This is a genomic window from Sorangium sp. So ce296 (genome assembly GCF_051529605.1).
Taxonomy (GTDB): domain Bacteria; phylum Myxococcota_A; class Polyangia; order Polyangiales; family Polyangiaceae; genus Sorangium; species Sorangium cellulosum_D.
In genome coordinates, this window is sequence record NZ_CP150325.1 from 13,210,001 (window position 1) to 13,671,373 (window position 461,373).

General features: G+C 71.5%; 325 protein-coding genes, 1 tRNA gene and 2 pseudogenes (1 of these 328 running past the window's edge). 149 read left to right on the plus strand and 179 right to left on the minus strand.

Features of this window, described 5'->3' with window-relative positions; genetic code table 11:
• Nucleotides 1-841 precede the first annotated feature (841 nt).
• Entirely contained in the window at nt 842-2,374 is a 1,533-nt protein-coding gene (locus WME98_RS48795) for a hypothetical protein (RefSeq protein ID WP_437948366.1), read from the plus strand.
• A gap of 37 nt (nt 2,375-2,411) precedes the next feature.
• Here the strand turns inward: WME98_RS48795 and WME98_RS48800 are convergent, their stop codons facing one another.
• Nucleotides 2,412-2,864: a hypothetical protein gene (locus tag WME98_RS48800; protein WP_437948367.1), complete on the minus strand. Its 453-nt coding sequence runs from the start codon at nt 2,862-2,864 to the stop codon at nt 2,412-2,414.
• 141 nt (nt 2,865-3,005) lie between these two features.
• Here WME98_RS48800 and WME98_RS48805 point away from each other — a divergent pair, with 141 nt between their 5' ends.
• Nucleotides 3,006-3,689 carry a DUF1349 domain-containing protein gene (locus WME98_RS48805; RefSeq protein ID WP_437948368.1) on the plus strand — a complete coding sequence of 228 codons (684 nt, stop codon included), beginning with the start codon at nt 3,006-3,008 and terminating at the stop codon, nt 3,687-3,689.
• 51 nt (nt 3,690-3,740) lie between these two features.
• Here the strand turns inward: WME98_RS48805 and WME98_RS48810 are convergent, their stop codons facing one another.
• Nucleotides 3,741-4,673 carry a LysR family transcriptional regulator gene (locus tag WME98_RS48810; protein WP_437339256.1) on the minus strand — a complete coding sequence of 311 codons (933 nt, stop codon included), beginning with the start codon at nt 4,671-4,673 and terminating at the stop codon, nt 3,741-3,743.
• Nucleotides 4,674-4,921: 248 nt separating this feature from the next.
• Between WME98_RS48810 and WME98_RS48815 the strand changes: the two genes are divergently transcribed.
• The 5 genes from WME98_RS48815 (at nt 4,922) to WME98_RS48835 (ending at nt 10,056) form a co-directional block, all read left to right on the plus strand.
• On the plus strand, nt 4,922-6,319 hold the full coding sequence (locus WME98_RS48815) for an alpha/beta fold hydrolase (protein ID WP_437948369.1): 1,398 nt from the start codon (nt 4,922-4,924) through the stop codon (nt 6,317-6,319).
• A gap of 97 nt (nt 6,320-6,416) precedes the next feature.
• Nucleotides 6,417-7,622, plus strand: coding sequence for a ferritin-like domain-containing protein (locus tag WME98_RS48820; RefSeq protein WP_437948370.1), 1,206 nt, complete (start codon nt 6,417-6,419; stop codon nt 7,620-7,622).
• A gap of 160 nt (nt 7,623-7,782) precedes the next feature.
• Nucleotides 7,783-8,088, plus strand: coding sequence for a DUF3817 domain-containing protein (locus tag WME98_RS48825; protein ID WP_437339259.1), 306 nt, complete (start codon nt 7,783-7,785; stop codon nt 8,086-8,088).
• A 239-nt stretch (nt 8,089-8,327) separates the two neighbouring features.
• Nucleotides 8,328-8,990: a hypothetical protein gene (locus tag WME98_RS48830; RefSeq protein ID WP_437948371.1), complete on the plus strand. Its 663-nt coding sequence runs from the start codon at nt 8,328-8,330 to the stop codon at nt 8,988-8,990.
• 265 nt (nt 8,991-9,255) lie between these two features.
• A complete protein-coding gene (locus WME98_RS48835) occupies nt 9,256-10,056 on the plus strand; it encodes a GNAT family N-acetyltransferase (RefSeq protein WP_437948372.1) in 801 nt (266 codons plus the stop codon).
• Between the two features lie 37 nt (nt 10,057-10,093).
• Here the strand turns inward: WME98_RS48835 and WME98_RS48840 are convergent, their stop codons facing one another.
• A complete protein-coding gene (locus WME98_RS48840; RefSeq protein ID WP_437948373.1) occupies nt 10,094-11,929 on the minus strand; it encodes a M2 family metallopeptidase in 1,836 nt (611 codons plus the stop codon).
• Between the two features lie 234 nt (nt 11,930-12,163).
• The gene (locus tag WME98_RS48845) at nt 12,164-12,358 is read right to left on the minus strand and encodes a hypothetical protein (RefSeq protein WP_437948374.1); all 195 of its coding nucleotides are present in this window, start codon (nt 12,356-12,358) and stop codon (nt 12,164-12,166) included.
• A 300-nt stretch (nt 12,359-12,658) separates the two neighbouring features.
• Here WME98_RS48845 and WME98_RS48850 point away from each other — a divergent pair, with 300 nt between their 5' ends.
• From WME98_RS48850 to WME98_RS48860, 3 genes are all read left to right on the plus strand, one after another.
• Entirely contained in the window at nt 12,659-13,030 is a 372-nt protein-coding gene (locus tag WME98_RS48850) for a hypothetical protein (protein WP_437948375.1), read from the plus strand.
• 954 nt (nt 13,031-13,984) lie between these two features.
• Entirely contained in the window at nt 13,985-14,683 is a 699-nt protein-coding gene (locus WME98_RS48855) for a fatty acid desaturase (protein ID WP_437339263.1), read from the plus strand.
• A 374-nt stretch (nt 14,684-15,057) separates the two neighbouring features.
• Complete coding sequence (locus WME98_RS48860) at nt 15,058-15,441, plus strand: VOC family protein (protein WP_437948376.1); 384 nt, start codon at nt 15,058-15,060, stop codon at nt 15,439-15,441.
• Nucleotides 15,442-15,687: 246 nt separating this feature from the next.
• Here the strand turns inward: WME98_RS48860 and WME98_RS48865 are convergent, their stop codons facing one another.
• Nucleotides 15,688-16,446, minus strand: coding sequence for a hypothetical protein (locus WME98_RS48865; protein ID WP_061623771.1), 759 nt, complete (start codon nt 16,444-16,446; stop codon nt 15,688-15,690).
• 691 nt (nt 16,447-17,137) lie between these two features.
• Between WME98_RS48865 and WME98_RS48870 the strand changes: the two genes are divergently transcribed.
• Genes WME98_RS48870 through WME98_RS48890 form a run of 5 tightly spaced genes read left to right on the plus strand, consistent with a single transcriptional unit; the run spans nt 17,138 to nt 20,497 of the window.
• On the plus strand, nt 17,138-17,863 hold the full coding sequence (locus WME98_RS48870) for a tetratricopeptide repeat protein (protein ID WP_437948377.1): 726 nt from the start codon (nt 17,138-17,140) through the stop codon (nt 17,861-17,863).
• Nucleotides 17,863-18,738, plus strand: coding sequence for a DUF4388 domain-containing protein (locus tag WME98_RS48875; protein WP_437339265.1), 876 nt, complete (start codon nt 17,863-17,865; stop codon nt 18,736-18,738). Before WME98_RS48870 ends, WME98_RS48875 begins: the two co-directional genes overlap by 1 nt.
• Nucleotides 18,735-19,538 (plus strand): ParA family protein, encoded by an 804-nt coding sequence (locus WME98_RS48880; RefSeq protein ID WP_437339266.1) that lies wholly within the window; start codon nt 18,735-18,737, stop codon nt 19,536-19,538. The genes WME98_RS48875 and WME98_RS48880 overlap by 4 nt, the downstream gene beginning before the upstream one ends.
• Nucleotides 19,510-20,070 carry a hypothetical protein gene (locus tag WME98_RS48885; protein ID WP_437948378.1) on the plus strand — a complete coding sequence of 187 codons (561 nt, stop codon included), beginning with the start codon at nt 19,510-19,512 and terminating at the stop codon, nt 20,068-20,070. Before WME98_RS48880 ends, WME98_RS48885 begins: the two co-directional genes overlap by 29 nt.
• A gap of 52 nt (nt 20,071-20,122) precedes the next feature.
• Nucleotides 20,123-20,497 carry a hypothetical protein gene (locus tag WME98_RS48890; RefSeq protein WP_437948379.1) on the plus strand — a complete coding sequence of 125 codons (375 nt, stop codon included), beginning with the start codon at nt 20,123-20,125 and terminating at the stop codon, nt 20,495-20,497.
• A gap of 141 nt (nt 20,498-20,638) precedes the next feature.
• Here WME98_RS48890 and WME98_RS48895 read toward each other — a convergent pair whose 3' ends face one another.
• The gene (locus tag WME98_RS48895) at nt 20,639-22,087 is read right to left on the minus strand and encodes an amidohydrolase family protein (protein WP_437948380.1); all 1,449 of its coding nucleotides are present in this window, start codon (nt 22,085-22,087) and stop codon (nt 20,639-20,641) included.
• A 485-nt stretch (nt 22,088-22,572) separates the two neighbouring features.
• On the minus strand, nt 22,573-23,172 hold the full coding sequence (locus tag WME98_RS48900; RefSeq protein ID WP_437948381.1) for a hypothetical protein: 600 nt from the start codon (nt 23,170-23,172) through the stop codon (nt 22,573-22,575).
• Nucleotides 23,173-23,575: 403 nt separating this feature from the next.
• Between WME98_RS48900 and WME98_RS48905 the strand changes: the two genes are divergently transcribed.
• Both WME98_RS48905 and WME98_RS48910 read left to right on the plus strand, forming a co-directional pair.
• Entirely contained in the window at nt 23,576-23,980 is a 405-nt protein-coding gene (locus WME98_RS48905; RefSeq protein ID WP_437339271.1) for a PEGA domain-containing protein, read from the plus strand.
• Nucleotides 23,981-24,319: 339 nt separating this feature from the next.
• Nucleotides 24,320-25,240 (plus strand): transposase, encoded by a 921-nt coding sequence (locus WME98_RS48910; protein ID WP_437948382.1) that lies wholly within the window; start codon nt 24,320-24,322, stop codon nt 25,238-25,240.
• Nucleotides 25,241-25,740: 500 nt separating this feature from the next.
• Here the strand turns inward: WME98_RS48910 and WME98_RS48915 are convergent, their stop codons facing one another.
• A complete protein-coding gene (locus tag WME98_RS48915) occupies nt 25,741-26,523 on the minus strand; it encodes an SDR family oxidoreductase (protein ID WP_437948383.1) in 783 nt (260 codons plus the stop codon).
• 19 nt (nt 26,524-26,542) lie between these two features.
• The gene (locus WME98_RS48920) at nt 26,543-27,415 is read right to left on the minus strand and encodes an NAD(P)-dependent oxidoreductase (RefSeq protein ID WP_437948384.1); all 873 of its coding nucleotides are present in this window, start codon (nt 27,413-27,415) and stop codon (nt 26,543-26,545) included.
• A gap of 208 nt (nt 27,416-27,623) precedes the next feature.
• Here WME98_RS48920 and WME98_RS48925 point away from each other — a divergent pair, with 208 nt between their 5' ends.
• The gene (locus WME98_RS48925; RefSeq protein WP_437948385.1) at nt 27,624-28,457 is read left to right on the plus strand and encodes a helix-turn-helix domain-containing protein; all 834 of its coding nucleotides are present in this window, start codon (nt 27,624-27,626) and stop codon (nt 28,455-28,457) included.
• A gap of 9 nt (nt 28,458-28,466) precedes the next feature.
• Here WME98_RS48925 and sigJ read toward each other — a convergent pair whose 3' ends face one another.
• From sigJ to WME98_RS48940, 3 genes are all read right to left on the minus strand, one after another.
• A complete protein-coding gene (gene sigJ / locus WME98_RS48930) occupies nt 28,467-29,396 on the minus strand; it encodes an RNA polymerase sigma factor SigJ (RefSeq protein WP_437948386.1) in 930 nt (309 codons plus the stop codon).
• 1 nt (nt 29,397) lies between these two features.
• The gene (locus WME98_RS48935; RefSeq protein WP_437954121.1) at nt 29,398-29,751 is read right to left on the minus strand and encodes a carboxymuconolactone decarboxylase family protein; all 354 of its coding nucleotides are present in this window, start codon (nt 29,749-29,751) and stop codon (nt 29,398-29,400) included.
• A gap of 241 nt (nt 29,752-29,992) precedes the next feature.
• Complete coding sequence (locus tag WME98_RS48940) at nt 29,993-30,478, minus strand: hypothetical protein (protein WP_437948387.1); 486 nt, start codon at nt 30,476-30,478, stop codon at nt 29,993-29,995.
• A gap of 110 nt (nt 30,479-30,588) precedes the next feature.
• Between WME98_RS48940 and WME98_RS48945 the strand changes: the two genes are divergently transcribed.
• Entirely contained in the window at nt 30,589-32,139 is a 1,551-nt protein-coding gene (locus tag WME98_RS48945) for an Hsp70 family protein (RefSeq protein WP_437948388.1), read from the plus strand.
• Between the two features lie 168 nt (nt 32,140-32,307).
• On the opposite strand, the gene WME98_RS48950 is transcribed toward WME98_RS48945, so the two are convergent.
• From WME98_RS48950 to WME98_RS48960, 3 genes are all read right to left on the minus strand, one after another.
• Nucleotides 32,308-33,255 (minus strand): AEC family transporter, encoded by a 948-nt coding sequence (locus WME98_RS48950; RefSeq protein WP_437948389.1) that lies wholly within the window; start codon nt 33,253-33,255, stop codon nt 32,308-32,310.
• 384 nt (nt 33,256-33,639) lie between these two features.
• On the minus strand, nt 33,640-35,628 hold the full coding sequence (tkt, locus tag WME98_RS48955; RefSeq protein ID WP_061623787.1) for a transketolase: 1,989 nt from the start codon (nt 35,626-35,628) through the stop codon (nt 33,640-33,642).
• A 562-nt stretch (nt 35,629-36,190) separates the two neighbouring features.
• The gene (locus tag WME98_RS48960) at nt 36,191-36,637 is read right to left on the minus strand and encodes a hypothetical protein (RefSeq protein ID WP_437948390.1); all 447 of its coding nucleotides are present in this window, start codon (nt 36,635-36,637) and stop codon (nt 36,191-36,193) included.
• Between the two features lie 151 nt (nt 36,638-36,788).
• Between WME98_RS48960 and WME98_RS48965 the strand changes: the two genes are divergently transcribed.
• The 3 genes from WME98_RS48965 (at nt 36,789) to WME98_RS48975 (ending at nt 45,018) form a co-directional block, all read left to right on the plus strand.
• Nucleotides 36,789-37,280 (plus strand): TolB family protein, encoded by a 492-nt coding sequence (locus tag WME98_RS48965; RefSeq protein ID WP_437948391.1) that lies wholly within the window; start codon nt 36,789-36,791, stop codon nt 37,278-37,280.
• 663 nt (nt 37,281-37,943) lie between these two features.
• Nucleotides 37,944-38,936, plus strand: coding sequence for a response regulator (locus WME98_RS48970; RefSeq protein WP_437948392.1), 993 nt, complete (start codon nt 37,944-37,946; stop codon nt 38,934-38,936).
• A 61-nt stretch (nt 38,937-38,997) separates the two neighbouring features.
• Nucleotides 38,998-45,018 carry an AAA family ATPase gene (locus WME98_RS48975; protein ID WP_437948393.1) on the plus strand — a complete coding sequence of 2,007 codons (6,021 nt, stop codon included), beginning with the start codon at nt 38,998-39,000 and terminating at the stop codon, nt 45,016-45,018.
• A gap of 21 nt (nt 45,019-45,039) precedes the next feature.
• On the opposite strand, the gene WME98_RS48980 is transcribed toward WME98_RS48975, so the two are convergent.
• A complete protein-coding gene (locus WME98_RS48980) occupies nt 45,040-46,173 on the minus strand; it encodes an acyl-CoA dehydrogenase family protein (RefSeq protein WP_437948394.1) in 1,134 nt (377 codons plus the stop codon).
• A gap of 234 nt (nt 46,174-46,407) precedes the next feature.
• Between WME98_RS48980 and WME98_RS48985 the strand changes: the two genes are divergently transcribed.
• The 3 genes from WME98_RS48985 to WME98_RS48995 all read left to right on the plus strand — a co-directional run bounded on the left by WME98_RS48985 (nt 46,408) and on the right by WME98_RS48995 (nt 49,529).
• Complete coding sequence (locus tag WME98_RS48985; RefSeq protein WP_437948395.1) at nt 46,408-46,536, plus strand: hypothetical protein; 129 nt, start codon at nt 46,408-46,410, stop codon at nt 46,534-46,536.
• A gap of 121 nt (nt 46,537-46,657) precedes the next feature.
• On the plus strand, nt 46,658-47,776 hold the full coding sequence (locus tag WME98_RS48990; protein WP_437948396.1) for a hypothetical protein: 1,119 nt from the start codon (nt 46,658-46,660) through the stop codon (nt 47,774-47,776).
• A gap of 118 nt (nt 47,777-47,894) precedes the next feature.
• On the plus strand, nt 47,895-49,529 hold the full coding sequence (locus WME98_RS48995; RefSeq protein ID WP_437948397.1) for an amidase: 1,635 nt from the start codon (nt 47,895-47,897) through the stop codon (nt 49,527-49,529).
• Between the two features lie 170 nt (nt 49,530-49,699).
• Here the strand turns inward: WME98_RS48995 and WME98_RS49000 are convergent, their stop codons facing one another.
• The 3 genes from WME98_RS49000 to WME98_RS49010 form a co-directional block, all read right to left on the minus strand.
• Nucleotides 49,700-51,043: a tyrosinase family protein gene (locus WME98_RS49000; protein ID WP_437948398.1), complete on the minus strand. Its 1,344-nt coding sequence runs from the start codon at nt 51,041-51,043 to the stop codon at nt 49,700-49,702.
• A 585-nt stretch (nt 51,044-51,628) separates the two neighbouring features.
• Entirely contained in the window at nt 51,629-54,370 is a 2,742-nt protein-coding gene (locus tag WME98_RS49005) for an RICIN domain-containing protein (RefSeq protein ID WP_437948399.1), read from the minus strand.
• A gap of 948 nt (nt 54,371-55,318) precedes the next feature.
• Nucleotides 55,319-55,651: a YnfA family protein gene (locus tag WME98_RS49010; protein ID WP_437339291.1), complete on the minus strand. Its 333-nt coding sequence runs from the start codon at nt 55,649-55,651 to the stop codon at nt 55,319-55,321.
• Nucleotides 55,652-55,866: 215 nt separating this feature from the next.
• Between WME98_RS49010 and WME98_RS49015 the strand changes: the two genes are divergently transcribed.
• The 7 genes from WME98_RS49015 to gstA all read left to right on the plus strand — a co-directional run bounded on the left by WME98_RS49015 (nt 55,867) and on the right by gstA (nt 63,606).
• Nucleotides 55,867-56,214 (plus strand): hypothetical protein, encoded by a 348-nt coding sequence (locus tag WME98_RS49015; protein WP_129576409.1) that lies wholly within the window; start codon nt 55,867-55,869, stop codon nt 56,212-56,214.
• A 1-nt stretch (nt 56,215) separates the two neighbouring features.
• Nucleotides 56,216-57,610 (plus strand): efflux RND transporter periplasmic adaptor subunit, encoded by a 1,395-nt coding sequence (locus WME98_RS49020; RefSeq protein ID WP_437948400.1) that lies wholly within the window; start codon nt 56,216-56,218, stop codon nt 57,608-57,610.
• 9 nt (nt 57,611-57,619) lie between these two features.
• Nucleotides 57,620-60,769 carry an efflux RND transporter permease subunit gene (locus WME98_RS49025; RefSeq protein WP_437948401.1) on the plus strand — a complete coding sequence of 1,050 codons (3,150 nt, stop codon included), beginning with the start codon at nt 57,620-57,622 and terminating at the stop codon, nt 60,767-60,769.
• A gap of 4 nt (nt 60,770-60,773) precedes the next feature.
• On the plus strand, nt 60,774-61,376 hold the full coding sequence (locus WME98_RS49030; RefSeq protein WP_437948402.1) for a TlpA family protein disulfide reductase: 603 nt from the start codon (nt 60,774-60,776) through the stop codon (nt 61,374-61,376).
• Between the two features lie 191 nt (nt 61,377-61,567).
• Nucleotides 61,568-62,344 carry a Uma2 family endonuclease gene (locus WME98_RS49035; protein WP_437948403.1) on the plus strand — a complete coding sequence of 259 codons (777 nt, stop codon included), beginning with the start codon at nt 61,568-61,570 and terminating at the stop codon, nt 62,342-62,344.
• 122 nt (nt 62,345-62,466) lie between these two features.
• The gene (locus tag WME98_RS49040; protein WP_437948404.1) at nt 62,467-62,973 is read left to right on the plus strand and encodes a GNAT family N-acetyltransferase; all 507 of its coding nucleotides are present in this window, start codon (nt 62,467-62,469) and stop codon (nt 62,971-62,973) included.
• 27 nt (nt 62,974-63,000) lie between these two features.
• On the plus strand, nt 63,001-63,606 hold the full coding sequence (gstA, locus tag WME98_RS49045) for a glutathione transferase GstA (protein ID WP_437948405.1): 606 nt from the start codon (nt 63,001-63,003) through the stop codon (nt 63,604-63,606).
• A 13-nt stretch (nt 63,607-63,619) separates the two neighbouring features.
• On the opposite strand, the gene WME98_RS49050 is transcribed toward gstA, so the two are convergent.
• Nucleotides 63,620-64,018, minus strand: coding sequence for a hypothetical protein (locus tag WME98_RS49050; protein ID WP_061623444.1), 399 nt, complete (start codon nt 64,016-64,018; stop codon nt 63,620-63,622).
• 121 nt (nt 64,019-64,139) lie between these two features.
• On the opposite strand from WME98_RS49050, the gene WME98_RS49055 reads away from it, so the two are divergent.
• Entirely contained in the window at nt 64,140-64,937 is a 798-nt protein-coding gene (locus WME98_RS49055) for a helix-turn-helix domain-containing protein (protein ID WP_437948406.1), read from the plus strand.
• A 10-nt stretch (nt 64,938-64,947) separates the two neighbouring features.
• Here the strand turns inward: WME98_RS49055 and WME98_RS49060 are convergent, their stop codons facing one another.
• Together WME98_RS49060 and WME98_RS49065 are read right to left on the minus strand one after the other, a co-directional pair.
• On the minus strand, nt 64,948-66,420 hold the full coding sequence (locus WME98_RS49060; protein WP_437948407.1) for a serine/threonine-protein kinase: 1,473 nt from the start codon (nt 66,418-66,420) through the stop codon (nt 64,948-64,950).
• A gap of 594 nt (nt 66,421-67,014) precedes the next feature.
• The gene (locus tag WME98_RS49065; protein ID WP_437948408.1) at nt 67,015-67,914 is read right to left on the minus strand and encodes an S-adenosylmethionine decarboxylase; all 900 of its coding nucleotides are present in this window, start codon (nt 67,912-67,914) and stop codon (nt 67,015-67,017) included.
• A 747-nt stretch (nt 67,915-68,661) separates the two neighbouring features.
• On the opposite strand from WME98_RS49065, the gene WME98_RS49070 reads away from it, so the two are divergent.
• Nucleotides 68,662-70,953: a response regulator gene (locus tag WME98_RS49070; protein ID WP_437948409.1), complete on the plus strand. Its 2,292-nt coding sequence runs from the start codon at nt 68,662-68,664 to the stop codon at nt 70,951-70,953.
• Between the two features lie 29 nt (nt 70,954-70,982).
• Here the strand turns inward: WME98_RS49070 and WME98_RS49075 are convergent, their stop codons facing one another.
• Nucleotides 70,983-71,741 carry a class I SAM-dependent methyltransferase gene (locus tag WME98_RS49075; RefSeq protein WP_437948410.1) on the minus strand — a complete coding sequence of 253 codons (759 nt, stop codon included), beginning with the start codon at nt 71,739-71,741 and terminating at the stop codon, nt 70,983-70,985.
• 289 nt (nt 71,742-72,030) lie between these two features.
• Here WME98_RS49075 and WME98_RS49080 point away from each other — a divergent pair, with 289 nt between their 5' ends.
• Nucleotides 72,031-72,864, plus strand: a complete 834-nt coding sequence (locus WME98_RS49080) for an alpha/beta fold hydrolase (RefSeq protein ID WP_437948411.1) — start codon at nt 72,031-72,033, stop codon at nt 72,862-72,864.
• A 50-nt stretch (nt 72,865-72,914) separates the two neighbouring features.
• Nucleotides 72,915-73,535 (plus strand): class I SAM-dependent methyltransferase, encoded by a 621-nt coding sequence (locus WME98_RS49085; RefSeq protein WP_437948412.1) that lies wholly within the window; start codon nt 72,915-72,917, stop codon nt 73,533-73,535.
• Nucleotides 73,536-73,594: 59 nt separating this feature from the next.
• Here the strand turns inward: WME98_RS49085 and WME98_RS49090 are convergent, their stop codons facing one another.
• Nucleotides 73,595-74,821, minus strand: a complete 1,227-nt coding sequence (locus WME98_RS49090) for an MFS transporter (protein WP_437954122.1) — start codon at nt 74,819-74,821, stop codon at nt 73,595-73,597.
• 187 nt (nt 74,822-75,008) lie between these two features.
• On the opposite strand from WME98_RS49090, the gene WME98_RS49095 reads away from it, so the two are divergent.
• On the plus strand, nt 75,009-75,809 hold the full coding sequence (locus WME98_RS49095; protein ID WP_437948413.1) for a DeoR/GlpR family DNA-binding transcription regulator: 801 nt from the start codon (nt 75,009-75,011) through the stop codon (nt 75,807-75,809).
• Between the two features lie 370 nt (nt 75,810-76,179).
• Here the strand turns inward: WME98_RS49095 and WME98_RS49100 are convergent, their stop codons facing one another.
• Both WME98_RS49100 and WME98_RS49105 read right to left on the minus strand, forming a co-directional pair.
• The gene (locus tag WME98_RS49100) at nt 76,180-77,031 is read right to left on the minus strand and encodes a hypothetical protein (RefSeq protein WP_437948414.1); all 852 of its coding nucleotides are present in this window, start codon (nt 77,029-77,031) and stop codon (nt 76,180-76,182) included.
• 166 nt (nt 77,032-77,197) lie between these two features.
• Nucleotides 77,198-81,406 (minus strand): protein kinase domain-containing protein, encoded by a 4,209-nt coding sequence (locus tag WME98_RS49105; protein ID WP_437948415.1) that lies wholly within the window; start codon nt 81,404-81,406, stop codon nt 77,198-77,200.
• 73 nt (nt 81,407-81,479) lie between these two features.
• Here WME98_RS49105 and WME98_RS49110 point away from each other — a divergent pair, with 73 nt between their 5' ends.
• Both WME98_RS49110 and WME98_RS49115 read left to right on the plus strand, forming a co-directional pair.
• A complete protein-coding gene (locus WME98_RS49110) occupies nt 81,480-83,039 on the plus strand; it encodes a serine/threonine-protein kinase (protein WP_437948416.1) in 1,560 nt (519 codons plus the stop codon).
• A gap of 189 nt (nt 83,040-83,228) precedes the next feature.
• Complete coding sequence (locus WME98_RS49115) at nt 83,229-84,536, plus strand: sigma 54-interacting transcriptional regulator (RefSeq protein WP_437948417.1); 1,308 nt, start codon at nt 83,229-83,231, stop codon at nt 84,534-84,536.
• Between the two features lie 22 nt (nt 84,537-84,558).
• Here the strand turns inward: WME98_RS49115 and WME98_RS49120 are convergent, their stop codons facing one another.
• Complete coding sequence (locus WME98_RS49120) at nt 84,559-85,350, minus strand: hypothetical protein (RefSeq protein ID WP_437948418.1); 792 nt, start codon at nt 85,348-85,350, stop codon at nt 84,559-84,561.
• A 345-nt stretch (nt 85,351-85,695) separates the two neighbouring features.
• Entirely contained in the window at nt 85,696-86,301 is a 606-nt protein-coding gene (locus WME98_RS49125; protein ID WP_437948419.1) for a cadmium resistance transporter, read from the minus strand.
• A 188-nt stretch (nt 86,302-86,489) separates the two neighbouring features.
• On the opposite strand from WME98_RS49125, the gene WME98_RS49130 reads away from it, so the two are divergent.
• From WME98_RS49130 to WME98_RS49145, 4 genes are all read left to right on the plus strand, one after another.
• The gene (locus WME98_RS49130; RefSeq protein ID WP_437948420.1) at nt 86,490-88,937 is read left to right on the plus strand and encodes a heavy metal translocating P-type ATPase; all 2,448 of its coding nucleotides are present in this window, start codon (nt 86,490-86,492) and stop codon (nt 88,935-88,937) included.
• Between the two features lie 496 nt (nt 88,938-89,433).
• Nucleotides 89,434-91,425, plus strand: a complete 1,992-nt coding sequence (locus WME98_RS49135) for a hypothetical protein (protein WP_437948421.1) — start codon at nt 89,434-89,436, stop codon at nt 91,423-91,425.
• A gap of 282 nt (nt 91,426-91,707) precedes the next feature.
• A complete protein-coding gene (locus tag WME98_RS49140; RefSeq protein ID WP_437948422.1) occupies nt 91,708-93,111 on the plus strand; it encodes a selenium-binding protein SBP56-related protein in 1,404 nt (467 codons plus the stop codon).
• A gap of 6 nt (nt 93,112-93,117) precedes the next feature.
• On the plus strand, nt 93,118-93,756 hold the full coding sequence (locus tag WME98_RS49145) for a hypothetical protein (protein WP_437948423.1): 639 nt from the start codon (nt 93,118-93,120) through the stop codon (nt 93,754-93,756).
• Between the two features lie 50 nt (nt 93,757-93,806).
• Here the strand turns inward: WME98_RS49145 and WME98_RS49150 are convergent, their stop codons facing one another.
• Nucleotides 93,807-95,501, minus strand: a complete 1,695-nt coding sequence (locus tag WME98_RS49150; protein ID WP_437948424.1) for an RICIN domain-containing protein — start codon at nt 95,499-95,501, stop codon at nt 93,807-93,809.
• Nucleotides 95,502-95,617: 116 nt separating this feature from the next.
• Nucleotides 95,618-96,625: an NAD-dependent epimerase/dehydratase family protein gene (locus WME98_RS49155; RefSeq protein WP_437948425.1), complete on the minus strand. Its 1,008-nt coding sequence runs from the start codon at nt 96,623-96,625 to the stop codon at nt 95,618-95,620.
• Between the two features lie 250 nt (nt 96,626-96,875).
• Here WME98_RS49155 and WME98_RS49160 point away from each other — a divergent pair, with 250 nt between their 5' ends.
• Together WME98_RS49160 and WME98_RS49165 are read left to right on the plus strand one after the other, a co-directional pair.
• Nucleotides 96,876-97,082, plus strand: coding sequence for an SDR family NAD(P)-dependent oxidoreductase (locus WME98_RS49160; RefSeq protein ID WP_437948426.1), 207 nt, complete (start codon nt 96,876-96,878; stop codon nt 97,080-97,082).
• Complete coding sequence (locus tag WME98_RS49165) at nt 97,025-97,789, plus strand: SDR family NAD(P)-dependent oxidoreductase (protein WP_437948427.1); 765 nt, start codon at nt 97,025-97,027, stop codon at nt 97,787-97,789. The genes WME98_RS49160 and WME98_RS49165 overlap by 58 nt, the downstream gene beginning before the upstream one ends.
• Here the strand turns inward: WME98_RS49165 and WME98_RS49170 are convergent.
• The 12 genes from WME98_RS49170 to pucL all read right to left on the minus strand — a co-directional run bounded on the left by WME98_RS49170 (nt 97,773) and on the right by pucL (nt 116,298).
• Nucleotides 97,773-99,902, minus strand: coding sequence for an ATP-binding cassette domain-containing protein (locus WME98_RS49170; RefSeq protein ID WP_437948428.1), 2,130 nt, complete (start codon nt 99,900-99,902; stop codon nt 97,773-97,775). The two genes, WME98_RS49165 and WME98_RS49170, sit on opposite strands and share 17 nt — an antisense overlap.
• Nucleotides 99,899-102,583 (minus strand): ATP-binding cassette domain-containing protein, encoded by a 2,685-nt coding sequence (locus WME98_RS49175; RefSeq protein ID WP_437948429.1) that lies wholly within the window; start codon nt 102,581-102,583, stop codon nt 99,899-99,901. The genes WME98_RS49170 and WME98_RS49175 overlap by 4 nt, the downstream gene beginning before the upstream one ends.
• Nucleotides 102,584-102,589: 6 nt before the next feature.
• Nucleotides 102,590-103,768 (minus strand): HlyD family secretion protein, encoded by a 1,179-nt coding sequence (locus tag WME98_RS49180; protein ID WP_437948430.1) that lies wholly within the window; start codon nt 103,766-103,768, stop codon nt 102,590-102,592.
• A gap of 174 nt (nt 103,769-103,942) precedes the next feature.
• A complete protein-coding gene (locus WME98_RS49185; RefSeq protein WP_437948431.1) occupies nt 103,943-105,475 on the minus strand; it encodes a hypothetical protein in 1,533 nt (510 codons plus the stop codon).
• A 119-nt stretch (nt 105,476-105,594) separates the two neighbouring features.
• Nucleotides 105,595-106,587 (minus strand): iron-containing redox enzyme family protein, encoded by a 993-nt coding sequence (locus tag WME98_RS49190; protein WP_437948432.1) that lies wholly within the window; start codon nt 106,585-106,587, stop codon nt 105,595-105,597.
• Nucleotides 106,588-106,603: 16 nt separating this feature from the next.
• Nucleotides 106,604-107,593 carry an iron-containing redox enzyme family protein gene (locus tag WME98_RS49195; RefSeq protein WP_437948433.1) on the minus strand — a complete coding sequence of 330 codons (990 nt, stop codon included), beginning with the start codon at nt 107,591-107,593 and terminating at the stop codon, nt 106,604-106,606.
• A 215-nt stretch (nt 107,594-107,808) separates the two neighbouring features.
• The gene (locus WME98_RS49200) at nt 107,809-107,952 is read right to left on the minus strand and encodes a hypothetical protein (protein ID WP_437948434.1); all 144 of its coding nucleotides are present in this window, start codon (nt 107,950-107,952) and stop codon (nt 107,809-107,811) included.
• A gap of 769 nt (nt 107,953-108,721) precedes the next feature.
• Nucleotides 108,722-109,879 (minus strand): GNAT family N-acetyltransferase, encoded by a 1,158-nt coding sequence (locus WME98_RS49205; protein ID WP_437948435.1) that lies wholly within the window; start codon nt 109,877-109,879, stop codon nt 108,722-108,724.
• A gap of 487 nt (nt 109,880-110,366) precedes the next feature.
• Nucleotides 110,367-111,731 carry a DUF1552 domain-containing protein gene (locus WME98_RS49210; protein ID WP_437948436.1) on the minus strand — a complete coding sequence of 455 codons (1,365 nt, stop codon included), beginning with the start codon at nt 111,729-111,731 and terminating at the stop codon, nt 110,367-110,369.
• Nucleotides 111,732-111,744: 13 nt separating this feature from the next.
• Nucleotides 111,745-113,457, minus strand: coding sequence for a DUF1592 domain-containing protein (locus WME98_RS49215; RefSeq protein ID WP_437948437.1), 1,713 nt, complete (start codon nt 113,455-113,457; stop codon nt 111,745-111,747).
• Between the two features lie 261 nt (nt 113,458-113,718).
• Nucleotides 113,719-115,419, minus strand: coding sequence for a lipase maturation factor family protein (locus WME98_RS49220; protein ID WP_437948438.1), 1,701 nt, complete (start codon nt 115,417-115,419; stop codon nt 113,719-113,721).
• Between the two features lie 33 nt (nt 115,420-115,452).
• Nucleotides 115,453-116,298, minus strand: a complete 846-nt coding sequence (gene pucL / locus WME98_RS49225; RefSeq protein ID WP_437948439.1) for a factor-independent urate hydroxylase — start codon at nt 116,296-116,298, stop codon at nt 115,453-115,455.
• A gap of 208 nt (nt 116,299-116,506) precedes the next feature.
• Here pucL and WME98_RS49230 point away from each other — a divergent pair, with 208 nt between their 5' ends.
• The 5 genes from WME98_RS49230 to WME98_RS49250 all read left to right on the plus strand — a co-directional run bounded on the left by WME98_RS49230 (nt 116,507) and on the right by WME98_RS49250 (nt 122,365).
• Nucleotides 116,507-118,006, plus strand: coding sequence for a cobalamin B12-binding domain-containing protein (locus tag WME98_RS49230; protein ID WP_437948440.1), 1,500 nt, complete (start codon nt 116,507-116,509; stop codon nt 118,004-118,006).
• A gap of 187 nt (nt 118,007-118,193) precedes the next feature.
• Nucleotides 118,194-119,474: a sensor histidine kinase gene (locus tag WME98_RS49235; RefSeq protein ID WP_437948441.1), complete on the plus strand. Its 1,281-nt coding sequence runs from the start codon at nt 118,194-118,196 to the stop codon at nt 119,472-119,474.
• A complete protein-coding gene (locus WME98_RS49240; protein ID WP_437948442.1) occupies nt 119,471-120,640 on the plus strand; it encodes an ATP-binding protein in 1,170 nt (389 codons plus the stop codon). Before WME98_RS49235 ends, WME98_RS49240 begins: the two co-directional genes overlap by 4 nt.
• A gap of 417 nt (nt 120,641-121,057) precedes the next feature.
• Nucleotides 121,058-121,270, plus strand: coding sequence for a hypothetical protein (locus WME98_RS49245; protein ID WP_437948443.1), 213 nt, complete (start codon nt 121,058-121,060; stop codon nt 121,268-121,270).
• Nucleotides 121,271-121,279: 9 nt separating this feature from the next.
• On the plus strand, nt 121,280-122,365 hold the full coding sequence (locus WME98_RS49250) for an NAD(P)H-dependent flavin oxidoreductase (protein ID WP_437948444.1): 1,086 nt from the start codon (nt 121,280-121,282) through the stop codon (nt 122,363-122,365).
• A gap of 27 nt (nt 122,366-122,392) precedes the next feature.
• Here the strand turns inward: WME98_RS49250 and WME98_RS49255 are convergent, their stop codons facing one another.
• Entirely contained in the window at nt 122,393-124,966 is a 2,574-nt protein-coding gene (locus WME98_RS49255) for a glycoside hydrolase family 15 protein (RefSeq protein ID WP_437954124.1), read from the minus strand.
• A gap of 465 nt (nt 124,967-125,431) precedes the next feature.
• Here WME98_RS49255 and WME98_RS49260 point away from each other — a divergent pair, with 465 nt between their 5' ends.
• Complete coding sequence (locus tag WME98_RS49260) at nt 125,432-126,907, plus strand: hypothetical protein (RefSeq protein ID WP_437948445.1); 1,476 nt, start codon at nt 125,432-125,434, stop codon at nt 126,905-126,907.
• A 37-nt stretch (nt 126,908-126,944) separates the two neighbouring features.
• Here the strand turns inward: WME98_RS49260 and WME98_RS49265 are convergent, their stop codons facing one another.
• From WME98_RS49265 to WME98_RS49310, 10 genes are all read right to left on the minus strand, one after another.
• Nucleotides 126,945-128,093, minus strand: coding sequence for an ABC transporter permease (locus WME98_RS49265; RefSeq protein ID WP_437948446.1), 1,149 nt, complete (start codon nt 128,091-128,093; stop codon nt 126,945-126,947).
• Nucleotides 128,094-128,129: 36 nt separating this feature from the next.
• A complete protein-coding gene (locus tag WME98_RS49270; protein WP_437948447.1) occupies nt 128,130-129,653 on the minus strand; it encodes a sugar ABC transporter ATP-binding protein in 1,524 nt (507 codons plus the stop codon).
• A gap of 46 nt (nt 129,654-129,699) precedes the next feature.
• Complete coding sequence (locus WME98_RS49275; protein ID WP_437948448.1) at nt 129,700-130,740, minus strand: sugar-binding protein; 1,041 nt, start codon at nt 130,738-130,740, stop codon at nt 129,700-129,702.
• Between the two features lie 173 nt (nt 130,741-130,913).
• Nucleotides 130,914-135,995, minus strand: coding sequence for an AAA family ATPase (locus tag WME98_RS49280; RefSeq protein ID WP_437948449.1), 5,082 nt, complete (start codon nt 135,993-135,995; stop codon nt 130,914-130,916).
• A gap of 359 nt (nt 135,996-136,354) precedes the next feature.
• Nucleotides 136,355-137,593: a vWA domain-containing protein gene (locus WME98_RS49285; protein ID WP_437948450.1), complete on the minus strand. Its 1,239-nt coding sequence runs from the start codon at nt 137,591-137,593 to the stop codon at nt 136,355-136,357.
• Nucleotides 137,594-137,649: 56 nt separating this feature from the next.
• Complete coding sequence (locus WME98_RS49290; protein WP_437948451.1) at nt 137,650-139,389, minus strand: hypothetical protein; 1,740 nt, start codon at nt 139,387-139,389, stop codon at nt 137,650-137,652.
• A gap of 318 nt (nt 139,390-139,707) precedes the next feature.
• The gene (locus tag WME98_RS49295) at nt 139,708-140,589 is read right to left on the minus strand and encodes an ABC transporter ATP-binding protein (protein WP_061624618.1); all 882 of its coding nucleotides are present in this window, start codon (nt 140,587-140,589) and stop codon (nt 139,708-139,710) included.
• Nucleotides 140,586-141,416: an ABC transporter ATP-binding protein gene (locus WME98_RS49300; RefSeq protein WP_061624619.1), complete on the minus strand. Its 831-nt coding sequence runs from the start codon at nt 141,414-141,416 to the stop codon at nt 140,586-140,588. The genes WME98_RS49295 and WME98_RS49300 overlap by 4 nt, the downstream gene beginning before the upstream one ends.
• A 5-nt stretch (nt 141,417-141,421) precedes the next feature.
• Complete coding sequence (gene ntrB, locus WME98_RS49305) at nt 141,422-142,219, minus strand: nitrate ABC transporter permease (protein WP_061624617.1); 798 nt, start codon at nt 142,217-142,219, stop codon at nt 141,422-141,424.
• A 62-nt stretch (nt 142,220-142,281) separates the two neighbouring features.
• A complete protein-coding gene (locus tag WME98_RS49310; protein ID WP_437948452.1) occupies nt 142,282-143,601 on the minus strand; it encodes a CmpA/NrtA family ABC transporter substrate-binding protein in 1,320 nt (439 codons plus the stop codon).
• A 780-nt stretch (nt 143,602-144,381) separates the two neighbouring features.
• On the opposite strand from WME98_RS49310, the gene WME98_RS49315 reads away from it, so the two are divergent.
• Nucleotides 144,382-145,248, plus strand: coding sequence for a fibrinogen-like YCDxxxxGGGW domain-containing protein (locus tag WME98_RS49315; protein ID WP_437948453.1), 867 nt, complete (start codon nt 144,382-144,384; stop codon nt 145,246-145,248).
• A 15-nt stretch (nt 145,249-145,263) separates the two neighbouring features.
• On the opposite strand, the gene WME98_RS49320 is transcribed toward WME98_RS49315, so the two are convergent.
• Both WME98_RS49320 and WME98_RS49325 read right to left on the minus strand, forming a co-directional pair.
• Nucleotides 145,264-146,454 (minus strand): cytochrome P450, encoded by a 1,191-nt coding sequence (locus WME98_RS49320; RefSeq protein WP_437948454.1) that lies wholly within the window; start codon nt 146,452-146,454, stop codon nt 145,264-145,266.
• Between the two features lie 78 nt (nt 146,455-146,532).
• On the minus strand, nt 146,533-147,399 hold the full coding sequence (locus WME98_RS49325) for an alpha/beta fold hydrolase (protein WP_437948455.1): 867 nt from the start codon (nt 147,397-147,399) through the stop codon (nt 146,533-146,535).
• A gap of 388 nt (nt 147,400-147,787) precedes the next feature.
• On the opposite strand from WME98_RS49325, the gene WME98_RS49330 reads away from it, so the two are divergent.
• From WME98_RS49330 to WME98_RS49340, 3 genes are read left to right on the plus strand one after another with little or no spacing between them, the layout of a single operon-like run.
• Nucleotides 147,788-149,770, plus strand: a complete 1,983-nt coding sequence (locus WME98_RS49330; protein WP_437948456.1) for a hypothetical protein — start codon at nt 147,788-147,790, stop codon at nt 149,768-149,770.
• Nucleotides 149,767-150,354, plus strand: coding sequence for a hypothetical protein (locus WME98_RS49335; RefSeq protein ID WP_437948457.1), 588 nt, complete (start codon nt 149,767-149,769; stop codon nt 150,352-150,354). The genes WME98_RS49330 and WME98_RS49335 overlap by 4 nt, the downstream gene beginning before the upstream one ends.
• Nucleotides 150,355-150,360: 6 nt before the next feature.
• Nucleotides 150,361-151,329 (plus strand): formylglycine-generating enzyme family protein, encoded by a 969-nt coding sequence (locus WME98_RS49340; protein ID WP_437948458.1) that lies wholly within the window; start codon nt 150,361-150,363, stop codon nt 151,327-151,329.
• 72 nt (nt 151,330-151,401) lie between these two features.
• On the opposite strand, the gene WME98_RS49345 is transcribed toward WME98_RS49340, so the two are convergent.
• On the minus strand, nt 151,402-152,433 hold the full coding sequence (locus WME98_RS49345; protein ID WP_437948459.1) for a hypothetical protein: 1,032 nt from the start codon (nt 152,431-152,433) through the stop codon (nt 151,402-151,404).
• A gap of 255 nt (nt 152,434-152,688) precedes the next feature.
• Between WME98_RS49345 and WME98_RS49350 the strand changes: the two genes are divergently transcribed.
• The 6 genes from WME98_RS49350 to WME98_RS49375 all read left to right on the plus strand — a co-directional run bounded on the left by WME98_RS49350 (nt 152,689) and on the right by WME98_RS49375 (nt 160,029).
• Nucleotides 152,689-153,084, plus strand: a complete 396-nt coding sequence (locus WME98_RS49350) for a VOC family protein (RefSeq protein WP_061626224.1) — start codon at nt 152,689-152,691, stop codon at nt 153,082-153,084.
• A 335-nt stretch (nt 153,085-153,419) separates the two neighbouring features.
• The gene (locus WME98_RS49355; protein ID WP_437948460.1) at nt 153,420-153,899 is read left to right on the plus strand and encodes a hypothetical protein; all 480 of its coding nucleotides are present in this window, start codon (nt 153,420-153,422) and stop codon (nt 153,897-153,899) included.
• 392 nt (nt 153,900-154,291) lie between these two features.
• Entirely contained in the window at nt 154,292-156,031 is a 1,740-nt protein-coding gene (locus tag WME98_RS49360) for a serine/threonine-protein kinase (protein WP_437948461.1), read from the plus strand.
• Nucleotides 156,032-156,035: 4 nt separating this feature from the next.
• Nucleotides 156,036-157,085 carry a hypothetical protein gene (locus tag WME98_RS49365; protein WP_437948462.1) on the plus strand — a complete coding sequence of 350 codons (1,050 nt, stop codon included), beginning with the start codon at nt 156,036-156,038 and terminating at the stop codon, nt 157,083-157,085.
• Nucleotides 157,085-157,939, plus strand: a complete 855-nt coding sequence (locus WME98_RS49370; protein WP_061621597.1) for a formylglycine-generating enzyme family protein — start codon at nt 157,085-157,087, stop codon at nt 157,937-157,939. Before WME98_RS49365 ends, WME98_RS49370 begins: the two co-directional genes overlap by 1 nt.
• Before the next feature lie 536 nt (nt 157,940-158,475).
• On the plus strand, nt 158,476-160,029 hold the full coding sequence (locus WME98_RS49375; RefSeq protein WP_437948463.1) for a hypothetical protein: 1,554 nt from the start codon (nt 158,476-158,478) through the stop codon (nt 160,027-160,029).
• 18 nt (nt 160,030-160,047) lie between these two features.
• Here WME98_RS49375 and WME98_RS49380 read toward each other — a convergent pair whose 3' ends face one another.
• Entirely contained in the window at nt 160,048-161,559 is a 1,512-nt protein-coding gene (locus WME98_RS49380; protein WP_437948464.1) for a sigma 54-interacting transcriptional regulator, read from the minus strand.
• A 252-nt stretch (nt 161,560-161,811) separates the two neighbouring features.
• Here WME98_RS49380 and WME98_RS49385 point away from each other — a divergent pair, with 252 nt between their 5' ends.
• Nucleotides 161,812-163,386, plus strand: a complete 1,575-nt coding sequence (locus tag WME98_RS49385; protein WP_437948465.1) for an endo alpha-1,4 polygalactosaminidase — start codon at nt 161,812-161,814, stop codon at nt 163,384-163,386.
• A gap of 52 nt (nt 163,387-163,438) precedes the next feature.
• Here the strand turns inward: WME98_RS49385 and WME98_RS49390 are convergent, their stop codons facing one another.
• Entirely contained in the window at nt 163,439-168,367 is a 4,929-nt protein-coding gene (locus tag WME98_RS49390) for an MG2 domain-containing protein (protein ID WP_437948466.1), read from the minus strand.
• 689 nt (nt 168,368-169,056) lie between these two features.
• Between WME98_RS49390 and WME98_RS49395 the strand changes: the two genes are divergently transcribed.
• Together WME98_RS49395 and WME98_RS49400 are read left to right on the plus strand one after the other, a co-directional pair.
• Complete coding sequence (locus WME98_RS49395) at nt 169,057-169,863, plus strand: hypothetical protein (protein ID WP_061625153.1); 807 nt, start codon at nt 169,057-169,059, stop codon at nt 169,861-169,863.
• A 244-nt stretch (nt 169,864-170,107) separates the two neighbouring features.
• Nucleotides 170,108-171,052 carry a bifunctional methylenetetrahydrofolate dehydrogenase/methenyltetrahydrofolate cyclohydrolase gene (locus WME98_RS49400; protein ID WP_061625152.1) on the plus strand — a complete coding sequence of 315 codons (945 nt, stop codon included), beginning with the start codon at nt 170,108-170,110 and terminating at the stop codon, nt 171,050-171,052.
• Nucleotides 171,053-171,076: 24 nt separating this feature from the next.
• Here the strand turns inward: WME98_RS49400 and WME98_RS49405 are convergent, their stop codons facing one another.
• Nucleotides 171,077-171,931: an SDR family oxidoreductase gene (locus tag WME98_RS49405; RefSeq protein WP_061625151.1), complete on the minus strand. Its 855-nt coding sequence runs from the start codon at nt 171,929-171,931 to the stop codon at nt 171,077-171,079.
• Between the two features lie 160 nt (nt 171,932-172,091).
• On the opposite strand from WME98_RS49405, the gene WME98_RS49410 reads away from it, so the two are divergent.
• The gene (locus WME98_RS49410; protein WP_437948467.1) at nt 172,092-173,048 is read left to right on the plus strand and encodes a LysR family transcriptional regulator; all 957 of its coding nucleotides are present in this window, start codon (nt 172,092-172,094) and stop codon (nt 173,046-173,048) included.
• An 18-nt stretch (nt 173,049-173,066) separates the two neighbouring features.
• Here the strand turns inward: WME98_RS49410 and WME98_RS49415 are convergent, their stop codons facing one another.
• A complete protein-coding gene (locus WME98_RS49415; RefSeq protein ID WP_437948468.1) occupies nt 173,067-174,620 on the minus strand; it encodes a serine/threonine-protein kinase in 1,554 nt (517 codons plus the stop codon).
• Nucleotides 174,621-174,750: 130 nt separating this feature from the next.
• A complete protein-coding gene (locus WME98_RS49420) occupies nt 174,751-175,566 on the minus strand; it encodes a hypothetical protein (RefSeq protein ID WP_437948469.1) in 816 nt (271 codons plus the stop codon).
• A gap of 189 nt (nt 175,567-175,755) precedes the next feature.
• Here WME98_RS49420 and WME98_RS49425 point away from each other — a divergent pair, with 189 nt between their 5' ends.
• Nucleotides 175,756-179,412 carry a hydantoinase B/oxoprolinase family protein gene (locus WME98_RS49425; protein ID WP_437948470.1) on the plus strand — a complete coding sequence of 1,219 codons (3,657 nt, stop codon included), beginning with the start codon at nt 175,756-175,758 and terminating at the stop codon, nt 179,410-179,412.
• Between the two features lie 109 nt (nt 179,413-179,521).
• Here the strand turns inward: WME98_RS49425 and WME98_RS49430 are convergent, their stop codons facing one another.
• From WME98_RS49430 to rnk, 4 genes are all read right to left on the minus strand, one after another.
• Nucleotides 179,522-180,943, minus strand: coding sequence for a PEGA domain-containing protein (locus WME98_RS49430; protein WP_437948471.1), 1,422 nt, complete (start codon nt 180,941-180,943; stop codon nt 179,522-179,524).
• Between the two features lie 73 nt (nt 180,944-181,016).
• Nucleotides 181,017-182,684 carry a protein kinase domain-containing protein gene (locus WME98_RS49435; protein WP_437948472.1) on the minus strand — a complete coding sequence of 556 codons (1,668 nt, stop codon included), beginning with the start codon at nt 182,682-182,684 and terminating at the stop codon, nt 181,017-181,019.
• A gap of 135 nt (nt 182,685-182,819) precedes the next feature.
• Nucleotides 182,820-183,800, minus strand: a complete 981-nt coding sequence (locus tag WME98_RS49440) for a mechanosensitive ion channel family protein (protein ID WP_437948473.1) — start codon at nt 183,798-183,800, stop codon at nt 182,820-182,822.
• Nucleotides 183,801-184,063: 263 nt separating this feature from the next.
• Complete coding sequence (rnk, locus tag WME98_RS49445; RefSeq protein WP_129576477.1) at nt 184,064-184,486, minus strand: nucleoside diphosphate kinase regulator; 423 nt, start codon at nt 184,484-184,486, stop codon at nt 184,064-184,066.
• 645 nt (nt 184,487-185,131) lie between these two features.
• Here rnk and WME98_RS49450 point away from each other — a divergent pair.
• Entirely contained in the window at nt 185,132-185,605 is a 474-nt protein-coding gene (locus WME98_RS49450; RefSeq protein ID WP_437948474.1) for an SH3 domain-containing protein, read from the plus strand.
• A 215-nt stretch (nt 185,606-185,820) separates the two neighbouring features.
• The gene (locus WME98_RS49455) at nt 185,821-186,537 is read left to right on the plus strand and encodes a hypothetical protein (RefSeq protein ID WP_437948475.1); all 717 of its coding nucleotides are present in this window, start codon (nt 185,821-185,823) and stop codon (nt 186,535-186,537) included.
• Nucleotides 186,538-186,682: 145 nt separating this feature from the next.
• Here the strand turns inward: WME98_RS49455 and uxuA are convergent, their stop codons facing one another.
• Both uxuA and WME98_RS49465 read right to left on the minus strand, forming a co-directional pair.
• On the minus strand, nt 186,683-187,756 hold the full coding sequence (gene uxuA / locus WME98_RS49460) for a mannonate dehydratase (RefSeq protein WP_437948476.1): 1,074 nt from the start codon (nt 187,754-187,756) through the stop codon (nt 186,683-186,685).
• A 239-nt stretch (nt 187,757-187,995) separates the two neighbouring features.
• A complete protein-coding gene (locus WME98_RS49465; protein WP_437948477.1) occupies nt 187,996-191,400 on the minus strand; it encodes a glycosyl hydrolase 115 family protein in 3,405 nt (1,134 codons plus the stop codon).
• A gap of 1,089 nt (nt 191,401-192,489) precedes the next feature.
• Between WME98_RS49465 and WME98_RS49470 the strand changes: the two genes are divergently transcribed.
• The 5 genes from WME98_RS49470 to WME98_RS49490 all read left to right on the plus strand — a co-directional run bounded on the left by WME98_RS49470 (nt 192,490) and on the right by WME98_RS49490 (nt 201,260).
• A complete protein-coding gene (locus tag WME98_RS49470) occupies nt 192,490-193,317 on the plus strand; it encodes a TetR/AcrR family transcriptional regulator (protein WP_437948478.1) in 828 nt (275 codons plus the stop codon).
• Between the two features lie 251 nt (nt 193,318-193,568).
• Entirely contained in the window at nt 193,569-195,251 is a 1,683-nt protein-coding gene (locus WME98_RS49475) for a hypothetical protein (RefSeq protein ID WP_437948479.1), read from the plus strand.
• A gap of 174 nt (nt 195,252-195,425) precedes the next feature.
• On the plus strand, nt 195,426-197,024 hold the full coding sequence (locus WME98_RS49480) for a hypothetical protein (protein ID WP_437948480.1): 1,599 nt from the start codon (nt 195,426-195,428) through the stop codon (nt 197,022-197,024).
• A gap of 342 nt (nt 197,025-197,366) precedes the next feature.
• Nucleotides 197,367-198,329, plus strand: coding sequence for a fibrinogen-like YCDxxxxGGGW domain-containing protein (locus WME98_RS49485; RefSeq protein WP_437948481.1), 963 nt, complete (start codon nt 197,367-197,369; stop codon nt 198,327-198,329).
• Nucleotides 198,330-198,524: 195 nt separating this feature from the next.
• Nucleotides 198,525-201,260, plus strand: a complete 2,736-nt coding sequence (locus tag WME98_RS49490; RefSeq protein WP_437948482.1) for a bifunctional acetate--CoA ligase family protein/GNAT family N-acetyltransferase — start codon at nt 198,525-198,527, stop codon at nt 201,258-201,260.
• Between the two features lie 66 nt (nt 201,261-201,326).
• Here the strand turns inward: WME98_RS49490 and WME98_RS49495 are convergent, their stop codons facing one another.
• Together WME98_RS49495 and WME98_RS49500 are read right to left on the minus strand one after the other, a co-directional pair.
• Nucleotides 201,327-202,541 (minus strand): cytochrome P450, encoded by a 1,215-nt coding sequence (locus tag WME98_RS49495; protein WP_437948483.1) that lies wholly within the window; start codon nt 202,539-202,541, stop codon nt 201,327-201,329.
• Between the two features lie 6 nt (nt 202,542-202,547).
• Entirely contained in the window at nt 202,548-203,282 is a 735-nt protein-coding gene (locus WME98_RS49500) for a TetR/AcrR family transcriptional regulator (RefSeq protein ID WP_437948484.1), read from the minus strand.
• A gap of 143 nt (nt 203,283-203,425) precedes the next feature.
• Between WME98_RS49500 and WME98_RS49505 the strand changes: the two genes are divergently transcribed.
• Complete coding sequence (locus WME98_RS49505; RefSeq protein WP_061627847.1) at nt 203,426-203,749, plus strand: ArsR/SmtB family transcription factor; 324 nt, start codon at nt 203,426-203,428, stop codon at nt 203,747-203,749.
• 69 nt (nt 203,750-203,818) lie between these two features.
• On the opposite strand, the gene WME98_RS49510 is transcribed toward WME98_RS49505, so the two are convergent.
• Nucleotides 203,819-205,195, minus strand: a complete 1,377-nt coding sequence (locus WME98_RS49510) for a porin (protein ID WP_437948485.1) — start codon at nt 205,193-205,195, stop codon at nt 203,819-203,821.
• A 599-nt stretch (nt 205,196-205,794) separates the two neighbouring features.
• On the opposite strand from WME98_RS49510, the gene WME98_RS49515 reads away from it, so the two are divergent.
• The 11 genes from WME98_RS49515 (at nt 205,795) to WME98_RS49565 (ending at nt 215,975) form a co-directional block, all read left to right on the plus strand.
• Nucleotides 205,795-206,694, plus strand: a complete 900-nt coding sequence (locus tag WME98_RS49515; RefSeq protein WP_061627849.1) for an NAD(P)-dependent oxidoreductase — start codon at nt 205,795-205,797, stop codon at nt 206,692-206,694.
• Complete coding sequence (locus WME98_RS49520; protein ID WP_437948486.1) at nt 206,691-207,980, plus strand: ABC transporter substrate-binding protein; 1,290 nt, start codon at nt 206,691-206,693, stop codon at nt 207,978-207,980. The genes WME98_RS49515 and WME98_RS49520 overlap by 4 nt, the downstream gene beginning before the upstream one ends.
• A 3-nt stretch (nt 207,981-207,983) precedes the next feature.
• Nucleotides 207,984-208,889, plus strand: coding sequence for a branched-chain amino acid ABC transporter permease (locus WME98_RS49525; RefSeq protein WP_437948487.1), 906 nt, complete (start codon nt 207,984-207,986; stop codon nt 208,887-208,889).
• Nucleotides 208,890-208,961: 72 nt separating this feature from the next.
• Complete coding sequence (locus WME98_RS49530) at nt 208,962-209,939, plus strand: branched-chain amino acid ABC transporter permease (protein ID WP_437948488.1); 978 nt, start codon at nt 208,962-208,964, stop codon at nt 209,937-209,939.
• Nucleotides 209,926-210,675 carry an ABC transporter ATP-binding protein gene (locus WME98_RS49535; RefSeq protein WP_437948489.1) on the plus strand — a complete coding sequence of 250 codons (750 nt, stop codon included), beginning with the start codon at nt 209,926-209,928 and terminating at the stop codon, nt 210,673-210,675. Before WME98_RS49530 ends, WME98_RS49535 begins: the two co-directional genes overlap by 14 nt.
• Nucleotides 210,668-211,357 (plus strand): ABC transporter ATP-binding protein, encoded by a 690-nt coding sequence (locus tag WME98_RS49540; protein ID WP_437948490.1) that lies wholly within the window; start codon nt 210,668-210,670, stop codon nt 211,355-211,357. Before WME98_RS49535 ends, WME98_RS49540 begins: the two co-directional genes overlap by 8 nt.
• Nucleotides 211,354-211,971, plus strand: a complete 618-nt coding sequence (locus WME98_RS49545; protein ID WP_437948491.1) for an ATP-binding cassette domain-containing protein — start codon at nt 211,354-211,356, stop codon at nt 211,969-211,971. Before WME98_RS49540 ends, WME98_RS49545 begins: the two co-directional genes overlap by 4 nt.
• A 9-nt stretch (nt 211,972-211,980) precedes the next feature.
• Entirely contained in the window at nt 211,981-212,754 is a 774-nt protein-coding gene (locus tag WME98_RS49550; protein WP_437948492.1) for an SDR family NAD(P)-dependent oxidoreductase, read from the plus strand.
• 7 nt (nt 212,755-212,761) lie between these two features.
• Complete coding sequence (locus tag WME98_RS49555) at nt 212,762-213,550, plus strand: SDR family NAD(P)-dependent oxidoreductase (protein ID WP_437948494.1); 789 nt, start codon at nt 212,762-212,764, stop codon at nt 213,548-213,550.
• Between the two features lie 31 nt (nt 213,551-213,581).
• Nucleotides 213,582-215,081: a CoA-acylating methylmalonate-semialdehyde dehydrogenase gene (locus WME98_RS49560; RefSeq protein WP_437948495.1), complete on the plus strand. Its 1,500-nt coding sequence runs from the start codon at nt 213,582-213,584 to the stop codon at nt 215,079-215,081.
• Nucleotides 215,082-215,975 carry a MurR/RpiR family transcriptional regulator gene (locus WME98_RS49565; protein ID WP_061627857.1) on the plus strand — a complete coding sequence of 298 codons (894 nt, stop codon included), beginning with the start codon at nt 215,082-215,084 and terminating at the stop codon, nt 215,973-215,975.
• A 127-nt stretch (nt 215,976-216,102) separates the two neighbouring features.
• On the opposite strand, the gene WME98_RS49570 is transcribed toward WME98_RS49565, so the two are convergent.
• Nucleotides 216,103-217,185 carry a transaldolase family protein gene (locus tag WME98_RS49570; RefSeq protein WP_437948496.1) on the minus strand — a complete coding sequence of 361 codons (1,083 nt, stop codon included), beginning with the start codon at nt 217,183-217,185 and terminating at the stop codon, nt 216,103-216,105.
• Nucleotides 217,186-217,583: 398 nt separating this feature from the next.
• On the opposite strand from WME98_RS49570, the gene WME98_RS49575 reads away from it, so the two are divergent.
• The 5 genes from WME98_RS49575 (at nt 217,584) to WME98_RS49595 (ending at nt 225,586) form a co-directional block, all read left to right on the plus strand.
• Nucleotides 217,584-218,483, plus strand: coding sequence for a PAS domain S-box protein (locus tag WME98_RS49575; protein WP_437948497.1), 900 nt, complete (start codon nt 217,584-217,586; stop codon nt 218,481-218,483).
• A gap of 184 nt (nt 218,484-218,667) precedes the next feature.
• A complete protein-coding gene (locus WME98_RS49580; protein WP_437948498.1) occupies nt 218,668-220,125 on the plus strand; it encodes an NCS1 family nucleobase:cation symporter-1 in 1,458 nt (485 codons plus the stop codon).
• A gap of 355 nt (nt 220,126-220,480) precedes the next feature.
• Nucleotides 220,481-223,252 carry a beta-propeller fold lactonase family protein gene (locus tag WME98_RS49585; protein ID WP_437948499.1) on the plus strand — a complete coding sequence of 924 codons (2,772 nt, stop codon included), beginning with the start codon at nt 220,481-220,483 and terminating at the stop codon, nt 223,250-223,252.
• 210 nt (nt 223,253-223,462) lie between these two features.
• The gene (locus WME98_RS49590; protein WP_437948500.1) at nt 223,463-224,362 is read left to right on the plus strand and encodes a DMT family transporter; all 900 of its coding nucleotides are present in this window, start codon (nt 223,463-223,465) and stop codon (nt 224,360-224,362) included.
• Nucleotides 224,363-224,764: 402 nt separating this feature from the next.
• Nucleotides 224,765-225,586: an IS630 family transposase gene (locus WME98_RS49595; RefSeq protein WP_437948501.1), complete on the plus strand. Its 822-nt coding sequence runs from the start codon at nt 224,765-224,767 to the stop codon at nt 225,584-225,586.
• 329 nt (nt 225,587-225,915) lie between these two features.
• Here the strand turns inward: WME98_RS49595 and trpA are convergent, their stop codons facing one another.
• From trpA to glmM, 11 genes are read right to left on the minus strand one after another with little or no spacing between them, the layout of a single operon-like run.
• A complete protein-coding gene (gene trpA, locus WME98_RS49600; protein WP_437948503.1) occupies nt 225,916-226,713 on the minus strand; it encodes a tryptophan synthase subunit alpha in 798 nt (265 codons plus the stop codon).
• A 2-nt stretch (nt 226,714-226,715) separates the two neighbouring features.
• Nucleotides 226,716-228,668: a tryptophan synthase subunit beta gene (trpB, locus tag WME98_RS49605; protein ID WP_437948504.1), complete on the minus strand. Its 1,953-nt coding sequence runs from the start codon at nt 228,666-228,668 to the stop codon at nt 226,716-226,718.
• Nucleotides 228,669-228,676: 8 nt separating this feature from the next.
• On the minus strand, nt 228,677-229,711 hold the full coding sequence (gene trpD, locus WME98_RS49610) for an anthranilate phosphoribosyltransferase (RefSeq protein WP_437948505.1): 1,035 nt from the start codon (nt 229,709-229,711) through the stop codon (nt 228,677-228,679).
• A 1-nt stretch (nt 229,712) separates the two neighbouring features.
• Entirely contained in the window at nt 229,713-231,023 is a 1,311-nt protein-coding gene (locus WME98_RS49615; protein ID WP_437948506.1) for a Gfo/Idh/MocA family protein, read from the minus strand.
• 23 nt (nt 231,024-231,046) lie between these two features.
• Complete coding sequence (locus tag WME98_RS49620; protein WP_437948507.1) at nt 231,047-232,168, minus strand: Ldh family oxidoreductase; 1,122 nt, start codon at nt 232,166-232,168, stop codon at nt 231,047-231,049.
• Nucleotides 232,165-233,487: a M20/M25/M40 family metallo-hydrolase gene (locus WME98_RS49625; protein ID WP_437948508.1), complete on the minus strand. Its 1,323-nt coding sequence runs from the start codon at nt 233,485-233,487 to the stop codon at nt 232,165-232,167. The genes WME98_RS49620 and WME98_RS49625 overlap by 4 nt, the downstream gene beginning before the upstream one ends.
• Complete coding sequence (locus tag WME98_RS49630) at nt 233,484-234,353, minus strand: sugar phosphate isomerase/epimerase family protein (RefSeq protein ID WP_437948509.1); 870 nt, start codon at nt 234,351-234,353, stop codon at nt 233,484-233,486. Before WME98_RS49630 ends, WME98_RS49625 begins: the two co-directional genes overlap by 4 nt.
• Nucleotides 234,346-235,455 (minus strand): DegT/DnrJ/EryC1/StrS family aminotransferase, encoded by a 1,110-nt coding sequence (locus tag WME98_RS49635; protein ID WP_437948510.1) that lies wholly within the window; start codon nt 235,453-235,455, stop codon nt 234,346-234,348. Before WME98_RS49635 ends, WME98_RS49630 begins: the two co-directional genes overlap by 8 nt.
• Nucleotides 235,452-236,594 (minus strand): DegT/DnrJ/EryC1/StrS family aminotransferase, encoded by a 1,143-nt coding sequence (locus WME98_RS49640; protein ID WP_437948511.1) that lies wholly within the window; start codon nt 236,592-236,594, stop codon nt 235,452-235,454. The genes WME98_RS49635 and WME98_RS49640 overlap by 4 nt, the downstream gene beginning before the upstream one ends.
• Nucleotides 236,591-237,775, minus strand: a complete 1,185-nt coding sequence (locus WME98_RS49645) for a Gfo/Idh/MocA family protein (RefSeq protein WP_437339400.1) — start codon at nt 237,773-237,775, stop codon at nt 236,591-236,593. The genes WME98_RS49640 and WME98_RS49645 overlap by 4 nt, the downstream gene beginning before the upstream one ends.
• 23 nt (nt 237,776-237,798) lie before the next feature.
• Complete coding sequence (gene glmM, locus WME98_RS49650) at nt 237,799-239,154, minus strand: phosphoglucosamine mutase (protein ID WP_437948512.1); 1,356 nt, start codon at nt 239,152-239,154, stop codon at nt 237,799-237,801.
• Nucleotides 239,155-239,651: 497 nt separating this feature from the next.
• Here glmM and glmS point away from each other — a divergent pair, with 497 nt between their 5' ends.
• Nucleotides 239,652-241,472, plus strand: coding sequence for a glutamine--fructose-6-phosphate transaminase (isomerizing) (gene glmS, locus WME98_RS49655; RefSeq protein WP_437948513.1), 1,821 nt, complete (start codon nt 239,652-239,654; stop codon nt 241,470-241,472).
• 110 nt (nt 241,473-241,582) lie between these two features.
• Entirely contained in the window at nt 241,583-242,884 is a 1,302-nt protein-coding gene (locus tag WME98_RS49660; protein ID WP_437948514.1) for a nucleotide sugar dehydrogenase, read from the plus strand.
• A gap of 60 nt (nt 242,885-242,944) precedes the next feature.
• On the opposite strand, the gene WME98_RS49665 is transcribed toward WME98_RS49660, so the two are convergent.
• The 4 genes from WME98_RS49665 to WME98_RS49680 all read right to left on the minus strand — a co-directional run bounded on the left by WME98_RS49665 (nt 242,945) and on the right by WME98_RS49680 (nt 253,250).
• Nucleotides 242,945-244,162, minus strand: coding sequence for a PAS domain-containing protein (locus WME98_RS49665; protein WP_437948515.1), 1,218 nt, complete (start codon nt 244,160-244,162; stop codon nt 242,945-242,947).
• Nucleotides 244,163-244,301: 139 nt separating this feature from the next.
• The gene (locus WME98_RS49670) at nt 244,302-249,539 is read right to left on the minus strand and encodes an AAA family ATPase (protein ID WP_437948516.1); all 5,238 of its coding nucleotides are present in this window, start codon (nt 249,537-249,539) and stop codon (nt 244,302-244,304) included.
• Between the two features lie 308 nt (nt 249,540-249,847).
• Entirely contained in the window at nt 249,848-251,176 is a 1,329-nt protein-coding gene (locus WME98_RS49675; RefSeq protein WP_437948517.1) for a hypothetical protein, read from the minus strand.
• Between the two features lie 256 nt (nt 251,177-251,432).
• Complete coding sequence (locus tag WME98_RS49680; RefSeq protein WP_437948518.1) at nt 251,433-253,250, minus strand: CotH kinase family protein; 1,818 nt, start codon at nt 253,248-253,250, stop codon at nt 251,433-251,435.
• A 501-nt stretch (nt 253,251-253,751) separates the two neighbouring features.
• Between WME98_RS49680 and WME98_RS49685 the strand changes: the two genes are divergently transcribed.
• The 3 genes from WME98_RS49685 to WME98_RS49695 all read left to right on the plus strand — a co-directional run bounded on the left by WME98_RS49685 (nt 253,752) and on the right by WME98_RS49695 (nt 257,337).
• A complete protein-coding gene (locus tag WME98_RS49685; RefSeq protein ID WP_437948519.1) occupies nt 253,752-255,554 on the plus strand; it encodes a cellulose binding domain-containing protein in 1,803 nt (600 codons plus the stop codon).
• A 64-nt stretch (nt 255,555-255,618) separates the two neighbouring features.
• Entirely contained in the window at nt 255,619-256,461 is an 843-nt protein-coding gene (locus WME98_RS49690; RefSeq protein ID WP_437948520.1) for an AraC family transcriptional regulator, read from the plus strand.
• A gap of 72 nt (nt 256,462-256,533) precedes the next feature.
• Nucleotides 256,534-257,337 carry an SAM-dependent methyltransferase gene (locus WME98_RS49695; RefSeq protein WP_437948521.1) on the plus strand — a complete coding sequence of 268 codons (804 nt, stop codon included), beginning with the start codon at nt 256,534-256,536 and terminating at the stop codon, nt 257,335-257,337.
• A gap of 55 nt (nt 257,338-257,392) precedes the next feature.
• Here WME98_RS49695 and WME98_RS49700 read toward each other — a convergent pair whose 3' ends face one another.
• Nucleotides 257,393-257,995 (minus strand): TetR/AcrR family transcriptional regulator, encoded by a 603-nt coding sequence (locus WME98_RS49700; RefSeq protein ID WP_437948522.1) that lies wholly within the window; start codon nt 257,993-257,995, stop codon nt 257,393-257,395.
• A 171-nt stretch (nt 257,996-258,166) separates the two neighbouring features.
• On the opposite strand from WME98_RS49700, the gene WME98_RS49705 reads away from it, so the two are divergent.
• From WME98_RS49705 to WME98_RS49715, 3 genes are all read left to right on the plus strand, one after another.
• Complete coding sequence (locus tag WME98_RS49705; RefSeq protein ID WP_437948523.1) at nt 258,167-260,794, plus strand: PEP/pyruvate-binding domain-containing protein; 2,628 nt, start codon at nt 258,167-258,169, stop codon at nt 260,792-260,794.
• Entirely contained in the window at nt 260,787-262,169 is a 1,383-nt protein-coding gene (locus WME98_RS49710; protein ID WP_437948525.1) for an MFS transporter, read from the plus strand. Before WME98_RS49705 ends, WME98_RS49710 begins: the two co-directional genes overlap by 8 nt.
• A gap of 85 nt (nt 262,170-262,254) precedes the next feature.
• A complete protein-coding gene (locus WME98_RS49715) occupies nt 262,255-263,148 on the plus strand; it encodes a class I SAM-dependent methyltransferase (RefSeq protein ID WP_437948527.1) in 894 nt (297 codons plus the stop codon).
• A 146-nt stretch (nt 263,149-263,294) separates the two neighbouring features.
• On the opposite strand, the gene ltrA is transcribed toward WME98_RS49715, so the two are convergent.
• The gene (gene ltrA / locus WME98_RS49720) at nt 263,295-264,806 is read right to left on the minus strand and encodes a group II intron reverse transcriptase/maturase (protein ID WP_437948529.1); all 1,512 of its coding nucleotides are present in this window, start codon (nt 264,804-264,806) and stop codon (nt 263,295-263,297) included.
• 488 nt (nt 264,807-265,294) lie between these two features.
• Nucleotides 265,295-266,209, minus strand: coding sequence for an SDR family oxidoreductase (locus WME98_RS49725; protein WP_437948530.1), 915 nt, complete (start codon nt 266,207-266,209; stop codon nt 265,295-265,297).
• 290 nt (nt 266,210-266,499) lie between these two features.
• Between WME98_RS49725 and WME98_RS49730 the strand changes: the two genes are divergently transcribed.
• Nucleotides 266,500-271,563 (plus strand): protein kinase domain-containing protein, encoded by a 5,064-nt coding sequence (locus WME98_RS49730; protein WP_437948531.1) that lies wholly within the window; start codon nt 266,500-266,502, stop codon nt 271,561-271,563.
• A 91-nt stretch (nt 271,564-271,654) separates the two neighbouring features.
• Here the strand turns inward: WME98_RS49730 and WME98_RS49735 are convergent, their stop codons facing one another.
• Entirely contained in the window at nt 271,655-272,305 is a 651-nt protein-coding gene (locus WME98_RS49735; RefSeq protein WP_437948532.1) for a hypothetical protein, read from the minus strand.
• A 1,037-nt stretch (nt 272,306-273,342) separates the two neighbouring features.
• On the opposite strand from WME98_RS49735, the gene WME98_RS49740 reads away from it, so the two are divergent.
• From WME98_RS49740 to WME98_RS49750, 3 genes are all read left to right on the plus strand, one after another.
• Nucleotides 273,343-275,424: a hypothetical protein gene (locus WME98_RS49740; protein WP_437948533.1), complete on the plus strand. Its 2,082-nt coding sequence runs from the start codon at nt 273,343-273,345 to the stop codon at nt 275,422-275,424.
• A gap of 349 nt (nt 275,425-275,773) precedes the next feature.
• Nucleotides 275,774-276,973: an MFS transporter gene (locus WME98_RS49745; RefSeq protein WP_437948534.1), complete on the plus strand. Its 1,200-nt coding sequence runs from the start codon at nt 275,774-275,776 to the stop codon at nt 276,971-276,973.
• A 59-nt stretch (nt 276,974-277,032) separates the two neighbouring features.
• The gene (locus WME98_RS49750) at nt 277,033-278,259 is read left to right on the plus strand and encodes a flavin-dependent oxidoreductase (RefSeq protein ID WP_437948535.1); all 1,227 of its coding nucleotides are present in this window, start codon (nt 277,033-277,035) and stop codon (nt 278,257-278,259) included.
• A 159-nt stretch (nt 278,260-278,418) separates the two neighbouring features.
• Here the strand turns inward: WME98_RS49750 and WME98_RS49755 are convergent, their stop codons facing one another.
• On the minus strand, nt 278,419-289,569 hold the full coding sequence (locus tag WME98_RS49755; RefSeq protein WP_437948536.1) for an amino acid adenylation domain-containing protein: 11,151 nt from the start codon (nt 289,567-289,569) through the stop codon (nt 278,419-278,421).
• A 980-nt stretch (nt 289,570-290,549) separates the two neighbouring features.
• Between WME98_RS49755 and WME98_RS49760 the strand changes: the two genes are divergently transcribed.
• Nucleotides 290,550-291,857 carry a PAS domain S-box protein gene (locus tag WME98_RS49760; protein WP_437948538.1) on the plus strand — a complete coding sequence of 436 codons (1,308 nt, stop codon included), beginning with the start codon at nt 290,550-290,552 and terminating at the stop codon, nt 291,855-291,857.
• Between the two features lie 168 nt (nt 291,858-292,025).
• On the opposite strand, the gene WME98_RS49765 is transcribed toward WME98_RS49760, so the two are convergent.
• The 3 genes from WME98_RS49765 to WME98_RS49775 form a co-directional block, all read right to left on the minus strand.
• Nucleotides 292,026-292,835, minus strand: a complete 810-nt coding sequence (locus WME98_RS49765) for a response regulator transcription factor (RefSeq protein ID WP_437948539.1) — start codon at nt 292,833-292,835, stop codon at nt 292,026-292,028.
• 299 nt (nt 292,836-293,134) lie between these two features.
• Nucleotides 293,135-294,286, minus strand: coding sequence for an alpha/beta hydrolase family esterase (locus tag WME98_RS49770; protein WP_437948540.1), 1,152 nt, complete (start codon nt 294,284-294,286; stop codon nt 293,135-293,137).
• A 297-nt stretch (nt 294,287-294,583) separates the two neighbouring features.
• Nucleotides 294,584-295,309, minus strand: coding sequence for a hypothetical protein (locus WME98_RS49775; protein WP_437948541.1), 726 nt, complete (start codon nt 295,307-295,309; stop codon nt 294,584-294,586).
• A 317-nt stretch (nt 295,310-295,626) separates the two neighbouring features.
• On the opposite strand from WME98_RS49775, the gene WME98_RS49780 reads away from it, so the two are divergent.
• Together WME98_RS49780 and WME98_RS49785 are read left to right on the plus strand one after the other, a co-directional pair.
• Nucleotides 295,627-297,192, plus strand: coding sequence for a protein kinase domain-containing protein (locus tag WME98_RS49780; RefSeq protein ID WP_437948543.1), 1,566 nt, complete (start codon nt 295,627-295,629; stop codon nt 297,190-297,192).
• Nucleotides 297,183-298,217: a tetratricopeptide repeat protein gene (locus WME98_RS49785; protein ID WP_437948544.1), complete on the plus strand. Its 1,035-nt coding sequence runs from the start codon at nt 297,183-297,185 to the stop codon at nt 298,215-298,217. Before WME98_RS49780 ends, WME98_RS49785 begins: the two co-directional genes overlap by 10 nt.
• An 804-nt stretch (nt 298,218-299,021) precedes the next feature.
• Here WME98_RS49785 and WME98_RS49790 read toward each other — a convergent pair.
• The 4 genes from WME98_RS49790 to WME98_RS49805 all read right to left on the minus strand — a co-directional run bounded on the left by WME98_RS49790 (nt 299,022) and on the right by WME98_RS49805 (nt 305,685).
• Nucleotides 299,022-300,341 carry a hypothetical protein gene (locus WME98_RS49790; protein ID WP_437948545.1) on the minus strand — a complete coding sequence of 440 codons (1,320 nt, stop codon included), beginning with the start codon at nt 300,339-300,341 and terminating at the stop codon, nt 299,022-299,024.
• Nucleotides 300,342-300,396: 55 nt separating this feature from the next.
• Nucleotides 300,397-302,049 carry a hypothetical protein gene (locus tag WME98_RS49795; protein ID WP_437948546.1) on the minus strand — a complete coding sequence of 551 codons (1,653 nt, stop codon included), beginning with the start codon at nt 302,047-302,049 and terminating at the stop codon, nt 300,397-300,399.
• Between the two features lie 70 nt (nt 302,050-302,119).
• On the minus strand, nt 302,120-302,911 hold the full coding sequence (locus tag WME98_RS49800; protein WP_437948547.1) for a M12 family metallopeptidase: 792 nt from the start codon (nt 302,909-302,911) through the stop codon (nt 302,120-302,122).
• Between the two features lie 47 nt (nt 302,912-302,958).
• Nucleotides 302,959-305,685 (minus strand): CHAT domain-containing protein, encoded by a 2,727-nt coding sequence (locus WME98_RS49805; protein ID WP_437948548.1) that lies wholly within the window; start codon nt 305,683-305,685, stop codon nt 302,959-302,961.
• Between the two features lie 189 nt (nt 305,686-305,874).
• Here WME98_RS49805 and WME98_RS49810 point away from each other — a divergent pair, with 189 nt between their 5' ends.
• The 6 genes from WME98_RS49810 to WME98_RS49835 all read left to right on the plus strand — a co-directional run bounded on the left by WME98_RS49810 (nt 305,875) and on the right by WME98_RS49835 (nt 316,721).
• On the plus strand, nt 305,875-306,951 hold the full coding sequence (locus WME98_RS49810; RefSeq protein ID WP_061625234.1) for a trypsin-like serine peptidase: 1,077 nt from the start codon (nt 305,875-305,877) through the stop codon (nt 306,949-306,951).
• Nucleotides 306,952-306,979: 28 nt separating this feature from the next.
• Entirely contained in the window at nt 306,980-308,047 is a 1,068-nt protein-coding gene (locus WME98_RS49815; RefSeq protein ID WP_437948549.1) for a hypothetical protein, read from the plus strand.
• Between the two features lie 8 nt (nt 308,048-308,055).
• Entirely contained in the window at nt 308,056-308,949 is an 894-nt protein-coding gene (locus tag WME98_RS49820; RefSeq protein ID WP_437948550.1) for an AAA family ATPase, read from the plus strand.
• Entirely contained in the window at nt 308,946-312,104 is a 3,159-nt protein-coding gene (locus WME98_RS49825) for a hypothetical protein (RefSeq protein WP_437948551.1), read from the plus strand. The genes WME98_RS49820 and WME98_RS49825 overlap by 4 nt, the downstream gene beginning before the upstream one ends.
• A 283-nt stretch (nt 312,105-312,387) precedes the next feature.
• Nucleotides 312,388-313,566, plus strand: a complete 1,179-nt coding sequence (locus tag WME98_RS49830) for an efflux RND transporter periplasmic adaptor subunit (RefSeq protein ID WP_437948552.1) — start codon at nt 312,388-312,390, stop codon at nt 313,564-313,566.
• A 26-nt stretch (nt 313,567-313,592) separates the two neighbouring features.
• Nucleotides 313,593-316,721: a multidrug efflux RND transporter permease subunit gene (locus tag WME98_RS49835; protein WP_437948553.1), complete on the plus strand. Its 3,129-nt coding sequence runs from the start codon at nt 313,593-313,595 to the stop codon at nt 316,719-316,721.
• A gap of 121 nt (nt 316,722-316,842) precedes the next feature.
• Here the strand turns inward: WME98_RS49835 and WME98_RS49840 are convergent, their stop codons facing one another.
• The 3 genes from WME98_RS49840 to WME98_RS49850 form a co-directional block, all read right to left on the minus strand.
• Nucleotides 316,843-317,079, minus strand: a complete 237-nt coding sequence (locus WME98_RS49840) for a hypothetical protein (protein ID WP_437948554.1) — start codon at nt 317,077-317,079, stop codon at nt 316,843-316,845.
• A 131-nt stretch (nt 317,080-317,210) separates the two neighbouring features.
• Nucleotides 317,211-318,434 (minus strand): hypothetical protein, encoded by a 1,224-nt coding sequence (locus tag WME98_RS49845; protein ID WP_437948555.1) that lies wholly within the window; start codon nt 318,432-318,434, stop codon nt 317,211-317,213.
• Nucleotides 318,435-318,584: 150 nt separating this feature from the next.
• Nucleotides 318,585-319,991, minus strand: coding sequence for an MFS transporter (locus WME98_RS49850; RefSeq protein ID WP_437948557.1), 1,407 nt, complete (start codon nt 319,989-319,991; stop codon nt 318,585-318,587).
• Nucleotides 319,992-320,650: 659 nt separating this feature from the next.
• On the opposite strand from WME98_RS49850, the gene WME98_RS49855 reads away from it, so the two are divergent.
• Nucleotides 320,651-321,310 (plus strand): protein kinase domain-containing protein, encoded by a 660-nt coding sequence (locus WME98_RS49855; protein ID WP_437948558.1) that lies wholly within the window; start codon nt 320,651-320,653, stop codon nt 321,308-321,310.
• On the opposite strand, the gene WME98_RS49860 is transcribed toward WME98_RS49855, so the two are convergent.
• Nucleotides 321,214-321,753: a universal stress protein gene (locus tag WME98_RS49860; protein WP_437948559.1), complete on the minus strand. Its 540-nt coding sequence runs from the start codon at nt 321,751-321,753 to the stop codon at nt 321,214-321,216. The two genes, WME98_RS49855 and WME98_RS49860, sit on opposite strands and share 97 nt — an antisense overlap.
• Nucleotides 321,754-322,291: 538 nt before the next feature.
• Here WME98_RS49860 and WME98_RS49865 point away from each other — a divergent pair.
• The 4 genes from WME98_RS49865 to WME98_RS49880 all read left to right on the plus strand — a co-directional run bounded on the left by WME98_RS49865 (nt 322,292) and on the right by WME98_RS49880 (nt 328,496).
• On the plus strand, nt 322,292-324,211 hold the full coding sequence (locus WME98_RS49865; RefSeq protein WP_437948560.1) for a chloride channel protein: 1,920 nt from the start codon (nt 322,292-322,294) through the stop codon (nt 324,209-324,211).
• A gap of 106 nt (nt 324,212-324,317) precedes the next feature.
• Nucleotides 324,318-326,600: an amylo-alpha-1,6-glucosidase gene (locus WME98_RS49870; protein ID WP_437948561.1), complete on the plus strand. Its 2,283-nt coding sequence runs from the start codon at nt 324,318-324,320 to the stop codon at nt 326,598-326,600.
• A gap of 59 nt (nt 326,601-326,659) precedes the next feature.
• Nucleotides 326,660-327,697 carry an SDR family oxidoreductase gene (locus WME98_RS49875; protein ID WP_437948562.1) on the plus strand — a complete coding sequence of 346 codons (1,038 nt, stop codon included), beginning with the start codon at nt 326,660-326,662 and terminating at the stop codon, nt 327,695-327,697.
• Nucleotides 327,698-327,767: 70 nt separating this feature from the next.
• Nucleotides 327,768-328,496, plus strand: a complete 729-nt coding sequence (locus WME98_RS49880; protein ID WP_437948563.1) for a hypothetical protein — start codon at nt 327,768-327,770, stop codon at nt 328,494-328,496.
• A 37-nt stretch (nt 328,497-328,533) separates the two neighbouring features.
• On the opposite strand, the gene WME98_RS49885 is transcribed toward WME98_RS49880, so the two are convergent.
• Entirely contained in the window at nt 328,534-328,932 is a 399-nt protein-coding gene (locus tag WME98_RS49885; RefSeq protein ID WP_437948565.1) for a phage holin family protein, read from the minus strand.
• Between the two features lie 199 nt (nt 328,933-329,131).
• Between WME98_RS49885 and WME98_RS49890 the strand changes: the two are divergent.
• From WME98_RS49890 to WME98_RS49900, 3 genes and pseudogenes are all read left to right on the plus strand, one after another.
• Nucleotides 329,132-329,452: pseudogene (locus WME98_RS49890) on the plus strand (thiamine pyrophosphate-binding protein); the annotation flags it as partial.
• 49 nt (nt 329,453-329,501) lie between these two features.
• Nucleotides 329,502-332,810 (plus strand): FAD-binding and (Fe-S)-binding domain-containing protein, encoded by a 3,309-nt coding sequence (locus WME98_RS49895; protein ID WP_437948566.1) that lies wholly within the window; start codon nt 329,502-329,504, stop codon nt 332,808-332,810.
• 57 nt (nt 332,811-332,867) lie between these two features.
• Nucleotides 332,868-333,155: a hypothetical protein gene (locus tag WME98_RS49900; protein ID WP_437948567.1), complete on the plus strand. Its 288-nt coding sequence runs from the start codon at nt 332,868-332,870 to the stop codon at nt 333,153-333,155.
• 289 nt (nt 333,156-333,444) lie between these two features.
• Here WME98_RS49900 and WME98_RS49905 read toward each other — a convergent pair whose 3' ends face one another.
• Complete coding sequence (locus WME98_RS49905; RefSeq protein ID WP_437948568.1) at nt 333,445-333,735, minus strand: hypothetical protein; 291 nt, start codon at nt 333,733-333,735, stop codon at nt 333,445-333,447.
• A gap of 164 nt (nt 333,736-333,899) precedes the next feature.
• Nucleotides 333,900-335,246: a cation:dicarboxylate symporter family transporter gene (locus tag WME98_RS49910; RefSeq protein WP_437948569.1), complete on the minus strand. Its 1,347-nt coding sequence runs from the start codon at nt 335,244-335,246 to the stop codon at nt 333,900-333,902.
• 355 nt (nt 335,247-335,601) lie between these two features.
• Between WME98_RS49910 and WME98_RS49915 the strand changes: the two genes are divergently transcribed.
• A complete protein-coding gene (locus tag WME98_RS49915; RefSeq protein WP_437948570.1) occupies nt 335,602-335,916 on the plus strand; it encodes a hypothetical protein in 315 nt (104 codons plus the stop codon).
• Between the two features lie 75 nt (nt 335,917-335,991).
• On the opposite strand, the gene WME98_RS49920 is transcribed toward WME98_RS49915, so the two are convergent.
• Nucleotides 335,992-336,405, minus strand: coding sequence for a hypothetical protein (locus WME98_RS49920; RefSeq protein ID WP_063823731.1), 414 nt, complete (start codon nt 336,403-336,405; stop codon nt 335,992-335,994).
• A gap of 353 nt (nt 336,406-336,758) precedes the next feature.
• Between WME98_RS49920 and WME98_RS49925 the strand changes: the two genes are divergently transcribed.
• Complete coding sequence (locus WME98_RS49925; RefSeq protein WP_437948571.1) at nt 336,759-337,088, plus strand: SPW repeat domain-containing protein; 330 nt, start codon at nt 336,759-336,761, stop codon at nt 337,086-337,088.
• 32 nt (nt 337,089-337,120) lie between these two features.
• On the opposite strand, the gene WME98_RS49930 is transcribed toward WME98_RS49925, so the two are convergent.
• From WME98_RS49930 to WME98_RS50000, 15 genes are all read right to left on the minus strand, one after another.
• A complete protein-coding gene (locus tag WME98_RS49930) occupies nt 337,121-337,522 on the minus strand; it encodes a cytochrome C oxidase subunit IV family protein (RefSeq protein WP_437948573.1) in 402 nt (133 codons plus the stop codon).
• 21 nt (nt 337,523-337,543) lie between these two features.
• Nucleotides 337,544-338,182 carry a cytochrome c oxidase subunit 3 family protein gene (locus tag WME98_RS49935; protein WP_061622245.1) on the minus strand — a complete coding sequence of 213 codons (639 nt, stop codon included), beginning with the start codon at nt 338,180-338,182 and terminating at the stop codon, nt 337,544-337,546.
• Nucleotides 338,157-339,833, minus strand: coding sequence for a cytochrome c oxidase subunit I (locus tag WME98_RS49940; protein ID WP_437948574.1), 1,677 nt, complete (start codon nt 339,831-339,833; stop codon nt 338,157-338,159). The genes WME98_RS49935 and WME98_RS49940 overlap by 26 nt, the downstream gene beginning before the upstream one ends.
• The gene (coxB, locus tag WME98_RS49945) at nt 339,830-340,993 is read right to left on the minus strand and encodes a cytochrome c oxidase subunit II (RefSeq protein ID WP_437948576.1); all 1,164 of its coding nucleotides are present in this window, start codon (nt 340,991-340,993) and stop codon (nt 339,830-339,832) included. Before coxB ends, WME98_RS49940 begins: the two co-directional genes overlap by 4 nt.
• Nucleotides 340,990-341,943 carry an SCO family protein gene (locus WME98_RS49950; protein ID WP_437948577.1) on the minus strand — a complete coding sequence of 318 codons (954 nt, stop codon included), beginning with the start codon at nt 341,941-341,943 and terminating at the stop codon, nt 340,990-340,992. Before WME98_RS49950 ends, coxB begins: the two co-directional genes overlap by 4 nt.
• Nucleotides 341,940-342,308, minus strand: coding sequence for a hypothetical protein (locus tag WME98_RS49955; protein ID WP_437948578.1), 369 nt, complete (start codon nt 342,306-342,308; stop codon nt 341,940-341,942). Before WME98_RS49955 ends, WME98_RS49950 begins: the two co-directional genes overlap by 4 nt.
• Nucleotides 342,308-343,489 (minus strand): hypothetical protein, encoded by a 1,182-nt coding sequence (locus WME98_RS49960; protein ID WP_437948579.1) that lies wholly within the window; start codon nt 343,487-343,489, stop codon nt 342,308-342,310. Before WME98_RS49960 ends, WME98_RS49955 begins: the two co-directional genes overlap by 1 nt.
• A complete protein-coding gene (locus tag WME98_RS49965) occupies nt 343,486-344,112 on the minus strand; it encodes a c-type cytochrome (RefSeq protein ID WP_437948580.1) in 627 nt (208 codons plus the stop codon). Before WME98_RS49965 ends, WME98_RS49960 begins: the two co-directional genes overlap by 4 nt.
• On the minus strand, nt 344,109-344,645 hold the full coding sequence (locus tag WME98_RS49970) for a DUF3341 domain-containing protein (protein WP_437948581.1): 537 nt from the start codon (nt 344,643-344,645) through the stop codon (nt 344,109-344,111). Before WME98_RS49970 ends, WME98_RS49965 begins: the two co-directional genes overlap by 4 nt.
• On the minus strand, nt 344,645-346,006 hold the full coding sequence (gene nrfD / locus WME98_RS49975) for an NrfD/PsrC family molybdoenzyme membrane anchor subunit (RefSeq protein WP_437948583.1): 1,362 nt from the start codon (nt 346,004-346,006) through the stop codon (nt 344,645-344,647). Before nrfD ends, WME98_RS49970 begins: the two co-directional genes overlap by 1 nt.
• A gap of 3 nt (nt 346,007-346,009) precedes the next feature.
• Entirely contained in the window at nt 346,010-349,075 is a 3,066-nt protein-coding gene (locus WME98_RS49980) for a 4Fe-4S dicluster domain-containing protein (protein ID WP_437948584.1), read from the minus strand.
• A gap of 20 nt (nt 349,076-349,095) precedes the next feature.
• Entirely contained in the window at nt 349,096-349,746 is a 651-nt protein-coding gene (locus tag WME98_RS49985) for a cytochrome c3 family protein (protein ID WP_437948585.1), read from the minus strand.
• Nucleotides 349,747-349,992: 246 nt separating this feature from the next.
• Nucleotides 349,993-350,559: a vitamin K epoxide reductase family protein gene (locus WME98_RS49990; RefSeq protein ID WP_437948587.1), complete on the minus strand. Its 567-nt coding sequence runs from the start codon at nt 350,557-350,559 to the stop codon at nt 349,993-349,995.
• 231 nt (nt 350,560-350,790) lie between these two features.
• On the minus strand, nt 350,791-351,708 hold the full coding sequence (locus WME98_RS49995; protein ID WP_437948589.1) for a cation diffusion facilitator family transporter: 918 nt from the start codon (nt 351,706-351,708) through the stop codon (nt 350,791-350,793).
• A 197-nt stretch (nt 351,709-351,905) separates the two neighbouring features.
• Nucleotides 351,906-352,340: a hypothetical protein gene (locus tag WME98_RS50000; RefSeq protein ID WP_437948590.1), complete on the minus strand. Its 435-nt coding sequence runs from the start codon at nt 352,338-352,340 to the stop codon at nt 351,906-351,908.
• Between the two features lie 451 nt (nt 352,341-352,791).
• Between WME98_RS50000 and WME98_RS50005 the strand changes: the two genes are divergently transcribed.
• Nucleotides 352,792-353,172, plus strand: coding sequence for a sensory rhodopsin transducer (locus WME98_RS50005; RefSeq protein WP_129576586.1), 381 nt, complete (start codon nt 352,792-352,794; stop codon nt 353,170-353,172).
• A 462-nt stretch (nt 353,173-353,634) separates the two neighbouring features.
• Nucleotides 353,635-354,039, plus strand: coding sequence for a DUF6184 family natural product biosynthesis lipoprotein (locus tag WME98_RS50010; protein WP_437948592.1), 405 nt, complete (start codon nt 353,635-353,637; stop codon nt 354,037-354,039).
• Nucleotides 354,040-354,126: 87 nt separating this feature from the next.
• Here WME98_RS50010 and WME98_RS50015 read toward each other — a convergent pair whose 3' ends face one another.
• Complete coding sequence (locus WME98_RS50015; protein WP_437948593.1) at nt 354,127-354,747, minus strand: hypothetical protein; 621 nt, start codon at nt 354,745-354,747, stop codon at nt 354,127-354,129.
• Nucleotides 354,705-355,142, minus strand: coding sequence for a cation:proton antiporter domain-containing protein (locus tag WME98_RS50020; protein WP_437948594.1), 438 nt, complete (start codon nt 355,140-355,142; stop codon nt 354,705-354,707). Before WME98_RS50020 ends, WME98_RS50015 begins: the two co-directional genes overlap by 43 nt.
• 243 nt (nt 355,143-355,385) lie before the next feature.
• Here WME98_RS50020 and WME98_RS50025 point away from each other — a divergent pair, with 243 nt between their 5' ends.
• The 6 genes from WME98_RS50025 (at nt 355,386) to WME98_RS50050 (ending at nt 362,488) form a co-directional block, all read left to right on the plus strand.
• A complete protein-coding gene (locus tag WME98_RS50025) occupies nt 355,386-356,651 on the plus strand; it encodes a serine hydrolase domain-containing protein (RefSeq protein ID WP_437948595.1) in 1,266 nt (421 codons plus the stop codon).
• Nucleotides 356,652-356,786: 135 nt separating this feature from the next.
• Entirely contained in the window at nt 356,787-358,286 is a 1,500-nt protein-coding gene (locus tag WME98_RS50030) for a DUF6896 domain-containing protein (RefSeq protein WP_437948596.1), read from the plus strand.
• Between the two features lie 45 nt (nt 358,287-358,331).
• Complete coding sequence (locus WME98_RS50035) at nt 358,332-358,979, plus strand: RNA polymerase sigma factor (protein WP_129576591.1); 648 nt, start codon at nt 358,332-358,334, stop codon at nt 358,977-358,979.
• Nucleotides 358,955-360,283, plus strand: a complete 1,329-nt coding sequence (locus WME98_RS50040) for a FecR domain-containing protein (RefSeq protein WP_437948598.1) — start codon at nt 358,955-358,957, stop codon at nt 360,281-360,283. The genes WME98_RS50035 and WME98_RS50040 overlap by 25 nt, the downstream gene beginning before the upstream one ends.
• Nucleotides 360,280-361,353: a hypothetical protein gene (locus tag WME98_RS50045; protein WP_437948599.1), complete on the plus strand. Its 1,074-nt coding sequence runs from the start codon at nt 360,280-360,282 to the stop codon at nt 361,351-361,353. The genes WME98_RS50040 and WME98_RS50045 overlap by 4 nt, the downstream gene beginning before the upstream one ends.
• Before the next feature lie 61 nt (nt 361,354-361,414).
• Nucleotides 361,415-362,488, plus strand: coding sequence for a hypothetical protein (locus tag WME98_RS50050; RefSeq protein ID WP_437948600.1), 1,074 nt, complete (start codon nt 361,415-361,417; stop codon nt 362,486-362,488).
• Nucleotides 362,489-362,563: 75 nt separating this feature from the next.
• Here the strand turns inward: WME98_RS50050 and WME98_RS50055 are convergent, their stop codons facing one another.
• From WME98_RS50055 to WME98_RS50105, 11 genes are all read right to left on the minus strand, one after another.
• Nucleotides 362,564-363,685, minus strand: coding sequence for a cupin-like domain-containing protein (locus WME98_RS50055; RefSeq protein ID WP_437948602.1), 1,122 nt, complete (start codon nt 363,683-363,685; stop codon nt 362,564-362,566).
• 32 nt (nt 363,686-363,717) lie between these two features.
• Nucleotides 363,718-365,238 carry a tryptophan 7-halogenase gene (locus WME98_RS50060; RefSeq protein ID WP_437948603.1) on the minus strand — a complete coding sequence of 507 codons (1,521 nt, stop codon included), beginning with the start codon at nt 365,236-365,238 and terminating at the stop codon, nt 363,718-363,720.
• Nucleotides 365,239-365,265: 27 nt separating this feature from the next.
• The gene (locus WME98_RS50065) at nt 365,266-366,204 is read right to left on the minus strand and encodes a phytanoyl-CoA dioxygenase family protein (protein ID WP_437948605.1); all 939 of its coding nucleotides are present in this window, start codon (nt 366,202-366,204) and stop codon (nt 365,266-365,268) included.
• Between the two features lie 190 nt (nt 366,205-366,394).
• Nucleotides 366,395-367,549 (minus strand): methyltransferase, encoded by a 1,155-nt coding sequence (locus tag WME98_RS50070; RefSeq protein ID WP_437948607.1) that lies wholly within the window; start codon nt 367,547-367,549, stop codon nt 366,395-366,397.
• Nucleotides 367,546-368,499, minus strand: a complete 954-nt coding sequence (locus tag WME98_RS50075) for a fatty acid desaturase family protein (protein WP_437948608.1) — start codon at nt 368,497-368,499, stop codon at nt 367,546-367,548. The genes WME98_RS50070 and WME98_RS50075 overlap by 4 nt, the downstream gene beginning before the upstream one ends.
• Nucleotides 368,496-385,568 carry a non-ribosomal peptide synthase/polyketide synthase gene (locus WME98_RS50080; protein ID WP_437948609.1) on the minus strand — a complete coding sequence of 5,691 codons (17,073 nt, stop codon included), beginning with the start codon at nt 385,566-385,568 and terminating at the stop codon, nt 368,496-368,498. Before WME98_RS50080 ends, WME98_RS50075 begins: the two co-directional genes overlap by 4 nt.
• Nucleotides 385,565-398,683 (minus strand): amino acid adenylation domain-containing protein, encoded by a 13,119-nt coding sequence (locus WME98_RS50085; RefSeq protein WP_437948610.1) that lies wholly within the window; start codon nt 398,681-398,683, stop codon nt 385,565-385,567. Before WME98_RS50085 ends, WME98_RS50080 begins: the two co-directional genes overlap by 4 nt.
• Nucleotides 398,680-408,294 (minus strand): amino acid adenylation domain-containing protein, encoded by a 9,615-nt coding sequence (locus tag WME98_RS50090; protein WP_437954126.1) that lies wholly within the window; start codon nt 408,292-408,294, stop codon nt 398,680-398,682. The genes WME98_RS50085 and WME98_RS50090 overlap by 4 nt, the downstream gene beginning before the upstream one ends.
• Before the next feature lie 37 nt (nt 408,295-408,331).
• The gene (locus WME98_RS50095) at nt 408,332-409,708 is read right to left on the minus strand and encodes an MFS transporter (protein ID WP_437948611.1); all 1,377 of its coding nucleotides are present in this window, start codon (nt 409,706-409,708) and stop codon (nt 408,332-408,334) included.
• A gap of 88 nt (nt 409,709-409,796) precedes the next feature.
• Nucleotides 409,797-411,137 carry a diaminobutyrate--2-oxoglutarate transaminase family protein gene (locus WME98_RS50100; RefSeq protein WP_437954128.1) on the minus strand — a complete coding sequence of 447 codons (1,341 nt, stop codon included), beginning with the start codon at nt 411,135-411,137 and terminating at the stop codon, nt 409,797-409,799.
• Between the two features lie 167 nt (nt 411,138-411,304).
• Nucleotides 411,305-411,640 (minus strand): hypothetical protein, encoded by a 336-nt coding sequence (locus WME98_RS50105; RefSeq protein WP_437954167.1) that lies wholly within the window; start codon nt 411,638-411,640, stop codon nt 411,305-411,307.
• Nucleotides 411,641-412,871: 1,231 nt separating this feature from the next.
• Here WME98_RS50105 and WME98_RS50110 point away from each other — a divergent pair.
• From WME98_RS50110 to WME98_RS50150, 9 genes are all read left to right on the plus strand, one after another.
• Nucleotides 412,872-413,111, plus strand: coding sequence for a hypothetical protein (locus WME98_RS50110; protein WP_437948612.1), 240 nt, complete (start codon nt 412,872-412,874; stop codon nt 413,109-413,111).
• A 106-nt stretch (nt 413,112-413,217) separates the two neighbouring features.
• On the plus strand, nt 413,218-413,412 hold the full coding sequence (locus WME98_RS50115; protein WP_437948614.1) for a hypothetical protein: 195 nt from the start codon (nt 413,218-413,220) through the stop codon (nt 413,410-413,412).
• Nucleotides 413,409-413,864, plus strand: coding sequence for a hypothetical protein (locus WME98_RS50120; RefSeq protein ID WP_437948615.1), 456 nt, complete (start codon nt 413,409-413,411; stop codon nt 413,862-413,864). Before WME98_RS50115 ends, WME98_RS50120 begins: the two co-directional genes overlap by 4 nt.
• The gene (locus WME98_RS50125) at nt 413,861-414,073 is read left to right on the plus strand and encodes a hypothetical protein (RefSeq protein WP_437948616.1); all 213 of its coding nucleotides are present in this window, start codon (nt 413,861-413,863) and stop codon (nt 414,071-414,073) included. Before WME98_RS50120 ends, WME98_RS50125 begins: the two co-directional genes overlap by 4 nt.
• An 82-nt stretch (nt 414,074-414,155) precedes the next feature.
• Entirely contained in the window at nt 414,156-414,824 is a 669-nt protein-coding gene (locus WME98_RS50130) for a hypothetical protein (RefSeq protein WP_437948617.1), read from the plus strand.
• A gap of 32 nt (nt 414,825-414,856) precedes the next feature.
• Nucleotides 414,857-415,519 carry a hypothetical protein gene (locus tag WME98_RS50135; RefSeq protein WP_437948618.1) on the plus strand — a complete coding sequence of 221 codons (663 nt, stop codon included), beginning with the start codon at nt 414,857-414,859 and terminating at the stop codon, nt 415,517-415,519.
• Entirely contained in the window at nt 415,516-416,046 is a 531-nt protein-coding gene (locus WME98_RS50140; RefSeq protein WP_437948619.1) for a hypothetical protein, read from the plus strand. Before WME98_RS50135 ends, WME98_RS50140 begins: the two co-directional genes overlap by 4 nt.
• Nucleotides 416,047-416,099: 53 nt before the next feature.
• The gene (locus WME98_RS50145) at nt 416,100-416,270 is read left to right on the plus strand and encodes a hypothetical protein (protein ID WP_437948621.1); all 171 of its coding nucleotides are present in this window, start codon (nt 416,100-416,102) and stop codon (nt 416,268-416,270) included.
• A 39-nt stretch (nt 416,271-416,309) separates the two neighbouring features.
• Nucleotides 416,310-416,915, plus strand: coding sequence for a hypothetical protein (locus WME98_RS50150; protein WP_437948622.1), 606 nt, complete (start codon nt 416,310-416,312; stop codon nt 416,913-416,915).
• Here the strand turns inward: WME98_RS50150 and WME98_RS50155 are convergent.
• The 42 genes from WME98_RS50155 to WME98_RS50360 all read right to left on the minus strand — a co-directional run bounded on the left by WME98_RS50155 (nt 416,875) and on the right by WME98_RS50360 (nt 447,810).
• A complete protein-coding gene (locus WME98_RS50155; protein WP_437948623.1) occupies nt 416,875-417,069 on the minus strand; it encodes a hypothetical protein in 195 nt (64 codons plus the stop codon). The two genes, WME98_RS50150 and WME98_RS50155, sit on opposite strands and share 41 nt — an antisense overlap.
• A gap of 9 nt (nt 417,070-417,078) precedes the next feature.
• The gene (locus tag WME98_RS50160; protein WP_437948624.1) at nt 417,079-417,366 is read right to left on the minus strand and encodes a hypothetical protein; all 288 of its coding nucleotides are present in this window, start codon (nt 417,364-417,366) and stop codon (nt 417,079-417,081) included.
• A 12-nt stretch (nt 417,367-417,378) separates the two neighbouring features.
• The gene (locus WME98_RS50165) at nt 417,379-417,564 is read right to left on the minus strand and encodes a hypothetical protein (RefSeq protein WP_437948625.1); all 186 of its coding nucleotides are present in this window, start codon (nt 417,562-417,564) and stop codon (nt 417,379-417,381) included.
• Nucleotides 417,561-417,908, minus strand: a complete 348-nt coding sequence (locus tag WME98_RS50170; protein ID WP_437948627.1) for a hypothetical protein — start codon at nt 417,906-417,908, stop codon at nt 417,561-417,563. The genes WME98_RS50165 and WME98_RS50170 overlap by 4 nt, the downstream gene beginning before the upstream one ends.
• On the minus strand, nt 417,905-418,501 hold the full coding sequence (locus WME98_RS50175) for a hypothetical protein (RefSeq protein WP_437948628.1): 597 nt from the start codon (nt 418,499-418,501) through the stop codon (nt 417,905-417,907). Before WME98_RS50175 ends, WME98_RS50170 begins: the two co-directional genes overlap by 4 nt.
• Nucleotides 418,502-418,504: 3 nt before the next feature.
• The gene (locus tag WME98_RS50180; protein WP_437948629.1) at nt 418,505-418,720 is read right to left on the minus strand and encodes a hypothetical protein; all 216 of its coding nucleotides are present in this window, start codon (nt 418,718-418,720) and stop codon (nt 418,505-418,507) included.
• 1 nt (nt 418,721) lies between these two features.
• Nucleotides 418,722-419,021, minus strand: coding sequence for a hypothetical protein (locus WME98_RS50185; RefSeq protein WP_437948631.1), 300 nt, complete (start codon nt 419,019-419,021; stop codon nt 418,722-418,724).
• A gap of 283 nt (nt 419,022-419,304) precedes the next feature.
• The gene (locus WME98_RS50190; protein WP_437948632.1) at nt 419,305-419,970 is read right to left on the minus strand and encodes a hypothetical protein; all 666 of its coding nucleotides are present in this window, start codon (nt 419,968-419,970) and stop codon (nt 419,305-419,307) included.
• The gene (locus tag WME98_RS50195) at nt 419,967-420,821 is read right to left on the minus strand and encodes a hypothetical protein (protein ID WP_437948634.1); all 855 of its coding nucleotides are present in this window, start codon (nt 420,819-420,821) and stop codon (nt 419,967-419,969) included. Before WME98_RS50195 ends, WME98_RS50190 begins: the two co-directional genes overlap by 4 nt.
• Nucleotides 420,818-421,711 carry a hypothetical protein gene (locus tag WME98_RS50200; RefSeq protein ID WP_437948635.1) on the minus strand — a complete coding sequence of 298 codons (894 nt, stop codon included), beginning with the start codon at nt 421,709-421,711 and terminating at the stop codon, nt 420,818-420,820. The genes WME98_RS50195 and WME98_RS50200 overlap by 4 nt, the downstream gene beginning before the upstream one ends.
• Nucleotide 421,712: 1 nt before the next feature.
• A complete protein-coding gene (locus WME98_RS50205; protein ID WP_437948637.1) occupies nt 421,713-422,957 on the minus strand; it encodes a baseplate J/gp47 family protein in 1,245 nt (414 codons plus the stop codon).
• Complete coding sequence (locus WME98_RS50210; protein WP_437948639.1) at nt 422,957-423,340, minus strand: hypothetical protein; 384 nt, start codon at nt 423,338-423,340, stop codon at nt 422,957-422,959. The genes WME98_RS50205 and WME98_RS50210 overlap by 1 nt, the downstream gene beginning before the upstream one ends.
• Entirely contained in the window at nt 423,337-423,849 is a 513-nt protein-coding gene (locus WME98_RS50215) for a hypothetical protein (protein WP_437948641.1), read from the minus strand. Before WME98_RS50215 ends, WME98_RS50210 begins: the two co-directional genes overlap by 4 nt.
• Nucleotides 423,846-424,397 (minus strand): hypothetical protein, encoded by a 552-nt coding sequence (locus tag WME98_RS50220; RefSeq protein WP_437948643.1) that lies wholly within the window; start codon nt 424,395-424,397, stop codon nt 423,846-423,848. Before WME98_RS50220 ends, WME98_RS50215 begins: the two co-directional genes overlap by 4 nt.
• Entirely contained in the window at nt 424,394-425,056 is a 663-nt protein-coding gene (locus WME98_RS50225; RefSeq protein ID WP_437948645.1) for a hypothetical protein, read from the minus strand. The genes WME98_RS50220 and WME98_RS50225 overlap by 4 nt, the downstream gene beginning before the upstream one ends.
• Nucleotides 425,056-425,598, minus strand: coding sequence for a hypothetical protein (locus tag WME98_RS50230; protein ID WP_437948647.1), 543 nt, complete (start codon nt 425,596-425,598; stop codon nt 425,056-425,058). The genes WME98_RS50225 and WME98_RS50230 overlap by 1 nt, the downstream gene beginning before the upstream one ends.
• Nucleotides 425,588-427,309: a hypothetical protein gene (locus WME98_RS50235; protein ID WP_437948649.1), complete on the minus strand. Its 1,722-nt coding sequence runs from the start codon at nt 427,307-427,309 to the stop codon at nt 425,588-425,590. The genes WME98_RS50230 and WME98_RS50235 overlap by 11 nt, the downstream gene beginning before the upstream one ends.
• Before the next feature lie 166 nt (nt 427,310-427,475).
• A complete protein-coding gene (locus WME98_RS50240; RefSeq protein WP_437948650.1) occupies nt 427,476-428,012 on the minus strand; it encodes a hypothetical protein in 537 nt (178 codons plus the stop codon).
• Between the two features lie 11 nt (nt 428,013-428,023).
• Nucleotides 428,024-428,488, minus strand: coding sequence for a hypothetical protein (locus WME98_RS50245; RefSeq protein WP_437948652.1), 465 nt, complete (start codon nt 428,486-428,488; stop codon nt 428,024-428,026).
• An 11-nt stretch (nt 428,489-428,499) separates the two neighbouring features.
• Nucleotides 428,500-430,200 (minus strand): DUF2586 family protein, encoded by a 1,701-nt coding sequence (locus tag WME98_RS50250; protein ID WP_437948654.1) that lies wholly within the window; start codon nt 430,198-430,200, stop codon nt 428,500-428,502.
• A gap of 71 nt (nt 430,201-430,271) precedes the next feature.
• Nucleotides 430,272-430,877: a hypothetical protein gene (locus tag WME98_RS50255; protein WP_437948656.1), complete on the minus strand. Its 606-nt coding sequence runs from the start codon at nt 430,875-430,877 to the stop codon at nt 430,272-430,274.
• Nucleotides 430,874-431,290, minus strand: a complete 417-nt coding sequence (locus WME98_RS50260) for a hypothetical protein (protein WP_437948658.1) — start codon at nt 431,288-431,290, stop codon at nt 430,874-430,876. The genes WME98_RS50255 and WME98_RS50260 overlap by 4 nt, the downstream gene beginning before the upstream one ends.
• Complete coding sequence (locus WME98_RS50265; protein WP_437948660.1) at nt 431,287-431,760, minus strand: phage protein Gp36 family protein; 474 nt, start codon at nt 431,758-431,760, stop codon at nt 431,287-431,289. Before WME98_RS50265 ends, WME98_RS50260 begins: the two co-directional genes overlap by 4 nt.
• Before the next feature lie 98 nt (nt 431,761-431,858).
• Nucleotides 431,859-432,881 carry a Mu-like prophage major head subunit gpT family protein gene (locus tag WME98_RS50270; RefSeq protein ID WP_437948662.1) on the minus strand — a complete coding sequence of 341 codons (1,023 nt, stop codon included), beginning with the start codon at nt 432,879-432,881 and terminating at the stop codon, nt 431,859-431,861.
• A gap of 14 nt (nt 432,882-432,895) precedes the next feature.
• Nucleotides 432,896-434,098 (minus strand): hypothetical protein, encoded by a 1,203-nt coding sequence (locus WME98_RS50275; protein WP_437948664.1) that lies wholly within the window; start codon nt 434,096-434,098, stop codon nt 432,896-432,898.
• Nucleotides 434,099-434,101: 3 nt separating this feature from the next.
• Entirely contained in the window at nt 434,102-435,490 is a 1,389-nt protein-coding gene (locus WME98_RS50280) for a S49 family peptidase (protein WP_437948666.1), read from the minus strand.
• The gene (locus WME98_RS50285) at nt 435,487-436,725 is read right to left on the minus strand and encodes a phage portal protein family protein (RefSeq protein WP_437948668.1); all 1,239 of its coding nucleotides are present in this window, start codon (nt 436,723-436,725) and stop codon (nt 435,487-435,489) included. Before WME98_RS50285 ends, WME98_RS50280 begins: the two co-directional genes overlap by 4 nt.
• A gap of 66 nt (nt 436,726-436,791) precedes the next feature.
• The gene (locus WME98_RS50290; protein WP_437948670.1) at nt 436,792-437,013 is read right to left on the minus strand and encodes a helix-turn-helix domain-containing protein; all 222 of its coding nucleotides are present in this window, start codon (nt 437,011-437,013) and stop codon (nt 436,792-436,794) included.
• On the minus strand, nt 437,010-438,635 hold the full coding sequence (locus WME98_RS50295) for a hypothetical protein (RefSeq protein ID WP_437948672.1): 1,626 nt from the start codon (nt 438,633-438,635) through the stop codon (nt 437,010-437,012). The genes WME98_RS50290 and WME98_RS50295 overlap by 4 nt, the downstream gene beginning before the upstream one ends.
• Entirely contained in the window at nt 438,632-439,318 is a 687-nt protein-coding gene (locus WME98_RS50300; protein WP_437948673.1) for a hypothetical protein, read from the minus strand. The genes WME98_RS50295 and WME98_RS50300 overlap by 4 nt, the downstream gene beginning before the upstream one ends.
• A gap of 298 nt (nt 439,319-439,616) precedes the next feature.
• Nucleotides 439,617-440,168 (minus strand): hypothetical protein, encoded by a 552-nt coding sequence (locus WME98_RS50305; protein ID WP_437948675.1) that lies wholly within the window; start codon nt 440,166-440,168, stop codon nt 439,617-439,619.
• A gap of 63 nt (nt 440,169-440,231) precedes the next feature.
• Nucleotides 440,232-440,648: a hypothetical protein gene (locus WME98_RS50310; RefSeq protein ID WP_437948677.1), complete on the minus strand. Its 417-nt coding sequence runs from the start codon at nt 440,646-440,648 to the stop codon at nt 440,232-440,234.
• A complete protein-coding gene (locus tag WME98_RS50315) occupies nt 440,645-441,364 on the minus strand; it encodes a peptidoglycan-binding domain-containing protein (RefSeq protein ID WP_437948679.1) in 720 nt (239 codons plus the stop codon). Before WME98_RS50315 ends, WME98_RS50310 begins: the two co-directional genes overlap by 4 nt.
• A complete protein-coding gene (locus tag WME98_RS50320; RefSeq protein ID WP_437948681.1) occupies nt 441,361-441,735 on the minus strand; it encodes a hypothetical protein in 375 nt (124 codons plus the stop codon). The genes WME98_RS50315 and WME98_RS50320 overlap by 4 nt, the downstream gene beginning before the upstream one ends.
• On the minus strand, nt 441,732-443,222 hold the full coding sequence (locus WME98_RS50325; protein ID WP_437948683.1) for a replicative DNA helicase: 1,491 nt from the start codon (nt 443,220-443,222) through the stop codon (nt 441,732-441,734). The genes WME98_RS50320 and WME98_RS50325 overlap by 4 nt, the downstream gene beginning before the upstream one ends.
• Nucleotides 443,219-444,007, minus strand: coding sequence for a hypothetical protein (locus WME98_RS50330; RefSeq protein WP_437948685.1), 789 nt, complete (start codon nt 444,005-444,007; stop codon nt 443,219-443,221). Before WME98_RS50330 ends, WME98_RS50325 begins: the two co-directional genes overlap by 4 nt.
• Complete coding sequence (locus WME98_RS50335) at nt 444,004-445,107, minus strand: hypothetical protein (RefSeq protein ID WP_437948686.1); 1,104 nt, start codon at nt 445,105-445,107, stop codon at nt 444,004-444,006. The genes WME98_RS50330 and WME98_RS50335 overlap by 4 nt, the downstream gene beginning before the upstream one ends.
• A complete protein-coding gene (locus tag WME98_RS50340; protein ID WP_437948688.1) occupies nt 445,107-445,463 on the minus strand; it encodes a hypothetical protein in 357 nt (118 codons plus the stop codon). The genes WME98_RS50335 and WME98_RS50340 overlap by 1 nt, the downstream gene beginning before the upstream one ends.
• Complete coding sequence (locus WME98_RS50345; protein WP_437948690.1) at nt 445,460-446,506, minus strand: hypothetical protein; 1,047 nt, start codon at nt 446,504-446,506, stop codon at nt 445,460-445,462. The genes WME98_RS50340 and WME98_RS50345 overlap by 4 nt, the downstream gene beginning before the upstream one ends.
• A 49-nt stretch (nt 446,507-446,555) precedes the next feature.
• Nucleotides 446,556-446,813: a hypothetical protein gene (locus WME98_RS50350; protein ID WP_437948692.1), complete on the minus strand. Its 258-nt coding sequence runs from the start codon at nt 446,811-446,813 to the stop codon at nt 446,556-446,558.
• A gap of 63 nt (nt 446,814-446,876) precedes the next feature.
• Entirely contained in the window at nt 446,877-447,524 is a 648-nt protein-coding gene (locus WME98_RS50355; protein ID WP_437948694.1) for a DnaJ domain-containing protein, read from the minus strand.
• A gap of 1 nt (nt 447,525) precedes the next feature.
• Complete coding sequence (locus tag WME98_RS50360; RefSeq protein ID WP_437948696.1) at nt 447,526-447,810, minus strand: hypothetical protein; 285 nt, start codon at nt 447,808-447,810, stop codon at nt 447,526-447,528.
• Between the two features lie 97 nt (nt 447,811-447,907).
• On the opposite strand from WME98_RS50360, the gene WME98_RS50365 reads away from it, so the two are divergent.
• From WME98_RS50365 to WME98_RS50400, 8 genes and pseudogenes are all read left to right on the plus strand, one after another.
• Nucleotides 447,908-448,570 (plus strand): hypothetical protein, encoded by a 663-nt coding sequence (locus tag WME98_RS50365; protein WP_437948698.1) that lies wholly within the window; start codon nt 447,908-447,910, stop codon nt 448,568-448,570.
• 48 nt (nt 448,571-448,618) lie between these two features.
• A complete protein-coding gene (locus tag WME98_RS50370; RefSeq protein ID WP_437948700.1) occupies nt 448,619-449,101 on the plus strand; it encodes a hypothetical protein in 483 nt (160 codons plus the stop codon).
• Nucleotides 449,098-450,003 (plus strand): hypothetical protein, encoded by a 906-nt coding sequence (locus WME98_RS50375; protein ID WP_437948702.1) that lies wholly within the window; start codon nt 449,098-449,100, stop codon nt 450,001-450,003. Before WME98_RS50370 ends, WME98_RS50375 begins: the two co-directional genes overlap by 4 nt.
• 193 nt (nt 450,004-450,196) lie before the next feature.
• Nucleotides 450,197-451,495, plus strand: coding sequence for a hypothetical protein (locus WME98_RS50380; RefSeq protein WP_437948703.1), 1,299 nt, complete (start codon nt 450,197-450,199; stop codon nt 451,493-451,495).
• Nucleotides 451,495-451,683, plus strand: coding sequence for a hypothetical protein (locus WME98_RS50385; RefSeq protein ID WP_437948705.1), 189 nt, complete (start codon nt 451,495-451,497; stop codon nt 451,681-451,683). The genes WME98_RS50380 and WME98_RS50385 overlap by 1 nt, the downstream gene beginning before the upstream one ends.
• Nucleotides 451,680-452,879 carry a hypothetical protein gene (locus WME98_RS50390; RefSeq protein WP_437948707.1) on the plus strand — a complete coding sequence of 400 codons (1,200 nt, stop codon included), beginning with the start codon at nt 451,680-451,682 and terminating at the stop codon, nt 452,877-452,879. Before WME98_RS50385 ends, WME98_RS50390 begins: the two co-directional genes overlap by 4 nt.
• On the plus strand, nt 452,876-453,217 hold the full coding sequence (locus tag WME98_RS50395) for a hypothetical protein (protein WP_437948709.1): 342 nt from the start codon (nt 452,876-452,878) through the stop codon (nt 453,215-453,217). Before WME98_RS50390 ends, WME98_RS50395 begins: the two co-directional genes overlap by 4 nt.
• Nucleotides 453,218-453,800: 583 nt before the next feature.
• A pseudogene (locus WME98_RS50400) lies at nt 453,801-454,253 on the plus strand (tyrosine-type recombinase/integrase); the annotation flags it as partial.
• A gap of 186 nt (nt 454,254-454,439) precedes the next feature.
• On the opposite strand, the gene WME98_RS50405 reads toward WME98_RS50400, so the two are convergent.
• Nucleotides 454,440-454,514: transfer RNA gene (locus WME98_RS50405), tRNA-Glu, on the minus strand.
• Nucleotides 454,515-454,699: 185 nt separating this feature from the next.
• Entirely contained in the window at nt 454,700-454,939 is a 240-nt protein-coding gene (locus WME98_RS50410; protein WP_437948711.1) for a hypothetical protein, read from the minus strand.
• Between the two features lie 369 nt (nt 454,940-455,308).
• Between WME98_RS50410 and WME98_RS50415 the strand changes: the two genes are divergently transcribed.
• The 3 genes from WME98_RS50415 (at nt 455,309) to WME98_RS50425 (ending at nt 460,488) form a co-directional block, all read left to right on the plus strand.
• Nucleotides 455,309-457,507, plus strand: a complete 2,199-nt coding sequence (locus WME98_RS50415; RefSeq protein WP_437948713.1) for a TonB-dependent receptor plug domain-containing protein — start codon at nt 455,309-455,311, stop codon at nt 457,505-457,507.
• Nucleotides 457,504-458,577: an HmuY family protein gene (locus WME98_RS50420; protein WP_437948715.1), complete on the plus strand. Its 1,074-nt coding sequence runs from the start codon at nt 457,504-457,506 to the stop codon at nt 458,575-458,577. Before WME98_RS50415 ends, WME98_RS50420 begins: the two co-directional genes overlap by 4 nt.
• Nucleotides 458,578-458,703: 126 nt before the next feature.
• Nucleotides 458,704-460,488, plus strand: a complete 1,785-nt coding sequence (locus WME98_RS50425) for a hypothetical protein (RefSeq protein ID WP_437948717.1) — start codon at nt 458,704-458,706, stop codon at nt 460,486-460,488.
• Between the two features lie 57 nt (nt 460,489-460,545).
• On the opposite strand, the gene WME98_RS50430 is transcribed toward WME98_RS50425, so the two are convergent.
• Nucleotides 460,546-461,373, minus strand: the 3' portion of a protein-coding gene (locus WME98_RS50430; protein WP_437948719.1) for a glycosyltransferase family 4 protein. It continues 297 nt past the right edge of the window; only the last 828 of its 1,125 coding nucleotides appear in the window; its start codon lies off the right edge, out of view — the gene reads right to left on this strand; it ends in the stop codon at nt 460,546-460,548.

Sequence of the window (461,373 nt, forward strand, 5' to 3'; positions counted from 1 at the left end):
AGGCCAATCGGAGTTGCAGCGCCTTCGCTGCTCAGCTCTCCGGTTCGCCGTTCGGGGCGGGCTTTCTATCGGCCCGCCTCGAACCTGTCAACCTTCTTTTTGAGAAGGCTGACCCGCCGACCGAGCGAGCTGGAGTTACAGCGCCTTCGCTGCTCGGCTCTCCGGTTCGCCGTTCGGGGCGGGCTTTCTATCGGCCTGCCTCGAACCTGTCAACCCTCTTTCCTCTTTCGAGGGGTCGACCCGTGCGTCGGCCGGGTGGCCCAGGGTCGCAGCGCGTCTGCTGCCCAGCTCCCTGGTCCGCCCGTCGTGAGGACCAAGTTATTGATGTCCGGCGAGGGTGTCAACGGCGACGAGGAGCGCCCACGGCCGTCCCGCCGGCAGGTCTGGCGCGATCGGTCGCGCGGCTGGCGATCCCAGCGTGCAAACGCCGATGTGTCCGGCCGCCATGGCGCTGCGTGGCGCGCGGCTGCGGCGGGGCGCCGCACGGCGAGGGCCGACCGGGGCGGCGCCGAGCGACCGCCGAGCGAACCCACCTCGTCGGGGACGTGTTCCCATCCATCCAGAATGAGGACGTGACGAGGGCGCGAGAGCTCCTCTGACGAAAGGCCGCCGCGGCCGCGCGACATGAGCGCGCCAGCGGTGCGCGAGCGCACGCGCCGCCGTCTGGGGCGCAATCGCGCGAGCGCGAAGGAGAACGCAAAGGACGAACGCGCCCACCGACGCAGCTCGGCTGCGCGCGCGTGCATCGATTGCGCGACGCATCCACCTCGCCGCTGGCCTGACCTCTGCAGACATCGGCGACGCAGGTGGCAGAAGGTAGGCGGCAGAGGGGGAAGCAGCCATGACTATGCGCATCGGGGCGGTGGCGGTGAGCTCGGCGGTTCTCGCGCTGGGCTGTATGGATCCGGATCGGCAAGAGCCGCTGCGCGACGGCGCGGCCGCTCTCCAGAGCGGCGCGGAGCCGGCAGCGGCGCGGTTCATCGAGGGCGGCTCGGTACCGTACGTGCTCGGGTTCTCGCCCGAGACCGGGCAGATCCTCGGCGGCTCGCACACGCTCCTCATCCCCCTGAGCGGGACGCGCGAGCCCATGGACGCCGCGAACCTCCCCACGAGACTGCACCCGGAGCTCCGGGGAACCTACGCGGCGCTGAACTCGACCCTGCTGCAAGGCCAGTCCACGGGCCCCTTCGCCTCGCAGTGGTGGCCCCAGAGCAGGAACGGCATCGCCGACCGCTGGAACTCCGCGGTCAAGGACTACGGCGATCTGGCGTCGGATCCGGACAACCTCTCGCCGGCGGAGAAGTACGATCTCCTGTTCTACGCGGGGCAGGCGCGGTCGCTGGAGCCGCCCGCGGGCGCCGCCGCCGGCGAGGCGGGCCTGCCGGAGGGCGCGCGCGCGGCGCCGCGGGCGACGCGAGTTGCAGGGCCGACGACGTACTGGGAGCTGACGCACCACGGCCTGTACCAGGGCGTGACCCCGGAGTACTGGTGGGGACACTGCAACGGCTGGGCGGCCTACGTCGTCGCGGAGGGCGGCGGCCCGCCGCTGCGCGACATCCGGGTGAAGGTCTCCGGCAGCACGCTGGTCGAGTGCGCGTCGGTCGAGCGCGGGTGCATCCTGTTCCGCACGGCGGACATCGAGGCGCTCATGACCGAGGTGTACCACCACGACTCCGCCACCGTGTCGGGGCGGCGCTGCGAGACGCGGGAAGACCTCGTCCTGCGCGACGTCTACGGCAGGCCGGTCGATCCGGCGTGCCGCGACCTGAACCCGGGGACGATGCACGTGGCCATGACCGGCCTGCTCGGGCTCGGCGCGAGCTCCATCAGCTCCGCGTCGAGCGGGCGAGCGCAGCGCTCGTTCGTCGTCGACTACACGTGGCACCGCGAGGTGTGGAGCTACCCGGTCACCTCGTTCACCATCGACACGATGGCGGAGGTGAGCGCGCAGGAGGCGGCGCGGCTCGTCTGTAACGGCGGGTACCAGGGCGCCGATTGCTACAACTACGTGTTCAACCCGAACGCCAGGCGCTTCGTCCGCGTCGGGGCGCGCTACGGGATGATCTCGGACGAGGTGAGCGCCGCCGACCTCCTCCGGCCGCCCGCGCTGCGCAATGTCCCGATCCTCAACTCGGAGCTCCACTACGTGCTCGAGCTCGACGATCGGCTGACGGTGCTCGGCGGCGAGTGGATCAAGAACCCCGCCTTCGCCAACGGCGTGAACGGCAAGGCCCTGCACCCGGACTACCTCTGGATCCCGGTGAGGCCGCAGGGCGCGGGCGAGGACAACGACGATCTCGGCGGCTCCGGGGACAACCCGTACATCGCGTACTCGCGCGCGAGGGCGCTGCTCGATCTGTCGCGGCGACGGTGATCACCGCCCGACGAGCCGCGCTCCCGCGCCCCTGTCGTCAGTTCGCGCCCGCCCCCTCGGCGCCGCCTGCCGCCTCCGCGGCCCCCGCCGCCTCGCCCATCGCTTCTCCCGGCCCGGCGTGCCCTGCCCCCGGAGCGACCGGACCAGACACGACGCCGCGGTCGGGCTCGCCGAGGACGCAGGCCTCCTTCCCCTCCACCACCTTGCACCGGCGATCGGCAGGGCACTTCCCGCCGCACGGCAACCGCACGCACAGCCCCGTCGCAGGATCGCACGCCGTCCCGGGCTCACAGATCGCGTAGCAGGTGTCGTAGATCTCGCGGTTCACGGCCGCCGCCCCGGCCGCGGCGGCGAGCACCGCCGCGGCGTCCGCATAGGAGCCGCCCGCCGAAGAGGAGCCGCCTCCCGACGAGGGCACGGGCCGCGCGCCCACCAGGAACTCGGGCGGACCGCGCCTCGCCTTCAAGCAACCGGCCAGGCTTACAGCCATACAGCAGGACACCAGAAGGGCGGTAATTCGCATGGACCTGAGATCCTGCATACACACCGGAACGATTCGACGACAAGACAGGAAGAGACTCCGGTACTATGGTTGTCATGAAGGGGGGAGGCATACAAGGTGAGTGAGCCTGTGCACCTAGCGCCGTTGCCGACGCCGCTCCGCTGGGAGGTACCGCCCAGGAGCTGGAGCACTGGCAAGGCATCGAGCCTGACCGTCACGGCGGGCGGCAAGACCGACTTGTTCCTCGATCCGGAGCGCACCACCGGCCTCCTGAACGCGCCGCGCCTGCTCGGGACGCCGCAGGGGGACTTCCTCGCCAGCGCGCGGGTGACGGTGGGCTTCGCGGCGGCGCACGACGCGGGCGTGCTGCTGCTCTGGGCGCACGAGCGCGCGTGGGCCAAGCTCTGCTTCGAGCTGTCGCCCGAGCGCGTGCCGACGGTCGCCTCCGTGGTGACCCGCGGCCTGTCGGACGATCGCAGGTCCTTCGAGGTGGACGGCGACCACGTCTGGCTGCGCGTCTCTCGGCTCGGGCGCCTGTGCGCGTTCCACGCCTCCACCGACGGGGCGAGCTGGCACCTGCTCCGCAGCTTCTCGCTCCGCAGCACGACCGAGCTCGCCGTCGGCTTCTCGGCCCAGTCGCCCGCGGGCGACGGCTGCACCGCCGTCTTCGACGACATCCGCTTCACGCCGCGCCGGCTCGGCGATCTGCGCAGCGGAGACGTCGAGCGCGTCGAGAGCGACGCGGCGCTGGCGCGCGCCGGTCAGATGCCGCCGCGGACCGGCATCGCCTCACCGCTCACATACATGTCGTAAAGGGCGGGCCTCACGGAGGCCCGCGCGGCGTCCAGCCGCCGCCTCCCGCGGTCAGGACGCCGCCCTCGCGAGCTGGTCGCGCAGCCAGCGCTGCGCCGGATCGTGGTGCGTGCGCTCGTGCCAGATCATCGCGAACGAGAAGCCCGCCAGCTCGAGGGGCGGCGGCAGCACCGCGAGCCCGAGCGGCGCCGCGGCGGCGTCGACGATGCGGGCGCCCAGGGTGGCCATGAGGTCGGTGGCCGCGACGACGTGCGGCGCCACCAGGAAGTGCGAGACGGTCGCGGCGACGCGCCGGCTGCGCCCGAGCGCCGCCAGCGCGTCGTCGACCAGGCTGCCCGGCGTGCCGCGCGGCGCCACGAGGAGGTGCGAGAGCGCGCAGTAGCGGTCGAGGGTGAGGGCGCTGCGCGCCGCCGGATGGCCGCGCCGCACCACGCAGCGGAAGCGCTCGTCGAAGAGCGGGCGGAGGTAGAGGCCCTCGGGCCAGCCGCGGCGAGGAGGGCCGATCACGACGTCGACGGCGCCCGAGGAGAGCTGCGCGACCACCCCCTCCTGGGTCAGCGAGAGCGGCAGCATCCACACGTCGATGCCCGGCGCCTCCCGGGCCAGCAGCGACAGCAGCGGCGGCAGCAGCACGAGCTCCGCGTAGTCGCCGGTGGCGATCCGGAAGGTGCGCCGCGCCGCTCCGGGATCGAAGCGCGCTTCGCCGCGGATCGCGCTGGCCAGGCCGCGCAGCGCGGCGCGCAGGCCGGGCGCCAGGGCCTCGGCGCGCGGGGTGGGCACCATCGCGCCGCCCGTCCCGCGCACCAGCAGCGGATCGCCGAGCGCGCGGCGCAGCCGGCCGAGCGCGTGGCTGCACGCCGGCTGGGTCATGCCGAGGCGCGCGGCGGCGCGGGTGACGTGGCGCTCGTCGAGCAGCGCGTCGAGCACCACCAGCAGGTTGAGGTCCACGGCGGAGAGATCGCGCGCGTCATGTCCATCCTGCATGGTTCAGATGAATACCATGTATTGGAGACATGACGTCGCCGGGCACATGATGGGCTCGTCGGCGCGGCGGTCCGTCGCCGGCTGAGCCGGCCCAGCGCCGAGAGATCCGCGGCGATCACGCGATGTCCTGCGGCGAGCGACACAGCTCGCCCGGTCGGCGTGCGCCTCGCGTCCGCCGCGGCCACGGCCGCCTCGACCCACGGGAGGAAACGATGAAGAGCGAAGCACGAGCGACTCCGAGCGACACGATGACGAGGAGAGGGACCGGCGCGGAGGTGCTGCGCGTCCTTCGGGCCGGGCTGGCCGCGGCGGTCTGCGTCGTCCTGCTGGCCACGATGGCCGTCCTGGCGGTGCCGCATGCGCGCGGCATCGCCTTCTTCCCCGCGCTCCGGTACGCGGTCGTCGCCCCCGCGTGCGCCCTCGTCGCGGTGGCCGCGGCGTTCCTCTACCGCGCCCTCGACGAGCGCTCGGCGCGGCCGCGCTCGATCCTGGCGGCGAGCCTCGCCGGGCTCGCGGCGAGCGTCCTCCTGGGGATGATCCTGGCGGGGCCGCGCGGCCTCGCCGCCGCCGCGCTCCCCGCCGTGGCCTGCGCCGCGGTCGCGCTGGCCCTGCTCGTCCCTCGCCTCGTCGAGCGGCCGCGCTCCTCGCGCGCCGCCGCCGCGGCGGTCGCGATCCTCGGCGCGATCGAGCTCGTCGGCGTCGCCGGCGCGCTCTCGAGCGAACGCGCCGCGCCGCGCGGTCCGCGAGGCATGGCGTTCGAGATCCCGCGCGCGATGTTCGACGTCGATCACAGGTTCGTCGAGCTCCCGAGCGGAGCGCGCGTCCATTACGTGGACGAGGGTCAGGGCGAGACGCTCCTCTTCCTGCACGGCAATCCGGCGTGGTCGTTCCAGTGGCGCGAGCTCATTCACGGGCTCCGGGGCTCGTACCGGTGCGTCGCGCTCGACTACCCGGGCTTCGGCCTGTCCGAGGCGCCCGCCGGGTTCGGCTTCACGCCGGGCGAGGAGAGCCGCGTCGTCGAGGAGCTCGTCGATCGGCTCGGCCTCCGCGACGTGACCCTGGTCATGCAGGACTGGGGCGGCCCCATCGGCCTCGGGTTCGCCGGGCGCCGGCCCGAGCTCGTGCGGCGCGTCGTCCTCGGGAGCACGTGGGCCTGGCCGACCAGCGCGAGCACGCCGCGCGGCAAATTCTCGAGGATCGTCGGCGGCCCGATCGGCGAGTTCGCGCAGGTGAACTTCAACGGCTTCGCCGCGCTGGGGATCGACAACGGGATTGTGCGGGAGCTGCCCGCCGAGGTCGCCGACGTCTATCTCCGGCCGTTTCTCCCGCTCGATCGCCGCGGCATCGCGGCCTTCTATCCGGGGCAAATCACGGCCGCGACCGAGTACTTCGCGGAGGTCGAAGCCGGCCTGCCCCGGCTCGCGGACAGAAAAGCGCTCATCTTCTGGGCGCTCAAGGACGTCGGGTTTCCGCGCAGCGATCTCGCCCGCTTCGAGGCCGCCTTCCCGGACCACAAGACGATCGAGCTCCCCGACGCGGATCACTTCTTCTTCGAGGACGCCGCGGAGGTGATGATCGCGGAGATCCGCGCGTTCGTCCCTGCGGGCCCGACCGCACGGACCACCGCGCTCGGCGACGCCCGCTGACGACCTGGCAGACGACGCCGGTCGTCTGTTTGAGAGGTATAGGTATAAGAAGGGTTCCGGTGCCGATCGACGGCACGTCGCAGGGAGGCTCAGCGCCATGAACAGAGAGCTGCGCGCGCGCATCATGCATATCGTGGGAGCCGGCGTGTTCACCGGCCTCTCGCTGGCGCTCGGCTGCCAGGACGGCGGCGGCGGCGGCACGGAGACCGCAGGTGGGACCGGCGGGGCGGGGGGAACCGGCGGCGCCGGCGCACAGGGCGGCTCCGGCGCACAGGGCGGCTCCGGCGGACAAGGCGAGGTCGGTGAGACGAGGTGCTTCCCGCCGGAGGAGGTCCGCGCGAACGCCGGCGCTGGCGGGGCCGGCGGCGCGGGGGGAAGCGCCGCGACCTGCCCGAGCCAGTACCACCCGAACCCCGTGTCCTGCGTGGTCTACGAACATGGCCGGCTGGAGGACGGCCAGTGCTGCTACGACACCAACAACCTGGGCGTCGGCGCCTGCGGCCGCCCGTTCTTCGTGGGCGGCGAGCCGCGCCTCGCGGGCGTCGAGGCGCGGGCCGACTGGGTGCTCGCCGCCGCGCCGGACGCGCCGCTCGCGCTCGACCCCGCGACGCGCGCCGCCCTCGCCGAAGCGTGGCTCGCCGACGCGCGCCTCGAGCACGCGTCCGTCGCATCCTTCGCGCGCTTCACCCTCGATCTGCTCGCCCTCGGCGCGCCGCCCGCCCTGATCGACGCCGCGCAGCGCGCCCTCTCGGACGAGCTGCATCACGCCCGGGCCTGCTTCACCCTCGCGAGCCGCTACGCCGGCCGGTCGCTCGGCCCGGGGACGCTCGCGCTGGACGGCGCGCTCGAGGCGCCCACGCTCGCCGGCGCCGCGGCCAGCGCGGTGCGCGAGGGCTGCGTGGGCGAGACGCTCGCCGCGCTCCAGGCCGGCGCGCAGCGGAGCCACGCCCGCGACCCCGACGTGCGCCGCGCCCTCGACCGGATCGCCGCCGACGAGGCCGCCCACGCCGAGCTCGCGTGGGCCTTCGTGCGCTGGGCCGTCGCGCGGGGCGGCGAGCCGGTGCGCGCCGCCGTGGCCCGCGCCTTCGACGAGGCGCTCGCCGCCGTGCGCGCCACCCGGGGCCCGGAGCGCGCCGGGATCGACGCCGCCGCGTGGCACGACCACGGCCGGCTCACCGAGGCGGAGCGGGCGCGCTGCCACCTCGACGCCGTGCGCGAGGTCATCGCGCCGTGCGCAGAGGCGCTCTTGTCCGCGCCGCCCGCGGCCCCCGCGGGCATCGCCGACCTGGACGCCCCGGCGTAGCTCGGCCGCACCGACGCTCGACCATCGCCGGCCCGGACGCTCCGGCGTAGCCTCGCCCCTGGATTCCTCGCCACGCCGCGCCTACGTCAAGGCGCGAGCACGACGCCGGTGCTCGATGAAGAACTCCACGAGCCCCTGCCCCCTGCCCTACGTTGCCGTCATGACCGCGCTTCGCCAGCTCCGCCTCATCGCGATCCTCGAAGGCCTGTCGTATCTCCTCCTGCTCTTCATCGCGATGCCGCTCAAGTACCTCGCCGGCCAGCCGCTCGCCGTTCGCGTCGTCGGCAGCGCCCACGGCCTCCTCTTCGTGCTGTTCCTCGCCGCGCTCGCCCACGCCGCCGTCCGGCGCCGGTGGTCGCTCGGGCGTTCGCTGCTCGCCTTCGTGTCGTCGATCGTCCCCTTCGGGACGTTCGTCTTCGATCGCTCGCTGCGGCGCGAGATCGAGGCGACCCTGCCGTCGTCCTAGGCCAGGCGGCCGCGGAGACGGCGCGATCCCGGGATCGCGGGCCCGCCCCGCCGCGGCCGGGACGCCGCGCTCTCGCAAAAAAGTCAATAGATTCTTATACTTAAGAGAATATAAAAAAGATCGACCGGCGTGTCGATCCTGCGTCCGCCCGTTCGTCGTGACGATAGAACCAGGGCGCATCCGGTCCGGAACGGCCGGACGGCCTGCTTCGAGCCCAAGGAGACACGACGATGCGATCCATGAACACCGCGGAACCGGCGACGAACGAGGCGAGGACGGACGCGCAGCCCCCGGATCACGCGACACGGTCCGATCGCTGGACGAGAAGAGGCCGCGCGGTCATGAGGCGCATCTCGATGGCGGCGTGCCTGTTCGTCGCTGCGTGCGGTGGCGCGGACGACGGCGGCGCGGGCGGCGGCGGCGCGGACGGCGCGGGCGACGGCGGCGCGGACGGCGCGGGCGACGGCGGCGCGGACGGTGCGGGCGACGGCGGCGCGGGCGGCGGCGAGCCCGATCAGGTCGCGTGGAAGGACATGACCTTCGAGGAGCGCACCGCGTACATGACCACCGTCGTCATGCCCCGGATGAAGGAGGTCTTCGTCGCGTACGACGCGAAGTACGAGACCTTCGACTGCACGACGTGCCACGGGGACGACGCGGTCGAGCGCGCCTACGCGATGCCGAGCCCGGCGATCGCCCCGCTCCCGGCCAGCGAGGAAGGGTTCCTCGAGTGGGTGGGGGATCCGGAGCACCCGGAGCGCCAGGAGTGGACCGATTTCATGTTCAACGAAGTCGTACCCGCAATGGCCGACCTGCTCCAGGTCCCCAGGTTCGACCCGACGACGATGACGGGCGAGTTCTCGTGCAACAATTGCCACACGCTCGAAGAAATCGAGCCGTGAGGCGGCCCGAGGCGTGAGCGAGCCACGGCGGATCCCGGCGATCTCGCCGCGCGCGCTCTCTCCCCGGTCCGCGCCCTTGCGAGCGCGCGTCGTGGTGCCGAGCCGCCCCCTCTCAGAGTTCCTACCGGACCGGCCACCTCATCTCCTCCGACGGAGCGCCCCACCGCGACCGGCGGCCCAGCACCATCGCTCCACACGCAGCGCGACAGCGGCCCTATTCCCGGACGCCCAGTTCCGGCTACTCTCCGTTCCGAGGAGGTTTCGCATGCCCGACCCGATCGAGATCGAAGAGTCCAACGCTCAGTTCGTGGCCGCCTGGACCTATTTCAGCCAGGGTCTCCCCGGCCATCGCATCGAGCACACCGACGGCGTCACCGTCGTCCTCTCGGGCACGGACATGATCCTGATCAACATGGCCACGCTGTCCTCGCCGGCCACCGACCTCCAGGATCTCGAGCGCCGGGCGCGCAGGGCCGTCGAGCTCGCCCGGGCCGGCGGCGTGCCGTGGCTCTTCGCGCTGTCCGACAGCTGGTCGCCCGGCGGCGACGGGGGCGCGGCCGCCGAGCTCCTCGGCCGGCTCGGCTTCGCGCCGGCCGTGTCGCTCCTGGGCATGGTGGCCGACGCGACCACCCCGCCGCGGCGCACACCTTCCGGCCTCGATCTCCGGCGCGTGGCGGACGCCGAGACGCGCGCCGCCATCGCGGATCTCAACGCGGCGGCCTACAGCGTCCCGATCCCGGCGGGGCGCGCCTCCGTGGCCCACGAGGCGATGTGGGGCGACCGGGCGTTCGGTCGGGTCGGCTACGTGGGCGAACAACCCGTGTGCTCCGCGGCGACGTTCATCGTGGAGGGGATCCGCTACGTGGGCTTCGTCGTCACCGCGCCCGAGCACCGGCGCAAAGGGTACGCCGAGGCGGTGATGCGCGGCTGCCTCGACGACGCGCTGAGCGAGACGGGCATCCAGAGGACCGTCCTCCACGCGACGGACATGGGGCGTCCCGTGTACGAGGGGATGGGCTACCGCGCGGTCACGCGCTTCGCCTTCTACACGCCGCCGCGGGCCTGAAGCCCGGGCGGCGCGCGCGTGCCGCGTCGGCCGCAGCCTACCATCCGCACGTCCTGCCGCGGTTCTGCCGATCGAGCCAGCCCCTGAGCGGCGCGAAGTAGTCGAGCATCGCGGCCGCATCCATCCGCCGCGATCCGGTCACCGCTTCGAGCGCCTCCGGCCACGGCCGGCTCCGCCCCATCTCCATCATCCGCCGGAGCCGCTCGCCGGCCTGCTCGCTGCCGTAGATCGTGCAGCGGTGGAGCGGCCCCTTGTGCCCCGCCTCCTCGCAGAGCGCGCGGTGGAGCTGGAACTGGAGGATATGCGCGAAGAAATACCGGATGTACGGGACGCTCGCCGCCACATGGTATTTCGCGCCGGGATCGAAGTCCGCCTCGGAGCGGGGCACCGGCGGCGTCACGCCCTGGTATCTCCTCCGGAGATCCCACCAGGCCTTGTTGTACTCCGCCGGCGGGATGTCCCCGGAGAAGACGCCCCAGCGCCACCGGTCGACGAGGACCGCGAACGGCAGGAAGGCCACCTTGGCGAGGGCCTCGCGGAGGAGGAGCGAGACATCGCTCGACGGCGGGGGCAGCTCGTCCACGAGCCCGATCCGCTGGAGGTACGCCGGCGTGACCGACAGCCCGATGGTGTCGCCGAGAGCCTCGTGGAACGCCGGGTTCGGGCTGTCGCGGTACAGCCACGGGAGGTGGTTATACGCCCTCTGATAGAAGGTGTGGCCGAGCTCGTGGTGGATCGTCTGGAAGTCGTCCGCCGTGACGTCGATGCACATCTTGATGCGCACATCCTCCTCGTCGTCGATGTTCCACGCGCTCGCGTGGCAGACGACGTCGCGATCCGCCGGCTTGACGAAGAGCGATCGCTCCCAGAAGGTGGCCGGGAGCGGATCGAACCCGAGCGAGACGAAGAAGCGCTCGCCCGTCTTCACCATCTCGATCGGCGTGAACCCCTTCGCGCGGAGCGCGGCGTCGAGATCGTAGATCGGCGCGACCCCCTGGGGCGCGACGAGATCGTGGATGTTGCTCCAGTCCTGGGCCCACATGTCGCCGAGCAGATCGGCCCGGATCGGGCCCGCGCCGGGCACGACGTCCTCGCCGTAGCGCGCGGCGAGGCGGCCGCGCACGTAGCAGTGGAGGGCGTCGTAGAGCGGCTTGACCTGCCCGAAGAGGCGGTCGACCTCCCGGGGCAGCGCCTCTGGCGGCATTTCGTATTTCGCGCGCCAGGCGTCGCCGGTGTCCTTGAATCCGAGCTCACGGGCGCCGTCGTTCGCCAGCGCGACGAGCCGCGTGAAGTCGCCGCGCATCGGCGCGGAGACCGTGCGCCAGCCGACCCACGCTCGCTTGAGCTCCTCGGGATCCCGGCTCTTCGCGATGATCCTGCTGAGCTCCTGGAGATCGAGGCACTGGCCGGCCGAGGGGCAGTATTTGCCCGCGCCGTACGTGGCCTCCAGCCCCGACGCGATCGTCGCGAGCTCCTGGGTCTTCGCCGGGTCGGCGGGCGCGTAGAGGGTGAGCGAGGTGCGCAGGAGATCGAGCCGCCGGCGGACGTCGTAGGGCAGATCGAGGTCGCGGTAGCGGGCCGCGCGCTTGGCGTAGTCGGTCTGCGCGCCGAGCAGCTTCGCGCTCGCCGCGGCCGCGAGGACCTGCGTATCGCCCGTGATGTACGTCGACGCGACCCAGGCGGCCCGGTTGTTCTGGGTGCTGAGCTCGTGGAGCTCCGATTCCGCTTGTTCGATGAATCTCTGGGCCTCCTCCGCCGCGGGCTGTGAGCCGGGCCGCGGCCGCGGCGGAGGGCTGGGATCGGAGCAGGCCGCCGTGAGCGCGAGCGCGCCGCACGGCAAGGCGACGACCAACACCGGAACCATGCGCACCATTTCCCGCCGCTCCTCGATCGCGGGCAGCTCCAGCGTGCGAGGGTCCCCCCACCCCGGACGCGCAGAGGGCGCGGGGTGCGCTTCGGCGCCGCGATCCTGGTGGGGCCTCTAAGGCCGCTCGGCCGCTCGAGCAATCCTCGGGGTGCCGCCTCGCGAAGGGCTGACATGCGGCAAACTCCGCTCTTTTCACGCCGTCACGTCGGCCTGGAGGATGCCCACTCGCCGCGACATCGCTCAAGGTCGCGTGCCTGCCTGATCGACGATGACGTTGGGATCGATGGCGTTGTACCGATCCCCGCGGCGCGAGCAGATCACCGAGCCGTGATCGGTCCAGCTGCCGGACGCCATGGAGTCCCGGGTGGCGTGACCGATGCACGCGCTCCGGCTCCCGAACGTGGAGGCCGAGTTGTGGGCGGAGCAAGCACCCAACCCGGGTCGGGTCGTCGCAACCCGGGTCGGCCACCCTCAACCCGGGTCGCCGCAACCCGGGTCGGGTCGCCGAAACCTGGGTCGGCCACCCTCAACCCGGGTCAGATCGGCCGGTCGGGTCGGTCGACCAGGGTCGTCGAAAAATCGTCACCGCCGATGTCGAGGGCGCGCCGGCGGCTCCGACGTCCCCGTGTAGCGCCGAGGACGGCGTTCCATCACCCGGACGAGGACCCCATGAACACCAGCGAAACTCTTCAAGCAACGCTCACCGTCACGACAGATTCCGCCCGGACTAGAACCATGCTCCGTAGCGTCGGCGCGGTGCTCTGCGGTCTCGTCTCGACGGCCGTCCTCACCACCGTCGTGGACCTGGCGTTGCACGCATCCGGCGTCTTCCCGCCGCACGGCGAACGGATGGCCGACGTGCTGTTCGTGCTCGCGCTCGCCTACCGCATCCCGCTGAACGCCGCCGGCTGCTACGTCGCGGCCAGGCTCGCTCCGGCTCGCCCGATGCGCCACGCGCTCGTCCTCGGCTTCGTCGGCCTCGCTCTCGCTACCCTGGGCGCTGTCATGATGTGGGAGCACGGCCCCGCGTGGTACTCGCTCGCGAACATCGCGATCGCGCTGCCGTGCGCCTGGGTCGGCGCGCGGCTTCGAGGCGCTCGCTCCTGACCAAGTCGCCCACCCAACCTGCGCCACCCCGGGCCACCCCGACCTCGGCCGGGTCGCTCAACCTGAGTCGGACGGCACCATCCCTGACAGCCCGCGAGCGCGTCACCCGGCCGGCTCGCCTCCAAAGCCGAGAAAGTGCACCGGCTTCCTCCCGCGCGCCCCCGCGACCCGCGACGCCCCCTCGGGGAAATACCGCTCCGCCAGCCGCCGGAAGCTCCGCTCCGTCGCGCGCTGAAACAGCGGCCGAAACACCGCCCGGTCGAACCACCGTCCGAACGCCCCCAGCGCACCTCGTACGTATACGACGTCGAGAACTCCACGCCCCGACCTTGCATCAGGTACTCCCCGGCGGGCAGCCCTCCCTGGCTGCGCCGCGACGCCGGCTCGACGGCAACATCGACCATCGCCACACCGATATCGGCCACGAAGAGCGCGACGAAGAACGCGTAGAACGCGCCGTGAAACTGGACATTGGGCACGAGCGCGAGCTGAAGCGCATAGATGAATCCGCGCGCCTCATGGATCCATACCCTCGGCCCGCGACTCGGCGCGGTCCCCGAGACGGCACCGATGCCAGTGAAAGTAGGCGATATCGAACGCGCCGAGGAGGCAGACGACAGCAAGCAACAATGACGCGGTGACCATGGGGCACCCATCCCTGAACCCAAACGACCCGAGCGAGCGAGATCGCCCGCCCCGGCCACCGCCCATGCAAGCCGCTCACCAACCGCTGGAACCACCGACGCGCGCCGCCCCATCGCGCGCGCCTCGGCCCCTCGCTGTCCACACGCCTTCGTGGCTATCCACGCCGTGGACACCCGGGTTGCCGCCCGCGTGGACACCGGAGGTCGCGCCGCGCGCGCCGCGTGCATCGGACGCGCCGCCGCGGCCCGCGCCCGTCCGCGCCGCGCCGGCCCGCGCTCCCTGGCACGGCGATCGCACCCCGAGGGCGCCATGCAACCTCGCCTCGGCGACCTCGCCTTGCACATCGCCCGTGTCAGCCTCTGCGCCTCCGGCGTCGGCCTCGCCGCGCGCATCGAGAGCGCGACGCTCGCCGCGGCCCTCGAGGGCGCGCTCTTCTTCGCGTCCTTCGCCCTGATGCACGACGTCGCCCACGGCGCCCTCCGCCTGCCGCGCAAGGCGAACGAGCTCGCCCTCACCCTCTCGGCCGCGCTCATGCTCATGAGCGGCCACGCCCTGCGGCTGATGCACCTGCGCCATCACGCTCGCCCTCTCGCGCCCGACGACGCCGAGGGCGCCCCCGCGCGCCTGCCCCTCCCGCGGGCGCTCCTCGGCGCCCCGCTCAGCGCCCTCGCCCTCCGCGTCGAGGCGTTCCGCGCCGCCGGCCCCTCGGGCCGCCGCTGCCAGCTCGCCGAGACCGCGCTCAACCTCGCCTCGCTCGCCCTCCTGCTCGCCTCGCGGCGGCCGGCGCTCCTCGCCGTCGCGGCCACCGCGACGTGCCTCCAGCTCACCATGGCCGTGTGGGCCGCGCACGTCCCGCACAACGCCCCGGCCTGGATGCTGGCCGCCGCGCGCCGGCTCGCCTTCACCCGCTCGCCGATCGCGCTGAGCCTCGGCTACCACGAGCGCCACCACCGCATTCCCAACCTCCCCTGCAGCCGCCTCGCCCTCCCCTCCCCCGACCGCGCATGAGGCCATCGCCCCTGCAAACCGTCCTCGATTCCGCTCGAGCGCCGCGGGCCCCCGCGCCGCTCGGACAGGTGACCGCGACGATACGGCGGTGAGGAGGTCACGTGACCGACGAGCGGAGGAGAACAGCAAAGACGGGATGGCGCGCCGGTCGGTACGCCCAGGCCGGCGAGGTTGCTCGCGTGAACCCACCGTGGCAGGCTCGCCGTGTTCCCGGGCGGGCACGCGCGGCGGGCCTCGTGCAGCGGCTCGGTCGGCGGGGCTCGGCTGGATGGAGGGCACAGAGAGATGAACGACACCAGGCCGACGCGTGAAATGATGGCCTCGCCCGAGCGGCCGCGAGGCCTGCTCGAGCGCCGCGGAAGGGAGACGCGCACATGACCGTCCGGCTGAATCACACCATCGTCGCCGCGAAGGACAAGAAGGCGTCCGCCACCTTCATGACGGAGATCCTGGGCCTCCCCGCCCCGGAGCCGTTCGGACACTTCCTCACGGTGCGGCTCGACAACGACGTCACGCTCGACTTCATCGACACCCCTGACGAGGTGCACCCCCAGCACTACGCGTTCCTGGTCAGCGAGGCCGAGTTCGACGAGATCTTCGGCCGGATCCGCGATCGGAAGCTGCCGTACTGGGCCGATCCCAGAGCGCAGCGCCCCGGCGAGATCAACCATCACGACGGCGGGCGCGGCGTGTACTTCCCCGACCCCGCCGGGCACTACCTCGAGATCATCACCCGTCCTTACGGCAGCGGCGGCTGATCCCGGCGCGCCGCCCGCCCTGCGGGCCGGCGCCGATCGCGCCGGAGCGCCGAGCGGCGGCGCTCGACGTCGACGTTCGTCGGACGGCGCTCACCGCCATGGGGGCGCTCACCGCCATGGGGGAACGAGGGCGTCAGCGCCATGCGCAGCGTCTTGTGCAGAGAGCGCGGCGCGTGGCGAGCGCGATGGAATGGATATCGTGGAGGGGGCCGCGAAGGCGAAGCTGGAGAGCTCAACCGCGCTGCTTCACGCGGCGAGGATTGACGAGCGGGTCATGATCTGGCTCACGCCGTCCGTCTCGGGGTCGGCCGCGGGGATGGCCGCGGGGTGCGCGACGGCATAGCGCAGGAGCTCGTGCGTCCACGGCTCGAAGAGCGCGAACACCTCGTCCGCGAGCGCCTTGTAGCGCGCGCGCGTCTCCGCGTCGAGGGAGATGCTCGCGAGCGCGGCGTGATCGGCGTCCACCGTGTGGCCCGACTCGCGCTCGAAATGGAACGGGCCGCAGTAGCGCAGCTGCGTTCCAAGCCGCTTCTCCAGCGCCTCCGCCAGGGGAAGCATCGCGCTGAAGAGGACGTTGCCAGTCTCCTCGATCGCTTCGATGATGACCAGCCGCTCGAGGCCCGTCGTGCCCTTGATGAGCTCGGTGAGCCGCGCGGTGAGGATCCGATTCTCGATCGTCTCCTCGCCCCAGAGGAAGTGCATCAGGTCCGAGCTCCGCCCCTCGACGTCGTAGCCCAGCTTGGTCAAATCCTCCAGGTACCACGGCCAGTGATGGTCGTCCTCGCGGGTGTGGACGTTCACCATTTCCTGGTACTCGTCCGCCGCGGGCTCCTTTCTCAGCACGAATTTGTTCAGATCACCGAAGCTCATGATGAAGAAAGCCATGCACGGATAGAAGGCGAGCCGCTCGCTCGGATCGAGCCGCTCATCACGCATGCGCTCGAACAGGGGTAGACGAGCGTATGCCTGCTTCTTCTGGAAGATGTGCCGCAAGACCTGCCGCATAAGCGATCTCCTTTCGGCTGGTGGTGTCAGTTGGTCGAACGATCCCTCTGTTTGCGTAAGCCAAGCGTCGTATGCGCTTCGTGAGGCGACAAGACAAGACCACGGCGTACCCCCCATGGACGCTGCGGCTGGATCTCACCTTGGTTGAAATCCTGCACGACCCCCCTCGCTGCATTCCGAGCTTGATTTTTGGAATTTCCCACGAAACCACCTCAGACGTTACGTAACGTTGGGGGGTGCTTCCACTCGGTGAACCCACTCTAGCGCAAGTTCCGCGTAAGCTGCATCCAGTATCTTCAGCGATCTCCACCGAAATCGAGCTCGGTAGCCGGGTGGGCGAATGGGCGCCCATGTGCGACATCCATTCCTCTTATGGTGATTGCGCGGCGATTTATTCGGCAGGCGTCCGAGAGCGCCGGCGGGCCGACCCGCCACGCATTGAAGAAATGGGCAGAGTCGCGCGGGTAAGAGCCTCCATGGCCTCCACATGGGCCCATGTCGCAGCACCCATGTTCTCAGAGTGGGGCTCTGACTGGTCCCACACGCTCGCACCTGAACGACGGCGATCCCGGTGAGGACAGCGCCGCCGGGGCGGCGGCCGCGGAGGCGCTACCAAACCGCTTGAAGGTCGGCGGTCGAGGCATGTAACTTGCCGAGTTGTGCCGTGAAAGACCAACACGAATCGGCCTGGATGATGGAACCCGAAAGCCGCGAGGTCCCGAAGAGCACACCCGTGCGCGCGGAGATCGTGCGGCTGGTCCGTGAGAAGCGCTACGAGGAGGCGCTGGCGGTGCTCTACCGCGCGCGCGCGGAGGCGCCCGAAGACCGCGAGCTGCAGACCAGCATCGAGCGGATCAAAGAGTTCCTCGCCGGCGCCTACGCCAAGCGGCTCGGCGGCCTCGATCAGGTGGCGGGGCCCATCCCGGTGTCGGCGGGTCGCTCGCCCGACGCGCTCCTGGTGGCGCGGTACATCGATGGCTCGTCGACGTTCGACGACATCGTGCAAATGTGCCCGCTCGGGCGGCTCCGCACGCTGCAGGTGCTCGTCGGCCTTTACACGGGGCGGGAGGTGGCGTCGCCGTTCAGCGAGAAGACACCGCAGTCCTGGCGCCGGCAGATGGACACGCTGCCGTCCGCGGTCAGCTCGGATCCGGGGCCGCCGACCATGCCCGAGCGCGGGCTGCAGCGGCGAGCGCCGGAGCAGCCCGCCCCAAGCAGCGCGCCCTTCACGCCGCGGGTCTACGAGACGGAGGAGGATCGGCGCTACCGCGAGGCGTTCGCCCGCGGCACCGCCGCGTTCGTGCAGCGCCGCTACGACGAGGCGATCGAGGCCTTCGAGGCCTGCGCGCGCATGCGTCCGGGCGACTCGGCGTCGTCCGTCATGCTGCGCCGAGCGCGGCGCGACCTCGGAGGCTGATGCCGATCGTCGTGGTCGCGGATCCCGATCTGCGCGAGCGCATGCGGTGCATTCGCGTCATCGCGGGGCAGACGCCGGTGAGCGCCATCGGCGCCGCCACGTGGGAGGAGCTGGAGCAGGCGCTCGAGGGCGCCGAGAGCGCGGAGCTCATCATCTACGCGCCGTCGCTCCCGGGCGGGCCGGAGGACGCCGTCGCGCAGCTGCTCCGCCGCACGGCGCGCCTCGTGCTCGCCGTGAACGAGGGCGTGGAGGTCCCGGGGGCGATGAACGTCACGCGCGTGACGTGGCCCATCGCCGAGGAGACGCTCGTCCTCATGGGGCACGCCGCGGGCGCGCAGTCGGCGCCGATCGGGATGTACTTCGTGCCCGTCGACTTCTTGCAGATGATCTGCATGTCCGGCGACTCGCACGTCCTCGTGGTCAGCAACGAGAGCGGCGACGTGGGCCTCATCGAGGTGCGGCGCGGCCAGGTGTGGACGGCGTTCGACGGCCTCGGCGTGGGCGAGGAGGCGTTCGCGCGGCTCATCCGCCCGGAGATGCGCGTGCGCGTCAACCCGACCGTCAGCTCGACGAAGGAGCGCACCATCTTCAAGGATCTCGCGGAGCTCGTGCTCGACTCGCTCCGCCGGATCGACGAGGGCTGCGTGGAGATGCCGCCGCCGATCTCCTCGAGGCGGATCGAGGTCGCGCTCTTCTCGCCCGAGCAGCGCGCGGCGCGCGTCAAGCAGCTCAACGCCGACGCGCGGCGCCTCCTCATGGAACGCAGCTACAGCGAGGCGGCCCGCGTCCTCACCGACCTCTCCACCCTCGACCCCGCATCCAGTCTCGTGCGCGCTAACCTGGAACAGCTACGCAAGCTCGGATACCCCAAATGACCCGATCCATCGCATTCGCCAGCCTGAAGGGCGGAGTCGGAAAGACCACCGTGGCGCTCAACTGCGCCTTCGCCTTCGCGCGCCGAGGCGCGCGGACCCTCCTCGTCGACACGGATCTGCAGGGCGCCATCGGCATGTCGCTCGACGGCGTCAGCGACCGCCCCGGCCTCGCCGCGAGCCTCGCGCGCGGCGGCCCCCCGCTCGAGGGGCTCGTCAAGACGCGGCTCCCGGAGCTCTGTCTCCTGCCCATGGGCCCCGTCGACGCGCTCGACGAGGATCGCTTCTCCGTCAACGCGCGCGAGGCCAACCTCGTGGGGCGCATCCTGGAGCAGAGCCAGCGCGACTTCGACCTGATCCTCTTCGACACGCCGGCCGGGCTCGGCGGGATGTCGCGCCTCGCGCTCGAAGAGGTGGACCACGTCGTCGCCGTGGCGCAGTGCGAGCCGCTCGCGCTGCGGGCCCTGCCCCGGCTGCTCGAGCTCCTGGCGCGGCTCCGCGACATCGGCTCCGCCTGCTCGCTGCTCGGCGTGGTCGGCACCATGAGCTCGTTCCGCGATCCGGTGCTGTTGGCCTCGCTGGAGGAGCTGTGGTCGCTCTACCGCGACCAGGTCTTCGACACCGCGGTCCCGCGCGACAGCACGTTCCTCCAGGCGAGCCGCGCGGGGGTGCCGCTCGGCCTGCTCAGCCGCCGCCCGCCGGCGGTCTCGGCGGTGTTCGACAAGCTGGTGGCCGAGATCGAGGAGCGCCTTGGCACCACGGCAGGAGGCGAGGATGACGGCCCGATCCGTCTCGTGGACTGACGCGCAGCGGGTGAGCTCGCTGCTCGCGCGGGTGTCGGCGACGCCCGCGCGCGAGCCGGCGGCGCTCGTGAGCGCCATGGGGTCGTCGCGCGCCGGCGCGCCCGCGAAGGCGCCGCCCGCGCCGGCGAAGGCGGCGCCCAAGGCGCCGAAGGAGGTGCCGCGCCTCGTGCAGACCTCCGACAACCCGGCCGACCGGCTCGACGCGCTCGTCGCCTGGACGCTCGCCCACCACGCGTGCGCGGGCGCCTTCGTCGCCGACGACAACGGCCTCACGCTGGCGGCGCACGGCATCTCGGAGGCGCACGTGTCCCTCGTGGGCCCGCTGCTCTCGGCGCTGGTCGGCGTCCGCACCGTCCCTGGTGTCGACGCCACGGCGGGCGCGCTCTGGCTGGGCGCGCAGATGATGTCCTGGGTCGAGACGCGCACGGCGCGCGGCGGCTTCTGCCTCGGGACCGTGGGCGACGAGGCTCTCTCCACGCGGGCGCTCGAGCAGCTGAAGGAGGCGCTCGAGACGACCGTGCGCGGGCTGTGATACATCCGGATTTTCAATGCGGGCGCGCGCGCCCAGGAGCGACGGAAGCACGATGATCGACACCAAAGTCCTCGAGGCCGCAGTCCACGACCTCCGCAACATCCTTCGCGACGGGCTGCTCGCCAGCGACATCTGGGAGCGCACGGCGGGCCTGTCGCTCGCCGGCTTCAACCAGCAGCCCGTGGCGGTGGCCCTCTTCACGCGCATCACCGAGGAGCTGGACAGCTCGCTGCGCGACTCGAACTTCCCGCCCCTCGGGCGGTATTACATGCTCGACATGGCGGGCAACCACACCGTGGTGGTGGTCAACCACGGCAAGCTGCTCCAGGGCATGCTGGTGGACAACAGGCGGGCGAACCTCGGGATCCTCATCTCCGTCGCGATCCCGCGGATGATCGAGACCATCGCGCAGGCGTACGAGCCCTGAGCTGCCGAGCCCGCTCGCTTTCGCTCCGAACGCACCACAGAAATCCGGCGCCGCATCCGGGGACACGTCGCGAAAAGGGCGCGACGCGCGCAGCCGCTCGTACGGCGTGGGCGCCGCGCGCGCCGCGCGCAGGCCTCGCCGCTAGTCCGGCAGGCCGCGCGTAAAATCGAGCAGGCGCAGCATGTCCCGGCGGGTCCGTGGGCCGTAGGTCTGGAACGAAGGCATCGGCGCGTTCGCGTACTCCGCGCGCGCGCGGCTCACCTCGTCGCGGGCCTGCGCGCCCTGCACCGCGGCGACGTCGACGCCGTACACGCGCGCGGCGTTGAGGCCGAGGATCTTCGCCTTCCGCTCCGGGGTCAGCGCCGGGTACCCGTGGCGCTCCTGGAGCTCGGGGGTGATCTCGAACGCCCGGAATGCCTGGATCTGATCCTGCGGCGAGCCGAACCAGATGGCGTCGGTCCCCCAGAGGATCCGGTCCTCGCCCACGTGCTTGAGCAGCTTGCCCAGGACGTGCGCCGCCTCGTCGGGTTTCTTCATCACCTCGCGCCACGTGGAGCCGAGCTCGGCGTACACGTTCCCGTTCTGCCCGACGCCGTTCTCCTCGAGGGAGCGTATCAGCGCGTCCACGCCGCGCGTGGCCTTCGGGTCGTACGGGCCTTCGGTGATGTCGGGCTCATAGCCGGAGTGATAGATGAGGAACGTCGCCTTCGGGAACGCGCGCGCCGCCGGTCCCACGTCCTTCGGCCGCGTGTACTCCGGGTTCATTCCGGAGAGCGGGAGCCCCTTGTGCACCGCGAAGATCGGAATGCCGAGGGCGATGCCGTGCTCGATCGTCCTCCGGCCCACCTCGTCGTTCAGCCACCAGCCCTCGCCGGTCGGTCCCCACACGGTGTAGAGCTTCCACGCGCTGAGCTTCATGGTCTCGGCCTGCCTGCGCATCTCGTCGGCGATCTTCTCCCAGGGCGCGATGGTCGGCTGGACGACGCCGTGGATGCGCAGCCGATCCCGCCCGAGCTGCGCGACCTTCTCCCGCGTACGCGCGGCTTCCTCGGTGAGCATGGGCAGCGGATCGCCCCAGAGGCCGGTCAGCACGGCGAGCTGGGTGTCGCTGTTCATGAAGACCTCGCGGATGAGCACGTCATCGGTGAAGCACCGCGCCCAGGCCGGGGCGCCGCAGTCCGCTTGCGGCGTCGTCTTGAGGAAGTTCGCGAGCGACGGCTGCCCTTCCTTCCACCAGACCCGGTCGGCGCTCACCTCGTGCGTCTGCACGTCGAAGATGAACTCTTTGCCGGTCAGCTTCTCGTTCGCGGCGGCGGGGTCGAGCGTGGACTCCTTCGTGACCTGGTAGCGCCCGCCCCCGCAGCCCAGCTGGTTCAGCGCGAGGAAGACGGTCGCGGCGCCGCACGTGCTGGCGAGGTACTCGCGCCGGCTCATCCCCAGCCTGCGCGCGTTGTCGAGCGCGCTCTCCATCGCGCTCCGCTGCGCCTCGCGCAGCGCCGCGTCCGGGGATCGCGGCCAGTACTCACCGTTGCTCGTGGAGTCCAGCTTCACCGGCAGGCGGAGATCATCGTCAGGTAGGCTCTTCTTCATCGAGTGGCTCCTGTTGGTTCCGGCTCAGGCGTTCACAGCGGCGCGTCACGGTGAAACGGGATCATCGCCCGTGTCGCGGTCGACGGCTGACGCGATCTCGGGTCGGACCGCGTCGGCCGATGCGCGAGGTTGCTGGAGCTCGCACGCGCGACGCATGGCTGGGTCGTGACGCGACCGGGCGCGCGCGGCAAGGCAGGGACGCGCGCGCCGGGGTGAGCATCCCGAGCGGTGGCGAGCTCGACCAGCGGGGCGCCGCGATCGGTCAGGCGATCGACGTGCGCCGTCTTCGCCTGGAGGGTCGCGTCGATGGAGCGCTCGCGCGCTCGGCGGGAAGTCGACCTCGTCGAGGAAGCGATGGTCGCGAGATCACCGCGTCGGAAGCGAGCGAGCGGGACCTCGTCGCGCAGGGTCCCCGCCTTCGGCTCGCGCGGTGCGGCTGGGTTCGCTCGGCGTGCTTGCGTCGAGGACGAGGAGGAGGTCGCGCGTCAGGTGGTGCTCGCCCCGCGGGTCGCGCCCGCGGCGCGCCGGCGCTGCGGGCCGAGCCACGCCGCGAGCGCGCGATCGATGGCGAGGAAGGTGAGCGCCGCCGCGGCCGCCACGAGGGCGAGGAACAGATCGTAGCGCGGGAACAGCGCCTCCCAGCCCGCCCAGACGCGGTGGGAGAGGTTGACGTTCGTCTCGGGCGGCGTGAGCGCGCGCGTGAGCCCTACCAGGGCGAGCAACGCCGCGGTGGCCTTGAGCCAGGCGCGGTGCGGGAGGCCCAGCTCCCGCACCGCGAGGACGGCGAGGATCGGGCAGAGCACGTGCGGCAGGAACGTGGTCAGGAGGAGCCCGCTGCCCGTCGCGATGTCGAGCAGCCAGATGGGCGTGCCGAAGGCGAGCCACAGCGCCGCGATCGCGGCGAGGTCTGGCCTGGCGAGAAAGCAGCCGGCCGCGAGCAGGAGGGGCGCGACGTTGCACATCCAGAGCAGGTCGTGCGGTGAGCCCCGCCGCACGTGGTTGCCGCCGTGGACGACGAACGCCACCGCGGCGAGGCCGCCCATCACCCGGAGCCGCGACGAGGACGACGAGGACGGCGCTGCCATCAGAGCCCTCCGTCGCCCCTCGTCGTCCGACCGGTGACGCAGGCGTTCTCGAGCGCAAGGCGCCGCGCGCGGATCGCCGAGGTCGCGGTGCGCGGGCCGCTGTCGCGCTCGAGGTCGTGGTACGCGGCGGGATTTGTCGAAATGTGCCGCGCCATCAGAAATGGGATGCCAGCGTCCGCGGGATGCTCGCGGGCCCTGCTGGGGCTCTCGGTCAACGCGCGGTCGACGTGCTCCGCCGGCTGTCGCGGGTTCCCCGTTCGGCGGATCGCCACCGTCGGCATGGCGACCAGAGGTACCTGGGCCGGGCGGACAAGGCAACGTCCGGGCTCCGGGCGCTCGCGGCGCGTGCGCGATGTCGCCGAGCCATTTCCTCGCGCGAGATTTCGTGTCTAGCCTCCGGCGCATGCTCCGTGTCGCCGCTCTTCTCCTCGTCATCCCGCTCGCCGGCTGCGGCGGGGCCCCCAAGCCCCCGCCGGAGCCTCCGCAGCCCGCGCCGATCGCGGCCCAGCCCGAGCCTGAGCCCGAGCCTCCGCTGGACGACGCGCCGATGCTCGACGTGGTCTCGGCGCAACCAACCGAGATCCTGCTGGACGGTAAGCCCATCGGGACGACGCCGATCACGGGGCGCAAGGTTGCGCCGGGAACGCACGAGGTGACGTTCGTGGACCTGGAGCGCGGCAACCGGACGATGATGGTGACGCTGGAGCCCGGCGACGCGAAGACAGTCCAGTCGGACCCGCCGCCCTCCATCCAGGAGAGCGGCGGCGGCGGCGACGCCAAGAGCGACAAGCCGGGCGAGAGGAAATAGCGGACCCGGGTTGACCTCGTGTGGCGCTCCGACCCGGGTTGACCTCGTGTCGCGTCACACCACCGCCCAACCCAGGTTGGCAGCGACCATCCAACCCAGGTCGGCAGCGACCACCCACCCAGGTCGGCAACACCGAATTGGCGACGCGATCCAGGTTGGCAACGCTTCAGCGCGTGCGGATTGCGAAACGCGACGCAGCGCGGATAGCCATGGTCACGCACTTCAGCCAAGGGTGGCGGAAAGCGGCGGAATCCGCGGCCGCCACCCACCGCGCGGTGGCAACCCCTTGAAATAATTCACACCGACTCACGGCACAACGCTTGCTTCTGCACTCCAACCATGAGCCAGCCTCGCGAGATCGCTGCCGGCGCAACTTACCTGGTCACCCGTCGCGTCCTACGCCGTCATTTCCTGTTGCGCCCCGATGCGGCCATCAACCAGCTCTTGGTCTACGCCCTCGCAGTCTCAACCCGCCGCTACGGCGTCGAGGTTCACGCTCTTTGCGCAATGTCGACGCATCTGCACCTCGTGGTAACCGATGTGCAGGGCGTACTGCCGCGCTTCTTGCAGTATTTCCACCGCCTCGTCGCTCTGGGGACGAAGGTGCTGCGCGAGTGGGAAGGGCCCGTATGGGACCACGAGGCCACGAGCGTGGTACGGCTGATGACGCCGGCCGCGGTGGTCGAAAAAATCGCTTACGTGCTCGCGAACCCTGTGGCCGCTGGTCTGGTCCGGCATGCGACGGAATGGCCGGGCGTCAAGGTACATGTGGGTGAGCTCGGCCGTGGCGTGCTGCGCGCGACACGGCCCTCGGTGTATCTCGACCCGGCGAACCCGCAGTGGGTCGAGGAAGCGACGCTGCCGCTGGCGCTGCCGCCGGACATCGCGCCGGAGGATGCGGAGAGCCTTCGCCGTCAGGTCGCTGCGGAGCTCGAGCGCCAGGAAGAGCTTGCGCATGCGGACATGGAGCGGAGAGGGCTCCGCTTCGTGGGCGCCGAGCAAGTCACTAAAAACTCGCCTTATGAGCGAGCCACAAGCTCCGAGGGCCTGCGCGGGCGCAATCCGACATTTGCCGTCGGCCGTGACCAGGGCGACGCCTGGCGAACCGCTGCTGCCGCCGTACGCGCGTTTCGCGCGTCGTACCGTGCTGCGCTCGAACGATGGCGTGCTGGCGTGCGCAGCGTTTTATTCCCGGTGGGGACGTGGTGGATGTGCACATTTCACGGCGCCAGCGTCAATGACCCGGTGAGCACGGGATAGCACCGCACGCGGAGAGAGAGCGCGCGCGACGGGTTGGAGAGGGACACCTCTCCGCATGGTCCTGGGGAACGTGCGTGTGATGGGGGCGGAGCGGGTGGCGGGTCCGCGGTGAAGCGCTCCGAGGATGGCTGCGTATGCGTCATGCCGCGCCACGTCAGCATGGCGCGGCGCCAAGCCGCCGCGTCTCTGCTTGACCGACAGCGGCTGTTCCGCCGCCGGTCGAAGCCCCCGGATTGATGGGTTGCCCTGGGCCGGCCGCGCCGCCGTCGGGGTTTCGCCCGCGGGGTACCCCTCGGTTCGGGTGACGCGCACCAGGCTGGGTGGGGTCAACCTCAACCTTAGGGTCAACCTCAACCTGGGTTAGGTCAACCGCAACCTGGGTCAGGTCAACCGCAACCTGGGTCAGGTCAACCAACCTGGTCGGGTAGGCGGGGTCGGGTAGGCGATCTGGGTCGGGTAGGCGGGAGGCGGGTGAACCCGGGTCAGGTGACGTGACGGGGTCAGGTGACCGGGGCAGGTGACGCGTGAGGCGTCACGATGCCCTGACCGAGGCCGCCATCGACGGGCAGCTCGACGCCCGTGGTGAAGGTCGCCTCGAAGGCAAGGAACAGCACGGCGCGAGCCACCTCATCCGGCGTGCCGATTCGCTTCATCGGGGTGACCTCGCGGCCCTCCTGCTCGAAGGCCGCCAGCGCCTCCGCGGATGCGCCCGCGATGCCCATGGTCGGCGTCTTGATGAACCCGGGGCTCACCGCGTTCACGCGGATTTGCCTCGGCAGCAGTTCCGCCGCGAAGACCTGCGCGAACGACCGCAGCGCCGCCTTCGATCCCGCGTAGACGCTCATGCCGGGGCTGCCGCCCTCGTTGGCGATCGACGTCGTGAAGACGATGGCTCCTCCATCCCGCATCAGCGGAACCAGCCGCTGTACCGTGAAGAACGCCCCCTTCGTGTTGACGCCGAACGTCCAGTCGTACGAGGCCTCGGTCACCTGGTCCAGCGTTTCCAGGCTCGCGACACCGGCGTTGACGAACAGCAAGTCGATCTGCCCGAGCGTGTCCCTCACGATCGCGAAGAGCGCGTCGATGTCCGCCATGCTCCCCATATCCGATCGCACCACGTTCGCCCTCGAACCGAGCTCGCGCCGCGCCGCCTCGATATTCCTCTCGTTTTTGCCGGTGAGCAGCACCTCGGCGCCCCCGTCGAGGAGCGCCTTGACCGTGGCAAGCCCCATGCCGTGGGTTCCACCGGTGACGACCGCCTTCTTCCCTGCGTAGCTCTTCATGACCCGTCCTTTCAGCAACTCAGGTTGCCGCCCGCAGCACCTTGATCAGCGCGCCCGGAGACTCGGCGCCGTAGCCCGCGGCCACGCCCTTCCGGAAGAGCCCCTGGGTGAACGCCGGAATCACGGCGTCGATCCTCCCCTCCCGGGCCTGTCGCAGGACGATCTCGGCGCCTCGCGCGCACATCTCCAGCGAGCTCTCTGGGCTCTCGTAGGTCCCGACCTGGATCGCGTCGCCGTCCTGCTTGATCATCCCGCCCACGGCCGGCGCGACGTCGGCGATCATGGAACCGAAATCGCCCACGCGCAGGCCCTCGCTCTCGCAGATGCGAGCGCCGTGATAGAAGCCGACCAGCCCTCCGAAGACGAACGAGATGAAGGCCAGGTCCAGGGCCGACGCCGATCCCACCTGCCCGCCGAGGTACGACACGGTGCCGGCCATGCGCTCGAGGAGCGCCTTGCTCTTCTCGAACGCCGTGGCCGAACCCGAGACGATGATGCTGCTCTCGGGCTTTCCCATCTGGCTCGGGATAGCCAGGATGGCGCCGTCGAGGTAATCGGCCCCTCGCGCCTTCGCCCACGCCTCCCCGTCGCGCGCGTCCTTCGGCGTCCCTGTGCTCAGCTGAACGAGCACCTTTCCGGCGAGGGCGGCGGCAACCTGGGTCGCCTCCAGCAGCCCGTACGTGGCCTGGTAGTCGGCGACGCAGACCACGACGACCGAGCTCGCCTGCACGGCGGCTGCGACGCTCGACGCGAGCGCCGCCCCCGCCGCGACCAGCGGCTCGGCCTTCGCGCTCGTCCGATTCCAGACGGTGACGCGGGCGCCGCTCCGGAGCAGCGCCCCGGCGAGCGCGATGCCCATGCGACCCAGGCCGATAACCGAGACTTCACTCATAGGATGTCCTCCGTTGGCGCGCCCGCCGTCCATGGCGGGCGTTGGTGCTCGCCATGGATGCGGTCCGCGCGCCGGCCCGTCGCGCACGTTTGGACGCGCGGAGAGCACGTTCGGCCAGCGGCGGGCCGCCCCGCGCAGCCCGCGCTGAGGGGCGCCCGCGCGCCGGTGGCCTGGCGCGCGGCCGGACGCCGGTGGATACTCGCCGTCGATGCGAGCCACCGGCACACAGGACCACGCGGCGAGCGCGCCCCGGCCTCGCCTCGGGCCGCGCGTCGATGTCCTCGAGACCCCGGGCGGCGTCGTCGCCCTCGAGCCCTCGTCCAACCACCGGCTGAAGATGCTCACGGGCCCGCCGGTCCGCGGCTCATGCGGCGTCCACCGGTTCCTCTACACGCGCGGCGACACCGACGTCCTCCCCGCCGGGTTTGCGGACGTCTGGCACGAGGACGACCCGAACACCTCGCTCCTGCTGGAGCTGCCCGCGTCGCTCGTGCGCCGCGCCGCCATGGACATGGGGCGCGACCCCGACACGGCCGGCCTCGATCTGCGCCACCAGCTCCGGGATCCGCAGATCGAGCACATCGCCTGGGCGCTCGACGCCGAGCGCATGGCCGGCCATCCGAACGGGCTCCTCTATGCGGAGAGCCTCGGCCTCGCCCTCGCCGTGCACCTGCTCGGCCGCTTCGCCGCGCCGGCCCGGTCGCAACGCGGGCTGTCGCCGCAGCAGCTGCGGCGCGTCACGGCGTACATCGAGGAGCACCTCGACCAGAACCTGTCCCTGGAGCGGCTGGCCGACGTCGCCGAGATCAGCGCCTCGCACCTCAAGACCCTGTTCAAGCGGTCGACGGGCCTGCCGGTGCACGAGTACGTCGTCCAGCGCCGGGTCGAGCGCGCGAAGGCGCTGCTCGCGCGCGGCGACCTGCCCGCCAGCCAGGTGGCGATCGAGGCGGGGTTCGCGCACCAGAGCCACATGGCGCGGTGCATGCGCCGCGTCCTCGGCGTCACGCCCACGGCACTGGCGCGCCGCTCGCCCAGGCGCTGATCCGCCCGATCAGCCGGCCTCGCGGGCGCCGCCCGGCGCGACCCCGCCTCCGCCGTCGCCCCCGCCCTCGCCCAGGCGGGCCAGCTTGTCGGGGTTGCGCACGATGTAGACGTTCGTCGCCGCGCCGTGCTCGTCGTAGGCGAACGACACGCAGCCCACGGCCGAACCGTCCTTCCACAGGACGACGCCCCGGCCCCCGTTGATGTCCGTCGCCTCCCACGTGTAGTCGCCCCAGTACGCGTGGAGGGCGCGGCCGACGAACTCGAGCACCTCGGCCTTGCCCCGCAGGACCTCGCGCAGGGTCGGCACCTTGCCCCCCCCGTCGGCGCAGAGCTCGACCTCGTCCGAGAGCAGCGCCGATAGCTGGTCCGTTCCGCCGCTCGCCACGGCCGTCTGGAAGGCGGCGAGCAGCTGCTCCTGCCGGTCCAGCGGGGTGGTGTGCCGCACCTTCGATTGCGCCACGTTGGCGCGCGCCCGCGAGACAAGCTTGCGGCACGTGGTCTCCTGGAGGCCGAGCGTCGCCGCGATCTCCGGGTAGGACACGTCGAACACCTCGTGGAGCAGGTACGCCGCCCGCTCCTTCGGGGTGAGGCGCTCGAGCACCAGCAGGAACGCCGTCTGGAGCGACGCCGCGAGCGACAGCCGCTCGCCGGGCTCGCCCTCGGTCGACGCGTGGATCGGCTCTGGCAGCCAGGCTCCCACGTAGTCGACACGGGCGTTGCGGGCGGCCCGCAGGAGATCGATGCACCGGCGCGTGCACAGGGTCGTGAGCCACGAGGCCGGGTTCTCGATCGCGCTCCTGTCGGCGCTCTGCCATTTCAGGAACGTGTCCTGCACCGCGTCCTCGGCCTCCGCGCGCGAGCCGAGGATGCGGTAGGCGAGGCCGAGGAGCATGGGCCTCGTGGCCTCGAACGCCGCGACGTCGTCCTCTCGGGTCATCTCAGTGCCTCGACACCTGGATGCGGTTCCACAGGTTGATCATGGCGACGGCGGAGGTCAGGACGCCGATCTCCTGCTCGGAGAAGTGCTCCCGCAGCCGCGTGCGCAAGGCCGCATAGTCGGTCCGACGATCGAGGACGGTCAGCGCTTCGGTCCAGGCGAGCGCGGCCCGCTCGCGCTCGCTGAAATCGCTGACGTGCTCCCACACGACCACCCGGTCCAGCCGCTCGTTCGTCTCGCCGTCCTGGCGCGCCTCCCGCGTGTGCATCTTCACGCAGAAGGCGCACTGGTTGATCTGCGACGCGCGCAGCTGCACGAGGTGGATGATCTTCCTGTCGAAGCCGTGCTTGTCCATCGCCTTGTGCACGCCGGCCAGCGCCTGCAGCACGTCCGGGATCTCCTGCTCGTATTTCACAGCGGTTCTGTCGCTCACGGTGGTTCTCCTTGTCCGGGACCCGCGGGCCCCTCCACCTGACGACGATCCAGCCTCCCCGCCTGTGACGCCTGGGCGATCCGGCGCTCGCTCAGCGCAATTTTTCATATCACAAGAATTTTACAGCGCACAACCGACTCGCGGCGAGGGGCGCGCCGCGCGCTCAGGCGGCGATCACGACCGCCCGGGGCTTCCTCGGGTGCACCTTCACCGGCACGACGCGCCCGGGGCTCAGCATCATGAGCTCGGTGTGCGCGATCCAGTCGATCGTGACCTCGTAGGGCGCCCCGTCGCGCGGCAGGACGCGGAGGTGCAGCCGGCTGACGGGGTTGCCGTCGTACTCCTTCTTCGTGAAGTCGCGGCGCAGGACCTCGGCCTGGGCGGGGACGCCGTGGCGCATCACCCAGCGGTTCAGGAGCGAGCGCCGCAGATCGAGCGCGCCCGGGATCCCGAAGACGAGCCCCATCGGGATCAGGATCAGCTCGATGGTCAGGCGCGGCGTCTTGCCGGGGAGATAGAAGAAAAGGAGCTGGACCAGGCCCACCGCGAGCAGGACGACGCCGATCGAGGCGCTGATCACGCCGCCGAGGAGCTGCGACCGTTTGCCCTGATCCGGCGGCGTCGGGAGGTTCAGGCCGGAGGGGTCCACGCGGGCAGTGTACTGGAAAAGCGTTTCCCCGACATTCCCACGGGCCGCGTGCAGCGATCTGCACCGCGGGAGGCCGAGTGTGGCAGCATGCGGGCCGGAGGAGACCCGCCTTGCGACTCGGGATCGATTTTGGGACCACGCGGACCGTGGTCGCGTGCTGCGACCGCGGGAACTACCCCGTCATCAGCTTCCAGGACACGGCGGGGGACCCCGTGGACTTCTACCCCTCCGTGGCGGCCGAGCGGCGGGGGGAGCTCCGGTTCGGCTTCGACGCCCTCGCGGTCGCCTCGGACCCGGAGTGGACCGTGCTCCGCTCGTTCAAGCGCGTGCTCTCGGGCCCGCGCGCGTCGCCCGACTTCGAGGTCGAGATCGGCGGGACGAAGCTCCGGGTGCTCGATCTCCTCACCCTGTTCCTGAGGTCGCTCCGCGACGCCGTGCTGCACCGGTCGAACCGACCCAAGAAGAAGGACGACGACGGGCGCCTCATCTGCGTCGTGGCGACCCCGGCGAACGCGCACGGGACGCAGCGCTTCGTGACGCTCGACGCCTTCCGCCGCGCCGGTTTCGAGGTGATCGCGCTCCTGAACGAGCCCTCGGCCGCCGGCTTCGAGTACACGCACCGCTACCGCAGCACCATCACGTCGAAGCGCGAGCACATCGTCGTGTACGACCTCGGGGGCGGCACGTTCGACGCCTCGCTGGTCCACATGACCGGGCGGAGCCACGACGCCGTTACGACCGCGGGGCTGAACCACCTCGGCGGCGACGACTTCGACGCCGCGCTGAGCGAGATGGCGCTCGCCGCGGCCAAGATCGAGCGTGAGGCGCTGCCGGCGCGCGCGCTCGCGGCGCTCGCGGACCAGTGCCGCGAGGCGAAGGAGCGCCTCAACCCGAACTCCCGGCGGATCGTGATCGATCTGGAGGCGTGCCTCGGCGAGCTCGCGCCCGCGCACGAGGTGACGATCTCGGCCTCCGACTTCTACGACCGGTGCGTGCCGCTCGTGGAGGCGACGATCACCGCGATGCAGCCGGTGATCGCGCGCCTCGACGCCGGCGCGGGCGAGGCGCTCGCCGACATCGCGGGGATCTACGTCGTCGGCGGCGCGAGCTCGCTGCCCGTCGTCGCGCGGACGCTGCGCGAGCGCTTCGGGCGCCGCGTCCATCGCTCCCCCTACCCCTCCGCGGCGATCGCGATGGGGCTCGCCATCGCCGTCGACGAGGACGCGGGCTTCGAGCTGTCCGACCGGCTGTCGCGCCACTTCGGGGTGTTCCGGGAGAGCAGCGGCGGGGAGGAGGTGGTGTTCGACCCGATCTTCGACCGGGAGGCGCGCGTCCCGTCGAGCCACGAGGCGCCGGTGGTCTCGCGGCGCGTGTACCGCGCGGCGCACAACGTCGGCCGCTACCGGTTCGTCGAGTGCGCCGCGCTCGACCGGCTCGGCGTGCCCCACGGCGACATCACGGCGTTCAACGAGGTCGTGTTCCCCTTCGACCGGCGGCTCCGCGAGCGCGCCGCCGAGATCGCCGCCGTGCCCGTGCAGCGCATGACCAACGAGGGGCCGCTGATCGAGGAGCAGTACGCGATCACCTCGCACGGCATCGTCGAGGTGACGATCACCGACGTCGAGGCGGGCTACCAGCGCGTCTATCAGGTCGGCGCGTGAGCGCGCCGGCTGTGGCCTGGAGGCATCCGCGCTGATCTCGGCCGCGCGCGCCGCGCCCTCGCTGGACGGCGCCGCGCTACCGGGGCAGCGCCTCGGGCGAGGATCGCCATCGGAAGCGGCCTCGCCCGCGATCCTCCGACGTCACGCGCGTCACGCGCGGCACGCGCGTCACGCGAGGAGCCGGCGCAGCGCCTCGATCACGGCCGGCAGGGTCGCCAGCGCCCCGAGCGTCGTCACGACCGCGGTGGCCGCGGCGAACTGGCCGTCGCAGCCGTACCGCGCGGCGACGATGACGGACACCATGGAGGTCGGCATGGCCGACTGCAGCACCGCCACCTCGGACACCGGCCGCCGGAGGCCGAGCGCGACCGCGGCGCCGAGCGCGACCGCCGGGGCCACGACCAGCTTCACGGCGGCGACGGCGACGAGCGGCCGCACGCGGCCGCGCAGCGAGCGCAGGTCGAGGCTCAGGCCGAGCGCGAGGAACACGAGCGTGGGGGTCGCGCTCCCGAGCGCGTCGAGCGCGCGCTCCACCCACGTCGGCAAGGGGATCGGCAGCGCGTAAAGCGCGAGCCCGGCGGCGATCGACAGCACGTTGGGGTGCAGGATCACCCGGAGCAAGCTCCGCGCGTCCACGTCGCCGCCCGCGCCCATGCGCGCGGCTAGCGCGACGCCGAAGGTCCAGAGCATCAGCATCGTGACGATGCTGTCGACGAGGATCGCCGTCCCCGCCGCGTCGCCCGCCCGCCCGTAAAGGGTGAGCACGACGGGGACGCCGAGGAACCCGGTGTTGGAGAAGCTGCCGACGAGGCCCGCGGCGCCCTGCGTGGCGCGCGGGAGCCCGAGGGCGCGCGCGACCGCGACGCCCGCGAGGGCGCACGCGAAGAGCGCGATCGTCGATGCGGCGACGGCGCCCCACGCGCCGTGGCCGATGCCGGAGCGGCGCAGCACGGAGACGATCAGCGCCGGCGTGGTCACGTCGACGACGAGCCGGTTCAGCACGGCCGCGTCCGCCTGGCCGCCGCGGCCGAGCGCGCGCAGCAGCACGCCGACCCCGAGCACCGCGAAGAGCGCCAGGAGCTGCGAGATCAGGTCGCCCGACGGCACGGGCGGCATGTAGCTCCGCGGCGCGCGGCGTCCAGCGCTCTCGTCGCCAGGGCTCTCGTCGATCGAGCGGCTCGCGTCACGGCGCGCGCCCTCCCGGACTCCCGGTCGGCGACCGCGGCGCAGCGCCGTCGTCGGCCGCGGCAGGGCAGCTCTCCGCGGTCTCGCCGCTGCAGCACTCGGCCTGGTTGGCGCCGAACATCGGGCAGCGGCCGTTCACGCAGGCGGCGTGGCCATGGATGTAAGCGAGCGGTGAAGCGCAGAGCCGGCAGCGCACCACGGCGGACTATAGCCGGCCGGCGACCGGCGGAACAGCAGAGGAAAGGACGCCACGGACGCCGAGAGCGCGCTGCTCCCTGGCGTCCTTGGCGTCCCGGCGGGCGGCTCTCCCGAGGCTCAGGGCACGAGGTCCTGCACCGCCTGCACGACGGCCTGCGGATTCATGCCCAGCCGGTCCATCACGATGTCGCCGGGGGCGCTCGTGCCGTAGCGGTCGATCCCGAGGGCGAGCCCCTTGGAGCCCACCCACTGGTGCCAGCCGAAGGTGACGCCGGCCTCGATGGAGACGCGCCGCGTGCACGCCGCGGGCAGCACGGCCTCGCGGTAGCCGCGGTCCTGGCGCGCGAACCGCTCGACGCACGGCATCGAGACGACGCGGACGCCGGGGCCGATCCGCTTGGCGGCCTCGACCGCGTGCTGCACCTCGCTGCCCGTGGCGATGAGGATCGTCTCGAGCGCCGCCGTCTCCTTGACGAGGACGTAGGCGCCGCGCCGGACGCCCTCGCGCTTCGCGGCGGCGTCGCCCGGCAGCATCGGGACGGCCTGCCGCGTGAGCGCGAGGACCGTCGGCCCGTCGGTGCGCTCCAGCGCGGCGATCCAGGCGCCGGCCGTCTCCTCGGCGTCCGCCGGCCGGATGACGTCGAGATCGACGATGGCGCGCAGCCCGGCGACGGTCTCGACGGGCTGGTGCGTCGGCCCGTCCTCGCCCACGCCCACCGAGTCGTGCGTGAAGATGTAGATGACCGGCAGGTGCGACAGCGCGGCCAGGCGGATGCTCGGCCGCAGGTAGTCCGCGAATACGAGGAACGTGGCGCCGCTCGGGCGCAGGCCGCCGTGGTAGGCGATGCCGTTCAGGATCGCCCCCATGCCGTGCTCGCGGATGCCCGCGCGGATGTTCCGGCCGCCGGGGTGCTCCGGATCGAAGTCGGTGCTCGACGCGATGTAGTTGAACGTCGAGCCGTAGAGATCCGCGCTCGATCCGATGAGCGCCGGCACCGCCTCGGCGACAGCCTGCAGCACGGTCTCGCCGGCCTTCCGCGTGGCGACCTTGGTGCCGGCGGCGAAGGCGGGGACGCGCGCGTCGAGGTCGGCGGGCACCTTCCGCGAGGTGCCCTCGTCGAGCTTCTGCGCGAGCTCCGGGTTCTTCGCGCGCCAGGCCTGGAAGGTCGACTCCCACGCCGCGCGCGCCTTGCCGAGCTCTTCCTTGCGCTTCGCGAAGAACTGCTTGACCTCCTCGCTCACGTAGAAGTGCTCCGGCGGGAGCCCCAGGTTCTTGCGCGCCTGGTCCACGAACTTGGCGCCGCCCTCGCCGTGCGCCTTCTGCGTCCCGGCGACCTCGGGGATCCCCTTGCCGATCAGGGTGTGGGCCACGACGAACTTCGGCTTGCCGCTCTTCGACGCCCGCGCCTGGCCGAGCACCCGGTGGACGGCCTGCAGATCGTTGCCCTGCTCGATGTGGAGCACCTCGAAGCCGTAGGCCTCGAAGCGCTTGGCCGTGTCCTCGCTCTGGGTCTTCACGGCCATGGCGTCGAGGGTGACGTCGTTGGCGTCGTAGATGAGGATCAGGTTGTCGAGCTTGAAGTGTCCCGCGAAGGCGGCCGCCTCGGCGGCCACGCCCTCCTGGAGGCAGCCGTCGCCGGCGAGGCACCAGACGGTGTGGTCGAAGATCGTGTGCTCCTGGGTGTTGTAGCGGGCGGCCAGCATCTTGGCGGCCACCGCGTGCCCCACCGCGTTGCCCACGCCCTGACCGAGCGGGCCCGTCGTCGCCTCGACGCCCTCGGTGTAGTGGTACTCCGGGTGGCCGGGCGTCTTCGACTCCCACTGCCGGAAGCGGCGGATGTCGTCGATGGACACCGGGTAGCCCGAGAGGTGCAGCCAGCCGTACAGGAACATGCTGCCGTGGCCGGCGGACAGGACGAAGCGGTCGCGGTTCAGCCAGTGCGGTTCGCTCGGGTCGTGACGGAGGAGGTCGCCATAGAGAGCGGCCCCGATCTCGGCGGCCCCGAGCGGCAGGCCGAGGTGACCGGAGGAGCAGGCGTGGACGGCGTCCATGGCGAGGCCGCGGGCCATCGTGCACGCGGCGGCGAGCTTGGCGAAATCAGGCATGGCGCGCACTCTAACCTACTTCGTCAAGAAGCGCGCCCTTTCGCTCACCCTGCCCTCCCTCCCCCGGCCGAGCGGCGTCTGGTCTGCCTGGAGGGCTCCTCGGCGCGCGCTCGAAGTCCGCGCTTTCTCGGGATGCGCGGGGATCGCGGATCGCCAGCTTGGTCAGGCTGGAAGTGTGCAGCGGTGCGCGCGACCCGACCCAGGTTGGCCGCGACCCGACCCAGGTTGGCCGCGACCCGACCCAGGTTGGCCGACCGACCCAGGTTGGCCGACCCGACCCAGGTTGGCCGACCGACCCAGGTTGGCCGACCCGACCCAGGTTGGCCGACCCGACCCAGGTTGGCCGACCCGACCCAGGTTGGCCGACCCGACCCAGGTTGGCCGACCCGACCCAGGTTGGCCGACCCGACCCAGGTTGGCCGACCCGACCCAGGTTGGCCGACCCGACCCAGGTTGGCAGGACGGCGCGGGGTGGGATGGCGCAGCGAGCGCCAGCTCAGGCGTCGTGGGAGCTCGCGGACACCAGGATCCGTCACCCCTGACGCAATCGCGATCGCGTACGTCAGGGAGCTAGGACCGTCACAAAGCCGTCGCTGCCTGCGGCGGTGAGCGGGCCGGCGCCGAAGTCGACTGTACCCGTGAAGTCGCCGACGAGCACGAGTCGGTCGTCGTGATAGGTCGTCAGGCCTCGAATCGTGGCGGGCGTGCCCGTGAACGTGCGGCGCCAGAGCTCCGCGCCGGAAGCATCGAGCTTGACGATCGACCCTTCTCCCAGGACGATGACGTTCCCGGCGGAGTCCGCGAACACGGCGTCGCTCGGTGCCTCTCGGTGCCAGATGTAGTCGCCGAGCGGGCTCATCTTCACCACGAAGTGCGTCCCGGCGGGGATTGGTCCACCGCCCAGATCCAGATTTCCCAGGCTGCGGCCCACGATCAGGAGATTGTCCTCGGGATCGACGGCGATATCCTTTGCCTCCCCACCGTCGTACCAGGCGTCCGGTCCGGACACGCGCTTTTGCCAGAGCACGGGCTCACCCCAACCTGGGTCGGCTCACCCCAACCTGGGTCAGGTCGGCTCCAGCAAGATCTGCGGCGCACATCGTGGGCAGGCGTCCCATGCTCCTTTCTTTCGCGGCAGCGCGGAACGATCGGGCATCTGGATGTCCGAGCGCGCAAGCCGGGACGCCCCCTGGGGCGAGCCCTCCTACGTCGACGCGCTCAATCCCGGTCACGACGACGGCACGCAGGCGATGAACCCGCACGTCGATCTGCCCGAGCTCCGCGTCGTGGTCGGGCTGAATGGGCCTGATACCCAGGGCTGGAACCTCGCGATCGCGTCCCGCGAGCGCCCGCTGGACGAATGGGGCGAGCTCGTCCCGCTCGCCGAGCTGAACGACGCGGGCGACCAGCTGGCGCCCGTCCTGTTCGATGATGGCCGGCAGATCCTGTTCCGTTCAGGGGACGACCTGTACTGGGCGCGACGGCCGGGGACCAACGACGCCTTCGAACCGCCGCAGCCGCTGGAGGAGGTGAACGTTCCCGACGCGCGCGAGAACGATCCTTACCTGTCGCCGGACGGGTCCATTCTCTTCTTCTCCTCGGAGCGCTCCGGCGGGACCGACATCTACGAAGCACACCGCATCGCACCATGAGCGGACGCCGGCCCTCAACCCCAACCCAGCTTCACCTCACCCAATCTCCGCCACAGCGAAAGATCCAGAGGCGTTTGCAGAGGACCAGACCGAGCGGGACCCCGCGAGCATGGCACTCGACAAATTCTCTATCCCGCTCGTACCCATGGCATCGTTCGCGGTCGGCTGCGGGACGCGGCGATGCGGCGATCCCCTGATTCGTCGAGGCCCACCCGCCCCTCGATCGGCTCATGGGGTCGAGCGCTCTCGCACCCACCTTGACCCACGCCATCGATCAGCCGATCTTTGCGGCGGCCACACGCGACGGCAATGAGGCCGCGCTGGGCGTCCGAACCGCCTCGGCACGGACGACGCCGAGGTCAGCCGGCAGCAGCGCCCCGACGTGACCGACGTGACCGACGTGTGCCCGACGTGGGCGTGCGTGCATGATGGGACGCCCGGTGTGACTCAGCCTACCCCCGCCCAATCGCCCGCCGCCTACAGCCTACAAAAGACGTGTTAACGCCGGCCATCCCATGGTACGAACGTCAAGATGCCAGAAAGACGCCTTCCGTGACAGAGATGCCAGCTCACCGCGCGTGCGTTTGCTCGCTCGCCGTCCGGCGGGACTCGCCGGCCAAGCCCAGGAGGCGCCTTCGGGCCCCCTGAGACTGGCAGACACCTATGCAAGCGCAAGAATCTCGGCCCGCCGGGCTCGTCCTCATCGTGGACGACAGCGCGGACAACCTGAACGTGCTGTCGGACGCGCTCATCTCCGATGGGCTGGAGGTCGCCGTCGCGTGCGACGGCGAGGAGGCGATCGAGCTGGCCGGCCTGACTCAGCCAGATCTCATCTTGCTCGACGCGCTGATGCCTGGCCTCAGCGGGTTCGAGACGTGCCAGCGCATCAAGGCCGACCCGGCGACGCGGAGCATCCCCGTCGTCTTCATGACGGCGCTCGCCGAAGCGAAGTTCAGGATCCAGGGCTTCCGCGTGGGCGCCGTGGACTACGTGACCAAGCCGTTCGAGAAGACCGAGCTCCTCGCGCGGGTGCACACGCAAATCTCGCTCCGGCGCGCGACGCGGGCCGTCGAGGAGCAGAATCGGAGGCTGTCGGAGGAGATCCGGGAGCGCGCCAGGGCCGAGGAGGCGCTGGCGGACGCCGTGCAAACGCTGCGCGACACGAACGCTCGGCTCTCCGACCAGCTGCTCCAGAGCGAGCGCGCCGAAGCCGCGAGGGCCGCGCTGCAAGACCAGATCATCGCGGCCCAGCGGGAGCGGCTCCTCGAGCTCTCCGCCCCGCTCATCCCGATCATCGATGGCATCCTCGTGATGCCCCTCGTCGGCACGGTGGACGTCGAGCGCGCCAGGCAGGCGGTCGAGACCGCGCTCCACGGCGCGAGCGAGCGCGGGGCGGACCACCTCATCATTGACATCACCGGCGTCAGATCGGTAGATGAGACGGTCGCGCACATGCTCGTGCAAGCGGCGAAGGGGCTGTCGCTGCTCGGCACGCGAACGGTCGTCACCGGCATCCGCGCCGAGGCGGCGCAGACGCTCGTGCGGCTCGACCTGCACCTCGATCACGTCGTGACCAAGGCCACCCTGCAGTCGGGCGTGGAGCACGCGCTGCGGACGCGCGGCCAGCGTCGACGTGCGCGCGAGCGCGAGCTCTGATGTCCTGATGAATCGTCGTTCCCCGGCATCTCCGCCGGACCCGAAGAGGAGCTGAACCGGGATGGATCTCAGAGACTACGCTGTGGGGGAGGTGCTGCACGAAGGGACCGAGACCCGGGTGTGCCGCGCGGTCCATCGCCCCTCGGGCGACAGGGTGGTGCTCAAGCTCCCTGCGACGCCCGAGCCGAGCTCGCGCGTGACGGGGCGCCTCCTGCATGAGCATCACATCCTGACGCAGCTCGGGGCGGTGCCCGGGGTGCCGCGGGCGCGGGAGCTCGTGCAGCAGGGCGGCGCGGTCGGCCTGGCGCTCGAGGACCCCGGCCTCCGGTCGCTGGATCGCGTCCTCGCCGAGCGAGGGCGCTTGCCGGTGGACGCGGGGCTGAGGCTCGGCGCGCTCCTCGCGCGGGTCCTCGAGGCCGTGCACGCGGCGGGCGTGACCCACAAGGACGTCAAACCGCAGAACGTCCTCGTCGATGCGGCGTACTCGCAGGTCAAGCTGCTCGACTTCGGCATCGCCTCGTCGCTGCCGCTGGAGGCGACGGCGGCGAGCATCCCCGAAGGGCTCGAGGGGACGCTCGCGTACATGTCGCCGGAGCAGACGGGCCGCACGGCGCGGGCGATCGACGCGCGCACCGACCTGTACTCGCTCGGCGTGACGCTCTTCGAGGCGCTCTCGGGCCGGCTGCCGTTCACCGATCGCGACCCCCTCTCGCTGGTGCACGCGCACCTGGCCAGGGAGCCGCCCGCCCTCGACGAGGTCGCCCCGGAGGTGCCCCCGGGCGTCGCGGCCATCGCGGGAAGGCTCCTGGCGAAGAACCCCGACCGGCGGTACCAGACGGCCCGGGGCGCCGCGGAAGACCTGGAGCGCGCGCTCCGCCTGTGGCGCGAGCGCGGCGCGGTGGAGCGGTTCCCGCTCGGGAGCAGGGATTTCTCGCACAAGCTACGGCTGCCCGACGTCCTCGTCGGGCGAGAGCGCGAGCGCGAGCTCCTCGGCGCGTGCTTCGCCCGCGCCGCCGAGGGCGCGGCGGAGCTCGTGCTCATCGGCGGGCCGTCCGGCATCGGCAAGACGGCGCTGGTGCGCACCGTCTACGGGGACATCGCGGCCCGAGGGCGCGGCCTCTTGATCTCGGGCAAGCACGACCAGCTCGCGCGGTCGACGCCGTACGCGGCCATGGCGCAGGCGTTCGGGGCGCTCATGCAGCAGTGGCTGGCGAGCCCGAAGCCGGTGCTCAGCGCGTGGCGGGAGCGCATCGAGGCCGACGTCGGCGAGAACGCGCGGCTCATCGCCGACGTGGTGCCGGAGCTCGACCGGATCATGGGCGAGCTCGCGCCGGTGCCGCCGGTGCAGGGCGATCAGGTGCTCGCCCGCCAGCGGCTCACCTGGCTCGACTTCGTGCGGGCGGTCACGGCGCCGAACGCGCCGCTCGTGATGTTCCTCGACGACATGCAGTGGGCCGACAGCGCCACGCTCGAGATCCTGAAGACGCTGCTCACCGACGCGGAGCGCGGCGATCTCCTGGTGATCGCGGCCTACCGCGACAACGAGGCGCCCCCCGAGCACCCGCTGTGGAGGCTCGTCTCGTCGGTGGAAGAGAGCGGAGCGAGGGTGTCGTGGATGTCGGTGCGCCCCCTGTCGGAAGCGCACGTGCAGGCGTGGGCGGCGCGGGCGCTCGACAGCGAGGCGACGGGGGTCGAGCCGCTCTCCCGGGTGCTGTGGCACAAGACCCGAGGAAACCCGTTCTTCATGGAGCAGCTGCTGCTCTCGCTGCACAAGCAGGGCAAGGTGGTCCGCGACCCGGAGAGCGGCGCGTGGCGCTGGGAGCGAAAGGACCTGGAGCAGGCGCAGATCACCGACAACGTCGTGGCCTTCCTGACGGACAAGGTGCGCGAGATGCCCGAGGCGACCCAGCAGCTCCTGGGGCTCGCGGCGTGCGCGGGGCACACGTTCCACCTCCACGATCTGGAGCGGCTCAGCGGGTGGGAGCGCGCCCGGGTGACCGGGGCGCTGTGGCCCGCGCTGCAGGAGGAGCTCCTGGTGCCGGCCGACGGAGCCTACCGGACGGCGCAGGCGCTGGGGCAGAGCGGAGAAGGCGCGCCGGACGCGGAATACCGCTTCTTGCACGACCGCGTGCAACAGGCGAGCTACGAGCGCGCCTCGCCGGAGCAGCGCGTCCTGGCGCACCTGGAGATCGGCCGGCGGCTCTGGGCGCGGCACCGGGCGCAGGGCGGCACACCGCAGCAGCTCCTGGAGCTTGTGCGGCACCTGAACCTGGGCGCGGCGCGGATGGACGCCGAGGACGAGCGCGCGTCGCTCGCGCGCCTGAACCTCGAGGCCGCGCGCGCCGCGAAGGCGGCGAGCTCGCACCGGCTCCTCGCCAGCCTCGCCGAGGCGGGGCTGGCGCTGCTCGGCGACGACGCGTGGCGCGAGCACCCGGCGCTGTCCGCGGAGCTCGCGCTGGAGCGGCTCGAGGCCGCCTTCCTGATGCGGGAGTTCGACGACGTCGAGGCGCGGTCCGCGCGGCTGCTCGCGATGCCCCTGCCGGCGCTCGCCAGGCTCTCGGTGCAGGAGCTCCGCGTCCGCTGCATCCAGGCAGCAGGCCAGTTCGCGCGCGGGGTGGAGCTGGGGCTCGCCGCGCTCGCGGAGCAGGACGTCGTGTTTCCGGACACCGACGAGGCCCGCCGCGCCGCGCTCCTCGAGGAGTCCGCCGAGCTGGATCGATGGTTCGAGGGCGATCCGGAGGCGTTCGACCGGATGCCCCCCGATCCATCGCCGGCGCACGTGCTCGTCGACGCGCTGACGATGCACCTCATGGTCTGCGCGGCGATCGGCGGCCAGCCGATCCTGTCCGCGCTCGTGATCGTCCGCGCCGTGCTCCGGGTGCGGCGGCAGGGCGTGCTCACACCGGTCTCCCCCTTCATCATCGTCTGTTTCGCCAACGTGTGGTCGATCACCACGGGGCTCTATCGCCGCGCCGCGAGCTGGGTCGGGCCTGGCGTGCGCGCGGCCGAGCGCGTGGCGTCCCCCTTCCTCGCAGAGTGCCTGTCCTTCGAGGGCCAGTACACGGCCTACGTCCGCCCCGCGGACGAGATGGCGCCCATCTTCGAGCGGACCTGCGCGACCGGCCTGAAGGTCGGCTCGTTCCAGGGGGCGAGCTGGGGGCTCGAAGGCGACCTGTTCTACTACCGGGTGTGGCGCGGCCAGCCGCTCGGCCAGATCGAGGCGCACCGCGCGGCCCGCTGGGGGCTGATGCAGCGCGCGGGCACCGCGCTCGGGACCCACTATTTCGAGGCGGTCGCCTCGTGGTGCGGCCTCCTGTCGACCGCGGACGGCGCGGGGAGGCTCCGCGCGGAAGAGCCGTTTTCACGAGGGTCCCGCTCCCTCCTGGCCGACGGGGACGTGATGGCGGCCGAGCTTGCGCGCATCCTCGAGGCCCACCTGTTCCTCGCCGCGGGCGCCGCTCCGATGGCGCTCGCGCGGGCTCGTGAGGCGGAGCAGTTCCGCATGTCCATCTTCGGCTTTCCGCCGGTGACCGACGTGCCGCTCTGGCTCGCGCTCGCGGCCGCGAGGTGCTGGCTGGAGGTCACCGACGCGGAGGAGCGGGCCAGGCTCCGCGAGCACATCGAGCACGGCCTCGCGCGACTCCGGTATTTCGCCGAGGGGAGCGCGGACAACTTCCTCCACAAGCTGCGCCTCCTCGAGGCGGAGCACGCCCGCGTGCAAGGCAAGGCCGACGAGGCCATGGCCAGGTACGACGAGGCCATCGAGCTCGCGCGCGGGCAGCGATTCCTGCACATCGAGGCCCTCGCGGCCCAGCTCTCCGCCGAGTTCCACCTGGAGGCGGGCAGGCGCCGCATCGGCGCGCTGTACCTGCGCGAGGCCCGGGACGCCTATCTCCGCTGGGGCGCGCACGCCGTCGTCGCCCACCTGGAGGCGAGGTGGCCCGCCCTGCTGCGCGCGCCGGCCCAGCCCTCGGCCGCGGAGCGCCGCCTCACGACGGGCGTCTCCACGCTGACCACCACCGGCGTCGCCGGCGGCGCGCAGCTCGACGTGAACACCGCGGTGCGCGCGGCGCGGGCGCTGTCGAGCGAGCTCGACCCCGAGCGGGTGGTCGGCCGGCTAATGGAGCTCGTGCTGGAGAGCGCCGGGGCGCAGCGCGGCGCCCTCTTGCTGGCCGAGGGCGAGGAGCTCTCGCTGGTGGCGCGGCTCTCGGTCCACGGAGGCCGGATCGAGACGGGCCTGTCCGAGCCGCTCTCGCAGAGCGCGGACATCGCGAGGACGGTCGTGAACTACGTCGCGCGCACGAGCGAGCCGGTCGTGGCCGACGACGCCCGGGCCGACGCGCGCTTCGCGGCCGATCCGTACCTCGCCGCGCACCCCGTCCTCTCGCTCCTCTCGCTGCCGCTCTCGCATCGAGGGCGGCTCCTCGGCGTGCTCTACCTCGAGCACCGCGAGGTGCCCGCGGCGTTCCCCGAGCGGCGGGTGGAGCTCCTGTCGATGCTCGCCGCGCAGGCCGCGATCGCCGTGGAGAACGCCCTCCTCTACCGGGACCTCGAGGCCAAGATCAAGGAGCGCACCGCCGAGCTCCGCGTCGCCAAGGAGGCGGCGGAGCGCGCCAGCCAGGCCAAGAGCGACTTTCTCTCCAGCATGAGCCACGAGCTGCGCACGCCGCTCAACGGCATCATCGGCTACGCGCAGATCCTGGAGCGGACGCCCGAGCTCCCGCCGGCGTGGCGGGACGGGCTGAGCGTCATCCAGAAATCGAGCCAGCACCTGCTCTCGCTGATCAACGACCTGCTGCAGCTGGCCAAGATCGAGGCGGGCAAGATGGACGCCGTCGTGACGGTGGTCCGGTTGCCTACGCTCGTGCAGATGGTCGTCGACCTGTGCCGCGTGCGCGCCGAGGCGAAGGGGATCGCGTTCACCCACGAGCTGCGCGGCCCAGCGCTCGAGGCCGTCCGCGCCGACGAGAAGCGGCTGACGCAGGTGCTCTTGAACCTCCTCGGCAACGCCATCAAGTTCACCGAGCGCGGAGGCGTGCTCTTCCGGGTCGACGTGCTGGACGAGCGCGTCCCCGCGGGGCGGATGGTGCGCTTCCGCGTCGAGGACACCGGTCCCGGGATCGCCGCGGAGCACCTGTCGCGCATCTTCGAGCCCTTCGAGCAGGTGGGCGAGCAGGGCGCGAGGAGCGAGGGCACCGGGCTCGGCCTCGCCATCACGAGGAAGCTGGTCGAGCAGCTGGGCGGGGCGATCGAGGTGCAGAGCGAGGTCGGCGAGGGCAGCGCGTTCACCGTGACGCTCCCGCTCGCCGAGGCGCGACCGGCGGAGCAGGCGGCGAGCCCGGGCGAGGCCCGGCGGTGGGACGCGATCGTCGGCTATCGGGGGGAGCGCCGCACGATCCTGATCGTCGACGACAACCCCCAGAATCGCGCCGTGGTGCGCGGGCTCCTCGGCCCGCTCGGCTTCGAGCTGTGCGAAGCGGACAGCGGCGAAGCGGCGCTGCGCATGGCCGCCGAGCGCGCGCCGGCGCTCATCCTGATGGACGTGTACATGCGGGGCATGGACGGCTGCGAGGCCACGCGCCGCCTCCGGCGCATGCCCGAGCTCCGGGGCGTCGCCATCCTGGCCTCGTCGGCGAGCGTCGCCGAGGCCGAGCAGCAGAAGTGCGCCGCTGCCGGCTGCGACGACTTCCTCCCCAAGCCGATCCAGGCGGGCGCCCTCCTCGACAAGATATCGCGCCTCCTCGGCGTCGAGTGGCTCCGCCGCGACGAGGCGCCCGCGCAGGGTTCGCCGGCCGAGCGGGCCGCCGACGGCGACGGCGACGGCGGGCGCCTCACGCCGCCCTCGGCCGATGACCTGGCCACGCTGTCGGCGCTCGCGAGCAAGGGGCTCGTGCACAGGATCCTGGAAGAGGCGGAGCGGCTCCGGCTGCACGACCCGCGGCTCACGCCCTGGATCGAGCAGCTCACGGCGCTCGCGCGCGGCTACCAGACCCGGAAGCTGCGGGAGTTCGTCGGCGCGTACGCCGAAGGCGGCGCGGACGGCATCGAAGAAGGTCGCGCGGCTCCCCAGGAACCGGCGTAGGGCGCCGCGCGGCCCCTGCCCTCACGGCCGCGCGCGGTCCATCGCGCCGGCGCCCCGGCCGAGCAGCCGCTGCACCATCGCCGCCTGCAGATCGCGCGTCTGGGCCGTGAGCGAGTAGAGCATCGCCTCGCGGAAGAGGCGCTGCGCGGCGTGGTCCAGGCGGTTCGCGCTGCCGCCGGTCGCGGCGACCGCCGCGTGCGCGGCGCGGACGCCAAGATCGACGCACGAGGCGCGGGCGCGGACCGCGTGCTCGGCGTACCCCTCCGCCTCGGGCTGGTCCGCCCATGCGTTCACCTCGGCGCGGGCGGCCTCCCGCTCGTCCTCGAGCGCCCGTGCGGCGCCGGCCAGCTGCGCGTCGCCGCGGCGCTCGGCCAGCGACGCGAGCAGGGCGGCGGCGGCGCCGGCCGCGCCCAGGGACAGCGCCGCCGGCGTCAGCAGGCCCGCCACGTCGCGGGCGGCCTGCTGCTCGCGCGTCACGGTGGCGATCACCTGCTCGGGGCCGACGCGCAGCGCGCGCAGCGTCAGCGACACCGTGGCCGAGGCGTTCATCGCGCTCAGGCGGAGCGGCGCGGACGCCTCGATGGAGTCTCCGGCCGAGAGCGGCGTCAGCACGTACATCAGGCGGCCGTCGGGGAGCGTACCGGCGATGACCGCGTCGTCGGCGAGCCCGTGGCCGGTCAACCACGGCACGGTGCCGTCGAGTCGTACGTGGTCGCCGTCGGGCTCGATCCGGACCATCGGCGGTCCCGGGCGGCGGACGTGCGAGAAGCCCACGGTGCAGAGGCGCTCTCCGGAGGCCAGGCGAGGCAGGGCGCGCTCCTTGAGCGCCTCGTTGTCGCCGCGCGCGATGAGCGGGCACGCGGCGGTGGCGTGCTGCATCTGGACGAACGCGGTCACCCCGCAGGCGCCGGCGAGGATCTCCAGGACCTCGCGCGCGACCCGCGCCGGCGCCCCGAGGCCGCCGTAGCGCGCGGGCGTCGCGATCCCGAGGAGACCGGCGCCCGCGAGCGCGCGGAGGTGCTCGCGGGGGACGCTGTCGGCCTGATCCGTGGTGTTCGCCGCCGGAGCGAGCACGAGCGCCGCGAGCTCGCGGGCGCGCTCGAGCGGCGCGATCGCGTCGGCCCCGGCGGGCGGCGTGGGCGATGCGGGGGACATGCGACGGCAGTGTAGGCTGCGGCGGCTGCCCCGGAACCCGGCGCGGGCCGCGGCCGGCCCTGGGATCGGCGTAAGCACTTGAATTTGTTGACCTATGAGCGACGCTGCACGCGGGGCGCCCACGCGCGCCTCGACCCGGCGGGCGGCCAGCCTCGTCCCGCCGCGGGGCGGCGTCGGGTTGACCGATGATTTCTCCGCGGGCGGGGGGCCATGGAGCAAAAGGAGGACAACCCTATGTCCCACAAGCTCTTCTCACGTCGATTTCTTTCACCCGCACCACCCGTGCGCAACTCTTCGTCTGACGCGCCGCGCAGAGCGATCGCCCTGTTCGTGACGCTGCTGAACCGCAACTCCGGCGGCTAGAGGATGGGGCCGCGCTCACGCCGGAGCTGTCGCGCGGGAGGGCTGGCGCGGCCCCTGCGGGCAGAGGGCTGCCTCACGCTTTCAGGCCTCCGGCCAGCGCGGGAATGATAGTCTCTGGATCATGGCAAGACTTCGTTTCGTGACTCGCTTCTGCGCTGCGCTCACGGCCTCCTGGCTGCCGGTCATCGCTTGTTCGGCGAGCGGCGGCGGCAACGGCAACACCGCGGGGAATAGCGAGGGCGGGCAAGGCGCGAGCGGCCCCGGCGCCGGCAGCAGCAGCAGCGGCGACGACTTTGGCGGCGAGATCGGCCTGACGAGCTCGGGACCGGGCGGCGAGCCGCCGGCTGACGCCGGGCATCAGACGACCTGCGATGACGAGGGCAACTGCACCTGCATCAACATCGCGTCGATCGGCCATGAGGGCGTCTGGGGCCCGTGCAGCAGCGACAGCACCACGGCGCTCCAGAACTGGCTCAACACGCAGAGCACGGCCCAGGTCGACAACTACAACATGGAGAAGCCCACGCTCACGCCGGAGTTCCTCGCCAAGTACGACGTGATCCTCCTCCAGTGGATGGTGACGAAGGGCGCGCAGAACGACGACGGGCAGCCCTGGCAGTTCACGCCTGACGAGGTGAAGGCGCTCGAGGACTGGGTCAACAACGGAGGTGGTCTCATCGCGCTGAGCGGCTATCAGTGCAATGGACAGGGGTGCATGATCCACGACGTCACGGCGACCAACCAGCTCCTCTCGTTCACGGACATCCAGTTCAACGCCGACGGCGTGCTGGATCCTGCGCGGACCAACTGCGCGAACTGCAACTGCTGGGGCGGCCCGGTGCCGCTCGGCGGCCCCCTCCCCGGGAGCGTGGGCACCTGGAACCAGGACACGCCGATCGGCAAGGACATCCAGAGCGTCGGCGCCTACATCGCGCGCTCGATCAAATCGACGACGGCAACCGTCGACTGCACCGACGGCACGAACAATTTCGCGGTCCACAAGGAGGTCGGCAAAGGCCACGTCGTCGCGTATGGCGACGAGTGGGTGACCTATTCGGGCCAGTGGCTCGGGACGGCGGCGTGCATCAATCCCCAGATGTACATGGACCCGAACAGCCCCTGCTACGAGAGGTCGGCGGCGCAGGTCTTTCAGATCTCGCAGTTCTGGTACAACGCGCTGAAATACGCGGCGTCCTCGATCGAGTGTTTCACGATCGAGGACCCGGCCATCATCAAGTGACGCCGGGCCGCTGGACGTACGCATCGAAAGTCGAGCAGCCTCGGAACGAATTTCTTGTAGAGTACAGCTCGATAAACTGACGCGCTTTGCGTCTTGAACCGAGAGCGAGCGATCCTTCATGAAGAAGCACAAACGTCCAGGCGGCGAGTGGATCGCCGCCATGTTGCTTGGTGTCGTCCTGGGGAACCCCGGCGACGCCGGCGCGGCGGCGGGCCCCGTCGGCGCCCACCACATCGACGTGACCGAGCTCACGATCTCGAAGATCCAGAAGGCGTACAGGAACAGACATTACACCGCAGAGGCCCTGACCCAGGCCTACCTCGACAGGATCGAGCAGTACGAGCCTTCCTACAACGCCTTCACCTTCTTGAACCCGGGCGCGCTCGACGAGGCGCGCGCGATCGACAGGAAGCGGAGGAAAGGCGAGCCGCTCGGCCCGCTGGCGGGGATCCCGGTGGTCATCAAGGAATCGATGGACGTCGTCGGGCTGCCGTCGACGGCCGGCTGGGCGCCCCTCAGCGCCGCGGCGGGCGGCGTCGATCTGTTCCCGATCGAGAACGCCGTCGTCGTCGAGCGGCTGATTCGAGCGGGCGCCATCATCCTCGGAAAGACAAACATCCCGGCCTTCAGCGACGACGGGACCCGGGCCAACAGCAGCTGGGCAGGTCCCACGTACAACGCCGTCGACAGGGACCTGGCGCCCGGCGCGAGCAGCAGCGGGACCGCCACGGCGGTGGCCGCCAGCTTCGCGGTGCTGGGCCTCGCGGAGGAGACGGGGGGCTCCATCCAGAACCCCGCGGCGGCGCAGAGCCTCGTCGGCGTCAAGCCGACGTTCGCCCTGGTCCCCACGGCGGGCATCGTGCCGCTGGCCGGCAGCACGAGGGACGTCGCAGGGCCGATCGCGAAGACCGTCCTCGACGCCGCCCTGGTGATGGACGTGCTCGCCGGCTACAGCCCGGAGGACCCCAAGACGAGCGCCTCCGATGGCCGGCTGCCCCCGCGCGGATACACGAGCGAGCTCAGCAATACTGCCCTTCGCAGGAAGCGGATCGGGCTGTACGGCCCGGGCTTTCGCACGAGCGCCCTGTCGCCGGAGACCGAGGATCTCTACGCGCGCGCCGTCCTGGAGCTCGAGCGCCAGGGCGCGACCGTCGTCGACGATCCCTTCGCCGGCAGCGGCTTCGCCGAGCTGGCCTTGCCCGGCGAGCCCTACGACATGCGAGGCACGGAGTCGATCGCCCACGACTTCCAGCGATACCTCGCGGGATTGACGTTCGACGGGGGCGTGGTCGGCTCGATCGACGAGCTGTCGCTCATCGCGGGGGTATCTCCGTTCCAGGAGGACGGCGGCCCGCTGTTCTGGTACGTCGAGAAGCTCCCTGTCCTCGCGGATTCGCTGCTTCACCCGGAGGCGCCGCCCGATCTGTCGAGCTTCTGGGCCCTCCGGGGCCAGTACCTGAGCCTCTTCGACGCCGTGATGGCCGAGCACGATCTGGATGCCCTGGCGTTTCCGCAGACCTACGAGGTGATCCCGGAGCTCTTCAGCGCGGACACCTACGCGGCGACCACGGAATCGGCGATCAACATCGCCGGTTTGCCCGGCGTGGTCGTGCCTGCTGGCCAGTACGAAAACGGGGCCCCCTTCGGCTTGATCTTCGTCGGCCCCCTCTGGAGCGAGCCCCGCCTGCTGGGGTATGCCTATGACTACGAGCAGGCGACCCGGCACAGGGTCGAGGCCGAGCTGACGCTGTAGCCGGCGCGCGGCACGCCGAGCTCCGGCCGCGCGCACCGCTGCGCCAGGCCGTCCCCGGAACGGTCACCGGACGAGCGACTGATAGGCGAGGACCTGAAACTGCTCGCGCAGGGTGATGTCGACGTTCGGGAAGCGCTGCACCAGGAGGACCGCTATCAGCCTCTGAGGGCTCACGCGGTCGCGATGACCACGCGCCGGATGGTTACGCGCACGACTGGCGTGGATCTCCCCGCGGCTACGGCCGACATGTTCTCTGCGCCACCCGGCGGGATGAGCTCACGCATGATGAAGCTCACCTTCGGTGAAACGTCCGCCCACTCGCCGCGCTCGGCCATCGTGCGCACGTGGGCCGTGACGTCGAAGGCCTGGTCGACGGTGGCCGGCCCGTGCAGGTTCCCGTGGCCGCGCGCGACGAAGAACCCGAGGTTGCCCACGTAGAAATGGCTCTGGTAGTCCGGCGGCGTCCCTTCAGGGAGGTTCAGATAAACCTCATAGGTGACACCTGGGTTCCGCTCGAACGCGATGCCCTCGAGGCTCAGGACGATCTGCGTCTCGACGAGCTCTTTCGTCGCGAGGGTCCTGAGGACGGCGACGTCTTCGGGCGACATCTCGACCAGCACCGAGACCGGCTCGGCCCCGAGCGCGATCGGCGCTCTGCTGGTCCCGCGGACGGCCGCGGCGAGCTCCGGGCTCCTGGCAGCAGCGCTGCTCTCTCCAGCGAGGCGAACCGTCGCGAGCGGCGGCGGATCATCGTCATAGCGGTAGCCTAGCTGGAGGACCGTGTCGGTGATCTCTTCGCCCGTCATCCGCACGAGGCTGCCGTTCTCGTCGACGAAATCGAAGCTGAGGCGCCACCAGGCCTCCTCGTCCGCCGAGCGTCCTGGGTAGCCGCGCCCTCCGCCCTGGTCGAGCCAGCGCTTCCACAATCGGTCGATGTTCGCGTGGTGCGGCCAGAAGATGGGATCTTGCGCGGCCGTGTCCGTGTAGCTCATCCAGCCATCCTGACCGCCCACCATGCCGTGGACGACGTTGTGCGGCTGCCGCTCGAGCTCCCCGGCGCGACCTCTGCCTGGCCCGGGTTGCCGGAGCGCCTCCCCACCGAAGCTCACGCGCGTCCCGGGCCGAGCGCTGAAGTTGGTCAAACGGAAGGCCGACGAAAACGTGACCGCAGACGGGGGGAGAAGGGCTCCCTGGTTGATGCCTGCTGCGCGCTCCTCGGCGTAGAGAGGGTTGGACGCATCCCCGGGCTTTCGAAACGCGGCCGGTATCGCGCGATTGCCGGCGGCGGAGTAGTTCCAGTACGGGAGCGCAAAGCCCGGATCTCCGGAGGCGGACCTCAGGATCCGCTCGAATCGGGAGAGATACATGCGGTGCCAGGAGAGAAAGAAAAAACTGCTGTGCTGGCACGCGTTCCATCCGGGGAGCGGATTTCCACCGTCTGGCCACCCGTGAATCCCGGCCTGGTAGACCCAGCCGGTCGGATCGCGGCGATCGACCCGAGATCGACGCTGCATCTCGGCGATCCCCCGCCTGAGCGCCGCGATCTCAGGGCCTTCCGGGGAGAGGCTGTAGACGTCGCGACGTATGAACCCGCTCGAAGCCGCACTCGCGAAGCCCTTGACCTCCATGACGCCCCCTCTACAGCCCGGCCGCAGCGCCGCTCCGTGGTCGAGCCCGGAACCTGCGAGCTCTCGAGCGCGGCGAGCCTTTTGGCCGCTGCGCTTTGCTCGTGAGAAACATAAAGAGAGCCGCGCTGAGCGGCAATCGTCGGGGGCGGTCAGGGCCGCGCGGCGTCCGGTGCACGATCTCGCGGCCCGCCTGGACTACCTGTAGAAGCCGGAGCAGCTCCTCGAATCGTGCGCCGGCAGCGCGGCCGCAGACGCATGGCTCGTCCTGGCATCACCACGTGGCGCAGCGACGGGAGCGACCTCGCGCCAGAGCCAGCGGCGAGGTGAAGGCTCGCGGGCGCGCTCGGCGCTGCTCGCGGTCGGCCGGACGGAGGATCGATGAATTGAAGGGGGGTCGATGCAGCGACGGCGGGCTGGGCCCTGCCGGACGAGCCGCCGGGCGGCGGCCGTCCGACATGGCCTTTCGCTGCGTCAGTTGGAGCGGGTCGGCGCGTACTTGTAGAAGTTCTGCGCCCACTCGATGGTCCAGATCGTCGGCTCCACGTACACGTTCTTGTCCGCGCCGAGGACCATCTCGCTCTTGATCTTCGCCATCGCCGCGAGGAAGACGCGGCGGTCGTCCTCCATGCGCGACCGCATGACGCTCGAGGGCGGGTAGAGCTCCTTGACCTGCGACACGACCGCAGCGTCGTTGATCCACCCGTCGACCCCGTGCTCGCCCTTCGGCAGGCGCTCGCCGCCGGCGTCCAGCCAGTCGCGCAGATCGTTGTTGCCGCGGTTCATGCCGTCCGCGTGGCAGCCGATGCAGGAGCTGCCGGTGTTCAGGCGGCGGTCCTGGGTGGCGAAGCCCACCGTGCTGTTGATCTGCGCGTCCGACGCGTTCCGCTGGATGCGCGGATCACGCACGATGTTGACGAAGGCGTCCACGCGGCGCTGGTTGAAGCCGCCCCACAGCGAGTACCCCTGCAGGCCGTTCGGCAGATCCCAGATGACCTCCTCCGCCGACTGCTGCAGCCCGTCGGTCCCGGTGTAGTAACGGCAGTTCACGTAGCCGCCGCCCGCGTAGCTCGGCTGCCCATCGCACCCCGGCGGCTCGGTGCCCTGCGGCTGAGCCAGGGTCGCGATGAAGCTCCAGTTGTTCGCCGAGCCGCCGATGCCGGTCCCGCTGATGAACTTCGGGATCGGGTGCGCCCAGAAGGGGAACCGGATCTGGCCCGTCTCCCACGCCTGCTCGATCGTGTTCACGCCGCCGTCGAGCTGCCCGGTGAAGACGTCCCAGGTCTTCCAGTAGTACCCGCCGCGCCGCGTCTTGGCCCTGAAGTACATGCGGGAGTCGACCGTGATGGCCTGCTTCGTGAGCATGTACTCGTACGACTTCATCCCCTGGTCCTTGATGACGCCGAGCTCGGTCTCGAGGTCGTGCGCATACCAGGGGATCGCCATGATCGCGTTGTAGACGTCCGGACGGGTCAGCGTGTAGACGAGCTGGCTCGCCTCGATGTAATCCGTCTTGAAGCCGTCGACGTAGGGCGGCAGCACGCCGCCGTCCGTGGCGCCCTCGACGTTGCCGGCGAGGACGCGCCCCCAGACCAGCCGCGCGAAGCTCGGATCCACCTGCACGTCCGACGTATACCGGTACTTCTCCCGGAAGGTGACGTCGGAGCCGACCGGCTCGCCCAGGTAGTTGACGCTGGTCCTCCCGAAGAAGACGTCGTCGTCCGACCCGCCGAAGTGGAGCTTCGTGACACCCTTGTTGTAGCCCCAGTAGCTGCGGGTGTCGAAGCGGTAGACGATGCCCTTCCCGTTGATGTCGACCGGGTTCACGATCCTGGGAGCCCAGCGCGCCGTCGAGTTCAGCGCCTTCGACAGGCCGACGCGGGCCACGTTCATCTCCTCCGCCGTGGCGCCCTTGTTGTGGATCTCGTGCAGCGAGGCGTACTTGATGAACTCCGCGTCCGCGGCGGGGACGGTGGCCTTGTCCGTCGCGATCCACGACTTGACCTGGGCCTCGGTGACCTGCTCGCCGGCCGCGACGGGGCGCGGGGTCGTCGGCAGGCTCGGCGCGACGGCGTTGGCCCACGCCGTGACGGCGGAGAGCATCTGCGTGTTCGCGTCCCTGCAGCTCGAGCCGAAGCAGTTGTGCCGGTCGATGCCCATCCGGACGACGAGCTTGGAGTCCGCCGGCTTCTTGAAGTTCACGCGCGTGAGCGCGTACTCGTGGGCCAGCGCCGGATCGACGTCGGAGTGGAGGGGCGCCTGGGCCTTGCCCGTCGAGCTGTGGCAGCCAGAGCAGTTGGTCTGCAGCAGCGGATAGACCGTCGTCTTGAAGGCTTCCAGCGACGCGGCCATGTTGAAGTTCATCTCTTTCGGGATGCAGACGGGCTCGACGTTGACGCCGCCCTTGCCGTTCGGGAGCTGGCTGTAGCCGAGCCCGCAGCCGGACGCCGGGGCGACGCCGACGTCGCCCGAGCCGCCGGTGCCGCCGCCGCCAGTCCCCCCGGTCCCCCCGGCACCCCCGGAGCCGCCCGCGCCGCCAGCGCCGCCCGCACCCCCCGTGCCTCCCGCGCCGCCGGTCCCGGTGGTCGAGGAGCTCGAGGTCGTCGTCGAGCTCGACGAGCTCGAGGAGTTCGACGACGTCGAGGAGCTCGACGAGCCCCCCACAGCCTTGAGCGAGAACTTCTGGTTGTCTCCGTTGGCCCAGCTCCACTGGTGGAGGCTGGCGCCATCCGCTGTCGACCGCCCCATGACGTCGAGCACCTTGTTGCTGGCGCGATTCGTGAACCGCTGGACGGTCGAGGAGACGTCCGTGATAGAAAACTGCTGGCTCGTGGCGTTGCCGCAGCTGGACTGGACGATGGTGGCGCCGTTCGACGTCGACGAGCCGTTGACCCCGAGGCAGAGGCCGCTCTTCACGTTGCGCAGCCGGTAGTAGTTGCTCCCCGCAGACTCCACCCGAAACTGCTGGCTCGTGTCGCCGCTGCGGCACGAGGCGATCTGCGCGGCCGCCGAGCTCGCCGTGCTCCCGCCGCGGATCTCCACGCACTTGTTGCTCTGCACGCCGACCATCGTGTAGACCGCGCTCGGGTCGATCGTGAGGCCCTCGTCGAGCACGCCGCCTTCCTCGTCCTCGTAGTCCTCCGCCAGGCCGACGCAGGACACGGCGAGAAGGCCCGTCGCGGCGGCAAGCAAGAGTTGCCTGGATGCGAATCTCATGTGATTCTCCTCATTATGTTAACCAGGTAAAAAGCCGATCTCTCTACAGCTCGATGCTGCCCTTCGTTGATCGGATGCGCTCGCCGCGCGGTGAAGGCTGCCGAGGTACCGCCGCGGTTGCCCTCCGGTGAATCTCGCTCTCGAGGTCCACGGAGCGAGTGGGCTCGGTCCGTGTTCGGTCAGGCACTGCGACGAGGATAGTTATTGTTTCATGTTGGCTAGCCCGTCAAGGCGAACCTGCATTTCGCGGTGTTTTGCGAGCCGACGTGACTATTCCGAAGTCACAACAACCGCGTTTTTAGGTGATGTTGGGTAGCGCAATATCCGACATCCACCGGGGCTCAGATGGGCTCTGCCGCCCGTGAGATTGAACTGCTTGAGCCTCGTTCGAAATGAGAACGTTAACGCGACCAAATGGATCCGCCGGCGACCAGGTCATCGCGTGCCCCAGCAGCTGCAGAAATCCAGGCTGGCCGGTCCTCGGACGCGGTGACTGGACGGCGCGGATACGAGCCAACCGAGGCGATCAGGACGTCAGGAAAAGAATTTTTACGCGACGGCGCCAGGGCGCGCAGAGCACCGCGAGATAAGAAAATTCGGAATTCGCTGGCGTCCTCGCGCCCTTGGCACCCTCGACGGATTGATCCAGACCCGTGCGCCAGAGTCCGCCGAGCGCCGCGCCGGCAGCTCGGAGCGCGAAGGATGTTTCGAGGCGGGAAGTCGAGGAGCGACTCGCCAGCACCGCACCGCCCCAGGATCGTCCCGATGTCATCGATAGAATAGCCACGGAGTCACGGAGTCACGGAGTCACGGAGTCACGGAGTCACGGAGTCACGGAGTCACGGAGTCACAGGAATGACTCTCTTTCTTCTCCCCTTTGTGCCCTACGTACCTCTGTGTTCAAATTCTCCCCGTCAGACCCATCAGCGGGATTCGGGCGACGCGGCGCTAACGTCGCGGCGCCCGCGGCCACAGCATGATCGCCGCGCCGACGAGGCAGATGGCCGCCCCGATCCAGTCCCGTCGATCGGGGAGCTTCCGATCGACGCCCCAGCCCCACAGCATGGAGAGCGCGATGAACACGGCGCCATACGCGGCATAGACGCGGCCGAACGGGTGCTCGGCCGCCTGCAGCGTGGGAATGACGCCGTAGGCCGCGAGCGCGGCGAACCCGGCGAGGCCGAGGAGCACGCCGCGCTGATCGCGCAGCCAGAGCCACACGAGGTACCCGCCCCCGATCTCCAGGAGGCCCGCGGCGAGGAACAGGAGCGCAGCGCGCATACGCCGAGCCTACCAGGAAGGAAGGAGCTCGGGCCGGTCGCGCTCGCGCTCTCGACGACGCATGGTACGCTCCGCCGGCACGTGCTCCGGCGCCCCCGGCAGCTGCCTCGCTCCCCGGCGGCAGAGCGCGCGTACGCGGGGCCGGGTCGGCCCAGCGACGCGCGGGAGCGGCGGCGCCGGCTCGGCGGCAGTACGAAGATCAGGCGGAGAAACGCATGAAGATCCATCTCATCTCGCTCGTGATCGGCGCCCTCGCCCTCGGCGGCGCCGCGTGCTCCAAGGAGGCGCCGGGCGCCGGAAAGGGCGCGACCGAGCAGGCGGCCGGGGCCGCGCAGGCGCCCGCGAACGCGGCGCACGCGCCGAAGGACGTGAAGCCCGGCTCCCACGAGGACTGGTGCGGAGAGCACGGCGTGCCCGAGTCGCAGTGCAGCCGCTGCAACCCGGAGCTGATCCCGGCCTTCAAGGCCACCGGCGACTGGTGCGCCGAGCACGGCCTGCCCGAGTCGCAGTGCCTGAAGTGCAACCCCGACCTCAAGATCGTGAGACCGCCGAAAGAGAGCTGACATGGCCGGCCGCACCCACGCCCACGCCGCCCTGATCCCGATCCTCGCCGCCCTCCTCTCGTGCGAGGCGGCATGCGGGCGCCGGGAGGCCGACAACGCCGCTCCGGCCGAGGAGCAGGCGAAGGCCGGCGCGAAGCCCGCGGCGGGCCGTGTCGCCGAGGGCGCGCTGTGCAAGGAGCACGGCGTGCTCGCGGCGCTCTGCACGAAGTGCAATCCGAAGCTCGCCCCGGTCTTCCAGGCGAAGGGGGACTGGTGCGAAGAGCACGAGCTCCCGGAGTCCATCTGCCCCATCTGCCACCCCGAGCGCGGCGGCAAGCCGGCGGCCGATGTGGCGAGCGACGGCGCGCCCGCCGATGGGACCAAGGTCAGATTCAAGACCAAGGACACGGCCCGGCTCGCCGGCATCCTCACGGCGAAGGCCGTCGAGCGGCAGGGCGGCGGAGGGATCCCCGTCACCGCCCGGATCGTCTACGACGCGCTCAAGGTCGCCGAGCTCAACGCGCGCGCGCCGGGCGTCGTCCAGAAGCTCTTCGTGGACGTGGGGTCGGAGGTCAAGCAGGGCGCGCCGCTCGCGGTCATCGACAGCGCCGACGTGGGGGCGGATCGATCGCGGCTGGCCGGCGCGGTGGCGCGCCTCAAGGTCGCCGAGGAGAACATGCAGCGCGAGGAGCAGCTCGAGAAGGAAGGGCTCGCCGCGCGCAAGAGCGTCCTCGCCGCGCAGCAGGAGCTCGACGCCGCCCGCGCCGAGCGCGCCTCGCTCGCGGCCTCCCTGGCCGTCGTGGGCGCGAGCGCGGGCGGGACCGGGGGCTACACGCTCACGACCCCGCTCGCCGGCGTCGTGACCCAGCGCAAGGCCACCGTGGGCCGGCTCGTCGGCGTCGAGGAGACCCTGTTCGAGGTGGTCGACGTCTCGAGCATGTGGGCCGAGCTCGACGTGCCGGAGACCGAGCTCCCGGCCGTCTCGCTGAAGCAACCGGTGGTCGTCGAGGTCGACGGCCTCGAGGGGCGCGAGCTCAAGGGGGAGATCACGTACGTGGCGCCGGCCATCGATCCGGCGACGCGCACGGCCAAGGCGCGCGTCCCGCTCGCGAACCCGGGCGGCGCGCTGCGGGCCAACATGTTCGGCCGGGCGCGCATCCTCGCCCCCGCGCGCGCCGCCGTCATGGTGCCCCGCGCCGCGGTCCAGCGCGCGAGGACGGCGAAGCTCGTGTTCGTCCGGCTCGCGGAGGACCAGTTCGAGGCGCGGCGGGTCGAGATCGGGGCGACCGAGGGCGATCTCGTCGAGGTGACGAAGGGCGTGCGCCCCGGCGAGGAGGTCGCGACCGAGGGGAGCTTCCTGCTCAAGACAGAGACCCTCAAGGAGAGCATCGGCGCCGGCTGCTGCGGCGAGGACTGAGGCGCGGCCATGCTGAACGCCGTCATCACGTGGTCGCTCCGCCACCGGCTGCTCGTGATCCTCGCCGCGATCGGCCTCTCTCTGGCGGGCATCCTCGCGCTCCGCCGCCTGCCGATCGACGCCTTCCCGGACACGACGCCGGTGCAGGTGCAGATCAACACCGTCGCCCCTGCCCTCTCGCCCGTCGAGATCGAGCGCCAGATCACGGCGCCCGTCGAGCAGGCGATCTCGGGGCTGCCCAGGCTCGAGGAGGTCCGCTCCCTCTCCCGCTTCGGCCTCTCGCAGGTCACGGCCCGGTTCGAGGACGAGACGGACATCTACCTGGCCCGTCAGGTCGTCATGGAGCGGCTCCAGACCGTGACGCTGCCGCCGGGCATCGAGCGCCCGGAGCTCGGCCCGGTCGCCACGGGGCTCGGCGAGGTGTTCCACTACGTGGTCACGGGCAAGGGCAAGTCGCTGAGCGAGCTGCGCACGGTCCACGACTGGGTCATCGCGCCGCAGCTCCGCTCGGTGCGCGGCGTGGCCGAGGTCAACGCCTGGGGCGGCGACGAGCGGCAGATCCAGGTCCTCGTCGACCCGGCGGAGCTCACGGCGCGGGGGCTCGCGCTCCACGACCTCTCCGAAGCGCTGGAGCGCAACAACGCCAACGTGGGTGGGGGCACCCTGGACCAGGCCGGCGAGTCCAGCCTCATCCAGGGCATCGGCATCGCGACGCGCGTGAGCGACATCGAGGACATCGTGGTCGCCGCCAAGGGCGGGGCCCCCATCCGGGTCCGCGACGTGGCGCGGGTCGTCGAGGGGCGCGAGATCCGGCGGGGCGCGGTCACCGCGGACGGCCAGGGCGAGGTCGTGCTCGGCCTCGGCTTCATGCTGATGGGCGAGAACAGCCACGACGTCACGACGCGGCTTAAGGCGCGCCTCTCGGAGGTCGAGAAGAGCCTGCCGGAAGGCGTCGACGTCGCCGTCGTGTACGACCGCACCGAGCTCATCGACGAGGTGCTCGGCACCGTCGAGAAGAACCTGATCGAGGGCGCGCTCCTCGTCGTCGCGGTGCTCTTCGCCTTCCTCGGCAACCTCCGCGCCGGGCTCATCGTGGCCTCGGCCATCCCCCTGTCGATGCTCTTCGCCTTCGATCTGATGCTGCGCGCGGGCGTGGCGGGGAGCCTGATGAGCCTCGGCGCGATCGACTTCGGCCTCGTCGTCGACAGCTCGGTGATCATGGTCGAGAACTCGGTCCGGCGGCTCTCGGAGGACGCGGGCGACCGGAGCGCGACGGACGTCGTGCGCGACGCGTCGATCGAGGTGCGCAAGCCGACGATGTTCGGCGAGCTCATCATCATGATCGTCTACCTGCCGATCCTCGCCCTCGAGGGGGCGGAGGGGAAGCTGTTCCGGCCGATGGCGCTCACCGTCATCTTCGCGCTCGTCGGCTCGATGATCCTGTCGCTCACGCTCATGCCGGTGCTCGCGAGCCTGCTCCTGCCGCGCCGCATGGAGGAGCGCGAGAACGCGCTCGTGCGCCTCCTCAAGCGGGCCTACCGGCCGGCGCTGCAGCTCGCGCTAAGGGGACGCTGGGCGGTGCTCGCCGGCGCCGCGCTGCTCCTCGGCAACGCGGTCTTCCTCGCGACCCGGCTCGGCGCCGAGTTCGTGCCGCGGCTCCGCGAGGGCACCATCGTCGCCAACACCGTGCGGCTCTCGGGGGTCTCGGCGGGCGAGTCGATCCGCTACGGCACCCGGCTCGAGCGGGTCCTGCTCGAGAGGTTCCCGGACGAGATCGAGCGCGTCTGGACCCGCACGGGCACCGCGGAGGTGGCGACGGATCCGATGGGGCTCGAGCTGTCCGACATGTTCATCACCCTGAGGCCGCGCGAGGCGTGGAAGCGCGCCGCGACGCAGGACGAGCTCGTCCAGGCGATGGAGTCGGAGCTCGCGGGGATGCCGGGCATGCGCGTCATCTACACGCAGCCGATCGAGATGCGGGTCAACGAGATGGTCGCCGGGATCCGGGCCGATCTGGGGGTGAAGCTGTTCGGCGACGACTTCGACACGCTGAAGCAGAAGGCGCGCGAGATCGAGGCCGTCCTCAAGGGGATCCCCGGCGCCGCGGACGTGGTGACCGAGCAGGTCACGGGGCAGCCCGTGCTCGAGATCGAGGTCGACCGCGCCGCCATCGCCCGGCACGGCATCGCGGCCGCCGACGTGCTGGATGTCGTCGAGGCGCTCGGCGCGCGCGAGGTGGGGCAGCTCCAGGAGGGCGAGCGCCGCTTCCCCGTGACGCTGCGCATCGACGATCGCTACCGGGAGGACCCCGCCTCGATCGGCCGCATCCTGGTCACGGCGGCCGGCGGCGAGCGCATCCCGCTCGCGCGGCTCGCGAAGATCCGCACGACCGAGGGGCCGACCGCGATCAACCGCGAGTGGGCGAAGCGCCGGATCGTCGTGCAGGCGAACGTCCGGGGCCGCGACGTGGGCACCTATGTGGAGGAGGCGCGCGCGCGGCTCGATCGGGAGGTCGAGCTGCCGCCCGGCTACTACGTCCGCTTCGGCGGGCAGTTCGAGCACCTCGAGCGGGCGCAGTCGCGCCTGCTCGTCGTCGTGCCCGTTGCCCTGGGGCTGATCCTGCTCCTGCTCTATGTCACGTACGGGCGGCTCCTCGACGCGATCCGCGTCTTCACGGGCGTCCCGTTCGCCGCGATCGGCGGCGTCGTCGCGCTCTGGCTCGGCGACCTGCCCTTCAGCATCTCCGCGGGCGTCGGGTTCGTGGCGCTGTCGGGGGTCGCGGTGCTCGGCGACATGGTGCTCGTCTCCACCGTCCGGCAGCTCACCGCGGCCGGGATGCCGGTGCGGGCGGCCATCGAGCTCGCGGCCGAGCGGCGCCTCCGTCCGGTCCTGATGACGGCGCTCGTCGCGTCGCTCGGCTTCGTGCCGATGGCGCTGAACACGGGCGTCGGCGCCGAGGTCCAGCGCCCTCTGGCGACGGTCGTGATCGGCGGCGTGATCTCCTCCACGCTGCTCACGCTGCTCGTCCTGCCGGTGCTCTACAGCGTCGTGGGCACCGCGCGCGAGGGCGCGGCGGCCGCCCCGGGCCCTGACGCCGCGCCGGGCGCCGCCGGCCCCGCGCCGCGCGCCGCGGCGGCCCTGCCACCGGCCGCGGAGTAGCTCCATGGGCGCGCACCCGCACCTCCGCGCTGCCTCCCGCGCCGCCGGCGTCCTGATGCTCCTCCAGGCGCTCGCGGTGGGCCTTTACTGGGCGGTGGAGCACCGCCGCGGCGCGGGGCGGCCGGGGCGCCCCTTCGCGCACGAGCCGCTCTCCGGGGCCGAGCTGGCGCCGGACGAGGTCCTCACGCGGCCGGACGGGAGCGAGCTTCGCCTGAGCGCGCTGCGCGGCCGGGCCGTGCTGCTCCACCTCTGGGCCACGTGGTGCGGTCCGTGCCGCGCCGAGCTCCCTGCCCTGCTCGATCTCGGCCGGGAGCTCCAGCGGGGCGGAGGCGTCGAGCTCGTGGCCGTGAGCGTCGACGAGAGCTGGGAGGTCGTGCGCGCCTTCTTCGACGGCGAGGTGCCGCCCGAGGTCGTGCGGGCCGGCTCGCCCGCCTTCGGGCGGCGGCTCGGGGTCTCGACGCTGCCCGACACGTTCCTCGTGCGCCCGGACGGCACGCTGGCGCTCCGGTTCACGGGCGCGCGCGACTGGAGGGCGCCCGAAGCGCGGCTGCTCGTGACCGGGCAGGCGGGGTCGTGGCCGCCGGCGCCGGACGCGCCGCCGCGCTGAGCGGCGCTGCCGGGCGGGCGGCGCGCGGCGTCGGCGAGCGCTGCGCCGCGCCCTGCAGGACGGACGCCCCGCGAGACGCGGCCGGATGCCGATCTCGAAATGAACGATGCCTCGATCCGTAAGCCCGAGCCGGGTTGAGAAGATGCGCCGCGGACCTTGCTGCGGTGTGGATCCTCCGGCAGGCTGGAGGCATGACGTCCCTGGCCTTCTCGATGCCGGTGGAGATCGTCGACCCGGACGTCGTCGCTCCTCCGGCCGATCTGGACAGCAACGAGCCGCCCATGGAGAGCTATGTGCACCTCATCCAGATGCTCCTGCTGCTCGAGAGCCTGGAGCTCTTCTGGAAGGAGCGGACGGATTTCTTCGCGGCCGGCAACCTGACGATCTACTTCAGCCCGCGCCAGCTCAAGTCCGAGCACTTCCGGGGTCCGGATTTCTTCGTCGTGCTCGGCACCGAGCGGAGGCCGCGCAAGAGTTGGGTCGTCTGGGAGGAGGACGGCCGGTATCCGAACGTGATCGTGGAGGTGCTCTCGGACAGCACCGAGAGCATCGATCGCGGCCTCAAGAAGCAGACGTACCAGGACGTCTTCCGGACGCCGGACTACTTCTGGTTCCACCCGGAGACGCTCGAGCTCTCGGGCTTCCACCTCGTCGACGGGCAGTACGAGCCGCTCTCTCCCGACGCCTCGGGCCGCCTCTGGAGCGCGCAGCTCGAGCTGTTCCTGGGCGTCGAGCAGGGGCAGCTCCGCTTCTTCACCCGCGAGGGCGAGCTCGTGCCGGCTGGCAAGGAGCTCTCCCAGCGGGCCGAGTCCGCCGAGCAGCGGGCCGAGTCCGCCGAGCAGCGGGCCGAGTCCGCCGAGCAGCGGGCCGAGTCCGCCGAGCAGCGGGCCGAGTCCGCCGAGCAGCGGGCGGCGCGTCTGGCGGAGAAGCTCAGGGAGCTCGGCGTCGATCCCGACACCTTGAAGTAGCCAGCGCGGCCCGCGCGCCGTCGCATCGCCCGCTCGCCCCGATCCTGGTAGAACGCCGGCCGGAGCGGGCCCGCTTTCCGGGCCGCTCTCCGCGCTCGTCATCTCTTCGCTCGGGAGGGCCCATGTCCGACATGCTCGTCAACCTGCTCAAGCTGCCGCCGCTCGAACCGGCGCTCGAGGCCATGCGCCAGGCCTCCGTGGTCGTCCGGCGCGCGGCGCCTTACGAGATCACGCGCGTCCGGCGGTTCGTCGAGCAGCACTTCACGACCTACTGGGCCGATGAGATCAGCGTCGGTTACGCGAACAAGCCCGTCAGCGTCTATCTCGCCATCCGCGGCGGCGAGGTGATCGGCTTCTCCGCCTACGAGTGCACCCGCCGCGGCTTCTTCGGCCCGACCGGCGTCGCCGACAGCGAGCGCGGCCAGGGGGTCGGCAAGGCGCTGCTCCTCGCCTCGCTGCACGGCCTCGCGCAGATGGGCTATGCCTACGGCATCATCGGCGGCGTCGGGCCCGTCGAGTTCTACGCGCGCACGGTCGGCGCGACGCTCATCCCCGACTCCACCCCCGGGGTCTACGCCGATCCGCTGATCGAACCTGCCCCGCCCCGCGGCGCGGAGCCGCCGCGCTGACGCCCCTCCCTCGTCACGGAGGCCACGATGAAGCTCTATTTCAGCCCCGGCACGTGTTCGCTGTCTCCCCACATCGCGCTGCGCGAGGCTGGCCTGGAGTTCGACCTCGAGCGCGTCCACCTCGGCACGAAGAAGACGAGATCCGGCGCCGACTTCACCCTGATCAACCCCAAGGGCTACGTCCCCGCGCTCGAGATCGAGGGCGGCGAGGTGCTCACCGAGGGGCCGGCGATCGTCCAGTACATCGCCGATCGAAGGCCCGAGTCCGGGCTCGCGCCGCCTGCGGGCACCCTCGCGCGCTACCGGCTCCAGGAGTGGCTCAACTTCATCGGCACCGAGCTGCACAAGCAGTTCGCGCCCCTCTTCAAGCCGAGGGTGCCCGACGAGCAGAAGAGCGCGGCGCGGGCCTACTTGGCCCAGCGCTTCGGCTACGTGGCGCAGCGGCTCGACGGCGCCACGTACCTCCTCGGCGAGCAGTTCACGGTGGCGGACGGCTACCTCTTCACCGTGCTCACCTGGACGCGGTCCGCGGGCGTCGATCTCGGCGGCTGGCCCGGCCTCGGCCAGTACAAGGACCGCGTCGGCGCCCGCCCCGCCGTGCAGGCCGCCATCGCGGCCGAGAAGGGCAAGTAGCGCGCCCTGCCGCTCAGGCCGCCGCTTGCGCGCGGCGCAGCCCGAGCGCCTGCGCCTCGGCGAAGAGCGCCACGGCGAGCGCCTGCGCCGCGACGAACGCATAGCCGAGCGCCGTCGGCTCGAACCATCCGAGCGCGAGGAGGAGCACGCTGTCGACGACCCAGAGCGCGTTCGTGACGACCACGGCGAGGACCGCCCCGCGGGCCGGCTTCTCTCGCGTGCCGAGCCAGGCCACGAGGGCCGCGAACGGCAGCAGGCTCGCGCCGGCCCAGCGGAACAGCGCCTCGGGGAGGCCGGTGAGGCCGGCGAGCGGCGCCGCGGCCGCGACCATGAGCAGGCCAGTGGCGCCGCTGACGACGGCATCGGCGAGGAGGGCGCGGCGCAGGAAACGAGGAGAGGTCATGAACGACATGGCGAGTTCCTTTCGCTGGGAGTCGTGCTCCGACACGGCGTACGATGCGCGTCGCCGGGCTCAGGGTCGATTACCTCCCAGGTAATGGGCGTCATTTTCCGGCGTGCTAGGGTCGCTCTCGATGATGAGCGCCCATCCGCCGGTCGGGGGTCTCTTGCGCGAGTGGCGCCAGCGCCGCCGCATGAGCCAGCTGGATCTCGCCTGTCAGGCCGACATCTCGACGCGACACCTGAGCTTCCTCGAGACCGGCCGCGCGCAGCCGAGCCGCGAGATGGTGCTCCACCTCGCGGAGCGCCTCGACGTGCCCCTGCGCGACCGCAACCAGCTCCTCGTGGCCGCGGGGTTCGCGCCGCTCTATCCCGAGCGCAGCCTCGACGATCCCGCGCTCGCGGCGGCGCGCAAGGCGGTCGATCTCGTGCTCGCGGGCCACGAGCCGTATCCGGCGGTCGCCATCGATCGGCACTGGACCCTCGTGGCCGCGAACGGGGCGCTCGGCCCGCTCCTCGCCGGCGCCGACCCTGCCCTGCTCCGGCCCCCGATCAACGTGCTGCACCTGAGCTTGCACCCCCAGGGCCTCGCGCCGCGCATCGAGAACGCCGCCGAGTGGCGCGCGCACCTCCTCGCCCGCCTGCGCCGCCAGATCGAGGTGAGCGCCGACCCCGTCCTGGTGAAGCTCCTCGAGGATCTCAGCCGCTATCCGCCGCCGCCCGAGGGCTCGCGGCGCCCGGAGCCCGGCCGCGAGCCGAGCCCGATGGCCATCGCGGTCCCGCTCAGGCTCCGGACGGAGCACGGCGTCCTGAGCTTCCTCAGCACGACGATGGTCTTCGGCACGCCGGTCGACGTCACCCTGTCCGAGCTCGCGGTCGAGTCGTTCTTCCCTGCGGACCAGGCGACCGCGGACGCGCTGCGCGCGCGCTGACGTCGGCGCTCTACCGGTGCATGGCGATGTCGTTGCGGGGGAAGGGCTTGATGCGCCGGTTGACCCGCACCGTCGACGGGGCAGGCTTGGCGCGCCCCGGGGTCCGCGCGGGGCGCGCGGCGGGCTTCTTCGCGGCCGGTCGGGTCGCCTCGCTCGCCGGCGCGGCGTCGGCCTGGGTCGCCGCGGCGCTGGCCGGGGCCGGCTCCGGGATCTCCGGAGCGCGCAGCTGCCGCTGCGTCTCCACGACGCTGGCGAGGAGCGTCGCCTCGGCCGCGCCGGTCATCGCGGCGCCGCGGGGGGCGACGGCGGCGAGCGCGGCGCCGTCGGCCACGGGCGCGCCGTAGCGGGCGCCGAGGAGCACGCCGGCGCCGGCGAGCATCACGCCGAGGGCGGCGGCCGTGGCGAGCCGCACCGACGGCGGCTTGAGCTTCTTGCGGCTCGCGGTCGTCATCATGACCGTCGTCGTGCGATCGGGGACGTCGGCCTCGCAGGGATCCGTCTCCGCCAGCGCGAACGGCGAGGGCGCCGGCGCGGGGTGGCGCCGGGTGACCGCGGTCTCCGGCGCGCTCGGGACGCGCATCGTGATCGGGCTCTCCGCGCCGGTGTCGCCGGTCGTGGCCCACGCCTCGGCGCCGCGCTTGCGCGGCGAGAGCGCCCGCTCCAGCGCGTCGGCCATCTCCTTGGCGGACCCGAAGCGCGCGGTCGGGTCGAGCTGCAGGGCCTTGCGCATCCAGTCGTCGAGGGCGGGGGGCGCCTCGGGCCGGAGCGCGCTCGGCGGCTTGAACTTGGCGGTGTGCACGAACAGCGTCAGCGCCGCGAGCGAATCCCCGGCGAACGGGGCCTGCCCGGTGATCGCGTGGTAGGCCACGACGCCGAGCGACCAGAGATCCGCGCGGAAATCGAGGTCCTTCGAGCTGATGAGCTGCTCGGGGCTCATGTAGAGCGGCGTCCCCACGACGTTCCCGGTCGAGGTGACGCGCATGTCCCGGGCCCGCCGGGCGATACCGAAGTCGAGCACCTTGACGAAGGTCTCCCCGTCCACCTCGGTCAGGAACAGGTTGTCCGGCTTGATGTCGCGGTGGACGATGCCGAGCCGGTGCGCCTGCCCCAGCGCCTTCGCCGCCTGCGTCACGATGCGCGCCACCTCGCCGAGCGGCAGCCGGCCCAGGCGGCGGATGCGGGCCCGGAGGTCCTCGCCGCGGAGCAGCTCCATCGCGATGTACGGCATGCCCTCCGCCGTGAGCCCGTGATCGAGGACCTGAGCGACGTGCGGGCTCGTGATCTGCGCCGCCGCGACCGCCTCTCGCCGGAACCGCTCCACGTAGCCCGGGTCGTCCGCGAACTCGGGCGACATGAACTTCACGGCCACCTGCGCCTTCAGCGGGAGGCGCTCGGCGACCCAGATGCTCCCCATCCCGCCCCGCCGGAGGATGCGTACGAGCCGCAGCGCAGGGGTCACCATCTGTCCGGTGTGCAGGGGCATACCTCTGCTACTCCTTAACTCGAAGGGGCCCGAGCTGGTGGTTCATGTCAGCTCTAGCCCAAAACTCGCGTACCTAGATCACTACGACGCCTTCATACGCTCTGCAAGAGAAACAAGTGCTCTCCCCCGGCGCCGCGCTCGTGGTCACCGCCGGGCGCATCGACGCCGAGATCGCCGAGATCGCCGAGGATTCCCGGGCGATAACGAGGGGTTAGCGACGTGTACGCGCATCGACCATGCGCCGATGTCGGCGCATGGGCGCACAGGAGCACAAATATCGCCCCTTCGGTCGGATTCATGCTCCGGCGCCGGAGATGTCGGGAGATCCCGGAGGCGCGCGCATCGCACACGGCGACGGAAGCAAGGGAATCGCCCCTCGCCCTCGTCCGGCGAGGTCGTCTCGCCGTGGTAGGCCGCGGCCAGCCGACGAGGGCATGGAGAAGAGGCACAAAACCGAAACGCCAAGAGGAGAGAGCGGATGAAGCCCATCCCTCTCTCCTCGTGGCGGCTGCTTCTGTCTCGACGGCTGCTCTTGCCGTTCTCTTTGCTTGACGCCCTGGCCGCGCGCTCGCGCCCTCGGGGCCTATCCCCTGCTCAGCCCTTCGAAGGCTTCGGCCCGAGCGGCCCCCCGTCGCCCGGCATCCGCGCGTAGACGCCGGGGTGCGAGGCGGCGAGCCACTGGTTCACGTGGCTCATCACGTGCGGGCGCTCGGTCCTGAGCTGCAGGTAGCGCTGGCCGCGGGGGACGAGCACCTGCTCGGTCACGTTGCCGCCGAGCTGCTCGGCCAGCACCCGCACGACCGGCTCCACGTCGAAGAACTTGCAGCTGAACAGATCGAAGAACGCCTCGTCGCTGTCGGGGAAGATGTGCAGCGTGATGTGCGACTCGGCGATCATCACCATCGCGCTGATCACCGGGACCCCGTCCTTCGTGGCGGTCTTCACCACGAAGGGCCGCATGATCGGCGTCATCCCGATCTTCGAGGGCAGGTGATCGAAGATGTCGAAGAGCGCGTCGAGCGACGTCGGCCCGCGGTACGGGCTGAACTGCAGGAAGAGGTGGGGCCCGAAGTCGGCCTCGGGGCTCACCACCTCGTGCCCCCGGCGCTCCTGGAGATCGCCGCCCTCGCCGCGATCGACCGTCTGCGTGAACACGCTGCGGCACGGCAGCGTCGTCTGGAGCATCATCTGGACGCGCTGGGGATCGAAGGCCCCCGGGTACACCAGATCCGCGAAGAAGCACTCGCGGAAGCTGAAGGTGTGGATCGTGAGGTGGCCGCCGAGCAGCAGCACGAAGGCGCTGATGCCGCAGTCCTCGGCCACGACCCCGTTGTAGTACGGCAGGATGAAGGGAGGCATCACCGGCTTGAGCCGGAGCACGCCGGGCACCTCCTCCAGAAGCTCCTGCGCCAGCTTCACGTCATCAAAACGGCTCCGGAAGCCGTGGAAGCCATCCATCGTGAAATGGGTGAGGTTCTTGCGTGCCTTATGCATGTTGCCCCTTCGTCGACGAGTTGAGCGATGCTACTCCACACGGAGCAGGCGCGATCGGAGAAATTTCGCGCGCCGCGTTCCGCCGCCCGCGCGCGTGTGCGCCACCCGATGATCAGGTGGGGAAGCAGGGTACAAACATGGCTGTCGTGCGGCCATGGCCGCGATCCGCTGCGGTTTCACGCATCGGCTCACCTCGCCGAGCACGATGAGCCCGCCGGGACGGCGCTCGACACTGCAGCGCTCGCCCGCCCCCCCCGGCGCCCCTCGGCGACGGGCCCGCGCCCGCGGACGCCAGCAGCCGCCAGCGAGGCTCGCGGGACGAGAGGACACGCTTGACTTCAAAAAAAGTCTTTCATTTGGCTTCGAGATGCCGTGATGGATCGCGCACAGACCATGAGGCGAATCCCCTCCTGGCCGCGCGACCGGCGGCGCTCATGTCGGTCATGCAGCGCGGGAGTCGCGGGGACCGGACGACTTCCATGGGGAGCTCGGCGTCCGAGACGTGCCTGTCATCACGCGCTGCGACAGGCCAGCTGACCCGGGAGGAGGCCAACACCTCTCTCGGTTTCGGGGTGCCGGCTCACTGAACGAGTTCACCCGGACAGCCCGGACGCCCTCGGAGCGCGGGTTGCACCGGCGGAGGAAATCCACCCGCCGTGGATCACGGTGTCGAGGTGCGATAAAAATTGAAGCCCAGGTGTCATCCATCGTTGCCCGGACGCGCGCAGGCGTAGAATCGCCCTAGCTATGACCCGATCCCCCTCCGACAAGGACGCGAACAAAAAGGCACCGGTCAGCCCAGTGTCGTCGCGAGGGACCCCGCCGGAGACGATCCCGTCGCGCGGCAACACGAGCGGCAGCTACGTGCCGCCGGCGCCGCCCCCGGCGCGCAACAACAGCAGCTGCCTGCCGCCGGCGCCGGCGTCGAACCGCGGCGGCAGCACCCTCCCGCCTCCGCAGCACCCGGCCGCCCCGGCGCGCGGCAGCCACTTCCCGACCGACGCGCGCGTGCGGCGCGATCGGCCGAGCGCCACGGGCGCGGTGCACGGCGGCCCCCCCGCGCCGGACGCGCGCTGGCGCGATCGGCCGCTCGGCCCGGCCGCGGCGCGCAGCGGCCACACCTTGCAGGATCCGTTCGATCGGTGGGACCCGCCGGAGGGGCCGCCCACCATGCCCGCGACCCAGCCGCCCGATCCGCCGAGCTCGCGCGTGCCGGAGATGTCGCGCCACGAGGACGGGGGCCGCGGCCACGCGCCGGCCTCGTCGCCGGGCAGGCGCGTCACGCCCGCCGCGCCGCCCTCGCACCAGCCGTCGGCGCGCCCGGCGGCGGCGCGCGAGCCGCAGCGGCTCCACGAGCCGCACGGCGGCGGGCACGACCCGTACACGCCCATCAACCAGATCCTCGGCTACACGCGGCTGCTCGTCGCGTCGCTTCAGGGCAAGGTCGCGCCGCAGCACATCGAGGACATCCGCAACATCGAGCTCGCCTCGCGAAAGCTGCTCGGCATCGTGCAGGCGATGGAGAACGGCGACGAGGACGCGCCCTCGAGCGTGAACGTCAACGTCGCCTCCCCGCGCGAGGAGCCCGCGCTCCACGCCGAGCTCGAGGGCGGCGGGCGCGGCGCGATCCTCGTGGTCGACGACAGCCGGGGCAACCGCGACGTGCTCTGCCGCGTGCTGCAGAACAACGGCTACCGCGCCGTCGCCGCCGAGGACGGCCCGCGCGCGCTCGGGCTCGCCGCGCGCGAGCGCTTCGACGCCGTGCTGCTCGACGTGAACATGCCCGGCATCAGCGGCCTCGGCGTGCTCTCCGCCCTGCGCCAGAGCCGGTCGGCGGCGGAGCTGCCCGTGATCATGGTGACCACGCGGGGCGCGAGCGAGGACGTCGTCGAGTCGCTCAAGCTCGGCGCCAACGACCACGTGACCAAGCCCATCGACTTCGACATCCTGCTCGGGCGCCTCGACACGCAGCTCACGCTGAAGCGCTCGCGCGAGCAGCTGTCGCAGCTCGCCGCGGAGCTGTCGGTCAAGAGCGAGTTCATCCGCAAGACGTTCGGCCGCTACCTGAGCGACGACGTGGTGAACCGCCTGCTCTCCTCGCCCGAGGCCCAGCTCCTCGGCGGCGAGGAGCGCGAGGTCACCATCATGATGACCGACCTGCGCAGCTTCACCACGATGACCGAGAGCATGCCGCCCGAGGTCGTGATGCGCCTCCTGAACGGCTACCTCGGCGAGATGGCGCGCATCATCATCGCGCGCGGCGGCACGATCATCGAGTTCATCGGCGACGCGATCCTCGCGCTCTTCGGCGCGCCGTTCGCCACGGGCGACGACACCCGCCGGGCGGTCGCCTGCGCGCTCGAGATGCAGATCGCGATGGACGCGGTGAACGAGAAGAACAGCGCGGAGGGGCTGCCGACGCTCCAGATGGGCATCGCGCTCAACACCGGGCCGGTGGTCGTCGGCAACATCGGCTCCGAGGCGCGCACGAAATACGGCGTGGTCGGCGCGCAGGTGAACCTGACGTCCCGCATCGAGTCGTGCACGGTGGGCCGCCAGATCCTCATCGCGGACACCACGCGCCGGGCCGCCGGCGCCGGCCTCCTGCTCGGCCAGAGCCACGCGCTGGCCGTCAAGGGGTTCTCGAACCGCGTGCTGGTCCACGAGCTCCTCGGCCTCGACAACCCCGAGCGGCTGTACCTGCCCGAGCGACGCGTCGAGATCCTCGCGCTCTCGTCGCCGCTGCCGGTCGTGTGCGCGCGCCTCGCCGGCAAGCGCGTCGAGGGCGAGCCGCAGTCCGCCTTCATCCTCGGGCTCTCCCCCTTCGGCGCCGTGCTGCGGCTGCACCCGCGGCCCGCGCCGTTCACGAACCTCCAGCTCCACCCGTCCGTCGCGCTCGCCGAGCAGCTCGGCGGCGAGCTGCACGCGAAGGTGATCGAGCTCGACCCGCGCGCCGAGGACGTGGTGCGCATCCACTTCACGTCGTCGCCGCCGGGGCTCGCCGCGCTCGTGCAGGAGCTCCACCGCGCCGAGGCGTAGCCTCCCCGCCCCCGAAGGGCGCGGGCTCCCTAGGGCTGCGGCGGCGCGGGAAGGCGGCGCGCGACCAGGAAGTACCCCAGGGGGAATTTCCTGCCGCTCCAGTGCGCGACCTTCCGGCCGGGCGACGACCGGGACCACGCGCTGACCACGCCCTGCGCCACGGCCGCGATCGGATTCCCCACCACGGGAACGGCGGAGGCGCTCTTCGCGAAGACGTCGCACGCCACTTCCAAAAGCCCGCCGATGCGCTCCATGACCAGCACCTCGAACCCGGCCTGCTCCGCCAAACGACGGTGCGCGAACTCGGTGTATCGGTAGTAGTCGTAAGGCTCGCCGTGCACCCAGTAGAAGAACGGCGTGTTCACGAAGGCGACGCCGCCAGGGCGCAGGATCCGCGCCATCTCCGCCCAGAGCGATTCGGGCCGCGCGATGTGCTCGAGCACGTCGGACAGGATCAGCGTGTCGAGGGAGGCATCCTCCAGCGGCAGCGCGCCGTTCAGATCGCACTCGAAGTCGAGGTGCGGCGTCTCGAACGCCGAATTGCTCCAGTCCACGCAGATCACGGACGAGACATGGCTCCGGTAGGCCCCGTAGAGCGGCACCGTCCCGCAACCGAGGTCCGCCGCGGCGCCGTGCGCGTACCGGGGAAGGTACTCGTCGTAGAGCCTCGCGATGCAGTCGCCGGTCAGGCGCGAGCCCATGATGACTTCCCGCAGGTCGGTCGATGCGCGCAGCCTGCCGCCCCGCCGGACGAACTTCGTCTCTCGCCATGCCGCTTCGTTCTTCATGGCCTGCTTATCCGACGGGCCCTCCGGCGCCGTCAACCGGAAGGCATCCGGAGCGCCGCGACGACGAGGCGGCCGCGCCCTCTCCGACGCCGCGATCCACGCCGACGGCGGTGGACGAGTCGACGAGATCGCGTGCGACGGCGGCCCCATGTTCCTCGCGCGCGGCGCCTTCGCCGGCAGACGCAGCGGCGCGCGGCGTTGCCTCGGACGAGCGCCTCGCCTACGCTCCGCCCTCGCAGCCCAGCGCGATTCCGTCGCGCGGCCATACACACCGAGGTAGCCGACGCATATGCGTTCCCTGACCATCGCGGGCCCTGCGGGCGCGCTCCACGTCGTTGATCATCCGGCCGCGGGCGCTCATCCCGCCGCGGGTGCTCATCCCGCGCGCGAGGCGCTGCCGGTCGTGCTCGTGCACGGGATGGTCGCCCACGCCGGCTTCTGGGAGGCGCCGCTCGCGCACGCCTCTGGCCGGCGCCGCGCCGTGGCCATCGATCTCCGGGGGCACGGCGCGTCCGAGCCCCCCGCCGGCGCGGACTACGCTCCGTCCGCGTGCGCGGCCGACGTGCTCGCGGTCCTCGACGCCCTGGCGCTCCCCCGCGTGGCGCTCGTCGGCCACAGCTACGGCGCGCTCGTGGCGCTCGCCGCCGCGGCCGCCCATCCGGAGCGGGTCGCGCGCCTCGTGCTCGCGGACCCGCCGCGCGACTTCTCGCAGGTCCCGGCGGCCGGCAAGGCGCAGCATTTCACGCCTTACATCGCCGCGCTCGAGGCGGACGGCTGGCGGGACACCGCGGTGGCCACCTTCAACGAGGCGCTCGCGGGCAGCACGCCCGCGACGCGGGAGACGGTGCTCTCGCGCGCCGCCGCCGTGCCGCACGACCAGATGCTCGACATGTCCCGCCACCTGCTCGAGTTCGAGGCCGCGAGCGCGCTGGACCGCTACCTCGCGGCCCCGGGCGCCCGCGCCCACGCCATCCTCGCCCCGTCGAACGCGTGGCCGCTGAGCCTGCATGTGCTGCGGCCCGCGCTGACGTCCGTCGTGCTGCCGGGGACCAGCCACTGGCTGATGCTCGACGCCCCGGCCGCGTTCGCCGCGGCGCTCGAGGCCTGGCTCGACGCCCCCTGACGCGGCGCCCCCGCCTTTGCGGCGCGGCGCGCCCGGCGCACACTGCCGCCATGCGCGACGACGACCTCTCCCGGCTCACCGCGAGGACCCTCGGTCACTACGACGATCACGCCCTGTCGTTCTGGGAGGGCACGCGGGATCACGACGTCTCGCAGAACCGCGCGGCGCTCCTCGCGGCGCTGGAGGGGGCGGGCCCGTTCACGATCCTCGATCTCGGCTGCGGCCCCGGGCGCGACCTCGCGGCGTTCCGCGCCGCGGGGCACATCCCGGTCGGGCTCGACGGGTCGGCGCGGTTCGTCGAGATGGCGCGGCAGCACGCGGGGTGCGAGGTGCTCCACCAGGATTTTTTGCGCCTCGATCTCGGGGCCGAGCGCTTCGACGGGATCTTCGCCAACGCGTCGCTGTTCCACGTGCCGAGCCGCGAGCTGCCGCGCGTGCTCCGCGAGCTCCACGCCGCGCTCCGGCCGAGCGGCGTGCTCTTCAGCTCGAACCCGCGCGGCGACGATCGCGAGGGGTGGTCGGGCGACCGCTACGGCTGCTACTGGTCGCTCGAGCGGTGGCGGGAGCACGTGAGCGCCGCGGGGTTCGAGGAGATCGAGCATTACTACCGCCCCGCGGGCCGGCCGCGCGAGCAGCAGCCGTGGCTGGCGACGGTGTGGCGCAAGCGCTGAGCGGCGCCGCGCCGTCGAGCGCCGGCCCGGCGCTCCGACCCGCGGCGGCGGCGCCCGCGTCAGTGCGCCCTGAGCGCGGGCCGGCAGGGCGCGGGCGGGCACGGGGCGGGCGCGCCGGCGGCCGAGCCGCGGGCCACGGCCGGGGCCAGGGCGACGATGACGAGGACCAGCGCCACGACGAGGACGAGCCCGCCGCGCAGGGTGAAGAGGTCGGCGACGAGGCCGATCGCCGGCGGCCCGACGAGGAAGCCGCCGTAGGACATGGTGGCGAGCGTCGAAATCGCCCTCCCCGGCGCGACGCCGGGGGCGCTCGCCCCGGCGCGGAAGACGAGCGGCACCACGACGGACAGGCCGGCGCCCACGCACCCGAAGCCCAGCAGCATGGCGATCGGGACGTTGACGATCAGCGCCGCGCCCAGCCCGGCGGCGACGAGGAGCGCGGCCGAGCGCACGAGCCGCGCGGCGCCGAACCGCTGCGTCAGCCCGTCCCCGGAGAAGCGCCCGAGGAGCATCGCCAGCGAGAACACGGCGTAGCCGGTCGCGGCCACGGCCGCGGTGGTGTGGAGCTCGTCGCGGAGGTAGACCGCCGACCAGTTGGCCATCGCGCCCTCGCCGATGGAGGAGCAGAACGCGATGAGGCCGAGCAGGAGGAGCCGGGTCGAGCGGCGCTCCGCGGGGGCGCCGGCCGCCGTGGCCGGGGCCTCGAGGCGCGCGTCGGCCGAGAGCGCCGCGCCCGCGGCGGTGACGGCGGCGGCGAGGACGGCGGCGACCGCGATGAGGTGCGCCGCGGGCGACACCGCCCGGTCGGCCGCGAGCGCGCCGAGGGACGCGCCGACGAGGCCGCCGAGGCTGAACATGCCGTGGAACGAGGCGAGGATCGGCCTGCGGTGGCGCCGCTCGACCTCGACGGCCTGCGCGTTCATGGCGACGTCCATGAGGCCGTTGCTCGCGCCGAGCGCCAGGAGCGCGGCGACGAGCGCGGCGAAGGAGGGCGCGAGCGCCGGCAGGGGCAGCGCCGCGCAGAGGAGCACGGCCGAGACGCGGGTGACGCGCCGGCTGCCGAAGCGGGCGATGAGCGGCCCGGCGGCGCGAAAGGCCAGCATCGCGCCGACGGCGACGCCCAGCAGGGCGAGGCCGAGCGCGCTGTCGCGCAGCGCGAGCCGCTCGCGGACCGCGGGGACACGCGCGGCCCAGGAGGCGAAGGCGATGCCGTTCGCCACGAACATCACGGAGACGGCGCGCCGGGCGCGCGCGATGTCGCCGGCGGATGCTGGGGGCGCGAGCATCACGGCACCCTCCGCGCCGGGCCGGACGGGGCGCGGGCGCTGCGCCGATCGAGGAAGGCCGTCCAGCAGACGGCAGGGTGAGCAGGAAGCGTTCCAGAATCTTCGTGCATTATCGTGAACATCAAGGAAGAATCTTGCAGCCAAACACGGCCTTCGCAAGGATACTCGTGCACAAACAGGAACGAACGTGCAAAACAACGCAGACAGCTCCGGGCTCATGGTCGCCGAACGGCGGCGGCATATTCTCGCCGTACTGGAACGCGACGGGAAGGTGGTGGCGGCCGAGCTGAGCCGTGCGTTCGGCGTCTCGGAGGACACGATCCGGCGCGATCTGCGCGAGATGGCGAACGAGGGGCTGCTGCAGCGGGTGCACGGCGGCGGCCTTCCGCTCGCCCGGGTGAACCCGAGCTTCCCTGCGCGCGAGCGACAGCAGCCGCGCGTGAAGGACGAGCTCGCGCGGGCGGCGGCCACGTTGATCAAGAAGGGTCAGGTGGTGTTCATCGACAGCGGCACGACGAACGTGGCTGTGGCGCGCCACCTGCCGCGCGATCTCGAGGCGACGGTCGTGACCAACAGCCCTCCTGTGGCGATCGCGCTGTCCGAGCACCCGCGCGTCGAGGTGGTGCTGCTCGGCGGGCGCATGCGGAAGGATCCGCTGGCCGCCGCGGACGCGGTGACCATCGCGGGGGTGCGGCAGATCCGGGCGGACCTCTGCTATCTCGGCGTTTGCACGCTGGATCCGGCGTTCGGTATCACCACGGTGGATCTGGACGAGTCGTACGTGAAGCGGGCGATGGTCGAGGCCTCGGCGGAGGTCGTCGCGCTGGCGACCGCCGACAAGCTCGGCACGGTGTCGCCGTACGTCGTCGCGCCGCTGGGCGAGCTGACGTGGCTCTTCACCGAGCGCGGGGTGTCGAAGGAGGCGCTCGCTCCATACCGGGAGGCGGGGGTCACCATCACGCAGGCGTTGGAGGAGGAGCCGGCGTAGCGGCGCTCCGACACCGGCGTTCCAACAGCGGTGCTCCCGGCTCCGAGGGACGGAGAGGGCTTCCTAGCGAGCTGGAAGAGCACGGCGCGCGGCAAGACGAGAGCGCGCAAGGGCGCAAGAGGCGCAACGGGACAGAGATGGAATTGTAATGGGTTTCATGCAGACGTTTTTCGTCTCCCGTGCTCGTCCTTCGTCTCTCGTGCTCGTCCTTCGTGCGCGTGCGCGTGCGCGATTTCCCGGAGTCAGCGCGCACGAGCACGAGCACGAGCACGAGAGACGAGAGACGGGAGACGAGAGACGGGAGACGGGAGACGGGAGACGGGAGACGAGAGCCGGTGTACCAATCCCAGCTGAAAACCGCTCCAGCAACCTAGAGGAGCCCGGAGACCAGCCCCAGGACACCGCATGTGAGGCCCCCAGAGGAGAGCGCGACGAGGGGCTCCAGGCTCGAGGCGATCGATTCCGGGTAAACCCCGCTCCGGGGCGCCCAGCAGGTCGACGCGCCCGCGCCGTCCCGGTCGCAGATCGCGTTGCAGTGGCCGAGGAGGGTGAGCCCGCACGTGGGCGATTGCCCGCAGACGCGCTCGAGGGTCTTCGCGCTCAGCGCCACGCCGCAGTCGTCGATCAGCGCGTTGTCGGCGCAGGCGAACGCGGTCGGGCGGGCCGGCTCGAAGAGATCGCCGAACATGATCGCATCCCGGACCGTGTACTCCGACGCCTCGCTGTCCGATGCGTCGGCGAGCCCCGGGTGGCCGCCGGTCAGGTGAACGGCGACCGGCGCGCCCAGCGCGTTCAGCGACTGAAGCAAGCACGCCGTCACCCAGCGCCGCGACGCGCCGTCCGAGAGCGGCGAGGTGGCCCACGACGGCGCGAGCCCGATCCACCCGGCGAACGACTGCCCGAAGGGCGCCGCCACCGCCGCCCCCGCCGGCAGGGCGCAGGCGACCACGCGCTCCACGAGGTGCCTGCCCTGCTCGCTCTCGAGGAGCGCCGCCCCACCGCCGCTGTCCAGCCCGGCCGGGAGCGGCGCCTGCGCGAGCGCCCGCAGCGCACGCTGCGTCGAGGGCTTCCAGAAATAGGCCGGCTGGAGGCCGTTCATCACGATGATCTCCTGCTCCGCGACCAGGACCGACTCGCCCTCGTCGGCCGGCGCCGCACCGCACCCGACCGCAAGCACGCAGAAACCGATCACCCCGGCAGCATCGATCCTTACGCGAAGCATGACCTCATCCTCCAGTTAAGGCGCACGTGCGTGCGCATCGCACCCGGTTCAGCGGCCACTCCTAAGCAATTCCCGATCCGTGGCCGCGTCCGGCCGATCGTCCGCGCGGGCGGCCGTCGCGCCGCCATCGCCGCAACCAGGCTCAGCGGTGATGGGAGCGGCGCGGTCAGCAGCGGCTCGCGGCGGCCTGCGGCGCGCCGAGCCGCAGCGCGAGCCCGTCGAACCGCGAGCGCCACGCCGGATGCTCCGGCAGCAGCGCGCGGGCCCTGCTCAGGCTCGCGACAGCGACCTCGACCGCACCGTGGCGGATTGCCGCACGGCCGCGCCAGTAAAGGACCTCGAGGAGCTCGTCGGCGAACTGGAACGGGCCGGCCTCGAGCTCCGCCTCGTCGAGGCCGCCGAGCAGGTCGCGCGGCGCGACGCCGTCGCCACCGTCCGAGAGCAGGCAGCGCAGCATCAGGTAGCAGCCGTGCGCCGCCTTCGCGGACGGCTCCGGCGGGCACGACGCGGCGATCCACGCGACGAGGCGCCGCGCCTCGCCGAGGTCGCCCCGCGCCGCGAGGATGCGCGCGAGCAGCAGCGAGCTCTCGGACACGGGGCGATCCACGAACCGCTGCTCGAGCGTGTGCGCGCGGCGCGCCAGCGAGAGCGCCTCGTCCTGCTGATCGCTCCAGTAGAGCAGCTCGGCGACGTTGTACGTGGCGACGCGCTCCAGCCACGGGTTGCCGATCTCCCGGGCGAGCGCGATCGCGCGCCGGAGGTCCGCGGTCGCGCGCGGGAGCTCCTTCTTCAGCGCCCAGAGCACGACGCGGTTCATGATCGCGACGCAGAGGTGCGGCAGATCCTCGGCCCGCTCGCAGAGCGCGATCGCCTCCTCGGCCTGCCGCTCCGCCTCGGAGAAGCGGCCCGCGTGCGCGAGCTCGGTCGACAGCAGCACGAGCGCGATGATCCGGCTCTCCTCGTCGCCCGCGGACTCGGCCAGCGACGCCCCCTCCGAGAGGAGCGCGGTCGCCTCCGCGACCTCGCCCCGCCTGAGGCGCGTGCGCCCCTCGGCCACGCAGAGGCGCGCCGAGAGCCGCGGCGAGCCCGCGCGCTCCACGAGCGGCCGCGCCAGCTCGACCCGCCGCGACGACGCCTCGTAGGCGCCCGTCCAGTCGAGCGCGGTGGCCTCCTCGAGCAGGACGTCCGCGCGGAGCTCGTCGTCCGCGAGCTCGAGCGCGGCGGAGAGGTCGGCCAGGGCCTCCTCGATGAGGTGGAGCCGGTACCGGATCCGGCCTCGGCCGGCCAGCGCGAGCGCGCGGCGGCGACGATCGCCCTCGCCGGCGAGCTTGAGCGCGGCGGTGTAGCAGCGCTCCGCCTCGACGTGCCGGTGCCGCGCGAACGCGAGATCCCCGAGCCGGAGGTGCGCCTCGGCCGCCTCCTCCCCCGCCCCGCACGCGCCCGCGTGCCGGGCGAGCGGCTCGAGCTCCTCCGGCCCCGGCTGCGCCGCGAGCTCCGCGGGCGCGACGGGGGCGGCCCGCGGGGCCGCCGAAGACGCGGGAGGGCGCCCGCGCTCGACCCGCGCCCGCCAGAAGGCGAGCGCGTGCCGGTGGATCTGCGCGCGGTGCTCGGGATCGAGCGTCTCGTACACCGCGTCGCGAAAGAGGCCGCTCTGGAACCACCACCGCTCGCCCTCACCCCGCGCGCGGCGCCCGTCGCCCTCGCCGGGCGCGGCGCGCTCGCCGTCACCCCCCGCGCGGCGCCCGATGATGCCCTGCTCGACGAGCACGCCGAGCCCGTACCCGGCGTCGACCGGCGTCCCGGCGCCTCCGGCGCGATCGACGGCGTCCTGTACCCACTCCAGCTCGGCCCGGGTGAACGACTCGCCGAGCACGGCGCAGAGCCGCGCGAGCGCGGCGACCTCCTGCGGCAGCGCCCCGAGCTGCCGCATCGCCAGCCACTGCCACGCGGGAGAGACCGGCAGGCCGTCGAGCTCCGCCGCCTCGACGCAGTAGTCGCCGCCCCCGGGGCGGCGGCGCACGAGGCCGGCCTGCTTGAGCGATCGGATGATCGCGGCGAGGCAACCCGGGTTGCCGCCAGCCCAGCGGGCGAGCCCCCGGAGCACGTCGGCGGGCGGGTACGCCGCCGGCAGGAGCAGCTGCGCCGCGAGGTCCGCCGCGGCGACCTCGTCGAGCGGGGCGAGCGTCACCCGGTCGGCGCGCTGCGTGCGCGCGCCCCACGTGGGGCGGAAGCGCTCGAAGCGGGGGTGCGCGACGACCGCCGCCCAGAGCGCCACGCCGGCGCCGTCGAGCGTCGCGACCTCGAGCGCGTCGAGCACGGTGACGTCCGCCCACTGCGCGTCGTCCACGATCACGGCGACGGGGGCGCGGCGCGCGCGGCGGCGCAGCCCCTCGGCGATCGCCCGCGCGAGGTGGTGCGGCGTCGCGGCGGGCGCGGCGCCGGGGCGCGACCACCCGAGCGCCGCGGCCACCGACGCGAAGGTCGAGCCGCCGATCTCCGGGCCGAGCCGCGCCTCGCAGAAGGCCCGAGGATCGGCCGGCGCAGCCGCAGGCGCGGCGAGCGCGAAGCGCAGGATCGCCGCGGTGTCCTTGCTCGCCTCGCCCGGCAGGGGCTGCGCCGCGCGCACGACCAGCGCCGCGGCGCCGGGGCGGAGGCGCCGCGCCACGGCGGCCGCCTCGGCCGCGACCCGGCTCTTGCCGAGGCCGTCGTCGCCGAGCACCGTGACGAGCGCGGGGCACACGCCGCTGAACGCCGCGGCGGCGCTCGCCTCGAGCGCCGCGATGACGTCGCCCCGCCCGACCGTGGTCGGCGGCGGCGCCTCGAGCTCCGCCGCCGGCGCGCCCTGCGGCGAGGTGGGGGTCATGGTCGCCTCGGCCTCGACGAGGGCGCGCTCGAACTCCTCGGTGAGCGCGACGCCCGACCAGGGATCCGCAGGGATCCAGGTCTCCGGGCGATCCACGGCCGCGCCGTACACGCCGGGCGGGGCCTTCTCGCGCGGGCGGATGATGACGCCCGCGAGGTGGAGCGCGGCGCGGGCGCCGTGCCGCTCGACGAGCTCCCGCGCGGCGGCGAGCGCGAGCCGGACCGGATCCTCGGCGTCGCGGGCCGAGAAGACGGCGATGTAGCGGCGCCGGCGCTGGCGGACGCAGATCCCCCTGCGGCTCGCGAGCGCGGCGACCACGATCGGCGTGGCGGCGCCGGTCTCCGCGACCAGCACGACGGCCGGCTGGAGCCCTTCGGCGATGAGCCTGCCGCCCCCGCGGCCGGAGGGCGGCCCCGGCGCGATCGCGGGCCGCGAGGTCGGCTCCGCGGCAGCGGCCGCGCCGCGCTCCGCGGCAGCGCCGAGCTCCGCGGCGGCCGCGCCGCGCTCCGCGGCAGCGCCGGGCTCCGCGGCAGCGACGCCGCACTCCGCGGCAGCGGCGGCGCCGAGCGCGCAGGCCTCGTCGAGCGCGCGGCGGAGGCGGGCCGCGCTCGGGGGCCGACGGCCGGGATCCTTGGCGAGGCACGAAAGGACGAGCTCCTCGAGAGCCTCGGGGACGGGCGCGAGCTCTCCCGGCCGCGGCGGGCGCAGCGTGAGGTGCCCGTGCTCCACCGCGCCCGTGTCCCCCACGAACGGCGGCCTGAGGGTGAGCAGCTCGAACAGGATCGCGCCGAAGGCGTAGAGATCCGCGCGCTCGTCGAGGTCGGCCTCCGCGCGGAGCTGCTCGGGCGCCATGTACTCGGGCGTGCCGACGACCGTCCCCCCGCGCGTGATCTCGATCTCGTCGTCGTGGCGCGGCGCCCCGGCGGGCCGCGCCAGGCCGAAGTCGAGCAGCACCGCGCGCGCGGCGTCCGCGCCGGGGCGCGCCCGGGGCGGCGTGAAGATCACGTTCTCCGGCTTGAGATCCCGGTGGACGACGCCGCGCGCGTGCGCGGCCGCGAGCGCGTCGAGCAGCGTGGCCGCGCTCGCGGCCGCCCAGGCCGGCTCCGGGGGCCCGGGCAGCGCCGCGAGCGCCTCGGCGAGCGTCTCGCCGGGGACGAGATCCATGGCGAACCAGGGGCGGCCGTCGTCGAGCCGCCCCTCGGCGTGGACCCGCGGGACGTGCGGCGGACCGATGAGCCGGAGCGCGCCCGCCTCGCGCCGGAACCGCGCCTGGACGGTCGGCCCGGAGGAGCGGCCGATCTTGAGGGCGACGGTTAGGCCGTCCGCCTCGCGCCGCGCGGACCACACGGCGGAGAAGCCGCCCTGCCCCAGCAAGCCGCCGACCTGGAAGCCCGGGACGCGCGGCGGCCCCGGCGCGGGCGTGCGCTCGGCCGACGGCGGCGCCGTCCCGCCGTCTTGAGGGCAAGCCCCCGCCGGGGGGAGCCGGCGGTGGCACTGTGGACAGCGGGACACGTCGTTGCTCCCTGGGGCCGGCGGAGGGCGTCAGCTCGCCGCTGCGCTTATGGTACCGTCGCTCGGCCGGTCCATGGTGAGCGAAGAGCCCGACACCCTCCCCAGCGCGGGGATCCCCAGCGAGCGCACGGTCCGGACCGCGCAGCCGGCCTCGGCCGAGCCCGACGCCGCGGCCACGCCGATCACGCTCACGCCGATGACGCCGACCGCCACGGCCACGCGCCCGCCGGCGGCGCTCGGCGGCGTCGCGCTGGACGGCCTGATGCCCGGGGAGCGGGCGGGCGACTGGGTGATCGAGGGCCCGCTCGGCGCGGGCGGCTTCAGCGTGATCTACCGCGCCCGGCACGCGGACCGCGGCGCGCCGGCCGCGGTGAAGGTGCTGCACCCGGAGCTCAGCGCGCAGCCGGACGTGGTGATCCGCTTCCAGCGGGAGGTGGAGACGGTCCGGCGGCTGGAGCACCCCGGCATCGTCCGGGTCTTCGAGCAGGGGCAGCTCGAGGACGGGCGGCCTTACTACGTCATGGAGCTGCTCGCCGGGGTCAGCCTGGATCAGCACCTCCGGTCGCGCGGCCGGCTGTCGCCCGAGGAGGCGCTCGCGGTGCTGGAGCCGCTCTGCGACGCGCTCGAGGCCGCGCACGCGCAGGCCGTCGTGCACCGCGACCTCAAGGCGTCGAACGTCTTCCTCGAGGAGGACGGCGACCGCCGCCGCGTCGTCCTGCTCGACTTCGGGGTGGCCAAGCTGCTCGACGCGCCCGGGCCGTCGCTGACCTCCTCGCGCGAGGTCCTCGGGAGCCCCTCGAGTGTCGCCCCCGAGCAGCTCCTCGGCCAGCCGGTCGACGTCCGGGCGGACGTCTACGCGCTCGGCGCCCTCACCTACCGCATGCTCGTCGGCGAGCCGCTCTTCAGCGGGGACATCGGCGCGCTCCTGCGCCAGCTGCACCTGTTCGCGAGCCCACCGCGCCCGAGCGCGAAGGCGCGGCTCTCGACGGGCTTCGACGAGGTCATCCTCCGGGCGCTCGCCAAGGACCCCGCGGCGCGCCCCCCGAGCCCCGGCGCCTTCCTCGAGGAGTTCCGCGGCGCGCTCGAGGCCTCGCGCGGCGCGAGCGACGCGCCGAGCGGCGCGCGCGCGCGCCCCGGGGTGGCGATCTACGCCGAGGTGGGCGCCGCGCCCGAGGCGCTCGACGCGCCGGACGATCGCCTGCTCGCGGATCTGGAGGCGATCCTGCCGTTCGTGGCCGCCGAGCTCACCGAGGCCGGGCTGTCCCCCGGGGCCGAGACCGGCAGCAGCCTGCTCTTCACCGCCGAGCGCCCCGGCGACGCCGACGCCGACGCGCGCCGCCGCGCCGTGGACGCCGCGCTCCGGATCTTCCGGCGGCTCGAGGGCCGCCCCGGGCGCGATCCGAGGGTGCAGGTGCGCCTGTGCCTCCACACGGGGGAGCTGCTCCTCGGCCCCTCGGGCGAGCTGCTCGGCGGCGAGCTCGCGGAGGTCGGCGGCTGGGCGCCCGAGGGGGCGCAGGCGGGCGTGTTCGCCTCGCCCGACGTCGTCGCGGGCCTCGGGATCGTCGCCGGGCCGACGGCGCTCGAGGGGACGATGCTCGTCCTCGCCGGGGCCGAGCCCACCGCAGCGCGGTAGCGGCGCGCTCCGGCACCGCGCCGGAAAAGTCCATCCTGGGTGCTGCCTGCGGGGGCCATCAGCAGCTGCGTGCCCGCGTCTGCACCGCATGTGCGATGTCCGGGACACCGCTCAGGCGACGTTCGACATGGTAAGCTGGTGAGAGTGATCCGCACTCCGATACCCACATCAGGCGAGGACGCGACCACCGTGCTGAAGGTCCACCCGCGCGAGGTGACGTTCGGCAGGTTCAGCGTGCAGGTGGTGAGCGGCCCGGATCAGGGCGCTTCCCACGTGGCCGACGCGCCGGAGCTCGCGATCGGCACCGCGGCCGGCAATCACCTGGTGCTCACCGATCCGTCGGTGTCGCGCCACCACTGCGTGATCGCCGCGACCCCCAAGGGCTATCAGCTGCGCGATCTCGGCAGCACGAACGGGATCCTGCTCGGGGGCTTCCGCGTGGAGGCGGCGTACCTGACCCCGGGCGCCACGTTCGGCGTGGGCCAGACGTCGCTGCGCTTCGATCACCTGCCCGACGAGGTCCACGAGCCGCTCGGGGACGCGGAGCTCTCCGGGCGGGTGCTGGGGCAGAGCACGGCGATGCGCCGGCTCTTCGCGATGATCCCGCGGATCGCCGCGGCGGACGCCACGGTGCTCCTCGAGGGCGAGACCGGGTCCGGCAAGGGGCTGCTCGCCGAGGTGATCCACCAGAAGAGCCCGCGCGCGGCCGGGCCGTTCGTGGTCATCGACTGCGGCGCGATCCCGCCCACGCTCATCGAGGCCGAGCTGTTCGGGTACATGAAGGGCGCGTTCACGGGGGCGCACCAGGCGCGCGCCGGCGCCTTCGAGGCGGCGCGCGGGGGCACGGTGCTGCTCGACGAGATCGGCGAGCTCCGGCTCGACCTCCAGCCGAAGCTGCTGCGCGCCCTCGAGGAGCGCTCGATCCGCCGCATCGGCAGCCTCGATACCGTCCCGCTCGACGTGCGGATCATCGCGGCCACGAACCGCGATCTCCGGCAGGAGGTGAACCGCGGCACCTTCCGCTCGGACCTGTTCTACCGGCTCAACGTGGTCCGGCTCCGCGTGCCGCCGCTGCGCGAGCGGCGGGACGACATCCCGCTGCTCGTCGCGCACTACTACCGGCAGTTCGCCGACAAGGCGGATCCGCCGGCCGAGCTCGTGGAGCGGCTGCTCCACCACGACTGGCCCGGCAACGTCCGCGAGCTGCGCAGCGCGGTGGAGCGCGCCGTGCTGACCGGCGATCCCGCGATCGGCGAGGGCTGCCCCGCGGCGCGGGAGGTCGGCGACGACGATCAGGCGCTCCGGCCGGACGACCTCGAGCTCTCGTTCCGCCAGGCCAAGGAGCGCACGGTGGCGCGCTGGGAGCGGGCGTACGTGAGGGCGCTGATCCGGGCCAACGGGGGGAACCTCTCCCACGCCGCGCGCGCCGGCCGGATGGACCGGAACTACCTGCGGGAGCTCCTGCGCCGGCACGGGGTCACGGCGACCGAGCCGTGAGCCCCGCGCGCCGCCCGGGGCCTCACGACGCCTCGAGCCGCGCGCGATGGGGCCGCGCCAGGCCAGGGCCGTCGCGATCCGAGCTCCGCGAGCGCCGGAGCGGGCGCCCGCCTCTCCCGTCCTGCCGCCTGGGGAGCGGCTTCCGGTGGAGGGCGGCGTCGGCGCGCGCGAGGACGTCCACGAGGTAGTCGCTCCGCCCGGCGGTCGCGTGGAGGGAGTCCTGGATGCCGCGCCGGTGCATCTCCCAGCCGCGGCCAGGGACGAAGCGGAGCGTCGTCGTGGACGCGTGCGGCCGCGCGCGCTCGCGCAGCGCGTCGCCGTCGAGCACCCACACCTCGGGGCCGAAGGCGGCGACGGCCTGCCGCAGGTCGACCGCGGGCAGCGCGCCGGCGCGGTTGGCGCTGCTCACGAAGAGCGGCGCGTGGCGCTCGAGCAGCCAGGCGATGGGCTCCCAGGTGACGCCGAAGAGGAGCGCCATGCCGTAGCTCGCGGCGGGCTCGAGCCAGCTCGGCGAGGCGACGTCGCGGGCCTGCGGCACGAGGGCGGTCACGCGCTCGACCGCGAGCAGCCAGCCGAGGCGGCGGCGCTCCGCCTCGTCGAGCGCGAGGTGCGGCGCGAGCAGGTCGAGGCGCGGCTCCCACGCGGCGACGGGGTGGTTGTGAGGTCGTCCCCGCGCGCGGTTCACGGCCGCGGCCGTCGTCCCCGCGATCACGTAGGCCAGCGGCGACGGGGTGGGCAGGACGACCGCCTCGCCGCGCTGGAGCGCCTCGTCGACGGCGAGCTTGCCCGCGGCATCAAAACGCGCGACCGGCAAGGTGGCCTCCTGTGCGCTCGCGATCGTGCGCGGTCACGGATGATTCGGTTCTTGCTTGAAACATGGTGGTCACACTCGACGGCGGGCGAGGTGCACGGGGGGATGTCGCCCTGCCGCCGCCGCGCGCTCTCAAGCAGGCATCGCGCCACGCGCGGCGCGGGCCGAGGCGAGGGCGATCGCCGCCTCGGAGGGCCCTGATTTCCGTGGAGGTGCGGGGGTCCCCGCGCACGGCGAGCGGCGAGCGCGGCGGTCGGCGGCGGAGGCGCTCCCGGCGCCCGGGTGCTGGCTGCAGCAGGCGGCAGGTGCAGCCCGGGGCAGGCAACGAGCGCCCTCTCCCGCGGCCGGTCAACCCGCTGGACGGGCGAGCGCGAGGGCGTCGGACAGGATCCAGAGCCCCAGGCCGATCAGGACGAACGGCAGCGCCGCCCGGCCGTAGCGCCGGATGCGGCTGCCCAGGACCGGGTGGTGGACGAGGCGGTGGCCGAGCGCGCACAAGGCGCCGGTCATGACCGCGAACACGGCCGCGTGGAGCGGGACGTGCCCCGGGGTGCTCGAGAACAGCGGGATGTAGACGCCGAGGTTGTCCCCGCCGTTCGCGATGGTCACGCTCGCCACCGCGAGCGCCTTGAACCCCGCCGCGCCGCCGGGCGGCTTCTCGTCGTCGTCGTCGGCCTCGGGGCCCCGCCGGAGCGCCCAGAGGCCCCGCAGGCCGAGCGCGAGGGGCGCCAGGCCGAGCAGGCCGATCCACCCGTCCGGCACGCGGACGGCGAGCAGCGCGCACGCGACGCTCGCCAGGACGAGCGCCGCCATGCCGAGGAACTGGCCGGCGACGACCTGGCGGGCGGTGAAGCCGGGGTCCGCGAAGAAGGCCGACAGCAGGAGGATGTCGTCGATGTTCGTCGAGACGAACACGACCACGCTCACCCCGAGCGCCGGAAGGATCTGCTCCATGGCGCCCGCGGGCATAGCACCTCCCGCGGCCGGCCAACCCGCGCCGCGGCGCGGCCGGAGCGGCTTCGGCCCTGCGGCCGCGGGAGCCGTGTCGGTCGTTCCGGGGTAGATAGCGTGGCCGGAGCGGCTGCGCCTGCGCAGGCGGACGGGAGGCGAGCCGCGCGCTCGTGGAGTGGAATGGAGAGGCCATGACGACGAACCCCCAGCCCGCGGAGCCGACCAGGGCGACGGCCGCGCCCGGAGCGAACGCGGCGACCGTGGAGCAACGCGCCCGGGCGGACCTGCCGGTTCAGGGCATGACCTGCGCGGCGTGCGTGCGCCGCGTGGAGAAGGCGCTGCGCGCGACGCCCGGCGTCGCGGAGGCGACGGTCAACCTCGTGACCCAGCGGGCGACGATCGCCTACGACGCGCGGACGACCACGCCGGCCGCGCTGGCCCACGCCATCGTGGAGGCGGGCTACGAGGTGCCCGAGGTGCCCGACGCCTCCGCCCTCGGCGGCGCCCCCGCAGCGCCCGCCGACGCCGGCGTCACCGCAGCATCCGCCGACGCCGGCGACACCGCAGCATCCGCGGGCGCTCCGCCGCCGCGCCCGCACCCGGCCGCATCCGAGCGCGCTGCCGCCATGGACGCGGCCGAGCAGCGGGAGCGGCGCGCGCTCCGGCGCGACGTCGCGATCGCCGCCCTGTTCACGGCCCCCCTGCTCGCCGTGGCCATGTCCCACGGCGCGCTCCCGGCGCTCGAAGGCACCTTCGGGCGCTGGCTCTCGCTCGCGCTCGCCACGGTCGTGATCCTCGGGCCGGGTCGCCGGTTCTTCCGCCTCGCCTTCGGCGCGCTCCGGCACCGCGCCGCCGACATGAACACCCTCGTGAGCCTCGGGGCCGGCGCCGCCTGGCTCTACTCGACCGCCGCGGTCGTGGCGCCGGGCCTCTTCCCGCACGCCGAGCACGGCCGCCTGCCGCCGGTCTACTTCGAGGCCGCCGCCGCGATCGTCACCTTCGTGCTGATCGGCAGGCTCCTCGAGACGCGCGCGCGGAAGCGGCTCGCCGACGCCGTGCGCGGGCTCGTGGCGCTGCAGCCGAAGACCGCGCGGCGCCTCCGCGGCGACGCCGAGGACGAGGTGCCCGCCGCCGCGCTCGCGCCCGGCGACCTCGTGCTGGTGCGGCCCGGCGAGCGCATCGCGACCGACGGCGAGGTGGTCCGCGGCGCGTCCGCGGTCGACGAGTCGATGCTCACCGGCGAGAGCATGCCCGTCGACAAGACCGCGGGCTCGGCCGTGCTCGGCGGGACGCTCAACCAGAGCGGCGCCCTCACCTTCCGCGTCACGAAGACCGGCGCGGACACCGCGCTCGCGCGCATCGTCGACGCCGTGGAGCAGGCGCAGGGGTCGCGCGCGCCGATCGCCCGCCTCGCCGACGTGGTGAGCGGCGTCTTCGTCCCCGTCGTCGCCGCCGTCGCGTCGCTCGCCTTCGTCGCGTGGCTCGCGGTCGACCCGACCGCCGCGGGCCTCGCCACGGCGATCGAGCGGTTCGTCGCCGTGCTCGTGATCGCCTGCCCGTGCGCGCTCGGCCTGGCCACGCCGGCGGCGGTGGCCGTCGGGACGGGGCGCGGCGCGGAGCTCGGCGTCCTCGTCAAGGGCGGCGCGGCGCTCGAGGCGGCGAGCCGTGTCGACACGGTGCTGCTCGACAAGACCGGGACGCTCACCTCGGGGCGGCCCGAGCTCACCGACGTCGTCGCCCTCGCGGGCCACGGCGAGGCGGAGCTCCTCGGCCTCGCGGCGGCCGCGGAGCTCCAGAGCGAGCACCCGGTGGCGCGGGCGATCGTCGAGGGCGCGCGCCGCCGCGGCGTGGGCCTCCCGGCGGCCTCGGATTTCCGCGCGGAGATCGGCCACGGCATCGAGGCGCGCGCCGCGGGCCGCGTCGTGCGCGCCGGCACCGCGGCGTGGCTGCGCCGGGCGGGCATCGACACGGGCGCGCTGGAGGCCGAGGCCGAGCGGCTCGCCGCGCAGGGCCGCACGCCGTCGTTCGTGGCCATCGACGGGCGGCTCGCCGGGCTCGTGGCGGTCGCCGACCGGCCGACCGAGGAGGCGCGCCGCGCCATCGCGGCCCTGCGGCAGCTCGGCGTGGAGGTGGCCATGGTGACCGGCGATCGGGCGGGCGCCGCGCGCGCCGTCGCCGAGGAGCTCGGCATCCGCGCGGTGTTCGCGGAGGTGAGGCCGGAGGACAAGGCGAGGCTCGTCCGCGAGCAGCGGGCCGCCGGCCGCCGGGTGGCCATGGTCGGCGACGGCATCAACGACGCGCCCGCGCTCGCCGGCGCGGACGTGGGGGTCGCGCTCGGCAGCGGCGCGGACGTCGCGGTCGCGTCCGCCGACGTGGCGCTGCTCCGCGGTGGGATCGCCGGCCTGCCGGTGGCGCTCGGGCTCGCGCGCGCGACGCTGCGCACGATCCGCCAGAACCTCTTCTGGGCGTTCATCTACAACGTGCTCGGCATCCCGATCGCGGCGGGCCTGCTGTACCCGCTCACCGGGTGGCTCCTCTCCCCCGTCCTCGCGAGCGCGGCGATGTCGCTGTCGAGCGTGTCGGTGCTCGCCAACTCCCTCAGGTTGCGCGCGTTCGGCCGCGGCTCACGTCGCGAATGAGCGTTCGGTGAGTCGACTCCGCATCGCGCGCCGACCTCCGCGCGCGGCGATGGCGCGCGCGGGCGGTCGGCAGCTCCACCAGGTCGGGAGAGGCCGAGATCGCCTCGAAGGCGACGATCTCCCACTCGGCCCGTTCCTCGATGGCGTTGAATTCATGCTGATATCCAGATCGGCTTGGCGAAAGCTGGACTGGCATCGTTACCTAGACCTCGGTGAGGAGCGCACGCGCGACGGCGTCACGGGTCAGGGCTGGCTCGCCCGCGTCATCGCGCTGCCCAACGCGGCGCACAAAGAAGCCGGGCGCGCCGTTCGGGTTCGCCGCGCCGAACCTCTCGGAGCCGGCTTGTGGAGGAGACGGAAGGCCCGGACGCTCTTCTGCCGCGCGGGCGCTCCGCCGCACGCCCACACGCACGCCGCGGAAGCATCGCCCGGACGCCGAGGGGGGTGAATGCTAGAAGCTGCGAGCGCACCGAAGTCCCAGAAATACGGAGGATCTATGAGAACTTACCACCGGCACACTGGCACAGCCGTTGCTCTTACCGTGCTCCTCGCGGCGCAAGCCGCTGACGCCGCCGTCACGGTCGACATCGTCCAGCCGAACCACACGCTCATCGAGGGCAGCACCGTCCCGGTGCGCGTCGCCGCGTCGTCCCCTGACGAAATCTATTACGTCGAGGCGGAGTTCGAGGGCCTCACCATCGAGCTCACGCCGACGGGAGACGGCTACTACGAGGGCGCGTTCGATCTCGGCGAGCTCGGCGGCGAGCTCCCCTACGGCCCTTACGTCGTGACCGTCAACGCGTACGACACGTTCGGCGAGGGCGCGAGCGATGAGGGCATCGTGCACCAGTACGCGCCCCCGACCGTGGTGTGGAACGTGCTGCCGCACGACACCCTCACGGCCGGCTGGCGCTTCGAAGCGAAGTGCATCCCGACGCCGCCCTATGAGTGCAAGCAGCTCTCGGCGCGGTTCGACACCGATAGCGGAAGCTACGGGTTCGACAACAACGACGGGTCGCCCCACCCGCAGCCCGTCCCGGGACGGCTGTACGTCAAGGAGGCCAATGGCAGGAACGGCAACTGGCTCCCGTCGGGCAAGACGTACACGCTCACGGTCTCGGCCAACGTCGGGGTCGGCCCCAACGTCACAAGGACGGTCGGCCCCATCCACGTCGACCGCAGCCCGAGGCTCACCGCCGTCCAGCGCGCTCCCGGCACCATCCTCGATTTCGACGCCACCCGGTTCCTCTTCCTGGATTACCTTCGTCGCGTCGGGATCTTCGATCGCAACACCCACGAGATCACGTGGATCGAGACCATCCCGGAATGGGCGGCTCCCCAGCTCGACACCGTCTATGGCGCGCTCACGCCGTCGGGGTGCGTGTACCAGTCGGCGACCGGCTACATTCTCTCCTGGGCCGACGGCGTCCGGCGCCACGTCGCGAGCGCGACGATCACGCCGCGCCTCGACGCCGTGAACGGCGATACGGCGGTGTGGACGTCGTACAACGACGACTGGGCGCACGAGCACACGCTGTCGACGGGCACGAACCGGACCCTCTGGTACAACCCGGGGAGCCGATCGCCGTTCCAGGCCGACGTTGCGGCGTCGGGCGGCGTCTTCTTCGGCACCTACGAGAGCGCGTCCATCGTCGGGCCGGGCACCGCGCTCCTCGGGGATCACGCGGGCAACCTGCAGCGGCCGATCACCGACGGAACGAACGTCGTCGGCCGGTGGTGGGACGGGATGACGAGCTCGAGCTACCTCTACACCGCGGAGGGTGAGGAGGTGTTCCTGGGCGACTCGCTCACCCACACCTCTGCCGGGCTGCTGGCGCACGCGGGCTACGCCGCCTTCCTGAAGAGCGATGGCGACGCCAACCAGATCTGGCTGCGGACCCCCGACGGCGAGCAGCACCAGATCAGCGATTTCCCGAAGTCGAGCCGGTTCGACCAGGCGAAGCTCCGGGTCGGCCACGACGGCATCAGCGACGCCGGCGAGGTCCTGTTCCTGTACGAAGGCAAGCGCTATATCGGCCGGCCGGGGGGAATTCCGGAGCAGATCAACACCGAGCTCGGGCACGGCCGCTGGCTCGACGGGAGCTGGTATGTGACCATCGGCAACACGCTGTTCGAGGTCTCGACCCCGGCCAGCGCCGCCGCGCGGCTCGCCGCGACGGGGATCGAGGAGCTCGCGCGGGAGGAGGGCCTCGGCGAGCGCGAGGTGCTGTCCACGTCGTTCGCCGAGAGCGAGGCGCTCGACGCGACGGTGTGGGCTCGGGATCTGCACGAGCCCGACGCGCTGCCGGTGTCGGCCGACGGCGCCGAGCTGCTCGGCGACGTCGACACGGATACCGGCGCCGACATCGCGCCGGCCGGGGCGGGGTGCAGCACCTCGGGCCCGGCGGGCTCTGCCGGCGGCACCGCCGCGCTCGCCGCGGCGCTCGCGGGCTTCGCGCTCGCGCGCCGCAGCCGCGCGCGCTCGTAACGCGCCCCGCGGGACCTCGCCGCCGACACGCGGCCCCGGCGCCGCCGGAAGCCCACCGCGACCGTAGATCCCGCCCGCGGCGTCTGTTATAACGGACGCACGTCCTCGCTCCGATCGGGTCCACGTCGATGCGCGGCGCCGCCGTTTGGACGAAGCGCATCGACCCGGTAACGAACCGTCATCACCGCCTCACGCCGCGGGCGTCGCGCGCCGGTCCTGCCGGGAGCGGCGGCGGCGCCCCCGGAGAACACGCGAACGCCAGAACTCAAGGAGACGCAGCGCATGCGCTTTCGTCCGGATCCCACCTTCTACCCGTCGCCGCGCCTGGCGATGGATGCGCCGCCCGAGCGGCTGGCCTACGTGACGGCGCTCGACGCGGGCGCCGCGCTGAAGCGCCCGGGCAACCATCGCCACGACGCGCTCACGGTCGTCGACCTCGACCCGAGGTCGCCTGAGTATGGCACCCTCGTCTCGGTCAACGAGCTGCCGACCTACGGCGACGAGCTCCACCACTCGGGCTGGAACGCGTGCAGCGCCTCGCTGTGCCCGTACGCGCCGCACCCCCACGTGGAGCGCCGCTTCCTGCTGCTGCCCGCGCTCCGCTCGTCGAACATCTTCGTCTTCGACGTCAAGCCAAACCCGCGCCGCCCCGAGCTCGTCCACACGGTCCGGGCCGAGGAGATCGCCAAGCGGGCCGGCTACTCGCGCCCGCACACGCTGCACTGCGGGCCCGACGGCATCTACGTGAGCGCGCTCGGCAACCCCGAGGGCGAAGGGCCAGGGGGCATCTTCGTGCTCGACTGCGAGAGCTTCGATGTGCTCGGCCGCTGGGAGATCGACCGCGGGCCGCAGTTCCTCCACTACGACTTCTGGTGGCACCTCGGCCACGACACCCTGCTCACGAGCGAGTGGGGGACGCCGAAGATGATCGAGGACGGCGTGAATCCGGAGCTCTTGCTCGGCAAGAAATACGGCCACAAGATCCATGTCTGGGATCTCCGGAAGCGAAAGCACCTCCAGGCGCTCGATCTCGGCGACGAGCACCAGATGGCGCTGGAGCTCCGCCCCGCGCACGACCCGACCAAGGCCTATGGCTTCGTCGGCGTCGTCGTGAGCGTCAAGGACCTCTCCGCCTCGGTCTGGCTCTGGCATCGCGACGGCGACCGGTGGGCGATCCGCAAGGTCATCGAGGTGCCGGCCGAGCCGGCCGAGCCGGATCTCTTGCCGCCGCTGCTCAAGGGCTTCAAGGCCGTCCCGCCCCTCATCACCGACATCAATCTCTCCCTCGACGACCGGTTCCTCTACGTGTCTTGTTGGGGCACGGGCGAGCTCCGCCAGTACGACGTGTCGGACCCGTTCCACCCGAAGCTGACCGGCTCGGTGCACCTCGGGGGCGTGGTCCGCAGGGCGGCGCACCAGCGCTCCGGGCCGCTGCGCGGCGGGCCGCAGATGGTCGAGGTGAGCCGCGACGGGCGGCGCATCTACTTCACGAACTCGCTCTACGCCTCGTGGGATGAGCAGTTCTATCCGGAAGGCGTGGGCGGCTGGATGGCCAAGGTCGACGCGGCCCCCGGCGGCGGCATCGCGCTCGACCCCGAGTTCTTCGTCGACTTCGGCCCCTTGCGCCCTCACCAGGTGCGGCTCGAGGGGGGCGACGCGTCCTCGGATTCGTTCTGCTATCCCTAGCTCGCCATGACGCCCTGGCTCACCCTGGCGCTCCTCGGCGCCTATCATGGCATCAACCCGGGCATGGGCTGGCTGTTCGCGGTCGCGCTCGGCCTCCAGGAGAAGAGCGGCCGCGCGGTGCGGCGGGCGCTCGTGCCGATCGCGCTCGGCCACGCCGCCTCGATCGGGATCACGGTCGCGCTGCTCGGGCTCGGTCTCGCGAGCGTGCCCGCCGCGGCGCTCCGCTGGATCACGGCGATCGCGCTGATCGCGTTCGGCGCGCTCAAGCTCGTGAGGCCGCGCCACCCGAGGTGGGTCGGGATGCGCGTCGGCTTCCGCGATCTGACCTGGTGGTCCTTCCTGATGGCCACCGCGCACGGCGCCGGGCTCATGCTGCTCCCGGTCTTCCTGCTCGGCGCGGACAACCCGGCGCCGTGCCATGGCGCCGGGTGTCACAACGCAGCTGGCCTGTCGCTGACGAGCCCCGCGGGCTACCTCGCCGCCGTCCTCGTGCACACGGCCGCCATGATGGCGGCGGCCGCGACGGTCGCGCTCGTGGTCTACCACAGGCTCGGCGTCGCGATCCTCCGCACGGCCTGGTTCAACCTCGATCGGGCGTGGGCTGCCGCGCTCATCGGCGCCGGCGTCATCGCGATCGTGCTCTGACGCTGGTCGCCCGCCCGTCGATTCGCCGTCGATTCGCCGTCAGTTCGCCGTCAATTCGCCACGACGAGCTGCCACCGCTGCTCCTCGCCGCCGCTGCTCCCCCGCTGCTCGATGGCGGCGGCGTCCTCGGTCGAGCCCTGGACGACCCCGACCAGCTTGCCGCTGTTCTTGTTCCGGATCTGGAGGTCGCCGCCGCCCAGATCGATGAAGAGCCACGCCTGGTTGTCGCCGTCGTGGTCCGTCCATTGCTTCAGCGCGATCCCGTCGCTCTTCGACTCGTCGGGGACGTCCAGCACCTTGCCGCTCTTGACGTTGGTCAGCCGGAAGTAGCCCGCGCCGTTGTAGTTGAGGCTCCACTTCTGGTTGTCTCCGCCGTCGTCCGCGCTCTGGACCACCGCGGCCCCGTCCTCGGACGACGCGCCGGCGACCGTCATCACCTTGCCGCTCTTCCTGTTCATGAGCTTGAAGCGGTTCGTCGCCCCGGTGACGCTGCCCGCCGCCGTGTCGATGGTCAGCGTGTTGTTCCAACTCATGCTCATCGTCGTGTCCGAGGGGAACGAGATCGGCTGCCACACATAGGTCGAGTCGTTGACCCGCCCGCCCCAGGCGCCCGCCCAGCGATCCCCCATGTACAGGTAGGCCGTCCCCGCGCTGCCCTGGACCGGGAGCACGTAGGTCGACTGGGAGTGGTAGGTCGTGCCGTCGGCGACGTTGGTCATCGTCGACCAGCCGCGCTCGAGGGAGCGGGAGGTCGCGTACTTGGCCTGGTTGGGGTCCCAGCCCGTGGCCCCGGACGTCAGCAGGAAATAGACGCCGTTCCGCTTGAACAGCGCCGGCGCCTCCCGGTGTCCGCCCGGGAACAGCACTGCAGCCAGCCGGTCCACGGCCAGGTAGTCGGGGGTCAGCGCATAAAGGTTGAGATCGTAGTTCTCGTTCGAGGCCGAGATGAAGTAGCCCTTGCCGTCGTCGTCGACGAAGAGGCCGCAGTCCCGGGACATGTACCCGGGCTTGCCGTGGTCGGTCACCCCGGTGCCCGCGAGCGGCCGGAAGCTGCCGTGATACGTGTAGTCGCCGTCCACGGTGCTCGAGCTCGCGACCGCGGCCCGGGCCTCGCCGTAGTTCACCCCGTTCTCCCAGTGCATCCACATCACGTATTTGCCCGTAGACGCGTTGTAGACCACCTTCGGCCGCTCGATGTTGGCCGGGTCGAGGTCCTCGTCGGAGTCCATGGTGAGCACATGGTTCCTGAGCTCCCAGCGCCGCAGGTCCGACGAGCGGTAGGCGGACACGGCATAGAACGTCCCGTCGGGGTTCCGGTTCTCGCCGAACCAGTAGTAATAGGAGCCCACCTTGATCACCCCGCCCCCGTGCGCCTGGATGGGATTGCCCGAGGTGTCGGCCCACTGAATGCCGTTGACCAAAGGCCCGACCGGCGGGAGCGGCTCCTGGCCACCGCCCTCGCCGACAGACCCGCCGTCGCCCGGCGCGCCGCCGTCACCGTGCCCACCGCCGACGCCAGAGGCGCCGCCGCCAGAGGCGCCGACCCCCGAGGTGACGCCGCCGCCAGGCGCGCCGCCGCCGCCGGAGGCGCCGACCCCCGAGGTGACGCCGTCCCCGGGTGTCGCGCTCCCGGCGCCCTCGGCCGTACCGGCATCGCAGGCCGCGAGGCCGACGCCCGCGACCAGCAGGCACACCATCGGAGACAAGGAATCGAGACGCATGATGCCCTCCAGAAGGAGCACCATCTCGATTCCTTGAACCAGGCTTGTCAAGGCCTTCGCGCGCGCTATGGCAGCGCTGGGATGTTCCGCTCTCGTGCGAACACCCACCCTCGACGAACTCGGCCGCTCATGCCGGCCGATCAGCGCGCGCCCGCCGGAATCCCCGGCGCGGCGTTCGGGGCGACGAGGTTGTACCGGTTGCGGGCCCAGGCCGCGACGTCCGCGACCTGCCGCTCCACGGGAGTCGCCGACCAGCCGAACGCCTCGCGGAATCGCGTGTCGTCGATGACATAAGGCACGTCCCACTGGTACGCCATCTCGACGGCCTCGCGCACGAACGGCGAGAACAGGCCCACCGCGCGCAGCGCGATGCGCGGGACCCGCGCGACCTCCACCTCGACCCCGAGCGCGCGGCCGAGGCGCCGCGCGAGCGCGCGCGTGCTCTCGGCGGGCGCCGTCGGCAGGTGCCAGATGTGGCCCATGGCCTCTTCCCGATCGCCCAGCGTCACGAGGCCGCGCGCCACGTCCTCCACGTACGTATAGGAGTGGGGCATGTCGGGATCGCCCATGCACTCCACGGCCTTTCCGGCGAGCGCGCGCGTATAGAAGCGCTCGCCCCAGGCGGACAGCGGCACGTTGGCGCCGAAGAAGTCGCTGGCGCGCCCGATGGCGACGCGCACGTCGCCGCGGCGCTGGGCCCCGAGGCGCATCTCCTCGAGGTCGACGCGCAGCGCGCCCTTCTTGCTGCAAGGGCGGCGCGGCGAGCCCTCGCGCATGGCCCCGTCGGGCACGCCGTACATGTAGAGGCAATCGAGCGCCACGAGCTTCGCGCCCGCCTTGCTCGCGCCGTGCACGGCGCCCCGCGCGATGGGCAGGAGCTGCGTGGGCCAGAGATGGTAAGGCGGGTTCATGCAATCGTAGACCACGCTCGCGCCGCGCGTGGCCTCCTCGGCAAAGGCGAGATCGGTGATATCGCCGCACACCGACGTGAGCCCCGGCCGCTCCGGAGCGCGGCGGGTGCGCTGCACGAGGCGCACGCGATGCCCGCGCGCGAGCAGGAGATCCGCGACGCGCGGGCCGATCTGGCCGGCGCCGAGCACGACATGGAGGCGAGGAGAGGAGCTGGAGGCGGGCGAGGCATCGTTCATGAGGCCAGGATGGCTCTTGCAACGGTGCAAGACAACGCCCGCAAATTGCAAGCAGTGGCGGCAAAAATGCAAGACCTTGGAGGGCGCGGCGCCGGCGGGCGCGTGGCCTCGAACCAGGGATTTCGCGGAGCTATTTCGGTCATCGAAGGTCGGAACGCGGGCTGCGGCCCGAGAGGCGAGCACGCGGGGCCGGCGCAGCGTGGAGAGCGCGCTGCGCGGTCTTCCGTGCACAACGAGGATGGGTGAGCTCATGGGTCAAATCGTTCTCATCACCGGCGCGTCGAGCGGCATGGGGCTCGCCACGGCCGTCGCGTGCGCGCAGGCAGGTCACGAGGTCGTCGCGACGATGCGCCGCCCCGAGCGCAGGGGGCCGCTCGAGGAGGCCGCGAGGGCGCGGGGGTGCGCGTCCACGTCGAGGGGCTCGACGTCGCCGCGGCCGACGCGCCGGAGCGGATAACGTCGATCGCGCAGCGATACGGGGCCCCCCACGCGCTCGTGAGCAACGCTGCCATCGTGGTCAGCGGCGCCATCGAGGAGCAATCGGACGCAGACGTCCGCGACCAGTTCGAGACGAACGCGCTCGGGCTGATGCGGGTCACGCGCGCTGTGCTGCCGTCGATGCGCGCCGCCGGCCGCGGGCGGATCATCAACGTCACGAGCCTCCAGGGCCGCTTCGGCCTGCCCGGGACGAGCGTCTATGCGGCCACGAAGCACGCCGTCGAGGGGTTCAGCGAAGGCCTGCGATGGGAGGTGAAGCCGTTCGGAATCGACGTGTGCATCGTCGAGCCGGGCATCCACCGGACGCCGATGTTCTTCGAGAACCAGCGACAGGGAGATGGCGTGTCGAGCGAGAGCCCGTATGTCCGGCTGACCCGCGCGCTCGATCGGCTCGTGGTCAGCAACGTCACGAAGGCGCCGCCACCCGACGCGGTCGCGCGGGCCCATCGTCCGGCTGCTCGAGGCGCGCTCGCCGTCGTTCCGCACGATCGTCGGCCGCGACGCGCAGCTGCTCCTCGGGCTGCGGCGCTCGGTCCCGGACCGCGTGCTCGCCGCAGGCCTGCATGGCCTGCTCGCCGCCGCGCGCTCGCCCGTCCTCGACCGGCTGGCGCGCCCCGCCGCCCGCTGACCGCGGCGGGCGCGAGAGCGCTCACGGGTGCGCGATGAGCAGCAGCGTCTGCGCGCGCGCCATCACGCAATCCAGCGCCAGCCGGAGCGTCTCGGGATCCAGCGCCGCGAAGCTCTCATCGAGGATGATGAGGTCCGCCCCCTGGAGGATGGTCCGCGCTACATAGATTCGGCTCTTTTCTCCGTGCGAGAGCTGCCAGCCTGTCTCACCCACCATCTGCATCATGCCCCCAGGCATCCGGTCGAGCAGCCCCCCCAGGCCGAGCTCACGGCAGAGATCCTCGGCCTCCTCGAGGTCCACGATCCGGGGTGGCCACTGCCGGCCGAGCAGCAAGTTGAAGGCAAACGGCGCCGAGAGGATGTGGTTCTCGTGGAACTGAGGCGCGGACGCGACGTGGCGGCGCCAGCCCGCGAGGCCGAGCGTGGACCTGTCGAGCCCGCGAATCAACAAGAGCCCCTGGCTCGGGACGCGCAGCCCCGCGAGGATCGCGCCGAACGTGGACTTGCCGCTGCCCGAGGCGCCCTCGAGCAGGAGCCGCTCCCCCGCGTGGACCTTCAGGCTGCAGTCGCGCAGCGCAGGCGCGTGTCGCCCGGCGTGCCGGAACGAGATGGCCTGCGCGTCGAGCAGGATCTCGCTCGGCGCGGCGAGCCGGCGCGAGACGGTCGCGAGCGCCGCCGTCGTCGTCACCTCCGCGCGGGCCGACGCGCGCTGGAGCGGCGCCGCCTGCTCCCACGCCACGGCGGCACCCAGCAGATCCGCGAGCCCCGTGACGAGCGTGCGGAAGGCGCGGAAGCCGAGCAGGATCCCCCCGAGCGCCACCGCGAGGGCCGAAGGCTCCGCCGTCGCCGCGACGAACGCAGGCCCGAGCGTCGCGACGCCCACGAACAGCCACCCGCGCGGCACCACGGCCGCCAGCAAGGCGTGCACGCGATCGAGCCGCCTGGACGAAGCGAGGTAGCGCTCGAGCGCCAGGTCGTCGGCCTCGTACCAGCGCTCCGGGTCCTCCTGCGCCACCCGGGTCCTGTGCCCCACGATCTTCTCGATGAGCGCGTGCGTCATCTCCAGCCGCGCCCGCGTCCATCGCCGGCGCTGCTGCAGGTAGATCGCCGCGACGATCGCGGTCAGCCCTGCCCAGGCGAGCAGCCCGAGGAGCTGCGCCAGCCCGTTCGGCCCGGAGCCGAGCACGAACGCCGCCATGATCAGCTCGACCACGGCCACCACCCCGATCAGCCCGCCCCCGACGGTGAGCGCCTCGAGGGCGTCGGCCTCGATCACCCGGCCGAGCAGCTGCCCAGCGCCCTCGTGCCGTATCTCGCCCGGCTCGAGCAGCAGCGACCCGGACAGGAGCCGCTGCTTGATCACGTTGCCGAGCTCGACCCCCACGAGCCCCGCGAGCCAGCCCGACAGGACCCTGAACGGCAAGGTGCTGAGGAGCAGGAACGCCCACGCGATCAGCCATGACAGCTCGAGGTGCCCGCCCAGCACGCTGCTCCCCACGACCCACCAGGAGAGCAGGAAGACGGCATATTCGACGGCGCGCGCGAGGAGGAGCACGGCCAGCTTTCGCCCCCACCGCGCCTGCGCGAGCAGCCCTCGCAGCCCGGTGTCCGGCGACCGGCGGAGCAGGAAGCACCCCCGGATCACGGTGCCGCCGAGCTGCTCGCGGAGGATCGCGCGGCGCGCGCGATCGCGCTTTCGCGGAGGAACGTCGGCGGACTCGAGCGCGAGCTCGACCGCGGGCAGGAGCGGCGTCTCGACGATCTCGCAGAAGGCCGACCGCACAGCCTCGAGCGCGACCTCGATCGACTCGTCCTCCGTGGTGCGGAGGCGCACCCTGCCCCGGCGGGCCCCGACGAGGACGAGAAAGCGCGGCTCGGGGCCGAAGAGCCGCAGGATGGCCGGCCCCGCGTGGAGAACGAGATCGTCCACGTCCTTGTGGCGGGCCTCGACGAACTCGGCCTCGAGCCCGAGCCAGCTCGCCGCGCCTTCCATCCAACGCGTGAGCGCGAGCCCCCCGGGCTGAACGAGATCGGCAGGCGGCGCGGGGACCCCCGTGGCGCGCACGGGGAGCCCGGCCGCGCGCGCCAGGACCTCCAGCGCCTCTCCCAGACGGTGCAGAGGCCAGCACACCTGCGCCGGGAGGACGCTCACGAGGCGCGCTCTTGCTCCACGACGCGGCCACCGGCCATCCGCAGCCGGCGCCATGCGGCGTTCGTCCAGATCTCCGTTCGGACCTGCTCCTCGGCGTCGAGCAGGGCGCGGTATCGCGAGCCGGCGCGCGCCGCGAGCTCGGCGGGAGCGCCGTCCTCGACGACGCGCCCTTCGTCGATCACGACGACGCGATCGAACACGTGCGTCTCCGCGAGATCGTGGGTGATGCAGAGCATCGTCGTGCCTGCCCACGCCGCGCGGCTCCGCGCGAGCAGCGCGCGGCGAAGATCGCGGTCGAGCCCGCGGAACGGCTCGTCGAGCAGGGCGAGCCGCGGGCGCGCGCGCAAGAGCGCGCGGCCGAGCCGCACGCGCTGCCCTTCCCCTCCGGAGACGAGCGCGCCGCCCTCCCCGAGCGACGTCTGCAGGCCGTTCGGCACCGCCTCGAGCACGCGCGAGAGCTCGACCTCCTCGATCACGCGCCCGACGCCATCGAGGCCGCCGGCGCCGTACGCGAGGTTGTCGAGGAACGATGTGTTCCAGAGCTGAACCGAGGGATCGACCCACGCCGTCCGCCGCCGCAGCGCCTCGATCCGGGCGGCGCCGAGCGGCTCCCCGTCGACCAGCACACGGCCCGCGCTGGGGCGGTGCCAGCCGAGGAGCAGGCCCACGAGCGTCGACTTGCCCGCCCCGGACGCGCCCACGATCGCGACGTGCTCGCCCGGCGAGATCGCGAGATCGACGCCGCTCAAGATCCGGTGTCCGGCGGCGACGACCTCGACCCCCTCGAAGCGCAGCGCCACGGGCGCGCCCTCGTCGAGCGGGGGCTCGGCCCGCCCGTCGCCGCTCGGCTCGCGACGCTCCTCCAGCGCTCCGAGCGGCTCGAGCAACCGCAGCGCGACGTTGCGCAGCGGCGGGAGCTGCCTGGCCAGGAGGGCGATCTCCTGCCCGATCGCCGGGATGTTCAAGGCCCAGAACAGGAGCAGGAGCGCGCCCGACGTGCCCTGCATGCGGTGCAGGCAGCCGACGAACATCCACACGGCGAAGCCGAGGGCGATCAGCGTGCTGACGAGATCCGTCGCCACGACGGCGCGCAGGAGCCCCGTGGCAGCCCTCGCCCACTCGACCAGCAAGCCCTCGTGCTCCCTGCGGACCAGCCGCTCTCCGCCGTGCGTGCGGACGGCCGTCAGCCCGAGCAGCGCGTCGAGATAGAAACGGGTGAGCGCTCCGGCGTGGTTGCGGACGCGCAGGTCGCGCTCCATGAGCGGGGTCTGGACGACGAGGGGGACCAGGATGGCCGCGGCGGACGCGGCGAACGCGACCGGGGCGCTCTCCGGGTCGAGCCAGGCGATGCCGACGGCGCAGAGGACGATCTCCAGGGTGTGGCGCAAGAACCTGCCGGCGAGTTCGGGGATCTGGCGGAGCCTGTGGCTGTTGTGGCAGCGCTCGGCCATGTCGGACGTCGGGCGGCTCTGGAGGTAGCGGTCCCCGAGCCGAGGGATCTTTTGCACGAAGGCGACGCGCAGGCGCGCCTCGATGTGGCGCCCGAGCCAGCCCGTGCCGAGCGCGATGGGCACCTCGAGGAGCAGCAGGACGCCCAGGAAGACGAGCAGCGCGGCCAGCGCACCCAGGCGTTGCTCGAAGCGCGCGAGCCGCGCGCCCACGTCGAGCAGGCTCTGGAAGAAGAGCGCCATGGCAGCCACCCCCACCGCCGTGACGCCGATGCCGGCGGCGAGCATCGAGGTCGGGAGCAGGCCGGTCTCGCGGACGAGGCGCATGAGCTCTCGGCCAGGGCGCGCGTCGGGCTCCCGCAGCGCCGCTGCGAGCTCCGGAGAACGCGGCGCCGGGGCGGGGACCGCGTCGCCCGCCGCTGCGCTCCGCACGCCGTGCACCGCGACGAGCACCGCCCCGCGCAGCGCGAGGCGCTCGACGCCGTCGGGCGCCTCCGGGGCGGGCCGGACGCACCAGAACATCTCGGGGATGACCGAGGTCTCGTCGCCTTCAGCCGCGGCTGCCCTGGCCTCGCGCACGAGGTGCTCGAGCAGCCGAGCCGCCCTCGGGCCGTAGCTCAGGCCGCCGGACGCGGTGATCGAGTCGACCATCCTCACCGCGGCGTCGAGCCTCGCCGTGCCCATCCACCCGGCCTCCGCGAGGGCCTCGCCGACCAGCCGAGTCCCGCCGTCGTCGACGCCGACGCGGGTGCACCGCTCGCGGAGCGCCCGCAGGAACGCCGGCGACCCCGAGAACGAAGCCCAGTCCGAGGCGGGGATCGACGACGTGTGAAGGTACACGTCCTCGAGGAGCCCGCGGCACGTGATCCAGCGGCGGCCCGACGCGGGATCCATGAGCTGCACGAACGGCCCGAAGCGCCGCCAGAGCACGACGAAGTGCGGGGCCCCGCTCGGCACGCGCACGACGAGGATCGCCGGGATCGCCTGTGCCTCGGGGAGCAGGAGGTGGTCGACCGGCATCATCACCTGCTCGGCCTCCAGGCCGAGCTCGATCGCGACCTCCTCGATCGTGTCGATGGATGTCCCGTCGACGTCCGTCTGGCATGCCTCGCGCAGCCGGCCGTAGCTGACGTGCACTCCGAACCCTTCGAGCAGGCACTTGAGCGACGCCGGCCCGCAGTCCATGGCCGACGTCTGCACGACCTCCGGGGCGAGAAAGCGCCGACGCGTCATCGCGGATCAGCGGCTCGCCCCGTCGCCCGCCCAGCCACGCTCGAGCATCCGGCCCGCGGCGCGGAGCACGAGCTCCGCAGGCAGGACCCGCTCGACCTCCACCTCCACGGTGCCCGGGAGACCGTGCTGCATCGGGATCGCCGGCGGCCCGCTGCCCGCGATGCTCAGCTCCACCCGCACCTTGCCGTTGCGCACCTCGCTGCCGACGCTCTCCACCGCGAGCGGCAGCGTGCCATATTCGGCCCACGGGAACCCGGCCAAACGCAGCCGGGCCGCCTGGCCGGGGCGAACGCGCCCGAGCACCACGTCCGGCGGGAAATCGGCGGTGACGTGCAGCCGCCCGGGGGGAACGACGGCGCCGAGCCGGGCCCCCTTCGTCACCACAGCGCCGGCCCGGAGCACCGCGATCTCGCCCAGCTTGCCGCTGATCGGAGCGCGGATGCTCCGCAGATCGATCTCGTGCTGCAGCGCCTCGATCGCCACGAGCTCCTGCGCTTTCTCCCCGCGCAAGAGCTCGATCTCCCGCGAGAGCTCCGCGACCTCCGCCTCGATCTCGCTCCGCTTCAGGCGGCTCTCCGCGTCGATGCGGCCGATCGCCACCTCCAGAGCCTCGGCGCTGGCGCGCTGCAGCTGCCCCTCGGAGACCATCTTGGCGAGGTCGGCCGCCGAGACGAGCGCCTGCTCCCGGAGCACCGCGGAGCGTTGCGCCTCGGACTGGGCATGATCGGCGAGCACCATGGCGCCGCGGTGCCGGGCGCGCGCCTCTGCGACCTGCGCTCGCGCGACCCGCTCGTGCTCGCCGAGCGCCCGCGTCTTGGTCTCGATCTCGCGCTCCAGCGGCCCGAGCTGCCCCGTGATGCTCTCGACGCGAACCCGCTTTGCAGACAGCTCGATCTCCAGGGCCCTGGCGTCGAGCACGAGGAGCACCTCCCCCGCCTCGACCGACCTGTCGAGCACCAGGCTCGACGAGACCACCCGCCCTTCGACAGCCGGCTCGAGCGGGTGCGTGGCCACCTCGACCTCGACGCGCGCCTCGGAGCTCACCGCATAGACCGAGACGCGAAAGAGGAAGAACCACGCGCCCCACAGGCCACACAGCAGCACGGCGACGGCCAGCACCTGGATCGGGCGGCGAGCTCCGTCGACGGCCAGGGCGCGAAGGGAACGGTGAAAAGGTGCAGACATACCGCTGTTGTGTACGAGTGCGAGTGGGAGGGCGTGCCTTCAGCGGGGAGGACGCGCTGGCGGGCCCGCGATCTCACGGCGCGGCAGGCGCGGAGCCGTCCCCGCCCGACGCCGGCGGGGAAGCCCTGCCTCGACGGTACCACGAGGGTGGCGCGAGACGCGTCCCCGCGGGGCTCAGGCCGCTTTTTTGCGCTTGATGATGACCTTCGGCAGCACGCGCAAGAACCGCTGGTCGCCCCGCAGGTAATGGTCCAGCAGATCATCCCAGGCACGATAGTTGAGCTCGAGCACGAGCAGCATGTAGCTCATCGCGAGGCGCTGGATCGCGGGGGAGACCGACTTCACCTCCGCCATGAACAGCCGCGGAATGCTGGTGTGGTGGTATTTCTCGTTGAGCAGGATGTGCTTGTCGAGCGCCATGAACTCTCCGACGAGCCTCTTGTACGGCTCGTCCAGCGGAGAATCGACCCCGAGCACACCCTCGGTGATGAAGATGGACACCGCATATGCGACGGGGTCGAGCACGCCGAGCTGCGTGAACACGTCGACGTACGCGAAATGCAGGGGCAGCGGCTGCGCGCTCTGGATCTCCTCATCGGACAGGCCCAGCTCGCGGCAGCTCTGGTACTCGAGCACGTCGTGCCCGACCTCTTCTGCGTAGTACCGGAACGACTTCGCTCGCAGCGTCGCGTTGAGCCGCTTGGGCAGGATCGCCGCGATGATCTCCGGGAAACGGGTCGTCACGTGGTAGTCCTGCAGGTAGCGCCCGTGCACCAGGATGAGATCGGCGTCCGGCGCGTTGAGCTCTTTCAGGTACGCGGGGGTCCCGACGCGGCTCGTGACGTCGCGCGCCACGCGCTCGACCTCCAGCATGAAGCCGATGCCCGTCAGGCACTCCTTCGGCTCGTACGTCGCGACGCAGAAGCGCTTGGCTCTGGAAGGATCCGCGCCGCTGACGAGGCATTCCGCCAGCCCGTTGAGGTGGCGTTGCGCGTCCGGGGTCGAATACGACCCGCCGGTCAGCTCGCTGATCAGCTCGTCGAGGACGACCTCCCCTGCCCGCGCGCCCGTGAGCTGCGCCTCGAGCGACAGCAGCGCCTGCGTGCAGGACACGAGCGAGAGCGGCGCCTGACCGCGCTGGTAGAGCCCCTGCACCATGGCGATCTGCTGATAGAAGTTGTCGAGCGCCAGGATCTCGGGAGAGCTGAGCGGCCTCTGGTCCGTCGCGGGCAGCGGGCGCTCCAGCGGCAGGGTACGCGACAGATCCAACGTCAGGCCGAGGAAATGCTGGCGGATAGCCCGCACGTTGGAGAGGAGCGCCTGGCGCCCCCCGGGCCCCACGTCCGTCAAGACCTGCTCGACGCAGGTGGAGATCCAGCCGCGCAGCTTCGCGATCTCGGCGTCGCGGCGATCCCTCACCTCGGGCGCCGCGTCGCGCAGCAAGCCCAGGTAATCCATCGTCTGGAGCAGATCACGCCAGTCAGACTCCGGGGGGGCGGACAGCACCTCCTTCCACACCTTCGAGCCGGGCTCTCGCAGGGCGTCGAGCCGGCTCACGATGTCGCGCGCGGCCGTGCCCTCCCCGTGCTCGATCACGTACTCGTTGACGTCGGCCGTGACGAGCACCTCTCCGGTGGCGTCGTCCAGGCGCACGCCCGATATCGCGAGATAAGGAGAATCGTACTTTGTAATGTTCCAGGCTTCCATATCACTGACTCCTCAGCGAGAGAAACGCAGCAAGCACACCCACAGCCGTTCAGGGCTCGCTCCCGCGGGAGGCGCGAGGAGCGCCGGGGCCGCCGCCGCGGGCCCCTCCGCTGGCCGGCTCAGTCCCAGACGCGAGGGATGACGCTCCCCGGCTTCCCGTAATAGTCGACGATCTGGCCATCCATGAGGACGATCGACTCGACCAGGATGCCTATGTGGCGCAGCACCGCCTTCTGCTCCTCGTCGGAGATGCACGGGATCTCGGCGAACAGGGCCTCGCTGATCTGCTCGTGATCTCCGTCGTCGTTGATCGACGCGTGATCGAGGATGGGCTTGTAAAACGCCTCGGGCAGGCCGACCTCGATGCACCGCTTCTTGTAGGCGGAGTGGAACTCGTCGCTCACCTCCTCGAACAGGAACAGCGCCGCCTTGAACGACAGCGGATGCTGGCGCGCGTACACCCCGAGGGAGGAGCAGATCGTGAACGTCATCGGGAGCGGCACCAGCCGGTCGAGGTCCTTGCGCTGGACGCCGACGGCGGCCAGGGACCGCTCGATCAACCGGTCGTGATTGAGCTCCGAAACGAAGAAATCCTGCAAGATGCGCAGCGTCGTCCTCGACTCGTGGTACGCCAGCGCCGGGGCGAGCAGCCCCGGGCACATGCGCACGATATGGTAGTACTCGAGCGCGTAACCGATGAGCTGCTGGCGCCCCAGGGTGCCGTCCACGAGGCCCTGGTAAAAGGAGCGGGTGGTGTACTTGCGTCGCACGCGCTCGATGAAGCGCTGCAGCTCTCGGTAGAACTGCGCGCCCCGCTTGGCCTCCAACGGCTTGTAGACCGTCTCCGTGAGCAGGCCGAAGCGGTCGAGATCCCGGCAGACCCGGCCCACCTCGTGGGAGAGCGACGGCAGCTCGCTCGAGAGCTCGTCCATGGATTTCCCGCCATGCAGGAGCAGCTGCAGCAGGCGCACCGAGTCGTCCCGCGTCTCGGGAGCGAGATCGATCTCGTACTCCTCGTCCCGGTAACGGAGGAGGCAGCTCTCGCTGTTCGCCTGCAGGGTGACGGCCTCGCGCAGGCGCGGCTGTTGGAAGAAACTTGTCGTCACGGTCATGATGATCGCCTCGAAGTCAGATGGTCGACATCCTGCGCACGAGGTCCGCGCCGGTCCTCGGGGAGTAGAAATTCCAGATGGCGGTGTAGAAGTCGTCGTACATCTCGACGAAGAGGCGCATCTGGCGCCGCAGCCGCCCCATCGTCTCGTCATCCACGTAGGGGATCTCGGCGAAGATGAGGCGCGTCAGGTTCCCGTGCTCCCCCTTGCGGTTGATGTCCGAATGATCCCGCATCGGCTTGATGAACTTGGGCGGGAGCGCGGCCTTCTCGCAGGCCTCGATGAAGAGATCCACCTCGGGATCCTTGCCCTCGAGCACGCCCAGCGTCGCGAAGAAGAAGATGGGATCGCTGGACGCCCAGTACGACAGGGCGTTGCAGAGCGCCAGCGTCTCGGCCAGCGGCATCATGTCCTGCACGTCCTCGCGGCTGATGCCGAGGGCAAAGATCGCCTTGATGATGATCTCGTCGTGCCCGTACTCCTCGCAGTAGAACTCGTTCATCAGCTGGCGAACCTTGGCGCTCGCGACGTAGGGCAGCACCGGAGAGTCGAAGAGGCTCTCCCGGTAGAGGAAGTGGTAGTTCTCGATGGCGAGGCCGTAGAACGCGCTCTTCGGGCAGCGCTCCGGATCGCCCAGCACGTTGACCCAGAAGACGTTGCGGTTGATGCTCTTCTCCATCAGCGCATTGGCGAGATCCTCGAGCTCGAGCAGCGCCTGCGAGCCCGTGCGCATCGTCACCGTACCCGCGTCGTCCAGCAGCCGGAAGCGCTCGAGATCCTGCAGCAGCGTCCCGAACCGCTTTTGCTGGGCCGTGTCCAGCCCACGCTGGAGCTCGCTCACGGTCCGGCTGCCGTCCAGCGCCTTGAGGAAGCCTCGAAGCTCCTCGGCGGACGAGCCCTCGGGCTCCAGGGCGAACTCCACCCCGTCCCGGACGAGCGAGATCTCGTCGTTCTTGACGGAGACATCGCAGACTAAGCGCGGCTGAAAATTGGTTGATTCCAACACGGAATTGCTCTCCCTCGGCTCAAGGTTCGAGCTGTTAGGGCGCCGATCGAAGCGAAGGAGCGCCCCGGGAAGCGGACACGCTCCTTCGTCTCGGCCGGAGCCCTCACAGCGCCGGATCGACAGATCCAGACAGATGCGGCGGCACACACGTCCGGCAACTGCCCCGGAGAAGCGCGGCCGCACCTCTCCGGGACACCACTACCTGCCGATCGCCATCACAGATGCACGGCGACGACCGGGCCCGCCATCACGCCCGTCTTCAGGCGGATGCGCATGGCGCGAGTCTCGGTCGTGGCGGCCGGCTTGGCCTCGGCCTTCTCAACGTTGCTCTCGACCTTGGTCTCGACCTTATTCGACATAGCTTCCTCCACGGCTGCATAACGCAGCAATGCGCTCCCACCATAGGAGCGCAACGGAGGAAATCGGTACTACATGAACATCGACGTGTCAAAATCTAAAATAGAAATCACATCGCGCGAATCCAGCCATTCGAATTCGGTGCAACCATCCAGCGCTCCTCCATAGGCTGGGCAGAGCCTGTGCAGAGCCTGGGTCAATTTTCCACGAGCTTTCGCGCGGGCTGCCGCCTTGCGAAATCTGCGGGAAACAAGCTTATGGGAATAATCACGCATGCCGCGCGGGGAGGGAGCCGCCGAATGATTTCAATAGTTTAGCGCGACACCGGCGGAGCACGGCGCATAGACGAGCCGTCGACGATCGTTAATTATTGTTAAATAGAATCATTCTTCACATAGCCTGTTCACGCGTGCTTGAGCTCGCTCGTGTCGCGGGCGAGGCTCGACGCACGCGCCGCACGTCGACGGACACGCCTCCGTCGGCAGCGCTCGCATCGGATTGCTGGCAAGCAACGGCGGCTTTCGCCGAGCAACACCGGTGCCCGCGGCTGCGCCAGCCGCGCCGCCAATCTGCGTTACGAGGGGCAACCAGGCACGAACGAGGCGCAGTGCCTGAAAGGAAATCGGCCTCTCGCGTCGTTGATCCTCTGCGTGGTCCCCTCCCCAGGAATCGACCCGGACTACGAAATGTTCACCCCGTGAGCGCCCTGGCGGTGCGCGAGAGCGCCGGCCGTTCCAACCCACTCCGAGGAGATCTTCTTCCCAGTTCTGATCACCTCGTCGGCCAGTACACCTCTGGCCGAAAGATCTCCATGTACCTCTCGGGCGCCGGTAAGGGCGTGAAGCCGAACCTGGCGTAAAGACCGTGCGCGTCCTTGGTGGCGAGCACGAAGCGGCGGACCTTCTTGAGGGTGGGATGCTCTGCCACGAGGCCGACCAGCCATTTGCCGAGCCCCTGCCCGCGGTGCTCCTCGAGCACATACACATCGCAGAGATACGCGAAGGTCGAGTTATCCGTGACCACCCGCGCAAAGCCCACCTGACGATCTTCGTCGAAGAGCCCGAAGCACATCGACCCCTGGAGCGACCGCGCCACCAACTCTCTCGTGATGCCGGCGGACCAGTAGGATCGGGTGAGATAGGCGTGGATGGCGGCGACGTCGAGCTCTTGTGGATTCGTGGACACCCTGTAACGCCCGCGGCGATGCTCGCTCCGCTCTGCTTCGAGCGCGACGGCGCGGCGGCGAGACAACCACCGAGCGACGATCCCGCGAGCCAGGCATTGCCCCGCGTCGATCAGGTGCAAATCGGTCTCGATGTGAGCCTTGATGGCGCTGAGGTCCATGCAGGCGAGGAGGACGGCATCGGCCCCGGCCGACTTCGCCCGCCGGAGCAGGCTGTCCCAGCGCGCGCGGAACAGGGCGGGATCCCTGGAGGTCCTCGTCGCGCCGATCAAGGCGTCCACCTCTCGCTGCCAGTCGACGTCGATCGGCTGGCCGCCGCGCCGGCGAACGCCGTCTTGATAGATGCCGGACTCGACGGTTGGACGTGCCGCGATCAGCGCGATGGAGCGCGCGGGCTCCGGGACGGCGTCGAGCGCGAGCTCGACCATGTTCAGCAGCGGGACGTCGATGCAGGCCGAGAGCTTTGGGTAGTAGATGTGCGCCGTGTTGCAGGGGATCGCGATGAAATCGACGCCGGTCCTGGCCAGGCCCTCGAGCCCCGCGCGGAGGGTGGCCTCCATCGCCGCATGATCCGTGGCGCGATCCGGATAAAAAGGTGCCGGCAGCGAGCAGATCATCATCTTCGGGAAGTCGATATCGTCCTTGGCCCCGTACTGCTCCTGGCACTCCGTGAGCACGAGGTCGATGAACGGGGCCGTCGATCGCGGCCCCATCCCGGCGAGGATTCCGATGGTCAGCTGTTGCATCGTGTTTGGTCCTTCCGCCTTCGATGACATGGCCTGGCCGGCGCAGCTCGAGCGACATCACGCCGACGTGCCACGTCCTGCGTCAACAGGTCAGCTGCGCACCTCCATGCGGGCGCACGGCGGTCTCTCCAGCCCCCCGAGCCTCGACCGTGGACCGCGCCCCGGGCGCTTGGCGGGCACGCTCGACCCCTGCGCGCCCGAGGACCCAGCGCCCATCCCAGGCGTCGCTCGCGCTTCCGCGGTGGCCGGATGAACACGATGTCGGTTGGATGCCACCGAGGACGCCCCCCCATGTGGTGCAGAGTACAGCCAGAGGAGGGACGCGCGCAAGCCCTGCGTCCCCGCTGGTTGTGCTCCCGTCGGGGACGGCGATGTGTGGGCCGTTAAAGTCCGTCTGTGCTGGAACTTGAGCCTAACCGTTCTCGCCTACGTGGGCGGAACCCCGACGTGACGCGTTCGCGATCGCGATCGCCTCCCGGAGCGCCGGCTAGGTGAGACCCGGGAGGGGCCCGGTGCTGTACTCGGGGTCGCCGAAGGTAGTGTCGTCGGTCCCCATCGCGTTCGCGATCGTGACCAGCAGGTCGTTGAGCTGGCGGGGGGAGCCGCCGTTCGCCAGGTAGTCCACGAAGCGGCCGGTGCGGAAGACCCCGCCCGCGCTGCCCGCGAGCAAGAACGGCATGTTCGTGAGCGCGTGCTGCGTCGACTCGCTGATCTCGGTCACCCACAGGACGACGGTGTTGTCGAGGAGGGTGCGATCCCCTTCCTGGTACGAGTCGAGCTTGCCGAGGAAATAGGCGAGCTGCTCGGCGAGCCACGTGTGGATCTTCGAGTACTGCGCCTTACCCTCGGTGTCCCACTGGTGCGAGATGGCGTGGTGGTTCCCCCGGAGATCGAGGAACGGGTAGAGGTGCTCGCTCTCGGCGTACGACCACTGGATCGTGCAGATCCGGGTGAGATCGCAGGCGAGCGCCGCGGCCGCCATGTCCATCTGGAGCTTGCCGATGGCGGGCATGTTCGCGTCGTCCGAGAGGTCGATGCGATTGCCGAGCGCGGGGCCCTGGCAGCTCGTGCCCGGGGTCGGGCCGCCGCCGCTCGACGAGCTGCCGCCGGCCAGGCGCGCCTCGATGTCCTGGATCGACTGCAGGTGCGCGTCGAGCTTCACGCGATCTTCCCGGCCGATGCGCGGCCGCACGTCGGCGATGTCCTCGCGGAGGATGTCGAACACGGTGCGCCGCTGCGCGCGCAGCCGATCCAGCGCTTCGGAGCTGCCCTGGCCCTGGCCCGGCACCGAGGCCCCGAAGAGCTGCTCGAACGTGTCGTAGGGATCTTCGCGCGGCGGGATCGGCTGATCGGGCCCGGCATAGCAGATCCGGCCGCGCACCTCCGCGTCGCGGACCTGGACGCCGAGCTCCAGGGTGCGAAACAGCGTCGGGGGCTTCAGCGTGTTCGCGATGTGCTGGTCGAGCGAGATCCCCGACGACCAGCCGGCGTTGTTCGAGTTGAAGCTCCGGAAATTGCCCCGGAGCAGCGCCCGCCCCGTGAGCAGGCCGCCGATGCCCCGCGCGTGCTCGGAGCCGATGTTGGAGTTGACCACGACGTTCATATTGATCCCGCGCAGCGGGATCAGCTTCGCCTTGAACGGCGAGAGCGGCTGCAAGAGCGGGCTCAGCGTGAAGTTGGTCTCGGTGCCCTGGGGCATCCATTGCGACTCGAGCGTGCCGTTCGGCGTGTAGAACACCACGAAGCGCTTGGGTGCGGTGGTCTCGTCCCCGCGAGCCAGCTCGGAGTTGAGCAGCGGGATCGTCGCCGTCGCCGCCAGCGCGCCCTGGAGCATCCGTCGCCTGGAGATCATTCGCTGTCTCATCTCACTCCTCCTCTGCCGCGATCGCGCTGCGGAACATGAACGCCTCGGTCTGCGTGGTGGCCACGATGAGCTCCACGAGATCGCCCTCGGAGGCGTGGAACCCGCCGCGCAGCTGGTCGAGCGAGCAACCGTCGCCGTCCGTCTCGAAGCGGCCCGACGCGTAGCGGAACCACTGCGTCGCGAGGCACTCGCGGACCTGCTCGCTCCCGGCGAGCCGCTCCGCCAGCTCGCGGACGCCGACGAACGGGCCATCGACGTCCGCGGACCGGAAGATCTCGCCCGAGCTGTCGATGACCTGGCCGCCCTCCTCGGTGCGGTAGGCGCCGACGGCATCGTAGTTCTCGAACGCGAAGCCGATGGGATCCATCAGCTGATGACAGCCGGCGCACGACGCGTCCGAGGAGTGCTGCTGGAACCGCTCGCGCGCCGTGGCGCCCTCCTCGCCCGTGGGCGGCGTGAGGTCGACGTCGTCCGGGGGCGGCGGCGGATCGTAACACAGGAACTTCTGCCGGATCGCCTTGCCGCGCAGGACCGGTGACGTCTGATCCGGGTGCGCATGGACGGCCAGGAACGCGGGCTGCGTGAGCAGCCCGGCGCGCTGCTCGGGCGGGAGCTCGACGAGCTGGGGCGTGGTCGTGCCGGGCGGGACCGACACGCCGTACAGCTCGGCGACCGGCTCGGTGGCAAAGCCGACGGGCAGCGTGAGCAAACTCGACAGCTTCCGGTCCCCCGACCACAGCACGTGCTCGATGAACGCGGGCGTCTCGGCGCGCATCCCCGCGACGAGCTCATCGTCGAACCCGGGGAAGGCGCTCTCCTGCTTGACGATGGTGTCGAGCCTCCCGAGGTTGAGCCACTGCTTGTAGAACTCCGCAATGGCCAGGCGCGCCCGCGGGCTCTCGAGCATCGCGCGGGTTCGCTCGGCGAGCTGCTCGCGGGTCTCGAGCAATCCGGCCTCGGCGGCCGCGAGCAGCTCGTCGTCGGGGCCCGACGCCCAGACGAGATAGGAGAGGCGGGACGCCATCTCATACGGATCGAGGCGCACCTTCGGCGCGGAGCCGTCGAGATCGTGGCGCAGCTCCAGGCGGAACAGGAACTTCGGCGACTGCAGCGCGGCCCGGATGACCACCTCGATCCCCTCGCGCAGCGACCCGCCCGTGCGCCCGGCGTCGTAGGCGCGCATCAGCCGGTCGACGTCCTCTGGCGCGAGCGGCCGGCGGTACGCGCGGCGGCCGAAGGTCTCGATGAACCTCCGCGCGCACGCCGCCTCCGCCTCGGCCTGGCCCTCGACGGCGGCCGGGTCGCACGGCAACAGCTTCGACAGATCGCCCGCCACGGCCTCGGCCGCGAGCGCCTCGGCGGCCAGCAGGTATTTCTCGGCGTGCAGCGACGATATCGTCAGCACCGACGCGTTGTTGTTGAACCCGCCGGCGACCTCGTCCACCGGGAATTGATCGGCAGGGGTAAGCGACGTTCCGAGCAGATCTCGAACCGTGTTGTTGTATTCGAATCGCGTCAGGCGCCGCTGCGGCGCGAGGAGCCGCTCGGTCCCCGCGCACGCCTGCGGACCGCCTTGTCCGGACCCCGGGACGTCCTCCCCGTCCCCCGCGCCCGCCGCCCCGATCGTCCCGTCGCACCCGGCCGCGAGCGTCAGCGCGAGCGTCGCGGTGGTCGCGAGACAGCCTCGCCAGCGACGAACCCTTAAGTCAGCCATACCGTGACCTCCTACCGTCGTTCACCACCTACGGTGAAGTTTCGGCACGCGCTCGGCGACTCGGGCCAAGAAAATTGCACTCACGCCGAAGCAATCGTGTCTCTCCGCGCCGCCGCGCCGAAACCAGGACCGCGATCCCCTGAATGCCCGCGCCGCGGCGCCTTGATCACGAGCGCGCCAGAAATCCGACCGCGCGCGGGCGCCGGGCTGCTCCCCGGGGGAGCGCCGGCGCGCCACGCGACGATCGCGCGCTCCGAAGCATTACGGGGTGTCCTCGACTCCGCTCCTGCCATCTTCGTCATCCGCGGGCGCGGCCGCGCGGGAGGCAGGCAGCCGCAGCCATCCATGCGCGGCGAGGAAGCGGCGCAGCGCCGGGTCGTCGGCGGACAGCGGCGGCAGGTACGGTCCGACGCGCTCGCGGCGCCACCACGCGCCGCTGCCGTCGCCGATGCGGGTGAAGCTGTACCGGTAGAGCTCGGCGCGGATGTACCGGGGCGGCGCGCCGGGAAACGGGTTCGTCCCGAGCAAGCGCTGCGCGCCCGGGTCGCCCGTGAGGAGCTTGTAGATGAAATGAACGAGCCACGGCTCGCTCTCGTAGCTCCCGAACGCGGCGAACCAGATCTGCCAGTCGAGGCGGTAATGGTACGGCGTGATGACGCACGGGCGCCGGCGCACGTCGCCCGGCTTGCACGGCAGGTCGTATTCGAGCCACCGCGTCCCCTCCCCGAGCGCCTCGTCGCTCGTGCCCTCCAGGATCACCTCGTAGCGCTCCCGGCCGACGCTGCCGAACGCGCCATAGGTGTTCACCAGACCGAAGCTGTCGAACGTGGCGTTCATCGCCTGCCGCGGCGAGAGCAGGTTCATGACCGGGCTCACGCTGAGGCAAAGCACCAGGACCGCGAGCAGGGCGGCGGCGGCGCGGTGCGCGCGGGACGGCGAGCGCTCCTGCGAGCACTCCTGGGAGAGCGCCGCGGCGCGCTCCCTGAGCCGCGCCGGGAGGAGCCGGCCGAGGGCGCCGTCGTCGAAGCAGGCGAGCGCCGGGACGATGGTGAGCCAGTTGAGGAACGAGAGGTTGCCGCTCGCGATGAGCAGGACCTGGAAGAGCACGAGGAGCACGCCGGCCGCGTGCCGGGCGCGGCGGGGGCCGAACGCGAACCAGGGGACGACCAGCTCGACGAGGTGATTGAACAGCGCGCCGAGCGCGTGCACCGGCCGCGGGAGCTGGTGAAGGTAATAGCTCAGCGGGTTCGGCACCGGCTGCGTCTCGTAATGATAGACAAGGCACGAGAGGTCGCGCCAGCACGGGTCGCCCCGGAGCTTGATGAGGCCGGCGCCGAGCATGATCCGGAAGATGAGCCAGCGGAAGAGCCAGATCACCACGACCGGCGGCGGCGGCGACCGGAACGGGCGGAGGCCGCGCACGGGACAGAGGAAGATGGCTAGAAAGCCGGTCTCGGCGAGCTGGTGCTCCCAGCCATAGCCATAGAAGACCTGCCCGATGTGCACGAACGAGAGGTAAAGCGCCCAGAGCGCGAGCTGCACGATCGCGTTGGTGACGCCGGCGCACACGGCGAGCGACAGCGCGACGCCGGCCCACGCGGCGGCGAGGAGGACGCCCTCGGAGGCGCCGAGCCACAGAAAGAGCGTGGGGAGCCGGCGGAACGCGGCGCCGGGCGAGCCGGTCACGGCGAGGAGGCGCTCGAGGAACCGGTCCGCCGGCAGGAGCCCGTCCGGGCCGAGGAGCGGGCCGAGCTGCCGGGCGAGCGAGAAGAACGCGATGAAGTAGACGAAGCCGAGCAGGCGGAGCAGGACGAAGCGCGTCAGCAGGTACGTGCGCGGAGGGCCGAGGAAGCGGCGGAGCGGGTGGCTCCGGATGCGGCGGAGGAACGCGCCGTCGTCTTCGTCGGCCGGCGCTGCTTCGTCGGCCGTCGCTGCGGCGGGGGGCGGTGCTTCGCGAGCCATCGGGCGCGAGAGGATAGCCCCCCTGCGCGCCGGTCATCCACCGCGCTTCATCGTGGCATGGATGAGCCCGTGCGGCTCGTCGACGGGGACGAAGATCTCGTTGTCGTTGCCGAACCCGAAGGGCGAGAGATCGACGAGCAAGCAATGCTTGTTCGGCAGCGAGAGGCTCAGCTCGTCGACGGCCGGGCACGCCGCGAGCACGGCCTCCCCGAGCGCGTGGATGGTGTGCTGCACCGAGAGGCTGTGTTGCTCGGCGAACGTCTCGAGCAGGGCGCGTCGGGCGCGCTCCCAGGTCGCCGTGGGGGCCTCGTCGCGGGCCGCCGCGCGCCATCGCGCCAGGATGAGCGTGGAGAGGATGCGGTCCTCCGTCTCCTTGAGCGTCGTGTACTTGTCGCGCGGGAAGCCCGAGAACGCCGAGCCGCCGGTCTTGAGGACGAGCAGATCCTCGATGCCGGACACGATCTCGACCCCGCCGGGCCCCGCCGTGATCTCCGCGGTCCGCCGCTCGGCCCCGGCGCGGACGAAGGCGTGCCGGTGCGGCGCGCCGCCCGCGTCGATGCGCGACCAGACGTTCTCCGCGATGGCGACCCGCGCCCGCCGGGTGTGGGCCTTCCCGAGGAAGTGCTCGGCGAGCAGGACGCCGAAGTCCTCGATCGGCTCGACCGGGTGGCCCTTGGCGAGGGCGTACACGGTGTTCTTCATCGTGTCCGTGGGCAGCACCTTGCTGTTGTCGCCCCGCGTGTAGGCGTCGTCGAAATCGCCCTCGAGCTGGATGTCGACGTCGATGTCGGTGAGCTCGTGCCGCCCGTCCGCGCGGCGGACCTTGACGAGCCGCACCCTCGATTTGCCGTAGCTGTTCCGCACCAAGGAGATCGACATCGTTCTTCAGCTCCCGCGCCCGGGCAACGACGCTTCGTTGCGATGCGAGAGATACCGTACCTTGAAGCGGGACGCCCGCTCAAGCCCGGCGGGCAGCCGGCGCGGGCAGCGCCCGCGGGAAGGCGCGCGCCGCCCGCCGGAACGCCCCGGGCGGGCTCGTGCGATACGGGACGTGCGCCGGCGAGCGCGCGTCGCAAGATGGGTCGATATGGCGATCGCAGAGCGCGACAGGGCGGCGGATCGACTCCTCGCCTCCCGCGAAGCATTGACGGCAGCCGCGCTCGGGCGCCTGCAGGGCGCGGCGGCCGCGCAGGTCGCCCCCAGCGCCCGCGAGGCCCTCGCGCGGTGCGACCTGGACCTCGGCGCGCACATCGACGCGCTCGCGGCGGCGCTGCGCGCCGGGGTCGACGAGGAGCTCGGCGAGCACTGCGCCTTCGCGGCGGTGCTCCTCGAGGGGCTCGGCGTGCCTAGGAGCGCGCTCGCCGCCGCGCTGGAAGCGCTCGGCGAGAGCATCGGCGAGCAGCTCGACCCGGCGCTCGCCGCGCTCGCGCAAGGCGTCCTCGCCGCCGGCCGGCGGCGCCTCGGCGGCGCGCCCCTCGTGACGCCGGCCGCGCTGGCGGCCGTCCCCCCGGCCGGTCCCGCGCCCGGCGAGGCCGCCTCGGCGGCGGAGGCGCTCCGCATGTCGGCGGCGCGCGTCGCCGCGATGAGCGTGGCGCTCAGCTACGCGCGGCGGCCGGCGGACGCGCTCGCCCACGGCGAGCGGCGCGCCCGCTGCCTGGAGGACGCCCGGCGCCACCTCGCGCAGCTCGCCGCGGCCGTCGAGCTGGGGTCGCCCGAGCTCTTCAGCGCGTACGCCGACTGGGCGCAGGCGCTGCTCGTCGGCTTCGGCCTCGACCCCGCCGAGCTCGTGGGCCACCTCGGCGCGCTCGGCGACGTCCTCGCGATCGCGCTGCCGGAGCACCTCGCCGAGGCGCCGCGGAGGTACCTGTCCGCGGCGATCGATCGGCTCACCTCGGTGCGCGTCGAGCCTCCGAGCTTCGTCCGGCCCGAGGCCCCGCTCGGCGTGCTCGCGTGCGGCTACCTCGACGCGCTCCTCCAGCGGGACCGGCGGCAGGCCATGAGGCTCATCCGGGAGGCGGTCGAGCTGGGCACGCCGATCGGGGACATCTATGCTCACGTCCTGCAGCCGTGCCAGTACGAGGTGGGCCGGCTGTGGCAGATCCATCAGCTCAGCATCGCCGAGGAGCACTACTGCACGGCGGTCACCCAGATGGTCATCAATCAGCTGTATCCGCTCGTCCCGAGCTCCGATCGCGCCGGCCTACGGCTCGTGGCCACCGCGGTCGACGGCAACCTCCACGAGATCGGCGCGCGCTTCGTCGCCGATTTCTTCGAGATGGCGGGGTGGGACACCTTCTATCTCGGGGCCAGCACGCCGGCCCAGGACGTGATCGACGCGGTCGTCCGCTGCAACGCCCACGTCCTCGCGGTCTCGGCCGCGCTCGGCGAGCACCTCGCGAGCGTCGGCGATCTCATCGCCGCCGCGCGCCGCGACGAGCGGTGCAAGGGGGTCGTCGTCCTGGCCGGCGGCCGGCCGTTCTGCGCCGTTTCCGACCTCTGGAGGCAGGTCGGCGCCGACGGCTCGGCGTTCACCGCCAAGGGGGCCGTTGGCGCGGCGGAGCAGCTCCTCACCGCGCGCGCCGCATGACCCTGCCCGGCGCGCCCCGGCGCCGAGCCCGCGAGCGCGGGCGAGCGGCTGCGGCGCCAGCGCGGTGCGTTTCGTCTAGCGAGCTTCGCGCCGGCCTGCCAAGAACAGGTCGTTCCCACCGGAACAAGAGGCCCGAAGTCCGATGGCACCGCGCGAGCCGCGAAGCACAGGAGATGACGAAGAAGAGATGGGATTGGCCCTGCCGGTGACAGGGCAGCTCGACGGCAGGGTCGCAGAGCTCGCCGGCTCGTTCCTCATGGACTCCACCGCGCTCGCGGTGGGCGTGTTCGCGCCGGACGGCGCGCCCCGGCTCGCGAACCGCGGCATGCGCCGGCTGCTCGGGCGCGCGGATGAGCCGGCCCGCCTCGTCAGCCCGAGCATTCCGCAGCTCGCCGGGGCGGCGCGCGGCGACGACGCGCCGGTCCACCGCGGCATCCTGCACTTCGGGGATCTCCGCTCGATCGCGCACAGCGTCCGCGGCGAGGTGTGGCGGATCGACGATGCGCTGCTGATCCTCGCCGAGTTCGACGTCGTCGAGCTCGAGCGCGTGGTCGCCGAGGTGTCCGCGCTCAACTCGAGGATCACGAGCCTCCAGCGGCGGCTCGTGTCCGAGCAGAAGGCGCTCGAGAGGTCGCTCGGGCAGCTGCGCGCCACGCAATCGATGCTCGTCCACTCGGAGAAGATGAACGCCCTCGGCAAGCTCGCCGCCGGCGTGGCCCACGAGATCAACAACCCCCTCGCCTTCGTCCGCAGCAACGTGCACACCCTGGGAGCGTCGCTCGTGCGGCTGTTCGCCGCCTACGAGGCGCTCGAGGCGGCCGCGCTCGGCGAGCGCCCGGGCGACGTGGCGGGCGTCGCCGCGGCGCTCCGCGAGGACGCCGACCTCGAGTTTCTCCGCGAGGACGCGGGCGATCTCGTGAAAGGCACCCTCGGCGGCCTCGCGCGCGTGCAGAAGATCGTCGAGGATCTCAGGACCTTCGCGCGGCTCGACCAGGCGGAGGTGGAGCGCTCCGACCTGCGGGAGAGCCTGGAGAGCACCCTCGCGATCGCGGGCCCAGCGCTGCGGAGCGGCGGCGTCCAGGTGACGGTGGCGTGGGACGACCTGCCGAAGGTGCGGTGCAAGCCGGCGGAGCTCAGCCAGGTGTTCCTGAACCTGCTCATCAACGCGGCCCAGGCGGTCGAGTGCCGCGGCCCGGGGAACGGCCGCATCGCGATCCGCGCGCGGGACGAGGGGCGCCAGGTCGCCCTCGAGTTCGAGGACAACGGCGCCGGGATGACCGATGACGTCCTCGGCAGGATCTTCGATCCGTTCTTCACGACCAAGCCCGTCGGCCAGGGCACGGGGCTCGGCCTCACGATCTCGCACAAGATCGTCGTGGATCAGCACGGGGGCACGCTCGCGGTCCGCTCGACCCCGGGGGCCGGGAGCACCTTCACGATCACGCTGCCGAAGGAGCTCGATCGATGACGAGCACGCCCGGCGAGCGCCGCGCCCTGCTCATCGTGGACGACGAGCGCGAGACCCTGAAGGCGCTCCGCCGCGAGCTCCGGCGCGACTACGAGGTCCTCACCGCGGAGAGCGCCGAAGAGGGCCATGCGCTCCTGCGTGCGCGGGCCATCCCCGTCGTCCTCAGCGATCAGCGGATGCCGGGCATGACGGGCACGGAATTCTACGCGGCGGTCAAGGCCGAGTTTCCGGAGACCGTCCGGCTCCTCATGACGGCCTATGCGGACACGAACGCGGCGATCCAGGCCATCAACGACGGCGGCGTGTACCGGTTCATCGCCAAGCCGTGGGATCCGCCGGCGCTCGCCGCCGTCGTGCGGGACGCGTTCGCCCAGCACGATCGGCTCTGCGACCGCAATCGGCGCCTCGATCGCCTGGAGGCGAGCGCCGAGACGCTCCGCAGGGAGAACGAGCGGCTCGCCGAGCAGAGCCAGCGGAGCCATGAGCTCGTTGGCATCGCCGCGCACGATCTGCGCAATCCGATCGCGGCGATCCAGTGGTTCTCGGCGATGCAGCTCGGGGGCGCCTCCGCCGGGCGCGAGGACGCGCGCCGCCACCTCTTGAAGATCCAGGCCAACGCCGAGTTCGCGCTGCAGCTGCTCGAGGATCTGCTCGACATCACGACGCTCGAGCACGGGAGCATCGCGCTTCGCCTGCAGGACGCCGACCTGCGCGGCCTGATCGCGGCGGCGATATCGCTGAACGAGCACGGCGCCCGCCGCAAGCAGATCGCCCTGGCCATCGACGCGCCCGCCGATCTCCCGCCCGTCCGCTGCGACGTCGAGCGGATCGAGCAGGTCTTGAGCAACCTGCTCAGCAACGCCTTCAAGTTCTCTCATCCGGGCACGACGGTGACGGTGCGCGCGCGGCGGCTCGGCCAGGCGGTCGAGGTGGTGATCGAAGATCAGGGCCTCGGCATCCGCCCGGAGGAGATCAGCGGCCTGTTCTGCAAGTTCCGGAGGGCGAGCACCCGGACGACGGGCGGCGAGAAGAGCACGGGGCTCGGCCTCTCGATCTGCAAGAACCTCGTCGAGCGCCACGGCGGCGCGATCCGCGTGGAGAGCGAGCTCGGCCGGGGAACGCGGGTGTTCTTCACGCTACCGCTGGCCGTCGAGAGGAGCAGCTGAAACGACGCAGCTTTCTTCGAGCGCGATTCGCGGTCGCCTAGCATGCGCGCTCCTGCTCCAGGAGCGAAGGCATGCGGCGCACTCCCCTCTGGTTATCGATCGTGACCTCGGCGCCCCTCGCGGCGGCGGCAGCCTGCGGCGACGACGAAGGCGCAGGCAGCGGCGGTGATGGCGGCGCTGGCGCGGCCAGCAGCTCGAGCACGGCGGGCGGCGACGGCGGCTCGGGTGGCGACGGCGGCTCGGGCGGCTCAGGCGGCCGCTCTGGCCGTCGTACGAGTGCGATCTCAAAGGCGTCTGCGACCCCGCGGACGCCAAGAACACCATCGCGCTGCCGGACACCTGCAACGAGATCGATATCCTGACCGACCCGCTCTGGTCGTCCGTGCCCTACATGAAGGCGCGTTCTTCTTCCGCGAGGTGGCCGACGCGATCGGCGTCGGCGCGCTTGACCAGGCCCTCGGGGACTTCTACAGGGCGAACGTGGGGACCGCCGCGCGGACGCAGGACCTCATCGACGTCACCAAGGCAGCGACGGACAGCGCCGGCGCCGTCGCGGTCGACGCGCTCGCCGACGCGTGGCTCCGCACGCTGGAGTGCCCGATCGACGTCTCGACCCTCTGCCCCACCTAGAGCCCTGCCATGTGGACCGATACCCGCCTCACCCGACAGCTCGGCCTCCGTCTCCCGATCATCCAGGGCCCCTTCGGGGGCGGCCTGTCCACCACCGCCCTCGCGGCCGCCGTCTCGAACGCCGGCGGGCTCGGCTCCTTCGGGGCGCACGCCCTGACGCCATCGCAGATCGGCGACCTCATCCCCGAGCTCCGGCGGCTCACGCCGCACCCGTTCGCGGTCAACCTCTGGGTGCCCCAGCCCGGCGAGCCCACCACCATCAACGCGGCGGAGCTCGAGCGGCACGTGGCGCGCCTGCGCCCCATGCTGCGGCAGCTCGACCTGCCCGACCCCGAGGTGCCCAGCGCGTTCGCCCCGCGCTTCGAGGAGCAGGTCGAGGCCGCGCTCGAGGCGAGGCCGCAAGCCCTGAGCTTCGTCATGGGGGTCCCGCCCGCCCCGGTCATCGAGGGCGCGAAGGCGCGCGGGATCGCCGTCATCGGCACCGCCACCACGGTCGACGAGGCGGTCGCGCTCGACCAGGCCGGGGTCGACATCATCGTCGCCTCGGGCAGCGACGCGGGCGGACATCGGGGCGCGTTCCTGCGGCCCGTGCGGGAGTCGCTGGTCGGCACGCTGTCGCTCGTCCCGCAGGTGGTGGACGCGGTGCGGGCCCCGGTGGTCGCCGCGGGCGGCATCGCCGACGGCCGCGGCGTCGCGGCGGCGCTCGCGCTCGGCGCCAGCGGGGTGCAGATCGGGACGGCGTTCCTCGCCTGCGAGGAGTCGGGGGCGAGCGCCGGCCACCGCGGCGCGCTGGCCTCGCCGCGCGCGCGCACGACCGTGCTCACCCGCGTGTTCTCCGGCCGCACGGCGCGGGGCATCCCCAACGCGTTCGTCGAGGCCCTGACGCCGCACGAGCACGAGATCCCGGAGTATCCGGTCCAGAACTGGCTCACGCAGCCGATCCGCCGGGCCGCGGCGGCGGCGGGGCGCGAGGACTACCTGTCGCTCTGGGCCGGGCAGAGCGCCGCCCTCGCCAGGCCGCGGCCGGCGGCCGAGCTCGTGGCGGCGCTCGTCGAGCAGGCCGAGCAGGTGATCCGCGGGCTCATGCAGCCCTGACGGGGGTTCGCCCGCGCCGCCCTGGCCTTACCAGCTCACGGTGTCGTTTCGCGTGAGCGTCCCGCCGGACGCCGGGGTGTTCAGCGTGCGATTGCCCCCGCCGGGCAGGTTCTCCCAGGTGACGGAGCCATCGAAGTTCGTGCGGAAGTACTTGTACTGCACGACGCTGCTGACCGGCAGGTTGACGCGGTTCGTCCACACCGGGTAGCTGCGCGGATCGACCGGAATGGCGAGAGCGGTATTCCAGCTGCCGAGCGCCGGCGTGTTGCCGGTGACGTACACGTGCTGGCCGACCACGGTGCTCGCGGTCACGTTGAACACGACGCTGGCCTGGCCGGACGCGGGCGGCACGACGCAGGCGTTGTAGCGGCTGCAGACCACCGACGGGATGTCGACGACCTTCCCCGCGCGGATCGACGCCAGCAGGCTGATGTACTCGCCCATGGCCCAGTTCAGCGGGCTCATCGACCTCGTCGGGGTGCCCGCCGTGGCGTTCGACGGCTTCTCGACGATCCAGCCGGTGACGTTCGTCGTCTCGCTCCACACCTGCTCCGGGATGAAGCCCTGCGGCGTCGAGAACGCCTTCACCGCGGCGAGGTAGGTGCTGCCCTGGCTGCCGAGGCCCGAGAGGGCGATCTCATACATGCCGCGCTCGGCCGTGAAGATGGGCCACAGCCGGCCCCGGCCGCCGTCGCCGTCGAAGTTGCCGCCGCCGTTCTCCTCACCGTACGCGTCGTAGTTGTAGCGGAACCAGGCGTCGCCCTTGCCGGGGATGTTCCGCTTCAGGACCTTGTCGTAGATCTTCATCGTCGCGACGATCGACGCATCGTCCGGGCGCTTCACCCCCATCCTCACGAGCTCGAGGAACCCGCCGTCGACGATGTAGCGCTGGTCGTGCGTACCGCCGCCGTTGCCGATCGTGACGGGGATCGCCGCGTCCGGCCCGGCCACGGGGTTATACCGCTGCGGCCCTGTTCCGGTGTTGCCCGGCAGCGACGGGTTGATGCGAACATGATAGCTGTGCTGGCCGTTCACGTCGTGAAACCCGGTGGTCGTGAACGTCCAGCGGTCGACGTTCTGCTGCCAGAAGTCGGCGGCGGCCATGTAGCGGGCCGCGCTCGTCGTGTCGCCGTTGTCGCGCGCGATCGCGGCGGCGCAGACGAGGCCGGCGATCTCGGCGGCGATCGTCGACGGCGAGTACCCGGAGTTCTCCTCCCAGCGCTCCTGCTGCGTCCAGGGGCCGGTGTTGACGATGTAGTCGGCCGTCAACTTGATCTTCGGCCACAGCGGGTTGTACACCGACGGGCCGAGGCGCCAGGCGAGGATGATCGGCATCGCCTGCTCATCCATCTGCGTGCCCTGCCAGTACTGCCACCCGCTGACCCAGGCGTTCTGCGGGAAGCGGCCGACGCGGCTGTAGCCCTGCGGGCAGCTCGGCGCGTTGTACTCGCCGTCCCCGCAGTCGCTCGACTGCTGGAGCGTGTTGAACAGGTAATTGACCACCGAGGTCGCGGTCGCCGTGTCCCCGGCCGTCACCAGCGCGCTGGCGAACTTGAACAGATCGCGCGGCCAGACCAGGTGATAGCCGCCGTTGTTGGCGTCGCCGTTGGTCTCGCCCCACGGCGTGCCCATGCCGGCGATCATGGCGCCGTTCGACTTGTCCTGGATCGTCTTCAGCGACATCGCCGCGAGGTAATACTGGTCGTCGGCGGTGCCGCCCTGGCTGTTGAGCCCGCTCGCGTAGCCGTTCCACCCGCTGTCGTAGGTGGTTCGCAGGGTGGTCAGGTTGCTGCCGAGCGTCGCGTTCGCGGTGGTCGTCGCCTCCGCCTCGGTGGCGCCGAAGGCGAGCACCACGTCGAACGAGACGCTGGTGACCGCGCTCGCGCCGAGATCGACCCAGCCCATCTGCGCCACGTTGCCGCCGCTCGCGAGGTCGTTGCGCCAGCTCATCGTCTTGTCCGAGCTGCCGCCGAGCAGGTCGGTCCAGCCGTCGGTCGCGCCGACGAAGCCGCTCGACACCATCGGCAGGCCGCCGCTCGTCTGCGTCTTCCACGGTTGCGAGGTGGCGAGCGCCGAGAAGCGGCTGTTCTCCGAGGCGACGAGCATCGTGCGCCCGCCCGCCGCCACGGTCTTCGACGTGTCGCTGCCCCCGGAGTTGTCCATGGCCGGGTTGTGGAGCAGGTAGAGGTTGAACTGGGTGACGTTCCTGCCGTTCAGCGCGTCGAACTGGACGCGCTGGATGAGCGCGTTGCGCCCCGGATCGGTGAAGATGCTCTTGGTGATCCGCCAGTTGTGGGCGACGTTGCTGGTCACCGCCTGCCACCGCATGGAGCGCTTGTCCGGCTGGGTGACGGTGTAGCTCTGCTGCTTCTCCTCGTCGACGAAGGTCTTCGCCGTATCGCCCACCATGAACTGCAGGTCGACGGTGTTGACCGTGTCGAGCACCGGATAGAACACCTCGGACACGATGCCCCGGTACCCGGTGAAGTAGACCCGCGAGGCCGAGGTCGTCGACGTGCCGAGGAACGACTTCTCGGCAGGCCCCCACACCGACGCTGCCCCTGCGCCGGCGGCGCTGAGGCCGCCGCCGGCGGCTCTCAGATCGCTCGCCGGCGCCTCGCCGCCGTGTTCGAACGGGACGGCCGACGCCTCGAACGAGGCCTCGTCCGCGCCGACCGCACAGCCCGCGAGCGCCAGTGCCAGATGCAAAATTGTAGCACCACAAGAAATCCGGTTCCGCATCACGCCATCCCCTTTCCACCCGGGCAGCCGCCGCGTGAGGGCTCTCCACGGCTGCCGTAAGCCAGCGACTTGATTGATGTTTCCACGTGGTGCAGGCGATCCGCGACAGCGGCCCCCTGCGCTCTGCTCGCTCCTGCGCCGCGTGGAACGCCGGCAATTTTTCAGCTTAGCACGCGAACAACGCGCCCTCGCGCGCCGCCATGCCGGGCTCCACGCGAGGACCGCGGCGATGCGCATTACGCATCGTGTCGACGCGGCGAGGCGCGTCCCGTACCGTCCCGGGGTCGGAGCCGGCGACGTGGATCGACGCAAGGAGCATGGGCGATGCGAAAGGCGTGGTGTGGGCTCGGGGCGGCCGTGCTGGGGCTGGGCGCGTGCGCCGAGACGACCGTGGACCCGAGCGGCGGTGGCGGCGCCGCCCCGCTCGCCGCGGGCGGAGGGGGGCGCGGCGGCGGGAGCGATGGCGACGGCGGCGGCGCGGAGCTCCCAGTGGGCTCGTGCCGTCCGCCGGTCGAGGCTCGGCCTTTCGACAAGGGCATCTGGACCCTGGAGCTGAACTCCATCGCATTCGACCGCTCTGGCAACCTCGGCATGACGGGGATAGCGCAACAGCGTATCGATCTCGGCGGCGGCGTGCTCCAGCCCGGAGGGGGCATGGATGTCGTCGTGGCGAAGCTCGATGCCGCGGGGAACCACGTTTTCAGCAAGGTCTTCGGCAACCGGAGCGACCAGCGCGGCGACAGCATCGCGTTCGATTCCCGGTGCAACATGCTCCTCGGAGGAACATTCGCCGGCGCGATGGACCTCGGCGGCGCGACGCTCACCGGAGGCAGATCCCTCTTCGTGGCGAAGCTCGATGGCGCCGGCAATCACATCTGGAGCAAGCGGCTCGACGGCGCATCCGGGATGAAACCGCTCTTCCTCTACATGGCCGTCGATCCGACGACCGATGACGTGGTGCTCGCGGGAGATCTCGAGGGGACCATCGACTTCGGTGGAGCGTCGTTGACGAACACGAGCGACGGCCAGCGGCCCGCCTTCGTGGCCAAGCTGAACGCCGCGGGGCAGCACGTGTGGAGCAAGCAGTTCGTGGGCACCGTCAACGTTCGTGGGCTCGGTGTTGACTCTTCTGGAGAGGTGATCATCACGGGAGGTCAAGGCGGCTCCGTCGACTTTGGAGGAGGTCCGCTCGGACCGGACGATCGACTCGCTTCCGGGCTGTTCCTCGTACGGCTCGACGCGTCGGGAAGCCACCGCTGGAGCAAACGATGGGAAGCCACCAACAACGGCACCATCAGCCGAGGGTTGGCGATCGACCCGAGCGGCGCCGCGCTCATCGCAGGCTCGACGGAGTGCGGCATCGATCTGGGCGGCGGCCTGCTGGAGACCGTCGAATGTCGGCGCAGCGCGTACGTGGCCAAGTTCGATGCCGAGGGCGCCCACCAGCTCAGCCGGCTCCTCGGCAGCAGCAAGCTTTCAGGAGCGGAGAGCCTCGGGATCGGTCCTGATGGACGGGCCTTCATTGCGGGCATGTTCGGCGGGACGATGGAGGTCGACGGCAGGGTGCTCACCGCGGACGCTGACGATGGCGCCGGCTTCGTCGTGCAGCTCTCTGCGGATGGATCTATCTCGCAGAGCAGGACAGTCGTGGGTAGCCTTCAGATGCTCCATCGGCTCGCCATCGATCCCGAAGGGCATGTCGCCGTGCTAGGGAGAACGTGGGACGACGTCGAGCTGGAGAGCGGACCTCAGCTCGGTCGCGGCGACTTCGTGACGAAGTTCGACATCGAAGCGCCGTGATCGGATGGCCGCGCCGGCGGCTCGCCGGCCTACGAGCTCACGAGCCAACCACCTTGCGCCGCGCCGCCGCGTAGCGCTTGGCCAGCTCGTCCGCGATGACGCCGATCAGGATGACGGCGCCGATGACCGCGAACTCGATCTGGGTCGGGACCCCCAGCATGTTGATCGAGTTGCGCAGCACCTGCATCAGCGCCGTGCCGAGGATCACGCCCATCACCGCCCCCTCGCCGCCGCGCAGGCTGAAGCCGCCCAGCACGGCCGCGGCGATGGCGTAGAGCTCGTAGAAGTTGCCGAAATCGACCGGCTGGGCCGAGTTGACCTCCAGCGCGAACAGCATGCCCCCGAAGCAGGAGAGCACCGAGCAGAGGACATAGGCGAGGATCGTCATCCTGTCGGTGTCGACACCGCTGTAGCGGGCGGCCTGCTCGTTGCGGCCGAGCGCCATCAGATAACGGCCGTAGATGGTGCGGTTCAGGAAGATCGACGCCGCGACCGCGATCCCGAGGAACAGGAGGAACGGCATCGGGATGTCGATCCACGTGATCGGATCGAGGCGCGTCCTCGCGCCCGTGAACGGGTTCACCGCGTAGGGGCTGAAGCGGCCCTCCGAGATCCACGAGAGGAACGGCACCGGGATGGCGAACGGGCTGCCGACCGACAGGTACCGCAGCGACTCGAACCCGACGCCGAACCCCTGCGTCTGATCGCCCGAGATCCCGCGCGCGGTGCCCCGGTAGAGCAGGAGCCCGCAGAGCGTCACCACGAACGGCTGGAGCCGGAGCTTCGTGATGAGCAGCCCGTGCGCGAGCCCGATGCACAGCGAGATGCCGAGCAAGAGCGGCACCGCCAGCGCGGGCGACCAGCGCTCCACCGCGAGGAGCCACGGCAGCATGCAGCCGGCGAGCGCCACGACCGAGCCGATCGACAGGTCGATGCCGCCCGTGATGATCACGAAGCCGGCGCCGATGCTGAGGATGCCGAACAGCGCGGTCCGCCGGATCAGGTTCTCGAGGTTGTCGGCCAGGAGGAACCTGCCGTTCAGGAGCGCGGTCCCGAGCGACACGGCGACGAGCAGCCAGAAGACGCCGAGCACCTTCCGCCGCGTGCTCGTCGCGAGCGGCGCGGGCGCGGCAGGCGCGTTGTCGCGCGCGCGCGTCAGGAGATCACGAGTCGTCGTCACAGGCATGCTCCTCTGGCCTCGATCCCGCCCAATGGCTCCGGGTCACGCCGCGGCGTCGCTGCCGGTCGCGAGCTGCATGATCGCCTCCTCGCGGAGCTCGGCGCGGCCGAGCTCCCCGGCGATGCGCCCCTCGTGCATCACCAGCGCACGATCCGACATGCCCATCACCTCTTCCATGTCGCTGGAGACGAACAAGGTGGCCATGCCGCTCGCGGCCAATCGCTCCATCAGCTGGTATATCTCGTGCTTTGCGCCGACGTCAATGCCGCGGGTCGGCTCGTCGAGCAGGAGCACGCGCGGCGACATCGACAGCCACTTTCCGATGACCACCTTCTGCTGGTTGCCGCCGGAGAGGTGCTGCGCCGGCTGCACGTCGGTCGGCGTCCGCACGCCGAGCTCGCGGACGATCTGCGCCGACATCCGGCGCTCGCCCGCGCGATCGAGGACGCCGTAGCGCTGCGCCGCGCCGAGGCTCGGCAGGCTCACGTTCGCCCGGATCGCCATCTCCAGGATGATGCCCTGTTGCTGGCGGTCCTCCGGGACCAGGCCCATGCCGGCGGCGATGGCGTCGCGCGGGGTGCGCGGGGTGAACGCCCGCCCGGCCACGCGGACGGCGCCCCCGGCCGCCGGCGTGACGCCGAACAGCGTCCGCAGCAGCGACGTGCGCCCCGCGCCGAGCAGCCCCGCCACGCCGACGATCTCGCCGGCGCGCACCGTGAAGGAGAGCGCGTGCTCGGGGTGCCGCGGCGTCCGGAGGCCCGAGACCTCGAGCACCGGCTCGCCCGGCGGGTGCGGGACGTGCGGATAGAACTGGGAGAGATCGCGGCCCACCATCAGCCGCACGATGCGATCGTGGCTCATCTCATCGCGCAGCAGCTCGCCCGCGTTCTCGCCGTCGCGCAGCACGAGGACGCGATCGCACAGCGCCGTCACCTCGCCGAGGCGGTGAGAGATGTACACGACGCCGATGCCGCCCGCGCGGAGCTCCCGCACCACGTCGAACAGCGCCTCGGCCTCGGGCGGGCACAGGCACGACGTCGGCTCATCCATGATGAGCACCCGGGCGTTCGCGGAGAGCGCCTTGGCGATCTCCACGAGGTGACGCTGCCCGAGGGACAGGCCGCCGACGAGCGCGCGCGGCGAGCAGGCGAGGCCGACCCGCGCCATGATCGCCCGCGCGTCCCGCTCCATCCTGCGCTCGTCGATGAAGCCGCCCCGCCGCGGCTCCCGGCCGAGGAAGATGTTGGCGGCGATATCGAGGTTCTCCGCCAGGTTGAGCTCCTGGTGGATGAGCGCGATCCCGCGGGAGAGCGCCTCTCGCACCGAGCCGAGCGCGACCGGCCGCCCGTCGAGGCGCATCTCGCCGGCGTCGGGCGCCTCGACGCCCGCGAGGATCTTCATGAGGGTGCTCTTGCCGGCGCCGTTCTCGCCGACGATGCCGAGCACCTCGCCGCGGCCGAGCGCGAGGTGGACGTCGTGGAGCGCGAGCACGCCGGGAAAGCGCTTGGTCAGGCCGCGCGCCTCGAGCAGCGGCGCCCTGTCCGGGTCGGGCGAGGAGGCTGTCATTCGCGTCAGGGGGTTGGTCAGGCGGCGCCGCGCGGCCCGCCGGGGCTCACTCGGCCTTTCCCGCCTTCTGCTTCAGATCCGCCCAGAACTCGGGCAGGTTGGTCTTGCGGATCTGCCGGGCCGGCAGGGAGATGAACTCGCCCGGGGGCACGACCGAGGTGTCGCCCCGCACGAGCGCCGCGAGCACCCGCACCGACTCCTTGCCGTACATGTATGGATTCTGCACCACGGTGCCGACCACCTCGCCGTCCTGGATCGCGCGCAGCGTCGCGTCCTGCTCGTCGAAGCCGACGACTTGGATCGAGGCCATCTTCCCGGCCTGCTTGACCGCCTCGAGCAGGGCCGGCGTGTGGTACGCGTTCAGGCCGATGAGGCCCACGAGGTCCGGGTGCGCCGACATCATGTCTTCGGCGTTGCTCTTCGCCTTGGCGGCGTCGATCTGGTCCGTCAGGGTCGCGATGATCGTGTACTTCTCGCCCTTCAGCTCCTGGTTCAGCGGGTCGTTCCCGCCGCTCGTGTCCTTCCGATCGAGCAGCTCGTCGAGCACGCCCTGGCGGCGCTTGCGGGCGTTGTCGCCCTCGAGCCGGCCGACGAGGATGGCCACCTTGCCGCCGCCGGGGATCGCCTCCTTCACGAGCTGCCCCGCCATCCGGCCAGCGACGTAGTTGTCGATCCCGATGTACACGATCCGGTCGCTCTTCGGCGCGTCCGAGTCCTGCGTGATGAGCTTGGTCTTGGCCGCCGCCTTGTTGAGCAGCGGGACCTGGTTCTCCGCGTCGATCGGGCTGATCGCGATGCCGTCGACGCCGCGGATCAGGAGGTCCTCGACCCGCTGCATCTGGTCGTTCACGTCGCTCGGCATCACGACGCTCACCTCGGCGTCAACCTCCTTCGCGCCGTCGATGACGCCCTTCTCGGCGATGGTCCAGAACGGGGCGACCCCGTTCGTGATGTACGCGAGCTTCGGCTTCGCGCGCTCTGCCGGCGCGCCAGGCCCGCTGCCGGCGCCGCTGTTGTCGCAGCCCAGGGCCGCGAGCGCCGCCGCCACGCAGACCCCGACGATGAACCGTCCGATGCTCTTTTTCATGCGCCTCACCCCTCCACCCGCGCGGAGCCGCCCGACTCGGCGGATCCCGACGCCTCGTGTCGCCGCACGGCACACGATGAAGCAGGCACCCCCTGGCGGACTGGCGACCTCATGATGCGCCATCCGCTCCGGACGTGTCTACACGATTCGACGAACGGACCTCCGGGCCGTCCCTAGGCGCGCGTTCGCGACACCCTCGGGGCGCCGGATCGGCCGATGGCGTAGGCGATGCCGCTCTGCAGGGTGCCGCGGATCGCGAGGCGCGACATGTCGATGTCGAGCCGGATGAGCGCCTGCGCGACCTCGCCGCGGATGCCGGTCAGCACGGCCTGGGTCCCGAGCAGCCGGAGGGCGTTCACCGCATTGATGAGCGCGTTCGCCACGCGGTGATCGACCCCCTTGATCCCCGTGACATCGATGATGACCACGCGGGCGCCGCTCCGCGTCGCGCCGTCGAGCAGGGTCTGAAGCACGTCCGCGGCGCGCTCCTCGTCCAGCGTGCCGATGAGCGGCATGACCATGACGTCGTTCGTGATCGGCACGAGCGGCGTCGACAGCTCGGAGATCTTCTCCCGCTGGAACCGGATCACCTCTTCTTGCAGCTGGGCCCTCGCCTCCTCGGCGCGCTCGCGCTCACCGAGCTCGTGGAGGAGGCGCAGGTTGGCGTCCCGGAGCTCCTCGCTCTGCGCCGAGAGGCGCTCGTTCGCCTGCGAGAGCTCCTCCGTGCGCTCCTCGACCTCCCGCTCCAGGCGCTCGTTGGCCGCCCGGAGCTCGGCGCTCACGGCCTCCAGGTCCGCGTAGAGCAGCGCGTTCTCGACCGCCACCGCCGCCTGCGAGGAGAGCAGCCGCAAGAGCTCGATGCGGTCGGCGGTGAACGCGTGCTCGGCGAGGTGGTTCTCGAGGTACAGGACGCCGCTCAGCCGGCCCTGGTGCAGCAGCGGTAAGCCGAGGATCGATTTCGGCCGGCGCGCGATCACGTGCGGATCGCCGGCGAGGCGCGGGTCGTCCTCCGCCCGGCCGATCACGAGCGCCTCCCGCGAGCGCGCCACGTAGTGCACGACCGCGCGGGCCAGATCGAGGCGCGTCTCCAGGGGCATCGCGAGCCCGAGGCTCACCGTGTCGGGGTCGAGCGAGATCATCGCCTCGACCGTGAGCACCTCGCCGCGCGAGAGGATCAAGAACCCACGGCTCGCCCCGGCGCTCCTGATCACGCTGCGCAGCACCTGATCGAGCACCTTGTCCAGCACGATCTCGCTCGAGATGGCCTGAGCGGTCCTCAGCACCGTGGCGAGGTCGAAGCTCTCCCCCGCGACGAGCCCCGGCAGCGCGGTGCTCGTCGGCGAGAGCGCGACGGCCCCGTCCGCGGCCGACGAGGCGGCCGGCGCGAGCTCCTCGCGCAGCGCCTGGACCTTCGCGCTCGCCCCCCAGCGCTCGTACAGGTAAACGGCCCTGCGCAGGTAGATGCCGGCGAACTCGGCCCTGCCCTGGGCGAGCCAAAACCTGCCGTAGAGCTCGTTCCCGAGCGCCTGGTTGTTGATGTAGTCGGCCTGCCGCGCGGCCTCGATGCCCTGCTCGTAGAGGTCCATGGCCTCGGCGCGGCGCCCCTCGACGCGGGCCTGCTCGGCGAGCAAGAGCAGGTGTTTGTGACGTACGTTGTCCGGCCCGGCGTCCGCCCAGCGCTTCATCCGCCCAAGGAGCCGCCCGAGCTGCTCCTCGTGCTCCCGCCGCCCTTCGCCCTCCGCGCCCTCCAGCGCGGCGATCCGCATGAGCCCCGCATAGAACGTCGCCTCGGGCACCTTCGCGTGCGTGGGCAGCGCGCCCTCGATCACGGCGAGCTTCGGCATCAGATCGGGATAGCTCGCCCGGTCGCCGAACAGGTACGCGTTCCGGATCTTGGCGTAATACAGCCACCCCATGTGGTAGGGAGAGCCGCCGTGCTTCGCCGTGTAGGACGCCTCGTCGAACGCGCCGTCATCGAAGCTGAGCCGGCTCTTGGTGAGCCCTTGCAGGCATTTCATGGGCTGGATCACGCCCGCGAGCAGGATATCGATGATGTCGTGGCTCCGGGCGCGCCGCAGGAACGCGAGGTGCACCTCGGTGAGCTGGGAGAGCTCCGCGAGGGACATCCCGTAGGTGAGCCGGTCCGAGCCGCTCTGGCTGATCATGTAGCCCATGGCCGTCCAGTCGCCGGCCTGGAGCCCGAGATCGTAGACGCGGTCGTAATAAGGATCCGCCCTCCGCAGGGGCTGCGTCCAGCTGTGCACGTCCGCGGAGAAGATGTGGTAGGTCTTGGCCCGGAGCACGAGGTTGTCGAGCTGTTCCGCGAGCTCGATGGCCATCCTGCCGAACCGATAGGCCGTCTCGTACTCGCCGAGCAGCGGGCCCACCACCATGCCGTACGCGACGTATCCGAAGGCGGACATGTCGCTGTTCCCGTGCTGCAGCGAGAGCGTCACCATCTTCACGATGGCGAGGTTCGCGAGCGTCTGATCGCTCGAGTTGTAGGCCCCGAAGAACAGGTTGACGAGGAGCTCCAGCGTCACCGGGAGCTCGGGGCGCGTCGTCCTCGGGGCGTGGGCGAGCTCCTCGATGCTCCGCCCCGCGAGCAGGACCGGCACCGCCTCGAGCTCCTGCTCGAGCAGCGCGGCGACCTCCCCCCGGTCCTCGGGGATCGGGCACCCGAGCAGCCGGAGGCCGGCCTTCTGGACCAGGGTCGCCTCGTGGTTGCGCCACTGGAGCAGGTATTGATTCGCCTGGACGAGGTGGATCGAGACCTTGTCCATCGCCGTCCGGGCGCGCTCGAGCGCCGCGGCGCACAGCCGCTCGGCCTCCTCGAACGCGCCGCACAGCGACTCGACCTCGGCGCGCTCCCGGTGGAGCGCGAGGGCGAGCTCGTAGCTGTCGTCGAAGCCGCCGCGGGGCAGAAACGCCATGCCCGCGCGGAGATAGCCGGCCGCGGCCTCGTAGGCGGTGCCCGCCTTGGCCCGCCTGCCGGCGGCGAGGTTCAGCTCGGCGGCCGTGGCCTGCTCCGCGGGCGAGGAGACGATCGGCGCCGCGATGTTGAAATGGTTCACGATGTCGAAGAGCGCCTCCTCCCGCGCGGCGCCCTCCATGCTCGCGAGCATGAGCCGCCCGATCCTGAGGTGGACCTCCCTCTTTCGATCCTCGCCGATGAGCGAGTAGGCCGCCTGCTGGACGCGATCGTGCAAGAAGCGGTAGGTGACGCGCCAGTCGACGCCGGCCCGCGCGTCGCCGTCGGTCGCGTGGGCGAGGCGATAATCGGCGTCGACGGGCGCGATCAGGCCCTCTTGCAGGATCTTCCACAGCGCGGCCACGGTCTCGTGCGGCGGCCGCTCGCTGATGACCGCGAGCGTGCGCAGGTCGAACTCGTGCCCGATGCACGCCGCGAGCCGGAGGACGCGCACGAGCTCGGGATCGAGCTCCTCGATCTTGCGCGCCATGAACTCGACGACGTTATCGGTGACCGTGCGGCGCCGGATGCTCTCGATGTGCCACGTCCACGCGCCCGCCTCGAAGCGGAGCAGGCCCTCGGCGTGGAGCGAGGCCAGGAACTGCCGCACGAAGAACGGGTTGCTCTGGGTCCGGTCGAACACGACGCGGGCGAGCGGCTCGACCTCGTCGCGCGCCGCCGAGAGCGCGTCCGAGAGCAGCTCGACCACGTCGGCGAGGGCGAGCGGCCGCAGCTTGAGCTCGCGCGGCGGCGCGCCCGCCTTCTCGATCTCGCCGAGCGCGACCCGCAGCGGGTGCGCCGCGTACACCTCGTTGTCGCGGTAGGCGCCGATCACGAGCAGGTGGCCGCGCTCCGGATCCGTGGCCAGGACCTCCAGCAGCTTCAGCGACGCGGGGTCGGCCCACTGAAGGTCGTCGAGGAAGAGCACGAGGGGGTGCTCGGCGGTCGCGAAGGCGCGGACGAACGCCTTGAAGATCGCGTGAAAGCGGCCCTGCGACTCCGCCGGCGGGAGCTTCTGGACCGGGGGCTGCGGGCCGACGATCCACTCGAGCTCCGGGATGAGGTCGACGAGGAGCTGGCCGCTCGTGCCGAGCGCGCGGGCGAGCTCCGTGCTCCAGCGCGCGAGCTGCTCCGGCCGCTCGGTGAGGATGTGCCGGATGAGCTCCCTCAAGGCCCGCGCGAGGGAGGTGTACGGCGCGCCGCGGTTCAGCGGGTCGAACTTGCCGGCGGTGAAATAGCCGCCTCGCTGGGCGATGGCCTTGTGGATCTCGTTCACGAGGGCCGACTTGCCCATGCCCGAGTACCCCGACACGAGCAGGAGCTCCCCCTCCCCGCCGGCGGCGCGCTCGAAGGCGGCGAGCAGCGCGCGCTCCTCCTCGGCGCGGCCGTAGAGCTTCTGCGGGATGCGCAGCGTGTCCGGGATGTCGCGCTGGCCGAGCGCGAACGGCGCCACCGCGCCGGAGGTCGAGAGCTGGCGGAGGCACGCGTCGAGGTCGGCGAACAGGCCGAAGGCGCTCTGATACCGGTCCTCCGCGTTCTTGGCGAGGAGCTTCATCACGATCCGGGACACCGCCTCGGGCACGCCCGGGACCCGCTCGGGCGGGGGCACGGGCGTGCGCGCGATGTGCCCGTGGATGAGATCCATCGGATCGCTCTCGTTGAACGGCAGGACGCCGGTGAGCATCTGGTAGAGGGTCACGCCGAACGAGTAGAGATCGGTGCGGCGGTCGATCACGCGGTTCATCCGGCCGGTCTGCTCGGGCGACATGTACGCGAGCGTCCCCTCGAGCGCCTCGGGGCTCACCGCCTGCTGCGTCTCCTGCGGGAGGAGCGTGGCGATGCCGAAGCCGACGAAGTGGACCTTGAGCGAGTCCGGGTCGACCAGGATGTTGTGCGGCTTGACGTCCTTGTGAATCACCTTGCGGCGGTGGATCTCGTCGAGGACCCGGGCCGCCGAGCGGGCGATCGTCAGGGCCGGCTTGAGCTCCAGCCGGCCGGCGCGCAGGACGTCATGGAGCGTCGTCCTGCTCGGCCTCTCGAGCACGAGGGCGAGGCCGTTCTTGTGCTTCTCGAGCCCATACGCCTTGACGACGCCCTCGACGTCGAGCTCGCGGAGGACGTTGTACTCGTGCCGGAGCGACGCGAGCTCGCGCGAGCTCGGGAACTCGCTCTTCAGGACCTTGAAGACAGCAGGCTTGCGCTCATCGCCCCAGGTGCCTTCGAACACCTCGAAGCTCGAGTCGCTGTAAATCTGCTGGCTCACGGTACAGGTTGCGGAGAGCATCTCACCTCGCCAGGCGTAGGACCGTCCGGTCTGCAGAGCGCTTGCGCCGAGCAGAAGGGACGGACGGTGGCCTAGCAGAATCGCACTGTGGGCGGATTCTGTCTAGATCGCTCGTCCGCGGATCTTGAGCGAATCCGGGCGGGTTAATTCGCTCACCATCGACAATTACAATCTTTGTGCTCGTCAGACTCGACCAGGACGGATTTTGCCCTCGCGTGCGGTTGGCGCCTGCGCCTGCGCCGGCGGCGCCGGGCACGGTGCGTCGTTAGCGCAATGCGTCATGGGTTGTGGGCGAGCTCTGAAAGATAGCCGTGGATCGATGGCGCGGCGCGCGGGGAGGGCGCGTGGCCGGCGCAGGGTCAGCGCGGCTCTTCGACGGTCGGGCAACCGAACTCGACACGAACGCTCTCGACCCCCGCGGACTTCACGTGCTCGCACGTCGCGCCCTTGATCACGAGGGTCGGTGGGGTCGTCGAATCGTCGTAATCCCAGCCGTCGTCGCCCGCCTTCGGCAGCACCTCACCATCGATGATGACGTTGACCTTCGCGCGGTCCGGCGGCTCGGTCTCGAGCGCGAGCTCGCAGCTCCTCACGAGGTCGCGGGTGATGCTCGTCAGCGTCTCGCCGAGGCTCGCCGCGTCCACCACCTCGAAGTAGCGGGGCGAGCTCTCCGACGTGGCCGTCCCCCCCTCCGCGGCGAGCTCGTCCAGCACATCGGCGTAGGCGGTCGTGCCGGGGATGCCGACGATGAAGGTCTTGATGCCGGCCGCGCGCAGGTCGCTCACCTGCTGCACGGTGCGCGCGTCGTCCATACACGCGTCCGCCGCGCCCCCGGAGCAGCAGTTCTCGACGACCGCCGGACAGTCACCATCCATGTTCGTGGTGCAGGTCGTGGCCGGGCAGGTCATCGCCGGATCCTGGTTGCAGTTGGGGCCGCCGTCGGTCGCCAGGAGCACGTACCTGTCGCCCTCGAGGGCGCTGCCGGCGCCCTCGGTGAGGTACCGCAGGGCGCGCTCGAGGGCGTCCGCGGTCGGCGTCGCGCCGCCGGGCGCGGTCGCCTCCAGCCGGGCCTTGATGGCGGGGACCGAGGTCGCGCCCGGAGCCACCGCGACGCTCAGATCCGTGCCCGGATCCAGGCCGCAGTGATCGTCGGTGGGAAAGAGCTGGAGCCCGACGGACATCCTGCCCTGGATCGCGTCGAGCGCGGTGCCGAGGGCGCCCTTCACCATCGTCCAGCGGTCGCTCGCCTCCCAGCCCTTGGTCATGCTCTCCGAGCGATCGAGCACGATCACGAGGTGGACCTCCCGCGGCGCCGCATCGACCTGCTGGCCGCCGCAATCTTCGCCGCCGTCCCCTCCGCCCGGGCCGCCGCCGCCCGACCCGGCGCCGAAGAAGCCGCCGCCGAGGGAGGAGTCTCCGGCCGTTCCGCCGGAGCCGCCCGAGGCGATTCCCCCTTCGCCGCCGCTGCCGGAGGCGTCGCCGCTCGTCCCGGTTCCGCGCGTCGATCCAGAGCAGCCCGACGCGAGCGCCCAGCCGAGGAGCCCGAGGGACGTCAAGAACAAGGAGCGAGCGCAGATCGCGCGTATCTTGCCGGTCATATCCATTCTCCTCGACACGGGTGCATCGACGCGGGTGAGCGGGTTCGCACGCCGCGTCACCCCGGAGGGATGCGGCAGATGCCGTTGTAACACTGCACCGCCCCGGCGTTGCAGCACTCGGACGTCGCGCCGCAGAGCTGGCCGTACTCCGCGCAAACCGGCGTGCTGCCGCCCGAGCCGCCGGTTCCGCCGGTCGCGCTCGTGCTGTCCGCCCCGCCGGCGCCGCCGGTCGCGCTCGTGCTGCCGCCGCCGGCGCCGCCGGTCGCGCTCGTGCTGCCGCCGCCGGCGCCCGTGGCCGACGACGAGCTCGGGGGCGTGCACGTGCCCGAGCCGGAGCCCGGATCGAGCTCGCAGGTCGTCCCGACGCAGCAGTCGCCGTTGTTCGTGCAGGGTCCACCCTCGGTCACGCACCGGGGCGTCGGCTCTCCGGGGGTGCCATAGCACTGCAGCCGTCCGTCGGCGTTCGGCACGCACGGCGCGCCGTCGCAGCAGTCGTCGGAAGAGGCGCAGTCGTCGCCGGCCTCGCGGCACTCCGTCAGCGCGTTGCAGCGCGGCACGCCCAGGGCGTCGAGGCGGCAGTTGCTGGCGTGCCCCAGGTAGCTGCAGCAGTTGTTGGGAGCGCTGGTCGAGGTGTCGGAGCAGTAGCTGTCCTTGAAGTGGCAGACGCCGCCCTGGGGCGTGCACATCCTGGGGTTGCGGCAGCGGCCGATCTCCCCGGCCGGGTCGTCCGACGTGTCGCAGACCACGGTCCCGGCGCCTGGCAGATCGGCGGTGGGGTCACCGCCGCAGCAGTCCTCGTTGCGCCTGCACAGGGCGCCGTTCACGCGGCAGCCGCTCGGCGGCTGGCAGACGGAGATCCCGGTCGGGCCGTACGGCGCGCAGACGCGGCTGCAGCAGAATCCGCAGCCGTCGCAGACGGCGCCGTCGATGCCGCCGCTGTTGCAGCGGCTCGACGTGTCCGGCTCTTCGCCGCAGTAGCCTGCGGCGTCGGACGCGCTCCGCTTCACGCACACGCCGGAGCAACAGTCGCTGTTGCTCGTGCACACATCGTTGCGCTGCACACAGAACGAGGACTTGAGGACGCAGCGGCCGTCGCGCCCGCAGAGCCGGGAGCAACACTGGCTGTCCTCCGTGCACAGGTTGCCGCCGGTCTGGCACGCGGCGTCGCCGTTGACGTCGCTGCACGTCCCGCCGACGCACATGCCGCTACAGCAGGCGGCCCCGCCTTCCGTGCAGTCGGATCCGTCGACGAGGCAGGCGGCCGCGCCGCACCTGCCCGCGGTGCAGTTGAGGCTGCAGCAGTCGGAGGCCTCGTCGCAGACCGCGGCCGGCCCCAGACAGACGCTGAGGGGCGAGGCGCAGGTCCCCGTCGCGCTGTCGCAGATGCCGGAGCAGCAGTCGCCGGAGCTCGCGCACGCGGTGCCGTAGGGCTCGCAGGTCGGAACCTCGACCCCCGTGTCGGGCCCGCCCGCGCCGCCCGTGCCGCTCGTCTCCGCGCCTCCGGCGCCCGCACCGGCGCCGCCCGTTCCCGCGGCCGCGCCGTCGCCGCCGGTGCCCGCGGCCGCGCCGCCCGTTCCCGCAGCTGCACCGTCGCCGCCGGTGCCCGCGCCGCCTTCCCCGGAGCCGGTCGCGGCGCCCGCGCCGCCCACCCCCGCGCTGCTTGCGTTGGCCCCGCCGGAGGCCCCGCTGCCCTCGGCAGCGGTGCCTGTCGAGATCCCCGACGAGGCGGAGACGCCGCCTCCCCCTCCTGAACCTGTGCCGCCCGTCGAGCCGCACGCGGCGGCGAGCCATACCATACCGACAGCCGCGAAGATTCGAGACACGCGCATACACTTTCCCCCGCTCGACCGCTGGTTGAAACCGACGCGATAGGAGAAAGATACATTCGCGCAACTGCAGCTTGTCCGTGTGGCTTTTGTTCTTTAGGGCGGCCGTATCCCTCACTTTTTGTCGGAGGTGGTGAGCCTCGTTGAGCGCAGCGCGCACAGCCGCGCGCTGCGACGCTCCGCGACGGGGCGAGCTCTGCCGTGGACGGTCAGCGCGCCCGCACACCGCGCCTCGGTGAGGTCCGACGCCGAGCGCGCTCACGAGGAAGCAGCGATGGCGCCGCGGGGCTACGCCGACGACCTGCTCCCCTTCCAGAGCGCGGTCCAGAACCGCCCCGTCTTCACGGCGGCCTCCGGGGCGGGCTCTTGCGCGCCGTCCGCGGCGGGCTCGTCCTTGTGCGCCTGTCCCTCCAGGAACGCGATCAGCCGCTCTCGGAGAGGATAATACATGGGATCGTCGAGCACCGCCTGGCGGTCCCTGGGGTGCGGAAACGGCACCTCCAGGATCTCGCCCACCCGCGCCCCCGGGCCGCTCGTCATCATCGCGATGCGGTCCGACAGGAACAGGGCCTCATCCACGTCGTGCGTGACCATCAGCGCGGTCTTCTGGTCATCGGCCCACAGGTTCATGAGCACCTCCTGGAGCTCGAACCGGGTCAGCGAGTCGAGCATGCCAAAGGGCTCGTCGAGCAAGAGCATCTTGGGCGACAGGGCGAAGGCGCGCGCCAGCCCGACCCGCTGCTGCATCCCGGAGGACAGCTCGCGCGGCTTCTTGTGCATCGACTCCTCGAGCCCGACGAGCTCCAGGTAGTGCGTCGCGATCTCGATGCAGTCCTTCTTGCTCTTCTGCCGGTGGACCTGCTCCACGCCGAGCAGGACGTTCTCGAGCGCGGTCATCCAGTGGAGCAGGCACGGCGACTGGAACACGACCCCGCGGTCCGGGCCGGGCCCGTGGATCTGCCGGCCCGCGAGGACGATGCCGCCGCTCGTGATCTCGCTGAGGCCCGCGACCAACGACAGCACCGTGGACTTGCCGCAGCCGGAGTGGCCGATGAGCGACAGGAACTCGCCCTTCCTCAGGTTCAGGTCGAAGTTGCGGACGACGACCGCGGGGCCGTTCGGGGTGGGAAAGGTCTTGGTGACGTTCCAGATCTCGAGATACTTCTTCATGCGACCGCCTCCGCGCTCCGCGCTGCGCCGGGCACGCCCTTGCCCGCGCTCGGCCCGGCGCCCGGGCCGAGCAGGTAGTTGATGACCGCGCCGCGGATCTCCTTGAAGCGCGGATCGCGGTTGAGGGCCTTGCGATCCCGCGGGCGATCGAGATCGACGATCACGCTGGGGCCCAGCGTGGCGCCCGGGCCCTTGCTGAGCGGGACGATCCGGTCGGCGAGGAGGATGCCCTCGTCGACGTCGTTGGTGATGAGGAGCACGGTCTTCTGGGTGGCCCGCCAGATCCGCGCGATCTCGTCCTGCAGCGTGGCGCGCGTGAGCGCGTCGAGCGCGCCGAGCGGCTCGTCCATCAGGAGGATCTCCGGATCCATGGCGAGCGCGCGCGCCACCGAGACGCGCTGGCGCATGCCGCCGGAGAGCTGCGCCGGCTTCTTGTCGCGGGCCGGGGTGAGCTTCACCATGGCGATGTAGCGCTCGGCGTGCTCCCGCTTCTTCTCCGCGGACCAGGCCGAGAAGATCTGGTCCACGGCGAGATAGACGTTCTCGTAGACCGTCAGCCAGGGCAAGAGCGAGTAGTTCTGGAAGATGACGCCGCGGTCGGGCCCCGGCCCCTCGATCGGCTTACCGTTCAGGGTCACCACGCCGGCGTCCGGCCGCTGTAGCCCCGCGATGAGCGACATGAGGGTCGTCTTCCCGGCCCCCGAGTAGCCGACGACGGCGACGAACTCGCCCTTCTCGATCTCCAGGTCGATGTCCCGGAGCACCTCGGTGCGGGTGGCCCCGGCGCCATAGCTCTTGTCGACGTTGCGCAGCTTGACGAGCGCCATCGCCGTCACCCTCCCGCCAGCTTGAGCCTGCGCTCGACGAGGCTCATGAGCGCGTCGAGGAGGAAGCCCACGACCCCGATGGTGATGATGCAGAGGATGATGTGCTCGTAGATGAGGCTGTTGTACTCCTGCCAGAGGAAGCCGCCGACGCCGGGCGAGCCGGTCAGCATCTCCACGGCCACGATCACCAGCCAGGCGATGCCGAGGCTGAGGCGGAAGCCGGTGAACATGTACGGCAGCGCGGCGGGCAGCTGCACCTTGAGCAGCGTCTTCATGCGCGAGAGCCGGAGCACCCGGGCGACGTTCATGTAGTCCTGCGGGATCGACCGCACCCCGAGCGCGGTGTTCAGGACCGTCGGCCACATCGAGCACATCGCGATGGTGAAGACGCCGGCCGGGTCCGGCTTCTGGAAGAGCACGAGGCCGAGCGGGAGCCACGCGAGCGGGGACACGGGGCGGAGGATCTGGATGATCGGATCGAAGCTCGACTTGAACAGCCTCGAGGCGCCGAGGAAGAAGCCGATCGGCGTCCCGAGCAGGATCGCCAGCGTGTAGCCCTTCGCGACCCGCTGGAGCGAGTACCACGTGAAGCGGAGGATGCCCTGGTCGAGCTCCCCCCGCTTCTCGAACGGCTCGAAGATGTAGGGCCTGCTCACCTCCCACGTCTTGAGCGGAGAGGGCAGCGTCTGGGCCCACAGGCTGCTCGCGGCGGCCCATAGCCCGATCACGCACGCCACCCCGAAGAGGGGCAGGATCATGTGGTCGACTCGAATCCTGGGAGAGATCGCTTTCGCCTCGCTCATGCAGCACTCCTTCACCGTGGCCCTCCGCCGCGCTCCTCGTCGGCTCCCGGCGATGTCGGGGATCACCCCTTCAGGGCGTTGACCGGGAACGACGTCGCGTATTTCTCGGGGTCCTTGGGATCGAACGTCACGCCGTCGAACAGCGTCTCGGGCCGGTCATCGGGGCCGCCGTGCGCGACCCCGAGCTCCTTCATCGCCTCCTCGTAGAGGTCCGGGCGCATGACCTGCTTGACGACGCCCTCGTAGTCCGGCCTCCCCTCCACCATGCCCCAGCGCCGGAACTGGCTGAGCCACCAGAGCGCGTACTTCCGCTGCGGGTAGTTGCAGCCCCGGTCGCTGAAGATCATGTAATCCTTGTCCTCTCTCCTGCGGCCGTCGCCGTAGTCGTACTGCCCCTTCAGCCGGCCGAGGATGAGCTCCGGAGGGCAGTTGATGTACGTGGGCCTCGACACGATGTCCGCCTGCTCGGGGCGGTTGTCGAGCTTGTCGAGCCAGGCGCTCGCCTCGTGGAGGGCCTTGAGCACCGCCTTCACCGTCTTCGGATTCTTGTCGGCGAACTCCGCGGTGAACGCGCACACCTTCTCGGGGTGGTCCTTCCAGAGCTCCTGCGTGGTGACGGCGGTGTATCCGATCTGATCGGCGATGGCCCTGGCGCCCCACGGCTCGCCGACGCAGAATCCGTCCATCTTCCCCACCTTCATGTTGGCGACCATCTGCGCGGGCGGGATGGTCACAAGCGCGACGTCCTTGTCCGGGTGGACGCCGCCCGCGCCGAGGAAATAGCGGGTCCACATGGCGTGCGTCCCCGGCGGGAACGTCATAGCGAAGGTCATGGGCGCGCCCTTCGCCTTCGCCTCCTCGACGAACGGCTGGAGCGCCTTGGGATCCCCGGCCACCTTGCCCCTGAGGTCGCTCTTCATCGTGATCGCCTGGCCGTTGCGGTTGAGCAGCCACGGGATGATCATGGGCTTCTTCGGCGACCCGAGGAGCCCCATCGTCGAGGCGAGCGGCATGCCGAAGAGCATGTGCGTCGCCTGGAGGTCCCCGTTCGACAGCGAGTCGCGGATCGCCGCCCAGCTCGCGCCCTTCACGATGGTCGAATTGATGCCGTATCTCTTGAAGAACCCCTTCTCGTGGGCGATCACGAGCGGCGAGCAGTCGGTGAGCGCGATGATGCCGAAGCGCAGATCGGACACCTCCGGCGTGTCGGCGGTCGCGACGAGCGGCGCGGCGTTCGCGGCCGGCGGCCCCGGCTCGTCGGAGCGCGAGCCGCAGGCGGGGAGGAGCGCCGCTCCCCCGAGCCCGAGGGCGCCGCCGAGGAAGCGCCGGCGGCGGAGGGGCGCTCCGCTCGGTTCCTCACGCGAAGGTTCTCGTCTCTTCATTCGATCGTCCTTTGCTGAGAATGACCGCGGAGCCGCGGGCGCGTGGAGCGGCGCGCGCCCGCCGGTCGGGGTGGAACGGACGGTTGCGCTCCGGAGGCGCCGCCCGTGGAAATCGCCTGTTGGTCCGAGGGTGAGCCAGGCCAGCTCCGCAGCGGAGCGACGGCGTGAGATCGATCTCGCCGCGGGCGTGCGCCCGGATGGGTTCGACCCTACATGGGCCCATGATCCGCTAAGGACGATGCATGGATGCGTGTTTCATTCAAGTTTCTGTGGGATATTTTTTCTGCATTCAAGTCGTGCGCGTCGATCGCCTGTCGGCAGCGAGCCGGCGCCAGGACGGAACGCCCGCGCTGGGCCGGCGGTCGACGATGTCGACGATGTCGACGACTGATTTGCTGTCTTCGCGTCGCCTTCGTCTATGGCGTTCTTGGCGCCTTTTCGATTTGTCTTCTTCTCTTCCGAGATCCTTTGCAGAGGTCGTGGCCGCGTCCCGAGCGACGAGGGACGAGCGGCGTCCGCGCTCGGTCCCGCGGCGCCGGCGCGTCGAGCGGCTCCGGCTGGCGCCGCGCCGGGGCCGGCCGGCCGAGCGGGCCGCCGCGGCGCGGGCGCCGGCGGCCTTCGCGGGCCTCTCCCCTGCACCGGGCTCGCTCGCGCTCTCGGGCGGCCGGCCGATCCGTGTGCGCGGCTTGCCAGGCCGAAGGTGAGACGGTAGCGTCCGCGCCGCGCGGCGCATCGCCATGCAGGGCGTGACGGCATGATGCGGTAGGGAGAGAAACGGAGATGACGAGCGGGTCCGCTACATGGGTGTGGGCGGCGGCGTGCCTCATGGCCTGCGGATGCACGGCCGTGGCCGGGCTCGACAAGCCGTTTCACCTGGTGGACGGCGGTGGCGCGGGCGGGGAGAGCTCCGGCGGCGGCGGCGGGGCCGGCGGCGGACCCGCCGTGGGGTGCGAGGACGAGGTGAGCGAGGGGTGCGTCTACGCGCGGTGCGGCGCCGTCCCGGCCAGCGCGCCGGGCGGCGTCTACACGCTCGACCCCGACGGCTCCGGCCCGCAGGAGCCGTTTCAGGCCTACTGCGGTGAGGCGGCCGACGACGATCGGTGGGCGCTCGTTTACAACAGCGTCGGCGCGGCGGACGGCGCCACGATCGCGTTCTGGAAGATCCTGTATGCCGACCGGCTCAGCGCCAAGGGGGAGCCGTCGATCGCCGGCAACCATTACCAGCCTTCCCTGTACGTCGTGGGCCGGGAATACCGGGACGAGATCGAGGACATCGCCGGGACGGTCGCCGAGGTCATGCGCGCGACGGCCGAGGGCATCGATACCGCGGACATGCACCTCCTCACGCCGATCCGCGTCTCCGGGGAGGAAGAGCTCTTTACGTGGCAGTTCGCCACCGGGTGGTCGTCGGCGGACTTCGACGCGGACACCAAGGGCGACGGCAACTGCGCGAGCTCCTACGTGGGGGTCACGCAGCACTACGGGCACTGCTTCGTCTACAACCTCGGCGCGGACGACGACGCGCCGATCGAGGACGAGGGCTGGGGGCCGCACGTGAGGACCCTGAGCGCGACGTCGTTCGGGCTCTCGGACGACGGCAGCCCCTACACGCGGGTCAAGCGGATCTCGCGCTGGGCCCGCTGGTGAGCGCGCCCGGCGCGCTCAGGCCGGGTGCGCCACGAGGGGCAGCGACGTCACCCCGCGCATGGAGAGGGCGCGCCGCCACTCCGGCGGCCCGGCCGGGGACAGGCGGCGGACGCGCGGCAAGAGCGCCGTGAACAGGAGGCGAGCCTCGAGGCGCGCGAGCGGCGCGCCCAGGCAGAAGTGGATGCCGTGCCCGAACGGCAGGTGCGTGACCCCGCCCCGGTCGATGTCGAAGCGGTGCGCGTCCGGGAAGTGCGCCTCGTCCCGGCAGGCGGAGCCGATCATCACGAGCACCTTCGCGCCCTTCTGGAGGCGCACGCCGCCGATCTCGGTGTCGGCCATGACGAGCCGGTACACCGATCGCACCGGCGGCTCGTACCGGAGGACCTCGTCGACGAACCTCGAGATCAGCGCCGGCTCCGCGCGCAGGCGATCGAGCACCTCCGGATGCGCGATGAGCTGGAGCGCGCTGTGGTTCAGGAGGTGTACCGTGGTCTCCAGGCCGCCGACGAGGAGCAGGAAGAGGAAGCTCATCAGCTCGGCGTCGGTGAGCGAGTGGCCTTCCACCTGGGCGCGGAGGAGGTCCGTCACCATGTCGTCGGCGGGCGCGCGGCGGCGGCTGGCCAGCACCTCGGTCAGGTACTGCTCCGCCTCTCGCACGGTGGTGCGGATCTCCTCCATGCGCGCGGTCATGTCCGGCGTGACCGGGCTGATGCTGGTGAGGTCGTCGGTCCAGCGCTTGAAGCGCGCGTGGAGGGAGGGATCGAGGCCGAGGAGCTCTCCGATGACGCTGGCGGGGAGCGGCATGGCGAGCGACTCCACCCAGTCGACCGGCTGGCCGAGCGGCAAGCGCGCCGCGATGTCCTCGGCGAACGCGCGCACGCGCGCCTCCAGGCGGGCCATGGCCGCGGGCGTGAAGGCGCGGTTCACGAGCGACCGCAGGCGGCCGTGCGCCGGCGGATCCAGGACGAGCATCGAGTCGCCGAACGGGTTGTGCCCGAGCCACGCGGGCTTTGTGGCGGCGCGGAACCCCTCGGACGAGAACAGCGCGGTGTCCTTGAGGACGGCGATGACATCGTCGTGGCGGGTCACCGCCCAGAAGCCGCCCGGATCGACCTGGCTCACGGGGGCGTCGCGCCGCAGCTCGGCGTAGGTGGGGTACGGGTCGGCGAGCATCGCGGGGGACATCAGGTTCAGCCGTTCGCTCATGGATCGAGGACCTCCCGGGCGGGTCAGGGATGGAGCGGGCATGGTCGCCCGACGCGAGGGCGCGCCGCAAGGCGCCGATCAGCGACCCTGGAGGAAGCCCATCACCGCGGCGCAGAACGCCGGTGCGTCCTCCTCGGGCCACATGTGGGTGGCCCCGCGGGCCACCAGGTGCTGCCCGGGGATGCAGCGGGCCGCCGCGCGGGAGACCACGCTGAACGTGGGCCGCGACAGCTCGCCATGGGCGACGGTCACCGGCACCTTCAGGCCCGCCAGCTGCCCGCACGTGATGGCTGGCGGCTGCGGCTGCGAGAGGAGGAGCGGCATGGTCCGCGCGTTGTCCAGGTTGACGGCCTGTCGCTCCGCGGGCTGAGCGTCGAAATACCCCTGGCGCTGGCCCGACCCGTCGAGCAGGAGCCTCAAGGCCTCTCGGCTGTCGCCGCGCTGCACCGCCCCGAAGACCGGGCCGAACATGGCGTTCAGGTCGTCCCCCAGCGCGCGCAGCTCGGCGGGATCGGTGACGTACGAGGGGACCCCGGGCTCGTAGATGAAAGCGCTCCTCAGCAGCTCGGGGTGGCTCAGCGCCGCGGTCAAGGCCACGTGACCGGCATAGGACCACGCGACCAGGTGGACGGGCCCCGCGTCGAGGCCGCGGAGGAACGCGACGAGATCGTCCGCGTGCGTCTGCACGCCGAACGGGGGCCAGCTCGGGTCCCACGCGCCGGTCCCGAAATAGCGCTGGCTGTAAGCGATGGCCCGGTACCGCTGGCCCACGATGGCGCGGTGACGGTCCCACATCCGATGATCCGAGGCCGCCCCGTGCAAGAACACCACCGGATCGCCCTGCCCCTGCTCTGCATAGGCGAGGCGGGCGCCGTTCGCCTCCATGAACCGAGGTGCGTCGGCGCCGTCCGAGATACCATGTCCCGACAGAGATGCTGATTCCATACCCAGGCGGCGATAGCTCGCTCGAGCTCACGGATCAAACGCCGCGTGAAGATCGTCGGCCGCGGCGCTCGAGCGCTTCACGCCGCTCGTCCGGGCTGGGCGGGGCGTCCCCGGCGCCCTGGGGGAGCGGCGCGCGCTCGATGCCGCGCATCGGCCCCGCGCCGGCGTGCTGCGGCGCGCCGCCGGGCCGTTGACCCGGGACGCGAGGGCGGGCGAAGATCCGGCGATCCCTTTGCGCCGCCCCGCGACACGCTCTCTCGCCGCACTCCTCGCGCTCGCAGCGAGCGCCTGTTCCCGCGGCCCCGCCCCCGGCGCGGACGCGGGCGCTGCCCCGGTCGGCAGCGCGGGCGCCCCGGTCGATCCGCCGGCGCCGCCCGGCGCAGCGCCCGTGCGCGCGCCGGTCCGCGAGGGGGGCGCCCTCGCCCGCGCGGCGCGCGAGGACGCGCTCTACGTGGCCGACGAGGATCACGGCGTCGTCCGCGTCGTGCCGCTGCCGCTCGATCCCGCGCGCCCCGGCGCAGGCGTGCCCGCGCCGGGGCGGCCCGCGCAGGTGCTCGCGCTCGGCGGGCGCGAGGCGCGCGTGCTCGCCACGGTCCGCGACCCGGGGCTCCTGCTCATCTTCCGGCCGGACGCGTCGGCCGGTCTCGTCGAGGTCGGCCGCGTGCCGCTGCCCGCCGACGCGTGGGGCATCGCGGTCACGCCGGACGAGAAGACCGCGATCGTGACGTCGGCGTGGACGCACAAGGTCTCGGCCGTGGACCTCGAGGCCGGGAGGGCGAGGTGGACGGTCGACGTGGCGCGCGAGCCGCGGGGCGTCGCCGTGCTGCCCGACGGCAGCGCCGCGTACGTGAGCCACCTCGTCGGCGCGGATCTCACGCGGATCGACGACCTCGGCGGGGCGCCGAGGGTCCGGCGCGTCGCCTTGCCCGCGTCGCCGCTGCGCGCCCCGTCGGGCGAGCGGCTCGCGGCGTCGCTGGGCTATGCGCTGGCGCTCTCCGAGGACGGGCGGCGGCTGTTCGCGGCGCGGCACGCGCTCGGCGCCATGGGCCACGCCGCGTGGTTCGGCGCGGCGACCGTGGACGTGCTGATCACCGGCCGGGACGAGCCGCTCGCCCCGCCGCACCACGGCAACCTGCCGGTGCTCCGGTCGGCGTTCGCCGAGCAGGTGATCACGCCGGAGAGCGTCATCACGCTGCCGGGCGCGAGCGTCACGCCCGTCACCCAGCCGCGCGCCGCGGTCTACCGCAAGCGCGCGCGCACGCTGCTCGTCGCGGGCGAGGGCGACGACCTCGTGCTCGAGGTGGACGCGACCGCCGTGGATCCGACGCTCGCGATCGTGAAGAGCTACCCGGTCGGCGGCCGCTACGACCCGCACGTCCGCGTGGCCGGCACGTGCGGCGCGCCGACCGGCCTCGCGCTGTCCGCGGACGAGGCGACGGCGTGGGTGTTCTGCCGCTCGACCGGCGACGTGGCGGCGCTCCGGCTGCACGATCCGGCGGCGGGCTCGGGCGCGGCGCCGGCGGGTGCGGTCGCGACGGGAGCGTCCGGCGCGGCGCCCGCGGCGGAGGGGCCGGCGGCGCTCGTGCACCTCGCCGACGATCCGCTCGGCCCCGAGGTCGCGAAGGGGCGCCGGCTCTTCTACTACGCGCTCGACGGCACGGTGAGCGGCAATCTCGGCTGCGCGGGGTGCCACCCCGACGGGCGCGACGACGGGTACGTCTGGCGCGAGGCGACCTTCAGCACGGCCGATGGCGAGCATGCGAATTTCGTCGGCCGGCCGGAGAACATCCCGGAGGTCGCGAAGAGGAAAGGGTTTCCGCGGCGCACCCCGATGCTCGCCGGCAACGTCGGCGCGGCCGGGCCGTACGGCTGGCACGGCGAGAGCGAGGATCTCGTCGGCAGGCTCCAGACGGGCATGGGGCTGCACCGCTGGGGCGGGCTGCCGATCGACCACACGCCGGCCGGCCTCGCGGCCAGGGCCACGTACCTCGCGATGTTCCTCCGCCGGGGCCTGGTGACGCCGCCGCGCGGCGACGGGGCGCCCGACGAGCGGGCGAAGCGCGGCCGGGAGATCTTCCACAGCGACGAGGCGAAGTGCTCGCGCTGCCACGTGCCCGCGAGCGATTACACCGATCGCACGGCGTACCCGATGCCGAAGCGGCCGCCGCTGCCGGGGTACGACGAGGATCCGCGCCCCGAGTACAAGACGCCGTCGCTGCGCTTCGTGGGCGGGCGGCCGCCCTACCTGCACGACGGGCGGGCCGGCACGCTGGCGGAGCTGATCGAGCAGAACGCCGACTGGATGGGCAAGACCAGCCACCTGTCGCCCGAGGATCGGGCGGCGCTCGTGGCGTTCCTGGAGACGCTATGAGGCTGCGCTTCGCGTGGATCGCCTGGATGGCCGCCGGCATGGCCGGCGTCCTGGCGGCGGCCGGCACCTCCGGCGCGCAGCAGGACGGCGCGCGTTCGGCCGCTGCCCCGGCGAGCGCGCAGCAGGACGGCGCGCGCTCGGCCGCAGCGACCGACGCCGGCGAGGAGCGGCCCCTCGACGCCGAGCCGTTCCCCGCCGAGCCGTCGAAGCAGCCCACGGCCGCCGAGTGGAAGGCCGCGCCGCGCGTCCGCCTCTCCCGCACCGGCCCCGCGGCCGCGGGCTGCCGCGCCTACCGGATGAGGGAGTGGCTGCGCATCCGCTGCCCCGAGCTCACCGCCTCGGCCATCTCGCTGCTCGGCGGGAAGACCGAGGGCGTGGCCTTCTGGATCGATCCGCCCCGCGGCGGCAGCGAGCTCCCCCGCGGCGGCGAGGTGATGTTCCCGATCCGGCGCGGCGATCGGCGCGTGATCCAGATCCTGACCTTCGGCCCTGGCTACGACGGGCCGTTCACCTTGTTGCCGGCGATCGTCGTCCAGGAGCAATGGCTCGGCGACGAGCCGGCGCCGACCGTGACCGCCTCCTGAGGCACCATGCGATCCCACAGCACGCCCCTCGTCCTCTCCGCGCTGTTCTTCCCTGCCGTCGCGTGCGGCGTCTTCGCCGCCGGGTGCGGCGCCTCCCCGGCCGCGCCCCCGCCCGACGGGCCTTCGCCCGTCACACAGGCGGCGGCGCCGCCGAACGCCTCCGGCGGCGCGGCGACCGCCCCGGCGTCGCCCCAGCCCGGGTCCGACGCGGCCCCGGCGCCCGCCGGCGCCAGCGCGACCGCCGCGCAGGCCGGCGGCGATATGGCCGCTGCGCAGGCCGGCAGCGGGCAGGCCTCCGCCCCGGCGTCGCCCCCCTCGGACGGATGCCCGGACGGCATGGCCCGGGTCCCCGGCGGCAGCTTCGTGATGGGCCCGCTGAAGGTGAAGGCCGCCGTGGCCGACCTTTGCATGGACAGAACCGAGGTGACCGCCGAGGCCTACGCCGCGTGCGTCAAGGCGGGCAAGTGCACGGATACGTTGGCGAATTGCGCCCAGGAGGCGTCGACGTACGGCGTCGCCGGGAAGGAGAAGCAGCCGATGGTCTGCGTCGACTTCGCGCAGGCCGAGGCCTACTGCGCGGCCCAGGGCAAGCGGCTGCCGCGCGACGACGAGTGGGAGTGGGCGGCCCGCGGCGGCGAGGAGGCGCGGCCGTACCCGTGGGGCGGCGAGGTCCCGAAGGATCAGCTCTGCTGGTCCGGCGGCGGCACCGTGCGCAAGACCGCGTGCGACGTGGGGAGCTTCCCCGCCGGCGCCAGCCCCCAGGGCATCCAGGACCTGGCCGGCAACGTCTTCGAGTGGACGACGAGCGCCAACGACGGCAAGGGCAAGATGCGCGTCGCCCGCGGCGGCAGCTGGCGCGACGGCATCCCGCCGCTCGTCAGGACGGCGCGGCCCGGCGGCTTCGAGGCGACCTACCGCTGCGGGTTCCTCGGCATCCGCTGCGTCGTCGAGCCGGCGGCGCAGGCGGCCCCGTAGCGTAGATCGAGATCGCGCCGCGTCAGCCGGCGTCCATCGGGTCCGGCGGATCCGTCGCCCGGCGCCGTTGCGCTACGTCGCGTTCGGATCGGCGAGCCAGGTCGCCAGCGCTTCCGCCGAGAACGAGATCAGCACCTCCGCCACCCGGGTCTCTTGCAGCCGGGCGAGCCGCTCCCCGAGGGCCGCGGTCTCCGCCTCGGTAAGCGGCCTGCCGAGCCGGAGCTCGCACATCCGCGCCGTCAACCGAAGCCGCGTGCGCTGCTCCGCCTCCCTCCTCGCCTCCTCCGCGCGCTGCTCCGCCTCCTTCAGCGCCTCCTCTGCGCGCCGCTCCGCCTCCTTCTTCGCCTCCTTGACCGCCTCCTTCAGCCCCGCTTCCACCCCCGCTTCAACCTTCCGCGCGGTGAACTGTTCGAACCATTCCCGGGTTTCCATGATGAAATCCCTCTCCACGGAGGGCAGCCCTGGAAGGAGCTGCTCCGGCACCTCGAAGCTTAACCGAACGAGCCACGGCATCGCCACCCGGCGCTCCCAAGCGTCCTCGGGGAGCGCCGCGAGATCCCGCAGCGCCGCTCGGCGCACCCGGGGCGCGCCGAGCAAGCGCAGCAGCACCGTCCCCCGCACGCGCGGCAGCTCCGCGATCACCACGGCATGGATCCGCCACCCCGGCGCCGGCCCCGCATAGAGCCCCTCCAGCCCGGAGGCGTCCTGCACGAAACCGAAGTCGCGCAGCACCCCGTCCGGGCGCCCGGCGCTCACGATCCACGCCGACGGCAGCTGGAGCGCGCGCTCCGCTCGCAGCTCGAGCGTGTGGTGCCACTGGTAGCGCTTGCGCATGCAGCCGTGGAGCTCGGCCGCGCCCGGCGCGGCGCTGAACACCTCCACCATCCCCGCCTCGGCCGCCATCGAGCGGAGCAGGCCCGGCTCGATCTCGGGGTGCGCGCGCAATAGCGCCGGATCGGGCACGTGCCAGACGTCGATCCGCTGGGCGTCCCCGGCCGGCACCTCCACCTCGGTCTCGGCTGCGCCCACGAGCACGAAGAAGTCCCGGAGGATGTTCTTGGCGAGCTGATCGAGCCGGAAATGCATGATTGCCGCCGATACCACACCAGGGCTCCAACGGACACTTTGCGGTATCGCGCGCGTCGTCACGAGCGGTGTCGAGGGGCATTACGGAGACCACACAATTTCATTCGCACATTCGATCGACACCGATGCTCGGCCGCGTCTGGCGCGCCGGCCCGGGCCGAGACGACCGTCTGGCGCCCGGGGGCGCCGAGGGCGCGACCCGCGGCCGCCTGCGCCGCCCGAGGCGCGGCTTGCGTTCCGGCCCGGCGCGGCGCACCTTCGCGCCCAGCCACCATGCACAGCGACGATCCCTACGTGATGCCCGCCTACGTCAAGCTCCTCGTGGCCGACGCGGAGCGCTCCGCCTCGTTCTTCGAGCTCCTCGGCTTCACCCGCGTTCACCAGGATCCGGTGTTCGTTCACCTGCGCTGGGCGCGCTATGCCGATCTCTTCCTCGTGGCGACGCCGCCGGGGGTCTCGCTGGCCGGCCAGCGCGGCCTCGGCGTCATCGTCTGCTTCAGCGCGACCGGCGACCTCGGCATCGAGACCATCGCCGCGCGCGCCGCGGCCGCCGGCGCCGCCGTCGATGGCCCGCGCGACCAGCCGTGGCATACCCGGGAGGTCGTCGTCACCGACCCGGACGGCTACCGCCTCTGCTTCGTCGAGCCGAGCACGTCGCTGCAGGGCTGACGTCCCCGCCCGCGCGCACCGGAGCCGAGCCGCGGGGCGAGCGCGGGCGAGGCGCCCGACAGCGCCGGCCGGGCAGCCCCCACCATCACCTCGATCGGCGAAACCCGCCCGGCGCTCCCGCGTAGAGGGAGCGCGCGGCGAGGAGCGCCGGCCTCAGCGCCTGGCGTGCGCCGCAGAGGGGATGTCGCGGGCGGGCGGTCCGCTCCGAGCACGAGGCAGGAAGGCGGGCTGAGAGACCCAGGGTCTCCTCGGCTCGCCGCCTGCACGTGAGTTCCTCGTGGGCGGATGCGACGCCCCGACCTCGCCGCGCGACGCCACCGACGAAAGGAGATCCCATGATCGTTCGCACTGCATTGCTCTCCCTGTTCACGTTCCTCGCCAGCGCCGCGGCCGTCGAGCCGCTCGCGCGCGCCGACGAGAGCTGCCGCGCTCTCGTCCAGGACAGGGTGTCTCGGATCTACGGCCAGCTGGGGTGGGAGATCGACATGACGATCCACCGCGACGGCGTCCGGCAGGTGACGCACTCCAGAGGATGGCTCAAGAGAACGGACGGCGGCGCCCTCGTCGGCCGCGCGGATCAGCTGTTCTCCGATCGCAGCTCCGCCGCCGATCCGGACCAGCGGTTCGACGCCGAGAGCGCCGACGAGCTCACCATCGACGTCTCGTCGACTGGCGTCCTCCACATCCGGTATTTCCCCTGGAGGTTCGACACATCCTGGGACATGGCCTGCCAGGGCCCGGTCATGACCAGGTACATCCCCGGCATCGGCGTCGTGACGCTCACGTTTCACCGGAACATCACCATCCCCTTTTGATCCGAGCCGCCCTGCTCGCGGCGCCGCCGAGCGCGCCCATGGCCTCGTCGCGCCCTGGGTCCGATCCGTGTCGCTCGTCACGGCGCCTCGCGCGCGCAGGCTCCTGCTCCCTGCGCGCCCTCCGGGGCCCGCCTCGGCGGGCTCCGGAGGCGCGCTCACCGCCCCGCTTCTCCCCCGCCCCCTCGACCCTCGCGGCGAGCGCCGCGGGTGAGAGCGCGCGATCCAGGAGATCGGCTCCGCAAGGCTCGCGGACGCACCGGCGGGCGAGGCCGTCCTCGCGAGCGGCGGCGCCGGGCGCGCTCGTGTATCATCGCCCGGGCATGTGGTCGGAGCCGTCGCATCCGAGGCAAATCGGGCGGTATCTGCTCTACAGCCCGATTGCGTCCGGCGGGATGGCGTCCGTGCACCTCGGCCGGCTCGTCGGCGAGGCGGGGTTCGCGCGCACCGTGGCCATCAAGCGGCTGCACCCCCAGCTCGCCGCGGCGCCCGAGATCGCCGAGAGCCTGCGCGACGAGGCCCGCATCGTCGCGCGCATCCAGCACCCCAACGTGGTCGCCACGATCGACCTCCTCGTCGCCGAGGACGAGGCGTTCCTGGTCATGGACTACGTGCGGGGCGAGTCGCTGGCGCGCCTGCTCCGGGCGGCGCGCGACCGCGGCGCGCCGGCGCCGATCCCCGTCGTCGCGAGCATCGCGTGCGGAGCGCTCCACGGGCTGCACGCGGCCCACGAGGCGCGCAGCGAGTCCGGCGAGCCGCTCGGCATCGTGCACCGCGACGTCTCGCCCGAGAACGTGCTCGTCGGCGTCGACGGGACGGCGCGGCTGCTCGACTTCGGCATCGCCAAGGCGCGCGGGCGGCTCAGCACCACCCGCGGCGGGCAGATCAAAGGAAAGCTGGCTTATATGGCCCCCGAGCAGATCCTCTGCGGCGAGGTGACGCGGAGGACCGACGTGTTCGCGGCGGGCGTGGTCCTCTGGGAGGCGCTCGCGGGCCAGCGGCTGTTCGACGGCGGCGACGAGGCCGCGATCCTCGGGGCCGTGCTCGAGCGGCCGATCCCGCCCCCGAGCTCGCTCGCGGCGCACGTGCCGCCGGCCCTCGACGCGATCGTCCTCCGGGCGCTCGAGCGGAACGCCGAGGGCCGCTACCCGACCGCCCGCGAGCTCGCGATCGCCGTCGAGGACGCGGTCCCGCTCGCGTCGCCGCGCGCGGTGGGCGAGTGGGTGGAAGAGCTCGCCGGCGACGCGCTCGCGCGGCGGGCGGCCCGCGTCGCGGAGATCGAGGGCGCCTCGGCGGCGGCCCCCGGCAGCGCGGCGCTGGCCGGCGCGGGGACGCCGGCGCGCGGCGGGTCGAGCGAGCCCGGCATGCAGAGCGGCCGCGAGCCCGGCAGCGCGCGCGGGCGCGACCTCCAGAGCGGGCGCGACCTCCAGAGCGGGAGCGACCTCCAGCGCGGGCGCGACGAGCCCCGGTCGACGGGCCCGCGCGCAGGCGGCCTGGCCGAGACCGCGCCCGCGATCCCGACCAGCGCCCTCGATGAGGTCGTCCTCGCGGCGGCGCCCCCGCCGGGATCCGCCACGTCCAGCGGGCTCTCCGTGGCGCTCTCCCCGGGAGACGGCGGGCCGCGCGACGTTCCGCCCGCCGCGACGTCGAGGCGCGCGCGGCCGGTCCTCGCGCTGCTCGGCGCGGTGCTCCTCGGCAGCGCGGCGGCGCTCGCCGTGCAGTGGGCGCGCCGCGGCCCGCCCGGGCCGGAGAACGCAGCGAGCGCGGCCCACACGCCCGCGGCGCAGCCCGCCGGCGCCGGCGCGCCGGGCGCGCCACCGGCCTCGGCCCAGCCGGCACCCGGCCCGGCGGACGTCACGAGCGCCACGCCCGCCGCTCCCGTCCCGCCGCCGGCGCCGAGCCCCGGCAGCGCGGCGACCACGCCGCCGGCACCGAGCCCGGGCAGCGCGGCGACCACGCCGCCGGCGCCGGGCGCCGCCGCGACCGCGCCCGCCCGCAAGCCGGCGCGCACCGCCGCGAGCGCGCGCGCCCCCGCGCCCGCGCCGCGTCCGGCCGGCGCCGACGCCCAGCGCTGCTCTCCGCCCTACACCGTGGACAAGGCCGGCATACGCCGGCTCAAGCCCGAGTGCATGTGACCCGATGAACGCCTCCTCTCCCGCCCGCGCGCGGCCCGCGCGCCCGCTCGCCCTCGCCGTCGCCGCGGCGCTCGCCCTCACCGGCGCCCGCGCTGACGCCCAACCTCACAAGCGGGCGTGCGCCGCCGCCTACGAGCGCGCGCAGGGCCTCCGCCGCGACGGCAAGCTCCTCGCCGCGCGGGAGGCGCTCATCGCCTGCTCGCAGCCCACCTGCCCGGCGGCCGCCGTCGCCGACTGCGGGCCATGGCTCGCCGAGGTCGAGAAGAGCCTGCCCACCGTGGTCATCGCCGCGAAGGACGCGCACGGGCGGGAGCGGCTCGACGTGCGCGTGCTCGTGGACGGGCGCCCCCTCGCCGCGGCGCTCGACGGCAAGGCGCTGCCGGTCGATCCCGGCCCGCACACCTTCCGGTACGAGCCCGCGTCGGGGCCCGCCGTCGAGGAGCGCGTGCTGATCCGCGAAGGCGAGAAGAACCGCGCCATCACCGTGACCCTGGGCGCATCCTCGGCCGGCGCGCCGGCCTCTCCGCCGCCGCCGGCGGCCGCGCCGACGCCCGCCTCGACCGGCTCGCCCCCCGCCCCGCCCACGCCGACGGCCGCGCCGCCCGCGCCCACGGCCGCGCCGCCCGCGCCGACGGCCGCGCCGCCCGCGCCGACGGCCGCGCCGCCCGCGCCCACGGCCGCGCCGCCCGCCCCGCCGGCCGCCCCGTTCGAGGAGCCCGCGGTCCCCGGGCTCGTGTGGGCTTCCGGCGCCCTCGGCGCCGCGGGGCTCGCCGTGTTCGTCGTCGCCGGCGCGCTCTCGCTGAGCGCCGAGGCCGACCTGCGCGCCACGTGCGCCCCGCGCTGCCCCGGCGACGACGTGCGCGCCATCCGCGTCCAGCACGCGATCGCCGACGTCGGCCTCGGCGTGGGCGTCCTCGCTCTCGGCGCCGCGACGTGGCTCTACCTGACGCGGCCGGCCGCGGCGAGGCCGCCGAACGCCGGCGCCGCCGCGCCCGGACCGGCGCTGCGGCCGTTCGTCGCCGGCGCCGCCGCGGGCGTCGAGGGGGCCTTCTGATGCGCCTCCGGCCGGCCCACGCCGCCGCGGCCGCCCTCGCGGCCGCCCTCGCCTCGGCGTGCACGCTCGTACGCCCGCTGCACGGCCTCACCTGCGAGCCGGGCGCCGCGAACGCCTCGTGCCTGTACGGCCAGCCCTGCGAGGCCGACGCCGACTGCGCGACGTCCTCGTGCGTCACCGACGTCTGCCAGTGCCCCGTCGGCATGGTGACGATCGAGAGCTCGTTCTGCGTCGACCGGACCGAGGTGTCGAACGCCGCCTACCGCGCCTTCCTCGCCGCGCAGCCGGACGTCGCCGCGCAGGAGCCGTTCTGCCTGTTCAACGACAGCTTCGCGTTCGACACCGGGCCCGGCGCGCCCGACGTGTGCAAGACGCGCCGCGAGGACGATCTGCACCCCGCCACCTGCGTCGACTGGTGCGACGCCCGCGCTTACTGCAAGAGCCTCGGCAAGCGCCTCTGCGGCGAGATCCACGGCGGCCCGCTGCCCTACGGCGGCGACACGGCGCAGGGCGAGTGGTTCGAGGCGTGCAGCCACGGAGGCACGCTCCAACACTCCACCGGCGAGCTCGACACGGAGCACTGCAACGGCGACGGGGTGGCGACCGTGCCGGTCGGCGACGACGACAGCATGGCGTGCGAGGGCGGCTATTTCGGCCTGCAGCACATGAGCGGCAACGTCCGCGAGTGGGAAGACGCGTGCTCGGACGACACCGGCCCAGGCGACCTGTGCCGGACCCGGGGCGGAGCGTTCGACAGCGGGGGCTCGCCCGACGAGCTCCGGTGCGACGCGCGCGACGTGCGGGAGCGCGCCGACACGGATCACACGATCGGGTTCCGCTGCTGCAGCGGCTAGCGGCGCGCGCGAGGAACCCCGCCAGGGCTCGCTGACCCGGCGGTACGAATTCCGACGGCGACGGAGCGCGCTGGCTGCGAGCCGCGGGCCGAGGGCCTCGAGCGGGCGCGCATCCGGGGGCTGAAGGACACCTGCGAGCGCGGCCCCGCCGAGGAGCGCCCTCCCGACGGGGCGCCTCGGGCCGGCAGCGGCGCGGCCGCCGGGCAGCGAGCGATGAAGGCGACGACACGCGATGTCAGCCGCGGCGGGCGGCGCGCATAAACCTCTCTCGAGGACGGTGAGGCGTTCGCGGCGATCCCGCCCGGCGCAGGCCGACTGGCGAGGCTCGGAACAGCCTTGCTCGAGTCCAGCCACACCGGGCGCACGCCGCCCGCGAGCTCCCTCATCCAGCGCGGAGCCGTCGCGCTCGGCGCGTCCGAGCGCTCGCCGGCCCGTGCGATTCGATTCGACATTTCATGCAGCCAGCAGAACGAAGAACACATTCGATGAAACACAAATTCGCTTTCGTGCAGCCGGAAGAACGAAGGACACATTCGATGAAACATAAATTTGCATCGCTCGTCATCCGCCATGCCGCCGCCTCCATCGCCACGATCTCCGCCGCCCTCGCCGGCTGCGGACCGAGCGAGCCGGGCTACGAAGCGGCCGCGAACGAGGAGCCGCTCGCGTCGACCCACGACGCGCTCCAGCTGGTCGGCACCCCCTGGCCCGGCGGCTGGGTGCCGGTGTGTTACCATATCGACGACGTGGTGCCCAACGCCGAGCGAGAGCGGCGCTTCCAGTACTTCGCTCGAGCCCGCGACGCGGTCGACAATTCGTGGCAGCGGGCGGCAGACATCAAGTTCGAAGACTGGGGCCCCTGCGGCTCGAACACGAACGGCTATCTCGTCGTCCACCTCACCGCGAGAGGCAACAGCAGCAGCGGGGTGGGCTATCCGGGGCCCAGCAGCGCGCGGCACATGACGCTCGACACGGCCGACAGCCGCGTCGAGGTCGTCGCCATGCACGAGTTCGGACACGCGCTCGGCTTCTCGCACGAGTTCGACCGCGACGACTGGACGGGGCAATGCATGAAATGCACGTCCGATGCCCAGTGCGCGAGCGGAGACGGCAAGGTCTGCCTGCCGAGCGGCTACTGCGGCGTCGCCCACCCCGGCGCCAGCAAAGCGACGCCGGTGGCCGACACCGACTCGATCATGGCGGCCACGTATTGCGGCAATCTGGCCGACACGAGTCGGACGCTGTCTCCCTGGGACGTCATCGGCGCACAGAACGTCTATGGGCGCAAGCACGGCGGCTCGATCGTGGGGCTCGGAGGCCGCTGCCTGAACATCGACGGCGGCACGGCCGAGTGGGGCAAGAACCTCCTCGCGTGGCAGTGCATGAACGCCCCCAACGACACATGGTCGAAGCTGCCGCACTCCTCCGGCGGGAACCACCTCCGGGCGACCCTCGACGGAGAGATGCTCGCCATGAACGTCAGCGGCGGCGTGGTCTCGCCGACGTCTGGAACGCCGCTCATCTCGTGGGGTCTGATCGATGGCGCGCCCAACGAGCTGTTCTCGTTCGAAGGCATGCGCCTGCGGGCCATGGGCAACATGTGCGTCGTCGCCACGGGCACGACAGCCGGCGCGATGCTCGAGGTGCGCCGCTGCGGCGAGGTGCCGTCGACGCGCGAGCGCTGGACGGCGACGGCGACGAGCCGGCTGCAGTTGACCGGCACCAACCTCTGCGTCGACGTGCCGCCCGGCACCCCGGCCCTCGGCACGCGGCCGACGCTGAAGCCGTGCATCAACACCGCATCGTACCAGTCGTTGAGCTTTCTCGCCGGCGAGATCAAGGCCACGTTCGCCGTCGACCGGTGTCTCAACGTATCCGGCGGCATGCCCGTACCGGGCTCCCCCATCGTCTTGTGGGACGGCTGCGGCCAGGGCCTCTACAACGAGTACTTTTACCTGAACGGTCCTATCAAGTCGCTCGGGCAGTGCGTCGATATCTTCGGCGGCGCTTCGTATCCCGGCGCGCAGGTCGGCATGTACCCGTGCTGGCCAGACGCGGCCAACCAGGACTGGGACTTCCACTGGCGCTGAGGGGCAACGCTCCCGCGCTCACCGCCGGAGGTTGTACTTGTCCAGCTTGTAGAGCAGCGCGCGCCGGGAGATGCCGAGCCGCTTCGCCGCGCGCGTCTGGTTGTTCCCCTCGGCGGCGAGCGCGTCCTCGATGCTCTTCTTCTCCAGCTCGGCGAGGCGCGCCGGCATCGGCGCGCCCTCCGCCGGCGCTCCCACGCTCGCCGGCGCTCCCACGCTCGCCGGCGCCCCCACGCTCGCCGGCGCTCCCACGCTCGCCGGCGCGCCCACGCTCGCCGGCGCCGCGTCGGCTCCGGCCACGGTGGCCGGCAGGTGCTCGACCTCGATGACGCCGCCCTCGGCCAGCACCACGGCGTGCTCGACCGCGTTGCGCAGCTCGCGCAGATTGCCGGGCCACGCGTGCGCCTCGAGCAGCCGCATCGCGGCGGGCGCGAACCGCGGCGCCGGCTCCCCCATGCGCTCGGCGACCTGCTGCGCGAAGCGGTGCGCGAGCAGCGCGATCTCGGCGCGCCGCTCGCGGAGCGGCGGGACGCGGAGGACGAACGTGCTGATGCGGTAGTAGAGATCCTGCCGGAACCGCCCGGCCGCCACCTCGGCCGGGAGATCCCGGTGCGTGGCGCACACGACGCGCACGTCGAGCTCGATCTCCTGCGTGCCGCCGATGCGGGCCATGCGCCGGCTCTCGAGGACGCGCAGCAGCTTGGCCTGCATGGCGAGGGGCAGCTCGCCGACCTCGTCGAGCAGCAGCGTGCCGCCCTGCGCCGCCTCGAAATAGCCGATCTTGCGGCGATCGGCCCCGGTGAACGCCGCCTTCTCGTGGCCGAAGAGCTCGCTCTCGAGCAGCGTCTCGGGCAGCGCCGCGCAGCTGAGCCGGACGAACGGGCCGCCGGCGCGCGGGCTCGCGCGGTGGATCTGCTCGGAGACGACCTCTTTCCCCGCGCCCGTCTCGCCGAGGACGAGGACCGTCGTCTGCGCGCGCGCGAGGCGCTGCACCACCTGGAAGACCTTCACCATCGCCTCGTCCGCGACGACGAAGCCGGCGCCGGAGAGCGCGTCCGCCGCCCCGGCCGGCGCGGCCTCCGCCGGCGCGGGCCGCGAGAGCAGCGCTGGCGCGGCGATCGCGACGACGATCTCGGCCGGGCCGACGCGGATCACGTCGCCGCCGGCGAGGAGCCGCTCGCCCCCGCGCACGGCGGCGCCGTTCACCGACGTGCCGTTGCGGCTCCCGAGATCGACGAGCTCGAGGGCGTCGCCGCGCCGCGCGATGCGCGCGTGGTTGCGCGAGACGCGGGGGTCGTCCACGCAGACCGTCGACTCCGGCGCGCGCCCGATCGCGACCGCGTCGCCGTCGGTCAGGTCGATGACCCGCGCCGCGCCGTCGCCGGTGCGCACGATGAGCGACGCCTGCCCCTGCGGCGTCCGGCCTCCCGCGCCCTCCGCGGCCTCGAGCTCGGTCGCGACCTCGGCCCCGAGGGGCGGCGGCGCCTCGCCGGACGGAGGGGCTGGCTGTCGACGAGGGTCTCGCTCCGCCATGCCGTCCGAAGGATGCGCACGTGTACGAAGCTTGCGCAACCCTCAGCGACGGCGCCGCGCGGCGCGGGCGCGAGATCGCGGGGAGAGGCGCCGTCCGCGCGCTGGCCTCCGCCTTGCAATGCCGCTCCGGCGCGCACGGAGACGATGCGGGAGCCGCCGTCGCCGGGAGCCATCGCGGGGACCGGTGCGTCGCGAGACGCCCTGCGCCGACGTGCGCCGAGCTTCACGAGCCCACGAACCAGGAGAGAATCCATGACTTATTCCAGCCGTCCGGCGTCCGCTCTCGCGATCCGCAGCGCGCTTTGCCGCGCCCACGCCGTCGTGTGCTTCACCGCCGCGCTCGCCGCCGCCGGGTGCGGCGCGGATCCCGCCGTCGACGCGGAGGTCGCCTCGGGGGCGAGCGGCGACGCGGTCAGCGGGGCCTTCACGATGGCGTGCTCGAAGCTGACGGTGAGCCGCGGCAGGATCGGCGCCGGGCAGACGGCCGCCGCGCTCGCGACGGCCGATCTCACGGGCGAGCAGGACGTGTGGAGCAAATACGTCGAGTTCGCGCCGAGGACGAGCGCGACGTGCGAGTACGCGCTCCCCGCGGGCACGTCGGCGGCGCAGCTCTCGTCGCTCGCGCTGGGCGTCAACTACCGCGGCCCGGCGAAGTCGGCGATGCGCTGGACCTTCGAGGCCTGGGACGCGGCCGCCGGCGCGTGGGTCCCGATCGGCGACAACGCGTTCGCGGGCGACTGGTCCTGGACGAGCGCGAGCCTGAGCCTGCCGGCGCCTCATGCGAGGTTCGTGTCGGGCGGGGCGCTCAAGATCCGGTATGCGACGGCCAGCTCCGCCGACAGCTCGCAGCTCGACCATCTCGTCCTCACGGGCGCGACCGGCGGCGGCTCGACCGGCAGCGGCGGCTCCGGCGGCAGCGGCGGCAGCGGCGGCAGCGGCGGCAGCGGCGGCAGCGGCGGCTCCGGCGGCAGCGGCGGCTCCGGCGGCAGCGGCGGCTCCGGCGGCAGCGGCGGCTCCGGCGGCAGCGGCGGCTCCGGCGGCAGCGGCGGCTCCGGCGGCTCCGGCGGCTCCGGCGGCAGCGGCGGCTCCGGCGGCAGCGGCGGTTCCGGTGGCGGTACCGGCGTCTGGGTGCCCGCCCCGGGGACGACGTGGCAGTGGCAGCTCACGGGCACCATCGACACCAGCCTGGACGTCGCCATGTACGATATCGACCTCTTCGAGGCCCCGCAGGCGACCATCGACGCCCTGCGCGCGGCCGGGAAAAAGGTGATCTGCTACTTCAGCGCGGGGAGCTCCGAGGACTGGCGCAGCGACGCGTCGAGGTTCCCCGCCGCGGCGCTCGGCAACCCGCTCGACGGGTGGCCCGGCGAGCGGTGGCTCGACACCCGCAGCGCCGGCGTGCGCGACGTCATGAAGGCCCGGCTCGACCTGGCGGTGCAGAAGCGCTGCGACGGCGTGGAGCCCGACAACGTCGACGGCTACACCAACGGCTCCGGCTTCCCGCTCACCGCGGCGACGCAGCTCGACTACAACCGCTTCCTGGCCGCCGAGGCGCACGCGCGCGGGCTGTCCATCGGCCTGAAGAACGACCTCGATCAGGTGAGGGACCTCGTCGGACACTTCGACTGGGCGCTCAACGAGGAGTGCCACGCGTACGACGAGTGCGAGATGCTCACGCCGTTCATCCGCGCCGGCAAGGCGGTCTTCCACGCGGAGTACGTCGCCGCGTCGCAGGCGAACGCCGTCTGCGCCGACACGAAGCCGCTCGGGCTCTCGACGCTGATCAAGCGGCTCGATCTCGACGCCTGGCGCGTCGCCTGCCCCTGAGCCGCGAGCGCTGGCCGCCCACCGGCGGCCAGCGCCATCGCCCGTCAGCCGCTCACTCCCCCCTCACCTCCAGCACCTGCGCTCCGGAGAAGCTCTGCTGCTCCGGCTGGTAATACGGGTGCACCTCGGCGCCGCCGTCCTCCGCCCGGACAGGCATCGTCGCCTGCAGCCGGTAATCGAAGCTCGCCGCGCCGCCCGCGGGGATCTCCTTCACGTACAGGATCAGCTGCTTGCCCGTGATCTCGAACCTCGAGAGCTGTCCCGCCGCGATGTACTGCTGGAGATCCTCGGTCAGGACCTGGAAGCCCGGCGGGAGCCCCACCGTCACGAGGATCATGCTCTGCGCCGAGCTCGTCGTGTTCCGGACGTCCACCGACGCGGTCACGATGTCGTTCACGTACAGCGCGGTCTTGTCGTAGCTCACGCTGACCGAGAGCGGCCCTCCCCCGTCGCTCGGGACCGCGCTCCAGGGCAGGTGGTGGCGGCTCACCAGGTTGTAGCTGAGCTTCCCCTCCCCCTCGAACGCGAGCGTGACCTCGTGCGCGCCGGTGGTCGCGAGGTGCGTGAGGTCGACCGTGGTCATGACGTCGGCCTGGTCCTCGCGCAGGGCGACGGTGCTCACCGCCTCGCCGTCGACCGCGACGGCCAGCGACCCCACGGCGCCCTCGCTGCCCTTGCTCGCGGCGAGGAGCAGCGTCCGCAGGCTCCAGATCGTCGCCTGGGTGGAGCCGAAGTTGCCGTTCGCGTCCTTCGACTCGGTCAGGAACTTCACGCCGCCGTCGGCGCTCGACCGGTGCGCGTCCGCGGAGAGCAGCGCGTGCGCCGCGAGCGCGGTGGTCGTGACCTTGGCGTCGTCCCCGACCTCATAGAACGCGGTCTGCGTGCCGCCGTCGTCCCAGAAGATCGCGCCCACCTCGGCCGTCTTGCGCTCGTCGAGGGCGTCGAGCACCCGGTCGGTCAGCGCGCCGGAGGGCGCGGCCACGGCGAGCGCGTTGGCCGCGATGGCGAGCGTGTACAGGTCGTCGGTCGCCGGCTGCAACGACCTGCCCAGGTACTCGAGCCCCCGCGCGATCTCGGGCCCCTCGTACCCCGCGCTCGCGAGCGCCCAGAGCACGAAGGCGCTGTTGCGGAGCGTGCCCGTGTGGAAGCTGAAGAACTCGGTCTGATCGCCCTCCCACGTGCCGTCCGTCTTCTGCTGGCCGGCGAGCCACGCCACGGTGCGGGCGAGCATCGCCTCGTCCACGGCGTGCACCTTGATCATGTCGGCGAACTCCATGACGCCGAACGCGGTGACCGACAGGTACGGGTGCCCGTCCTGCTCGCCGAACCACGAGAACCCGCCGCCGGCGTGCTCGAAGGTGAGCAGGCGCTGGTAGCCCGCCGAGATCAGCGACTCGGCCTTCATCTGGATCTCCGGGGTGATCTGGCCCGTCTGCTTCATGTACTGCGTCACGAGCACGTTGGGCCAGGTGGTCGAGGTGGTCTGCTCGAAGCAGCCCGACGGCACCTGGAGCATGCTGTCCATGCCGCTCACGACCTGCGACAGGAACGCGGGGTAGATCTCGAGATAGAGCTGGTTCGAGCCGACGACCGCGCCCTCGGGGAACGACAGCGCGTGGGTGACGCTGCCCGCCTCGACCATCCCGGACTTGCTCTCGGCGAACGGCTTGCCGTCCGGGACCACGCGCACGGTGCGCGCCACGGCGTCGGCGCCCTCGGTGCCCCGCGCCGTGACCGTGAGCGCGTTGACGCCCACCGTGTCCACGCGCACGGGGAACCGGACGCCGCGCACCTCGCCCGGCGCGAGCGACACCTGCGCGGTCGTCGCGCCGAGCGCGGTGTACCAGCTCCCCGGCTGGAGGCTGAGATCGACCGTCTGCGGCGTCTCGAGGTAGTTGTAGACGGCGATCGGGAACTCGACCTCATCGCCGCGCGTGAGCGTGGCCGGGAAGCTCACGTCGACGAAGAAGTCCTGGAACACCTTGAAGCCGCTCTGCACGCCGCCGAGCTTGCCGTCGGCCGAGTTCGCGAGCGCGGAGAGCCGCCACTCGGTGATGCTGTCCGCGAGCGGGATGCTCAGGGTCGCCGTGCCGTCGGAGTTCGTGATCACGCTCGGGTTGACATACAGGGTCTCCGGGAACTCGCGCCGGACGCGCGGCCCGCTCTCGCCGCCGCCGCCGGGGTCCCCGACGACGCCGCCGCCGCCCGCCCCGGCGCTGGCGCCCCCGTTGGCCCAGTCGCCGTCGCCTTCGGCGGCCTCGGGCCAATTCGGCGCGGGCACGTCCACCCCGAGATCGGCGAACTCGAACGCGATCGCCGCGTCGTCCGCGCTCTGCGCGACCTCGTCGGGCCCCGACGAGAGCACCGTGAGCCCGCTCCAGGTGGAGCTCACCCGGTACGCGTTGCCCCACACGTCGAAGGCGCGGAGGCGCTCGGCCATCCGGCCCGCGAACAGCGCGGTGACCTCGCCCTGCCCGTCGCAGTAGTACTGCGTTGGATCGCAGCCGAGCTTGCGAACGTCCTCCACGGCGGCCGCCGCGGCCTCGGCGAGCACGGGCCGGAGCGCGCCCCGCTGGCGCTCGTAGAACGGCTCGAGCTCGGTCTTCACCTTCGCCAGCACGGCCGGCCAGGTCCGCGCCTGGAGGCCGGTCACCGACGTGCCGGCGAGCGCGGCGAGCGACGCCTGGGTCGTGCGCTGCGCGGCCTCGGCCTGCTCGGGGTCCTCGCTCGCGGTCGCGCTGAACAGGAGGTTCTGGAGGTTCGCCGAGGGGCCGCGGATCTGGTAGCTCGGCTTCGCGAACTCGTCCTCCAGCTCGAAATAGGTGCGGAGCAGCCCGGGCTGCGCGTCGACCAGCGCGAAGACGGCCTGATCGACGACCTGCACGCCGACCGCCGCGACCTTCGGGTTGCCGGCGTCGTCCTTGACCGAGAGCCGCAGCGTCGCCGTCTCTCCCGGCGCGTACAGGGGCTTGTCGGCGTCGACCTCGATGCTCAGCGCCGAGTCGCCCCGCGCGAAGACGGTGCGGCCCGAGCGCACCAGGTTGCCGTCGTCGTCGACCAGGTACGCCTCGACCCGGTTATTGCCGAGCAGCCCGGCGTCGACCGGCATGCTGAAGCGGGCGCGCCCGCCCTCGAGCTCGAGAGAGCGCATGTCGACCGCCTGGCCGTCGTTCAGCCAGTCGACATAGACGCTGCCGGTCTCCTCGCTCGACTCGATGGCGACCTCGATGGTCTCGCCGGCCTCGTACACGGCGCGATCGGTGCGCACGATCAGGTGCTCGCCGCCCGCCTGGGCCGCGAACGAGAACTTCTGCTGCACCGCCTTCTCACCCACCGTCGCTCGGACCGAGAACTCGCCGTCCGCCGCGCCGACCGGCGGGGTGAAGCTCACCGCGGCCTGGCCGAAGGCGTCGGTGCGCGCGGTGAGCCGCGCGCCGTCCGGCGCCGTGATGACCGCATCGATCTCGGGGAGGGGCTCGCCGAGCGGATCCGTGACGAAGAGCAGCAGGGTGTTCGGGACCCCCGGGACGAGCTCGCGCGCCTCGGGCACGAGCACGAGGGAGGCCACGTCCGCGGCGACCTTCACCGGGATCGCCTTGGTGACCTCCTGCCCCGCCGTGTCGGCGACGGTGATCGTGAGCGTCACCGCCGCGTCGCCCTGCTCCAGCGGCAGGCCCGCGAGGTGCTGCGGCAGCGTCAGGCTGAACCCGTAATGCCCTTGGGCGTCGAGCGTGCCCATGATGCGCTGGAACGTCGTCTGACCGACGTCCAGCGACGCCGCCTCGATGGTCACGCTGCCGCCGGCGACGTCCTTGCCGAAGAAGTAGCGCGCGTCGATGGTGCCGGTCAGCGTGTCGCCCGCGCTGTACCAGGGCCGGTCGGTCTTCACGGCGACCTCGAACTTCGGCAGCGCGTACTGCCCCACGGTGACGGTCTTCTCCGTCGTGGTCTCGCCGCTCACGAGGCGCACCTTGAACTCGCCGACGTTCACGATCGATCCGATCTGGAACGTCGTGGCGGCCACGCCGAAGGCGTCGGTCACGATCGGCTTCTTGAAGATCTTGTTGCCCTTGCCGTCCTCCACCTCGAACGTGACCGGCGCGCGGGCGAGCGGCGCGTTGTTCCCCCGCTCGAGCGCGAGCGCGCGGAGGTGGATCGTCTGGCCGGGCTTGTAGAGCGGCTTGTCGGTGGTGAGGAGCAGCTTCGGGCCGGGGCCCTCGACGGTGACGCGCTCGTCGACGACCGCGCTCACGCCGAAGCCGAGCGCCCGCGCGGAGACGGGGAGGTCGCCGAGCTCGCCGGGCTCCACCTCGAACACCGCGGCGCCCAGCGCGTCGGTCGTCCCGCGGAGCTCCCGCGCCGCGGCCCCCTCGCCCACGGCGAGCTCGACCTCCACGCTCGGCACGGGCTGGTGGCTGAAGGCGTCCGTCGCGCGCACGCGGTAGCTCGCCGCGCGCCCGCGCACCACGCGCGCCGGCCCCTCGAGCTGCACGTCGTAGGGCGGGATGACGCGCAGCAGGCTCCGCGTCACGAGCAGCCCCTTCTCCGACCCGTCGTCGATGCGCACGAGGTAGCGCGCGAGCCCCGGCTGCGCGCTCACGGCCGGCGCCGGCAGGCGAGCCTCCGCGGTCGCCGCGGCCGAGCTCGAGATGTCGACGTCCACCTCGGTCGTGCCTCGTTCCTCGTCCGCGGCGAGATCGACGAGCGTCACGCGCAGGTGGCCGCGCGTCGCCCCGGCGGTCAGGTTGCGCACCGGGATCTGGAGGCGCAGGTCGCCCTCCTCGATCACGCCCCGCAGCTTCGCCTCGTCGACCTCGATCGTCCCGTTTCGCGGCTGATCGGGGCGGCCGAAGGGCGGCTCGACCTCCTCATCGGAGGAGCAAGCCGCGCCCGAGCCCGCGCCCGCGAGCGTCAGCGCCAGCACGGCCAGCAGGTGGGGTGAGCTCCAGCGTCGGCGAAATGCATCGAAGCGTGCGCGCATGAATCCAGTCCTCCCGAACGGCGCTGGCACACCCCAGCGGCCGGCGCGTAGGTTGCATGGGATGTACCAGGCTATCGAAGCAGCAATTCCGCGGGAATAGACGCGGGTCGTCCCGGGGGCTGTGCCACCTTGTGCCCCGGATCCGGCTCCCCGGAGGGCCTCCAGCGCTGCTCTCGTGGGGGCGGGCCCCGCGCTCGCGGCGGGGGCGACGGGACGACGGCGCGTCGCGGCCGCACGTGGCCTGGTCGGAAGGCGCGGCCGCCGTGAAGCGCGTCATCGATGGTGGCGGCCCAACAGGAGCCGATAGCAGTGGTCAAATTCGAACATGAAGGCGGGAAGGCGGGAAGAAACCTTAATGATCTTCCCGCCTTCCCGCCTTCATGTGGACTCTCTCTGGGCAAAGTTGACCACGACCGAGCCGATGGCCGTGCACAGGACAGCTGGTCTTGGCCACATCGCCTATCGAGATCGCGTGTTCGCATTCGCCCCCTCCATCACATCACGCGGGCCCGGTCCATGGGACGGGGTCGCCCGCTCGGCGCGCGACATCGGCGGCGGTGCGCGAGGCGGACGGCGCGCCGGCGATGTTCCTGCGCCGGGGCGGACGCTCGCCGGCGCTCCCCTGGACATCGGCGTGCGAGCGTCCAAGGCTCCCGTTCGAGCAAGAGGCGCTTCGCTCAGGAGGAACCATGCAGATCGACTTCGATATGCCCGTGATCGCGGGAGGCGGCCTCGACGCGGGCGTGCTCGACCGGGTCCTTGTCGACCGGGAACGGGGCGTGTTGACCCATGTGGTGCTCCGTTCGCCCCTCTCGAGCGAAGAGCTCCTGGTCTCGATGGATCTCGTGCAGGGCACGGCGGGGGGCCAGCTGCGCCTGCGGCCGGGGCGAGACGAGCTCCTCTCGCTGCCTCGGTACTACGAGGGGCGGACGACGGCGCAGCCGGCGGGCCGGGTCGACACCTCGCTCGTCCCGCAGCCGCCCGAGCAGAGGCAGGCGCTGGACGAGGCGCTGGGGGTCACCGACGACACGGTCGAGCTCGGCCCCGAGACGCGGGTGATGACCGCCGATGAGGCCGAGGTGCAGCTCGTGGGCATCGGCGCGAACGACCCCGGCAATGACATCTCGCGGCTCCGCGTGCGCGGCCCGGCGGGCGCCGAGGCCGACTTCCCCGCGTCGTGGATCGACGTGATGCGCGAGGACGTGGTGGCGCTGACGGTGACCCGGGACGACGTCCTGCGGTCGCGCCCCGCGCCCAGGCGCCGCGACGGGAACCTCGCGGACCTCGAGGGGCTCTCGGGCATGGGCGGCCTCGACGGAGACACGCCCGAGGAGGTGTTCGGCGCGGATTTCGTCGATGAGCTGCGCGACAAGGGCGGAATGGTCCTCAACGTCCCCGGCGCGAGCGGCCCCGGCGAGGCCGCCGACCGCCGCGCCGCCGAGCCCGTCGACGCGGGCGCGGCCGCGGGGGCGGAGCGGCAGCGCCCCTCCCGCTGAGCGCGCGCGCCGGGCCGCTCACCGACGCTCCTCTCGACCGGAGCGCCGCTCTCGGCGCGCCCTCTTCCCGGCCCTGATCGCGCGAGCGAGGGCCTCCTCCACGAGCGCGCGAGGGCCAGGAAGAGAGCGGCGCGGGACTCCATGCCAGGGAGCGTCCGAGTCGAGCTCGCGCCGGCCGAGAGAGAGAGAGCTGACCGTCGGAGCCTTGACATCGATGCTGGCGCGTGCTCGTCTCCGCCCCCCGATGGATCCACACGACAAGCCGCCGAGCCGGGACACGGGCGCGGCCAGGGTTCTCGATCCGAGCGCGGTGGCCGAGACGTTCCGTCGCGAGATCCGGGCGGAGCTCGCCGCCCTGCCTGAGCCGCTGTTCCTGGTCGGTGTGCTCGCGGCGGATCACGGGCCCTCGTACACGTATGCCGAGTACACGCGCAAGGCGTGCGAGGACGTGGGGGTGCGCTTCGAGATCCGCCACGCCACGCGGCTCAGCGCGGAGTCCGCCATCCGCTCGGCGAACGAGGACGCGGGCGTGCACGGGATCATGGTCTATTACCCGATCTTCGGCACGGAGCAGGACGTCTATCTGCGGGACAGCGTCGATCCGTCCAAGGACATCGAGGGGCTCCACACGTACTGGGCACGTTGCCTGTACGGGAACCAGCGTTTCCTGGATGAGGCGAAGACGAAGAAGGCGATCCTGCCCTGCACGCCGCTGGCCATCCTCAAGCTCGTCGAGGCGGCCGGCTTCTTCGGCCAGGGCGAGCGGCCGCTCGAGGGCAGGAGCGTGTGCATCTTCAACCGCAGCGAGGTCGTCGGGAGGCCGCTCGCGAGCATGATGGCGCACGACGGAGCGCACGTGACCTCGTTCGACATCGACGGTGCCCTGCTCTTCGTCCCGAGCTCGTCCGGCGGCACGCACGAGGTGCACGAGACGATGGTGGACCGGGCAGGCGCGCTGCGGCAGGCGGACATCGTGGTGACCGGCGTGCCTTCGCGGAGCTTCCCCCACGTGCAGGCCTCCGAGATCCGCGAGGGCAGCCTCTGCATCAATTTCTCCACCTTCAAGAACTTCAGCGACGACATCCAGACCAAGGCGAGCGTGTTCGTTCCGCGCGTCGGCCCCATGACCGTGACGATGGCGATCCGCAACAGCCTGCGTCTCTACAAGAACACCCACCCGACCGGGTGAGCCCGGCGCCCGCGCTCGCTCGCGTCAGCCCCCGGCCCACACCCGCGCGTGCTCGCGCGCCCAGGCCTCGAAGGTCCTCGGCTTCCGCCCCGTCACGCGCTCGACGGTGTCGGTTTGCAGGGCGCCCTTCCCCGCGCGGATGCGCTCCATGAGCTCGCCGACGGCCATGGCGAGCGACGCGGGGGCCCCGGCCTCGATCATCCTCCGCCGGGCGGCCTCGACCGGGACATCCACGCGCCGGAGCGGCGTGCCGAGGACGCGCGCGAGGATCTCGACCTGATCCGGCGTGCTGAGGAGCTCGGGGCCCGTCACCTCCAGCGCCTGTCCCAGGAGCTCTTCCGTGGTCATCGCGCGCGCGGCGACCGCGGCGATGTCGCGCGGCGCGATGGGCGCGGTCTTGCCGTCCCCGTGCGGGTTGTAGACCACGCGCTCGGCCCGGATGGACCGGGCCCACTGGAAGGTGTTCGACATGAACGTGCCGGGGCGGACGAAGGTCCAGCGGAGCCCGGACGACCTGACGAGGTGCTCCCGCTCGGCGTGGCGGCGGGCGAGCTCGACCTCCGCCGCGCCGGCGCTGATGCTCGACAGGAGGACGACGCGGGGCGCGCCGCTCGCCTGCGCCGCCGCGAGGAAGCCTCGGACGTGATCGATGCCGTCGGCCTCCGCGACCGGCAGCAGGAACGCCGCCCTCACGCCCTGGAGCGCCGGCGCGATCGTGTCCTGTCGCGCGAGGTCGCCCACGGCCTTGTCGACCCTGGCCCCCCAGTGGGCCACTTTGCGCTCGTCGCGCGTGAAGACCCGGACCTTCTCGCCCGCGGCGAGGAGCTCCTCGACGAGCTCCTTGCCGACGTTCCCGGTGGCACCCGTGACCAAGTACATGCGTGTCTCCTTCCAGGTGGGCTCCTCGGATCGATCCGTGAATCGCGGTCGAGCCGCCGAATCGCGCTCTCGACCGGGCCGAGCCACCCGTTCTGGGGCGAACCTACGACTGTTCCATGGGTTTGATTAGTGTGGACCTGTAGGAAAACTCGTTCCATACATGGGACAATCGATGCTGCCCGACCTCAACGAGATCGCTGTCTTCACCCGGGTGGTCCAGGCGGGCAGCTTCACGCGGGCCGCGCGCGAGCTCGGGATGCCGAAGTCGACGGTGAGCCGGAAGGTGTCCGAGCTCGAGGCGCGGCTCGGCGCGCAGCTGCTGCGGCGGACCACGCGCAAGCTCAGCCTCACGGACGTCGGCGCGGCGTATTACGAGCGCTGCGCGCGCATCGTGGCCGATCTCGACGAGGCGGACCGGACGGTGACGCAGATGCAGGACGGGCCGCGCGGGCTCCTGCGGATCACGGCGCCGCTGCACTTCGGGTGGATCGGCGGCGTGGTCGCCGAGTACCTGCGCGATCACCCCGAGGCGAGCGTGGAGGTGGTCTGCACCGATCGCGTGGTCGATCTCGTCGCCGAGGGGTTCGACGTGGCGCTGCGGTTCGGCGCGCCCAGCGACACGTCGCTCGTCGCGCGCCGCCTCGGGGCGCTTCCGCGCTACCTCGTGGCGGCGCCCGCGTACCTCGCGCGGCGCGGCGCCCCGCGCGCGCCGGCGGACCTCGCGGGGCACGACGTCCTCGTGTCCGCGGGGGCGCGCGCGGGGGAGCCGCCCGGCGCGCGGTGGGTGCTCCACCGCGGCGCGCGGCGCGCGGAGGTGCGCGTGACGCCGCGGGCGACGGCGAACAACCTCGAGGTGCTGCACCGGATCGTGCTCGCGGGCGTGGGCATCGCGGTGCTGCCGGCCATGCGGTGCGAGCTGGACGTGCGCGAGGGGCGCCTCTCGCGCGTGCTCGACGCGTGGAGCCCGGCCGACGTGCCGCTCCACGTCGTCTATCCCGGCACGCGGCACCTGTCGCCGAAGGTCAGGGTGTTCGTCGACCTCGTGCGCGAGCGGCTGGGTCCCGCGCTGCGCGGCCGGCGGGCGGGAGGGGCGGGCGCCGATCGAAGCAGCGCGTGAGGAGCCCCCGCGAGGAGATCACATGTGATCGGTGGGATCGTCGGGAGCGGTCCTTGGCCTGGCGGGCTGCGGCGGGGTGCCTCTCCGTGGGGCTGGTGAATGCGGCGCGGTTGCGGAAGCGCTTGTGGACGCGGCGGGGGTGGAAGAAGCGCTCGCCGCGGCGGAGGCGCTGGGAGCGGCCGGCGGCGAGGGCTCCGTCGCCGTCGGCGAGGGTTCTGCCGGGGAGAGCGGTGTCGCGGGCTGCGCGGCCGCGGAAGCAGGCGAGCCCGCCGGATCGGGCCGCGACGCCGGCGCGTCGCTCGGCGCGGTGGCGCGGAGGACGGCGTAGGTGACGAGCCCCAGCGCGAGCACGCTCGCGCCGAAGGCGAGCGGGACCCAGCCGCGGCGGCCGCTGCCCGGCGGCACGACGAGGATGCTTCCGGACGGCGCCAGGGTGCTGGCGGTCTCCTGGAAGGCCGGTGCGCCGCCCGGGCCGGCGCCGCTGCCCGGCGCGCCCCACGGGAGGGCCCCTGGGGCGGCCGGCAGCGTGGATCGGAACGCGCCGTCCGAGTCCATCGCGCCTGCGCTCACCCCTATCGCGCCTGCGCTCACCCCTATCGCGCCTGCGCTCGCCCCCATCGCGCCTGGGCTCGCCTCCATCGCACCTGGGCTCGCCCCCATCGCGCCCGGGCTCGCGCCCCCCGCGGGCGCCGGCGGCCGTGGGGCTCCGGTCTCCGCCCCGGGCGCGGCGGCCGCCGCGCTGAACGCCTCGGCGAGCTCGCTCGCGCTCTGGAACCGGCGCTCCGGCTCGCGCATGAACGCGCGCGAGAAGAACCGGTCCACCTCGGGCCCGAGCTCCGGCGCGAGGCTGGACGCGAGGGGGACGTCCTCCGTGCAGATGGCCACGAACACCTCGCCGATCTCCTCGCCCGGGAACGGGAGCCTGCCGGTGACGCAGCGATAGGCGATCACCCCGACCGACCAGAGATCGCTGCGCCAGTCGAGGGTCTTGCTCCGGCGCACCTGCTCGGGGCTCATGTAGTAAGGCGAGCCGACGAGCGTGCCCGTCTTCGTCTCCTTGCCGGCGAGCAGCGTGCCCTGGGCCTTGGCGATCCCGAAGTCGAGGACCTTCACGATCTCCTCGTCGTCCTGGCGCGCGAGGAACAGGTTCGCCGGCTTGAGATCGCGGTGGATGATCCCCGTCTCGTGCGCGCGGCGCAGGGCCTTGCACACCTGCGCGACGACGCTCAACGTGGCCGAAAGCGAGAGGCGCCCCTCGCGCGCGAGCCGCGTCTCGAGGTCCTCTCCGTCGAGGAGCTCCATCACGAGAAACGGCGTTTCGCCCTCGATCCCGTAATCGTGCACGTGGACGACGTTCGGGATCTTGAGCTGCGCCGCCGCCCTCGCCTCGCGCTCGAAGCGCGCCCGCGCGGTCGACGAGGCGGCGTACTCGGGCGCCATGAGCTTGATCGCCACCGCGGCGTCGAGCTGGACGTGCCGGGCCACCCAGATCGCCCCCATGCCGCCCCGCGCGAGCATCCGCTCGAGGCGGTATCTTCCAGCGATGACACTGCCTTCTGCGAGCGAACTCATGAGCCTCGGCCTCTCGCTGGGATGACGTCCCCGAGGCCCCGGGAGCCTGAGCTCCGGGCCGCCTCGCACCCAACGAAGCAAACGAACGGGCCCCTCGCAACAGGATCCGGCCGAGGAGAGGGCGAGCCGCCTACCTGCCCCTCGGCCGCCTCGTCGCGCCTGCGCCGAGCGCCGCCGTCGGGGCGGCGGCGCGCCCAGCGCCCTGCGGGGCCCGGAGCTCGCTCGCCCGCGCGCGCCGCGCGGGAGCGCCGCCTTGCGACGTGAGCTGCTCCAGCGCCGCCCGCAGCTCGGCGCGCACGTGGGGGCCGAGGAGCTTCTCCGCCATGGCGCTCAGGCGCCCGGCGAACGTGGCCATGATGCAGGCCGCGCGCTGGTCGTCGCGGTCCGGGGCGCCCGAGCGCCGGTAGTGCCGTGCGTAGTCGCGCGTGATCGCCCCGAGATCGCCGCCGACGTGCACCGCCTGCCGCATGAAGAGCCGCGCGGCGCGCTCGTTGGCGATCCGCGGCATCTGCGCGAGGGTCAGGGCGACGTCGGTCCTGCCCACGGCGAGCAGCATGGAGACCACGCGCTCGCGGGCGATCTCGACGAGCCTCGGCGCGAGCGTGTGCTCGTCGAAGACGTGGACGTTCGCCGGCACGAGCGCCTCGCGCTCGGCGCCGAGCTCGTTCAGGAAGGCGTTCAGCACCGGCGAGCGGGTCGGCGCGGCGTGCAGGTACTCCCGCGCGCTCTCCGCGGCCGGCGCGCCGCCGGGCGGCGAAGGGGCGCCGGCGTCGGGCGTCGCGGGCGCCTGACGCCGCGCGGCTCGCGCCCGCCGCGCCCGCTCGAAGTGCCGCTCCGCGATCCCGGCGCGCTCGTCCGCCGCGGCGGGATCCGTCGCGTCGAGGAGCGCGGCCAGCCCGGCGGCGCGGGCGGCGGTGACGTTCGGAAGGGGTTTCTGGCTGGTCATTCGAGCAGGCTCTCTCGCTGAGACCTGCTCAGGCGTTTACCACGCCGCGCGAACGGCTGTACAGGGCTGAACCCGGTTCGGTCGGGATGCGCGCCGGCGCGCGGCCGTCGTGCAGCGCCGCGGCGGCGGGCAGAGGCTGGATCCGCACGGGCGAACGGCGGAAGAGACGCTAGCTAAGGAGCGCACACCATGACGTCGACCTCGAGCCAATGGCAGTTCTGGATCGACCGCGGCGGGACGTTCACGGACATCGTGGCCAGGCGGCCCGACGGCTCCCTCACGACCGCCAAGCTGCTGTCGGAGAACCCCGAGCAGTACGCCGACGCGGCGGTCGAGGGCGTCCGCCGCCTGCTCGGCCTCCCGCCGGGGCGGGCCATCACCCCCGCCGAGGTCGCGTGCGTGAAGATGGGCACCACGGTGGCCACGAACGCGCTGCTCGAGCGCAAGGGCGATCGCACCGCGCTCGTGACCACGCGCGGCTTCCGCGACGCGCTGCGCATCGGCTACCAGAACCGCCCCCGCCTGTTCGATCGCCACATCGTGCTGCACGACCTCCTCTACGAGCGCGTGATCGAGGCGCGCGAGCGCGTCGACGCGCGGGGCGAGGTGGTCGAGCCGCTCGACGGCGCGGCGCTGCGCCGCGCGCTGGAGGAGGCGTTCGAGGCCGGCATCCGCGCCTGCGCCGTCGTCTTCATGCACGGCTACCGCTTCGCGGCGCACGAGCGGCGGGCGGCCGAGATCGCGCGCGAGGTCGGCTTCACCCAGGTCTCCGCCTCGCACGAGGTCAGCCCGCTCATGAAGCTCGTCTCGCGCGGCGACACCACGGTCGTCGACGCGTACCTCTCGCCCATCCTGCGCCGCTACGTCGAGCAGGTGGCCAGCCAGATGCCGGGCGTGCCGCTCTACTTCATGCAGTCGAGCGGCGGGCTGACGCTCGCCCGCAGGTTCCAGGGCAAGGACGCGATCCTGAGCGGCCCGGCCGGCGGCATCGTCGGCATGGTGCGCACCGCGCTCGCGGGCGGGCACGAGAAGGTCATCGGCTTCGACATGGGCGGCACCTCGACCGACGTGTCGCACTACGCGGGCGAGCTCGAGCGCGCCTTCGAGACGCAGGTGGCCGGCGTGCGCATGCGCGCGCCGATGATGAGCATCCACACCGTGGCCGCCGGCGGCGGCTCGCTCCTCACCTTCGACGGCGCGCGGCTGCGCGTGGGCCCGGAGTCGGCCGGCGCGAACCCGGGCCCGGCGTGCTACCGCCGCGGCGGGCCGCTGGCCATCACCGACGCCAACGTGATGCTCGGCAAGATCCAGCCCGACTTCTTCCCGCGCGTGTTCGGGCCCGGCGCCGACGAGCCGCTCGACCGCGAGGTCGTCGAGCGGCGCTTCAAGGCCATGGCCGAGGAGGTGCGCCGCGAGACGTCGCGCCCGATCACGCCGGAGCAGCTGGCGGAGGGCTTCCTGCAGATCGCCGTCGCGAACATGGCGAACGCGGTGAAGAAGATCTCGGTGGCGCGCGGCTACGACGTCACGCAGTACACCCTCCAGTGCTTCGGCGGCGCCGGCGGCCAGCACGCCTGCGCGGTGGCCGACGCCCTCGGCATGCGCCGCGTCTTCGTGCACCCGCTCGCGGGCGTCCTGTCCGCCTACGGCATGGGCCTCTCCGATCAGAGCGCGATGCGCGAGGCCGCGGTGGAGCGGCGCCTCGACGAGGCCGGCCTGGCCGCGGCGGGCGAGGCCCTCGCGCGCATCGGCCGCGACGCCGAGGCCGAGCTCGTGGGGCAAGGGTTCTCGCCGGAGCGCGTGCAGCTGCGAGAGCGCGCGCACGTGCGCTACGACGGCACCGACACCGCCCTCGTCGTGCCGTACGGCGGCGCGGAGGCGATCCGCGCCGCCTTCGAGGCGGCCTACCGCAAGCGGTTCGCGTTCCTGATGCCCGACAAGGCGCTGGTCCTGGAGAGCGTGTCGGTGGAGGCGATCGGGCCGGGCGACGCCGCCGAGGAGCGGCCCGCCGCGAACACGCGCGCGCGCCCGCACCACCCCGAGGCCGACGCGCGCGCGCGCATGTTCGCGGAGGGCGCCTTCCGCGACGCGGCGCTGTACCGGCGCGAGCGGCTCGGGCGGGGCGCGGTCATCGACGGCCCCGCCATCGTCGCCGAGGCCAACGCCACGACGGTCGTCGAGCCCGGCTGGCAGGCCGAGATCACCGCGCTCGGCCACATGACGCTCACCCGGGTGGCGCCGCGCCCCGAGCGCCGCGCGGTGGGCACCGAGGTCGACCCGGTGATGCTGGAGGTGTTCAACAACCTCTTCATGAACATCGCCGAGCAGATGGGGCTGCGCCTGCAGAACACCGCCCACTCGGTCAACATCAAGGAGCGGCTCGACTTCTCCTGCGCGCTCTTCGACGCGGAGGGCAACCTGATCGCGAACGCGCCGCACATGCCGGTGCACCTCGGCTCGATGGGCGAGTCGATCCGGACCGTGATCGCGCGGAACCCCGGGATGAAGCCGGGGGACGTCTACGTGCTGAACGACCCCTACCACGGCGGCACCCACCTGCCCGACGTGACGGTGGTCACGCCGGTCTGGGACGACCCGGGCGCCCGCGCGCTGTTCTACGTGGCCTCGCGCGGGCATCACGCCGACATCGGCGGCATCACCCCGGGCTCGATGCCGCCGTTCTCCAGGACGATCGAGGAGGAGGGCGTCCTGCTCGACAACGTGAAGCTGGTCGAGGCCGGGCGGCTCCGCGAGGCCGAGATCCTCGCGGCGCTGGGCGGCGGCCCGTATCCGGCGCGCAACCCGCAGCAGAACCTCGCCGACCTGCGCGCGCAGATCGCGGCGAACGAGAAGGGCGCGCAGGAGCTCTCGACGATGGTGGCCCAGTTCGGGCTGGAGACCGTGCACGCCTACATGAAGCACGTGCAGGACAACGCCGAGGAGAGCGTGCGCCTCGCGATCGCGCGGCTCGACCCGGCGCTGCTCCGCGACGGGCGCTTCACGCTGCCGCTCGACAACGGCGCGGCGATCGCGGTGGCCGTCCGGATCGACCGCGCGCGCCGCTCGGCGGTGGTGGATTTCACCGGCACGTCGGCGCAGATGGACAACAACTTCAACGCGCCCCGCGCGGTGACCATGGCCGCCGTGCTCTACGTCTTCCGCACGCTCGTGGACGACGACATCCCGCTGAACGCCGGGTGCCTGAAGCCCATCGAGGTGATCATCCCCGAGGGCTCGATGCTGAGCCCGCGCCCGCCGGCCGCGGTGGTGGCCGGCAACGTGGAGGTGTCGACCTGCGTCACCAACGCGCTGTACGGCGCGCTCGGCGTGCTGGCCAGCAGCCAGCCGACCATGAACAACTTCACGTTCGGCAACGACAGGGTCCAGTACTACGAGACGATCTCGGGCGGCTCGGGCGCGGGCATCGAGCTCGGCGCCGGCGGGGCGCGCGGCTTCCCGGGCACGAGCGTCGTGCAGACGCACATGACGAACTCGCGCCTGACCGACCCCGAGGTGCTCGAGCACCGGTTCCCGGTGCGGATCGATCGCTACGAGATCCGCGCGGGCTCGGGCGGCGCCGGGCGCTTTCCGGGCGGGGACGGCGGCGCGCGCGCCGTGCGCTTCCTCGAGCCGATGACGGCGTCGATCCTGTCGAACGGGCGCTCGACGGCCGCGTTCGGCCTGGCCGGCGGGGGCGCGGGCGCGCCCGGGCGCAACGTCGTGGTGCGCGCGGACGGCTCGACCGAGGTGCTGCCGCACATCGGGTCGGTCGAGATGGGGATCGGCGACGTGTTCGTGATCGAGACGCCCGGGGGCGGCGGGTACGGAGCGCCCGCGCCGGGCTGAGCGCGCGGGAGGCGGCGCAGCGAGGGGGGCGCGCCGTCGCCTCCGGAGGCGCGCCCTTGTCTCGACGCGGGCCGCGGCCCGGCGACCGACAGCCGTGTCCGCGTCGAGGCTAGAAGCCGCCGACCACCTGGACGCCGAGGCCGTCGCGACCGAGCCGGGCGGGCGCGGCGCCGAGGAGGCGCGGGCCGGAGCGCGCGACGTCCTCGCGCACGAGCGTCGTCTTCCGGACCAGGATGCCGCTTGCGATCATCGCGAGGCCCGCCGCCTGCAAGACGCCGTCGATCACGAAGATCGACTCGTCCCCCCTGTCCGCCACCCGCGCCGCGTGGATCAGCGGACCGGCCACCGGAACGGCGAGGACCGGGTAGCCCGCGAGCGTGCCCGAGACCGAGAACGGCGTGTACGCCACGCCGAGGATGGTCGCTCCCGCGGAGATGAGCCCGCCGCGCGCGTTCGTCTCGAGGCGGTACCCGAGGGGGATGGGGTCGCCCTTCTTGTAGTCGAGCTCGACCGGGTCGGCCGCGGTGAGCATGGGGCGCGCCTTCACCGCCCGGAGCGGCGCGTCGACGACCTTGCCCGCCTTGACGGAGACCGTGGTCGGCGGCGTCCCGAAGCCGTCGGAGCCGAACAGCACGATCACATGCGCGCCGGGCTCGACCTTGCCCTCCCAGGGGGTCGTGCCCACGCGCACGCCGTCGAGCGCGACGCCGAGCTGCTTGCCCGTGATCTCGGAGATGCGCAGGCGCCCGCGCGTCTCGATCGCCTTGAGGCTCGCCGCGACGCGCGCCGTCTTCCGGCCGAGGACGTCGACGCGCGCCTCGAACGGCTCGAAGCCGTCCTTCTGGATGCGCACCGTGTGCGCGCCCGCCGCGACGCGCAGCGGGGCCGGGAGCGGCAGCTCGGCGCGGCGCTCGCCGTCGACGAGGACCACCGCGCCGGGCGCGCCCCCCTCGATCGCGATCGCGCCGACGAGCTCGCGCAGCTGCTCCACCTCGGCGAGCGCCGCCTGCTTCGCGTCGGCCGGGAGCACGTCGTCGAAGTCGGCGAGGACCGACTCGAACAGATCGAGCGCCTCGGTGGTGCGCCCGAGCTTCTGCAAGCAACGCGCGGCGCTGGAGGTGGCCCCCCACGTCGGGAAGAGCCGCCGCGACTCGAGGAACTCGGCCGCGGCGGCCTCCCACGCCTCGGCCCTGTACATGCGCAGGCCGCGCTGGAAGCGGGCCTCGGCGTCCGCCTTCGCGGCGGCCTCGGCGGCGGCGCCGGCAGAAGGCGCGCCGGCAGAAGGCGCGCCGGTGGCGGGCGCGGTGGCAGCGGGCGCCCCGGCGGCGGGCGCGGTGGCGGACGGCGCGCTCGCGGCGGCCGAAGGCGCGCTGGCCGCGGGCCCGCTGGCGCCGGAATGCGCAGCCGCAGGCCTGCTGGCGGCGGGCTGCGCGCGTCCGGCGCCCTGCGCGAAGAGCGGCGCCGCCCACGCGGCGAGGAGCAATGCGACGGCCGCAGCGGCGCGTCGGGGGGGGCAGATCCGGATTCGCATGATCGAGAATGCGACGCCCGCAGCTTACAGGAACCCTGTCCCTTTCCCGCAACCTGGTTCTGGGCGCCGATGGCTACTGGAGCGTGCTCGGGACGAGCGGGTCCGCCGGCGGCCTGGGCGGCACCGACGGCTCCTTCGCCGGCGCCGGCGCCGGCCGGCGTGGCGGCTGCGGTCTGGCGGGCGGCGCGCCGCTCGCTCGGGCCGCCGGGACATCGAGGGCGAGCCGCGCCGGAGACGCGCCGTCCTCGGTCACGGCGACCTCCTCCACCCGCTCGGCCCCCGCGCGGACGAGGCGCACGCGGTGCTTGCTGCCGAGCACACCGGAGATCTCGACCAGCCCGCCGCGCACCTCGGCGGGCACCCCGTCGACCTCCACGGCGGCGTCGCTGGGCGCGACGGCCAGGACGACCCGCCTGAGGGCGACCGGCGCAGGATCGGTCGCCTCGGGCGGCGTCGCGGACGCGGCGCTGGCCGCGGGCGACGCGCTGGCCGCCGCGATTTCGTTCGCCGCAGGCGCTGCCGTCGCCGCGCTGGCCGCGGCCGTGCCGGCGGCCACGGCGGCGTCGGCGCCCGGCTCCGCCGCGCGCGGCGCCGCGAAATACGCGATCGCGCCCGCGACGCCGAGGGCGAGCAGGACCGCCGGCGCCCGGGACCGCGCCGCGGCGCCGGTCGCCGACGCGCCGCTCGCCATCGGAGCGCCGGACGTCGCGATCGCGGCGCGGCCGCGCCCGCCGTCCGTCGTCGAGTCGCCCGGGCGGCCCTCGGCGGTGTTCGCCAGGCTCCCCTCCCGGCGCGCCGCGTGGCCGACGTCGAGCCTCGGCGCCAGCACGGCGCGCTCCTCGTCCGTGACGGCCACGAGCATCTCCTCCCGCAGCGCGTGGCCGCCGGGCACCAGCGGGAGCATCGCGGCGAGCATCTCCTCCGCGCTCTGGAAGCGGTCGCCCATCTTCAGCTCCAGCGCGCGGTGCACCACGGCGGCCATCTCGCGCGGGACCCACGGGGCGGCGTCCTGGATGGGCGGGGCCGGCTCCGTGCACAGGAGGACGAAGAGGCGCGCGATCGAGGCGATCTGATGACGAGGCGCGTTCCCCGCCAGCGCGGCGTACAGGACGACGCCGAGCGACCAGATGTCGGTGCGGTAATCGACGGTGCGGATGTCCTCGATCTGCTCCGGCGCCATGAAGAGCGGCGACCCGAGCATCTTCCCGGTCGTGGTCAGCCCGGTCGTCACGCCGCCTTCCGACGGCTTGATCTTCGCGATCCCGAAGTCGAGGAGCTTGACCACGATCTCGCCATCGCCGGAGCGCGCCAGGAACAGGTTCGCAGGCTTGATGTCCCGGTGGATCACCCGGGCTTCGTGGGCCTTTTGCAGGCCGAGGCACGCCTGGACGACGATGCGCAGCGCGACGTCGGGCCGGAGCGGCCCGAGGCGGTGCAAGAGCTGCCCGAGGTCCTCCCCGTGGAGGTACTCCATCACGAGGTACGGCGAGCCGGTCGCGGGATCCGTCCCGGCGTCGAGCAGGCGAACGATGTGCGGGGTCTCGATGCCGGCCGCGGCGCGCGCCTCGCGCTGGAAGCGGCCGAGCGCGGTGCCGCTCTCCCGTCGCTTCTGCGAGCTGATGAGCTTCACCGCGACCCGCTCGCCGGAGTCGGTCTGCCGCGCCTCGTAGACGCAGCCCATCCCTCCCTCGCCGATCAAGCGGGTAAGGCGGTATTTGCGGTCGACGATCTCGCCTTCCAAGGCGGAGCAGGGTAGGTCGAAGGGCGCCCGGCTGCAAATCAGGCGCAGCTCAGGCGCAGACACCGCGGTGGGCGGGCGCCTCGGCCGGCGCGCGGCGCTGTCCGGCGGTCGACCTGCCGCGCGCCGCGGCGCGCGTCACCCCTGCGCGCCGGCGCCTTCGAACCGCGCCCCGCTCTCGCCGCTCGCCGCGCCGTTCGCCGCCCTCGCCTCGGCCCTGGGCGGAGGCTTTGCCTGGGCCGCGTGGCTCGTCCGGTGGACGGGCGGCATCTCGATGCCGTGCGCGCCGAACGCCTTCGCGAGGCGCCTCCGGTACTCCCGGCCCACCTGCCACTGCTCGGCCGGCTGCGTCTTGATGCGCGCGCGGACGACCACCGCCCGCTCGTCGAACGACTCCACGCCGACGAGCTCCAGCGGCTCGAGGATGCTCGCCCTGTAGCGCCTGTCCTCCTGGAGCTCGCGCGCGACCTCGCGCATCACCCGCATCGCCCTGTCGACGTCCTCCGTGGTGGCGACGGCCACGTCGAACACCAGGGCAGACCACTCCTTGGTCATGTTCGAGAGCGCGTCGATCTTCCCGTTCTGGAAGACGTGCACCACCCCGGCGTCGTCGCGCAGCGAGACCGTGCGGAGGCCGATGTGCTCCACGACACCCGAGGTGCCGTTGACGCTCACCACGTCGCCGGGCCGAAGGTGGTTCTCGAGGAGCAGAAAGAAGCCGGAGATGACGTCGCGCACGAGCTCCTGCGCGCCGAGGGCGATGGCCAGACCGGCGATGCCGGCGGCCACGAGGAGCGGCGCGATGTCGACCCCGAGCTGGACGAGGAGGATCATCGCCACCACGACCCCGATGACGACCCTCCCGGTCGTCCGGATGATGCCGAGCAGCGCCTCGGAGCGCCTCTCGATCTCGCGCACCGACTTGACGTCGCCGCTGCGGCTGCGCCTCATCAACGACACCTCGACGCGCCTGCACAGGAGGTGGAGCCCCTTGAGCAGCACGAGCGCGACGAAGAGGAGCAGCAGCGCCGTCGGCAAGGCGTGGATGACCCACGCGACGGCGCGCCGGAGAACGTCCCGCCAGGATGTGACGTCGAGCCAAGAGTCGAGCTGCGCCATGGGGGATGGCACCTCCTCCGCATGACGTCCGCAACCCATATGCCAGCGAGCTCGGGGGGCGCGAGGTCCGGCGGCGGGCGCGCGCGGTGACGCGGCGGACGCGCCGCGCGGCGGACGGTGCGACACGATGTCGCAGAGGAGTCGAATTGTCGCAGCGGTCGCGCGCCCGGGCGTCGCGACCAGCGCTCGCCGAGGTGCTGGGGCCAGCGCCGCGGGCACGCGCCGGCCCCCGGCGCGGGGATCGTGCGGCGCTCGGAGCGGCCTCAGAGATCGAAGCGACCGGACGCCTCGGGCTGGTAGACGACGCGGTCGATCCGGAGGCGGCGCGTTCGGCTCGGCGTGGGCCACTCCACCTCTTCTGCTTCTCGGCAGCCGAGCAGCGCGAGCCCCATCGGCGCGAGCACCGAGATTCGCCCGCTGTTCACCTCTGCGGCCCCGGGGAACACCACGGTCACGCAGAGCTCCTCTTGCGTGTCGAGGTCCACGAGCTGGGCCCTGGAGTTCATGGTGATGACGTTCGGCGGGATCTCGTGCGGCTTCACGACGTCGGCGCGCTCGAGCTCGATCTCGAGCGCCTCCAGGTTCGGGGATTCGGCCCCTGGCCGTTCGCGGAGCGCTTCGAGCAACCGCATGAGCCGCTGACGGTCGAACTCGGTGATGATGATGGGGTTCGTATGAGGTGCCATGAGCAGGATCTCCTTGTGTTGTCGACTCGAGCCAGGCCGCGGCCGGCGGCCCGCGCGGGGCGAGCAGGCCGGCGGGCGCGCCCGTCCAGCTCGTCCGGACGCGGGCGTGCTCGACGACACCCGCGCTTCATCCCGGGAGCGGCCGGCGAAAGGCGCCGAAAGACCGCTCCCTTACGAGCGTGCGGGCGACCTCGGACAGAGCAGCCGGGCGCGCAGGGGGAGGAACGCGCCGCGCGCGCCGCGGCGACGCCGCGAACACGACTCGAGATGCAGGCGGGCGTTCATTCCGCTCAGACGGTAGCACGGTGGTCTTCCGCGAGCCATCGACCAGCGCTTCACGTCTTCCAGGCGCTGCGCGTCTCCGTGCCATCCGCCGCCGACGCGAATCGGCCGCGCCGCTGGCCGCGCCGCGCTCGTGCCCGCGGCGGCGGCGGACGGCGGGCCAGCCACGCCGCTCGATGGCGCGACGCTTGCCCACGACGGCGGCCGCGGCCGCGCCGCCCGCCTCGGACGAGGCCGGTCGGCGCGGGCGCGCGCCGGTGCGCATCACCGCGCGCGATCGCGGCGACCGGGATCGAGCCCATGACGGCATCGCTCCGCGCCAGGGCCGTCGCGGCCGCATGGACATCCACAGAGGAGGCAAACGTGAACATCCGGCCGATGGTGCCAGTTCTGTTCTTCGTCGTCGTCGCGCTCCCGAGCGCGGCGCAGGCCGAGATGCTCAGCGTCAAGGTCCCGGTCGCGAACTTCCGCGCGGGCCCGTCCACGCGCGAGCCCGTCGAGTTCACCGCGACCCGGTACTACCCGGTCAAGATCCTGGAGCGCGAGGGCGGGTGGTGCAAGATCAAGGACTTCGAGGGCGATCTCGCGTGGGTGGCCGATCGGCTGCTGGCCCGGGTCAAGACGATCGTGATCAAGGCGACGCGGGGCAACATCCGCGAGGCGCCGACGACCTCCGCGGAGGTCGCGTTCCAGGCCGAGCGCGGCGAGGTGTTCAAGGTCCTCGATCGCAAGGGGCGCTGGCTCCAGATCATCGACGAAAAGGGCGGGAAGGGCTGGGTGCGCGAGGATCTGGCCTGGGGCATGAAGAGGCTCGACGGCGCGAGCGGCTCGTCCTGAGCCCTGGAGCGAGGCGCGGCGACCCGACCAGGTCGGGGCCTCGTGAACCAAGCGAAGGGCGCCAGGCACAGAGGAGCATGACGGCGAGGGGATCGCGACGATGCGAGGCGACGCCGACGCGGGGCAGGTCGCCTCGACGGCTCGTGTCGGGAGCGCTCAACCTGGTATATGGGCTGATGGGTGCCCTTTCATGAGGGGAGGCCATGGAGGTTGACATGAACAGACTCGCTCATCGATGGACAATCGCCTCGCTCGCCCTGCTCGCCGCCTGTGGCGGATCGCCGGACGACGCGCCCGGCAGCGCGGGCGGCGGCACGACCGGGGCCGGTGGCACGGGCGCCGGCACGACCGCGCCAGGAGACGACGTCGTGGCGCTCGAGATCGTCGAATGGAGCCAGAGCCCGTCGGCGCTGCGGGTCTCGTTGATCCTGAGGAACCAGGATACGTTGCCGCTGCCCGTGACACCGGCGAGCTTCTCCGTGGAGAGCACGGATAAGTTCACGCTCGGCTCGGAGTCCTTTCGATGGATCACGGAGCCGTGCCCGTCGGTGAATCTGGCGTCCTCGGCCTCCTTGCGCTGCGAGGTCGGCTTCAGCAAGAGCGCCGACCAGGAGCCCGCACGGCTGGTGTTCGCCGCGCTCGACGGGCGCCAGGCAGAGTCCCCGTTCCCGCCCGAGCCGCCAATCACCCAGGACGACTTCTGCTCGCGTTTCAGCTTCGAGGGGTCATCCTGCCCGGGCTGCATGGACGGTTGCAGGCTGATCGATTCCGCCTGCTCCTCGGAAGACGATCAGTTCAACGTCTTCGTCCTCATCGAGTCGGGGGGGGACTATTGCCCTGAAGGTGTTCCCCTCCTGAGCACGGCCTGTTTCGATGAGCTGCTTTCGTGCGTGCGCGGTAAGTGCGCCGACAGCTGCGGGCTTCACCCCTGATCGACGCGGCGCTCGCGCGCCGCCGGCGTCTTCCACACCTGCTCCGGCGCTCTGCGCACTGCCCTCCGGGCCACGGAGCATACGCGCGGAACTAGCGCCCATGGCGATGGCTGGGCGCTTACGCCCCGCCGCCACCCCTACCCGCTCACGCTGGACCGACGCCCTTGTCGCCGCTCCCGCGCGAGAGCTTGCACGTCGCCTCCCACAGGCCATTGAGGTAGACCAGGCCCAGCGCGCGGTCGTACAGACCATAGCCCGGCTTGCCGGTCTCGCCCCAGATCATGCGGCCGTGGTCCGGGCGCACGTAGCCGTCGAAGCCGACGTCGTGATACGCCTTCACGATGGCGGCCATGTCGAGCGAGCCCTCGCAGGACAGGTGGGCGGACTCGAAGAACGTGCCGTCCTCCTGGACCGCCACGTTGCGCATGTGCCCGAACGGGACGCGGCCCATGCCGCCGAACTCGTGCACGAGCGATACGATGCTGTTGCACAGGTCCGCGCCCAGCGAGCCGGAGCACAGCGTGATGCCGTTGGCCGGGGAGTCGACGATCTTCACGAGGCGCATCAGGTCGTCGCGGTTCTTGACGATGCGCGGCAGGCCGAAGATCGGCCGGGGCGGGTCGTCCGGGTGCATGGCCATGCGGACGCCGACCTCCTCGGCGACCGGGATGATGCGCCGGAGGAAGTGCTCGAGGTGCGCCCACAGCGCCTCTTCATCGACGTTCTTGTACTCGCCGAGGACGGCGCGGAGCTCCTCGGGCTTGTAGCTGGCGTCCCAGCCGGGCAGCGCGATTCCCTGCTCCGGGTCGATCTTCGCCACGGCCCCGGCGTCGAAGGCCAGGGTCAGCGAGCCGTCGGAGAGCTCCTTGGCCATCTCGGTGCGCGTCCAGTCGAAGACCGGCATGAAGTTGTAACAGATCACCTTCACGCCGACGGCCGCGCAGTTGCGGATGTTCTGGCAGAAGTTGTCGATCAGGCGCTCGCGCGTCGGCTTGCCGAGCTTGATGTCCTCGTGCACCGGCACGCTCTCCACCACCTCGAACTTCAGCCCGACGCCCTCGATGCGCGCCCGGAGCGCCTCCAGCTTCTCGACCGGCCACACCTCGCCCACCGGCACGTCGTAGATCGCCGAGACGATGCCGTAGAGGCCCGGGATCTGGCGGATATACTCCAGCTTGACGGGATCGTTGTCTCCGTACCAGCGAAAGGTCATCTTCATCGTTGCGATCTCCTCGAGCGGGCGCGCGGGAGCGCGCGGCGCGGCCTCGATCCGGGGTAGATCCGGGGCAGAGCGGCGCGGCGCTCCTCGCCGCGAGCGCCGGGCATCGTACAGCCAGCCGCACGCCGAGCAAAGGGATCGCGGGCGCCGAGCGCGGGGCGCCACAAACGGCGAGGGCCCGCCGCGCACCCCCCCCGTGCGCAGCGGGCCCTCCGAGGTCGCTTACAGCCGACGCGCGACTATTCCGTCCCCTTGCCCATCCAGTAGCTCTCGGGCGGGCCCAGGTAGCTGTCCTTCACGCCGCCCGTGTCCACCACGATCTTCTGGAGGATCACGCCAGGGTGGACCATCCAGAACTTCAGGACGTGATCCCCCGGCGCGCTGATCGTGTGCTTGGTGCGCATGATGTTGGCGTTGTCCGAGGTGTGCCGCTCCCAGATCTTGTTGCCATTGCCGTTGAGGTCGACGGCGTGGGTCATGTTGACCCGCTGGATCGCGCCGTTGTCGATCGACACGCCGTACTGCATCCCGTCCTTCCAGTTCTGGAAGTTGTTCCTGGGGGACACGTACACGTAGACGTTCACCTCGCCGCTGCTCTTGAGGTGCATGTCGTACTCGAGCCGAGGCGAGTTGCCGCCGGGCTGCTGGGCCGCCGCCGTCACCGGGAACGGCGTGATGCCGTCTCCGGTGCGGCCGATGTCCGGGATCTGCTTCCACCAGATCTCGTCCGTCTCGATCGCGCGGCTGTAGCGCTCCGCCTGCATCGACACATAGCCGTTGGCCTCGATGTAGCGGTTGGGCTTCCAGTCGAGCTTCCTCGGGTCCTCGACGCGCGCCTTGACCACCACCGAGCTGCCGTCGGACCCGCTCACCGTGATCGGGATCTCGAGCGGGAACTGGAGCGGCAGCTGCTTCGACGGATCCGCGGGGTCGGGGTACGTCGTGGGGGCCATGGTCCAGTCCACCCGCACCGTGGCGCGCACTTCCTTGTCGACGACGCCGTGGCTCGGGTGGATGGTCAGCCAGGGCGGGCACGGGGCGCCGCCGCCCCAGCTGGCCCAGCCGGCGGGGCAGTCGACGGGCAGCTCGGCCTCGATCGTGTACTCGAGCGGCTCGCTGCCGCGGTTGAACACCTCGATGTACTGCTCGGGCGCCGTTTGGTACGGGCTGAACGACGGCAGCACGGGCTCCTCTTCGCTGCCCCCGCCCGCCGTCCAGTAGTCGCTCGAGCCGTCGATCGCCACGCCGAGCTCCGCCGCCGCGGGCACCTCGATCGACACGAGCTCAGGCCAGATGAACTCCTGGATGTTGTTGTACTGGTACTCGGGCTGCTGCCAGGACGGGTTGCCAGGCGCACCGTAGCCGATGTGCGGCTGCGTCTGGAAGCCCTCCCACTTGCCGCCGGCGAGATCGTGATTGTAATAGTACGAGAGCGCCAGGTCGTCCTGGAGCCGCGCCTCGGCGATGGCGGCCATGTCGTTGGTCGCGGCCCGGCCCTGCGCCGCGTAGAGCTTGTTCTTGAAGCCCGCCAGGCGCAGCGCGTACAGGTTGGCGGTCGCCTTCACCTGGTAGAGCACGAGCTGGAAATAGGCGTCCTGCGCCTCGTGCGGCAGGAGCTTGGCCACGAACTCCGCCTGCGAGGCCAGCGACTCCCACTCGCCGGCGACCTGCTCGAGCTCCTGGTAGTTGGTGAGGCTGAACGGGCTGGCGCTGTCGTCATACGTGACGGCCGCGGTGTCGGGGTCCGGCTGCTGCGTCGTGGGCTCGGAGTACAGGAGGTCGTAATCGACCGTGATCTTCCGGTTCGTCAGCTCCGGCTTGCGATCCGACTGCAGCAGCGAGTAGCCGTGCAGGATGTCGGCGATGATGTCCGCGTAGTCCGGGCCGAACTGCTGCTCGGTCCACCGCTCGTACCACTCGCCGATGCGCTCGACCGGCCACCGCTCCGGGTTCCAGGCGTAGTCCAGGAAGAACTGGAGCGGGAGCTCCTCGTTCTTGAAGTCGCCGACGTTGACCACCCAGAGCCGATCCACGCCGTAGTTGTAGGCGAGGTGGAGCTGCTCCCAGACGTTGGGCAGGAGCGTCGTGTCGACCCACTTGTAGTTGCGGCCGCCGCCGACGTAGTCGAAGTGGTAGTAGAGGCCGTATCCGCCGGCCCGCTGCTTGCCGGGCTCCGGCAGGCGCTTCATGTTGGCCCAGTTGTCGTCGGCCCAGACCACCGTGACGTCGTCCGGCACGCGGATGCCGGCGTCCCAGTACCCCTGGATCTCCTTGTAGAGCGTCCAGACCTGGGGAATGGTCTCCACGTCCTGATCCATGATCGTGTCGAGGATCTCCCGCTGGGCGGCGATGATGTCCTGCATCAAGGGAATGCCGTCCCCCGGGGGCAGGCTCACGTCGCCGGGGCCGCGCATGCCGAGCGTGACGACGCCCTCGATGTTCTCGTCGTGCATCCGCTGGATGCCCTTGGTCCAGTGCTTCTTCAGCGCCTCGGCGTTGACGGAGAAGCGCCAGTCGCCGGTGCCGCCGTACGGGTCCGTCTTCGGGGTGACGACGTTGCCTTGAGCGTCCTTCACCTCCGGGACCACGTGGCGATTCCACTCCTCGATGCCCTGCATCATCGGGGCCTCGTGCGAGGTCCCCATCACGATGCCGTAGCGCGTCGCCGTCTTGTGGTTCTCGGGGTCGTCCTCGGCGAACGCCCGGCCCCACACGGCGGGCCAGATGTAGTTCGCCTTCATGCGGAGCGCGGCTTCGAAGACCTTCTCCCAGTAGAGGTGGTTGAGCCCGCCCGGGTAGTTCGGCGCCTTGCCCGGCCCGAACATCTTCGCCGCCCAGTTGCCCGTCGCGGGGTTCTCGTCGTTGACGAAGAAGCCGCGGTACTTCACGGCGGGCTCACCCTGGGTGTGGACCCCGGGCAGCACGTACAGCGCGCCCTTCTTCTGGGGCGGGACGTCGTCCCACCAGTACAGGGGCGACACGCCGATCTGCGCGGAGAGGTCGTACGCGCCGAAGATCGCGCCGCGCTGATCGCTGCCCGCGATCACGAGCGCCCGCTCCACGCCCTCCACCGGGTCCTCGACGATCTGCGTGACGAAGGTCTCCCACTTCCCGGTGAGCGCCGAGGCGTCGAGCTTCCCGCTCTCCTCCAGCTGATCGATGAGGGGGCTCTTGCCCAGCGTGCCGATGATGACCACCTCGGACGCCGACTCCGGGATCTCGTTCTCGACCTCCGCCGGGGCGTCGGTCACGCGCTGGATGTCCGCCGCGAGGTCGTCCACGACGCGGCGCACGCCCGCGTAATCGTCGGCGCTGACGACCAGCGGAGGGACCTTGCCGTTCACGGCCAGGGCGAAGCGACCCGCGCCACCCTCGGTCGAGACGTACTTGCCCGGGTCGGCCCCTGGCCCGTCCGACACACCGTTCTCCCCCGGATTACCGTCCTCTCCCGGCGGCCCCTGCTCGCCCGGCGGCCCCTGCTCGCCCGGCGGCCCCTGCTCGCCCGGCGGACCTTGCTCGCCGGGCTCGCCGTTCTCGCCGTCCGACCCGCAGGCGGTCAGCGCGGCGAGCGACAGGGGGAGCAACAAGCAGAGTAGCGAGGGTCCGATTCGACCCTTCCTGATGGCAATGCGTGCATAGCTCATGACGGTGTTTTCCTCGTTGATGCGGCTGACCGGTGTTGGTCGGCTCGCCCGCGCCGAGCGCCGGCCGTGTCATCCGGCGCCGTGGCAGGCCGCTCCTGTGCATTGACCGATGTCCCTCGAAGACGTGCGCCTGCAGTGGTCCGCTTCGTGTTGAATCCACGGAGCCGCGGGCCTGTCGGCCACGGCTCGAAAATTCTTCCAGCAGTGTCGGCCTTCGAGCCCGTAAGTAACCCGACGGATTTGATGAGATTTAGGCGTTGTTGATATTCCCGCCAAGGTCCGTTTTGATCTCACCATCGGCGCTTCCGTGGTAGGACGTGAGCGACACAACCCTCATCGCGCCGGCGCCGCCTGCGGCGCGCAAAAGGGCCTCGCCGAAGCGGCAGCTCGCCGAGATCCGCGCCGCTCGGCGCGCGGCCGGAACTCCCCGCCTTCGCCCTCTCTCACGTGCTCGTCACTCCCGAGCTCGCGAGATGCCGGCCGTCGCGCGCGGCCGACGCGACCGGCCGGAGGCGGGCCCCTCGAGGCGCGGAGACATCATCGAGGGCTCATCCCTCTTCCGGGAGCGCGAGCGGCTCGCACAAGGGATCTCCGGTCGCGCGCTGCAGGCGCGGTGATTCGGTCTTGACATCCTCGAATCATTCTGTCTCCCCCTCCCCTTCGCCGGCGGCGCCCGCGCCGGAGCCGCCACCAGCTGCGCCCGCGCCGCTCGGCCCGGAGCCTCCGCCGGGCTCGCCGCTGGAGGCGCGGCGAGCCGCGGCGAGCGGGAGCAGGACAGACATCAGGTGAGGCACGCTCCGCTCTTACACCCGCTGGCCGGGCACGGGAAGCCGCGCGTGACACGCCGCGGCTCGGGCGCTCCGGGCGCTCCGGGCGCGGGCGGCCGCGCGCCCATGAGGCCTCTCATCGCGCGCACCGCGCACCGCGCGCGGGGGCGCCGCGCGGAGGCCGGCTTGGCGGCGACGTCTTGCGTTGACGTGCCGCTCCGCTCCCGCCCATACTCCCGCCGATGCGGCGTTCCGTGATGTGCACCACAGACGGTGCGGCTCGGCGGGCCGCTGTCGGGCTCGAGGGCGCGGGGGCGTCTCGATGAGGAAGGGCCCCGCGAAGCCGGCCAGCCAGCGCGCGCAGCGCGAGGGTGAAGGGCGCGCGGCCGACCCGGCGCGGAGCCTCGCGCTGCTCTGGGGCGCTCACGGCAAGCCCGGCCGGTCGGGGCTCACCGTGCGCGCCATCGTGACGGCGGCCATCGAGCTCGCCGACGCGCGCGGGCTGGAGGCCGTCTCCATGCGGCACCTCGCCGACCGGCTGAACGTCGGGACCATGTCGCTCTACACGCATGTTCCCGGCAAGGCCGAGCTGACCGATCTCATGGTCGACACGGTCTACGGCGACCTCTACGACGACGTGGAAGCGCCGTCGCGGCAGCCGGGCGGGTGGCGCGCGTCGCTCGGATACATCGCCGCGCGCAACTGGGAGCTCTACCAGCGGCACCCGTGGCTGCTCGAGATCGTGGGGGGGCGCCCCGTGATCGGGCCGAACGCCTCGCTCAAGTACGAGGCCGAGCTGCGGCCGCTCGACGGCCTGGGCCTCACCGACGTGGAGATGGACTCGGTGCTCACCCTCCTGCTCACGCACGTCGAGGGCGCGGCGCGAGCGCTGGCGAGCGCGCGGCGCACGCGGCAGGAGAGCGGCATGACGGACGTCGAGTGGTGGGTCGCCACCGCCCCGCTGCTCGACAAGGTCGTCGACGCGAAGCGGTTCCCCGTGGCGACGCGCGTCGGGCAATCCGCGGGGCAGGCCTATCAAGGGGCGTCAAGCCCGGAGCACGCATTTCACTTCGGCGTGGAGCGCATCCTCGATGCCGTCGCGCTCCTGATCGCGGAGCGGCGCGGCGGCCCGGGCGAAGGCCGGGCCTGAGGGCGAGAGGGGCCCCGAGGCCCCTGCCGGACGCCGAGGTCGAGGTCGAGCGGCACGACCAGAGAAGGTGGTCAGTCAGCGATCACCGGAGCGCAACACTAATTAAGAATAATTAACAGGCATCATCTCCGGGATGAACGCATGGATCGCCGCGTATACGCGCGCTTGACAGCCCCCAGGACGACTCCTATCCACCAGCTGCGCCGGAGGAGCGACCTGGCAGCCGGCGACTTCGCTCGAGGAGAAATCGAATGCGGTATCTGATCGCACCAGCGGCAGTCTGGTTGGGCGTCCTCTTGTCCGCTTGCTCGGCGGAGGAGGCCGCGTCATGTGACGATTGCGGCGAGGCCGCCTCGGCGCTCAGCCCCGGCGCGGCGGCGGCGCTCGGGTTCGAGGCGCTGAGCGGCTGGACGGCGAGCGCGGGCGCGCTGTCGCTGAGCGCCACGCGGAGCGAGGGCGAGAGCGCGCTCTCGGTCGCGAACGCGACGTACACGGTGATCCAGCGCGCGCCGCTCGCCATCGACGAGCCGATCAAGGGCGCGGTCTCGCTCGACGTCCGCGTCCCGGCGCAGCAGCCGAACCCGTGGTGGGCCGGCGAGATCTCGCTCGCCGTGCAGGCCCCCTCGAAGGGCGTGTCGCAGAGCCTCGGGACGCGATCGCTGACGGGCCTCGCGCAGGGCACCTTCCATCGGCTCTCGTTCAGCGTGCCCTCGGCGGTCCAGCAGGCGCTGTCCGCCGGGGCGTCCGACTGGTCGTTCACCATCACCCTCAACGTGCCGTCCGGCAGCGGGCCGCACCTGCTCGATCGGCTGGACGTCGTCGACGCCGCCCCGCCGGTCGCCGCGGCGCCGCTGCCGCCGTGGCTCGAGTACTGCGACGCGGCCCCCTGCGCGGCGGCCGCTCCCGTCGTGGTCCACGTCTGCCCGGAGAGCAACCCGCTGTGCACGCCGACCCGGCAAACCACGGTCGTGCCGAACGTGAACGGCAAGCCGATCAGCGGCGTGTACCTGCCGATGACGCTGCCGGCGGGGGCGGTGCTGCGCCACGTCTCCGGCTCGGCCAGCGTGAGCTACAACACCATATCCTACTCGTACGCGCCGAGCGTCGTGCTGCGCTCCGACCTCGACGTGCTGCTCAGCTATTACGACGTGGCGCCGGTCTGGAGCGGGACGACGCCGGTGACGTTCGAGAGCACGCAGCTGACCTCGGCGACCGTGGACAGCGTGTTCTACCGCCACCCCTCGTACGGCACGGGGACGGCCGCGGCCGATCTGCACGCGCAGGGGCAGGACGCGGTCGCGATCGAGCGCGCGATGACCGGCGTCACCTCGGAGAAGCTAAACGCGTTCTTCATGCCTTCCGAGCTGGGCGGGGTCCAGGGGGAAGGAAACTGGTCGTTCGGGAACGGGACGGTCACGATCAACTACGGCAACCCGCCGTTCATCGCGTACAAGGGCGGCATCCCGAACGCGGCGATGCCGCGGTTCGCCCACGAGAACGCGCACGAGCTGTACAACGAGATCCGCTCGTCGTTCCTCGGCGACGACTCGTGCCTCAACGAGGGCATCGCCGACGCGCTGGCGTACCTGACGGGGTATTTGCCGGTCGAGGACTTCGGCCCCATCGGCCTGACCGGCATCGATTTCGACACCGGCTGCACCGAGCTCACGAGGACGCACGACATCGGCAACTGCTATTTCTGGCACGTCAAGAACGCCGGGCTGCTCACCGAGAGCTTCATGCACGGCATCTTCCATCCGCAGCACCAGTACGGCTTCAACAGCTGCACGCAGAACGTGGCGCAGACGGGCAACAGCATCCTCGTCTACTTCACGGAGGCCGCGGGCGGCGCCGACATGGCGCCGGTGCTCGACGCCATGGAGATCCCCCACGCCGGGTCGTACGCCGCCGCGAAGCTCGCGCTCGGGCTCTGAGCGCCCCGCCGATGGCCATGGCCCATCCAAACGCACGCCGTCGAAGCGGGCGACTCGCACTTTGCAACAACCGATCTTGAACAATCGCAATCAAGCTACATTATAGGACAGGCTGCGAATGGGCCGAGAGAGGCGCCCATCGCGCCCGGCCGCACCGTTTTGAGGAGGATTCGAATGCGTTATTCGTACTTGTCAGCTGCATTCTGCCTGGGGATCATGTCGTCGGGCTGCGCTTTCGAGGGAGACGCGGGTTCTTGCGAGGACTGCGGGGAGTCCGCCTCGGAGCTCAGCGCCGCCGCGGCCGCCGTGCTCGGGTTCGAGACGCTGACCGGCTGGACGACCAGCGCGGGCACGCTGTCGCTGAGCACCACGCGGGTCGAGGGCGCGAGCTCGCTCTCGGTCGCGGACGCTGCGTACACGGTGGTCCAGAGCGGGCCGCTCAACATCACCGAGCCGATCAAGAGCGTGGTCTCGCTCGACGTGCGCGTGCCGTCGGTGCAGCCGAACCCCTGGTGGGCCGGCGAGGTCACGCTCGCGGTGCAGGCGCCCTCGAAGGGCGTGTCGCAGAGCCTCGGGACCAAGCCGCTGACGAACCTCGCGCAGGGCACGTTCCACCGGCTCTCGTTCAACGTGCCCTCGGCGGTCCAGCTGGCGCTGGCCACCGGGGCGTCCGATCTGTCGTTCTCCGTCACCGTGAACGTGCCGCTTAACAGCGGGCCGCACCTCCTCGACCGGCTCGACGTCGTGAACGCCACCGCGGGGTTCGAGCCCAACGTCACGGCCGTGGCCGTGACCAACCCGGCAGGCCTCGCGCCCGTGAAGGGGGACCCGCTGAAGATCACGCTCACGGTGACGAACCCCGGCACCGCGGCGGGCACGGTCGTGCTCCGGCCTCGCGTCACGAGCGCCCGGTTCAACGACTTCACGAACGTCGAGGCGGGCAGCGTCAGCACCTCGCTCGCCGCCGGGGAGACGAAGCAGGTCACGCTCACGTCGGGGCCGATCCTCGTCGACACGGCGCAGGGCAAGCGCTTCGCCCTCGGCCGCAGCGCCTACACCCTCTCCGGCGTGAGCGTCGAGCCGGCGGGCGGCACGGCGTCCATCGACACCTCCTTCACCGGCGGTGCCTTCACGATCGGCGCGAGCGACGTGCTCTTCAACGCGGTGGTCTACGACCAGGACTACTTTGACGCGATCGGCTACACCGGCACGGCCGAGGCCTACCTGCTCAACGCGTTCACGCGGCCCACCGAGCTCTTCACCCCGTCGAGCCCGGGATCGAGCTCGGGCTCGTACGTGCTTTACCCGAACGGCTTCGATCAGATGATGGGCATCCGGCAGGTCTTCCACGCCGTCGGCGGGCTCCCGAACAACCCGTCGAGCGGCGGCTTCTGCGAGCACGTCGGCGCCTACGGGCGCACCGCCCTCGGCCTGACCCGCGACTGGGACATCGACGAGCTCAATGGCAACTACACCGATCCCGACCACCACGGGTTCGACATCCTCATCGGCCTCACGCCGGAGTACGGCGGCGGCGCCGCGTGCGGGTGGCTCGGCGTGCAGGTGAGCGGGCAGTTCAGCTCCGCTCTCAACGTCGGCGTCAGCCAGTTGATCTCCGTCCACGAGACCGGGCACCTCTTCGGCGCCCCGCACTGCGATCCGCTGCAAGGCTACGTGATGTGCGGCGGCGAGCATCACCCGCACTATCTCAGCGACGGCATCTTCGTCTGGCACAAGGACTCGTTCGACGTGATGCAGTATATCTGGGACTGAGCCGGCCGCCGCGCGCCGGCTGGCGGCGACGCGCGCCGCCTGACTACGTTGTTCATCGTGCAGAGCCCTGGCACTGCCCGACACATCGCCCCTGACATCCCTGCTTCCGTCTCGAATTCATCGCGACGCCGCGCTGCGCGAGCGCCAGACAATTCGGGAAACGCATCCTCTCCCGCGGCATCAAGATTGGGTACCGACCTGAGTGGTTCTAGAGCTCTCCGGGCGGGGGCGATCGTCAAGGACGCCGCGCCGTGAAGCTCGAGATCACGTGGGTACCGAGGGGGGTGCGGGATGCTTCTGCGCGTCATACCGAGAGCACGTACGTTCTGCGCGGCGACCACTATGTTGACGATGATCGCGGCCTGTTCTTCGAAGACGCGGGGGTTCGATCGCGACGCCGGGGGCGCGGCTGGGGCGACGGGCGGCCTGGACAAAATCTGCGAGCCTGGAGCGCAGGAGCTCTGCTACGGCGGACCGCCATCGACGATGGGTGCTGGCCTGTGCAAGGCGGGGGCGAGGACCTGCAATGACGAGGGGACGGAGTATGGCCCATGTGAGGGTCAGATCCAGCCTGCGATCGAGCTGTGCGATACGCCAGCCGACGAGAACTGCGACGGAATCGTCAACGATGGGTGTGTCTATCCGAGCTGCGCCGACGTTCCGGCCGGCTCGCCGAGCGGCGTGTACCTTCACGATCCTGGCGCCTCCGGCGCCGCCGAAGCGCCCGCGGTCTACTGCGACATGGAGTCCGAAGGCGGCGGCTGGGCGCTCCTTTACAACAGCGTCGGCTCGGACCAGGGGACCACGATGGCCTTCTGGGACATTCCATACCTCCATCGATTCGGCAGCAAAGGGGAGCCATCCCTCGACACCAACGTCTATCAAGGGTGGCTATACCACCAGGGGACCGAGTACCGCGACGAGGTGGAAGACATTCAGGGGAAGGTCGCCCAGCTCTTCCACGCGAGGTCGGCCGGCATCGAGCCAGACACCCTGCACTTCAAGGCTCCGGAGCTCGTATCCGGCGACTCCGAGATCTACGCAGCTCAGTTCGCCGCCGGTTGGTCGTCCTCGGACTTCGACGGCGATACCTTTGCCGAGAACTGCTCCGTGAAATATTCGCGCGTGACGCAGCACTACAGCAGCTGTTGGAGGTACAACCTCGGCTCTGACGCGGACAGTCCGGTGGACGACGGTGGCTGGGGTCCACATCTCCACTCAGCGTCTGCGCGGCTCTTGGGGCTGCACGTCGACGGGAGCGGCTACACACGCGTCAAGCGCATATCGCGATGGGTCCGGTGGTGAACACCCACAACGATGGCTGAGCCCGCCGGCCCAGCAGAGCCTGCTCGGGGCACAGAATCTGCTTCTCGCATCCTCCGGGAGACGGCCGATGCGCCGAGCCCGACCGCGTGGCAAGACAGCCGCCGTCGCCGCCGGGCGACGCGCCGAGGAGCGCCCTCGGCGACCACCGAAAGCAGAGCCCCCCCGAGGAGCGTCATGCCCGATCCCCTGCCCACGACCGACCGCGCCCACGACGTGCTTCGCCAGGAGTTTCAGAGCCTCGACCCGATCTTCAAGCCGCGGAACGTCGCCGTCATCGGCGCGACCGAGAACAGCGGCGCCGTCGGCCGCACCGTCCTCTGGAACCTGATCAGCAACCCGTTCGGCGGGACCGTCTTCCCGGTGAACCCCAAGCGGCCCAGCGTCCTCGGCATCAAGGCCTACCCGAACATCGCGGCCGTCCCCGCCAAGGTGGACCTGGCGGTCATCGTGACGCCGGCCGCGAGCGTGCCGGGCCTGCTCGGCGAGTGCGTCGACGCCGGCGTCCCCGGCGCCATCGTCATCTCCGCCGGCTTCAAGGAGATGGGCCCTCCGGGCGTCGCGCTCGAGCGGCAGATCATGGAGCGCGCCCGCGGGAAGATGCGCATCATCGGCCCCAACTGCCTCGGCGTCATGAACCCGATAGGCGGGCTCAACGCCACGTTCGCGAAGGGGCAGGCGCGGCCGGGCAAGGTGGCGTTCATCAGCCAGTCCGGCGCGCTCTGCACCGCGGTGCTCGACTGGAGCCTCCAGGAACAGGTCGGCTTCAGCGCGTTCGTCAGCATCGGCTCGATGCTCGACGTCGGCTGGGGCGACCTCATCGACTACCTCGGCAACGACCCCAAGACGAACAGCATCCTCATCTACATGGAATCGATCGGCGACGCGCGATCGTTCCTGTCGGCCGCCCGCGAGGTGGCGCTGAACAAGCCGATCATCGTGATCAAGCCCGGCCGCAGCGAGGCGGCGGCGAAGGCGGCCGCCTCGCACACGGGCTCGCTCACCGGCTCGGACGAGGTGCTCGACGCGGCGTTCCGGCGCGTGGGCGTGCTGCGCGTGAACGACATCGCGGACCTGTTCTCGATGGCCGAGACGCTGGCCAAGCAGCCGCGGCCGCGCAATAACCGCCTCTGCGTCGTCACCAACGCCGGCGGCCCGGGCGTCCTCGCGGCCGACGCGCTCGTCGCCCACGGCGGCGAGCTGGCGCCGCTCTCGCCGGAGATCCTGGGCGAGCTGAACCGCTTCCTCCCCGCCGCCTGGAGCCGCAACAACCCGGTCGACGTGCTCGGCGACGCCGGCGCCGACCGCTACCAGAAGGCCCTCGAGATCTGCGCCAAGGACCCGAACAACGACGGCGTGCTCGTCATCCTCACGCCGCAGGACATGACTCAATCGACCGAGACCGCCGAGGCCGTACGCAAGCACGCGCACGTCGAGGGCAAGCCGGTCCTGGCCAGCTGGATGGGCGGCGCCGAGGTGGAGGCGGGCAAGTCGATCCTGAACCGCGCCGGGATCCCGACCTTCGAGTACCCCGACACCGCCGCGCGCGCGTTCTGTTCCATGTACCGCTACACGTACAACCTGCGCGGCCTGTACGAGACGCCGAGCATGGATGAGCGCGCGCAGAACGTCGATCGCGACAAGGCCGCGGCGCTCGTCGCCGGCGTCCGCGCGTCGGGCCGGACGCTCATGGATGAGTTCGAGTCGAAGCAGCTCATGGCGGCGTACGGCATCCCGACGGTGCAGACCGCCGTCGCTCAGCGCGTCGAGGAGGCCTCGGCCATCGCCAGGGAGATGGGGTATCCGGCCGTCCTCAAGCTGTACAGCGCGACGATCACGCACAAGACCGACGTGGGCGGCGTGAAGCTCAACCTGCGCGACGACGACGCCGTCCGCCGGGCGTTCGCGGAGATCCACGAGAGCGTCTCGCAGAAGGCCGGCGCGGAGCACTTCCATGGCGTGACGGTCCAGCCGATGATCTCCCTGAAGGACGCCTACGAGATCATCCTCGGCAGCTCGATCGATCCGCAGTTCGGCCCGGTGCTCCTGTTCGGGGCCGGCGGGCAGCTCGTCGAGGTGTTCAAGGACCGCGCGCTCGCCCTGCCGCCGCTCAACGCGACCCTGGCCCGGCGCATGATGGAGCAGACAAAGATCTACCGCGCCCTCAAGGGCGTGCGCGGCCGCGCGCCGGTGGACCTCGCGGCGCTCGAGCACCTGCTCGTGCGGTTCTCGCAGCTGGTGATCGAGCAGCCGTGGATCCGCGAGATCGACATCAACCCGCTGGCCGTGAGCGCCGAGCGGATGATCGCCCTCGACGCCCGCGTCGTCCTGCACCCGGCGGACACCCCCGAGTCGGCGCTCCCCCGGTCGGCGATCCGCGCGTATCCGACGCAGTACGTGACGGAGCTGAAGGGCCGAGACGGACAGGCGTTCACGATCCGCCCGATCCGCCCCGAGGACGAGCCGCTGCTGGTCAAGTTCCACGAGACGCTCTCCGAGCGCACGGTGCGGCTCCGGTACTTCTACCCGATGCAGCTCGACCTGCGCACCGCGCACGAGCGGCTGACGCGCGTCTGCTTCGTGGACTACGACCGCGAGATGGCGCTCGTCGTCGAGAAGCCGCCCGCGGACGGCGCCGATCGCGAGATCATCGGGGTGGGCCGGCTGAGCAAGCTGCCCGGCACCAACGACTCGGAGTTCGCCCTGCTGATCAGCGACGAGCACCAGCGAAAGGGGCTCGGGTCGCGGCTCCTCGGCCTCCTCGTGCAGATCGCCCGGGATGAGGGGCTCTCCCGCATCAGCGCCGATATCCTCGCCGAGAACATCGAGATGCAGCGCGTCGCGCAGAAGCTCGGTTTCCGGATCACCCGCGATCTCGAGGACTCGACCTCGAGGGCAGAGCTCCTCCTGTAGGGCGGGCGCTGGGCGGGCGCGCTTGCTCGGAAACCGCCCCTCGGCCGGCGCGCGCCGCCTCCCGCTTCAGCGCAAGCTCCGCTGGACGTCCACGGGAAGTCGCCGGACGCTGATCATGCTCCACGGGTTGTGGAACTCGCAGCGATCGTCGCGGGCGACCGCGATCGTCCGGTACCGGTCGAGCAGGATCTCCAGCGCGATCTTCGCCTCGAGCCTGGCCAGCGGGGCGCCGAGGCAGAAGTGGATGCTGTGCCCGAAGCTCAGGTGCTGGTTGGGCTTGCGGTGGAGTTCGAACGTGTCGGGGTCCTGGAAGTGGGCGCCGTCCCGGTTGGCCGACGCGATCCACAGCATGATCAGCTGGTCGGCGGGGACCGTCTCCCCGCCGATCTCGACCTCTTTCGTGGTCCGCCGGGCGAGCCGCGGGAACGGCGGGCGGTAGCGGAGCACCTCCTCGATGGCCGCCGGGATCCGCGCCGGGTCGGCCCGGAGCTCCGCCGCCGCGGCGGGGTGCTCGTCGAGGCAGAGGATCGCGTTCCCGAGGAGCGCTGTCGTCGTGATGTGACCGGCGAGCAGCAGCAGGCCGACGAAGCCGACGATCTCCTCGTCCTCCAGGCGGTGCCCATCGACCTCCGCGCGCACCAGCTGACCGATGAGATCGTCGGTGACGCGCTCGCGGCGCTGCTTGATGTGCGAAAGGAAATAGCGGTTCATCTCGCCGAGCACCGGCCCGAGGCGGTCCACCATGGCCTGATCCGGCAACTGGCCCGGGCCCTGGGTCTCCCTCGACAGCATCGTGTCGGCCCAGGTCTGGAAGGCCGCGCGGTCCGCGGTCGGGATGCCGAGCAGCTCGGCGATGACGATCACCGGCAGCGGATGGGCCAGGCTCCCGACCAGGTCGAAGCGCTCGGCGTCCCCGACGTCGGCGAGCAGCTCGCCGGTGACGGCCGCGATCCGCGGGGCGAGCCCCGCCACCACGCGCGGCGTGAACACCTGGCTGACGAGATCGCGGAGCTTCCGGTGCTTCGGCGGGTCCATCCGCACGAAGTTGCCCCTGGAGAACAGGTCGAAGTCGGCCTGCGGCGGGATGAACTTGGACATTTCCGACGAGAACGTCGCCGGATCGGACAGCACGCGGAGGATGTCGGCGTGACGGAAGAGGTGCCAAATGCGCTGCTTCTCGTCGTGAAGAACCGGGGTGGACTCCCGCGCGTTGCGCAGCCATGTCAGAAAGGCGTCCAGCGTGGTCTGGCTCGGCTGGGTGGTCACGTCGGTTGTGCTCATATCGGATCACTCCTCGGGGCTCTCCCGCGTTGAGGTGATGTTGCCCTGTGCGAACTGCGCGTAGTCAGCGCGTAGCTGCTCGAAGCGGTCGATGATCGCGGGCGCGAGCGCGCGCACGACGCCGGGCTCGGGGGGCTCCGGGGGCTCGAAGGCCCTGCGCACCATCGAGGCGATCATGTCGGCCCGGTCCTCGATGGACCGCCTCTCCTCGGCCGGGAGCAGCGGATCCATCAGGTAGAAGCCGAACACGGCCGCGTTGATCGCGTAGATCTGGGCGTCCAGATCCACGTCGGTGCGCAGCAGCCCGTGCGACCGCAGGAGCCCGCAGTACTCGCGGAGGTAGGCGAGCTTGTTCGCCTGGAGCGGCCGCGCCGTGCTGTCGCTGATGAGGCTGCCGAGCACCTCGGTGTCGCGGGAGAACAGCGCTTGCAGCAGCGGATACTCCTCCAGGAGGAGGAGCCTGCGCCGCATCACGCGGTGGAGCAGGATCTCCGCCGGATCCTCGCGGATGACCTCGGCGAACCTGTCGAACATGCGCAGGGCGTCGCGCGCGAGCACCGCGACGAAGAGCGCCTCGCGCGTCTTCCAGTGCAGGTAGACCGTGCCCTTGCCGATGTTCGCCCGCTTGGCGACCTCGTCGATGGTGACGCGCTTGTACCCCCAGCGGAGCACCAGCTCCGCCGCTGCATCCAGGATCCGCTCGGCCCGCTGCCGCTGCTTCGAGAAATCTCCGTCGGCCACCCTCGCCCTCCGCGCCTTGATAAATGACCGATTTTGAAAATTGGTCAAGCGTTGATCAGTCAGGATGCGCAGACCTGGATTTCAGCGCCCTTCGACGTATGTTCCTTGACAGGAATATACTGGAATAGGAATATAACTCGTCGATGATGCAGACGTTCGCGGCGCTTGCCGATCCGACCCGCCTGCGCATCGTCGAGCTGCTTCGCGCCGGGCCCCTGCCGGTCGGCGAGATCTGCGACCGCCTGCCGCTCGCGCAGCCTCAGGTCTCGAAGCACCTGCGCGTGCTGCGGGACGCCGGCCTCGTCGGCGTCCAGCCCCGCGCGCAGCAGCGCATCTACGGGCTGCGCGCGGCGCCGCTGCGCGAGCTCGGCGCGTGGCTCGAGCGCTTCCGGGACATCTCGGACGAGCGCTTCGAGCAGCTCGACGACTTGCGGGCCGAGATCCAACGCGACGAAGAGAAGGGGTGAGCCGGATCGTCTACCAGTCCCAGGCCGATCGCGACGCGCACCTGCGCGGAGGCGACGCGCTGCTTCCAGCTACCACTCTGCGAGCACGCCGGCGCTGACGACGTTGGCGTCCTGCGTCTCACCGCGATGCCAGGTGTGCTTCAGATTCATGCCGTCGATCGAGAACACCACAGGGGTCATGTAGTAGGCGATCTTACCGCCGATGCCGCGCACTTCCTCGATCACGCTGATCTTGACCGGGTTCGAGGGGGCCTTGTCCCAATCCGTCTCCACGACGTTGGTGGAGCCATAGGTGACCGCGACCTCGAAATTGCCCGCGCGGTAGTTCGCGGCTGCCAGGTAGCCGTAGTGCATGCGCAGCTCGCCGATGCTGTCGATGGCCGTGTTGCCGAGCGCCCACGCGGTGCCGAGGCCCTCGCCGAACCAGCCCGTGGCGCCGATGCCGAAGCCGGCGTAACGACCCCAGGCGCCGCCGCCGGCGCCCCACACGTTGCGCACCGCGTCCGCTGGAATCCCAGGGTCCTGCGCGTCCGGGTTGCTCGGCGACTCCTTGGTGCGGCCGACCATCTGCGTCAGGCCGTTGAGCCAGGCGTTGACCTCGTCCTTCACGGCGGGCTTGTCGTCCAGCACCTTGCGAAAGGTGAGCTCGCCCTCGAAGCGGGGCGCGATCGTGCGGTTCCAGGAGGCGTCGATCATGGCCGGGTCGAGCGCCGCCACCGAGAGCTGCACGCCGGCGAGCTCCGGCGTGGCGTAGCCGAGCTGCGCGTGACGGGACGGGAACATCGAGCCCACGCCCGTGTGGCCGCAGGTGGCCGCCCCTGACGAGTCCACGTTGCACGGGTGACCCACGCCGTGCTGGTGGATCAGAGCCCAGTTCATCTTCATGCCGCCGCGATTGAACAGGCCGAGGCGGCGGCCGCCCCACGCTGCGCCCCAGCTGCCGGACAGGTCCACATACTGCTCGCGGAAGTCCACCGAGGCCGCGTCGTTGAACTGGCGCACGTTGTTGTTCTGGGCGTTCTGAATGCCCGCCCACAACGCCAGCTTGATGGTGAGCTTCACGTCCGGCAAAACTTGCTTGTAGACGTTGAACGCCAGGATCGTGCTGGCGAACCCGCCGCGGATGCGGAACGTGTTCAGATCCGTGTCAGTGACGGTGTTGCCGACGGCGCCAGCGGGCGTCGGGTTGCCGCGGATCGAGATCTGCGGTCCTACCAAGATGTACCGTTCGGTCGAGGCAGGGTCGTCGGGGTCGACCTTGTTGCCCAGGCCATCCGCGTCGATCGTCTCGCCGCCGATCCAGTTGAGGTAGGCGTCGACGCGGCCGTTGGTCGAGACCTCCCAGTCGTCCACCTTCTCCTTCTTGAGCAGGAAGATCTCGGCTCGCGCCGGCAACGAGGACAGCAGCGCGGGCACGACGCCCGCGCTGACCACGAGGGCTCGCACGACTCTCTTTGAATGAAGCACGTTTGTCGCTCTCCTCTGCCTGGATCTCGAACGAAGGCCGGCGTGGAGCGCAGCCGGCGGCGCACGCAGCCGTCGGAACGAATAGTCCAAGTTTGAAATTTTTGAAATTAAAATTCCAAGAAACTCCACCGAACGGCGCTCGGAGCGGCGGCAATGCGCTCGGCCAGCTCCCGTCGACATTGGCGCAGGGCATCAACGATTCGACGGCGCAAGTCGAGTCGGTGGGCGGGACGGCGAGCGCATCAAAGTGAATAAATATGCAAACTCACTGCAGCCCAGACGGCATGAGCGCAAAAATCACTAATCATTATGAATATTTAGATGTTCTCACGCGCTCGCCCTGCGGCGGTGGGCGCCCATCGAGCGTCCCAAGCACATCCTGTGCCACGAGCGCTGCGGGCGAGCTCGGGCCTGTACCAGACCCCCTCTGAAAACCGCTGTCGGACCTCGTTCTACCGGTTGACAAAATAGAACAAATATTCTACGAGAAAGGTCCCTGGGCCAGAGCCGCTGGCGAGAGCAAATCAGAGCGCGTGGAGGCGAAGATCCTGCGATCAGCGCCCTGGTAGGAGTCCATCATGGCAAAGAAGATCGGGTTCGTCGGAGTGGGTTTGATGGGACACGGCATGGCCAAGAACCTCCTGGCCAAGGGCTTCCCCGTCACCGTGATGGCTCACAGGAATCGCAAGCCGATCGAAGACCTGCTCGCGCAAGGCGCGAGCGAGGCCAAGACGCCGCGCGCCATCGCCGACGCCTCCGACCTCGTCCTCCTGTGCGTGACCGGCGCTCCGCAGGTCGAGCAGGTCGTGTACGGACAGGACGGGCTCCTGGGTGCCTTCAAAAAAGGGATGATCCTGCTCGACTGCTCCACGAGCGAGCCGGCCATGAGCGAGCGCGTCGCGAACGACCTGGCGGCGCTCGGCGCGTCCTACGCCGACGCACCGCTGGCGCGCAGCCCGAAGGACGCCGAGGCCGGCAAGCTGAACACCATGGTCGGCGCCGACGAGCAGACGTTCGCCGAGGTGCGGCCGGTGCTGGAAGCGTTCTGCGAGAACATCTTCTACATGGGCGGCGTCGGCTCCGGCGCCCGCACCAAGCTCATCTACAACCTCATCACGATGGGGCACGCGGCGCTGATCGCGGAGGCGCTGTGCGCGTGCGCGGCCACGGGCGTCGACCTCGGCAAATTCGCCAAGGTGGTGGGCAGCGGCGGCGCCAACAGCGGCATCTTCCAGCTGATCGTGCCGAAGATCCTCGAGAGCGGCGACTTCAGCGGGCTCAACTTCACGCTCGCCAACGCCGCCAAAGATCTCCGCTACTACAACCGCATGGTGGCGGACGTCCCGCTCACGGCGCCGATGGGGCCTGCGGTGCTCAACGCGCTCGTGTCCGCGCTCAACTCCGGCTACGCGGACGGGCTCGTCGGACACATGGTCGCCTCCCACTGCAAGCAGAACAGCGTCGAGCTCGGAAAATGACCTCTCGCGCCTTGAACCTGGCGGCGGTGGGCGCGCTGTGCGCGCTCACAGCGGCGTGCGGCAAGAAGGCGGGCGCCGAGGGCGCCTCGTCCTCGCAGGCGGAATCAGGCAAGCCGCCGATCGTGATCGGCATCACGGCGGACGCCAGCGGCCAGTACGCGAACAGCGGCGACTCCGACAAGCGCGGCATCCTCATGGCCATCGACGAGGCCAACGCCAAAGGCGGCGTGCTCGGTAGGCCCGTGAAGTGGGTGCACATGGATACCGAGACGACGCCGGCGACGGGATCCCGCGTCGCCGAGCGCATGATCAAGCAGGACAAGGTCGCCTTCCTCGTCGGCGGCGTCAGCTCCGGCGTGGCCAACGCCATCTCGCAGGTGGCGCAGAAGTACGGCGTCATCTACCTCAACACGAACAGCAGCTCCGCCACGGAGGCCGGCGAGAACTGCCACCGCGTGAAGTTCGTGTGGGACGCCAACGGCAGCAACTTCACCCAGGCTTCCGCCAAGGGCGCGATCGAGGCGTTCGGCAAGAAGTGGCTCTTGCTCACCAACGACTACGTGTGGGGTCACGACACCGCCAAGGCCACCAAGAAGGTGGTGACGGAGAGCGGCGGCGAGATCATCGACGAGATCCTGGTGCCGCAAGGCACGCGTGACTTCAGCGCGATCCTGCTCAAGGTGCAGCAGAAGGCGCCGAACGTCATCGCCGCTGCCGTCGGCGGCGACGACCTGAAGGCCCTCCGCGCGCAGGTCGCGCAGATGAAGCTGGGCGAGAAGTACGCCTGGATCAACAACCAGCAGGACTGGCCGGACATCTACGGCTTGCCGCGCACGGACCTGTTCGGCGTGTTCGGCACGACCTGGTACCAGGGGCTCGACTTGCCCGGGGTCAAGGAGTTCAACGCCAGGTACGCCAAGGCCAACCCCGACTCGAAGATCAAGACGCCGGGCAACGTGTTCTACAACGGCTACTGGGCGACCCGCTCGCTGCTGGAGGCGGTCGAGCGCGCCAAGACGACCAAGAACCACGCGGTGATCAAAGAGCTGGAGGGCCTGAGAATTTCAGCCAAAGAGCGCATGCAGCACCACGACGCCTACATGAACCCGGCGACGCACCAGCTGCAGCAGACGATCTACCTGGCCACCGCCGACCTCGACTCCCAGAACCCCGACGCGCTGTTCAAGATCCTCAGCCACACCGATCCGAGCCAGGTCGTCGACAAGGACGCGGACGCCAAGTGCAAGCTGGAGCCGCTCGAGTCGACGCCCGTCTACGAGCCGTAAGCCGTGCTGCCCCACCTGATCAACGGCGTCTCGCTCGGCATTCTGTTCGGGCTGCTGGCGCTCGGCTTCATGCTCATCGTCGGCGTCATGGAGGTGATCAACCTGGCGCACGGCTCGCTGTTCGCGCTCGGCGCGTACCTGGCGGTGGAGATCATCAATCCCGGGTTCATGGGCGAGGCGGCCAGCGCGTACCTGGAGCTGCCGCTGGCGCTCAGGTACGCGCTGGCGCTGATCGTGGCGCCGCTCCTGCTCGGCGTCGTGGGCATGGGCCTGGAGCGCTGTATCCGCCGCACGTACGGAAAGAAGTCCGAGTACGGCCTCTTGCTCACCTTCGGCGCCTCCCTGGTGCTCGAAGAAGGCATTCGCATCGTGTGGGGCCCCGGCGAGAAGAGCCTGCCGGTGCCGGAGGCCGTGAACGGCGCGTTCATGGCCGGTGACCTCATCTACTCCAAGTACCGGTTCTTCGCCGCCTCTCTGGGCGTCGTGATGATGGCGCTCGTGTGGCTCTTCCTGGAGAAGACGCCCTACGGGGCCCGCGTGAAGGCCGGCGCGCACGACGCCGAGATGGTCCGCGCGCTCGGCATCAACATCGGTCGACTGCGGCTGTTCGTGTTCGCCATGGGCGCGGGCCTGGCGGCGCTGGCCGGCATCATCCTGACGCCGATCTGGGGCCTGCGCCCGCACGTGGGCGTGGACGCGGTGATTCCCTCGTTTCTCATCATCGTGCTCGGCGGCGTCGGTAGCTTCTGGGGCGCCGTGCTCGCCGGGCTGCTCGTCGGCGTCACGGTCGGCATCACCGGTGGATACGCCGCCGAGTGGTCGGTCATGTCCATGTACCTCTTGCTCATCCTGGTGCTCAGCGTCCGCGCGCGCGGGCTGATGGGTAAGAAGAGCGCGCTCGAGGCTTGATCGATGCCGCTTTACACACCCGTCACCACCAGAGGCCGCCAGGCTCGCGGGCAAGCCTGGGTCACGAGGCCCATGCTGATCACGCTGGCCTTGATGGCGAGCTTCCCGCTCTGGGCCGAGCACCTCGGGCTCTACCAGTACCTCGGCATCGAGGTCGCGATCTGGATGTTGTACGCCCTCGGCTACAACTTGCTCATGGGCTACACGGGCCTGCCCTCGTTCGGCCACGGCGCGTTCCTGGGCGTCGGCGCCTACGCCTACGGCCTGTCTTACCTGAGCTTGTCGCAGAACCCGCTGGTTTGCCTCGCGCTCGGCGCGGCCGCGGGCGGCCTCGGCGCTGCGCTCGTCGGGGCGCTCGTGGCGCACCGGCGCGGCATCTACTTTGCCCTGCTCACCATCGCCTGCGGGCAGGTGTTCTGGTTCGTGGCCATGAAGGCGCACTCGATCACGGGCGGGGAGGACGGCTTGCTCAACATTCGCCGGCCGGCGCTGGCTGGGCTCGAGCTGAAGGACAACGCCACGCTCTACTACGTGGTGCTCGCCATCCTGGCGCTCGCGATCGCGGCGCTGTGGCGCCTGGTGCACTCGCCGTTCGGCAAGGCGCTGCAAGCCATCCGCATGAACGAGCCTCGCGCGCGCTTCGTCGGCTACAACGTGTGGCTCACGAAGTGGGCCGTGATCGCGCTCTCCGGCGTGTTCGCCGGGCTGGCCGGCGGGCTCCTGGCCGTGGCGCAAGAGAGCGCCTATCCGGACGTGATGAGCGTGCACAGCTCCGGCTTCATCGTCATGGCGGTGCTGATCGGCGGCGGCACCGTGAGCTTCTGGGGGCCGGTGCTGGGCGCGCTGGTGTTCATCGTCGCGCGCGACCTGCTCGGCGCCGCGACCGAGACCTGGCTGCTCTGGTACGGCTTGCTCTTCATGGCGGTGGTGTTGTTCCAGCCCGAAGGCATCGCCGGCGCGTTCCAGCATTACCGCGCCAGGCTCTCGCGCGGATCGTGCGCGACGGGATCCGAGCCGCTGCCCACGGAGGCCGGAAATGGCTCTGTTTGAGGCCATCCACCTGAGCAAGCGCTTCGGCGACCGGGTGGTCTTGGAGGACATCACGCTGTCGTTCGAGCAGGGCCAGCTGTCGGGCATCATGGGCCCGAACGGCGCCGGCAAGTCGACCTGCTTCAACGTGCTCACCGGTCACTTCCCGCCGGATCGCGGGCGGGTGCTGCTGGATGGACAGGACATCACCGGCCTGTCGCCGCGGCAGATCGCGCAGAGGGGCGTGGCGCGCTCGTTCCAGATCATGAGCTTGTTCGACGAGTTCACGGTGCTGGAGAACGTGCTGTTCGCCGTGCCGGAGATGCGCCGCTCCGGCATGAACCCGTTCAAGAGCGTCGCCGCCGACTCCGCTGCCATCGACAAGGCGATCCGCGTCGTCGAGCAGGTGGGGCTCGGCCAGCGCCTCGACAGCAAATCGATCAACCTGTCCTACGGCCAGCGCCGCGCGCTCGAGATCGCCGTGGCGCTCGCGGCGGAGCCGCGCGTGCTCTTCCTCGACGAGCCGACGCAAGGCATGGGCGCCGAAGGGCGCGACCGGCTGCTGGAGCTGATCCTCACGCTCAAGCGCCGCTTCACCATCGTCATGATCGAGCACGACATGGAGTTCTTGTTCCGGCTGGCCGACCGCGTGTCGGTGATCCACTGGGGCCAGGTGATCGCGCAGGGCACGCCGGACGAGCTGCGCTCGGATCCGTGGGTGCGCCGGGCGAAGCTGGGAGCGTCGGCGGATGCTTGAAATCCAGGGCATCGAGACCTTCTACGGCGAGACGCAGGCGCTGTTCGGCGTCGATCTGAGCGTCGGCAAGGGCGAGGCCGTGGCGCTCCTCGGGCCGAACGGCGCCGGCAAGACGACCGTCTTGCGCTCCATCCTCGGTCTCACACCGGCGCGCCGCGGGGCGATCCGCTTCGGCGGCAGCGAGATCACGCGCGCGGCCACGAGCGACATCGCTCGCGCCGGCATCGGCTGGGTGCCGGACGATCGCCGCATCTTCCCCGCGCTCAAGGTGAGGACCAACCTTCAGCTGGGCAAGAAGAAGACGGCGTTCCGCAGCTGGAGCGAGAAGGAGGTGTTCGGCCTGTTCCCTGCGCTGGAGTACCTGCTCGATCGCGACAGCGAGAACCTCTCCGGCGGCGAGATGCAGATGGTCGCCATCGGCCGCGCCCTGCTGGGCGGCCCCGGCCTGGTGCTGCTGGACGAGCCGTCGCAAGGCCTGGCGCCCAAGCTGGTGCAGGACGTCATGAAGACCATCGCACGCCTGCGCGACGAGGGCATCGGCGTGCTGGTGGTGGAACAAAACGTGCGCAGCGCGCTGGCGGTGTGCGATCGCGCGTACGTCGTCCGCGGCGGCCGCGTCGTGCACCACGGGCCGGCCAAGGCGTTGCTAGAGGACGCACGCCTGCTGGGAGAGCTGTCATGACGACGCCGGTCCTCGAGGTGCGGAACCTGAAGAAGACGTACTCGCGCGGCCTGTTCGCCAGGAAGCAGACGTTCAGCCTCAGCGCCTCGTTCACGATCGAAGGGCCGGAGATCATCGGCGTGATGGGGCCGAACGGCGCCGGCAAGACGACCCTGTTCGAGATGCTGTCGGGCAGCAACGCGCCGACCAGCGGGCAGATCCTGTGCGGCGGGCGCGATATTCAAACGGTGAAGTACCGCGAGCGTGACCGCATGGTCATTCACTACCACCAGTCGTATCAGGTGCGCTCGGTCAAGAAGACCAAGCCCGATTTCATGCTGCATCCGGCGGGGTCCGACTACCCGCTGGTGCACATCTTCGACGAGCCGCAGTTCAGCACGCAAGACGGGTACATCGGCTTCATGCTGAGCTTCTTCAAGAAGCTCCGCGCCAGCGGCCGCGTGGTCATGCTGTGCGTCCATCCTTACGAGCCGTTTCACATCGATATCATGCGTGACCACTGCGAGCGCTTCCTGTTCGTGGCCGGTGGTCAGGTCGCGGAGCTGCCGACCTACGGCAGGCTGCTGGAACACACGGGCGTGCGCGACTACCTGGGCGCGCTCGCGGATTGCTGAGCAACGAGAATGACTCCAACGAGAATCGAAACGAAGGACAAGACGAACAACCCGAGCCGCGTCGCGATGGTGACGGGCGCCGGCGGCGCCATGGGCGCGGCGATCGCGCGCTCCTTGCTCGCCGAAGGCCACCGCGTGGTGCTGGCGGACGCGGATCGCGCGGCGCTCGATGCGGTGACGGCCTCCCTGGGCGATGGCGCCTACCCGATCCTGTTCGATCTGAGCGACTCGGCGCAGGTCGAGGCCGCGTGCGCCGACGTGCGCGAGCGCGTCGGGGCGGTGGAGATCCTGGTCAACAACGCGGGCGTGCTCTCCAACCACAAGCTGGCGGAGACCACGCCGGAGGAGTGGCGCAAGATCATGGCCGTCAACCTGGACGGGCCGTACCACCTGAGCCGCGAGTGGGTGCCCTCCATGCGCGAGCGCGGGTGGGGCCGCATCATCAATATGTGCTCGGTGGCCATGAAGACCGGCGGGCTCACGGCCGGCACTGCCTACACCGCGTCCAAGGGCGCGCTCGGCGGGCTCACGTTCTCGCTCGCGCGAGAGCTGGCGCCGCACGGCGTGACCGTGAACGCCATCGCGCCGGCCTACGTGAGGACCAAGATGATCACCGAGCAGCTCACGGAGGAGCAGCGGCAGCGAACGTTGAAGCAGATCCCCGTCGGTCGCTTCTGCGAGCCGGAGGAGATCGCGCACGCCGTGGTGTTCCTGTCCTCGCCCCTGGCTGGCTTCATCACCGGGGAGCTGCTCGATATCAACGGCGGTTTGCACCTGGATTGAGGCCACCATGACGACCACCGCGCCCCAGCTCTCGAGACCCCTGTTCGACAAGGTCGCGTACGTACCGGGCGGCACCGGAGCGCTCGGCGCGGCGATCGCGCGCGGCCTGGGGCAAGCCGGCGCCAAGGTGGTCGTGGGCGGCACCGACGAGCGCAAGCTGCGCGCGGTGACGGAATCGGTGCTCGCTACCGGGGCGGACGCCAGGGGCGTCGCCTTCGACGCCCGCTCGGTGAAGGACATCGGGCGCTCGGTCGACGCCGTCTGCGACCACTTCGGGCGCTGCGACATCCTGGTCAACGCCGTCGGCATCCATCGCGAGCAGCGCGTGCTCGAGGCGACCGAGGAGAGCTTCGACAGCGTGATCGACCTCAACCTGAAGGCGGCCATGTTCCTGGGGCAGGCCGTCGCGCGGCGTCAAGTGCAGCAAGGACAGGGCGGACGCCAGGTGCACATCCTGTCCGTGCGCGCCTCCCTAGCCCTGCAGGGTAAAGGCTATTCGGCCTACACCTCGAGCAAGGGCGGCCTGGCCATGATCGTCCGACAGCACGCGGTGGAGCTCGCGCCGCATCGCATCAACGTGAACGGCGTGGCGCCGACCTTCGTGCAGAGCGAAATGGCGCAACATGCACTCAAGAACCCCGAGCAACGAGCCAAGCTGCTCGAGCGCATCCCGCTCGGTCGCGTCGCGGAGCCGGAGGACGTCGTCGGACCGACGCTGTTCTTCTGCGGCCCCGGCAGCGATTTCGTGACCGGGCAGATCCTGTACGTGGACGGAGGCCTGACGGCCTGCCAATAGGGCGGCACGGGCCTCGATAGGTAATGAAGCCATGATCAAGAAACTGCAGAACTACGTAGGCGGCAAGATGACGGACAGCTCCACGCAGCGGTGGGGCGACGTCTTCAACCCGGCGCTCGGCGCCGTCACGAGCCAGGTGCCGATGTCGACGGCCGGCGAGGTGTCGAGCGCCGTGGGGGTCGCCAAGCGGGCCTTCGAGAGCTGGTCGGCGACGCCGCCCGTGCGGCGCGCGCGCGTCATGTTCGAGCTGAAGAGCCTGATCGACCGGCATGTGGACGAGCTGGCGGCGCTCGTCACCGCCGAGCATGGCAAGGTGCTCGACGACGCGCGCGGCTCCGTGACGCGCGGCATGGAGGTGGTCGAGTTCGCCGCTGGCATTCCGCAGCTGCTCAAGGGTGAGTACTCGGAGGGCGTGGCGCGCGGCGTCGACAGCTGGTCCTTTCGCCAGCCGCTCGGCGTGTGCGCCGGCGTCGGGCCGTTCAACTTCCCGGCCATGATCCCGCTGTGGATGGCGCCGATCGCCATCGCCTGCGGCAACACCTTCATCATGAAGCCGTCGGAGAAGGTGCCGTCGCTGTCGCTGCGCCTCGCGGAGCTGTGGACCCAGGCTGGGCTGCCGCCGGGCGTGTTCAACGTCGTGAGCGGCGACAAGGAGGTCGTCGACGCTCTCATCGAGCATCCGGACGTCGCGGCCATCAGCCTGGTCGGCTCCACGCCCGTGGCCGAGGACGTCTATCAGCGCGCGACGCGAGCCGGTAAGCGGGTGCAGGCTCTGGGCGGCGCCAAGAACCACATGATCGTCATGCCGGACGCCGACCTGAGCCACACGGTCGACGCTCTGATGGGCGCCGCCTACGGCTCGGCGGGCGAGCGCTGCATGGCCATCTCGGTGGCGGTCGCCGTCGGCCCCGAGACGGGCGACCGCCTGGTCGACGCGCTCATCCCCAAGATCAAGGCGCTCAAGATCGGACCCGGCGACCAGCCGGGGTTGGATATGGGGCCCCTGGTCACCAAGCAGCACCTCGAGAAGGTCTCCGGCTACGTGGACCTCGGCGTCAAGGAAGGCGCCAGGCTGCTGGTCGACGGGCGCGGCCTCAAAGTTCCCGGAGCCGAGGACGGCTTCTTCCTGGGTGGTTGCTTGTTCGACCACGTCACCTCGTCCATGAAGATCTACCAGGAAGAGATCTTCGGCCCGGTGCTCGCCGTCGTCCGCGTGCCGACGCTTGACGCCGCCATCCAGCTGGTGAATGCCCACCGCTATGGCAACGGCGGCGCCATCTTCACCAGCAGCGGCGAGGCTGCGGATGAGTTCGCCAAGCGCATCCAGATCGGCATGGTGGGCGTGAACGTGCCGATCCCCGTGCCGATGGCGTTCCACAGCTTCGGCGGCTGGAAGGGCTCGCTGTTCGGCGATCACTACATGCACGGTCCGGAGGGTGTCCGATTCTTCACGCGCCTGAAGACCGTCACGTCGCGCTGGCCGCGAGGGGCGAGCGTCGGGGCGAGCTTCGCGATGCCCACGGTGAAATGAATGAAGAAGAGCGAAGCTACGCATCCGGAGACGTACGATCAGCTGGAAAAAGCGATCATCAAACAATTCCCCAGCCTGAGCAAACGTCTCCAGCAGATTGCCAGCCACGCTCTCGACAACCCCAGTGAGCTCGCGCTCGATACCATCGCGCAGGTCTCGCAGCGCGCCGGCGTGCAACCCAGCAGCCTCATCCGCTTCGCCCAGGAATTCGGCTTCTCCGGCTACAGCGACATGCAGCGCGTGTTCCGCACGCGGCTGACCGACGCCATGCCGGATTACAAGGAGCGCCTGCGCTCCCTCGACGGCACCGAGGGCGCTCCGAGCGAAGAGGTCAGGGGCGACGCCAGGGCGCTGCTCGACCAGTTCGTCGAAGCGGACATGGTCGGGCTGCGCCGGCTGCAGCAGCAGCGGCGGATGGGGCCGCTGCTGGACCAGGCCTACAAGCTGATCACGGACTCCGAGATCGTGTACGTGGTGGCGCACCGCCGCTCCTTCCCGATCGCCTGCTACCTGGCCTACGCCTTCAGCCAGATGAACGTGCGCAACGTGCTGGTGGACGGCGTGGGCGGCATGTTCATGCAGCAGGTCGGCCATGCCACGAATCGCGACGTCATCATCGCCATCAGCTCGAAGGCTTATTCGCCGGACGTGGCGCAGGTCGTGCGTGAAGCCAAGCAGCGTGGCGTCAAGATCGTCGCCTTGACCGACAGCCCGCTCAGCCCGCTCGCCGAGCACGCCGACGTGAGCCTGGAGGTACAGCAAGCCTCGGTCGGCATGTTCCGCTCGCTCGCCGTCACCATGACGCTGGCCGTCGCGCTCGTCGTCGGCGTCGGCCGCGCCGTGGAAGCCAAGCGCAGCCACGGCAACGGCAAGAAGTCGAAGCGATCGGCCTGACGGCTTCGCGCACCGCCGGGCGTCGGGCGAGCGGTCCGGGTGAGGTGCGGCGACGCGGGGGCAGCCGGCGGCGCGAGCTGCGACGCGGCAGCCCGCCCGCTCCAGCCGCCGGCCGGCGCTGGTCAGCTCACGCGTCCGGATTCGGGATGCGCAGGTCGCGGATGAAGCTGAGCAGGCCGTAATAGGAATCGAGGAAGGTCCGAAGCGTGCGACGGGTGGCGCCGAAGCCGTCGAACTCGGCCACCGTCATACCCTTGGGGTCGTAGGCGCGCCGGAAGTCCTCGAGCTGCTCGGAGAGCTCGGTCATGGCTTGCTGCGGAACCGGGTTGTCGATGCGCGGGATGACCGGGAGCTTGGAGGCGTTGAACTTGCGCTGCCACTCCGGCGGAATCGTGAGGATGACGTCCCCGCCCACCAGCTCCGACCAGTGGAGGTGATGACGATAGGCGGCGGCGAGCAGGCGCGTGCGGTAACCTGACTGCTTGAACGTCTTGAGCGCGTTCTTGAACACCGCGATGCCGGCCCAATCCAGCGTGCCGGGGGTCGGCACCTTGCCTTGTCGTTCGCACACGACCTTGAGCCAGTCGTCGAGTCGGCCGACCATGATGGTGCAGACCGGGACCATGTCGTCCGTGGAACGTCCGGCTGCCTCACGGCGCTTGAGCCCTCGCTCGACGGCCTCGGCGACGGCGACGGCCTGCGGCGCCGTGAAGCAGACGGTGGCGTTGACGTTGACCCCCTCCGCCGTCACTTCCTCGATGGCCTGGATGCCGGCCACCGTGGCCGGAATTTTCACCTGCAGGTTGGGGGCGAGCGACGCGAAACGGAGCGCCTGGCTCACGAGCGCATGAGGGCTCTTGTGAAATTCCGCGTTGGTTTGAATCGACAACCAGCCCTTCTTGCCTCCCGTCTGCTCGAACACGGGTGTGAGCAGGCTGGCAGCCTTCACGGACATCGCTTCCATCACCTCCCAAGCGATGTGCGCCTCCGTCCACGTAGGCTGCGCTTGAATCAGCTCCTCCACGCGCGGCTTCCAGGCGCCGAACTCGGTCCTGAGCACGCTGGCGACGATGGTGGGGTTGCTGGTGGCGCCGACCGCGCCGTGCTCGAGGGCGTACTTGAGCTCGCCCACCGCGCAAGAGTCGCACCAGAAGTCCGTGGGGGTGGTCGAGGCCATCTCGTGCAGGGGGCTGCGAAACTTGGTGGACATGGTGACATTGGAACATATTTTCTAAACAACGGCAATAGTCAGAATAAAAATTCCACAGCAGGGAGCCCGGCCGCAGCCTCGAGGAGAAGGACGGCGCGGTTGAGAAGGTAAAGCAGCCAACACAGGAGACGAACGTCGTTCGGAAAGAGGACGGGAGGACGGCCGCCGTGAGCCACGAAGCTGGGTGACGGTGCGCTCGCGTGCGTCGATCGAATGTGCGGGTCGTGCGGGGTCGGAGGCGCTGCGCAGGGCGAGCGCACGTACGAAGTTCGCCCGCGGCGACCGTGCTTTTGGTACGCTGGCGGAGAACGGCGCCGTCCGTCGGCGCTCCGAGGGGCCACGGGATCATGAACGATGGCGAAGCGAGGAGTGGCAGTACAGCGGAGGTGGAACTGGAGATGCTCCGCCAGCGCAACGCCGAGCTCGAGCGGGAGCTCGCCGAGAAACGGCTGGTGGAGGCCGCCCTGCGCGAGAGTGAGGCGCGCTACCGGGGCATCGTCGAGGACCAGACCGAGCTCATATGCCGCTTCCGGATGGATGGCACGCTGACCTTCGTCAACGACGTGTACTGCCGGTACTTCGACAAGACGCGGGAGGAGCTGATCGGGCATAGCTTCACGCCGCTCGTCCCCGACGAGGATCAGCGGAACCTCGATCGCCAGTTCGCGAAGCTCGGCCCCGAGAACCCGATCGTCCACACCGAGCACCGGGTCGTGCGCCCCGACGGCTCGATCCGCTGGCTGCACTGGACCAACCGGGCCCCGCTCGGCGAGGGGGGCGCGAGCGCCGAGTTCCAGGCGGTCGGCGTCGACGTCACCGATCGCCGGCAGGCCGAGGACGAGGTGCGGCGGCTCAACGCCGAGCTCGAGCTGCGCGTGGCGGAGAAGACGATGAAGCTCGAGCAGATGGTCCGCGAGCTGTCGGCCCCGCTGATGCCGGTGGCGGATGAGGTCATCGCGATGCCGCTGATCGGCTTCCTCGACAGCGCCCGCGCCGCGGCGGCGCTCGAGACGCTCCTCCAGGGGGTGATCGCGCACAACGCCACGACGGTGGTGCTGGACATCACCGGCGTGGCCGTGATCGACACCCAGGTAGCGGACGCGATGATCCGGCTGGCCAAGGCGGTGCGGCTCCTCGGCGCGCAGGTGGTGCTCACCGGCATCCAGCCGCGGATCGCGCAGACGCTGGTCGAGCTGGGCGTCGGTGTAGGCGGCGTCGTGACGCTGCGGACCCTGAAGGAGGGTATCGCGTTCGCCCTGAAGCGCGGCCTCGCCGGCCCGGGGCGGCAAGCCCGCTAGCAAGGCTCCTCCGCGACGCGGCCGCTCTCGGCTCCGCGCAACCCATGGATTGAAGCAAGGAATCTCCGACCCTCTATCCAATCCCACGTCGCGTCGTGTAGCCTGATCGATCATGGCGCAAACGATCGCTCGGCCCGACGTGCAATCCGCCGCCAACGAGAATGCCCGCGGCGGCTCACGGGGTATGGAAGAGGTCGACCCCCGCTACATCAACGAGGACATCGCGCCCGTGCGCCTCGATCAGCGCAAATGGGGGATGAAGGACATCGCCGCACTGTGGATATCCATGTGCGCCTGTACTCCCACGTACATGCTCGCTTCGGGCCTGATCGCCGAGGGGATGAGCTGGGCTCAGGCCGAGCTCACGATCCTCCTCGGCAACGTCATCGTGCTCCTGCCGATGATCCTGAACGCGCACGCGGGCACGAAGTACGGCATTCCGTTTCCCGTCTACTGCCGGAGCGCGTTCGGCGTCCGAGGGGCCAACGTGCCGGCGGTGCTCCGGGCCCTCGTGGCGTGCGGCTGGTTCGGGATCGGGACATGGCTCGGCGGGTGGGCCATCTACAAGATCGTCGCCGTCTTCATGCCGTCGATCGAGCAGATGCCGGCGACGCCGCTCGGCATCAACGCCGCCCAGCTCGCCTGTTTCCTGCTGTTCTGGGGCATCAACGTCTGGATCATCCACTTGGGCATCGAGTCGATCCGGATCCTGCTGAACATCAAGGCGCCCCTGCTGGTCGCCCTCGGCCTGCTCTTGCTCTTCTGGGCGCATGGCCGCGCGGGCGGCTTCGGCCCGATGCTCGAGAAGCCCTCATCCTTCGCGGCGGGGCAGCCCAAGGAGGGCCAGCTCTGGACATTCTTCTTCCCCGCGCTCACGGGGATGGTCGGCTTCTGGTCGACGCTGGCGCTCAACATCCCCGACTTCACCCGCTACGCGCGCTCGCAGCGCGATCAGGCCCTCGGGCAGGCCGTCGGCCTGCCGCCCACCATGGCGTTCTTCTCGTTCATCGGCGTCGCCGTCACGTCGGCCACGGTCGTCATCTACGGGGAGACCATCTGGGACCCGGTCGTCCTCATCACCCGCTTCGAGAGCCCCGTCGTCCTGATCGTCTCGCTCGCGGCGCTCAGCATCGCCAACCTGGCGACGAACATCGCCGCGAACGTGGTGAGCCCCGCCAACGATTTTTCGAACCTCTGGCCGTCACGGATCTCCTTCCGCACCGGCGGCCTCATCACCGGCATCCTCGGGATCCTGATGCAGCCCTGGCGCCTCGTCAGCGATCCGACGGGGTACATCTTCACCTGGCTCGTCGGCTACTCCGCGCTGCTCGGCCCCGTCGGCGCGATCCTGATCGCAGAGTACTACGTGATCCGCCGGACCAAGCTCGATCTCGCCCAGCTCTACAAGCGGGAGGGGCCCTATTGGTACACGAACGGGTGGAACCCCATCGCGCTCGTCGCCCTCGTCGCCGGCGTCCTGCCCAATCTGCCCGGCTTCCTCGGCACCGTCGGTGTCTTGACGGCCTCCGCCGCATGGATGGATTTCTACCATTACGCGTGGTTCTCGGGTTTCTCGATCTCGTTCGTGGTCTACGTCGCCCTCTCGCTGATTCGCCGCCCGGCCACGCCCGCCGCCGCGTGATCCTCGCCGCGTGATCCTCGCCGCGTGACCCGCGCCGCACGAGCCGAGGCGCGACGCCCAGCGCCGACCGAGACCGGCGGCGAAGGCTGCGCCCCTGACGCGTGGCCCGCGCCGCAACATGCGCCCTCCCGCGCCACGGCGACAGGGCGCCTTCGCGATCGCATCGCCCTGGTGGGCCAGGCCCCTACCGCAGAGGACCTGTAGCACATGGTGGAGCATTCCATTCACGAGGAGCTGTCGCCCTTGAAAGGTGTCTTGCCAAACAATCGTATCTCATTCTGATTCGGCGCTATTGCTCGGTGCCTGGATGTCGGTGGTATCCTTGAATGTTCCCATAACCTTCGAGGTGCCCATCATGAAGCTCCTTCTCCTGTCGCTCTCGGCGCTCGCCCTCGCCGCCTGCGGCGACACCGGCGCATCCGTGGATGAATCCCGAGCCGCCGCGAGCGCCCCGAGCGCCCTCGCCCCCGCCCGGCCCTACACCCTCTTCGAGAGCGGCCAGGTTCGCCCTCTCGCCCTCTCGCCCGACGGGTCGACGCTCTTCGCCGTCAACACGCCCGACAACCGGCTGGAGATCTTCAAGGTCAGGCGGGGCACGCTCGTGCACCGCGGCTCGGTCGCCGTCGGCCTGGAGCCCGTCGCGGTGGCGGCCCGCAGCGACGACGAGGTCTGGGTCGTCAACCACCTCTCCGACAGCGTGAGCGTGGTCGACGTCTCGAGGCCCGGGAAGCCCCGCGTGGCGCGCACCCTGCTCGTCGGCGACGAGCCTCGCGACATCGTGTTCGCCGGCCCTGGCAAGGACCGCGCCTTCATCACCACCGCGCACCGCGGCCAGAACAGCCCTGTCGACCCGGCGCTCACCACGCCGGGCGTGGGCCGCGCCGACGTCTGGGTCTTCTCCGCGGCGAGCCAGAGCCCCGCGCCGCTCACCATCGTCACCCTGTTCAGCGACACGCCGCGCGCGCTCGCCGCCACGCCCGACGGCGCGCGCGTCTACGCGGCGGCCTTCCACTCGGGCAACCGCACCACGGTGATCGAGACCAACGTGGTGAACCTGGGCCTCGGCCTGCCCCCGCCGACCACCAACGCCGCCGGGGTGGCGCAGCCGTCGGCGCCCCTCATCGTCAAATTCAACGGCCAGCACTGGGTGGACGAGCTGAATCGAGCCTGGGACGACAAGGTGAACCTCGCGCTGCCCGACAAGGACGTCTTCGTCCTCGACGCCATGGCCGACCCGCCGGCGCAGCTCGCGGGCCCCGCGGGCGCCTTCCAGGGCGTGGGCACGGTCCTCTACAACATGGCCGTCAACCCGGTGAGCGGGCGCGTCTACGTGGCCAACACCGAGGCGTTCAACGAGGAGCGCTTCGAGGGCGCCGGCGTCTTCGCCGGCCACAGCGTGCGCGGCCGCTTCAACCACAACCGCATCACGGTGCTCGATCCGACGACGGGCGGCGTGGCCCCGCGGCACCTGAACAAGCACATCGACTACGGCGCGTGCTGCGCCCCGGTCCCGAACGCCGAGAGCCGGAAGAGCCTCGCGCTGCCGCAGGGCATGGCCGTCTCGGGGAACGGAAAGAAGCTCTACGTCGCCGCGCTCGGCTCGGACAAGATCGGCGTCTTCTCGACCGCGGCGCTCGAGGCCGACACCTTCGTGCCCAGGCGCGCGAGCCAGATCCCCGTCTCCGGCGGCGGGCCGACCGGCGTGGTGCTCGACGAAGGGCGCAAGCAGCTCTACGCCCTCACGCGGTTCGACAACTCCATCGCGGTCATCGACCTCGACGCCCGGGCCGAGATCGCGCACGTGCCCATGTACAGCCCGGAGCCGGAGAGCGTGGTCCGCGGCCGCCGCTTCCTCTACGACGCCTCGTTCTCGTCGAGCCACGGCGACTCGGCCTGCGCGAGCTGCCATGTCTTCGGCGACGTCGACAGCCTGGCGTGGGACCTCGGCGACCCGGACGCGACGACCACGCCGATGCCAGGGCCCTTCGTGCTCGATCCAACGCTCTTCGGCCAGCCCGCGGAGTTCGCCGCCCTCAAGGGGCCGATGACGACGCAGAGCCTGCGCGGGATGGCCAACCACGGCCCGATGCACTGGCGGGGGGACCGCACCGGCGGGAACGACGCGCCGAGCGCGCAGCCGGACAGCGGCACCTTCGACGAGGAGGCGGCGTTCAAGAAGTTCAACGTCGCCTTCGTCGGCCTGCTCGGGCGCAGCGCGCCCATCCCCGAGGCGGACATGCAGGCGTTCACCGACTTCATGCTCCAGGTGATGTATCCGCCCAACCCCATTCGCCGGCTGGACAACACGCTCACCCCCGACCAGGAGGCGGGCAAGGCCTTCTTCACCGAGCCGGGCGGCGCGTGCAGCACGTGCCACGTGCTCGATCCCGCGGGCAACGCCGAGCATGGGGTTCCATTCCCGGGCTTCTTCGGGTCCGACGGGCGCTACACGTTCGACTTCATCTTCCAGAGCTTCAAGGTCGCCCAGCTGCGCAACGTCTATCAGAAGGTGGGGATGTTCGGCATGGTGCAGAACCCCCGCTTCAACGATCGAGACGTCGAGTTCCAGGGCGACCAGATCCGCGGGTTCGGCTTCGGCCATGACGGGACGATGGATACGATCTTCCGCTTCCACGATCAGCGCGGCTTCAACGAGGCGCCCGGGGTCGCCGGCTTCCCTCCGGGCGAGGCGGGCGACGTGCTGCGCCGGCAGGTGACCTCGTATCTGCACGCGTTCGATACGAACCTGGCGCCCATCGTGGGCCAGCAGGCGACGCTCGCCGGCGCCGGCGACACGGCGGCCGAGCAGCGCGTGGATCTCTTGATCGCGCGCGCCGGCGCGGGCGAGTGCGATCTCGTGGTGAGAGGCCGCATGCAGGGCGAAGAGGCGGGCTTCCTCTACCAGGGCGACGGCACGTTCCGCCGGAACCGGGCGGGGAGCGCGGCGATCGGCGCGGCGGCGCTGCGCCAGCTCGCGGCCCCGGCGCACGCGCTGACGTACACCTGCGCGCCGCCGGGCTCGGGGGTGCGGATGGCGCTCGACCGCGACGGCGATGGAGCGCTCGACGGCGACGAGGAGGACGCGGAGACCGATCCGGCGGATCCGGCGAGCCATCCCGGAGGCTGAGCAGGGACAGCGCCCGCGCGTGCGCTCACGTCGTGGGCGCACGCGCCGGGGCGGCCATCGCCGTCGACCCGACGAGCGCGTCCAGACCAGAGCGCCGCTGCCCGCGCGGCCACGGGGCCTGGAGAGGCGTACGCCTCGATGGCGTGCGGCTTGCAATCTGCATCAACCGCTCTCGGACTGGCCTCTCCACGGCCCGAAGAGCGCGGGAACATGAAGAGAAGCAGCATTGGACCGTTCCTGGATCTCACCCTCGCCATGGCCCTCGTCGGCAGCTCCGTCGTGGCCGGCAAGATCATCACCCGCGAGTTCCCGGTATTCCTGGCTTCGGGCCTGCGCTTCGGGCTGGCGATGCCCGTGCTCATCCTCCTCCTGCTCGCCAAGGAGAAGCGCATGCCGGCCCTCGTCTGGCGCGACTACCGCGTGCTCTTCCTCCAGGCGCTGACGGGGGTGTTCCTGTTCAGCCTCTTCCTCCTGTACGGACTGCGCTACACGACGTCCTCCGAGAGCGGCATCATCACCAGCACGACACCGGGCGTCACCGCCCTCCTCGCGGCCCTGATCCTCGGCGAGCGGCTCAATCGCTGGAAATGGGCCGGCGTCGGCCTCTGCGTCGCCGGGATCGCGGCCCTCCAGCTCGGCTCCGGCGGAGAGGGCGGCGCGGAGGGCGCCCGCGGCTCGGCTCACCTGTTCGGCACGGTCCTGATCCTGGGAGCGGTCGTGTGCGAGGGCCTGTTCACGATCCTGGGAAAGGTCATGACCGCGAAGCTCAGCCCCCTCGCGGTCTCGACCATGGTGGTCGCCTTCGGCTTCATGCTGTTCTTGCCGCTGGCGGTCTACGAGGCCCGCTCGTTCTCGTTCTCGCGGGCCTCGACGGCTGGTTGGCTGTCGATCGTGCACTACGCGCTGGCCGTCACGGTCCTCGGCTTCGTCCTGTGGTACCGGGGCGTCAGCAAGGTCTCCGCTGCCACGGCGGCGGTCTTCACGGGAGTCCTGCCCGTGAGCGCGCTGATCCTGTCCTACCTCGTGTTGCACGAGGAGCTCCGCGCCGCGCACGGGCTCGGCATCCTGCTGATCTTCGGCGGGATCCTGTGCGCGGCTCGGGAGCGTTAGCGCCAAGCGCTCCCGCGGTGCCTTTGCCGAGGCTTCCGTCGTCAACCTAGTGGACTGTTCGATAAGTTTTTTAACATATTCCCCGGGGTGGCGTAAGCTTCGGCATGCGAGGACGACCACCCAGGAAGATCGAGCTGTCGCAGGAGGATCGGGCGTACCTGGAGCGGCTGGTGCGCGATGGACGGACCGAGCAACGCGTGGCTCGCCGAGCTCGGGTGCTCTTGGCCATGGCAGACCCGGCGACGGTCGTGGAGGAACTGGCGACGCACGTGGAGCAGAGGCGCGAGAGCATCTGGCACCTCTGCCGTCGGTACGAAAAGGTGGGGGTTCGGGCGGTCGAGGACGCCCCTCGCGAGGGTCGGCCCCGGGCTTTTTCCCCCTCTGCAACGCGTCGGCCTCGAGATGCTCGCCTGTTGTGAGCCCGCAGGGCTCGGGCTGCACATGACGCACTGGTCGACGCGCAGCCTGGCGAAGGTGGCGGCTGAGCGTGGGCTGGTGCCGAAGATCGCGCACTCGACCGTCTCGCTGATCCTGCGTACCGCCGATCTGCAACCCCACCGTTCGCGGTACTGGAAGACGCCCACGATCGATGCCGACTTCGAGAGGAGGGTGACGCGCATCCTGTGGTGCTACGAAAGAGCCTCGGATCTAGCCGCGCGCGGCGAGCTTGTACTTTGCTTCGACGAGAAGCCGAACATCCAGGTGCTCGAACGCCGGCGACCGACGCGCCCCGTGAGGCCCGGCCAGGCCGAGCACCAGGAGTTCGAGTACATCCGGCACGGGACGGTGAACTTCGCCGCGGTCCTCGATGTGCACACGGGCAAGATGCGCGGATGGTGCCCCAACCGGAACGATAGCGAGCACCTGCGCGCGATCCTGCCCGAGTTACTCCACGAGTGCTGCGATGCGCGACGCGTGCACCTGATCTGGGACGGAGCCCCGTCCCACGTCGCACAGGAGACCACCACCCTGCTGCGTACCCTCTACCCGCACGTCCGCGTCCTCGTGACGCCGGCGCACGCCTCGTGGCTCAACCAGGCTGAGTTGCTGCTCCGCGCGTTCAGCGAGCGCTACCTGAAGCGCGGCAGCTGGAACAGCCGCCAGCAGCTCGTCGAGCACCTGGACGCGAGCTGGCGAGAGTACGACCAGCTCTACGCTCACCCGTTCAGGTGGTCCTGGACGCGGCAGAAAATGCACCGCTGGGTTGAGCGGCATGCCGCGTGATTATGTTAAAAAACTTATCGAACAGTCCACTAGAGCGGATCTCGGTTGGAACTGAGACACCGTCCTCCTTCCCTCTTCCCTCTTCCCTCTTCCCTCTTCCCTCTTCCCTCTTCCCTCCTTCGTCTTTCGTGCTCCTCTTCGTGCGCGTGCGCGTGCGCGATTTGTCGGAATCAGCGCGCACGCGCACGCGCACGAAGGACGCGCACGGGAGACGGGAGACGGGAGACGGGAGACGGGAGACGAGGGACGAGAGGCGAGAGCCGAGAGACGAGAGACGAGGGACGTTGGTTCTAGCGCGCGTCGTGCTGCTCGGGGCAGCCCCGAGCCCCCTACCCGCGCGTCGCTTCCTTGAGCTCGCGGACGAACCCCTCGACCGCGGCCAGCCGCGCCGGCGCCGGCGTCGCGTCGAGGAGGCGAATGATCGCGCTGCCGACGATGGCGCCGTCGGCGCAGCGCGTGACCTGGCGGACGTGGGCCGGCGTCCCGATGCCGAAGCCGACCGCCACCGGGAGCGCCGTGGCGGACCGGATGCGGTCGACAAGCGCTTCGACCCCGTCCGCCACGCGGTCCCGCACGCCGGTGACGCCGTTCAAGGAGACGCAGTAGACGAAGCCGCGGCCCTTTTCGCCCAGCGCGCGGAGGCGAGCCGGGCTGGTCGTCGGAGCGGCGATGAAGGCGACGCCGAGGCCGTGGGCACCCAGGACGTCGAGCCAGGGGTCGGCGGAGTCGGCCGGCAGATCGGGGACGATGAGGCCGTCGACGCCCGCCTGGACCGCCGTCGCGGCGAGCCTGTCCAGACCGAAGGCGAGGAACGGGTTGCTGTAACCCATCAGCACGATCGGCACCGACACGGAAGCCGCGCGGGCACGGGTGATCTCGGCGAGCAGCCAGGCGAGGCTCGCGCCATTGGCCAGCGCGTCGTGGCTGGACTTCTGGATCACCGGGCCGTCGGCGACCGGATCCGAGAACGGTACGCCGACCTCGATGGCGTCAGCGCCCGCGCGCTGGAGCGCCGCGAGCAGCGGGATGAGCGACTCCCGCGACGGGTGGCCGGCGGTCACGTAGGGGATCAACGCCCGCTCGCCGCGGCGAGAGAGCTCCGCGAACCGAGCTTCGAGTTTTCTCATGATCAGGCTTTCTCCCTGTGCATGTGTTCGATCGCCGAGGCGAGGTCCTTGTCGCCGCGGCCGGAGATGTTCACCACCAGGATCGCGTCGCGCCCGAGGCTCGGGGCGAGCTCAAGGGCGTGCGCGACCGCGTGCGAGGACTCGAGCGCCGGGAGGATGCCCTCCATGCGGCAGAGCGTCTGGAACGCTTCGAGGGCGCGCGCGTCGTCGACGCCGACGTACCGGACGCGGCCCGTGTCGCGCAGGTGGGCGTGCTCGGGGCCGACGCCCGGGTAGTCGAGGCCCGGCGCGATGCTGTGGGTCTCGAGGATCTGGCCGTCGTCATTCTGAAGGACATAGGTCTTGGAGCCCTGGAGGACGCCGACCTTGCCCGCGAGGAGCGACGCCGCATGCAGCCCGCTCGCGAGGCCCCCGCCGGCGGCCTGGACGCCGATTAGATCGACCGACGGCTCGTCGAGGAACGGCGCGAAGATGCCGATCGCATTGCTGCCGCCGCCGATGCACGCGACCACGGCGTCGGGCAGGCGCCCCTCGCGCTCGAGCACCTGCGCCCGGCACTCGGCGCCGATCACCGTTTGAAAGTGGCGAACGATGGTGGGGAACGGGTGCGGTCCCACCGCGGACCCGAGCAGGTAATGCGTCGAGTCGACGTTGGCGATCCAGTCGCGCAGGGCCTCGTTGCTCGCGTCCTTCAGCGTCTTCGAGCCGGCGTGGACGAACCGGAGATCGGCGCCCAGCATGCGGATTCGCTGGACGTTCATCGCCTGGCGCTCGGCGTCGACGGCCCCCATGTAGACCGTGCAGTCGAGCCCGAGCAGGCACGACGCTGTCGCGATGGCGACGCCGTGCTGGCCGGCCCCGGTCTCTGCGACGATGCGGCGCTTGCCGAGCCGGACCGCGAGCAGCGCCTGGGCGACGGCGTTGTTGATCTTGTGGGCGCCGGTGTGGGCGAGATCCTCGCGCTTGGCGTAGATGCGCGCGCCGCCGAGGGACTCGCTGAGGCGCAGGAGCGGCGTGAGCGGCGTCGGGCGGCCAACGAAGCTCGTGAGAATGTCGCCGAGCGTCCGGTTGAACTCCGCGTCGTCCTTGTAGCGGAGAAAGCCCTGTTCGAGCTCCTCGAGATTGCGCATCAGCGTCTCGGCGACGAAGCGGCCGCCGAACGCGCCGAACACCCCCGGCGCGGGCCCCGCAGAGCCAAGGAGCGACCTGAGGGCCGCGCCGGGATCGGGCGCGCTGACCAGCGCCTCGCCGACGAGGATGCCGTCGAACCCCATGCCGGCGACGGCGGCCACGTCCGCGGCGCTCTTGAGGCCGCTCTCGCTGACCGCGAGCACGTCGGCCGGGATGAGCCGGCGGAGCGCGCGGGACCTGTCGAGGTCGACCGCGAACGTCGACAGATCGCGGTTGTTGACGCCGATGATGCGAGCGCCGGCCTGCACGGCCCGCTCGATCTCGCCGGCGTCGAAGGTCTCGACCAGCGCCTCCATGCCGAGCGAGCGCGCGAGCGCGATCAGCTCGGTGAGGAGCGCCGCGTCGACGCCGCGCGCGATGAGCAGCACGGCGTCGGCGCCGGCGGCGCGGGCCTCGATCACCTGGTACGGGTGGACGACGAACTCCTTGTACATCACGGGGACATTCACCCCCGCGTCGTTCGCCACGGCCTCGACGATCTCGGGGCCGCCGCCGAAGAACTCCCGATCGGCGAGCACGCTGATGGCGCGGGCGCCGTTCGCCGCGTAGGCGCGGGCGATGGCCACCGGGTCGAAGCCCTCGCGGAACACGCCTTTCGAGGGCGACTTCAGCTTGATCTCGGCGATGGCGGACACGCCATCTTTGCGCAGCGCCCCCGCGAAATTCCGGGGCGGTCGGGCCGCCCTGGCCCGCTGCTCCAGCGCGGCGCGCGGGACGCGGCGCTCCTTGGCGGCGATCTCACCGCGCTTGTGTTCGAGGATCACATCGAGAATCATCGCAGTCCTTCCGCGCTCCGGCGCGTCGCCGAGCGTGCAATCAGGTTGTCCACAAGCGAAGCCAGCGCCCCCGACCGGATGGCGCGCCGGGCGACCTCGACGCCATCGCGCAGGTCGCTCGCGAGGCCGGCGAGGTACAGCGCCGCGGCTGCATTTGCGGCGCAAAAATCATGAAGAGGCCCGCGCTCGCCCCGGCAGAGCGCGCGGAGCAGCGCCGCGTTCTCGGCCGGACCTGCGCCGCGCAACGCCGCGAGATCGCAGCGGGCGAGGCCGAGGTCCTCCGGCGTCACCGTGAACCGGCGCAGGGCGCCGTCGCGCAGCTCGGCGATGTCGGTCGGCGCGGCGAGGCTCAGCTCGTCGAGGCCGTCGCGGGCGTGCACGATCAGCGCGCGCTGGACGCCGATCGCCGGGAGGAACTCGGCGTAGAGATCGACGAGGGCCGGCTTGGCCACGCCGAGGACGCGGCGCGCGGGGGCGGCTGGGTTGGCCAGCGGGCCGAGGAGGTTGAGCGCCGTCCGCAGGCCGAGCTCGCGGCGCAGCGGCGCGAGCCCGCGGAGCGCCGGGTGGAAGCGCTGGCTGAACAGGAAGGCAAAGCCGGTCTCGTCGAGCGACCGATCCACCTCCGCAGGCCCGAGCTCGATATCGATGTCCATCGCCTCCAGCAGATCGGCGCTGCCGCAGCGGCTCGAGGCGGCGCGGTTGCCCGCCTTGGCGACGACGGCGCCCGCGGCGGCGGCGATCAGCGCGGCGGCCGTGGAGGCGTTGAAGCTGCCGTGGCGGTCGCCGCCGGTGCCGGCGGTGTCGATCGCATCGGCTCTTTGCGGGACATGGACGGCGCGCGCCATGAGCGCGGCGAAGAAGCCCTCGAGCTCGGCGACCGTCTCGCCCTTGCAGGCGAGCAGCGACAGCCACGCCGCCGCCTGCGCCGGCGTGAAGGCGCCGTCGAGCAGCGCGAGCATGGCGTCGCGCGCCTCGCTCGCGAGGAGGTGCTCGCGGGCGGCCGCGCGCGTCAGGACCTCGACAGGTCTCATGTCAGCGCCCTTCGCCCTCGGGCGACGGCTCGCCCGGCAGGAACTTCACGGTGTCCTCGACGGCGAGACCGAGCTCGCCCGCGGTGACGGGCGCCGCGGCGGCGACGAGGACGTTGTAATGGTTCGGGAAATGGCAGGCGTCGAAGCCGAGCACCCTGCCGATCACGGTGCCGCCGTGGACCACGAGGTCGCCGCGCTCGATGACGCCGGCGGCGCGCGCCTCGACGAAGCCGAGGAATCCCACCCGGTCGACGCGGTCGCCCGGCCCGGCGGTCGCCTGATCGGTGGTGACGAGCTCGTGGACCTCGCCGGCGCGCACGCAGCGCGTCGCGTGTCGCTCGATGACGAAGCCGCGGTCGCTCCGCTTGTGCTGGAGGAGCTTCACCACCGTCGTCGGGACGGCGCGCTTGCGCGCCTGCGCCGTGCGGGCGGGCCCCTCGGCGGCGTAAGCGTCGTTCACGAGCCTCACGGCGTCGAGGCCGTCCTCGCCGTGGCAGCCGCCCGCCCCGATCGTGGCGACGAAGTCGCGCAAGATCTCCTCGTATTCGTGCCAGAGAGAGCCCTTGAACTCGTCGAAGCCAGCGAGCATGTCGATGGCGATGCGCTCGCCGCTCTTGAGCGAGACCTCGATGTCCTTTCGCTCGCCGCGCGGGTAGGCCCAGTCGAGGCGGACGTGCACCGGGATGCCATCGGCGCTCACGAGGTCGACGTCGGCTTCGCGGTCGATGCCGGCGCCGTCGCGCTCGATCGCGGCGCGGGTGACCTCCATCCGGCCGAGGAACGAGGCGAGCGTGTCGAAGACGTTCGGGCCGTTGTCCGCGAGGCAGCCGCCGCCGCAGCGGCGCGAATCGAGGTACCAGCGGTCGTCTCCCGCGTGCTCCTCGATCTTCTCGAGATATCGGGCGGTGACCGCGGCGATGCGCGACCGGTCGGCGAGCTGCGGCAACGCGCGCACGACGTTGGCGTTGTAGCGGCGGTGAAACGCCGTGAACAACGTCCGGCCGGCGGCGCGCGCCTGGCCGACGAGGCGCTCGGCGTCCGCGCGGCGGATGGTCAGAGGCTTCTCGCAGCAGACATGCTTGTCGGCCGCCAGCGCGTCGCGACAGATGGCGTAATGCTCGTCGTTGGGGACGTTGATGATGACCGCGTCGATGTCGTCGCGGGCCAAGAGCTCCCGGTAATCGAGCGTCGCGTCGATGCCGCGCGCCTCGAAGGGCGCGACGCGCTCCTTCCGCAGGTCGCACACGGCGACCAGCCTCGCCCCGTCCACGCGCGGGAAGCCCGCGACATAGAACTTCGAGATGACTCCCATACCGATCATACCGATACGCACCGTCACGCTGCATCTCCTTCTTCAACGAGGGTCTCGAGGGGCTTGATCCCCAGCTCGCGGGCCAGCCCGCCGAGCGCCGCGAGCAGGTCGGAGTCCACGCTCACCGCGTCGACGCGCAGGGCGCGGCGGCGCTCGTGCTCCAGATATCCAGGATAAGTGACGCGCCGGCCCGGCCCGTTGGCCGGGCACTCGACGACGCCAGCGAGGATCCGGTCCATGCGCCGCTGGAACTCCGACAGCTCACCGAAGCGGCGGATGTCCAGGGCGAGGAAGAAGTGGCCGACGTCGCGATCGTCGCGGGAGCGGGCCTCACCGGAGGGGCCGAAGAGGTCTGGATCCGGACCGGCCGCGGCGCCGGCGAGGGCGCCGCAGAGGATGTCCACCCAGAGGGCCAGGCCAAGGCCCTTCCACGCGCCGGTCTCGGGCTGGCCGCCGAGCAGCTGGAGGTGCCCCGTGCCGGCGTCATACGCGGCCGGATCGGTGACCGGAGCGCCGTGCTCGTCGACGAGCCAGCCTTCGGGGATGCGCTCGCCCAGGCGGGCCGCGGCGCGGACCCTGCCGGTCGAGACGACGGTCGTGCTCATATCCAGGACGAAGGCCGGCATCTCCCCGCCGGGGGCGGCGAGGCAGATCGGGTTGGTCCCGACGATCTTCACCCCGCCATGCGGCGGGCGAGCGATCGTCTGGGAGCCGAGGTTCGACATGGCGATACCGACCATGCCGCGCTCGAGCGCGAGCTCGGCGTAGTAGCCGGCCGGACCGAAATGGGAGCTGCGGCGCACGGCGACGGCGCCGACGCCGTACGCCCCCGCCTTGTCCATCGCGAGGCGCATCGCCTTGACGCCCGTCACGAGGCCGAGGCCGTCCTGACCGTCGATGAGCGCCGTCGCGCCCTCGTCCTTGAGGATGCGCGGCTCGGCGTCGCCGCGGATGCGGCCGCTCCTCAGCTTGGCCACGTAGATGCGGCCGAGATTGGCGATGCCGTGGGTATCGAAGCCCTTTTTGTCCGCGTAGACGAGCGGCTCGGCCGCGATGCGGGCGTGCGCCGGCGCGAGGCCGGCCCGGGTCAGGGCGTCGGCCGCGAAGCGCCGCAGCTCATCGAGAGAGATGTTCAGTTTGCTCATATCGATTCCTCATCGAGAAGGGCGGCGCCGCTGCGACAGTGGTCGCCGAAGGCGAGGACGATGGCCTCGACCTCGCGGGCGAACCGCTCGAGGTCGGCCACGGCGATGAACTCGCCGTCGGCGTGCGCGCGGTTGTGCTCCAGGCTGCAAGGGCCGTAGACGACCGTGTAGCGGTCGGGGCGTTGCGCCCACATGGCGTCGCAGGTGAACGCGCGATGCGCGAGCGCGGGCGGCGTCCGGCCGATGCCGGCCGCCGCGAGGACGCGCCTCATGGCCTCATCGCGGTTGTCGAGCGTCGGGAGGCGGCGCTTGAGCCATTCGAGGCGCGTCACGGCGCGCGCGGCCGAGGCCGTCGCGCCGAGGACCTCGGAGCCGGCGAAATCGGTCGCGAGGCCCTGGAGGGCCTCCGCGAAGCGGATCTCGGTCGCCTCCTCGATCGCCTCGGCCTGGGCCATCGTGGAGTACGCGAAGTTGACGAGCAGCGCCCCCTCGCCGTAAACCCGGTTATGCATCCTGCCGGTGTGGATGCCGGCGACACAGGTCTTGCCGCCGATGCGACGCACGTCCGCGACCAGATCGCGGGCGAACCGCAGGGCGACGGCGGCGAGGATGACCGTGGCGTTCTGGCCGGCGTGGGGCGCGTCGTCGGTCGAGCCGACCCCCTCGACCGAGACGCGGGCCGTCATCGACGTGGTCGAACGGTCGAAGAAGTGGCCCTCGCTCGGCTCGGCGAAGACGTTCAATCGGCCGACGTAGCCGAGGTCCACGAGGGCCTTGGTCCCGTAGACGCCCATCGCGCCGCCTTCCTCGCCGGCGACCGACTGGACGAGCACCTGGATCTCGCCCGCGAGGCGGGGATCCTGGCGCATGGCCGCCTCGATGCCGGCGAGCACCGCGACGCCGGGGCCTTTCATGTCGACGGCGCCGCGGCCGGTGACGATCCCGTCCTCGCACGCGACGGGGACGTGCCCAGCGACCGTGTCCATGTGGAGGTTGAACATCACGGTGCGAGCCGCAGGGCGGCCTCCGCCGGAGCGGAGGACCAGGTTCGGCTGCGACGCGAGGAACGCGCCGCCCATCCTCGCGGCCACCTCACGCACGGAGACAGGGACGTGCGCGCCGCTCAGGACCGATGCGCACGGAGCGCCCAGGTAAGCTTCGGCGAAGCCGCGGGAAACCGCGAAGTCGCGGAAGGCCCGCTGAGCGTCCGGGATGTCGCTCGGCACGCCGGTCTCCATGGGGCTCGTCGTGTCGATCGCGAGCAAGCCGAGGAGGTGCTCGAGGTGCTCGGGGGTGAAACGGATCTGCGGATCGTTCATTGACTCCTCCCTGCGCGCCAGACGGTCCGGGCGATGCGCTCGAAGCGACCGCCGAACTCGACGAAGCACTCGCGCAGCGTGGCTGTGTCGGCGGTGATGCCGAGGTGAGGGATGTGGGCCAGGTGCGGCTCGATGGCGATGGCGCCGGCATAGCCCGCCGCCTCGAGCATCGAGAGGCACTCGGCGAGCTGGGCTTCACCTTCGCCCGGCCAGGTGAACTGGGCGGCTCCGTCGGCGTCCCAGACGACATCCTTGACGTGGACGTGGCGCACGTGCGGCAGAACGCGACCGAGGAACGCGACGGGGTCCTGGTCCGCGACGCGCACGTTGCCGACGTCGAACAGGAGCCCCAGATGGGGGCTCGCTATCTCGCGCAGCATCGCGAGGGTTTGCTCCACGCCCTGGGAGGCCCAGCCCGAGCAGTTCTCGTGGAGGAGCGTGACGTCGAGCGCCGCGGCGAGCTCGACGAGCTCGGCGACCCGACGCATGGCTTCGCTGCGCCAGCCGGCGCCGTCGAGCCCCTGGTTCGGATAGGACATGATGCGGATGAACCTGCAGCCGAGCGCGTGGGCGCGGTCGGCGAGGATCCTGAGCTCTCCCAGGTCGCGGCCGAACGGCCCAGAGACCGGGCGCGCCCAGCCGCCTATCCGGCTCGCCAGGGCCACGACGCTCATCCCGTCGTCCGCGATGCGGCGCGCGGCGGCGGCGAAGCGCGCGGGGTCGAGGTCGGCGACGGCGACGCCGTCCAGGGTGCGGAGCTCGATGCCCCGAAAGCCGAGGCGGCGCAGCGCCTCCAGCTGGCCGTCGAGGTCCGGAGAGGCCTCGTCGCCCACGCCGGCGAGGAGCACGGGAGGCGCCTCACGCATGGAAGCTCCTGACCGCGGAGACGACGTAATCCGCTTCGGCGTCCGTCATCTCTGCATAGAGGGGCAGCGCCAGCGCCTCGCGCGAGAGCGTCTCGGCACCGGGGAAGTCGCCTGCCACGTGCCCGAGGTGGGCAAAGCACGGCTGCAGGTGCAGGGGCACCGAGTAATAGAGCTGGGTCTCGACGCCGCGCTCGAAGAGGTGGGCGCGGAGCGCGTCACGGCGCTCGGCGCGGATGACATAGGTATAGAACACGCGCTCGCCCGGCGCGGACGCGAGCGGCCTGATCGCGGCGCCGAGCTTGCCGAGCTCGGCGTCGTAGCGCTCGCCGATGGCGCGGCGGCGCGCGTGCAGCGCGGGGAGCCGCGCGAGCTTCGTCGTCAGGTAGGCAGCCACGATTTCATCCATTCGGTGGTTCCATCCCAGGTGGTGATGCAGAAAGCGTGTGACGCCGTCCTGGCCGTGATTGCGCAGCCGCCGGCACATGTCGCCGAGCGCGGCGTCGTTGGAGACGATCATCCCGGCGTCGCCGATGCCGCCGAGGGGCTTCGCGGGAAAGAAGGAATAGAGGCCGACGTCGCCCGCGAGCCCCGCGGGAACACCCGCCGTCCTCGCGCCGAGCGCGACGGCGCTGTCCTCCAGGACGCGGAGGCCGAGCGCCCTCGCGGCGGCCTGGATCTCGGCCATCGCGGCGAGCGAGGAGAAGAGATGAGCGGCGATGACGACCTTCGATTCCGGCGTGCGCCGGCGCGCGAGCTCGTCGGCGGCGATGGTGCCGGTGTCGGGGTCCACGTCGACGAAGACCGGCCGGGCGCCCAGGAGGGCCGGCGCGCTCGCCGTGGAGATGAACGAGAAGGCGGGCGTCAACACGTCGACGCCCGGGCCGACGCCGAGGGACGCCAGCGCGATGAGCAGCGCGTCCGTGCCGTTCGAGACGGCGACGGCGTGGGCGGCGCCGGTCTGGCCCTTGATGGCATCCTCGAGCTCGGAGACGCGCTGTTTCAGGATGAACGCGCCCGAGGCGCCCACCTCGGCCACGAGCTGCTTGACGAGCGCCGCGTCGGCGCCGAAGCGCCTCGCATAATCGAAGTACGCGACTCTCATCGGGCGCCTCCGCGCTGGAAGAAATCGGCGATGGCGCCGCAGACGCGCTCGACGTGTTCAGCCGTCATGTCCGGATACATCGGGAGGCCGAGCGTCCGGGTGCAGGCGCGCTCCGCGACGGGCATGTCGCCGCGCACGTAGCCGAGCCCCCGAAAACAAGGCTGCAGGTGCAGCGGCACAGGGTAGTAGGTCTCGGTCCCGATCCCCTCTCGGGCGAGGTGAGAGGCGAGCGCGTCGCGCTGCTCGCACTCGATCAGATAGACGTAGTAGACAGGGCCCGCGCCCTCGGGGCGGCGCCGGATGCGCGGCGTCGAGACGCTGGGGGAGAGGCCGGCGAGGCCGCGATCGTACAGGGCGGCGAGCGCGGCGCGCCTGGCGATGTCCTGGGGCAAGCGCCCGAGGCGCGCCAGGAGGATCGCCGCCTGGAGGCTGTCCATGCGGCTGTTGAAGCCGAGGCGGCGATAGACCTGGGGCTCGCCCTCCCTCTGGCCGTGGTTGCGGAGCATGCGCGCGGCCTCGGCGAGCCGGTCGTCGTTCGTGAGGACCATGCCGGCGTCGCCGAACGCCCCCAGCGTCTTGGTCGGGAAGAACGAGAGGACCCCGGCGTCGCCGATGAGGCCAGCGTGCTGTCCGCCGAGCCACATCCCGATGCCCTCCGCGCTGTCCTCGAGGACGAGCAGGCCGTGGTGGCGGGCGACGTCGACGATGGCGGGCATATCGGCCATCTGCGTGAACAGGTGGACCGGCATGACGGCCCTGGTGTGCCGCGTGACGGCCGCGGAGATCTGGGTTGGGTCCATCGCGTACGTGACCGGATCGATATCGACGAAGACCGGCTTGGCCCCCGCGTGCGCGATGGAGGACGCGGACGCGAAGAAGCTGAACGAAGGGACGATGACCTCGTCGCCGGGCCCGACGCCCGCGGCCATGAGCATGATGGTGAGGGCGTCGGTGGCGTTGCCGCAGGCGATCGTGTGGCGCGCCTCCGTGAAGAGGGCGATGCGCCGCTCGAGGCGGCGGACGAGCGCGCCGTCGGTGAACGACCCGCCGGCGAAGAGCTCGTCGATCAGGGCGTCGATCTCGCCGCGCTGCCGCTCGAGCGACGCCGCGCACGTGTAAAACGGGATAACTGCTGTCATGTACGACTCCGTTGCTTGAAGCTCCGCGCCGCGACGGGCGGCGGCATGAGCGCCCGTGCGGCGCCCGACGAGAGCTCGGCGGCGAGCTCCGAGCAGGCGGCGGGCGCGCCCGCGCCCGCGCGCCCTCGCGACCTCCCCGCCCCGCGCAGGACGGCGTCCGGCACGCCGGCCGGATGGAGGAGGCCGCTCAGGACCTTGGCGCGGGCGATGACGTCCACCACCCCCGTGTTGAACTCCACGCTGCTCAGCGGCTCGGGCCCCTGAGCGGCGAAGTGACGATAATATTCGATGAAGCAGGTGCTCAGGGGGTCGTCCTCGTACACGTCCGTCGCGACGAGGCGGCCGTCGCCGCTGAAGACCTTGACCCAGGCGTGGTTGTCGTCGGCGCCGGTCTGGTAATATCCAATGACCGTTCCGCGCTCGAGCTCGAGGATGACGTCGCGCTTGCGCATCGGGCAGCCGAGATCGGAGTGGCAGACCGCGGCCACGCGATCGCCGTGCATCGTCGCGATGGTCGCGCCGCCCATGTGAGGCACCGTGCCCGAGGCGGCGGAGAGATCGGTGCACTCGGCGTGGAGGACCGCGGCCTCGGTCCCGCCGAGGGCGAGCGCCAGCGCGATCTGGTGAGGCATCTCGACGTCGAAGGCGGTCTGATGGCTGCTGCTCGCCAGCGTGCGGTTGATGCGCGGCTTGCTGCTCTCGATGACCATCCGCTCGAGCGCGCCGAGCTCACCGCTGTCGATGATCGCCTTGAGGCGCGCCGTCACCGGGCTCGAGAGCCAGTTGCTCACGACGGCGACGTCGAGGCCGGCCTCCCGCTCGAGGGCGAGGATCTCGCGCGCGTCGGAGACGTGGATGGTGAACGGCTTCTCCACGACGAAGCGGCGGAACCCGGCGGAGACGGCCGCGACGAACACCGGGTAGTGCTCCGACGGCCCCGTGCAGATGTGGACCACCGTGCGCCGCGGATCGAAGGCTCCGCGCGCGTCGGCGATCGAGGGATAGGCCGGGAGGCCGGCCGCGCCCTGGAGCGCGCCTCCCGAGGCGACGAGCGGATCGACGACGCCGATGCGCTCATCGAACAGCCCTCGCCCCTCCGGCCTGTGTCGCGCCTTGCGCAGGCAGGTCAGGTGCAGATCTCGCCCTGCCTTGCCGAATCCTACAATCAGCTGCTGAAACATCTTTCGCTCCTGGTCGCGCGCGCTCATGCGTTCAGCGAGCACGACAGCTCGCGCGCGATCACGTCGGCGAGCTCCTTGACGTACGCCTCGATCCGAGGCCGCTCCAGGCCTTCGGCCATGATGCGGACGACCGGCTCGGTCCCGGACGCGCGGACCACCATGCGCCCGGCGGCGCCGAGCTCTCGCTCCACCCTGCGGACGACCGCGGCGATCGCCGGATTGCCGCTCAACCTGTTCCTGTCGGCCACCATCACATCGGCGCGGACCTGCGGGAGCCTCTCGAACGGTCGTGTCAGCTCGCTGAGCCGACGGCCCGTCCGCCTCACGACGTCGAGCAGCAAGAGCCCCGCCAAGATCCCGTCGCCGGTCGTCGCGTGGTCCAGCCAGACGACGTGCCCTGACGGCTCCCCGCCCAGGTTGTAGCCGCCGCGCCGCATCTCTGCGACGACGTGGCGGTCCCCGACCTCGGTCCGTTTCGTCGCGACGCCGAGCCGCCCGGCCGCCTGCGCGAGCCCCGCATTGCTCATCACCGTCGTGACGATCGTGTCCTTCGCCAGCCGGCGCTCTCGCTTCGCGGCCGACGCGCAGACATACAGGATTTCATCACCGTCGACCACCGCCCCGCGCTCGTCGACGGCCACAAGCCGATCCGCGTCGCCGTCGAAGGACAGCCCGAGCTGCGCGCCGCGCCGCAAGACCTCTTCTCGCAGCGCCTCGACGTGCAGCGAGCCACACGCATCATTGATGTTCAATCCGTCGGGCGCCACCCCGATCGCGACCACGTCCGCGCCGAGCTCCCGGAAGACGCGGGGCGCGAGCTCGTACGCGCCCCCGTTGGCGCAATCGAGCACGACCCGCGCCCCGTCGAAGCGCGCCGGCACGGCCGCCGTGAGGTGGCGCAGGTACGCCTCCTTCGCCTGCGCGTCGACCGACACCGCGCGGAGCTGTCCGCCGACCGGGCGCGGCAGCCTGTCCTCCGGCGCGTCGAGCAGCTGCTCGATCGCCTTTTCCATCTCGTCCGGCAGCTTGAAGCCGTCCGCGCCGAAGAATTTGACGCCGTTGTCCTCGGCTGGATTGTGCGAGGCCGAGATCATGATCCCTGCCCGCGCACCGAGGTGCCTGGTGAGGTACGCGACGACCGGCGTCGTCACGACGCCGAGATGGATGACGGAAGCACCGATAGAAGAGAGCCCAGCGACGATCGCCGCCTCCAGCATCGGGCCGGAGACGCGCGTATCGCGCCCGACGACGAAGGTCGCGCCGCTCGCCTCGCCCGCCAGCGCGTGGCCGCCGCAGCGACCGAGCCGGAAGGCGAGCTCTGGCGTCAATTCCAAGTTTGCGATACCGCGTACGCCGTCGGTGCCGAAGTATTTTCCCATGTAGTTCCACCTCTCCTCGAGGCCTCCGCGCGCCGGGCAAGCTCGCCCATCAGTCCCCGCGCTGCGCGGGCGAGCTTGCCCGGCGCGCGCCCGACTCCCCTGCTGGATCGATCATCCAGCGTAGGCGCGCTGGCCTCTTGCCCCTGCCTTGAGCAACGGCCGTGCCGCGTGTCGATGTCGAGGGCGCTCGTCGCGCGCCAAGCCGGATCGGAGCGCCAACGCGCCCGCATTCCGCGCGAGCCGCTGCGAGCCGCTGCGAGCCGCTCAGAGGAGCGCCAGGCGGCGAGCAACGGTTGGCGCGGTCACGCAATGCCGCCTTGCGCGGCGTCCGCGGTCATGTCCGCCTGTCCGGCGCGCGGCCAGGTCCAGGCACGGTCCTCGCCGGAATGCGCGGCGTGGCATGACGGATGCACGCGCCCTCGGACGAACAGCGGTCCATCGCTTCACGGGGCGTCCTGTGAGGCGCTGAGGCGCCTCCTCGTCATCGGGTGCAAACCATGTGTGGAATCGTTGGCTACGTGGGTTATCGCGACGCTAAGGAAGTGCTCCTCGACAAGCTCGCCCGGATCGAGTACCGCGGCCATGACGGCGCAGGCCTCGCGATTCGCACGGTGACGGGCATCGAGGTCTACAAGAAGGGCGGGCCGCTCGCCGGCCTCGCGGGAGAGCTGAAGCTGCGCTCGGTCCGCGGGATGCTCGGCCTCGGTCACACCCGGTGGGCGACGCACGGCGCGCCCGACGACCGCAACGCTCACCCTCACGCCAGTGAGGACGGGGCCATCGTCGTCAGCCATAACGGGATCATCGAGAACTACCGCCCGCTCAAGGAGCGGCTCGCCGCCCAGGGCCACGCGTTCCGCTCCGAGACCGACTCCGAGGTCCTCGCGCACCTCATCGCGGAGAAGTACCGGGGAGATCTCGCGGGCGCGGTCCGCGCGGCCCTCGCGGAGGTGCGCGGCGCGTACGCCGTCGTCGTCGCGCACGCCGAGCACGAGGAGATCGTCGCGGCCCGCAGCGTCAGCCCCCTCGTGATCGGCGTCGGCGACGGCGAGATGTTCCTCGCGTCAGACGTGCTGGCGCTGCTCCCTTACACGCGCCGCGTGGTGTTCCTGCAGGACGGCGATCTCGTCGTCCTGCGCAGCCAGGGCTACGACGTCACGGATCTCGGGGGAGGGCCGCTCGCGCGCCCCCCCACCCTCGTCGACTGGAGCGCCGAGGCCGCCGAGAAGGGCGACTGCGATACGTTCATGCTCAAGGAGATCCACGAGCAGCCCCGGGTCCTCGAGCACACCATCGCGGGCGGCCTGCGCGGCGGCGCCGGAGAGGCGCGGCTCGATCTGCGCCTCGACCCTTCCTCGATCGATCGCGTCCAGATCATCGGATGCGGCACCGCGTACCACGCTGGCCTCGTCGGTGAGCACCTCATCGAGCGGCTCGCCCGGGTGCCGGTCGAGGTCGACATCGCGAGCGAGTACCGGTATCGCCAGCCGATCGTCGACGAGCGGACGCTGGTGATCGCCATCAGCCAATCCGGCGAGACCATGGATACCATCGAGGCCCTCCGCGAGGCGAAGCGGCTCGGCGCGAGGACGCTCGGCATCATCAATGTCCAGGGGAGCAGCATGACCCGCGAGGCGCACGAGGTCCTCTACGTCCACGCCGGGCCGGAGATCGGCGTCGCCAGCACCAAGGCGTACACCGCCCAGCTCAGCGCGCTGCTCCTGTTCGCGCTCTGGCTCGGCCGCGCGCGTGGGGCCCTGAGCCCCGCACGCGCGGCCGAGCTCTCCGCCGAGCTCCGCGACCTGCCGAGCGTCGTCGACGAGGCGCTCGACGAGGCGCGCGTCGCGGAGATCGAGCGGATCGCCGCCAAATACAGGGACGCCCGCGGCTGGCTGTTCCTGGGGCGCGGCGTGAACGCCCCGAGCGCGTTCGAAGGCGCCCTCAAGCTGAAGGAGCTGAGCTACGTCTACGCCGAAGCGCACGCCGCCGGGGAGATGAAGCACGGCCCGATCTCGATCATCGACGACGGCCTCCCCGTGGTCGTCATCGCGACCGAGTGCCCCCTCCTCGAGAAGGTCCTCAGCAACATCCAGGAGGTCAGGGCGCGCTCCGGGAGGATCATCGCCCTCGTCAGCGATGGAGACACGGAGGCCGCCCGCCACGCGGACGACGTGATCCGCCTCCCTCGCACGGACGAGCTGCTGAGCCCCGTGGTGAACGCCGTCGCTCTGCAGCTCCTCGCGTACCATGTCGCGTCCCTCCTCGGGAGGGACGTCGACAAGCCTCGCAACCTGGCCAAGAGCGTCACGGTGGAGTGAGGCGACAACCCCAACCTGGCCGCGCCCGCGAGGCGAGGCGGTGGCGCCGAGGGGCAGCGCCGCGCCGCCCGCGGGCCGGCATCGAATGAACCAAGCACAGAGACCGAGAGATGGAAAAACTCCTCAGGAAGATCGAGCGCCGCGAGGCAAACGTGGTTGTGGTGGGCGTGGGCTACGTCGGCTTGCCGCTGGCGGTCGAGCTCGCCAGGGCGGGCTTCGCCGTGACGGGCTATGACAAGGACCCCGAAAAGGTGCGCCGGCTCGGCCGCGCCGAATCGTACATCGACGACATCCGCTCCGCGGAGCTCGAGCCGCTCGTCGACGCCGGGAAGCTCACGGCGTCCGCCGATCTGGGCGTCCTCAGCGCCGCGGACGCCGTCGTCGTCTGCGTGCCGACGCCGCTGAGCAAGAACAAGGATCCGGACATGAGCTTCGTCACCCAGGCGATGGAGGAGATCGCGGCGCGGCAGCACGCCGAGATGCTCATCGTCCTGGAGTCGACGACCTACCCGGGCACGACGCGCGAGGTGCTCGCGCCCACGCTGACGCGCGGGATCTACGAGCTCGGCAAGGACGTGTTCGTCGCCTTCAGCCCCGAGCGCGTGGATCCGGGCAATGCGCAGTGGAAGACGCGCAACACGCCCAAGGTCATCGGCGGAATGACGCCGGCGTGCCTCGCCGTGGGGAGGGCCCTCTATGGGGCGATCATCGACACGCTCGTGCCGGTCGGCAGCACCGACACGGCCGAGATGGTCAAGCTCTTCGAAAACACGTTCCGCGCCGTGAACATCGGCCTCGTGAACGAGGTCGCGCTGATGTCGCGGCGGCTCGGCGTCGACGTGTGGGAGGTGATCCGCGCGGCGGCGACCAAGCCCTTCGGCTTCATGCCCTTCTATCCGGGGCCAGGGCTCGGGGGGCACTGCATTCCCATCGATCCGCTCTATCTGTCCTGGCGCATGCGCGGGCTCAAGTACCAGGCGCGGTTCATCGACGTCGCGGACAGCATCAACAGCGCGATGCCGGGCGAGGTCGTCTCCCTGGTGCACGAGTCGCTGAACCGGCGCAGGGTGCCGGCGAACGGCGCGAAGGTGCTCGTCTCGGGCGTGGCCTACAAGAAGGACGTCGCCGATTACCGCGAGTCGCCGGCGATCGACGTGATCCACGGCCTGCGCAGCCTGGGGGCCGAGGTCGACTACGTCGATCGGCACGTGCCCGAGGTCCGCGAGCACGGGCTGGAGCTGAGGAGCGTATGCCCGAGCGTCGACTACGGACGCTATGACGCGGTGGTGGTCGTGACCGACCACTCTGACACCGACTATGCCCGGATGCTCTCGGAGTCGAAGCTCATCGTCGACACGCGCGACGCGCTGCGGACGCTGGACGGGGACAAGTCCAAGGTGGTGCGCCTGTAAGCCGGGGCGAGCCCCAGCGGGTCTCCCAGGAGGTCGGCGAGCGGCCCTCGCCGCGGACGCTCAGCGCCGCCGCTCCCTCGGCGCGGGGCCTTGCATGCAGTGGACCAGGGCGTCACGGAGGTTCGCGAGCGTGTGGATCCTCGAGAGATCCACGCCGAGCGACACGATGGTCTGCGCCACCTCGGGCCGGATGCCCACCACGATCCCGCGCACCCCGAGGAGCTCGACGGCGCGGACGAGCCTCACGATGTGATCGCCCGTGCGGTGGTCGATGCCGTCGGCGCCGGTCAGGTCGATGATGGCCGAGCCGCAGCGGGTGCGCATGATCGCCTGGAGCAGCACCTCCATCATCTGCTCGGCGCGGCGCTCGTCGACGGACCCGAACACCGGCATGGTGATCACGCCCTCCCAGACCTCGATGATCGGCGTCGAGAGCTGGCGGATCGCCTCCTGCTGCCGCTCGATGATGTCGAGCTTGTCGAGGAGCACCGCCTCCGCCCGCTTGCGCGCCGTGATGTCGCTGAGCGAGCCCGCCATGCGCGTCGCCCTCCCCTGCTCGTCCCAGAGCGCCTGCCCGCGCGAGCAGAGCCAGCGCAGCTCGCCCGCGGCGGTGCGGCGCCGGAACTCCACGTCGTACGGCGCGCGCCGCTCCAGGTGGCCGCGGAGCGCGGCCGCCACCCGATCCCTGTCCTCCCCGTCGACGAGGCCCAGGAAGGACTCGATAGAATCGCCGAGCTCGCCGTCCTGGCAGCCGAGGACGTCCTTGAAACGCTCGGAGTAATAGGCGCCCCCGCCGGCCAGGTTCCAGTCCCAGAGCCCGTCGCGCGAGCCCTGCACGGCCAGGGCGAACCGCTCCTCGCTCTCCTTGAGCGCGATCTCGGCGCGCCGGCGCTCCGCCCGCTCCGCCACGTCGCGCAGCGAGCGCTCGATCGCGGGCGCCAGGCGCCTGAGCTCGCCCTTCAAGACGTAATCGTTCGCGCCCGACCGCATGACCTCGGCGACGGTCGTCTCACCGATGCTGCCCGAGACGATGATGAAGGGCAGATCCAGCCCGCGCTCCTTGATCATGCGCAGCGCCGTCAGCGAGTCGAACCGGGGCATGCTGTGATCGCAGAGCACGACGTCGTATGCCTGCCGCGAGAGCGCCTCGGTCATCCCCTCGGGCGTGTGCACCCGCACGTGCGACGGGTCGTAGCTCCCCCGCTTGAGCTCGCGCAGGATCAGCCGCGCGTCTTGCTCGGAGTCCTCGACCAGGAGGACGCGCAGCGGCGTGCCCATCTAGGACGCGCTCCCCGGCCGCGGGACCGCGTTCATCCGACGTTTGTCGCGACCCGCGCGAGCGGCCCGCGCGTTGCCATCGACGAGGGGGTTCGTTCCGTGGTTCATGGCGCTCCTCGCGAACAGATGAGATCCCGGCCTAGAGCGTGAAATAAAACGTCGCTCCCTCGTCGACGGCGCCCTCGGCCCAGATGCGGCCTCCATGGCGCTCGACGATGCGATGTACGGTCGCGAGGCCGACGCCGGTCCCCGCGAACTCCTCCTCGGTGTGCAGGCGCTGGAACGCGCCGAACAGCTTCGCGGCGTACCTCATGTCGAACCCGGCCCCGTTGTCGCGCACGAAATACGTCGCGCGCCCGCCCCGCGGCTCCTCCTGCCCGCCCTCCAGCTGCCCGAGCTCGATCCGCGCGCCCGCCCGCTTGCTCGTGAACTTCCACGCGTTGCCGAGCAGGTTCTCCAGCACGATCCTGAGCAGCTGAGGGTCGCCGTCCGCCGCCACCCCCTCCGCCACGACGCACTCCACGGCGCGATCCGGCTCAGGCCGCTGCAGCGCGGCGAGCACCTCGCGCCCGAGCGCGCTCATGTCGACGCGCTCGCGCTGCATCTCGGCGCGCGTCACGCGCGACAGCCTGAGCATGTCATCGATGAGCTCCGACATCCGCTGGCTCCCCCGCCGCACCTGCGAGAGCAAGTCGCGTGCCTCCTCGTCGAGCTTGTCGCCGTAATCCTCGATCAGCGCGAGGCTGAACCCGTCGATGACCCGGAGCGGCGCGCGCAGGTCGTGCGAGACGGAGTGGCTGAACGCCTCCAGCTCCTTGTTGGCCACCCGCAGCTGCGCCGTCCGCTGGTGGATCCGGAGCTCCAGCTCGCTGTTGAGCTCCCGGAGCGCCTCCTCCGCCCGCCGGCGCTCGGCGTTCTCCCTCGACAGCTCCGCGTAGAGCCGCGCGTTCTCCAGCGAGCTCGCGGCCTGCGACGCGAGGAGATCCAGCGTCAGCGCCCGCTCCGGCGTGAACGCGCCGGCGGTCAGGTTGTTCTCCAGGTAAAGGAGACCGACGAGCGCGGCCTGCCGCAGGAGCGGGATGCACAGCACCGACTTCGGCCGGTTCAGCCGCATGTACTCGTCGTCCACGAACCGCGGCTCGCCCGCCGCGTAGTCGAGCACGACGCGCTCTCTCGCCCTCCGGACATGCCCGAGCAGCGTCATGGGCGCGGCCGACGAAGGCAGCGGCGCCGCGGGGTTGCAGACGCTCACCACCGTGCCGGCGGCGGACGCCTCCGCCTCGAGGAGCAGCGTCCCCGCCTGATCCCGGAGCAGGTACCCCTTCTCGGCGCCCGCGTTCTCGATCGTGATCCTCATGAGCTTCTGGAGCAATCGCTCCAGGTCGATCTCGTCGGACAGGGCCTGGGACGCCTTGATGACCGCCATCAGATCGATCGCCGACGGCCCCGCCGGCAGCCCGAGCCGCTCCGGCGCCGAAGGCGGGCGCGCGGCGAGGAGGGCGCCGTATCGACCCTCGAGCTGCGCCACCTTCGCGGACGCGCCCCACGCGCGGTAGCACCGGTGGGCCTCGGTCATGTAGACGCCGGCGACCTTCTCGCGGCCGAGGCCGAGATAGAACCTGGCCGCGAGCTCGCTCGCGAGCGCCTCGTCGTGCGCGAAGCGGTTCGTCTTCGCCGCCTGGATCGACCGATCGTAAAGATCCATCGCCTCGAGCCGGCGCCCGGCGGCGCGCGCCTCCTCCGCCTCGATCAGGAGGCGCTTGTGCTCGAAATTCTCGGGGCAGCCCGCGGCGTACGAGAAGACCTTGCCCCGGTAGCGGGCGAGCATGCCGCCGAGCGGCTCCCGGGCCGCCTGCGCCGGGGGCAACGCGAGGATCGCGAGGCACAGGTGGAACGCCATGTCGACCGACAGGATGAGGCCCGCGCTCCCCCCGATCGTCTGGTCGGCGATGCGCCCCATCTCGATCGCGCCGGCGTAGTCCTCGGCGAGCAGCGCCAGCCGGAGCTTGGCCGCGGCGTACCAGCACAGCGTGCTCACGAGCTCGGGCGCCATGATGCTGTCCACGAAGGCCGGCTCGTCCAGCGTCTCGTCCCCGATGGAGTGGAGACCCGCCGTGCGCCCCCGGAGGCAGGCGACGAGCTGCCGCCCGATCGTCACGTTCGCCGTGCTCGCCGCGTTGTACGTCTGCCGCACCAGGAGGAGGAGCTTCTCGATCTCCTCGCCGACTGCGCCGAGCTCGTCGCCCAGGGCGATCCGCGTCCAGACGATGTTCGAGAGGGTATACGACAGATAGTTCAGGTCGCCCGACTCTGGCCCTGCGCGCATGGCGCGCCGGGCATGCTCGAGCGACAGACGGAGCGACTTCTTGCAGAAGCTCACGTTGAGCGCGAACATGTAGTGGAGCCGGCACTTGATGGAGATGTTGTTGTATCTCTCGTTGAGATCGAGCGCGAGCTGGCCGAACTCGTGGGCCGCGTCGTACTCGCCGCGCGTGGCCAGCACGAAGCCGTAGGTCAGGTATCCGAAGGCGGCCTCCTCCGAGTGCCCGTGCTTCAGGGAGATGTTCGCCGGCATCACGCAGACGAGCGCGAGCAGCACGGGGTTGATGATGAACGCCACCCCCCACAGGTTCGCCAGGATCTTGAGCGCGATGAGCTGCTCGGGATCGGTCATCGACGGGGCATCGACGAGCTCGCGGATGCGGCGCCCGCCGAGGTTCGCGCGCACCGCCGCGAGCTCCGCCTCGAGCGCGGCCTGGCACTCGTCCTGCGCCTCCGGCACGCGGATGCCGAGGAGCGCGAGCGCGGCGCGCCCGACGTCCATGGCCTGGACATACCGGATCTGCATGCAGTAGAGGACGACCCGCAGGTTGAGGATCTGCGCTCGTTCGAGCGTCGATCGAGCCCGGCGCAGGATGACGTCGAAGAGCGCCTCCGCCTCCTCGTGGCGGCCGACCAGGTACTCGCACTCGGCGAGCTCGGCGGACAGCTCGAACGTCGTCGCGTACTCGTCGCCCCACCCCGCCTCGCCGAGCAGCGCGGCGCCTGCGCGGAAGTACCCGACGGAGGTCTGAAACGCGGTCGCGGCCTTCGCCCGCTTGCCGGCCGCGAGGTTCAGCCGCGCGACGTCCACCTGCTCGCCGCGCTCGGCGATCAGCGCGGCGCCCAGGTTCGTGTGGTGGACGATCTGGAACACGTCCTCCACGTGCCCCTCGTCCGCGCGAGACCGCCTGAGCAGCCTGCCGATCTGCAGGTGGACCTCCTGCCGGCGGTCCTCCTCGATCATCGAGTAAGCGGCCTGCTGGACGCGGTCGTGCAAGAACTTGTACGAGATCCGGAGCGCCTCGACGTCGTGCTGGTCCTCGACCTCCTCTCCCCTTGGCGCGTGGAGGAAGCGGTACTCGGACGTGAGCGGCACGACGTACCCTTCGCGGAGCGCCTCCCACAGATCGGCGGCCGTCGCGGCGGGCGTCTTCTCGTGGATGATCGCCAGCGTCCTCAGCTCGAACTGGTGGCCCATGCACGCGGCGAGCTTCAGGATGCGCTGCGTGCCGGGCGCGAGCTTCCGGATCTTGCCGACCATGAGGACGACCACGTTGTCCGTGATGTCCGCCTGCTGGATGCGCGCGAGATCCCACTCCCACGCTCCGGTCCCCGCGTTGAAGCCGATCAGCTTGTCCCGGTGGAGCGCCCCGAGGAGCTGGCTCATGAAGAACGGGTTGCCCTGCGTCTTCTCGGAGACGATCGCGGCGAGGGGCGCCACCCGGTCCGTGTCGGTGACGAAGGTGTCGGCGATGATCTGGGCGACGGTCGGCGGCGCGAGCGGCCTGAGCGTGATCTCGCCGAGCTTCGCCCCCGTCTTCCTGATCTCCTCGACCGTCAGCGCGAGCGGGTGGGCCGGGCCGACCTCGTTGTCCCGGTACGCCCCGAGGACGAGGAGGTACGCGTTCTCCGGGTTCGCGAGGACGGCCTGGAGCAGCCGGAGCGACGCCGCGTCGGCCCACTGCAGGTCGTCGAGGAAGAGCACCAGCGGGCGCTCCCTCGTGGCGAAGACCCGCAGGAAGCTCTGGAAGACGATGACGAACCGGTTCTGCGCCTCGGTGGGCCCGAGCTCCGGCACGCCCGGCTGCGGCCCCAGGACGGCCGAGAGCTCCGGGATGAGGTCGATCATGAGCTGCGCGTTCGGCCCGAGCGCGGCGAGCAGCCGCTCCTTCAGGCCCGCGAGCTCCTCGTCGGAGCCCTGGAGGTGCCCCCGGAGGAGGTCCCGGAAGGCGTTCGCGATCGGCGCGTACGGGACGCTCCGGTTCAGGAGATCGAACTTGCCCGAGATGAACGCGCCGCCCCGCGCCGCGATCGGCTTGTGGACCTCGTTGACCAGCACCGATTTGCCGATGCCCGAGAAGCCGGCGACCAGGAGCAGCTCGACGCCGCCCTGGCCCACGCGATCGAACGCGAGCAGGAGATCCCTTGTCTCGGCCTCGCGGCCGTAGAGCCGCTGGGGGATGTGGAGCTCGCCGGAGAGGTCGCGCTGGCCCAGCGGGAAGGGCGCGACCGCGCCGCTCGCCTCGAGCTGCGAGAGGCACTCGCGCAGATCGACCGCGAGCCCGAAGGCGCCCTGGTAGCGGTCCTCCGCGGCCTTCGCGAGGAGCTTCGTCACGATGTCCGAGACCACGCTCGGGACCTCGGGCGCGACCTCGTGCGGCGGCGCGGGCCTCCTCGCGATGTGGCTGTGCACGATCTCCATCGGGTCCGACGACGGGAACGGCAGGCGGCCCGTGAGCGCCTCGTACATCACGACGCCGAGCGAGTAGAGGTCGGTCCGGTGATCGAGGGTGCGATTCATCCGGCCGGTCTGCTCCGGCGACATATAGGCGAGGCTCACCTCGATCGCGTCAGGGCTCTGCGCCGGCTGGGTCTCCTGGGACAGGCGCGTCGCGACGCTGAGGTCGCTCAGCCTCGCCGCGCCCGTGCGCACGTTGACGAGGATGTTCCTGGGGTTGATGTCCTTGTGGATGACGTGCCGGCGATGGAGCGCGTCCAGGGTCTCCGCGACGGAGGCCGCGATCCTGAGCGCCGTCCGGAGGTCGAGCCGCTGCGCCTTGAGGACGTCGTGGAGCGCCTGGCCGCCGAGATCCTCCATGACGAGGGCGAGGCCGCCCTCGTGCCGCTCGAGGCCGTACGCCGTGACGACCCCGGGCAGCCCGAGGTCGCGCATCATCATGTATTCGTAGCGGAGCTTCGCGACCTCTCGAGGGCTCTCGTGGGAGCGTTTGAGGAGCTTCACCGAGATCGGCGCATGATCGGAATTCCGGTAGCCGCGGTAGAGAGCGGTATCCAGACCCGATTGGATCTCCTCCGTGATTGTGAACCGGCTCACTCAAACCTCCCGCGCCCGCGATCGAGCCCGGCTCGAAGCTGCCCGTGCGCCGGAGGCCGATGTAGCATCCCCCGAGCGAAGATATCACCCAGGCCCACAGACACTACAGGCGGCCACGAGCGCGTGGCGGCGTCCGAACCGGCAGGACCAAGGCCCCCCTGGTCAGGAGACCATACTATTCCGGTTGTCCGGGCTTAAACAAGTGGGAATGCGAACATTCCGAGCGGCGCCCGTCATGAGGTCGTGTCGGCGCATGAAGGCACACCGTCCGGCGGCGCCGCAGCGGCTGAGCACGCCGCGCGAAGGGCCTACAGGGGCTCGAGGAAGCGCTGGTGCACGTACTTGGCGATCTTCTTGCCGGTCCTGGCCCCGACCTCGCCCGAGCCGCGGTAGTGGATGCCCCCCCAGACGCGGGCGTTGATCACCCCCTCGACGGCGTCCTTGAGGGAGTCGAACACGATGTCTCCGCACGTGTTCGTCCCGACGAGCGGCTCATCCAGCTGGCCGCCGCCGAAGAACTCCATCAGCGCATAGAGCGTCGCGCCGCTCACCATCGGATGGCCGGCGGGGTATTCCTGGTTCGGCGAGGTGGTCATGAGCGGCTTCCAGTCGGAGCCCGGATGGTAGTAGTTGATCGAGGTGATCGGCCGCCAGAAGTTGTAGTGATTCTTGCTGTTCACGTTGGAGATCATCGCGTCGGCCTGGGTGAGCATCGCGAGCGCGAACACCCGCGCGGCCTCGTAGTTGTCCAGCTCGAAGTCCGAGACGAGCTGGCGGGTGAACGCGTACGTGCCGCTGAAGACGAACCCGTCGCAGGCCTCCCACCAGAGGGCCTCGAAGGCCTGCTGCGGGGTGCGCACGGCGCTGTCCACGGCGCCGTAGGCGCGGGTCTCCTCCATGTCCCTGCGGAACGCGCCGTTCTTGGGGCGGGGCGGCGGCGGGGGCAGGAACTGGTCGTTGTCGCGCATCGTCCAGGGGGTCATGTCCCCCCACCAGAAGAAGAACGGCTGCGACGTGCCGGGGAACGTGTCGGCCGGGTCGAGCATGACGTACTCCCCCGGCAGGCCGGTCATCGGGTCGTCGTCGCCGTCGTTGTCGGGCCACTCGAACTCGAGATCATCCGGGTTGTTCCACCCGTCGCCGAGGCGCTCGTTCCACAGGTTGATCGCCGCCGCCTCGCCGATCCGGATGCCCTCCTCCTTCTCGGGGCCGTCGGGGATCGCCGAGAGCTGCGCGTCGTAGACGGCCTCCACCATCGGCAAGAGGTCCTGGAGGCCCGGGTTCGCGAACTCCGGCGGGAGGCTCTGGTTCGAGTAGAAATCGATGTACGTCGCCAGCATCGTCCGCCCCGCCGCGGCCAAGGCCGCCTCGGGGGAGGCGGGCCCCTCGGCGTCCACGGGCGGCAGGTAGGTCTCATAGCGCGCGGTCTCGGGGATCGCGTTGAGCGCGTCGTGAATGGAGACGTGCAGGAGCGCCGAGAGCCTCGACGCCATGAAGAACCCCGTCAGCGGCTCCATCTGCGCCATCACCGTGTTCCAGTCGCGGACCTCCTGGTTGGCTCTGGCGTCCCCGGACCACACGATCGCGGCGACCGACAGCGCCGCCGAGAGCAGCCCCTTCCATCGACGCCCTCCCATGCCGGTGTTGTGTGGGGTACACGCGTCCCTTTGGTCATGTCCGGACAACAGCATCGAACACCCCCTGGCAAGATCAGGTGATTCATCGCACACGACGTGTGCGCCCCCCGATCCTGTGCATACGATGTCCGTCGCGACCTGTAAATTCAATCCACGACGTTTTTGAGCTCTCTTTGCGTCGCCGCGGCCTCGCGCGCAGTCCCCGCAATCGGGCGGGCGGTGGTGCGCACAATCGCTCACCACCTGCGCGGACGCGTCACTGCGCCAGGTACGCCTCGATGTCCGCGGCGCGCTCCTTGGCGTGAGCGATCAGCGTGGCGAGGCCGTTGTCGAAGTCCGCGGGCGACGCGAGGTGCGTGTGCCCCTCGATCTCGCCCTCCGGCCCCACGACGTACGGCGCGATGAGGTCGTGCGCCGCCTTGAACCACGCCTCGGCCGCGGCCGGCTCGTACTCCACCTCCGCGGCCTGCTTCACGTAGTCGCGGTAGATCTCGAGGTAGACCGGGTCGTCGAGCAGGTAACGGATGAGCGGCCACTGCTCGGTCACCTCGGACATGTCGAGGGGCAGCGCCTTCAGCCCGATGTTCGCGCCCGCCGAGTCGGGGTCCGTCCAAGCGAAGGTGTGGTCCCACGGGATCCACGTGAATTGCCCGCCCTTGTTCGGGTCCGAGTAGAGATAGTAGTTGTGCGGCAGGCGGCCGTACACGTCCCAGTCCTCGATCACCGTGTTCAGCGCCAGCCAGTGGAGGAAGCCGTCGACGTCGAGGCGCGCCTCGAGCCCCGCGCGCCAGGCGGCGGCGTCGGTCCGATCGGCGTGCAGCGCGTCGAACAGCGCGCGCGCGTCCGAGAAGTCGGCCTCTTCCTCGTGGTTCTCCTTGACGAGGGTGTCGGGATCCCAGGTCTCCCACCGCGCGCCCGTGCCGTCGGGCTTGTAGACATTGCCCTCGTGGCCGCCGAAGTGCGTGTCGAGGAACGAGTCGTCCGACGGGACCTCGATCCCGGTGTACAGCCCGAAGTAGACCGGCCCCTCCCCGTGATCGATGAAGACCCGGTAGAACGCGGTCGCGGGCGCGGCGATCCCCGCCTTGGCGAAGATGTCGGTGCCGAGCTTCTCGCGCAGGAGCGACGGATCCAGGTAGCTGCTGGTGAACGCCAGCCCGTCGAACCCGTAGAAGCGCTGGTTCTTTGTCTCGGGATAGTCATCCTCGAACCGGTCGAAGTTGAGGCGCAGCGGCAGCTTCCAGTTGCCCGCCCCCCAGGGCAGGAGCAGGCTGGCATTGCCCCGGAGGCGGATGCCGACGTGCTGCCACGTCCGGTCCTCGGTGGCGACGTCGCACTCGACGTAGATCGGCGAGCGCGGGATGAGGTCGACGCTGCTGCTCAGCCCGGGGTCGCCGCCCGGCCCGCCCGGCCCGGAGGGCATGCAGGCCAGGCCGGCCTCTTCCTCGGAGCACGTCCCCGGGGTCGCGGTCCCGAAGATGTCGACCGTGCAGGGGTCGGACGCCGCGAGATCGTTGCAGGCGTCGATCCAGTCCTGCGGCGGCTCGAACTCGCCGGGATCCGGCGGCCTCGGCTGGCAGGTCAGGCCGCCGGGGAGCTCCCCGCACGTCCCGTCGGCGGGGGACCCGAAGAGATCGACCGTGCACGCGTCGCCGGCCGCGAGCCCGTTGCAGGCGTCGACCCACTCCTGCGGCGGCTCGAATCCGCCGGGCCCCTGCGCGCCGAACTCGCCGAGCATCGACGTCATGTCGTCGATCATCTCCTGCCACTTCTCGGGCGCGATGGTGATGTCGATGCGGGGGACCCGGTCCTGCGGGAACGCGCGGTCGTAATCGGGCTCCTCCTTGGCGCTGCCGCCCGCGCCGCCGTCGCCGCCCGTGCCGTCGCCGCCCGTGCCGTCGCCGCCCGTGCCGTCGCCGCCCGTGCCGTCGCCGCCCGTGCTGGTCGTGCCGGTTCCACCGCCGCTCGCGCCGGTCCCGGACGCGCCGGGCTCCTCGGAGCCGCCGCAGCCCACGAGGGGAGTGGCGGCCAGCGCGGCGAAAGGCAAGAGATAACGCAGACTCCGTAGGTTCATCAATCGCTCCTCAGCTCGGCGGTCCGAGGCAATATTATGTCAATCGTGCTTCGATCGCGTGACAAATACGTCCGCCGACAGCGCTGGGAGCCGGCCCGGGCGCGGCGAGAGCGGATAGTTCCAGTCAGGGTGAGGTGGAGCTCTCTATAGAAGCCGAGGTGGAATTTTCCACGTGGGGTGAGCTGGGCGTTTCGCGTGGCGGGACGGCGGCGCGGGCGCTCGCTCGCCGCAGCGCAGCGCACGCGCCGGCCAACGCGACCGGCACACCCGCCGCGTTGGCGATCCGGGGTCGCGTCGCGGCGAGATGCACGGTGTGCATCCCGCGCATGCCGCCTTCGCATTGGAAGGGCGGCGCCCCGCGACCTACATGCCTCAGCACGCCGCCGCGCCGCGCACGAGCGCAGCGCGACACGGCGCAACCCGGAGATCACGAAGATGGCTTGGTTGGACGTCACCCATCGAAACTCCGCCTGCAGCGACGCAGGACGGCGAGATCTTGCTATGACAATGCGGCCGGCGACGGCTTCGCGAGGGCTGCTCTGCGCCGGCGTGCTCGGCGCGCTGCTCGGCGGCTGCGGCGGCGACCCCGCGCCCCTCGAGACGACCGGATCCAGCGATGTGCTGTCGGGCCAGGAGGCGCTCGTCGCCGGCGACCTCACGGGGCTGGAGCACGCGTGGGAGACGGTCCCGAGCGTGGTGCGCAGCGACGGATCCGAGGAGTTCGTGCTGGAGGTCGACCCCGTGGACGACGTGGTGAGCGTCGAGCTCACCGGGCTCGAGTTCCGGATCGAGGGCCCGAGCGACCTGACGTTGCGCGACGACGGCGTGGGCGCCGATCGCGTCGCCGGAGACGGCATCTTCACGGTCGGGCCGTTCCGCTTCGACCCCACGCCGTCGATCCCGCTGCCCGCTCATTACGAGTCGAGCCCGGACAGCCCGGCTGGCCTCTATGCCGTGGAGCTCGGGAACCTGGTGATGACGAAGGCGACGGGAGAGACCGTCGAGTTCTTCGTCCGCCCCCAGGTCGGCGCGCTCGCGCCCAGCGTCCCGGTCGCGCCGCGGCGGGTCCTGAGCCCGAAGTTCCGCGCGGCGTCGCACCTCGTCGAGGTGCGGGACGGGCGCGGCGACAGCCAGCGGTTTCTGCGCGGCGCGGGCGGCGACGCCGCCGGCATGCTCTCGGACATGTACGAGGTGGTGCCGGACGTCTTCGACTTCGCGGTGCTCTCGGCCACGTCGCACCTCGAGCGGCCGGGCAGCGTGAGCAACGGCAACTCGGGCGTCCACTCCGCCGTGAAGATCGACTACACCGGGATCGGGCGCGATCCGGTCGACTACTCCCAATCGTATTACAGCCGCCGCCTCAAGGGCGTCGCCGCGCTCGACAACCTGCGCCGGGGCTGGCTGAGCAACAACTTCGTGCACGAGCTCCTCCACCAGTGGGGCGCTTACCTCCCTTCCGGTTTCGGGATGACCGACGGCTTCCATTACCTGCCGACCACCAGCGCGGCCAGCCTGCTCGGCGGGATGGAGTGGATCGACAACGGAAACGGCACCTTCACCCTCGACTGCGACAGCAACGGTCGCGGCGGGGCGACCACCGCGTCGCCGCTCGATCTCTACATGATGGGGCTCATCCCGGGGAGCCAGGTCCCGCCGCTCCGCAGGCACGGCGGCGGCCTCTTCGACTACTGCGACACGGTGATCCCCTCGGTCCAGGCCACCGTGACGATCGCGCAGATCCAGGCGCAGCTCGGCGTGCGGACCCCGGGGCCGGCGACGGCGCAGCGCGACTTCCACATCGCGTTCGTCGTGGAGGCGCACGGCCGCGATCTCACCGACAGCGAGCTCACCTTCTTCAACACGCTGGCGGAGTTCGCGACCCGGCCGGTCCCGGCGGGGCAGCCGAACCCGAGGCTCGACAGCAACTGGGTGCCGATCACACGCTATTTCGGCAACGGCACGACCTGGCGCACCGACATCCCCGACACTCCGGCCAACCCCGGTGCCGTCACGGCGAGCATCCAGCTGAACGCCGACTGGGCGACCGGCTACTGCGCCAACGTCACCGTGACCAACGGGCGCAGGTTCGGTATCTGGGGGTGGGAGGCGGTCATCGACCTCGGGCAATCGACGGTCAACTCGAGCTGGAACGCCAGCTTCGGCTTCGACGGGAGCGAGATGACCGCCACGAGCACGCAGTCGAGCGGCCTGCTCGACACCGGCGCGTCGACGTCGTTCGGGTTCTGCGCCAACAAGACCGGGGCGGCGTGGCAGCCCCAGGTCGTCAGCGCCAGGCAGCTGTGACGCGCAGCGCAGCCTCCCGCCGGCGCGAGGCCCCGCGGCGGCGGCTGCGCTAAGCTCCTCCGCGATGCCCGCGCTCATCCACCGTCCCGGACCGCCGCTCGACGACTTCGTCGACTGCTTCTGGCTGTGGGACGGCTACACGGCGCCCGCGCCCAGGGAGCGCGCGCTCCCGTCCGGCACGCTCGATATCATCATCAACCTGCGCGAGGATCGCCTCCGCATCTTCGATCGCGACGATCCCGAGTCGTTCGAGCGGTTCCCCGGGATCATGATCTCCGGCGCGCACGCGGGGCACTTCGTCATCGACACCGCGCCGGGCGCGTCGGTGATGGGCGTGCATTTCAAGCCAGGCGGCGCGTTCCCCTTCCTGGGGGTCCCGGCCGGAGATCTCGAGGGGAGGCACGCGGCGCTCGACGCGCTCTGGGGCGCGAGCGCGGCCCGGCTCCGCGAACGCCTGCTCGAGGCCCGGGGCGCGGCGGATCGCTTCTCCGCGCTCGAGGGCGCCCTCCGCGCCAGGGCCACGCGGCCTCTCCGCCGGCACGGCGCCGTGGCGCTCGCGCTGCGCGCCTTCGAGGATCCCACGCTCCGCGCCGTCGCCGAGGTCAACGCGCGCACCGGGCTCTCGCCGAAGCGCCTCATCGCGCTCTTCCACGACGAGGTCGGGCTCGGCCCCAAGGCGTTCTGGCGTGTCCGCCGGTTCCAGGCGGCGCTGCGCCTCATGGACGGCCGGCACGACGCGCGCGGCGGGGCGCGCCGGCCCGTTCGCGGCGCCGAGATCGCCGCGGCGCTCGGCTACTTCGATCAAGCGCACCTGAGCCGCGAGTTCCGGGCGTTCGCCGGTCTCGGCCCCTCGGCGTACCTCGCCCAGGAAGTGGAGCGCCCCAACCACGTGCCGCTGCGCGGGTAAAAATATCCAAGACGCTCGCGGCGGGCGCGCTCAGGTTTCGGCTCTCCTCGACACGAGAGAAAGGAAGAGCTCATGAACCCCGTCGCTGTCACCGCCTTGCTCGTCGCCGCGATGCGCGCGGAAGAGTCGAAGCGCAAGGATCGCCTGTTCGACGACCCCTTCGCGCACGCGCTCGCCGGAGACGCCGGGTACGCCGCGCTCCGCGCGTACCGGGATGCAGTCGGCCCCTCGATGCCCATCATCGAGGTGCGGACTCGCTGGTTCGACGAGGCGCTCGAGCGCGCCGCCGCCGCGGGCGTCGCGCAGGTCGTCCTCCTCGCCGCGGGCATGGACGCGCGCGCCTACCGGCTCGCGTGGCCCGCAGGGACGCGCGTCTTCGAGATCGACCAGCCGGAGGTCATCGCGCACAAGGCCGGCGCCCTGGGGACGCGGCCCCCCGCGAGCGAGCGCGTGGCCATCGCCGCCGACCTCGCCAGCGACTGGCCCGCCGCGCTCCGCGCCGCGCGGTTCGACCCCGCCGCGCGCACCGTCTGGCTCGTCGAGGGCCTGCTGCAGTACCTCGACGCGCGCGCGGTGGAGACGCTCATGGCGCGGATCGACAGGCTCTCCGCGCCGCGCTCCGTCCTTCTTTATGACGTCGTGGGCAAGTCGCTGCTCGAGGCGCCCGCGCTCGCGGCGGCGCTCCGCATGATGGCCGAGCTCGGCGCGCCGTGGATCTTCGGCACCGACGATCCCGCGGGCCTCGTCGCGGCGCATGGCTGGGACGCCGCCGTGGTCGAGCCGGGCGAGGTGGGCACGCGCTGGGGCCGCTGGCCCATCCCGCCCGCGCCCGCGGGCGCGCCGCGAGGCCACCTGGTCGAGGCCATCAAGCGCTGAGCCCACCGAGGCGCCCCCGGCGCCGCCGCGCCCCGACCGCGCGGCGCGCCGCGCGTCACGGTCGCTCCGCGGCGGGCGCGAGCGTCCGGTGGATCGCGTCGATCGCGAACGCGAGGTAGGCCCGGCTCTCGGCCCGGTCGAACCCCTGGTTCGAGAGGTGCTGGTGGAACGGCCGGAAGTGCAGCGCGCCGAGGAAGAGATCGGCCGCGTGCTCCGCGGAGACCGGGCGCAGCAGCCCGCGGGAGATCGCGCGCGAGAACCACGCGACCACCTCGCGCCGCGCGCGGATCGGCGGCAGGTCCTCGCGCCTTTCGGCCATCGACTCGACGGTCATGCCCGCCGATCGGAGCACCGCCAGGCACGGCACGATGCGCTCGAGGTACGCGGAGATCTCCTCGCCGAGCTCGAGGAGCTGGATCCGCGCGTCCCGGTCGTCCGGGCCCGACCGGGCGCGCGCCATCCACGGCGGCTCCATGGGCGGCTGCAACGCCGCGCGCAGGAGCTGCTCCTTGGTGCCGAAGCGCTGGAACAGCACGCCGTGCGAGATGCCGAGCCGCTCCGCGATGACGGTCGTCGAGACGCCGGCGCCGTGCTCCAGAAAGCACGCGCGCGCCCCGTCGAGGATCTGTGCGTCCGTGATGTTCCGCGGCCTTGCCATTTATAAGTATCCTGATACTTATTGTGTTACAGGACAATGACTTCCTGGTAACGATTCTCACAGAACGCTGACGCTGGCGGCTCGAGCGAGGCGCTGCCCGGAGGGCGGGCGGACGCCGGGGAGCTCGGGGCGCAGGGGGAAGCGACCTTTCTTGGCCGAAGGAGGCGCCTGATGCTTGTTCATCGCTTGAGCCAGCTGTCCCGAGCCGATCTTTCCACCGCGGGCGGCAAGGGAGCCAACCTGGGTGAGCTGCTCCGGCTCGGGCTCGCGGTACCGCCCGGGTTCGTGGTGAGCGCGGGCGCGTATGCCGAGCAGGCGCGCGCGTGGGGGCTCGCCGAGCGCCTCGCGGCGCACCTCGGCGCGAGCCGCTGGGAGGACGCGGCCTCGGCGGCGGCGGAGCTCTTCGAGGGGGGCGCGATGCTGCCCGGGATCGAGGGCGCGGTCCGCGACGCCTACCGCGAGCTCGGCGCGCCGCCGGTCGCGGTGCGCTCCTCGGCGACGGCGGAGGACCTCGCCGACGCCTCGTTCGCGGGCCAGCACGAGACGTACCTCGACGTGGTCGGCGAGGACGCGCTGATCGTCGCGCTGCGGCGGTGCTGGGCGTCCCTCTGGAGCCCGCGGGCCCTCGCCTACCGGGCGGCGCGCGGCGTCGATCACCTGGGCGTCCACATCGCCGTCGTGGTGCAGCGGATGGTGCCGGCCGAGTTCGCCGGCGTCCTGTTCACCGTCGACCCGGTGGCCCAGCGCGCCGACCGCATGCTCCTGGAGGTCGCCCCGGGCCTCGGCGAGGCCGTGGTCTCCGGCCACACGACCGGCGACGTGTACCGCCTGCGGCGCGCGCCGTTCGGTGGCGCCGCGGCGATCGACGCGGGCAAGCCCAACGGGGCCGCGGCGAGCGGCGCGGGCAAGCCCAACGGGGCCGCGGCGAACGGCGCGGGCAAGCCCAACGGGGCCGCGGCGAACGGCGCGGGCAAGCCCAACGGGGCCGCGCGCCCCGGGGCGGACGACCTCGCGATCGAGGACCGCGACCGCCGGGAGGCCGGCCGCCCCGCGCCGAGCGACGATCTGGTGATCGAGCTGGGCCGCCTCGGGCTCCGCCTCGAGGCCCACTTCGGCTGCCCGCAGGACGTGGAGTTCGCCATCGCCGGGGGCTCCCTGCACCTGCTCCAGTCGCGCCCCATCACCACGCTCGGCAACGCCGAGATCGAGCCCCTCCCCCCTCTCCCGCAGCTCACCCGTCTGCAGCGGAGGATGCTCGAGGCCAACGACAACGACCGGTTCCCCGTCGCGCCGAAGCCGCTCGATCAATGGGGCTTCCGGATGACGCTGCCAGCGCTCGTGCGCATGGTGCGCTTCCTCGGGCTCGACGTGGACGAGGACGAGGAGCGCGCGTGGGTCGACCAGCTGTGGCGCCCGATCTTCATCCCGCCGCGGGTGCGGCCCACCCTCCGGCTGCTCCGGCTGCCGCGGAAGGTCGCGGCCAGCCTGCGCTACGACGCGATGGCGTGGTGGGAAGGCGACGGGCTCAAGCGCCTCCTCGAAGCGTGCGCGCCGGTCGATCTCCGCGCGCTGGACGACGCCGCGCTCCTCCGCCGCGCCGACCGGATCGCGGAGACCACGACCGCGGTCCTGGGCGAGCGGTTCGAGCGGAGCGCCAGCCAGCTGGCCGCGGTCGCCCTCCGCGTTCCGGTCACCCTCGCCGTGGGGCCGAAGCGGGCGGGGACCGTCATGAGCGACCTCGTCTCGGGCGTGCACACCCGGACGTCCGACGTGAACCTCGCGCTCTTCCACCTCGCGCGCCGGGCGGCGAGCGCCGGTCCGGAGGTCGCCGGCGCGATCCGCGAGGGGCGCCCGGACGCGCTGCGCGCCTCGGAGGCCGGCCGGGCAACGCTGGCCGAGGTCGAGGCGTTCCTGGAGGAGCACGGGCACCGGGAGAGCGCGGGGCTCTACCTCTCGGCGCCGACGTGGCGCCAGGATCCCGCGCCCGTGTGGGGGCTCCTCCGCGGCCTGCTCGACGCCACCGAGCCGCCGTCCGAGCAGGCCGGGCTCGCGCGCTACCAGGCGGCGCTCGAGGAGGTCACCCGCGCGCTGCGCTTCGCGCCGGGCCTGGCCGACGCGTTCCGCCGCAACGTCGAGCGGCTGCGGGGCGCGATCACCTTCCGGGAGCGCACGCACTTCGATCTGGTGCGCTCGTACTCCGCGCTCCAGGCGATCGTGGCCGAGATCGCGCGGCGCCTCGTCGAGCGCGGGCACCTGCCGAGCCCCGACGACGTCTTCTACCTGACGGAAGCCGAGGTCCGGGCGTGGCTCACGGGGGAGGCGCCGCCGCTCGACGAGGTGAAGCGGCTCGTGCAGCGGCGGCGCGCCACGTACGGGGTGGTCAACGCGCGGTGGCAGCGGACAGCGTTCGAGATGGGCGGGGGAGGCGCCCCGGGCGACGAGCTCCGCGGCGTCGGGGCGTCGTCCGGGGTGGTCCGCGGCAAGGCGCGCATCGTGCGCGACGCGCGCGAGTTCGAGCGGGTGAAGGCGGGCGAGATCCTGGTCTGCCGCTACACGAACCCCGCGTGGACGCCGCTCTTCACCCTCGCGGCGGGCGTCGTGACCGACACCGGCGGCGCGGTCTCCCACGCGGCCATCGTCGCGCGCGAGTACGGGATCCCGGCGGTGCTGGGGGCCGCCGGGGCGACCGAGCGCATCGCGGACGGCCAGGAGATCCTCGTGGACGGGACGGAGGGCCGGGTGACGCTCCTCCGCCAGGCCGGCCGTCAGGGCGAAGCGGACGAGCGCGGCCGTGGCTGAGGCCTCGTCGCGCCTGCCGGTGCGGCTGCTCGCCGCCATCGCGCTGTCGGCGGCGCTCGCGCCGCTCAACTCGACGATGGTCGCCGTGGCGCTGCCGGAGATGGCGCGGACGCTCCGCGCCGACTCCGGCGCGCTCCGGCAGGCGCTCGTGACGAGCTACCTGCTCTCGGGCATCGTCCTGCAGAGCCCCGGCGGGAAGCTCGGCGATCGCCTCGGCCACCGGCGCGCGCTCGGGCTGGGCCAGCTCGTGCTCTCGGTGGGGGCGGCGCTCGCCTATCTCTGGCCGGTGGTCCCGGCGCTCGCGACGGCGCGCGTCCTGATGGCCGCGGGCGGCGCGATCGTGGTCCCGAGCGCGACGGCCCTGCTCCGCACGGAGCTGCCGCCCGAGGTGCGCGGGCGCGCCTTCGGCGCCTTCGGGGCGGTGATGGGGGTGGCGGCGGGCACCGGGCCGACGATCGGGGCGCTGCTCGTGGGGTCGTTCGGGTGGACGTCGATCTTCCTCGCGAACGTCCCGGTGCTGCTCCTCTCCGCCGCGCTCGCGCACGTCGGCGCGCCGCGGCGCCCCGCGGCCGCGGCGCCGGCCGCGCCGCGAGCGCGCTTCGACATCGTGGGCTCGGCGCTGCTGGGCGGGTCGCTCGTCGGGCTCGCCCTCGGCCTGGAGGCCGCCCACCTCCGCTGGGCCGCGGCGCTCGGCGCGCTCGGCCTCGTGCCCTTCGTGCTCTGGGAGCGGCGCGCCGCGGATCCCGTCGTCGACTTCTCGCTGTTCCGGCGGCGCGCGTTCGTCGGCGGCAGCCTGATCATCGCGCTCCAGAACTTCGCCATGTACGCGACGATGTTCGAGCTGCCGCAGGTGGCGGGGCGGCTGTTCCACGTCGGCCCGCGCGACGTGGGCACGACGCTGATGGCCATGATGGGGACGATGGTGGTCGTCTCGCCCTTCGCGGGGCGCGGCTCCGACCGCTTCGGGCCGCGCGCGGTGGCGCTCGCCGGCTGCTCGCTCGCCCTGGCCGGCATGGTCCTGCTCGCGGCGCGGCCCTTGAGCGCGCTCTCGGACGCGATCCCCGCGCTCGTGATGCTCGGCGCCGGCATGGGCCTGACGTCCGCGCCGTCGCAGTCCGCGGCGATGAGCGATGTCCCGCGGGAGAAGAGCGGCATGGCCGCGGGCCTCACCGCGACGATGCGCTACGTCGGGGGCATCGCCGGCCTCACCGTGCTCGGCCTCGTGCTCACCGACCGCCCGGCGGGCGACGTGGTGATGCGCGAGCACACGATGGCCACGTCGATCTTCGGCGCGGCGCTGCTCCTGACGCTCGGCTGCGCCTTGCTCCTCCCCGGCCGCGCCGCCGCGCCGGCGGCAGCCGCGGGATCCCGGTAGATCGGCCTGCCTCGTGAGGGAGCGGCGCGCCGCGCGAGCGGGGGCCCCTGGGGCCGGCGCGCCGCGTTCGTGGTAGGGAGCGCGGATGCACCGCCGCCCTCGCCACGCCGCCACCTGCGCCGCCCTCGCCGCCCTCCTCAGCAGCTGCAGCGCCACGCCCGACGCCGCCGCGCCGGCGGGCGGCGGGCAGCGCGACGCCGCGAGCGGCGCGCAGGCCGCGAGCGGCGCGCAGGCCGCGAGCGGCGCGCAGGCCGCGAGCGGCGCGCAGGCCGCCCACGCGGATCACGCCCCGCCGCAGGACCCGCAAGGCGCGGGGCACGCGGGCGACGGCCCTGGGCACGGCCATCACGCGGGCCATGGCCCTGGGCACGGCCACGGCCCTGGGCCGCTCGTGCACCGCTTCGAGCGGGCCGAGGACTGGGTGCCCGCGTTCGAGGGACCCGAGCGCGACGCCTGGCAGAAGCCGGCGGAGGTCGTCGCCGCCATGCGGATCGCCCCGGGCATGCGGGTCGCGGATCTCGGGGCAGGCACGGGCTACTTCCTGCCCCACCTCTCCCGCGCGGTCGGGCCGGCCGGCGCGGTCGTGGGCCTGGACATCGAGCAGGACATGGTCCGCTACATGACGGAGCGCGCCGCGCGCGAGCGCCTCGCCAACGTCACCGCGCGGCAGGTCCGCCCCGACGATCCCGGGCTCGAGGCCGGCTCGGTCGACCGCATCCTCGTGGTCGACACTTGGCATCACATCCCGGATCGCCCCGCCTACGCGGCGAAGCTGAAGGCCGCGCTCCGCCCGGACGGCGCCGTGGTCGTCGTCGACTTCACCGAGGCCGCGAGCCACGGCCCCCCGAAGGACCACCGCATCCCCGCCGAGACCGTCGCCGCCGAGCTCCGCGCCGGGGGCCTGTCGCCCGAGATCGTCGCGGAGGACCTGCCCGAGCAGTACATCGTCGTGGGCCGGCGCGCCGGCGCGGCGCGCTGACGCGGGCAGCGGCATCGACGCCCTGCCGGCGAGGACAAGAGAATTTTAACGCAAAGGCGCAAAGGGCGCAAAGACGCAAAGAAGATTTAAAATTGTTTTTTTGCGCCTTTGCGCCTTTGGTCCCGGTAGGGACGGCCCGTGCTGACCTACCTTCGGTCAACCCGGACCGCCCCCCGGACAGAGCCCGGCGAGCGGATTTCCCGCACCGGGCTCCCACCTCGGGTCGACGGACTGGCTCGCGGTAGAGCCGGCCAGGGATGATGGATGCGGGGCTGCGGGAGAGGGAACCGCTGCTCGAACCCCCTTCGTTGCTGCCGGGACCAGTGCGCGCGCTGGCTCCTCCGCTGAAGCTGGCGGTGCCAGCTTGCGCGCACGCGCTCCCGAAACTGCTGCAGCGCCGGGTAGTTGGTGGGCACCCCGTAGTACCGGAAGTGCCCTTCGAGCACGCTGGAGAGCCATGCGTGCTGGGCTCGCACGGGCTCATGCCGACGCTCGCGCATCTCTTCGCGCAGGCTCGCCAGCTTCGCGTTCCGTTTCTTCCGCGAGGTACGACGCTTCAGCTGGAACTCGCCTCGCCGACTCACGCCGGCGATGTGCGTGAACCCCAGGAAGTCGAACGTCTCGGGGCGTGTGCGCCCGTCGCGCTCGGCGTCCTGCCGGGCGAATCTCCCGAACCGAATCACCCGGGTCTTCTCCGGGTGCAGCTCCAGGCCGAACTTCGCGAGACGAGAGGCCAGGGCCTCCCGCATCGCGCGCGCGTCCTGCTCGTACTGGAAGGTCACCGCGAAATCGTCGGCGTAGCGCACGATGTACACCTCACCGCGCGCATGCCGCTTCCTCCACTGGTTGGCCCACAGATCGAACGCGTAGTGAAGGTAGACGTTCGCAAGCAGCGGGCTGATGACCCCTCCCTGCGGCGTCCCTTCCTTCACCTCGCGCAGCTCGCCTTCCTCCATGACGCCCGCGTGCAGCCACTTCATCAGCAGCCGCACCATGCGCCTGTCCCCGATCCGGTGCTCGAGGAACTTCTGCATCCACCCGTGATCGATGGTGTCGTAGAACGATCGGATGTCTGCATCGAGCACCCAGCTCGTCTTCCGGCTGATGGCCTCAGCGAGCGCGTTCAGGGCGTCGTGCGGCCCCCGGCCGGGCCGGAAGCCATACGAGAACCCCACGAACGCCTGCTCGTAGATCGGCTCCAGCACCATCCGCACCGCCTGCTGGACGAGCTTGTCCTCCAGCGCTGGGATGCCGAGCGGTCGCGTACGCCCATCGCCCTTCGGGATGTGCACGCGCCGCACCGGCTGCGGGTGGTAGCTGCCGCGATGGACGCGATCTTGAAGGTCGAGCAGCCGAGCGTCGAGGTGCTCGCCGTACTCTTCCCATGTGACCCCGTCCACGCCGGGCGCCGCCCGCTTGCGCAGGCGCTCGTACGCCTCCTTCAGCAGCGGCGCCTTGATCGCGCTCAGCAGGTTGTCGAACCGCTCCCCTTTCTTCTCCTTCGCTCGCTGTCCGATCCGCACCACTTGCGTGGGCGCGCCTTGCCGGTCCTGAGCCCGGGGCGCGTTTCGTGCTGCGGATTTCCCCTCGGCCGTGGGCCGTCCCTCCACCGACTCGACGGGCGTTACCCGCGTCTTCGTCAGCTTCTCCGGTACCATGCCCCCGTCCGACTCCTCGAAGTACGGCACCACGGAGTGCGGCGTTGTGCCTTCCCGTGGCTGTCCGCTGCCCACCACCGGCGACGCGGCTCCTTCGAGGTCTCCCGGTTCCCGTGCATGAGGCGTGTGTGCGCGTGCCGAACTCTTCGACCCCGGAGGGGATGGGCGGCCCAGGTCCACTTTGTTCGGGTCTCCACCGTGGCCTTCCACGAAAGACGAGCGTGTCGGCCCCCTCGAAATTTCAACGTTTCGGGGCTCTATCGCCCGGCCCGCGCACTCGTCCCCCTACGCTTCGCCTCGCAGGTCGCCCCACGCTGCGCAAGGGTTGGCCTTCCCGGGGGTGGACTCCTCCCGGGGCAGGACTTGCTCGATTTGCTGGTGCTGCTCCTCGTTGCTCACCTGCTCCCTCATGCCGGTCTTGACCGGCGCATCCGCCTTTGCGTAGAACGCTCTCTCCGGATCCCTGGCCGGACTCCTTGTGGATGGAACTAGCGATAACCGGTGACGTCGGCCGGCTTGCCCGCGTCCTGGACCTCGACGAGGTACCGCCACGCGTCCGGCTGGCTGCCGTCCACATCGGTGAAGCCATACACCTTCGCGAGCTGGCCGCTCGACAAGGACTGCCCGGACCACCGGGCCACCTCCGGATCGGCCGCGAGCGCCGCCACCGCCCGGCCGACGTACGCGGGGGTCTCCGAGATCGCGAAATGGGGCTCCTTCGCGAGCGCGTCTCGCCAGCTCTCCTCGGTGACCCCGTAATGCTCCAGCATGATCTCCGAACGCAGCCAGCCGGGCGTCAGCGCGACGGCCGAGCAGCCGTGGGCCCGCAGCTCCTCGGCCTGGGCGAAGGCCATGCGGAGGACCGCGGCCTTGGCGAGGTCGTAGAAGAAGGCGACGCGGTAGTGCCCCGCATTGTAGTCGGCCGTGCCGTCCGTGATCTCGACGACCAGCCCGCCGGGCCTCTTGATGAGCAGCGGAAGGGCGCAGTGGCTCGTGATGATGTGGGTGTCGACGGCCAGCCGCAGCAGCCGCAACCCGTTGTCCAACGATTGCTCCCAGAGCGGCGTGTCCCACGCGAACAGGAGCTCGCCGCCCCAGATGTCGTTGACCAGCACGTCGAGCCGGCCGTGCTCCCGCTCGATGCGCGCGACGAGCTCGCGCACCTGCTCGCGCTCCAGGTGATCCACCTGCGCCGCGATCCCCTTGCCCCCGGCCCGGGTGACCAGCTCGGCGGTCTCCTCGATCGTCTCGGGTCGATCCATCTCCGAGCGCCGCGCGCGCGTGGTGCGGCCCGTGGCGTACACCGTCGCCCCCGCCGCGCCCAGCGCGACCGCGATCCCCCTGCCCGCCCCGCGCGTCGCGCCCGCGACGAGCGCCACCTTGCCGTGAAGTGCTCCGCTCATGCTCCGTCGTCTCCTTCTTCCTCGTTTGCCGAGGCGAGCGACCGTCGCACGACAATCCTGACACCTTGTGTCAGGTATTCCGGGGCGCCGCGACGGTCGGCGCCGCTCCACCGCGCCACGGCCTCCCGGACGCCCGGCCCCCGACATCCCACTCGACAGCTGATGACACGCGCGTCCAGCCACCCTCACGACACCCGCCCATCGGTGCCACGTTTATCCACCACGTGTTACCTCGGTCGAGCGCGCGGTGACGCTTGATGCAGCGCAGAGAAGCGCTCTACAAATAGCTCATGATAGGTATCCCCGGCTACACGCTCACGGGCCTCATCCACGAATCCGCCGCGTCGACCGTGTACCGGGGATACCGAAACGACGACCGCGCCCCCGTCGCGGTCAAGCGCCTCAGGAACGATCGCCCCGCCCCGGCCGACGTCGCGAGGCTCCGCTACGAATACGCCATCGCCAAGGAGCTCGCCCTGCCCGGCGTCGTGAAGGTCCTCGGCGTCGTGAAGATAGGGGCGAGCCTTGCGCTCATCATGGAAGACGCCGGGGGCTGCACGCTCCATGAGCTCATCGGCGCGCGCTCCCTGACCCTCCAGGACGCGCTCCGGATCGCGATCTCCGCCGCGAGCACGCTGGAATCCGTCCATCGCAGCGGCGTCGTCCACATGGACATCAAACCGCAGAACATCATGGTCGACGCGTCCACGTGGAGCGCCAAGATCATGGATTTCGGCAGCGCCACGCGCCTCTCCCAGGAGGCGCAGCGCTCGAAGAGCCCCGCCGCCTTCGAGGGCACCCTGGCGTACATGTCGCCGGAGCAGACCGGGCGGATGAACCGCGTCATCGACCTGCGCACCGATCTCTACTCTCTCGGGGTCACCCTGTACGAGATGGCAACAGGCAGGCTCCCCTTCCCGACGAAGGATCTCCTGGAGCTCGTGCACTGCCACATCGCCAGGCTCCCGCCGCCGCCGGCGCAGATCTCGCCCGACGTGCCGCGCCCGGTGTCCGACATCATCATGAAGCTCCTGGCGAAGAGCCCCGACGATCGGTACCAGAGCGCCTACGGGCTCAGGATGGATCTCGCGGCGTGCCTCGCGCAGCTCGACGCGGGGCCGCGGATCGAGCCGTTCGAGCTGGCGCGCCACGATTACGTGGACGAGCTCCGGATCCCGCAGAAGATCTACGGCCGCGAGGCCGAGCTCGCCGTCCTCGAAGGCGCGTGGCGGCGCATTCAAAAGGGCGCGCGCGAGCTCCTGCTCGTGTCCGGCCACGCCGGCATCGGCAAGTCGCTCCTCGTCGGCGAGATCCAGAAATCCGTCGCGCAGGGCAAGGGTTACGTCGTCGCCGGCAAGTTCGACCAGATCAACCGGACCGTGCCCTACGCGGCCGTGGCGCACGTCTTCCGGGAGCTCGTCCGCGCCCTCTTGACCGAGCCGGCGGAGGCGCTCGGGCTCTGGACGGAGAAGATCGCGACCGCCGTCGGGCAGAACGCGCCGCTCCTCATCGACCTCATCCCCGAGCTCGAGCTCATCCTCGGCCCTCAGCCGGGCGTCGACCCGCTCGGCCCGACCGAGGCGCAGGCGCGATTCCACCTCGCCTTCATGAAATTCTGCAGCGCCATCCCCGCCCAGGAGCACCCGCTCGTCGTCTTCCTCGACGACCTGCAATGGGCGGATCCGGCGTCGCTGAAGCTCCTCGAGCAGATCCTGACCGCGCCGGAGATCAAGCACCTGCTCGTGATCGGCGCGTACCGGCAGAACGAGGTCGACGAGAGCCACCTCTTCTCGATCACCCTCTCGGAGCTGCGCAAGGCCGGGGTGAGCGTCGCCGAGATCGACCTCGGGCCGCTCGATCTCCCCGTGGTGACGCGGCTCCTCGCCGACGCCCTCTCCTGCGATCCGGAGCGGGCCGAGCCGCTCGCGCGCCATGTCATGAGCAAGACCCACGGCAACCCGTTCTTCATGAACCAGTTCATGAAGGCGCTCCACGCCGAGGGGCTCGTCGCCTTCGACCCGGCCCGGCGCGCGTGGACGTGGGATCTGCCGCGCATCCAGGAGAGGAAGGTCACGGACAACGTCGTCGACTTCATGGCCGGCAGGCTCCGGGAGCTCGACGAGCGCGCGCAGCGCGCCCTCACGCTCGCCGCGTGCATCGGCTACCGCTTCGACCTGAAGACGCTCGCGACCGTGGCCGGCAAGCCGCGCGGCGCGGTGGCCGACGAGCTCTCGGCGGCGCTCCGCGAGGGATTGATCCTCGCCGTCGGCGCAGACTCGAGGTTCTTCGACGCGGCCGTGAGCGGCGCGATGGCCGGCGAGGCGGACGAGCCGGAGCTCTCGGTCGACGCCACCTACCGGTTCTTGCACGATCGCGTGCAGCAGGCGGCCTACCGGCTCCTCGACGACGCCCGCAAGCAGGAGGTCCACCTTCAGATCGGCCGGCTCCTGCGCGCGGAGGGCGACCCCGGAGACGCCGAGGGCAAGCTGTTCGAGATCGCGACCCACATGAACCTCGGCATGGCGCGGATCACCGCGCCGGGAGAGCGCGTCGCCCTCGCGCGCCTGAACCTCGAGGCGGGCAGGAAGGCCAAGGCCGGCGCGGCGTACGAGGCGGCCGCGAGCTACTTCGAGGCCGGGACCACGGCGCTCGGGCCGCGGCGCTGGGAGGAGCAGCACGAGCTCGCCTTCGCGCTGGCCCTCGGGCTCGCGGAGTGCCTGTGCCTGACCGGCAAGTTCGACGCCGGCGAGCGGCTGTTCGGCGAGCTCCTCGAGCGCGCGAGGACGCGGCTCGACAGCGCGCAGGTCCTCAACCTGCGCATGTCGTTCCACCTGATGCGCGGCGAGCTCTCCGACGTCGTGGCGCGCGGGCTCGAGGCCCTCGCGCTGCTCGGGGTCGACATCCCCAGGGGCGCCGAGGAGCAGGGCGCGCGGCTCGGCAGGGAGCTCGAGGCGATGCAGGCCCACCTCGCAGGCCGCCCGATCGCCGACCTCCTGCGGCTTCCCACCGCCGCCGATCCGGAGAAGCAGGCCGTCCTCCGCCTCCTCGCCGACCTGACGCAGCCCGCCTCCGCGCTCGGCCTGCCGGTCCTCGGCCCGCTCACGCTCATCATGCAGATCAACCTCGCGATCGAGCACGGCCACGCGAGCACCTCGGCGTACGCGTACGTGCTCTACGCGGTGCTCCTCATCGACGGCGTCTTCGCGCCGAGGACCACGGAGGACCGGTTCAAGGAAGCGTACGAGTTCGCCAAGGTCGGTATCGAGCTGCACGAGCGGATCCCGAGCCCGCGCATCGCGTGCATGCTGCTCACGACCTACGCGTCCATCCTCCATTTCTTCGAGCCGCTCCGGGACACGATCAAGGTCCTCGCCCGCTCCCGGCAGGCCGGCCTGGAGTCCGGAGATCTGGCGTACTCGTCCTATTGCTGCATTCACATGGTCTCGGCGAGCCTGGCGCTCGGCGACGATCTCGGCGCGGTGGCCGAGGAGATCGAGCAAGATCTCGCGCTGATGCGGCGGACCAACGACAAGCTCACGACGCTCATCCTCACGTGCGCCAAGCAGGTCGCCGCGAACCTCGCGGGGCGCACCGACGGGGCGCACACGCTGAGCGACGGCGCCTTCGACGAGGCCGCGTTCGCGAGCGCCATCTCGGTCCCGGAGCTCACCTACGTGGCCGCCTGGTACCACGTGCAGAAGATCCAGCTGGCGGTTCTCTACGGCGACCACGGGGCCGCGCGCTCGCTGATGGCCGCCGTGGAGAAGATGACCGCCGGCAGCGCCAACAACTTCTGGGCGACCGAGCTCGTCTTCTATTCGTGCCTGAGCCTCGCCGCCGCGTGCGACGGGGCGCCGGCCCCGGAGAGGGAGCGGATCGTCGCGGCGATCGCGGCGCAGCGGGAGAGGCTCGCCCGCTGGGCCGAGCGCTGCCCCAGCACCTACGGGCACAAGCACCTCCTCGTCTCGGCGGAGCTCGCGCGCGTCTCGGGCGACGACCGCCACGCCGCGGCGCTGCTCTACGACCGGGCGATCGAGGGCGCCGAGGAGGCCGGGTTCACGCGCGACCAGGCGATCGCGAGCGAGCTCGCCGCGAGGTTCTACGGGGGGAGCGGCCTCACGCGGTGCGCCCGCGCCTACATGACCGACGCGCACCACGGCTACATGCAGTGGGGGGCGACCGCCAAGGCGGACCGCCTGGCGGCCGAGGCGCCGCACCTCGTGACGAGGGTCGATCTCACGTCGGCGCCGCCCGGCATGCTGGAGCTCGCCCGGACCACGGTGCAGACCACCTCGACCACGCGGCTCAGCACCAGCGTGCTCGACGTCGAGGCGGTCATCCGGGCCGCCCAGGCCATCGCCGGCGAGGTCGTCCTCGACAGCGTGGTCCACCGGCTGCTCGACATCGCGCTCCAGAACGCCGGGGCGAAGAAGGGGGTCCTCGTCCTGGAGCGCGATCAGCAGCTGGTGATCGAGGCGATCATCACGGTGGATCCGAGCACGGCGCGGGTGGGTCACCCGGTCCCGGTCGAGGGCAGCGCCGAGGTCCCGTCGTCGATCGTGCAGTACGTCGCGCGGACGCGGCTACCGGTGGTCCTCGCCGACGCGAGCCAGGAGCCTCGCTTCGCCGCCGACGCCTACGTCGCCGCGAACGACCCGAAATCGATCCTCTGCCTGGCGATGGTGCACCAGGGGCGCACGACCGGCGTGCTCTACCTGGAGAACAGCACGGCCACCAACGTGTTCACGTCGGCCCGGCTGGAGCTCTCGAAGCTCCTCCTGGCGCAGGCGGCGACCGCGGTGGAGAACGCGGTGCTGTACGCGCACCTGCACAAGCGCACGGAGGCGCTGCACCGCGCCGAGGAGCGGCTCCGGGTCGAGTTCTCCGAGCGGGAGCGGAGCGAGCACGCCCGCGCCGAGCTCCAGGAGGAGATCATCCGCGTGCAGAACGCCCGCCTGGCGGAGCTCTCCACGCCCATCATCCCGATCACCGACCGGATCATGGTCATGCCGCTCATCGGGATGATGGACAGCCAGCGGGCGCAGCAGGTCCTGAGCACGGCGCTCCAGGGGGTCGAGTCGACCGGCGCCGAGGTCGTGATCATCGACATCACCGGCGTGAGGACGGTCGACACCGACGTCGCGAGCACCCTGATGAATACCGCCGTCGCCCTCCGGCTGCTCGGGGCGCAGGCGGTGATCACGGGCATCCGCCCCGACGTCGCCCAGACGCTGACCGCCCTGCAGATCGACCTCGGCTCGGTGGTGACGCAGGGGACGCTCCAGAGCGGCATCGCCTACGCCCTGCAGCGGGTGGGGAGCCGCGGCGCGCCCCTCGGCGCGCGCGCGCGGTGAGGAGCGGCCGGGGCGCGTGGCGCCGCGTCGCTCGAGGGCGAGCGCGGCGGCGAGAGCGCGGCGGGGAGGCGCATCGGCGGGCGGAGGCGGGTCATCGAGGGATGTTGAAGAGCTCGTTGCAACAGCCCTGCTTCAGGTGGCACACCTCCTTCACCGCGCCTTCGCACGTCCCGACCTCGACTCCATCGACGAGGCACGCGCACCTCGTCGTGCCGTCGGCGGACGGGCCGCAGTCGACCTCGTGCTTCTTGCCGAGGCACGTGGACGCACACGTGCACTCGTTGCCATCGAGGCCGTTCGGGTAGGTGCAATTCAGCCCCCAGCACCCGCTGGCCTCGATGCACGCGAACGCCGCGTCGTGCTCGTCGCTGCACTCGTCGGGCCGCCTGCACGAGGGCGCGCCGGGCAGCTCGCACGAATACATCGCGGCCATCTCGTCATCGCACGCGGAGCCGGTCAACCCGATGGTGATGCGACAGGACCCATCGCAGTCCAGGTCCGGCGGATCGCAGCCGTACATCTTGTGCTGCTCACAGATATCCACGCACGCCTGCACGCCGCTTGGATTTCCCGCTTCGCCGCCGCCGCCCCCGCCGCCGCCGCCCCCGCCGCTTCCGCCGTCGCCCATGATGGTGCCGGTGCTGCCGCTGCTGGTCGGCTCGTCGTCGCCGTCGCCGCACGCCACCAACGTGGATAGGGCCATCATCGACAGGAGCCAACCGATCCAAATACTACTTTTCATCACCATCTCCTAGCGTATCGCTCTGCGAACGAGACACGCAATCCAGGCGTGCCCTCGTCCAGCAAACGTGGGGCCTGGAGCCGCCGCGCGACCGCATGCCCGGCGGCCCCTCCCCCGGACGTCCGCTCCTGGCCGCGAGCCCGGGATCGAGGCGGGTCGTACGGCCGCGATGTCGCCTCGTCCGCGTCGCTCGGCGGCGGATGGGCGCGGCGGCGACATGGCAACCTCTGCCGTCGCACGATGGCAAAACTTGCCAGAGCGGCAAACTTTGCCAGCGGGCGCCGCCGCGGCGACGTCGACGTGGGTCGGGTCGAGGCCCGCGAGGAGCGCCCTCGCCATGGTTGGCTCGGTTCTGGCACCTAGAGACGCATCTTCCCGCCACGGCCGCAGCCTGTGGCGTGGACGCGGCTTCTTCGATGCACGGACCGGCCCCCGACCCGACCCACCTTGGAGCGACCCAGGCGAGGTCGGGGAACCCGGGCGGCCCTCGCGAACGGATGATGAGCTCCAGGTAACCCGATCTCCGCTCTGCGCGGCCAGCGCCCCGCCCTGCCCCGGCGATCGCGCGGCGTGCCCGGCCTGGTGAACCCACGGCACGGGCCGGCGCGGCGAACCGCGCCGGCGTCACCCATTTTGTGCACCGATCACAGCATCTCGCGGCAGCGCGCGAGCCAGGAACAGATCAGCTCGCGACAGAATGTAATGCTTGCCCCGAACGCAAACAGCATTCATATTCCCGTCGCGCTCGGTCGTGGCTCACCGCGTGCGCGACGGCGCGCGGGCAGGGCATCGCAGGAGCGTTGACTCCGAGCATCCCGAAGGCCGCGCTGCAACCGGCGCGGACGACGGCGGCACGCGACCAGCCCAGGCGAGCGTGCTTATCCCGCTCATCCGGCCGACGTGCGGTGTTCTCCCGCGCTCGCCTAGGCTCCGTCTCTCTTCGTCTTCGAGCGCGCGCCCACCGGGGGCGCGGCTCGTCATCATCGTCGTTTCCAGGAGGTCTCATGCTTTCCAAGCGTTCGAGTTCGAGCATTTCGGTGCGCTCGCGGTCTGTCCCTGGCTCCGCCGGGGCATGGCGGAGGGCGCGGCACGCCGCGCTGGCCGCGCTCGCCCTCCTGCCCGCCGCGTGCTCGGACTTCGCGCCGGGGGACGGCGAGCTGGACGACCCGAGCGCGCTGCTCGACGCGGCGGAGGTCGATCTCGGCGAGGCCGCCGAGGCGCTCTCGCTGCCGTTTCCGATCGAGCCCCTGAAGTCGCTCACCGTCACCGAAGTCGACATCGTGTCCCAGTTCTCGCTGAAGGATGTCCTGCAGCAGCTGGTCACCCAGTCGGGCGTCCCGGGCCTCACGCCCCTCACGCTGTTCCAGCGGTTCATGGACACGTACCGGGCAGCCCCCGGCCTTTACCCCTCCGTCCCGCATTGCGATACCGTGGCCGCCAACCCGAACGATGTGTTTCCTCCCCCGCAGCCCGGCGACACGCCCTCGCCGGGGTCCATCAACGGATGGCCGGTCCGCTGCCCCCGGACCATCGGACAGGATTCAGGGATCGATCCGTTCTCCACGACGGCCGGCGACAACGCGTACATGGCGACGACGCTGGCGAACCGCTTCGATCTCGCCCCTCCGAACGGCGCCCACTGCGGGGAGTACCGGATCGTGTTCGCGCGGAAGTCGGGCCACCCCGACTCCAGCGATGCCAGGCCCGACCAGACCTTTCGGCGCAGCTTCATCATCTTCGAGGGCCGGCTGCCCAACCCGAGCCCCAGCCTCGGCCGGCAAGGCTGCCGGCCCATCGTCGAGTTCTGGCTGAACCAGTCGAACCCCTCGAAGACCGCGGCGACCCGGGCGACTGAGCTGAAGTCCTTCTACTTCAACGGCCTGCCCGCGTCGGGCGTCGGCCCCGTGATCCACATCGACAACTACGGCCACACGCCGGGCCCGAACAACGGCCAGATCCGGACCAACGAGTTCCTCCTGTTCCAGGAGGCGTTCGACGCCTGGCCGCTCCGGGAGTTCAGGCTCACGCACGGCACCAGCAGCAGCCCCTCGCTCAACGTCATCCCGTCGTTCGTGAAGGACAACCCGGCCGCGAAGCTCTTCGCGCCCGGCATCTCGGGCGACTCGCGGGTCACCAGCTTCCAGAGCACCGTCTTCCCCAACATGGTCGAGAGGCTCGCCGCGGCCGACGACGTGAACCGCTTCGCGTACCCGTCAGCGCTGCCCGACGCGATGAACGCGGGCGAGAGCCTGATGATCCCCCTCCAGAACAACTACCTGAACGCGATCGGCAGCGGGACGTCGACCCTCAGGACCAACATCGCGAACAAGCTGATCGCCATGGGCAGCAACCTGTCCGGCACGCCCACCAACCCGTCCGTGGATCAGATCATCGGGCGCGCTCAGTCCCTCTCCTGCGCGGGGTGCCATGAGCCCGTGGACGCCACCAACAGCGCGAGCAGCAACCTCGACGTGGGCCTGCCGAGCCCGTTCCCCAAGACGCTGGTCTTCACCCACACCTCCGAGAAGACGGTGGAGGTCGACAAGAACGACCCGAACGGTCCGCGGCGCTTCATCCTCTCCAATGCCGTCCTCAAGACGTTCCTCCCGTACCGCGAGAAGGTGATGGAGCATTTCCTCGTCAACAACACGACCCTCGGGTTCGAGAAGCCGGGCGCGTGGACCTCGACGCAGGCCCTGCTCGCGACCCACACGGGCCGGGTGACGGAGGGCATCGCGTCGCTGGAGGTCCGGACCCCGAGCTCGTTCAACACGATCTTCAGCCCGAACTTCAGCACCTCGGGCCTCACGCCGGTGGGCAACAAGATCAAGCTCTCTCTCTTCGTGTCGAAGGCACAGCCGAACCCGAGCTGGGTGGGCGAGCTGGTTGTGATGATCTCGATCCCGTCCGCCGGCATCCACGACCAGTGGGTCGGCAACGTCATGCTCAACGGGCTCACCCGGGGCGAGTTCAACGAGGTCACGTTCCCGCAGCAGCTCCAGGCGGCCACCGTCACGGCGCTCAACGCGGCGCCGAGCGACGTGAAGCTGCAGTTCATCTTCAACGTGACCGCGAACTCCGGCCCCTACTACATGGACAACATCCGGTTCGAGAACTGATCCGCGTCGCCCTCTCGTGAGCAGGACGCCGGCGCGGAGACGCCGGCGTCCTGCCTTGCAACACCACAAAATTCGACCCCCACCCGAATCGCCCGGTCCGCCGGCATGCGCGTGACGCCTGGCACCGAGGCATAGGCGAGTATGCCTATGCCTGGAGCCACAGGACTTGGGTACGAAGTCGTTGCAGTCACCTGCACCGGGTGATGCGAGGAAGGACGGCGATCGTCGAGCTGCGCCGAGCGCTGGGTCGACGAGAGCAGGATCTCCTGGACCGGAGTCACCGCATCCGTACAGGCTGCGGCCAGCTGCAACAATCCCGGGCAATGAGACGGAAACGGGAGGTCTCCCCATGGGCGCATCGCCCCCTCACGCGCCGCGCGGCGCCGTCACGCTGTCGCTCTGCTTCCTGATCGCCTTGCTGGAGGGGTTCGACATCCAGGCCATCGGCGTGGCCGCCCCCCAGCTGATCCCCGCCCTGGGCCTGACGCCCGGGCAGGCCGGCGTCGTGTTCGGGGCCGGCATGGCCGGGCTGGTCTGCGGCGCGCTCGCCGGCGGCTGGATGGCCGACCGCATGGGCCGCAAACCGCTGCTGATGACGGCCGTCGGCGTCTTCGGCGTGTTCACGCTGGCCACCCTGGTGGCGGGTGGACCGCTGTCGCTGGGCCTCTTCCGGCTCTTCGCCGGGGCCGGCATGGGGGCGGCGATGCCCAGCCTGGTGGCCGTCGCCCTGGAGATGGCCGCGCCCGACCGGCGGACCCGCACCACCACCTTGATGTTCAGCGGCATGCCGGTCGGCGGCGCGCTGGCGGCGCTGTTCGCGGCGGGGCTCATGGGTCGGTTCGGCTGGCACAGCATCTTCCTGGCCGGGGGCGTGCTGCCGCTGCTGCTGCTGCCGGTCATGGCGTGGCTGATGCCCGACAGCCGCGCGGCGGCGGCCGGCGGCGCGCAGCGGCCGGGCAGCGCGCAGGCGCTGTTCGGCGATGGCCGGCTGCTGGTCACGCTGCTGGCCTGGTTCACCTTCGGCATGACGCTGCTGGTGCTGTATCTGCTGCTGAACTGGCTGCCGTCGCTGGTGGCGGCCAAGGGCCTGGGCGGGTCGGGGGGCGCTGGCGCCGCCTTCGGCTTCAATGTCGGCAGCGTCGTCGGCTGCTGGGCCATCGGCGCGCTGGTGGACCGGCTCGGGCCGCGACTTCCCATCATCGCGGCCTATCCCGCCCTGGGCCTGTCGCTGTTCGGGCTGGCGATGTCCGACAGCCTGCTGCCCGTGGTGGCGCTGGCCGGCCTGGCCGGCTTCTTCCTGCTGGGCGCGCAGTATTCGCTCTATGGAGTCATCCCGCTCTATTACCCGGCGCCGGCGCGCGGGCTGGCCACGGGCGCCTCCATCGCCGCCGGCCGGCTGGGTTCCATCGGCGGGCCGCTCGTGGCGGGCCACCTGCTGGGACAGGGCTGGGGCCCCGCCGGCGTGGCCATGGCCATGGTGCCGGTGGTGCTGTCGGCCGGGATGGCGGTGGCGTTGATGACCATCCGCGGCCGCTATGCCGGTGATTGAGGAGAGGGCGGCGGCTTGAACGAGCGGCGGCGCCGAGCCGCGTGGCTGGGGAGGATCTCATGCAGGTGATCGTCGTGGGCGCCGGGATCGGCGGCCTGGCCGCGGCTCTTTCGCTCCACGCCTCGGGCCACGAGGTGACGGTGTTCGAGGCCGCGCCCACCCTCCTGCCGCTCGGGGTCGGCATCAACCTCCTGCCCCACGCCGGCGAGGTGCTGGACGAGCTGGGCCTTGTCCAGGCCCTCCTGGCCCAGGGGGTCGCGACCCGGGAGCTTGTCTATTACAACCGCTTCGGTCAGCGCATCTGGGGCGAGCCGCGCGGCCGCTTCGCGGGCCACGCCGCGCCGCAGATCTCCCTGCACCGCGGCGCCCTGCAGGGCGTGCTGTTCGACGCCGCCGTCGAGCGGCTGGGCGCCGACCGGGTGATCTGCGACCGGCGCCTCACGGACCACGAGGAGGACGGAGGCCGCATCGCGGCGCGCTTCCTCGACCGCGAGGGCGTGGCCCGGAAGGTCGCCGCCGATCTCCTGATCTGCGCCGACGGCATCCACTCGGCGGCGCGCGCCCGCCTCTATCCGGACGAGGGGCCGCCGGTCTATGGCGGCCGCATCCTGTGGCGGGCGACCACGCTCGCCGCGCCCTTCCTCACCGGCGCCAGCATGATCATGGCCGGGCATCAGGACCAGAAGTTCGTCGCCTATCCCATCTCCCCGCCGGGGCCGGACGGCCGCCAGAGGATCAACTGGATCGCCGAGCTCGCCGTCGCCGAGAGCCTGCGGCGGGAGGACTGGAATCGGCGGGGCGACCCCGCCGACTTCCTGCCCAGGTTCGAATCCTGGCGCTTCGACTGGCTGGATGTGCCCGGCCTGATCCGGGAGGCCGAGGCGATCTACGAGTTCCCGCTGGTCGATCGCGATCCGCTGCCGCGCTGGAGCCATGGGCGCATGACGCTGCTGGGCGACGCCGCCCACCCCATGTATCCGATCGGCTCCAACGGGGCGAGCCAGGCCATCCTGGACGCCCGCGCCCTGGTCCGCGCGCTCGCCGCCCACGCCGATCCGGTGGAGGCGCTGGCCGCCTACGAGGCCGAGCGTCTGCCCGCCACCGCCGCCATCGTCGCGGCCAATCGCGGCAACGGCCCGGAGCAGTGCATGCAGATCGCCCAGGACCGCGCGCCGGACGGCTTCGACCGCATCGAGGACGTCTTCGCCCCCGGCGAGCTGGAGGCGATCGCCGCCCGCTACAAGGTGCTGACCGGCCTGAAGCGCGCCTCGGAGCCCGCCGCGTGAGACGGCGGCAGCGCTCTCCAGGAAGGCCGGATTGGCGTCTTCTTTTCAAGACCGAGGCTGCTCCGGACGACGAGAGGCTCGTCCCGTCTCGATCTCGCTCTCCTCCGGCTGACCGGCGAGATCGCCGGATGCCGACTCGCCGCGTCTCGACAACGCGCCTCAATGCGACGGCGGCCCGCTCTCAGGCCCGCTCCCCGCGCCGAGCGACCTGGCCCTCGACCTCCGGAGCGCCCGCCCCTCCAGCGCGTCGGCGAGGGCTGGCCTCACCGCCGCCGCGAGGTGCTGCTGGATCGCGCGGGCGACGTGCGCGACGTGGGGCGGCTCCATCATCGTGAAATGGTTGCCGGGCACCACCTGGAGGGCGAACGCCGCCCGCGACAGCTCCATCCAGGCGTTGGCGGCCACCGCGTCCTCCGGGCTGACCTGCTCCCGCGCGCGCAGGAACAGGACGCTGGCGTCCGTCGGCTGCGGCTCGTAGCTCGCGAGCGCCTGCCACGTGCTCGCGACCTCGGCGCGGAGCCGCGCGTCGTCCTCCATGGCCGCCACGAAGCCGCGGTACCTCCGCGACGCGACCGCCTCGAGCTTCGCCATCTCGTGGGCGAGGCCGCTCGCAGGAGAGCGCTCCCGCGCGCGCGGGTCGAAGCCCGTGTCCAGGAGCACCAGCAAAGGCACCTTGCGCCCTCGCGCGAGCAGCTGCTGCGCCACCTCGTACGCGACGACGCCGCCGGCCGAATGCCCTCCCAGGAGAACCGGTCCCTCGGGCCGGACGCGCAGGATCTCGTCCACGCACCGGGCCGCGATTACAGGAATCGACGCGAAGCCCGGCTCGCCCGGCGCGGCGCCGGTGGGCTGAATCCCGTGGACGGGCAGCTCGCCGCCCAGGCGCTGCACCAGGGGGCGATAGGCGTGCACCGTGCCGCCGAGCGGCGGGAGCAGGAACAGCGGCGCCGCGTCCGGCGCCCCCGCCTGCAGCGTGACGAGGAGCTGCCCGGGCCCGCGCCTGTCGGGGAGGAGCGCGGCGCTCCCGCTCCGCTGCGTCAGCGCCGCGCTCACGGGCGCGGGCGAGTCCGGGGGCAATGCCTCCGCCAGCCGCGCGCTCCCCGGCGAGCCCGAGCGAGGGCCGGACGACTCCGGCGGACTCCAGATCTTCGGCGACACGGACCGCACCGTGGCCGGGCCGACGGTGCAGGTGGTGTCGAGCGCGTGGGGGACGCGCTCGAACGGGTACGTGGGGAGCGGCACGCGCCGCCGGCGCTCGTCCCGGGAGAACGCGGCCCAGTCGACGTCGACGCCGGCGCACCAGAGCCGGCCCACCGCGCCGAGCAACACCTCGAGATCGCCGTCGCCGTCGCCTGGGCCCGCAAGGGTGGTCGCGGCCGGTCGCCCGGCGCCCGGGTGGCGCGCCGCCAGGGCGGCCAGCGAGGCGCCGGGCCCGACCTCGACGAGGACGCGATCGGCCGAGGCGAGCAGCGCGGCGATGCGATCGTCCGCGCGCGCCGAGCCCGCGAGGAGCCGGGCCCAAGTCGACGGATCGTCGACGTCGGCCTCGGTCACCCAGTCGCCGGCGAGGCTCCCGACGAGGGGGATGCTCGGCGCCCGCCTCGCCATCGACGCGGCCCGCCGGGCGATGCGCGCGAGGAGCGGCCCCGCGGCCTCCTCTTCGGCGCGCCCGAGCAGCGCGGCCAGCGCGACCGCATCCTCGAGCGAGAGCACGCCGGCGACGTGCGCGGCGACGACCTCGCCCACGCCGTGGCCGAACAGCGCCGCTGGGCGGATCCCCCACGACATCAGGAGCTGCGCCAAGGCGACCTCGGTCGAGAAGAGCGCGGCCGCGCGGAGGCGCGGCGCGCCGAGCTCGCCGTCGCCGGGGGCGCGCCCCGGCGCCTCCGGGAAAAGCCGACCGCGGACGTCGACCGATAGCTCGCGACGGAAGAGGTCGGCGCACCGGTCGATGCTCTCGCGGTAGGCGCGCTCGTGCAGGTAGAGCTCGCGCCCCATGCCGACGCGCTCCGCGCCCGCGCCGGGGAACAGGAAGACGACCTCCGGCGGCCGCCTGCCGGCGACCTCCGTGACGACCCGGTCCGGGTCGCGCCGGCCGAGGGAGGCCGCCGCCGAGGCCGGATCCGCGCACACCACCGCGCGGCGGTGCGCGAACGGCGCCCGGCCCCGCTGCAGGGTGAAGGCGACGTCGGGGAGCGAGCCCTCCGGCGCGCGCCGCAGGTGCTCGGCCAGACGATCGGTGCTCCTCTCGAGGGCGGCGGGCGTCTTCGCCGAGACGACGAGCAGCTGACGGCGCCGCGACGGGCCGGACGGCGCCGGCGCCGGCGCCTCCTCGAGCACGGCGTGCGCGTTCGTGCCGCCGATGCCGAAGGCGCTCACCCCGGCGCGGCGCGGGGCCCCGCCGCGCTTCCAGGCGAGCGGCGCGGCGTTGACGAAGAACGGGCTGCGCGCGAGGTCGATCTCGGGGCTGGGGCGGCGGAAGTGGAGCGTCGGGGGGATGAGCTCGTGCTCCAGCGCCAGCGCCGCCTTGATGAGGCCGGTCACCCCGGCGGCCGCGCGGAGGTGGCCGAGGTTGCTCTTCACCGAGCCGAGCGCGCAGAACCCGACTCGGTCGGTCGCCTTCCGGAACGCGCGCGACAGCGCGGCCACCTCGATCGAGTCGCCGAGCCGCGTGCCCGCGCCGTGCGCCTCCACGTACGCGATGCTCTCCGGGCTCACGCCGGCAGCGGCGTGGGCCCGGGCGAGCGTCTCGATCTGCCCCTCCAGGCTCGGCGCCGTGTACCCCACCTTGAGCGCGCCGTCGTTGGTGACGGCGGAGCCGCGGATCACGGCGTGGATCGTGTCGCCGTCGTCGAGGGCGTCCTTCAGCCGCTTGAGGACGACGAGGGCGACGCCGTTGCTGGCCACGATGCCGCTCGCCTCGGCGTCGAAGGGCCGGCAATGGCCGTCGGGCGAGGTGACCGCGCCCTCCTCGTGGAGATAGCCGATCCGCTTCGGCGAGAGGACGCCGACGCCTCCCGCGAGCACCATGTCGCTCTCCCCGGTGAGGAGGCTCTGGCAGCCGAGGTGCACCGCGACGAGCGACGTCGAGCACGCCGTCATGACGCTGACCGCGGGCCCCCGGAGCCCCAGCTTGTAGGCCACGCGCGTGGTCAGCGAGTCGGTCACGTTCCCGGTGTAGATCCGGGCGTGCTCCGAGTTCGGCGCGGCCGGCGGCGGCCCGACGCGCTCGATCCAGTAGCTCGGGGCGTCGCTCCCGGCGAACACGCCGATCGGCTTCGGGGTCGCGAGCGGGTTGTACCCGGCGCTCTCCATCGCTTCCCAGGCGCACTCGAGGAACACCCGCTGCTGCGGGTCCATGAGCGCGGCCTCCCTCGGGCTGTACCCGAAGAACGCCGCGTCGAAGCACATGACGTCCTCGAGCAGGCCGGCCGCCGGGATGAACCCGGGTGTTCGAACCAGCTCCGAATCGACGCCGAGCGCCCGCAGCTCCTCGGACGAATAGAAGGAGATCCCCTCGATCCCGTCCTTGAGCATCGACCACAGCGCGCCGACGCTGCGCGCCTTCGGGAAGCGCCCCGCCATTCCGATGATGGCGATGGCGTTCTCGGGCAGCGCCCCCCGCGCCGGGGCCTCGACCGCGGGCGCCGCGGCGCAGGGCGCGCGCCTCCCGACGGCGCCGTCGCCCGGGGCCGCCGCCCGAGGGCCCCGCTTCAGGTGGACGGCGAGGCTGCGGATCGTCGGGAACTGGAACAGGTCCATGATGGGTACGTCCTCGCCGAGCCGCGCCCGGATGCCGGCGCGGACCCGGGCGAGGAGCAGCGAATGGCCGCCGAGATCGAAGAACGCATCGTCGAGGCCGACCTCGTCGAGGCCGAGCACCTCGCGCCAGATCTCGCCGAGGACCACCTCGACGTTCGAGGCGGGCGCCGGCGCCTCCGCCCGCGGCGCGGGCTTCGCGCGGTCGTCGGCCGGGAGGGCCGCCATGTCGACCTTCCCGTTGGCGGTGAGCGGCAGCGCGTCGAGCTTCACGAACGCGGCCGGAACCATGTAGTCGGGGAGCTTCGCCGCGGCGAGCTCGCGCAGGCCTCGGGGCATCGCGCGCGTCTTCGGCCGCCGGAGCGGGCTGTTCGCGAGCGACCGCGCCCGCAAGGCCGCGCCGGGCCGCGACTGCATCCAGGCCCGCGGCCGCGGCGCGCCCTCGGCGGGCTCGAAGAGCGCGTCCATGCAGCCCGGGCCCGCGGTGCTCGACCCGGTGATCCGGACCGAACGGCCGAGGCGCGCGGCGAGCGCCCACAGCGCCTCCGGATCGACCGCGGCCGCCGCCGCCCCGGCGGCGCCGGCCGGCTCGTCGCCGCCCGCCTCCCGCAGCCGGCGCGCGGCGGTCACGTCGGCGTGCACGCGCGCGTTCGGGATCCCCAGGACCTCGAGCCCGAGGGAGCCCGCCTCGCGCAGCGCCCGCTCGACGCCATCGAGGCCCTCCGCGGCAGCCCAGTCCAGCGATCGGCCGACAGCGGCCGGCTCGGGCGCCGCGCCGACGTGCAGGACAACGTCGTAGCGGAAGCGCGTCATCTCGTCGGCGCCGGGGCCGCGCTTGAGCCAGGTCTCGACGTGCTCCACGCCCGGGATCTCGTCGCGCAGCGCGTGAAAGAGCTCGGGCGCGAGGACGAGCTCTTCCTCGCCGGCGACCGCCCGCTCCACCCGGGCCCGCAGCTCGGCCGCGGTGGCGCCCGCGGGCGCGCGGTGGAGCTGCACCGAGGTGTGAAACGCCTCCAGCAGCGGCAGGCTCCGGATGTCGCCCAGGAACACGACGCCGCCGGGCGCCGTCGCGCGCACGGCGCCCTCGATCACCGAGCGCAGGTAATCGGCGCTGGGGAAGTACTGGACGATCGAGTTCAAGATCACCACGTCGAAGCTGCCCGGCTCGATGCCGCGGAGGTCGTTCGCCTCCCGGCGCTGCAGCGACACGTGCGCGAGCGTGCCGCGCGCGAGCTCGGGGCGGAGGAGCGCGACCGCCTTCTCCGAGAAATCCGTGCCGAGGTAGGCGGCGCACTGCGGGGCCAGCTGCAGGAGCAGGAGCCCCGTCCCACAGCCGATCTCCCACGCCCGCCGCGGCTGGAACGAGAGGATCCGCTCGACCGTGTGGTCCCGCCACGCGCGCATCGCGCCGGCGTCGATGGGCTCTCCGGTATAGCTGCTGTTCCAGCCCGTGATGTTAAAGGCCGGATCCACGCCGGCGCCGCCCTGCCCGTAGGTGCCGTCGTACAGCGCCTGCCACGCCGAGACGTGCTCCGCCTGGAGCGCCGGGGTCTGCTCCGCGTCGCCGCCGTCGTCGAGGCGCGGGATGACGTACGCGACGAGCCGCTTGTTGCCCGTCGGCTCTTCGCGCGCCACCACGACGGCCTCTTCCACGGCGGGGTGCTCGCGCAGCACGGCCTCGATCTCGCCGAGCTCGATGCGATAGCCGCGGATCTTCACCTGGTTGTCGACCCGCCCCAGGAACTCGATGTTCCCGTCGGGGAGCCACCTGGCGCGGTCGCCGGTGCGGTACATGCGCGCGCCCGGCTCGTCCGAGAACCGATCGGGGAGGAACCGCGCCGCGTCGAGCTCGGGCCGGTTCAGGTACCCGCGGGCGATGCCGGCGCCCCCGAGGTACAGCTCGCCGGGCACGCCCACCGGGACGAGCTCCCCGCGCGGATCGAGGAGGTAGACCCGCATGTTGTCGATCGGGCGGCCGATCGAGGGGTCGGCCGCCGCGGTCCCGCCGTCCGGCCGCGCCCTCGGCACGCCGCACGAGGTGGCGACGACGGTCCCCTCGGTCGGACCGTAGTTGTTCACGACCTCGAAGGGGAGCCGCGCGTCGGGCCAGACGCGGAGCTTGTCTCCTCCCGTGAGCAGGTACCGGAGCGCGGCGGAAGCAGGCCAGTCGAGGCGCAGGAGCTCCTCCGCCATCGGCGTCGGCAAGAAGGAGACGGTGATCCCGCGCGCGAGGAGCCACGCCTTGAGCTCGTCCGGGGAGCGGCGGAGCGGCTCCCCGGGGATGAACAGGCACGCTCCCGAGCACAGGTAAGGCCAGAGCTCCCAGACCGACGCGTCGAAGCCCGGGCTCGCGACGAGGGTCGCGCGATCCTCGCGGGAGACGGCGAAGCGCCGCACGTGCCACGCCACCAGGTTCATGAGGCTCCGGTGCTCCACGAGCACGCCCTTCGGGCGGCCGGTCGAGCCCGAGGTGTAGATGGCATACGCCAGGTCCCGGGGGCCCGCGCACGCCGGCGGGCGCGAGCCGTCCCGCGCCTCCAGCGCCGCCAGCGCCGGCGCGTCCGCGTCGAGGCGGATCACCGCGCCCGCGAACGGCGGGAGGCGATCGGCGAGGTGCGCCTGCGTGAGGAGCACCGGCGCCCCGGAGTCCGCGAGGATGAACGAGAGCCGCTCGCCCGTGATCGCGGCGTCCACGGGGAGGTACGCCGCGCCCGCCTTGAGGGCCCCGAGGATCCCGACCACCAGCTCCGGCGAGCGCTCCGCGCAGATCGCGACCAGGGTGTCGGGCGCGACGCCCAGCTCGAGCAGGCGGCGCGCGAGCTGGTTCGCCCGGCGATCGAGCTCTCCATACGTGAGCGAACCGCCCTCGGACACGACCGCGGGGGCGTGCGGCGCGCGCGCGACCTGCTCCTCGAACAGCGCCAGGACGCTTTGATCGCGCGGGAAATCGGCGCCGGTGTCGTTCCACGCGACGAGCAGCCGGTGCCGCTCGCGCTCCGGGAGCAGCGGCATCGTCGCGACGGACCGCGCGGGATCCGAGGTCGCGGCCGCGAGCAGCGTGAAGAGGTGCGTGAGCGTCCGCTCCATGGTCGACCGCTCGAACAGATCGGTGCTGTACTCCAGCATCCCGGCGACGCCGCCGGCGCTCTCCCAGGCATAGAGCGAGACATCGAAGATCGTCTTCTTCGTGTCCGTGTCGACGGCGCGCGCCTCGACCCCGGCGAGGTGCAGCTCGCGCTCCGCGGGCGGCTGCGGCGCGAACACGATCTGCACGAGCGGGCTGTAGCTCGGGTCGCGCTCCGGCTGGAGCTCCTGGACGAGCCGCTCGAACGGGAGCCTGTCGTGCGCATACGCGTCCAGGCACACCGCCCTCACCCGGCGGAGCAGCTGCTCGAACGACGGCACGCCGGAGACGTCGATCCGGATGGGGACCACGTTGACGAAGAAGCCGATCGCCGCCTCGAGCTCGGCGAGATCGCGGCCCGCGCTCGGCAGCCCGACGAGGAGGTCGTCGCGCTGCGTGACGCGGTGGAGCAGGACCGCGAACGCGGCCAGGAGGACCATATTGACGGTCACGCCCTCTCGCGCGCCGAGGTCGCGGATGGCCCTCGCGACCTCCGGGTCGAGCTGGAACGGGATCGTCGCGCCGCGGAACGTCTGGACCGGCGGCCGGACGCGATCGCTCGGCAGCTCGAGCAGGGGCGGCGCGCCGAGGAGCCGCTGCTTCCAGCCGGCGACCAGCTCCGACAGGCTCTCTTCCGTCAGCTGCTCTCGCTGCCACGCGGCGAAATCGGCGTACTGGAGCGGCGCCTCCGGCAGGGGAGCGGGAGCGCCCCGGCAGAAGGCGTCGTAGAGCGCCGCGAGCTCGCGGTAGGCCACCTCGAGCGACCAGCCATCGACCGCGATGTGGTGGATGTGCAGCCAGAGGACGTGATCCCGCGGCCCGAGCCGCAGCAGCCCCGCCCGGAACACGGGCCCGCGCTTCAGATCGAAGATCCGCTGGGCCTCCGCGTCGAGGAGCCGCGCCGCCTGGGCCTCGCGCTCCCCCTCGGAGAGGTGCTGGAGGTCCGCGACCTCGAGCCGGAACGCGGCGTCCTCGGCGACGATCTGGACGGGCAGGCCGTCGATCTCGGTATAGACCGTGCGCAGGATCTCGTGGCGGCGGAGGAGCTCACGGAGGCTCCGGTCGAGCGCCGGGGCGTGGAGCTCCCCGGTGAGGCGGAAGGGACAAAGGCAGTTGTAGGCCCTGCTCTCCGGCGCGAGCCGGTGGAGGAACCACATGCGCTCCTGGGCGAACGAGAGGGGGACTGGCCCCGTCCGGGCGCCCCTCGGAATGGCACGCTCCGCCCGGGGGGCCGCGCGGCCGCCCCCCTCCGCCAGCGCGGCGAGCCCGGCGACGGTCGGGTGCGCGAAGAGCTCCTGAAAGCCGATGTCGAGCCCGAAGCCGCTGCGGAGCCGCGAGAACAGCTGCACGGCGTGCAGCGAGCTGCCGCCCAGCTCGAAGAAGCTGTCGTTGACGCCCACGCGCTCGACGCGCAGGAGCTCCTTCCAGAGGCCGGCGAGCGCCTCCTCCAGCTCGGAGCGCGGCGCCACGAAGGCGGTCCCGAGCCCCGTCCGGGCGCCGCCCGGCGCAGGGAGCGCCCTGCGGTCGACCTTGCCGTTCGGCGAGGTGGGGAGCGCGTCGAGCGACACGAAGGCGGACGGGACCATGTAGCTCGGCAAATGGCGCTGCGCGAGGGCGCGCAGCGCGGGGACGAGCGCCTGCTCGCCCTCGGCGGAGGCGCCCTCGACCGGGCGCGGGACGACATACGCCACGAGCCGCCGGTCGCCCGGCGCGTCCTCGCGCGCCACGACCGCGACCTCGCGCACGCCGGGGTGCTGGCCCAGCGCCGCCGCGATCTCGCCGAGCTCGATGCGGTGGCCGTGGATCTTCACCTGATCGTCGATCCGGCCGAGGAACTCGATCTCGCCCGACGGGAGGTACCGCGCGAGATCGCCTGTCCGGTACAGCCGCGCGCCCGGCCCGGGCCGGAAGGGGTCCTCGACGAACCGCTCCCGCGTGAGCTCGGGGCGGTTCAGGTAGCCGCGGGCCACGCCGGGGCCGCCGATGTAGATCTCGCCGGCGACGCCGACGGGGACCGGCGCGCGGTGGCGATCGAGCAGCAGCACCTGGACGTCGCGGCACGCGCGGCCGATCGAGCTCGACCACGGCCGCTCTAGGTCCGGGATGCCCATCGGGCGGCGGGTGGCGAACACGGTCGTCTCGGTGGGCCCATAGATGTTGAGGATCGCGGGCCGCTCGTCCCCGCGGCGGTCCCACCACGGCTTGAGCGCGGCCACGTCGAGCGCCTCGCCGCCGCAGATCACGAGGCGCAGCCGGAGGCGGTCGCGGAGCGATGGATCGGCCGCGGTGTCGGCGTGGATGAGCTGGCGGAGCGCCGAGGGCGTCTGGCAGACGACGGTCACCCCCTCGTCGCCGAGGAGCCTGTGGAACGCGTCCGGCGTGCGGCTCGTGAGGAACGGCACCACGACCAGCCGCCCGCCGTGGCAGAGCGCGCCCCAGATCTCCAGGACGGAGAAATCGAAGGCATACGAATGGAATAGGGTCCAGACGTCGCGCTCGCCATAACCGACCTCGCCGGCGGTATGGTCGAAGAGGCGAACGACGTTGGCGTGGGTGACCATCACCCCCTTGGGCCTCCCGGTCGAGCCCGAGGTATAGATGATGTACGCGAGGTTCTCCGGGCCCTCGCCCGGCGCGGGCGCCACCTCCCCCTCGGGCTGTCGCTCGATCACGGCCCGATCCGCGTCGAGGCACACGACGCTGGCGCTCCCGCTCCTCAGCCGGGAGGCGAAGCGCTCCTCGGTGAGGATCACGGGGACGCGGGTATCCTCCAGCAAGAAGGCGAGCCGCTCCTCGGGATACGACGGGTCGAGCGGGACATAGGCGGCGCCGGACTTGAGGACGCCGAGCAGCGCGACGATCATCTCGAGCGAGCGTTCCAGGCAAACGCCGATCGGGACGTCGGGCCCCGCGCCGCTCGCCCGGAGGAGGTGGGCGATCTGGTTGCTCCGCCGATCCAGCTCGGCATAGGTGAGGCGGCGCCCCTCGAAGGCCACCGCCACGGCGGACGGGGCGCGACGGGCGTGCGCCTCGACCCGCTCGTGCAGCCGATCGCGCGGCGGATCGAACACCCCGCCGCCGTTCCACCCGAACAGCAGCGTGCGCCGCTCCTCCTCGGTCAGGATCGGCAGCGCCGAGACGGGCTGCGCGGGGTCGCTCGCGGCGCCGCCCAGCAGCGCCGCCCAGTGCCCGAGCAGCCGCTCCACCGTCGCGCGCTCGAAGAGATCGCGGTTATAATCGATGCGCGCGATCACGCTCGCGTCGGTCTCCTCGACGCGGACGGCGAGCTCGAACGCCACCTCGGTCGCCTCGAGCGCCGCCGGCGTCAGCGTGAGCAGAGCGCCTCTCCTCGGCGCGAGCGCGCCGCGCGCGCTGGAGAAGGTGGCCTGGACGAGCGGGGGGCGGCTCGGATCGCGCGGCAGCGCCAGCCGCTCGACCAGGGATGCGAAGGGGAGATCGCCGTTCTCCTTCGCCTCCTCCAGGGATCGGCGCACCTGGCGCAGGAGCGCTCGAAAGCTCGGATCCGCGCCCAGCCTGCCCCGCACGACCACGAGGTTGCCGAACGGACCGATGAGGCCCTGGGTCTCCTCGTCTCGCCCGGACAGCGCCACGCCGATGAGGACGTCGTCCTGGCCTGTATACCGGTGCAGGACGGCGTGCATTCCCGCGAGCAGGACCGCGGACAGCGGCACGCCCTCCTCCCGCGCCAGGGCGCGGAGCGCGCGCGCGAGCTCCGGATCGAGCGCGCGCGCCACCGAGCCTCCGGCGAAGGTCCGCGCCGCGGGCCGCGGCCGATCCGTCCGGATCTCCAGCGCTTCCGGCGCCCCCGCGAGCTCGCGGCGGACGTGCGCGAGCTGCGCGTCGAGCAGCGCCGCGGTCCTGTGCTCCCGCTGTCGCCGCGCGTAGCCCTGATAACCTATCGGCGGCGCCGGCCGCTCGATTCCGTGGTAGCCGTCGAACAGCTCCGAGAAAAACAGCGCTGCGCTCGGCTCGCCGTCCGAGAGGATCGGGTGCATGGAGAGCGCGAGGAGGTGGCGCTGCGCATGGACGCGGATGAGGCTCACGCGCCAGAGGGGACCGCGCTCCAGATCGAGCGGCAGCGCGATCTCCCGGCGGGCGATCGCGAGCGCCGACGCATCCGAGGCCGGCTGCCCCTCGGCGCCGAGATCCACCTCACGAAAGGCGATCTCCGCCCGCGGCGAGACGACCTGCGCCGGCTGTCCATCGCGCTCTGCGAAGGACGTCCTCAGGATCGCCTGGCGCGCCGCGAGCCCCTCGATGGCGCGGACCAGCCTGGGCACGTCCAGCGCGCCGTCCAGCCACGCCGCGCCCCGTTCCACCGGGCCCGGCGCGGCGCCGCGGCCCCGGTCGAGCCGCAAGGCGCATTCTTGCTCCAGAGAGAGCGGCATAGTGCTCAATTCGTTCATCGCGGATGACCTCCCTGTTGCTGGTAGGGGTCGGTAGCATCGGCGCGCGTGGACCTGCCTACGCCGCGTCGAGACGCTCGACGCGCACGCACCTTCACGCACACCGTGCTTGTTGATCTATCGTACGCTCGTCAGGCATCACGGCCGCTGGTCGGCTTCTGGCCAGAAGAAGCCGGCGCCAAGCGGATCTCAAGCTCATGAGCCGCGCTGTCGGCCGCATCGCGACGTGGCGCGAAGCGGACGCTGCGCAGTATGCAGTAGGGACACCGCAACGCCAGTTCGTATTTGGACCATCGCGGCCGCCGGCGATCGGACGGCGCGTATCCGCGCTCGAGATCACGGCCTCGACTCATGCTCTTGTGGGCGGATACACCAAGCCAGCTGCCGGCGCGCCCTGTGTTGGTCCCCTTCCCCACCTTCCGGGTCGATTCCAGCGCATGACGTCCGAACCTTGCTCGCGCGGCGGCATGGGGTCGTATTCGGGACAGAGCACGCGTGGGACGGTGGGGATCCATCCGCCGCGGCGGCGCGCCGAGCCGCCGGGAAGTCCGGGCTCCGGTGAAATCGACGAGCTCGAATTTCCAGATTCATGGCCGGGTCGAGCGGAACGGTTTTCTGCATACCGTTCCGCTCGCGCAAAAATACGTAATGGCACGATCGCGGGCATCGTTATGGCCGGCGGGTGCAGAGGCGATCGCCCTCCCTCCTCCGGTACGGGCCGTGGGCCCACCGGCGTGCACGGCGCCGGAGCATGGCTCGATCGCGTGCGCCCGAGCCGCTGAGTCTGGCCGCAAGCCACCGGACCCCGACGGAACCAACCTGGGCGCGCCGCGGCGATCACCGGTCCTCCAGCAGATTACGATGACACCGCATCTTGACAGGCGAGTCGGACGCGGACTAGCTTCTCGCGGCCATGGCACGCTCCAGCTCGGCGCTGGCGGTGGGGATCCTTGGGGGGCGAGAGGGGGGGACAAGCAACCATGTCGAACAGCAGCGCACCGAGCGGCACAGCAGCGGCCGAGCTCGACGTGTTCCAGCATCGCACGGTCGAGCTGGAGCGGCTGCTTCACGCCGCTTCCGCGCGTGAGATCGAGAGAGAGAGGGAGATCGGGGCGCTCCGGGAGCAGGTGGAGCTGCTCGACATCGCGCACGACGCCATCCTCGTCCGGCGCCTCGACGGTGTGATCACGTACTGGAACAGGGGCGCAGAGCGGATGTACGACATCCGCCGCGAGGACGCCGTGGGGCGCGCCTCCCATGAGCTCCTGCGTACAGCCTTCCCCGCGCCGCTCCCCGCGATCGAGCGCTCCTTGCTGGAGGCGGGCCGCTGGGAGGGAGACCTCAAGCACACGACGCCTCGCGGGGTCGTCATCGTCTCGAGCCGGTGGGTGCTCCGGCGGGGCCCGAGCGGCGCGCCCGAGACGGTGTTCGAGATCAACAACGACATCACCGCGCGCAAGGCGGCCGAGGAGGAGCGCGACCGGCAGACTGCCCTGCTCGAGCGGCAAGCGCGGCTGCTCGATCTCGCGCACGACGCGATCCTCCTGCGGGCGCTCGACGGCACGATCGCCTACTGGAACCAGGGGGCAGAGCGGATGTACGGCTACGCCGCCGCCGAGGCGATCGGGGCGCGATCCCATGAGCTCCTGGGCACGCGCTTCCCCGCGGCGCTCCCCGCGATCGAAAGGGCGCTGCGTACGGAGGGCCACTGGCAGGGGGAGCTCGAGCACACCCGGCGCGACGGCGGGACCATCATGGTCGAGAGCCGGTGGGTCGCGCAGGCCGACCCGGGGGATGCACAGGCGCTGATCATGGAGATCAACACCGACATCACGGCGCGCAAGGAGGCGGAGCGGATGCGCTCGGAGCAGCAGCAGGAGCTCATCCGCTTGCAGGCCACGGCGATCGCCGAGCTGTCGACGCCGCTCATCCCGATCACCGACCACGTGGTGGTGATGCCGCTCATCGGCGTGCTCGACACGATGCGCGCGCAGCAGGCGATGGACACCCTGCTGCAGGGGCTCTCGTCCTCGGGCGCGACGGTCGCGATCGTCGACATCACGGGTGTAAAAGTCGTCGACACGAAGGTGGCCGACGCGCTCATCCGCGTGGCGCAGGGGGCGCGTCTGCTCGGCGCCGAGGTGGTGCTCACCGGGATCCGCGCGGAGGTCGCGCAGACCATGGTCGGCCTCGGCGTCGAACTGCGGAACATCGTCACGCGGGGCACGCTCCAGGGCGGGATCGCCTATGCGCTCTCCCGGCCGGGCGCGCGGGGGACGCTGGCCTGACGGAGCGGGGCGCGGGAGCTCTACGAACCGCTCGCCCTCCCGCGGCGTGACGGGCCCGCCCGTCGCGCCGCCTGCGCCGGCGCCCCACGCCGTTCCAGGCCAGCGCCAGCGAGAGGTCTTCGCCGGGGGTGCCGGCGCTGCGCACGAACCGGAGCCCGCCGAGGCCGGTCAGCCCAGGAGGCCGCGCTCGGCCAACCACAGCGTCGCGCCGGCGCGGCTGTAGATGCCGAGCTTGTCGTAGGCGTGGGCGACGTGGTGTTGCACGGTCTTCTCCGAGATGCAAAGGACCAAGGCGATCTCGCGGTTGGTCTTGCCGGCCCCGACGAGCCGCAGGACCTCCAGCTCGCGCCCCGTGAGCGCCTTTCGCGGCCGGAGGAGCCGACCGCACCGGGCGCCGCGCTCGCTGCTCGGCGGAGCGGACGGCACGGGATCGGTGGCGAGCAGGTAGCCGTATGTCGTGCCGTGTCCCCCCGCGAGGCGATGCGTCCAGATCGGGTTGGCGCAATAGATCTCCAGCATCTCCTTCGTGTACCCGACCACGAAGTACTCGAAATACGGATGCCATGCGGGGAGGTCGCGCACGCGAAACTCGATGCCGGAGTCCCTCAGCGTCGCCTCGGAGCGGCTGTCCGTCTCGGCGAAGTACCGGTGCCAGATGTTCTGGGTGGTCGCGACCAGCGAGGAGATGTCGGGATCCTGGACGAAGCGCTGCAGCGGGCCGTCGACGAGCGCCCAGCGCGCCGATTCGGCCCCGAGCTCGAAGAGCGCGTCCTTGCCGTCCGCGTAGAACCGCCGGACGAGCTCGTCGTGGAACGCGAGGAACTCGGGCAACGGGACGAAGCTGCTCGCGGTGATCGGCCGTTTGAACCAGGGGTTGGCCACCGCCACTTCACGAAAGAAGCCGCGCCACGCTTCCGAGCCGAACCTCCGGCTCACCAAGGTCTTCCGCGTCAGGATTGTGGTTCCGCTGACCTTCATGGAACAGCCGATCGGCTCCTGTCCCTGAGCGACGAGGCCGCGCAGGACGCAGGAAGGCAAAGGATCACCCGCCAGTATGGCCGATCGGGGCGTCAGCGGTCAACACGCGAGCTCGCTCGCTCTGTGGCGGCGCTCTCACGGTGCGACAGATGAATCAGAAGCAGATCATTTCACCGGCGCTGCACGCCAAAAGCGTCGCGCGACGCGCCGTCATCCCATTGGAAGCTCTTCTGCTCGATCTGCCTGCCGGTGCTGCATGGGTCAATCGATGTCCCGAGGAACGCGGAACGGCGGGAGGATTACGGCATGACGTGCCGCTTCAGCGCGGGCCAGCCGACCGTGGCGTTGCCGGGCTCGTGGCTGCCTCCCTGCTTCGTGCAGAGCGTCACCTCGACGCCGTCCTGGCAATTGGAGTAGGTCGAGCAGCCCTGCCCGTTCTCGGCCGACGGCGAGCCGGTGCATCCATTGATGTCGGCCCACTTCTCGAACGTCGACTTCGCGCCGAGGAACGTGACGGGCATGCCGCGCACCACCGAGGAGCCTCCACCGGCGTAGGGCACGATGGGATCCGACGTGCCTCGGAACGAGATCACGCTGATGGGACGCGACGGCTCGCAGCCGCCGACGTTCTCCTGCAGGAGATCGAAGGCGGCGGGCGCCACGGCCGCGAACACGTCGGCGGCGTGGCAAGCGAGGTAGTGGGACATCCCGCCGCCCATGGAGAAGCCGACCGCGTAGATGCGCTTCGGATCGATGCAGGCGGTCTCCTGGACCTGCGCCACCAGCGCCCTGGCGAACGCCACGTCGTCGGTGTCGGCCACGCAGCAGGGCCCCACGTTCCAGGCGCCGCCCGAGGGGCCGGACAGCCCGCTCGGGAAGGCCATGATCACGCCTTCCGGGTCGGTCTGCGCCGGATACGGCGAGCCCGACCGCTCCGACGGGCCAGAGCCGCCGAGCGGGTGGAAGTCGACGACGAGCGGCACCGGCTTGCTGCCGTCGTACGTGGCAGGGACATGCAAGACGTAGCTGCGGCTCCGGGAACCCACCATCACGGTCTTGTTCGAGTCGCCAGCGCTCAACGCGGGCGACGGGCAGGTGACGCTCCCGCCGCCGCCCGTGCCGCTTCCGCTGCCCCCGGCGCCAGCGCCGCCGGTGCCCGCGCCGCCGGTGCCCGCGCCGCCGGTGCCCGCGTCCCCGGCGCCGCCCCCGCCGGTGCCGGTGCCGCCAGCGGAGCCCGTCGTGCCCGCTGACGACGTGGTCGTCGTGTCCCCGGACGCGGTGCTGGCGCCGCTACCGGAGGTGACGCCCGAGCTGGTCGTGCCGCTGGCACCGCCGCCGTCGCCGCCGCCGGTGGTCGTCCCGTCGCTGCCGCTGCCGCAGCCCAAGAGGGCGATGCCGAGCGCTCCTGACAGCAGGATCTGCTTTGGTGAATTGATTCGGTGGTTCATCATGGGTCAGCACCTTCGTTTGCGGTGGATATCGGGACGGTCTCCGGTGTTCGGGTCGCGTCCTCGAAGGCTTGAGGCACCGGCCCAGGTCGATAGGGGTCGTCGTCCGTCGTCGCGTCACCCGATGCAGGTGCCTGCGACGAGCTCATAGCCGAGACCTCTCCAGCGAGGCATAGGCATACTGGCCTATGCCTCGCTGCGAGACCTCGCTCCCACGCCGGTGGACTGGACGATCCGGGTCAGTATCGGACTCGATCATCCTCCCAGTCGCACTGATGGGGACCGAGCTCCGCGCGCGTCCTACAACCCGAAGCTGTTGATGTAGTCAGCGCAGGTTTGATCGAGGTTGCGGCAGTCCTGCGGGGCCCGCTGGCCGGAGCAGAAGCTCTTGATCTCGTCGAGCCCCTGGCACTCCTCGTTCGCGGTATTGGCGCAGCAGCTCGGCGGGTACGTGTCTTCGCACCGGCTGCAGGCGAAGCAGACCCGGATGGGGTAGGACCACTCGGCGGTCTCGATCTTCTCGCCGCCAAGCGTCCTGCCTCGCAACACCACCGTCGCCAAGACCTGGACGTCGCGGCGGAGACGCGCGGCCCTGCCGCGCAGCGTGTCCATCGTGGCGCCGTCGATCAGGAGGACCTCGGTGCAGTTGTAGCCGGCGTCGTCGCTCGTCCCGGGATCGACGAATCCCGTGATCGGAACCACGTACCCATCCGTCACGGGGTTGCCCTCGATGTCGTCCACGCGGACCTCGGCCTCGTACAGCTGGACGCGCGACGTCCCGGTGGAGAGCGCTTCCGAGTCGCCGCGCTGCATGATCTGGTTGCCCACCAGGAGCGTTGCGCTGTGGCTGCCCGCGTACGCGGCGTCAACCGCATCCTCGGCCCAAAACGGCTCGTCGGGAGTGCAGGACACGGTGCAGTCCCCGGTCCGCGCCAGGCGCATGCGAACGAACAGGTCGCCCATGGGCTTGTACTCTCCCCAGTCCGCTCCGAGGATGTCCGCGCACCCGGCGCCGACAACGACCATTCCAACCGCACCGATCCTCCTCGCCCTCGACCACCTGTCGCCCATCGCCGATGCAGCGTCGCTCTGTTCGATCTCCGTTGTCAAGCGGCCGCCTGCGAAACGACGCCTCGTGCGGCGGCGCCGCGGCATTCAATCACCGGCAGAGATCGTCCGTGACGCGTCGCCCCTCAACCCACGTGGCCACTGCGCGCCATGAAGGTGGCCGTCCATCGAGCTCCGCGCGCCGCTGGTCCGCGCCGAGCTGGCTGGCCGACCACTCTCGGAGCCGCCCGCCTCTTGTGCTCGGCAGCACCGCCGGGCTACGCTCGCCCCCCGCCATGCAGCAGCAGCCCGCCGTCCGCCGGCCCGGCGTCCCCGTTCCCGGCGATGTCGTCGAGGGCAAGTTCCGTATCGAGCGCGTCCTCGGCGCCGGCGGCATGGGCGTGGTCTTTGCGGCCTGGCACCTCGCCCTGGAGCGCCGCGTCGCCATCAAGTTCCTGCTCCCCGAAGCGGCCGAGCTCCCGGACGCGGGCGCCCGCTTCCTCCGGGAGGCCCGCGCCGCCGCTGCCCTCGATGGACCGCACGTCGCGCGCGTCCTCGACGTCGGCACGCTCGACACCGGCGCGGCCTACATGGTGCTTGAGTACCTGACGGGCGAGGACCTCGCCGAGGTGCTCGAGACCCGCGGTCTCCTGCCGCTGACCGAAGCCGCTGACCACCTCCTCGAGGTCTGCGAGGCGCTCGCCGAGGCCCACGTGCGCGGAATCATCCACCGCGATCTCAAGCCCAATAACCTCTTCCTCACCCGCCGCCCCGATGGATCCCCCCTCCTCAAGGTGCTCGACTTCGGCCTGTCGAAATTCATTGGCGTAGGCGACTCCGTCAAGGAGGCGAGCCTGACCGCGACGGGCCGTATCATCGGCTCCATCCATTACATGTCGCCCGAGCAGGTCCGCAGCCTGAAATACACGGACGTGCGCACGGACATATGGGCGCTCGGCGTGCTCCTGTACCGCATGCTCTCGGGGCGGCACCCCTTCGAGGGCGAAACCATGACCGCGGTCACGGCGGCGATCATGATGGACACCCCGACGTCCCTTCTGGCGCTGCGCCCGGACCTCCCGCCGGCCGTCGCTTCGCTCGTGGACAAGTGCCTCACGAAAGATCCCGCCGCTCGCGTCCAGAACGTGGCCGAAATCGCCCGGGTGCTCGCGCCTTTCGCGACCCAGCGCGGGAGGCTGTCGTTCGAGAGCATCGACCGTCTCCTGCCGGACCCCGCCTCGCGCGCCGGCTCCTCGCCGGGGGTGGACGCGCCCGTCGCGGCGCCCCGCCTGCTCGCCATGCCCTCGCCCTCGTGGGAAGCAGGAGCGCACGACGCGACGACCGCCCCCATGCCAGAGGGCCCAGGCCCGATGTCGTCGCCCGGCAGCGAGGCGACGGAGACGGCGCACGAGATATCGCCTCTCGCGTCCCCGGGCAACACCACGCCGGCCCGCGCGCGACGGAATCGCGTCGCGCTGATCGCCTGCGCCGCGGGTGGGCTCGTCTTGAGCGGGCTCGTCGTCGCGTCACGGCTCACGACGAGCGGGCCGGTGGACAGCGGTGGCCCCGTGGTATCGAGCACGACGTCCGAGCCCGCGCCTGCACCGACCGGCACGGACAGCCCGATGGGGCTCGCGTCGCCCCCCGTCGCCATCGCCGACCACGCGACCGCCGCGCCATCCCCGAGCCGAGCGCTCGTCACGAGCGCACCTGCCGCGGTCAGCGCGATCCCGGCGGCGCCTCCGGCGACGCAAGCGGCGGGGACGCCAGGGGCAAGCGCCGCAAGGGCACCAAGGCTTACGCCGCGACCGACGGTCGACCCGCAAAAACCGCCCGTGGATCCAGGGAAGTCATGGGATTGACGAAACGATCAGCGTATCCCGCAGCGTGGCGTTGCGTCCTGCCGCTCGCGCTCCTCTGCGCGATGAGCCATGTGGCGGCCGCGCAGCCGACGAGCTCGAAAGCCCAGGCGCAGGCGCTCTTCGAGGAAGGCCGTGCGGCCTTGGAGGCGGGGGACTGCGCCCGCGCGATTCCGCTCTTCCGCGAGAGCCTGTCCACATTCCCCGCGCGTGGTCCACTCTTCAACCTCGCGCAATGCGAGTCGAAGCTCGGAAAAGTGGCGAGCGCATGGCAGCACCTCAAGCAGTTGCTGCCCCAACTGGAGCCCAACGACTTCCGTCTTGCCAGCACCAGGCAGCAGATCGAGCAGCTCGAGCCGCGCGTTCCTAAGCTCGTGATCGAGCTCGACCAGGGCGCGCCAGCACCTTCGGTGGTGCTCCTGGATGGAGCCGCGCTTCCGCAAGCCAGCCTTGGCAGCGAGCTCCCGCTCGACCCCGGAACCCACGCTGTCGTCGCCCAATGGACCGATGGCAGGCAGACCGAAGCGCCAGTGACCCTCGCGGAGGGCGCGCGCCAAATCTTGCGTCTCGCGCCTCCTCCAGTCGACGCCGCGCCGCCTCCGGCGGTCGCCGCGCCGCGCCCGGTCCGGGTGTCCGAAGCCCCCAAGGCCGCCTCGCCCCCTCCGGTCGTCAGCGCGCCGTCCGCCCCCGCCTCCGGCACGCAACGGACGGTCGCCTTCGTCGTTGGCGGCGTCGGCACTGCGGCTCTGGTCGGAAGCCTCGTCGCGGGCGGGCTCGCGCTCAAAGCGAAGTTGGATCTCGAGGAAGAGTGCCCGAATCCATTGAGTTGCAACGAGGACGGCATGAGCGCTCAGTCTCAAGGTCAGACGCTCACCGCCACGGGCACCGTGCTCGGCGCCATCGGCCTCGCTGGCATTGGCGCTGGCCTGGTGCTCCTCCTGACGTCACCTCAGCAGGGCGCGACCGTCGCCCTCACGCCCGCGGTCCTGCCAGGCGGCGGCGGGGCGCTGCTGCGCAGTAGATTTTAGCCCTGTTTTCGCCCAGAGCGCCTGCTCAAGTCCACCACGGCTGCAACGGAGCTCGTGGCGACTGGCGGCGGCACCAGCCGCGACAGAAACTTACATCAACCCAAGGAGCTTGCAGGCCGCTGGTCGCTCTCGCGCTCGCCGCGGCAAGGCGCTGAGCCCCGCCGCGTCCGTCCGGCGGAGTTCCCGAACACTCGAGTGCTTCAGGGGCGGAATTCCGCATTGGTGCTCGCGGAATGTCCACCCGCGCATCGAGCCGCAAGACCACGGCCAGACGCTCGATGCCCGATTGCTGCTCTGCCTCGTCCGAGCGCTCGGATTCCGTTGACAGGGGCAATCCTGCTCGCTCTCCTCATTGGTTGTGACAGAGATAACCGCAGACGCAGCGAACGTTTTTCTCTTCCACATCGACCCGGAGACGAGCGTCAATCCGGCGGAGCTCCAGCGGATTCTGCTGGCCGAAGCCGCCGCGTTCAGCGTCGCATCCCGGCCGACGATCCACCCTGCGCTCCTCGAGCACCGCATCCTGCGCGGCACGGACGGCCGCCTCCTCTGGGAGATCGCCCTCACCGGGCTCGAGTCGCCCGACGACGACCCGCCCAGAGAGAGCCTCTGCGAAGCGCTCCTCGGCGAGGTGCGCGAACGCCTCGAGGGCCTCGGGAGAGTCGAAACCTTCGCGGGCTACACGGATCTCGTGTTCCCCGGCCCCGGGCTCGGCTTCTGCCGCGCGCCGCTGGAGGCGAGCAGGTCCTCCGGCTTCTCGGCCGGGCTCGCCCAGGCGAGCGCGCCCCTCCTCGGGTGGGAAGACTACGCGACGGACGCGGGCACGGCCGTGGCCGGGGCGGAGCTGCCCGAGGATCTCCTCGCGGAGATCGAGCAGAGCCGCGGCGAGGCGCCCGCGGTGCCGGGCCTCAAGCCGGTTCGCCAGGGCACATGTACACCGGGGCCAGCGACAAGGCGCACCTCGCCTACCTCCACGATTACCTCGAGTCCCGCGCCGCGGCGTCGAGCTCCAGCGACCGCCGCAAGGTCATCGCGTTCCGCGCCTTCCAGGCGCGCGAGGGCAGCACCGCGGCCATCAACACCTACGACAACCAGATCGTCACCTGGGGGACCGGCTGGGGCGGCCTCGGGATGCTGGGCAAGGTCATGGCGCGCGCGGTGGCGAACGAGGCGCTCCGCGACCGGCTCGGCCGCGCGGGCCTGCGCTACCGCGACAAGAACGTCTACGATGTCGTCGACCTCCGGGCGAAGCGGGTGATCACCGGGGGGAAAGAGGCGCTCGAGACGCTCCGCAGCTCGGTCCCGCTGCTCCGGGTGCTCATCCACGCGGCGCGCGATCCGCGCACGCGCGACGCGGTCACCGAGGCGCAGCTCCTCACGTTCATGGAGACGTCGGCGCACATCGCCGGGGCCGACGGCATCGCCACGCAGGCCCTGTTCAACTGGATCGCCCACCTCAAGCACTGGGCCCCGGCGTACGTCGACGGCAGCCTCGAATGGGCGCTGCCTCAGGCAGGCGGCGGCGCCGCGTCGGTCGAACGCGACCAGCGCCTCGCCGTGCTCGTGGGCCGTTATTTCTACGGCAGGGCCCGGAGTTTCAAATGGCGCCCCGACTGGAGGCAGTTCCAGCTGTACTGCGAGCACATGAAGGCCGACGGCCTGGATTGCACGAGCGATCCGTTCTTCCGGGCGGCGGCGTCGCCGTCGAGCGATCCGTTCGCCGAGCACCCGCTGCCGCGGCCCGGCAGGCCGGCCAAGCCGCAGATCCTGAAGAACGCGCCGCTCGCCGGCGAGCCGGCGCTCGAGCGCGTCGCGCGGGGCGAGGGGTCGCTCCGCAAGCGGGCCAGCGGGCCCGAGATCAAGGCCCTGCAGGAGGCGCTGCTCGCGCTCGGGATCCAGCTCCGAGGCGGGCGTCGACGGCGTCTTCGGCGATCGCGTGGAGGACGCCGTGAGGGCGTTCCAGGCCGAGCGCGGGCTCCTCGTGGACGGGGTCGCGGGGCAAGCCACCTTGAAGGCGCTCGACGCGAGGCTCGGCGCGGTGAGGGGCTGATCGGGGCGGCTCGCGCCAACCCGATCGAGAGGAGACCACACGATGGCGGGGTTTTCATCTACGACGCCGGTCACGGGGCGAGCCTCGAGGTGACCGGCGCGCGCGGCGAAGTCCCCCTGGCGCGCTCGCTCAGACCTCCTCGGCGCCGTGGAGCACGGCCACCCGTCCGTCCTGCTGCCGGCCGAGCTCGGCGCGGTACCGCAGCCGGCTTCTCCAATCGATGTACTCGAGGCGAAGGCGCCGCGTCGAAGGCCCTTGCCCCGGATCGAGGTGAAGCATGCAAAAGCCGTTGTTGCCGATCTCGGGACGGAGCTTGTACCCATGATAGCGCGACTGCGACTCGAGGAAGAGCGGGGTCGCGGGGCACGGCGCGGCGTACAAATCCTTGTCGAGCCCGTACTCGGAGAGTCGATAGGGATAGCCGCCGTGCCCGATGCAGCTCGAGACCGGCAGCTCCGGGGTCATGTCGAAGAGACCACAGTAATGCGTGTTGCCCCACATCCAGAGATCCACGGCCGGCAGGTACGGCTTCAGGTGCTCGTACATCCTGGTGAGTTCCATCGATCCATACTGGAACGGCTCGTTCGCTGACAGCAGCACGTTGATACACCCGCGCTGACGTCCGTCCTGCAGGATCTGCGAGAGCCACGAGCGGAGCCGGGCGTCGGCGTACGTCATGTGACCGAAGTAATCGGTCTCGATCCCGATGATCTGGAACGCGTCCCCGAAGCGCAGGCAGAAATAGCTTCCCTGCTGGACCTGGGGCGCGCCCAGGCCCATGCGATAGTCGAGGTAGCTGAAGTACGGGTACGCCTTGGAGAACATCTCGTGGTTGGAGCTCAGCATCATCACGTTCGTGCGCGCCAGCATGTCCTCGAACTCGGGCGCGACGAAGGCCGCGAACTCCGCCGATGTGCCGGCGTAATAGACGTCGCCCAGGTAGAGGAGGTGGTCGGGCGCGAGCCTCCGGATGTGCTTGGCGATGTAACGCGAGTGCGGGAGCCCGTTGCCGAAGTCGGCGAGCAGGGCGAGGCTGGTCTTCGCCACCGGCATGTCGTACACGAACGACCGCTCCTTCGACGCGTCGTGGTACCGGAAGGGCGCCTTGGGTTTGAGGCTGTTCGCGGCCTTCGACGCGACGAAGGCGAGCGCGTACATGGCGCCGTCCGCGACCGTCTCGAACTTCTCTTCCATCGGGAGGATGGGCAGCCAGGTCGAATCGTACCCAAGAAAACCGAAACCGTCGGGCATGCCGACGGTCTGCACGGACGCGGCGGCCGCCCTGAGCACGCCGTCGGGCTGCATGGGCACCGCGGCCGCCCTGAGCAGGCCGTCGGACATGCCGAAGGCCTGCACCGGCGCCGCGGCCGCCCTGAGCAGGCCGTCGGACATGCCGAAGGCCTGCACGGGCGCGGCGGCCGCCCTGAGCAGCGGCTCCGCCGTGGTCGACGGCTCCAGGAGCGCCCGCGCCCGGTCGAGCGCGCCCCGGAGCTCCCCCTCGGTCAGCCTGGCGTCCCACAGGCTCCTCGCCTCGGCCAGGATCGGGTCGGGATCGTCCCGGAGGCGCTCCTCGAGCCACGCGACGTGCTCGGGCTCGACGAGCCCGATGTCCGCGTCGGCGCTCGCGTCGAACGCGTAGTCCTTGGCGGGTGGTCGGTCCGATCGCGGGCTGCCTTGCCCTCTCGGGGCGTCCTCTGGCGGGAGCACCTGCTCGGCCGCGCGGGGGTGGGCGTGTGTGGACGCGGTCGGATGTCCGAGCGCGCGCAGGAGCGATGGCTTCACGGTGTGTCCCTCATTCCTTCGAAAGACGGTGGTCTCGACGCGCGCTGGGCGATCCCGCGAGGTGCCGCGCTCACGTCGCGCGCGGATACATCTGCTTGATGAACTCGATGTCGGTCTCCGACAGCGTGCTGTTGCCCGGACGCGACCTCCGGTCGCGCGTGTGCTCCTTCGGGATCGCGTACAGCATGATCGAGCGCGGATCGAACGTCGAGAACTGCGTGACGTCCCTCGAGTACCTCTGGAAGAGGTTGCTGTCGACGTCGGCGCGCTTCCAGTGGTTCGGCGGCCCCATGTAGTACCTGTAGACGGCCTCCGTGTCCCACGGGATGCCGGCGTCGGGGTTCTGGTGCTCGTGGATGCACCCGAGCGCGTGTCCGAACTCGTGCAGCACGACCCGCGAGCACTCCTCGTCGGGCGTCGACGGCGTGAGCCAGCCCAGGTTCATCGTCGGCTTGTCCCGGCGGATGCTCAGGCAATCTCGGCCGATGTAGGACCACGAGCCCTCGCCGCGCATGAACGCGATGCGGATCTGGGCGCTCGGGCCATCGTCGAAATCGAACGTGAGGTTCGCGTGCCGCGTCCAGAGCTCGGCGACCTCGCGGACCCGCCGCTGCACCTCGCGCTCGCCGCCCATGAACGCGATGCGCAGCGTCTGCCCGGGGGCCCACCGCTTGCCTTTCAGCACGGCGATGCGCGCCGGGTTGCCCGGGTCCCCGGCGTATACGGAATCGAGCGACTCCGCCCGTTCGCCCTGCGCCGCGCCCGAGCGGGCCAGATCGTCGTCCACGGGCGGGAACACGTCCACGCAGACGCGGGTCTCCTCGTCGATCTCCGGACCACCGGTCGCTTCCGATTCACTCATCGCTTCCTCCCTGGTTGATGACGTCTCCGCGTCGGCGGCAGGGCGCTTCATGCGCCGCCGCCGAAGACGAACCTCGCGTTCGGGTGCGCGTAGACGCAGTACGCGAGGTGCGTGGGATCGCCGTCCTTCTTGGCCGCGCGCCGCGCCTCGCGGACCGCCTTGCCGACGGGGGCGCCGTTCGCCAGCTCGCGGTACAGCGCCTCGCAGAAGGCGTAGGCGCGGTCGTCGCTCACCAGCCAGAGGGGCGCCAGGAACAGGCCGGCGCCGGCGGAGATGAGGCGGTTCGCCCACCCGCCGATGCCCACGAGCGACCACGCGCCCTGACCCAGCTCGCACGCGTTGAACACGAACGCCGGGCGCGCGGCGCCGAGGTGCGATTCGATGTCGGGGCCGTTGATGGCGCGCGGGCTCAGCGGCTCTCCCCCTTCCAGCCAGAGGGCCGTGATCGCGTCGGGCGCGCTGGTCGAGAAGTTGCCGTGCGTCGCCGCGTGGATCAGCCCATAGCCGCCGTTCTTCAGCAGCGCCTTGACCTCCTTCGCCGTGGCGTATTTGGGGCTCCTGTCCTGCAGCTTCCTGTCCTGGCCCAGGAGCCTGGCGAGGAACTCCTTCTCCTTCGGCGCGCTGGGGAGGTTGGAGTCCGTCGGCACGAGCAGCGCGAACGCCTCGACGCGGAGCGCCGCCGCCGGGCCCTCGTGGCCGCCCCCTTGCTCGTTCCGCCGGAGCCAGCGGGTCAGCGACATGCTGAGGCACCAGGGCTCCTCGTCGTGCCAGCGCTCCGGCTCGGTCCCGTACGGCCAGACCAGCTCCCACGGGATGGACGGCTCATCCGACAGGATGATCATGCTGCTGTCGCGCCACGCCTTGCGCTCCGCGGCGTACATTCGACGGAAGTCCTCCGGGAACAGCGCCTTCCACAGCTCGAAGCCCATGTCGCGGATCTTCATGTCCACGTCCTCGCGGTCGATGGCGAGCCGCGGCCTGCCGAGGGCGTCGACGGTGGGATCCTTCCCGGCGCGGAGCAGGTTCAGCTCCCGGTACAGCGACGTCGTGAAGTCCTCGGGCGAGGAGGAGAGCGGGACGCGCGTGAACGTCCTGCCCACCTCGCCCTTCCGGATCAGCGTGAAGGTGAGCGCGCCGCCGGCCGGCGAGCGCTCGTAGGCGATATACAGCATCCGCTCGGGAGCCTCGGCGAGCGAGGCGCTCGAGGTGCGGACCGCGCCGCTCACATGGGCCGTGTCCGAGCTGGCCCCGGGCATCGCGGTGACCTCCACCAGGACGGCGGCGGCCCCGACGGGGTTGCCCGACTGGAGGAAGTCGAGGAGAAGGGCGCGCTCGCCGAGCGCGGTGGGCTTGAGGAAGAACACGACCGGATCGCTGTCGCCGCTCGCGGGGATGCGGATCTCCTGCTCCAGCGGCGAGAGCACATCGAAGGAAGGGGCGCTCAGGCGCACGCGCACGGGCTCGGAAGGCCTCAGCGGCACCGGACCGGTGCGGCTGGCGACGCTGAGGCTGGATGGAGCCACCGTGAGGCGCACGACCAGGCTGAAGCGCTCCGCGCCGAGCCACATCCGGCGCGGGCACGCGACATCGACATGGCGCAGCACGGTCGGCGCGTCGACCGGCGGCGACGCCTCGGCCGGGGGCGACGCCTCGAGCGGAGCCGCCGCCTCGGCCGGCGGCGGCGCCTCGGCCGGGGACCAACCCTCGAAGGGGGACGGCGCCTCGGCCGGGCGCGACGCGCCGGCCGGCCGCACCGCCGGGAGCGGCAGGGGCGACGCCGCGCCGAAATCGCGCGCGCTCGTCGGATTCGCCCCGGGCGCCGGCTGGCCCCGGGCCGAGAGCAGCCCGTCGCCGCCGAAGGGGATGTCCAAGAGGTCTGAGCCGCCTCGCTCGACGGCGTCGAAGCTCTCCAGGAACCGGGAGCGCCTCGGCTCGGGCGGGCTCGCGCCGGCGCCCCGCGCCTCCCGGGTCGATTCGAAGTAGTGCGCCGCGGCGGGGGCGGCCTGCGCGCTCACGAACGCCACGCCGCCGCCGGGGAGGACGCCCCCCGCGATCGCAGCCCGCGCGGCCTTCAAGGCGTCCTGCAAGCGCCGCCTGCGCGCCGCGCTCTCGACCTCCGTGGCGCCGCCGACCTGGAGCAACGCCGCCCGCTGCGGGGGCACATCGGCGAGAGCGGCGCCGGAGCCCACGTCGACCTGGAGGAGCGTGCGGCCTCGCTCGACGCGGACCCGAAACGCGCTCCCGAGCTCGACAGGCTCCCCGCGTTCGAACAGGCGCTTCGCCCTCTCCGTGTGCACGCTCGTCCGGGTCAAGGCGGCGACGCGATCGAGCAGCGCGTCGCCCTGACCGGCAGGGATCGCCACCACGGCGCAGCGGCGGGCCCCGCGACGGTGCTCGTGGACGAGCGCCTCGATCGCGTCGCTGCCGAGCCCCTCGGCGACGAGGAGCAGGGCCTGCGACGGCGGCGCGGCGACCTGAAGCCACCCGGGGAACAGGCGCTGCTCGGCGTCTCCCTCCACCTTCATGACGAGCACGGAGCACGCCTCCAGCGTGCATGATATCCGCTCCGCGTCGGTCGCGAACGCGGGAGAGGCATGGCCGAAATGGAAGTCCATCTCCGCGAGCCTGCGGAGCGCCAGGCCGCCTCCCTCCTTCGGCTCGATCAGGATCTGCCCGTCGCCCGCCCAGCCGATCGCCTCCGCGAGGGCGGCGCTGGCCTCCTGGTCGCCCTTCAAGCACGTGGCACAGATCCGACCGATCTCGTTTGATGTCATGGTACAGAGACGATCCTACGTCATTGCCTCTGGGCCGTGAAGCCGCCCGCTTCGATGCGAGGCGATGCGCGGATAAGCCATTGATCTATATCGCTTTTCAAGGAGGCGGCCGGCTGGCGTCACAGCGCGCCATGGATCGCGCAACTTAAGCCTTGAAATGCGCGCGGCCGGGCGCGACGATGCCCGGTCGTGAGCCCTCCCGCCAGCGCAGCGCACTTTCTCGACGACTTCAATTACATCCACCCCGAAGCCGTCGAGCTGCGCAGCCTGCTCGCCAAGGCTTACAGCCGCAAGCAGGACATCCCCGTGATCCTCGAGCGCGCCGGGCTCGAGCCCAGCTACATCGATCTGGAGCAGGCGCCCATTTACGTCTGGCAGGACGCCCTGCGACAGGCGTCCGACGCTTTGCTGCTCCGTCCATTGCTGGATCTCGTCCTCGCCGACAGGGATCGCAAGAAGTACCACGACCGCATCAAAGAGCTGATGGAGCCGGCGCCCGTCGTCGAGGCGCCGGCCGCCGGCGCGCCCGGCGTGCCCAGCCTCGCCGGGCCCGACCCGGATTCGGGCGACGTCGAGCGGATCCTCGGCAGCGCGAGCAGCCTCATCGACATGGGCCAGCTCGCGGGCGCCTTCCGCGTGTCTCCGGCGGTGGCCCGCCTCGAGGTCCACGCCGGAGGGCAGCGGTTTTACGGCACAGGCTTCCTCCTGGACGCGCCGGGCGAGCCTCTCCTGCTCACCAACCATCACGTGCTCTTCGACCTCGGCGCCGGCGGACGGCCGGTGTCCCGCGTGGACGCGTGGTTCTCGTACGAGACGGGGCCGGACGGCGCGCCCAGGCAGCCGCGCGTGGTCCCCGGCGACCCGTCGACGATCGTGGGCTCGGCCGAGCACGACTGGGCCGCCGTGCGCCTCGCCTCGCCGCTGCCCGAGGGCTACCCGCGGCTCGCCCTGCGCCCTTCACGGCCGCTTTCGGAGGACGACCCGGTCTTCATCATCCAGCACCCGCGCGGCCTGGTGAAGCACATCGGCCTCACGCGCAACCAGGTGCAGTATGTCGATGACAGCGTCGTGCAGTACCTGACGGACACCGACGGCGGCTCGTCGGGATCTCCCGTGTTCAACGACCGGTGGGAGGTCGCCGCGCTGCACCACCGCTGGGTGGAGATCCCCCAGCAGAACGGGCGGCCGCCGGCGTACCGCAATCAGGGCATCCGCATCGAGCGGGTGCGCGAAGGGCTCGTCCAGGCCGGCCTGCTCCCGGCCTGATCGCGCCCCCGGAGAGCGCTGAACCGAGATGCCGGCTCCCGTACCGATGGCCTACGATCGCGCCGCGCTCGTCCGCGCGCTCTCGGCCGCATACAACGGCATGGAGCAGAAGCGCGAGGCCCTCCTCCTCTGCGAGCGGGCGGGGATCGACCTCTTCAGCATCAACCACGATCAGTCGGTACAAGGCATCTTCGACGAGGTCACCCGCGTCCACGCGGCGAAGATCCCGAAGCTCGTGGAGCGCGCGCTCGAGGACGCGCGTAAGGCGAGGCACCACGCGGCCATCCGGGCCGCCTGCAAGCCCAAGGCGTCGGCCCTCCCGCGGCACCCCGCGGCCAACGCGTACCTGCGGCTCGATCGCCACGACATCTGGAGCGACCTCCAGAGCCGCAGCGCCAATGACCCGCGCGCCCACGCCCTCTTGCTCTGCGGCGCGCCCGAGGACGGCCATCAGTACTTCCTGGATCGCGTCCGCGCCTTCAAGGACGATCTCGGCGCCGAGGTGCTCACGATGAGCCCCACCGTGTTCAACGTGCGTGACGCCCGCAAGGCGCTCCTCGCCCTCCGGGACGTCCTCGCGCTCGAGCTCGGCGAGGACGTCGAGGTGGACGCGCTGCCCGACGCCATCGCGCGCCTCACCCAGGACAGGAGCCTGATCCTCATCTATCCGATGCACCCGGAGGCGCTGGACGCGGCCCACGCGCGGTGGCTCAAGGATCATCACACCGAGGCGATCCCCGAGCTCTACCGGCAAGCGGTCGATCGACGCGGGGGCGCCGGCGGGGGCGCCCTCATCACCCTGCAGCCGATCGTGTGGAAGCCGAGCCTCTGGGACTGGATCGGGGCCCTCTCGGCCCACAGGGTGACCCACGGCGCGCTCGCGCCGATCGAGCACCGGGCGATGCGGCACGAGCTGAAGCGGATCGAGAGGAGCGATATCGAGATGTTCTTCCGCGAGCTGTATCCAGGCGACCCGCGGGCGATCGACGCCGGCACGCGGCGCGGCCTCGAGCTCCACGAGGCCAGCAAGGACACGCAGCGCTTCTTCGCCGGGCTTCAGGAGCTCCTGTCCGCCGCCGACGCGGCGCAGCGCTAGGACGTGACATGGACGAGCACTACGAATTCCGCCAGTACCCCGACGGGCCGTTCGACGGCGACGACTACATCCCCAGCAAGAAGCTCGCGGTCGCGGTGAATACGGCGCTCGCGGCCGAGCAGCCGCTGCTCGTCACCGGCGAGCCGGGCACCGGCAAGACCAGGCTCGCCGAGTCGGTCGCGAGGCGCCTCGGCCTGGGCGAGGTCCTCACCTTCGTCGCCCGCAGCGACCACCAGGCGCGCGATTGCCTCTACTCCTTCGACAGCCTGCGCCGCCTCCACGACGCCCAGGTCAAGAGCGAGCTCGCCAGCTCCCCGGCGAATTACGTGCGTTATGAGGCGCTCGGCGAGGCGATCCGCTCGCCCACGCCGCGCGTCGTGCTCATCGACGAGATCGACAAGGCGCCGCGCGACTTCCCCAACGATCTGCTGGGCGTGCTCGAGGGACGGCTCAGGTTCCCGGTGCACGAGACCGGCGAGACGATCGAGGGCAAGGACGGCGCGCGGCCGTTCGTGATCGTCACGAGCAACCGCGAGCAGCCGCTGCCGCACGCGTTCCTCCGGCGGTGCGTCTTTCATCACATCGAGTTCCCGAGCGACAAGGAGCTCGGCGCGATCGTGCGGTCGAAATACGCCGCCGCGCAGATCTCCGACGGCCTCCTCGCGGCGGTGCTGAAGCGCTTCCGTGAGGTCCGCGCGTCGGACATCGAGAAGCGGCCGGCCACCGGCGAGCTGCTCGCGTGGGTCAAGGTGCTCCTCCGCGCGAAGGTGACGGAGGCCGACGTGCTGGCGCGGCGCCTGGCCGAGCTCTACCCGGGCGTGCTCCTCAAGCTGGACGAGGATTTCAGGCGCGTGCTCGGCGCGACGGGCGACGCGGAGAGCGCCGGGCCGGCGATCCGATGACGGGCGAAGACCGCTTCCCGTTCGACGACCTGCTCGACGAGGTGAAGCGCTCCGGCGTCGCCGTCGGGCCCCGGGAGCGGCTCGCCTTCGCGCGGTTCTTGAGCCGTTACGACGGCGCCTCGCGCGAGGAGCTGCGCACGGCGGTGGCCAGCCTGCTCGCCCGCAGCCGCGCCGAGGTGGAGATCGTCGAGGAGGCGTTCGACCGCGTCTTCCCGGAGGAAGAACCGCCGCCCGCGCCGCCGCCCCCTCCGCCCATGGCGCCGGAGGCGCGCTCGAGCGCGTGGGCGGCGCTCGCGCGCTGGCTCCGCCCGCGCGGCCGCCAGCTCGGCGCGCTCCTCGCGACGGTGGCGCTCGTGACCAGCGCCGCGCTCTGGATCTCCCCTGGATCACCTGATCCGCCGCCTGGCGACGCAGGCAGCGGCGGGGCGAGCGGCGCGAGCACGGCGGACGGCAGCACGAGCGGCGCGAGCGGCGCGAGCAGCACGAGCGGCGCCGGCGGGCGCGACGTCACGGCATGCCGGCCGGAAGAGGCGAGCATCCAGCGCTGGTACCTGCCCTCTCTCGTGCTCCTCTCGGGCACGCTGCTCTCGCTCGGCGTGGCCGGCGTGGTGCGCGGGCGGAGGCGCCTGCTCGCGCGGCGGCGAGGCACCCTCACGGAGGCGTTCGTCGAGCGCTCCGGGCCGCGCTGGTACGACCTCGCGCCCATCCCCGATCGGGGCGCGCGGGCCGCGCTCGACCGGATGAGCGTGACGCTCGAGCGGTCGCTCCGCGAAGCCCTGCTGTCGCCGGAGATCGACGTGGCGCGCACCGTCGACGCGACCGCGCGCGCCGGGCTCTTCCCCACCCTCGTGCGGCGGACGCGGCTCGGCCGGACGCGCGCCGTGGTGCTCGTGGACACGAGCGCCGCGAGCCGCCCCTTCCGCGCCGCCCTGGAGGCGTTCGTCGAGGCGCTCGAGCGCTCGGGCGCCGACGTGACGCGGCTGTGGTTCGCGGGCGACCCCACGCGCGTCGCCGTCCGCCCCGGCGCGCGCGCCGTCCCCCTCGGCGCGCTCGCGCCGCGGCTCGGCGGGCAGCCGATGATCCTGCTCGGCACCGGGGAGGCCGTGGCCGCGGCGCTCTCCGATCCCCGCGAGGCGCTGCGCGTCGCGCTCCAGCCCTGGCCGGCGAGCGTGCTCCTCACGCCGATCGAGGATCCGGACCTGTGGCCTCGCGGGCTCGCGTCGCCGGCCGCGGCGGTCGCGGCCTTCCCGCTCGACGAGCACGGCGTGCTCGGCGCCGCGCGGCGGCTCGCGGCGCTGCGCTCCCACGCCGCCGCGCCGGCCTTCGCGCCGCGCGCCGAGCGCCCGCCCCTCGATCTCGTCGACCTTCACCTGCTGCGCGCGATGCTCGCGCTCGCGCCGCGGCCCTCGTTCGAGCTCGCGGAGGCGCTGCGCCGGCGCTTCTTGCCGCACACGCCGGGGTCGATCCTGCTCGCCGTCGCGCCGATCGTCGAGGGCCGCGAGACGGCGCCAGAGCGGCGCGCGCTCGCCGGATCGCTGCGGGAGGCCCGCCGGAGCGGCCGCTTCCCCGAGGCAGCGGTGCGGCGGTTCCTCCGCGACGCGCTCCTCCGGGCCGAGCCGAGCGACAAGGATTCGGCGGCTCACCTGCGCTGGCAGCAGGACGTGGCGCTCCAGGACCTCGACGCGGGCGACGGGCGCGCGCGGAGGGACGCGCGCGCGGCGCTCGCGAGGCTCCTCGCCGGGCCGATCGGGCCGGAGCTCGAGGGCCGGCTGGACAGGGAGCGCGACGTGCGGCGGAGGGTCGGGGGGCCCCGCGCGGACCTCCTGCGCATCATCGCCCGCCGCGGCCTCCGGAGCCTCTGGCCGCCGCGCTTCGCGCTGTCGGGCGCCGCGGCGGCCTCCGTGCTCGGGGCGGCGTCGCTCTTCACGGCCGTGGCGGCGGCGGCCGGCGCCTTCTCCCCGCGGCCGCTCTCGATGGATGGCCGGGTGAACCTCGTCGTCGACGCGGAGGACCTGCGCATGGCCCTCTGCGCCTTCGACCGCTTCTACGACGTCGTGATCGCGCCCGAGGCGACGTACGGGCTCGCGCGGGCGCCCGGGCGTCCCCTCGTGGCGTTCAAGATCCGCCCCGTGATCGGCCCGGTGCGCGCGTTCGAGGCGGTGGCTCAGCCCTCCGAGGTGGCGCTCGAGGACGCCTTCCTGGCGCGCACGAGCGGGGCGGCGCTGGAGCTGATCACGAAGCTGCCCCAGGTCGAGGGGGGCGAGCGGCGCGAGCTCGATCCGATCTCGCTCACGGCCAGCGCCGGGCCGGCCTCGCCCGTTCCGCTCCAGGACAGCGATCTCCTCCGGTGCCAGCACTCCCTCGGCGTCCTGCCCGGCACGGGCGACGACGCGATCGCGCGCCTGCTCGACCCCGCGAGGCGCCACCCGAGCTGCCCGCCGCCGTGCGGAGGCGACGAGGCGTGGTGCCCCGGCGTCGGGTGCACGGACGTCACGACCGCGGAGAACTGCGGCAGGTGCGGGAATCGCTGCCCTGCCGGGTCATCGTGCGTCGAACGCGACTGCAGGAGCGTGTGCGCCGCGGGCACGACGAAATGCGGGGATCGGTGCGTCGACGTGTTGACCGACCCGAGGAACTGCGGCGGGTGCGCCGGAGTGTCGGGCAAGGATTGCGGCGCGGGGACGTGCGTCGGCGGCGCGTGCGAGTCCCCTTGCCCCGACGGTCAGCCCCGCTGCGGCGAGCGCTGCTGCCCGCCGCGCGCCAACGCGACGGCGACCTGCGACGGCGAGGCGTGCGGCTACAGCTGCACCGCCGGCTTCCAGAGCTGCAATGGGACCATGAACGACGGGTGCGAGTCGAACCGCTCGACGGACCGCAACCACTGTGGCGACTGCGCGACGCACTGCGGTTCGGACGAGGACTGTTCACGTGGAAAGTGCGCCGTGAACCCCGACAAGAGGAGGAAGAACTGCGAGACCACGTGCAGCGATCGGTACAATCAGTGCCGTAGCGGCTGCAACCTGAAGGGGCCCATGGAGGGGCCCAAACAGGACGCTTCTGTCCAAGATTGCATCGCAGGTTGCGGGAGAGAACAAACGAGCTGCGTACGGTCCTGCGTGTTCATGGCGACCTCGGCGAGCCCAGCTGGCAAGTGAAGCCGCGAGAGGCGGATTGAAGACAGGGCCGCGACGAAGGCCAGACCGACGTCCCCTGCGCCTCCTCCACCGTCGCGATCTCGGCCTCGCGGACCTCTCCCTCCGCCCTCCAAGCGTCGATCTTCAGCGCAAGCGCGGCCCCCTCGGCCGGAAGCGCCGACGTCTCCGCCTGCCCCGAGCGCGGTCCCGAGGTTGAAAGACCCCCTCCCATGCACTACGCCAAGGCGGACCCAACGGACGACCTCCTCCGGGGACATTCCCTCGACCCAGGCTGCATCGACGTATGACCGACCTCCGCAAGCTCGGCGGGCTCCTCCCGGCCGCCCTCCTCCTCGGCCTCGGCGCGTGCCGCGCCGCCGCCGACACCCCGCCGGCGCCGCCCCCGCCCGAGGTCGGCGTCATCGAGGTCCAGAGGGAGCCCGTGACCCTCCGCGACGAGCTCCCCGGCCGCGTCGCCCCCCTCCGCCTGGCGGAGGTGCGCGCGCGCGTCGCGGGCGTCGTCCTGAAGCGCAGCTTCACCGAAGGGAGCGAGGTCAAGGAGGGGCAGACGCTCTTCGTGATCGACCCCGCGCCCCTCAAGGCCGCCGTCGACAGCGCCGCCGCCGCCCTCGCCAAGGGGCAGGCCAACCTCGGCCAGGCCGAGGCGCGCGCGAAGCGCGCCACCGCGCTCGTGCAGGAGGGGCTCGTCAGCCGCGAGGCGTACGACGACGCGCTGGCCGCCCAGGCCATGGCCCACGCCGAGATCGCCCAGGCGCGCTCGGCGCTCTCGCTGGCCCGCCTGAACCTCGGCTACGCGACCGTGACCGCCCCGATCAGCGGCAGGATCGGCGGCGCGCTCGTCACCGAAGGCGCGCTCGTCGGCCAGGCCGAGGCGACGCCGCTCGCCGTCATCCAGCAGATCGACGCGGTCTACGTCGACATCAAGCAGCCCGCCTCGCAGCTCACGCGCCTGCGCCGCGCCGCGCTGGACGCCGCGCCCCAGGGCGCGGCCGGCGAGCACGCCGCGCTCCTCGTGCTCGACGATGGCGTCGAGTACCCCGAGAAGGGCGAGCTGCTCTTCTCGGACATCAGCGTCGACCCCGGCACCGGCGAGGTGACGCTGCGCGCGCGCTTCCCGAACCCGAGCCGCCTGCTCTTGCCCGGCATGTTCGTGCGCGTGAAGCTCGCCAAGCGCGTCGATCAGGCGGCCCTCACGGTGCCGCAGCAGGCGGTCGGCCGCGACGGCGGCGGCAACGCGACGGTCCTCGTCGTCCAGCCCGACGGCAAGACGGCCGTGCGCCAGGTCGAGACGGGCGGCGTCGATCGCGACCGCTACATCATCACCTCCGGCCTGAACGCCGGCGACAAGGTCGTGGTCGAGGGCCACCAGAAGGTCGCCCCGGGCGCCGAGGTCCGCGCCGTCCCCTTCACGCCCGCGGCCTCGGCCGCCGCGCCCGCGCCCGCGGCGCCGGCGGCGCGCTGACGCGCGCGGAGCAGATCGAGGCCAGCATGTCGCGCTTCTTCATCGACCGGCCCGTGTTCGCGGTCGTCATCGCGATGTTCATCGCGCTCCTCGGGGCGATCGCGCTGCCGCGGCTCCCCGTGACGCAGTACCCGTCGGTCGCGCCGCCGACCGTCTCCATCTATGCGAGCTACCCCGGCGCGACGCCGGAGACGCTCGACCAGAGCGTCGTCAGCCTCATCGAGCGCGAGCTGAGCAGCGCCAAGCGCCTGCTCTACTTCCAGTCGTCGAGCGACGCCTCCGGCGGGGCCCAGATCACCGCGACCTTCCTGCCCGGCACCGACCCCGATCTCGCGCAGATCGACGTCCAGAACCGGCTCAAGGCGGTCGAGCCCCGCCTCCCCGCGGCCGTGCGGCAATACGGCCTGTTCGTCGAGGCCTCGACGTCGAGCTTCCTGATGATCGTCAGCCTGTCGTCGCGCGACGGCAGCCTGAGCCCCACCGCGCTCGGCGACATCCTCGCCCGCTCCATCATCGACGATATCAAGCGCGTCCCGGGCGTCGGCCGCGTGCAGCTCTGGACCAGCGAGCGCGCCATGCGGATCTGGATCGATCCGACCAAGCTCGCGGCGCTCGCGCTCTCGCCCGCCGACGTGTCGGCCGCCATCGCCGCGCAGAACGTCCAGTTCGCGTCGGGCCGCATCGGCGACCTGCCGAGCCCGCCGACGCAGCAGATCAGCGCCACGCTCATCGCCGAGGGGCAGCTCACGACGCCCGAGGATTTCGGGGCGATCGTCCTCCGCGCGAAGCCCGACGGGTCGCGCGTGCTCCTCCGCGACGTCGCGACGATCGAGATCGGCGCGCAGAACATGGCGTCGTCGTCGCGGAGCAACGGAAAGCCCGACGCGGCGATCGGCATCCAGCTCGCGAACGGCGCGAACGCGATGAAGACCTCCGACCTCGTGCGCGCCCGCATGGAGGAGCTCTCGCGGGGCCTGCCGCCCAACGTGACCTACAGCGTGCCTTACGACACCGCGCCCTTCGTCAGGACCTCGGTGCACAAGGTGCTCGAGACCCTGGTCGAGGCCATGGTGCTCGTGTTCGTGGTGATGTTCCTGTTCCTGCAGAACATCCGCTACACGCTCATCCCGGCGATCGTGGTGCCGCTCGCGCTGCTCGGCACGTGCGCGGTGATGCTCCTCGCGGGCGCGTCGATCAACATGCTGAGCCTGTTCGGCATGGTGCTCGCGATCGGCATCATCGTCGACGACGCGATCGTCGTGGTCGAGAACGTCGAGCGGCTGATGGCCGAGGAGGGGCTGTCCCCGCGCGAGGCGACGCGCAAGGCGATGGCGGAGATCTCGGGCGCCGTCGTCGGCATCACGCTCGTGCTCTCGGCGGTGTTCGTGCCGATGGCGTTCGCGTCGGGCTCGGTGGGCGCGATCTACCGGCAGTTCTCGATGTCGATGGCGGTCTCGATCCTGTTCTCGGCGTTCCTCGCGCTGACGCTCACGCCGGCGCTCTGCGTGGTCTTGCTGAGGCCCGTCCCCGCCGGCCACGCGCGGCGCCGCGGCCCGCTCGGCTGGTTCAACGCCGGCTTCGAGCGGCTCACCTCCGGGTACCGGCGCTGGGTCGCGGGCTCGCTCGACAGGCGCCGCCGGCTGCTCCTCGGGTTCACGATCCTCGTCGCGACGCTCGGCCTGCTCTACGTCCGCCTGCCGACCGCCTTCTTGCCGGAGGAGGATCAGGGGCTCGTGATCGTCGACGTGCAGCTCCCGCCCGAGGCCACGCAGCACCGCACGCTGAGGGCGGTCGAGCAGGTGGAGGCGCACTACCTCGGCCGCCCCGCCATCAGCAGCGTGGCGTCCTTCCCGGGCTTCGGCTTCTCGGGCTCGGGGCAGAACGTGGCGATGATCTTCCTGACGATGAAGGACTGGGGCGAGCGCCCGGACGGCGCGACGGCCCAGGCCGAGGCCGCGCTGGCGAACGAGAAGCTCGGCCAGATCCGCGACGGCGTTGTGTACAGCCTGGTGCCGCCGCCGATCATGGAGCTCAGCAGCACCTCGGGCTTCAGCCTGAAGCTGCAGGACCGGGGCGGGCGCGGGAACGCGGCGCTCGTGGCGGCGCAGCAGCGGCTGATCGAGCTCGCCGCGGGGAGCCCCGTCCTCGCGCAGGTGCGCGCCGAGGCGCAGCCCGACGCCGCGCAGATCCGGCTGCGGATCGATCGCCAGAAGGCGAGCGCGCTCGGCGTGGGCTTCGAGAGCGCGGCCGGGGTGCTGTCGACCGCGCTGAGCCCGACCTACGTGAACGATTTCCCCAACCAGGGTCGGCTGCAGCAGGTGATCGTGCAGGCGAACGAGGCGAGCCGGATGCAGATCGAGGACGTGCTGCGGCTGTCCGTGCCCAACCGCGCCGGTCAGATGGTGCCGCTCTCCGCGTTCGCGACGGCGGCGTGGGAGCGCGGCCCGCTCCAGCTCGCGCGCTTCAACGGGTTTCCGGCCACCGGGATCAGCGGCGCGCCGGCGCCCGGGCGGAGCAGCGGCGAGGCGATGTCGGAGATGGAGCGCCTTGCCGCGCAGCTGCCGCCGGGGTTCGGGGTGGAGTGGACAGGGCAGTCGTACCAGGAGCGGCTGTCGGGGGCCGAGGCGCCGGCGCTGCTCGCGCTGTCGCTGGTGGTGGTGTTCCTGGTGCTGGCGGCGCTCTACGAGAGCTTCGCGATCCCGCTCTCGGTGATCCTCGTGGTGCCGCTCGGGGTGCTGGGCGCGGTGCTGGCCATGACGGTGCGCGGGCTGCCGAACGACGTGTTCTTCAAGGTCGGGCTCATCACCATCATGGGGCTGTCGGCGAAGAACGCGATCCTGATCATCGAGTTCGCGAAGAGCCTGCGCGAGCAGGGCAAGAGCGTGCGGGACGCGGCGATCGAGGCGGCGCGCCTGCGCTTCCGGCCGATCCTGATGACGTCGCTGGCGTTCATCCTGGGCGTGATGCCGCTCGTGTTCGCGCGGAACGCGGGCTCGGCCACGCAGCACGCCATCGGGACGGGCGTGTTCGGCGGCATGCTCACCGCGACGCTGTTCAGCATCTTCTTCGCGCCGCTGTTCTTCGTGCTGGTCAGCCGCCTGCGGCGCGAGAGGGCGCCCGACGGCCCGCAAGCGGGGCCGGCGAGCGCGCGGTGAGCGGCTAGCCGGCGCCGGCGGGCCGCGGCGTCACGGGCAAGTCTCGCCGTTCCCCTCCTGGCGGTGGCTGCCGGTGACCGCCTCGAAGAGCGCGTCAACCACGCACGCCGGCAGCAAAGGGTTATCGGTGATGGTGAGGCTGGCGTAGCGAAGGGCGTCCAAGCGCGCCGTTCTCGTTGCGATCGAGGCCAGCGTGCACGACGGAGCCGCCGTGAGGACACTGCGCTTCGCTCGCCGCGTCGGTGCGCACGACGACCTCGAGCTGCCGCTCGATCGGCGCCGGGGGGTCGCTCTCGCCGCCGCACGCGGCCGGCGCGATGAGCGCGAGCAAGAAGGGGTGATAGGTTCGGGTTCCCATCGTAGGAAACCACGCGTGGCACGGGCAAGCCGGTACTCGGCGGCGACGGCCCCGCGGAGCACGCTTTGCGCGCCGGCGGGCGGCGGCGGGGCCGTCGCGGTCAGCTCCGGCGCGCTGCGGCGCGCGGGCCGTCAGAACTGGTAGAGACCACCGGCCTCGACGGCCCAGCCCGTGCGGTCAGCGCCTTTGTCCGCCTCGGCGACCGGATCGAGCTTGTGGCGCGTGAGCGCCAGAGAGGGCTCGAGCACGATCGAGAGCCCCTTCATGGGCGAGAAGGCGTAGCCCGCGCGCACCGTCACGTTGCGCTCGATGCCGGGGCCGTTGCCGCCGACGCGCGCGGGCGGTGTGGCCGGCGCGCCCTCTGCCGCCGGTGTTCCGGGCGTGTAGCCGAGCAGCATGTCGTCGGCGCTCGGCACCATCGCGGCCCCCGCGATGAGGTGCAGGGCGTGCTTGTCGAACGTGAGCTTCCCCGACACCCAGCCGCCCACCTCGGCGACGTCCTTCGCGCGGTGGCCCTGGCCGAGCGTCAAGAGCCCCAGGTTGGCGAGGTTCTGACCGCCGTACGCCTCGGCCCGCAGGTTCAGCGGACCGGACGTGACCTCGGCGAACAGGTTGCCGCCGATGGCCAGCTTCCTCTCTTCGGTCGGCAGGTTCGCGTCGAAGGCGAGCGACGTGGCGATCACCGATGCTCCGATCCATGCGGCCTTCTCGGCGCGGTAGCCCGCGCGCAGCGCGAAGGTGGGCGTGCGCGAGTACTCGACGTTGTTGAGGATGGCCGTGACGTTCTGGCTCACCAGACCGAGCGCGGCGCCCACCTCCACGCTGCCGAGGGTGGCGACATAGCTGAGCTGGTGGCGCATGAAGCCCGAGTTCCCGGACTGAAAGAGCGCGCCCACGAGGTTGTACGTGTGCGTGTTCAGCGGCGAGAACAGGTCCCAGAGCTGACCCAGCGTGAGCTTGTGCCCGTCGGCGGGAGACCACTCCACGAACGCCTGCCGCACGCGGAGCGTCATCGCCTGAGCCGGCGACGACTTGCCGAAATCGATGAAGTCGACCTCGAGCTGCCCCTTCACGGGCGTGCCCTCCCCGGCGGTCACGCCGAAGCGCGTCTGCGCCGCCTGGAAGCTCAGGCCGACGGCGTCCGGATCGGCGAGGAACACCGGGTTCACCGCGGCCGTGGGCGCGGAGTAGTTCGGGTTGCCGAAGGACTCCAGGCCGTTCCCGACGACGACGGTAGGCTTGACGATGCCGTAGACGCGCACGAGCGGCTTGTCTTCGGGCTTCTTCGGCTCGACCGGCGGCGGAGGAGCAGGCGGAGGCTCCACCACGGGCGCCGCCGCGGCCTCGGCCGGCACGGGTTGCTGAGGCGGCTCCGCCGTTTGCGCTCTGCCCGTGGCGGGCGCGGCGACTCCGGCCAGCGCGAGAGAGGCGGCGAGCGCTGCGCTAGGTGTCTTCCACGTGATCATGAGTTCTCCTCTGAATCGGGTGCGCGGGCTCGGCCCTGGTCACGCCCCGTGGACGTCGGCGTCGATGCGGTGATCCTTGGTCTCGCGGATGAAGAGGCCGCCCACGATCAACGTGACCGCGCAGACGGCGATGGGATAAATCAGGCCCGTGTAGATCGCGCCCGCCCCGAACGTGTCCTTGGCCCAGGCCGACGCGGTGACGGCCGTGGCGATCAGCGGCAAGAAGCCGCCGAACCAGCCGTTGCCCAGGTGGTAAGGGATGGACATCGAGGTGTAGCGGATCTTCGTGGGGAAGAGCTCGACGAGGAACGCCGCGATCGGCCCGTACACCATGGTCACGTAGACCATCTGGATGCCGATGAGCAGGATCATCATGGGCACGTTGACCTCGTCCGGGTTCGCCACGGGCAGGCCGCTCGGGTTCGAGAAGTGCTTCATGGCCATGTAGATCGGGATGTAGGTGATCGCGCCGAGCGCGCAGCCGGCCATCATGATCTTCTTGCGGCCGACGCGATCGGACAGGCCGCCGAACACCAGGAACAGCGGCGTGGTGAGCGCGAGCGCGACCGACATGATGGTGTAGGCCGTCTGCCACTGGATCTTCAGCACGCTCTGCATGAACGTGAGCGCGTAGAACTGGCCCGTGTACCAGACGACGCCCTGGCCCGCCGTCACGCCGAAGAGGGCGAGGAGCACGTACTTGCGGTTGAGCGGGTTGGAGAAGGTCTCCTTGATCGGGTTCTTCGAGACCTTGCCGGTCGACTTGAGCTTCGAGAAGAGCGGCGACTCCTTCATCTTCACGCGGATGTAGAGCGAGATTGCGAGGAGCAGGAAGGAGAGCAGGAAGGGCACGCGCCAGCCGAACGCCTTGAAGTCCGCCTCGCCGAACAGCGAGCGGGTGGACCCGATCACCGCCATGCTCACGAAGAAGCCGAGCGTGGCGGTGGTCTGGATGTAGCTCGTGTAATAGCCGCGCTTCTGGTCCGGTACGTGCTCGGCCACGTAGGTGGCGGCGCCGCCGTACTCGCCGCCGAGCGCGAGGCCCTGCATGAGGCGCAAGAGCACGAGCAGGATGGTCGAGGCGATGCCGATCTGCTCGTACGTGGGCAAGAGGCCCGTCAGCGCGGTCGAGATGCCCATGGTGGCCATGGTGACGAGGAACGTGTATTTGCGGCCGATCAGGTCGCCGATGTGCCCGAACACCACGGCGCCGAGCGGGCGCACGCCGAACCCTGCTCCGAAGGTCGCGAGGCTCGCGAGCAGCTGCGCAGTCTCGTTGCCGGCCGGAAAGAACAGCCCGCCAAAGAACACGGCGAGGCTGCCGTAGAGGTAGAAATCGTACCACTCGAACAACGTTCCGAGCGACGACGCGGTGATCACGCGACGGATCGTCCCGGCATCCTCGATGGCCGCATCGGCGCCGCCATGGACGACGCCACTTGTCATGTTGGTACTCATTTGGGTCTCCCGAGAGGATGGTCCGCGCAGAGCGACTTCAGCACATCAAGAACTTTCCAGCGGGACCGTATGCTGACGAGACCCATACTACCTATCCTTCTGACTGCCAACAAGTGCGCCCAACCTCGTTCTCTGGCCTACGCGCCGGCGGAGACGAGACCGGAACAGCGGCGCAATGTCCTCGTCCGGCGTCGAGATCCCCCGGCCGAGCCTGATCGTCACCGTCCGCGCCGAGAGCTCGGCGAGCTCGCGTGTGCGGGGCCCCGCGTGCGTACCCGACCAGACGATCGGGCGCAGCCTCTCCGCGGGGCGGTGAGGGGCGCGCCCGCGGCGTTCATCATGAAGGTAGTTTGCTTGTGTGTCTGCTCCCCGGCGCGCGCACGGGCGGCGCGGCGCTTCGCGCGCCGACCGCGACCGCCGCGAGCTCTCGCCGGCAGAGGGCCGGGGCGGGAGGCGGCCGGCTCCCGCCCCGGCCTGCCGGACAGCGTCGCTGAACACCGCCGTGGACTGCCGATAAGCCGCGAGGCGCGCCTGCTGACCAAGGGGGATGAGCCTCCGAAGAACCCTATTGTTAGCGTTCACTGAGCTGCCGGAGAGCGGCACCCCGCCTGCCGCGCTGGCTGGTCGAGGCGCACGCCCAGGGGCTCGTGCACCGCGACCTCAAGCCGGCCAACCTGCTCCTCACGCGCCGGCCGAACGGCGAGCCGCTCGTCAAGGTGCTCGACTTCGGCATCTCCAAGCGGATCAAGCCCGACGCCACGGATCTGACCAACACCCTCGTTCTGCTCGGTTCCCCTTTTTCCATGGCGCCGGAGCAGATGATCCGCGCCAAGCGCGTGGACACGCGGAGCGACGTCTGGTCGATGGGCGTGGTCCTGCATCATCTGGTGACGGGGATGATGCCCTTTCCCGCGGAGACGCTGACGCTACGACCATTTTCACACGAGCATCACCCTGACGTCCGACTGGAAGCACTTCAAGGTTCCTGTCGGGTGTCTCGTCCAGACCGGATTTGGCCTCTTCGAGGCGCTCGCCCAAGACAGGCTCCAGCGCATCCAGTTCAGCCTCGGCCCGGGCCATGCGTTCGGTTTCTGGATCGACGACGTCGCGTTCTACGAGTGACCGCTCCTGTCCGCGAGCGCGCGGCATGTGCGTTCGGCGCGAAGCACGGCCACGATCGTAGAGACCGCGGAGCGCGGTCCCCGGGGCCTCACCTCACCTGCTCTCGAGTCCCTCCGTGCGCGACGAGCACCGCGACCGGCCCCCGGCTCCGGGCGACCACCGACTCGACCGTGCTCCCGAGGTAGAGCCGACCGATCGGCCCGTGGTCGTAGCATCCGAGCACGAGCAGATCGTACGGGGCGCGCGCGAGCTCCCGCGCTATCTCGTCGCTCGGGCGCGCGCCCACGTGCACGCGCGACGAGACGCGCACGCCGAGCCGGCGCCCCCGGAACACCGCCTCTTCGACGACGCTCCGCGCCACCGCGCGCACCCGGGATGGCTCGCGATCGCGCCAGACGACCGCGCCGAGGTCGGTCTGCGCGCCGCTGAGCAGCACGAGCTCGGCGTCCCACGCCAGCGCCACGTGGGCGGCGAGATCGGCGGCGGCGAAGGAGTACTCGAGGCCGATGATCGGGACGAGGATCCGCCGCGCGGAGGCGCGCTCCGCCGCCGGAGGGTCGCCCACCACGACGAGCACGTTGGACTCGGCCCGCTGGACGATCGCGTCCTGCAGGCGACCGAACGACATTCGGCGCGCGCCGGCGAGCGCGCGCCGATCACGAGCAGATCGTGATCCCCCGAGGCGCGCAGGATCGCCTGGATCGAGCCGCGCAGCTCGCGCTTGTGCCGCCAGGTGCCGACGCGGAGGCGCGCGCCGAGCCTCGCGAGCCCCCGGCTCGCCTCCCCCGCGGCGCGCGATGGGCCGGGCGCCTGCTGCTCCACGGAGAGCTCCGTAATGTCGACCGTCTCGCCGAGCTTTCGCTTGGAGGCGACGATGCTCTCCACGATGTCCGTGGCGAACCCGGGCAGGGCGTGCGCCACGATCGGGACGAGGATCCGCTCGACCCCGGGGATGTACGCGCGCCGCGCGGCCTCCTCGGAGGTTGATCCCCGACGCCGCGAGGTTGCGCCGGACGACCTCGGGCGTGACCGCGCCATGGGCGGGAGCGTGGCACGCGCGGCGCGGGGCCCGGCGCGGATCCAGCCGCGGAGGGGGCGCGCTCAGCGTGCACCGGACTGCCTCAGCCTCGTTGCGCCCGAGCCCGGACGCGATCATGTCCATCGCCATGCCGGAACCAGTCCCAGCAGATCGCGCCGGCGTGGCGCGGCGGTGGCGCCCGTTCTCCGCGCTCCTCTCGGAGATCACGCCCCTCGACCTCCGGCTCGTCGGGCGCACGATCCTGCATGCCGTGCTCGTCGGGGCCATCGCGGGCCTGGTCGCGGCGCTCTTCTTCGGCGCCCTCGAGCTCGTCGAGGAGCTGCTCCTCGGCCACCTCGCCGGCTACGCGCGGCTTCGAGCCCACGGCGAGGCCGTCTTCGGCGGCGGCGGCTCCGAGCGCCGGAGCGTCCGGCTCTGGCTGCTGCTGCTGATCCCGGCGCTCGGCGCGCTGGCCGGGGGCATCCTCACCTGGCGCCTCGCCCCCGAGGCCGCGGGCGGCGGCGGCGACGCGATGATCCAGGCCTTCCACCACCACGGCGGCCGGATGCGCAAGCGGGTCGCGTGGGTCAAGGCGCTCGCGTCGATCCTCACGCTCGGCTCGGGCGGCGCCGGCGGTCGCGAGGGGCCGACCATGCAGATCGGAGGAGCGCTCGGCTCGCTCGTGGGGCGTGGGCTCACGGTCGGCCGGCGCGAGCATCGCATCCTGATGCTCGCGGGGGTCGCGGCCGGGATGTCCGCCGTGTTCCGCACGCCGCTCGGCGCCGCCCTGCTCGCCGTCGAGGTGCTCTACCGCGACGACTTCGAGGCGGAGGCGCTGATCCCGGCGCTGCTCGCCAGCGTGGTCTCCTACTCGGTCTTCATCTCGTTCTACGGCGAGTCGACGCTCTTCGCGCACGCGCCCAAGTATGCGTTCATCCCGTCGCACCTCCCTCTCTACGCGCTGCTCGCGCTGCTCTTGGCCTTCGTCGCGATCGGCTTCCTGAAGTGCCTCGGCGGCGTGAAGGCGCTCGCGGGGCGCTTGCCGGTCCCCGGCTGGGCACGCCCAGGGCTCGGCGGGCTCGCGCTGGGCCTGTTCTGCGTGCCCGTCCTCTGGTTCGTCGGCCGCAGGATCGAGAGCCCAGGGCAAGGGCTCGGGCTGCTCGGCGGCGGGTACGGCGCCGTCCAGGTCGCGATCACCGGCGCGCCGTGGCTCCACCCGGGCTGGCGCGGCGTGGAGCTCCTGCTCCTGCTCTGCGCCGCCAAGATCGTCGCCTCGTCGCTCACGCTCGGCAGCGGCGGGTGCGCCGGCGACTTTGCGCCGTCGCTCGTCATCGGCGGGCTCTTCGGCGGCGCGTTCGGGCGCGCGGCGGCGCTCCTCCTCGACGATCCGCGCATCGATCCGGGCGCCTTCGCGCTCGTGGGCATGGGCACCTTCTACGGCGGCGTCGCGCACGTGCCGGTGAGCTCCCTCGTGATGGTGTGCGAGCTCGCCGGCAGCTACGACCTCCTGGTGCCGCTGATGCTCGCTGAGGGCGTCGCCTTCGTCGCGCTGCGGAAGCACTCGCTCTACCACGCGCAGCTCCCCACCCAGCGCGAGTCTCCCGCGCACCCGGCGCCCACGCTCGACGTGCTCAAGACCATCCGCGTGCGGCAGATCATGATCGAGGGGCGCGCGCTGGTGACGTTCGCGCCGGGGACGCCGGCCCGCGAGATGCTCCGGCGAGCCGCCGACGCGAGCTGGCAGGAGGTGTTCCCGGTGCTCGATGCGTCGCGCAAGATGATCGGCGTCATCACCGCAGAGTCGCTCCGGATCATCGCGGTGGAGCACGACCTCGAGCGGATGACCGTGGCCGCCGACGCGATGCAGCCGCCGGTGGCCGTGGCGGTCGCCGACGATTTGCGGACGGCGACCGAGGCGATGGTGGCGCACGGCGTCCGCGAGGTCCCGGTCGTCGACGGCGAGGGCGCGATCGTCGGGTTCGTGGACGAGGCCGACATCGGAAAGGCCTACCTGGAGGCGACCACGAGGCCCGCGCGCGCAGACGAAACGCCGGTCGTGCTCGGCTGAGCTTCGGTGCAGGTCCGCCGCGCCCGCCCAGCGGCTGGGCGTGAGCGGGTCCACCTCGTTGGCACGCCCCTGGCAGTCCTCACCCCGGGCTCGGCTGGAGGTGACCATGTCGCTCGAGAGACCCTTCGGCTCGCTGGCCAGGCTGAGGCCCCGCGCCGGCTCCCTGTACATCAGTCAGAACCGCACGGTCCTGTGCATGCGCCCGGACGGCTCGATCGCCCCCGAGCCGCACACCGGCCTGTTCGTGCGCAACACCCGCCTGCTCTCGCTCTACCGTTACCTGATCGACGGCAGGCCGCCGCAGCCGGTCGCGCTCTCCGCCGTCGAGCAGGACAGCTGGCTCGGCTACTACATCGCCCCGCGGCCCGAGGGCGGCGACGCGGCGCCGCGGACCGTCGAGCTGCGGCTGTCGCGCTTCGTGGGGGACGGCTTCCACGAGGACATCGACGTCGCGAGCTTCACGCAGGAGCGCGTGCGCTTCACGCTGGCGCTCGAGATCGACGCCGACTTCGCCGACGCGGCGGAGACGGACGGCCCCCGCCTCCAGCGCGGCGACGCCCGGTGGGCGCTCGATCCTGCCGAGCACGGGTGCGAGCTCCGCTGCGACTACCGCGCCGAGCACCGCTATGAGCACCCCGGAGAATCCGGCGTCGCGCGCTTCCATGCCGGGGTCGTCGTACGGGCCCATGGCGCGGATTCGCCCCCGTCCTGCGCTGGCCGCGAGATCCGGTTCTCCATCGATCTCGAGCCCCACGGCACCTGGCACGGCTGCGTCGACGTGATCGCCCTGATCCACGGCGAGCCGCTGCCGCTGCTCGCCGGCTGCCGCTCGTTCTTCGGGACGCGCCACGCGCGGGACGTGGCGCGCGGCACCTTCCATCACCGCGCGACGTCCTTCTCGGTCCCGGGCGCCGGGACCCTCTCGCAGACGGTCGTCTCCGTGCTCGATCGAGCCAAGCGCGATCTCGATGCGCTCCGCATGTACGAGTTCGACCAGGACGAGCGCTCCTGGACGGTGGCCGCCGGGCTGCCGGTCTACATCGGCCTCTTCGGCCGCGACCCGCTCGCCGCGGGCACGCAGGCCGCCTCGCTGACGACCGACATCCTCGCAGGCACCGCCCTCGTGCTCCCGCGCTGGCAGGGGCGCGTCGTCGACGACTGGCGCGACGAGCAGCCCGACCGGATGCTGCATCAGGCCCGGGACGGAGCGCTCTCGGAGCTGAACTACAACCCGCTGGGGCGCACCTACGCGTCGGCGACCTCGACGATGTTCTACGCGGTGGCCGCCTCGGAGCTCTGGCACTGGACCGGCGACCGCGAGCGCGTCGGCCTCTTGATCGAGCCCGCGCTCAGGGCCATGCGCTGGATCGACGAGGAGGGCGATCTCGACGGCGACGGGTTCTACGAGTACGAGCCCCGCTCGAGCGCATCGATCCAGAACCAGGGGTGGAAGGACTCCGACGACGCCATCGTCCACGCCGACGGCTCGCAGGTGCGGCCGCCGATCGGGACGTGCGAGATGCAGGGCTTCGTGTTCCTGTCGAAGCTGCGCCTCTCCGAGCTGCTCTTCTGGTTCGGTCGCAAGGACGACGCGCGACGGCTGTTCGCCGAGGCGCTCGATCTGCAGAGGCGGTTCAACGACGCCTTCTGGATGCCCGACGCGCGCTGCTTCGCGATGGGCCTCGGCCCGGACAAGCGCCAGATCCGCTCGATCGGCTCGGACCCGGGGCTCTGCCTCGCGACGGGGATCGTGGACCAGGCCCTCGCCGAGCCCACGGCGATCCGCATGTTCGCCGCGGACATGTTCTCCGGCTGGGGTATCCGCACGCTCTCGGCCGATCACCCCGCGTTCGATCCGTACAGCTACCACCGGGGGACGGTCTGGCCGGTCGATCAGGGCGCGATCGCCCTCGGGCTCGCGCGCTACGGCCTGCACGGGCACGTCGCGCTCCTGTGCCGCGCCGTATTCGAGGCGGCGGCGCTGTTCGAGCACCACCGGCTGCCCGAGTGCTGGAGCGGCCACCCGCGCGACGCGGCGCACCCGTTCCCGGCGCTCTACCCGAGCGCCAACTGGCCGCAGGCTTGGTCCTGCTCGAGCGTGTTCGCGATGCTCCAGGCGATGCTCGGGATCTACCCGTTCGCGCCGCTCGATCTCCTGCTGGTCGACCCGGTGCTGCCCGAGTGGCTGCCCGAGATCACCCTCTCGAACCTCCATGTGGGCGCGGCCGTCGTGGCGCTTCGGTTCGTCCGGACCGAGCAGGGGACGACGCGTTTCGAGGTGCTCGACCGGCGAGGCCCCCTGCACGTGGTGCGGCAGCCGAGCCCCTGGTCGCTCACGGCGGGCCCGGCCGAGCGGATCAAGGACGTGCTGTCGAGCCTGAGGAGGTGACGCGCCCAGGTGGCATTCACGTTGCTTGATGCCGCGGCCGAGGCGGGGAGGCGATGCGCATGGGCGATTCAAGGCGGCCGGAGGTGGTGGTGATCACGGGGGCGTCAGCGGGCGTGGGGCGCGCGACGGTGCGGCGCTTCGCGCGCGAAGGCGCCCGCATCGGGCTGGTCGCGCGCGGGCGCGACGGGCTCGAGGAGGCGCGGCGCGAGGCGGAGGACGCCGGGGCGAGCGCGCTCGTCCTGCCGACCGACGTCGCCGATCCCGCGCAGGTCGAGGCCGCGGCCGCGGCGGTCGAGGAGCGCTTCGGCCCGATCGACGCCTGGATCAACGTCGCGATGACCTCGGTCTTCTCGCCCGTGAAGGAGATGCGGCCCGAAGAGTACGAGCGCGTCCTCAAGGTCAACTTCCTCGGGTATGTGCACGGAACGCTCGCGGCGCTCGCGCGGATGCTCCCCCGCGACCGCGGGATCATCGTGCAGGCGAGCTCCGCGCTGGCCTACCGGAGCATCCCCCTGCAGTCCGCCTACTGCGCGTCCAAGCACGCCATCGTGGGCTTCACCGAGTCGCTGCGCAGCGAGCTGATCCACGACGGGAGCCGCGTGTGCGTGAGCATGGTGCACCTGCCGGGGATGAACACGCCGCAGTTCCTCTGGTCGAAGTCGCGCCTGCCGTACGAGCCGCAGCCGGTGCCGCCGATCTTCCAGCCCGAGGTGGCGGCCGACGCGCTCTACTGGGCCGCGCACCACGACCGCCGCGACATCAAGGTCGGCTTCCCGACCGTCAAGGCGATCTGGGGCAACCGCGTGATCCCCGGGCTGCTCGATCACTGGCTCGCGAAGGTCGGGTACACGCGGCAGATGACCGATGAGCCCGTGGACCCGAACCGCCCAGACAACCTGTGGGCGCCCGTGCCGCGGGACTTCGGAGCGCACGGCCCGTTCGACCGGCGCGCCAAGGCCTCGAGCCTGGAGCTCTGGTTCGACGTCCACCGCTGGTCGCTCGGCGCCCTAGCGCTGGGCGCGGCGGCCCTCGCCGGGGCCGCCGCGCGGCGCGCGGCGGCCCGGCGCAGCGCCCCCTGGCGTCGCCTCCTCGCGTGAGCCCGGCGCAGCACATGCAAGTCGGAGCGCGCGTGAGCGCGACGAGACCTCACCACAGGACGGGGGAATCATGCAGATGCAGACACCAGGACCTGAAGAACGTGAACGGTTTGCACAGCCGGAGAGCCACATAACGCCGCTGTCGGGCGCGCGACGCAGACCAGAGGAGGAGACGACGCCGAAGGTCGTGCTCGGCGGCTCGCTCGCCGAGGTGCTGTGCGGCGCGGCGACGATCGTCCTCGCCATCCTCGGGCTGACGGGGATCTTGCCAGGAGAGCTCACCTCGATCGCCACGATCGTCTTCGGCGCCGCGCTGATCGCGCAGGGCGGCGCGATCGCCTCGCGCTTCGGCGCGCTGAGCCGCGCCGCGCCGCCCGTCGAGTGGGACACGCGCACCGAGCTCGGCGGCGGCATGGGCGCCGAGCTCGTCTGCGGCGCGGCCGGCGTCGTGCTCGGCATCCTCGCGCTCCTCGGCCTCGCCCCCGCGACGCTGACGTCGATCGCGGTGATCGTCTTCGGCGGCGCGCTGCTGCTCGGCGGCGGCGCGACGGCGGACCTGGGCGCGCTCGACACGCACGGCGCGCACCAGCACCTCGCCCACCTCGCTCGTCAGGCCTCGATGGCCGCGGCCGGCTTGCAGTCGCTCGTCGGCGCCGGCGCGATCGTGCTCGGCATCCTCGCGCTGGTCGGCATCTATCCCATGGTGCTCACGTTCGTCGCCCTCCTCGCGCTGGGGTCGGTCGTCGTCGTGAGCGGCTCCGCCGTCTCGGGGCGGGCGGCGGCGGCGCTCCGGCGCTGAGCCGGGCGACGCTCGCCCCCACGAGATCCCTCACCCCTCACCCCACCACGCGCCGGGCGACATCCTCGATGTCCGACGCGACGCGCGCGGCGATCGGCAGCGGGCTGCGGGGCAGCGCCGACCGCCCGACGAGCGCCGCGCCGGCCGCGAGCGCGAGCAGCCCGAGCCCCACGGCCGCCCCGCGCGCCGGGTGATTGCGGCGCTGCCCCACGGCGAGCGACACCATCAGCGCGTCGATGCCGGCGAGCGCCGCGACGCCCGCGACCCCGAACGCGATCGCCGAGCGCGAGAGGGCCTCGGCCGTCCGGCGGAGATCGCGCTTGGCGAGCGCGATCTCCGCGGCGAGGAGCTCCTTCGCCTCGTGGATCGCATCGGCGGCGAGGTCCTGCGAGCTGCGATCGGCCTGTGACGGATCCGTGGATGCCTGGTGTTGCATTCGAGCGCCCCCTGCCGGCGCGAGCGCGCGCCCGGCGCGCCCTTGAATGCATCGCCTGCGCCCGCGCGCACAGCGGCCGCCCGCACGCGCAGCCGCGGCACGTACCGCGCACGCGGCGCGCGGCGCGGCGAGCGGCACGGATGTCGCACGGCGTCCGGCGAGCATCGAGCTCGCCTTCCGAGCTCGACGGGGGGAGCTCATGGCACAGACCGTCGGCGAGTTCCTGCTGAGGCGCCTCGTCGCGTGGGGCGTCCGGCGCGTCTACGCCTATCCGGGCGACGGCATCAACGGCATCGTGGGCGCCTTCCACCGCGTCCCGGACCTGCGGTTCATCCAGGTGCGGCACGAGGAGATGGGCGCGTTCATGGCGTGCGCCCACGCGAAGTTCGCCGGCGAGGTGGGCGTGTGCCTCGCGACCTCGGGGCCAGGGGCGATCCACCTCCTGAACGGGCTCTACGACGCGAAGCTGGACCACCAGCCGGTCGTGGCCATCGTCGGCCAGCAGGACCGCGCCGCGCTCTCGCTCCGGCGCGCCGGCGCCGAGCGCTTCGTGGTGTGAGGGGGAAATCATGCAGCACATCGAGCAGCAGAGGGAGAGATTGCCGGCGGAGGACGTGCCCTCCGAGCCCGTCCAGCGCGAGATCGACCGCGGCGTGATCCGCCTGCCCGGCGAGCGGCGCGTGCGGCTCGCGCCCGCGGCCAGCGCCGAGGTGGAGGCGCTCGCCCGCGAGCTCTCGCGCGTCGTCGAGGGCGAGGTCCGCTTCACCGCGGGCGACCGGGCGCTCTACGCGACCGACGGGTCGAACTACCGGCAGCTGCCCATCGGCGTCGTCGTGCCGCGCCACAAGGACGACGTGATCGCCGCCGTGGCCGCGTGCCGCCGCCACGGCGCGCCCATCCTCGCGCGCGGGGGCGGCACGAGCCTCGCCGGGCAGACGTGCAACGTCGCGGTGGTGCTCGACTTCTCGAAGTACATGCGCGGCGTCCTGGAGCTCGACCGCGCGAGCAAGCGCGCCCGGGTCCTGCCGGGCACGGTGCTCGACACCCTGCGCGACGCCGCGAACGAGTTCGATCTCACGTTCGCGCCCGACCCCTCGACGCACGAGTACTGCACGCTCGGCGGGATGATCGGCAACAACTCCTGCGGCGTGCACTCGGTGCTCGGCGGTCGCACCGTCGACAACGTGCACGAGCTCGAGGTGCTGACCTACGACGGCCTGCGGCTGCGCGTGGGGCCGACCAGCGAGGAGGAGCTCGACGCTATCGTCCGCGAGGGGGGCCGGCGCGGGCAAATCTACGCCGCGCTGCGCGCCATCCGCGACCGGTACGCGGACCTCATCCGCGCCCGCTACCCGCGCATCCCGCGCCGCGTGTCGGGCTACAACCTCGACGAGCTGCTCCCGGAGAACGGCTTCCACGTGGCGCGCGCCTTGGTCGGCACCGAGTGCACGTGCGTCACGGTGCTCGAGGCCACCCTGCGCCTCGTCGACTGGCCGAGGTCGCGATCGCTGCTCGTGCTCGGCTACCCGGACGTGTTCTCCGCGGGCGACCACGTGCCCGAGGTGCTGCGCTCCGGGCCGATCGCGCTCGAGGGGCTCGACCACCGGCTCCTCGAGTACATGCACAAGAAGGGGCTGCACGAGAGCTGCCTGCGCTACCTCCCGGAGGGCCGCGGCTTCCTCCTGGTCGAGTTCGGGGGCGATACGCGGGAGGAGTCCGACGCGCGGGCGCGCGCCGCCATGGACGCCCTCGCGCGCGGGCCGAACCCGCCGTCGATGAAGCTGTACGACGACCCCGACCAGGAGCAGATGCTCTGGGAGGTGCGCAAATCGGGGCTCGGCGCGACCGCGCGCGTCCCGGGCGAGCCAGACACGTGGCCCGGCTGGGAGGACTCGGCCGTGCACCCGGACAACCTGGGCGGCTACCTCCGCGACCTGCGCGCGCTCTTCGATCGCCACGGGTACCACCCCTCGCTCTACGGCCACTTCGGGCAGGCGTGCGTGCACTGCCGCGTGGACTTCGACCTGGTGACCGCCGAGGGCATCCGCAACTGGAAGCGCTTCCTCGACGAGGCGACCGACCTCGTGGTCCGCTACGGCGGCTCGTTCTCCGGCGAGCACGGCGACGGCCAGGCGCGCGCGCAGTTCCTTCCGAAGATGTACGGCGAGGAGCTCATCGAGGCGTTCCGCCGGTTCAAGGCCGCCTGGGACCCCGCCTTTCGCATGAACCCCGGCAAGGTCGTCGACCCGTACGACGTCACCGAGAACCTCCGCCTGGGCGCCGGCTTCCGCTCCGCGGCCGTGGAGACGCACTTCCGCTTCCCGGACGACGACGGCGACTTCACGCGCGCGGCGCTGCGCTGCGTGGGCGTCGGCAAGTGCCGGCGCCACGGCGGCGGCACGATGTGCCCGAGCTACATGGTGACGCACGAGGAGGAGCACACGACGCGCGGGCGGGCGCGCCTGCTCTTCGAGATGCTGGAGGGGGGCGAGCTCCGGGGCTTCCGCGACCACGAGGTGCGCGAGTCGCTCGACATGTGCCTCGCCTGCAAGGGGTGCAAGGGCGAGTGCCCGGTCCACGTCGACATGGCCACGTACAAGGCGGAGTTCCTGTCGCACTACTACGCGGGGCGGCTCAGGCCGCGCGCCGCGTACACGATGGGGCTCATCACCTGGTGGGCGCGCCTCGGGCAGCGCGTGCCCGGGCTCGCCAACCTCGTGACGCAGACGCCGGCGCTCGCCGCGATCGCCAAGAAGATCGCCGGCATCGCGCCCGAGCGGAGCATCCCGCCGTTCGCGCGGCAGTCGTTCCGGCAGTGGTTCCGAGGCCGGCCGCGCCGCAACGCCGGCGCGCCACAGGTGCTGCTCTGGCCGGACACGTTCAACGATCACTTCTTCCCGGACACGGCGATCGCCGCGACCGAGGTGCTCGAGTGGGCGGGGTACGAGGTGATCGTCCCGGAGCAGCACCTCTGCTGCGGCCGGCCGCTCTACGACTTCGGCTTCCTGACGACGGCCAAGCGCATGCTGCGCGAGGTGATGAGCGCGCTGCGCGACCCGATCGCGCGCGGCGTGCCGGTGGTCGGCCTGGAGCCGAGCTGCGTCTCGGTCTTCCGCGACGAGCTGCGCGGGCTCTTCCCCGACGACCCGGTGGCGTCGAAGCTCCGGGAGCTGACGCACATGTTCGGCGACTTCCTGAAGGGGGCGCCGGACGGCGATCCCGGCCGGCTTTTGCTCGGTCCGCGCGGGCGCGAGCTGCCGAGGCTCGATCGGCGCGCCGTGGTGCACGGCCACTGCCACCACAAGGCGATCCTGGGCATGGACGGCGAGCGCGACGTGCTCCGCGGCATGGGTCTCGACGCCGAGATCGTCGACTCGGGCTGCTGCGGCATGGCGGGGGCCTTCGGCTTCGAGGAGGGCGACAAGTACGAGGTCTCGATCCAGTGCGGCGAGCGCGTGTTGCTGCCCGCGGTCCGGTCGGCGCCGAAGGACGCGCTCGTCGTGGCCGACGGCTTCAGCTGCCGCGAGCAGATCGAGCAGACGACCGACCGGAAGGCGCTGCACCTGGCCGAGGTCGTGCGCATGGCGACGCTGCACGGCCCCGACGGGCCGGCGGGCGACTACCCCGAGCGCGCGTACCTGCCGGGCCCGGCGGAGGTGTACGTGCTGCCGCGCGCGAGGGCGGCGGCGCTCGCGGCGGCGCCGGCCGGCGCGGCGCTCCTCTGGGCGGCGGGCCGGCGGCTCGCGGCCGAGCGGCGGCGCGCGCGGCGCGGCCGGTGGCTCCCGGCGGCGGGCGTGGCCGCGGCGGCGCTCGCGGCGGCCAGCCTGCTCGGGCGGCTCGCGCGGGCGCGCGGCGGCGAGCGCCGGCGTGGCGCGTGACCGGGCGCCGGCACCGCGCCGATCGGGGCTCGCCAGGCAACCGATGGGGAAGCGCCGATGAAGCATGTCGTGGGCTGGATCAGCTCCCTGCTGCTCCTCGTGACCTTCGGGTCACAGACGTACAGGCAGTGGAAGGGCGAGGAGGACAAATCGGAGAAGTACACCCTGATCTTCTTCGTCGCCGCGATCGCCGGGACGGCCGGGAACTTCGTCTACAGCCTGCTCGTGAAGAACTGGGTGTTCACCGCCCTGAACGCTGCGTTGGTGATCAACAACGGCGTCGGGCTCTGGATCGTCCTCCGCCACCGGAAGCACGAGCCGAAGGAGGGCGGCGAGGCGGCCTGAAAGGCCCCCGCGGGCGCACGGCCCGAGCGCGGGCCCAGCCGGCGAACCCGGGGCCCAGCGAGCGCGCGATGGCCGGGCGATCCCGGTCCCGGCGTGCGCCCACAGCTGCTCGCGGCCAGCCACGCGGAGCCGCCGCAAGGCGGCGCAGCAGTCCGGCCGTGCCGGGCCGCACTGCTGTCGGGCGGAACTGCGATGGCGCTGGGCGGTGTGGGATGGAGGAGTGAATGCGCCTGGGGTCACGTAGTGTCACTCGGGATAGAGGACTGTAAACGGCGGGACACACGTAGTGTCACTTGGGATAGGGAACTGCAGACAGCGGGACATACATGGTGTCGTTTCGGAGGCCCGGCTGGATGCGGCGGGGCCCACGTAGTGTCACGCCCTCGTCATCGCCTTGAGCGGCGGCGCGCACGCACATGCCTCGCGTCCGCTCCCCCGTGCGCGGATCGAAGCCATACCTGTCGCCGACATAACGGTAGAACCCCGGGCCGAACCCCGGGACGTCCACGCGCAGCGCGGCGTCGCAGGCCGCCACCGAATCGACCATGTGCGCCGCGAGCGCCGGGCGCACGCCGAGCACGGCGAGCCTGAGGAAGCCGCAGTCGACGACGTCGCGCTCCAGCCAGGCGCGCCCTTGCAGGACGTAACGTCGGTCGTCGTTCGGGTCCCTCGGGGCGTCCGGGCTGCCGCTCCCATCGACGCGCTCGGATACGAGGAATTGCGCCTACGGCCCCGCGGCTGCCTTCACGACAATGCCGGGCGGGCGGCGCCGCCCGATCCCGCGCCCCGCGCCCGGTGGCGCGTCAGCTTGCGGAGCAGCTGGAGGGCGCTCACGCAGCTGTCGGTCGAGTTCTGGCCCGACCGGAAGGAGTCCGGGAGGCCGAAGTTGAACCCGATGTAGAGCGCGATGAACGATGGGAGCAGGCGCGCGGGGATGTGCAGCGCGGCGCCGATCGGCGTCGCGAACAGGACGAGCTCGCCCGGCATGCCGGGCACGACATACCCGAGCAGAAACACGATCGGCACCACGAGCGTGAGCTCGAGCAGCGAGAGCTCATGACCGACCGCGCGGGCGGCGGCGCCCGCCATGACGAACACGCAGATCAACGTGCCATTGACGTTGAGCCAACCGCCGAGACCCACCACGAAGAGCCTGAGCTCCTGCGGCACCGCCGGATAACACTTGCGGACGAGGTGCAGGTTGAGCGGCGTCGCCAGCGCCTCGCTGCACGACGCCCACAGCAGCGGATAGACCTTGAGCCAGTAGTTGACGAAATAGTCGCGCAGCGAGAACTCCGGGGCGGCGGCCTTCATCCTCAGCAGGCTCGCCGCATGGAAGGCGAGGCAGGCAGCGCCGACGACCCCGGACACGAGCAAGTAGGAGAGCATGAGGCCCCCGGCGCTCCCGGCGCCGAGGGAGGGCGCCCCCGCCGAGGCGCGCGCGAGGGGCCCCCCGTGCACCTGCGCGGCGAGCTGCGCGGGCAGCGCGCGGAGATAGGCGCCGAGCCCGAACATGAAGAGCGGGACCAGGCACTGCACGGCGCCTCCCGCGCGCTCCAGGGCATCCGCGGCGCGCTCCAGCGCGCGGGCGACCCGCGGCGCGCGTACGGCCGCGAACGAGGTCACGATGCCGGCGTAGAGGGCGAGGAAGCACGGGCTCGAGACGACCAGGCCCGAGGCGCTATAGAGGGCGCGCGCGGCCTCGAACGGCGCGCCCGTGCTGTGGCTGGGGAGCAGCGGGAGCCCGAACACGAGCCAGGTGACGACGACCCCGAACAGGCACGCGGCCAGACGCTTGAGGGCGAGCCAGCCGATGACGTACGCGAGCAGCCGCCCCGGGCGCCCTTGCCGGTGCAGGCTCACGAACGTCGGCACGAGGACGACGAAGATGACGACCGGCGCCAGCGTGGTGTACCAACGCAGGAGACCGTCCATGGCGCGGGTCGACCACCGCGTGACGCTGGTCTCTCCGCCGGACACGAGCAGGCCGAGCGCGAGGGCGAGGAGCGTCGCGACGGGCAGCAACGCCCTGAGCCGCTCCCGCCATCGATCTGCGCGGGGCGGGTCAGCCAACGGAGCGAGGATCGTCATGACTCCCTCCCAGGGAATGCCGCGCGCGCGTCGCCTCGGAGCTCGGCGAGCGCCCGGACGACGCCCCAAACGAACACGCCGATCGATAGATTGTTGCGTATCGGGACATGCGCTCCGTGCGGGCGCCTCATTGCACATCCGACGCCAGCCGCCGAGCGCACCGGAGCGCCAGCGCGGCCGAGCCGTCCGCGGCGCGCGCCTCGTGCCCATGCGGCGAGCCGACGGCGCCCGCCGTCAGGACGCGGCCTGCCCGATGGAGTGGGCTATCCGATGGAAGTACAGCGTCGGCGCCGCCGCGCGAGCCGGCGAGCACGCCGATGTGCCGGCCGGGAACAGCGATTGCAGCGCGGGACATATGGATCCATCCAGCGCAATCCGGTTCGATACGGAGAGGGTCGCCCGTCCCCTCAGCGAGCGAGGTCACGTCAGCGCCGGCGCAGGTGCCGCGGCGCCCGCGGGGCCTGCCGAGCAGATCGAGCACAGCAAGGAGCGGCTCGCGCGCGACCTGGTCGCGGCCAAGGCGAGGTGGGGCGGCATCAAGGGTGAGGCTGAGCACACGGCCCGGAGCGCCGCCATCGCGGCGGCCGCCGCGGTCACCGTGCTCGCCGTGGGGGCCGTGGCGGCGGTGGCGATACGCTCCGGCCGCAAGCGCCGGCGAATCTGGTGGTGACGCCGCGTCGCTCCCGAGGAGCTCGTCCTTCGGCTCCGAGAACCGCACGGTGGGCTCGACCCAGGGGCCGCTTGCCTACCGCGCTCGCCCGGTGAAGAGGGAGGTGATGGCGTCCAGGACATCCTGGATCGACAGGGCCGGAGGTGGATTGTCCGGGTTGTCGAGGGCTCTATCCACGTAGTACCCGAGATATTCGGTCGTGAGGAACGCCGTCATCGCGTTCGTGAACGCGCCGGCCAGCGGGATCAGCCCCAGGGTCAAGCCGAGCATGAGGCGAAGGGCGCCGCCGCCCCAGATGAGCTGGTGGACCTGGGACCACGCCGCCTTCGAGAGAGGCGCGCCTCGCTCCTTCGCGAGCGACGCCGCGAGCAGGTACTGGATCGGAATGACGAACAGCTGGTCCGAGCCCGGGACCGGCTGGACGACGAAGCTGATGCCGGCGGCGCCGGCCGAGAACGCGTGCGTTGTGAGCCGTGCGCCGAGCCTCATGAAGGAAGCTTAGTGCCCGCTCGGCCGTCGAGAAGTGGCTCGCGCCGCTCGTCCGGGCGCGGGGCGAGGGAGCGATGTCCCGCGTCTCCAGCTTCTCACGGAGCGCCCCGCGCCCGCGCGGCCCGAGCGGACGCAGGCCCAGCGGAACGACCACGGCGCGCCCGAAGCGCGTCAGGGTGGCGCTCTGCAGGCCCATCGTCGCCTCCGGCAGGGCGACGAGCAGGCCAGAGACCGGCCGGCGCGGTCGGCAGCCAGTCTCCCTGGCTCACGAGCTCGCCGATTGACGGTCTCCTGACGCCCGTTATCGATCCGTGGCGACCCGATCGGTCCCAGGATCGGAGGCGGGAGGGAGCATGGTTCGAGCTGGCAATCTCATGGCGCGCATCGTGAACGTCGTCCTCGGGTTCTGGCTCCTCATCTCGGCCGTCCTCTGGCCGCACAGCCACGCGCAGCGGACGAACACATGGGTGCTCGGGCTGCTCTGCATGATCTTCGCGATCACCGCCATGCTCGCCCCTGCGGTGCGGTACCTCAACACGGTCCTCGCGGTGTGGCTCTTCATCTCGTGCTGGGCGCTCCCGACGGTCAGCCTGGGGACGATCTGGAACAACGCGCTCGTGGCGATCGCGATCTTCATCGCCTCCCTCATCCCCGGCCACATCCCCACCCGCGCGAGGGGGTAGGAAGCCCGAGGCGCCGCGCCCGCGCGGATCGATCACCGGCCGCCCGGCAGCGGCTCCGGCGGCGGCCCCGCGGAGCCGCCCGGCGCCGGCGGGCTCAGCGCCGGCGCCGGCGGCGACAGGGCCGGCAGCGGCGCGGGCGGGAACGTGCGCCGCGTCGCGACGTCGGCGACGACGAGCGACAGGAGCAACGCCAGGAAGCTCACCGCCACGATGATCGCGAAGGCGTTGATGAACTTCTGCTCCACGAGGTGCATGAAGAAGAGCAGCACGAGCACGCTCTTCACCACGGCGATGAGCAGCGCGATCGGTATCTCCCACGCCCCCGTGCGCAAGAACGAGAGCGCGAACGACAGGAGCGTGAGGGCGACGAGGGCCATCAGCGTCCAGAGATAGCGGGTCCAGGGCGTGCTTTCCGCGACGTGCTCTTGCGGCATGGTCGTCTCCGGGCTGTGCCGTCACTTGCGCGTCAGGTAGAGGAGCGGCCAGATGAAGATCCACATGATGTCCACGAGGTGCCAGTAGAGGCCGCTGAGCTCCACCGGCGTCTGGTCGTACGCCCAGTACCGGCCCTTCCAGCACCCCCACGCGACCCCCGTGAGGAGGCCGGCCCCGCCCACGACGTGCAGGGCGTGGAGCGCCGTCATGGCGAAGTACAGCGTGAACGCCATCTGCGCGCCGAACGTCGGGAGCTCCGCGAAGCGGTAGGCGCCGGCCGGGAAGATGCCCTCGCGGAAGTGCTGCGCGTACTCGATCCCTTTCAGCACGAGGAACACGATCCCGATCGCCACGCTCACCGCGAGGAACAGCGCGGCGCGCCGCGGGTGGGAGGCGCGGACGGCGTGCACCGCCATGGCGACGGTGAAGCTGCTGCCGATCAGGATGAGCGTCATGGTGGTGCCGATCGCGACGTTGTTGTGCGCGATGGCCTCGGCGAAATCGCGCGGGTAGAGCTCGCGGTACGCCGCGTACAGCGCGAAGAGCCCGGTGAAGAGGAGCACCTCGCTCCCGAGGAACAACCACATCCCGAGGCGGGCCGCGTGCGTCTGCTTCTCGAGATCTTCGAACTGCTCACGCAGCGGGCGTGGTTGTCGCACGGGCGTCCTCCTCGGAGAGCTGGAACTCGTACGGGCCGCGGCGGACGAGCGGCGCGACCGGGAAGTTGTGCTTGGGCGGCAAGGGCTCTCCGGTCATCCACTCGAGCGTGCGCCCGCCCCAGGGGTTCCTCCCGGCCTTCCGGCCCCACTTGAGCGCGATGACGAGGTTCAGGAGCGAGATCACGAGCGCCGCGGCGAGCAGGTAGGCGCCGCCGGTCGAGAGCACGTGGAGCCACTGGTAGCGCGGCGGGTAGCTGTAATAGCGGCGGGGCATCCCCATGTTCCCGAGGAGGAACTGCGGGAAGAAGGTCAAGAAGAAGCCGAGGAACACCGACGCGGCCGAGAGGAGCCCGACGCGCTCCGAGTAGAGGCGCCCGAACATCTTCGGAAACCAGTAGTGCGCCGCCGCGAGGAACATGGTGAGCGTCCCGCCCACCATGATGAAGTGGAAGTGCGCCACAACGAAGTACGTGTCGTGCCAGTGCACGTCCAGCGACTGCGTGGCGACGGCCACGCCCGTCATCCCCCCGAAGACGAACAGGAAGAGGAAGGCGATGAAGTAGAGCAGCGGCGTGTTGAAGTGGATCGAGCCCCTGTACAGCGTCGCGACCCACGTGTAGACCTTGATGGCCGAGAAGATGGCCACGAACATCGAGAGCACGCCGAAGACGTCCGCGGCGTACTCGCTCATCCCCGCCACGAACATGTGGTGGCCCCACGTCCAGAACCCCACGAACGCGATCCCGAGCGACGAGATGGCGATCGCCCAGTAGGACGCGGGGCGCTTGTGCGCGAACGTGCAGACGACCTCGCTCACCACGCCGAACGCCGGCAGGATCATGATGTAGACGGCGGGGTGGGAGTAGAACCAGAAGAGGTGCTGGAAGAGGACCGGATCGCCGCCGAACCGCGGGTCGAACATCCCGAGCGCGGTCACGTGGTCGATGCCGATGAGCAGGATCGAGAGCCCGAGGACCGGGGTCGCGAAGAGCAGGATGATGCTCGTCGCGTACGTGCTCCAGACGAAGAGCGGCAGGCGGCTCCACGTGAGCCCCTCGGCGCGCATCGTGTGCGTGGTCACGATGAAGTTGACCGCCGTCATGATGGACGAGACGCCGACGATGAAGATGCCGAAGACGACCGGGAACAGCGCCATCGGCGTCTTCAGGCTGTACGTCGGGTAGAACGTCCAGCCGGTGTCCGTGCCGCCCGCGATCATGCCGCCCATCGCGATCGCCGCCCCGAGGAGGTAGACGTAGAAGCTCGCGAGGTTGATCCGGGGAAACGCGAGGTCCTTGGCGCCGAGCATGATCGGCAGGACGAAGTTGCCGAACGCGTTGGGGATCGACGGGATCATGAACAGCCAGACCATGATCACGCCGTGCAGCGTGAACATCCGGTTGTAGGTCGCCGCGTCGATGATGGTCCGCTCGGGCGTGAGGAGCTCGGTCCGCAGGATGAGGGCGAATATGCCTCCGAGGAAGAGCATCACGACGATGACGGCGTAGAACATGAGGCCGATCCGCTTGTGATCCGTGGTCGTGAGCCACTCCGTCACCCCGCGGTCGACATGGAGGTAGTCGGGCTCGGGCCTCTCGGCCGGCGCGTCGGGCAGAGGTCCGACGTGAGGTTCGTGCGCGTCCGTGCTCATCGGAGCTCCTCCCCGGGCTTGCCGCCCTCGATCGGGCCGACCGGCGCGCCCCCGCGGAGCGGGGCGGGGCGCTCTGGGCCGGAGCGCAGGAAGGGCGGGCCTTCGGGCAGCGGCGTCCGCGCGCCCGGCTCCGGCGCGACGCCCCTCAACGACCGGATGTACTCGACGATGGCGGCGACCTGCGCCGGCTGGAGCCGGCCGAGGAACGAGGGCATGACCCGCTGGTAGCCGCGGTGGATCCGGGCGAGCGGATCCATCATCGACTCGGTGATGTACGCGTCGTCGGCGACCGCGGCGCCGCCGCTCTCCAGCGGGACGACCGACATGTAGAGGCCGGCCCAGGTCGGCCCGATGTGCGGTGTCCCGTCCGGCGTGTGGCAGCGCAGGCAGCCCTCCTCGGCGGCGATGTTCTCGCCCAGCCGGACGAGGCTGAGCGGCTCGCGCGGGATCCCCTCGCCCGGCGTCGACGGCGGCGTGTACTCCTGTCCGGCGATACCGGCGCCCCGCCCGCGGTCGGAGAGCCACCGCGCGAAATCGGAGGGCTCGAGCGCGATCACCTCGCCGCGCATGGTGGAGTGGTTCGTCCCGCAGTACTCGGTGCACAGGATCTGATAGGCGCCCGGCGCGGTCGCCTCGAACCACAGCGTGGTGTAGCGGCCGGGGACGACATCGTATTTGATGCGAAAATCGGGGACGAAGAAGCTGTGGATCACGTCCCGGGACGTCATGACGAGCTTCACCGGCCGACGCGCCGGCACATAGAGCGTCGCCACCGAGCTCGGGCCCTCCGGGTAGGCGAACTTCCACATCCACTGCTTCCCGGTCACGTACACCACGACCGGGTCCGCGGGGGCGACGCGGAGCGCTGCATACTGCCGCATTCCGATGACCCACCAGACGAGGAACAGGACGATGAGGCCCAGCACCATGCCGACCTCGAGGAGGAGCGGAGGCCTCGCGGTCGCTCCGGGGAACGGGCCTTCAACATCCCGCTGGCGCCTGCGGTACCGGAACATCAGGTAGGCCGCGAACAGGGCGACGAGCGTCGCGCCGGCCATCGTCACCGAGATCACGAAGTAATGCAGCTTGTCGATGTCGAACGCGATCGTCGACCACTGGCCGGGCAGAAAGAGGAGCTTGCGCAGGAGCTCGTTGATCATGGTGACCTCCCCTGGCGGTCGGCCGCGGCGTCGCGGCCGGCGGCGAAGCTCGTGCGAGCGCGTGGCCGCCGGCGCTCGCGCCGCCACAGGACGGCGAGCAGCCCGCCGACCGTGATCAGGATGGCCGCCGCTCCGAGCCGTAGGAAGCCGAGGAGGAACGGACCGTATCTCCGGCTCGCCGGGTCGAAGCGATAGCAGGTCATGATCACCCGATCGACGATCGTGCCGATACCGCCGCGGCTCGCCTCCAGGAGCGCGAGCCGGAGATCGCGCGCCGAGAACTCCGTCCCGTACAGGTACCGGGAGATCCGCCCGTCCGGCGTCAGGACGAAGACGGCCGCCGGGTGGGCGTACTGATCGGTGGTCGGATCGTAGGCGTAGCGGAACCCGAGGTCCTCGGCGAGCGCGCGGGTCGCCGCCTCGTCGCCGACGAGGAACGGCCACTCCGGCGCCTGCGCGTCCGCGCCGAGCTCGGACAGCGTGACCGCGCGCTTCTGCGAGGCGGCCGCCGGGCGCTCGCGCGGGTCGAAGCTGACCGTGAGCGCGTGGAACTGCTCGCCGAGCCGGTACGGGAGGAGCTTCAGCCCCTCGACGGCGCCGCGCAGCACGAGGCCGCACAGCGCGGGGCACCGGTAGTACGCGAGGACGAGGAGGAGGGGCTTGCCGTCGGCGAAGTAGTCGCCGAGGCGCACCCGCCGCCCGTCCATGTCGGTGAAGGCGAGCTCGCGGTCCACCGGGCGGCCGAGGCGCTCCTCGATGTCCACCCCGCGCGTGGGCTCCAGGAAGGCGCCTTCGGGCGGCTCCTCCGCACCGGAGCCGTCGCTCGCCGGCGCGGCGTCGGCCGCGGACGGGCCCAGCGCGGGGCGCGCGCGCTGGGGCTCGGACGCGGCGCCCGGGCGCGACACGAGGCCGGCTGCCAGCAGGAGGGCCACGGCGACGGCCCGGCTCATCGCGCGCCCCCCGCCACCATGAGCTCGATCGCGTCGTCGATCGGGATGCTCACGATGCCCCTCTCCCGATCGACGACGCCGAAGCGGCGGAGCTCCGCGCGCTGCGCCTCGACGAGCTGCTGGCCCAGGCGCGCCTCGTCGAACAGCGACTGCTGGACCATGCTGACCTCGCGCCGCGGCCCGAGATCCTTCTCGGGGAACGCGAGGGAGGGCCGCAGATCCGCCTCGCGGGCCCGCATCGCGAGCCAGGCCCAGAGCGTCAGCGCGCCGCCGATCGCGAGCACGACGGCGAACGCGAGGATCACGCGCCCCCACGGGAGCGTGTCCTCCTCCTGGCGAACCTCGCTGTGACGGGAACGGAACATCATATGCTCCGGTACGCAAAGGCCTCTTCGAGCCGCGGGTCGTGGACCGGGACCACCGGCCGCCCTCGCAGCCGCCACGCGGCGAACGCGGTCGAGAGGCCGCCCACGACGCACAGCGTCGCGAGGTCGAGCCAGTGATAGGCGAACCCGTGGCGCCCTGTCGCCGGCACCACGAGCCAGTGAAAGTCGATGTAGCCGGAGACGACGACCCAGAGCGCCATCCACGAGAGCTGGCGCGGGCGCCGCTTGATCGCGTACGACATCAGGATCAGGAACGGGACGACGAACCGCGTGAGGACGACGAGGACGGAGGTCGGCCGCCAGGGCCCTTCCCAGCGGTCGAGGAAGAAGGCGACCTCATCGGGCTTGTTCGCGATCCAGATCAACATGAACTGGAAATAGGCCGCATAGGCCCAGAATATCGTGAACGCGAGGAGCAGCCGCCCGAGCGCGTAGTAGTGCGAGTCGTTCAGCCTCGCGAGGTAGCCGGACGTCTGCGCGGCATACGAGAGGACCGTGAGCGCGCCGACGGCGGTCACGAAGGCGCTCGCGAACACGTAGACCGGGAACATCGTCGAGTACCAGGTCGCGTCGAGGGACATGAGCCAGTCGAACGACGAGAAGACGATCGTGATCGCCACGACCGGCAGCATGGCGCCGCTCAGGCCATACATCGCGTCCTTGACGTCGGCCCTCGGCTCACGGTCCTGCGCGAACGATCGCCGGCGGAGCACGAGGGCGACGGCGATCCAGATCGCGAAGTAGATCGCCGAGCGCACGACGAAGAAGCCTGGATTGAAGTAGGGCGCCCTGTGCTCGAGGATGCGCCGCGCGTGCTCGCCGGCGATCCGCTCGGGGTGCATCCACGGGTACAGCGTGTCCAGGCCGACCAGGATCGGCGCGGAGAGCGCCGCGAGCAGAGGCAGCGGCGCCACCATCGTCTCGAGGAGGCGGCGCACCGCCGTGGGCCAGCCCGCGCGCATGGCGTTGCAGGTGAGGAGCGTGACGAGCGCGCCCACGGACAGGAACACCGCGAACGACCACGCGGCGAGGTACGAGAAGAAGAACCGGCGGAGATCGACGAAGCCGCCGACGATCGCGGCGACCGCGCCGAGCGCCGCGATCGCGAGCGAGGCCGCGATCGTCGCGCCGCCCTTGTACTCGATGGTATCCCTGTTCATCGCAGCTCCTGCTCTGCCCGGCCGCGGAGCGCGGGCGGGAGGGCGCCCGCGGCCACGCCGCGGCTCAGCTGAAGCGCCTTCACGTAGGCGACCACGGCCCAGCGCTCTTCGATGTCGGGCAGATCGTCCGAGTAGCGCGGCATCAGGCCGTAGCCCTGGATGATGACCTGGTAGATCCTGCCCGGCGGGAAGCTCCGCGCCTCGGGTCCGACGAGCGACGGCGGCGGGCGCAGCGTCATGTTCGTCGCCACGCGCGAGCTGCCGTCGCCGAGGATCCCGTGGCACGGCGCGCAGAAGGTCTCGAAGCGCTGCCGGCCGCGCTGCACGAGATCGACCGTCAGCGTGAGCGGCACCTCCGTGACGTACGCCCCGTCGAGGACGCCCTGGAGATAGCCGGGCGGCCCGGTGACGCGCCCGCGCGCGACGGTCCCCTCGGGCGGGTGCTGCATCGCGCGGCCGTCGTCGAAGTGCTCGCACGGCTCCCAGAGTCCGTATTTCTCCTGGCGGATCATCCGCTCGAAGTCCGGCTCGGGCAGCACCTTCTCGCGGCACCCGGCGAGCAGGACGAGGGCGAACGGCGCGAGCGCGCGCCCGAGGGGGCGAGCCGGGGCGCCGGCCCTCATGGCTCCTCGCGCCTCCTCGCCACGACGACGCGCCTGGCGCCGAGCGCGAGGAGGTCGCGCTCCGCCTGGACGCTCGAGAAGGAAGGTTCCGTGTCGTCGAGCCCGACGAGGAACCGATCCAGCGTGACGCGCTCGAAGCCCGGGGCGTCGAAGAGGGGGATGTAGAGCCTCGGCAGCCTCATCAGGTAAAAGCCGATGAGCACGCCGAAGAGCGAGGTGGAGAGCACGCCCATCTCGAACGTGATCGGGATGAACGCCGGCGCCGAGTTCAGCGGGCGCCCGCCCACGTTCAGCGGATAGTGGAAAGCGTTGCAGAACCACTGGACGAAGTAGCCGCCCACGACCCCCAGGATCGCGAAGGGCAGCACCATCCGGTTGAGGTTCGAGCGCGGGAGGTCGAGCGCCTCGTCGAGCCCCTTCACCGGATAGGGCGTGAACGCTTCCACCCGGCGGTAGCCGCGCCGCCTGAGCTCTCGGATCGCATGGAGCATCGCCTCCGGGTCGTCGAACTCGCCGAGCGTTCCGGTCTCCATCAGCGCCCCCCCTTGCCCCGAGCCTTCTCCAGCTCTTCATGGTTGAGCTCCTTGACCTCCGCGACGGGGATGAACGGAAAGACGCGCAAAAAGCTCAGGAACAGGAGCATGAAGAAGCCGCCTGACCCGATGAAGAGGCTCCAGTCCACCCACGTCGGGCGATAGCCGTGCCACTTGGACGGGAGGAACTCTTCCTCGAGCGACATCACGATGAGCGTGAACCGCTCGCTCCACATCCCGACGTTGACGAGGATGGAGATGAGCCACAGCGCGACGGGGCTCGTCCGGATCCGCTCGCTCCAGAGGAGCTGGATGACGAGCACGTTGCAGACGTGCTGGGCCCAGTAGGCGGCGTTGTTCGGGCCGCGCAGGCGTGTCTGGAAAAACTGATGCATCTCGTACGCCGAGCCGCTGTACCAGGCGAGGAAGTTCTCGATGATGTACGAGAGGATGACGATCCAGCCGGTCACGAGCGTCATCTTCGCGAGATCGTCGAGGTGGCGCGCGGTCACGACGTTATGGAGCCCGTAGATCCGCCGCACCGGGATGAGCAGCGTGAGCACCATCGCGAACCCGGAGAAGATCGCGCCCGCGACGAAGAACGGCGGAAAGAGCGTCGAGTGCCAGCCGGGGACCAGGGCGATCGCGAAATCACTGCTCACGATCGAGTGCACCGAGACGACGAGGGGCGTCGCGAGCCCCGCGAGCAGCCCGTACAGCACCCGGTAATGCCGGAAGTGGTCGGCCGCGCCGTGCCAGCCGAACGACATGAGCCCGTAGATCACCCGCCGGACGCGGCCCGGGGCGTGATCGCGCAGCGCCGCCAGATCCGGGACGAGGCCCATGTACCAGAACAGGAGCGACACCGTGAAGTAGGTCGCGATCGCGGCGGCGTCCCACGGCAGCGCGCTCCGGAACTGCGGCCACACCTGCATCGTCGCGGGGTACGGGAAGATCCAGTAGGCGAACCAGGGGCGGCCGAGGTGGAGGACCGGAAAGAGGCCGGCCTGGACGACCGCGAAGAGCGTCATCGCCTCGGCGAAGCGGTTGATGCTCGTCCGCCACTTCTGCTCGAGCAGGAGGAGGATCGCGGAGATGAACGTCCCGGCGTGGCCGATCCCGATCCACCAGACGAAGTTGGTGATCGCGAAGGCCCAGGCGACCGGGATGTTGTTGCCCCACACGCCGATCCCGGTGAGGACGGTGTAGGTGATCGCGAGGAAGAGCAGGCCCGTGCCGCCGAGCGCGAGCCCGAACGCGAGCATCCAGCCGAGCCGGGAGCGCGGCTTCCATACCGGCTCGAGGAGCTGCTTCGACAGCTGATCGTCGGTCGGTGCGTCCAGGATGAGCGGGCCCGCCATGGCTCATTCAATCTCGGGTTTGACGTTCGGGGCTCCGGGTCGCCTCTCGGCGCCCTCCGCCCCGAGCCCCGGGTTCGGGTTCTCGATCTTGGCGAGGTACTCCGTCCGCGGCCGGGTGCCGAGGTCGTGGAGCACGGCGTACGCGCGCGGCTCCCTGCGCCACGCGACCATCTTGGTATCCGCGTGATCCAGCGATCCGAACTGGATCGCGCCGGTCGGACAGGCCTGCTGGCAGGCGGTGACCACCTCGCCCGGCCGGAGCGGCCGCCGCTCGATCTGCGCGCGGATGTCCGCCTCGCGGATCCGCTGCACGCAATACGTGCATTTCTCCATGACGCCGCGGGCGCGGACGGTGACGTCCGGGTTGCGCTGGAGCCTGCGGAGGCCGGCGTTGTACGGGACGTGCGCATTGTAGTCGAAGAAATTGAACCGCCGGATCTTGTACGGGCAGTTGTTGGAGCAAAAGCGCGTCCCGATGCATCGGTTGTAGATCATCTCGTTGAGGCCGTCGGGGCTGTGGACCGTCGCGTTCACCGGACAGACGTACTCGCACGGCGCCTTCTCGCAGTGCTGGCAGAGCATCGGCTGGTTGACGACGCTCACCTCGTCGCCTCCCCCCTCGAAGTACTGATCGATCCGCAACCACTGCATCTCGCGGCCATGCATCACCTCCTCCTTGCCGACGACGAGGACGTTGTTCTCGGCCTGGCAGGCCACGACGCACGAGGAGCACCCGGTGCAGATCGACATATCGATGGACATCGCCCATTGCGCGCCGGTGTACTGGACCTCCGGCAGGATCGAGCGGACCGGCCCCTTGTGCTCCTCCGCGAAACCGGGCTGTTCACGGTACTGCGGCAGCGTCCTCCTGAGCGCGATGGGGCGGTCGTGCTGCGAGAGCTCGAGCTGAGCCAGCGCGAGCGCCGCCGTGGCGCCGGTCTTCCTCACGGAGAGGCCCCCCGCGAACCACCGCGCGTCCGACGGGCGGATCCGATACGCCGACACGCCCACCCCGCGCGCGACCTCCTCGCCGGCGTCGCGCCCGTAGCCGAGGTCGACGCTGATCACGTCGTCGGCGTGCCCGCGGACGACGACGGCCGGGATCTCGATCGTGCGGCCGCGCAGCGCGAGCTCGACGACATCGCCGCGCTCGACGCCGAGCCGCGCCGCGGTCGCCGCGCTCATCATGGCGGCGTTGCCCCAGGTGAGCCTGGTGATCGGCCGCGGGAGCTCTTGCAGCCAGGGGTTGTTGGCGAACCTGCCGTCGTGGAGCGACGGCGACCTGAGGAACGCCACGTCGAGCGCGCCGCCGGCCGGCCGCGGCGCGGCGGCGAGCCGCGCGAGCTCCTGGGCGAGGTCGGCCGGCGCGAGATCCGGTGTCTGCCTCGGCCGGGCGCTGTCAGGGAGGAAGCCGCGCTTCAATGCCTCGCCCCAGAAGCCCTCGAAATCCGCCTCTCCGCGCTCGCCGCGCCAGTGCTCGCGCAGCAGCAGCCGGGGATCCGGGCGCTCGTCCCCCGCGAAGGCGGCGAGGAGCTCGGGCACCGCCCGGCCGTCGAACAGCGGCCGGACGAGGGGTTGCACGAACGAGACCGTCCCGTCGTACGCCCGCGCGTCCCCCCACGACTCGAGGTAATGCCGGGTCGGCACGAACCACGTGCAAGCGCGGGCGGTCTCGTCGTCGTAGAGCCCGGCCTTCAAGCTCGTGGGCACGCGCGCGAGGAGGCCCGCGAAATCGACGTCGGCCGGCGCGGCGTACACGGGGTTCACGTCGAGGAGGATCAAGGTGTCGACCGCGCCGCGCCCGAGCTCGCCGACGAGCTCGGAGAAGCTCTGTGTGGAGGGGCCCGCGTCGATCAGCACAGGATCGACCATCCAGGCCGCCCGGCTGCGGAGCGCGGCGTTGATGACGTGCCCGAGGGCGTGGACGATGGGTGGCTGGCCGTCGCCGACGACGGCGACGCCGGCGCCCCCCGCGCGCGCGAGATCGCGCGCGAGCGCCCGGACGAAGGCGCCGTGCCCCTCGCCGTCCGGGGGGCGGAGCGCGCGCAGCGCGGCGGCGTCGGCGTCCGTGATCCCGCGCGGGCGCAGGCCGAGGCCGTGCACGAGCTCCGCCGCGACGCCGGCCGCGACGCGCGCGACCTCGGCGGGCCGCACGCGGAGCCGGTGGTCGGCGAGCGTCCCCGTGGGCGTGAACATCGCCTCCGCGACGTAGAGGCGGCTCATGGCCGCCGCCGGGCTCGCGGGGCGGCGCCGCGAGGCGAAGTCGCGCGCATAGCGCACGCTGAACGGCATGTCCGCGAGGAAGTCCGCGTCCAGCGCGAGGATCACCTCCGCCTGGTCGAAGTCGAGCTGAGGCAACAGCCCAAGGCCGAGCGCCGCCCGCGCGCCTTCGAGCGCGTGCTCGGCGTGGACGGGCGACCAGAAGGTGAACCGCGCGCCGGGGAACCTGCGCCGGACGCGCTCGATCAGCGCGGCGATGAGGGGCGAGCTCGTGGGCTGGAGGACGAAGCGGAGGCCAGCGCCGCCGTCCTCGCGGTCGCCGCCGAAGCGCGCGGAGAGCGCCTCCCACGACGCGACCTGGCCGCCGCGCGTCGGCGCGCGCGCGCGGTACGGGTCATACAGCGAGAGGATCGAGGCCTGCTCGTGGACGCCGGTCGCGCCGAGGCTCGCCGGGTGCGCGGGGTTGCCCTCGATCTTGATGGGCCGCCCCGCGTAGCTCTTGGCGAGGAGGCCCATGGCATACCCGTCGAGCACCATGCTCGTCGCGTAGGACTGGGAGAGACCCGGCACGACGCCGGGCGGGGTCTCGTTGTACGGCAGGATCTTCTCGGGCTCATGCGGGGTGCAGCCCGCGACGCCGGCGAGCGCCATGCTCGCGCCGAGCAGCTTGAGCAGCGCGCGGCGGCTGACGCCCGCCGGCTCGTCCACGCCCCGGGGCGGTTCGCCCGCGGCGAGCGCGCGGAGCTCCGGGCTCTCGATGAGCGGCGCCAGCAGCCTGTAGGACGCGCGCTCTCCCGCCGTCCCGAGCGCCTCTAGCCACCGTTCCTTCATCTCATCTGCGTCTTTCAAGGAGTTCCCCTGTTCATCGTTCATCGATGGCACGCTGTGCAGTGCGTGAGCCGCCGGACCCCGTACTCCTTCGCGAGCTTCGCCCCGAGCTCATCCCTCCGCTCCCCCGGGTCCCAGCGCATGTCGGTGATCGCGGAGAGCGGGCGCAGGTGCGGCTCCGGCAGGCGATGGCACTCCAGGCACCAGCCCATCGTCATCGGCGCCACCTTGTAGACGGCCGCCATCTCGTCCACGCGCCCGTGGCAGCTCACGCAGCCCACGCCCTTGTTCACGTGGATCGCGTGGTTGAAATAGACGAAGTCGGGCACGGAGTTCACCCGGTTCCACGGGATCGGCATGCCGGAGAACCAGCTCCGCCGCACGGGCTCGAGCATGACGCTCTGATTCCAGATCTGGCTATGGCACCCCATGCACGTGGCCGTCGGCGGCATCCCCGCCGTCGGCGAGCGGGTCACCGTGGTGTGGCAGTAGACGCAATCGATGGCGTCGTCCTGCACGTGATGGCGGTGATCGAACTGCACCGGCTGATCGACGGGCTCGAACTGGTATCGCTTCCACGGCGTGCGGACGTAGATCATGAGCGCGAGGATGGCGCCGCCCGCCGAGGCGACGAGCCCGACGAGCGCCACGCGGTAAACGGAGTTGCTCCAGGGTGGAAACAGCGCAGCCATCGTTCGCGGACGCGGGCAGGAGCGGAGTGCCCTTGCTCACGGGAGATGTCGATGCCCGGCGGCGGGCCGGAGTTGCGCCGGCCTCGCCGCGCGGGCCGCCGGGGATGTCCGCCGACGCGGCGCGTGCGGGGTCCACGGTACGCGCCCTGTCCGCGGGAGCTCACCGCGGCGCGGGCCGGGGGGCCGGGGCGTGCCGGAGCGGGGGCGCGCCGGCCTCCGATGGCCGGGGCTGCCCGCGCCGTCCTGTCACGAGCGCGCTCGCGCCTTCCCCAGCGCCGCCCACCCTTCCGGGAGCGAGAGCGCGAACACGGCCATGTTGGCCGCCATGGCGACCAGGCAGTACGCGCACCAGGCCCGCTCCCGCCGTCGCATCTGGACGAGGAGCCATCCGGACACGGCCGCCTCGACGGCCGCCTTGGCCGCCACGGCGACGGGGATCCAGGGGGTGTTCCTGGCGCGCTCGGCGCCCCCCCAGCCGGCCAGCGCGAGGTTGGACGCGAAGCTGGTGAGCGCGAGCGGCGCGTCCGGCATCGTGAGCCCGAACGCGATATCGGAGCTCGTCACCTTGGCCGAATCGAACCCTGGAAGCGGAGGATCGGGCAGGCGCTCGATGATCCCGAGCTGGAACAGCGAGACGACCGCCATGCTGGCGCCGCCGGCGAGGGACACGCCGGCGATGAGCCGGCGCCGGGCGAGATCGCGCGAGCGACCGCGCTGGAGCGCGGCGCGAAGCGCGCCGGCGCCGGGGAGGCCGCGACGCCAGCCGTCATCTCGCCCGCCGAGCATCGCCCCATGCGCCCTGCCCTTCCTCATGACGTCGCCCCCTCAACGCCCGCGCTCGCCGGGCCTTCGTGCGCCCGGCCCGCCCGGGCTCCGGCGCTGCCGGACCTCGCGATACGGCGTGACGACTTGCAACCAGCGTACCTCGCGTCGAAGGACGACGTCTGCACGGTTTGCCCGCCAGGCGCGCCCTGCTGCGAGGGCTACCCGAGCCCGGGCGCCGCGGAGGATGGCGGAGGCCGCGAGCGGTCTCTCCACGGCGCGTCACGCCCTCGCGCGCTGGTGGAGCGACCTGGCCTCGACGTAGATGTGCTTCACGTCGGGTCGCTCGCTCCGTATCCGGGTCTCGATGCGCTCGATCGCCTCCGCGACCCCGGACGCCGTGAGCGCGGCGTCGAACTCGATGCGCAAGACGACCAGGACTTCGTGCGGACCGAAGTGCATCGTCAGGGGCCGCCCCACCGCCGACACGCCAGGATCTGCGCTGGCGAGCGCGCGGATCGCGGCGAGGAGCTCCCTGTCCGCGCTCTCCCCCACGAGGAGCCCACGGCTCTGCTGTGCGAGGAAGACCGCGACCGCCGCGAGCACGAGGCCGATGCCGATCGACGCCGCGCCGTCGAGGTAGGGGTTTCCCAGGCGGTGCCCGAGCCAGACGCCGAGGAAGGCGATGGCGAGCCCGGCGAGCGCCGCGGAGTCCTCCAGGACGATCGTGAACGTCGTCGGGTCCTTGCTGGACCGCATCGCCGCGAGGTAGCCCTGTCCGTCTTTCTTCTTGAACTCGTGGATCGAGATGGCGAGCGACGTCCCCTCGAAGACGGCCGCTGCGCCGAGGACAACGTAGTTCCACGTCGGATCCTCGATCGGGCGCGGGTGCAAGAGGTGCAAGATCCCTTCGTAGATCGAGACGCCGCCGCCCGCGGCGAAGATCATGATGGCGACGATCAGCGTCCAGAAATAGAGCTCCTTGCCGTGGCCGAACGGATGCTCGGCGTCGGGCGGGCGGGCGCTCCGGTGCTTGCCGAGCAGGAGGAGGAGCCCGTCTGCGGTATCGACGAGGGAGTGCACGCCCTCGGAGAGCATCGCCGAGCTGCCGGTCACGGCGGCGGCGATGAACTTGACCGCCGCGATCGCCACGTTGGCTGCGATGGCGCCAAAGATCGCGATCCTCGATTCTTTCTCCATGCTCCGCCGATCCTTCCAGTGATGCGCAGGCCGCGCCAGGACGCTCGCCTGTCGCGCACGTGGAGCCGCGCCGGCACGGCCGTTGCTTCGATGCGGCCGTCGCTGGAGGAGTGCGCAAGGATGATGGGGAAGGCCATCGAGGCAGGGCTCTGGGGCCTGCTGGCGGGCTCAGCGCTGCTGATCGGCGCCGGGATCGGTCACCCGACAGGCGTCGGCCCGATGACGGCGGCAGACGATGGCGACGGAGGGCTGCTCTGCTTCTCGACGGTGATGAGCAGCTCGAAGTTGGCATGCGGCACGGTCGTCTCGGCCAGCTTGCCTCTTCGGCTGGCAGCGTTGTAGTCGAGCACTCCGACCCGTCGCCACGGGGACTCGGAGCTCGGGCGCTGCCAGACGACGAACCGCTCGCTGCCGGCCTCGATCCGCTCGGGCGGCGAGAGGTGAACGACGTCCACCGCCAGCCGCGTGGTCGCGGCGTCGGAGTCGACGTCGGCGGTGACGTGCGCATCGGCGCCGGGCGCGAGCCGCGTGCCCTGCACGGTCTTCTCGCTCGGGCCGCCGCAGCCGGCGAGCGCCATGCTCGCGAGGAGACCGAGCGTGAGCCCTATCCGGCGGCCGACTCGTCGGCCCATGTCAACGTGTTTCATCTCCCCACCTCGATCGCCTCTCTGCTCCACGGCGGACCCACTGTCCCTCTCGGGCTCGCGTCCGGGCTGGACGGTGCCACAGCCGCCCGGCCGTGTCGTCGCAGTTTGAGCAAGCGTCGTGCCGCGGTGGGATGTGAATCTGGGGGTGGCGGTGACGCGAGGACGACCATGACCGCGCAGCGCTCACGCCGCCCTGCCGAGGCGCCGGCGGACGTCGTGATGTCACGATCGGGATCAGACGCGGGGCGGCCTCGTCGCGCCGGCATCCCGTGTCCGGTCGCGTGCTTTCAAAGCCCGTCGGCGGTCAGCACGCCGGTCGGCAGGGAGCGCTCGGCGAGGATCCTCAGCCATGGATCCCCGAGCGCGTCGAGCGAAGAGGCCATCGCTCCTGGACAGCAGAGGGAGGCTGCCAAAGAGGAGCCAGGAGGGAGGACACATGGACAAGCCGATCGGGCGGACGCGCTGGGCAATCGCAGAGGGCTACATCCCAGGCCGGAGCAACGGACCTGAACCGCAGATGACGAGCCATGAGACGGCCTGCCTGTTGAATGCGTCGGACCGGGACGCGCAGGTCGCCATCACCGTCTACTTCAGCGACCGCGACCCCGCCGGGCCTTACCGGGTGACCGTTCCAGCGAGGCGCACCCGGCACGTCCGGTTCAACGACCTGACCGAACCCGAGCCGATCCCGCGCGATACGGACTATGCCAGCGTGATCGAATCGGACGTTCCCATCGTCGTGCAGCATACCCGGCTCGACTCGCGTCAGGCGGAGAACGCGCTGCTCAGCACGATCGCCTACACGGACCGGGAGTGACGGTCTCTTCTATGCCAAGGAGCTGGCGCTCACGAGTGCGCACGGTGGTGACGGCGCTCGGCTGTGCCCGGCGCCTCTCCGGGAGCATCTCCCGTTTGCAGCGTCACCCCGAGGCTGGCCGGGCGCCGCGTTCCCGGCTGCGGGCATGGCGGCGCCTGCTGCAGCGCATTTCGAGCCCGTGGCGGCACCTCCAGCCCGGCGCCCCGTGTCAGTCGATCCTGCCCGGCCGAGCGCAGGACATTGCCGTCGCACAGGACAGCCGATCTCGGCACAAGCGGAGGCACGCTCGTCGCAAGGATGTCGGGGCATGTTGCGAGAAACGTGCATGCGGCTGTTCTGGTCGGGGACGGTTCTGCTCGTGGTCGTCGCCGGCTGTCGAACCGACGAGCCGAGCGGAGAATCTCTGATGTGACGTGTCGTGAGGGAGGGGAAGCCATGCAAAAGATTGCTGGGAAGCTGGTCGTGGGCCTGATCTCGGTGTCGGGAATGAGCCTGCTCGCGGCGGCGTGCGGCGGCGAAAAGCGGTCAGGCGGGGAGGCCCAAACCCCGGGTGGCGCGCAAGGCGAGGCGCCGGTGCCAGTCGGCAGCGCCGTCGATAGCATCGTGGCGGCGCGGTGCGACCGCGAGGCGCGGTGCAACAACATCGGACAAGACCGGGAGTATTCGAGCAAGGATGCGTGCTCGAACAAGATCCGATCCGAGTGGCGCGACGAGCTGACCTTCGGCGAGTGCCCAGGCGGCATCGACGCCAAGCAGCTGAACGAGTGTCTGGAGGGGATACGCAATGAGGGCTGCGGCAATCCGTTCGACACCCTCGGGCGGGTCGTCGCCTGTCGCTCCAGCGATCTCTGCCGCGACGCGCGCTAGGCGCTGCTCGGACCGGGCGCGGCTCCGGTCATGGTTGCGAAGAGGGCACAACCGGCACGCCGCCGCTCGGCTGCGCCCGAGAGAGGCTCACTCCTCACGGGCGAACGCGGTGTAGAGCGCGATGAGCGCCCGCTCGGCTGCGCGCAGCGCGGTCAGGATCTGCTGGTCGGACGCGGGTACGCGGTCCGCGGGGTGAAGGCGCGCCGCCTCCCCCCGAAACTCCCCTACGGCAGCGGACACGCCGCTCGATCCGCGGTACGGGCCGGCCGCGAGCGCCTCCATGCCCGACGCCGCGTCGCGGAGCGCGTGCTCCGTCGCCGCGCGGAAGCTCGCGTACCGGGCGGCGACATCGAACCAGACCGCATCGTTCTGGAGTCTGCCGGCGATCTGGGAGACGCCGGCCGTCGTGTGCGCGAAAGGTGCCTTGTCGAGCGCCTTGCCCAGCCGCACGATCGCGAGCCGCACGAGGCTCTCCAGCCGCGGCCGCTGCGCCGCCTCCGCCCACCGAACGGCCTCCGAGTACGCGGCGATCGCGTCGCGGAACGCGCGGAGCGCCTCGTCGGCCTCGTCATCCGGCGAGTCCGGCTCGAGCTGGGCCGCAGGGGGCGGCCGGATGTCCGCGGGCGGAGCGAGCACCGGCGAGGTGTACGAGCAGGCGCCGAGGCTCAGGCTTGCGCAGAGCGTCGCGGCGAGACGTCGAGATCCCACGTCAACGTGCCCTGCATGCGCTGCACCAGCGGCCCCGGCGTTCGCAGCGGGGGCGCGATCGCGCCGAGCGCCGAGAGCGTCCCGGGGCGCGCCTGCTTGCGTAGAATGCTCACATCGACCTCGATACCCGCCATGAGCAGCAGGACGAGCGCGCCTATCCAGGAGATGCCGGAGAGCACGACCCCAACCGCCGGATCCTGGAAGAGGACTCGATGGAACCCAGGAGCGAGCGCGCCGACGACGGACGGGCCCAGCACCACGCCGCCGAAGAGCTCGCCGAGCACCTCGGGCTGGCGCAGCCGCCGCGCGAGCTCGCCGAAGGCGCGCGCGGTCAGGAGGACGAGCGCGAGGGCGACGAGCGAGAGCAGGACCTGCCGCTCGGTGAGGCCGTGCATCAGGGTGGGTGGCTCCTCGGTGTGGGTGCAGGCCGGACATGGCAAGCGGCGTGCTGAGCGCGGGCGAGCGAGCTTTGCTCGTCCAGGGGCGGGCGCCCGAGCGGACGGCCAGGCGGAGCAACGCCCGGCGGCGATCGTGACGGGGCACCGATGATTTTTTCGGGCGCGGGCAGTCAGTGCTCTCGGCAGGGGCAGGCGCCCCCGCTCGGAGAGGCATCGACGGTCATGAGAAGGCGGGAGTTTATGGGAGCTTTGATCAGCGTGGCGGCGCCGGGGTGCGCGTTGGGCGGGGCCGAGGAGGAGGGGCAGCCAGGGCAGGACGCGGGGGCCGGCGCGCTGGGGCCCGCGCGCGAGGTGATGGCGGCGGAGGTGGCGGCGGGGCAGATGCCGGGAGCGGTCTGGCTGGTCGCGCGCGGCGACGACGTGCGCGTGGACGCGGTGGGCGTGACCGAGCTCGGCGGCAGCGCGCCCATGCGGCGGGACACGATCTTCCGGATCGCCTCGATGACGAAGGCGGTCACCGCGACGGCGGTGATGATGCTCGTCGAGGAAGGCAAGCTCGACCTCGACTCCCCCGTCGACCGATGGTTGCCGGAGCTCGCGAACCGGAAGGTGCTGGCGCGCATCGATGGTCCGATCGACGAGACGGTGCCCGCGGAGCGGCCGATCACGGTGCGCGACCTGATAACGTTCACGATGGGCTTTGGAATCCTGTTCGACGCATCGTTGCCGATCCAGCGGGCCATCGACGAGCTCGGGCTCGTCAACGCGCAGCCGGTGCCGATGACGCCGCACGGGCCAGACGAGTGGATCCGGCGGCTCGGGACGCTGCCGCTCATGCATCAGCCGGGGGCGCAGTGGATGTACAACACGGGGAGCCTGGTGCAGGGGGTGCTCGTGGGGCGCGTGGCCGACCAGGGCTTCGATGCGTTCGTGCGCGAGCGCATCCTCGCGCCGCTCGGGATGCGGGACACCGACTTTCACGTCCCGGCGGACAAGCTCGCTCGGTTCGCGGGCTGCGGTTACTTCACCGACGAGCAGACCGGGGAGAAGACGCGCATGGATCGCGACGGGGCCGAGAGCGCCTATGCCAGCCCGCCGGCGTTCCCTTCGGGCGCCGCCGGGCTCGTGTCGACGGTGGACGACTACCTCCTGTTCGCGCGCATGCTCATGAACGGCGGTGTGCACGAGGGCCGGCGGCTCTTGAGCGCCGCCTCGGTGCGCGAGATGACGGCCGATCACCTCACGCCGGCCCAGAAGGCGGCGTCCTCGTTTTTCCCGGGCTTCTTCGAGACGCACGGCTGGGGTTACGGGCTGGCCGTCATCACGGCGCCGGACGTCGTCTCGGAGGTGCCCGGGCGCTATGGCTGGGACGGCGGGTTCGGGACGTCCTGGATCAATGATCCGGGCCGCGGGCTGATCGGGATCGTGATGACACAATCCGCCGGCTTCCTGTTCTCGGGGGCTCTCGAGCGTTTCTGGCGCAGCGTCTACGTCGCCACCGAATGACGCTGGGCTTTCGGCCCCCTCTCGCCAGCAGGCCTCGTCTACGATGTATCCGATGCGGATTGACACCGCGATGAGGCGCGCCTGGACGCCGGCGCTTGCCGCCATCCAGCGGAGCTCGATACGATTGCGCGCACCATGCTCCACCTGCATACCCTCGGCCAGAGGCTCGCGCAGGCCGCGCAGACGCAGCCGGAGAGCGCAGAGCGCGTCGCGCGGGCTGCTCTCGATCTCGGCGTCGAGCTCCCCGGGGACCCGTGGGCGCGGTGGCTCCTCGTCGCCCTCCATCGCCACATCCCGCGCCAGCGCTGGGTCGGTCGGATCGTGGAGCAGCACCTGAATGGAGACCTCGCGAGGCTCGCGACGGACGGCGCGCTCGGAGCTCCGGTGGACCGACCCCAAGCGGGGCCGGTCCCTGGTCTGGAGGGCTGGAGCTACTTCTTCCATGGGATCGGCTGTTGCCTGACGCACGACGACGGCACCGCGATCGACGTCGACATCGACGAGAACGGCGCGGACGCGATCGACCCCTGGTTCTACCAGAGGTACCTCGATTCGCTCCCGGAGCCCGAGGGGATCGAGGCTCCGTTGAAGGGCGCCGGAGGTACGGCGGCCTGGTGGATGGCTGATCTTCGCACGCTCAAGGCGCTGAAGCTCATCACGGGCGAGCACCGCGTCGTGCTCACCGCTTCCGGCCAGACGCTCGCGGGCGCCCTCGCGCCGCTCCTCGAAGAGCTCGCACGGTCCGAGTCGCCGCTCCGGCGCGCGTGGCTGGCGGTCCTCCTCGGCGACTTCGTCCGGGCATCCGACGAGCTGGCGTCGCTGGCGGTGCCGGCGAGCATCCAGGCAGCCGCGCAGGCGCAGGTCTCCGAGCGCATATCACGGCTCTCCGGCCCCTATGAGCCCGGCGACGCGGCAGATCTGCGAGCCCTCGCCCGGCTGGGTCGACAGCACGCAGAGAAAGCGGTCCTCGCGCAGCTCCATCGCTCTCCCCTGGACGGCGTCACGAGTGTCGCGCTCGACATCATCGAGGACTGGAGCGATCCTCGCTTCGTCGAACCTCTGCTCGACGTCGCCGAACGCGCGACCGGCGAGGTCACCCCCGAGCCTCACGTGCGCGCCACGGCCTGCCGGCTGGCCCTCCGGAGCGCCGTCGATGTCGCCCTGTCCAGCAGCCTGCGCGGCCGTCTGGTAACGCTCCTCGCGACGACGGCCGGCCATGCGGCCGGCGAGAGCGCGTACATGCTGGCGCTGCTCGATCCCGGCCGAGGGCTGCAGCGCCTCGCCGAAGTCCTGAGCTCGGACATCCCCTTGGCCCGCCAGGAGGCCGCGGCAGGCCTCGCGCTCCTGGGGACCGAGGATGCCCTGGAGATCCTCGGGGAATCCTCATCCCGAGAGGCCCGGCTCCTCCTGCGCGCCGTGGAGGGCGAGGCGCCGGAGCCGCATGCGGAGCCGCGCGAGGCGTGGCGCGAGACGTGGATCGAGTGGCGGGGTGAGCGGCGGCGCGTCTACACCATGGAGGACATCCTCGAGGCGAGCCTGCCCTCGTGGATGGCGTCATGCCTGGAGAGGCTGCGCCGGCGGTACGCGTCCCTCGCGACGGGCCTGCTGCGTTCGAAGATTCGTCGCTCCCCGTGAGCCGTGGGCCCGGCCCTCCGGAGTCTTCACGCGCAGGACCCCTCCGTGCGCGCTCGCCTCAAGCTCATCCAATCACCGCCCGCGCCTCGCGGCGGCGCATTCGTCGGCGATGACGCCGAGCTCGTCCAGGCCTTCCTGCGCGGGGATCCCGAGGCACGCGACGCCCTCTATGAACGGCACGCGGATCACGTCCACCGTGTTCTCTACCGGATTCTGGGCTTCGATCGAGACCTCGCCGACCTCCACCACGACGTCTTCGTCCGCGCGCTTCGCTCGATCGCGAAGCTCGAGGATCCCAGGAGCCTCAAGGGCTGGCTCACGATGATCGCGGTCCACGTCGCGAGGTCGTCGATCACCCGACGTCGGCGCCAGAGGTGGCTCTGGTTCCTGCCCGGCGACGAGCTGCCCGAGGTCGCCTCCAGCGGGCCCTCCGGCGAGGTGCTCGACGCGGTGCGGGCCACCTACGCCGCGCTGGAGGCGCTCCCCGCCGAGGAGCGCATCGCCTTCGCGCTCCGCTTCATCGACGACATGGAGCTCACCGAGGTCGCCGCGGCTTGCGCGACCTCGCTGGCGACCGTCAAGCGGCGCCTCGCCCGCGCCGTCGCGCGCTTCGAGGCGGAGGCGCGCAGACACCCCGCGCTCGAGCCGTGGATCGAGGGAGGTACCCGATGGGCAAATCCGAGCGATCGCTGAGCGACCTGGGTCGGCGCGTCGCGGCGCTGCAAGATCAGGCGCCGGAGGCGCGGCTCGACCACGCGCGAGGGCGCGCGCGGCTCGGCGCGGCCGAGCTCCGCGCCCGGCCCCCGACGAGGCCGCTCGCGGTCCGGCTCAGCGCGATCTCCGCGGCGGCGCTGCTCGCGATCGCGATCGTGGCGGGCGTCGTGATGCGACCTCGGCCGCTCCAGTTCACGCTCGGCGCGGGCGAGCCCGGGGCCGTCGGCGCGTGGCTCGCGGCGCCGTCCACGGCCGAGCTCCCGATCCGTTTCTCCGATGGATCCTGGCTCCTGCTCGCGCCGGGAGGGCGCGCCCGCGTCGCCGCCGTCGACGCGGACGGCGCCGAGATCGCGCTCGAGCGGGGCGCGCTCGATCTCTCCATCGTCCACGGCGATCACACGCGCTGGAGAGTGCGCGTCGGTCCGTTTCAGGTCCATGTGATCGGCACGCGCTTCGAGATCCGCTGGGATCCCACGGCGGAGCAGCTCGTCGTCGCGCTGCGTGAAGGGGCGATCACCGTCTCGGGGCCGGTCGTCGGTGACGGGCGCGCGGTTCGCGCGGGCGAGCGGCTCACGATCTCGCCCGCGGAGGGCACGCTCCAGGTCGGCGCGCTCGACGAGGCCCCGGCGCCCGCGCCCGCGGCCGCGATCCCCAGCGCGCCTGCGCCGAGCGCGCCGCCGGTCGAGGTGACGCCGAGCGCGTCCGCGCCTGGCCCGCCGGCGCGCGTCGTGGAGGCCGCGCCGCCTTCGCCGCACGCCCGCGCGAGCGCCGAGGTCACGGCCGCGCCGGCGCGACCGGCGGCACCCGACTGGCGCGCCCTCGCGCTCGACGCGAGATACAAAGAGGCCCTCGCGGCGGCCGAGCTCGAAGGGTTCGACGCGATCTGCGCGGCCGCGAGCGCTCATGATCTGCGCGCCCTCGGCGACGTGGCCCGGCTCGGCGGCAACCCGGCGCGCGCGGGGCAGGCCTTCACGTCCCTCCGCGCGCGATTCCCCGGCTCGCCGGAGGCGGCGGCCGCGGCCTTCATGCTCGGGAGGATCGCGCAAGATCAAAGCAAGGACCACGCGGGCGCCGCGGGCTGGTTCACGCGGTCTCTGAGCGAGCGGCCGGGCGGCGAGAACGCCGCGGAGGCGGCGGGGCGCCTCATCGAAGCCGCGCACGAAATGGGGGACGAGGCCGGAGCGCGCCGCGCGGCGGAGCGTTACCTCGCGGCCCACCCGAGCGGCCCGCACGCGGCCTATGCGCGGAGGGTGCTCGCTCGTGGAGCGCGCGCGACGCCATGACGCGCCGCTCATCGGCGACGCGCCGCTCTTCCGCGCTCGCCCTCGCCTGTTCGGCGCTCGTCGCGCTCGCCTCCGCCACGCCGCCCGTGCGCGCGGACGACGAGGCGTCAGCGGAGGCGGCCTCCACCGTCGCGGTCCTCTGCGCCCCCGGCGATCGCGTCGGCCTCCGCGTTCAGGCGGAGCTCGAGGCGCTGGGCTTCCGGGCCGTGCTGATCGATCCCACGACCGAGGCGGCGTCGCGCGCGTCGCTGGAGGAAGCGGCGCGCGCGGCCGGCGCCGTCGCCGCGATCCGCGCGGTCCCCTCGGAGCGCGGCGTGGAGGTGTGGATCGCCGACCGCGTCACGGGCAAGACCGTCGTTCGAGCGATGGCCGGCGCCGAGGGCGCGCAGAGCGGCGACGCCGCGCTCGCGATGCGCACGGTCGATCTCCTGCGCGCGAGCCTCCTCGAGGTCGCCTTGCCGGAGCCGCCGCCGGGCGAGGTCCCTGCGACGGCCGAGATCCGCGCGAAGCTGGCCCTCCCCGCCCCCGGCGCGCTCGTGGAGAAGCCGCCGCCCGCGCTCCGCTTCTCGCTCGCTCCCGGCATGCTCTTCAGCCCCGGCGGCTTCAGCGCCGCGGCCAGCGTCGATGTCGGCGTCGCCTGGATGCCCAGCGCGCATGTCGGCGTCAGCGGGTTCGCGGCGATCCCGCTGGCGAGGCCGCGCGTCGAAGGCGCGCTGGGCGGCGCCGATCTCGCGGCGCTGCTCGCCGGGGTGGGCCTGCGCTTCGTCCCGACCCCCCGCGCGGCGCGGTGGGCGCCTTCGGTGGATCTCGGCGCGATGGCCGTGTCGCTCCAGAGCGACGGAGCGGCGAGCGCAGGCTTCGTCGCGCGCTCCGTCTCCGCGGCGACGGCGGCCCCCTTCGCGCGCGCCGGCCTCGCCTTCGCGCCCACACCCATGCTCCGCGTCCGCGCCGACGTCCTGGTCGGCGTGATCGTTCAAGGGGTCTCGATCCAGCTCGGCGCCAGCGAGGCCGCGACCTGGGGACGGCCGATCGTGCTCGCCTCAGCCGGCGTCGATTTCGGTTGGCTCTGATGAGCCGTGACCGGCACCGCCGAGGTCTTCACTCGAGTGAGCTCGCCTTGGAGGTGATCGAATGGAACATTGGATGACGGTCCTCGCGGCAGCGGTGATGATCGTGAACGGCGGGTGCGCCCCGATCGTGCTCTTCCCGGTGGAGGAAGAGTCGGTAAAGGAGGAGCCGATAGAGAAGCCGCCCTCGCGCAGCGCCATCGCCGTGCGGTACGGTGATCTGTTGTCAGATCCGCACAACGCGCAGGTGCTGGGGAACGAGATGCAGTTCCAGCGCCAGCCGCACCCCGACTCGCTCGCGCTCTTCATCAGTGATGCCGCGCAGGAGTGCGGCCTGCCGCTGATCAGGCGGACGCCGGACGGGCTGACCGACCCTCCGGCCCCTCACGCTTTCTGGCAGCTTGCGTTCTTCATCCCGCCAGAGCTCAACCGGCCCGGGCTCATCGATCTCAGGGACTTTCGCATCATGTCGTACGGAATCGTCTCGGACCCCTCACGCGGCGTCCACGCCTCCCTCGGCGCCGGGTCGAGCGCCCTCGGAGGGGTGTGGGAGAAGACGCTCGAGATCGTGAGCAGCGACGCGAGCTCCGTCTCAGTGAAGCTCTATTGGGGGATGCCGGCGTGGCAGACCGAGTTGAACGGCGTGCCGTACGCGCCCGCTGTGGATTTCGGCGGCGACTACACGGCCACCTTCTGCGGCGATCCGCCGCCGCAGCTCCCGCCCTCGCCCGGGCGCGCGATCCCTGGCGCCGCGCTGGCCGCGCCTCCGGACGGGCCGATCCCGGATCCCGACGCGCTCTACCTGTTCCTCGGGAGCGCGGCCGAGAGCTGCGCGGATCCCTGGTCATCCGTCGCGTGCACCGGCACCTCGCGCGTGACGTTGCGCCTCCCGCCGGACTACCAGAAGCCCGGGATCCTGGATCTCACGGATCCAGCCATCGCTGCGTCCTTCACCCGCTCGTGGAGCACGCCCTGCGCGCCGAATGACCTCGTCAGCGGCGTGTTCGACGGCGGCACCATCGAGATCCTGAGCATCGACGAGAGCGGGGTCTCGTGCAGGGTGTACGGGTCCCATACCGACCTCACCCATGGAGGCTTCGACGCCGACGGGCTCTACACCGCGTCGAGCTGCCCCTGAGGGCAATTTGCAGAGCTTTCGGATAACGAGCGTCGCGAGGCGCTCGCAGCCGCCGCGACGTTCTTGCGCGCGTCGCTAGAGCAAGGTCGTCAAGTCCGGCGGGCAAACGGCGTAGGGGATTCGCATCAGAAAGAAATTCACCGAGAACGAAAACGACGTCGACCGGACGTCGTGGAACCACCCCGCAGGCAAGAACAGCATCTCACCGGCGTTCAACGTGACGAACACAGGATCACACTTGGAGGTGACCTGATGCTGCGGCTCGAAGGGATCGACCGTGTTGCACGAGTCGAGCCCGGCATGAATGACCCTCGGTGAAAGCAGAGGGGCGTGGTGGGGCGAGACGAGCGCGATCCGCTTGGTGCCGACCAGCTGTGACAGGAAGTTGTCGAGCCAATCGCGATGCAGGGGCGTCTTGGTCCCGGCGGGGCCGATCCAGAACTTTGCATACTGGCACAGGCCCTCTGGAACGAACGGTGGATAATCGAGCCAGAGGTGCCAGTCCCAGGGAACCCCATTGCTCGCGGCATAAGGACGAGGGTCGGCCTGTGCGGAGTCAGCCGGGCCATCACCGTGGGACGCCAGGTACTCGGCGAGGCGCAGCTCCTTGGTCTGCATCGTCTCCTTGTAGATGTCCGCGGCATAGTTGCCGGTGCGCACCTCGACCGACGCCTCGCCGAGCTCGGAGCGGATCCGTTCGATCGTCCAGGGAGAGGCGTTCCGCTTGGGCATGGCGTCGACGATCACGGCAGGGCGGCTCGCCATCGCGTAGCGCTGGATGAAGTCCGCCGGCGAGAGCGCTGCGATGCTGATGCGGTCGACCTCCGCGCCGATCTGGCCCCGGGTGATCTCCTCGATCCGCGCCTTGCCCGCGGGCGAGATCGACATGAACCGATCGCGGAACGAGCTGAGCAGCGGCGGGCTGCCGGTCATCGAGACCGGGCCGCGGACGCAGCCCAGGCTCGCAATATCGGCGAGGTCCGCCGTGGACAGGAAGATGCTCGCATCGGGACGACCGTGCTTGCCGTCCTCGACACGAAGCGCCTCGCCGTGCTCGGTCCGGTCGACGACCACATAAGCGCTCAGCCGCTTGTCTCGCACGGTGAACTGGACGACGGTCTGTGGCTTTCCGTCGGCGACCGACGGCAGCAGCGTACGGACGATGTCGTGCAGGTTCGTGTGTAGCTCAGATTGCATGCGTGGCCTCGTGTCGAACCAGCGGGCCTCGGCTATCCGCGTTGCCAGGCGAAGCCATCGGTCGAAGGGATCAGGCCCTGGGGTCGCACCGAGCTCTCGCGTGCTCGGCGGTGGCCGAACATCGCTTGCGTCTGGATCTGGCGCACCTCGGCCGTGAAGCCTTCCATGAACTGCTCCGCGTTCGGACCGCCCTCGAGCGTCGCTGGCGCGCTCTGGCCGGGCAGGCCGTCGACCTGCATCGCAAGCTGGTTGCTCAGCATGCCCTCCAACCACTGGCCCATGCCCTGCCGGGAGCGAAAGAAGTCCTCGGCGTGGTTGAACACCGGCTCGTCGACGCTCGATGCTCCCGCGACCAACCGGATGAAGGCGTCGTTGGCCTTCTCGTCGGTGTTGAGCACCTTGCGCGCCTTCCAGAAGTACGAGTCCGCTTCCTGATGCATGTCGTAGAACGACAGCAAGAACTGGTAGAAGTTTCCGAACTCGCGCCGGTAGCGGAACTCGAACTCTTCGAACGCCTCTTCCTCGTCGATGTCACCCGCGAGGCAGCTGTTGATCGATCGCGCCGCCAGGAGCGCCGAGTAGGTCGCCAGGTGAACGCCTGACGAGAACACCGGATCGATGAAGCAGGCGGCATCTCCGATCAGAACCAGGCCGGGCTTCCAGAATTGCGTGTTGCAGTACGAGTAATCCTTGCGGACACGAAATTCGCCGTACACCCCCTCGGTCACGCGCGTGGCGGACGCGAGGTACTCTGCGATGATCGGGCAGGAGTCCACGAAGCCCTGGAACGCCTGCTCGGGCCCATCCTGGATCCGCTGCGCGGCCTCGCGGGACACGACCGCGCCGACGCTGGTGAGCCGGTCGGACAGCGGGATGTACCAGAACCAGCCGTCGCGAAACGCGGCGCACAGGATGTTGCCCGAGCTCGGCGCGGGCAAACGCTTGCCATCGAGGAAGTAGCCGTAGAGCGCCACGTTCTGGAAGAACTGGGAGAACACTCGCTCGCCGACCAGCGCGTAGGTCTGGCCGCGGTGCCCCTCCGAGTCGACGATGTACTTCGCGGTCGCGGTTCGCTCGCTGCCACGGTCGTCGCGGAACCGCACACGAGAGAACCGACCGTCTTCCTGTTCCACGCGCACCACGGGGTGCTCCTCGCGGACGTCGACGCCCTTCTCGCGCGCGGCGTCGAGCAGCATCTTGTCGAACACGCTGCGCTCGACCTGGAATGCATAGCCGCCGGGGACGCGGGGATTCTCGGCGAACCGGAAGGTCCACGGCTCGGGGCTCTTGCCCCAGCGAAACGTGCCGCCTTGCTTGCGCGTAAAACCGGCCCGCTCGATACGGTCCCTGATCCCGAGCAGGCCGCAGATACCGTACGTGGTGGCGGGCAAGAGGGACTCGCCGATCTGATGACGCGGGAACTTCTCCTTTTCGAGCAGGAGCACGCTGTGGCCCTGCATCGCGACGAACGAGGCGACAGACGACCCACCGGGCCCCCCGCCTAGAACGATCACGTCGAATTGCTCGTCTTGTTGCGCTGTCGCTTGTGTCATCGCCCAGTCCTCTCGTCGAACGCGGTGCTAGAACAGCCCCAGGCGCTCGCGCATCCGGTTCCACATCAGGAACGCCATGAAGCTGACGAACGAGGTCGCTCGCGCCGGACGCGCGCTGGCCTCGAAACTCGCTATTTCTCCGATCGTCAGCTCGTCCTTGCCCGCGGCGTCGAAGCAGTCGAAGAGCCGCCTGAAGTCGCGCCGTCCATGGGTCATCACGACCGCCTTCAGCAAGCCGCCGCGGACGAGCTCGGCGCGGCGGACCCGGGTCTCTCGGTTCATCATCCGGATCGAAACTGCCACCCGGTGCGTGTCCTTGTCCTCGGTGCGGTGGATCACGTCGCCTCGCAGCAGCAGAAGATCGCCGCGGCCGAGCTGCGGGGTCACGGCCAGCTCGTCGAGCGCATAAGGCAGGACGCCGTGAATACCGCCCGTGTTGTTGTCGTGGACGGTCGTCGCGCCATCCTTCACGACGAAGCGCGTCGCGCCGCGCCCGCGGAGCCGGGCGGCGAGCTCCGGGCTACGCGCCGCAAACGCATCGAGCGGAATCACGCAAAGGTTGGACCGTTCGCGCACCGGCTTCACGATGGGCACGTAAAAATTCAGATAGTCGTGGTGGTTCTGGTAGGCGAAGTACGACACCGCGTCCTGGTGCCACGCCGTCCCGATCTCACCTTCGGTCGTGAAGTAGGCGCTGCCGAACGCGCAGACCGACGCGATGTCGACCCGCACGCTGCTGGCGCCCGCGACGGCGCGCGCCATGGCCGCCAGCTTCTCGTCGATCGCGCTTCGTGCGCCGGCAGAGACTTGCCGGACTCCGTACGACGTGTCGACCCCAGAACTCGCCGCGTAGTCGGCCTCGAACCGAGCGATTTCTGCGTCGTTCAGAAACGAGCGCACCACCACATAGCCGGTGGAGTCCAGGTCCTCGAGGCGAGAATGGGTCGGGACGTCGTGGGCGAGCATTCTTCATGTCCATGTCCGCACGGCACGCGCCTCGTCACCGCACATGCCGAGGATCGGCCGATCGCGATGTGACGAGTCACGCGTCGGGCTGACATTGGAAACAGCCAGCATGCGGACTGCGTGAGACATCATAAAGCCAACACTCCGGATCGTCAAGCCTGTTGCCGCAGAGCGCGCGTGACTGAACGGCTCAGCCGGTGACTGGCCGGGCACCGACTACCGAGCTGTTGTATCCGAGCAGCGGCGTGACGCGGAGATCGACGAAGCCGGCCTCGGCGAGCAGGTCGCGCAGCTCCGAGGGGCGAAACTGACGCGCTTCCATGTCGAGCGCCATCATGAGAGAGAAGTGGGCGGTCCACAGCGGCCCGGGCCTATCCTCGTCGAGCAGCGCCTCTTGCACGAGCACGAGACCACCCGGCTTCAGGCTGGCGTAGGCGCGCCGCGCCAGCTCGAGACAGCGCTCGTCGTTCCAGTCGTGGAAGATGTTGGTGAACAGGACGGCGTCGAAGCCGTCGGGCCACGCGACCTGGAACATGTCGCCGCCGACGCAGCGCACGCGATCGGCCACGCCGTAGCGGTCGGTCAGCTGTCGCGCCAGGTCCACGCTGCCCGGCAGCTCGAGCAGCGTGAGCTGCCGGCTGGGGTCGCGGAGCGCGAGCGCGACGCACATCGAGCCGATGCCGCCGGCGACATCGAGGATCGCGCGCCGGCCCGCGAGCAGACCCGAGGCATCGAGCGCGAAGCCGAGCGGAAACGAGAACCGGTGCATGGCCGGGCCCCATAGCGCGGCGTGGTGCGCGCTGCCTTCCGACCACTTCGCCTTGGCGCCGCCGGCGCTGCCCGAGCGCAGCGTGTGGAGGAGCGAGCGGCTGATCGACGCGGCGGGCAGCGAGCTGTCGAAGAACGGGCTCTCGGGATAGAGGTAGAACCGCGCGGCCTCCGTCAGCGCCAGACCCTGGTCGCGGCCCTCGAGGACCCCCGCGGCGGCCAGGAGCTCGACCCACGCGCGCACCGGGCGCTCCACGAAGCCGAAGTGGGCCGCCAGCTCGGCAGCGGTCGTCCCCGGACGGTCGTCGAGGAAGCGCAGCATGCCGAGCTCGCGGGCGACGACGATCGCCTGCACCGTGCTGCTCACTGCGGCGTGCTGTTGCAGCACCTCGAGCGGCGCGGGGATCGCCGCCGCGGCGCCCGACACCAGCCGGGTGACGGCGTCACGGCTCTGCCGCGCCCAGAACTCGCGCTCGATGCGCTGCCTCCGCCGGCGCTCGGCGAGCCACTGTCGGGTCAGCCGGAACAGCCCGAGCGCGAGCAGGGTGACGAACGAGCCGATTGCGAGCGGGATCATGGCGCTGCACCTCTCTGGAACGCTGCGGCCGGGGCGCGGTCGAACACCACTTCCAGCAGGGCTCGATGGTAGCCGCGAGTGACATGCGCGTGGCGCTGGAACGGCTCGCTCCGGGCGAGCTCGCGGTGCAGCTCGGGGAGCCGGAAGAAGGGAACGCTGGGAAATAGATGGTGTGATAGGTGGTAGTTGGCGTTGCGCGTTACCACGAAGGCGCTGTCGAACAGCGAGGGCACGACATCGCGGGTCAGCATCACCAGCGGCGCGTCCGACGGCCGGTTCGCCGTGCCCGGCGGGTAGTGCTCGGCGACCGCGCGCAGCAGGTTGATGAACATTCCCCAGGTCGCGAGCGGCACCATCCAGTAGAGCGCCACGATTCGCAGCGGCCACACCGGCAGGAGCACCCCGGCGACCAGCGCGCCCGGGATCGCGATCGCGAGCGCGCGCTGCCGCCAGTTGCCACGGATCACCAGCCGGCACAGCGGCACGAGCAGGCGTAGGCCGACCAGCGCGCCCGCGAGCTGGAGCGCCCGACGCCACGGCGGCAGGGCGTACCAGTCCAAGAACTCCTCTAGATCGGGGTCGGCCGGGGCGTTGACGTGACGGTGATGGTCGAAGTGCATCGGACGGTACTCGAGCAAGTCGAAGATGATGCTCGGCACGAGCAAGCGCCGCGCGAGGCGGTCATTGCGAGCCCGATCGCGCGTGAGCAGGCCATGCGCGCCGTCGTGGAGCGCAACCGAGAACATCCCGACCTGACGCGCGGCGATGGTGATCACCGCCGCCAAGTAGAGCGGCAGCGACCAGAACCGTTCGCTGATCACGACCGCCGCCACGATCACCGCGTAGTCGAACGCGAACGCGCGGAGGACCCGGGCGGTGTCGCGCCGAGACAGCTCGGCCAGGCGTCGCCGCGAGATCATGCGGTTGCGGTCAAGGCTTGCTTCCATCATTCAGAGATGTTTGGGCCCGCGTGGGCTCGTGATTGTTTTTCGACGCGCGAGGGCCGAGCTTCGACGGCGAGGTGCTCCGCGCTGGCACGCGCCATGTCCTCGGAGATGCGTCGGGCCAGGGCGCGGGCGTGCGGTGGCTGCACCATCGTCATGTGGTCGCCGCCGACCTCCTCGTAGACCACGCGCTGGGCCACCTTCTCCCACCCATCCATCGTCCACACCGGATCACGCTCCGCGGCGAGATAGTGCGTGATCGTGATCGGGAGTCGCGGCGGGACGTAGCGCAGCTTGGCGTGCTTGACGGCATGCGCGACGGTCACGTAGCGCTCGATGACGTCGATCGGCAGGTTGACGGGCAAGAAGCCGGCTGCCTGGGAGGTCAGCAGCATGCCGCGCACGTCGCCCGCGCGGTCGAGCTCGACGAGCTTGGCGCGCAGCTCGTCCGGGATGTCATCGGGGAGCCGATTGAGCACGGTGGCCAGCCACGACGGGTCGATCGGCCCGCTGCTGGGAGAATCGATGAAGGCGAGGAACTCGACGCGCTCGCCAGCCGAGAGCAGCTGGTGCGCCATCTCGTAGCCGACGTTGCCGCCCAAGCACCAGCCGACGATGCGATAGGGCCCGTGGGGCTGAACCTCGCGGATGGCGCTGATGTACGCGGTCGCCATGGCCTCGATCGTCTCGAGCGGCGTCTCGCCGGCGAGGTAGCCGATGGCCGACAGGCCATAGACTGGCACCTCGGGGTCGATGCCCGGAAGGAGCGCGGTGACGTAGCCGATCTCGCCCGGGCCGGGGTGGATGAAGAACACCGGTCCTTTGGTGCCGGCGCGGCGGAATGGCGTGAGGTTCGAGCGTAGATGCAGCGGCGTCCGGCGCGCGGCCACGGCGCAGAGCTCGAGCAGCGTGGGCGCGGCGAACAGCTCGCGCAGCGCGACCTCCGCATCGACGATCTCGCGCAGCCGGGCCAGCATCTGCACCGCGAGCAGCGAGTGGCCCCCGAGATCGAAGAAGCTGTCGTGACGCCCGATCCGGTCGACGTTCAGCAGCTCGGCCCACAGCGCCGCCACGCTCTGCTCGATCTCGCCCTGGGGCGGTAGGTAGGCGCGGCTGACGTAGGCCTCGACTTCCGGGATCGGCAGCGCCTTGCGATCCACCTTGCCGTTCGCGCTCAGCGGAAACCCGGCGAGGTGCACGTAGGCCGAGGGGATCATGTACTCCGGCAACCGGTCGGCGAGGCGCCTGCGCAGCGTGCCGACCGGCACCGGGTGCTCCGCCGTGTAGTAGGCGACCAGCCGGAGGTCGCCGGGCTGATCCTCGCGTGCCAGCACGAGCACCTCCCCGACGCCCTCCTCCTCGGCCAGCACGGCCTCGATCTCACCAGGTTCGATACGGAAGCCGCGGATCTTCACCTGGTGATCGTTGCGCCCGAGGAACTCGACGCTGCCGTCGGGCAGCCAGCGCCCGAGGTCGCCGGTACGGTACATGCGGTCGCCGGCGCGGTCGCTCAACGGATCGTCGAGGAAGCGCTCCTCGGTGAGCTCCGGGCGATTCAGGTAGCCGCGCCCGACGCCGTCACCGCCGATGTAGATCTCGCCGATCACGCCGACCGGCACTGGCTCGCGATAGCGATCGAGGAGGTAGATCCGCGCGTTGGGGATGGGCCGTCCGATCGGGACGGTCGCGCCATCGAGGCGCGAGCAGCGGTGGATCGTCGCGCATACCGCCGCCTCGGTCGGGCCGTACGCGTTGAAGAGCCTGACCTGCGCCGACCAGCGCTGCGCCTCGCGCAACGCGATCGCCTCGCCCGCGACGATCAGCGTGGTCGCCGTGAAATGCTTGGGGTCGCACTGCGCGAGCGCGGACGGCGGCAGCGTGACGTGGGTGATCCCGTGGCGCGCGAGCGTCCTCGACAGCGCCGTGCCGGGCATGAGCTCGTCGCGCGAGACCACGTGCAGGCTCGCGCCGCGGACCAGCGCCATGCCGACCTCCGACACGCTGGCGTCGAAGCTGAATGCCGCGAATTGCAGCACGCGGCTCATCTCGTCGACGCCGAAGATCGCGCTCTGGGCGGTCACCAGATTGCAAAGCCCGCGGTGCTCGTTCAGGACGCCCTTGGGCTGGCCGGTGGAACCGGAGGTGTAGATGAGGTAGGCGAGGCTCCTCGATCCGACCCCGACCTCGGCCCGGTCGAGCGGGCCGGCTGGCTCGCTGGCCCACGCGGCGTCGCCGCGCGACAGGTCGATCACCGCCCGAGGTCCGACGGCGGCTTTGCCGATGGCGTCGACCACCACGACCTTGGGTGCGCTGTCGGCCAGCATGGTTGCCAGCCGCTCGGGCGGGTACGACGGATCGAGCGGCACGTAGGCGCCGCCGGCCTTGAGCGTCGCGAGCAGCGCGACGATCACGTCGGGGCTGCGGTCGATGCAGACCGCCACGCGCGACTCGGCTCGCACGCCGCGGCGGCGCAGGTAGCGGGCGAGTCGATTGGCGCGCTCGTCGAGCTCTTTGTACGAGAGCTGCCCGGAATCCCAGACCAGCGCCGCCGCGTTCGGCGTGCGGGCCACCTGGTCCTCGAACAGCTCGTGGAAGCAGCGGTCATCCGGGTACGGAGCGCGGGTCTCGTTCCAGGTCGTGACCACCTGCGTGCGCTCCGCGGCGTCGAGCAGCGACAGCCGTTCGATGGGCCGTGTGTCGGCGCCGCTGGCCACCGCCGCGCGCAGCGACCGCTCGAACATCGCGGCGAAGCGCTCCGCCGTGGCGCGCTCGAACAAGGCGGTCGCGTAGCTCAGCGTACCCTCGATCCCGGACTCGGTCTCGTAGAGCGAAAGGCGCAGGTCGAACTGCGACGACGACTGGGGCACCTCGAAGCTCGCCAGATCGAGGCCGTCGAGCGCGAGCGCGCCAGCGGGCGTGTTCTGCCATGCGAACAGGACCTGGAAGATCGGCGGGTGCGAGAGGCTGCGCGGTGGCTTCACCACCTCGACGACTTGATCGAACGACAGATCCTGGTGACGCTGGGTCGCAAGCACCTGGGCCCGCGTGCGCGCGAGCAGCTGGGCGAACGTCGGATCGCCGGCGAGGTCGATGCGCATCGCCAGGGTGTTGACGAAGAAGCCGATCAGCGGCTCGATCTCGGCCCGGGTCCGGCCCGCGACCGGGGTGCCGATCACCACGTCGTCTTGACCGGCGAGCCGCCCCAGCGTCACGGCCCAGCTCGCCAGGATGGTCATGTACAGGGTCACGCCGTGGCGCCGGCCGAGCGCCCGGAGCTGATCGGCGAGCTCGACGGGCAGCCGCACGGCAACGGTGTCGCCGCCGTGGTCCTGCTGGGCCGGGCGAGGTCGATCGGTCGGCAGCGTGAGCAGCGTCGGCGCGCCGTCGAGGTTGCGGCGCCAGAACTCGACCTGGTTTTCCAGCTCGCCGCGCTCCAGCCAACGGCGCTGCCAGGCGGCGTAGTCGGCGTACTGGACCGAAAGGGCGGGCAGGAGGTCGGGCGCACCCTTGCGGTGCGCGTTGTACAGGGCGCTGAGCTCGTCGAGCAGCACGCCCATCGACCAACCATCGGACACGATGTGGTGCGTCACGATGTGCAGCACGTGCTCGTCGTCAGCGACGCGCATGAGCATCGCCCGCATCGGCAGGTCGCGCTCGAGGTCGAACCGCGCCGCGATGTGCGCGCTCGCGAGCTGCAGCGTCGTGGCCTCGATGTCGCGCCGCCCGCGCAGATCGCGCGCAACCACGACCAGCTCGGCCTCGGCCTCGGGCCGCACGATCTGCACGGGCTCCCCGTCGACGACGCGGAAGCAGGTGCGCAGCGCCTCGTGACGCTTGACGATCCGCGCGAGCGCCCAGGCGAGCGCCTCGCGATCGAGCGGACCGCGCAGCCGGATGCCGCCGTGGAGGTGGTGCGCCTGGCGGCCTTCGGACAGCCGGTCGAGGATCCACAGGCGCTTCTGCGCCAGCGAGAGCGGCAGCGGTCCGCCACGCTCGATCGGCGTGATCGCGTCGACCTGCGAGCGGGCAGCGTCGCTCAGCCGCTCGGCCAGCGCGCTCAGCCGCGGGTGCTCGAAGACGTGGGCGAGCGGGACCTCGACGTCGAGCATCCGGCGAAGCCGCGACACCATCTGCACGGCGAGCAGGGAGTGACCGCCGAGCTCGAAGAAGTTGTCGTGGCGGGTCACGTCCGGCACCTGGAGCAGATCGGCCCAGAGCCCCGCGAGCATCTGCTCGATCTGGCCGCGCGGCGCCTCGTCGTGACGCCGCACCGGCGAGCTGGTCTCCGGGGCGGGCAGCGCCTTGCGATCGATCTTGCCGTTCGCGGTGAGCGGCATCGCCGGAAGGTGCACGAAGGCCGCCGGCATCATGTAGCTAGGGAGGCTCGCGGCGGCATGCTGCCGGAGCGCGTCGGTACGGGAGGCCGGCGCCGTGTAATAGGCGACCAGGCGCGCGTCGCCCGGTACGTCCTCGCGCGCCACCACGACGACCTCGCGGACATCGTCGACCTCGGCCAGCCGCGCCTCGATCTCGCCGAGCTCGATGCGGAAGCCGCGCAGCTTGACCTGGAAATCGTTGCGCCCGAGGTACTCGAGGTCGCCGTCCGGGAGCCAGCGGACGAGGTCGCCAGTGCGGTACAGGCGTCCGGCCGGCGCGAACGGATCGGACACGAAGCGCTCTGCGGTCAGCTCCTCGCGATGGAGGTAGCCGCGCGCCACGCCATCGCCGCCGATATAGAGCTCACCGGGTACGCCGATGGGCACGGGGCGGCGCTGCGCGTCGAGCACGTAGACCTGCGTGTTGGCGATCGGTCGGCCGATGTGCGGAACCGGCTCGGTGAGGCGGCTCAGGGTCGACCAGATGGTCGTCTCGGTCGGACCGTACAGGTTCCACAGCTCTGGCACGCCGCCGAGGAGCTCCGCGGCCAGGCTCGGCGGCAACGCCTCACCGCCGCACAGCACCTTGAGCGAGCGGCACCGCGCAGGCCAGCTGTGCTGCGCGAGCATGCGCCAGGTCGAGGGCGTCGCTTGCAGGATCGATACGCCGTGGGCCTCGATCAGCGCATGCAGCGCCGCCGGGTCACCTGCCTGCTCGCGGGTGGCGATCACCACGGTCGCGCCGCACGACAGCGGCAGGTACAGCTCGAGCCCGGCGATGTCGAACGACAGCGAGGTCACGCCGAGCAGCACGTCCTCGGCGGTGATGCCGGGAGCGTCCTGCATGGTGGCCAGGAAGTTGACGACGCTGCGGTGCTCGACCATCACCCCCTTGGGCTGGCCGGTCGATCCGGACGTGTAGATGACGTACGCGAGGTGGCGCGATGTCAGCTCCGCGCGCTCCGGGCGACCGCTGGGATACCCGTCGAGCGCGCCCGGCGCGTCGAGCAGCACGAGCGCCGCGGAGGTGGCCGGCAGGCTCGCCGCGATCGCGGTCTGGGTGACGAGCTGGCTCGGCCGGGCGTCGGCGAGCATGGTCGCGAGCCGCTCGCGCGGATAGCTCGGATCGAGCGGGACGTAGGCCCCGCCCGCCTTCAGCGTTCCGAGCACCGCCACGAGCAGATCGACGCCGCGGTCGACAGCCACGCCGACCAGGCCGTCCGGGCCCACGCCGCGGACGCGGAGCAGGTGGGCGAGCCGGTTCGCGCGCTCGTCGAGCTCGCGGTAGGTCGCGCGGGCCTCGCCCGCGATCACCGCGATCGCGTCCGGCGTTCGCCGCGCCTGGGCCTCGAACAGCTCGTGCACGCACAGATCCTGTCGGTAGTCCCGCGCCGTCGCGTTCCAGGCAGTGACGACCTGCGCGCGCTCCGCCGCCGGCAGCACGTCGAGCTCGCACAGGGCCGCGCCGCCTCCGTGCTCGAGCGCGTGCACGACCGCCTCCACGGCCGTGCGCATGAAGGCGCAGACGCGCGCGGGCTCGATCGGCTCGCGCACGTGAGCGGTGAGCGCGAAGCCCTCGCCGAGATCATCCACCGACATGACGAGCGGGTAGTTGGTCCGCTCCTCGGCGGACAGCAGCTCGATGCGGTCTTCGCTCGCATCGCCCGCCGTCGGCGCCTCTGGCGCGGCATCCTCGATCGTGTAGCGATAGTTGAGGAGCGACGTGAAGAGCGGCGCCTCCGCCGGCACGGCGCTCGCCCGCTGCGCCAGCACGAGGGGGGCGTGCTCGTGGCGGAGCAGGTCGACGAGCAGCGCGTGGGTCGCGGCCACGCTCTCGGCGACGCCGCGCTCGCCGACGCCGAGCCGCACCGGCAGCGTGTTCATGAACAGGCCCAGGCCGCGATCGGCGTGGGCGCCGCCCTGCATCCGGCCGAACAGCACGGTGCCGAACACCACCTGCTCGCGGCCGGTCGTCCGGGCCAGCACCATGGCCCACGCCAGGTGCATGAGGCTCGCGGGGCTGACCCGGAGCCGCCGCGCCTGGCGTCGGATGGCCAGGGCGAGCTCGGCCGGCAGAACCTCGTGCGCCTCGCCGATGCCCCGGCCATCGCCGCGCACGTCGACGAGCCCGAAGGGCGCGGTCGGCTCGTCGATGTCGCCAAGCATCTGCGCGAAGAACGCGCGATGCTCGTCCTGGCTGACGCCCAGGCGCGCCTGGGCCACGAACGTGCGGAACGGCACCGGCGGCGGCAGGCGGTCGCCCTCGCCGCGCAAGAAGGCCTTCGCCTCGTGGACGAGCAGATCGAGGGTCGTGTGATCGACCACGAGGTGATGCGACAGCACGCTCATCACCCAGCGGCCGTTCGCCTCGTCGCTCGCGATGTGGCAGCGCAGGAGCGGCGCCTGGCTGATGTCGAGCCGCACGCGCCGCGGATCGCAGCGCGCGGCGAGCTGGGTCGCGATGTCGCCCTCGCGCGGATCGAGCGCGACGAGCTCGACCGGCAGCTTCGCCTGCCGGCGCACGACCTGGACGGGCTGATCGAGCCCGCGCCAAGCGATGCCGGTGCGCAGGATGTCGTGGCGAGCGATCACGCGATCGAGCGCGGCGACGAAGCGATCGAGCCCGGCTCGGGTCGGGAACGCGAGCAGGTGCGATTCGACGTACGCGTCGCTGCTGTCGTCGAGCAGGTGGTGGAACAGCATCCCCTCCTGGAGCGGCGCGAGCGGGTAGATGTCGGCCACGTTGGCCGCGCCGCCGTCGACGCCCGCGACGATGCTGTCGATCGCCTCCTGATCGAGGCGGACCAGGGTCAGCATCTCCGGGGTGATGCGCGTCGCCCCGGGGGTGACGAGGTTGTCCGGCAGCGCGACCTCCTGGCGCTCGGTGCCGGCCCGCTGGGCGAGCTCGGCCAGGTTCGACGCCAGGAACACCGCGCGCACGTCGGCGTGCAGCCGCTCGGCGCGCATGCGCTCGATGAGGCTCACGGCCAAGAGCGAGTGTCCGCCGAGCTCGAAGAAGTTGTCGTTGCGCCCGACCTGATCGAGCTTGAGCAGCTCGGCCCAGATCCGGGCCAGCCGCTCCTCCTTCTCGCCGCGCGGCGCCTCGTAGGCGCGGGTCGAGGCCTGCCCGTCCGGCGCCGGCAGCGCCGCGCGATCGACCTTGCCGTTGGCCGTGAGCGGCAGCGCCGCGAGGTGCACGAACGCCGACGGCACCATGTAGGACGGCAGACGATCGCTCGCGTGCTGCCGCAGCGCCTCCGGCGACACCGGCGCGCCCGTGAGGTAGGCGACGAGGCGAAGGTCGCCCGGCGCGTCCTCGCGCGCCACCACCACCACCTCGTCGACGCCGTCCTGCGCGCGCAGCGCGGTCTCGATCTCGCCGAGCTCGACGCGGTAGCCGCGGATCTTGACCTGGTGATCGTTGCGCCCGAGGTATTCGATGGTGCCGTCGGGACGCCAGCGCGCGACGTCGCCGGTGCGGTACATCCGCGCGTCGGGCTCGGCGGCGAACGGATCTGGCAGGAACCGCTCGCGGGTCAGCTCCGGGCGGTTGACGTAGCCGCGCGCCACGCCCACGCCGCCGACGTGGAGCTCGCCGGCTACGCCGACCGGTACGGGCTCGCCGCGGGCATCGAGGATGTAGATCCGCGCGTTGGTGATGGGCCGCCCGAGCGGCACCGACGCGGGCGGCGGATCGGCGACCTCCTGGGCGGTGCAGGCGACCGAGATCTCCGTCGGTCCGTAGTTGTTGAAGATTCGCATGTCGGGCGCGTGCTCGCGCCACCAGCGCAGCGCTGCGCCGCGCAGCGGCTCGCCGCCCAGCACGAGCGTGCGGATCCGGCCAGCCAGCGCCTCCGCCGGGATCACCTGCTGCAGCAGCGCCAGGTGCGACGGTGTCAGCTTGAGCGGCGCGAGGTTGGAGCACGAGAGGAGCTGGCGACGCCACGCCTCCACGTCGTTGCCCGGTGTGCCGAGGCGCACGGTCTTGCCGCACAAGAGCGGCGGGTAGAGCCCGGTGAGCGCGAGGTCGAAGCTGAGCGAGGTGAGGATGAGGGAGCCATCGCCGCTGGCCAGATCCTGCTGCCGGATCATGTGGGCCGTGTAGTTCACGATCCCGCGGTGCTCGACCATGACCCCCTTGGGGCGCCCGGTCGATCCGGACGTGAACATGACGTACGCCAGGTGCCGGGGGGTCAGCCCGAGGGCGCGCGGGTCGAGCTCGCCGGCGTCGGACGAGCGGTCGACGTCCTCGACGGGCTCGCCGCCCGGAGCGAGCAGGACGACGTCCGCCTGCGCGGCGGGCAAGCGCGCCTGCCACGCCGCCTCGGTCAGCACCACGCGCGGCGCGGCCTCCTCGAGCATCTCCGCGAGCCACGCGACGGGGTGGTGCGGATCCACCGGGATGTACGCGCCGCCGGCCTTGAGCACCCCGAGGAAGCCGACCACCATCGCGATGCCGCGCTCGGCGCAGACCGCGACGAGCACGTCGGGACCGACGCCCCGCGCGCGCAGCGATCGCGCGAGCCGGCTGGCCCGCGCGTCGAGCTCGGCGAAGCTCAGCGACTGATCGCCCGCGACGAGCGCCGTCGCGTCCGGCGTGCGCCGCGCTTGATCCTCGAACAGCTCGTGCAGGCACTGCGCGCGCGGATAGTCCCCGGCGGTGTCGTTCCATTCGACCAGGATCTGCCGGCGCTGCGCCTCGCTCAGCACCGGGAGCTCCGCGACACGACGGTCGTCGCCAGCCGCCATGGCCTCGAGCAAGGTCGTCCAGTGCGCCACGATGCGCTCCACCGTGGCGCGCTCGAACAGCGCCGTCGCGTAGACCAGAGAGCCGGTGATCCCGGCGTCGCCCTCCTCGAGGGTCAGCGACAGGTCGAACCGGGCCGTCGCCGCTGGCCGCTCGACGCTCGACAGCTGCAAGCCGGGCAGCTCGAGCCCGCCGGGCTGCGCGGCGTGGTGGTCGAACATGACCTGGAACAGGGGCGAATGCGCGAGGCTGCGCGGCGGCTTGACCGCCTCGACCACCTGGTCGAACGGCAGGTCCTGGTGGTCCTGCGCGGCCAGGACCTGCGCGCGGGTGCGCGCGAGCAGCTGGGCCACCGTCGGTTCGCCGCGCAGGTCGATGCGCAGGGCGAGCGTGTTGACGAAGAAGCCGATCAGCGGCTCGAGCTCCGTCCGGCTGCGGCCGGCGACCGGGCTGCCGATCACCACGTCTTCTTGGTTCGCGAGCCGGCCGAGCGTCGCGGCCCAGCTGGCGAGCAGCGCCATGTACGGCGTCACGCCGTGGCGCCGGCACAGCGCAACCAGCCGATGGCTCAGCGCGGCGCCGAGCTGAACATCGACGTTGGCTCCGGCGTGGCTGCGCTCGACCCGCGGCTGGTCGGTCGGCAGCTCGAGCAGCGCCGGCGCGCCGGCCAGGTTGCGGCGCCAGAACTCGGCCTGGGCCTCGAGCTCGCCCGCGGCGAGCCAGCGACGCTGCCAGACCGCGTGGTCGACGTACTGGATCGCCAGCGGCGGGAGCGGATCGGCCTCGCCGCGAGCCAGGGCGCGATAGAGCGCGGTCAGCTCGCCGAGCAGGATCCCCATGGACCAGCCGTCGGCGGCGATGTGATGCATCACCAGATGCAGGACGTGGTCGTCGGCGGACAGCCGCACGAGCAGCGCGCGCACCGGCAGATCGCGCTCGAGATCGAACGCCGCGGACTCGTGCGCGCTGCACATCGAGAGGGCCGCGGCCTCGCGGTCGGGGTAGGCCTCGGCGGCGAGCTCGCGCTCCTGCCAGGGGAGCACCGCATCGCGCCGCACCACCTGCCTCGGCTGCCCGTCGATCCGCTCGAACGTGGTGCGCAGCGCCTCGTGGCGCTCGACGATCCGCTGCAGCGACCGGCGCAGCGCCTCGCGGTCGAGCGCGCCACGCAGGCGCACTGCGCCGCCGATGTGATAGGCGTCGCTCGCGCCGTCGAGCCGGGTCAAGAACCACAGCCGCTGCTGCGCCAGCGAGAGCGGCTGGGGCTCTCGGCGCTCGTCGTCGGTCAGCGGCACGAACGCGGGCAACCGCGAGGTCGCCGCTTCGTTCAGGCGCTCCGCGAGCCGGGCGAGCTCGGGGTGCTCGAACACGACGGCGAGCGAGATCTCGATGTCGAGCGCACGGCGCACCCTGGACACCAGCTGTACGGCGAGCAGCGAGTGACCGCCCAGCGCGAAGAAGTCGTCGCGGCGTCCCACGCGCTCGACCTTGAGCAACTCCGACCACAGGTCCGCGAGCAGCACCTCGATCCGCCCGCGCGGCGCCTCGTACGCACGCCGCACGTACGAGCCCGCTTGCGGAGCCGGCAGCGCCTTACGATCGAGCTTGCCGTTGCCCGTGAGCGGCAGCGCCTCCAGGTGGAGATAGGCGGCCGGAACCATGTACGGCGGCAGCGACTGCGCGGCGTGCCGCCGGAGCAGCTCGGCGTCCGGCGCGGATTCGCCGCTGGCCGTGAAATACGCGACGAGGCGCTTGTCGCCCGGCTCGTCCTCGCGCGCGACGACGACCACGTCGCGCACGCCCGGGGCGCGCGACAGGCACGCCTCGATTTCGCCGAGCTCGACGCGGAAGCCGCGGATCTTGACCTGGAAGTCGTTGCGGCCCAGGTACTCGACGCTGCCGTCGGGCAGCCGGCGCGCCAGGTCGCCGGTGCGGTACAGCCGGCCGCCGCCCGGGAACGGGTTTTCGAGGAAACGCTCGGCGGTGAGCTCGGGCTGGCCCAGGTAGCCGCGCGCCACGCCGGCGCCGCCGACGTAGAGCTCGCCGGTCACGCCGACCGGCACCGGCTGGCGATGTCCGTCGAGGATGTGCAGCTGCAGATCGGGAATGCGCACGCCGATCGGGCTCGGTCCCGGCCGAAGCGCGTCCTCGGCCTCGAGCGGGCGGTACGTCACGTGCACGGTGGTCTCCGTGATCCCGTACATGTTGACGAGCCGCGGGCCGCGCTCGTGGCGCGCATACCACGGCCGCAGCGTGTGCAGCTCGAGCGCCTCGCCGCCGAAGATGATGGTGCGCAGCCGGTTCGCGCGCCCGCACTCCGCCTCGGCCGCCATGAGCTGCTGGAAGGCGCTCGGCGTCTGGTTGAGCACGGTCACGCCCTCGTCGCAGATCAGCTCGACCATGTGGCGGGGCGAGCGGGCAACCGCCGCCGGCACGATGACCAGCCGGCCGCCGTACAGGAGCGCACCCCAGATCTCCCACACCGAGAAGTCGAACGAGAACGAGTGGAACAGCGTCCACACGTCGTGGTCGTCGAAGCGAAACCACGCCTCGGTGGCGTCGAACAGACGCACGACGTGGGCGTGCTCGACCATGACGCCCTTGGGCCTCCCGGTCGATCCCGACGTGTAGATGACGTACGCGAGGTGGTTCGGCGCCACGCCGGTGGAGCCACGTTCGAGGTCGCTGTCGGGCGCATCAGCCCAGGCCGCGGCGTCACGGTCGAGGTCGATCACGTGCGTGGGGCCCGGCGTGAACGCCCCCAGCGCCTCGCGCCCCACCGCGTCGACCAGCAGCACGGATGGCGCGCAGTCGGCGAGCGTGGCGCCGAGCCGCTCGGACGCGTACGCCGGATCGAGCGGCACGTAGGCGCCGCCGGCCTTGAGCGCGGCGAGGAGGGCGGTGACCATGTCGAGGCCGCGATCGACGCAGATCGCGACCAGGCGGTCCGGCCCGATCCCCAGCGCCCTCAGGTGATGGGCGAGCCGGTTCGCGCGTTCGTTGAGCGCGCGATAGGTGAGCTGCGCCGGGCCGTGCGTCAGGGCGATGGCGTCGGGCCTCTGCCGGACCTGCGCCTCGAATCGCTCGTGGAGGCAGTCCAGCGCCGGCACCTCGGCCATCGTGTTCCAGTCGACGAGCAGCGCGCGGCGCTCGCGCTCGGACAGGAGCGGCAGTGCGCTGACCGGCCGCTCTTCATCGGCGAGCATGGCCTCGAGCAGCGTGAGCCACTGGCCGCGGATGCGCTCTGCGGTCTCGTGATCGAAGAGCGCCGTCGCATAGCTCAGATCACCGGTGATGCCCGCGGGGCCCTCGTGCAGCGTCAGCGTCAAGTCGAGCTGAGCGGTCGGCTGCGCCACGTGCAGCTCCGAGAGCTCGAGGCCCGGCATCTCGAGCGTCGCGTCGGCGGTGTTCTGCCAGGCGAACATCACCTGAAAGAGCGGCGTGTGCGCGAGGCTGCGCGGCGGGTTCACGGCCTCGACGATCTGATCGAAAGGCAGGTCCTGGTGAGCCTGCCCAGCCAGCACCCGATCGCGGGTGCGCGCCACGAGCTCCCGTACCGTGGGTCCGCCGTTCAGGTCGATGCGCAGGGGAAGGGTGTTGACGAAGAAGCCGATCAGAGGCTCGACCTCGGTCCGATTGCGGCCCGCGACCGGGCTGCCGATCACGACGTCGGTCTGGCCGGACAGCCGGCCCAGCAACGCCGCCCAGCTGGAGAGCAGCAGCACGTAGGGCGTCACGCCGTGGCGCTGCGCCGCCGCGTGGATCCGCGCCGTCAGCGCGGCGTCGAGCGCGAGGTCGACCGCGGCGCCTGCGTGATCCTGCCGCGCGGGGCGCTGCCGGTCGATGGGCAGCTCCAGGAGGGCCGGCGCGCCCTGCAGGCTCTCGCGCCAGTACGCGGCCTGCGCCTCGAGCTCGCCGTGGCCGAGCCAGCGTCGCTGCCAGGCCGCGTAGTCGGCGTACTGGATCGCGAGCGGAGGCAGCGGGTCGGGTTGCCCGGCGAGGAACGCGCGATAGAGCCGGCTCAGCTCGTCCACGAACACGCCGATCGACCAGCCGTCGGAGGCGATGTGGTGCATGACCACGTGCAACACGTGCTCGTGCTCGGCGCGCTGCACGAGCAGCACACGCAGCGGGATTTCGCGGGTGAGATCGAACGCGCGGGCCATGTTCGACTCGATCAACCGGCGCGTGGCGCCCTCGGGGTCGCTTTCGCCGCGAAGGTCTCGCTCGTCGAGGACCAGCCCGGCATCCTGGACGATTTGCACCGGCTCGCCGTCGAGCTCCTGGAAGCAGGTGCGCAGGGCCTCGTGGCGCTCGACGATGCGCTGGAGCGCGCGGCGGAGGACGTCGCGGGCGAGCGCACCGCGGAGCCCGACCACGCCGCTGATGTGATAGGCCTCGCTCGCGCCGCCCATCTGGCTCAAGAACCAGAGTCGCCGCTGGGCCAGCGACAGCGGCTGCGGCCCGCTGCGCTGCGCGACGGGGATCGCGTGCTGGGCCGCGCGCGCGGCGCGGCTGACGGCCTCGGCGAGCGCGGCGAGCTCCGGGCGCAAGAACACGTCGCTCAGCGCGAGCTCGACACCCAAGGCCTTGCGGACGCGAGAGACCAGCCGCACTGCCGCGAGCGAGTGACCGCCGAGCGCGAAGAAGCTGTCGCGCCGGCCCACGCGCTCGACCTGCAGCAGCTCGGCCCAGATCCCGGCGAGCGCCTGCTCGATGTGCCCCGTCGGCTGCTCGTAGCCCTGACGCCCGAAGTCCTCGACGTCTGGCGCCGGCAGCGCCTTGCGGTCGAGCTTGCCGTTGGGGGTGAGCGGCAGCGCTGCGAGCCGCACGTAGGCGGCTGGCAGCATGTATTCGGGTAGGCCCCGTGCGACGTGCTCACGCAGCGTGCGCGCATCCGGCGCGTGCTCGCCCGTGTAGTACGCGACCAGCCGCCGCTCTCCCGGCGCACTCTCGCCCACCGGCTGCGCGGCGACCACCACCTCCGCGACGCCTGGCGCGCCCGCCAGCCGCGCCTCGATCTCCCCTAGCTCGATCCGGAAGCCGCGAATCTTCACCTGGAAGTCGTTGCGTCCCAGGTATTCGATGCTCCCGTCGGGCAGCCAGCGACCCAGATCGCCTGTCCGGTACAGGCGCCCCGTTCCCGTGAACGGGTCGTCCACGAACCGCTCCGCCGTGAGCTCCGGCTGCCCGAGGTAGCCGCGCGCCACGCCCGCGCCCCCGACGTACAGCTCGCCCGTCACCCCCACCGCCACCGGCTGCCTCTGCTCGTCCAGCACGTACAGCCGCAGGTCGGGTAGCTTCACCCCGATCGGGCTCGGCCCAGGCCGGTCCGCGTCCCGAGCCGCGAGCGCACGGTAGGTCACGTGCACCGTCGTCTCGGTGATGCCGTACATGTTCACAAGCCTCGTCGCTTGCTCGTCGTTGCGCTCGTACCAAGGCTTGAGCGTCCGCAGCTCCAGCGCCTCTCCACCGAAGATCACCCAGCGCAGCTGGTGCACCCTCGGCGTCTGCGCCTGCGCCGCCATCAGGTGCTGAAACGCGCTCGGCGTCTGGTTCAGGACCGTCACCCCTTCGGCGCACAACAATTCATAAAACTCGACCGGTGAGCGCGCGGTCGTCAGCGGCACGATTACAAGCCGCCCGCCGTACGAGAGCGCGCCCCACAGCTCCCACACCGAAAAGTCGAACCCGATCGAGTGGAACAGGCTCCACACGTCCCGCTCGTCGAACCCGAACCACGCCTCGGTGCATGCGAACAACCGCGACACCTGCGCGTGCTCGACCATCACGCCCTTGGGCCGCCCCGTCGAACCCGACGTGTAGATCACGTACGCAAGGTGGCTCGGCGAGACTTCCACCCCAGGATCGTGCTCGGCCGCTTCCGCCCACTGCGCCGCGTCTCGCTCGACATCGACCCACCGCGCCGACCGCGACGCTGGCTCCCCCAGCGCCCCGCGCCCCGTCGCATCGACGAGCACCACCGATGGGTCGCTGTCGGCCAGCGTCGCCACCAGCCGCTCCGACGCGTAGGCCGGATCGAGCGGCACGTAGGCTCCGCCCGCCTTGAGGACCGCAAGGATCGCGGTCACCAGCGCCACACCGCGCTCCAGGCAGATCGCCACCCGCTGCTCCGGCCCCACCCCCATCCCGCGCAGGTGATGCGCCAGGCGGTTCGCCGCCGCGTTCAGCGCGCCGTAGCTCACGCGCTCCGCTCCGTGCACCAGCGCGATCGCCTCGGGGTTGCGCCGCGCATGCGCCTCGAACTGCTCGTGCACGCAACCTCGGCTCGCCGACGCACGCGTCTGGTTCCACCTCTCCACCACGTCCAGGCGCTCGGCCTCCGGCAGCACGTCGACGAGGCGGAGCGGCGTACGGTGTTCCAGGGCGTCCACCAGGCGCTCCAGCGCGGTCTGCATGAACGCGCACACCCGTTCGGGCTGAACGCGCTTGCTGACCAGCGCGGTCAGCGCGAAGTCGTGGCCCAGGTCGTCAACCGAGAGCGTCAACGGGTAGTTGGTGCGCTCGTGGCTGGCGAGGACCTCGACGCCGTCGCTGCGGTCGCCGCTGTTCTTGGCCTCGACGTTGTAGCGATAGTTGAGCAGCGACGTGAACAGCGGCGCCGGCGCCGCGACCCCGCTCGCGCGCATCGCGAGCGACAGCGGCGCGTGCTCGTGACGCATGAGGTCCACCAGCAGGGCGTGGACGGTCTTCGCCGCCTGCCCGACATCCTCGTCGCCGACGCTGACCCGCAGCGGCAGCGTGTTCATGAGCAGGCCGAGCATGCGGCCTGCATCGACGCCCGCCTGCATGCGACCGAACAGCACGGTGCCGAACACCACGTCCTTGCGGCCGGTCGTCCGCGCCGCGACCAGGGCCCAGGCCAGGTGGACGAGGCTCGCCGGGCTCACGCCGAGACGGCGCGCCGACGCGCGAATCGCGCTGGCCAGCGCGCGCGGCAGCTGGACGGTCGCCTCCGCCACGGCGCTGCCGTCGCCCTTCTCGTCGAGCAGGCCGAACGGCGCGGTGGTCTCGTCGATGTCGCCGAGCAGCTTCGTGAAGAACGCCGCATGCTCCTGCTCGCTCACGCCGAGCCGAGCCTCCGCGACGAACGCACGGAACGGCGCCGGCGGCGGCAGCTCGGCGCCGCGGCCCTGCTCGATGGCCCAGGTCTCCTCGACGAGCAGCTCCAGCGCGAGGTGGTCGATCGCAATGTGATGGAAGACGACGCTCAGCAGCCAGCGGCCCGTGGACACATCGTGCGCGGCGTAGCAGCGCAGCAGCGGCGCGCGTCCGAGGTCCAGCCGGAGATGCTGGGCGCCGCAGCGCAGCTCGAGCTCCCGGGCGACGTCGCTGCAGGCCGGGTCGACATCGAGGATCTCGACGGGGAGCGCAGCGCGCCGCTGCACCACCTGGACCGGCGACTCGAGCCCATCCCACGCGATGCTGGTGCGGAGGACGTCGTGGCGCGCGACCACCTGCTCGAGCGCGTCGGTGAAGCGATCCATGCGCGCCCGCGACGGGAAGGCGATGACGTAGCCCTCGGTGTAGGCGTCGCCATCGGGGCTCCACAGGTGGTGGAACAGCATGCCCTCCTGGAGGGGCGTGAGCGGGTAGATGTCCTGCACGTTGGGGGCGCCGCCGGGCACGCGCGAGACGATCTCGTCAATCGCAGCCTGGTCCAGGCTCACCAGCGTGAGCATCTCGGGGGTGATCCGCGCGGCGGCGTCGGGGATCAGGTTGGGTGGCACGGCGGCGCGCGCGCGGGCGCCGATCGTGTGACCGGCTCGGAGGAGCTCGACCAGGGCCTGCTTGTGCTCGCGCACCGATGCGACAAGCTCGCGATCGGCGAGCGCCGACTCGTTGCCTCGCAACGACAGCCCGTCGCCGACGAGCGTCAGCGAGAGGCCCTTGGTCTCGAGCATGGTCAAGAGCTGGTTCAGAGTCGTCACAGCAGAATCTCCTTCAGGCGCGTGGTGGCTCTCGCCAGCTCGGCAAGGCTGACGGCGGTAAAGATGGAGGCGACGTCGGCGTGGAGGTCCTCGTGGCGCATCCGCTCGATGAGGCGGACGGCGAGGAGCGAGTGGCCGCCGAGCGCGAAGAAGTCGTCATGGCGTCCGACGCGCGGCAGATCGAGGAGCTCGGACCATATCCGGGCCAGCCGCTCCTCGACCTCGCCGCACGGCGCTTCGAACGGCTGGCTCGACGCGGCCGAGTCGTCCAGCGCGGGCAGCGCCTTGCGATCGAGCTTGCCGTTGGGCGTGAGGGGCAGCGCGGCGAGCCGCACGTAGGCCGCCGGCAGCATGTACGCCGGCAGCTTCTCGGCGGCGTGACGTCGCAGCGCATCGTCGTCGAGCGCGGCCGCGCCGGTGTAGTACGCCACCAGGCGCTTGTCGCCGGGAACGTCCTCGCGCACGAGCACCGCCACCTCGTCGAGCCCAGGCAGCTGCGCGAGCGCGCTCTCGACCTCACCGAGCTCCACGCGGAAGCCGCGCACCTTCACCTGCCCGTCGTCGCGCCCGATGAACTCGAGCTCCCCGTCGGGCCGCCAGCGCGCCAGGTCGCCGCTGCGGTACATGCGCTGGCCGGGGTGGAAGCGGTCCTCCACGAACCGTTCGGCGCTGCGCTGCGGCTGGTGCAGATAGCCGCGCCCCACCTGCGCGCCCGCGATGAACAGCTCCCCCACCACGCCCACCGGCACCGGCTCGCCGCGGCGGTCCAGGACGTACATCCGCGTATTCGCGAACGGCTTGCCGATGCTCACGCGCGCCGCGCCTGGCTCGTGGCGAACGTACGCCGCGCTGCACGACACCGTCACCTCCGTCGGCCCGTACGTGTTGATCAGCCGCGTCTCCGCGCCCAGCGCCTCCCACCGCGCCAGCGCGTGCGGCGACAGCGCATCTCCCGTCACGTTCATCATGCGCACTCCGTCCAGCGGCGGCGCGCCCGCCTCCGGACGGCTCCACTCGCCGACAAGGCTATGCCAGTGCGCCGCGGTCAGGTGCACCACGCTCGCGCGCTCGCCTTCGTCCCCGGCCCCGAACGGGCGCGACCTCGGCAACAGCCGCGCTCCCGCCAGCAGCGCTGGCATGATCTCCTCCAGCGAAAGGTCGAAGTTCAGCGAGTTCTGCTGCAGCACCGTATCCGCAGGTCCCAGCCCGAACCACTCGATCGCCGCAAGCGTGTAGTTCACGAGGTTGCGGTGCTCGATCATCACGCCCTTCGGCTGACCGCTCGAGCCCGACGTGTAGATCACGTACGCCAGGTGCTCCGCGCCAACGCCCAGCGCCCGCGCGTCGAGGTCGTCATCGCGGCGCGAGGCCCACTGGCCCGCATCCATCTCGACATCGAACATCGGGACCGTCCCGGCCACGTGACGGCACGCCACGTCGCGCCCTGCGCCCCCCGCCGTCAGCACCGCGATGGGCGCGCTGTCCTCGATGATGTGGGCCAACCTCTCGCCTGGATAGGCAGGATCGAGCGGCACGTACGCTCCGCCCGCCTTCAGCGTGGCCAGCAGCGCGACAAGCATCGGCGCGCCCCGCTCGCCGCAAACCCCCACCCGCGCGTCCGCCGTGACGCCCACCTCGCGCAGGTGGCGCGCCAGCCGGTTCGCTCGCCGGTTCAGCTCGCCGTAGCTCAGACGCGCCGTCCCGTCGTCGACCGCGACCGCCTCAGGGGCCCGCGCCACCTGCGCCTCGAACAGCTCGTGCACGCACCGCTCGAGCGGCAGCGCTCGCCCCGTGTCGTTCCACTCGACCATCACGCGCTGCCACTCCGCCGGCGACAGCACAGGAATCGCGCCGATCGGCTGCCGATCGTCGGCCACCATGCCCTCCAGCACACGCAGCCAGTAGCCACGGTAGCGCTCCACCGTCTCGCGCTCGAACAGCGCCGTGGCGAAGTTCAGGCTCCCCACGAGCCCCTCCTCACGCTCCTGCAGCGCCAGCGTCAGGTCGCATTGCGCCGTGTCCAGCTCCGTCGGGAGCGTCGTCACCTGCAAGCCTGGCAGCGTCACCGGCGCATCCCGCGTGCCGTGCCAGTCGAGCATCACCTGGTACAGCGGCGTGTGCGACAGGCTCCGCGGCGGCGCCACCACCTCCACCACCTGGTCGAACGGCAGGTCCTGGTGCTCCTGCGCCGCAAGCACCTGCGCACGCGTACGCGCCAGCACCTCGCTTACCGTCGGCTCTCCCTGCAGGTCGATGCGCAGCGCCAGCGTGTTCACGAAGAACCCGATCAACGACTCGATCTCCGCCCGCCCACGCCCTGCCACGGGACTCCCGATCACCACCTCTTCTTGCCCGCTCAGCCGAGAGAGCACCGCCCCCCAGCTCGCAAGCAGCGTCATGTACATCGTCACCCCGTGACGACGGCTCAGCGCGCGCAGCCCGCGCGTCAGCTCCGCGCCCACCTCCACGTCGATGCTCGCGCCTGCAGGGTCCTGCTGCGCAGGGCGCGGTCGGTCCCACGGCAAGCTCAACAGGCTCGGCGCACCGCAAAGGTTGCTCCGCCAGAACTCGCTCTGCCGCGCAAGCTGCCCGCTCGCCAGCGCGCTCCGCTGCCACGCTGCCCAGTCCGCGTACTGCACCGTCGGTGCCGGCAGCGGATCCGCTCGACCCGACGCATACGCGGCGTACAGCGCGCTCAGCTCGCGCAAAAAGATGCCCACCGACCAGCCGTCCGACGCGATGTGGTGCATCACCACCTCGAGCACGTGCTCGTCTTCGCCCGTGCGCACGACCAGCACGCGCAGCGGCAGGTCCTCGCTCAGCTCGAACGCCGTGGCCGCATGCGCATCGCCCAGCGCGCGCGCCGCTGCCGCCGCATCGGCCGAGCCCCGCACATCCTCCTCGCGCAGCTGAAGCGCGGCCGTCGCCTGCACCTCCTGCACCGGCACGCCGTCCTGCACCCCGAAGCGCGTGCGCAGCGATTCGTGACGCTCCACGATTCGCCTCAGCGCGCCCACCAGCGCGCCCCGGTCCAGCGCGCCGCGCAGCCGAAACGCACCCCGGATGTGATAGGCCGCGCTCGCGCCCTCCAGCCGCGTCAAAAACCATAGCCGCTGCTGCGTCAGCGACACCGGCTCCGGTCCACGCCGCTCGCCCACCGCTATCTCCGGCAGCTCCGTGCGCTCTGCCACCCTCACACGCGCCGCCAGCCGGTGCAGCTCGGGGTGCGAGAACAGCTCAGACAACGCAAGCTCGACTCCCAGCAACCGACGCACCCGCGACACAAGCTGCATCGCCAGCAACGAGTGCCCACCGAGCTCGAAGAAGTGGTCGCTCCGGCTCACCCGCTCGCGCCCCAATAGCTCGCTCCACAGCCCGGCAAGGAGCTCTTCAATCTGATTCCGCGGCGCTTCGCCTGCCCTCGCCTCCGACGCCTCGGGCGCAGGCAGCGCACCCCGGTCGAGCTTGCCGTGCGCCGTCAGCGGCAGCGCCTCGAGCGCCACGTACGCCGTCGGCACCATGTACGACGGAAGCGTCCGCGACGCGTGGGCGCGCAGCGCGTCCCCTAGATTCCCCTCGCCCGTGTAGTACGCCACCAGCCGCGCGTCGCCCGCGTCACCGCCCTCGCGACGCGCCACCACCACCACCTCTTCGACTCCCCTCACCTCACCGAGCCGCGCCTCGATCTCCCCAAGCTCGATACGGTAGCCTCGAAGCTTCACCTGAAAATCGTTGCGACCCACGTACTCGATCGTCCCGTCCGCACGCCAGCGACCGAGGTCCCCTGTCCGGTACACTCGTCCTCCGGACACGAACGGATCGTCCACGAACCGCTCCGCCGTCAGACCTGGCTCCCCCAGGTACCCCCGCGCCACCCCCGCACCGCCAATCACGATCTCACCGATCACACCAACCGGCGATGGCCGAAACGACGCGTCCACCACGTACACACGCACATTCGCGATCGGTCGGCCGATGTGCAGGACGGAGTCGCCTTCGTGCAGCCGACCGGAGGTCGCGACCACGCAGCTCTCCGTCGGCCCGTAGTTGTTGATCAGGGCCTGACCGGCCGGCAGACCCTGGGGCCAGCGGCGCAGCCGATCGCCGCCGATCAGCAACGTTTGCAGGCGCGGGTTGCCCGCTCCGCCGGCGTGGGCCAGCTCCGCGAGCGGCGTGACAAGGAAGCTCACGTCCAGCGCCTGGGCGCGCCACCAATCGAGGAGCCGTTCCGGATCGCCCGCCACGTCCCGCGGCGGCAGCAGCAAGGTGCCGCCACTGCACAGCGGTGGCCAGATCTCCCAGGTCATCGCGTCGAAGCCAACGCCTGCCGTGCTCGAGCTGCGATGACCCGGCGCAAGCCCGAACGCCTCGATATGCCAGGCGACCAGGTTGGTCAGGCTGCGGTGCTCGACCATCACCCCCTTGGGCTCGCCGGTCGATCCCGAAGTGTAGATGACATAAGCGAGGTCGCTCGACGTCGACGGCGCGGCAGCGGTGTCGTCCCTGTCGTGTCCCCGCCGCTCGCTTGCGTCGAGCTCGATGTCGCGGTCGAGATCGAGCACCCGCACGCCTGCGCGCTGTGCGGTCGCGCCAATCGCGAGCCGTGCATGGGCGTCGGTCAGCACGGCGGCCGGAGCCGAGCTCCGCAGCAAGGTGTCGAGCCGCTCGGCGGGATACGCAGGATCGAGCGGCACGTAGGCGCCGCCGGCCTTGGCCGTGGCCAGCATCGCCGTGATCAGCGCGGGGCTGCGTTTGAAGCACAGCGCGACCCGGGCCCCGGAATGCACCCCCAGCTGCCGCAGGTGCCAGGCCAGCCGGTTGGCCCGCGCATCGAGCGCTGCATACGAGACCGCCTCGTCGCCCTGCGCCACGGCGATCGCCGCCGGAGAGCGCGCGACCTGCGCCTCGAACAGCTCATGCACGCAGGACTCGAGCGGGTAGGCCCGCGCCGTGTCGTTCCACTCCGCGACCACGCGCTCGCGCTCCGCCGCGGGCAGCACGTCGATGCCGCACGTGGGCGCCCGTGGATCCTCGTCCAGCGCGCGGACCAGGCCCGCGAGGGCCTCGTGCATGAAGTCCCACACGCGCTCAGGCCCGATGTCGCTGCTCACCTGTGCGGTGACCGAGAAGTCGTCACCCAGGTCGTCGATCGACAGGACCAGCGGGTAGTTGGTGCGCTCGTTACCGCCGAGAAAATCGATCTCGTCGTCGCGACCGGGATCCGGAGGCGCGCCCGCGTCGTCGAGCTCTTCCTGCACGACGAGGGCGCCTTGCCGGTAGTTGAGCAGGGCGGAGAAGAGCGGAGTCTGCGCCGGCACGCGGCTCTCGCGCTGCGCGAGCCCGAGCGGCGTGTGCTCGTAGCGCAGCAGCTCGACCACGAGGTCGTGGGTGCGTCGGAGGCTGTCTTCGACGCCGCGCTCGTCGACGCGGAGCCGCATCGGCAGCGTGTTGATGAACATCCCCATCACCCGGTCGGCTCGGGCACCGGCATGCATGCGACCGAACACCACGGTCCCGAACACCACGTCGCGCCGGCCGGTCACCCGGGCGAGCACGAGGCCAAAGGCTTGGTGCATGAAGCTCGCCGGGCTCACCCCGAGCCGCGCGGTGCAGCGCCGGATGGCGCGCGACAGCTCGCCGGGCAGCCTGCTCTCCGCCTCCGCGATGCCACGCCCGTCGCCGCGGACGTCGACGAGGCCAAAGGGCGCGGTCGGCTCGTCGATGTCTCCGAGCAACTCGCGGAAGAACGCGGCGTGCTTGCCGAGGCCGATCGCCTGCCGGGCGCGCGCCACGAACTCGCGGTACGGCGCGGGCCGCGGCAGCTCGCCGAGACGACCGAGCTCGATGGCCCGCTCCTCGGCGGCCAGCAGCTTCAGCGTCGTGTTGTCGATGACGAGGTGGTGCATGAGGACGCACAGCACCCAGCGCTGCTGCGCGCGGTCCTCGACCACGTGGCAGGCGAGCAGCGGCGGCCGCTGGATATCGAGGCGGAGCCGCCGCGGATCGAACCGCCCCTCGAGCGCCCGCACGACGTCGCCGTCGACGGCGCCCAGGTCATCGGGGTCGAGCCACGAGACGGGGACGACCGCGCGCCGGCGCACCACCTGGACCGGCTGCTCGAGGCCGTCCCACCAGAACCCGGTGCGCAGGATGTCGTGGCGATCGACGATGTGCTGGAGCGCCGCCAGGAAGCGTTCGAGCCGGCCCCGTGACCGGAAGGCCAGGGTGTACGACTCCATGTAGGGATCGGTCTCGGACGGCGCATCGAGCCGGTGGTGGAACAGCATTCCCTCCTGCATCGGCGCGAGCGGGTAGATGTCCTGCACGTTGGCCGCGCCGCCGTCGACCGACGCCACGATCGCGTCGATCGCGTCCTGGTCGAGGCTGACGAGCGTGAGCATCTCCGGCGTGATCCGATCGGCTTGCGCCGGAATCAGGTTCGGAGGCACAGGCAGCTCCGGATCTTCGTCGCGAATCTGCGCCGCGAGCTCCGCCAAGGTCTGCGCCTTGAACACCGCACGCACGTCGCCGTGCAGCCCCTCGCGCCGCATGCGCTCGAGCAAGCTGACCGCCAGCAGCGAGTGACCGCCGAGCGCGAAGAAGTTGTCGTGTCGCCCGACACGCTCCTGCTTGAGGAGCCTCGCCCACAGCACCGCGAGGCGTTCTTCGATGGGGCCCTGCGGAGGCTCGTAGGAGCGACGCGCGAAAGCCTCGCCCTGAGGCGCCGGCAGCGCCTTGCGGTCGAGCTTGCCGTTGGGGGTGAGCGGCAGCGCTGGGAGCCGCACGTAGGCGGCTGGCAGCATGTATTCGGGTAGGCCCCGTGCGGCGTGCTCGCGCAGCGCGCGCGCATCCGGCGCGTGCTCGCCCGTGTAGTACGCGACCAGCCGCCGCTCTCCCGGCGCGCTCTCGCCCACCGGCTGCGCGAGGACCACCACCTCCGCGACGCCTGGCGCGCCCGCCAGCCGCGCCTCGATCTCCCCAAGCTCGATCCGGAAGCCGCGAATCTTCACCTGGAAGTCGTTGCGTCCGAGGTATTCGATGCTCCCGTCGGGCAACCAGCGACCCAGATCGCCTGTCCGGTACAGGCGCCCCGTTCCCGTGAACGGGTCGTCCACGAACCGCTCCGCCGTGAGCTCCGGCTGCCCGAGGTAGCCGCGCGCCACGCCCGCGCCCCCGACGTACAGCTCGCCCGTCACCCCCACCGCCACCGGCTGCCTCTGCTCGTCCAGCACGTACAGCCGCAAGTCGGGTAGCTTCACCCCGATCGGGCTCGGCCCAGGCCGGTCCGCGTCCCGAGCCGCGAGCGCACGGTAGGTCACGTGCACCGTCGTCTCGGTGATGCCGTACATGTTCACAAGCCTCGTCGCTTGCTCGTCGTTGCGCTCGTACCAGGGCTTGAGCGTCCGCAGCTCCAGCGCCTCTCCACCGAAGATCACCCAGCGCAGCTGGTGTTCCCTCGTCGTCTGCGCCTGCGCCGCCATCAGCTGCTGGAACGCGCTCGGCGTCTGGTTCAGGACCGTCACCCCTTCGGCGCACAACAATTCATAAAACTCGACCGGTGAGCGCGCGGTCGTCAGCGGCACGATTACAAGCCGCCCGCCGTACGAGAGCGCGCCCCACAGCTCCCACACCGAAAAGTCGAACCCGATCGAGTGGAACAGGCTCCACACGTCCCGCTCGTCGAACCCGAACCACGCCTCGGTGCATGCGAACAACCGCGACACCTGCGCGTGCTCGACCATCACGCCCTTGGGCCGCCCCGTCGAACCCGACGTGTAGATCACGTACGCAAGGTGGCTCGGCAAGACTTCCACCCCAGGATCGTGCTCGGCCGCCTCCGCCCACTGCGCCGCGTCTTGCTCGACATCGACCCACCGCGCCGACCGCGACGCTGGCTCTCCCAGCGCCCCGCGCCCCGTCGCGTCCACGAGCACCACCGAAGGGTCGCTGTCGGTCAGCGTCGCCACCAGCCGCTCCGACGCGTAGGCCGGATCGAGCGGCACGTAGGCTCCGCCCGCCTTGAGGACCGCAAGGATCGCGGTCACCAGCGCCACACCGCGCTCCAGGCAGATCGCCACCCGCTGCTCCGGCCCCACCCCCATCCCGCGCAGGTGATGCGCCAGGCGGTTCGCCGCCGCGTTCAGCGCGCCGTAGCTCACGCGCTCCGCTCCGTGCACCAGCGCGATCGCCTCGGGGTTGCGCCGCGCATGCGCCTCGAACTGCTCGTGCACGCACCCTCGGCTCGCCGACGCTCGCGTCTGGTTCCACCTCTCCACCACGTCCAGGCGCTCCGCCTCCGGCAAGATCGGCAGTCGGGCGACCACCGCCTCGCCGTCGGCGACGAACGCCTCGAGCAGCGTCTCCCAGTACGCGACGAGGCGCTGCGCGGTCGCGCGGTCGAACAGCGCGGTGGCGTAGTTGAGCGTTCCGGTGATCCCGTGCGCTCCGTCCTCGAGCGAGAGCGTCAGGTCGAACTGGGCGGTCGCCTGTCCGGCCCGTAGCGGCGTCACCGTGACGCCGGGCAGGCAAAGCTCGCGCTCTGACCCGCCCTGCCAGGCGAGCATCACCTGAAATAGCGGCGTGTGGGCCAGGTTGCGCGGAGGCGCGACCGCTTCGACGATCTGATCGAACGGCAGATCCTGGTGCTCGTGCGCCGAGAGCACCTGGGCGCGGGTGCGCGCGAGGAGCTCCGCCACCGTGGGCGCTCCCTGCAGGTCGATGCGGATCGGCAGCGTGTTGACGAAGAAACCGACGAGCGGCTCGATCTCGGCGCGGTCGCGCCCTGCCACCGGGGTTCCGATCACCACTTCGTGCTGCGCAGCGAGGCGCCCGAGCGTCGCCGCCCAGCTCGCCAGCACCGCCATGTACGGCGTCACGCCGTGCCGCCGGCACAGCGTCCGCAGCCGCTGCACGAGCGCGGCATCGAGGCTCACGCCGACCTCGTCCCCGGCGTGAGCCTGTTCCGAGGGCCGCGGCCAGGTGGTGGGCAACTCGAGCAAGGTCGGCGCACCGCCGAGGGTGCGGCGCCAGTACGCACGCTGGCGCTCGAGCTCGCCCTCGACGAACCAGGCGCGCTGCCAGGCGGCGTAGTCGGCATACTGGACGGCGAGCGGCGGCAGCGGGTCGGATTCGCCCGCGAGGTAGCGGGGGTACAGCCGACCGAGCTCGTCGAGCAGCACACCCACCGACCAGCCGTCGGAAGCGATGTGGTGCATGACGACCTGCAGCAGGTGCTCGTCCTCGGACACGCGCACGACCAGCGCGCGCACCGGAATCTCGCGCGCGAGGTCGAACGGCGCGCAGGCGTGGGCTTTCGCGAGCTCGAGGGCCCGGGCCGCGGCCCCCGACGCGCCGCGCAGATCGTCCTCGGCGACCGGTAGCTCGGCGCCGGGCTCGACGATCTGCACCGGCTGGTCGTCGACGAGCTGGAAACGGGTGCGCAGCGCCTCGTGTCGCTCCACGACGCGACGCAACGCGCGGATCAGGACCGGGCGATCGAGCGGGCCGGTCAGCCGCCCCAGCGCGGTGAGGTGGTACGCCGCGCTCGCGCCTTCCACCCGAGTGAGGAACCACAGGCGCTGCTGCGCGAGCGACAGCGGCAACGGCCCCGTGCGCTCTGCCGGCCGGATCGGCGGCAGCGACGAGGCACGCGCGCCTGCCAGGTGCTCAGCCAGCCGCCACAGCTCTGTGTGCGCGAACAGCTCGGCGAGCGAGATCTCGACGTCGAGCGTACGGCGTAGCCGCGCGAGCAGCCGCACCGCCAGGAGCGAATGCCCGCCGAGCGCGAAGAAGTCGTCGTGGCGTCCGACCTGCTCGACCTGCAGCAGGTCCTCCCAGATCGTGGCGATCAGCTGCTCGGTCCCGCTGCGAGGAGCGTCGTACGACCGCCGGACGTGCGCGTCGGCATCCGGCGCGGGCAGCGCTCGGCGATCGAGCTTGCCTGTCGGAGACAGCGGCAGCGCGGCGAGGCGAACGTACGCGGAGGGGACCATGTAAGCGGGCAGGTGTTGCGCCACGTGCTGCCTCAGCGTCTCGGCGTCCGGGGCTGCGTCGCCGACGAAGTACGCCACAAGCTTCTGGTCGCCGTGCCCGTCGAGCTCGGTTGCGCGGGCCACCACCACGACGTCCGTGATGCCCGCGACCTTCGCGAGCGCCGCCTCGATCTCGCCGAGCTCGATGCGGAAGCCGCGGATCTTCACCTGGTGGTCGTCGCGCCCGAGGTACTCGATGGTGCCGTCCGGTCGCCAGCAACCGACGTCGCCGGTGCGGTACAGCCGCGCGCCCGACGCGCCCAGCGCGCTGGGCGTGTCGAAGAACCGCTCTGCCGTCAGCGCGGGCTGGTTCAGGTAGCCGCGTCCGACCTGCACGCCCCCGATCACGATCTCGCCCGCCACGCCAGCGGGCACCGGCCGCAACGCGCGATCCACGAGGTAGACCCGGACGCCGGCGCTCGGGCGACCGATGCTCCGCCACTGGCCCGCGCCGCCCTCGACGTCGTGCATCGTCGCGCTGATCGTCGTCTCGGTCGGCCCGTAGGTGTTGAGCAGCCGCGGCCGGTGCCCGCCGCGCGCAAACCACGCCGCGAGCGCGCGTTCGGTCACGGCTTCGCCGCCGATGATGACCTGCCGCACCGAGACCGGGATCGACGCTCGCTCGGGATCGAGCGCGAGCTGCGCCCAGAACTGGGTCGGCAGATCCACGACCGTCACGCCGTGCGCCTCGCACAGCGCCCAGAAGGCACGCGGACCGGCCAGCCACTCGTCGGTGCGCATGACGAGCGTGGCGCCGCGCATCCAGGTCGCGAACAACTCCTCGACGGACGTGTCGAACGACAGCGAGGCGAACTGCAGCATGCGATCGCCCGGACCGAGGCCGATCCGCTCGGCCAGCGCGGCGTTCTGGTTCACCACACCGCGGTGCTCGATCATCACGCCCTTGGGGCGCCCCGTGGAGCCCGAGGTGTAGAGCACATACGCGAGGTGCTGCGGACCCAGACCGATGGTCTGGCGATCGGGATTGCGCTCGCTCTCGTGCTGCCATGCGGCGTCGGCCTGCAGGTCGACCCGAGGCAGGTGGCGCGCGACCGCGTCCGGGAGAGGCCCGACGTGGAGCACGACCCGCGGGTCGCAGTCCTCGACCATCTGGCCCAGGCGCTCCAGCGGATAGCTCGGATCCAGCGGGACGTAGGCGCCGCCCGCCTTGAGCACGGCCAGCACGGCCACGACGATCTCGGCGCTGCGCGGACCGTACACGGCGACGCGGTCGTCGGGTCTCACGCCCATGGCGCGGAGGCGATGCGCGAGCCGGTTGGCCTGCGCGTTGAGCTCGCCATAGCGGAGCCGGCGATCGCCCCACGCGAGCGCGATCGCGTCGGGGCGCAGCGCCGCCTGCTGCTCGAAGCGCTCGTGGATGCACGCATCCACGTCGGCCGCGGCCTCGCCCCCCGCGCTCCAGGTCTCGACGAGCTGCACACGTTCGGGTTCGGGCAGGACCTCGAGCTCGCGGACCGGCCGGTCCGGATTGCGCTCGAGCGCCTGGATCAGGCCGGTCAGCGCGCAGACCATGTAGTCGCACAGCCGCGCTGCGCCGATCGAGGCATCGGCCTGCGCGGTCAGGTGGAAACCGTCGCCCAGGTCGTCGACATCGAGGCTCAGGGGGTAGTTGGTGCGCTCGCGGGCGCGGAGCAACGCGATGCCATCGCCGAGGTATCGCGCCTGACCGCTGCGATCCACCGCGGCCCGATCGCTGTGGCGATAGTTCAACAGCGAGGTGAACAGAGGGGTCTTCGCGGGGACGCCGCTCGCGCGCTGGGCGAGCGCCAGCGATGCGTGCTCGTGGCGGAGCAGCTGGACCAGCGTCGCGTGCGTGCGCTCGAGCGCGCGTCGGACGCCGTCATCGCCGACGTCGATGCGTATCGGCAGTGTGTTGAGGAACATCCCCAGCGCGCGATCGGCGTCCGCGCCGCTCTGCATCCGACCGAACAACAGCGTGCCGAACACGACATTGTGCCGCCCGGTCGTCCGGGCCAGGACCAGGGCCCACGCCAGGTGGACGAGGCTCGCCGCGCTGACCCGCATGGCGCGCGCGACGCGGCGGAGCCCGGTCGACAGCGCGGGGTCGAGCATCTGTCGGACCTCGTCGTGGCCGCGGCCATCGCCCCGGACCTCGACGACACCGAACGGCGCGGTCGGCTCCTCGATGTCGCCGAGCAGGCTGCGGAAAAACGCGTCGTGGTCGTCCTGGCCAACGCTCGTGCGGGCCTGGGCCACGAAGTTGCGAAACGGCACCGCCCGCGGCAAGCGGTCTCGCTCGCCGCGGACGATCATGCGCGCCTCCTCGACGAGCAGGTCCAGCGTCGTGTGATCGCTGATCAGGTGGTGGGCGAGCAGGTGCAGCAGCCAGGGCCCGCCCGCGGAGTCACGCGGCGTGCCTGCCGCCTCGTCGGCGATCTCGGCCGGCGTGTCGTCGGGGGTCACGTAGCAGGTGAGGAGCGGCGCGCGGCCGACGTCCAGGCGATAGCGAGATGGGTGGTGCAGCGCTTCGAGGCGTTCGGCCGTGTCGTCCCCCTGCGCATCCAGCTCCACCTCTTGGACCGAGAGCGTCGCCCGCCGCCACACGACTTGGACCGGCTGGTCGAGCCCTTCCCAGACAAAGCCGGTGCGCAAGATGTCGTGACGATCGATCACCTCCTGCAGTGCGGCGACGAAGCCGTCGAGCCGCCCTCGGGTGTCGAAGCGGAGCACGGTGGACAACAGGTACGGGTCGCCGCCGTCCTGGAGCAGGTAGTGGAAGAACAGCCCCTCCTGCAGCGGACCCAGGGGATAGATGTCCTGAACGTTGGCCGCTCCGCCCTCGACCTTCGCGACGATCGCGTCGATCGCGTCCTGGGGCAGCCTGACGAGAGGGAGCATGTCCGGCGTGATCCGGGCGACGGGCGCGGTCCGCTCGTTCCGCTGCGTGAGCTCGGCGAGCAGGGCGGCCTTCCCGCTCCGCAGCGACTGGACCAGCGCCGGGTCGAGCGCGCCGCGCGGTGCGCGAATGACCAGCTCACCGCCATCGGCGTGGATCTGGATCTGCTTCTCTTCCAGGAGCTGCAGCAGGGCGCGTGTGTTCACAGTCGGATCTCCTCGACGTCGAGCCCGAAAGCCGCGTCCGGCTCGCGGACGCCGCCCGGGTGGCGCGCAATCAGGCGCGGGGGATCGTTCGGTTCGTCAGCGCTGGCGCGCACCTGCGCCGCCAGCTCGCTCAGCGAGGCCGTCAGAAAGATCGCGGTGACGTCGGCGTGCATGCGCGCGCGGCGCATGCGCTCGATCAGCCGGATGGCGATCAGCGAGTGGCCGCCCAGCGCGAAGAAGTTGTCGTGGCGTCCGACTTGCTCGACGCCGAGCAGCTCAGCCCAGATCTCGGCGAGCGTCTGCTCGATCGCGCCCTGGGGAGCCTCGTACGCCTGATGCCCGAATGCTTCAGCCTCCGGCGCGGGCAGCGCCTTGCGATCGAGCTTGCCGTTGGGCGTAAGGGGCAGCGCAGCGAGCCGCACGTACGCCGCCGGCAGCATGTACGCCGGCAGCTTCTCGGCGGCGTGACGTCGCAGCGCGTCGTCGTCGAGCGCGGCCGCGCCGGTGTAGTACGCAACCAGGCGCTTGTCGCCGGGAACGTCCTCGCGCACGAGCACCGCCACCTCGTCGAGCCCAGGCAGCTGCGCGAGCGCGCTCTCGACCTCGCCGAGCTCCACGCGGAAGCCGCGCACCTTCACCTGCCCGTCATCGCGCCCGATGAACTCGAGCTCCCCGTCGGGCCGCCAGCGCGCCAGGTCGCCGCTGCGGTACATGCGCTGGCCGGCGTGGAAGCGGTCCTCCACGAACCGCTCGGCGCTGCGCTGCGGCTGGTGCAGATAGCCGCGCCCCACCTGCGCGCCCGCGATGAACAGCTCCCCTACCACGCCCACCGGCACCGGCTCGCCGCGGCGGTCCAGAACGTACATCCGCGTATTCGCGAACGGCTTGCCGATGCTCACGCGCGCCGCGCCTGGCTCGTGGCGAACGTACGCCGCGCTGCATGACACCGTGACCTCCGTCGGCCCGTACGTGTTGATCAGCCGCGTCTCCGCGCCCAGCGCCTCCCACCGCGCCAGCGCGTGCGGCGACAGCGCATCTCCCGTCACGTTCATCATGCGCACTCCGTCCAGCGGCGGCGCGCCCGCCTCCGGACGACTCCACTCGCCGACAAGGCTGTGCCAGTGCGCCGCGGTCAGGTGCACCACGCTCGCGCGCTCGCCTTCGTCCCCGGCCCCGAACGGGCGCGACCTCGGCAACAGACGCGCTCCCGCCAGCAGCGCTGGCATGATCTCCTCCAGCGAAAGGTCGAAGTTCAGCGAGTTCTGCTGCAGCACCGTATCCGCAGGTCCCAGCCCGAACCACTCGATCGCCGCGAGCGTGTAGTTCACGAGGTTGCGGTGCTCGATCATCACGCCCTTCGGCTGACCGCTCGAGCCCGACGTGTAGATCACGTACGCCAGGTGCTCCGCGCCAACACCGACCGCCCGCGCGTCGAGGTCGTCATCGCGGCGCGAGGCCCACTGGCCCGCATCCAGCTCGACATCGAACATCGGGACCGTCCCGGCCACGTGACGGCACGCCACGTCGCGCCCTGCGCCCCCCGCCGTCAGCACCGCGATGGGCGCGCTGTCCTCGATGATGTGGGCCAACCTCTCGCCTGGATAGGCAGGGTCGAGCGGCACGTAGGCTCCGCCCGCCTTCAGCGTCGCGAGCAGCGCGACAAGCACCGGCGCGCCCCGCTCGGCGCACACGCCCACCCGCGCGTCCGCCGTGACGCCCAAATCGCGCAGGTGTCGCGCCAACCGGTTGGCTCGCCGGTTCAGGTCACCGTAGCTCACACGCTCCGTCCCGTCGTCGACCGCGACCGCCTCAGGGGCCCGCGCCACCTGCGCCTCGAACAGCTCGTGCACGCACCGCTCGAGCGGCAGCGCTCGCCCCGTGTCGTTCCACTCGACCACCACGCGCTGCCACTCCGCCGGCGACAGCACGGGAATCGCACCGATCGGCTGCCGATCGTCGGCCACCATGCCTTCCAGCACACGCAGCCAGTAGCCACGGTAGCGCTCCACCGTCTCGCGCTCGAACAGCGCCGTGGCGAAGTTCAGGCTCCCCACGAGCCCCTCCTCACGCTCCTGCAGCGCCAGCGTCAGGTCGCATTGCGCCGTGTCCAGCTCCGTCGGGAGCGTCGTCACCTGCAAGCCTGGCAGCGTCACCGGCGTATCCCGCGTGCCGTGCCAGTCGAGCATCACCTGGTACAGCGGCGTGTGCGACAGGCTCCGCGGCGGCGCCACCACCTCCACCACCTGGTCGAACGGCAGGTCCTGGTGCTCCTGCGCCGCAAGCACCTGCGCACGCGTACGCGCCAGCACCTCGCTTACCGTCGGCTCTCCCTGCAGGTCGATGCGCAGCGCCAGCGTGTTCACGAAGAACCCGATCAACGACTCGATCTCCGCCCGCCCACGCCCTGCCACGGGACTCCCGATCACCACCTCTTCTTGCCCGCTCAGCCGAGAGAGCACCGCCCCCCAGCTCGCAAGCAGCGTCATGTACATCGTCACCCCGTGACGACGGCTCAGCGCACGCAGCCCGCGCGTCAGCTCCGCCCCCACCTCCACGTCGATGCTCGCGCCTGCAGGGTCCTGCTGCGCAGGGCGCGGTCGGTCCCACGGCAAGCTCAACAGGCTCGGCGCACCGCGAAGGTTGCTCCGCCAGAACTCGCTCTGCCGCGCAAGCTGCCCGCTCGCCAGCGCGCTCCGCTGCCACGCTGCCCAGTCCGCGTACTGCACCGTCGGTGCCGGCAGCGGATCCGCTCGACCCGACGCATACGCTGCGTACAGCGCGCTCAGCTCGCGCAAAAAGATGCCGACGGACCAGCCGTCCGACGCGATGTGGTGCATCACCACCTCGAGCACGTGCTCGTCTTCGCCCGTGCGCACGACCAGCACGCGCAGCGGCAGGTCCTCGCTCAGCTCGAACGCCGTGGCCGCATGCGCATCGCCCAGCGCGCGCGCCGCTGCCGCCGCATCGGCCGAGCCCCGCACATCCTCCTCGCGCAGCTGAAGCGCGGCCGTCGCCTGCACCTCCTGCACCGGCACGCCGTCCTGCACCCCGAAGCGCGTGCGCAGCGATTCGTGACGCTCCACGATTCGCCTCAGCGCGCCCACCAGCGCGCCCCGGTCCAGCGCGCCGCGCAGCTGAAACGCACCCCGGATGTGATAGGCCGCGCTCGCGCCCTCCAGCCGCGTCAAAAACCATAGCCGCTGCTGCGTCAGCGACACCGGCTCCGGTCCACGCCGCTCGCCCACCGCTATCTCCGGCAGCTCCGTGCGCTCCGCCACCCTCACACGCGCCGCCAGCCGGTGCAGCTCGGGGTGCGCGAACACCTCAGACAACGCAAGCTCGACTCCCAGCAACCGACGCACCCGCGACACAAGCTGCATCGCCAGCAACGAGTGCCCACCGAGCTCGAAGAAGTGGTCGTTCCGGCTCACCCGCTCGCGCCCCAATAGCTCGCTCCACAGCCCGGCAAGGAGCTCTTCAATCTGATTCCGCGGCGCTTCGCCGGCCTTCGCCTCCGACGCCTCGGGCGCAGGCAGCGCACCCCGGTCGAGCTTGCCGTGCGCCGTCAGCGGCAGCGCCTCGAGCGCCACGTACGCCGTCGGCACCATGTACGACGGAAGCGTCCGCGACGCGTGGGCGCGCAGCGCGTCCCCTAGATTCCCCTCGCCCGTGTAGTACGCCACCAGCCGCGCATCGCCCGCGTCACCGCCCTCGCGACGCGCCACCACCACCACCTCTTCGACTCCCCTCACCTCACCGAGCCGCGCCTCGATCTCCCCAAGCTCGATGCGGTAGCCTCGAAGCTTCACCTGAAAGTCGTTGCGGCCCACGTACTCGATCGTCCCGTCCGCACGCCAGCGACCGAGATCCCCTGTCCGGTACACTCGTCCTCCGGACACGAACGGATCGTCCACGAACCGCTCCGCCGTCAGACCGGGCTCTCCCAGGTACCCCCGCGCCACCCCCGCACCGCCAATCACGATCTCACCGATCACACCAATGGGCGATGGCCGAAACGACGCGTCCACCACATACACCCGCACATTCGCTATCGGTCGGCCGATGTGCGGCGCACCGCCCGAGATGCGAGCCACCGTGGCGTCGACGGTGCACTCGGTCGGGCCGTAGACGTTGTAGAAGGTCGTCGGGCGTTGCTCGACCAGCGCATGCCACTGCGCCGGGCCGATCGCCTCGCCGCCGACCAGCGTGACGGCGCAGCGAGGCGCCCCGTGCTCGTCCAGCGTCAGCGCCAGCTGAGACGGCGTGCAGTCCAGGACGTCTATCTCGTGCGCGGCGACGAAGTCGCGCAACGCCGCGCCGTCGGCCCGCACGTCGGCCGGCACGACGACGAGCGTGCGTCCAGACAGCAGCTGGACCCACTGCTTGACGGACGAGTCGAACGCGAGCGGCGCGTTGAGGCTGACCCGCCGGCAGTGCGGGTGATGCGCGTGGACGGCGCGCTCCAGCGCCGCCCAGAGGTTGACCACACTGCCGTGCTCGATCATGACCCCCTTGGGTCGCCCGGTCGATCCCGACGTGTAGATGACATAGGCCAGCTGGCGAGCCGGATCGCTCGACGCGCCGGGCGCATCGCTTGCCGTCTCCTCGAGCCGCGCGTCGGCCATTCCCCGAGCAGGCGCGATGTCCGCTCCGCCCGCGGCCAGCAGGATCACCGGCGGTGCGGAAGGTAAGCTCGCGCGGAGCGCCGCCTGCGAGATCACGCAGACCGGTCCGGCGTCGACCAGCACCTGCGCGAGGCGCTCCGCCGGCCACGACGGGTCGAGCGGCACGTAGGCGCCTCCGGCCTTGAGGATGCCGAGCACGGCGACGATCATGTCGACCCCGCGCTCGAGCACGATCGCAACCCGGCGATCTGGCCCGACGCCGTGGGCGCGCAGGGCGTGCGCCAAGCCGTTCGCCCGCGCATCGAGCTCGGCGAACGTCACCTCGATGTCCCCGTGCACGACGGCGATCGCCTGTGGCGTCCGCGCGACCTGCGCCTCGAACAGGCCGTGGACGGACGCGCCCGGTGGGACCTCGATCGCGGTGTCGTTCCAGGACGCGAGCACGCGCTCGCGCTCGGACGCCGGCAGCACATCGAGCTCGCACACGGGCCGCGCGGGCTCCGTTGCGAGCGCGTCGACCAGCACGTGCAGCGCGGTCTGTACGAAGTCGCAGATCCGCTCTGGCCCCACCTCCCGCGGCGCCTTGGCCGTCAGGACGAGCGCCTGCCCGAGATCGTCGATGGTGAGACCGAGCGGGTAGTTCGTGCGCTCGCGGCTGGCGAGGAGCTCGATCTCCGATCCCAGCACGTGCGCCAGCGATGGCGCATCGCTGTCGTCCGCGCTGAACCGGTAGTTGAGGAGCGAAGTGAACAGCGGCGCCTGGCTCGGGATCGCGCTGGCCCGCTGCGCCAGCGCGAGGGGCGCGTGCTCGTGGCGGAGCAGCTCGACGATGCGCGCGTGCGTGCCTCGCGCCGTGTCCGCGACACCGCGCGCGTCCACGTCGACGCGGATCGGCAGCGTATTGATGAACACGCCGAGCGCCCGGTCCGCTCGCGCGCCGCCCTGCGCGCGACCGACGAGCACGGTGCCGAACACGACGTCGCGCCGGTCCGTCGTCCGCGCCAGCACGAGCGCCCACGCCAGGTGAAAGAGGCTCGCCGTGCTCACGCCCAGCGCCCGCGCGCGATCGCGGACCGCGCGCGCGAGCTCGGCCGACAAGGTCCGGCTCGCCTCGGCGATGCCGCTGCCGTCGCCGTGCACGTCGAGCAGCCCGAACGGCGCGGTCGGCGCATCGACGTCGCCGAGCATCTCGCGGAAGAACGCCTCGTGCTCGCTGGCAGAGACCCGCGACCTCGCCTGCGCCACGAAGTCGCGGAACGGCGCCGGCGCCGGCAGATCGCGCTGGCCGTCCTCGATCGCGCGCGCCTCGGCGAGCACGGTCTCCAGCGTCGTGTGGTCCAGCACCAGGTGATGAAACAGGAGGTGCAGAATCCAGCGCCCGCGCGTCGGGTCGGCAGCGACGCGACCGCGGAACAGCGGCGGCCGGGTCACGTCGATCCGCGCGTCGTGACCTGCCTCGAGCTGCGCGACGACATCCCCGGCGTCCGGATCGAGCGCGACGACCTCGACCTCGAGCGTCGCACGCCGGTGTACCACCTGGACCGGCTGCTCCACCACGCCCTGCCAGGCAATGGCGGTGCGCAGGATGTCGTGGCGGTCGATCACCTGCTGCAGCGCCTGGAGGAAGCGGTCGAGCCGCGCGCGGCTGGCGAAGCCGAACACGCCGGACATGACGTACGGATCCGCGTCGTCGGGGCTCCGCACCAGATGATGGAACAGGATCCCCTCCTGGAGCGGCGCCAGCGCATAGATGTCCTGCACACCGGCCGCGCCGCCATCGACCGCCGCGACGATCGCGTCGATCGATGCCTGGCTGAGGCTCACCAGCGGCAACATCTCGGGCGTGATGCGGTCGGCGTCCGGCGGGATGAGGTTCGGCGGCACCGCCACCTCGTCGCTCTCCGCGCCGACCTGGCTCGCGAGCGCCGCCAGGGTCGGAGCGCTGAACACGACCCGCACGTCGGCGTGCATGTGCGCGCTGCGCATGCGCTCGATCAGCCGGATAGCGATCAGCGAGTGGCCGCCCAGCGCGAAGAAGTTGTCGTGGCGGCCGACCCGCTCGATCCCGAGCAGCTCGGCCCAGATCTCGGCGAGCGTCTGCTCGGTCGCGCCCTGGGGAGGCTCGTACACCCGGTGCGCGAACGCCGCAGCATCCGGCGCGGGCAAGGCCTTGCGATCGAGCTTGCCGTTCGCCGTCACCGGCATCGCCGCGAGCCGCACGTACGCCGCCGGTACGGCCGCCGCTGGCAGCCGCTGCGCCGCATGCGCTCGCAGCGCCCCGGCGTCCGGCGCCTGCTCGCCTTCTGCCGTGTAGTACGCCACCAGCCGAAGGTCGCCCGGCTCGTCCTCGCGCGCCGTCACCGCCACGTCGCGCAGCCCCTTCACCTCGGCGAGCCGCGCCTCGATCTCGCCCAGCTCGATCCGTACGCCGCGGATCTTCACCTGCAGGTCGTTGCGCCCCAGGTACTCGATCGCCCCGTCAGACCGCCAGCACCCCAGATCTCCCGTGCGATACAGCCGACCACCCGCCGTGAACGGGTCGTCGACGAACCGCGCCGAGGTCAGCGCCGGCTGGTTCAGGTAGCCCCGCGCCACCTGCACGCCGCCGATGTAGATCTCGCCCGCCGCGCCAACCGGCACCGGCTGCCGCCGCTCGTCGAGAATGTAAAGCTGTGTGTTCGCGATCGGCCGGCCGATGGGGATCGCGTCGCTCGTGTCGCCCGGCCTGCACTGCCACGCAGTGACATCCACCGCCGCCTCGGTCGGCCCGTACAGGTTGTGGAGCTCGACCCCGGGCAGCCGGTCGTGGAAGCGCCGCACCAGCGGCGCTGGCAACGCCTCGCCGCTGCAGAACACCCGCACCAGGCTCGCGCACCGCTCCGCCACGTCCTCGGCCAGGAACGCCTGCAGCATCGACGGCACGAAGTGCAGCGTCGTCACCCTCGCGCGCTCGATCAGCGTCGCCAGGTAATCCGGGTCCTTGTGCCCGTGCGGCCGCGCCATCACCAGCTGCGCCCCCGCCATCAGCGGCCAGAACAGCTCCCACACCGACACGTCGAACCCGAACGGCGTCTTCTGCAGCACCACGTCCCGTTCGCCCAGCCCGTACGCCTGCTGCATCCACAGCAGCCGGTTCACCACGCCGCGGTGCTCGTTCATCACCCCCTTGGGCGTCCCCGTCGAGCCCGACGTGTAGATCACGTACGCCAGGTCGCGCTCGCGCCCCTCCGCCGGCGGCGCGTCACACGGCTCGTGCGAGAAGCCCCAGGCCTGCATCGAGAGCGCCACGCACCGCGCGCCGATGCCATCGACCTCGGCCAGCGTCCGGTCGCCCACCGCGTCCACCAGCACCACACGCGGCGCGCTGTCCGCGACCATCTCGCGCAGCCGCACCTTCGGCTGGTCTGGATCGAGCGGCACGTAGCAGCCGCCCGCCTTCAGCACCGCCAGGAGCCCGATCACCATCTCCACGCTGCGCTCCAGGCACAGCCCCACCGGCACGTCTGGGCCCACGCCCTGCCGCCGCAGCGCGTGCGCAAGCTGGTTGGCGCGCGCGTTGAGCTCCGCGTAGGACAGCCGCCGCGCTCCGTCGTCGACCGCCACCGCGGCCGGGGTCCGCGCCACCTGCGCCTCGAACAGCTCGTGCACGCGCAGCCCCGTCGGGTACGCCGTGCCGGTCTCGTTCCAGCCCACCACCACCTGGCGCCGCTCGTCCTCGTCGATCAGCGGCAGCGCGCCGATCGGCTGGCCAGCGCCGCCTTCGAGCACAGCGTTCATCACGCACGAAAGGCGGCGCTGAATGCGCTCGATCTCGCCGCGCTCGAAGGCCGCGCGGCTGTAGTCGAGCTCGATGATCGCGCGGTCGGTCCCCGGATACTCGTTGATGCACACGGCCAGGGGGACCTGAGCGAAGCCGCTGTACATCTTGTCGACCACCGCCCAGCGCGCCGCGCCGATCGGCGCTGCTTCCGGATAGATGTCCAGGCTCAGCGTCACGTCGAAGAGCTGCCGCCGGCCGAGCTGGTCGAGGCGCAGCGACCTGTTGAGATCCTGGATCGGGAATCGCTGATGGCGATAGCAACGCCGCAGCTCGGCGGCGATGTCCTGCATCAGCTCGGCGATGCTTTTGCCGCGATCGACCTGGATCCCGAGCGGGATCATCGAGGAAAACATGCCCGCCGTGCACCGGTCGCGCGCCGTGCCGCGGTTGTGCACCGACACCCCGATCACCACCTCCTCTACGCCGTGCGTGCGCGCGAAGTAGGCGGCCAAGACGGCGAGCAGGAAGTGCTGCAACGTGCTCCCGGACGCCGCGAGATACGCGCGCAGGCGGGCGAGCTCGTCGCCCTCGATCCGCCGCATGACACGGTCGCTGACCCAGGCGTCGCGACCGCTGGCCATGGCCTCGATCGCGCGCGGCGAGAGGAGCGGCGGTGGCAAGGTGACGAATCGCTCTGTCCAGAACTGTCGATCGGCCTCGTACCGGGGCGACGCCAGATACAGCCGGTCTCTCTCGGCAAACTCCAGGTAGGACGGCGCCGGCGCGCCCGCCGGTGCGCCGCGCGAGCACCGCTCGTAAGCCTCCGCGATGGCGCGCACCACGACGGCGAAGTGGGTGCCGTCGGACACGAGGTGGTGGAAGTGGAGCCGAAAGTACCGGCAGTCCGGCCTGATCCGCACGAGCTGCGCCTCCCACAGCGGGCGGCCGTAAAGCTCGAACGGCGTGCTTGCCGCCCGATGGATGTGGGCCCAGGCGCGCGCCTCGGCGTCGTCGTGGCCGGTCAGGTCGAGCACCGGCGCGATGCCACCGCCACGCGGCAGGACGCGCTGGAAAGGGACACTGGCCTCCTCCCCGATCACCAGCCGAAGCGCGTCGTGGCCTTGGACGACGTGACCGAACGCCTCCTCGAACAGCGCCTCGTCGAGGTCGCCATCGATCCGAAAGACCATCCCGATGTTGTAGGACGGCACCCCTGGCGCCAGCATCTGATCCAGCCAGATCGCCTGCTGGACGGACGTGAGGTCATGTCGAGTGGTCAACGGCGACTCCTGGGCGCTCGGGTGACGTCGGTTCGCAAGCGAGAAGCTCATCCACACCTGGCGCGTGGCCTCGGGCCCGCGGCTCGGGGTGCGCCGCGGCCGGCGGCGTGGCTGTCGTCGGTTCATCCGCTGGATCGGGCGTCCCCTCGTCGAAGTCCCGGAATCGCGGCGAGAGCAGCGCGAAGAGCGACAGGAGGCCGCCAGCGGCGCCGCACACGATGAAGACGAAGGCCAGACCGCGGCCCTTGCCTGTGCCGACCCAGGCGCCCACCGTGCTCGCCCAGGCGCCTCCGTCCAGGAGCGCCGGCTCGAAGACATGGTGAGCGAAATAGCCACCCACCAGCATCGCCACGCACACCATGATCCCGTTGAGCGCAGCATTCAGCGCGAACAGACTTCCTCGGCTCTCGACCCGCGTCTTGCGCAGGAGCAGCGCGAGGGCGCACGCGGTCGACATCGCACCGCCGAAGTACGCGCCGAACGCGCACACGGCCCACAGGACCGTCGAGCTCGCGAGCCCGACCAGCACCAGCATCAGCGATACCGCCAGTTGAGCCACGAGCATCCAGCGCATCTGGCGACGGCGCACCGGCGCGACCACCAGCAGTCCCGACCCCGCCACCGCGCCCAGCGCACCGCAGCTCAGGATCAAGCCGACCGCTTCGCTGGCATGCGTCGACAGGACGAGCGGGATCATCATGCTCGCGGCGAGCACGACGAGGGCCTCCTGGATCGCGCCATAGATCGAGAGCCCGGCCATCGTCGGCACCTCGCGGAGATAGGCCAACGCGGAGCGCACGCTGAGAGCGGTCTCGCGGAAGAGCGACGACCGCCCCGCGCGCTCGACCCCGCGGACGGCCTGCCGGCTCCGCGAGAGCCCGCCGAACGCGGCGATCGCTCCAGCAGCCACGAGGAGGATGTTCACGGTGACGATGCCGGTCAGCCCGAGCGCGGCCATGAGGTAACCCGCGACCAGGGGCACCGCCACCTGGAACACGCTCTGCGTGAGCCCGATCAGCGCACCAGCCTGGGTGAGCCGCTCCCGCGGCACGATCGATCCCATCGCCGCCCGGTACGCCGGGATGCGGATCGATCCAACGACCGCGCTGGCGACGTTGAACGCATACAGGTAGCCCGGCTGCATCCGATCCTGAAACACCAGGACGGCGAGCACGGCGATCAACACCGCCGAGCAGACGTCGCACCCCACGATGACCCAGCGCCGGTCGAACCGATCGGCCAGCGCGCCCGCCACCGGGGTCATGAGCAGGCTTGGAAACGCGGTCGCCACGATCGCCAACGAGAACTGCTGCGCAGATTCCGTCCGCTGGAACAACCAGACTCCGAGCGCGAACGTCATCAGCGCGGAGCCGAGGTCGAAGGCGGTCTCGCTCGCCCACAACAAGGCGAACGTCTGCCGGACGCGTGTTTGCGTCACCACGGCCTCGTCACTGCCGCTTGGCGCGGACGACCGCCGCCTCGAGGCGGTCGAGGATCTCGCCGACATCGGACCTCGTCACGATCAGCGGCGGGAGCAGCCGGAGCACGGAGCCACGCCGGCCCCCGGTCTCCACGATCAAGCCGTTCTCGAACGCCGCTCGCTTGATCGCCGCGCTCAGCACTCCGTCGTGCCGTCCGCGACGCGCGCCGGGCGACGGCTCCACGACCTCGACGCCGACCATCAACCCGCGCCCGCGCACGTCTCCCAGCTCCGGGTGGTCGCTCGCGATCCGGCGCAGACCCGTCATGAGCAGCTCACCCATCTCCGCTGCGTGCTCGGCGAGCCGATCGCGTCGCAAGATCTGCATCGTGACCTTCCCGGCCACCATCGCGATCTGGTTACCGCGGAACGTTCCGGCGTGCATGCCGCGGGACCACAGATCGAGCGCCTCGTCGTACACGACGACCGACAGCGGGAAACCACCGCCGACAGCTTTGGACAGGATGAGCACGTCGGGCACGATGCGCGCGCGTTGGAACGCGAACATGGTCCCGGTCCGGGCGAATCCGGTCTGCACTTCGTCGATGACGAGCGGGATCTCGAGCTCGCGGGTAAGCTGCCGCACTTGGCGTAGCCAGTCGTCCGAGACCGGGATGCACCCTCCCTCTCCTTGGACGACCTCGACGATGACTGCCGCTGGACGGGGAATCCCGCTCTCCGGATCACACAACAGATTTCGCAAGTAGTGGATCGAGAGCTGGTCGGTGTCGCGCCCGTCGGTGCCGAACGGGCAGCGGTACCGGTACGGATACGGCGCGAAGTGGATACCGCCAGCCGCACCGGGCAGCCCCGCCTTGGGGGTGAGATTTCCCATCGCGGCCAGCGCGCCGCCGGTCATACCGTGGTACGCGCCGTGAAAGGCGATGATTGGCTGGCGACCCGTAGCGATGCGCGTCAGCTTCATCGCCGCCTCGACCGCATCGGACCCGCTCGGACTGCAGAACTGGACCTTCGCCCGGGCGGCCCACTTGTCTGGTAAGAGGCCGAACAGCTCGTCGAGGAACTCGCACTTGGCCGGCGTGGTCAGATCCAGGACCTGCTGCACGTGACCCGAGTCGATGAAGTGTAAGAGTGCTTCTCGGATCTCCGGGTGATTGTGCCCGAGCGGCAGAGCGCCGGCGCAGGCCAGACAATCGATGAACTCGCGCCCGAACCGGTCGCGCATGCGGATGCCCGTCCCGCTCTCGAACACCGTGTCGAACGACGACGCGTAGGTCCGTGCGCTGGACTCACGTCGCTTGACGGACTCGTACAAATCATCTGCTGTCTTGGCGAGGCCGGCGACCATGGACATGTCTGCTGACAACATCGATCACTCCTCCTTGGCGCCGCCGGCGCGCGACCAGCCGTACACCGAGCGTATTTCCTGAACGGGGGCCTCTCACGAGCTCCACGTGTGGGGGCAGGTCGACACACAATCGACGCGCAGCTAGACGGCCCACTGTCCGCCGCCCGTCATATCGTCGTGACCAGGAGCGCCTCGACCAATCGCGCTCGCCGGCCAGCGAACAGGTTTCTCCTGGTGTCGAGGTAGCGCGCGCTGTGCCCTTTCCGCGCCGCGATATCGACCGTGTCGCCTGGTTCGGACACTTCGACCTGTCCTGCCGGACACGTGATCGTCGTGGCGCGCAGGTCAACCTTGAAGTGGCGCTTGCTGAACGAGTCGGGGCGCCGAGCTCGCTGCCCCCAAGGCTTGCTCTCGAGCTGCTCTTGGAATGCCTCGTCGAACAGCTCGTGCCGGTGCAGCCTGAGAAAGCCGAACAGTGTCCTTACGCGTGTCAACGGCTTCATCAGCGACTGCTCCTGCCACGACAGCTCAACCGGCGGCGACTATCGTTCCATCCATGCACCTCTTGGTGCGGACGAGATCATGGCCATGCGAACCTGTCGATCCTTCCATCGACCATCGGCCATCGGCCATCGGCCATCGGCCATCGGCCATCGGACCGCTCAGACTTTTCAAGAAATCAATCTGGTCGATGCTCTAGCGCGCGCTCTCGCGCAGTCAAGTCCTCACGAAGCGCGCGCCTCACGGAGCGCGCAGCGTGCCCATGCAAGCGCGAGGCCACCTTGTTTGGTGAAAGCCCCGTCATGCGCGAGATCTCCGCCGCCGACTTGCCCTCGATCCGGTTCTTCACCGCTCAGAAGAAATGACCCGCCTTTGCTCACGAAGTCAATGATATGTAGGCCGCCCTAACATTTCTTTACTTAGGCAGCCTCAGCTTTTCTTTACTTACGAGTCAACCATGTGTAGGCAGCCCCAACATTTTCAGTGCTGCTGCGGCGAGCTTCGAGCGGCAATGAGGGGGACGTGGACGAGCGGAACGGGCCCAACGCCGCTCGAGGAGGCTCTTTACCCTGGCTGAGGACACACGTATCCGCTGCAAGCGGCGCTTGAAAGCGATACGCATGCGACGCGTGCGTTGCGGGGCGGTGTCAACGCTATGACGACAAGCCGAGGAGAGCGGCGAAGAGCGTATGCACGAAGCGCAGCGAGCCAGCGAAGCGGAGCCAGACCTGACGCGCCCGATGAATGCCTGGGCCGCAAGGAAGACGAAGGCTCGTCGGGAGCGCTGCATCCGATGCGAAACCCTCGCCGCCGTCGGTGGTAAGGGCCGCAAGGAAGACGAAGGCTTGTCGGAAGCGCTTCCATTCCCAGCGCACGACCTCGGCAGGCTGCTGCAGCTGCGCGAGCCAGGTGCGGAGGTTCCACCCGAGGCGAGCGATGCGCACGGGGCACGAAGAGATTCCAGTTCTCTATCGTGTCAGCAAAGCGTGCTCGCGCTGGGTCGTCTCAGCCAACGAAAGCGAAGTAGGCACCCGCTCGCTGGCATGCTTGGCGTACATCGCTTGTTGAGAATCAAGCTGGTTGATGCTCTCTCGCTCGGCCTGGCGGATGGCCATCGCGACGGTGAGCGGGCCTCGGTCACGGGCGTGATGGCCGGCCCATCGCGTCCTGAGCGTGCCGGGGTGCTCGGATGCGTCAAGGGTTCCTTCGCAGGGCTCGGCGGCTGCGCCGCCCTTGACGCGCCCTGCGCGCCCCGGCGGCGGCGTCGCGATGCTGGAGCGGAGCCCCGAGGAAGCTCGGAAGGCGCTCGAGACGATCCTCGGAGGCCCGCTGCGGTTCACGCCCATCGAGACCCCGGAGGGCAAGCGCTACCGGATCGAGGGCGCCGTCGCCCTGGAAGCCGTCGTCGCTGTCGAGGGCAACAAGGCGCGTGCAGTACAGGCAGCGTCCCCAGCGGGATTCGAACCCGCCTGATGAGGCGCCGTCTGCCGGGATCGCGCCGGTTTCCGGATCGGTCGACGCGACGCATTCATCCGGACGGCGGCGCGTAAGTACGCGAAATGTCGTTTTTGGGGCAGCGTTGGGGCAGCGCCCCGAGGCGGTCCCCTGGGGGACCCTCCCCTGCCCTCCAGTCGACGCCAGCAGCGACGACCCGGAGGCCGCCGCGGCGCTGGCCCTCGTCGGACGGCAGCTCCTCGCGACGTCGCTCGGGTGGGACGCGCTCGAGGCCGCGGCCGACGAGCTGGCCGAGGGCGGCGAAGGGGGCTCGCGATGACGGCCGCGCCCGTGGTGCAGCGCGTCGGGTTCAAGAGCGGCCGCTCGTCCTGGGACTGGCTGAAGGGGCAGACCTGGTCGGTCGAGCGGCGCCTGCCGCCGTCGGTCATCTACGCGAATCCTGCGCCGGCGGGACCGACGCTCGGCGAGCTCGCGACCATGCACCCGCGGGTCGCCATGCTCCTGTTCGGCGTGGCGGTGATCCCGCTGCCGATCCTTCGCCTCGCAGAGGCCGCGCCGGCGGCGCGTCGCCCGGAGCCGCGCAGGCCCCGCACGGCGCTCGGTGGCGGCGTCGTCCCGCTCGGTCGCGCGCTGTCGCCCTCGGGCGGCGCGACGGAGGCCTGTGGCGTTCTCGAGCACACCCGTGGCGCAACCGCGCCGAACGCCCGTCCAGCGAGCGGCGCCACCGCCGCCCGCGAGCTGGCGCGCGAGCGCGAGCAGAGGGGGCGGTGAAGCTCCTCGTCGTCGTCGTCGCCGCGGCGGCGCTGGTCGTCGCCGCGTGCATGGCCCCGGATACCGCGGACTCGTGCCGCACCGCGTGCCGGAAGCTCTGCGGGTGGGGCCGCGCGGACTGCGAGAGCGAGTGCATCGCCGAGCGGGAGTGCGACGAGCTCCCCGAGGCCGAGCTGGCGGAGCTCGAGCTGGAGCCGGTCGCGCGCTGACGCCGCGAGCGTCCGCGGCCGCCTGCCCCTGCGTGCGGGGTCGGGCGCCCGCGCGTGTGCGCGTGCGGGAGACGGAGACGAGATGAAGAGGCTGTTGATCTTGATGGTGATGGCGGCGGCGAGCATCGCGACCGCGTGCTCGATCGTGGACCCCGATGACCGCGCCAGCCTGCGCGACATGGTGGCGTCGCTCCCCGGCGCGCAGGGGGAAGCCTGGAAGCTCATGACGATGAACGCGAAGGCCATTCAGTACCTGAACGGCCGGGACGAGAATGAGCAGGTCGGGAAGTACGAGTGCAGGGTGCGCAACGGCGACAAGGTCGGCTCCTGGTCGCAGCTCGGGGAATCTCTCACGGTCCGTGACCTGCTGCGGTGCCTACGCACGAGCGTCGTGGAGGCGCAGTACGTCTCGTGCGTCGATGCGTGGACGCTCACCATGCAGCGGCGCGCCCAGGCGTCGTTCGATCGCCTGGGGCTCGCCGGCGAGTGCCGCTACGTCTGGGACTCCCGCTACGAGCCGGAGAAGCTGCCGCAGGACTGCGTCGACCCCGACGCCGTCACGCTCGACGACACCGTCGAGGCGCTCATCAGCTCCGAGACGCCGCCGCCCCTCCCAGGAGGCCTTCCCCCGGGGCTGCTCCCCGTGCTCTGCCCGCTCGCCGCGCACCCGGACGCGTGGGGCTGCCCCGGGACGCCGTCCGGACCGCCCGGCGAGGGTCCCGGCGAGACCACCGGGGGCGACTACCCGTGAGCTTCCGCGCGCAACCGAAAGGAGAGAGTGTGATGAGACGACATTTGGTAACCGTGCTGCTCGTCGGGACCGTCGTGGCTTGTGGGTGCTCTGTGCCTGACGGCGATGACATGGACAGGCTCACGACAGCCGTCTCCGGTTGGTCCGCCGCGGCGAAGGCGCGCGTGGTCAACTACGCGATGAACAGGCGCGCCTTGGAGTGGGCCGGGAGGCGGCCGCCGGACGACGAGATCGGCAGGGTCATGTGCTACCGCGACGACAACTCCCTTGTGGAGGTGTCGGTCAGGACCGTCACCAACCTGCTCGAATGCCTATTGGCGCATCCAGAGCTCACGTACGTGAACTGCGTCGACGAGATGAACGAGGCCGTGGCGCACCTCGCGAACGGTCAGGCGAAGGCGAAGCTCGAGGAGAAGTTCGGCGGTCCGTTGTCGCAGTGCTTCTCCGAGACCTCGGTGCGGTACCGTGCCGAGCACGTCGACGATCCGCTCGTCACCGACCCGGAGGCGTGGTCTGACGAGGATATCGCCCGCACGCTCATCGCGATGCCAGGCCCTCTGCCCGGTGGCGCGTTCCCTGGCCTGCTGCCCGTGCTCTGCCCGCTGTCGGAGCAACCGGAGTCCTGGGGCTGCCCTGCCGGCCCGAGCGGCCCGCCTGGCCAGACGCCGGGGGACGAACCGGGCGGTGACCGTTGAGAGCGGGCGCGGCCCTCGCCGCTGTCCTGCTCCTCGTCGGCTCGGCCGCCGCGCAGGAGCGTCGTAACGAGCGCCCCTGGTCCGTCGAGCTCGGGGCGACGCACGTCGCGCTCGGCGACCGGCACCCGACAGGCGGCTGGACGCCCACGATCGCCGCGCGCCGGTGGTGGCCTGCGTCGGAGCGCGGCCGGGTCTCGGTCGGCCTCGCCGTGGCGGCGTTCGACTTCTCGTCGTTCCGCTGGCTCGGCGTTCTCGCTGGCCCGGAGCTCGGCGCCGACTACCGCATCAGCGAGAGCTGGCGCGTGGGCGGCGGGCTCGCGCTCGACGCCGGGCGGATCCCCGTCTGCAACGACTGGCACCTGTGCCTGCGGTACTGGGGTCTGTTCCCGCGCGCGCAGGCGGGGCTGACGTACGAGCCCGCGCCGGGGGCGTCGATGAGCTTCGGCCTCGGCGCGCGCTACGTGAACACCCTCGCCTGGGAGGGGATCAGCTGGGAGCCGACGGCCTCCGCCCGGTTCGGCTGGTAGGCGCATCCGGTCGAAAAAAAAAGAACACCGACCATCCATCAAGAGGTGCGGCGATGACCATCGAGCAGATCGAGGAGCGGCAGGCGATGGAGATGCTGAAGTACGAGACGGCGAAGAAGATCCGGACCCTGCTGAACGAGGCGCGGGAGCGGGCCGCGGCGGCGGATTGGGACGAGGACGAGTTCGAGAGCGCGATTCTTGAGCTGGTGACCGAGGAGGAGTGAGGGCGGCCGGGGGGGGGCGCTCGAGGAGCGACGCGGCGAGTGATCGTCCCCCGGCTCATCATCGGCGCGGCCGTGGTTCTGGCCGCCATCATCGCCTGGCGGGCCGCCGCCCACCGGCCGCTCGCCTGGGCGCTCGGGGGCGTGCTCGCCGGCGACGTGGCGCGGGCGGCGCTGAAGCTCCCGCCGCAGGTCGAGCTCGCGCTCTACCTCGCCGCGCCGGCGCTGTCGGCGTGGTGCGCGCTGCGGGTGCTGGCCCGGCGGGACGCGCGGCACACAGCCGGCGACGTGGCCGTCATCTGGACCGCGTGGTGCTTGCCCGCGATGCTCTGGCCCGACGTGTTCTGGGCGTGGGTGCCGAAGGCGGCGCACGCGCAGTCTCTGGTCTTGCAGGGGCTCGCCGCGCTCACATTCTGGCGCTCGCCGAAAACCGCAGGCGTTTCGGAGACCTGCGCGCTCGTGCTCGCCGGCGGAGACGTAATCGCGCTCGCGGGGCCGCTCGGCTTGACCGAGGCGTGGGCCGAGCTCGGGTGGGGATGGGCCGTCGTCGCCGCGCAGGCAGGCGTGATCGGGGCCGTGCTGGTGGTGCTGCAGCTGCGCTCGCTGCTCACCCCGGCGGGCGGAACCCGACCGGGCGGCGAGGGGTAGGCGGCGCCGGCTCGGGCTCCGGGGGCAGCTCCTCGGCCGCGGCGCGCCGTTCGAGCTCGCGCTCGAGGTCCCTGATCACCAGCGCGAGGGCGACGATCGCCGCGCTCTCCGCCGTGGCGAGCAGCAGCAGAGCGACGGCGAGCGCCGGCCACACCGCGGCGGCTCAGCCGAGCAGGTGGACGCCGGCGAGGCCCGCGCTGTGGATGCCGGCCTGGGCGCGGGCGCTGCCGCGCTGACGGTCGATGATGACCGGGGTCCCCTCGGGCGGGCTCTCGATGCGGCGGACCTTGGCGCGGCCGCCGGCGCGCTGCGAGGGGGCGTGGGGCGGCGGCGTCGGGCGCTGCGTGGGCGGCACCGTCGGTGGGGGCTCGTCCTCGGGGATGGGCTCCTCGGGGGCGCGCGCCGGGGGCGGCGGAGGGGGCTCGGTCGGGATGATCGGCTTCGGCTTCATGTGGGGGGCTCCTCAGCAGTCCGCCGTGACCTGCACGACGGTGTGGCTATCGGCGGTGACCTCGACGATCGTGTGCGCGTCCGCCGTCGCGCGCACCTCCGGGCACGGGATCGCCTCGCGCTCCTGCTCGCCCGGCCCCCCCAGACCGAGCGAGACGAGGGCGCTCCCGAGCTGCGACAGCAGGCCCAGCAGGTTCATGGACGCGCCATCACCTGCAAGTCGAAGGTCGCGGCGGCGACCGGGTTCGCGGCCCCGCTGATGGTCATCCACGGCGTGATCCGCCACGTCCGCGCGGCGGCCGTGTCGGCCTCCTGGTAGCGGTGCTCGACGACGAGCTCGTCCTCGGCCTGCTCGAGGATCGTCGTCGTCCAGGTCTCCCGCGTCGCCGGCTCGGCGCGCCGGTCGAGCGCTGAGAGCTCGACGGCCGTCACCAGCGTGAGGTCCGGGACGGCGTCGCTCGAGGCGATCACCACGCGCAAGGCGACCGGGTCGCACGCGCCCTGGCGCGTGCAGTACTTCGGGATGGCGCTCGAGCAGCTCATTCCGGCGCGCCCCTCCTCGCCGGGACCCCGGCGCCCAGCGCGATCGCGTTGCCAGAGCCGTCGCGCAGCGTCCTCGTCCTCCAGGGCGTCTCCCCGTCGTCGTCGTAGGTGATGCACCGGCCGCCGCCGACGTCGTCGACCTCCTGGCGGTTGTCGAGCGCCTTCCGGGCGATCTCCGCGTCGCTCGCGACCTCGGCGAGCGCGGCGGCGGTGGCGCGGCCTGCCTGCACGGCGGCGACCGCGGCCGCCTCGAGCGCCATCTCGTCGCCGGGCGCGGCGAGGCCTCCCACGTGGATCTCGAGGACGCCGCGCACGGTGCCGTCGACGGCGACGAAGGCCCGGTAACGCGTGCCGTCCGGACCGCCGGGCCACGTCGCCTCATAGACGCCCGGCTCGTCGAGCTCGAGCATGATCTCGTCGAGCTGCGCGACCGCGCCCCGCGCGCCGTACGTGCCGTCCGCCCAGTCGAGCCAAAGCCCGTCGGAGCGCCGGACGCGGACGGTGACGGAGGCGCCCACGAGGGGTGTGCCCTCGTCGTCCACGAGCACGTGCGTGATGGGCTCCGGTTCGCCGGCGCGGGGGTAGGCAGTCACGCGTCAGCCCTCCTCGACGGGCTCGACGAGGCCCACGTACTGCCACTCCTTGGCGACGGCCTGCTTCAAGTCCCCAAGCGCGGCGTCGTCGCTCAGGAACATGTCACAGGTCTGGGGCGGATCCAGCGGCATCACCGCGACCGACACGCCCGCCGGAAGATAGTTCAAGTTCAAGTCCGCGGCGTCAGGCCCTTTGCGCAGGAATCGATGCATCGACATATCAATCCTCCTCTACCGGCTCCATGACGGCTGTAAGCTCTGTGTCGGTTGGGCTATTCGTCACCGTTCCCGACAGAACGATTTGAAAGGCGAACTCCTCTCCCTTCTCGAAAATGCCGGAATCCCCTACTGCATCGCCCGTGCGAGCTAGCACCCCCAACGTCATCGCAAGAGGGGTGACGGTCGCAACGTCCGCCGCGACGCGGCAGACAGAGATCGTGTACTGACCTGTCCCGTCGCTCGAGAAACCCGGCGTCGAGTTCGTCAACATCAGCTCCGTGAACCTCGCTCGCATCGGCATGCGCGCTCGTTTAACGTTCGTGGGCGCGGCCTGATTCGCCCATGAGTTAACGAAAAAGTAGCGTGTTCCGCTGGTGCCGAGCGCGTTTATGCCGCTGATGACCCACGACCGCCCCGAGGGTCCGGTGGGCCCGACCGGCCCCTCGGGGCCTTGCTCGCCGTCGGCCCCGGCCACGCCCGTGGGCCCCGTAGGGCCAGTCGGACCCGTCGCGCCTTGCGGGCCCTGAGGCCCTTCCGGACCTTGCGGGCCGCGCCGTCCGCCGATCGCGTCGGTGATGGCCATGTTACTCCTCCTCCCAGGGCTGCTGAACGATCACCAACAAGCCCGCAGGGACGACCACGCCAGAGCCCGCCTTCAAAAGCGTCACTGCTAGATACTCTGTATCTTGTGCCGGGCCAAGGAGCGCACCCGACTGCAGCGTAAGCTGCACCTTTCGGTGCGCCAGCCAGTACCCTGTAGCGTTGGGTCCGGTTTCCTTCGTCTCGGCAACGGCGATTGTCTCGATGTAGTCTCCAGTCTCAAGAGAGTAGATGTGTACGCCTAGGATTGCGTAATTAGTATCATCAGGCTCAAGGCTTTCTGCCGGGATGAAGTACACCTCCGACACCGTCCACCTGTGAGACCGCGGCGGGGCGACGGGGAGCTCGTACAGCATCTGCGTATTCGCAGCAGCGTCTTTGGTCTTGACCCAGGTAATGAGCTCCTCCGCGACGACCCTCGACATGCGCCCCTCGCCGTCGGCACCGCGCTGCAGGATCGTGTTGGGGTTCGGGTCGACGTCGCCCTCAGCGCCCCCGCCGGAGACGGTCACCCTCGTGCGCTTGTTGATCGGGTCGTCCTCAACCTCGACGCCGTCGCCCGCGAACTCCAGCGCGCCGCGCTCCGGGAGCTGCTCCCCACCGAAGAACACGGCCCGGAGGCCGAGAAGCTTGTCGCGGATCCAGCTCATATCCTGTCCACCCTCGTGTACGTGTAGGTGACGAGCAGCCCGTAGAACTCCGCCCCGGCGATCGCGTACGGGCCGCCGCCGTCCGATTCGCTGGTTATGACTACATAGTAGGAGTGCGTCGACGTGTCGGCCGTGTGGGACGTCCCCAGGGTGAGAGTGATATTGTGCTCCGCCTGATACGCGGTGGTGCTCGCGGATCCGTCGTTCGTGCTGTCGACGACGCCAGATGCGGCCCCGGTAGTTCCGATCCGCTTCCTGTAGAGGATGAGGTCCGGCATCCCTCCCGGCAGCGCGGCGTGACCGGGTGCGCCCTTGAACCTGGCGACGATTTGCGTGATGTTGGCATTGCGAGGGATGACGCCGTTCAGGTGGATCCGGAGGCGTCGCTGGCTCGTCGTCGTCGACACCCAGAAGAAATCATTCGTCGCCCGGTCGAGCTCCCAGCCTTCATCGGTCTCCGCTGGCCCGTCGATCGCGACCGTCACGGTGCGCTCCGCGACGAAGAAGCCGACCCCCGCCGTGACGTTCGAGTCGCTGACGACGTTGCCAGCGTTGACCAGCACGGCGGCCTGCAGCGTGTTCGTGTTGACGTTCTGCGCGGTGAGCAGCCCGTCCACCGTCATGTTGCCGCCGACGTGGGCGCTCCCGGCGATGTCGGCGCTCCCCGCCGCGTTGATGCCGCCGACGTTGATGATCTCTCCGCCGCCGAGGACCCTCTCATAGAGGAACGCTGTGTTGTCCATCGCCGCTTCGGCGACGACGAGGACCGCCGCCGCGTCGCGCTCGTCGCCGTCGTCCGGAACATCGACCGACGCGTGATAAGCAGCGCTGTTACCCGTCACCGTGCTCATAAGACACCTCTCACGTACCGCGCTGTGCTCAGGCGCGTTCGCGTGTAGACACCGCCGACGAGCCGGCCGGCGCGCCCCCATGTACCGTCCGGCATCCCAGCGGCCGGATACGGCCCTGGGGTCTCCGGGTCGAAGCTGTCCGCGTCGAAGGCGACGACGATCCAGGGTATCGTCACGCCCAGCGCGCCGAACTCTCCGACGAGCCCGCGGAGTTGGTTGACGAGCGCGAGCGTCGAGTCGATGCCGATGAGGCCTCCGCCGGGCGCGCCCTCTCCACCCCACCGCGTCGAGCCGTCACCCCACGTCCCCTCGTTCGCCGGGATGAGGCCGTCGACGGGCGCATAGACGATCAGGAAGGCCTGGAACACGTTGCCGGAGCCGTCCCAGTCCCAGGGGTGCGCCGGCGTGGTGAGCGGCGTCGACACGCCCTGCGCGGAGATCTGGAACCCGGTCCCGGCCGGGGTGTGCAGCTTCATCGCCCCGTCGGCCTCGATCGTGTGCCAGACACCTGCGCCGCTCACCAACCGCACGCGCGGGAAGCTCGGCCCGAGCACGCGCCGCACCTGCGACAGGAAGCCGAACGCGAGCCCCGCCCGCCGGTGGATCCCGCGCCAGTCCCGGAGCGCCGCCGCGTGCACGCCCGGCGTCTCCAGCAGGCCGCGAGGGATGCGCCGGTCGCGCCCGATGAGCGGGAGCCCGTCGGTGCCGGCGAACCCGCCGAGGAAGGGCAGGTCGTCGATCTGACCTGGCAGCGCCCCGAGGACGCCGTCCTGCACGCCCTCGACCAGCGCGTCGATGACGGCCGCGAGCGTGCCCCCGAGCGCGAGCCAGTGCGAGCGCTCGACCATCCACCCTGGGAGCATCTTCTCGAGCTTGTCGATCAGCGCCATGTCACTGCTCCACGAGCGTGGCTGTTGCGGTCACGGTGGGTGCGACGACGTCGGTCACCAAGATCGATTGGTCATCCGGCGGCGTCGACGTGACCCGGTAGATCCCTGGCGACGCCGCCTTCGCGATCGCGCGCACCTCGCTCATGACCACGAACCGGACGCTGCTCTCCGTCACCTTCCGCCCACCGATCGGGAAGCGCCGGAAGAAGTCGTTGACGGCCTTCTCCGCGGCGGCTTCTGCGGCCGCCTTGGTGACGTTGCTCTCGCGGAGCACGTCGATCTCCAGGTCAATCGCAAGCTCCTCCTCGTCCGCGGATGACACGTTCACCGTGAGCCCCATCGGCACCGCGAGCAGCTGGATCGCCTGGTTCACCAGGTAGACGTCGGTCCCCGCCGTGGCGACGTCTCCAGACGCCGCGCCCGACGGCGAGGCGAGCCGCACGTCGATCACCCCGCCCCCCATGTTGCGCACGAGGGCGCGGTTGACGTTGACCCCGATGTCCCCCGCCTGGGAGACGAGCAACCGCTCGATCGTGACGGCCTCGTCCGCCGCCGGCCGCCGCGTCGAGAGCGCGACGTACTGGTACGCCGCTCGCGGGCCCGCCGGCGAGAGCGGCCCCGTCGAGAGCCGGCAGCGTTCCTTGAGATCCTCGTCCTGCTCCTCGTCCTGGCCGAGGAGCATGCCATTGCCCGCGCGGAGGTAGATGCCCGCGCCGGGCGCGAGCAGCGGCGCGTCGGGATACACCGGCACGTCAGCGAGGTCGAGATCGCTGTCCGTCCCGGCCTCGTCCGCGACGAAGAGCAGGTCGAGCGTCGGGAAGGCGCCGGTGCCGGTCCACGCCGGAAGCGTGCCCCCGTCGATGTTCGTGTACGTCTTGCCAGCGACCTCGAACCGGATGTCGCCGGGGTTGATCTCCCAGAACCCGCCCTCTTGGTTCTCGACGGTGATCGCCGGGCCGCTCGCGAACGTCGCCTCCTTGCGCCAGACCTTGTAGAAGCACCACGCAACCAGCGTGAGCCAGTCCCCGGAGGCCTTGTCGAGGAAGAGCGCACGGAGGGCGGGCAGGACCTGGCCGTTCCACAGGGGCGCAGTCCACCGCGAGAATACGGACATGACGCCGCGGATCGGCTCACCCGGTTGCCACGCGCTCGTCGAGAGCCCGAGCGCCTTCGCGATCGCCAGGAGGTCCTCGAAGATCTCCTCGGGTGTCAGGTCGGTCAACAGGTCATCGAGCGGCGTCGGCATCAAGCACCTCTGAGGATGACGTCCACGGTCAAGTCTTGAATCGAGATCGTGAGCGGGAACTCCTGCCCATCGACGAGGGTCACATCGGCCGCGAACGACGCCCCGCCGTTGCTCTCCGCGGCGAGCGTGACGGTCGCGCTCTCGACGCGCTCGTCCTTCTCGATCTCGCCGGCGATCTCCGCGGCGAGGCGCGCGCGGCGGCCCGCCGGGGCCGCGTCGAGGAGCAGGTCGTCGAGGAGCAGCCCGTAGTCCGGATCGTCGAAGTAGGTCCCGCGCCGCGTCGACAGCCGCATCTCGATCGCCTGGGCGATGATGCGCGCTGGGTCCCGCGTCCGGCGGAACGTGGGGCTGTCGATGTTGATGCTCTCGCCGTAGGCGCTCATGACGTCTTGAGGACCCCCTGCACAGCAGTCCACGCGGCGCCGCCGTTCGTGATCAGCACCAGCGCGGACGTCGCGCCCGAGCCGGGGCCGAGCTCCGCGGCCAGCTCGGCGCCGAAGACGTTCTGGGCCCCAACGAACTTGAGCAACCTCACGCCGCCCGTCGCGAGCAGGCCCTGGAGCTCCAGGGCGATGTCGACCTGCGCCTGCACGGTCAGGAGCTTCGCTTGCAGGTCGGCCGTGATGGCCGCCGCGGCCGCCGCCTGCGCAGCAAGGCTCGGGGACTCGAGCCCGAGGGAGATCGCCTCCTGGACATTCGAGACGATGTCCTGCGCGATCTGGAGCTGCTGCACGAGGGTGAGCCCCGCCGACGGGGTGAAACTCGCGAGGGCCACGAGCTGGGCGGACACGTTCGGCGCGGCGACCCCGCACGCGACGTCGATCGCGGCCGCGGCGCTCGCCGCGCCCGGCACCACCGCCCCGAGGGTCAGAGAGCCGTAGTCGGTGATCATGCGATCTTCACCTTCGCACTGCCGTTGGTGATGGTTCCGGTGGTCTGCCCGGGGCTCCAGATGACCATCCCGCTCGCCGGGGAGCCGCCGATGGTCCCGACGAACGTCGCCGGCGGGAGCAGCACGGTCACCGTGTCGTTGACGCGCGCCGCGCCCTGCGTCGCCCCCGCGCCGGCGCGGATCTCGTTCTCGGCGTCGAGCTCGAGCTCGAGCGGCGTCTGTGGCGTCTCCGCCTCCCCCGGGCGTCGCACGGGCTCGATGTAGTGGGCGATGTACGGCGCGCCCGGGTTGCCGCCCTGGAACCCCACGAGCACGATGGTCCCCGGCCGGCACTTCTCGTCGATCCCGGGCGACCCGTGCGCTTTCGGGACCTCGACGAGCTGCGGTAGCAGGATGTCGCTCTCGTTCACGGCCTGGAGGCTCAGTCGGCCAGAAACCGCGTTCTGGCTCATGACCCGATAGGGGTGGACCAACGAGTAGGCCATCAAGCGCCGAATGCCAGCCTCGATGAAGCGCAGGAGTCGAGCGAAGTCGGGCGCGGCGCTCATACATCCACCTCGGCAAGGGCGGTTCGGTCCGTGACACGGATCGTCGTGGCCCGGATGGTCAGGGTCGGGAACCCGTCGCCGGAGATGACCGAGCCGGGCACGAGCGCGGCGAAGGCGTCCTCGGGGCTCGTGATGATCGCGCGGCGCAACGAAGGGCGGTAGTCGACCCCGAGGCGCAGCCCGCTCCGGGCGACGGCGGCCCGCGCACCGATGCGCGTCGTGCCGTCGAGGTCCACGTACCAGGGGTGCCCGAGCTCGTTCAGCGCGGCGACCGCGGGGCCCTCCGGCCGGACCCACGCGTAGCCCACGACGGCCGATGCGAGCGCGCCGAGGGGCGCCAGCGTCTCGCCGGCGTCTCGCGCGAGGTCGCCGGCCACCCGGTCGAGCCGCACCCCGTTGTCGGCACGGTACGGGCGCCGCTGGACCGTGTCGCCCCAACGGTCGGCGCCGCCGACGATGAAGACCTCGGCACGCCCGGCGAACACCTCCGCGTGGCGCACGGTCCCGGACAGCACCAGGTCGCCGAGCACCACCTGCACCCGGGCGCGCTGGGGCGGCGCCTTCCCGCCGACGAGGTTGGCGCGCACGGACCAGATCCCCACGTCCGGGAGCACCGCGATCGCGCGTTGGAGGTCGATGCCGGCGACCAGGTAGGCCATCAGAGCCCCCTCGCGCGAGCGACGTTGTGCGCCTCGAGCTGCGCCCGCACCCCTGCGTTCCGCTGCTCCTTCGCCTCGTTCTCTCGGTCGAGATCGTCCTTTGGGCGCGCGACGCCGCCGATCGGCTTCCTCTTCTTCCACTGGAGGAAGCCGAAACCCAGCGTCCACGTGCCCGGCTTGGGGTTCTCGATCGGGCCGAGCCACGCGACCTCGGCGCCATTCATCTTCAGGTGCGCGACCGCGATATCGACGAGCCTCAGCTGCCGCGGCGGCCTGCTCTCCTGCGCCGCCGCGAGCCGCGCCGCCAGGGTCTGGAGCTCGTTGAACTGCTCCGTCGTCCAGACGCGAACCTTGTAGTCGACGGACACGAGTTCCAGCCCTCGCGTGACCGAGAACGAGCCCGACTGCATCGGAGAGACCTGCTGGTCGATCTTCGTGCGACGAACGCCGCCGGAGAGAGCGCAGGTCCCCGGCGTGTCGATCCCGTCGATGGTGATCGAGTCCCACGCGGCCGGGTTGTCGATCGGGCTGTCAACCAGCACTCGACACCTCCGCGCGCGGCGCGCCGAGCATCACGCCAACCTGCTGGAGCATCGCGGCCATCGCCTCGTCGAAGCTCTCGCGGACCTCCTGGCGGTCGAGGCCGGCGCCAACGTTGATGTCCCCCGTGAAGTACAACGTGACGCCCCCCGGCGCGCCGCTGGCGCCGCCGGAGCCCGCCGCGGCGGCTGCGCGCGGCGAAGGAACGAGGCTCACCGCGGCCTGCTCCTGGACGTCTTTCTCCTTGTCCTTCAGGCCGAGCCGGGCGCCCTCCCCGATGTGCTGCGTGGTCCGCCGCATGAGGCGCGACGGGCTGTGTATGTCCGCCGCCGTCCGCACACCGCGGTCGGCCGCCATGGCGAGCGCCCCGCCGGCGGCGGCGACCTCGGCCTCCTTGGACTTGAGCCCGGTGACGATGCCGGCGCCCATCGCCACGCCGGTCTTGCGCCCGTCCACGAGTGCATTGTCGACCGGGAGCCGATCGACCTCACGCACAAGGGACTTCTTCCCGGCGCGCCGTCTCGCGGCGGCCTCCTCGTCGAACTGCCGGTTCATCCGGTCCGCGTCGCTCTCTCCGATGCCGAGCGAGCGCAAGATCAGGTCGCCATCCCACTCCCGACGCAGCGCCGCGAGCTGATCGGCCGCGGCGACCACGGCCCCGATCGCGGCGGCAAGGGCGATAAACGGGGCGGCGGCGACTACCGCATACCCCGTCAGGACAGCCACACCAGCAGCGCCGGCGGCGGACGCGACCTCGAGCCCACTGAGTCCACCGCTCGCGTCGTCGATGGCGTCCGTGAGCGGAAGCAACGCGACGCGCGCCTGGAGCCAGGCATACTCTAGGTCGAGCACCCCGCCATAGGCGCCGCGAACAAACCCCGAGACGTACGGCTCCGCCTTCTCGATGGCCTGGAAGAACGCGTTGAATCCGCGGGTCATCAGGCTGCTGATGCCCTTGCCCGTGGTCGTCGACAGGCTGAAGAGCTTCGTGAACTGGAGATAGGCGCGCTCCAGCGGCCGCGAGTCGACGCCGCGGAAGAGCGAGCGCATCTGCAAGCTCGCCTGGTACGAGATCATCTGCAGCCGGGCCATGCCCTGGTAGCCGATCGCGATCTTGGCCAGCCCGAGGCCCCCCGAGACGCCCATCGTCGCACCAACCGCGAGCGCGAGACCCTTGGCCCTTTGGGCTGCCGCTTCACGGGCGCGCTCGCGCTCCTCGGCGGACTTCTTCTTCGAGCGTTTGCTCTCCTCCTCGGCGGACTTCTTCGAGGCGGCTTCGTCCTTCTCCTTCTGCGAGAGTCCGCGGCCTAGCTGCTGAAGCGCCTTCTCCTTCGCGGCGGCAAGGTCGCGCTCGGCGAGGACCTGCTGCTGATATACCTTCGGGTCGAACTGCTTCTTTCGCTCGGCCTCAGCCGCCTTGGCCGCCGCGGCCTCGTCCTTCTCCTTCTGTGAGAGTCCGAGCCCAAGCTTCTGCAGGGCTGCATCCTTCGCCGCGGCGAGCTGGCGCTCGGCGAGAACCTGCTGCTGGTACGCCTTCGGGTTGAAGGCCTTGGCGGAGAGCTCGGCGCGGCGCGCGGCCTTCTGCTGCGTGCTGTCGAGTGCGCGCAGCTGCGCGTCCGCCGCTTTCGTCGCCTGCGCGAGACCCTCTTGCGCCGACGCGGCGGCGGCCGCGGGCTCAGAGATCTGGTCATCGAGCTTGGCGACGAACTCCACTACGCTTGCCCCTTCTGCCTCTCGAACCCGATCAGGTTGCTGCCGACCTCAGCGATCCACAGGAGCGCGGCCCTGGCCTTGTCGTCCGCGCGGAGCCTCGGGGGGAGCAGCGCGGCGAGGAGCTCCGCGGTCGCCTCGAGACGCCCGCGGGCCTCCTCGTACAGCTTCAGCCTTTTCCCCGGGCCGCCTCCTGAACCCCGGTGATCAGCTCGTCGCGCGCGGCGTAGAGGTGCACCCAGAGCCGCGGATACCGCTCGAGGATCTGGAGCATCCGCGGCCGCGGCGGGTGCACCACCGTGTCGAGCGTCGCCGCGCGCGCGACCTTCAGGACGTCGGCCTCGCTCTCCAGCCCGGAAATCCGGTCGCTGAACTCCTCGTGCTCCTGCCGGGTCATGGCGCGCTGGATCACGGATCCATCCACGGTGCGGGTGCGCGCTACACGCTGCTCGCCGCCGTGCTCCTTGCAGGCCTTGCGGTACGCCGCATCGTCCTCCGCGTCGCGCTCCGCTCGCGCCCGCGCCTCGCGCGCCGCCGCAGCCTGCTCGCGCAGCTTCTCGGCCAGCGCCTCCGGGGAGGCGGCCTCGCGCGCCTGGCGGGCGCGCGCCTCCGCGATCGCGCTCTCCTCGGCGGCCAAGGCGGCCTCGGCCTCCTGGTACGCCTTGATCTGCTCGGGGGTCCACCCCTTCATGTCGACCTTGCTCATGACCTCTCCCGTCACGTCCGCAGCGCGAGCCGCGGACGCTCCTTGACCTTCACCAGCGTCGCGCCGTTGTGGCGAATGGGCTCGGCCACGCACAGCGTCAGCTTCACCTTGTTCGCCGAGGGGCCCTGCTGCGACGCGTCCTCGACCTTCGTGATGTAGACGGTGCGGAGCTCATCCACGATCGTGCCGCTGGCCTCCTTGTAGGTGGCGCCGATGTTGAACGCGAACTCGCCGAAGCCGTTCTGCGGGAGGACGGCCTTCATGCGCTCCCACTCGCTCTTCAACATCTCCATGTCGGCGTTCGGCTTGTACTGACCCTGGGAGACGCCCAACGCGATCGAGCCGGTGCCGTACTGCAGCTCCTTCTCGAGCTCGTCCGAGTAGTTGAGCGTCGTGATCCCCAGGAACGGCTTGCCGGCGCAGTCGATCTCGGCGCTCGCGTGGTTGTGGTAATTCCCGTTGTGGTAGAGGCCCATCGTCGTTCACCTCACGCCGCCAGAGCGACGAGCTCCGGAGTCACGAACCCGATGTCGCCCTCGAGCTGCTCGAGGTACTCGAGGCCGACGATCGACACCTTGCAGGGGAGCCGCACCCCGGCCGCGAGGACCGTGGTGCGCGACGTGCGGACGCTCAGCGCCGAGAACTTCCCCTCGAGCTGCCGGCGGATGGCCGTCTCGACCTCGCGGTCGATGCGCGCCGCGTTCGCCTCGGTGATCGCGCCGGGGTTCTCCTCGTCGGCGGCGTTGACCTCCACGCCGTCCATCAGCTGCTCCTCGAGCACCTGGGCGAAGATGTCCGAAGCGACGTCGAGCACCTGGCGCCGCGCGATGTACCCCTCGAGCCCGCCCTCCGCGTCGAAGGTCGAACCGCGCGTGAAGTACACGCTGTCGCCGCTGCGCTTGAAGGTCCTGAGGGTCAGGAAGCGGGCGCCCTGGAGCGTCTGCGAGACGCGAGCGTCGTGCTCGATGCGCTCGCCGTCCTCGTAGATGGCGACGTCCGTCGAGAGCGCGCCGCTGGCCTTCCGGCCCAGGTCCTCCTCGATCGGGCGGCGGAGGAGCTCCGGGACCGCGATCCACGCGACCGGCCGGCGGTTCCGGCGGCGCGTGATCGGGCAGGTGATGCGCGCGTAGCCGGAGCCCACCGCGACGCGCGCGTTCTCCAGCCCGTCGAAGTCGTCGACGAGGGCGTTCTCCCAGGCCGTCTCGGTCTCCAGGCGACGCCGGTCGCGCGCCGACATGAGCGCCCACGCGAACCGCGCGTTCGAGAGCTCGTCGGCGGCGAAGGTGGTGAACTCCGCGCCGATGGTGCCCGCGGCCGTCGCGTCCACCGCGCCGACGACGTGGGCGAAGCGCCAGTTGACCGCGAGGGCGTCGAGCTCGCCGAGGGCCTCCACCACGTCGTTCGCGGCGATCGCCGGCTCCGTGGTCCCCGAGGCGAAGGCGTCGCCGGTGTCGAGCGTCCCCGCGGCGAAGCTGACGTCGAGGCCGGAGTCCTCGGTGCCGTCGTTGATCTGGAGCGTGGTCGCCGTGAGGCGGATCGGCTTGGTGACCGTGCGCCCGCCGTCGAGGGAGACACGCACGACGATCCCCGCCGCGCCGACCGTCCCGCCGGACAAGACCTCGAGCACGATCTCGTAGGCGTCGAGCGGCGTCCCGGTGATGCTCACGACGCTCGTCGAGGAGCCGACGCGGGTCGCGACGACGGGGAGCACCGCCTGCGCCGCCGGGATGGCTTCGAGGCTCCAGCTCCCGGCAACGTCGTTGCCCGTAGCCGTCGCGTACGTCGCGGTAAGGCCAGAGCTCCCGAGCACGACCGCGCCGCCGCTCGGCACCGTGGCGGGCGTGCTCCACGTCGCCCCGCCGTTGAGCGAGTAGCGCCCCTGCGCGGCGTTCAGCTCGCCCGGAGTCGTGGTCTCCCACATCACCAGATAGTGGTCGGTCGGCGTCCCGGAGATCGTGGGCACCGTGGCGCCGTCGCCCGGGACGACATCCCCGATCTCCGCAAGCTGCGTCGTCGGGTCGATGCGGCGCATGATCCCCGGCGCCCCCGTCTTGCCCATCTCGTAGGCGAGCGCCTTGACGGCGGGGCCGAAGCCGAACGTGGAGGTCAGCGCGTCCACGTCAGCGACGCGCGTCGGCGTGTACGGGCCCTTCGAGCAGACGCCCACCACGCTGTGAATGCGGCTCACGGGCGCGAACACCGCTCGATTGGAGCGGACCCGGAGGCGTGCAGAGGGAAGTGCGAGAGCCATCGAATCTCCTACGGTGACGACACCACGAGTGTGCAGACAGTCGAGTCGCAAGCCTCCAGGTCGAGGCCGATGTTGACCTTCGTTGGGTCAAGCGCCGCGCGCGCGAGCCCAAGGCGCGTACGCGGGCGCTCGTCAATGGGGATGTCGAGCGTCCCAGTCACGCGCAGCGCCGCGCCGTGACGGTCGTCCGCCTCGTCGACTTCCAGCCATTTGCCCTTCCCGTTGATGTTCAACCCATGGGGGCCGTGGGCTGCCTTGTGGATTGCGCGGAACACGTGGTCGAACAGATCCGATGTGAGCGACTGCGACATGCGCACGCGGTCACGGTCATCCACGCTCGGCGGCGGAACAGCGCGCACCACAACCCAGAAGCTCTGCCGCTTCGTACCGATGCTCCTCGAGGAGTGCCCCGGAGCGACCTGACGATGACCCGGAGCTCCCGAAGGACCGGCAGGGAGGAGGTCGAACCCGTCGCCGAGGCCGATCACCACGCGCGCGGACGTGTCCATGTCGCGGTAGTCCTGCTCTGTGCCGTAGACGACGGGCGCGTCGATCCCGTTCTGCTCGAAGTAGGTCGCGACCTGGTCGCGCAGCCAGTCGATCGACAGCGTCATTTCGGCGCCCTCCGCGACAGCTCGTCGAGGTACTCGCGCAGCGTCTTCTCCGCGGCCTCGACCCAGGTGGACGGCATCTCCTTCGCCTTGCCGGCGCCGGGGTACACGGGGCGTAGTCCGCGATGATGATCGAGCGTCGGCTCGTCGACGGTGGTCGAGCGGATCGCGCCGGCCTTGCCCTGGAACTGCACCTCGCCGGCGGGGCGCAGCAGCGCGACGGCGCCGTCCTTCTTTCGCGCCGGCCACGGCCCACGAACCCCGGGCGGGCCCTTGCCCTGCGCGTACTCGTTCAGCGCGACCTTCTGCACCGCGGTCGCGACGAGCTCCATGCCCTTGCCCTTCGTCCGGCCGGGCAGCGTGCGGAACCACTCGGCGAGTTCCTCGATGCGGTCGATGCCGTCGATGCCGCTCATCCGCAGCGCCCCCCCAAGCGCTCGACCTGGCGGTCCATCCACTCGTAGGGAGAGGCCTCGCTGTAGGCCATGGGAGCGCCCTTGTCGATCGCCGTCGCCCCGCGCGGGGTCGACTGCGTGCGCACGAGCTCCACGAGACCATCTTTCGAGTTCGCGGCCTCTGTGACCCACGCCTGCGCGGCATCGTGCGCGCGCTCGGCCGCCGCCACCTTCGCGCCGTCGGGCCTGGCGCCGCGCTTCACGAGCAGCCGGTAGGCGACGATCGCGGCCGTGGCGTCGACGAGGCCGTCGTCGTACGGCGCGACGAACGGGACCCCGTAGCGCTTCGCCAGCCGGCCGTCGATGCCCCCGCTGACCTTCGTCGCGGTCCGCTCCACGATCCCGGGATACCTCTGCTCCAGCCAATCGACGTCCTCCTGGAGGAGAATCCCCAGGTCCATGACGTCTTGCAGCGTGGCGTAGCAGCTCATGGCCTCTTGACCCAGAAGCCCCGCCGGCAAAGCCGGTCGGGGTTCGGGCGGCGCCGCTCCTGGGGCGCCTTGGCGGGCAGCGGCTCACGCCGCGCGGGTCACGTGGGCTGCACGCGGAAGATGAGGTAGGGGTGGCCGTAGGAGGCGCCGTTGCGCCCCTTGAACTTCCACTCGTAGCTGTCCCGGTGCGCGAGCTGCACATCGGTGTACGCGGTGAAGGTGTTGAGGCTGTAGGGCTTGCGGTTCTGGAAGATGAACGGCCCGCCGCTCCCCTTCTGCCACTGGCAGGCGAGGTAGTAGACGCCGAGTTCGTTGTGCTCCGGCGCGACGACCGGCTCGATGCCGTAGGTCGAGATGACGTTCTCGGTCGAGCCCTGCCCCGTCCCGTAGTACCTCGTCGAGAGGATCTCGGCAGAGCGCTTCCGCAGGTCCTCCCCGCAGAGCAGGTGCTTGACCTTGAGCCGTCGCGTCTCCCCGTGCGGGCCGCGGAGAGACTGGATGTACGCCACCGCCCGCGCGAGGTTGGTGTGCGCGGCGTCCAGGGTCGGCGCGTTCACGATGTCGATCGGGCACGCGCCGGGGTAGCTCCCCACCTGGGCCCCGGTGAGCAAGTTGCTGAACGTCCCGGCGCCCTCGTTGGCCACGTTGATCGGGTGGGCCTGCGAAAAGAACGGCACCCCATCGTATCCGGCCTCGGTGAGGCCGTTCGCGATGAGCCGCGTGAACAGGCTCTTCTGCGGCCAGTACGCGGCGGAGCTGCCCATCTGGCGCGCCCAGTTGGCCGCATAGTCGAGCGCCGGCATGCCGCGGAGCATCGGACTCGCCATCTGGTTGTCCTCGATCTCGTTCGCGGTGAGCTCGAGGTTCTTGCCCGAGTCCTCGTTCTCGATCTCGAGATACGTGGCCGCGATGTCGTCGTATCGCGCGTTGCCGCCCTGCCCCTGCAGCTCGATCCCCGCGGACTCGATGAGCCAGAAGAAGAGCTCTCGGCGGGTGCCGGACGTCTTCACGTCCATGAACCTGTCCCAGATGAGGTCGGACGCCGTCTCATCCCAGGCGTTCTGGAGGATCGTCTGGACGTTCGTTTCGAACGTCGCGATCCAAGTCGGTGTGATCTTCATGACTCAGATCCCTTTCACGCGCCGAGATTGGCGAGCACGTCGCAGAGCACGCGCACGTTGGCGGCGCCCGCGGTGAAGGCGGAGGTGATGCGGTTGAACACCAGCGTGTCGGCCGCGACCAGGATCAGGCGCCCGTCGCTGCGCGTGTCGAGCGTGGCGCCGATCGTGCCCGTCATGCGGGTGTTGGTGGTGACGAGCGTCGCCTGCACGTCGCCGGAGGCCCCGCCGAGGATGTCGCCCTCGGTGTCCCATCCGGAGACCGAAGCGCTCACGCCGATGGCCGACGATGACCCGCCGGTCCAGTTGGTGCCGACCTCCCACCACGCCTCGCGCGGGTGGAGGCGCGCGCCGACGGGCACGGTGAAGATCGTCGCGCCGTCCGCGGTGCTGGAGGTGACCGGCAGCGAGAGCGTGACGACGGGGTCGGCGCGGAGCCATCGGCCGCTGCCCGCCGCCGGCGTCGCGACGAGGTTCTCCGTCGTGTCGGCCGCCGTCGACGTGGCGTGGAACCGCCACAGGCTCATGTCGGAGAGCACGAGGCAGAGCATCCCGTTCGCGCGGTCCGCGGCGGCGATCGCCTTGAGCGCGGTCCGGTCGGCGACGGGCGCGTGCACCGCGCTCGCGTACGCCGCGCTCATCAGGCCCTCGGCGGAGGGCGTCGCGAGCGCGATGTGGTGCTTGTGGTCCTGGCGCGCGGCCTCGTCGGCCGAGCCGGCCGACGCCGCGGTCGAGCTCGGGTCGGCGGGGGCGAGGTTCGACAGCCCGGAGGGCTCCGCCGTCGACATCGTGGCCGCGCCGATCTCGACCCAGACGCCCTCACTCGTGACGTCGTAGACCGGTCCGGCAGGCGCCGTGCTCACGGCCCCCGTCGCGGTCTGGTCGTCGAGCACGTAGCAGAGGCTCTCGCGGTCCGCGGCGACGACCGGGGTGTCCGTGTCGTTCGCCATCAGGAGCACCTTCCGCTCCTTGAAGAACTGGATCTCGACGCTCTTCGCGCCGTCCGCGCCGCCGGTGTTGTCGACCGTCTCGTAGAAGCGCCCGACCGGCACCGCGATGAGGTCGTCCGACGCAGGCGCGTAGAAGCCGCGGCTCGTCCCGCTGACGATGCACACGGCCAGGCCGCCCTGGAAGGCCTTGACGTTCGCCGCGAGCGGGCGCTTGTCACGGCTGCCGATCACCCGAATGGAGTTGCCCTTGGGCCTGGTGAGTGCGGCCATGGGTCACGCTCCCTTCTGCGCGGCGAGGCGCGCGCGGGTCTGGGCCGGGGTCTCCACCTTGATCGTGAAGCGGCCGTATTCGTCCTTGCTGGGCCCCGAGGCGCCCGCCTTCCGGATGCCCATCCCCTCGTCGAGCTCGTCCCGCTCGCGGCCCTCGAGGAGGGCGGGGCCGGCCTTGGGCTGCGAGGCCTTCTCGTGGCGCTGCGCGGTGGGCTTGCTCGCCTGCTCGAGGAAGCTCCGCGCGACGTCGGGGGTCTGCGCGAGGCACCACTTCCGCACAGCCGCCGAGAGGTCCGGGCGCTTGTCGAGCATCGCGGAGATCTCCAGCCGGTCGAGGCGCGCCTTGAGCTCGACGTTCTCGGCCGCCACCGCCGCCGCCGCCGCTGTCGCGGCGCTGGGAGCGCCGGCGGACGCGGCCGCCTTCGCCTCCTCTTTCTTCTCGTCCTTCTTGGGCTCGTCCTCGGCCTTGGCCTTCTCCTCGCCCTCGTCCTTCTTGGGCTCGCCCTCGGCTTCCTCCTCGCCGAGCGCCACGAGCGCCGCCTTGGCCTTCTTGGCCTGCTCCTCGTCGTCGCCCTCGGCGAGCGCGCGGAGGGCCTTGACCATCTCCTCGTATTCCACTCTGCTCTCCTTGGCGGCCGCGCCGCCCGCTCCGCCTCTCGCGACCATCGCGAGGAACCCGCTCCACGTCGTCACGCCGTCAGCGAGACGCTTTTCGACCGCCGTCTGGCCGCTGTACTGCCGAGCTTCCATGCCACGCACGTGCTCGACGCTCACCCCGCGGCGCTCGCACACGTGGGCGTAGAAGAGCTCCGCGAACTCGTCCACCTGGCGCTGGATCTCCGCCGCGGCCTCCTCGCTCATCGGCTGGTGAGGGTTGCCGTCTGCCTTCCTCGCGCCGCTCGTGAAGAGATGGAACTTGACGCCCATCTGCGCGTCAGCCTCGGTGCAGTCCACCGTGCCGGCGAGCGTGCCAATCGATCCGACCAGCGTCTCCGCCGACAGGTGAATCGAATCAGCCGCGCACGCGAGCGCGTACGCCGCCGAGCTCGCCTGGCCGTCAGCGTACGCGTGCAGGGACTTTCCAGCGCGCGCAGCCATCGCGCGGAGCTCTGTGGCCGTCTCGAAGCACCCCGCGACGTCGCCCCCGGGGGACGTGATCCGGAGCGCCACCTTCGCCGCCGGGCTCGCGAGCGCGGCGCCCACACGCGCCTTGATGGCGTCGTAGCTGTCGCAGAACCAGTCGCTGTGGTGCGTGAGCGGCCCGCGGATCTGGACCACCGCGACGGGCCCCTCCTGAGCGACAGCGGGAGCCTGCGCGGCGTCGAACTCCTGCCCCCAGGCCGACGCGGCGAGGGCGAGCACCCCGCGGCGCTCGAAGCGGTAGCGCTTCATGCTGCCTCCTTGAGGTCCTCGATCGGGACCCCGTAGCGCCTGCTGAGCTCGACCACGTTCACGCGCTTCCTCGCGTCCTTGAGGACCTCGTTCCACGACTTCGCCACGCCCGCGGCCTGGTTCGCGGCGATGGCGTGCTGGTTCATGTCCTTGGGCGGCGTGGTGTCCCACGCGGCCCTCGGCGAGCTCTTGACCGCGGCGGCGCCGAATCGCTCGTTCGCCCAGACGGGGATCGCCTGCGTGTTGAGCGTCTCCGCAAGGGCGTCCGCGTCGGACTGGATCAGGTCGCTCCGAATCGTCGAGTGGATCGCCGCGTTCGAGAAGCCTGCGCCACCCGTCGTCGTGACGAGCTGGCCCGCGATCGTGACGATGATCTCCTCGTTCGAGGTCTTGATGATGTCTTGAAAGACCTCGTATCCGCGCCCCTGGCTCTCCAGCAGCTTGAGCTCCCAGCCCTGCCGGAGGATGTACACCGCGTTGACGCTCCAGTTGACGACCTTCTGCATGAAGCTGAAGGCCTCGGCATCCGTGGCCCCATGTGGCGCGACTGCGATTCTTGCGGCGTTGGCCAGGGTGTTCGCGAAGTTCTCCCGGAGGAAGAACCCGTGCTCCTTCGCGATGTACGCGCGGCCGAGCGCCGGCCAGAGACCGTGCGTCCATGGCTGGACGGCGCCGCCGGGGCAGTGGAGCACCCAGCGCCCATCCCCAGGATTCACGGGCTCCACGCCGTGGATCGACTGGTAGTACCAGCGGTCCTCCGACCAGCGGTATTCGAGGAACTCCGGATCGAGCCGCCGCAGCACCGGCGAGGACCCGTCGATCTTTACGAACTCCCCGACGCCGACGCCGATCACGCGGCCATCGCCCGAGAGCAACGCGAGCTCGGCAGACGGGAAGACGGAGCGGAAGTCGAGCGAGAGCGCGCTCACGAGCTCGTCGTCCGGCCCGGAGAACCGCACCGGGAGCTGCACCAGCCCCTCGGTCCGCGTCGAGAGGACGCCGGAGATCATGCCGTCGCGCCGGAGCGCGCGGCACAGGGCGCCCGGCAGCCGCATGCTCCCGGTCGTCGACGCGACGATCGCGGCCTCGAGGTCCGCCTGGAACCACCGGGTCTGGACGATCGGAATCGGCGCGGCTTGGCGCTCGAAGCCGTCCTGGAACGAGGTCCCCGTCGGGAGGTCGCGCGGCCCCACGTACGACTTCACGCGCGTGAGGAGCGACGTGAAGAGGTTCACGCGCTCACCTCCGGCGGAGGGACCGTACGGCTGGGCACGCCATCTTATGGCGCTGCGCCGTGCTAACTAGTTAGCAATCGTCTGCTCGGGCGCTTGCGCCCAGGCGTCGATCGGGATGCCGTAGGCGTCGCGCAGGATCATCAGGTGCGTCACGGCGCGCGGCGTCGAGTGCCCGGTCATCCAGTGCCCGACCGTGGAGCGCGCGACCCCGCACCGCCGGGCGATGTCCTCCTGGCGGAGCCCGCTCCTGGCCAGGAGCACCGAGCCGTGCGTCCGCCGCGGCGTCACGAGGCCCCCCGACGCATCGCGCCCGCGTACGGATCGAACCCGCCGCCGCGCGGGTCGAGCGCCCCATAGACCGGATCGGCTTGCTCCATGGTCTGCTCCTCGCCCTCTTCCGGTCGGTCGTGGCGCACGGAGGTCGGCTCGTAGACCGAAAGGATGCACGCGTCGGCTCGGTCCGTCGAGCGCCCGAGCTTCTTGCGCAGCCGCTCTTTCTTCTCGACGTGTCGCCGGCCAAGCTCGTCGCGCTCCCAGCCGGGCGCGGTGAGCTCGGCCGGGAGCTTCCGATCAGGAGGGATCGCGCCACCCGCCGCCAGCCACTTCTCCGCGAACCCGAACCAGAGATGGTCTCTCATCCACTGGTACTCTCGCTTGAGCGGTGACGGCGAGCCGAAGTGCACGGGCACCACGTCGACCTCGGTGTCGAAGCGGAGGAGCTCCCGATACACCTCGGTCCCGACGGTCCCGCTCGCGTCCATCACGATCAGCGGCTTGTTCTCGCGCGACCTTCGGAGACGACGAACGGCACCCATTGCACGAACAGCGTTCGCGCGGGCGCGCTCCGCGGACGTCGGGAGCACAGGCGTCGCCCACGCCTCGAGCTCGAGGATCTTCATCCCCCGACGCGCGGCGATGACGTTCTCGTCCATGCCGCCGCCGGCGACGTCGAAGCCGAGGACGAGCCGATCGCGCGGGTCCGGCATGTCCGCCCAGCGCTTCTCGGCCGCCGTCACGTCAGCCAGCGTCATGACGCGGTAGTCGCCGCCCTCGGCGAACTGCCCCTTGACGCGCACCAGCCACACCGGGCCATTCGGCGCGTTCCAGTCGACGGCCTGCTCGTCGAGCCATTCCTGCGTGGCTAGGCCAGGGACGACAGCACGCCCCGCCTTCACGTTCGGGCTCTGCTCGCTGTCGAGGTTGAAGCACGCCCAGAGCTCGCGCTTCGAATGATGGCTGTCGTAGAAGTGCCCCTCGTTCCGGTCCGGCTGCGAGAGCATCAGGGCGCGGGCGTCGTCGCCCGCGAAGTTGCCCGCCGACGCCTCGAAGATGCCGTCGTCGATGCCCGAGGCCTCGTCGTAGATGTACAGCACGCGGCGCCCGGAGATGCCCGACGCGGCCTGCTTCTGGTCCGCGGTGAAGCCGACGACCTCGCGCATGCCCGACCTGAGCCCGTTGCCAGGCAGGTCGGCCAGCTTCCCGTCGATCGGATACGGGCTCTGCTTTATCCGCCCCGTCACCGGATCGCGGTGCTGGTGCGATCGGTCGAAGTGCCCGCGGAGCTCGCGCCAGAACACGTCGCGGAGCTGCTGCGCGGTCACCGCGGTGGCGCGCACGCGCGCCTCTTCGTCGGAGCAGTACCACCAGAGCGCGATCCCCGCGACGAGGTAGTCCTTGCCCATCTTGTGGCCAGAGGCGACCGACACGCGGGCGCGGCGCTGGTTGATCGCGCGCGGGATCGCCTTTTGCTCGTCCGTCAGGTACTCGACCAGCAAGACCTCGCGGAAGAAGCCCTCGGGGTCATCCCGCCATCGCCGCGACGGCCAGCGGTGCTCCACCCCGGTCGCCTCGATCTTCCGGTACAGCCGGTCGAGGAACGGCTCGCCGCGTCGCCCCTTCCGCGGTGTCATTCACCCCGCGCCCTGCGAATCGCGGTCATGGCCTGCTCTCTGCAGGTCGCGCAGCTGCTCGTGATGTCCAGGATCATGGCCTCGGCGCGCGCGACCTCCTCCACCGTCGCCGTTCCGGCGCTCGTGATCGCGGCGTTGACCGCGCGCGCCTCGCGCTCGAGCATCCGGGCCATCACCTCGCCGGCGTTCACCGCCGTGGCCCCCGAGGCGATGCGGCGCCGCAGGCGCTGGAGCTCCCCGGGGATCTGGCGGGCGCGGGCCTGGAGCGCCTCGAGGGTCGCCGGCGGCTGGTCGTCGCCCACGTCGTCGACCTCATCGGCCGGCGGGGGCGAGGCCTCCCCAGGCCCCGCCGCGCCGCGCGCAGGGGGCGCCGAGGGGGCTCGGCGAGGGGCCGGGGGCGACGGGTGCTCCACCGGAGCGGCGGGCCCACGGCGCCCCGCCCCAGGCCCAGCGGCGGGCGGTGGCGATGGCTGCCCGTCGAGCAGGTCCCAGTCCGCGGCCGGGACGCCGGTGCGCTCCTCGAGCCAGGCCGGCCCGCGGTCGCCATCGCCCCGCGGCGTCTGGTGCCCGTTGATCCACCGGCTCAGCGTCGCCGCCGCCACGCCGAGCACGCGCGCGGCGGCGCGGACCCCGCCCCGCCCCGTCGCCCACTCCTCCAGCCCAACCGCTCCCCGGGAACGCACGCAACAGGTGTTTAGCACCCCGTTCCCGTTACTGCTACCGGAACGGTAACAGTTTCGGACGCGCGAAACGGGCTGGAGCCAGCCAGGAACGGCGCCGCGCGCTGGCGCTCGACCCCGCGTTCCGTGGCCCGTTCCCAGATCCACCGCCCGAACCGGGCTGTATACAAGACCGACCCCCCCTGGGACTTCGACCCCTCAAAACTGTTACGACCCCCCTATAATTCCACCCTGGCTGCACCGCCCCCCCCGCCCGATGTGGGACAGGTGGGTACCCCCCCCTGGGGTCAGCCGCGGGCCCCTACTCCGCGCAGCGGCCTTCCTCGATCCGGCCGCTGCGCAGCACCTTGCAGCGTGACCCTGGGGTGCACTCGCCCCACGTCGAGGGCTCGTCCGGGAAGCACACTCGGCCAGAACCCTGCACCTGGTATTGGATCCAGTCGATCGCAGGGTCATCGCAGCGGTACCCGTCGGGCCTGTCTGCAGCGCCGGTGACGCAGCCCGTCGATGGGCCCGGAGAACCGCTGCTGCTCGAGGTAGCGCTCGCCGTGGTGCTGGTGGAGTTGCTCGTCGTCGCCACGCTGCTCGTCGTCGTCCCGCCGGTCGGCTCGCCGCCGGCACCACCCTGCCCCGCGCCGCCCTCTCCCCCCGCACCGCCACCGCCCGCGCTGGTCGAGCTCTCCGCCGAGGTGGCCCCGCCCTCGCCGCCGGCTCCTCCCTCACCGCCAGCGCCGCCGGCCGCGACGTCCCACCACCGGTCGCAGGTCTGGCTGTCGCACCAGTACTCGTTCAGCTCGTCGTCCGGCGCGCACGGACCCAGGAGCAGCACGATCATCAGGATGGGGAGAAGCATGACGGCACCTCGGAGAGCCCAGGGTATGCCGGCGGCCAGGCCGACGAGTAGGGCAACGGCCGTTCAGGAGGCCGGGCGCGCTGGGTCAGCGCGAGGGCAGCCCGCTGCACGCAGGGCCCCGAGCTCCAGCCGGAGCCCTTCGATCTCGTGGAGGAAGCCCACGCGCTCGTCCTGCAGGTGCTTGCACATGCTGCAGCCGGTCACCCGCGGCGGCGCCGGCGGGTACCAGGTCGGCTCGACGCCCGGGAGCGTGGCCCCGTCGCGGAGCGCCCGGAGCGCCCGGAGCCGCACCCAGGCGATCCCCAGCACGACGAGCGCGAAGACGCCCGCCACGGCCAGCAGGGCCTGCAGCGCCCTCGGTCCGCCGAACGCCGCCGCGGCAATCGACCCGCCGCCGGTGATCCCGATGATGGCGATGATCCTGAACGCGGCCCAGTCGTAGATCTCCTCGCGCGCCCAGTTGAGCTGGAAGTCGTTCATCCCTTCGCTCCTCCATCCGCCGGGAAGCTCCGGTAGAGCTGCGCCATGCTCGTCGCGTACGGCTCGGGGTGCGCCGTGAAGTACCCCTTCCGGCCGAGCGCGAGCGCCGCCTCGTACGGCCGGCCCGCATCGAACAGCACCAGCGCCGCGGCGTAGCTCTGCGCCATGACCGCCCAGTAGTCGGAGCTCCCGACCTCCGGAGCCGCGTGCGCCCGGAAGCGCATGTCGACCCAGCGCCACACGTCGGGGTTCTTCTGGACGCGCTCCTGGACGCGGATGACGTAGTAGGTGTTTGGCCAGCTGAACGCGCTGATGTTGCCCAGGTTGTTGCAGTGCACAGCGCGGCCCCGGGCGTTTTCGTGGGCGACGTGGGCCCAGGCGCAGGCGAGCCGCTCCGGCGACGGCGCGCGCCCGAAGCGGAGCTCGTGCCCGCGGGCCAGCACGTCCCGCAGCGCCTTCTCCGAGAGCGGCGTCGTGACCTTCGCGACGAGCCCCGACGGGGTGGTCAGCGACGCGGCCGCTGCCCTCGTCCTGGGGCCCACGATGCCGTCGACGGCCAGGTTGCGGGCGCGCTGGAAGCTCCGCGTCGCGGCGTCCGTGCGCGGCCCGAAATCGCCGTCGACGATGAGGCGGTACCCGAGCGCGACGAGCTGCCTCTGCCACGCCGCAACGTCGTCGCCCTCGCCCCCGATCCGCAGAAACCGAGGCTCGGTCATCGCCCCACCGTCCCTTCCTGAGCCGGCGCCCGCTCGGCCAGCTTGGCGTCGATCGCCGCGTCGTACGCCCCGAGCGCCGCGGTGAGCGCCTCCCGCGCCGTCGCGACGCACGCCACGCGCTCGGCGGGCAGCAACCCGAACTCGAGGCAGGCCCGCACCGCGAACGGATACGAGCTCACGACCGCCGCGCTGACCGCCTCCGGCGGCGGCACAGTGACGTCCCCCGGGCCGAACAGCGGCGCGCAGCCGGCGGTGAGGAGCGCCGACGCGGCGAGCGCCCTGCGGTGCATCCACCAGAGCGCCGCGGCCGCCCCCGTGTAGTTCATCGCGCTCTTGTGGCCCATCTTGATGATCAGCTGACTTCGGCTCATGGCGCCTCCCGCGGCGAGAGGTCGACGAACCGCGTGCACTCCCCGAACCACCTCATGCGAATCATCCCCGTCTCCCCCCCTCGCTGCTTGCGAATGATGATCTCGGCGACGCCCTTCTCCGGGCCGTCGTCCACGTCCTGGCCGTGTCCGGCCCCGCCTCCGCGGCGCGCCGGCGCGGGCCTGGCGTCGTCGTCGGGCGCCTGGTGGATGAAGGTCACCTCGTCGGCGTCGGCCTCGAGGTCCCCGCTCTCGCGCAGGTCCGACATCTGCGGCCGGCGCCGCTGCTTCTCCGCCTCGCGGTTCATCTGGGCGAGCGCCACGACGCAGATTTGGAGCTCTTTCGCCAGCGCCTTGAGGCCGCGCGAGATCTCCCCGAGTTCCTGCTGCCGGCTCAGCCCTGGCTTGCCCGAGCCCTTCATGAGCTGGAGGTAGTCCACCACCACGACGGCCAGCCGGCGCGCGCGCTGCCCGCCCTCCGCCGGCCGGTCGAACTCCGAGGCGTACCGCAGCACGCGCGATCGGAGCTCCGCCAGCGTCAGCGCGGGCGTGTCGTCGACGATGAGCCCGAGCTGCGTGATGACCGCGGCCGCGCTGGTGAGCTGGCTCCAGTGCTTCTCCTGGAGCTGGTTCGAGGCCCACAGCTTGCCGTCGACGTGGGCCTCGGAGAAGAGCATGCCCAGCGACACCTCGTCGCGCGTCATCTCCATCGAGAACACGGCCGCGCCGATCTGCACGGGCTCGCGTGTCTTCGTCGCGTTGACCGCGAGCCCGCGCGCCCAGCTGCTCTTTCCGCTGCCCGGGCGCCCGGCGACGATGCGCAGCTGCCCCGCGCGCAGCCCGAGCGTCTTGCGGTCGTACTCGAGGTAGCCCGTTCGGATGCCCTCGCCCGCGCCGGCCGCCGGGTTCTCCTCCTTCGCCCGGAACAGCCGCTGCAAGATCGTGCTGAGGTACTCCCCGGCCGGCGCACGGCGGACGCTGCTCAGCTCGTACAGGTCGCGCTGGATGCTCGCGATCCACTCGGCCACCTCGCCCACGTCGCCGTAGCTCTCCGCCGCGACGCGGTGGCCGAGCGCGCCGATCGTGCGCTGGACCCACTTCGCGACGACGAGCTCCGCGTGGGCCTCGACGTGGAACACGGCGGCCGTCGCGTCCGCGAGCTGCGGGAGGTAGTCCTTGCCGACGGCTTCGAACCGGTCCTGATTCCGAAGTTCGTTCGCGACCGCCACGATGTCGCTCGGCGTGCCTGCCTCGCGCAGCGCGAGGATCGCCTCGTAGACGAACCGGTTCGGGTCCGAGTAGAAGTGCTCCGGCTTGAGCAGCGCGAAGACGCGCTCGACCTCGTCGCGCCCGAAGATGCCGCCGCGCACCATGCGGTCCGCCTCGAGCAGCGCCGAGAGCACGACGGCCTCGGCGTCGAGGTTGTGCGGCGGCACGCGCCCCTTGATCGGGCGCAGCCGCGGCAGGTGCGGGACACGAGAGACGTTCACCGGCCCTCCCGCGTGTGCTCGACGACGCGGCCGAGCTCGCAGATCCGCCGCCCGCCGGCCTCGCCGTAGCGAGCGTGCATCTCAGCGCGGGTGAGGTTCGTCGAGACCACGGTCGGAAGCCCCGCCCAGTAGCGGTGGTCGAGCATGTCGAAGATGGTCTTGTCGTCCGGCGGCTCGCGTCCGAGGTCGTCGAGCATGAGGACCGAGGCTTCGTAGGCGGTGCGGAGCAGCGGCGCATCCGAGCCGGCCCCGAACGGGTGATTCCGCGTCGCCCGGATGATGTCCGAGGTCCGGATGAGCCGCAGGCGCCGCGGGAGGTCCGTCTTGTCGTCGGGGAGCTCGTTGTCCCTGGCGAAGTCGAGGATCCGGTGCGCCATCGCGACCATCGCCGCCGTCTTCCCGATGCCGGTGCGGCCGATGAGCACGAGGCCGCCGTGGCTCGGAATCCACGCGCGCGCGGCTGACAGCACGTCAGGAGCTCGGCGCAGGATCGCCTCGAACTTCGGATCGTCGAACCGGCACCACGGCCACGCGGGGAGCGACGCGTAAGCCGCCTTCACGCGCTCAGCGCGGAGCAGAGCCCGATCCGCGCGAGCGCACGGCGCGCACCACTGCCCGTCGCTCTCGACCACCGTCCCGCAGCCGGCCACGCAGCGCGGGCGCGCGTCGGCCGTGTCGAGGTCGATGCCCTTGTCGGCCAGGAGCTTCCGGAGCACCTCGCCGACGGACTCGGCCCCGTGCTCGAACCTGCCTTTCTTGCGCTTCTTGTCGTCGTCGTCGCTCAAAACGGTGCCTCCTTCAGGGTGCCTGTCTCGCGGTACTCACGCTCTCGGCGCTCGATCTGCTGTCCTCGCGTCACGCCCGGCTCGACCTCCTCGCTCATGAACCGGTCGGTCCGCAGCTTCGCCTCGGCCTCCGCCTCGTCGCGTGTCAGGCCGAACTTCTCGCAGCGGTCGTCGACGGCGCCGCGCGCGTACAGCGTGGCGGGCCGCGGAGCGATTCGCCCGAAGCGCTGCCCGTTCCGCTGCCATGTCCGCCACGCCGCGCCCCAGTCCCGGAACCGGCTGCCCTTGGACCGGTGATGGTCCAGGAAGTGGGAGACCTCGGCCTCGTCGCCGGTGATCTGCCACTGCCGCAGGAACGCCTCGACCTCGTCGCCGGTGGCGTCGCTGCTAGGGCACTCGACCTCGGGCTTCGCCTTGGGCTTCCTGCGCCCCTCCTTGGGCGCCGGAGGGACCAGCTGGAGCGCTTGGTCGGCCGGAGCGGTTCTTGGGGCAGCAGCGGCCGAGGGCGGGGCGGTCTTGTCACCAGTCCCCGGGTGGCCGTGGCTCCCCTCGCCGCTCTCGGAGCTCTCGGGCGTAGGGTCGTGTGGTGGGGCCGAGCCGACAGGCTCGGGGGTGGCCGCGGGAGCGGACACAATACGATCCCGGTCGTGATCGGGATCGAGATCGAGATCGAGATCAGTCGCGAGAGCCCCGCGATCTGCTCGCGATGGGTTCGCGACTGACTCGCGATCGATTCGCGAATCTGTCGCACATGGTGCGCATGCCGCATCCGCCTCGTCCGGCCCGGGGCATCGCGGGGGGCCAGGGCGGTCGACGCGCTGGTGCTTCGTCCACCCCTTGATCAGCCCGTAGGACTGCCCCCGCACCTTGTAGATCCGCACGAGCCCGGACGTCTCGATCTCGCCGAGCGCCGCAGCGACATCCGCCGGGGCGGCCCAGAAGGCGGCGCCGAGCAGGTGCGCAGCGTTCGCGCGGAATCGGCCGTGGTCGTCCGCCAAGAGGAGGAGCGACACGAAGAGCCGCCACGCCGGATGCGAGAGCGACGCGGTGCGCTCGTCCTCCAGGAGCTCGGGCTTGATGGTGCGGATCCGGCCGGCCATCAGCCCTCGGTTGCCTCCACCCCCCGCGAGCCGCGGTAGACCGCGGCGTCGACGCGCGCTGACCGCAGGACCTCCGCGGCGCCATCGCCGTAGAACCGCCCGACCGTGAAGCCGGGGACGTGGGCCTCGTGCCCGCAGCCGGCACAGCGCAGCACCGGAACGCTGGGCGAGGCCCAGCGCACGACGTCGACGGCGCTCGACCCGCACCCCGAGCAGAACACGATCGCCGGCGTCCGCTCGCGCGGCGGCGCCGGGGCCGCGTCGGAGATCGGAGCCAGCAGCGTCGGGAAGACGCGGCGGAGGATGCTGCCGATCGACTCGGGCGCGTCCCCAGGGCCCAAGCGGCGGCCGCTCATCGGCTCACCTCCGCGCCGCCGAGGCCCACCTGCTGGGCGCGCTGGATGCAGAGCTCCCGGATCCGTTGCTCCTCGTCCGCGGCGACCTCGCGCGCCCGGGCGCTCAGCATCGCGTTGCGGGCCGTGTCGGTCGCCTCGCGGGCGGCGCGGTAGGCGCGCTCCGCGAAGGCCTCGGCGTCGAGCGCTCGCCGGTAGCGCTCCTCCGGCGTCCGCTCGACCTCGGCCCGCATCCGCTCCAGATCACCAGGCTGGAGCGGCCGCGTGATGAGCTGCACGTCGCCCCCAGGGACGGCGTCGACGAGCTCGTCGACCAGGCGGCGAAAGAGCCTCTCGGCGAGCCCCACGCGCGCTCGGTCCGCCGGCGGCGGCGCCTCGGCGGGCTTCTTCTCGGCAGCCGCAGGCGCGGGGCTGCCCGCGGTCGCCGGCACCGCCACGGCGCGCACCAGCTCGATCAGGGCGTCGCGCGCCTCGCGATGGCGGCGACGCCCGTACGCCTCGACGCACTCCTCCGGGTCTGCTGGAGCGAGGATCGCCGATCCGCCGGCGGCGTCGAAGCCGACGATGACCTCGGCCAGACGCGCAACGGCCGCGTCGAGCCAGACGGCTCCGGAGCTGCCGCCCGCCGTCGTGACCCGCACCTCGGCCGGCGCGGGCTCCCCGCGCTCGCGGGCGGCCGCGATCTCTGAGGACGTGGGCGGCGTCGCGAGGCCTTCGCGGGCCGCCGGCGACGAGGGTCGCTCGGCCGCGCCCAGCGCGCGGGCCCCGAGCACCGCGGCGCGAGCGAGAGCGATGGCGGCGTCTCGCACGCGCACGACCTTGGGCTCGGCGTCATCGTCGGCGGAGGGGCCGCCGACTACCGCGCCGGCGAGCTGCGTCGCGGCGCACTCGATCGCGACGGCGGCGGCCGCGGCGTCGACGCCATCGGCGAGGCGCGGGTCGGCGTCGAAGAGCGCGGCGGCAGGGTGCGGCGCGGGCTCGTGGTTCGAGCGGGACTGGAACGGATGATCAGGCGTCGGGGCGGGCGGATTCTGCTGGTCGGTCATCGCGTCGATCTCCATGGCGGCAGAGCCGCGGGTTGCGTCGGTGGTAGGGTCAGGCGGCGCGGGCGGTGCGCCCCGCCGGCGTCGAGGTGGCCGGGCTCGCGGCGGCGTCGAGCCCAGAGGCACGATCGACCATGGCAATCGCGTCATCCGCGATGGCCGCCGCGCGGTTCGCGATGGCCGCAGCGCGCTTCGCGACGCCAGCAAGGGCGATGGCAGCTCGGATTGCGATAGTGGCGGTGACGGAGGCAGCGAGTGCGCGGAGCACCGCGCCTTTCGGTGGAGCAGGTCTCGTGGTTTCTTCCGGCATGTCGGTCTCCTGGGCGGCAGAGCCGCGGTTCGCGAGACAGCCGGCGCGACGCCGGCGAAGGAATCAGGCGCCGCCGACCACCGCGAGAGCGCGGTCGCGGGCGGCGGTCAGCTTGAGGAAGTCCTCGTGGGAGCCCCCTCGGTCGGGGTGCGCAGCGAGGGCGCGCTGCCGGTAGGCGCGCTTCACGTCGGCGGCGGTGGCGCCGCGGGCCAGGCCGAGCGCGGCGAGCGCCGCAGCGTCGGCGGCAGGGTCGCCGAGGAGCCGCCGGAGCTGCTCCTCGACGCGGCGGCGCACGTCATCCGTGAAGCGCTGGTAGTCGCGCTCCGCCTGCGCCCGGAGCTCCGCATCGACCTCCGCCTGCACCTCCCGCCAGCGGCGATCCTGCTCGGCCTTCCTGGCGGCCCGCTCCTCCGGCCACTCGCCGCACCGCGACCAGCGCGCCCAGTCCGCGGGCAGCTCCTCGAGCGGGCCCGTGCGACCGAACGCGCGGGCGATGCGCTCCGCCTCGGCGAGGCCGCTCTCGCGCGACGTGCAGCCGCCCATGCCGTCGGGCCGCACGGGCGCCGCGCGATCGGGCTGCGCGCGCCACCACGCGGCCCAGGTGTACCGACCCGGCGCGCAGCGGTAGCCGGACGGCGGGCGGCCGAAGGCGACGGCGACGTAGATGACGCCGGCCGACGGCGCGGGCGCGGAGGAGGCCGGCGCGGGCACGTCAGGCGGCGGGGGTGGCGGTGGCCTGCTCGTCCTGGGGCGCCTGGTCGTTCGCCGGCTGCTCCGGATCCTCCTCGGCCCAGCCGAAGACGCTGATCCGGCCGTGGCTCAGCTTGTGGAGGCGCACCGCCGTGGCGAGCTCGGGGAGGCGCTTGCCCGTGCTGAGCTTCCAGAGGACGGTCCGGTCGACCTCGCGGCGGAGCTTGCGGGCTAGATCGCCGCGGTGGCCGAGGATGCGGGCCAGCGCGCGGGCGGAACGGGGCAACGAGGCAGCAGCATCGTCCATGCTGCTCAATCGTAGCCAGCTAGACTCATGCGTCAAGCTCAAGCAACACGAGGCCAGGGCTTGCCTGATCCGGTGGCCATGTGGAAACATGGCTCACATGACCGAACCGTCGCTGGCTCCGCCGCCCGACCACAGCTCCACGTTTGCGGACAGATGTTGGTGGGCATACAATTGCCTACCACCGGACCCCAACGGTCGTCTGCCGTCGCGCCGGAGCCTCGAGATCAAGCACGAGCTTCCTCTCGCGGTCCTGTCCAAGCTCATTCGAGGATCGATCACATCGGTCGACCCAGAGACGCTGCCCAAGCTCGCGGCCGCGCTGAGAACCAGCCCCGACTGGCTCCTCCGCGGCGAGGGGCCAGCGCCAACCCCCACCAGGCCCGTCCCGAAGCGGCCAGAGATCCAAGGGTACAGCCCATCGCCACACTCCGTCACTGAAACCCTGCGTGATGAGCGGCGGCGCAGTGGGCGGCTCGTGATTGCGCTGGATCTCGCTGTGCGCGCCGGTCTGTACCTCGGCGGCATCGACGACAGCGACGAGGATCTGCGGGTGCTGCGGGGGCCGCTGTGGGCAACCGTGCTCAGGTACGCCAGTTTCCTCCCGCGAAAGCTGGTGGTCTCCGCTCTGGAGCTCCGCGATCGCTCGCACGTGACGCACGAGGACGAGGTGGAACTCGCGCGAGGCATGGTGGACTGGGCCAACAATGAACTCGTTGCGGTGAAGATGGACGAGCACAACCGAGCTAAGGACGACGTGTAGCTCATTTCTTAGCTTGACACTCGGCGGCCACCGAGCAACATTGCTCGCATGCCCGCCCGGAACGCTGCCGGCTCGCACCGGCCACCTTCTGCCCGCACCACCCGACGCGCCCGCCAGGGCCGGCCCGCACCTGCGGCGCCGCGCTCCACGCGCGCGGCGCACGCCTTCCCGCACATCGAGGCGCGGAGCACCCTGCCGCTCGGCACGGTCTCGCTCGACTGCGCCAGGCTCGACGACGGCCGCGTCGTCCTCCTGGGCGCCGCGGCCCGCGGCCTCCTCGGCAAGCTCGTCGCCGAGCGGCCCCGCCGGGGCGCGTGCCTGCCCGTCGAGGTCGTCGACGAGCACGGCGAGGTCCACGTGGGCTTCGACGCGGGCGCGCTCATCGCGAGCGGCGTCTACCTCGCGACGGGGATCCTGATCGCCGGGGAGGGCGCCGTCGCCGCGGCCTCCGACGTGGCCGCCGCCCGCTTCCTCGATGTCCTGACGGAGCTGGCGAGCACCGGCGTGCTGCGCCTCCTGGAGGCGGCGTGAGCGCGGCCCTCATCTTCGTCACGTCGCAGTTCGAGGGGCACGAGCTGACGACCTACGTTTTCCGCGGGCGCGTCTGCGTCATCGCGGCCCAGGTCGGCAAGATCCTCGACTACGCCGATGACGGGAAGAAGCTCGTCGACGTCATCCGCGACAAGTGGGGCGACGAGTTCATCGCCGGGCATGACTTCGAAGTCCTCGAGGGCGACGCGCTGCGAGGGTTCAAGGCCGCTGCGGGGGATACCCTCCCAGGGTGGGTATCCTCGACGGCGCGCCTCATGGTGCTGTACGAGAGCGGCTTCGACCTCGTGTTCACGAAGACGGAGAAGCCGGCCGGCCGTCGGCTCCGGCGACTCCTCGTCGACGAGGTGATCCCGCGGCTCCGTCGCGGTGAGCCCGTGCTGCCGAAGGCCCAGCCCGCGCCGTCGACGCTGGTAGACGACCAGGAGAGCCAGATCCGCTTGCTCGCGCTCCGCCAGAGGGAGGCGCTCAGCATCTACGTGGCGATCCCCGGCCTGTACGCTCCCGAGTACCTGCGCCACAAGGTGGAGCACGCGGCGGCCCTGGTGACCGGCGAGCGGCCGGCGATCGAGAACCCGCTGCTCGACGTGTCGGGCTACCTCCGGGCGCGCGGCCTGACCGCCGCCGAGCTCAAGTCGAAGGGGCCGACCTTCGGCAAGCGCGTGAAGGCGCTCTACACCGCCGAGCGCGGCGAGGCGCCGAAGAGGCTCCCGCGCGACATCAACGGCAGCTCTCGCGAGGTCTTCTCGTACACCGAGCGCGACCGCCGGCTGTTCGATCAGGCCTTCGCCGAGATGTTCGGCGCGCCGGCCGCGCTCCCGACCGATCCCGCCCCGACCCCGGCGAATGACGCGCCGGAGAAGGAGGGGCCGACCGCTGCGTGAGCGTGCGCGTGCCGATGAAGCGGAGCTGGAGGTAATGCCGTGAGCGCGCACCCAACGTGAGAATTTCGGCGCGCTCGGCGTAAGTCTTGAAAGGGGAGAATCGACTGTTGGAGGAGCCTGGGGAGCGGGTCTCCGTGGGCCGTCGTGTGCCCGCGGACCCATGACGTCAACGGACTGAACGATCGAGGTCGCCATGAATGCACAGGGGTCGATTCAAGCAGTCACCAGCAAGCCAGATCGGGGGCAGATGAACGGGGCCGGCGCGCCGCGTCCCGCCGAGGAGGCCGGCGCCACGGAGTCTCCAACCAAGCTGCGCGAGTACCCTCCGCGCGCGCTCCTCAACGAGGTGCTCGCGCTCCACGAGCGCTGGCGGCCGCGTGACCTCGCCCGGACGACACAGGACGAGAACGAGGCCGCGGACGCCTGCCTCTACACGCTCCCGGTCCTGGCGATGATGATCCGCGCGCCCGGCACGCCGCTGGCCCGCTTCATCGAGGGGCAGCTGGATCTGCTCAGCGACGCCGCGATGGCTATCGAGGGCGGCGAGAGGAGGGCGTACGGGCAGGCGGATGCCCCGCCCGCGACGTCGCGCCGGGCCGACGCTCCGGCCGCGCCAGCCGCCGCGCCCGCGCCAATGGGCGCTCCTCGCCAGGAGCGCCGGTCACTCCACATCCTCGGCATCGAGCGCGACCACGATGACAGCACCCTGCATCACGCGAGCGTGCCTGAGCTCCTCGCGTGGTCCTTCGCTGGCGAGGATCCGGTTACGGCGATTCTCGACGCGCTCGCCGACGATCTGGACGTCTTGCTGAGCGTGCTCGGTCACGACCAGCAGCACGATGCCGTGATCGACCGCCAGCTCTGGCGCGCGAAGGCCAGAGCCAAGGTCGCCGCCACCCTGCACGAACGGGTGATGATCGCGATCGACGATGGCGACGTGCCCATGGCGCCCGCGCGCCACGCGCCGCCCCAGCCGGCCACCCCGGCGGCCGATTCCACAGCCGCGCCCGCGGCGTACAAGACGACGTACGACATCCGGTGGCAGACGGAGGACATGCTCGACCGGGCCGCGGGCTTCCTCGACACCTTCGCCGAGCTGATCGATCGGCGTACCGCCCTCGACCAGGAGAACGTCGCCGCGACGACGCGCCTCGCGGTGAGGGCGGCCGGGGACACCGCACGCGAGATGCTCCGGCAGGCTCTGGTGATCGCCGAGATGGACGCGAACCAGGCCACCACGACCGAGGAGCAGCTCCGCTTCGTCGACATCATCGATTGGCTCCGGGCTGCGCTGGATGGCGTCGAGGCCGCGGCGGAACAGAACGAGAAGACCCGGTTTCGGCGCCGAGATCGCCGGATGAAGGCCTGCGGCGCGATCCTCAGGGCGCAGTGCCAGCTCCGGCAGGCGCGCGAGAGCGCGGCCGCAGCGAGCGCCGTGAAGCGTGCGGCCCTCGCGAGCGCCGCGCAGGCCCGGAAGGGCGAGGCGAAGTGATGGCGCAGCGGCAGCTGGTGCCAAGCACGATCACGCTGCACGCGCCGAGCGCCGAGGAGCTCCGCGCGGCCGGCTTCACGCTAGCTGACAGCGTGCAGGACCTGCTGACCGAGTTCTTATTGGAGATCGCGCTGGAGGAGCACGCCACGGAGCGCGAGGGCCACGCCGCAGAGGGCGACGAGGCATGATGCCGGTGGACCTGGACGAGCGCGCTCGCGAGGCGCTGGCTGCCGCCTGGGCGTCGCGCCGACCCGGGCGCGCTCGCCAGGTCCTCCTCGCCGCGCCGGCCGGGCAGGCCATCGCGGCGGACGTCGCGCGGCTGCCCGGGGCGCGGGCCGCGGGCGGCGTGGTGATCGCGGTCGTCGCGGCGGCCTACGCAGAGAGGCTGCTCGACGCGATGTACGGGTTCCGTGGCGACGAGGTGCGCGAGGCCAATCCAGCGCGCGTGCTCGTCGTCCTGGTCGAGGATGAGGATGCCGCGGTCGCGTACCTCGACGAGGTGCGCGGCAGCGCGGAGGGAGCCGGAGAGGAGGAGCCGATGGCGAGGTCGACGAGCGCCGCGGCGGCGCCGGCGCCCGAAGAGCTCGAGGCCGACACGGGCGCGCGCGAGCTGCGCGCGGAGGTCCTCGAGGTCTTCGCCGAGGCGCAGGGCCACGCGCACGAGGATGCGATGGAGGCGTGGGCTGCCCGCCGACGGGCGCGGGGCGGCACGAGGCTGACGGGAAGGAAGGGGAGAGCGATGGCGACGACGACGAAGAAGACGACGACCCCCGCGGCGGCGCCGCAGATCCAGGCCGCGCCGGCCCCGGAGAAGCCGACGAAGAAGAAGAAGGCGAAGAAGGGCGAGAAGCGCCAGCGGTACGGGCGCGGGCAGTCGTTCTTCAGCTCGCGGATCCCGGTCGAGAAGAGCCGAATCCAGATACAGGACATCTTGCAGAGGTATGGTGCTGATAAATTTGGCTACATGCACGACAACGACACGAACGTCACGACCATCCAGTTCCGCTGCCGCTCCCGACTCGTGCGCTTCTCGCTGGAGCTCCCACGGGAGGAGTCCTTTCGGGAGGAGGTCCGGTGCTACAACGGGAAGCGGTTGCTCCCCGACGACGCCGTGAAGGCCAGGTACGAGCGCGCCCTGCGCGCGCGGTGGCGCGCCATCGTGACCGCCGTGCGCTCCAAGCTCGTGCTCGTGGAGTTCAACATCTCCAGCTGGGAGGACGCGTGGCTCGCTGAGACCGTCGACCCCGAGTCCGGCATGACGGTCGGAGAGCTCATCCGCGAGCGCCGCCTGTTGCCCGGTCTGCCGCCGGCGGTGTCAGCTCCGCCGCGAGAGGCCCTCCCGCCGGCGCGCCGCCGCGGCATCGTGGAGGCGCGCGCCCAGTGAACTCCGCCGCCGTCGAGGCTTTTGCGCGCGCCCTCGCCACCATGACGGCGGAGCTCGCCGCCGACCTCCTGGAGCAGCGGCTGAAGGCGCCGAGCGCGCCGCGGTACGCTACGGCCAAGAACAACCCCCTCGGCTCCGGGAGGATGTTCCTTGACGCCGCCCGGCGCGGGGACTTCCCGTCACACAAGGTCGGCCGCGAGGTGCGCGCACTCTGGAGCGATGTCGACGCCTACATCCTCTCGCGCCCAGCTACGAAGCGGCGACAGGTGCAGGCGACCCTCGAGGCGGAGCTCGCCACCTCAGCCTCACCGCGCAGGAGGCGCGCTGCCCGTGGCTGAGCGGACCGGAACCGTCGAGTACCGGTCCGGCCGGTGGTGGGCGCGCCCCACCCTCGCCGACGGCTCCAGGGGCGCCCGGGTGCCGCTCCCCAAGGGGGCGACCGAGGAGCAGGCCTGGGAGAAGGCGCGCGCTCTAACCGAGCTCGCCCAGCGCAAGGGGGTGACCAAGGCCGGCCCTCCGGCCGCCGCCGAACCGCCCAAGGGCCCCACCGTCGCGGAGTGGGGCGAGGCCTGGCTCGACGAGCGCGAGCGGCGCGGGCTCGCCTCTGTGCGCACGGACCGGGGGCGCTGGGACAAGTGGATCGCGCCGCAGCTCGGCGCGCTGCGCATGGTGACCGTCACGACCGAGGACCTCGAGCGGCTCGTTCAGCGCCTCGACGAGGCCGTCCGCGGGGGAGAGCTTGCCTGGAAGACGGCCCGCAACGTCTGGGGGCTCGCCTCGAAGGCCTTCGACGACGCGGCGAGGAGCAAGACGCTCGATCTGCGTGTCCGGAAGGACAACCCGGCGGAGAAGGTGCGGCCGCCCGACGAGGGCCCCGCGCGGGGGAAGCAGTTCATCTATCCCAGCGAGTTCCTCGCCCTCATGGCTTGCGAGCGCGTGCCCGTCCGGTGGCGCCGGCTCATCGCCGTGCAGATCTACCTCTACTGCCGGGCCGGCGAGCTCGAGGCGCTCCACGTCGACGACGTCGACCTGGCACACCGCACGATCCACATCCACCGCGCGGTGGACCGGGATCACGGCGGCGCGCTGAAGGAGACGAAGACGAACAACCCTCGTCGCATCCCGATCGAGCCGAACATCCTGCCGCTGCTCGAGCAGCTCGTCGCCGAGGCGCGCGCGGCGGGGCGGGCGCTGCTCGTCGAGATGCCGACGCTGTGCGACCTGGCGCCGCGGCTCCGGAAGTACCTCCAGTGGGCGGGCGTCGAGCGCGCAGAGCTCTACAAGACCACGCCGACCAGCAAGCAGATCACCTGGCACGACACCAGGAGTACAGCGGCCACATGGCTCGCGATCCGCGGCGAGGCGCCGCAGGTCATCATGGCCAAATGTGGCCACGAAAACATGGAGACCACCATGGGATACATCAGGCTCGCCGCCGTACTCCACGCCGACCCGAAGAGCGTCTTCCCGCCGATCGTTCTACCCCAATCTCTACCCCAAAACCCCAAGGGATGGGGTTCGACAGGTGGTAAGTTATCGAGATCGTTGGCTTTGGCAGGGCGTCCCCAGCGGGATTCGAACCCGCGTAGCAGCCTTGAAAGGGCTGAGTCCTGGGCCGGGCTAGACGATGGGGACCGGCGATGCGGCGCGGGAACCTACCGTCCGTCGTCGAGCAATGCAAGCCCAACTCGCGTCGCCCGTTCCGTCCGGCCCCGCCCCCGCGAAGCCCGCGGCGCGAACCGGCCGCTCGGCGGCTCGTCGCGGCGGGCTTCGCGGGGGCAGGCGCCGGTCCCGGCGGCCTCGCTGCCGCTGGCGTGGGCTCAGCCGGGCTGAGCCGGCGTCCACGCGGGAGCATCGCTCGCGGGGAACGAGTCCTCCACGGTCTCGTCGACCTTCTGTTCCGGCTCCTTGTCCGCCGTGGCCTCGTGGCCCTCCACGGGATCCCCCGGGACGTGCCTGTGCTGTCCGCTCCCGGCCTTCTGGTCGCGCGCGGGCGCGTCGGCGGCGCTGCTGGACGTCTCGGCCCCTCGTTGCTCCGACCCCTTCTCGTTCGGCTTCATGCGCACCTCCTCGGGCTGTTCCGGCTTCTCCAGACCACCTGGAGCCGTCGAGGCGCACCGCAAGGGGCCAACCGGGCGCCGGTGAGCTCGGCGCAGTCGCTCGTCCAGCACGGACCTCCCTCCCGGCGCGGGGCCTCGCCCTGCCGGCGCGCGGCCCTGCCCTGCACTTGCGCCACGCGCCGCGGCCTGACCGCCGCGCCCCCGCGCCTTCCGCGACGCGACCTCCCGCGCCCGAACCGCTGGACGGCCACGCTGAATCGGGCGACCATACGCACCGCGCAACCCACCTTGCGCCACACTGGCAGAGCTCTCCCCCATGCTTTCGCTGCTGCGCCTCGAGCCTGCCGTTTCGATGTCCCACGGAGGACCGTGCACCGCCGCCGGCGCCTGACGCGCGCCGCGCAGCTCGCCTTCTGCCTCGGTCCGGCGCTCCTCTCGGCCGCCCCTTCGCGCCCGGCGCGCGCGCAGCTCGCTCCACCGGCGCAGCCTCCCCGACCGGCGCCCGCCGAGCAGCCCCAGGCGCAGCCGCCCGCGCAGGCCCAGCCCGCGCCTGCCGCGCAGCCGCCCGCGCCCCAACCCGCGCCCGCCACGCGACCGGCGCCCGCCGCGCAGCCGCCCTCGCCTCCCCCTCCTGCCCCCGCCGCGCCCCCCCTCGAGGTCGTCGTCACCGGCACCCGCACCCCCGAGAGCAGCCAGCGCGCCACCGTGCGCACGCGCGTCGTCAGCCGCGAGGAGGCCGAGCGCCGCGGCGCCACCAACGTCGGCGAGGCGCTCGACGGCGAGCTCGGCGTCCAGGTCAACCCGAGCGCCTACGGCGCCCTCGGCAACCCGAGCGCCATCCAGATCCAGGGCTTCGACCTCGACCGCGTCCTCGTCCTCGAGGACGGCGAGCGCGTCATCGGCGACAGCGGCGGCGCCATCGACCTCTCCTCCCTCCCGCTCAGCGACGTCTCCCGCATCGAGCTCGTCACCGGACCGACGAGCTCGCTCTACGGCGCGAGCGCCATCGGCGGCGTCGTCAACGTCCTCTCCGCCCCCCCGGCCCACCCGGGCTTCAGCGGCCGCGGCCGCGTCGAGGGACGCAGCCGCGCCGGGCTCCTCGCCCAGGCCTCCGGCGCCTACCGCGGCGAGCGCGCCTGGGCCAGCGCCGACGCCTCGTTCCAGCGGGAAGACAGCCTCACCCTCCTCGAGGACAGCGCCGCCACCGCCCTGCCCGGACGCGCGCAGCACCTCGTCGGCCTGCGCGCCGGCGCCGCGCTCGGCCGCGGCATCGACGTGCGCCTCCGCGCGCGGTGGATCCACGACGAGCAGGACGGCATCGAGCAGCCGCCACCGCTGCCAGGCCTCGGCGTCTATCTCATCGACGTCCCCGAGGTGACCGACCGCTTCACCCTGCACCTCACAGAGACGCTCGATCTCGGCGGGGGCTCCAGCCTGCGCCTCGCCGCCGGCCGGCAGTGGGCCTACCGGACGAGCGAACGCAACCTGCGCGGCTCCCCCCAGTCGGAGCTGCGCGAGCGCACAGGCTCCCTGCAGAGCTACGAGGCCATCGCCACCATCGCCCAGGGACGGCTCACCTGGGTCGCCGGCGCGCGCGCCGAGGTCGAGTCGCTCACCCAGGAGCGCCGGCGCACCGACGTCTCCACGTCGGGCATCTTCGAGAGCACCGCCGACGAGGTGCCCGACACCGAGCTCGGCAGCGCCGCCGTCTACGGCCAGCTCGCGTGGAAGCTCACCGACAGCCTCACCCTCATGCCCGGCGTCCGCGGCGAGTACTGGCCGCGTTACGGCGCCGTCCTCGCCCCGCGCCTCGCCCTCGCCTACCGGCCCGCGCCGTCGCTCACGCTGCGCATCTCCGGCGGCCGCGGGTTCCGCGCGCCCAGCGCCAAAGAGCTCGGCTTCTCGTTCGATCACTCGGGCCTCGGCTACATCCTCGAGGGCAATCCGGAGCTCGCCCCGGAGACGTCCTGGGGCGCGAACGGCGATGTCACGTGGATCCCCAGAGAAGGCCTGACGGTGCGCGCCGGCGCCTTCGCGAACTGGGTCGACGACCTGATCGACTTCGACCCGAAACCCATCGACACCTCCGGCGGCGTCGACACGTATACCTACATGAACGTCGCCAAGGCGCGGACCGCAGGCGTCGAGCTCTCGGCGACGCTCCAGGCGGCGTCGTGGCTCCGCGCCGAGGCCGGCTACGCCTACCTCTGGACGCGCGACGACACGGACGATCGCCCGCAGCCGCTCTCCGGCAAGCCGCCGCACACCGCGCAGGCGGCCCTCCGCGCCGACCTGCCCCTCCAGATCGAGCTCGTCGCCCGGCTGCGGACGATCTCCAGCGCGTTCATCGAGGTGGACGAACACGGCATGACCCGCCGCGCGCCCGGCTTCACCACGCTCGACGCGCGGCTCGCGCGGCCGCTCTGGCCCTCGTCGCAGGCCTACGTCGGCGTCAGGAACCTGCTGGGCGCGCAGAAGGACCCCAACCGCCGCAACGATCACCGGCCCCTCGAGGGGCGCACCGTCTACCTCGGCGTCATCGCCGAGCTACCGTGGGAGGACTCATGACACGATGGTCCGTCGCAACAGCCCTTCTCCTGCTCACCCCGGCGTGCAGCGACGACGTGGGAGGCGGCGCGCAGACCGAGGACGGCGCGCTCCTCGAGGTCGAGGTGCCGGCCGCAGGCAGCGTCTTCCTCCGCCTCGCCACGCCGGAGGTCGTCGTCCCCTCCGGCGATCCCGCGGTGTCCACCGACTGGGATCTCGCGTTCTCAGGGTACGACGTATTCACCAACAGCGGCCTCAGCGGCCCGGGCGAAGGCGGGGCGCTGCCGCTCACCCTGGAGGACTACACGGCAGGCCAGCTGCCAAACACGCCCTTCCTGCTCCAGGACGAGGCCGGCGGCGCCTTCACAGGGTGGTACGCCTACGACGGCGAGACGCACGTCGCCTTCAGCCGCTATCACATCCACGCGATCGAGCACGAAGGGCGGTACTGGAAGCTCCAGATCCTCTCCTTCTACGGCGAGATCGACGGAGCGCCGGTCACGGGGCTCTACCAGCTCCGCTATGCCGAGGTGCTCCCCGACGGCTCCGGCCCGACGGTCGACATCGAGGATCTCGACGCGACCGCCGGCGGCATCGACATGCCCGAGACCGCGCCGAGCGCCTGCCTCGACCTCGCGAGCGGCGAGCAGCTGATGCTCACGCCGGAAGAGGCGCGCGCGTCGACGGCGTGGCACGTCTGCTTCCGCAGGTCGCAGGTCAGCGTCAACGGCGAGCTCGGCGGCCCAGGGACCGCGCGCGGCGCCGATCTCCAGGAGCAGGAGGCGAGCTCCGAGTCGCTCGCCGAGGTCAAGGAGCGGACCGCCGGCTCGGAGAAAGCACGGTTCGACGCGGCCGACCACGCCGCCCTCACCGATCCCGCCGTCGTGTACCGCGGCGACCACATCGCCACGGCCTTCACGGGGCGCTGGCTCGATCGCGGGGCGAGCCCGCCCGCGCCGGCGAAGGACGCCGCGTGGCTCGTCCAGAGCGCAGACGGCCAGTCGCGCTACGTGGCCGTCATCGAGCGCTTCGAGGGCGCGACGGACGCCTCCCCAGGTCGGGTGATAATGCGCGTCAAGCAGGTGGAATGACCGCCACTCCCGCCATTTGCGTTGCGGGACGGTCACAAGGGTGCGCGGCGCGTGACATCGCGCCAGGACCCGAGCATACTGCGCGCGCGCTGAGGGACGGCCTCATCCGCGGTAAGGAGCATGCTTATGACAGAGTCGCCTGCACCCGCATCGAGCGCCACAGGTCCGTCCCGCGGGACGCCGGACGGCGAGCGCGGGGCGACGCGGGCGCGCCGTGGGGGGCTGCTCGCCGCGGGGGCGCTCGCCGCGCTCGCCGCAGGCGCCTGCGGCGGCAAGGTGGTGGTCGACGGGTTCGAGCCGACCGACGGCACCGGCGGCTCCGGCGCAACAACGAGCTCCGCCACCTCGAGCTCCTCGGGCGTCGGTCAAGGCGGCGAGATCGGCGAGGGAGGCGCGCCGCCGATTCCGCCCCTCGTGAAGGAAGAGTTCGCCGACGTCACCGCCGGAAAGAGCATCCCGGTGCACGTCCCGCCCGGCACCCTCGGCATCACGGCCGTCGCTCAGCTCGTGACCTCGTCGCCGAGCTGGGATCCGGTCGGGATCGAGAGCATCACCGGGCCCGACGGCAGAGCGTTGGTGTCGAGCTACTCGATTCCCGGCACCCTGGCCCACTTCTTCAATCATGGCATTGGCACGGCCGCCGTACCGCAGACTGGCACAGCGGCCTCCGTGCCACTTGTGCCAGGCACGTACTGGATCACGGTCGGCGGCGGCACCACCGGCACGCTGGCGGGGCCGGCGCGCCTCTCGGTGTGGCGCCGCCAGACGCTCGATGGGCGCTTTCACGGCGGGAAGATCGACGTCAACGCCTTCATCGCCGGAAACGCGGTCTCCGAGGACTACATGCGGCGCGCGCTGCGCGCTGCGTACAGCGGGTTCGTGGGGCTCGACGTGGGAGAACTCACCGTCCATCACCTCGGGTCGGAGTGGGCGGTCATCGACGAGGAGCTCCTCCCCAGCGTGCTCGAGCAGACGGCGGGCGCCGCCGGCAGGCCGGCGCTCAACGTGATCGCGGTGGCAGATTTCACCGGGCGGCTCGAGATGGCGGCCGGCGCGACGCCCTCCGCGCCCTCGGTCGCGGTGGAGCACGGGACGCACCTCAGCGGCATCGTCGTCGCGCTCTTCGGGGATCTCGAGGCCGACGCCGTCATCCTGCGCCACGAGCTCGGCCACTTCGCGGGGTTGTTCCACACCACCGAGATGGAGGCCGGCTACGCGGATCCGCTGGACGACACCGCGGAGTGCGAGGACATGGGCCTGCCGTACGAGCGCTGCCCCGATTACGACAACCTCATGTTTCCGACGGGGGGCGACTTCTCGAGCACGATCACGCCGCAGCAGACGCGGATCGTGCAGGCGAGCGCGTTGTACCGGGGCGTCGTCGAGGACGGCGGCGGCGCGGCGTCTCCGCTGCCGGCCGATCCGGGTGCGTCGGCGAGCGAGGCGCCCGTGGCGCCGCCGGCCCCGGGCGGGTCCGCCCGGGCTGGGGCGCCCGACCGCCGCGCCTGGGCGGCCGCGCTCCCGCCGCGCGCCGCGACCTTGCTCGCGGGGCATTTCTGCGGCCACAGCGCGGCCCTGGGCACAGGCTTCTTCGGGTGGCTCCGCGCGGCCGGCGGCGCCGGCGCCGATCGGCTGCTCGCGGTCGGCCGCGATCCAGGGGCGCCGGCGCACGTCAGGGCGCGCGCCCTCGCCGCGGCCGGCCGCGCTGCCGCGGCGTCTGCGCCCGCGGCGCGCGTGGCCGCGGAGCTGCAGGCCCTCGCCGCAGATCCGCGCCTGCCGAGGCGCGCGCGGCTCGGGGCCATCCAGGGGGTCGCCTCGGCGTCGCCCGACGCGGCCCGCGCGCTCGCGGCGCGGCTGGCGGCCGATCCCGACGAGGTGGTCGAGCAGATGGCGGCGCGCGCGGCGCGGTGAGCTCCGGTCACGCGCTCGGCGAGGGTGCCCCCGACGAGCGCGACATCGCCGAGCTGCTCACCGCGCGGCCGAGGTGAGCTGCGCATAGAGCGCGGCGTACTCTCCCATGATCGTCCGGGTCGCGTAGCGGCGCTCGGCGCGCCGGCGCGCGGCCGCGCCGAGCTGCGCCCTGCGCGAAGGGTCGTCGCGCAGGGTGCGAAGCGCGTCCCGCAGCGCCGCCTCGTCCCTCGGGGCCACCGAGAGGGCCACGCGGCCCTCTTCGCCCTCGATGACCTCGGGAATGGCGCCGACCGGCGTGACGACGCAGGGCAGGCCGCTCGCCATGGCCTCGAGCACCACGTTGGGCAGCCCCTCGGCGTGGCTCGGGAAACAGGCGATGTCCGCGCCGCGGTACGCCTCGGGCATTGCGGCCGCCGGCACCTCGCCGAGCAGGTCCAGGCGGCCCTGCCGCGCGAGCGCCCCGAGCGCCTCGTCCAGGCGCCGGGCGTAATCCGCGGGGCACCCGGCGGCCCGGGGCCCCGCGAGCGCGAGGGTCAGCCCCTCGACGGCCAGCACCGCCCGCGCGAGCTCGAGGACCCCCTTGTTCGGGGTGATGAGGCCCGCGAAGAGCACCCGCAGCGGCGCCCCGGACGCGCGCGGCGCGCGCGGCGCGGCGGCGGGGTGGAAGACCTCGGTGTCGACCGGGTTCGGGACGTGGACGACGCGGCCGCCCGGAACCAGGCCCTGCACGTACTCCTGCAGCTCCTCGGCGAGCGCGACGACGGCGGCGGCGCGGCCGAGCACCGCGCGCACCGCCTGCAAGGTGGGCCACGGAAGGGCGCGCAGCCAGTCGATGATCTGCGTCGAGAAATGCAGGTGGAGCACCGCCGGCACGCCCGCGCGACG

Excerpts from the sequence above, each read along its gene's own strand:
- WME98_RS48795 (WP_437948366.1), top strand. The coding sequence starts at position 842 with ATGACTATGCGCATCGGGGCGGTGGCGGTGAGCTCGGCGGTTCTCGCG.
- WME98_RS48800 (WP_437948367.1), bottom strand. The coding sequence starts at position 2,864 with ATGGCTGTAAGCCTGGCCGGTTGCTTGAAGGCGAGGCGCGGTCCGCCC.
- WME98_RS48810 (WP_437339256.1), bottom strand. The coding sequence starts at position 4,673 with ATGCAGGATGGACATGACGCGCGCGATCTCTCCGCCGTGGACCTCAAC.
- WME98_RS48815 (WP_437948369.1), top strand. The coding sequence starts at position 4,922 with ATGACGAGGAGAGGGACCGGCGCGGAGGTGCTGCGCGTCCTTCGGGCC.
- WME98_RS48820 (WP_437948370.1), top strand. The coding sequence starts at position 6,417 with ATGAACAGAGAGCTGCGCGCGCGCATCATGCATATCGTGGGAGCCGGC.
- WME98_RS48825 (WP_437339259.1), top strand. The coding sequence starts at position 7,783 with ATGACCGCGCTTCGCCAGCTCCGCCTCATCGCGATCCTCGAAGGCCTG.
- WME98_RS48830 (WP_437948371.1), top strand. The coding sequence starts at position 8,328 with ATGAACACCGCGGAACCGGCGACGAACGAGGCGAGGACGGACGCGCAG.
- WME98_RS48835 (WP_437948372.1), top strand. The coding sequence starts at position 9,256 with ATGCCCGACCCGATCGAGATCGAAGAGTCCAACGCTCAGTTCGTGGCC.
- WME98_RS48840 (WP_437948373.1), bottom strand. The coding sequence starts at position 11,929 with ATGGTGCGCATGGTTCCGGTGTTGGTCGTCGCCTTGCCGTGCGGCGCG.
- WME98_RS48850 (WP_437948375.1), top strand. The coding sequence starts at position 12,659 with ATGCTCCGTAGCGTCGGCGCGGTGCTCTGCGGTCTCGTCTCGACGGCC.
- WME98_RS48855 (WP_437339263.1), top strand. The coding sequence starts at position 13,985 with ATGCAACCTCGCCTCGGCGACCTCGCCTTGCACATCGCCCGTGTCAGC.
- WME98_RS48860 (WP_437948376.1), top strand. The coding sequence starts at position 15,058 with ATGACCGTCCGGCTGAATCACACCATCGTCGCCGCGAAGGACAAGAAG.
- WME98_RS48865 (WP_061623771.1), bottom strand. The coding sequence starts at position 16,446 with ATGCGGCAGGTCTTGCGGCACATCTTCCAGAAGAAGCAGGCATACGCT.
- WME98_RS48870 (WP_437948377.1), top strand. The coding sequence starts at position 17,138 with ATGATGGAACCCGAAAGCCGCGAGGTCCCGAAGAGCACACCCGTGCGC.
- WME98_RS48875 (WP_437339265.1), top strand. The coding sequence starts at position 17,863 with ATGCCGATCGTCGTGGTCGCGGATCCCGATCTGCGCGAGCGCATGCGG.
- WME98_RS48880 (WP_437339266.1), top strand. The coding sequence starts at position 18,735 with ATGACCCGATCCATCGCATTCGCCAGCCTGAAGGGCGGAGTCGGAAAG.
- WME98_RS48885 (WP_437948378.1), top strand. The coding sequence starts at position 19,510 with ATGACGGCCCGATCCGTCTCGTGGACTGACGCGCAGCGGGTGAGCTCG.
- WME98_RS48890 (WP_437948379.1), top strand. The coding sequence starts at position 20,123 with ATGATCGACACCAAAGTCCTCGAGGCCGCAGTCCACGACCTCCGCAAC.
- WME98_RS48895 (WP_437948380.1), bottom strand. The coding sequence starts at position 22,087 with ATGAAGAAGAGCCTACCTGACGATGATCTCCGCCTGCCGGTGAAGCTG.
- WME98_RS48900 (WP_437948381.1), bottom strand. The coding sequence starts at position 23,172 with ATGGCAGCGCCGTCCTCGTCGTCCTCGTCGCGGCTCCGGGTGATGGGC.
- WME98_RS48905 (WP_437339271.1), top strand. The coding sequence starts at position 23,576 with ATGCTCCGTGTCGCCGCTCTTCTCCTCGTCATCCCGCTCGCCGGCTGC.
- WME98_RS48910 (WP_437948382.1), top strand. The coding sequence starts at position 24,320 with ATGAGCCAGCCTCGCGAGATCGCTGCCGGCGCAACTTACCTGGTCACC.
- WME98_RS48915 (WP_437948383.1), bottom strand. The coding sequence starts at position 26,523 with ATGAAGAGCTACGCAGGGAAGAAGGCGGTCGTCACCGGTGGAACCCAC.
- WME98_RS48920 (WP_437948384.1), bottom strand. The coding sequence starts at position 27,415 with ATGAGTGAAGTCTCGGTTATCGGCCTGGGTCGCATGGGCATCGCGCTC.
- WME98_RS48925 (WP_437948385.1), top strand. The coding sequence starts at position 27,624 with ATGCGAGCCACCGGCACACAGGACCACGCGGCGAGCGCGCCCCGGCCT.
- sigJ (WP_437948386.1), bottom strand. The coding sequence starts at position 29,396 with ATGACCCGAGAGGACGACGTCGCGGCGTTCGAGGCCACGAGGCCCATG.
- WME98_RS48935 (WP_437954121.1), bottom strand. The coding sequence starts at position 29,751 with ATGGACAAGCACGGCTTCGACAGGAAGATCATCCACCTCGTGCAGCTG.
- WME98_RS48950 (WP_437948389.1), bottom strand. The coding sequence starts at position 33,255 with ATGCCGCCCGTGCCGTCGGGCGACCTGATCTCGCAGCTCCTGGCGCTC.
- tkt (WP_061623787.1), bottom strand. The coding sequence starts at position 35,628 with ATGCCTGATTTCGCCAAGCTCGCCGCCGCGTGCACGATGGCCCGCGGC.
- WME98_RS48965 (WP_437948391.1), top strand. The coding sequence starts at position 36,789 with ATGTCCGAGCGCGCAAGCCGGGACGCCCCCTGGGGCGAGCCCTCCTAC.
- WME98_RS48970 (WP_437948392.1), top strand. The coding sequence starts at position 37,944 with ATGCAAGCGCAAGAATCTCGGCCCGCCGGGCTCGTCCTCATCGTGGAC.
- WME98_RS48975 (WP_437948393.1), top strand. The coding sequence starts at position 38,998 with ATGGATCTCAGAGACTACGCTGTGGGGGAGGTGCTGCACGAAGGGACC.
- WME98_RS48980 (WP_437948394.1), bottom strand. The coding sequence starts at position 46,173 with ATGTCCCCCGCATCGCCCACGCCGCCCGCCGGGGCCGACGCGATCGCG.
- WME98_RS48985 (WP_437948395.1), top strand. The coding sequence starts at position 46,408 with ATGTCCCACAAGCTCTTCTCACGTCGATTTCTTTCACCCGCACCACCC.
- WME98_RS48990 (WP_437948396.1), top strand. The coding sequence starts at position 46,658 with ATGGCAAGACTTCGTTTCGTGACTCGCTTCTGCGCTGCGCTCACGGCC.
- WME98_RS48995 (WP_437948397.1), top strand. The coding sequence starts at position 47,895 with ATGAAGAAGCACAAACGTCCAGGCGGCGAGTGGATCGCCGCCATGTTG.
- WME98_RS49000 (WP_437948398.1), bottom strand. The coding sequence starts at position 51,043 with ATGCAGCGTCGATCTCGGGTCGATCGCCGCGATCCGACCGGCTGGGTC.
- WME98_RS49005 (WP_437948399.1), bottom strand. The coding sequence starts at position 54,370 with ATGAGATTCGCATCCAGGCAACTCTTGCTTGCCGCCGCGACGGGCCTT.
- WME98_RS49010 (WP_437339291.1), bottom strand. The coding sequence starts at position 55,651 with ATGCGCGCTGCGCTCCTGTTCCTCGCCGCGGGCCTCCTGGAGATCGGG.
- WME98_RS49015 (WP_129576409.1), top strand. The coding sequence starts at position 55,867 with ATGAAGATCCATCTCATCTCGCTCGTGATCGGCGCCCTCGCCCTCGGC.
- WME98_RS49020 (WP_437948400.1), top strand. The coding sequence starts at position 56,216 with ATGGCCGGCCGCACCCACGCCCACGCCGCCCTGATCCCGATCCTCGCC.
- WME98_RS49025 (WP_437948401.1), top strand. The coding sequence starts at position 57,620 with ATGCTGAACGCCGTCATCACGTGGTCGCTCCGCCACCGGCTGCTCGTG.
- WME98_RS49030 (WP_437948402.1), top strand. The coding sequence starts at position 60,774 with ATGGGCGCGCACCCGCACCTCCGCGCTGCCTCCCGCGCCGCCGGCGTC.
- WME98_RS49035 (WP_437948403.1), top strand. The coding sequence starts at position 61,568 with ATGACGTCCCTGGCCTTCTCGATGCCGGTGGAGATCGTCGACCCGGAC.
- WME98_RS49040 (WP_437948404.1), top strand. The coding sequence starts at position 62,467 with ATGTCCGACATGCTCGTCAACCTGCTCAAGCTGCCGCCGCTCGAACCG.
- gstA (WP_437948405.1), top strand. The coding sequence starts at position 63,001 with ATGAAGCTCTATTTCAGCCCCGGCACGTGTTCGCTGTCTCCCCACATC.
- WME98_RS49050 (WP_061623444.1), bottom strand. The coding sequence starts at position 64,018 with ATGTCGTTCATGACCTCTCCTCGTTTCCTGCGCCGCGCCCTCCTCGCC.
- WME98_RS49055 (WP_437948406.1), top strand. The coding sequence starts at position 64,140 with ATGATGAGCGCCCATCCGCCGGTCGGGGGTCTCTTGCGCGAGTGGCGC.
- WME98_RS49060 (WP_437948407.1), bottom strand. The coding sequence starts at position 66,420 with ATGCCCCTGCACACCGGACAGATGGTGACCCCTGCGCTGCGGCTCGTA.
- WME98_RS49065 (WP_437948408.1), bottom strand. The coding sequence starts at position 67,914 with ATGCATAAGGCACGCAAGAACCTCACCCATTTCACGATGGATGGCTTC.
- WME98_RS49070 (WP_437948409.1), top strand. The coding sequence starts at position 68,662 with ATGACCCGATCCCCCTCCGACAAGGACGCGAACAAAAAGGCACCGGTC.
- WME98_RS49075 (WP_437948410.1), bottom strand. The coding sequence starts at position 71,741 with ATGAAGAACGAAGCGGCATGGCGAGAGACGAAGTTCGTCCGGCGGGGC.
- WME98_RS49080 (WP_437948411.1), top strand. The coding sequence starts at position 72,031 with ATGCGTTCCCTGACCATCGCGGGCCCTGCGGGCGCGCTCCACGTCGTT.
- WME98_RS49085 (WP_437948412.1), top strand. The coding sequence starts at position 72,915 with ATGCGCGACGACGACCTCTCCCGGCTCACCGCGAGGACCCTCGGTCAC.
- WME98_RS49090 (WP_437954122.1), bottom strand. The coding sequence starts at position 74,821 with ATGCTCGCGCCCCCAGCATCCGCCGGCGACATCGCGCGCGCCCGGCGC.
- WME98_RS49100 (WP_437948414.1), bottom strand. The coding sequence starts at position 77,031 with ATGCTTCGCGTAAGGATCGATGCTGCCGGGGTGATCGGTTTCTGCGTG.
- WME98_RS49110 (WP_437948416.1), top strand. The coding sequence starts at position 81,480 with ATGGTGAGCGAAGAGCCCGACACCCTCCCCAGCGCGGGGATCCCCAGC.
- WME98_RS49125 (WP_437948419.1), bottom strand. The coding sequence starts at position 86,301 with ATGGAGCAGATCCTTCCGGCGCTCGGGGTGAGCGTGGTCGTGTTCGTC.
- WME98_RS49130 (WP_437948420.1), top strand. The coding sequence starts at position 86,490 with ATGACGACGAACCCCCAGCCCGCGGAGCCGACCAGGGCGACGGCCGCG.
- WME98_RS49135 (WP_437948421.1), top strand. The coding sequence starts at position 89,434 with ATGAGAACTTACCACCGGCACACTGGCACAGCCGTTGCTCTTACCGTG.
- WME98_RS49140 (WP_437948422.1), top strand. The coding sequence starts at position 91,708 with ATGCGCTTTCGTCCGGATCCCACCTTCTACCCGTCGCCGCGCCTGGCG.
- WME98_RS49145 (WP_437948423.1), top strand. The coding sequence starts at position 93,118 with ATGACGCCCTGGCTCACCCTGGCGCTCCTCGGCGCCTATCATGGCATC.
- WME98_RS49150 (WP_437948424.1), bottom strand. The coding sequence starts at position 95,501 with ATGGTGCTCCTTCTGGAGGGCATCATGCGTCTCGATTCCTTGTCTCCG.
- WME98_RS49155 (WP_437948425.1), bottom strand. The coding sequence starts at position 96,625 with ATGAACGATGCCTCGCCCGCCTCCAGCTCCTCTCCTCGCCTCCATGTC.
- WME98_RS49160 (WP_437948426.1), top strand. The coding sequence starts at position 96,876 with ATGGGTCAAATCGTTCTCATCACCGGCGCGTCGAGCGGCATGGGGCTC.
- WME98_RS49175 (WP_437948429.1), bottom strand. The coding sequence starts at position 102,583 with ATGACGCGTCGGCGCTTTCTCGCCCCGGAGGTCGTGCAGACGTCGGCC.
- WME98_RS49180 (WP_437948430.1), bottom strand. The coding sequence starts at position 103,768 with ATGTCTGCACCTTTTCACCGTTCCCTTCGCGCCCTGGCCGTCGACGGA.
- WME98_RS49185 (WP_437948431.1), bottom strand. The coding sequence starts at position 105,475 with ATGGAAGCCTGGAACATTACAAAGTACGATTCTCCTTATCTCGCGATA.
- WME98_RS49190 (WP_437948432.1), bottom strand. The coding sequence starts at position 106,587 with ATGACCGTGACGACAAGTTTCTTCCAACAGCCGCGCCTGCGCGAGGCC.
- WME98_RS49200 (WP_437948434.1), bottom strand. The coding sequence starts at position 107,952 with ATGTCGAATAAGGTCGAGACCAAGGTCGAGAGCAACGTTGAGAAGGCC.
- WME98_RS49205 (WP_437948435.1), bottom strand. The coding sequence starts at position 109,879 with ATGCAACAGCTGACCATCGGAATCCTCGCCGGGATGGGGCCGCGATCG.
- WME98_RS49210 (WP_437948436.1), bottom strand. The coding sequence starts at position 111,731 with ATGATCTCCAGGCGACGGATGCTCCAGGGCGCGCTGGCGGCGACGGCG.
- WME98_RS49215 (WP_437948437.1), bottom strand. The coding sequence starts at position 113,457 with ATGGCTGACTTAAGGGTTCGTCGCTGGCGAGGCTGTCTCGCGACCACC.
- WME98_RS49220 (WP_437948438.1), bottom strand. The coding sequence starts at position 115,419 with ATGGCTCGCGAAGCACCGCCCCCCGCCGCAGCGACGGCCGACGAAGCA.
- pucL (WP_437948439.1), bottom strand. The coding sequence starts at position 116,298 with ATGTCGATCTCCTTGGTGCGGAACAGCTACGGCAAATCGAGGGTGCGG.
- WME98_RS49230 (WP_437948440.1), top strand. The coding sequence starts at position 116,507 with ATGGCGATCGCAGAGCGCGACAGGGCGGCGGATCGACTCCTCGCCTCC.
- WME98_RS49235 (WP_437948441.1), top strand. The coding sequence starts at position 118,194 with ATGGGATTGGCCCTGCCGGTGACAGGGCAGCTCGACGGCAGGGTCGCA.
- WME98_RS49240 (WP_437948442.1), top strand. The coding sequence starts at position 119,471 with ATGACGAGCACGCCCGGCGAGCGCCGCGCCCTGCTCATCGTGGACGAC.
- WME98_RS49250 (WP_437948444.1), top strand. The coding sequence starts at position 121,280 with ATGTGGACCGATACCCGCCTCACCCGACAGCTCGGCCTCCGTCTCCCG.
- WME98_RS49260 (WP_437948445.1), top strand. The coding sequence starts at position 125,432 with ATGCGAAAGGCGTGGTGTGGGCTCGGGGCGGCCGTGCTGGGGCTGGGC.
- WME98_RS49265 (WP_437948446.1), bottom strand. The coding sequence starts at position 128,093 with ATGCCTGTGACGACGACTCGTGATCTCCTGACGCGCGCGCGCGACAAC.
- WME98_RS49270 (WP_437948447.1), bottom strand. The coding sequence starts at position 129,653 with ATGACAGCCTCCTCGCCCGACCCGGACAGGGCGCCGCTGCTCGAGGCG.
- WME98_RS49275 (WP_437948448.1), bottom strand. The coding sequence starts at position 130,740 with ATGAAAAAGAGCATCGGACGGTTCATCGTCGGGGTCTGCGTGGCGGCG.
- WME98_RS49280 (WP_437948449.1), bottom strand. The coding sequence starts at position 135,995 with ATGCTCTCCGCAACCTGTACCGTGAGCCAGCAGATTTACAGCGACTCG.
- WME98_RS49285 (WP_437948450.1), bottom strand. The coding sequence starts at position 137,593 with ATGACCGGCAAGATACGCGCGATCTGCGCTCGCTCCTTGTTCTTGACG.
- WME98_RS49290 (WP_437948451.1), bottom strand. The coding sequence starts at position 139,389 with ATGGTATGGCTCGCCGCCGCGTGCGGCTCGACGGGCGGCACAGGTTCA.
- WME98_RS49295 (WP_061624618.1), bottom strand. The coding sequence starts at position 140,589 with ATGAAGAAGTATCTCGAGATCTGGAACGTCACCAAGACCTTTCCCACC.
- WME98_RS49300 (WP_061624619.1), bottom strand. The coding sequence starts at position 141,416 with ATGGCGCTCGTCAAGCTGCGCAACGTCGACAAGAGCTATGGCGCCGGG.
- ntrB (WP_061624617.1), bottom strand. The coding sequence starts at position 142,219 with ATGAGCGAGGCGAAAGCGATCTCTCCCAGGATTCGAGTCGACCACATG.
- WME98_RS49310 (WP_437948452.1), bottom strand. The coding sequence starts at position 143,601 with ATGAAGAGACGAGAACCTTCGCGTGAGGAACCGAGCGGAGCGCCCCTC.
- WME98_RS49315 (WP_437948453.1), top strand. The coding sequence starts at position 144,382 with ATGACGAGCGGGTCCGCTACATGGGTGTGGGCGGCGGCGTGCCTCATG.
- WME98_RS49320 (WP_437948454.1), bottom strand. The coding sequence starts at position 146,454 with ATGAGCGAACGGCTGAACCTGATGTCCCCCGCGATGCTCGCCGACCCG.
- WME98_RS49325 (WP_437948455.1), bottom strand. The coding sequence starts at position 147,399 with ATGGAATCAGCATCTCTGTCGGGACATGGTATCTCGGACGGCGCCGAC.
- WME98_RS49335 (WP_437948457.1), top strand. The coding sequence starts at position 149,767 with ATGAGGCTGCGCTTCGCGTGGATCGCCTGGATGGCCGCCGGCATGGCC.
- WME98_RS49340 (WP_437948458.1), top strand. The coding sequence starts at position 150,361 with ATGCGATCCCACAGCACGCCCCTCGTCCTCTCCGCGCTGTTCTTCCCT.
- WME98_RS49350 (WP_061626224.1), top strand. The coding sequence starts at position 152,689 with ATGCACAGCGACGATCCCTACGTGATGCCCGCCTACGTCAAGCTCCTC.
- WME98_RS49355 (WP_437948460.1), top strand. The coding sequence starts at position 153,420 with ATGATCGTTCGCACTGCATTGCTCTCCCTGTTCACGTTCCTCGCCAGC.
- WME98_RS49360 (WP_437948461.1), top strand. The coding sequence starts at position 154,292 with ATGGCGTCCGTGCACCTCGGCCGGCTCGTCGGCGAGGCGGGGTTCGCG.
- WME98_RS49365 (WP_437948462.1), top strand. The coding sequence starts at position 156,036 with ATGAACGCCTCCTCTCCCGCCCGCGCGCGGCCCGCGCGCCCGCTCGCC.
- WME98_RS49370 (WP_061621597.1), top strand. The coding sequence starts at position 157,085 with ATGCGCCTCCGGCCGGCCCACGCCGCCGCGGCCGCCCTCGCGGCCGCC.
- WME98_RS49375 (WP_437948463.1), top strand. The coding sequence starts at position 158,476 with ATGAAACATAAATTTGCATCGCTCGTCATCCGCCATGCCGCCGCCTCC.
- WME98_RS49380 (WP_437948464.1), bottom strand. The coding sequence starts at position 161,559 with ATGGCGGAGCGAGACCCTCGTCGACAGCCAGCCCCTCCGTCCGGCGAG.
- WME98_RS49385 (WP_437948465.1), top strand. The coding sequence starts at position 161,812 with ATGACTTATTCCAGCCGTCCGGCGTCCGCTCTCGCGATCCGCAGCGCG.
- WME98_RS49390 (WP_437948466.1), bottom strand. The coding sequence starts at position 168,367 with ATGCGCGCACGCTTCGATGCATTTCGCCGACGCTGGAGCTCACCCCAC.
- WME98_RS49395 (WP_061625153.1), top strand. The coding sequence starts at position 169,057 with ATGCAGATCGACTTCGATATGCCCGTGATCGCGGGAGGCGGCCTCGAC.
- WME98_RS49400 (WP_061625152.1), top strand. The coding sequence starts at position 170,108 with ATGGATCCACACGACAAGCCGCCGAGCCGGGACACGGGCGCGGCCAGG.
- WME98_RS49405 (WP_061625151.1), bottom strand. The coding sequence starts at position 171,931 with ATGTACTTGGTCACGGGTGCCACCGGGAACGTCGGCAAGGAGCTCGTC.
- WME98_RS49410 (WP_437948467.1), top strand. The coding sequence starts at position 172,092 with ATGGGACAATCGATGCTGCCCGACCTCAACGAGATCGCTGTCTTCACC.
- WME98_RS49415 (WP_437948468.1), bottom strand. The coding sequence starts at position 174,620 with ATGAGTTCGCTCGCAGAAGGCAGTGTCATCGCTGGAAGATACCGCCTC.
- WME98_RS49420 (WP_437948469.1), bottom strand. The coding sequence starts at position 175,566 with ATGACCAGCCAGAAACCCCTTCCGAACGTCACCGCCGCCCGCGCCGCC.
- WME98_RS49425 (WP_437948470.1), top strand. The coding sequence starts at position 175,756 with ATGACGTCGACCTCGAGCCAATGGCAGTTCTGGATCGACCGCGGCGGG.
- WME98_RS49430 (WP_437948471.1), bottom strand. The coding sequence starts at position 180,943 with ATGCGAATCCGGATCTGCCCCCCCCGACGCGCCGCTGCGGCCGTCGCA.
- WME98_RS49440 (WP_437948473.1), bottom strand. The coding sequence starts at position 183,800 with ATGGCGCAGCTCGACTCTTGGCTCGACGTCACATCCTGGCGGGACGTT.
- rnk (WP_129576477.1), bottom strand. The coding sequence starts at position 184,486 with ATGGCACCTCATACGAACCCCATCATCATCACCGAGTTCGACCGTCAG.
- WME98_RS49455 (WP_437948475.1), top strand. The coding sequence starts at position 185,821 with ATGAACAGACTCGCTCATCGATGGACAATCGCCTCGCTCGCCCTGCTC.
- uxuA (WP_437948476.1), bottom strand. The coding sequence starts at position 187,756 with ATGAAGATGACCTTTCGCTGGTACGGAGACAACGATCCCGTCAAGCTG.
- WME98_RS49465 (WP_437948477.1), bottom strand. The coding sequence starts at position 191,400 with ATGAGCTATGCACGCATTGCCATCAGGAAGGGTCGAATCGGACCCTCG.
- WME98_RS49470 (WP_437948478.1), top strand. The coding sequence starts at position 192,490 with ATGAGGAAGGGCCCCGCGAAGCCGGCCAGCCAGCGCGCGCAGCGCGAG.
- WME98_RS49475 (WP_437948479.1), top strand. The coding sequence starts at position 193,569 with ATGCGGTATCTGATCGCACCAGCGGCAGTCTGGTTGGGCGTCCTCTTG.
- WME98_RS49480 (WP_437948480.1), top strand. The coding sequence starts at position 195,426 with ATGCGTTATTCGTACTTGTCAGCTGCATTCTGCCTGGGGATCATGTCG.
- WME98_RS49485 (WP_437948481.1), top strand. The coding sequence starts at position 197,367 with ATGTTGACGATGATCGCGGCCTGTTCTTCGAAGACGCGGGGGTTCGAT.
- WME98_RS49490 (WP_437948482.1), top strand. The coding sequence starts at position 198,525 with ATGCCCGATCCCCTGCCCACGACCGACCGCGCCCACGACGTGCTTCGC.
- WME98_RS49495 (WP_437948483.1), bottom strand. The coding sequence starts at position 202,541 with ATGAGCACAACCGACGTGACCACCCAGCCGAGCCAGACCACGCTGGAC.
- WME98_RS49505 (WP_061627847.1), top strand. The coding sequence starts at position 203,426 with ATGATGCAGACGTTCGCGGCGCTTGCCGATCCGACCCGCCTGCGCATC.
- WME98_RS49515 (WP_061627849.1), top strand. The coding sequence starts at position 205,795 with ATGGCAAAGAAGATCGGGTTCGTCGGAGTGGGTTTGATGGGACACGGC.
- WME98_RS49520 (WP_437948486.1), top strand. The coding sequence starts at position 206,691 with ATGACCTCTCGCGCCTTGAACCTGGCGGCGGTGGGCGCGCTGTGCGCG.
- WME98_RS49530 (WP_437948488.1), top strand. The coding sequence starts at position 208,962 with ATGCTGATCACGCTGGCCTTGATGGCGAGCTTCCCGCTCTGGGCCGAG.
- WME98_RS49535 (WP_437948489.1), top strand. The coding sequence starts at position 209,926 with ATGGCTCTGTTTGAGGCCATCCACCTGAGCAAGCGCTTCGGCGACCGG.
- WME98_RS49540 (WP_437948490.1), top strand. The coding sequence starts at position 210,668 with ATGCTTGAAATCCAGGGCATCGAGACCTTCTACGGCGAGACGCAGGCG.
- WME98_RS49545 (WP_437948491.1), top strand. The coding sequence starts at position 211,354 with ATGACGACGCCGGTCCTCGAGGTGCGGAACCTGAAGAAGACGTACTCG.
- WME98_RS49550 (WP_437948492.1), top strand. The coding sequence starts at position 211,981 with ATGACTCCAACGAGAATCGAAACGAAGGACAAGACGAACAACCCGAGC.
- WME98_RS49555 (WP_437948494.1), top strand. The coding sequence starts at position 212,762 with ATGACGACCACCGCGCCCCAGCTCTCGAGACCCCTGTTCGACAAGGTC.
- WME98_RS49560 (WP_437948495.1), top strand. The coding sequence starts at position 213,582 with ATGATCAAGAAACTGCAGAACTACGTAGGCGGCAAGATGACGGACAGC.
- WME98_RS49565 (WP_061627857.1), top strand. The coding sequence starts at position 215,082 with ATGAAGAAGAGCGAAGCTACGCATCCGGAGACGTACGATCAGCTGGAA.
- WME98_RS49570 (WP_437948496.1), bottom strand. The coding sequence starts at position 217,185 with ATGTCCACCAAGTTTCGCAGCCCCCTGCACGAGATGGCCTCGACCACC.
- WME98_RS49575 (WP_437948497.1), top strand. The coding sequence starts at position 217,584 with ATGCTCCGCCAGCGCAACGCCGAGCTCGAGCGGGAGCTCGCCGAGAAA.
- WME98_RS49580 (WP_437948498.1), top strand. The coding sequence starts at position 218,668 with ATGGAAGAGGTCGACCCCCGCTACATCAACGAGGACATCGCGCCCGTG.
- WME98_RS49585 (WP_437948499.1), top strand. The coding sequence starts at position 220,481 with ATGAAGCTCCTTCTCCTGTCGCTCTCGGCGCTCGCCCTCGCCGCCTGC.
- WME98_RS49590 (WP_437948500.1), top strand. The coding sequence starts at position 223,463 with ATGAAGAGAAGCAGCATTGGACCGTTCCTGGATCTCACCCTCGCCATG.
- WME98_RS49595 (WP_437948501.1), top strand. The coding sequence starts at position 224,765 with ATGCTCGCCTGTTGTGAGCCCGCAGGGCTCGGGCTGCACATGACGCAC.
- trpA (WP_437948503.1), bottom strand. The coding sequence starts at position 226,713 with ATGAGAAAACTCGAAGCTCGGTTCGCGGAGCTCTCTCGCCGCGGCGAG.
- trpD (WP_437948505.1), bottom strand. The coding sequence starts at position 229,711 with ATGAGACCTGTCGAGGTCCTGACGCGCGCGGCCGCCCGCGAGCACCTC.
- WME98_RS49615 (WP_437948506.1), bottom strand. The coding sequence starts at position 231,023 with ATGGGAGTCATCTCGAAGTTCTATGTCGCGGGCTTCCCGCGCGTGGAC.
- WME98_RS49620 (WP_437948507.1), bottom strand. The coding sequence starts at position 232,168 with ATGAGCAAACTGAACATCTCTCTCGATGAGCTGCGGCGCTTCGCGGCC.
- WME98_RS49625 (WP_437948508.1), bottom strand. The coding sequence starts at position 233,487 with ATGAACGATCCGCAGATCCGTTTCACCCCCGAGCACCTCGAGCACCTC.
- WME98_RS49630 (WP_437948509.1), bottom strand. The coding sequence starts at position 234,353 with ATGCGTGAGGCGCCTCCCGTGCTCCTCGCCGGCGTGGGCGACGAGGCC.
- WME98_RS49635 (WP_437948510.1), bottom strand. The coding sequence starts at position 235,455 with ATGAGAGTCGCGTACTTCGATTATGCGAGGCGCTTCGGCGCCGACGCG.
- WME98_RS49640 (WP_437948511.1), bottom strand. The coding sequence starts at position 236,594 with ATGACAGCAGTTATCCCGTTTTACACGTGCGCGGCGTCGCTCGAGCGG.
- WME98_RS49645 (WP_437339400.1), bottom strand. The coding sequence starts at position 237,775 with ATGTTTCAGCAGCTGATTGTAGGATTCGGCAAGGCAGGGCGAGATCTG.
- glmM (WP_437948512.1), bottom strand. The coding sequence starts at position 239,154 with ATGGGAAAATACTTCGGCACCGACGGCGTACGCGGTATCGCAAACTTG.
- glmS (WP_437948513.1), top strand. The coding sequence starts at position 239,652 with ATGTGTGGAATCGTTGGCTACGTGGGTTATCGCGACGCTAAGGAAGTG.
- WME98_RS49660 (WP_437948514.1), top strand. The coding sequence starts at position 241,583 with ATGGAAAAACTCCTCAGGAAGATCGAGCGCCGCGAGGCAAACGTGGTT.
- WME98_RS49665 (WP_437948515.1), bottom strand. The coding sequence starts at position 244,162 with ATGGGCACGCCGCTGCGCGTCCTCCTGGTCGAGGACTCCGAGCAAGAC.
- WME98_RS49675 (WP_437948517.1), bottom strand. The coding sequence starts at position 251,176 with ATGGGAGGGCGTCGATGGAAGGGGCTGCTCTCGGCGGCGCTGTCGGTC.
- WME98_RS49680 (WP_437948518.1), bottom strand. The coding sequence starts at position 253,250 with ATGAACCTACGGAGTCTGCGTTATCTCTTGCCTTTCGCCGCGCTGGCC.
- WME98_RS49685 (WP_437948519.1), top strand. The coding sequence starts at position 253,752 with ATGACAATGCGGCCGGCGACGGCTTCGCGAGGGCTGCTCTGCGCCGGC.
- WME98_RS49690 (WP_437948520.1), top strand. The coding sequence starts at position 255,619 with ATGCCCGCGCTCATCCACCGTCCCGGACCGCCGCTCGACGACTTCGTC.
- WME98_RS49695 (WP_437948521.1), top strand. The coding sequence starts at position 256,534 with ATGAACCCCGTCGCTGTCACCGCCTTGCTCGTCGCCGCGATGCGCGCG.
- WME98_RS49700 (WP_437948522.1), bottom strand. The coding sequence starts at position 257,995 with ATGGCAAGGCCGCGGAACATCACGGACGCACAGATCCTCGACGGGGCG.
- WME98_RS49705 (WP_437948523.1), top strand. The coding sequence starts at position 258,167 with ATGCTTGTTCATCGCTTGAGCCAGCTGTCCCGAGCCGATCTTTCCACC.
- WME98_RS49715 (WP_437948527.1), top strand. The coding sequence starts at position 262,255 with ATGCACCGCCGCCCTCGCCACGCCGCCACCTGCGCCGCCCTCGCCGCC.
- ltrA (WP_437948529.1), bottom strand. The coding sequence starts at position 264,806 with ATGGTACCGGAGAAGCTGACGAAGACGCGGGTAACGCCCGTCGAGTCG.
- WME98_RS49725 (WP_437948530.1), bottom strand. The coding sequence starts at position 266,209 with ATGAGCGGAGCACTTCACGGCAAGGTGGCGCTCGTCGCGGGCGCGACG.
- WME98_RS49730 (WP_437948531.1), top strand. The coding sequence starts at position 266,500 with ATGATAGGTATCCCCGGCTACACGCTCACGGGCCTCATCCACGAATCC.
- WME98_RS49735 (WP_437948532.1), bottom strand. The coding sequence starts at position 272,305 with ATGAAAAGTAGTATTTGGATCGGTTGGCTCCTGTCGATGATGGCCCTA.
- WME98_RS49745 (WP_437948534.1), top strand. The coding sequence starts at position 275,774 with ATGGGCGCATCGCCCCCTCACGCGCCGCGCGGCGCCGTCACGCTGTCG.
- WME98_RS49750 (WP_437948535.1), top strand. The coding sequence starts at position 277,033 with ATGCAGGTGATCGTCGTGGGCGCCGGGATCGGCGGCCTGGCCGCGGCT.
- WME98_RS49755 (WP_437948536.1), bottom strand. The coding sequence starts at position 289,569 with ATGAACGAATTGAGCACTATGCCGCTCTCTCTGGAGCAAGAATGCGCC.
- WME98_RS49760 (WP_437948538.1), top strand. The coding sequence starts at position 290,550 with ATGTCGAACAGCAGCGCACCGAGCGGCACAGCAGCGGCCGAGCTCGAC.
- WME98_RS49765 (WP_437948539.1), bottom strand. The coding sequence starts at position 292,835 with ATGAAGGTCAGCGGAACCACAATCCTGACGCGGAAGACCTTGGTGAGC.
- WME98_RS49770 (WP_437948540.1), bottom strand. The coding sequence starts at position 294,286 with ATGATGAACCACCGAATCAATTCACCAAAGCAGATCCTGCTGTCAGGA.
- WME98_RS49775 (WP_437948541.1), bottom strand. The coding sequence starts at position 295,309 with ATGGTCGTTGTCGGCGCCGGGTGCGCGGACATCCTCGGAGCGGACTGG.
- WME98_RS49780 (WP_437948543.1), top strand. The coding sequence starts at position 295,627 with ATGCAGCAGCAGCCCGCCGTCCGCCGGCCCGGCGTCCCCGTTCCCGGC.
- WME98_RS49785 (WP_437948544.1), top strand. The coding sequence starts at position 297,183 with ATGGGATTGACGAAACGATCAGCGTATCCCGCAGCGTGGCGTTGCGTC.
- WME98_RS49800 (WP_437948547.1), bottom strand. The coding sequence starts at position 302,911 with ATGAGTGAATCGGAAGCGACCGGTGGTCCGGAGATCGACGAGGAGACC.
- WME98_RS49805 (WP_437948548.1), bottom strand. The coding sequence starts at position 305,685 with ATGACATCAAACGAGATCGGTCGGATCTGTGCCACGTGCTTGAAGGGC.
- WME98_RS49815 (WP_437948549.1), top strand. The coding sequence starts at position 306,980 with ATGCCGGCTCCCGTACCGATGGCCTACGATCGCGCCGCGCTCGTCCGC.
- WME98_RS49820 (WP_437948550.1), top strand. The coding sequence starts at position 308,056 with ATGGACGAGCACTACGAATTCCGCCAGTACCCCGACGGGCCGTTCGAC.
- WME98_RS49825 (WP_437948551.1), top strand. The coding sequence starts at position 308,946 with ATGACGGGCGAAGACCGCTTCCCGTTCGACGACCTGCTCGACGAGGTG.
- WME98_RS49830 (WP_437948552.1), top strand. The coding sequence starts at position 312,388 with ATGACCGACCTCCGCAAGCTCGGCGGGCTCCTCCCGGCCGCCCTCCTC.
- WME98_RS49835 (WP_437948553.1), top strand. The coding sequence starts at position 313,593 with ATGTCGCGCTTCTTCATCGACCGGCCCGTGTTCGCGGTCGTCATCGCG.
- WME98_RS49840 (WP_437948554.1), bottom strand. The coding sequence starts at position 317,079 with ATGGGAACCCGAACCTATCACCCCTTCTTGCTCGCGCTCATCGCGCCG.
- WME98_RS49850 (WP_437948557.1), bottom strand. The coding sequence starts at position 319,991 with ATGACAAGTGGCGTCGTCCATGGCGGCGCCGATGCGGCCATCGAGGAT.
- WME98_RS49860 (WP_437948559.1), bottom strand. The coding sequence starts at position 321,753 with ATGTCGTTCGGTCGCCTGCAGGACGCGATCGTCCAGCGGGCCGAGTCC.
- WME98_RS49865 (WP_437948560.1), top strand. The coding sequence starts at position 322,292 with ATGCCGGAACCAGTCCCAGCAGATCGCGCCGGCGTGGCGCGGCGGTGG.
- WME98_RS49870 (WP_437948561.1), top strand. The coding sequence starts at position 324,318 with ATGTCGCTCGAGAGACCCTTCGGCTCGCTGGCCAGGCTGAGGCCCCGC.
- WME98_RS49875 (WP_437948562.1), top strand. The coding sequence starts at position 326,660 with ATGGGCGATTCAAGGCGGCCGGAGGTGGTGGTGATCACGGGGGCGTCA.
- WME98_RS49880 (WP_437948563.1), top strand. The coding sequence starts at position 327,768 with ATGCAGATGCAGACACCAGGACCTGAAGAACGTGAACGGTTTGCACAG.
- WME98_RS49885 (WP_437948565.1), bottom strand. The coding sequence starts at position 328,932 with ATGCAACACCAGGCATCCACGGATCCGTCACAGGCCGATCGCAGCTCG.
- WME98_RS49895 (WP_437948566.1), top strand. The coding sequence starts at position 329,502 with ATGCAGCACATCGAGCAGCAGAGGGAGAGATTGCCGGCGGAGGACGTG.
- WME98_RS49900 (WP_437948567.1), top strand. The coding sequence starts at position 332,868 with ATGAAGCATGTCGTGGGCTGGATCAGCTCCCTGCTGCTCCTCGTGACC.
- WME98_RS49910 (WP_437948569.1), bottom strand. The coding sequence starts at position 335,246 with ATGACGATCCTCGCTCCGTTGGCTGACCCGCCCCGCGCAGATCGATGG.
- WME98_RS49915 (WP_437948570.1), top strand. The coding sequence starts at position 335,602 with ATGGATCCATCCAGCGCAATCCGGTTCGATACGGAGAGGGTCGCCCGT.
- WME98_RS49920 (WP_063823731.1), bottom strand. The coding sequence starts at position 336,405 with ATGAGGCTCGGCGCACGGCTCACAACGCACGCGTTCTCGGCCGGCGCC.
- WME98_RS49925 (WP_437948571.1), top strand. The coding sequence starts at position 336,759 with ATGGTTCGAGCTGGCAATCTCATGGCGCGCATCGTGAACGTCGTCCTC.
- WME98_RS49930 (WP_437948573.1), bottom strand. The coding sequence starts at position 337,522 with ATGCCGCAAGAGCACGTCGCGGAAAGCACGCCCTGGACCCGCTATCTC.
- WME98_RS49940 (WP_437948574.1), bottom strand. The coding sequence starts at position 339,833 with ATGAGCACGGACGCGCACGAACCTCACGTCGGACCTCTGCCCGACGCG.
- coxB (WP_437948576.1), bottom strand. The coding sequence starts at position 340,993 with ATGATCAACGAGCTCCTGCGCAAGCTCCTCTTTCTGCCCGGCCAGTGG.
- WME98_RS49950 (WP_437948577.1), bottom strand. The coding sequence starts at position 341,943 with ATGAGCCGGGCCGTCGCCGTGGCCCTCCTGCTGGCAGCCGGCCTCGTG.
- WME98_RS49955 (WP_437948578.1), bottom strand. The coding sequence starts at position 342,308 with ATGTTCCGTTCCCGTCACAGCGAGGTTCGCCAGGAGGAGGACACGCTC.
- WME98_RS49960 (WP_437948579.1), bottom strand. The coding sequence starts at position 343,489 with ATGAACAGGGATACCATCGAGTACAAGGGCGGCGCGACGATCGCGGCC.
- WME98_RS49965 (WP_437948580.1), bottom strand. The coding sequence starts at position 344,112 with ATGAGGGCCGGCGCCCCGGCTCGCCCCCTCGGGCGCGCGCTCGCGCCG.
- WME98_RS49970 (WP_437948581.1), bottom strand. The coding sequence starts at position 344,645 with ATGGAGACCGGAACGCTCGGCGAGTTCGACGACCCGGAGGCGATGCTC.
- nrfD (WP_437948583.1), bottom strand. The coding sequence starts at position 346,006 with ATGGCGGGCCCGCTCATCCTGGACGCACCGACCGACGATCAGCTGTCG.
- WME98_RS49985 (WP_437948585.1), bottom strand. The coding sequence starts at position 349,746 with ATGGCTGCGCTGTTTCCACCCTGGAGCAACTCCGTTTACCGCGTGGCG.
- WME98_RS49990 (WP_437948587.1), bottom strand. The coding sequence starts at position 350,559 with ATGAGGAAGGGCAGGGCGCATGGGGCGATGCTCGGCGGGCGAGATGAC.
- WME98_RS49995 (WP_437948589.1), bottom strand. The coding sequence starts at position 351,708 with ATGGAGAAAGAATCGAGGATCGCGATCTTTGGCGCCATCGCAGCCAAC.
- WME98_RS50000 (WP_437948590.1), bottom strand. The coding sequence starts at position 352,340 with ATGGGCCGACGAGTCGGCCGCCGGATAGGGCTCACGCTCGGTCTCCTC.
- WME98_RS50005 (WP_129576586.1), top strand. The coding sequence starts at position 352,792 with ATGGACAAGCCGATCGGGCGGACGCGCTGGGCAATCGCAGAGGGCTAC.
- WME98_RS50020 (WP_437948594.1), bottom strand. The coding sequence starts at position 355,142 with ATGCACGGCCTCACCGAGCGGCAGGTCCTGCTCTCGCTCGTCGCCCTC.
- WME98_RS50025 (WP_437948595.1), top strand. The coding sequence starts at position 355,386 with ATGGGAGCTTTGATCAGCGTGGCGGCGCCGGGGTGCGCGTTGGGCGGG.
- WME98_RS50030 (WP_437948596.1), top strand. The coding sequence starts at position 356,787 with ATGCTCCACCTGCATACCCTCGGCCAGAGGCTCGCGCAGGCCGCGCAG.
- WME98_RS50040 (WP_437948598.1), top strand. The coding sequence starts at position 358,955 with ATGGGCAAATCCGAGCGATCGCTGAGCGACCTGGGTCGGCGCGTCGCG.
- WME98_RS50045 (WP_437948599.1), top strand. The coding sequence starts at position 360,280 with ATGACGCGCCGCTCATCGGCGACGCGCCGCTCTTCCGCGCTCGCCCTC.
- WME98_RS50050 (WP_437948600.1), top strand. The coding sequence starts at position 361,415 with ATGGAACATTGGATGACGGTCCTCGCGGCAGCGGTGATGATCGTGAAC.
- WME98_RS50055 (WP_437948602.1), bottom strand. The coding sequence starts at position 363,685 with ATGCAATCTGAGCTACACACGAACCTGCACGACATCGTCCGTACGCTG.
- WME98_RS50060 (WP_437948603.1), bottom strand. The coding sequence starts at position 365,238 with ATGACACAAGCGACAGCGCAACAAGACGAGCAATTCGACGTGATCGTT.
- WME98_RS50065 (WP_437948605.1), bottom strand. The coding sequence starts at position 366,204 with ATGCTCGCCCACGACGTCCCGACCCATTCTCGCCTCGAGGACCTGGAC.
- WME98_RS50070 (WP_437948607.1), bottom strand. The coding sequence starts at position 367,549 with ATGATCCCGCTCGCAATCGGCTCGTTCGTCACCCTGCTCGCGCTCGGG.
- WME98_RS50075 (WP_437948608.1), bottom strand. The coding sequence starts at position 368,499 with ATGATGGAAGCAAGCCTTGACCGCAACCGCATGATCTCGCGGCGACGC.
- WME98_RS50090 (WP_437954126.1), bottom strand. The coding sequence starts at position 408,294 with ATGCTGGCGCCAGGGGTGCCGTCCTACAACATCGGGATGGTCTTTCGG.
- WME98_RS50095 (WP_437948611.1), bottom strand. The coding sequence starts at position 409,708 with ATGACGTTCGCGCTCGGAGTCTGGTTGTTCCAGCGGACGGAATCTGCG.
- WME98_RS50100 (WP_437954128.1), bottom strand. The coding sequence starts at position 411,137 with ATGGTCGCCGGCCTCGCCAAGACAGCAGATGATTTGTACGAGTCCGTC.
- WME98_RS50105 (WP_437954167.1), bottom strand. The coding sequence starts at position 411,640 with ATGAAGCCGTTGACACGCGTAAGGACACTGTTCGGCTTTCTCAGGCTG.
- WME98_RS50120 (WP_437948615.1), top strand. The coding sequence starts at position 413,409 with ATGACGGCCGCGCCCGTGGTGCAGCGCGTCGGGTTCAAGAGCGGCCGC.
- WME98_RS50130 (WP_437948617.1), top strand. The coding sequence starts at position 414,156 with ATGAAGAGGCTGTTGATCTTGATGGTGATGGCGGCGGCGAGCATCGCG.
- WME98_RS50135 (WP_437948618.1), top strand. The coding sequence starts at position 414,857 with ATGAGACGACATTTGGTAACCGTGCTGCTCGTCGGGACCGTCGTGGCT.
- WME98_RS50145 (WP_437948621.1), top strand. The coding sequence starts at position 416,100 with ATGACCATCGAGCAGATCGAGGAGCGGCAGGCGATGGAGATGCTGAAG.
- WME98_RS50160 (WP_437948624.1), bottom strand. The coding sequence starts at position 417,366 with ATGAAGCCGAAGCCGATCATCCCGACCGAGCCCCCTCCGCCGCCCCCG.
- WME98_RS50165 (WP_437948625.1), bottom strand. The coding sequence starts at position 417,564 with ATGAACCTGCTGGGCCTGCTGTCGCAGCTCGGGAGCGCCCTCGTCTCG.
- WME98_RS50170 (WP_437948627.1), bottom strand. The coding sequence starts at position 417,908 with ATGAGCTGCTCGAGCGCCATCCCGAAGTACTGCACGCGCCAGGGCGCG.
- WME98_RS50180 (WP_437948629.1), bottom strand. The coding sequence starts at position 418,720 with ATGTCGATGCATCGATTCCTGCGCAAAGGGCCTGACGCCGCGGACTTG.
- WME98_RS50185 (WP_437948631.1), bottom strand. The coding sequence starts at position 419,021 with ATGCCGATGCGAGCGAGGTTCACGGAGCTGATGTTGACGAACTCGACG.
- WME98_RS50190 (WP_437948632.1), bottom strand. The coding sequence starts at position 419,970 with ATGAGCTGGATCCGCGACAAGCTTCTCGGCCTCCGGGCCGTGTTCTTC.
- WME98_RS50195 (WP_437948634.1), bottom strand. The coding sequence starts at position 420,821 with ATGAGCACGGTGACGGGTAACAGCGCTGCTTATCACGCGTCGGTCGAT.
- WME98_RS50200 (WP_437948635.1), bottom strand. The coding sequence starts at position 421,711 with ATGGCGCTGATCGACAAGCTCGAGAAGATGCTCCCAGGGTGGATGGTC.
- WME98_RS50205 (WP_437948637.1), bottom strand. The coding sequence starts at position 422,957 with ATGCCGACGCCGCTCGATGACCTGTTGACCGACCTGACACCCGAGGAG.
- WME98_RS50210 (WP_437948639.1), bottom strand. The coding sequence starts at position 423,340 with ATGAGCGCCTACGGCGAGAGCATCAACATCGACAGCCCCACGTTCCGC.
- WME98_RS50215 (WP_437948641.1), bottom strand. The coding sequence starts at position 423,849 with ATGATCACCGACTACGGCTCTCTGACCCTCGGGGCGGTGGTGCCGGGC.
- WME98_RS50220 (WP_437948643.1), bottom strand. The coding sequence starts at position 424,397 with ATGAGCGCCGCGCCCGACTTCGCTCGACTCCTGCGCTTCATCGAGGCT.
- WME98_RS50225 (WP_437948645.1), bottom strand. The coding sequence starts at position 425,056 with ATGGCCTACCTGGTCGCCGGCATCGACCTCCAACGCGCGATCGCGGTG.
- WME98_RS50240 (WP_437948650.1), bottom strand. The coding sequence starts at position 428,012 with ATGAGCAAGGTCGACATGAAGGGGTGGACCCCCGAGCAGATCAAGGCG.
- WME98_RS50245 (WP_437948652.1), bottom strand. The coding sequence starts at position 428,488 with ATGGGCCTCTACCACAACGGGAATTACCACAACCACGCGAGCGCCGAG.
- WME98_RS50255 (WP_437948656.1), bottom strand. The coding sequence starts at position 430,877 with ATGACGCTGTCGATCGACTGGCTGCGCGACCAGGTCGCGACCTACTTC.
- WME98_RS50260 (WP_437948658.1), bottom strand. The coding sequence starts at position 431,290 with ATGAGCGGCATCGACGGCATCGACCGCATCGAGGAACTCGCCGAGTGG.
- WME98_RS50265 (WP_437948660.1), bottom strand. The coding sequence starts at position 431,760 with ATGAGCTGCTACGCCACGCTGCAAGACGTCATGGACCTGGGGATTCTC.
- WME98_RS50270 (WP_437948662.1), bottom strand. The coding sequence starts at position 432,881 with ATGAAGATCACACCGACTTGGATCGCGACGTTCGAAACGAACGTCCAG.
- WME98_RS50275 (WP_437948664.1), bottom strand. The coding sequence starts at position 434,098 with ATGGCCGCACTCACCAGGCCCAAGGGCAACTCCATTCGGGTGATCGGC.
- WME98_RS50280 (WP_437948666.1), bottom strand. The coding sequence starts at position 435,490 with ATGAAGCGCTACCGCTTCGAGCGCCGCGGGGTGCTCGCCCTCGCCGCG.
- WME98_RS50295 (WP_437948672.1), bottom strand. The coding sequence starts at position 438,635 with ATGACACCGCGGAAGGGGCGACGCGGCGAGCCGTTCCTCGACCGGCTG.
- WME98_RS50305 (WP_437948675.1), bottom strand. The coding sequence starts at position 440,168 with ATGCTTCTCCCCATCCTGATGATCGTGCTGCTCCTGGGTCCGTGCGCG.
- WME98_RS50310 (WP_437948677.1), bottom strand. The coding sequence starts at position 440,648 with ATGAACGACTTCCAGCTCAACTGGGCGCGCGAGGAGATCTACGACTGG.
- WME98_RS50315 (WP_437948679.1), bottom strand. The coding sequence starts at position 441,364 with ATGACCGAGCCTCGGTTTCTGCGGATCGGGGGCGAGGGCGACGACGTT.
- WME98_RS50320 (WP_437948681.1), bottom strand. The coding sequence starts at position 441,735 with ATGAGCCGAAGTCAGCTGATCATCAAGATGGGCCACAAGAGCGCGATG.
- WME98_RS50335 (WP_437948686.1), bottom strand. The coding sequence starts at position 445,107 with ATGGCCGGCCGGATCCGCACCATCAAGCCCGAGCTCCTGGAGGACGAG.
- WME98_RS50340 (WP_437948688.1), bottom strand. The coding sequence starts at position 445,463 with ATGAGCGGCCGCCGCTTGGGCCCTGGGGACGCGCCCGAGTCGATCGGC.
- WME98_RS50345 (WP_437948690.1), bottom strand. The coding sequence starts at position 446,506 with ATGACCGACCAGCAGAATCCGCCCGCCCCGACGCCTGATCATCCGTTC.
- WME98_RS50350 (WP_437948692.1), bottom strand. The coding sequence starts at position 446,813 with ATGCCGGAAGAAACCACGAGACCTGCTCCACCGAAAGGCGCGGTGCTC.
- WME98_RS50360 (WP_437948696.1), bottom strand. The coding sequence starts at position 447,810 with ATGGACGATGCTGCTGCCTCGTTGCCCCGTTCCGCCCGCGCGCTGGCC.
- WME98_RS50365 (WP_437948698.1), top strand. The coding sequence starts at position 447,908 with ATGACCGAACCGTCGCTGGCTCCGCCGCCCGACCACAGCTCCACGTTT.
- WME98_RS50370 (WP_437948700.1), top strand. The coding sequence starts at position 448,619 with ATGCCCGCCCGGAACGCTGCCGGCTCGCACCGGCCACCTTCTGCCCGC.
- WME98_RS50380 (WP_437948703.1), top strand. The coding sequence starts at position 450,197 with ATGAATGCACAGGGGTCGATTCAAGCAGTCACCAGCAAGCCAGATCGG.
- WME98_RS50385 (WP_437948705.1), top strand. The coding sequence starts at position 451,495 with ATGGCGCAGCGGCAGCTGGTGCCAAGCACGATCACGCTGCACGCGCCG.
- WME98_RS50390 (WP_437948707.1), top strand. The coding sequence starts at position 451,680 with ATGATGCCGGTGGACCTGGACGAGCGCGCTCGCGAGGCGCTGGCTGCC.
- WME98_RS50410 (WP_437948711.1), bottom strand. The coding sequence starts at position 454,939 with ATGAAGCCGAACGAGAAGGGGTCGGAGCAACGAGGGGCCGAGACGTCC.
- WME98_RS50420 (WP_437948715.1), top strand. The coding sequence starts at position 457,504 with ATGACACGATGGTCCGTCGCAACAGCCCTTCTCCTGCTCACCCCGGCG.
- WME98_RS50425 (WP_437948717.1), top strand. The coding sequence starts at position 458,704 with ATGACAGAGTCGCCTGCACCCGCATCGAGCGCCACAGGTCCGTCCCGC.